Source organism: Bifidobacterium sp. M0404 (genome assembly GCF_016101415.1).
Lineage (GTDB): Bacteria > Actinomycetota > Actinomycetes > Actinomycetales > Bifidobacteriaceae > Bombiscardovia > Bombiscardovia polysaccharolytica.
On the sequence record NZ_JACFQP010000001.1, the window covers coordinates 173,014 to 634,386 of the forward strand.

General features: G+C 59.2%; 367 protein-coding genes, 11 tRNA genes, 6 pseudogenes and 4 riboswitches (2 of these 388 cut by a window edge). Of the genes and pseudogenes, 280 read left to right on the forward strand and 104 right to left on the reverse strand.

The features are described 5' to 3' along the window. The 4 genes from H3T93_RS00715 to H3T93_RS00730 form a co-directional block, all read left to right on the forward strand. On the forward strand, nt 1–631 hold the 3' portion of the coding sequence (locus H3T93_RS00715) for a carbohydrate ABC transporter permease (RefSeq protein WP_121913841.1). The gene continues 317 nt to the left of window position 1, outside the view; only the last 631 of its 948 coding nucleotides appear in the window; its start codon lies off the left edge, out of view; it ends in the stop codon at nt 629–631. Between the two features lie 79 nt (nt 632–710). Next, nucleotides 711–1,664 carry a DUF4434 domain-containing protein gene (locus H3T93_RS00720; protein WP_110425517.1) on the forward strand — a complete coding sequence of 318 codons (954 nt, stop codon included), beginning with the start codon at nt 711–713 and terminating at the stop codon, nt 1,662–1,664. Between the two features lie 80 nt (nt 1,665–1,744). Beyond that, entirely contained in the window at nt 1,745–2,767 is a 1,023-nt protein-coding gene (locus H3T93_RS00725; RefSeq protein ID WP_144177418.1) for an ROK family protein, read from the forward strand. Then, a complete protein-coding gene (locus tag H3T93_RS00730) occupies nt 2,764–3,438 on the forward strand; it encodes an N-acetylmannosamine-6-phosphate 2-epimerase (RefSeq protein ID WP_144177416.1) in 675 nt (224 codons plus the stop codon). Before H3T93_RS00725 ends, H3T93_RS00730 begins: the two co-directional genes overlap by 4 nt. Before the next feature lie 275 nt (nt 3,439–3,713). Here the strand turns inward: H3T93_RS00730 and H3T93_RS00735 are convergent. From H3T93_RS00735 to H3T93_RS00750, 4 genes are all read right to left on the reverse strand, one after another. After that, nucleotides 3,714–3,789, reverse strand: a tRNA-His gene (locus H3T93_RS00735). A 116-nt stretch (nt 3,790–3,905) separates the two neighbouring features. Further along, complete coding sequence (locus H3T93_RS00740; protein ID WP_144177414.1) at nt 3,906–4,364, reverse strand: ASCH domain-containing protein; 459 nt, start codon at nt 4,362–4,364, stop codon at nt 3,906–3,908. After that, on the reverse strand, nt 4,354–4,920 hold the full coding sequence (locus H3T93_RS00745; RefSeq protein ID WP_144177413.1) for a DNA-deoxyinosine glycosylase: 567 nt from the start codon (nt 4,918–4,920) through the stop codon (nt 4,354–4,356). Before H3T93_RS00745 ends, H3T93_RS00740 begins: the two co-directional genes overlap by 11 nt. Then, the gene (locus H3T93_RS00750; protein WP_198230109.1) at nt 4,917–5,894 is read right to left on the reverse strand and encodes a YwiC-like family protein; all 978 of its coding nucleotides are present in this window, start codon (nt 5,892–5,894) and stop codon (nt 4,917–4,919) included. The genes H3T93_RS00745 and H3T93_RS00750 overlap by 4 nt, the downstream gene beginning before the upstream one ends. 112 nt (nt 5,895–6,006) lie before the next feature. Here H3T93_RS00750 and H3T93_RS00755 point away from each other — a divergent pair, with 112 nt between their 5' ends. The 10 genes and pseudogenes from H3T93_RS00755 (at nt 6,007) to gmk (ending at nt 18,271) form a co-directional block, all read left to right on the forward strand. Beyond that, nucleotides 6,007–6,375: a DUF488 domain-containing protein gene (locus tag H3T93_RS00755; RefSeq protein WP_144177619.1), complete on the forward strand. Its 369-nt coding sequence runs from the start codon at nt 6,007–6,009 to the stop codon at nt 6,373–6,375. A gap of 461 nt (nt 6,376–6,836) precedes the next feature. Beyond that, a complete protein-coding gene (gene rpsL, locus H3T93_RS00760) occupies nt 6,837–7,208 on the forward strand; it encodes a 30S ribosomal protein S12 (protein WP_015022141.1) in 372 nt (123 codons plus the stop codon). Nucleotides 7,209–7,211: 3 nt separating this feature from the next. Continuing rightward, nucleotides 7,212–7,682, forward strand: a complete 471-nt coding sequence (gene rpsG, locus H3T93_RS00765; RefSeq protein WP_015022140.1) for a 30S ribosomal protein S7 — start codon at nt 7,212–7,214, stop codon at nt 7,680–7,682. Nucleotides 7,683–7,708: 26 nt separating this feature from the next. Then, nucleotides 7,709–9,835, forward strand: a complete 2,127-nt coding sequence (gene fusA / locus H3T93_RS00770) for an elongation factor G (RefSeq protein WP_144177411.1) — start codon at nt 7,709–7,711, stop codon at nt 9,833–9,835. Nucleotides 9,836–10,030: 195 nt separating this feature from the next. Next, nucleotides 10,031–11,230 carry an elongation factor Tu gene (gene tuf / locus H3T93_RS00775; RefSeq protein WP_015022138.1) on the forward strand — a complete coding sequence of 400 codons (1,200 nt, stop codon included), beginning with the start codon at nt 10,031–10,033 and terminating at the stop codon, nt 11,228–11,230. A gap of 236 nt (nt 11,231–11,466) precedes the next feature. Then, on the forward strand, nt 11,467–12,030 hold the full coding sequence (gene efp, locus H3T93_RS00780; RefSeq protein ID WP_045935559.1) for an elongation factor P: 564 nt from the start codon (nt 11,467–11,469) through the stop codon (nt 12,028–12,030). A 22-nt stretch (nt 12,031–12,052) separates the two neighbouring features. Beyond that, a pseudogene (gene nusB / locus H3T93_RS00785) lies at nt 12,053–12,514 on the forward strand (transcription antitermination factor NusB); the annotation flags it as partial. 439 nt (nt 12,515–12,953) lie between these two features. After that, entirely contained in the window at nt 12,954–14,183 is a 1,230-nt protein-coding gene (gene carA, locus H3T93_RS00790) for a glutamine-hydrolyzing carbamoyl-phosphate synthase small subunit (RefSeq protein ID WP_144177409.1), read from the forward strand. Continuing rightward, nucleotides 14,176–17,550 carry a carbamoyl-phosphate synthase large subunit gene (carB, locus tag H3T93_RS00795; RefSeq protein WP_144177408.1) on the forward strand — a complete coding sequence of 1,125 codons (3,375 nt, stop codon included), beginning with the start codon at nt 14,176–14,178 and terminating at the stop codon, nt 17,548–17,550. Before carA ends, carB begins: the two co-directional genes overlap by 8 nt. Nucleotides 17,551–17,647: 97 nt before the next feature. Further along, entirely contained in the window at nt 17,648–18,271 is a 624-nt protein-coding gene (gene gmk / locus H3T93_RS00800) for a guanylate kinase (protein WP_144177617.1), read from the forward strand. Between the two features lie 85 nt (nt 18,272–18,356). Here gmk and ilvD read toward each other — a convergent pair whose 3' ends face one another. Next, on the reverse strand, nt 18,357–20,216 hold the full coding sequence (ilvD, locus tag H3T93_RS00805; protein ID WP_144177406.1) for a dihydroxy-acid dehydratase: 1,860 nt from the start codon (nt 20,214–20,216) through the stop codon (nt 18,357–18,359). A 178-nt stretch (nt 20,217–20,394) separates the two neighbouring features. On the opposite strand from ilvD, the gene rpoZ reads away from it, so the two are divergent. The 10 genes from rpoZ to H3T93_RS00855 all read left to right on the forward strand — a co-directional run bounded on the left by rpoZ (nt 20,395) and on the right by H3T93_RS00855 (nt 31,904). Next, nucleotides 20,395–20,679, forward strand: a complete 285-nt coding sequence (gene rpoZ, locus H3T93_RS00810) for a DNA-directed RNA polymerase subunit omega (protein WP_015022131.1) — start codon at nt 20,395–20,397, stop codon at nt 20,677–20,679. Between the two features lie 62 nt (nt 20,680–20,741). Further along, nucleotides 20,742–21,962 carry a methionine adenosyltransferase gene (gene metK, locus H3T93_RS00815; protein ID WP_046323134.1) on the forward strand — a complete coding sequence of 407 codons (1,221 nt, stop codon included), beginning with the start codon at nt 20,742–20,744 and terminating at the stop codon, nt 21,960–21,962. A gap of 92 nt (nt 21,963–22,054) precedes the next feature. Next, nucleotides 22,055–24,358 (forward strand): primosomal protein N', encoded by a 2,304-nt coding sequence (locus H3T93_RS00820; RefSeq protein WP_144177405.1) that lies wholly within the window; start codon nt 22,055–22,057, stop codon nt 24,356–24,358. Nucleotides 24,359–24,459: 101 nt separating this feature from the next. After that, nucleotides 24,460–25,164, forward strand: coding sequence for an HAD family hydrolase (locus H3T93_RS00825; protein WP_144177404.1), 705 nt, complete (start codon nt 24,460–24,462; stop codon nt 25,162–25,164). A gap of 45 nt (nt 25,165–25,209) precedes the next feature. Then, complete coding sequence (gene fmt, locus H3T93_RS00830) at nt 25,210–26,184, forward strand: methionyl-tRNA formyltransferase (protein ID WP_144177402.1); 975 nt, start codon at nt 25,210–25,212, stop codon at nt 26,182–26,184. Nucleotides 26,185–26,250: 66 nt separating this feature from the next. After that, complete coding sequence (gene arc, locus H3T93_RS00835; protein WP_144177401.1) at nt 26,251–27,813, forward strand: proteasome ATPase; 1,563 nt, start codon at nt 26,251–26,253, stop codon at nt 27,811–27,813. Next, nucleotides 27,810–29,318 carry a depupylase/deamidase Dop gene (gene dop, locus H3T93_RS00840; RefSeq protein WP_144177400.1) on the forward strand — a complete coding sequence of 503 codons (1,509 nt, stop codon included), beginning with the start codon at nt 27,810–27,812 and terminating at the stop codon, nt 29,316–29,318. The genes arc and dop overlap by 4 nt, the downstream gene beginning before the upstream one ends. 90 nt (nt 29,319–29,408) lie before the next feature. Further along, entirely contained in the window at nt 29,409–30,245 is an 837-nt protein-coding gene (locus tag H3T93_RS00845; RefSeq protein WP_045935548.1) for an inositol monophosphatase family protein, read from the forward strand. A 24-nt stretch (nt 30,246–30,269) separates the two neighbouring features. Beyond that, nucleotides 30,270–30,473 (forward strand): ubiquitin-like protein Pup, encoded by a 204-nt coding sequence (locus H3T93_RS00850; protein WP_144177399.1) that lies wholly within the window; start codon nt 30,270–30,272, stop codon nt 30,471–30,473. Nucleotides 30,474–30,476: 3 nt separating this feature from the next. Beyond that, a complete protein-coding gene (locus H3T93_RS00855; RefSeq protein WP_144177397.1) occupies nt 30,477–31,904 on the forward strand; it encodes a proteasome accessory factor PafA2 family protein in 1,428 nt (475 codons plus the stop codon). 98 nt (nt 31,905–32,002) lie between these two features. Here H3T93_RS00855 and H3T93_RS00860 read toward each other — a convergent pair whose 3' ends face one another. From H3T93_RS00860 to H3T93_RS00915, 12 genes are all read right to left on the reverse strand, one after another. Beyond that, the gene (locus tag H3T93_RS00860) at nt 32,003–32,290 is read right to left on the reverse strand and encodes an HU family DNA-binding protein (protein ID WP_015022121.1); all 288 of its coding nucleotides are present in this window, start codon (nt 32,288–32,290) and stop codon (nt 32,003–32,005) included. A 169-nt stretch (nt 32,291–32,459) separates the two neighbouring features. Then, nucleotides 32,460–34,931 (reverse strand): lysylphosphatidylglycerol synthase transmembrane domain-containing protein, encoded by a 2,472-nt coding sequence (locus H3T93_RS00865; protein WP_186363901.1) that lies wholly within the window; start codon nt 34,929–34,931, stop codon nt 32,460–32,462. A gap of 2 nt (nt 34,932–34,933) precedes the next feature. Next, the gene (gene purB / locus H3T93_RS00870) at nt 34,934–36,379 is read right to left on the reverse strand and encodes an adenylosuccinate lyase (protein WP_144177395.1); all 1,446 of its coding nucleotides are present in this window, start codon (nt 36,377–36,379) and stop codon (nt 34,934–34,936) included. 71 nt (nt 36,380–36,450) lie between these two features. Beyond that, on the reverse strand, nt 36,451–37,878 hold the full coding sequence (locus H3T93_RS00875) for a PGAP1-like alpha/beta domain-containing protein (protein WP_144177393.1): 1,428 nt from the start codon (nt 37,876–37,878) through the stop codon (nt 36,451–36,453). Continuing rightward, nucleotides 37,875–38,201 carry a hypothetical protein gene (locus H3T93_RS00880; protein WP_144177391.1) on the reverse strand — a complete coding sequence of 109 codons (327 nt, stop codon included), beginning with the start codon at nt 38,199–38,201 and terminating at the stop codon, nt 37,875–37,877. The genes H3T93_RS00875 and H3T93_RS00880 overlap by 4 nt, the downstream gene beginning before the upstream one ends. Nucleotides 38,202–38,409: 208 nt before the next feature. Further along, complete coding sequence (locus tag H3T93_RS00885) at nt 38,410–38,961, reverse strand: DUF6466 family protein (protein ID WP_144177389.1); 552 nt, start codon at nt 38,959–38,961, stop codon at nt 38,410–38,412. Next, a complete protein-coding gene (locus tag H3T93_RS00890) occupies nt 38,958–39,986 on the reverse strand; it encodes a vWA domain-containing protein (RefSeq protein WP_144177387.1) in 1,029 nt (342 codons plus the stop codon). The genes H3T93_RS00885 and H3T93_RS00890 overlap by 4 nt, the downstream gene beginning before the upstream one ends. Continuing rightward, on the reverse strand, nt 39,983–41,059 hold the full coding sequence (locus H3T93_RS00895; RefSeq protein WP_144177385.1) for a vWA domain-containing protein: 1,077 nt from the start codon (nt 41,057–41,059) through the stop codon (nt 39,983–39,985). The genes H3T93_RS00890 and H3T93_RS00895 overlap by 4 nt, the downstream gene beginning before the upstream one ends. Continuing rightward, nucleotides 41,056–41,589 (reverse strand): hypothetical protein, encoded by a 534-nt coding sequence (locus H3T93_RS00900; RefSeq protein WP_144177383.1) that lies wholly within the window; start codon nt 41,587–41,589, stop codon nt 41,056–41,058. Before H3T93_RS00900 ends, H3T93_RS00895 begins: the two co-directional genes overlap by 4 nt. Then, entirely contained in the window at nt 41,586–42,518 is a 933-nt protein-coding gene (locus H3T93_RS00905) for a DUF58 domain-containing protein (RefSeq protein WP_144177381.1), read from the reverse strand. Before H3T93_RS00905 ends, H3T93_RS00900 begins: the two co-directional genes overlap by 4 nt. After that, nucleotides 42,515–43,579, reverse strand: coding sequence for an AAA family ATPase (locus tag H3T93_RS00910; protein WP_144177379.1), 1,065 nt, complete (start codon nt 43,577–43,579; stop codon nt 42,515–42,517). Before H3T93_RS00910 ends, H3T93_RS00905 begins: the two co-directional genes overlap by 4 nt. A gap of 36 nt (nt 43,580–43,615) precedes the next feature. Then, a complete protein-coding gene (locus H3T93_RS00915; RefSeq protein ID WP_232348590.1) occupies nt 43,616–44,404 on the reverse strand; it encodes a uracil-DNA glycosylase in 789 nt (262 codons plus the stop codon). A gap of 150 nt (nt 44,405–44,554) precedes the next feature. Here H3T93_RS00915 and H3T93_RS00920 point away from each other — a divergent pair, with 150 nt between their 5' ends. The 3 genes from H3T93_RS00920 (at nt 44,555) to groL (ending at nt 47,509) form a co-directional block, all read left to right on the forward strand. Beyond that, nucleotides 44,555–45,199: a LytR C-terminal domain-containing protein gene (locus tag H3T93_RS00920; protein ID WP_110425493.1), complete on the forward strand. Its 645-nt coding sequence runs from the start codon at nt 44,555–44,557 to the stop codon at nt 45,197–45,199. A 168-nt stretch (nt 45,200–45,367) separates the two neighbouring features. Next, entirely contained in the window at nt 45,368–45,571 is a 204-nt protein-coding gene (locus H3T93_RS00925; RefSeq protein ID WP_015022108.1) for a cold-shock protein, read from the forward strand. Nucleotides 45,572–45,889: 318 nt separating this feature from the next. Continuing rightward, nucleotides 45,890–47,509 carry a chaperonin GroEL gene (gene groL / locus H3T93_RS00930; RefSeq protein WP_024626575.1) on the forward strand — a complete coding sequence of 540 codons (1,620 nt, stop codon included), beginning with the start codon at nt 45,890–45,892 and terminating at the stop codon, nt 47,507–47,509. A gap of 215 nt (nt 47,510–47,724) precedes the next feature. On the opposite strand, the gene H3T93_RS00935 is transcribed toward groL, so the two are convergent. After that, the gene (locus tag H3T93_RS00935) at nt 47,725–48,018 is read right to left on the reverse strand and encodes a WXG100 family type VII secretion target (RefSeq protein ID WP_015022106.1); all 294 of its coding nucleotides are present in this window, start codon (nt 48,016–48,018) and stop codon (nt 47,725–47,727) included. 69 nt (nt 48,019–48,087) lie between these two features. Between H3T93_RS00935 and H3T93_RS00940 the strand changes: the two genes are divergently transcribed. From H3T93_RS00940 to H3T93_RS00965, 6 genes are all read left to right on the forward strand, one after another. Continuing rightward, nucleotides 48,088–48,879: a TPM domain-containing protein gene (locus tag H3T93_RS00940; RefSeq protein ID WP_144177377.1), complete on the forward strand. Its 792-nt coding sequence runs from the start codon at nt 48,088–48,090 to the stop codon at nt 48,877–48,879. Between the two features lie 4 nt (nt 48,880–48,883). Then, on the forward strand, nt 48,884–49,642 hold the full coding sequence (locus tag H3T93_RS00945; protein WP_110425491.1) for a response regulator transcription factor: 759 nt from the start codon (nt 48,884–48,886) through the stop codon (nt 49,640–49,642). 130 nt (nt 49,643–49,772) lie between these two features. Next, complete coding sequence (locus H3T93_RS09100; protein ID WP_269749163.1) at nt 49,773–51,587, forward strand: sensor histidine kinase; 1,815 nt, start codon at nt 49,773–49,775, stop codon at nt 51,585–51,587. A gap of 86 nt (nt 51,588–51,673) precedes the next feature. After that, on the forward strand, nt 51,674–52,063 hold the full coding sequence (locus H3T93_RS00955) for a cold-shock protein (RefSeq protein WP_015022102.1): 390 nt from the start codon (nt 51,674–51,676) through the stop codon (nt 52,061–52,063). Nucleotides 52,064–52,131: 68 nt separating this feature from the next. After that, nucleotides 52,132–53,136 carry a DUF3027 domain-containing protein gene (locus tag H3T93_RS00960; RefSeq protein ID WP_144177375.1) on the forward strand — a complete coding sequence of 335 codons (1,005 nt, stop codon included), beginning with the start codon at nt 52,132–52,134 and terminating at the stop codon, nt 53,134–53,136. Nucleotides 53,137–53,238: 102 nt separating this feature from the next. Continuing rightward, nucleotides 53,239–55,881, forward strand: a complete 2,643-nt coding sequence (locus tag H3T93_RS00965; RefSeq protein WP_232346957.1) for an ATP-dependent Clp protease ATP-binding subunit — start codon at nt 53,239–53,241, stop codon at nt 55,879–55,881. Nucleotides 55,882–56,038: 157 nt separating this feature from the next. Here the strand turns inward: H3T93_RS00965 and iolD are convergent, their stop codons facing one another. Then, nucleotides 56,039–57,913: a 3D-(3,5/4)-trihydroxycyclohexane-1,2-dione acylhydrolase (decyclizing) gene (gene iolD, locus H3T93_RS00970; protein WP_144177373.1), complete on the reverse strand. Its 1,875-nt coding sequence runs from the start codon at nt 57,911–57,913 to the stop codon at nt 56,039–56,041. Between the two features lie 255 nt (nt 57,914–58,168). Here iolD and H3T93_RS00975 point away from each other — a divergent pair, with 255 nt between their 5' ends. From H3T93_RS00975 to H3T93_RS01030, 12 genes are all read left to right on the forward strand, one after another. Beyond that, nucleotides 58,169–59,629: an NAD-dependent succinate-semialdehyde dehydrogenase gene (locus H3T93_RS00975; protein WP_144177371.1), complete on the forward strand. Its 1,461-nt coding sequence runs from the start codon at nt 58,169–58,171 to the stop codon at nt 59,627–59,629. 161 nt (nt 59,630–59,790) lie between these two features. Beyond that, entirely contained in the window at nt 59,791–60,624 is an 834-nt protein-coding gene (locus tag H3T93_RS00980) for an IclR family transcriptional regulator (protein WP_046323113.1), read from the forward strand. Further along, entirely contained in the window at nt 60,605–61,405 is an 801-nt protein-coding gene (locus H3T93_RS00985; RefSeq protein WP_186363900.1) for an IclR family transcriptional regulator, read from the forward strand. Before H3T93_RS00980 ends, H3T93_RS00985 begins: the two co-directional genes overlap by 20 nt. A 250-nt stretch (nt 61,406–61,655) precedes the next feature. Further along, the gene (locus tag H3T93_RS00990; protein ID WP_052733348.1) at nt 61,656–63,083 is read left to right on the forward strand and encodes a sugar porter family MFS transporter; all 1,428 of its coding nucleotides are present in this window, start codon (nt 61,656–61,658) and stop codon (nt 63,081–63,083) included. 68 nt (nt 63,084–63,151) lie between these two features. Beyond that, the gene (locus H3T93_RS00995) at nt 63,152–63,937 is read left to right on the forward strand and encodes a TIM barrel protein (protein ID WP_046323111.1); all 786 of its coding nucleotides are present in this window, start codon (nt 63,152–63,154) and stop codon (nt 63,935–63,937) included. Nucleotides 63,938–64,030: 93 nt separating this feature from the next. After that, entirely contained in the window at nt 64,031–64,576 is a 546-nt protein-coding gene (locus H3T93_RS01000) for a heme-degrading domain-containing protein (protein WP_082097768.1), read from the forward strand. A gap of 68 nt (nt 64,577–64,644) precedes the next feature. Beyond that, nucleotides 64,645–65,532, forward strand: a complete 888-nt coding sequence (iolB, locus tag H3T93_RS01005; protein WP_110425484.1) for a 5-deoxy-glucuronate isomerase — start codon at nt 64,645–64,647, stop codon at nt 65,530–65,532. Nucleotides 65,533–65,650: 118 nt separating this feature from the next. After that, complete coding sequence (locus tag H3T93_RS01010; RefSeq protein ID WP_144177367.1) at nt 65,651–66,703, forward strand: 3-isopropylmalate dehydrogenase; 1,053 nt, start codon at nt 65,651–65,653, stop codon at nt 66,701–66,703. 27 nt (nt 66,704–66,730) lie between these two features. Next, nucleotides 66,731–67,600 carry a sugar phosphate isomerase/epimerase family protein gene (locus H3T93_RS01015; RefSeq protein WP_144177365.1) on the forward strand — a complete coding sequence of 290 codons (870 nt, stop codon included), beginning with the start codon at nt 66,731–66,733 and terminating at the stop codon, nt 67,598–67,600. A 73-nt stretch (nt 67,601–67,673) separates the two neighbouring features. Further along, nucleotides 67,674–68,564: a sugar phosphate isomerase/epimerase family protein gene (locus H3T93_RS01020; protein ID WP_046323107.1), complete on the forward strand. Its 891-nt coding sequence runs from the start codon at nt 67,674–67,676 to the stop codon at nt 68,562–68,564. A 27-nt stretch (nt 68,565–68,591) separates the two neighbouring features. Next, nucleotides 68,592–69,494, forward strand: a complete 903-nt coding sequence (gene iolE / locus H3T93_RS01025; protein ID WP_198208339.1) for a myo-inosose-2 dehydratase — start codon at nt 68,592–68,594, stop codon at nt 69,492–69,494. Between the two features lie 49 nt (nt 69,495–69,543). Beyond that, the gene (locus H3T93_RS01030) at nt 69,544–70,608 is read left to right on the forward strand and encodes a Gfo/Idh/MocA family oxidoreductase (RefSeq protein ID WP_144177362.1); all 1,065 of its coding nucleotides are present in this window, start codon (nt 69,544–69,546) and stop codon (nt 70,606–70,608) included. A 168-nt stretch (nt 70,609–70,776) separates the two neighbouring features. On the opposite strand, the gene H3T93_RS01035 is transcribed toward H3T93_RS01030, so the two are convergent. Together H3T93_RS01035 and H3T93_RS01040 are read right to left on the reverse strand one after the other, a co-directional pair. Beyond that, nucleotides 70,777–73,194, reverse strand: a complete 2,418-nt coding sequence (locus H3T93_RS01035; RefSeq protein WP_144177360.1) for an energy-coupling factor transporter ATPase — start codon at nt 73,192–73,194, stop codon at nt 70,777–70,779. A 33-nt stretch (nt 73,195–73,227) separates the two neighbouring features. Then, nucleotides 73,228–73,854: an ECF transporter S component gene (locus H3T93_RS01040; RefSeq protein ID WP_186363899.1), complete on the reverse strand. Its 627-nt coding sequence runs from the start codon at nt 73,852–73,854 to the stop codon at nt 73,228–73,230. Further along, nucleotides 73,839–73,973, reverse strand: a riboswitch (FMN riboswitch). (Overlaps the previous gene by 16 nt.) 165 nt (nt 73,974–74,138) lie before the next feature. On the opposite strand from H3T93_RS01040, the gene H3T93_RS01045 reads away from it, so the two are divergent. From H3T93_RS01045 to H3T93_RS01075, 7 genes are all read left to right on the forward strand, one after another. Beyond that, on the forward strand, nt 74,139–74,789 hold the full coding sequence (locus tag H3T93_RS01045; RefSeq protein ID WP_186363898.1) for an RNA polymerase sigma factor: 651 nt from the start codon (nt 74,139–74,141) through the stop codon (nt 74,787–74,789). Further along, complete coding sequence (locus H3T93_RS01050; RefSeq protein ID WP_144177352.1) at nt 74,776–75,639, forward strand: hypothetical protein; 864 nt, start codon at nt 74,776–74,778, stop codon at nt 75,637–75,639. Before H3T93_RS01045 ends, H3T93_RS01050 begins: the two co-directional genes overlap by 14 nt. A gap of 34 nt (nt 75,640–75,673) precedes the next feature. Beyond that, complete coding sequence (locus tag H3T93_RS01055; protein ID WP_233439324.1) at nt 75,674–76,531, forward strand: ABC transporter ATP-binding protein; 858 nt, start codon at nt 75,674–75,676, stop codon at nt 76,529–76,531. A gap of 154 nt (nt 76,532–76,685) precedes the next feature. Continuing rightward, on the forward strand, nt 76,686–77,819 hold the full coding sequence (locus H3T93_RS01060) for a hypothetical protein (protein WP_232348591.1): 1,134 nt from the start codon (nt 76,686–76,688) through the stop codon (nt 77,817–77,819). Further along, nucleotides 77,812–78,549: an ABC transporter ATP-binding protein gene (locus H3T93_RS01065; RefSeq protein WP_144177348.1), complete on the forward strand. Its 738-nt coding sequence runs from the start codon at nt 77,812–77,814 to the stop codon at nt 78,547–78,549. Before H3T93_RS01060 ends, H3T93_RS01065 begins: the two co-directional genes overlap by 8 nt. 140 nt (nt 78,550–78,689) lie before the next feature. Next, entirely contained in the window at nt 78,690–80,606 is a 1,917-nt protein-coding gene (locus H3T93_RS01070) for an FtsX-like permease family protein (protein ID WP_186363897.1), read from the forward strand. A 61-nt stretch (nt 80,607–80,667) separates the two neighbouring features. Beyond that, nucleotides 80,668–81,693 carry a glycosyltransferase gene (locus H3T93_RS01075; protein WP_442859370.1) on the forward strand — a complete coding sequence of 342 codons (1,026 nt, stop codon included), beginning with the start codon at nt 80,668–80,670 and terminating at the stop codon, nt 81,691–81,693. 13 nt (nt 81,694–81,706) lie between these two features. Here H3T93_RS01075 and H3T93_RS01080 read toward each other — a convergent pair whose 3' ends face one another. Together H3T93_RS01080 and H3T93_RS01085 are read right to left on the reverse strand one after the other, a co-directional pair. After that, nucleotides 81,707–82,480 (reverse strand): histidine phosphatase family protein, encoded by a 774-nt coding sequence (locus H3T93_RS01080; protein WP_144177343.1) that lies wholly within the window; start codon nt 82,478–82,480, stop codon nt 81,707–81,709. A 52-nt stretch (nt 82,481–82,532) separates the two neighbouring features. Then, complete coding sequence (locus H3T93_RS01085; protein WP_144177341.1) at nt 82,533–83,312, reverse strand: nitroreductase family protein; 780 nt, start codon at nt 83,310–83,312, stop codon at nt 82,533–82,535. Nucleotides 83,313–83,485: 173 nt separating this feature from the next. Here H3T93_RS01085 and ppgK point away from each other — a divergent pair, with 173 nt between their 5' ends. The 4 genes from ppgK (at nt 83,486) to H3T93_RS01105 (ending at nt 89,302) form a co-directional block, all read left to right on the forward strand. Further along, nucleotides 83,486–84,256, forward strand: a complete 771-nt coding sequence (gene ppgK / locus H3T93_RS01090) for a polyphosphate--glucose phosphotransferase (RefSeq protein ID WP_110413135.1) — start codon at nt 83,486–83,488, stop codon at nt 84,254–84,256. A 48-nt stretch (nt 84,257–84,304) separates the two neighbouring features. Further along, nucleotides 84,305–85,486 carry a pyridoxal phosphate-dependent aminotransferase gene (locus tag H3T93_RS01095; RefSeq protein ID WP_144177339.1) on the forward strand — a complete coding sequence of 394 codons (1,182 nt, stop codon included), beginning with the start codon at nt 84,305–84,307 and terminating at the stop codon, nt 85,484–85,486. 131 nt (nt 85,487–85,617) lie between these two features. Next, the gene (locus H3T93_RS01100) at nt 85,618–86,994 is read left to right on the forward strand and encodes an MFS transporter (RefSeq protein ID WP_232348592.1); all 1,377 of its coding nucleotides are present in this window, start codon (nt 85,618–85,620) and stop codon (nt 86,992–86,994) included. A gap of 70 nt (nt 86,995–87,064) precedes the next feature. Next, nucleotides 87,065–89,302 (forward strand): exo-alpha-(1->6)-L-arabinopyranosidase, encoded by a 2,238-nt coding sequence (locus tag H3T93_RS01105; protein ID WP_144177337.1) that lies wholly within the window; start codon nt 87,065–87,067, stop codon nt 89,300–89,302. An 18-nt stretch (nt 89,303–89,320) separates the two neighbouring features. On the opposite strand, the gene H3T93_RS01110 is transcribed toward H3T93_RS01105, so the two are convergent. After that, nucleotides 89,321–91,579 (reverse strand): hypothetical protein, encoded by a 2,259-nt coding sequence (locus H3T93_RS01110; protein WP_144177335.1) that lies wholly within the window; start codon nt 91,577–91,579, stop codon nt 89,321–89,323. Between the two features lie 50 nt (nt 91,580–91,629). Between H3T93_RS01110 and H3T93_RS01115 the strand changes: the two genes are divergently transcribed. The 3 genes from H3T93_RS01115 (at nt 91,630) to H3T93_RS01125 (ending at nt 98,872) form a co-directional block, all read left to right on the forward strand. Further along, nucleotides 91,630–95,025 (forward strand): tetratricopeptide repeat protein, encoded by a 3,396-nt coding sequence (locus tag H3T93_RS01115; RefSeq protein WP_232348593.1) that lies wholly within the window; start codon nt 91,630–91,632, stop codon nt 95,023–95,025. Further along, nucleotides 95,018–97,606 (forward strand): NAD-dependent DNA ligase LigA, encoded by a 2,589-nt coding sequence (gene ligA / locus H3T93_RS01120; protein ID WP_144177333.1) that lies wholly within the window; start codon nt 95,018–95,020, stop codon nt 97,604–97,606. Before H3T93_RS01115 ends, ligA begins: the two co-directional genes overlap by 8 nt. 69 nt (nt 97,607–97,675) lie before the next feature. After that, the gene (locus tag H3T93_RS01125; RefSeq protein ID WP_144177331.1) at nt 97,676–98,872 is read left to right on the forward strand and encodes an Mrp/NBP35 family ATP-binding protein; all 1,197 of its coding nucleotides are present in this window, start codon (nt 97,676–97,678) and stop codon (nt 98,870–98,872) included. Nucleotides 98,873–98,910: 38 nt separating this feature from the next. Here H3T93_RS01125 and H3T93_RS01130 read toward each other — a convergent pair whose 3' ends face one another. From H3T93_RS01130 to H3T93_RS01150, 5 genes are all read right to left on the reverse strand, one after another. Then, nucleotides 98,911–100,257 carry an MFS transporter gene (locus tag H3T93_RS01130; RefSeq protein ID WP_144177329.1) on the reverse strand — a complete coding sequence of 449 codons (1,347 nt, stop codon included), beginning with the start codon at nt 100,255–100,257 and terminating at the stop codon, nt 98,911–98,913. Nucleotides 100,258–100,459: 202 nt separating this feature from the next. Continuing rightward, nucleotides 100,460–101,896 carry a type I glutamate--ammonia ligase gene (gene glnA, locus H3T93_RS01135; protein ID WP_046323088.1) on the reverse strand — a complete coding sequence of 479 codons (1,437 nt, stop codon included), beginning with the start codon at nt 101,894–101,896 and terminating at the stop codon, nt 100,460–100,462. Between the two features lie 145 nt (nt 101,897–102,041). Then, nucleotides 102,042–102,776, reverse strand: a complete 735-nt coding sequence (locus H3T93_RS01140; RefSeq protein WP_046323087.1) for a DUF4191 domain-containing protein — start codon at nt 102,774–102,776, stop codon at nt 102,042–102,044. A 48-nt stretch (nt 102,777–102,824) separates the two neighbouring features. After that, entirely contained in the window at nt 102,825–104,312 is a 1,488-nt protein-coding gene (locus H3T93_RS01145) for a dihydrolipoyl dehydrogenase family protein (protein WP_144177327.1), read from the reverse strand. Nucleotides 104,313–104,453: 141 nt separating this feature from the next. Further along, nucleotides 104,454–105,080, reverse strand: coding sequence for a DUF3043 domain-containing protein (locus tag H3T93_RS01150; RefSeq protein WP_144177325.1), 627 nt, complete (start codon nt 105,078–105,080; stop codon nt 104,454–104,456). Nucleotides 105,081–105,146: 66 nt separating this feature from the next. Here H3T93_RS01150 and H3T93_RS01155 point away from each other — a divergent pair, with 66 nt between their 5' ends. The 5 genes and pseudogenes from H3T93_RS01155 to H3T93_RS09290 form a co-directional block, all read left to right on the forward strand. After that, nucleotides 105,147–106,523 carry a dipeptidase gene (locus tag H3T93_RS01155; protein ID WP_144177322.1) on the forward strand — a complete coding sequence of 459 codons (1,377 nt, stop codon included), beginning with the start codon at nt 105,147–105,149 and terminating at the stop codon, nt 106,521–106,523. Nucleotides 106,524–106,551: 28 nt separating this feature from the next. Further along, a riboswitch (TPP riboswitch) is annotated at nt 106,552–106,667 on the forward strand. Nucleotides 106,668–106,716: 49 nt separating this feature from the next. After that, nucleotides 106,717–107,391 carry an ECF transporter S component gene (locus tag H3T93_RS01160; RefSeq protein ID WP_082097765.1) on the forward strand — a complete coding sequence of 225 codons (675 nt, stop codon included), beginning with the start codon at nt 106,717–106,719 and terminating at the stop codon, nt 107,389–107,391. Nucleotides 107,392–107,401: 10 nt separating this feature from the next. Further along, nucleotides 107,402–107,962 (forward strand): annotated as a pseudogene (locus tag H3T93_RS09280) (energy-coupling factor ABC transporter ATP-binding protein); the annotation flags it as partial. Nucleotides 107,963–108,175: 213 nt separating this feature from the next. Further along, nucleotides 108,176–108,859: pseudogene (locus tag H3T93_RS09285) on the forward strand (energy-coupling factor ABC transporter ATP-binding protein); the annotation flags it as partial. A gap of 309 nt (nt 108,860–109,168) precedes the next feature. After that, a pseudogene (locus H3T93_RS09290) lies at nt 109,169–109,897 on the forward strand (energy-coupling factor transporter transmembrane component T family protein); the annotation flags it as partial. Nucleotides 109,898–110,009: 112 nt separating this feature from the next. On the opposite strand, the gene H3T93_RS01170 reads toward H3T93_RS09290, so the two are convergent. Continuing rightward, nucleotides 110,010–110,630, reverse strand: a complete 621-nt coding sequence (locus H3T93_RS01170) for a superoxide dismutase (protein WP_015022073.1) — start codon at nt 110,628–110,630, stop codon at nt 110,010–110,012. A gap of 220 nt (nt 110,631–110,850) precedes the next feature. Here H3T93_RS01170 and H3T93_RS01175 point away from each other — a divergent pair, with 220 nt between their 5' ends. The 20 genes from H3T93_RS01175 (at nt 110,851) to H3T93_RS01270 (ending at nt 132,826) form a co-directional block, all read left to right on the forward strand. Beyond that, nucleotides 110,851–111,771, forward strand: coding sequence for a TrmH family RNA methyltransferase (locus H3T93_RS01175; RefSeq protein WP_144177319.1), 921 nt, complete (start codon nt 110,851–110,853; stop codon nt 111,769–111,771). 69 nt (nt 111,772–111,840) lie between these two features. Next, on the forward strand, nt 111,841–112,908 hold the full coding sequence (gene pheS, locus H3T93_RS01180) for a phenylalanine--tRNA ligase subunit alpha (protein ID WP_110413115.1): 1,068 nt from the start codon (nt 111,841–111,843) through the stop codon (nt 112,906–112,908). Nucleotides 112,909–112,915: 7 nt separating this feature from the next. Next, the gene (pheT, locus tag H3T93_RS01185; RefSeq protein WP_144177318.1) at nt 112,916–115,522 is read left to right on the forward strand and encodes a phenylalanine--tRNA ligase subunit beta; all 2,607 of its coding nucleotides are present in this window, start codon (nt 112,916–112,918) and stop codon (nt 115,520–115,522) included. A gap of 26 nt (nt 115,523–115,548) precedes the next feature. Then, nucleotides 115,549–116,157, forward strand: coding sequence for a DUF4190 domain-containing protein (locus H3T93_RS01190; RefSeq protein WP_144177317.1), 609 nt, complete (start codon nt 115,549–115,551; stop codon nt 116,155–116,157). A 120-nt stretch (nt 116,158–116,277) separates the two neighbouring features. Further along, on the forward strand, nt 116,278–116,868 hold the full coding sequence (locus tag H3T93_RS01195; RefSeq protein ID WP_198214727.1) for a DJ-1/PfpI family protein: 591 nt from the start codon (nt 116,278–116,280) through the stop codon (nt 116,866–116,868). Nucleotides 116,869–116,976: 108 nt separating this feature from the next. After that, a complete protein-coding gene (gene argC, locus H3T93_RS01200) occupies nt 116,977–118,071 on the forward strand; it encodes an N-acetyl-gamma-glutamyl-phosphate reductase (RefSeq protein ID WP_144177607.1) in 1,095 nt (364 codons plus the stop codon). Beyond that, nucleotides 118,068–119,237: a bifunctional glutamate N-acetyltransferase/amino-acid acetyltransferase ArgJ gene (gene argJ / locus H3T93_RS01205; RefSeq protein ID WP_144177316.1), complete on the forward strand. Its 1,170-nt coding sequence runs from the start codon at nt 118,068–118,070 to the stop codon at nt 119,235–119,237. Before argC ends, argJ begins: the two co-directional genes overlap by 4 nt. Nucleotides 119,238–119,308: 71 nt before the next feature. After that, nucleotides 119,309–120,256 (forward strand): acetylglutamate kinase, encoded by a 948-nt coding sequence (argB, locus tag H3T93_RS01210; RefSeq protein WP_144177315.1) that lies wholly within the window; start codon nt 119,309–119,311, stop codon nt 120,254–120,256. After that, nucleotides 120,243–121,556: an acetylornithine transaminase gene (locus H3T93_RS01215; RefSeq protein WP_144177314.1), complete on the forward strand. Its 1,314-nt coding sequence runs from the start codon at nt 120,243–120,245 to the stop codon at nt 121,554–121,556. The genes argB and H3T93_RS01215 overlap by 14 nt, the downstream gene beginning before the upstream one ends. Before the next feature lie 47 nt (nt 121,557–121,603). Further along, nucleotides 121,604–122,578, forward strand: a complete 975-nt coding sequence (argF, locus tag H3T93_RS01220) for an ornithine carbamoyltransferase (protein ID WP_144177313.1) — start codon at nt 121,604–121,606, stop codon at nt 122,576–122,578. Then, complete coding sequence (locus tag H3T93_RS01225) at nt 122,578–123,114, forward strand: arginine repressor (protein WP_144177311.1); 537 nt, start codon at nt 122,578–122,580, stop codon at nt 123,112–123,114. Before argF ends, H3T93_RS01225 begins: the two co-directional genes overlap by 1 nt. 59 nt (nt 123,115–123,173) lie before the next feature. Next, nucleotides 123,174–124,409, forward strand: coding sequence for an argininosuccinate synthase (locus tag H3T93_RS01230; RefSeq protein WP_110425448.1), 1,236 nt, complete (start codon nt 123,174–123,176; stop codon nt 124,407–124,409). A gap of 17 nt (nt 124,410–124,426) precedes the next feature. Continuing rightward, nucleotides 124,427–125,872, forward strand: coding sequence for an argininosuccinate lyase (gene argH / locus H3T93_RS01235; protein ID WP_144177605.1), 1,446 nt, complete (start codon nt 124,427–124,429; stop codon nt 125,870–125,872). A 93-nt stretch (nt 125,873–125,965) separates the two neighbouring features. Beyond that, nucleotides 125,966–126,697: an SGNH/GDSL hydrolase family protein gene (locus H3T93_RS01240; RefSeq protein WP_144177310.1), complete on the forward strand. Its 732-nt coding sequence runs from the start codon at nt 125,966–125,968 to the stop codon at nt 126,695–126,697. 226 nt (nt 126,698–126,923) lie between these two features. Continuing rightward, nucleotides 126,924–128,255: a tyrosine--tRNA ligase gene (gene tyrS / locus H3T93_RS01245; protein ID WP_144177309.1), complete on the forward strand. Its 1,332-nt coding sequence runs from the start codon at nt 126,924–126,926 to the stop codon at nt 128,253–128,255. Nucleotides 128,256–128,278: 23 nt separating this feature from the next. Further along, nucleotides 128,279–130,447 (forward strand): helicase, encoded by a 2,169-nt coding sequence (locus tag H3T93_RS09105; protein ID WP_232348594.1) that lies wholly within the window; start codon nt 128,279–128,281, stop codon nt 130,445–130,447. Then, complete coding sequence (locus H3T93_RS01255; protein WP_144177308.1) at nt 130,447–131,511, forward strand: HAD-IIA family hydrolase; 1,065 nt, start codon at nt 130,447–130,449, stop codon at nt 131,509–131,511. The genes H3T93_RS09105 and H3T93_RS01255 overlap by 1 nt, the downstream gene beginning before the upstream one ends. A gap of 5 nt (nt 131,512–131,516) precedes the next feature. Beyond that, nucleotides 131,517–131,837: a hypothetical protein gene (locus H3T93_RS01260; RefSeq protein ID WP_144177307.1), complete on the forward strand. Its 321-nt coding sequence runs from the start codon at nt 131,517–131,519 to the stop codon at nt 131,835–131,837. Between the two features lie 35 nt (nt 131,838–131,872). Next, nucleotides 131,873–132,643: a TlyA family RNA methyltransferase gene (locus tag H3T93_RS01265; protein WP_186363922.1), complete on the forward strand. Its 771-nt coding sequence runs from the start codon at nt 131,873–131,875 to the stop codon at nt 132,641–132,643. Between the two features lie 106 nt (nt 132,644–132,749). Then, nucleotides 132,750–132,826 (forward strand) — tRNA-Arg (locus H3T93_RS01270). 142 nt (nt 132,827–132,968) lie between these two features. Here H3T93_RS01270 and H3T93_RS01275 read toward each other — a convergent pair. The 3 genes from H3T93_RS01275 to H3T93_RS09110 all read right to left on the reverse strand — a co-directional run bounded on the left by H3T93_RS01275 (nt 132,969) and on the right by H3T93_RS09110 (nt 133,972). Beyond that, nucleotides 132,969–133,169, reverse strand: a complete 201-nt coding sequence (locus H3T93_RS01275) for a hypothetical protein (RefSeq protein ID WP_144177305.1) — start codon at nt 133,167–133,169, stop codon at nt 132,969–132,971. 2 nt (nt 133,170–133,171) lie between these two features. Then, entirely contained in the window at nt 133,172–133,522 is a 351-nt protein-coding gene (locus H3T93_RS01280; protein ID WP_144177302.1) for a hypothetical protein, read from the reverse strand. Nucleotides 133,523–133,762: 240 nt separating this feature from the next. Next, on the reverse strand, nt 133,763–133,972 hold the full coding sequence (locus tag H3T93_RS09110; RefSeq protein WP_232348595.1) for a hypothetical protein: 210 nt from the start codon (nt 133,970–133,972) through the stop codon (nt 133,763–133,765). Nucleotides 133,973–134,682: 710 nt separating this feature from the next. On the opposite strand from H3T93_RS09110, the gene H3T93_RS01290 reads away from it, so the two are divergent. The 3 genes from H3T93_RS01290 (at nt 134,683) to H3T93_RS01300 (ending at nt 138,090) form a co-directional block, all read left to right on the forward strand. Next, nucleotides 134,683–134,802, forward strand: a complete 120-nt coding sequence (locus H3T93_RS01290; RefSeq protein WP_232348631.1) for a hypothetical protein — start codon at nt 134,683–134,685, stop codon at nt 134,800–134,802. Nucleotides 134,803–134,950: 148 nt separating this feature from the next. After that, the gene (locus H3T93_RS01295) at nt 134,951–135,577 is read left to right on the forward strand and encodes a Panacea domain-containing protein (protein ID WP_144177298.1); all 627 of its coding nucleotides are present in this window, start codon (nt 134,951–134,953) and stop codon (nt 135,575–135,577) included. Nucleotides 135,578–137,112: 1,535 nt separating this feature from the next. Next, on the forward strand, nt 137,113–138,090 hold the full coding sequence (locus H3T93_RS01300) for a hypothetical protein (RefSeq protein WP_144177296.1): 978 nt from the start codon (nt 137,113–137,115) through the stop codon (nt 138,088–138,090). A gap of 950 nt (nt 138,091–139,040) precedes the next feature. Here the strand turns inward: H3T93_RS01300 and H3T93_RS01305 are convergent. Further along, nucleotides 139,041–139,412 carry a hypothetical protein gene (locus H3T93_RS01305; protein ID WP_144177294.1) on the reverse strand — a complete coding sequence of 124 codons (372 nt, stop codon included), beginning with the start codon at nt 139,410–139,412 and terminating at the stop codon, nt 139,041–139,043. 350 nt (nt 139,413–139,762) lie between these two features. Here H3T93_RS01305 and H3T93_RS01310 point away from each other — a divergent pair. From H3T93_RS01310 to H3T93_RS01320, 3 genes are all read left to right on the forward strand, one after another. Beyond that, nucleotides 139,763–139,898: transfer RNA gene (locus tag H3T93_RS01310), tRNA-OTHER, on the forward strand. Between the two features lie 136 nt (nt 139,899–140,034). After that, nucleotides 140,035–140,349, forward strand: a complete 315-nt coding sequence (locus tag H3T93_RS01315; protein WP_144177292.1) for a hypothetical protein — start codon at nt 140,035–140,037, stop codon at nt 140,347–140,349. Nucleotides 140,350–143,870: 3,521 nt separating this feature from the next. Beyond that, complete coding sequence (locus H3T93_RS01320) at nt 143,871–144,506, forward strand: helix-turn-helix domain-containing protein (protein ID WP_144177289.1); 636 nt, start codon at nt 143,871–143,873, stop codon at nt 144,504–144,506. Between the two features lie 264 nt (nt 144,507–144,770). Here the strand turns inward: H3T93_RS01320 and H3T93_RS01325 are convergent, their stop codons facing one another. Together H3T93_RS01325 and H3T93_RS01330 are read right to left on the reverse strand one after the other, a co-directional pair. Beyond that, on the reverse strand, nt 144,771–145,160 hold the full coding sequence (locus tag H3T93_RS01325) for a hypothetical protein (protein ID WP_144177286.1): 390 nt from the start codon (nt 145,158–145,160) through the stop codon (nt 144,771–144,773). Between the two features lie 1,668 nt (nt 145,161–146,828). Further along, nucleotides 146,829–147,803 (reverse strand): helix-turn-helix domain-containing protein, encoded by a 975-nt coding sequence (locus tag H3T93_RS01330; protein ID WP_144177284.1) that lies wholly within the window; start codon nt 147,801–147,803, stop codon nt 146,829–146,831. 175 nt (nt 147,804–147,978) lie between these two features. On the opposite strand from H3T93_RS01330, the gene H3T93_RS01335 reads away from it, so the two are divergent. The 6 genes from H3T93_RS01335 (at nt 147,979) to H3T93_RS01360 (ending at nt 154,783) form a co-directional block, all read left to right on the forward strand. After that, nucleotides 147,979–149,997 carry an ABC transporter ATP-binding protein gene (locus H3T93_RS01335; RefSeq protein WP_144177283.1) on the forward strand — a complete coding sequence of 673 codons (2,019 nt, stop codon included), beginning with the start codon at nt 147,979–147,981 and terminating at the stop codon, nt 149,995–149,997. Continuing rightward, nucleotides 149,998–151,755 carry an ABC transporter ATP-binding protein gene (locus tag H3T93_RS01340; protein WP_144177281.1) on the forward strand — a complete coding sequence of 586 codons (1,758 nt, stop codon included), beginning with the start codon at nt 149,998–150,000 and terminating at the stop codon, nt 151,753–151,755. 238 nt (nt 151,756–151,993) lie between these two features. Continuing rightward, a complete protein-coding gene (locus H3T93_RS01345) occupies nt 151,994–152,194 on the forward strand; it encodes a hypothetical protein (RefSeq protein ID WP_144177279.1) in 201 nt (66 codons plus the stop codon). A gap of 3 nt (nt 152,195–152,197) precedes the next feature. Then, nucleotides 152,198–152,347 carry a hypothetical protein gene (locus H3T93_RS01350; protein WP_186363895.1) on the forward strand — a complete coding sequence of 50 codons (150 nt, stop codon included), beginning with the start codon at nt 152,198–152,200 and terminating at the stop codon, nt 152,345–152,347. 734 nt (nt 152,348–153,081) lie between these two features. Next, complete coding sequence (locus H3T93_RS01355) at nt 153,082–153,996, forward strand: ABC transporter ATP-binding protein (protein ID WP_144177277.1); 915 nt, start codon at nt 153,082–153,084, stop codon at nt 153,994–153,996. A gap of 31 nt (nt 153,997–154,027) precedes the next feature. After that, on the forward strand, nt 154,028–154,783 hold the full coding sequence (locus H3T93_RS01360; protein ID WP_144177275.1) for an ABC transporter permease: 756 nt from the start codon (nt 154,028–154,030) through the stop codon (nt 154,781–154,783). 543 nt (nt 154,784–155,326) lie between these two features. On the opposite strand, the gene H3T93_RS01365 is transcribed toward H3T93_RS01360, so the two are convergent. After that, nucleotides 155,327–156,421, reverse strand: coding sequence for a LacI family DNA-binding transcriptional regulator (locus H3T93_RS01365; protein ID WP_144177273.1), 1,095 nt, complete (start codon nt 156,419–156,421; stop codon nt 155,327–155,329). Between the two features lie 373 nt (nt 156,422–156,794). Between H3T93_RS01365 and H3T93_RS01370 the strand changes: the two genes are divergently transcribed. The 5 genes from H3T93_RS01370 to H3T93_RS01390 all read left to right on the forward strand — a co-directional run bounded on the left by H3T93_RS01370 (nt 156,795) and on the right by H3T93_RS01390 (nt 164,202). Then, the gene (locus tag H3T93_RS01370) at nt 156,795–158,060 is read left to right on the forward strand and encodes an ABC transporter substrate-binding protein (RefSeq protein ID WP_144177271.1); all 1,266 of its coding nucleotides are present in this window, start codon (nt 156,795–156,797) and stop codon (nt 158,058–158,060) included. 141 nt (nt 158,061–158,201) lie between these two features. After that, nucleotides 158,202–159,143, forward strand: coding sequence for a carbohydrate ABC transporter permease (locus H3T93_RS01375; protein WP_198208426.1), 942 nt, complete (start codon nt 158,202–158,204; stop codon nt 159,141–159,143). A 254-nt stretch (nt 159,144–159,397) separates the two neighbouring features. Then, nucleotides 159,398–159,994 (forward strand): carbohydrate ABC transporter permease, encoded by a 597-nt coding sequence (locus tag H3T93_RS01380; protein ID WP_198214728.1) that lies wholly within the window; start codon nt 159,398–159,400, stop codon nt 159,992–159,994. A gap of 15 nt (nt 159,995–160,009) precedes the next feature. Beyond that, entirely contained in the window at nt 160,010–163,087 is a 3,078-nt protein-coding gene (locus H3T93_RS01385) for a beta-galactosidase (RefSeq protein WP_144177269.1), read from the forward strand. Between the two features lie 347 nt (nt 163,088–163,434). After that, on the forward strand, nt 163,435–164,202 hold the full coding sequence (locus tag H3T93_RS01390) for a TIGR00730 family Rossman fold protein (RefSeq protein ID WP_144177267.1): 768 nt from the start codon (nt 163,435–163,437) through the stop codon (nt 164,200–164,202). A 20-nt stretch (nt 164,203–164,222) separates the two neighbouring features. Here H3T93_RS01390 and H3T93_RS01395 read toward each other — a convergent pair whose 3' ends face one another. From H3T93_RS01395 to H3T93_RS01405, 3 genes are all read right to left on the reverse strand, one after another. Beyond that, nucleotides 164,223–164,900 carry an O-methyltransferase gene (locus tag H3T93_RS01395; RefSeq protein WP_186363894.1) on the reverse strand — a complete coding sequence of 226 codons (678 nt, stop codon included), beginning with the start codon at nt 164,898–164,900 and terminating at the stop codon, nt 164,223–164,225. Between the two features lie 73 nt (nt 164,901–164,973). Beyond that, the gene (locus tag H3T93_RS01400) at nt 164,974–166,185 is read right to left on the reverse strand and encodes a succinate dehydrogenase/fumarate reductase iron-sulfur subunit (RefSeq protein WP_411674991.1); all 1,212 of its coding nucleotides are present in this window, start codon (nt 166,183–166,185) and stop codon (nt 164,974–164,976) included. Nucleotides 166,186–166,314: 129 nt separating this feature from the next. Further along, nucleotides 166,315–168,216 (reverse strand): FAD-dependent oxidoreductase, encoded by a 1,902-nt coding sequence (locus tag H3T93_RS01405; protein WP_144177262.1) that lies wholly within the window; start codon nt 168,214–168,216, stop codon nt 166,315–166,317. A gap of 79 nt (nt 168,217–168,295) precedes the next feature. Here H3T93_RS01405 and H3T93_RS01410 point away from each other — a divergent pair, with 79 nt between their 5' ends. After that, on the forward strand, nt 168,296–168,640 hold the full coding sequence (locus tag H3T93_RS01410) for an MGMT family protein (RefSeq protein ID WP_144177260.1): 345 nt from the start codon (nt 168,296–168,298) through the stop codon (nt 168,638–168,640). 4 nt (nt 168,641–168,644) lie between these two features. On the opposite strand, the gene H3T93_RS01415 is transcribed toward H3T93_RS01410, so the two are convergent. The 4 genes from H3T93_RS01415 to H3T93_RS01430 all read right to left on the reverse strand — a co-directional run bounded on the left by H3T93_RS01415 (nt 168,645) and on the right by H3T93_RS01430 (nt 173,971). Then, on the reverse strand, nt 168,645–170,180 hold the full coding sequence (locus H3T93_RS01415; protein ID WP_186363893.1) for a DNA-processing protein DprA: 1,536 nt from the start codon (nt 170,178–170,180) through the stop codon (nt 168,645–168,647). A 49-nt stretch (nt 170,181–170,229) separates the two neighbouring features. Next, entirely contained in the window at nt 170,230–171,816 is a 1,587-nt protein-coding gene (locus H3T93_RS01420; RefSeq protein ID WP_144177256.1) for a YifB family Mg chelatase-like AAA ATPase, read from the reverse strand. Then, complete coding sequence (locus H3T93_RS01425) at nt 171,816–172,544, reverse strand: YraN family protein (protein ID WP_144177254.1); 729 nt, start codon at nt 172,542–172,544, stop codon at nt 171,816–171,818. Before H3T93_RS01425 ends, H3T93_RS01420 begins: the two co-directional genes overlap by 1 nt. A gap of 530 nt (nt 172,545–173,074) precedes the next feature. Next, on the reverse strand, nt 173,075–173,971 hold the full coding sequence (locus H3T93_RS01430) for a pyridoxamine kinase (RefSeq protein WP_144177252.1): 897 nt from the start codon (nt 173,969–173,971) through the stop codon (nt 173,075–173,077). Between the two features lie 267 nt (nt 173,972–174,238). Between H3T93_RS01430 and H3T93_RS01435 the strand changes: the two genes are divergently transcribed. The 5 genes from H3T93_RS01435 to H3T93_RS01455 all read left to right on the forward strand — a co-directional run bounded on the left by H3T93_RS01435 (nt 174,239) and on the right by H3T93_RS01455 (nt 183,344). Continuing rightward, nucleotides 174,239–175,558: an O-acetylhomoserine aminocarboxypropyltransferase/cysteine synthase family protein gene (locus H3T93_RS01435; RefSeq protein WP_144177250.1), complete on the forward strand. Its 1,320-nt coding sequence runs from the start codon at nt 174,239–174,241 to the stop codon at nt 175,556–175,558. Between the two features lie 194 nt (nt 175,559–175,752). Beyond that, a complete protein-coding gene (locus H3T93_RS01440; RefSeq protein ID WP_232339347.1) occupies nt 175,753–176,643 on the forward strand; it encodes an ABC transporter ATP-binding protein in 891 nt (296 codons plus the stop codon). A 32-nt stretch (nt 176,644–176,675) separates the two neighbouring features. Then, on the forward strand, nt 176,676–179,348 hold the full coding sequence (locus tag H3T93_RS01445; protein WP_198214729.1) for an ABC transporter permease: 2,673 nt from the start codon (nt 176,676–176,678) through the stop codon (nt 179,346–179,348). 431 nt (nt 179,349–179,779) lie between these two features. Next, complete coding sequence (locus H3T93_RS01450; RefSeq protein ID WP_144177246.1) at nt 179,780–180,664, forward strand: ABC transporter ATP-binding protein; 885 nt, start codon at nt 179,780–179,782, stop codon at nt 180,662–180,664. A 31-nt stretch (nt 180,665–180,695) separates the two neighbouring features. Then, on the forward strand, nt 180,696–183,344 hold the full coding sequence (locus tag H3T93_RS01455) for an ABC transporter permease (protein ID WP_144177244.1): 2,649 nt from the start codon (nt 180,696–180,698) through the stop codon (nt 183,342–183,344). A gap of 19 nt (nt 183,345–183,363) precedes the next feature. On the opposite strand, the gene H3T93_RS01460 is transcribed toward H3T93_RS01455, so the two are convergent. The 5 genes from H3T93_RS01460 to H3T93_RS01480 all read right to left on the reverse strand — a co-directional run bounded on the left by H3T93_RS01460 (nt 183,364) and on the right by H3T93_RS01480 (nt 193,732). Further along, the gene (locus H3T93_RS01460; protein ID WP_144177242.1) at nt 183,364–184,053 is read right to left on the reverse strand and encodes a response regulator; all 690 of its coding nucleotides are present in this window, start codon (nt 184,051–184,053) and stop codon (nt 183,364–183,366) included. 318 nt (nt 184,054–184,371) lie between these two features. Next, on the reverse strand, nt 184,372–187,095 hold the full coding sequence (locus H3T93_RS01465) for a sensor histidine kinase (RefSeq protein ID WP_198229183.1): 2,724 nt from the start codon (nt 187,093–187,095) through the stop codon (nt 184,372–184,374). Nucleotides 187,096–187,618: 523 nt separating this feature from the next. After that, nucleotides 187,619–188,602, reverse strand: a complete 984-nt coding sequence (locus tag H3T93_RS01470; protein ID WP_144177238.1) for a ribokinase — start codon at nt 188,600–188,602, stop codon at nt 187,619–187,621. 54 nt (nt 188,603–188,656) lie between these two features. Next, nucleotides 188,657–189,694, reverse strand: a complete 1,038-nt coding sequence (locus H3T93_RS01475; protein ID WP_144177236.1) for a LacI family DNA-binding transcriptional regulator — start codon at nt 189,692–189,694, stop codon at nt 188,657–188,659. 477 nt (nt 189,695–190,171) lie between these two features. Further along, the gene (locus H3T93_RS01480; protein WP_144177234.1) at nt 190,172–193,732 is read right to left on the reverse strand and encodes an RCC1 domain-containing protein; all 3,561 of its coding nucleotides are present in this window, start codon (nt 193,730–193,732) and stop codon (nt 190,172–190,174) included. Between the two features lie 253 nt (nt 193,733–193,985). Between H3T93_RS01480 and H3T93_RS01485 the strand changes: the two genes are divergently transcribed. From H3T93_RS01485 to H3T93_RS01510, 6 genes are all read left to right on the forward strand, one after another. After that, complete coding sequence (locus tag H3T93_RS01485; protein ID WP_144177232.1) at nt 193,986–195,365, forward strand: alpha/beta fold hydrolase; 1,380 nt, start codon at nt 193,986–193,988, stop codon at nt 195,363–195,365. 10 nt (nt 195,366–195,375) lie between these two features. Continuing rightward, nucleotides 195,376–196,179: a pyrroline-5-carboxylate reductase gene (gene proC, locus H3T93_RS01490; RefSeq protein ID WP_144177230.1), complete on the forward strand. Its 804-nt coding sequence runs from the start codon at nt 195,376–195,378 to the stop codon at nt 196,177–196,179. A gap of 56 nt (nt 196,180–196,235) precedes the next feature. Next, nucleotides 196,236–197,342: a redox-regulated ATPase YchF gene (gene ychF / locus H3T93_RS01495; RefSeq protein WP_144177228.1), complete on the forward strand. Its 1,107-nt coding sequence runs from the start codon at nt 196,236–196,238 to the stop codon at nt 197,340–197,342. Further along, nucleotides 197,339–198,139: an alpha/beta fold hydrolase gene (locus H3T93_RS01500; protein WP_144177226.1), complete on the forward strand. Its 801-nt coding sequence runs from the start codon at nt 197,339–197,341 to the stop codon at nt 198,137–198,139. Before ychF ends, H3T93_RS01500 begins: the two co-directional genes overlap by 4 nt. Nucleotides 198,140–198,214: 75 nt before the next feature. Beyond that, nucleotides 198,215–198,985, forward strand: a complete 771-nt coding sequence (locus H3T93_RS01505; RefSeq protein WP_082097757.1) for a L,D-transpeptidase — start codon at nt 198,215–198,217, stop codon at nt 198,983–198,985. A gap of 121 nt (nt 198,986–199,106) precedes the next feature. Then, nucleotides 199,107–200,114 (forward strand): bile acid:sodium symporter family protein, encoded by a 1,008-nt coding sequence (locus H3T93_RS01510; RefSeq protein WP_046323037.1) that lies wholly within the window; start codon nt 199,107–199,109, stop codon nt 200,112–200,114. 33 nt (nt 200,115–200,147) lie between these two features. Here the strand turns inward: H3T93_RS01510 and H3T93_RS01515 are convergent, their stop codons facing one another. The 4 genes from H3T93_RS01515 to H3T93_RS01530 form a co-directional block, all read right to left on the reverse strand. After that, nucleotides 200,148–200,528, reverse strand: a complete 381-nt coding sequence (locus H3T93_RS01515; protein WP_144177225.1) for a fluoride efflux transporter FluC — start codon at nt 200,526–200,528, stop codon at nt 200,148–200,150. Then, nucleotides 200,525–200,962 carry a FluC/FEX family fluoride channel gene (locus H3T93_RS01520; protein ID WP_186363890.1) on the reverse strand — a complete coding sequence of 146 codons (438 nt, stop codon included), beginning with the start codon at nt 200,960–200,962 and terminating at the stop codon, nt 200,525–200,527. Before H3T93_RS01520 ends, H3T93_RS01515 begins: the two co-directional genes overlap by 4 nt. Nucleotides 200,963–201,052: 90 nt before the next feature. Next, nucleotides 201,053–201,125: riboswitch (Fluoride riboswitch) on the reverse strand. A gap of 38 nt (nt 201,126–201,163) precedes the next feature. Then, nucleotides 201,164–202,540 (reverse strand): ABC transporter ATP-binding protein, encoded by a 1,377-nt coding sequence (locus H3T93_RS01525; RefSeq protein WP_181414922.1) that lies wholly within the window; start codon nt 202,538–202,540, stop codon nt 201,164–201,166. Beyond that, entirely contained in the window at nt 202,537–204,276 is a 1,740-nt protein-coding gene (locus H3T93_RS01530) for an ABC transporter permease (RefSeq protein ID WP_186363921.1), read from the reverse strand. The genes H3T93_RS01525 and H3T93_RS01530 overlap by 4 nt, the downstream gene beginning before the upstream one ends. 97 nt (nt 204,277–204,373) lie before the next feature. Then, nucleotides 204,374–204,532: riboswitch (M-box (ykoK) riboswitch) on the reverse strand. A 133-nt stretch (nt 204,533–204,665) separates the two neighbouring features. On the opposite strand from H3T93_RS01530, the gene H3T93_RS01535 reads away from it, so the two are divergent. The 13 genes from H3T93_RS01535 to H3T93_RS01595 all read left to right on the forward strand — a co-directional run bounded on the left by H3T93_RS01535 (nt 204,666) and on the right by H3T93_RS01595 (nt 219,458). Then, nucleotides 204,666–205,298: an NAD(P)H-dependent oxidoreductase gene (locus H3T93_RS01535; RefSeq protein WP_144177221.1), complete on the forward strand. Its 633-nt coding sequence runs from the start codon at nt 204,666–204,668 to the stop codon at nt 205,296–205,298. Beyond that, a complete protein-coding gene (locus H3T93_RS01540) occupies nt 205,295–206,458 on the forward strand; it encodes a glycosyltransferase family 4 protein (RefSeq protein WP_144177220.1) in 1,164 nt (387 codons plus the stop codon). Before H3T93_RS01535 ends, H3T93_RS01540 begins: the two co-directional genes overlap by 4 nt. 9 nt (nt 206,459–206,467) lie before the next feature. Beyond that, nucleotides 206,468–209,674: a UPF0182 family membrane protein gene (locus tag H3T93_RS01545; RefSeq protein WP_144177219.1), complete on the forward strand. Its 3,207-nt coding sequence runs from the start codon at nt 206,468–206,470 to the stop codon at nt 209,672–209,674. Continuing rightward, nucleotides 209,671–210,201 (forward strand): GNAT family N-acetyltransferase, encoded by a 531-nt coding sequence (locus H3T93_RS01550; RefSeq protein WP_144177218.1) that lies wholly within the window; start codon nt 209,671–209,673, stop codon nt 210,199–210,201. The genes H3T93_RS01545 and H3T93_RS01550 overlap by 4 nt, the downstream gene beginning before the upstream one ends. 40 nt (nt 210,202–210,241) lie before the next feature. Next, the gene (pth, locus tag H3T93_RS01555) at nt 210,242–210,841 is read left to right on the forward strand and encodes an aminoacyl-tRNA hydrolase (RefSeq protein ID WP_144177217.1); all 600 of its coding nucleotides are present in this window, start codon (nt 210,242–210,244) and stop codon (nt 210,839–210,841) included. Continuing rightward, a complete protein-coding gene (gene mfd / locus H3T93_RS01560) occupies nt 210,831–214,454 on the forward strand; it encodes a transcription-repair coupling factor (RefSeq protein ID WP_144177216.1) in 3,624 nt (1,207 codons plus the stop codon). Before pth ends, mfd begins: the two co-directional genes overlap by 11 nt. A gap of 43 nt (nt 214,455–214,497) precedes the next feature. Next, the gene (gene eno, locus H3T93_RS01565; protein WP_015021986.1) at nt 214,498–215,793 is read left to right on the forward strand and encodes a phosphopyruvate hydratase; all 1,296 of its coding nucleotides are present in this window, start codon (nt 214,498–214,500) and stop codon (nt 215,791–215,793) included. A gap of 101 nt (nt 215,794–215,894) precedes the next feature. Continuing rightward, complete coding sequence (locus H3T93_RS01570; protein WP_411674990.1) at nt 215,895–216,473, forward strand: FtsB family cell division protein; 579 nt, start codon at nt 215,895–215,897, stop codon at nt 216,471–216,473. A 51-nt stretch (nt 216,474–216,524) separates the two neighbouring features. Further along, nucleotides 216,525–217,253 carry a DUF501 domain-containing protein gene (locus tag H3T93_RS01575; protein WP_186363920.1) on the forward strand — a complete coding sequence of 243 codons (729 nt, stop codon included), beginning with the start codon at nt 216,525–216,527 and terminating at the stop codon, nt 217,251–217,253. 10 nt (nt 217,254–217,263) lie between these two features. Continuing rightward, nucleotides 217,264–218,265 carry a Ppx/GppA phosphatase family protein gene (locus tag H3T93_RS01580; RefSeq protein WP_144177213.1) on the forward strand — a complete coding sequence of 334 codons (1,002 nt, stop codon included), beginning with the start codon at nt 217,264–217,266 and terminating at the stop codon, nt 218,263–218,265. Between the two features lie 24 nt (nt 218,266–218,289). Then, a tRNA-Leu gene (locus H3T93_RS01585) sits at nt 218,290–218,375 on the forward strand. A 90-nt stretch (nt 218,376–218,465) separates the two neighbouring features. Then, nucleotides 218,466–218,873, forward strand: a complete 408-nt coding sequence (locus H3T93_RS01590; RefSeq protein ID WP_046323026.1) for an FKBP-type peptidyl-prolyl cis-trans isomerase — start codon at nt 218,466–218,468, stop codon at nt 218,871–218,873. 105 nt (nt 218,874–218,978) lie between these two features. After that, nucleotides 218,979–219,458 (forward strand): GreA/GreB family elongation factor, encoded by a 480-nt coding sequence (locus tag H3T93_RS01595; RefSeq protein WP_024627331.1) that lies wholly within the window; start codon nt 218,979–218,981, stop codon nt 219,456–219,458. Between the two features lie 164 nt (nt 219,459–219,622). Here the strand turns inward: H3T93_RS01595 and trhA are convergent, their stop codons facing one another. Continuing rightward, nucleotides 219,623–220,543 (reverse strand): PAQR family membrane homeostasis protein TrhA, encoded by a 921-nt coding sequence (gene trhA / locus H3T93_RS01600; RefSeq protein WP_141650074.1) that lies wholly within the window; start codon nt 220,541–220,543, stop codon nt 219,623–219,625. 168 nt (nt 220,544–220,711) lie between these two features. On the opposite strand from trhA, the gene H3T93_RS01605 reads away from it, so the two are divergent. Beyond that, complete coding sequence (locus H3T93_RS01605) at nt 220,712–222,199, forward strand: sensor histidine kinase (RefSeq protein WP_046323025.1); 1,488 nt, start codon at nt 220,712–220,714, stop codon at nt 222,197–222,199. A gap of 100 nt (nt 222,200–222,299) precedes the next feature. Here the strand turns inward: H3T93_RS01605 and H3T93_RS01610 are convergent, their stop codons facing one another. The 4 genes from H3T93_RS01610 to H3T93_RS01625 all read right to left on the reverse strand — a co-directional run bounded on the left by H3T93_RS01610 (nt 222,300) and on the right by H3T93_RS01625 (nt 227,506). Beyond that, nucleotides 222,300–222,578 (reverse strand): WhiB family transcriptional regulator, encoded by a 279-nt coding sequence (locus H3T93_RS01610; RefSeq protein ID WP_015021978.1) that lies wholly within the window; start codon nt 222,576–222,578, stop codon nt 222,300–222,302. A gap of 77 nt (nt 222,579–222,655) precedes the next feature. After that, nucleotides 222,656–224,626, reverse strand: a complete 1,971-nt coding sequence (locus H3T93_RS01615; RefSeq protein ID WP_144177212.1) for an FtsK/SpoIIIE domain-containing protein — start codon at nt 224,624–224,626, stop codon at nt 222,656–222,658. Nucleotides 224,627–224,716: 90 nt separating this feature from the next. Next, nucleotides 224,717–225,688 carry an LCP family protein gene (locus tag H3T93_RS01620; protein ID WP_232346966.1) on the reverse strand — a complete coding sequence of 324 codons (972 nt, stop codon included), beginning with the start codon at nt 225,686–225,688 and terminating at the stop codon, nt 224,717–224,719. 363 nt (nt 225,689–226,051) lie between these two features. Beyond that, entirely contained in the window at nt 226,052–227,506 is a 1,455-nt protein-coding gene (locus tag H3T93_RS01625; RefSeq protein WP_052733328.1) for an LCP family protein, read from the reverse strand. Nucleotides 227,507–227,826: 320 nt separating this feature from the next. Here H3T93_RS01625 and H3T93_RS01630 point away from each other — a divergent pair, with 320 nt between their 5' ends. From H3T93_RS01630 to H3T93_RS01640, 3 genes are read left to right on the forward strand one after another with little or no spacing between them, the layout of a single operon-like run. Continuing rightward, entirely contained in the window at nt 227,827–228,084 is a 258-nt protein-coding gene (locus H3T93_RS01630; RefSeq protein WP_046323023.1) for a WhiB family transcriptional regulator, read from the forward strand. 58 nt (nt 228,085–228,142) lie between these two features. Continuing rightward, nucleotides 228,143–231,283, forward strand: coding sequence for a glycosyltransferase family 2 protein (locus H3T93_RS01635; RefSeq protein WP_144177211.1), 3,141 nt, complete (start codon nt 228,143–228,145; stop codon nt 231,281–231,283). Next, the gene (locus H3T93_RS01640; RefSeq protein ID WP_144177210.1) at nt 231,280–232,803 is read left to right on the forward strand and encodes a DUF5719 family protein; all 1,524 of its coding nucleotides are present in this window, start codon (nt 231,280–231,282) and stop codon (nt 232,801–232,803) included. The genes H3T93_RS01635 and H3T93_RS01640 overlap by 4 nt, the downstream gene beginning before the upstream one ends. 10 nt (nt 232,804–232,813) lie before the next feature. Here H3T93_RS01640 and H3T93_RS01645 read toward each other — a convergent pair whose 3' ends face one another. Further along, entirely contained in the window at nt 232,814–233,248 is a 435-nt protein-coding gene (locus H3T93_RS01645) for a metallopeptidase family protein (RefSeq protein WP_046323788.1), read from the reverse strand. A 65-nt stretch (nt 233,249–233,313) separates the two neighbouring features. On the opposite strand from H3T93_RS01645, the gene H3T93_RS01650 reads away from it, so the two are divergent. Both H3T93_RS01650 and H3T93_RS01655 read left to right on the forward strand, forming a co-directional pair. Then, the gene (locus tag H3T93_RS01650; RefSeq protein ID WP_395947965.1) at nt 233,314–234,153 is read left to right on the forward strand and encodes an HAD-IIB family hydrolase; all 840 of its coding nucleotides are present in this window, start codon (nt 233,314–233,316) and stop codon (nt 234,151–234,153) included. 169 nt (nt 234,154–234,322) lie between these two features. Further along, the gene (locus tag H3T93_RS01655; RefSeq protein WP_186363889.1) at nt 234,323–235,015 is read left to right on the forward strand and encodes a ComF family protein; all 693 of its coding nucleotides are present in this window, start codon (nt 234,323–234,325) and stop codon (nt 235,013–235,015) included. Here H3T93_RS01655 and H3T93_RS01660 read toward each other — a convergent pair. From H3T93_RS01660 to H3T93_RS01675, 4 genes are all read right to left on the reverse strand, one after another. Further along, entirely contained in the window at nt 235,012–236,364 is a 1,353-nt protein-coding gene (locus H3T93_RS01660) for a Y-family DNA polymerase (RefSeq protein ID WP_144177208.1), read from the reverse strand. The two genes, H3T93_RS01655 and H3T93_RS01660, sit on opposite strands and share 4 nt — an antisense overlap. Next, nucleotides 236,361–236,978: a LexA family protein gene (locus H3T93_RS01665; RefSeq protein WP_121913133.1), complete on the reverse strand. Its 618-nt coding sequence runs from the start codon at nt 236,976–236,978 to the stop codon at nt 236,361–236,363. The genes H3T93_RS01660 and H3T93_RS01665 overlap by 4 nt, the downstream gene beginning before the upstream one ends. Nucleotides 236,979–237,066: 88 nt before the next feature. Then, complete coding sequence (locus H3T93_RS01670; protein WP_110425639.1) at nt 237,067–238,179, reverse strand: sensor histidine kinase; 1,113 nt, start codon at nt 238,177–238,179, stop codon at nt 237,067–237,069. A gap of 18 nt (nt 238,180–238,197) precedes the next feature. Further along, nucleotides 238,198–238,935, reverse strand: coding sequence for a response regulator transcription factor (locus H3T93_RS01675; RefSeq protein ID WP_046323019.1), 738 nt, complete (start codon nt 238,933–238,935; stop codon nt 238,198–238,200). Nucleotides 238,936–239,159: 224 nt separating this feature from the next. On the opposite strand from H3T93_RS01675, the gene H3T93_RS01680 reads away from it, so the two are divergent. Both H3T93_RS01680 and H3T93_RS01685 read left to right on the forward strand, forming a co-directional pair. Continuing rightward, a complete protein-coding gene (locus tag H3T93_RS01680; RefSeq protein ID WP_046323018.1) occupies nt 239,160–239,780 on the forward strand; it encodes a CarD family transcriptional regulator in 621 nt (206 codons plus the stop codon). 14 nt (nt 239,781–239,794) lie between these two features. Next, complete coding sequence (locus H3T93_RS01685) at nt 239,795–240,274, forward strand: 2-C-methyl-D-erythritol 2,4-cyclodiphosphate synthase (RefSeq protein ID WP_144177207.1); 480 nt, start codon at nt 239,795–239,797, stop codon at nt 240,272–240,274. A 6-nt stretch (nt 240,275–240,280) separates the two neighbouring features. Here H3T93_RS01685 and H3T93_RS01690 read toward each other — a convergent pair whose 3' ends face one another. Both H3T93_RS01690 and H3T93_RS01695 read right to left on the reverse strand, forming a co-directional pair. After that, a complete protein-coding gene (locus H3T93_RS01690; RefSeq protein WP_144177205.1) occupies nt 240,281–241,108 on the reverse strand; it encodes a metal ABC transporter permease in 828 nt (275 codons plus the stop codon). Next, on the reverse strand, nt 241,105–241,980 hold the full coding sequence (locus H3T93_RS01695; RefSeq protein WP_144177597.1) for an ABC transporter ATP-binding protein: 876 nt from the start codon (nt 241,978–241,980) through the stop codon (nt 241,105–241,107). The genes H3T93_RS01690 and H3T93_RS01695 overlap by 4 nt, the downstream gene beginning before the upstream one ends. A gap of 211 nt (nt 241,981–242,191) precedes the next feature. Between H3T93_RS01695 and H3T93_RS01700 the strand changes: the two genes are divergently transcribed. The 6 genes from H3T93_RS01700 to pyk all read left to right on the forward strand — a co-directional run bounded on the left by H3T93_RS01700 (nt 242,192) and on the right by pyk (nt 250,320). Further along, a complete protein-coding gene (locus tag H3T93_RS01700) occupies nt 242,192–243,112 on the forward strand; it encodes a bifunctional methylenetetrahydrofolate dehydrogenase/methenyltetrahydrofolate cyclohydrolase (RefSeq protein WP_144177204.1) in 921 nt (306 codons plus the stop codon). Nucleotides 243,113–243,216: 104 nt separating this feature from the next. Beyond that, nucleotides 243,217–244,722, forward strand: a complete 1,506-nt coding sequence (rpsA, locus tag H3T93_RS01705; protein ID WP_046323014.1) for a 30S ribosomal protein S1 — start codon at nt 243,217–243,219, stop codon at nt 244,720–244,722. Nucleotides 244,723–244,808: 86 nt separating this feature from the next. Then, nucleotides 244,809–245,441, forward strand: coding sequence for a dephospho-CoA kinase (gene coaE, locus H3T93_RS01710; RefSeq protein WP_144177203.1), 633 nt, complete (start codon nt 244,809–244,811; stop codon nt 245,439–245,441). Nucleotides 245,442–245,479: 38 nt separating this feature from the next. Further along, the gene (gene uvrB / locus H3T93_RS01715) at nt 245,480–247,591 is read left to right on the forward strand and encodes an excinuclease ABC subunit UvrB (RefSeq protein ID WP_144177202.1); all 2,112 of its coding nucleotides are present in this window, start codon (nt 245,480–245,482) and stop codon (nt 247,589–247,591) included. Between the two features lie 173 nt (nt 247,592–247,764). After that, the gene (locus H3T93_RS01720) at nt 247,765–248,763 is read left to right on the forward strand and encodes a TerC family protein (protein WP_144177201.1); all 999 of its coding nucleotides are present in this window, start codon (nt 247,765–247,767) and stop codon (nt 248,761–248,763) included. A gap of 114 nt (nt 248,764–248,877) precedes the next feature. Beyond that, nucleotides 248,878–250,320 carry a pyruvate kinase gene (gene pyk / locus H3T93_RS01725; RefSeq protein ID WP_046323011.1) on the forward strand — a complete coding sequence of 481 codons (1,443 nt, stop codon included), beginning with the start codon at nt 248,878–248,880 and terminating at the stop codon, nt 250,318–250,320. 208 nt (nt 250,321–250,528) lie between these two features. On the opposite strand, the gene H3T93_RS01730 is transcribed toward pyk, so the two are convergent. Beyond that, entirely contained in the window at nt 250,529–251,122 is a 594-nt protein-coding gene (locus tag H3T93_RS01730) for an NUDIX domain-containing protein (protein ID WP_046323781.1), read from the reverse strand. A 121-nt stretch (nt 251,123–251,243) separates the two neighbouring features. Between H3T93_RS01730 and H3T93_RS01735 the strand changes: the two genes are divergently transcribed. The 9 genes from H3T93_RS01735 to H3T93_RS01775 all read left to right on the forward strand — a co-directional run bounded on the left by H3T93_RS01735 (nt 251,244) and on the right by H3T93_RS01775 (nt 260,287). After that, nucleotides 251,244–251,317 (forward strand) — tRNA-Leu (locus H3T93_RS01735). 49 nt (nt 251,318–251,366) lie between these two features. After that, nucleotides 251,367–252,014 carry an ANTAR domain-containing response regulator gene (locus H3T93_RS01740; RefSeq protein WP_015021953.1) on the forward strand — a complete coding sequence of 216 codons (648 nt, stop codon included), beginning with the start codon at nt 251,367–251,369 and terminating at the stop codon, nt 252,012–252,014. A gap of 8 nt (nt 252,015–252,022) precedes the next feature. Beyond that, complete coding sequence (gene polA / locus H3T93_RS01745) at nt 252,023–254,917, forward strand: DNA polymerase I (RefSeq protein ID WP_144177200.1); 2,895 nt, start codon at nt 252,023–252,025, stop codon at nt 254,915–254,917. A 48-nt stretch (nt 254,918–254,965) separates the two neighbouring features. Further along, nucleotides 254,966–255,883, forward strand: coding sequence for a Nif3-like dinuclear metal center hexameric protein (locus tag H3T93_RS01750; RefSeq protein WP_046323009.1), 918 nt, complete (start codon nt 254,966–254,968; stop codon nt 255,881–255,883). Between the two features lie 35 nt (nt 255,884–255,918). Further along, entirely contained in the window at nt 255,919–256,602 is a 684-nt protein-coding gene (locus H3T93_RS01755; RefSeq protein ID WP_144177199.1) for an NUDIX hydrolase, read from the forward strand. A 125-nt stretch (nt 256,603–256,727) separates the two neighbouring features. Next, nucleotides 256,728–257,459 (forward strand): TetR/AcrR family transcriptional regulator, encoded by a 732-nt coding sequence (locus H3T93_RS01760; protein ID WP_144177198.1) that lies wholly within the window; start codon nt 256,728–256,730, stop codon nt 257,457–257,459. Between the two features lie 99 nt (nt 257,460–257,558). After that, nucleotides 257,559–258,290 (forward strand): ABC transporter ATP-binding protein, encoded by a 732-nt coding sequence (locus H3T93_RS01765; RefSeq protein ID WP_144177196.1) that lies wholly within the window; start codon nt 257,559–257,561, stop codon nt 258,288–258,290. Nucleotide 258,291: 1 nt separating this feature from the next. Then, on the forward strand, nt 258,292–258,987 hold the full coding sequence (locus tag H3T93_RS01770) for an ABC transporter permease (RefSeq protein ID WP_186363888.1): 696 nt from the start codon (nt 258,292–258,294) through the stop codon (nt 258,985–258,987). A 13-nt stretch (nt 258,988–259,000) separates the two neighbouring features. Further along, entirely contained in the window at nt 259,001–260,287 is a 1,287-nt protein-coding gene (locus tag H3T93_RS01775) for an MFS transporter (protein ID WP_144177194.1), read from the forward strand. Here H3T93_RS01775 and H3T93_RS01780 read toward each other — a convergent pair. Beyond that, nucleotides 260,279–260,352: transfer RNA gene (locus tag H3T93_RS01780), tRNA-Pro, on the reverse strand. The two genes, H3T93_RS01775 and H3T93_RS01780, sit on opposite strands and share 9 nt — an antisense overlap. Before the next feature lie 118 nt (nt 260,353–260,470). On the opposite strand from H3T93_RS01780, the gene aroA reads away from it, so the two are divergent. Together aroA and hisN are read left to right on the forward strand one after the other, a co-directional pair. After that, nucleotides 260,471–261,826 carry a 3-phosphoshikimate 1-carboxyvinyltransferase gene (gene aroA, locus H3T93_RS01785; protein ID WP_411674997.1) on the forward strand — a complete coding sequence of 452 codons (1,356 nt, stop codon included), beginning with the start codon at nt 260,471–260,473 and terminating at the stop codon, nt 261,824–261,826. A gap of 32 nt (nt 261,827–261,858) precedes the next feature. After that, nucleotides 261,859–262,659, forward strand: coding sequence for a histidinol-phosphatase (gene hisN / locus H3T93_RS01790; RefSeq protein ID WP_144177192.1), 801 nt, complete (start codon nt 261,859–261,861; stop codon nt 262,657–262,659). A gap of 146 nt (nt 262,660–262,805) precedes the next feature. Here the strand turns inward: hisN and H3T93_RS01795 are convergent, their stop codons facing one another. The 3 genes from H3T93_RS01795 to H3T93_RS01805 form a co-directional block, all read right to left on the reverse strand. Continuing rightward, the gene (locus H3T93_RS01795) at nt 262,806–264,032 is read right to left on the reverse strand and encodes an acetate/propionate family kinase (RefSeq protein ID WP_046323002.1); all 1,227 of its coding nucleotides are present in this window, start codon (nt 264,030–264,032) and stop codon (nt 262,806–262,808) included. Between the two features lie 190 nt (nt 264,033–264,222). Then, nucleotides 264,223–265,911, reverse strand: a complete 1,689-nt coding sequence (gene pta / locus H3T93_RS01800) for a phosphate acetyltransferase (RefSeq protein WP_144177190.1) — start codon at nt 265,909–265,911, stop codon at nt 264,223–264,225. 126 nt (nt 265,912–266,037) lie between these two features. Beyond that, entirely contained in the window at nt 266,038–268,512 is a 2,475-nt protein-coding gene (locus tag H3T93_RS01805) for a phosphoketolase (protein ID WP_046323000.1), read from the reverse strand. 335 nt (nt 268,513–268,847) lie between these two features. Here H3T93_RS01805 and guaA point away from each other — a divergent pair, with 335 nt between their 5' ends. Continuing rightward, nucleotides 268,848–270,410, forward strand: coding sequence for a glutamine-hydrolyzing GMP synthase (gene guaA / locus H3T93_RS01810; protein ID WP_110425323.1), 1,563 nt, complete (start codon nt 268,848–268,850; stop codon nt 270,408–270,410). A 118-nt stretch (nt 270,411–270,528) separates the two neighbouring features. Here the strand turns inward: guaA and H3T93_RS01815 are convergent, their stop codons facing one another. The 4 genes from H3T93_RS01815 to H3T93_RS01830 all read right to left on the reverse strand — a co-directional run bounded on the left by H3T93_RS01815 (nt 270,529) and on the right by H3T93_RS01830 (nt 273,250). Beyond that, complete coding sequence (locus tag H3T93_RS01815; RefSeq protein WP_144177188.1) at nt 270,529–270,906, reverse strand: hypothetical protein; 378 nt, start codon at nt 270,904–270,906, stop codon at nt 270,529–270,531. Beyond that, entirely contained in the window at nt 270,903–271,328 is a 426-nt protein-coding gene (locus H3T93_RS01820; protein WP_144177186.1) for a helix-turn-helix domain-containing protein, read from the reverse strand. Before H3T93_RS01820 ends, H3T93_RS01815 begins: the two co-directional genes overlap by 4 nt. 858 nt (nt 271,329–272,186) lie before the next feature. Continuing rightward, nucleotides 272,187–272,462 (reverse strand): hypothetical protein, encoded by a 276-nt coding sequence (locus H3T93_RS01825; protein WP_144177185.1) that lies wholly within the window; start codon nt 272,460–272,462, stop codon nt 272,187–272,189. Nucleotides 272,463–272,953: 491 nt separating this feature from the next. Then, nucleotides 272,954–273,250 carry a hypothetical protein gene (locus tag H3T93_RS01830; protein ID WP_144177184.1) on the reverse strand — a complete coding sequence of 99 codons (297 nt, stop codon included), beginning with the start codon at nt 273,248–273,250 and terminating at the stop codon, nt 272,954–272,956. 1,394 nt (nt 273,251–274,644) lie between these two features. Here H3T93_RS01830 and H3T93_RS01835 point away from each other — a divergent pair. Continuing rightward, nucleotides 274,645–275,427 carry a recombinase family protein gene (locus H3T93_RS01835; RefSeq protein ID WP_325053540.1) on the forward strand — a complete coding sequence of 261 codons (783 nt, stop codon included), beginning with the start codon at nt 274,645–274,647 and terminating at the stop codon, nt 275,425–275,427. Nucleotides 275,428–275,874: 447 nt separating this feature from the next. On the opposite strand, the gene H3T93_RS01840 is transcribed toward H3T93_RS01835, so the two are convergent. Continuing rightward, nucleotides 275,875–276,786, reverse strand: coding sequence for a N(4)-(beta-N-acetylglucosaminyl)-L-asparaginase (locus H3T93_RS01840; protein ID WP_232348596.1), 912 nt, complete (start codon nt 276,784–276,786; stop codon nt 275,875–275,877). A 936-nt stretch (nt 276,787–277,722) separates the two neighbouring features. On the opposite strand from H3T93_RS01840, the gene H3T93_RS01845 reads away from it, so the two are divergent. Beyond that, complete coding sequence (locus H3T93_RS01845) at nt 277,723–278,751, forward strand: alpha-L-fucosidase (protein ID WP_144177181.1); 1,029 nt, start codon at nt 277,723–277,725, stop codon at nt 278,749–278,751. Nucleotides 278,752–278,997: 246 nt separating this feature from the next. Here H3T93_RS01845 and H3T93_RS01850 read toward each other — a convergent pair whose 3' ends face one another. Continuing rightward, nucleotides 278,998–279,822 (reverse strand): oxidoreductase, encoded by an 825-nt coding sequence (locus tag H3T93_RS01850; protein WP_144177180.1) that lies wholly within the window; start codon nt 279,820–279,822, stop codon nt 278,998–279,000. A gap of 715 nt (nt 279,823–280,537) precedes the next feature. On the opposite strand from H3T93_RS01850, the gene H3T93_RS01855 reads away from it, so the two are divergent. Further along, entirely contained in the window at nt 280,538–281,707 is a 1,170-nt protein-coding gene (locus H3T93_RS01855; protein WP_144177179.1) for an aminotransferase class I/II-fold pyridoxal phosphate-dependent enzyme, read from the forward strand. A 68-nt stretch (nt 281,708–281,775) separates the two neighbouring features. Continuing rightward, nucleotides 281,776–282,768 carry a D-2-hydroxyacid dehydrogenase gene (locus H3T93_RS01860; RefSeq protein WP_144177178.1) on the forward strand — a complete coding sequence of 331 codons (993 nt, stop codon included), beginning with the start codon at nt 281,776–281,778 and terminating at the stop codon, nt 282,766–282,768. 39 nt (nt 282,769–282,807) lie between these two features. Here H3T93_RS01860 and H3T93_RS01865 read toward each other — a convergent pair whose 3' ends face one another. Further along, a complete protein-coding gene (locus H3T93_RS01865; RefSeq protein ID WP_144177177.1) occupies nt 282,808–283,398 on the reverse strand; it encodes a xanthine phosphoribosyltransferase in 591 nt (196 codons plus the stop codon). Between the two features lie 247 nt (nt 283,399–283,645). Here H3T93_RS01865 and H3T93_RS01870 point away from each other — a divergent pair, with 247 nt between their 5' ends. Together H3T93_RS01870 and H3T93_RS01875 are read left to right on the forward strand one after the other, a co-directional pair. After that, the gene (locus H3T93_RS01870) at nt 283,646–283,939 is read left to right on the forward strand and encodes a hypothetical protein (RefSeq protein ID WP_144177176.1); all 294 of its coding nucleotides are present in this window, start codon (nt 283,646–283,648) and stop codon (nt 283,937–283,939) included. 192 nt (nt 283,940–284,131) lie between these two features. After that, the gene (locus H3T93_RS01875; RefSeq protein ID WP_144177175.1) at nt 284,132–286,666 is read left to right on the forward strand and encodes a UvrD-helicase domain-containing protein; all 2,535 of its coding nucleotides are present in this window, start codon (nt 284,132–284,134) and stop codon (nt 286,664–286,666) included. Between the two features lie 27 nt (nt 286,667–286,693). On the opposite strand, the gene H3T93_RS01880 is transcribed toward H3T93_RS01875, so the two are convergent. Together H3T93_RS01880 and H3T93_RS01885 are read right to left on the reverse strand one after the other, a co-directional pair. After that, entirely contained in the window at nt 286,694–287,347 is a 654-nt protein-coding gene (locus H3T93_RS01880; protein ID WP_144177174.1) for a response regulator transcription factor, read from the reverse strand. Next, nucleotides 287,344–288,231 carry a sensor histidine kinase gene (locus tag H3T93_RS01885; RefSeq protein WP_186363886.1) on the reverse strand — a complete coding sequence of 296 codons (888 nt, stop codon included), beginning with the start codon at nt 288,229–288,231 and terminating at the stop codon, nt 287,344–287,346. Before H3T93_RS01885 ends, H3T93_RS01880 begins: the two co-directional genes overlap by 4 nt. A gap of 554 nt (nt 288,232–288,785) precedes the next feature. Here H3T93_RS01885 and H3T93_RS01890 point away from each other — a divergent pair. The 4 genes from H3T93_RS01890 to H3T93_RS01905 all read left to right on the forward strand — a co-directional run bounded on the left by H3T93_RS01890 (nt 288,786) and on the right by H3T93_RS01905 (nt 293,017). Then, nucleotides 288,786–289,742: an ABC transporter ATP-binding protein gene (locus tag H3T93_RS01890; protein WP_110425311.1), complete on the forward strand. Its 957-nt coding sequence runs from the start codon at nt 288,786–288,788 to the stop codon at nt 289,740–289,742. A 41-nt stretch (nt 289,743–289,783) separates the two neighbouring features. Continuing rightward, nucleotides 289,784–290,977, forward strand: a complete 1,194-nt coding sequence (locus H3T93_RS01895; RefSeq protein WP_144177171.1) for an ABC transporter permease — start codon at nt 289,784–289,786, stop codon at nt 290,975–290,977. Next, entirely contained in the window at nt 290,964–292,301 is a 1,338-nt protein-coding gene (locus H3T93_RS01900; RefSeq protein WP_144177170.1) for an ABC transporter permease, read from the forward strand. The genes H3T93_RS01895 and H3T93_RS01900 overlap by 14 nt, the downstream gene beginning before the upstream one ends. A gap of 143 nt (nt 292,302–292,444) precedes the next feature. Continuing rightward, the gene (locus tag H3T93_RS01905; RefSeq protein ID WP_144177169.1) at nt 292,445–293,017 is read left to right on the forward strand and encodes an NAD(P)H-dependent oxidoreductase; all 573 of its coding nucleotides are present in this window, start codon (nt 292,445–292,447) and stop codon (nt 293,015–293,017) included. 116 nt (nt 293,018–293,133) lie between these two features. On the opposite strand, the gene H3T93_RS01910 is transcribed toward H3T93_RS01905, so the two are convergent. Together H3T93_RS01910 and H3T93_RS01915 are read right to left on the reverse strand one after the other, a co-directional pair. After that, nucleotides 293,134–294,411 carry an MFS transporter gene (locus H3T93_RS01910; protein ID WP_144177168.1) on the reverse strand — a complete coding sequence of 426 codons (1,278 nt, stop codon included), beginning with the start codon at nt 294,409–294,411 and terminating at the stop codon, nt 293,134–293,136. Beyond that, nucleotides 294,408–295,094 (reverse strand): TetR/AcrR family transcriptional regulator, encoded by a 687-nt coding sequence (locus tag H3T93_RS01915; protein ID WP_144177167.1) that lies wholly within the window; start codon nt 295,092–295,094, stop codon nt 294,408–294,410. Before H3T93_RS01915 ends, H3T93_RS01910 begins: the two co-directional genes overlap by 4 nt. A 317-nt stretch (nt 295,095–295,411) precedes the next feature. Here H3T93_RS01915 and rpsD point away from each other — a divergent pair, with 317 nt between their 5' ends. From rpsD to mltG, 7 genes are all read left to right on the forward strand, one after another. Next, nucleotides 295,412–296,038 carry a 30S ribosomal protein S4 gene (gene rpsD / locus H3T93_RS01920; RefSeq protein ID WP_015021916.1) on the forward strand — a complete coding sequence of 209 codons (627 nt, stop codon included), beginning with the start codon at nt 295,412–295,414 and terminating at the stop codon, nt 296,036–296,038. Nucleotides 296,039–296,130: 92 nt separating this feature from the next. After that, nucleotides 296,131–296,799 carry a histidine phosphatase family protein gene (locus H3T93_RS01925; RefSeq protein ID WP_144177166.1) on the forward strand — a complete coding sequence of 223 codons (669 nt, stop codon included), beginning with the start codon at nt 296,131–296,133 and terminating at the stop codon, nt 296,797–296,799. A 92-nt stretch (nt 296,800–296,891) separates the two neighbouring features. Continuing rightward, the gene (locus H3T93_RS01930) at nt 296,892–297,323 is read left to right on the forward strand and encodes a DUF948 domain-containing protein (protein WP_144177164.1); all 432 of its coding nucleotides are present in this window, start codon (nt 296,892–296,894) and stop codon (nt 297,321–297,323) included. Then, nucleotides 297,323–297,562 carry a hypothetical protein gene (locus H3T93_RS01935; protein WP_046322979.1) on the forward strand — a complete coding sequence of 80 codons (240 nt, stop codon included), beginning with the start codon at nt 297,323–297,325 and terminating at the stop codon, nt 297,560–297,562. The genes H3T93_RS01930 and H3T93_RS01935 overlap by 1 nt, the downstream gene beginning before the upstream one ends. A gap of 166 nt (nt 297,563–297,728) precedes the next feature. Then, nucleotides 297,729–300,410, forward strand: a complete 2,682-nt coding sequence (gene alaS, locus H3T93_RS01940; RefSeq protein WP_144177162.1) for an alanine--tRNA ligase — start codon at nt 297,729–297,731, stop codon at nt 300,408–300,410. 7 nt (nt 300,411–300,417) lie between these two features. Continuing rightward, a complete protein-coding gene (gene ruvX / locus H3T93_RS01945) occupies nt 300,418–300,900 on the forward strand; it encodes a Holliday junction resolvase RuvX (protein WP_082097851.1) in 483 nt (160 codons plus the stop codon). Continuing rightward, a complete protein-coding gene (gene mltG, locus H3T93_RS01950; protein WP_144177160.1) occupies nt 300,901–302,097 on the forward strand; it encodes an endolytic transglycosylase MltG in 1,197 nt (398 codons plus the stop codon). 52 nt (nt 302,098–302,149) lie between these two features. On the opposite strand, the gene H3T93_RS01955 is transcribed toward mltG, so the two are convergent. Further along, nucleotides 302,150–302,623, reverse strand: coding sequence for a prepilin peptidase (locus tag H3T93_RS01955; protein WP_046322976.1), 474 nt, complete (start codon nt 302,621–302,623; stop codon nt 302,150–302,152). Nucleotides 302,624–302,685: 62 nt separating this feature from the next. Here H3T93_RS01955 and aroC point away from each other — a divergent pair, with 62 nt between their 5' ends. From aroC to H3T93_RS02015, 12 genes are all read left to right on the forward strand, one after another. After that, nucleotides 302,686–303,879 carry a chorismate synthase gene (aroC, locus tag H3T93_RS01960; protein ID WP_046322975.1) on the forward strand — a complete coding sequence of 398 codons (1,194 nt, stop codon included), beginning with the start codon at nt 302,686–302,688 and terminating at the stop codon, nt 303,877–303,879. Nucleotides 303,880–303,892: 13 nt separating this feature from the next. After that, nucleotides 303,893–305,524 (forward strand): bifunctional shikimate kinase/3-dehydroquinate synthase, encoded by a 1,632-nt coding sequence (locus tag H3T93_RS01965; RefSeq protein WP_144177158.1) that lies wholly within the window; start codon nt 303,893–303,895, stop codon nt 305,522–305,524. 3 nt (nt 305,525–305,527) lie between these two features. After that, nucleotides 305,528–305,998 carry a type II 3-dehydroquinate dehydratase gene (gene aroQ / locus H3T93_RS01970; protein ID WP_144177156.1) on the forward strand — a complete coding sequence of 157 codons (471 nt, stop codon included), beginning with the start codon at nt 305,528–305,530 and terminating at the stop codon, nt 305,996–305,998. After that, nucleotides 305,995–308,538, forward strand: a complete 2,544-nt coding sequence (locus H3T93_RS01975; RefSeq protein WP_144177154.1) for an excinuclease ABC subunit UvrA — start codon at nt 305,995–305,997, stop codon at nt 308,536–308,538. Before aroQ ends, H3T93_RS01975 begins: the two co-directional genes overlap by 4 nt. Before the next feature lie 65 nt (nt 308,539–308,603). Next, a complete protein-coding gene (locus H3T93_RS01980; protein WP_046322971.1) occupies nt 308,604–310,268 on the forward strand; it encodes a CTP synthase in 1,665 nt (554 codons plus the stop codon). Nucleotides 310,269–310,528: 260 nt separating this feature from the next. Continuing rightward, on the forward strand, nt 310,529–311,983 hold the full coding sequence (gene sufB, locus H3T93_RS01985; protein WP_081581024.1) for a Fe-S cluster assembly protein SufB: 1,455 nt from the start codon (nt 310,529–310,531) through the stop codon (nt 311,981–311,983). Next, the gene (sufD, locus tag H3T93_RS01990) at nt 311,983–313,209 is read left to right on the forward strand and encodes a Fe-S cluster assembly protein SufD (RefSeq protein WP_144177152.1); all 1,227 of its coding nucleotides are present in this window, start codon (nt 311,983–311,985) and stop codon (nt 313,207–313,209) included. The genes sufB and sufD overlap by 1 nt, the downstream gene beginning before the upstream one ends. Before the next feature lies 1 nt (nt 313,210). Further along, nucleotides 313,211–313,990 (forward strand): Fe-S cluster assembly ATPase SufC, encoded by a 780-nt coding sequence (gene sufC, locus H3T93_RS01995; RefSeq protein ID WP_144177151.1) that lies wholly within the window; start codon nt 313,211–313,213, stop codon nt 313,988–313,990. A gap of 21 nt (nt 313,991–314,011) precedes the next feature. Beyond that, nucleotides 314,012–315,286 carry a SufS family cysteine desulfurase gene (locus tag H3T93_RS02000; RefSeq protein WP_144177150.1) on the forward strand — a complete coding sequence of 425 codons (1,275 nt, stop codon included), beginning with the start codon at nt 314,012–314,014 and terminating at the stop codon, nt 315,284–315,286. Nucleotides 315,287–315,346: 60 nt separating this feature from the next. Continuing rightward, on the forward strand, nt 315,347–315,934 hold the full coding sequence (sufU, locus tag H3T93_RS02005; RefSeq protein ID WP_144177149.1) for a Fe-S cluster assembly sulfur transfer protein SufU: 588 nt from the start codon (nt 315,347–315,349) through the stop codon (nt 315,932–315,934). Further along, entirely contained in the window at nt 315,931–316,587 is a 657-nt protein-coding gene (locus tag H3T93_RS02010; RefSeq protein WP_144177148.1) for a metal-sulfur cluster assembly factor, read from the forward strand. The genes sufU and H3T93_RS02010 overlap by 4 nt, the downstream gene beginning before the upstream one ends. 101 nt (nt 316,588–316,688) lie before the next feature. After that, on the forward strand, nt 316,689–318,005 hold the full coding sequence (locus H3T93_RS02015) for a uracil-xanthine permease family protein (RefSeq protein ID WP_144177147.1): 1,317 nt from the start codon (nt 316,689–316,691) through the stop codon (nt 318,003–318,005). Between the two features lie 280 nt (nt 318,006–318,285). Here H3T93_RS02015 and H3T93_RS02020 read toward each other — a convergent pair whose 3' ends face one another. Then, the gene (locus tag H3T93_RS02020; protein ID WP_144177145.1) at nt 318,286–319,152 is read right to left on the reverse strand and encodes a TrmH family RNA methyltransferase; all 867 of its coding nucleotides are present in this window, start codon (nt 319,150–319,152) and stop codon (nt 318,286–318,288) included. A 248-nt stretch (nt 319,153–319,400) separates the two neighbouring features. Continuing rightward, a tRNA-Leu gene (locus H3T93_RS02025) sits at nt 319,401–319,489 on the reverse strand. Nucleotides 319,490–319,607: 118 nt separating this feature from the next. Here H3T93_RS02025 and H3T93_RS02030 point away from each other — a divergent pair. The 6 genes and pseudogenes from H3T93_RS02030 to era all read left to right on the forward strand — a co-directional run bounded on the left by H3T93_RS02030 (nt 319,608) and on the right by era (nt 324,943). Beyond that, a pseudogene (locus H3T93_RS02030) lies at nt 319,608–320,408 on the forward strand (16S rRNA (uracil(1498)-N(3))-methyltransferase). An 80-nt stretch (nt 320,409–320,488) separates the two neighbouring features. Then, a complete protein-coding gene (locus tag H3T93_RS02035; RefSeq protein WP_110412971.1) occupies nt 320,489–320,836 on the forward strand; it encodes a histidine triad nucleotide-binding protein in 348 nt (115 codons plus the stop codon). Nucleotides 320,837–320,876: 40 nt separating this feature from the next. Further along, nucleotides 320,877–322,031 carry a PhoH family protein gene (locus H3T93_RS02040; protein WP_144177144.1) on the forward strand — a complete coding sequence of 385 codons (1,155 nt, stop codon included), beginning with the start codon at nt 320,877–320,879 and terminating at the stop codon, nt 322,029–322,031. After that, the gene (gene ybeY, locus H3T93_RS02045) at nt 322,028–322,582 is read left to right on the forward strand and encodes an rRNA maturation RNase YbeY (RefSeq protein ID WP_046322961.1); all 555 of its coding nucleotides are present in this window, start codon (nt 322,028–322,030) and stop codon (nt 322,580–322,582) included. Before H3T93_RS02040 ends, ybeY begins: the two co-directional genes overlap by 4 nt. Beyond that, a complete protein-coding gene (locus H3T93_RS02050) occupies nt 322,575–323,993 on the forward strand; it encodes a hemolysin family protein (protein WP_144177143.1) in 1,419 nt (472 codons plus the stop codon). The genes ybeY and H3T93_RS02050 overlap by 8 nt, the downstream gene beginning before the upstream one ends. After that, nucleotides 323,990–324,943, forward strand: a complete 954-nt coding sequence (gene era / locus H3T93_RS02055; protein WP_144177142.1) for a GTPase Era — start codon at nt 323,990–323,992, stop codon at nt 324,941–324,943. The genes H3T93_RS02050 and era overlap by 4 nt, the downstream gene beginning before the upstream one ends. 6 nt (nt 324,944–324,949) lie before the next feature. Here era and H3T93_RS02060 read toward each other — a convergent pair whose 3' ends face one another. Next, a complete protein-coding gene (locus tag H3T93_RS02060; protein WP_144177141.1) occupies nt 324,950–326,959 on the reverse strand; it encodes an AMP-dependent synthetase/ligase in 2,010 nt (669 codons plus the stop codon). A gap of 235 nt (nt 326,960–327,194) precedes the next feature. On the opposite strand from H3T93_RS02060, the gene H3T93_RS02065 reads away from it, so the two are divergent. The 3 genes from H3T93_RS02065 (at nt 327,195) to H3T93_RS02075 (ending at nt 330,127) form a co-directional block, all read left to right on the forward strand. Further along, nucleotides 327,195–327,818 (forward strand): 50S ribosomal protein L25/general stress protein Ctc, encoded by a 624-nt coding sequence (locus tag H3T93_RS02065; RefSeq protein ID WP_046322957.1) that lies wholly within the window; start codon nt 327,195–327,197, stop codon nt 327,816–327,818. Nucleotides 327,819–328,009: 191 nt separating this feature from the next. Beyond that, the gene (locus H3T93_RS02070) at nt 328,010–329,137 is read left to right on the forward strand and encodes a branched-chain amino acid aminotransferase (protein WP_144177140.1); all 1,128 of its coding nucleotides are present in this window, start codon (nt 328,010–328,012) and stop codon (nt 329,135–329,137) included. A gap of 183 nt (nt 329,138–329,320) precedes the next feature. Next, complete coding sequence (locus H3T93_RS02075; protein WP_144177139.1) at nt 329,321–330,127, forward strand: trimeric intracellular cation channel family protein; 807 nt, start codon at nt 329,321–329,323, stop codon at nt 330,125–330,127. Between the two features lie 41 nt (nt 330,128–330,168). Here H3T93_RS02075 and rpsT read toward each other — a convergent pair whose 3' ends face one another. Further along, the gene (gene rpsT, locus H3T93_RS02080; protein ID WP_110425280.1) at nt 330,169–330,429 is read right to left on the reverse strand and encodes a 30S ribosomal protein S20; all 261 of its coding nucleotides are present in this window, start codon (nt 330,427–330,429) and stop codon (nt 330,169–330,171) included. Nucleotides 330,430–330,574: 145 nt separating this feature from the next. On the opposite strand from rpsT, the gene lepA reads away from it, so the two are divergent. The 12 genes from lepA to metF all read left to right on the forward strand — a co-directional run bounded on the left by lepA (nt 330,575) and on the right by metF (nt 350,399). Beyond that, nucleotides 330,575–332,452, forward strand: a complete 1,878-nt coding sequence (gene lepA / locus H3T93_RS02085) for a translation elongation factor 4 (protein WP_110425279.1) — start codon at nt 330,575–330,577, stop codon at nt 332,450–332,452. Nucleotides 332,453–332,456: 4 nt separating this feature from the next. Continuing rightward, a complete protein-coding gene (gene hemW / locus H3T93_RS02090; protein ID WP_110425278.1) occupies nt 332,457–333,800 on the forward strand; it encodes a radical SAM family heme chaperone HemW in 1,344 nt (447 codons plus the stop codon). Between the two features lie 123 nt (nt 333,801–333,923). After that, nucleotides 333,924–338,498 (forward strand): glutamate synthase large subunit, encoded by a 4,575-nt coding sequence (gene gltB, locus H3T93_RS02095; RefSeq protein ID WP_186363885.1) that lies wholly within the window; start codon nt 333,924–333,926, stop codon nt 338,496–338,498. 1 nt (nt 338,499) lies between these two features. Then, nucleotides 338,500–340,047 (forward strand): glutamate synthase subunit beta, encoded by a 1,548-nt coding sequence (locus H3T93_RS02100; RefSeq protein WP_144177136.1) that lies wholly within the window; start codon nt 338,500–338,502, stop codon nt 340,045–340,047. Between the two features lie 45 nt (nt 340,048–340,092). Further along, the gene (locus tag H3T93_RS02105; RefSeq protein ID WP_232348597.1) at nt 340,093–340,545 is read left to right on the forward strand and encodes a DUF2975 domain-containing protein; all 453 of its coding nucleotides are present in this window, start codon (nt 340,093–340,095) and stop codon (nt 340,543–340,545) included. A gap of 2 nt (nt 340,546–340,547) precedes the next feature. Further along, complete coding sequence (locus H3T93_RS02110; protein ID WP_110425633.1) at nt 340,548–341,387, forward strand: ABC transporter ATP-binding protein; 840 nt, start codon at nt 340,548–340,550, stop codon at nt 341,385–341,387. Nucleotides 341,388–341,527: 140 nt separating this feature from the next. After that, the gene (locus H3T93_RS02115; protein ID WP_144177135.1) at nt 341,528–343,291 is read left to right on the forward strand and encodes an ABC transporter ATP-binding protein; all 1,764 of its coding nucleotides are present in this window, start codon (nt 341,528–341,530) and stop codon (nt 343,289–343,291) included. Further along, the gene (locus H3T93_RS02120) at nt 343,292–345,238 is read left to right on the forward strand and encodes an ABC transporter ATP-binding protein (RefSeq protein WP_144177134.1); all 1,947 of its coding nucleotides are present in this window, start codon (nt 343,292–343,294) and stop codon (nt 345,236–345,238) included. Between the two features lie 6 nt (nt 345,239–345,244). Beyond that, entirely contained in the window at nt 345,245–346,369 is a 1,125-nt protein-coding gene (locus H3T93_RS02125) for a tRNA (adenine-N1)-methyltransferase (protein WP_144177133.1), read from the forward strand. A gap of 80 nt (nt 346,370–346,449) precedes the next feature. Then, nucleotides 346,450–347,010, forward strand: a complete 561-nt coding sequence (locus tag H3T93_RS02130) for a SixA phosphatase family protein (RefSeq protein WP_046322947.1) — start codon at nt 346,450–346,452, stop codon at nt 347,008–347,010. A 178-nt stretch (nt 347,011–347,188) separates the two neighbouring features. Next, on the forward strand, nt 347,189–349,525 hold the full coding sequence (gene metE / locus H3T93_RS02135) for a 5-methyltetrahydropteroyltriglutamate--homocysteine S-methyltransferase (protein WP_144177132.1): 2,337 nt from the start codon (nt 347,189–347,191) through the stop codon (nt 349,523–349,525). Next, complete coding sequence (gene metF / locus H3T93_RS02140) at nt 349,518–350,399, forward strand: methylenetetrahydrofolate reductase [NAD(P)H] (protein ID WP_144177131.1); 882 nt, start codon at nt 349,518–349,520, stop codon at nt 350,397–350,399. The genes metE and metF overlap by 8 nt, the downstream gene beginning before the upstream one ends. 58 nt (nt 350,400–350,457) lie before the next feature. On the opposite strand, the gene H3T93_RS02145 is transcribed toward metF, so the two are convergent. Then, nucleotides 350,458–350,778 carry a hypothetical protein gene (locus H3T93_RS02145; protein WP_144177130.1) on the reverse strand — a complete coding sequence of 107 codons (321 nt, stop codon included), beginning with the start codon at nt 350,776–350,778 and terminating at the stop codon, nt 350,458–350,460. Between the two features lie 720 nt (nt 350,779–351,498). Between H3T93_RS02145 and H3T93_RS02150 the strand changes: the two genes are divergently transcribed. From H3T93_RS02150 to H3T93_RS02190, 9 genes are all read left to right on the forward strand, one after another. After that, on the forward strand, nt 351,499–354,603 hold the full coding sequence (locus H3T93_RS02150; protein WP_144177128.1) for a bifunctional [glutamine synthetase] adenylyltransferase/[glutamine synthetase]-adenylyl-L-tyrosine phosphorylase: 3,105 nt from the start codon (nt 351,499–351,501) through the stop codon (nt 354,601–354,603). Between the two features lie 70 nt (nt 354,604–354,673). Beyond that, nucleotides 354,674–355,681, forward strand: a complete 1,008-nt coding sequence (pyrB, locus tag H3T93_RS02155) for an aspartate carbamoyltransferase (RefSeq protein WP_046322941.1) — start codon at nt 354,674–354,676, stop codon at nt 355,679–355,681. Then, nucleotides 355,678–356,091: an aspartate carbamoyltransferase regulatory subunit gene (locus H3T93_RS02160; protein ID WP_144177127.1), complete on the forward strand. Its 414-nt coding sequence runs from the start codon at nt 355,678–355,680 to the stop codon at nt 356,089–356,091. Before pyrB ends, H3T93_RS02160 begins: the two co-directional genes overlap by 4 nt. A 1-nt stretch (nt 356,092) precedes the next feature. Further along, nucleotides 356,093–357,526 carry a dihydroorotase gene (locus H3T93_RS02165; protein WP_144177126.1) on the forward strand — a complete coding sequence of 478 codons (1,434 nt, stop codon included), beginning with the start codon at nt 356,093–356,095 and terminating at the stop codon, nt 357,524–357,526. Continuing rightward, nucleotides 357,514–358,575 carry an orotidine-5'-phosphate decarboxylase gene (gene pyrF, locus H3T93_RS02170; protein ID WP_144177125.1) on the forward strand — a complete coding sequence of 354 codons (1,062 nt, stop codon included), beginning with the start codon at nt 357,514–357,516 and terminating at the stop codon, nt 358,573–358,575. Before H3T93_RS02165 ends, pyrF begins: the two co-directional genes overlap by 13 nt. Continuing rightward, complete coding sequence (locus H3T93_RS02175) at nt 358,572–359,417, forward strand: iron-sulfur cluster-binding protein (protein ID WP_144177124.1); 846 nt, start codon at nt 358,572–358,574, stop codon at nt 359,415–359,417. Before pyrF ends, H3T93_RS02175 begins: the two co-directional genes overlap by 4 nt. Continuing rightward, nucleotides 359,414–360,385 carry a dihydroorotate dehydrogenase gene (locus H3T93_RS02180; protein ID WP_046322937.1) on the forward strand — a complete coding sequence of 324 codons (972 nt, stop codon included), beginning with the start codon at nt 359,414–359,416 and terminating at the stop codon, nt 360,383–360,385. The genes H3T93_RS02175 and H3T93_RS02180 overlap by 4 nt, the downstream gene beginning before the upstream one ends. After that, nucleotides 360,382–361,128 (forward strand): orotate phosphoribosyltransferase, encoded by a 747-nt coding sequence (pyrE, locus tag H3T93_RS02185; RefSeq protein WP_232346970.1) that lies wholly within the window; start codon nt 360,382–360,384, stop codon nt 361,126–361,128. The genes H3T93_RS02180 and pyrE overlap by 4 nt, the downstream gene beginning before the upstream one ends. Before the next feature lie 156 nt (nt 361,129–361,284). Further along, nucleotides 361,285–362,400 carry a DsbA family protein gene (locus tag H3T93_RS02190; protein ID WP_144177123.1) on the forward strand — a complete coding sequence of 372 codons (1,116 nt, stop codon included), beginning with the start codon at nt 361,285–361,287 and terminating at the stop codon, nt 362,398–362,400. Nucleotides 362,401–362,510: 110 nt separating this feature from the next. Here H3T93_RS02190 and H3T93_RS02195 read toward each other — a convergent pair whose 3' ends face one another. From H3T93_RS02195 to H3T93_RS02205, 3 genes are read right to left on the reverse strand one after another with little or no spacing between them, the layout of a single operon-like run. Next, entirely contained in the window at nt 362,511–363,449 is a 939-nt protein-coding gene (locus H3T93_RS02195; RefSeq protein ID WP_046322935.1) for a LysR family transcriptional regulator, read from the reverse strand. A 24-nt stretch (nt 363,450–363,473) separates the two neighbouring features. Further along, on the reverse strand, nt 363,474–364,256 hold the full coding sequence (locus tag H3T93_RS02200) for a 2,3-bisphosphoglycerate-dependent phosphoglycerate mutase (protein ID WP_144177122.1): 783 nt from the start codon (nt 364,254–364,256) through the stop codon (nt 363,474–363,476). Nucleotides 364,257–364,286: 30 nt separating this feature from the next. Continuing rightward, a complete protein-coding gene (locus H3T93_RS02205) occupies nt 364,287–366,194 on the reverse strand; it encodes a bifunctional ADP-dependent NAD(P)H-hydrate dehydratase/NAD(P)H-hydrate epimerase (protein WP_144177121.1) in 1,908 nt (635 codons plus the stop codon). 134 nt (nt 366,195–366,328) lie between these two features. Here H3T93_RS02205 and H3T93_RS02210 point away from each other — a divergent pair, with 134 nt between their 5' ends. Next, complete coding sequence (locus H3T93_RS02210) at nt 366,329–367,018, forward strand: MgtC/SapB family protein (RefSeq protein ID WP_046322931.1); 690 nt, start codon at nt 366,329–366,331, stop codon at nt 367,016–367,018. 49 nt (nt 367,019–367,067) lie between these two features. Here H3T93_RS02210 and H3T93_RS02215 read toward each other — a convergent pair whose 3' ends face one another. Beyond that, the gene (locus H3T93_RS02215; RefSeq protein ID WP_110425259.1) at nt 367,068–368,669 is read right to left on the reverse strand and encodes an ABC-F family ATP-binding cassette domain-containing protein; all 1,602 of its coding nucleotides are present in this window, start codon (nt 368,667–368,669) and stop codon (nt 367,068–367,070) included. Between the two features lie 117 nt (nt 368,670–368,786). Next, nucleotides 368,787–370,019: a TspO/MBR family protein gene (locus H3T93_RS02220; RefSeq protein WP_144177119.1), complete on the reverse strand. Its 1,233-nt coding sequence runs from the start codon at nt 370,017–370,019 to the stop codon at nt 368,787–368,789. Nucleotides 370,020–370,203: 184 nt separating this feature from the next. On the opposite strand from H3T93_RS02220, the gene H3T93_RS02225 reads away from it, so the two are divergent. The 12 genes from H3T93_RS02225 to hemH all read left to right on the forward strand — a co-directional run bounded on the left by H3T93_RS02225 (nt 370,204) and on the right by hemH (nt 385,053). Further along, the gene (locus tag H3T93_RS02225; protein WP_144177118.1) at nt 370,204–370,806 is read left to right on the forward strand and encodes a DNA-3-methyladenine glycosylase I; all 603 of its coding nucleotides are present in this window, start codon (nt 370,204–370,206) and stop codon (nt 370,804–370,806) included. A gap of 126 nt (nt 370,807–370,932) precedes the next feature. After that, entirely contained in the window at nt 370,933–373,890 is a 2,958-nt protein-coding gene (uvrA, locus tag H3T93_RS02230) for an excinuclease ABC subunit UvrA (RefSeq protein ID WP_141650142.1), read from the forward strand. Further along, the gene (gene uvrC / locus H3T93_RS02235) at nt 373,887–376,187 is read left to right on the forward strand and encodes an excinuclease ABC subunit UvrC (RefSeq protein ID WP_144177117.1); all 2,301 of its coding nucleotides are present in this window, start codon (nt 373,887–373,889) and stop codon (nt 376,185–376,187) included. Before uvrA ends, uvrC begins: the two co-directional genes overlap by 4 nt. A gap of 60 nt (nt 376,188–376,247) precedes the next feature. Next, entirely contained in the window at nt 376,248–377,309 is a 1,062-nt protein-coding gene (locus tag H3T93_RS02240; protein ID WP_144177116.1) for a shikimate dehydrogenase family protein, read from the forward strand. Between the two features lie 2 nt (nt 377,310–377,311). After that, nucleotides 377,312–378,205: an RNase adapter RapZ gene (rapZ, locus tag H3T93_RS02245; RefSeq protein ID WP_110425253.1), complete on the forward strand. Its 894-nt coding sequence runs from the start codon at nt 377,312–377,314 to the stop codon at nt 378,203–378,205. A 120-nt stretch (nt 378,206–378,325) separates the two neighbouring features. Next, entirely contained in the window at nt 378,326–379,285 is a 960-nt protein-coding gene (gene whiA, locus H3T93_RS02250) for a DNA-binding protein WhiA (RefSeq protein ID WP_110425252.1), read from the forward strand. Between the two features lie 79 nt (nt 379,286–379,364). Beyond that, nucleotides 379,365–380,561 (forward strand): phosphoglycerate kinase, encoded by a 1,197-nt coding sequence (locus H3T93_RS02255; RefSeq protein WP_110425251.1) that lies wholly within the window; start codon nt 379,365–379,367, stop codon nt 380,559–380,561. 90 nt (nt 380,562–380,651) lie between these two features. Beyond that, entirely contained in the window at nt 380,652–381,434 is a 783-nt protein-coding gene (gene tpiA / locus H3T93_RS02260; RefSeq protein ID WP_110412931.1) for a triose-phosphate isomerase, read from the forward strand. Between the two features lie 60 nt (nt 381,435–381,494). Continuing rightward, nucleotides 381,495–381,743, forward strand: coding sequence for a preprotein translocase subunit SecG (gene secG, locus H3T93_RS02265; RefSeq protein WP_046322919.1), 249 nt, complete (start codon nt 381,495–381,497; stop codon nt 381,741–381,743). A gap of 233 nt (nt 381,744–381,976) precedes the next feature. Then, nucleotides 381,977–382,735, forward strand: coding sequence for a hydrogen peroxide-dependent heme synthase (gene hemQ, locus H3T93_RS02270; protein ID WP_144177115.1), 759 nt, complete (start codon nt 381,977–381,979; stop codon nt 382,733–382,735). 4 nt (nt 382,736–382,739) lie between these two features. Further along, nucleotides 382,740–384,137, forward strand: coding sequence for an MFS transporter (locus H3T93_RS02275; RefSeq protein WP_144177114.1), 1,398 nt, complete (start codon nt 382,740–382,742; stop codon nt 384,135–384,137). After that, entirely contained in the window at nt 384,130–385,053 is a 924-nt protein-coding gene (hemH, locus tag H3T93_RS02280) for a ferrochelatase (protein ID WP_144177113.1), read from the forward strand. The genes H3T93_RS02275 and hemH overlap by 8 nt, the downstream gene beginning before the upstream one ends. Before the next feature lie 77 nt (nt 385,054–385,130). On the opposite strand, the gene tal is transcribed toward hemH, so the two are convergent. Beyond that, on the reverse strand, nt 385,131–386,240 hold the full coding sequence (gene tal, locus H3T93_RS02285) for a transaldolase (RefSeq protein WP_144177112.1): 1,110 nt from the start codon (nt 386,238–386,240) through the stop codon (nt 385,131–385,133). 157 nt (nt 386,241–386,397) lie between these two features. After that, nucleotides 386,398–388,500 carry a transketolase gene (gene tkt, locus H3T93_RS02290; protein WP_144177110.1) on the reverse strand — a complete coding sequence of 701 codons (2,103 nt, stop codon included), beginning with the start codon at nt 388,498–388,500 and terminating at the stop codon, nt 386,398–386,400. A gap of 184 nt (nt 388,501–388,684) precedes the next feature. Here tkt and hrcA point away from each other — a divergent pair, with 184 nt between their 5' ends. Further along, nucleotides 388,685–389,758 carry a heat-inducible transcriptional repressor HrcA gene (gene hrcA, locus H3T93_RS02295; protein ID WP_144177592.1) on the forward strand — a complete coding sequence of 358 codons (1,074 nt, stop codon included), beginning with the start codon at nt 388,685–388,687 and terminating at the stop codon, nt 389,756–389,758. A gap of 84 nt (nt 389,759–389,842) precedes the next feature. After that, nucleotides 389,843–390,979, forward strand: coding sequence for a molecular chaperone DnaJ (gene dnaJ, locus H3T93_RS02300; RefSeq protein WP_144177108.1), 1,137 nt, complete (start codon nt 389,843–389,845; stop codon nt 390,977–390,979). A 1-nt stretch (nt 390,980) separates the two neighbouring features. Here the strand turns inward: dnaJ and H3T93_RS02305 are convergent, their stop codons facing one another. Further along, nucleotides 390,981–391,775: a fructosamine kinase family protein gene (locus tag H3T93_RS02305; RefSeq protein WP_144177106.1), complete on the reverse strand. Its 795-nt coding sequence runs from the start codon at nt 391,773–391,775 to the stop codon at nt 390,981–390,983. A gap of 145 nt (nt 391,776–391,920) precedes the next feature. Here H3T93_RS02305 and H3T93_RS02310 point away from each other — a divergent pair, with 145 nt between their 5' ends. From H3T93_RS02310 to H3T93_RS02320, 3 genes are all read left to right on the forward strand, one after another. Next, nucleotides 391,921–392,796: an undecaprenyl-diphosphate phosphatase gene (locus H3T93_RS02310; protein WP_144177105.1), complete on the forward strand. Its 876-nt coding sequence runs from the start codon at nt 391,921–391,923 to the stop codon at nt 392,794–392,796. A gap of 533 nt (nt 392,797–393,329) precedes the next feature. Beyond that, nucleotides 393,330–396,521 (forward strand): InlB B-repeat-containing protein, encoded by a 3,192-nt coding sequence (locus tag H3T93_RS02315; protein ID WP_233439322.1) that lies wholly within the window; start codon nt 393,330–393,332, stop codon nt 396,519–396,521. A gap of 723 nt (nt 396,522–397,244) precedes the next feature. Beyond that, nucleotides 397,245–397,898, forward strand: a complete 654-nt coding sequence (locus H3T93_RS02320) for a helix-turn-helix transcriptional regulator (RefSeq protein WP_144177103.1) — start codon at nt 397,245–397,247, stop codon at nt 397,896–397,898. 557 nt (nt 397,899–398,455) lie between these two features. On the opposite strand, the gene H3T93_RS02325 is transcribed toward H3T93_RS02320, so the two are convergent. From H3T93_RS02325 to H3T93_RS02340, 4 genes are all read right to left on the reverse strand, one after another. Further along, nucleotides 398,456–398,528: transfer RNA gene (locus H3T93_RS02325), tRNA-Val, on the reverse strand. Nucleotides 398,529–398,559: 31 nt separating this feature from the next. Beyond that, nucleotides 398,560–398,631, reverse strand: a tRNA-Val gene (locus H3T93_RS02330). A gap of 23 nt (nt 398,632–398,654) precedes the next feature. Next, nucleotides 398,655–398,725, reverse strand: a tRNA-Cys gene (locus tag H3T93_RS02335). A gap of 27 nt (nt 398,726–398,752) precedes the next feature. After that, nucleotides 398,753–398,825, reverse strand: a tRNA-Gly gene (locus H3T93_RS02340). A gap of 162 nt (nt 398,826–398,987) precedes the next feature. Here H3T93_RS02340 and H3T93_RS02345 point away from each other — a divergent pair. From H3T93_RS02345 to H3T93_RS02425, 17 genes are all read left to right on the forward strand, one after another. Then, nucleotides 398,988–399,818, forward strand: a complete 831-nt coding sequence (locus H3T93_RS02345) for a PAC2 family protein (protein WP_024628113.1) — start codon at nt 398,988–398,990, stop codon at nt 399,816–399,818. A 77-nt stretch (nt 399,819–399,895) separates the two neighbouring features. Further along, entirely contained in the window at nt 399,896–401,941 is a 2,046-nt protein-coding gene (thrS, locus tag H3T93_RS02350; RefSeq protein WP_144177101.1) for a threonine--tRNA ligase, read from the forward strand. A gap of 3 nt (nt 401,942–401,944) precedes the next feature. After that, entirely contained in the window at nt 401,945–402,619 is a 675-nt protein-coding gene (pgsA, locus tag H3T93_RS02355; RefSeq protein WP_144177099.1) for a phosphatidylinositol phosphate synthase, read from the forward strand. A gap of 4 nt (nt 402,620–402,623) precedes the next feature. Beyond that, a complete protein-coding gene (locus H3T93_RS02360; protein WP_144177097.1) occupies nt 402,624–403,634 on the forward strand; it encodes a phosphatidylinositol mannoside acyltransferase in 1,011 nt (336 codons plus the stop codon). Next, nucleotides 403,609–404,895 carry a glycosyltransferase family 4 protein gene (locus H3T93_RS02365; RefSeq protein ID WP_144177094.1) on the forward strand — a complete coding sequence of 429 codons (1,287 nt, stop codon included), beginning with the start codon at nt 403,609–403,611 and terminating at the stop codon, nt 404,893–404,895. Before H3T93_RS02360 ends, H3T93_RS02365 begins: the two co-directional genes overlap by 26 nt. Before the next feature lie 61 nt (nt 404,896–404,956). Continuing rightward, nucleotides 404,957–405,712: a YebC/PmpR family DNA-binding transcriptional regulator gene (locus tag H3T93_RS02370; protein WP_110425236.1), complete on the forward strand. Its 756-nt coding sequence runs from the start codon at nt 404,957–404,959 to the stop codon at nt 405,710–405,712. Between the two features lie 4 nt (nt 405,713–405,716). Further along, nucleotides 405,717–406,298, forward strand: a complete 582-nt coding sequence (ruvC, locus tag H3T93_RS02375; protein ID WP_110412913.1) for a crossover junction endodeoxyribonuclease RuvC — start codon at nt 405,717–405,719, stop codon at nt 406,296–406,298. Nucleotides 406,299–406,340: 42 nt separating this feature from the next. After that, nucleotides 406,341–406,952, forward strand: a complete 612-nt coding sequence (gene ruvA / locus H3T93_RS02380; RefSeq protein ID WP_144177092.1) for a Holliday junction branch migration protein RuvA — start codon at nt 406,341–406,343, stop codon at nt 406,950–406,952. A 3-nt stretch (nt 406,953–406,955) separates the two neighbouring features. After that, entirely contained in the window at nt 406,956–408,032 is a 1,077-nt protein-coding gene (ruvB, locus tag H3T93_RS02385; RefSeq protein WP_232346972.1) for a Holliday junction branch migration DNA helicase RuvB, read from the forward strand. 66 nt (nt 408,033–408,098) lie between these two features. Then, entirely contained in the window at nt 408,099–408,722 is a 624-nt protein-coding gene (locus tag H3T93_RS02390) for a preprotein translocase subunit YajC (RefSeq protein ID WP_144177090.1), read from the forward strand. Nucleotides 408,723–408,830: 108 nt separating this feature from the next. Beyond that, nucleotides 408,831–409,415: an adenine phosphoribosyltransferase gene (locus H3T93_RS02395; protein WP_144177088.1), complete on the forward strand. Its 585-nt coding sequence runs from the start codon at nt 408,831–408,833 to the stop codon at nt 409,413–409,415. A gap of 22 nt (nt 409,416–409,437) precedes the next feature. After that, nucleotides 409,438–410,652, forward strand: coding sequence for an ADP-forming succinate--CoA ligase subunit beta (gene sucC, locus H3T93_RS02400; protein WP_144177086.1), 1,215 nt, complete (start codon nt 409,438–409,440; stop codon nt 410,650–410,652). Beyond that, a complete protein-coding gene (gene sucD / locus H3T93_RS02405) occupies nt 410,649–411,572 on the forward strand; it encodes a succinate--CoA ligase subunit alpha (protein WP_144177084.1) in 924 nt (307 codons plus the stop codon). The genes sucC and sucD overlap by 4 nt, the downstream gene beginning before the upstream one ends. Next, nucleotides 411,569–412,945, forward strand: coding sequence for a cell division protein PerM (locus H3T93_RS02410; RefSeq protein WP_144177082.1), 1,377 nt, complete (start codon nt 411,569–411,571; stop codon nt 412,943–412,945). Before sucD ends, H3T93_RS02410 begins: the two co-directional genes overlap by 4 nt. A 52-nt stretch (nt 412,946–412,997) precedes the next feature. Next, nucleotides 412,998–414,599: a bifunctional phosphoribosylaminoimidazolecarboxamide formyltransferase/IMP cyclohydrolase gene (gene purH / locus H3T93_RS02415; protein ID WP_144177080.1), complete on the forward strand. Its 1,602-nt coding sequence runs from the start codon at nt 412,998–413,000 to the stop codon at nt 414,597–414,599. A 162-nt stretch (nt 414,600–414,761) separates the two neighbouring features. Next, nucleotides 414,762–416,135 (forward strand): NAD-dependent succinate-semialdehyde dehydrogenase, encoded by a 1,374-nt coding sequence (locus tag H3T93_RS02420; protein ID WP_144177078.1) that lies wholly within the window; start codon nt 414,762–414,764, stop codon nt 416,133–416,135. Nucleotides 416,136–416,295: 160 nt separating this feature from the next. Next, nucleotides 416,296–416,643 (forward strand): hypothetical protein, encoded by a 348-nt coding sequence (locus H3T93_RS02425; protein ID WP_046323764.1) that lies wholly within the window; start codon nt 416,296–416,298, stop codon nt 416,641–416,643. A gap of 5 nt (nt 416,644–416,648) precedes the next feature. On the opposite strand, the gene H3T93_RS02430 is transcribed toward H3T93_RS02425, so the two are convergent. Beyond that, nucleotides 416,649–417,941, reverse strand: a complete 1,293-nt coding sequence (locus tag H3T93_RS02430; protein WP_144177077.1) for an MIP/aquaporin family protein — start codon at nt 417,939–417,941, stop codon at nt 416,649–416,651. Nucleotides 417,942–418,111: 170 nt separating this feature from the next. Here H3T93_RS02430 and H3T93_RS02435 point away from each other — a divergent pair, with 170 nt between their 5' ends. The 3 genes from H3T93_RS02435 to H3T93_RS02445 all read left to right on the forward strand — a co-directional run bounded on the left by H3T93_RS02435 (nt 418,112) and on the right by H3T93_RS02445 (nt 421,712). Then, on the forward strand, nt 418,112–418,885 hold the full coding sequence (locus H3T93_RS02435; protein ID WP_144177075.1) for a pseudouridine synthase: 774 nt from the start codon (nt 418,112–418,114) through the stop codon (nt 418,883–418,885). Continuing rightward, complete coding sequence (der, locus tag H3T93_RS02440; protein WP_110425225.1) at nt 418,882–420,990, forward strand: bifunctional cytidylate kinase/GTPase Der; 2,109 nt, start codon at nt 418,882–418,884, stop codon at nt 420,988–420,990. Before H3T93_RS02435 ends, der begins: the two co-directional genes overlap by 4 nt. Nucleotides 420,991–421,235: 245 nt before the next feature. Continuing rightward, entirely contained in the window at nt 421,236–421,712 is a 477-nt protein-coding gene (locus H3T93_RS02445; RefSeq protein WP_144177073.1) for a GNAT family N-acetyltransferase, read from the forward strand. A gap of 445 nt (nt 421,713–422,157) precedes the next feature. Here H3T93_RS02445 and H3T93_RS02450 read toward each other — a convergent pair whose 3' ends face one another. Next, a complete protein-coding gene (locus H3T93_RS02450; RefSeq protein WP_144177072.1) occupies nt 422,158–422,886 on the reverse strand; it encodes an SdpI family protein in 729 nt (242 codons plus the stop codon). A 10-nt stretch (nt 422,887–422,896) separates the two neighbouring features. Next, nucleotides 422,897–423,235, reverse strand: a complete 339-nt coding sequence (locus H3T93_RS02455) for a metalloregulator ArsR/SmtB family transcription factor (protein WP_052733317.1) — start codon at nt 423,233–423,235, stop codon at nt 422,897–422,899. Nucleotides 423,236–423,519: 284 nt separating this feature from the next. Here H3T93_RS02455 and H3T93_RS02460 point away from each other — a divergent pair, with 284 nt between their 5' ends. The 15 genes from H3T93_RS02460 to H3T93_RS02530 all read left to right on the forward strand — a co-directional run bounded on the left by H3T93_RS02460 (nt 423,520) and on the right by H3T93_RS02530 (nt 438,317). Further along, complete coding sequence (locus H3T93_RS02460) at nt 423,520–424,194, forward strand: HAD family hydrolase (RefSeq protein ID WP_144177071.1); 675 nt, start codon at nt 423,520–423,522, stop codon at nt 424,192–424,194. A gap of 174 nt (nt 424,195–424,368) precedes the next feature. After that, complete coding sequence (locus tag H3T93_RS02465) at nt 424,369–424,938, forward strand: DNA repair protein (RefSeq protein ID WP_186363883.1); 570 nt, start codon at nt 424,369–424,371, stop codon at nt 424,936–424,938. A 306-nt stretch (nt 424,939–425,244) separates the two neighbouring features. Next, the gene (locus H3T93_RS02470; protein WP_144177069.1) at nt 425,245–426,285 is read left to right on the forward strand and encodes a zinc-dependent alcohol dehydrogenase family protein; all 1,041 of its coding nucleotides are present in this window, start codon (nt 425,245–425,247) and stop codon (nt 426,283–426,285) included. A gap of 315 nt (nt 426,286–426,600) precedes the next feature. Beyond that, nucleotides 426,601–427,332 carry an ABC transporter ATP-binding protein gene (locus tag H3T93_RS02475; protein WP_232348598.1) on the forward strand — a complete coding sequence of 244 codons (732 nt, stop codon included), beginning with the start codon at nt 426,601–426,603 and terminating at the stop codon, nt 427,330–427,332. A 50-nt stretch (nt 427,333–427,382) separates the two neighbouring features. Further along, a complete protein-coding gene (locus tag H3T93_RS02480; protein ID WP_144177068.1) occupies nt 427,383–428,750 on the forward strand; it encodes a hypothetical protein in 1,368 nt (455 codons plus the stop codon). 312 nt (nt 428,751–429,062) lie between these two features. After that, the gene (locus tag H3T93_RS02485) at nt 429,063–429,596 is read left to right on the forward strand and encodes a ClbS/DfsB family four-helix bundle protein (protein ID WP_144177066.1); all 534 of its coding nucleotides are present in this window, start codon (nt 429,063–429,065) and stop codon (nt 429,594–429,596) included. A 201-nt stretch (nt 429,597–429,797) separates the two neighbouring features. After that, on the forward strand, nt 429,798–430,394 hold the full coding sequence (locus H3T93_RS02490) for an RNA polymerase sigma factor (RefSeq protein WP_233439321.1): 597 nt from the start codon (nt 429,798–429,800) through the stop codon (nt 430,392–430,394). Between the two features lie 14 nt (nt 430,395–430,408). Further along, nucleotides 430,409–431,254, forward strand: coding sequence for a hypothetical protein (locus H3T93_RS02495; protein WP_144177065.1), 846 nt, complete (start codon nt 430,409–430,411; stop codon nt 431,252–431,254). 239 nt (nt 431,255–431,493) lie between these two features. Beyond that, complete coding sequence (locus H3T93_RS02500) at nt 431,494–431,979, forward strand: hypothetical protein (protein WP_144177064.1); 486 nt, start codon at nt 431,494–431,496, stop codon at nt 431,977–431,979. Then, complete coding sequence (locus tag H3T93_RS02505; protein ID WP_144177063.1) at nt 431,976–432,734, forward strand: murein hydrolase transporter LrgB; 759 nt, start codon at nt 431,976–431,978, stop codon at nt 432,732–432,734. The genes H3T93_RS02500 and H3T93_RS02505 overlap by 4 nt, the downstream gene beginning before the upstream one ends. Nucleotides 432,735–432,765: 31 nt before the next feature. Further along, nucleotides 432,766–433,626 (forward strand): ATP-binding cassette domain-containing protein, encoded by an 861-nt coding sequence (locus H3T93_RS02510; RefSeq protein ID WP_144177062.1) that lies wholly within the window; start codon nt 432,766–432,768, stop codon nt 433,624–433,626. A 35-nt stretch (nt 433,627–433,661) separates the two neighbouring features. After that, nucleotides 433,662–434,066 carry a DUF2511 domain-containing protein gene (locus H3T93_RS02515; RefSeq protein ID WP_144177061.1) on the forward strand — a complete coding sequence of 135 codons (405 nt, stop codon included), beginning with the start codon at nt 433,662–433,664 and terminating at the stop codon, nt 434,064–434,066. Between the two features lie 473 nt (nt 434,067–434,539). Then, nucleotides 434,540–436,210: an MFS transporter gene (locus H3T93_RS02520; protein WP_267900936.1), complete on the forward strand. Its 1,671-nt coding sequence runs from the start codon at nt 434,540–434,542 to the stop codon at nt 436,208–436,210. A 98-nt stretch (nt 436,211–436,308) separates the two neighbouring features. Then, entirely contained in the window at nt 436,309–437,691 is a 1,383-nt protein-coding gene (locus tag H3T93_RS09255) for a sensor histidine kinase (protein ID WP_144177058.1), read from the forward strand. Continuing rightward, nucleotides 437,688–438,317 carry a response regulator gene (locus H3T93_RS02530; RefSeq protein WP_144177057.1) on the forward strand — a complete coding sequence of 210 codons (630 nt, stop codon included), beginning with the start codon at nt 437,688–437,690 and terminating at the stop codon, nt 438,315–438,317. The genes H3T93_RS09255 and H3T93_RS02530 overlap by 4 nt, the downstream gene beginning before the upstream one ends. A 221-nt stretch (nt 438,318–438,538) precedes the next feature. Here the strand turns inward: H3T93_RS02530 and H3T93_RS02535 are convergent, their stop codons facing one another. Both H3T93_RS02535 and H3T93_RS02540 read right to left on the reverse strand, forming a co-directional pair. After that, entirely contained in the window at nt 438,539–439,066 is a 528-nt protein-coding gene (locus tag H3T93_RS02535) for a VOC family protein (RefSeq protein WP_144177056.1), read from the reverse strand. An 84-nt stretch (nt 439,067–439,150) separates the two neighbouring features. Then, nucleotides 439,151–439,894: a MerR family transcriptional regulator gene (locus H3T93_RS02540; protein WP_186363882.1), complete on the reverse strand. Its 744-nt coding sequence runs from the start codon at nt 439,892–439,894 to the stop codon at nt 439,151–439,153. A gap of 485 nt (nt 439,895–440,379) precedes the next feature. Between H3T93_RS02540 and H3T93_RS02545 the strand changes: the two are divergent. From H3T93_RS02545 to H3T93_RS02620, 16 genes and pseudogenes are all read left to right on the forward strand, one after another. After that, nucleotides 440,380–441,858: pseudogene (locus H3T93_RS02545) on the forward strand (Hsp70 family protein); the annotation flags it as partial. A gap of 68 nt (nt 441,859–441,926) precedes the next feature. Then, complete coding sequence (locus tag H3T93_RS02550) at nt 441,927–443,057, forward strand: tetratricopeptide repeat protein (RefSeq protein ID WP_186363881.1); 1,131 nt, start codon at nt 441,927–441,929, stop codon at nt 443,055–443,057. Next, complete coding sequence (gene grpE, locus H3T93_RS02555; RefSeq protein ID WP_186363880.1) at nt 443,050–443,556, forward strand: nucleotide exchange factor GrpE; 507 nt, start codon at nt 443,050–443,052, stop codon at nt 443,554–443,556. Before H3T93_RS02550 ends, grpE (H3T93_RS02555) begins: the two co-directional genes overlap by 8 nt. Nucleotides 443,557–443,559: 3 nt before the next feature. Further along, on the forward strand, nt 443,560–443,715 hold the full coding sequence (locus tag H3T93_RS02560; RefSeq protein WP_186363879.1) for a hypothetical protein: 156 nt from the start codon (nt 443,560–443,562) through the stop codon (nt 443,713–443,715). Between the two features lie 45 nt (nt 443,716–443,760). Next, entirely contained in the window at nt 443,761–445,635 is a 1,875-nt protein-coding gene (locus tag H3T93_RS02565) for a nuclease-related domain-containing protein (protein WP_144177049.1), read from the forward strand. Between the two features lie 47 nt (nt 445,636–445,682). Further along, nucleotides 445,683–445,988, forward strand: coding sequence for a hypothetical protein (locus H3T93_RS02570; RefSeq protein ID WP_144177047.1), 306 nt, complete (start codon nt 445,683–445,685; stop codon nt 445,986–445,988). A 35-nt stretch (nt 445,989–446,023) separates the two neighbouring features. After that, nucleotides 446,024–447,616 carry a TRAFAC clade GTPase domain-containing protein gene (locus tag H3T93_RS02575; RefSeq protein ID WP_144177045.1) on the forward strand — a complete coding sequence of 531 codons (1,593 nt, stop codon included), beginning with the start codon at nt 446,024–446,026 and terminating at the stop codon, nt 447,614–447,616. A gap of 77 nt (nt 447,617–447,693) precedes the next feature. Continuing rightward, a complete protein-coding gene (grpE, locus tag H3T93_RS02580; RefSeq protein ID WP_144177043.1) occupies nt 447,694–448,479 on the forward strand; it encodes a nucleotide exchange factor GrpE in 786 nt (261 codons plus the stop codon). 44 nt (nt 448,480–448,523) lie between these two features. After that, nucleotides 448,524–450,191: an Hsp70 family protein gene (locus H3T93_RS02585; protein WP_144177041.1), complete on the forward strand. Its 1,668-nt coding sequence runs from the start codon at nt 448,524–448,526 to the stop codon at nt 450,189–450,191. 126 nt (nt 450,192–450,317) lie between these two features. Beyond that, nucleotides 450,318–452,444 (forward strand): Hsp70 family protein, encoded by a 2,127-nt coding sequence (locus tag H3T93_RS02590; RefSeq protein WP_144177039.1) that lies wholly within the window; start codon nt 450,318–450,320, stop codon nt 452,442–452,444. 12 nt (nt 452,445–452,456) lie between these two features. Further along, the gene (locus H3T93_RS02595) at nt 452,457–455,510 is read left to right on the forward strand and encodes a double zinc ribbon domain-containing protein (protein WP_144177037.1); all 3,054 of its coding nucleotides are present in this window, start codon (nt 452,457–452,459) and stop codon (nt 455,508–455,510) included. 2 nt (nt 455,511–455,512) lie between these two features. Then, a complete protein-coding gene (locus H3T93_RS02600) occupies nt 455,513–456,754 on the forward strand; it encodes a hypothetical protein (protein WP_144177035.1) in 1,242 nt (413 codons plus the stop codon). A gap of 57 nt (nt 456,755–456,811) precedes the next feature. Further along, nucleotides 456,812–459,562: a GAP1-N2 domain-containing protein gene (locus H3T93_RS02605; RefSeq protein ID WP_144177033.1), complete on the forward strand. Its 2,751-nt coding sequence runs from the start codon at nt 456,812–456,814 to the stop codon at nt 459,560–459,562. Nucleotides 459,563–459,606: 44 nt separating this feature from the next. Then, nucleotides 459,607–460,368, forward strand: coding sequence for a hypothetical protein (locus tag H3T93_RS02610; RefSeq protein WP_144177031.1), 762 nt, complete (start codon nt 459,607–459,609; stop codon nt 460,366–460,368). 23 nt (nt 460,369–460,391) lie between these two features. Further along, on the forward strand, nt 460,392–461,168 hold the full coding sequence (locus tag H3T93_RS02615) for a hypothetical protein (RefSeq protein ID WP_144177029.1): 777 nt from the start codon (nt 460,392–460,394) through the stop codon (nt 461,166–461,168). 60 nt (nt 461,169–461,228) lie between these two features. Further along, on the forward strand, nt 461,229–461,373 hold the beginning of the coding sequence (locus H3T93_RS02620; protein ID WP_144177027.1) for a hypothetical protein. It continues 368 nt past the right edge of the window; 145 of the gene's 513 nt are visible here — the first part of the coding sequence; the start codon lies at nt 461,229–461,231; the stop codon falls past the right edge of the window.

The following is a 461,373-nucleotide window of genomic DNA, read 5'->3' on the forward strand; positions in this document are numbered from 1 at the left end:
CTTGCTGAAATACTTCGGCAATACGCTTATTTTGGTGGCTTTCAATGTGGGCGCGACGTTGCTCACCTGCCCGATTGTGGCCTATTCGCTTTCGAAGTTGCGTTGGAGAGGGCGCAATCTAGTGCTCCTGCTGGTGCTTTCCACGATGATGCTGCCCTCGCAGGTCACGCTGGTACCGGTCTATATTATGTGGGATCAGCTCAACTTAGTGGGTACCTTCTGGCCGCTCATTATCCCGCAGTTCTTCGGCTCCTCCTTCTATATTTACATGCTTCGCCAGTTCTTCCTCGGCATTCCTATGGAATATATCGAGGCGGCCCGTGTGGATGGGGCAGGGGAGTTTAGGATTCTTTTCCGTATCGTCATGCCGATGGCGAAGCCGGCACTGATTACGGTAGGGCTCTTCCAATTCGTGGGCACTTGGACCGACTTTATGGGGCCGCTCATCTACCTGCGCGATCAAGACCTCTACACCATTTCCATGGGTATGTATTCGTTCTTCTCCTCGCACGGTACCGACTGGGCTCCGCTCATGGCGGCCTGCACAATGTTCACTATTCCGACGTTCATTATCTTCCTCATTGGCCAGCGTTACTTTGTTGAAGGCGCTTCGTTGGGAGGTCTCAAATAGGTTAGACATTATACTTGCCGGATCTTTTTACCCAAATAAAGCACAGTAATTAATAATTCTATTTATATTGGAGTTTCTCATGACAGAACCGCTACGTATCACCGGAACATTCCTAGATGAGGTGACGGCAGACATTGCCGGTCACAACTGGGGAGTCAAAGAGTGGACGCAGGAGTTTGACACCTATGTCGAAGCGGGTATCGACACGGTTATTCTCATCCGCTCGGGTTGGGGTCCTCGGCTCTCGCACCCCTCGAAGGTTATCTCGGCTCAAGTGAAGACCATACCGGTGTATATGGATATGCCCGAGCTCTTTTTGAGCTTGGCCGACGAGCGCAACATCAAGTTTTACTTCGGCCTGTACGACTCTGGAGTGTACTGGAATCGCAACGATTGGAAGGGTGAAGTAGAGGTCAATCGCGACTATATTCCCGAAGTGTGGCATCGCTATGGTTCCCACAAGTCATTTGCTGGCTGGTATCTACCTCATGAGACCTACGACTCGGGTCAGCGCATTATTGAGCTCAATACATCGCTTGCTAAACTCTGCCGGCAGACGCAGGACCTGCCTATTCTCTCGTCGCCGTATTGGCTGGGCAGGTATGACATGAGCTTAGGATACTCTCTGCCTGCGCCCTCGCCACGGTCGCTCAAGGAAATCGTGACCCAGTGGGATGAGATTTTCAAGGCATACTCGGGCCTGATTGATGTAGCCGCTTTCCAGGACGGTACGGTATACGAGCTTGAGCTGCCTGAGACACTGAGTGCCATGCGGGAGCTGACGGATAAATACGGTCTCTCCCTGTGGTCGAATGTGGAGACGTTCGATCGCGATATGCCTATCAAATTCCCTCCGATTGAGTGGCGCAAGCTGGTGCACAAGTTAACTTCGGCAGAGGGAATAGTCGACAAAGCAATTACGTTTGAATTCTCCCACTTCTTGTCGCCTCACTCCATGTGGCCGTCGGCAAGACATCTGTTCGACCGTTACCAGGAGTATTTGCACGGTGAGCACCGTGCATTGGATCAGTGAGTCTTATTGCTGGTTTGGACGTAGTCGATAGGAAGGCAAGCGTGGTTCAAGCTGTTGTGAGCAAAGGAGTCACCGCAGACATGGACGAACTTCATCGAGTAGTAGTTGCGGTCGATATTGGAGGTACTAAAATTGCTTCGGCTCTTGTCGAAGTCAATGAGTCGAAACCAGTGATACTGCCTGACACCCAGCACTCCATACCTACGCAAGCCGCTCAGGGTGGTGAGCATGTACTCAATCGGGTAGCCCAGGAGGTGCGAACTTTATGTGACAGAGCTCATAGCTGGCCTAATGGTGAATTGGCAGTAGTGGGTTTGGCTGTGGCGAGCCCCGGCTGTGTGGATTTCTCTGGGCGCATCGTGTCGGCGACCGATATCCTACCAGGCTGGACAGGCCTGGCACTGAGGTCTCGGCTGGAGCAGTTGAGCGGGCTACGCGTCTATGCCTTGGGTGATGCTCTTGCGCACACGTTTGGAGAAGTGCGATGGGGGGCCGCGCAAGGGTATGACTCGGCTTTGCTTGTAGCTATCGGGACGGGTATTGGCGGTGGTGTCAGCATTGATGGCAAATTGCTACACGGCTCTCACTCTGCGGGAGGCCACGTGGGTCACATCGGTCACCCGGCAGCTGCTGATGTAGTGTGCTCTTGCGGACACCACGGCCACATTGAGCCTCTTGCCTCAGGGCCAGGTCTTGAACACGTATATGTTCAGCTGGGCGGTGCTCCGGCAGAAAATCCTTGTGACGGAGCACAGATTGCGGCTCGAGCTCGGCAAGGTGACCCTCTGGCTCGCCAAGCCCTTGAACAAGTCGGGCAATGCTTAGGCAGTGCTTTAGGCAATCTCGCGAATGTGCTCGACCCGGCTGTCATTGTGTTATCTGGATCGGTCGCTCAAGCGGGAACACTTTGGCTGAAAGCCGTGCGAAAAGGTTATGCCGAGCAAGCGATAGTGCCGGTTGCCTCAACCCAGCTCGTGCTTGGAGATCTCGGTGATGACGCACCGCTGATAGGGGCGGCAGAAGCCTTTTTGGAAGGCTTCGGTATGTGCGGCAGGGCACGCGGCGTGTGGATTGACGCTGACGATGACAGGAGAATCCCATGAAAAAAGTAGTAGAACGATTGCACGATCAACTTATTGTGAGCTGCCAAGCGTATCCAGGTGAAGCTATGCGACACCCGGAGACTATGGCTCAAATCGCGTTTTCTGCTCAAGCTGGGGGAGCTGGCGGTATTCGCTGTCAGGGACTTTCGGATATTTCCGCAATCAAAGGAACGGTCAGTGTGCCCGTGATAGGTCTGTGGAAGGAGGGAGATACCGGCGTATATATCACGCCCACGTTGCGGCACGCGAGGTGCTGCATGGCTGCGGGAGCCGATATTGTGGCTCTCGATGCCACAGATAGGCCACGACCGGATGGGCTGAGCCTGGCGGAAACAGTGCAAATACTGCATTCAGAAGGTGCGGTGCTGATGGCTGACTGCAGCTGTTTGGACGATGCTCGACGGGCGAGGGATCTGGGTTTCGATATCGTATCTCCTACGCTCGCTGGGTACACCGCGGCGCGGCAAAAGACCGATGGGCCAGACTATGAGCTTATTGAGGAGATGGTCTCCAATATTAGCGATATCCCTGTGATCTGTGAGGGGAGGGTGCATACGCCCGAGCAGGCTCAGCGTGTTAAGAGCTTAGGCGTGTGGGCAGTAGTAGTGGGCACGGCCATCACTCACCCGCAGACGATCACCTCATGGTTCGTTCAAGCCTTGCAAGAATAGGCTTGCTTGGAGTAGGTGAGGGCCCAGACCAACGCAGGTGAACCGGGCCCTCAATAGAGCGGCGATTGGCGTATTATTGCAACTCCTTGCGGCTGATGAGGGGGGCGGAGCCTGGCGTGGTGAGCGCCAGGATAACCGGGGAGACGCAGATATAGGGCAGGTCGCTAGATTTTTGCCGACTTTGGCACACAAATGGCACACAAAGTTCGGTTATTAAACAGATTCTGCATATATGAGAAAACCCCTGTTTTCTAGCCGGAAGTAAGGGTTCAATGTGGGGTGGCTAACGCGGCTCGAACGCGCGACCTCCTGAACCACAATCAGGTGCTCTACCGACTGAGCTATAGCCACCATGGTGAACCGACCCGCATCACGGATCAGTGCAACAGATGAAACTATACACGATGGTATGACATGGCACGCCGGTGAAGTGTTAACCATAAGGGCCCTGCTTTGCCTTTGAGCCCTTAGTTTATGACTATGGTCTCTACATGAAAGGTTTCCAGCACCACCAGAGTCCGGTCATCGCCGGTGAAGTCCGGATCATCCAGCGCCTGTCGCATGTTCTCTGAGGTCCAGAAGGACTCATGAGCCTCGCGCCACTCCGCAAGACTTTTATAGCCCTCTCTTTCGTTCAGAACATGCTGCCATGCGACCACGCCCAGTCGGGTTACGCTCACCGACGCATATCTAAGAACGGCAACTGGCTGGTTATCTGAGTTCACCAGAATCGTTCGTCGGCCGGAGGAGGGGAGTGGTTCATGATCGTGGATGAACTCTTCCATAAGGCTGGTCGTGGTAGTTTTGCGCCCATCCAGAATTGCTTCCACCAGGCGGTCGCGTTCTGGACCAGGGAAGGCGAATTCATCCTTGGGAAGATTCCCAACATCTCGGGCTTTGACTGTCGGTATTTGTCTATTTGCCATAATCGATGTGATTGTTTGGTTTTCTTGGTTCTGCTTCGTCGAGCGCTTTTCTGATGGGCTGGTAGGCCTTGACCAGATCAGCCAGACTCATGGCGGCATTGGCGGGGCTGGTGGACGGTAGATTGATCATCGTCAGTCGATGCCCCTTCTCCTGCAGGTTCGGCAGGCAGTAGCGACGGTAAAGCTGGCCGGCCTTGCGTCCTGTAGTGAATATGGTGCCGATGGGCGCACGGTCCAGCAAACTGGCGATGTCGGTAGGCACTACATTGGTGATTGAAGCGTCGGATGCACCGTGGATGTCGCATTCCTGGATGACATCCCAGAGTGCTATGCGGTGTTTGAGCGCGAACTCGGCGCGGTCAGCCAGATTGTCCGGAACAGGCTGGTCGAACAGCGCGGCCAGTACGGGCCAGAAGCGGTTGCGCGGAAACATGTAGTAGAAGCCAGCCTCGCGCGAACTCGGGCTGGGAATGGATCCAAGGATTAACACACGGGATCGGTCATTCCAGACAGGCCCGAATCCGTGGGTGACATGTGTGGTCGAAGCTGCAGTCATGCGCCGAGCAGGCTAGTCAGAGACGCAGTCATCACGTCAGCCTGCGCAATCACCAGAATGAAAACCAACAGGCTGGTTGCGCATTCAACCAGGCCCACATACAGAATGGGAATGCGGCGCCGATGAGAGATGGCAGGCAGCAGGGCCGCACGCACCAGCAGAACCAGGGCCGTCAACAGAGGCCACCATCCTGCGGTGCGTACCATGGCGACTCCCATCAGGCAGAGGGCCAGGTTCCATGCCAGCGAAAGCAGGTAGCACCAGGTCTTGCCGCGCTCGCGGATCATGGTTTTGACGAAGATGACCGACCCGAACTGGGTCACAGCGAAGACAGCCGCGCTGACCACTCCGATCGATGGCAGGGCGGCGCTTGGGAAAAATCCGCTGGCGAAGCAGTCCACAGCAGGATTCGGCTGGCATCCGAAGTAGCCGGCGCTGGAGCTTTCCAGACCCGGTTCCGGCTTCTGGAATCGTGACCCTAGCGAGACGGCGACCAAACAGAGCGTGCAGGCCGCGATCACGACTACCGTATCGTTCCACCATGAGCGCTCCGTGCGCATCCACGCGGCAGCAAAGTTCAGCGCGCCCAGCACCAGGTAGAGCGGGGCCCATCGCAGGAGCCCAGGGGTGCCGACCAATAGGATCAGCCCAGTCACAGCCATGAGCAGGGCATATCCCAGAGCTGGTGGCGCGAATCTGGCAGCTCGGTGCGAAACCATCCACCGCGAGCCGGTGAACTCAAAGCAGTAGCAGAAGGCCCAGGCGACCATGAGCAGCAGGCTTCTCCAGGTCGGGCCTCCAATCAGCAGACCGGCCAGGCCCGGCATCAAGGCCATGGCCCAGCCGCCAATCTGGTCGGGTATCCATAAGCGTCGCCACTGTCGTCCCTTGGACCCTGGTCCAGTCGATTTTGCCGGTTTGCTGCCCTTTGATTCGGCGGCCTTGCCCCTGTCTGCGTCTGTATGCATGTTCATCAGCCTACGCCCCTGTATGGCTGTCACTGCCTCTTCCGTAATGCCGATTCGGTCAATATCATGGTTGAAGGGGTGGTGAATCATACGGGTCCCTGGTTTCAGGAGGCAGATGATGGGTCAGGTGGATATCAAACGCGTATACGAGCAGGCCGCTGACGGGGACGGGGTCCGCATCCTGGTCGACAGACTCTGGCCACGCGGCGTCAGCAAGGAGCGGGCAGCATTGTCCGGGTGGCTCAAGGACGTGGCACCCAGTCCGGACCTGCGGCGCTGGTGGCACCATGATCCGGACCGCTTTGATGACTTCGCACGCCGCTACCGCACTGAGCTGGACGACAACCCCGCCTTGGGGGATCTGCTGAGCATCGTGCGCGAACATGATCGGACGACACTGGTCTATGCGGCCAAGGATCCAGCCGTCAACCATGCCCTGATCCTGCGCGACTACATTCGCCAGGCTCTTGAGAAAGAAGACAAGTAGACGCTGGCTTTGATGTTTCTGGTGTTAATATTTACGGGTCGGGATATGTATTTCTGATACCTTTATATGTGTATATGTAGGAATCCGTTATAGGTGAGTACCGCATTGTAGGTATCTGTAAATATAAGGTATGAGCAAGGGCCTTCCCACTAACGGAACCGGTGTGCTATCGCAGTAGGCGAAGCCTAGAGCATACTTCCAAGTGGTAGACGTGGCCATGTCTGCCTCGGTGATATACTTTTCATCGTGTGTGCCGGCAGCACGCCTTATGTCACAGGTGAGCTTGTCGGGATATCCCCGAATCCGAAGAGTGCAGGCAGCAATGCCCTGCAGGAGGATCAGGGGCCATCGGGCCGGTGGACAGTGGCTGATCTCTCCTCCTGGGAGCGACTGCGGCTGCGGTGCGGCGGTCTCGCAGTGCAAACGAAGACAAGTTCATCGAAGGAATCGGAGAGAGTCAGTTGCCAACAATTGAACAGCTCGTCCGCAAAGGGCGCAAGGCCAAGCCTCGCAAGTCGAAGACTTTGGCACTCAAGGGCAGCCCGCTGCGTCGCGGCGTGTGCACCCGTGTCTACACCACTACACCCAAGAAGCCGAATTCGGCTCTGCGGAAGGTTGCCCGTGTCCGTCTGAGCTCCGGCATCGAGGTTTCCGCCTACATCCCCGGAGAGGGCCACAACCTACAGGAGCACTCCATCGTGCTGGTGCGCGGCGGACGTGTCAAGGACCTGCCCGGCGTGCGCTACCACATCGTGCGCGGTGCGCTGGATACCCAGGGAGTCAAGGATCGCAAGCAGGGCCGTTCCCTGTACGGAGCAAAGAAGGCCAAGTAACCCATGTCACGCAAAGGACCAGCCAAAAAGCACCAGCTCCTGCCCGATCCCATCTACGGTTCCACCGTGGTGGCCCAGCTGATCAACAAGATCCTGCTGGACGGCAAGAAGTCCATCGCCGAGAACATCGTCTACACCGCTCTGGAGCAGGTCAAGGAGAAGACCGACCAGGAGCCCGTAGCCGTGCTCAAGCGCGCCCTGGACAACATTCGTCCCAGCCTGGAGGTTCGCAGCCGTCGTGTCGGCGGCGCCACCTATCAGGTCCCCGTCGAGGTCAAGCCGAACCGCGCCAATACGCTCTCGTTGCGGTGGCTGACCGATTACAGCCGCGCCCGTCGCGAGAAGACCATGTCGGAGCGGCTGGCCAACGAGATCCTTGATGCCTCCAACGGCCTGGGTGCTGCGGTCAAGCGCCGCGAGGACACCCACAAGATGGCCGAGGCCAACAAGGCGTTCGCCCACTATCGCTGGTAATCCCAAGAGAGCGAGAACAAGGAATTATGGCACAAGACGTGCTCACGGACCTGACCAAGGTCCGCAACATCGGCATCATGGCCCACATCGATGCCGGCAAGACAACGACGACCGAGCGTATCCTCTACTACACCGGCGTCAACTACAAGATTGGCGAGACCCACGACGGCGCCTCCACCATGGACTGGATGGACCAGGAGAAGGAACGTGGCATCACGATCACCTCCGCCGCCATCACGGCCTTCTGGAACCGTCAGTCCCACGATCCTGAGGACCGCTACCAGATCAACATCATCGACACCCCAGGCCACGTGGACTTCACCGCCGAGGTGGAGCGCTCCCTGCGTGTGCTCGATGGCGCTGTGGCGGTGTTCGACGGCAAGGAGGGCGTGGAGCCCCAGTCCGAGACCGTCTGGCGTCAGGCCGACAAGTATGGCGTGCCCCGCATCTGCTTCATCAACAAGATGGACAAGCTGGGTGCCGACTTCTACTATTCGGTGGACACCATCAAGGACAAGCTGGGCGTCAAGCCGCTGGTCATGCAGTTGCCTATCGGCGCTGAGAGCGACTTCCACGGCGTGGTCGACCTGGTGCGCATGGTGGCCTACTACTGGAAGGACGAGGCCGACCTGGGCGCCAAGTACGACACCATCGACATCCCCGACGATCTCAAGGACAAGGCCGAGCAGTACCACACCGAGCTGCTCGAGGCTGTGGCCGAGTCGGACGAGGATCTGCTGGAGAAGTACCTGGGCGGCGAGGAAATCTCCCAGCAGGAGATTCGTACCGCTGTGCGCAAGATGACCATCGAGCAGTCGGCCTTCCCGGTCTTCTGCGGATCCGCCTTCAAAGACAAGGGCGTGCAGCCCATGCTGGACGCGGTCGTGGACTACCTGCCCAGCCCCGAGGATGTGCCGGCCATCAAGGGTTACAAGATCGGCGACGAGTCCGTCGAGATCGACCGCAAGCCCACCGTGGACGAGCCCTTCTCGGCCCTGGCCTTCAAGGTGGCCACCCACCCCTTCTACGGCAAGCTGATCTACGTGCGTGTCTATTCCGGCAAGGTGGCCCAGGGCGAAACGGTCCTGGACTCCACCAAGGACAAGAAGGAGCGCGTCGGCAAGCTCTTCCAGATGCATTCCAACAAGGAGAATCCGGTCGACGAGGCCATCGCTGGCAACATTTACGCCTTCGTCGGGCTCAAGAGCGTCACCACCGGTGACACTCTGTGCGACGAAAAGGAACCGGTGGTGCTGGAATCCATGACCTTCCCTGATCCTGTGATCGAGGTGGCCGTGGAGCCCAAGACCAAGGCCGACCAGGAGAAGATGGGCATCGCCCTGCAGAAGCTTTCCGAGGAGGATCCCACCTTCCAGGTCAAGACGGACGAGGAGTCTGGCCAGACCCTGATCTCCGGCATGGGCGAGCTCCAGCTGGACATCCTGGTGGACCGCATGCGTCGTGAGTTCCATGTGGAATGCAACGTGGGCAAGCCCCAGGTGGCTTACCGCGAGACCATCCGCAAGCCCGTCATGAACCAGGAGTACACCCACAAGAAGCAGACCGGCGGTTCCGGCCAGTTCGCCAAGGTGCTCATGAACTTTGAGCCACTGGACACTTCCGAGGGCGAGTCCTACATCTTCGAAAACAAGGTCACCGGCGGCCACATCACCAAGGAGTTCATCCCTTCGGTCGATGCGGGTGTGCAGGAGGCCATGGAGTCCGGTGTGCTGGCAGGCTTCCCGGTCGTGGGCGTCAAGGCGACCCTGACCGATGGCCAGATCCACGAGGTCGACTCTTCGGAGATGGCCTTCAAGATCGCTGGTTCCATGTGCTTCAAGGAGGCCGCTCCCAAGGCCAAGCCCGTCATCCTCGAGCCCATCATGGCTGTCGAGGTCCGTACTCCCGAGGAGTACATGGGCGACGTCATGGGCGACATCAACTCCCGTCGTGGCTCCATTCAGTCCATGACCGACGCCACCGGCGTCAAGGTCATCGATGCCAAGGTGCCCCTGTCGGAGATGTTCGGCTACATCGGCGACCTCAGGTCAAAGACCCAGGGGCGCGCCATGTTCACCATGCAGATGGACTCCTATGCTGAGGTTCCCAAGACTGTCAGCGACGAGATCATCAAGGCCCAGCGAGGCGAGTAATGCCGGTCCGGTCCGCCGCCACGGCGGGCCGCCGCCAAAATGCTCTTCTGTCACAAGTCGGCGTTACACTCTTGTAGCGCTGACTGGGCGGAGGGCAAAAGTGGCAAAGAACCCGATAACCCAGTAATATGTAGCGAGTGCTCTGTGCGTGGTTCGCGCAGGCAACCTACGAGACGTCCAGGAGGACAAAACACAATGGCAAAGGAAAAGTACGAGCGGACCAAGCCGCACGTTAACATTGGCACCATCGGCCACGTCGATCACGGCAAGACCACCCTGACCGCGGCCATCTCCAAGGTGCTGCATGAGGAGTACCCGGACGTCAACCCCGAGTACGATTTCGCTCAGATCGACGCTGCTCCTGAGGAGAAGGAGCGCGGCATCACCATCAACATCGCGCACATCGAGTACCAGACTGCCAAGCGCCATTACGCACACGTGGACTGCCCTGGACACGCCGACTTCGTCAAGAACATGATCACCGGCGCTGCTCAGATGGATGGCGCCATCCTGGTGGTCGCCGCAACCGACGGCCCCATGGCCCAGACTCGTGAGCACGTGTTGCTGGCCCGCCAGGTCGGCGTGCCGAAGATTCTGGTCGCCCTGAACAAGTGCGACATGGTCGACGACGAAGAGCTGATCGAGCTGGTCGAGGAGGAAGTCCGCGATCTGCTGGACGAGAACGGCTTCGACCGCGACTGCCCCGTCATCCGCACCTCCGCCTACGGCGCCCTGCATGACGATGCCCCTGACCACGACAAGTGGGTCCAGACCATCAAGGACCTCATGGATGCCGTCGACGACTACATCCCCACCCCGGTCCACGACCTGGACAAGCCCTTCCTGATGCCCATCGAGGATGTCTTCACCATCTCCGGCCGCGGCACCGTGGTGACCGGCCGTGTCGAGCGTGGCAAGCTGCCCGTGAACACCAACGTGGAGATCGTCGGCCTGCGGGACACCCAGTCCACCACCGTCACCTCCATCGAGACCTTCCACAAGCAGATGGACGAGGCTGAGGCCGGCGACAACACCGGCCTGCTGCTGCGCGGCATTGGCCGCGAGGACGTCGAGCGCGGCCAGGTTGTGGCTGCTCCCGGCACCGTGACCCCTCACCACAAGTTCGAGGGCGAGGTCTACGTGCTGACCAAGGACGAGGGTGGACGCCACTCGCCGTTCTTCTCCAACTACCGTCCGCAGTTCTACTTCCGGACCACCGACGTCACCGGTGTCATCACCCTGCCCGAGGGCGTGGAGATGGTTCAGCCCGGCGATCACGCCACCTTCTCCGTCGAGCTGATTCAGCCCGTCGCCATGGAGGAGGGCCTGACCTTCGCTGTTCGTGAAGGCGGCCACACGGTCGGCTCAGGTCGAGTCACCAAGATCATCGAGTAGGATTGCCTGTCGCTTATCGACACGATCCGATGACGGGGCCCGGAATCCTTCCTGTGATTCCGGGCCCCGCCCATTTCCGGCAGGCCTCGCCGCCGGACCAGCCTCGGTGTTCATGCGCCGTGGCATAATAGGCGAGGATTTATCGCGAGCGGGCCGGATCCTGTAAGGCCCGGTGCTTTCGGCAGATGGCCAGGAGCCCTCCGAAGGAACGTTCATCAGAATGAGGTGGTATCAAGGTGGCACAGACTTCCAATGACATCAAGAACGGATCGGTCATCAACCTGGACGGCAAGCTTTGGACCGTCATCAAGTTCCAGCACGTCAAGCCCGGCAAGGGACCGGCCTTTGTGCGCACGACCATCAAGGACGTCCTCACAGGTAAGATTGTGGACCGCACTTTTAACGCGGGTATGAAGATGGACTTCGAGACCGTGGACAACCGGACCATGCAGTACTCCTACCGCGACGGGGACTCCTTCGTCTTCATGGACATGAACACCTACGAGCAGGTCAACATCCCCGAGGCCCTGGTCGGCGATCAGGAGCGCTTCCTGCTTGAGGGCACCGACTGCATCATCAGCTTCCATGACGGCAACCCTCTGTCCGTGGAACTGCCTGCATCCGTGGTGCTGACCGTGACGGCAACCGAGCCCGGCGTGCAGGGCAACCGCTCCAATGCCGGCACCAAGCCCGCTACTGTGGAGACCGGGGCCGAGATTCAGGTGCCCCTCTTCGTAGGCGAGGGTGAGAAGGTCAAGGTGGACACCCGCGACGGCTCCTACCTGGGCCGCGAGAACTGAGTCAGGCAGAAACCACACATCCATGGCACGTTCCACAGCCCGTAAGCGGGCCTTGAATACCCTGTATGAGGCCGATGAGAAGAGCCAGGATTTCCTTTCCCTGCTGGAAGAGCGCAAGGTTCGGCCGGGGGCTCAGACACCTCTGCCTGCTTATGCGGTAACCATAGTCGAGGGTGTGGCAGATCATCGTCGAGATATCGATGAGGCTTTGCAAACCCATTCCACCCGATGGCCACTGAGCCGGATGCATGCCATTGACCGCAACATTCTACGTATCGCCGCCTGGGAGATGCTCTACAACCCTGAGGTTCCTGACAAGGTGGCCATCGATGAGGCCCTGTCCTTGGCCAAGACCCTGTCGGATGCCGATGCCCCCTCCTTTATTCACGGAGTTTTGAGCGCCCTTGAGCAGGAGAAGGATGACCATCAAGCTCGTCGTGAGCAAGCCGATCGGATTGCTGCCCTGGCTGACGCCGAGGCCGATGCGGACGTTTCGGATGATGAATCCGACAAGGCAAAGCCAGGGGTTGCAGCATCCGAGCCTGTTCCCTTCGAGGATGCCCATGCTGACAGCGAGTCGGATTCGGCAGCGAGTGGATCCGAAGGAGGGGACTCCGACCAGGTTCTTGACCATACTGTCGACCAGTCGGCCCCCAGCTTGGACCAGCTGAAACTGACCTTGCCGGAGGAGCTGACCCCCGATGCGGATCGTCCTTCAGGCAACTGACAATGATTCGGATAAAGGCCGACCGATGCCCGCTAACTATCTGGGCATCAGGTCGGCCTTTTGCCCTATTCGGACTGGTTGACCGGCGGTCTATCCTGGAAGATTTGACCAACCATTTTTTTGGCAGGGTCTGCCGGCATAATCCATGGGGGTCATTAATATGGGTGCGAATATCCGCGGTAATCAAGGGGGTTCGGTGAACCTGAAAGACACCAACACCATCACCTCCGATAGCCGTTTCTCCAATCGTGCCTTGCTCATCCTTGAGGATGGGGAAGTGTATGTGGGGAGAGCCTTCGGAGCGGTGGGCACTACCATAGGTGAAATTGTTTTCTCGACCGGAATGACTGGGTATCAAGAAACCCTGACGGATCCCAGTTATGCTCGGCAGATTGTTGTGCAGACCTTCCCCCACATCGGTAATACCGGTGTCAATGACCAGGATGGGGAGTCGGACAGGATCTGGGTGGCAGGGTATGTAGTCCGGGAACCCAGCCCCAACGTCAGCAACTGGCGGGCCCGGGGCAGTCTCCATGACCAGCTGGTCGATCAGGGCATCGTCGGTATCAGTCACATAGACACCCGCCGGCTCGTGCGACACTTGCGTTCTGCAGGTGTCATGCGGGCCGGTATTTTTTCAGGCCCGGACCCAATGCTCAACGACGGCGGCGGGCCCAGGACCATGCAGGAACTCCTTGACCAGGTCCGTTCGGCCCCCAAGATGAGCGGGTCCCATCTGACCGGCGAGGTCAGCACGCACAGGTCCTATATCGTCGAACCAGTCGGAGACCGTCAGACGAAAGAGCCTGTCTGCACGGTGGCAGCGGTGGATTTGGGAATCAAGTCCATGACCCCTCACCGGCTGGCTGAGCGCGGGTGCAGGGTCCACGTGCTCCCCGTCGACACCACCATCGAGCAGATAAAGGCCCTGCGGCCTGACGGGGTTTTCTTCTCCAACGGTCCAGGCGACCCATCGACCGCGGACGAGGAGGTGTCGCTCCTCAGGCAGGTTTTGGATGCCGGACTGCCATTCTTCGGCATCTGCCTGGGCAACCAGCTTCTGGGCCGTGCCCTGGGCTTCAAGACCTACAAGCTGAAATTCGGTCATCGCGGCATCAATCAGCCGGTAATGGATCTCAGCACTGGCAAGGTTGAGATCACCGCCCATAATCACGGATTCGCAGTCAAAGCACCCAAGGGAGACCCAGTGCCCTCACCCTATGGTGAAGGCCGATATGGCCGTGTCCGGGTGTCTCATGTCGATCTCAACGACGGAGTGGTCGAGGGTCTGGAGTGTCTGGACATTCCGGCCTTCTCCGTTCAGTACCATCCGGAGGCGGCGGCTGGTCCGCACGATGCCTCCTATCTGTTTGACAGGTTCGTCACTTTGATGCAGGACGCCAGGGAAGGGAAGGCACATGCCTAAGCGGCAGGACATCCATTCAGTCATGGTCATCGGCTCGGGGCCCATTGTCATCGGGCAAGCGGCCGAGTTCGACTATTCGGGGACCCAGGCCTGCCGGGTGCTGCGCGAAGAGGGAATTCGTGTCATCCTGGTCAATTCCAATCCCGCCACCATCATGACGGACCCCGAGATGGCCGATGCCACCTACATCGAGCCCATCGCCCTGCCCTTCCTGGAGCGGATCATCGCCAAGGAGCGGCCTGATGCGTTGCTGCCCACCCTGGGCGGCCAGACCGCTCTGAACGCTGCCGTGGAGCTGGGCAAGGCTGGCGTGCTGGAGCGCTATGGGGTTGAGCTAATCGGCGCTTCGCTGGAGGCCATCGACAGGGGAGAGGACCGCGAGCTCTTCAAGCAGGTGGTGGACCAGGCCGGTGCCGAGTCGGCCAAGTCCCGCATCGCCCACAGTCTGGATGAGGCCGAGGCAGTGGCCGCCGAACTGGGTTACCCTCTCGTGGTTCGTCCCTCCTTCACCATGGGCGGCCTGGGCTCTGGAATCGCCCATGATCGCGAGGAGTTGAGGCGGATCGCCGGTGCGGGCATCCATTATTCGCCCACCGATGAGATCCTTCTGGAGGAGGGCATCGAGGGGTGGAAGGAGTATGAGCTGGAGCTCATGCGCGACCGCCTGGATAATGTGGTTGTGGTCTGCCCCATCGAGAACGTGGACCCGGTCGGCGTGCACACCGGCGACTCCATCACTGTGGCCCCGGTGTTCACCCTGACAGACCGTGAGTATCAGCGCATGCGTGACATCGGCATCGCCATCATCCGCGGCGTGGGGGTGGATACAGGCGGCTGCAATATCCAATTCGCCGTCAACCCGAAGAACGGCCGGATCATCGTCATCGAAATGAATCCGCGTGTTTCGCGCTCCTCGGCTCTGGCATCCAAGGCCACTGGCTTCCCCATCGCCAAGATCGCGGTCAAGCTTGCCCTGGGATACACCCTGGATGAGATCGAGAATGACATCACCCGCTCAACGCCTGCCTCCTTCGAACCGACCATTGATTATGTGGTCACCAAGATCCCGCGTTTCACCTTCGAGAAGTTCCCCGGGGCGGATACGACTCTGACCACCTCAATGAAGTCCGTGGGCGAGGCCATGGCCCTGGCCGGCAATTTCCGCGAGTCCCTGGGCAAGGCCATGCGCTCCATCGACAAACGGCACATGACCTTCTCCTGGGACGGCCCACGGCCCGACCAGGCCGAGACTGACCAGCTGCTGGAGGCCATGCACACGCCCACCGAGCACCGTTACCTGCAGATCCAGCGGGCCTTCTGGGGAGGGGCTACCGTGGAGCAGGTCCATCAGGCCACCAGGATCGATCCCTGGTTCCTGGAGCAGATCAGCATGATCAACGAGCTGGCCCTTCAGGTGCGCCAGTCCGAGGTCCTGGACGATGACCTGCTGCGCCGGGCCAAGCAATCAGGACTGAGCGACCTGCAGATCGCCCACCTGCGCGGCATGGGCGACCAGGGCGAGGCAGTCGTCAGGGAGCTTCGCTGGGCCTTTGGCCTTCATCCTGTCTACAAGACTGTGGATACCTGCGCAGCTGAGTTCGATGCCGTCACGCCCTACTACTACTCCTGCTACGCCGATGAGTCCGAGCTGCGACCCCGTGAACGTGAGGCGGTCATCATCCTGGGTTCGGGGCCCAACCGGATAGGCCAGGGGGTCGAGTTCGACTACACATGCGTGCACGCCGTCCAGGAGTTGGGCAAGGACTATGACACCATCATGGTCAATTGCAATCCCGAGACGGTCTCCACCGACTATGACATGTCAGACAGGCTCTATTTCGAGCCGTTGACCTTCGAGGACGTTCTGGAGATCTACCGGGCTGAGAAGGCCATGGGACCTGTCAAGGGCGTCATCGTCCAGCTGGGCGGTCAGACGCCCCTGTCTCTGGCGGCCAGGCTCAAGGCAGCTGGGGTGCCCATTCTGGGAACCAGCCCCGAGTCCATCGACCTGGCCGAGAACCGTGAGCTCTTCGGCCAGGTGCTCAGCAAGGAGCATCTGAACGCCCCCCGGTACGGCACCGCTCTTTCCCTGGATGAGGCCAGGGATGCGGCACATGCCATCGGCTATCCGGTTCTGGTCAGGCCCTCTTACGTACTGGGCGGACGAGGCATGGAGATCGTCTATGACGACCAGCAGCTGGGCACCTACGTGGATCGAGCCCTGGAGGAAGCCAAGGCCGATACAGTGGTCTCCGGGCGGCTGCCTTCGCCCCTGTTGATTGACAAGTTCCTTCAGGATGCCATCGAGATCGATGTGGATGCCCTTTATGACGGGCAGGAACTCTACATCGGCGGAATCATGGAGCATGTGGAGGAGGCTGGGGTCCATTCCGGTGATGCAGCCTGCACCCTGCCGCCATCGACACTCTCCGACGACCAGATCAACCGGCTGCGGCAGGCCACCCTGTCTATAGCCCAAGGTTGCGGGGTTCAGGGGCTGATCAATGTTCAGTATGCCTTCATGGCCAACACCCTCTATGTGATCGAGGCAAATCCCCGCGCCTCCCGGACGGTTCCTTTCGCTTCCAAAGCCACAGGTACGGCACTGGCCAAGGCTGCAGCGCGAATCATGGTGGGGGAGACTATCGAGCAGCAACGAGCCAATGGTCTGCTCTTGCCTGTCGGTGATGGCGGCATGGTCCGTGTCGGCCAGCCTGTGGCGGTCAAGGAGTCGGTATTGCCCTTCAAGCGCTTCCGCACTCCGGTTGGCCGGACCGTGGACATTCTGCTGGGCCCGGAGATGCGCTCCACCGGAGAGGTCATGGGCTTCGATCGGGACTTCCCCCACGCCTTCGCCAAGAGCCAGCTGGCCGCCTACCAAGGCGGATTGCCCTCAGGCGGGGTCGCCTTCCTGTCGGTCAATGATGCGGACAAGCGTCAGTTGCCTATGCTGGCCGCTCGTCTGCTGGAGCAGGGCTTCAGCATCTGCGCCACCAGTGGCACGGCCTCCGTCCTGCGCCGGTACGGCTTTGACGTGGCTGTTGTCGACAAGATCAGCGACGAGGAGGAGCAAGGTCGGCCCTTCACTGATGCTGATGGGGTCAGGCACATGGGCCGTAATCCAGTCCAGTTAATTGAGGATGGGGCCATCGACATGATCCTCAATACCCCCAGTTCCAGGGGTTCGCGCTCTGACGGCTATCTGATCCGGGTGGCTGCTATAGCTGCCGATCTGCCGCAGTTCACTACCATCACCGAATTCTCGGCCGCCCTTATGGCCATTGACGTGGTCAAAAAGGACGACTACGAGGTCATGAGCATCCAGGAACACGCGGCCCGGTTGCTTGAGCTGGAGAAGGCCAGGTAGGTTCTGGCTATATGATTGACCCATGTTCCGGTCCAGATATGCCGGAGGATGACCTTTAGGAAAGGAAGTGGCTGTGTCAGCGATCAGCGGTGCCGATATGTCGAGTCAGGACCCTTCGGGAGAACAGACCGGGGGGACGGGGAAGACGGGCGGCCGGCTGATCGTGTTGACAGGGCCCACGGCCGTAGGCAAAGGTACAGTGGAAGCAGCCCTGCGTCATGCCCACCCGGAAGTTTGGGTCTCCGTCTCGGCCACCACCCGGGCGCCGCGTCCGGGCGAGAAGGACGGCATCACCTACTGGTTCATGGACGAGCAGGAATTTGCCCGCAGGGAAGCCGCCGGAGACTTTCTGGAGACCGCCTTGGTTCATGGCATGTCCCACTATGGCACCCCGCTGCAGCCTGTCCTGGACCATCTGGCGGCAGGGGTGCCCACAATTCTGGAGATCGACCTGCAGGGGGCGCACCGAGTTCGCGAACGTGCCAAGGAGCTGGGCCTGGAAGTCTTCTATGTGTTCCTGGCGCCGCCCTCATTCCAGGACCTGGTCACCAGGCTGAACATGCGGGGAACCGAAAATGAGGAGCAACGGGCCCGAAGGCTGGAGACCGCCAAGGTGGAGCTGGCCTCAGAGGATCAGTTCGACCAGGTCATAGTCAACGACAACGTGGATAAAGCCGCCCAGGCTCTCTGGGCGATAATCGCCAAGGAATACGGTCTCTGAGCATCAGGCCTTTACTTGGCCTTACTCCAGAAGAGTCGAAAATCCCCCAATCGGGTAAGAGCCCGATTGGGGGATTTTCGATCTATCAGTCCAGACCGGACAACCGGTTGATCAGATCCGGGTCGCGTGTGGCGCCCTTGTCTGCAGAGCGGGCGAAAGCGGCGTAGGCCTTCAGCGCCAGTGAAACCTTGCGGTCCCTGTGGGCCACATAGCCTTCGCCGGCCTCAAGTTCTGCACGGCGCTGCTCAAGTTCCTCATCGCTCAGCTCGACATCTACGCGCCGGTTGGGGATGTCGATGCGGATCATGTCGCCGTTGCGGATCAGGGCGATGGGGCCCTTGTTGGCTGCTTCAGGAGCGATATGGCCAATGGCCAGGCCTGATGAGCCGCCGGAGTAACGGCCGTCGGTCAGCAGGGCCACGTCCTTGCCGATTCCCTTGCCCTTGACGAATGAGGTCGGATAGAGCATCTCCTGCATGCCCGGGCCGCCCTTGGGTCCTTCGTAACGGATGACCAGGGCCTGACCCTTGTGCAGGGTGCCGTTCAGTATGACCTCAACGGCCTGCTCCTGTGATTCGACCACCAGGGCCGGTCCGCGGAAGTTCCAGATTTCCTTGGGCACGCCTGCGGTCTTGACCACGCAGCCATCGGGGGCCAGGTTCCCGCGCAGTATAGCCAGGCCGCCTTCAGAGACGGCCGGGTGGTCCAGGTCGTGAATGGCGCCGTTGACACGGTCGGTGTCCAGATCCTCCCACTCCTTGGACTGGTTGAAAGGCTCAGGGGAGGTGATGTGCCCGGGCGCTGCGTGGTAGAGCTCCTTGGCCTGGTCTAGGCAGGTGGGGCGCATGATGTCCCAGTCGTTCAGCTTGGACTCCAGATCCGGGTAGTCGATGGAATGCGTGTCCTTGTGCAGCACTCCGCCACGGTCCAGCTCACCCAGGATGCCGCAGATGCCGCCGGCCCGGTGGACGTCCGATATCTCCCAGTCTCCGGAGGGAGAGGCCTTGCAGATGCAGGGGACCGTGTGGGAGATGCGTTCGATGTCGTCCAGTGTGAAGTCCACATCCGCCGACTGCGCGGCAGCCAGGATGTGCAGGACGGTGTTGGTGGATCCACCCATGGCCACATCCATGGTCATGGCGTTTTCGAAGGCTTTCTTGGTGGCGATGGAACGCGGCAGGACCGAGTCGTCGTCATCCTGATAGTAGCGGTTGGCGATCTCGACGACCAGCTTGCCGGCCCGCTCGAAGAGCATCTTCCGGGCTGTGTGTGAGGCCAGGGTGGTGCCGTTGCCGGGCAGGGCCAGACCCATGGCCTCGGTCAGGCAGTTCATGGAGTTGGCGGTGAACATGCCGGCGCAGGACCCGCAGGTGGGGCAAACCGTCTTCTCCAGGGCCAGCAGACCCGCATCGTCGATGCTGTCATCCGCTGAGGCGTACATGACGTCAATCAGGTCCGTGCTCTCCTGGACCGTCCCGTCTGGCATGACGGTACGTCCGGCTTCCATGGGGCCACCGGAGACAAAGACTGTAGGAATGTTCAGACGCAGAGCGGCCATGAGCATGCCGGGGGTGATCTTGTCACAGTTGGAAATGCAGATCAGGGCGTCGGCGCAGTGGGCGTTGACCGAGTATTCCACAGCGTCAGCAATCAGGTCACGGCTGGGCAGAGAATAAAGCATGCCGGTATGGCCCATGGCGATGCCGTCGTCCACAGCAATGGTGTTGAACTCGCGGGGGATGCCACCCGCTTCCTTGACGGCCTTGGAGACCAGACGCCCCACCTTGTTCAGGTGAACGTGACCAGGCACGAACTCGGAGAAGGAATTAGCGATGGCCACGATGGGCTTGCCGAAGTCCTCGCCCTTGACGCCAGCGGCACGATAGAGAGCACGGGCGCCCGCGAACTCTCGTTCCTTCATTAATTTGGCTGATCGCATCTGCATAGTTTCATTCAAGTGAACGTGGACGGTGACGGCTCGAACATGACCACATGTTGGAATTTCCGGCGTGTTCACACTGCTTTTCCCGGCAGAGAAGCCTTCAGGGCTAAAATCGAGCCCGGGCGGTAAAATCATACAGATTGAATGAATGGTTCATCCAGTTGAATTGGAGAAACATCTTATGGCATTCGGTACCGAGCCCCATCCGCAGGGATTTGCGAATCCACCCATCGACGACCTCATGAAGCACGCCGATTCGAAGTATGCACTGTCCATTTTCGCGGCCAAGCGGGCCCGTCAGATCAATTCCTATTTCACACAGCTCAATGAGGGCCTGCTGCAGAACGTCGGTCCTCTGGTCGAATACCAGAATCAGGAGAAGCCTTTGTCCATCGCCTTCCGCGAGATCAACGAGGGCCTGCTTGAAGAGACCCTGGGCGAGGACGATCTGAGCGAAGGCAACTGAGCTTCTCGACTCTCGACACAGCGTCCTCGGGCGATGACGGTTTCTAGACAAAGGTGAATGAAATGACAGAGCGACGGCTGATTTCGGCTGAATCAGTGACCGAGGGCCATCCAGACAAGGTCTGCGACCAGATTTCCGATGCCATTCTGGACGATCTGATCGCCCAGGATCCGCACTCGCATGTGGCTGTGGAGACCTCGGCGGCTACTGGCCTCTTCTTCGTTTTCGGAGAGGTATCGTCTCAGGGCTACACGGATATCCAGTCCCAGGTCCGGTCCGTGCTGCGTAGGATCGGCTACACCTCTTCAGATATTGGTCTGGATGCGGATTCCTGTGGCGTGACCGTGGCTCTGAGCGAGCAGAGCAAGGAAATCAACCAGGGTGTGGAGCGGTTGTCGGCCAGCCAGGAGAGCGCCGCCACCCGTGAGGAGCGTTACCAGTCCCAGGGGGCCGGCGACCAGGGAGTCATGTTTGGGTACGCCTGCGATGAAACCGACACACTCATGCCTCTGCCCATATACCTGGCCCATCAGCTGGCCTTCCGGCTGGCACAGGTGCGCAAGGAGGGGATCATTCCCCACCTGCGCCCTGACGGCAAAACTCAGGTCACCATCGAATATGATGAGGATGACCGTCCTCGTCGGGTGGACACGGTCCTCATCTCCACCCAGCACGATCCTGAGGTTGGGCGTGACTGGCTGCAGGAGCAGTTGATGGAGCACGTCATTACGCCCGTGCTGGATCGCGTCTGCGGCAAGGCCGTCGAGCACCAGGGCTATCGGGTGCTGGTCAATCCGACCGGTTCCTTTATTCTGGGTGGTCCTGCGGCTGACGCAGGACTGACCGGACGTAAGATCATCGTGGACACCTATGGTGGTGCGGCCCATCACGGAGGCGGTGCCTTCTCCGGCAAGGATCCCAGCAAGGTAGACCGGTCCGCTGCCTACGCAGCGCGTTGGGTGGCTAAGAACATCGTGGCCGCTGGACTGGCGCACAAGGTCGAGGTCCAGGTGGCCTATGCCATTGGCGTGGCCGATCCGGTCAGCGTCAACGTTGAGACCTACGGCACCGAGCAGGGGGTTACTCGGGAGCAGATCCAGGAGGCCGTGCGCAAGGTCTTCGACCTGCGGCCTGCCGCCATCATCGATGAACTGGATTTGTTGAGGCCTATTTACGCCAAGACTGCAGCCTACGGGCACTTCGGCCGGGAGGACCCCGACTTCACCTGGGAGCAGGTGGACAAGGTTGGCGAGCTCAAGGCTGCCATCGGCATGACCAGGTAGCAGCTGTTCATCAAGAGCCACGGCGGGTTCCCGGGTCATCAACTGGGGAATCCGCCATGGCTCTCTTAATCGTGAAAGCGAGAGGATCAGCCATGGATTCGCAGGCCGTCAGTCAGCCCGCCCTGGATGGTCTTGCCCCGCGTCGTCGTACGAGCAGCAGTCGAAAGAGGCCCCCGCGCCGACCAGCCGATGAACTCCCCGTGGCACGGGTGGTGTTGGATGTCCAGGCTACTCATCTGGGCGGGACCTTCGATTATCTGGTGGACGCTGACCAGGCCGATCATGCACAGCCGGGATGTCTGGTTCGCGTTCGATTCGGGGCGCGCAGGGTCAATGGCATCATCTGGGAACGCGTCTCGGACAGCCAGGTTCCCCGCGCATCCTTACGCTATCTGGAGCGGGTGGTGTTGGATCGCAGCCTGATCTCACCTTCTTTGCGCGCGGACATCACTGCTATCGCCAGAGCCTATGGGGGTACTGAAGCCAACATTCTGCGTCTGGCCCTGCCCCCTCGCGTCGCCCGGATCGACAAGGAGCAGCAGCTGGTTCCCGGTCAACCCCGGTTGGCATCCGACCCCAGCTGGGTGGCCGGGCTGGCCCAGCGACAGAAGGACCTGAAACAAAGACTTGATCCGGGCTATCAGAGGCTGGAGAAATTGGATCAGTCGCTGGAAGAGGATGCCTTCGCCGCCTTTCTGATTGATATTCTGCCCGGTATGGACCAGGCCGCCCTGTTGGCTGCCAGGGTATTGATTGGCGCACTGCTGGCCGGCCGAGCGGCGGTTATGGTGCTGCCGGGCACCCGTCAGGTGGCTCACCTGTCTGCAGTTCTCCAGCAGCTGGGACTGCGTCCCTTTGGACCTTCTGTCTCAGCAGGTCCGGGCCAACAGGAGGCTCGCGGCTGGTCCGGTGATTTCGCCATTCTGGACAGCGGCATGGCTCCCGCCGAGCGCTACAGGGCCTATCTTGCTCTGGCTTCCGGTCAGGTCCGTTGCGCCATCGGGCTGCGGGCCGCCATGTACGCGCCGGTGGAGGGTCCTGCCCTCTTCGCTCTTATGGATGATGCCAGTTACCAGTACGCCGACGGGATGATGCCATACGCCAACGCCCGCGGAGTGTTGAGATTGCGAGCGCGTGCCCACGGCGGTGTCTTCCTGGCCATGGCCCGTGCCAGAAGCGTGCGTTCCCACTGGGAGAGTCTGCCCGAGGCCACCGAGGCGGACTCTGGTGTGACTGGTCCAGGCACCGCCTTGACGCTTGATCGGTCTGCTGTGACGACCCTGCTTCCTTGGATTCGCTGGCTGAACCGGGAGGAACTGAGCCATATGGCCGACCCGACCGTGGGCGCCCGGGTTCCGCATACCGCTGTCGCCGTTATCAACAAAGCTTTGGAGCGTGGTCCGGTTCTGCTGTCCATCCCTCAGGACGGTATATTCGAAAGCCTGAGTTGCGCTCGCTGCCATCATCAGGCTCGTTGCCCGCGCTGTACCGGACCCCTGCGGGCACGGCGGCCTGGTGCGCCCCGATGCGCCTGGTGCGGTGCTGCGGCTACGGACTGGTCCTGTCCGGATTGCGGGGGTTCACGGCTTCGGGTGGTCAGGGTAGGCGCCGCTGGGACGGCGCAGGAGCTGCGCATGCTCTTCAGAAATGTGCCCATCGTCATCTCTTCGCCCAGCCAGCCCCGCGGAGTGGTAGATAGCGTCCGGGATCGTCCCAGTCTGGTCATTGCCACTCCGGGTGCCGAGCCCAGGGTGGTCGGCTCGGGCGTCGATGGCAACAAAGCAGATACAGACGATCCTGATCTGCCCCGGCTGTCGCGAGGATACCGGGCCGTAGCCATTCTGGACGCCTGGACCAGCCTGTATGCCCCTGGCATCGATGCGCGCATGGACACCCTGGGAGCCTGGATGCGCGTGGCTTCCTTCTGTCGCTCCCGGGCCCAGGGAGGTCAGGTGCTCCTGCTGGGGGAGTGCGATCCCCAGCTGGCCCAGGCGCTGATGACCTGGCAGGGACCGGTGCTCGCCGCCGCCGATTTGGAGGACCGCCGGCTGACTGCCATGCCCCCTGCGGTCGCCATGGCTGCGATCTGGGGTGAAAGGGAGGCCGTCGTCTGGATGCTTGACGCAGTCGGGATTGTGCCGGGTCAGGAGGCTGTCACAGATGCTGGCACTGAACCTGTTCCTGCCCTGCTTGGGCCTGTGCCCATACCTGCGCCCTCCACGCTGAAAGCCGGCTATCTGGAGGGAACCCAGGACAGGGTCCGAGCCTTGGTTCGGGTACCCACCAGCCGCCGGGACAAGTTGGCTGACGATCTCAAGCAGGCTCAGGCCAAGTACGTGGCCGGTCGCGGGCGAGGAGAGCTGCGCTTCCGGATGGATCCCAAGGATCTGACATGACTGTCGCTTCAGGCGGATATGTACAGGGTCTATGCGGCGTGGTTTCATGAGGGGGCGCAGGCAGAGGCGCATATGGACGAATTCACGAAAGGCGGAAAGTCATGAAGGGATGGCCGGGCGAGATCCGGGTTGAGGCAGATGTGATCAAGGCTGAGCAGGAAGCGGCTCAGGCCCAAGGTCAACCCATTGAACAGGTCATCTTTGACTTCGGCAACGTCCTGATTCGTTGGCAGCCCGAGATGGCCATGGTGGCCCGATACGGGCACAAGAGTATCGAGGCCATGCTGGACGACAGCCGTTCCGGCTTCTACCGGGCCAACAACATGATGGACGGCGGAGCCACCTGTGCCCAGGCCCTTGACTGGGTGGCCGCCAACTGCGGAGCCCCTTGGGATGACATGTTCGCCTACTATTGTGACCACTTTGTCGATTCGCTGACCGGCCCTGTGCCCGGTGCCCGCATGCTGGTGGAGGATCTGAAGGCGGCAGGACTGGGTGTCTGGGGGTTGACCAACTGGAGTGCCGAGCTCTTCCATCACGCCTGGGACGGCGACTCCTTCCTGCATGGGCTGGACGGGGTGGTGGTCTCCGGGCCCATCCACATGCTCAAGCCCGACCCGGCCATCTACCGGTATGCCCTGGACCAGTTCGGAATCCAGGCTGACAGGGCCCTCTTCGTGGATGACAAGGGTATGAATGTAGTCGGTGCAAACAAGGCCGGCATCCGCAGCCTAAGATTCAGTGACCCCTACGGGCTGCGCACCGCCCTGATCGAGGCAGGAGTGAACATTCCTCAGGTGCAGTGAAAGTGTAGTGGTCCAAAGCCGTCAGACGAAAAGGAGATTGCCGATATGGTCATGACATTGCTGTTTGCGGGCACACCCCAGTTCGCCTTGCCATCTCTAAGATTGTTGGCGGCCGACCAGGAGCATTTCCGGGTTGCTGCCGTGCTTACCAGACCCGACGCTCCCCAGGGGCGTGGAAGGCATCTGCATCCCAGTCCGGTCAAGGCTGAAGCCCTGAAGCTGGGGATCCCCGTTCTCGAGAACAACCCATCCGATCCGGATTTTCCGGCGCGGCTGCAGGATACGGGTGCCAGCTGTGCGGCCATCGTGGCTTACGGACGGATCCTGCGCCAGCCGGTCCTGGATGCCTTTGAAGGTGGTTGGTATAACCTGCACTTTTCTCTGCTGCCGCAGTGGCGGGGGGCAGCGCCGGTCCAGCGGGCCATTTGGGCCGGGGATACCATCACTGGGGCCACGGTCTTCAGGCTGACGGCCGGCATGGATGAAGGGCCCATCCTGGCTCAGTCCACGGTGGAGATTGGACCGCACGAGACCTCGGGCGAGCTGCTGGATCGGCTGGCCGAGGATGGATCCCACCTGCTGGCTGCCAGCCTGGAGGCCCTTGCTGAAGGTCGGATTCAACCCAAGGAGCAGACGCAGGGCGCCTATCAGGTGGCCGCCAAAATCACCCACCAGGATGCTCGCATGCGCTTCGATGTGCCCGTCTTTGCCCTGGATCGGCAGGTTCGAGCATGCAGCCCAGAGCCCGGAGCTTGGTGTTTGTATCGGCAAGGCGATGACCCGCAGGACAAGCAGACAGGGCTGACCGTGCTCAGGGCGGCACCAGCCCGAGGGGACGAGCCCGGGCTTCCTGAGCATCTGGAGCCTGGGCGGCTCGCCATGGACCGTCGCCATCTCTGGGTGGGCACCAAAACCCTGCCCCTGGAGCTGCAGATGGTCAAGGCTGCAGGCAAGCGTGCCATGAAGGCTATGGACTGGGCCCGTGGAGCTCGGTTGGAAGAGGGAGCCCGCTGCAGCTGAGCCCTTCCGCCAGGCTGGCTGTCCAGGCCGAGCGGGAATTCCAGGGACGGACGAAGGAGAGAAGCCATGCAGTCCGATGATGTTGATCAGGCCGACGATGTAAATGACCGGGATCAGGCCGGGGATCGCCGCAACCGGGCCCTGGCTGCGGCGCTTACCAGGGCTGCCAAGGAGCTGGCCAAGGCCAAGAGCCAGTTGGCCCAGCTGGGTCAGCCGCCCTTGACGGTTGCCCTGGCCTTGGGAGTTGATTCTGTCGCCTATGACAGCCAGGGGGTACAACAGGCCCGCCTGCTGATTCTGAACGGTTCCAGGCGGATGGTGGTGCCCCTGGCGCCTGATATCCGCGCCGAGCGGATCAGGGCTGGCCAGGAGGTTCTGCTCAACGCCGATATGGTGGTGGTGCGTGCGGGCGATCAGCCGGTGACTGGGCAGGTCCGCACGCTGCGTGAGACCTTGGAATCCGGTGCCTTGTTGGTGGAAGACCCCTCCGGGCAGACCCATGTCGCCGCACGTGCAGGATCTCTGCAGGACCAGCCTATCGAGGCGGGCAGCGCCTTGCTCATGGACGAAAGTTGTTCAATGGCCCTGGCTGTTCTGCCTGAGTCGGACCAATCTGACATGCTGCTGGAGGAGACTCCTGACGTGGACTTCTCTGATATTGGCGGCTTGGACAGGCAGATTGAGCGTATCCGTGATGCTGTCCAGTTGCCCTTCCAGCATGCCGATCTGATGCGTCGTTACGGGCTTCAGGCCCCCAAGGGTGTTCTGCTCTATGGACCGCCCGGCAATGGCAAGACCATGATTGCCAAGGCCCTGGCCCGCGCCCTGGCTCAGGAGAGCGATGGCCACGGGGTCTTTCTGTCGGTCAAGGGCCCCGAGGTACTCAACAAGTTCGTGGGCGAGTCCGAACGGCTGATCCGCCGTCTCTTCGCCCGGGCCCGCAGCTTGGCAGGTCAGGGTGGGCCTGTGGTGGTCTTCATCGACGAGATGGATGCCCTGTTGCGCACTCGGGGGTCAGGCATCTCATCGGATGTGGAGACCACCATCGTCCCCCAGTTCCTGACCGAGCTGGATGGTGTCGAGTCCCTGGACCAGGTCATGGTCATCGGTGCCTCCAACCGTATCGACATGATCGACCCGGCGGTTCTGCGCCCGGGACGGTTGGATGTCAAGATCCGCATCGATCGCCCCGACAGGACCAGGTCAGCCGCCATCCTGGGCAAGTATCTGGGCTCAGACATGCCCATGGAGGATGATGCTGGGTCGGAGGAGCTGATCCAGGTGCTGGTCGACGGGCTCTTCGCCAGGGATGATGACCATCTGCTGGGCAATATCATGGATGCCACGGGCCGATGGCAGCCCCTCTACCTGGAGTCCGTGGTCTCCGGCGCCATGCTGCATAACCTGGTCGACCGGGTCAAGACCATGGCGGTCAAGGCTTCCATCGAACAGGGTCAACAGGTGGGTCTTGACCCTGGGCTCTGCTTGAGGGCGGTCCATGGGCAGTATGAGGACACTATGGAAGAGCTTCGCGGCCAGGACCCGGACCGTTGGGCCGATCTGGCCGGACTGCGCCCAGGGCAGGTCCAAGAGGTTCGTCCCGTCGATGGGCCAGGGGAGCGGTCATGAGTGCCGGGCGGGTTATGGGTACCGAGACGGAGTACGCCATTGCCGACCCCCAGGATCCTGGCGCTGATCCACGTGCTCTGGCCCTGCGTCTGGTAAGGGCCGCCGCCCATCCGGACCTGGCCCACATTCGCTGGGACTACGGGGGTGAGGATCCGGTCAATGATGCCAGGGGAGGTCGGTTGCCGCGTTCCGCTGCCGCTCCGAGCATGCTCACGGATGCGCCCGGTGCACGGCTGATCGATGTGGCAGCCCCCAATGGCGCTCGCATTTACGTGGATCATGCCCATCCCGAGTATGCTTCGGCTGAAACGGTGAATGCTTTCGATGCGCTGGTCCAGGACCGTGCGGGTGATCGGATGATGGCCCAGGCAGCAGAAAGGGCAGGGGGCCTGGCGCTCTACAAGAACAACGTGGACGGCAAGGGTGCTGCCTGGGGATCCCATGAGAACTATTTGATGGACAGGGCGGTGCCCTTTGCCAGAGTAGCGGCCCTAATGACCATTCATTTCGTCACCCGGCAGATTTATACCGGTTCGGGCAGAGTGGGCCTGGGACCCAGGAGCGAGGAGGCCGGCTTCCAGCTCAGCCAGCGCGCCGACTATCTGACCAGCCGCATTGGACTGCAGACCACCTTCGGGCGGCCAATCATCAATACCAGGGACGAGTCGCATGCAGGGCCGGACAGTCGCCGTCTCCATGTGATTGTGGGCGATGCCAACCGGCTGGATGTCCCCCTGGTTCTCAAGCTGGGGACCACCGATCTGCTGCTGGGACTCTTGGAATCCGGGGGCGATTCGACCCGTCAGATCGATGAGCTGTTGGATCGCTGGACCCTGGATGATTCGGTGTCTGCCCTGCACACGGTTTCCCGTGATGTCACGTTGACCAAGCCGCTTGCCCTGGCAAACGGGGGATGCGCCGATGCGTTGACCATCCAAAAGGCACTCCTGGATGCGGCCCGCCAGGCCAGACGGGATGCCGACCAGCCAGGTTGTGCCGATGACCGGGTTTTGAACCTTTGGGGCCAGGTGCTCAAGGATCTGGCTGTGGTGCGTTCGGGCGACAACGATGCCCGTCTTGCGATGACCGATCAGGCAGGAAGATTGGAATGGTTGCTCAAATGGCAGCTTTTGGAGCGCCTGCGCCGCCGCCGGACCATACCGGACTGGTCGGATCCCCGTCTGGCAGCCCTGGATTTGGCCTGGGCACGGGTGGATCCCGGCCGTGATCTGCCCTGGCGACTCAGAGGGTCCATCTTGAGACTGGCAGATCCCGACCAGATCACCAAGGCCATGGACCAGGGGCCGGAGCAGACACGGGCCTGGTGCCGTTCCCAGTTGCTCCACCGCTGCCCTGATGTGGTCAGGGGCGTCTCCTGGAGTCGTGTCATTCTTGAGGAGCAGGGACCGGAGGGAGAGCCTAGGACCAGGGTTGTGGATTTGTCCGATCCTCTGAGCCACACACGGTCTTCCTGCCGGGATGACCGCGACATATACTGCTCGTAGCGCAGACAATAGTCCGATATCCGACCGGACGACCACCGGTGGACCACGGTCGGCAATGCCTCGACCACCCGTTTGAAAGAGAAGAGAAGTATGGAATTGCGCGATTTGGCCATGCAGGCCGCCACCATTGCTGTGGAGGCCGGCCGTCATGCCCTTCAGGACCAGATCAACCCCCACGATCCCCGCTCTACCTCAGCCATCGGCCAGGGCACCCAGTTTTCGCCGGGCATCGACACACGTCTGATTCGCTACTGCCGAACCAAGATCGCCGCTCTCGACCCCATGGACGGCTTCTGGGAAGAGGAGGCCGGCAACCGGCGTCCAGGCGGCCGTTACTGGTGTCTGGGCCACATCGACGGTCCGGTCAACTATGTGCGCAACATGGCCGAATGGACGCTTACCATCTCCCTGTTCGCCGTGGACGAGAAGGGCCATGCTTCACCGGTTCTGGGCATCGTGCATGCGCCGGTACTGGGCCTGACCTATCTGGCTGCCAAGGGCCAGGGCGCCATTAGGATCCGGCGGACCATTGTGGGTGACAAACGGGAGAAAATCATCCCTTCCACTATGACCACCCTGACCGGATCAGTAATCAGCTTCGGTATGTCATACTTCCCCAACGAGTCTGAAAAGGTCCTGCAGATTGTCTCGCGCATGGCCGGCAAGCCTGCCGACATCAAGCGCGTCGGCCCAGTCTCGCTGGATCTGTGCCGGGTGGCGGACGGCAGTTACGACGCCTACTTTGAACCGGCCCTGCACTCCTGGGACATCCCCGCTGTTTCTGCGGCGGCTGTCGTGGTCCGAGAGGCCAAGGGTACCCTCTGGCGCTGGGACGGCGGGCATGTGCGCTGGGAGGGCAGCAACGACGTGGTAGCCACCAACGGGCTCATCGCGGAGGATTTGAATACGTATCTGAGCGGGCGCTGATCCGCGCAGGGAAGGAGAGCGACCATGGCTGAGGCATCCCAGCAGGGGCGGCGCATGGCAGCCGGGCAGCAGCAGGAGCAGGTAGAGGATCTGCCGCAGACTGGGGCACAGGAACAGGTCCAGGCGGCTGGATCCGACCTGGATGCCGTCCTGGATGACATTGAGACCACCCTGGAGACCAATGCCAAGGAGTATGTACAGGGCTTCGTCCAGAAGGGCGGCCAGTGATCCATGGCGGACGGGCAGGGGACTGACTCGGACTTTCGCAGGATATTCGGCATCGAGACCGAGTATGGACTGAGCCTGACCGGCACCAGTGGCCCATATGCTGCCGGAAGGGTAGCCATGGCCATGTTCCGCCCTCTGATTGAGAAGCACGGGTCAACCAACATCTATTTGCCCAACGGTGCCCGACTCTACCTGGACGTAGGCTCCCACCCGGAGTATGCCACGGCAGAGGCCCGTGATCCACTGACAGCCCTGACTCAGGTGCTGGCCGGGGAACGAATCATGACCGACCTTGCGGAGCATGCCGTGAGGTACCTGTCGGAGAACCTGGGCAGGCCTGTAGAGGTTCATGTATTTGCCAACAACGTGGATGCCCAGGGCCATGCCTTTGGCTGCCATGAGAATTACCTGCTGGACCGAAGGGTCCCCTTGGACATGATTGGAGCCTGTCTGGTTCCTTTTCTTGTCACGCGGCAGCTGATCACCGGGGCGGGTCGTCTCAGCCCCGATGGGTTCCAGCTCAGCCAGCGGGCTGACTTTCTTGATGAAGCGGTATCCTCGGCCACTACCCGCGCCCGTCCCATGGTCAACACCCGTGACGAGCCTCTGGCCGATTCTGAACGATGGCGGCGTCTGCATGTGATCGTAGGGGATACCAACCGGTCGCCGCTGGCTGCCTGGTTCAAGATGGCCAGCACTCACCTGGTCCTCAACCTGGTTGAGCAAGCCTGCCGTCAAGGCCGCAGGCCAGACCTGGCCGACTGGGCCCTGGCCGATCCTGGCGCAGCCGTCCGAGCCGTCAGCCGGGATCGGACCGGCCGGGTCAACCTGGAGCTGGAGGCTTCGACGAAGACCGGCGGCATCAGTGCTCTGGGTCTGCAAGAGGCCTATTGGTCAGCCTGCAAGGCCTTGGTGGACCAACAGGAGGATATAGGCATCGACCGGTCCCAGGCTCTGCATGCCCTGCAACTTTGGAGGATTGCCTTGGATGTGTTGGACGCGGGGCGTTGGCAGGACCTGGCCGACTGGGTGGACTGGGCCGCCAAACTGCGGCTGCTCCAGGGGCTGAGTCGACGTGGCACCGGGCGCGATCTGGCCCAGGCTTTGGACTTGGACTATCACGATTTGAGCGCGGGAAGATCCTACCCTGGCTTGGTCAGGCATGGGCTCATGCGCTCACCGGTCGACGACTCCGAGGTAGAGCGCGCCATGGATCAACCTCCAGAGGATACGCGGGCCCGTCTGCGTGGCGACTTCGTCCGCGCCGCAGACCGGGGGACACGCACATGGTCATGCGACTGGAGCCACCTGGTCCTGGGTGGTTCTCACCGAGTCGAGGTGGACCTGCCCGACCCCTTCGACCACCTGGGCCCGTCCCGATACCGCTCCCTGATGGATTTCCTGAAGAGTGCCGCAGAGCCGCGTGCCTAAGGTTTTGTCTGCAGTGAGAGGCTTCGTCAGGCCTGATATAACAAGAAGGGCCCCGGTATCCGTGGATGGATACCAGGGCCCTTGCAGAAAGGCTGATTTCACTTCTTGTTGGTGACGGCCTTCTTCAGCAGCGAGCCGGCAGAGATACGCACGCCATAGCTGGCCGGAATCTTGATGGTCTCACCGGTGCGGGGGTTGCGGCCGGTGCGGGCGGCGCGCTTGACACGCTCAGCCGAGAACAGACCGGTCAGCTTCAGACCCTCGCCGGACTTCATGGCTTCGACGAAGACATCCTGGAAGGCGTTGACAGCAGCTTCTGCCTGAGCCTTGGTCAGGTTGGACTTCTGCGCAATCTTCGAAACGAGATCAGACTTGTTGTATGCCATAGAACATCCTTCTTTCGGGGGCCTCCCATTGCTTGATTTGGGGAAAGCCCAACGGTCAATGACTGATATTACCGCAGATTAGGCCCAAACACCGCATTTTCCGGGGGTTTCCGACATTTCATCAAGCGATTTTTGAGGTCCGAGAGATTAGGGCTGTCCGAAGGGCTCTTCAGATGCGATTATGGCTGCTCAGCCAGCGCATGGCCAGGGCTCCAAGGGGGATGCGCAGCCAGTAGGTGACCACTCGGAAGACCAGAGTGGCCGAGATGGCCACGCCCGAGGGAACGCCGGCCAGACGGAAGGCCGAGAACAGCACCGCCTCTATGGCTCCCAGGCCACCAGGGGTGGGGACAGCCGAGCCTAGCGTGTTGGCCAGGAGGAAGACGAAGGTGGTCTCGAAAACGTTGGTCCTGCAACCGAAGGCCATCAGGGCGGCCCAGAAACTCATGCCCAGGGCGGCTGACTGCAGCACGGCCCCAAGCACGGCCACCACAAGCTGCCTGGGCTGAGTCAGAATCTCTACAAGGTGGCGGGCGTAGGAGGCCACGATGGGCATCAGTCGCTCCATGACCAGCCGCCTCGTGTAAGGCACGGCCATGATCAGGGCCGCGATGATGGCTACCGTTCCGATGACGATGACCAGGGTGTTGGTGGGGATCATACCGGATAGGGTGTTGCGGCCGGTAAAGAGGCCGATGACGATCAGCAGGCAGAAAGTCGTTGCGAACTGGACGGCCACCACAGCGCTCATGATGGCTGTGGCCATGGTGTTGTCATAACCGTCCCGCCGCAGGAACTGCAAATTGACGAAGGCCGGTCCTACCCCGGCGGGCATGGAGACCGAGGTGAACGAGGAGGCGACCTGGGACAGGAAGATGCCTCTGAAGTCGCGCTTGGCAGGGTCGATGAAGACTCCCAGAGTGATGGCACAGCCTACCCAGGACAGCGACCCCAGCAGGAAGGACAGTCCGGCCATCCAAGGGTTGGCGTTGCGGACGGCACTGATGACTTGGGGCAGGTTGAACTGGGTGACGATGACCGCCACCGCTACTACCAACAGGGCCAGGGCTACGAAGCTGCGCAGGCTGAAACGCGAGAGGGTCACCTGACCGGTCTCCGCCACCGACTCAGGAGGAGCCAGGGCCTGCAACTGTTTGCGCAGGTCAGTCAGAATCTGTCGATCCCAGCCGGGCAGGGCCTGGGTCTGTGAGGGAATGGCCACCATCTGGCAGAAGGGCGACAGGCTCACCAGGGTCTTGACCCCCCAGGAGGCACGGGCCGCCTCGATGGCTTGATCTACGCCGATCAGCGTGGCAATCAAGGTCAGAAGTTGGATCCGGTCCAGGGCGATGTTGGCCTGTGAGCTGGCGCTGTCGCCGTTCTCCCAGCCGGCGATGACCATGGAGCCTGACTGGTCCATGGCCAGAGTCTCCGGGCGTATGCGGCGGTGTGTAAAGCCGCGCTCGTTGGCCCGGCGAAGGTAGTCCATCAGCTGCTCGGCCCTGTCTGTGTCCAAACTCCCGGGTTCCAAGGGCCGAAGGTGGACATCATCCTCCAGGACCAGGATTGAGGATTCCGCGCTCTCAGCCAGGCCATAAGGGTGCAGGGCAGTCAGCTCCAGGTCTCGCAATTCAGCCAGCATAGCCATGTGGTGTTGCATGGAGTTTCTGACCGACCTGTCCCGGCGCATGGAGACTCCGGACAGCTTGATCCACTGCCAGAGCTGCATCAGATAGCCCATGGTGTGCAGCTGGCCGTCCATGACCGACACCGTGTAGTTGCGGCCATCCCTGTCTTGGGCCCTGTAGATGCGGGAGGCTTCGATAAGGTCGTCGTCGAGGGCGGGCAAGGGCTGGCCATCAGAGTCCAGACTGGGATCCTGACGTTCCAGGCTGGCGGCGTGGATGCCGATGGAGGCTATGGCCTGTACCACTCCCTGCCCCCAGGCGCCCTTGTTCTGCGTGCCCGCCAGGTATCGGATGACCATGCCCACGATCCGTCCCAGAATCAGCGAGGCCAGGACGCCGCTGGCCGAATTGGAGGATATGGCGACCATGATGACGGCCACGACGTATAGAGCGTTCCATCCCCATTTGACCGAGCTGCGCAGTCGACGGGGTCCTGCTGCGCTCAGGAAGGCTGCCAGACCGGCATAGAAGTCAGGCAGCAGAACGGGCGATCCTATGGCGTTCTGGGAGCTGAATGAGGCGATCAGGGTGGGGTTGCCCGCTTTCAGGATCAGGTTGGAGGTCAGCATGACCAGCCCGAACCCTAAGAACATGGCCAAGGGGGCAGTGATGGCCTGGACCCACTCCCTGTTGACCAGCAGGTGGATAAGCACGGCCAGGACCACGGTCACCGTGACTGCCTGCTGCAGGAAGGCGGTGGGTACGTCCATGAGCCAGTCCATGGCATTGCCGGCCTGGCGCATGTCGGACTCGACCCCTGCGGCTATGCCTTTCAAGTAGATGGCTGCCAGGGTGACAAGAATTCCCAGGATCAGAGCTGCCAGGGCTCGAAGCAGGTCCTCAGCGTCATGGACCCGTTGGGGCGGGGTATCCCGGATGACGACCTGATCTGCCTGTACAGGGTCAGCGGAATCGGTGTCCTCGGGAGTAATGGTCGACTGGGACGGTGTCATGGTCAGTCGCGATCGAAGTCCACCAAGGTTCCGGCTGCGCCGGTGTAGGTTGCCGGTGTCAAGGCCTTGAGCCGACTTGCCGTGTCCTGGTCCAGGTCCAGGCCATCGATGAAGCGTTCGACATCCTCTCTGCCGATCCTCTTGCCCCGCATCAGCTCCTTGACCTGCTCATAGGGATGATCCATGCCTGTACGTCCAGCCAATCCAGCGGCTCGCATTGCCGTCTGTATGGGCTCGCCCAGGACCTCCCAGTTGCTGTCCAGCTCGCGGGCCATCAGGGCCTTGTCAGGATGGATGGTCTGCAGGCCGCCGTCCAGGTTGTCCAGAGCCAGCAGGCTGTAGCCCAGGGCCGAACCGAAGTTGCGCTGGGTGGTGGAGTCGGTCAGGTCCCGCTGCCAGCGGGTTTCGGTCAGGGTGGTGGCCAGGGTGTCCAGCAGGGCTCCTGAGATCTCCAGATTGGCTTCGGCGTTTTCGAAGCGTATGGGGTTGACCTTGTGGGGCATGGTGCTGGACCCTGTCGCGCCTTTGACGGGTTCCTGGGCGAAGACGCCGCGGGAGATATACATCCAGACATCTACAGCCAGGTTGTGCAGGATCCGGCCCAGGTGAGCAATGTTGCTGAAGAGCTCGGCCTGCCAGTCGTGGGACTCTATCTGGGTGGTCAGTGGGTTCCAGACCAGGCCCATTCGTTCCACGATGAAAGTCCGAGTCAGATCGATCCAATCCACCTGCGGCAGGGCGGCCAGATGTGCGCCAAAGGTTCCAGTGGCGCCATTCATCTTGCCCATGTAGTCTTGATTGCGGATCCGGTCCAACTGCCGGTGCAGTCGGTGGACATAGACCGCCATCTCCTTGCCCAGGGTAGTGGGTGTGGCCGGCTGGCCATGGGTCAGGGCGAGCATGGGCAAATCACGGTATTGTTCCGCCATGGTAGCCAGATGATCCTCGATCCGGGTGGCCTTGGGGAGCCAGACCTGTTCGACTCCGCCTCGGATGCAACGGGCATAGGCCAGGTTGTTGATGTCCTCGCTGGTGCAGGCGAAATGGACCAAGGGTGTCAGCCTCGGCAGTTGGGACTCGCGGCGAAGTGCTGTGGCTGCTGCCTCCAGACGGCGGTCGATGTAGTATTCCACAGCTTTGACATCGTGGTGCGTCTGGGCTTCGATGCCCGCCAGTTCGGCGATGCCGTCGGCATCGAAATCCTCGGGTATGGCTCGTAGATAGGCCTGTTCTGCCTCGGTCAGAGGCTTTACGCCCGGTAGAACCGGATGCTGGCCGTTGCCCTGGTAGCCGTTGGCCAGCATGATCATCCATTCGACCTCGACCCGCATGCGCTCGCGGTTCAAGGCAGGTTCGCTCAGATATTCCACCAGATCGGCAGTCTGTCTGCGGTAACGTCCGTCCAAGGGATTGAGGGGGATGACTGGGGTGATTCGGCTCAGGTTCATGCCTCCAGCCTAGACGACCGGGTCAACCAGCAGGAACGGCATGGACACTCCTGGTGGCGCGCGTGTCCGGCTCATTGCCGCAGCCTGCCTCGGTAGTAGCGAGTCTCCTGCAGATCGCCCTCGATGGCATGGGCGAAATGGTCGTCCTGACGTTCTACTGCCGGTGAATTCTGATCTCGGGCATCGGCCCAGGCCGCCTGCTGGTAGGCCATACCGTGGGTGGATTCTTTGCCGGGTCCGGCAGTGGTCACTGTCCTGCCAGTCTGATGGCTGCCTGGAGGGGGAGGTCCGCCCGCTCTTCCCCTGACTGTCAGCTGGTTGGGTCGGGAGGAGTTGTCTGCTCCATCAAGGCTGGAGACCAGTTCTTCGCGCATCTCCACGCTGGTGACCCAGGTGTCTGATTCTATCTGGCGATGGGCAATGGGCGATCCGACGGTCACGATGTGATCAAAGCGGTAGCGGTCCGAAAGATCCGAGGCCATGGTGGCGGCCACGATGCCGCCCTGGGAATGGCCCACCAGGCTGACCGGATCGTGCGGGCGCACCCCTGCATCCTGCATGGCCTGGTCTACTAGACGCAGGGATGCCGCCCTGTCGCGCACTGAGGCCTTGTCACTCATGAGCTGGATGTTCTGGGCCCATCCGATGGGGGAGTCCAGATGGGAGCTGGTGCCGGGTATGTAGACCAGCCAGTGGTCTTTGCCGTCGGCCTTTCGATAGCGCTGTACGGCGATGGTGGAATAGGGAATGCCGTCCCGGCAGGATCCCAGGGTCTCCAGGTTGTGTAAAGCACCGGCTATGTCATTGGCCTCGCCTAATCCTTTGCCCTGTGGCTGAACAGGATCCATCGCAATCTGGTCACCCTGAAAATGAGCGAGTATCAAAGGCATCAGCAGGCCAGGGCCGGTGACCAATCCGCCAATGGGATCATGATGGTCCGAGGACAGGCCGGATGCGACGGCGTTCAGCAGGGGCTGTTGGATGCTGGCCGTGGTTTCCAGGAATTCCTGGAGTTGCGATGCGTCCAGGTGATCAGTCAGTTTGGCTGCTCCCAGGCCCAAGCCGATGGATCCCAGCATGAACGGGGCAATGGGTTGAAAGACGGTCAAGGCTTTGGACATCAGGGAGTTCATCAGCCTGTCCATGAATGATTCAGCCTGCGAATACAGCCCGTAGGCCTTGGTCAGCTTGTCGGCCACAGACTGGAGCTGGGTGCGCAGATCTCTGCAGGCTTCGGCCTGGTTATTGCAGAAGGTCACCATCAGATCCAGGGGCAGATGGGCATGATCCGGCAGCGGCATGGCAGCCTGGGCGCAGGGGAGAGTCGGCAGTCCCGGCATGGTTCTGCGGATGGCCTGATTGGTCAGAACCCATTGGGACTGCAAGGTGGCCAGGGCACCACCTGCCTGGTTGAGTCGGTCTGCCATGCCGGTCAGATGGTCCAGTTCGGCTCGTGTATAGCCATTGGCATCGGGGGCAGCGGTTATCGTCCGCTTCATGGCCGGCTCTCTTGATCAATCAGGCTTAGGGTACGTCCTGCCTGGACGCGCTGGTCCTGGCAGAGGGCATCCATGGCCCGCACCTGGGCCCGATAGGCTTCAGCGGCCCGCCCTTGCCAGTCGATCCTCAGAGCCTGGTCGGCTAATTCACTCAGATGGACCAGAGTGGCTCGCGACTGTCGTACCATGTCGGACAGCAAGGTCCGACAGCGGGCTGTCCGTGCATGACAGGGGCAGGATCCAGCTGAGTCCGGATCAGCCAGGTAGGAGGGTTGTTCCAGGAAGGGGCTCAGGGCGGGCAGTGATGAGGATGACCTATACATGCCTCTACTACAACATGGCGATCCTCCTGAAATGATCCCAGTAGGGCCATGTGGTCGAATGAGGTCCGATTCATCTGGCTGTGGACGGATTTACCGCTAATTCTTGATTCTGTCAGTCAGATGGCTGAGAGAGGTTCGTCTGCATGAGGATTGATTTGCATGAAAGGAGGCGTTGGGACGACTCACGCGAAAGGCTGTGTGCGGCCGGTCACCAGGGTTTGACGTTCTTCCCCTGACCCTTATTGTCACTCGCCTGGCCTGACGGCGTGGGGGAGGCAGACGGTTCGCTCTGCTGCTGGTTGCGCCTGAGCAGATCCTCTACCTCGGCCTCCTGCTGCTTGGTTAGTCCCGAGGAGGAGCCCTTGCCTGATCCCCTCTGTCCGTCCTGGGCCTTATTGGCCTTCTGATTTTTGAGCAGACGCTCCGTGCGGCTGGTCAGCGCAGCGTTGGCAGCTCGGTTGGCCTGGGCAGCCTGTCTGGTCTGCGGCAGAATCAGGGGTCCCGGCCGTTCGACCTGGGCAAAGAGATGCTCGGCCTGGTCCTGCAAAGCCTTGATGGATGCTGGATCGGCCTGGGGGTTTTGGACCTGTCGAACGTTGGTGCTCAGCGTGCGCGTGCCCTCGTTATAGTTGGCGATGGCTTTGACGTTGATCAGGCCCCAGGCTCCGGCCAGGGCTGCAACCAAGGCCAAGCCACCCAAAATCAGGCGCACTCGCAGGCGGCGGCCGCTCCTTGCGTCTTGCTGGGACTTCCTGCTCATAACAGTCTCCTCGAAGTGCGAATCCAGAGCCCCGCCTCAATCAGGATCAGGACCAGCTCCACCAGTGCCAGCGGCCAGACCAGCGGGGTGACATGCTGGCGGACCTGGTCTACCTTGGTCACCCGGTAGCGCTTGGAAGCTGCAGCCGTACTCCCCTCACGCAAGGTCGTCCCCTTGGTCAAGGCCTGATAGTGGCCGCTCATCTCGTCGGCCATGGCCTTGAGGGTTTTCGGATCCATGACGGAGATGCCCGGCTGGCCGGTCTTTGGGTCCGTCACCCAGCCGTCGGCATCGCTTCCGCCGACATCGGAGCTCAAGGGCACCATGCCACCCTTGGTCGAGCCGGTTCCCAGCACAAAGGCATCGTCCAGACCTTCCCTGAGGACGCTGAAGGATCGTCGTTCATCAGATCCGGTCTGTTCGCCGTCGCTGATCAGGTAGAGCAGAATTCGGTCGTCCGGATGCCGGTCCTTGGTCTGTTTCAAGACCAGGCTCAGGCGATCCAGCGGAGCATCGAGGCTGGAGCCGGAGGATCGGGATGTGGGCTCTGTAGCCAGCCCCCTGGCCCAGTTGTCCACAGCCCGAACGTCGGGTGTCAGGGGCAGATCAACGCTGGCCGAAGCGCCGAAGCTTAGGGCCGAGAAAGAGGCATCGGGGTAGGTGCGTGTCAGTTCGTGGACAGCTGCCCGGGCCGCATCCAGTCGGCTCATTCCTCCCTGGTTGCCATATCCAGCATCCTTGACCGCCATGGATCCGGTTACGTCAACCGCAATGAAAACATCAGTGGCGTTGATGGCTTTATTAGTGGTCTTGCTGACCGTGCTGGGGGTCAGGACCATGAGGGCCAGGATCAGGACCATGGCGGTGCGCCGGGTCAGGGCCCAGCGATCGGCGTCCGTATCCTGCCCCTTGCGCAGTCCATGGATGACCAGCGCGATGGCCAGGAGCAACAGCAGGCCCGCCAGAAGGCCGCCGGCCACCCAGCCCAAGGCAGGCTCAAAGGTCAGGGACTTGAGTATATTCATCGCTTCAGTCTCCAGGCCAGGAGTAGATATCCCGATAGTGCCAGGGCCAGGACCAAGGTCCACCAGCCGGGTGCATCCACCAGGCTGGACTGCTCTTGTTGACGTGGGTCGGCTCCGTGTCGGTGCTCAATCTGGCGGACAAGCGCGTTGATGGAGTTGCCATCCTGCCGTCGCAGGAAGATGCCGCCCTGCGCTTCGATCAGCCGCTGCATCTGCCGGGTGCTTTCATCCTTGGTGCCCTGGTCCGGTCCCGAATAGAGACCGTCCACCGCGATTCCTGCGGCCGAGGTCAGCTTGAGCGCCTCCTCTAGGGTGTATGTGGGTTTGCCGGAGACCACGTTATCGGTGGCCAGTACCAGGGAGCTCGACCGTTGGTCGGCCTTTGCCGGTCTGATCTGGTCCCTGGGTGCGAATTGCGGCAGGAGCGCGGCGCAGCCCACCAGCCCGTCACCAATCAGGGATGTGGTGTCCCGGCGGTTCTGCGTACCCTCCAGCCAGTCGCTGATGTCCTGGTACTGTCGTCCGCTCATGGCATCGATGCGGTCCTGGGACTGCACCCCGTCCAGGATCCGCCGCGCCTTGCTCAATTCGGCTGTGATCATGTCATAGTCGTCGGTCAGAGGGAAGACGGTGCGTGAGGTGGAGTTGAATATGCTCAGAGCCATGCGTTCGCCCCGGAAGTTGCGGACCAAATCAAGGTAGGAGGCGATAACCTGCCGGTCGTAGGGCAGGGTGGACCCGGACACGTCCAGGCATAGAACAATATCGCGGTTATGGCCTTGCTCCAAGGTTCGATCGACCCGGGAGGGCCTTGCAGCAAGGCTCAGAGCCATCAGCAGGGCCAAAGAGAGCAGGACCGCAGCCCAACGGTTCAATCGCCGCCAGCGCCGAAGGGCCTCATGGCCCTCCTCGGTGTCCAGGTCGCTGTTCAAGGTCCAGACCCGAGCTTCCGGTTCCTGATCTGGCTTGCCATGACGCGCCATACGGTAAGCCAGCAGGCTGAACGCCAGGGCCAGGATCAAGGCCAGAACCGGCAGCCAGGGCCACCTCCAAGACAAATTGCCTATGCTCATCGAGGCCACCGTTCGATCAGATCCCGTACCCAGTCGGCTGCCTGATTCACCGTGGCGTCGGTTCCCGCGCTGTCCCGGGGGAGGGCAAATTCAGGCGGGTAAAGGGCATCTATGGTCTGCCGAAGCAGGTCAAGGCCCTGCCGGGTACTCGGCGTGCGGGGCTGAGCCTTGATTTCAGCTAGAGTCTTGGTTTTCATATCGTTGTTCCAGGAGCGGGAAGCGAATCCACGAGCGATGGTGGCCAGTGCCGTCATGGCTTGGTCGCGGTCCAGACGGCCACTGTCGTACTGGGCCACCACTTGATCGATCCGCTGATGCCATGCATTGCGGGAGTCGGGGTTCGCTTGGACCGTATGCTTCCCCTGCTGACGACGGAACTTGGGCAGGAGAAGGGCCGTTGCGGCCAAAGCCAAGGCCAGTACGACGACAGTCGCCGTCAGAGCCAGCAACCAGGCGGGCTGGGGCATGGTGGGCGTGACCTTGATTCGGCCATGACCGGACGCAAGATGCGTCAGGACGACATGGCTCATGCCGGCATCCCTGTCCGTCGTTTGGGGATGCCTGGTCGACCGGCTGAAAGTAGGCGAATGAACCTGTTGAACATGGCTGTGCTGGAGTCGGCCCGGATCAGCGAGGCTCCGATTCTGGACGATTCCCGTCCGAAGGCCTCTATCTGATAGCGCCTGTGCAGGTCCACAGCTCGTGTCCCGTTCGCTGTCCGCAGGAAGGCCGGGATCTTCCGTCCGCTGGGCGCATCCATTACCGAGCCCGTTGTGGGCTGCTGGCGCAGGGGATTCATGGTCTCCACTCCTATGAGATTCAAGGGGTGGGTGGTGGCCAACCGTCGGATGGTCGGCATCAGGTCAACGTTCAATGCCGACTGGTCGGTGGCGATGACCAGCATGGCCTGCCGGTCCTGGATGCCGGCGGCGTAGCCCAGCAAGGCTTCAAGGTTGCGCGGCTGATCCAAGGGCGACTCCAGAGCCCGGTCCAGGGTCTGCTCGAATCGGGCGAAGCCGCCCTGGCAGGGTATGCGGCGGATAGCGGATGAATCGACCAGGACCAGGTCCACCTCATCGCTGCGGCGCAGGCAGAGGGAAGCGAACATGCACAGGGCGTTGGCGGCCACCTGGATGGCCTGCTCCCCGTCTGGACATGTTCCTGACATCTCACGGCCGACGTCCAGCAGCAGCCAGACCTTGCTCGTGACCAGGCGTTCGCGCTCGACCACCATGGGCCGACCCACCCGTGCGCTGGCGTGCCAGTCGATCATGCGGGTTTCGTCTCCGAATTCATAGGCACGTAAGTCGGCACGCTCATCTCCACCGCCGCGACGGCCGGAGGAGTGCTCGCCCTCTAACAGGCCCAAGGCCCTGCGTACCGTGGGAAGCCGCAGACTGGTGTCCAAGGACTCGATCCGTCTGCGGACCGGGTCGCGATACGGGCGTCGACGGCTCATGGCACTGGCACCCTGTCGACGATCTGGTCGATGATATCGTCGCTGCTGATGCCGTCGGCCTGGGCCTCAAAGGTCAGGAGGATCCGGTGGCGGAGCACCGAATGGGCCCAGTCTTTCAGATCCTCGGGAATGACGTAATCCCTGCCTGTCAGCAGGGCTCTGGCCTGGCCGATGCGCACTAGGGCGATGGAGGCGCGTGGACTGGCTCCCAGTCTCACCTGCTCGGCCAGCCCTTGGATGGGCCGCGAACCTGCACCCCTGCTGGTGGCTGCCAGATCGACCGCATATCGCATGATGGGCTGTGCCACGTGAACCTGCCGGGCCTTCTGCCTCAGGAAGTCCACATCGGCGATGGTCAATGCGTCCCGATCGTCCTTGCCGGGCATGTCGGTGCCACGGGTGGTCAGCATCTGCAGCATTCGCGTCTCCTGGTCGGCATCGGGATAGGTCATGACTGCCTTGAGCATGAACCGGTCCATCTGGGCTTCGGGCAGGTTGTATGTGCCCTCTTCTTCGATGGGGTTCTGAGTGGCGATCACCATGAAGGGCTGGGGCAGGGCTACGCGTTCGCCGCCGATGGTGGTCGCGCCCTCGGCCATGGCCTCAAGCATGGCCGACTGGGTCTTGGCGTTGGAACGGTTGATCTCGTCCAAAAGGACGAAGTTGGCGTGAACCGGGCCCAGCTGTGTGGAAAAACGCTGTGTGGAGAAGTCGTAGACCTGGGTACCTACCAGATCCGAGGGCATCAGGTCGGGTGTGCACTGGATCCGTTTAAAGCTACCGGAGACCGAGGTGGCCAGGGTCTGGGCAGCGGTGGTCTTGGCCAGGCCGGGCACGGATTCGATCAGGATGTGTCCAGAGGCCACCAGCGTCAGGATCAGAGCCTCGCGCAGGTTCTCCTGACCTACCAGAGTCCTTGAAAAGCGGGTCCGGATCCGGTCGGCCAACTGACGGCAACGTTGCAGGTCGTCCTGGCTGATTGGCGGAACCTGCCGGTCTTTACCGGGCTGAACAGATGGGGACTGACTGGGTCGAGGTGGGAATAATGGCATAGCAGACATGGTAACGGCATTTCCTGACGACTCAGCCAGCAGGACTCAGGTCAGGGACCAGTCCACCGGCTGGGCGCCCATGGCCTCCAGCGCTTGGTTGGCCTTGGAGAATGGGCGGGATCCAAAGAAGCCGTACCGGGCCGAAAGGGGGCTGGGATGCGGGGATTTGATGATGGCTGCGTTGGTCAGCAGAGGCTCTAGGCTCTGGGCCTGCCGTCCCCAAAGAATGGCCACCAGGGGCCGGACCTTGCCCTCCTGGTCGCGTCTGTCGTTCAGGGCACGGATGGCTGCGTCGGTGATCTCCTCCCAGCCCTTGTTCCGGTGGCTGGCCGGCTTGCCAACCCGTACAGTCAGGCAGCGGTTGAGCAGCATGACCCCTCGCCTGGTCCAAGGCGTCAGATCGCCATTGGAAGGCGTGGGCAGGCCCAGGTCGGAGCTCAGCTCGGCGTAGATATTGCGCAGGGAGCCGGGGATGGGGCTGACCGCAGGGTCCACGCAGAAGCTCAGTCCCACCGGATGCCCGGGGGTCGGATATGGGTCCTGGCCCACGATGAGGACCTTGATGGAGTCGAAGGGGATGGTAAAGGCGCGCAGGATGTTCTTGCTGGCAGGCAGATAGCGGTGGCCCTGGGCCAGCTCGGATCTGAGGAAGTCACCCATTCGGTGAATGTTGGGTTCGACAGGTGCCAGAGCACGGGCCCAGCCGGGATCCACCAGGGCGCTCAGAGGTTTGCGGTGGGGCCGGCCCTGGCCTCCTGCTATGGTCGAAGGGTTGGTACCGGTTCGGTTCGTCGGCTCAGGGGAGGTTGCGGCAATAGGCTGGCTGCTGTTCATAAGGTCACTATATCGCTTGGCGATATGGGCCGGTCATGACTGCTTCGGCCATTTCAGGGTTGGCGGAGGACGTCGAATGGTCAGTTGAATGTTGACCCGACGACGCATTACTTATAATGGTTCAGGATCCGGTGGAGCAGAGGAGAGTTCATGGCTAGCACGCGCGACAATGGGACGCAGGCGCGCCCTCAGGTTCATGATGCGTTCGACAACCCTCCCAAGGGGCCAGTCGGCGTGCATCGCGGGCCTCGTTCCCTGTCGGTGAGGGCTTTGCCCTACCTGCTGGTGGTTGTCTTGGCGGTGCTGTGCGGTCTGGGCGTATGGGCTGCGGTCAGCGGTTCCCTGCCCTGGCAGCAGACGCATACCGAAGCCTCCCGGGTCATCAGCAGCCATCTGCCGAAGCGTTCAGCATCTTCTTCTGCTTCAAGCAGTGCGACCGCTACTGATCAAGCCTCCCAAGAACAAACTTCCGAGCCTTCCTCCCAGTCGCCTTCAGCGAGCGCTTCCAGCAGCAGCCCGGCTCCCGTGGTCAACCGGGGCACGCAGGTCACTGTCATCAACGGAACCAGGGTCAACGGGTATGCCGGCAAGAAGCGCCAGGTTCTGGTCAATGCCGGTTACACTGCGGTCACGGCATCCAACCCGCAAGATGCACTGCCTGGCGTGAGCACGGTTCGCTACCGTGACGAGGCCGATAAGGCCACTGCCCAAGAGGTGGCCAACCTGCTGGGTATCACTCAGGTGGAACAGTCCTCCGTGGCTTCCACTCCGGTCGAAGCCATCCTCATGCAGTGAGTTCGGTCAGCCGGACGGCGGAGCAAATATGATGGAAAAACATTCAGAATTTCGGCTCGGCGTTTTGCAATTGCCTCATAAATAGGCCTAAACTGACCTTGCCGACCAGGCAGATGCGGTCAGTCTCGTATCTGTTGTGACGCGGCACCTATGTTAAGGAAGTTAGTTATGGCACAAGGCACTGTGAAATTCTTCAGCGCTGGCAAGGGTTACGGATTCATCAATCCTGACGATGGCGGCGAGGACGTGTTCGTGCACTACTCAGCCATTCAGTCCGATGGTTTCAAGACCCTTGATGAGGGAGATAAGGTCGAATATCAGGTGGAGCAGGGCCCCAAGGGTCTGCAGGCAACCAAGGTCACCAAGCTCTGATTGTCGTCTTCTGTATTCGTCATGGAACCCCGGATTATTCCGGGGTTCTTTTTTATAGCTCCTTAGCCCATATCCAGACGTTGGGCCAGGATTACGCGGGGTGTGGATTGTCTGCAGGCGTGGCCGGTACGTTAAGTCTGATATGACATACAGCCTGTAGCGTATTTTCCCTTCGGGTTGGCACTCGGCCCAGACGAGTGCTAATCTGCTGAATTAGCACTCGAGGTGCGGGAGTGATAACACGACAGCTGACGGTCGGGTTCCGTTCCACGCCGACGGTGGGTCATGAAACCTCAAGCCATGACGGAGGAAGCAACAATGGCAAAAATCATCGAGTATGACGAGGAAGCTCGTCAGGGCATGCTTGCCGGCCTGGACAAGCTGGCCGACACGGTTAAGGTCACGCTGGGCCCCAAGGGCCGCAATGTGGTGCTGGACAAGTCCTACGGCGCACCGACCATCACCAACGATGGCGTCTCCATCGCCAAGGAGATCGACCTGGAGGATCCTTACGAGCGCATCGGCGCCGAGCTGGTCAAGGAAGTCGCCAAGAAGACTGACGACGTCGCCGGAGACGGCACCACCACCGCTACCGTGCTGGCCCAGTCCCTGGTGCATGAGGGTCTGAAGAACGTGGCCGCCGGATCCAACCCCATTGCCCTGCGCCGCGGCATCGAGAAGGCTGCTGACGCCATCGTCAAGGAACTCGTGGCCCAGTCCAAGGAAGTCGAGACCAAAGACCAGATTGCTGCCACTGCCACCATTTCTGCAGGCGACCCCGAGATCGGCAATGAGATCGCCGAGGCTCTGGACAAGGTCGGCCAGGACGGCGTGGTCACCGTCGAGGACAACAACCGCTTCGGCCTGGACCTGGAGTTCACCGAGGGCATGCGCTTCGACAAGGGCTACATCGCTCCCTATTTCGTCACCAACAACGATGACCAGACCGCCGTTCTGGATGATCCTTACATTCTGCTGACCTCGGGCAAGGTCTCCAGCCAGCAGGACGTGGTCCACATCGCCGAGCTGGTCATGAAGACCGGCAAGCCCTTGCTGATCGTCGCTGAGGATGTGGATGGCGAGGCGCTGCCCACCCTGATCCTCAACAAGATCCGCGGCACCTTCAACTCCTGCGCTGTCAAGGCTCCTGGCTTCGGCGACCGTCGCAAGGCCATGCTGCAGGATATGGCTATCCTGACCGGCGCACAGGTGGTTTCCGATGAGCTTGGTCTCAAGCTGGACTCCATCGACATGAGCGTGCTGGGCACCGCCAAGAAGGTCATCGTCTCCAAGGATGAGACCACCATCGTTTCCGGTGGCGGTTCCAAGGACGAGGTCTCCGCCCGCGTGGGTCAGATCCGCACCGAGATCGAGAACACCGATTCCGACTATGATCGCGAGAAGCTGCAGGAGCGGCTGGCCAAGCTGGCCGGCGGCGTTGCCGTCATCAAGGTCGGCGCAGCTACCGAGGTCGAGGCCAAGGAGCGTAAGCACCGCATCGAGGATGCTGTCCGTAACGCCAAGGCCGCCATCGAAGAGGGCCTGCTGCCCGGAGGCGGCGTGGCTCTGGTTCAGGCCGCTGCCAAGGCTGAGAAGGATGTCAAGCTGGATGGTGATGAATCCACCGGCGCATCCATCGTCTTCCGCGCCATCGAGGCCCCCATCAAGCAGATCGCTGAGAACAGCGGAGTCTCCGGTGACGTGGTCATCAACAAGGTCCGTTCGCTGCCTGCTGGCCAGGGCTTCAACGCAGCCAACAACGAGTATCAGGACCTGCTGGAGGCCGGCGTGGCCGACCCCGTCAAGGTGACCCGTTCCGCGCTGCAGAATGCAGCCTCAATCGCCGGGCTCTTCCTGACCACCGAGGCTGTCGTGGCCAACAAGCCTGAGCCTCCGGCACCTGCCGCCGCTCAGCCTCAGGGCGATATGGGCTACTGATCCCCTGAGGTTCGGCCGGGCTTTTCGGCTGAACCCAGTGATCGCCAAGAACAGGGACCTGCGCATCGGGATATGGTGCGCAGGCCCCTTTCTGTTTTATGGTCTGCTTTCCTTTATCGCCTGTTCTGTATTTCCCTATGCCTGCAGGTCTGGACCCGATGCGCCATGGTCAAATGGTCAAATAGCTCTGAGCTGCCAGTACATAGGCCCGATGCTCAGGCTCCGGCGAAGAGGCGTGTGGCCTGGGCTTCTGTATCTGCATAAAGAGCCGAAGCTTGGGTTAATGCCGCCTGGATGCCTTCAAGTGCTTGTTCCATCTGGGCTTGCGAGGCGCGCCACTGCTGGGCCACTGTGGCGAATTGGCTGGCCGCCGAGCCCTGCCAGACGCTTTGGAGATTGTCCAGGTTGGTGTACATTCCCGCCACGGCATCTCTGATGGCCCCTATTGAGCCGCTGACTGCGCCGGAGGCTGTCTGTATCTGGTCTGAATCAACTTGGAACCGTGTCATGGTTGTCCTTTCCGTGAATGGCGGTGATGGTGGGGGAGTCCGATGCCGTCAGCCGCTACTGTGGACACTATGACAGTGTTCACGCGGTTGCCCCGTCTACGGACCCATGTGGTCGAACGAGTCTTCCTCCACAAGGCGAGTCCAGGCTGCGCTCCGGCCATGAGGCGGGTTCTGGCTTTCCTGCTCTTGATGGTTTTGATTACAGGCGCCCTTGGACCGACCAGGGTCTTTGCCGATGAGCCTCAGACTGGGGCCGGAACCATGACCGACACGATCACTGATCCACAGAATCTGCTAGGTTCGGATGTGGGATCCGTCAAGGATGCGATCGAGGAGACCGCAGAGCAAACAGGAGTATCGGTCCGACTGCTCTACCTGCCGCATTTCTACGAGGGCGTCAAGCCGGAGATCTGGGCATCCCGGGCGCTCGAATCGATGAAGCCTGCCCAAGACACGGTTATGCTGGCCGTGGCCTCTCAGGACGGCAAATTGGTCGTGGCGGTCTCCAGCAACTCGCAGGCCTGGCTCAAGGACCAATCCAGCGTGGATCAGCTCTCGCAGGCTGCTCTGGAGCCGGTCGCCAAAAGCCGCAATCCTGATTGGGTGGGCTCGGCCAAGGCCATGATGACCCAAGTGGAGACTCTTGAGCAAAACCACAGGCATCACCGGGTCATGATCATCGCTCTTTCGGTAACGGTTGTGGTCCTGGTTATTCTGGGCGTGGCCGTTACGATTTGGTGGCGTCGTAGCAGCCGAAGCGGGGCTCATCATCGCAGGTCCAGTTCAGTGAAGAAGAAACCAGGTCCGACCGAGACAGTCAGCGAACTTTCAGACAATACCCAGAAAGAGGCGGCAAGCTGAAGCCATGAGCAAACCGACGCAAGCACAACTGGTCGTGGTCGACGACGAACCGTCCATCAGGGATCTGCTGGTGGCTTCCCTACATTTTGCGGGCTTTGCGGTTGAGACCGCGGCGTCCGGCTCTGAGGCCATTCAGGTCATTGAGCGCATCCAGCCCGATTTGATTGTCCTGGATGTCATGCTGCCTGACATCGATGGGTTCACAGTCACCTCCCGTATCCGCCAGGAGGGAATCGAAGCGCCGGTGCTCTTTCTGACCGCCAGGGATGACACCCAGGACAAGGTCATGGGGCTGACTGTGGGTGGCGACGATTATGTGACCAAACCCTTCAGCCTGGAGGAGGTTGTGGCCAGAATCAAGGCTATACTGCGCAGAACCCGCGAGCACCAGGAGGATGACCCGATCATCCGCGTGGGTGATCTGGAGATCAACGAGGATTCCCACGATGTCACCAGGGCTGGCCGACCGATTGACCTGAGCCCGACCGAATACAAGCTGCTGCGCTACCTGATGGATAATGAGGGTCGCGTGCTCAGCAAGGCCCAGATTCTGGACCATGTCTGGCAATACGACTGGGGCGGTGATGCGGCCATCGTGGAATCTTATATCTCCTACCTGCGCAAGAAGGTGGATGGCATCACTGTCAGCGATGGGCACGGCGGTGAGCGCAAGGTCACCCCGCTGATCGAGACCAAGCGAGGAATCGGTTACATGATTCGGGCCCCTAGGCAGAACGCGTCGGATGGCGGCGATGGTGACTAGTCCCCAGAGTCCGACCCCTGAGACAGGACAATCGGCTGTTCCCGATTCGAGGTCGGCCGACAGGTCCAGGTCGTTCAAGGGTTCGGACTCCGGCAGGGGAGCCGATTCCGGCAAGCCGAGGGGCAGGTCCATGCCCAGGTCGCCTCTGGCTGCGATTCCCCTAAGTACCAAACTTGTGGCCAGCATGCTCATCCTGCTCATCGTGGGTACGGTGGGCGTCTCTGTAGCCATCTGCCAGATGGCTGACGACTATCTGATGAAACGTACGGACTCCCAGCTGATTCGCCAGGCCAATCTGGGCATCCGCAACGCCACGCTTTTGCGCCAGGAGGATCTGAGCAAGAACGGCCTGGGTCCCACCGACTACTTCCTGCAGATTCGTGACGACGACCTGCACATCATTTCGGACGACCTCAATCCCATGCAGGTCAACGGGGTCATCTCCCGCCCGCGTCTGCCCGCCGACGGCAGCCTGGGTTCGATACCCCTTGGCCAGCCGACCACGGTACCTGCATATGTGCGGGTCTCCAAACAAGCCTCGCCCGACCGCGACACCATGAAGCGAGCCCGGGCCTCATGGCGTGTGGTGGCCATGCAGTGGAAGCTGCGCAATGATCTGGACGGTTCCGAAATCAGTGGTGTGCTCTTCATCGGTCTGTCCATGAGCGACCAGGATGAGGCCGTGCATGATTTGACGGCTTTCTGCATGATCATTTCCGTCGTAGTGGTCCTTCTGGGAGGAGTCATCTCGGTCCTGCTGATTCAGTCCACTCTGGTTCCCCTCAAGCGCATCGAGAAGACTGCTGCAAAGATAGCGGCCGGCGACCTTTCCCAACGCATTCCCAGCTTCCCGGAGAATACCGAAGTGGGCTCCCTGGCGGCATCCCTCAATGCCATGCTGGCGCGAATCGAGCATTCCTTCGACGAACAGCGCCAGACCACTGAAAAGATGAAGCAGTTCGTTTCGGACGCCAGTCACGAGCTGCGCACTCCTCTGGCCGCCATCCACGGCTATGCAGAGCTCTACAGGATGCAGCGCGATTATCCAGGGGCTTTGGAGCGTGCAGACAAATCCATCCAGCACATCGAGGATTCTTCCACCAGGATGACGGTCCTGGTCACGGATCTGCTTTCGCTTGCTCGCCTGGATGAGGGCAGGGGAATCGACCCGACCCTGGCGGTCGATTTGACCGGTCTGGTGCGAGACGGAGTGGACGACTTGCATGCTCTGGATCTGGGAAGAGAGGTTGCTACCGGAAGGGTTTGCCTGCATACTGAGGATCAGCCTGCTCCCCAGGAGATGCCAGCCACAGCCAGTAAGGGACTGTCAGGCCTCAAGGGACGCAGCAAGGAGAAAATCACCGTGGGCGGGCACCTGGGTCCATCGGTCAGCTTGGATATCCAGGAAGGACCCTTGCCCTCGGTACAGGTGACAGGCGATCCCAGCCGCCTTCGTCAGGTGATTACCAACATCGTGGGCAATATCCACCGCTACACCCCATCTGATTCGCCGGTCCAGGTGGGGCTGGGTCTGGTCAAGGCGACCATCGCTCCAGCGGATCTGACCAGGTTGGATGCCACTGAGTCCTCGCTGGGACACCTGACCGAGGCGATCCAGGTGGCAGAAAACAGCCATGTGGGCACCGACTATGCCATCATCCGCGTGGTTGACCATGGACCTGGTGTCCCGAAGGAATCTAGGTCCAGGCTCTTCGAGCGCTTCTACACCGCCGACCCGTCAAGGGCTCGGGAGAAGGGCGGTACGGGGCTTGGACTGGCTATCGTCCAGTCCATTGTCAAGGCCCATCAGGGATTCATCTGCGCGTCGCAGACTCAGGGAGGCGGCTTGACCTTCACCATCGTCATACCCCAGGGTGTCAGGCGGGATCAGGAGGGCGCCGAGGATCAAGCCAATCCTGCTGTCAGCCGTCCCGTACGCCTATGACAAGATGGGTCGTCCTGCCCTCTCCATTCAGGTAGACTGATTTCGGATATACCTGTTCAAGAAGCAACGTAAGGAAGTGGCAGAGCATGCCCAGCGGGAGAGTACGGTGGTACGACGCCAAGCGGGGGTTCGGGTTCATCACGGATGAACAAGGTGGGGATGTCTTCCTGCCCTCATCAGCACTACCTGCTGGAGTATCCACTATACGCAAGGGATCCCGGGTGGAGTTCTCGGTGGCTGAGGGCCGCAAGGGCCCCCAGGCCCTGGATCTGAAGCTGGTGGGGCCGACCCCCTCCATCCTGCGCGCCAAACGACCCGATCCGGACGATATGGCCGCCATCGTGGAGGATTTGATCAAGCTGCTGGACTCGGCTGGCAATGGCCTGCGTCGGCACCACTATCCAGGCCGGGCCGAATCCGCCAAGCTGGCCACCCTTCTGAGGGCTGTGGCCGATGACTTTGATGTGCCGGACTGAGTGGACGGCGAGAAGAATCCGATGTGGATCGGTCTTGTCCGGTCCCACTGATGATGAAGGTGTGATAGATGGTTCAAGAGGACCTGGATCCTGAGGAACTGGCCAGGCGAGTGGCCCTGAGCGTGGCTGCCGACAGCGATGAGGTCGGTGAACTGGTCGGCCGTACCCCGATTGGGGATGGAGTCTGGGACTACCGGTTCACCTCGGCCATCAAGGGATACGAGGGCTGGCAGTGGTCGGTCACCCTTTACCGCGATGAGGATGCCGATACCTGGACTGTGGATGAATCGTCGCTGGTGCCTACTGATGCGGCCCTGCAACCCCCGGCATGGGTTCCCTGGAAGGATCGCCTGTTGCCCTCGGATCTGAGCGTAACCGACGTTATGGGAACAGATCCCGACGATTCCAGGCTGACAGCCGGATACAAACCTGCGCAGGCAGTGCCTCAGAATTCTGAAGTAGAGCAGACCTCAGAGGAGAATAAAGAAGGCCAGATAGCATCAGCCTCGGTTGATGCTGATGGTGCCGATCAGGGGACTGACGGTGCGGTCTTCCGCCTGGTAGACCGCTCAGGTGGCGAAAAAGACGTTCACAAGCAAGAACCGAATGATCAGGTTTCCTTCGATGCACAGACCTCTGCCGCCGACCTGGATGAGGCTGTCGATCGCTTCGCTCTGAGCCGCCGGCACGTGATGACTGCCGAGGCTAGGACGGCCACCGCCAAGCGCTGGTACGAGGGTCAGCACGGTCCCAAGTCCCTATCGACCCGGACGGCCAAGGGCAAGGCATGCGAGACCTGCGGTTTCATGATTCCCCTGGCTGGCGATCTGGGGACTATGTTCGGCGTGTGCGCGAATCGTTGGAGCCCGGACGATGGGCGTGTGGTCTCCCTGGATCATGGCTGTGGTGAGCATTCTGAGATCGAGCCCCAGGAGGAGTCCCATCTTTGGGTTCAGTCCCAGCCGGCCTATGACGATCTTCATATTGATGTGGTCAGGCAGAAGCCACGCGAGGAGCGCCCTGAGGTGGAACTGATGGAGCAGATGGAGTCGGAAGACGGCTCAGAGGACTGATTCCAAGGCCTTGTTGCGTTCAGAGCGCAATCACCGGCGGGCCGAGAATAAACGTCACCGTAAATCTGTAGAGTGAATTACGGATCAAAGGGAAGGACAAGTATGTTCGAACGGTTTACCGACCGTGCGCGGCGGGTGATTGTGCTGGCGCAGGAAGAGGCCCGCACCCTGCAGCACAACTACATCGGCACCGAGCACCTCCTCCTGGGCCTGATCAGGGAAGGTGACGGTGTTGCCGCCAAGGCCCTGGCCTCCAAGGGCGTGGAACTGGATGCCACACGCAAGCAGGTTGAGGAGATGATCGGTAAGGGCAATGCGGTCCCCAATGGGCACATCCCATTCACGCCGCACGCCCGTCAGGTCTTGGAGCTGTCGCTGCGCGAAGCTCTTCAATTAGGTCACTCATACATTGGCACTGAGCACATCCTCCTCGGCCTCATTCGTGAGGGTGAGGGCGTCGGCACCCAGGTGTTGATCAAGATGGGTGTGGACCTGGGCGATCTGCGGACCGCCACTATTGACATGATTCGCGGCAACCATGAAGGCGGCGACGCTGGCAAGGGCGATCTGGCAAATGCTGGCGGCGTTTCCAACAAGGGCGGGCAGACCGGTTCGGCCATCCTGGACCAGTTCGGCAGGAACCTGACCCAGGAAGCCGCTGAAGGCAAGCTTGACCCGGTCATCGGCCGAGCCAACGAGATTGAGCGGGTCATGGTCGTTCTGTCCAGGAGGACCAAGAACAACCCAGTGCTGATTGGCGAGCCTGGCGTGGGCAAGACCGCCGTGGTCGAGGGCCTGGCGCAGAAGATCCACGAGGGCGATGTTCCGGAGACGCTCAAGGGCAAGCAGGTCTACTCGCTGGATCTGGGTTCCATGGTGGCCGGTTCACGATATCGTGGCGATTTCGAGGAGCGTCTGAAGAAGGTGCTCAAGGAGATCAAGACCCGGGGCGACATCATTCTCTTCATCGATGAGATTCACACCATCGTTGGCGCGGGTTCGGCCGACGGGGCCCTGGGCGCTTCTGACATGCTTAAGCCCCTGCTGGCCCGCGGCGAGCTGCAGACCATCGGTGCCACCACTACCGACGAGTATCGCAAGTACATCGAGAAGGACGCAGCACTTGAGAGGCGCTTCCAGCCTATTCAGGTCTCCGAGCCCACAATCGCCCAGACCATCGAGATCCTCAAGGGTTTGCGCGGTCGCTACGAGCATCATCACCACGTCACCATCACCGACAAGGCCCTGCAATCGGCGGCTGAGCTCTCTGCACGCTACATTCAGGACAGGAACCTGCCTGACAAGGCTATAGACCTGATCGATGAGGCTGGTGCACGTCTGCGCATCAAGCGGCTGACTGCCCCGCCAGAGCTCAAAGAGCTGGATGCCAAGGTGGATCGTATCTCCGCCCAGAAGGACCAGGCCATCAAGGACCAGGACTTCGAGAAGGCCGCTCAGCTGCGTGACAGCCAGGAGAAGCTGGAGGCCGAGCGCAAGGAGAAGGAGCAGGCCTGGCACGAGGGCGAGTCCGACGTGAAGATGGTCGTCGACGAGGATGTGATCGCCGAAGTGGTATCTTCGACCACCGGCATCCCGGTCTTCAAGCTGACCCAGGCCGAGTCCAAGAAGCTCCTGGGTATGGAGAAGGAGCTGCACAAGCGGATCATCGGTCAGGATGAGGCCGTCTCCGCCCTGTCCCGCTCCATCCGCCGTACCCGTGTGGGCCTCAAGGATCCCAAGCGTCCTGCAGGTTCCTTCATCTTCGCTGGACCCACCGGTGTGGGCAAGACCGAGCTGGCCAAGGCTCTGGCCCAGTTCCTCTTTGATGATGAGGATGCCCTGATCCGGGTGGATATGTCCGAGTTCTCGGAGAAGTATTCCACTTCTCGTCTCTTCGGTGCCCCTCCGGGGTACGTGGGATACGAAGAGGGCGGCGAGCTGACCGAGAAGGTCAGGCGCAAGCCATTCTCCGTGGTCCTCTTCGACGAGATCGAGAAGGCCCATCCGGACATTTTCAACACCCTGCTGCAGGTGCTGGACGACGGCCATCTGACTGATGGGCAGGGTCGCATGGTGGACTTCAAGAACACCATTATCATCCTGACCACCAACCTGGGAACCCGCGACATCGCCAAGGCAGCAAACACCGGCTTCAACGTGAGTGGCAACACCGAGACCTCCTATCAGAGGATGAAGGACCAGGTGACCAGTGAGCTCAAGCAGCAGTTCAGGCCCGAGTTCCTGAACCGACTGGATGACATCATTGTCTTCCAGCAGCTGACCGAGCCTCAGGTCCGTCAGATCGTCGATCTGGACATCGCTCAGCTCAATGATCGTCTCTTCGAACGCCACATGTCCTTGGATCTGACCGACAAGGCCAAGGACCTGCTGGCCGAGAAGGGCTTCGATCCGCTCCTGGGTGCCCGGCCTCTGCGCCGCGTCATCCAGCGGGACATCGAGGATGCGGTCTCCGAGAAGATTCTCATGGGCGATCTTACGGACAATGAGTCCGTTCAGGTCGACGCAGAAGGTGAGGGCATCCTAGGCGAGTTCACCTTCACGGGCAAGCCCTTCGAGGGACCCCGTCATGCGGCTAGCTCTGCCGATGGACAGAACCAGGAGCCTGAACTGGTTGGAGCCCCAGTGTCTGCCACCCCAGATGCCGATCTCTCTGAGGACGCCTCCCAGGTAGAGCGGGCAGAGCGTCCCTTGGGCGATGAACCAGCAGAAGGTTCAGCTGAATAAATAAAAAGGCCAAGGATGTACTCTCTGGTTGTTTAGCAGAGGACCCAAGGTGTAAAACACAATGATGGGGTGGGGAACGCGAAAGGTGTTCCCCACCCCATCATTGATATTTCCAGGTTTCTGCCCAGCAATAGGTTGGACCTGGAGAGGATGAAACTTACAGGTAAAGCTTCTGCTCCTTGGTGCGTACCTCCTCATAGGCCTGGTGGGCCTGCTTGCTGGAATCTATATGGGCCACCTGGGGTGTCGCTACATCCCACCAGGCCTGGGATGAGTTGTCGCGGACAACAGGGTCTACCGTCACGTAGATGGCGGCTATGGTCTCGCCATCTACGGCCTTCTTGACTGCGTCCTTGAGCTCCTCGGCGTTAGTGGGGCAATAGGTGGGTACACCATACCCCTCCAATATCTTCGGGAAATCGATGGGCAGGTAGTGGTCCTTGTCCTCCAGTCCCTGCTCATTCTTCATGTAGAAGCGGGTTTCAAACCCCTGTGATCCGACCTGATGGGAGAGGGTGTTGATGGAACCGAACCCGTGATTGTCGACCAAAATAATGATGATTTTTTCATGTTCCTGAATGGCGGTGAGGACATCCTGGTGGTACATGAGGAAGGAGGCGTCTCCGATGAAGGTGAAGATCTCCCGATCCGGTGCTGCCATGCGCATCCCTAGGCCAGCTGGTATTTCGTATCCCATGCAGGAGTATCCGTATTCGACTGAATAGCCCAGAGGGGATCCTGGCCGCCAGAGCTTCTGCAGATCGCTAGGCATGGATCCGGCCGCGTTGACCACCACATCCTGAGGCTTGGCGAAACTATTGACAATGCCGATCACCTCCTTTTGACCGAGCTTGTCGTCTCCAGGAATATGTTGGGTCTGCCGAACAACTTCCGCTCTTGCCTCATCTGCAGCTTCTTCAGCCTGCCTGCGGTAGTCAGAAGGTACTTGCCAGTCTTTCAGGGCTCGGCTCAGTTCACGAATTGCCTCCCTGGCATCCCCGACGACCGCGATGGCTGCTTCCTTGTTGGCATCAAAGGAAGCTACGTTGATATTGACAAAGTGCACCGAGGGGTCCTGGAACATGGTATTCGATGCTGAAGTAAAGTCGGTGTACCTGGTTCCGATGCCGATGATCAGGTCGGCTTGGCGTGCTAGCTGATTGGCATATTTGAGTCCGATGGAGCCGAGGGGTCCGACGTTCAATGGATGCTCATAGGCTACAGCCCCCTTGGCGGCCTGAGTGCTGCCAACGGGGATGCCGGTATGTTCAATGAAGTCGGTCAAGTCCTGGCTGGCCGAAGAGTAGACTGTACCGCCGCCGGCAATAATGAAGGGCCGTTTACTGGCACGTATGGCTTCGGCGGCTGCAGCCAAAGCGTCCGCATCCGCTCGGGGCCGGCCGATTCTCCAGATGCGTTCCTTGAAGAGGGAAGTGGGGAAGTCGTAGGCTTCGGCCTGAACATCCTGGGGCAGGCAGAGGGTTACCGCCCCCGTCTTGGCTGGGTTCGTCAGCGTTTCCATGGCTGCCAAGAGCGCTGTCGGGAGCTGTTCAGGGCGGTTGATTCTATCCCAGTAGCGACTGACGGGGCGCAGGGAGTCGTTGCCGGAAACATCATAGGAGCGTTCATCCTCTATCTGCTGCAGGACTGAACCGGCACGACGGGTGGAGAAGATGTCGCTGGGCAGCAGGAGGACGGGAAGATGGTTGACCGTTGCCGTGCCAGCAGCAGTTACTAGGTTGGCGGCTCCTGGACCGATGGAGGTGGTCACGACCATGGCTCCCATGCGGTTTTTGAGCCGTGCGTAGCCAACGGCTATGTGGCCCATGCCTTGTTCATTGCGCCCTTGGATGAAGCGCATTCGTTCTTTCTCTTCTAAAAAGGCCTGCCCAACGCCACCGACATTGCCATGGCCCATGATGCCCAGGGCACCTCCGAAGAAGGTGTTGGTCTGCCCGTCGCGGGTGACTTGCTGCGCCTCCAAGAACCGCACAATGGCCTGTCCGACTGTCAATCGTATCGTTGATACCATTTCGCTTTATCCTTCGCTTTCTTGTATACATACCCTCAAATAGCCACCGGCTCATGCCTGCAGGCGTCCTTGCCCTGCCTGCCTCCGTCTGGGACCGGACTGGGTCATGGCAGTCAAATCAAATACTACTGACTACATATGTAAAAAATATCATTAAATGGACAAAATGTCTAAAATTTAGTATGTTGTAGTTGCTTATCTGCGCAAAGGAATGTAATTGCTGCAAAGAAGCGGCGAAAGTGAGGAGTAGACGGTATGTGGAAATACAAGGTCGAGTCAGTGCTTCCCCAGTCGGGAAAGAGTTTGTTTATCGATGGACAGTGGAGGGCTGCCGATAGTGGCAAGGTGTTTACAGTAGAAAACCCTGCTGATGGCTCTACGCTCTACCAGGCATCAGACGGGGACAAGCAGGAGGCGTTGGCGGCTCTGGACAGTGCTGACAGGGCACAGGAGTCCTGGGGCCAGTCAACGCCCGAAGAACGAAGGAACATTCTGCAAACTGCCTATGAGGCCCTGATGGACAACAAGGAGATTTTTGCAGAGCTGATGACCCGGGAAATGGGCAAGAGTTTCAAGCAGGCGCTGGGGGAGGTGGACTACGGTGGCGGCTTCCTCAAGTGGTTCTCAGAGGAGGCCATGCGTGAATATGGCAGGACTTTCCACCTGCCAGACGGCCGCAAGGGTCTGGTCACCCACGATCCGGTGGGCCCCTGCTACCTGATTACCCCCTGGAACTTCCCGCTGGCCATGGGAACAAGGAAGATTGGCCCAGCCCTGGCTGCCGGCGATACCGTGGTGGTCAAGCCTGCCGAGCTGACCCCTCTTACCACCTTGGCGCTGGTGGAGATTCTTCGACAGGCAGGGGTGCCTAAGGGTGTGGTCAATGTCATCACAACCTCCCATTCCTCCCACATTTCAGATGCCCTCTTTGCCGACCAGCGGTTGCGTAAGGTGAGCTTTACAGGTTCCACCCCTGTGGGTGTCAAGCTGATGAAGCAGGCGGCTGACAATGTGCTGCGCACCTCCATGGAGTTGGGCGGTAACGCCCCCTTTGTGGTCTTTGATGATGCCGACATTGACGCGGCTGTTGACGGGGTCATGCTGGCCAAATTCCGCAACTATGGGGAGGCCTGCACCTCAGCCAACAGGATTCTGGTCCAGGATGGGGTTGCCGATGAGTTTGTGGCCAAGGTGAAGGATCGCATCGAGGCCCTGGTCGTGGGTGACGGTATGGATGTGGCAACCGATATCGGCCCCCTGATTGACGTCAAGGCCGTAGAGCGCATTGGCGGCCTAGTCGATGAGGCAGTCAGCCAAGGGGCGGAGCTGATTGTCGGCGGTCACAGGGATGAGCATGGAGAACGCTACTTCCAGCCGACGCTCCTGGACCGGGTTCCTCGCAAGGCTCGGGTATATGCCGAGGAAATCTTCGGGCCTGTCCTTGCTGTGAGCCGTTTTGGCAGCGACGAGGAGGGCATTGAGGCTGCTAACGACACGCCGTACGGGCTGGCGGCATATGCCTATACCAGTTCGATCAAGCGCAGTGAACTCATGCAGCGCCGTAGTGAGTCCGGTGTCCTGGCCATCAATTCCGGCGTACTCTCCGATGCCACGGTTCCCTTTGGCGGAGTCAAGCAATCGGGTGTCGGTAGAGAGGGAGGAGCCGAAGGCATCTTTGAATATATGACCACCAAGTACACCCTGCTGGTGCCCTGATGCTCTGAGCTTTTCGATTCGCAAACCCGGGAGGTCGGGTGCAGGTTGGCACGGCTCAGTGCCAATCGGGAGTGGGCCCTGTTGTGAGGAAGATAGCCTGCTGACACCATATAATGTGCACTGGGCATGGATGGTTTATCTAGGACAAGAAGGAGGGTGCCATGAGGCAGGGTACCGAATCTGACTCGGGACACAGCGTTGGCACCCTGACTAAGGCCAAGGCGGTGCTTGACGCTCTGGAACAGCTTGGCCCCTCCAGCATCCATGAAATCAGCGCCTATGTGCACGAACCTGCCAGCTCCACCTACCGCTTGCTCTCCAATCTCGTGACCTTGGGCTGGGTGGATCATGGCCTGCATCGCGGCGAATACCGATTGGGCATCGCCTGTGTGCGCATTGGCGGCCGTATCGAGGCGAGGCTGGATGTGCAAAGCATCGCCAGGCATGTCTTTAAAAGGCAGGAGGGCTCGAACGGCAGCTGGAGCCTTTTTGTCCGCCACTATGTGCGCTCGGTCTGCGTGCAGATGACCTTCCTGGGGCAGAGTCGATTGCGCTCGCCTCAGATCGGCTATTCGTTGCCGATCAGTCTGGGTGCACCTTCAGACGTGCTTCTGGCCTTTTTGGATCAAGCGCGTTTTGAGCGCCTGATCGAGCACTATCGCTACAACGCTGACCTCGGTGGGCTGTTGTCCACCTTCCGGGAGCGCTCGATGCAGATGGCTGAAAAGGTGGTCCAACGAGGGTATGCCTACGATGTTGACCAAACAGTACCAGGGGCGCTAACCCTGGCAGCCCCGATCTTCGATCATGCTGGTCACATCAGGGCTGCGGCCTGTTATAGCGGGCTGTCTCGATCCAGTAGGGCTTTGGTTGAATCAGGTGCCGATTTGCGTGAGGTGACCAGCCTGCTCCAAGCTGCCGGGGAGATATCGCAGGGACTGGGCTATGTGGTTGATGGCGAAGAGGGAAGGTTCGATGGTAAGAGCGAGCAGTAAGGCCAGCAATCAGGAGCCGACCGGAGCCCTTTTCAAGGCTGGGAAGATCATCGACGTCCTGGCTGACAACAACGGTATCGGGCCTGCAGAAGTGGCGGCTGCCTCTGGCATTCCCCGCTCGTCCGCCTATAGGATCCTGGATGGATTGGTCCAAGTCGGTCTGGTCAAGGCCAACCAGGACGATACTTATTCACTGAGTTTAAGCTGGCTCAATCTCTCTGATGTGGCGCGCAGCTCCTTGACTGAATGGCCCAATGCCTATGAACTCTTGGCTGAGTTGACGACTCTTACCGGGCAGACGACTTTCCTGACCGTCATCAGTGGCTTCGAAACCGTCTGCGTGGAATGCGCACAGGGGCCCAGCATTGACGCGCTGATCCTGCGGCCGGGTGGTACCTTGCCCTTCTTCGCCGGTGCTGCTGGCCGGGTTTGCCTGGCCTATTCCGATGAGCAGATCCAGAATGACTACCTGAAACAGGCGCCCTTTGCGGGCTATAATGAGAACTCATTGGTCACTGCCAGCGCTCTGCGTACCGATATCAAGCAGATTCGGGAGAGAGGATTCGCTATTTCCAATGAGGACATCACCATCGGTGTGGCCTCGATTGGTGTCCCTATCTTTTCTAAACAGGATGGCATGGTGGTCGGAGCCCTATCAACCGGAGGATTCGCGGACGCGATGATGCCGCGCTGTGAAGAACTGGCAGGACAGCTCACGGCCTATGTAGATCGGCTGGAATCAAGTCAGCTTTTGGGAAACTCGTCCCATTCTCAGGCTTGATGCCCAGCCCTGAAGGAGGCAGTGGCGTTCGAAGGCTGGCTCAGGCTGTCTGCGGTTAGTTTTGCCGTTAAAAACGTCCCAACAAGCCCACTGTCTAGGCCATATTCCTATTTCTTGGATAGTTTTCTGAAAAACATAAGTTTTTTGCCTTTTTGATTTTCTTTTTTGTATTTTATTTCGTATACTGAACATGTTGACCGTAATTTGATAACGGTGTCAAATTTGGTGTCAATGGGAAGCAGGAATAAACATGGGAACATTTCAAGAGGCCTCCCAAGACATGGATGTCGAAGCCTTGGCCCGCAACCGCAAACGTTATGTCACCATGATGGTCGTGGTGGGAATTTTCGGCGGGGGACTGTATGGCTATACGCTAACCTTCCTGTCTGGGGCGCTCGTAACGATGAATTTTGACGGGTCCAATAATCAGCTCAGCGCTTGGAATCAGAGCATCATCACTGCGGTCATGCTCCTAGGCTGTGCTGTTGGTTCCTTCTGCGGCGGCAACTTGGCAGACCGCTTGGGGCGCAAGCGACTGATCCTTTATGGGGCTCTTCTCGCTCTGGTCGGGGCGCTAATGTGTGCTCTAGCAACCAACATCGCCTTCTTTGCCTTCTCCCGGATGATCGTAGGCTTTGCAGTGGGGACGACCTCCTGTGTGATCCCCATATATCTTGGTGAGATGGCGCCATCCGCGCAGCGTGGCCGACTGGTTTCGGTCAATTCGGTCATGATCAATATTTCCCAGCTGCTCGCCTCATTGGTCAACGCTGTCCTGGCAGTCAAGGCAGATTGGCATGCCATGGTTTGGGCGGCTGTGGTTCCAGCCGTCCTACTGGTCATAACGGCAATTTTTGTCCATGAAACGCCAAGCTTCCTTGCCAGGCATGGTATGGAAACCGAGGCAGTCAAGCTCCTGCTGGAAACTCGTCCAAAGTCCGAGGCGGAGGAGACTTTCACCTCCTTCCAGGCGGCGGAAAAGAATGAGACGAAGGGGACCAGGGAGAATTTCTCTACCCCCTGGCTGCGTAGGGTCTTGATCGCAGGAGTTGGTGCAGCCCTGATAAACCAGCTGGTCGGCTCCAACGCCATCAACTTCTTCGCTCCTACCATGTTCTCTTCCACATTGGGCATCGACCCTGATAACTCGATTATCGCCATGGTTCCGGTCATGATTGTTTCGTCTGTTGCTGCCGTCATCGGTGGCCTCGGCTTTATCGACAAGATAAACCGCCGCACTGCACTGATGATCGGCCTGGGCGGGGTCTCTGTCTTCCTGGCCCTGGTAGGGGTCTGCTATCTCTTTATCGACCCCAACCATCCATCCACCAGCATGTCCTGGCTCCTCATCGGTCTGGTCATGTTTGATCTCGCCTTCGCCCAGGGCATGGTCTCGCCGGTGACCTGGCTGCTCATTGCTGAGGTATTCCCGGCAAAGGTCCGCGGCAAGGGCGTGGGATATGCCAATGTGGCCATGAATGCGGCAAACTTTATCATCTCCCTCCTCTTCCTTCCCTTGCTCAACGCGGTCGGGGGAGCGGTCACCTTCTTCATTTTCGCACTCATCAATGTAGGAGCCGTCTTCTTTACCAAGGCCTTCATTCCGGAGACCAGGGGGAAGAGCCTGGAGAAGATTGAACAGGAGGCGAGGGCCCGTACTGCAAAAGCGGAAGCCTGAGCAGGAACTCTGAATGAACAGGACTGCCTGCCGGCAGGTGGGCGGTCATAAGGAAAGGAAATAGTACGATGGCACACAATCAATTGACGATTTGCGCTGAAATGGTCTATCTGGATCTTCCTATCGAGGAGAGAATCAAGCGGATTGACCAGATGGGCTTCGGAGTGGATATCTGGACCCACTACAGTCATGATCTGAACAAGCTGAAGGCTACCGGGGTGCCCATCAACTGTGCTCAGGGCTACGTGCATGGCAACCTTGCCTATCCCGATGACAGCGAAGAGATGCTGCGGACCGCCAAAGAGATCCTGCCGGAATTGAAGGATCTTGGCATCGACAAGCTTGTAATCCACGGTGCTGAGTTGGTCGATGGCAAGGCAGCCAAGTGGATTGACCGGGTCACTCCCGATATGTGGCTCAACGCCTATGACACCCTGTCGAGGTTCGCCGAGCTGGGCCAGGAGAATCAGGTGACCTACCTGCTGGAAAATCTCAACTCGAGGGTTGACCATCCGCATGTCCCCTTCTGCCATAGCTATGAAACGCTGACCCTGGTCAAGCGTGTCGACAGCCCCAACCTCAAACTGATGCTGGACCTCTACCATGCCCAGGAGGATGATGGCCATCTCATCGAGACCGTCAAGGAGGCCAACACCTATATCGGTGAGCTCCAGGCGGCCGATGTCCCTGGCCGGTGCGAGCCGGGCACCGGGGAGGTGCGCTGGGAACAGGTGGCGGCAGCCGTCAATGAGACTGATTTCACTGGCCCAATCGGGATGGAGGGGTATGCATCAGGCGACAGCGATAAGGCCCTCCAAGCCTTTGGGCAGGCCTTCGCCCAGTGCAGGGGATGAGACCTCATAAGTAGTAGGTCTCGCACTGCACGATAAGAATTTTCGTAATTCCAATAAGGATTGGAATATAACTCAGATGAATACAAAGGAGTCATGATGAAACAGATTTCAGTTGATGCAGTAGTGAAAAGGTATAACGAGTACAAGGCAATATTCGATGCCAACGAGGGCAAGCTTGCCGAGCGTAAACAGTTTATCGAGTCTCAGGAGAAGGAACTGCGATTCAGCGACTTTAGCGTGGATGATGCCTGGGAGGTAGGCAGCGCCATCTACGCTGCAGCCCACCGCCTGCAGTTGCCAGTCGCCATCGATATACGCCTGGGTTTGCAGAGGGCTTTCCATGCGGCCATTCCCGGGGCTGCAGAAGACAATGACGCCTGGGCTGAGCGCAAGGGGAATGTGGTGCTTGCCTATGGCCATGCCTCACTCTATGTAGGCACCGACTTTCAGCAGAAGGAGGAGGATTTTGACGTGAGCTCACGAAGGAATGCACACGACTTTGCGGCGCATGGCGGAGCTTTCCCGCTTCTTTTGCCCAGTGGCTTGGTGTTTGGGGTTACAGCCGTCTCCGGGCTGCCCTCGATCTATGACCACTCTCTGGTCACGGCTACCTTGAAGGAGTTCGTCTCAGCCCAATAGAACCGGCCAGGTCAGGCAAAAGTCAAGCACACAGCCGATATAGGCGAAAAGACAATGGAGGGATGAATATGACACGATGGGTGTACCCCAAGGGAAGTGCATCACAGGGAGACTGGGAAGTTTCTCTGGGTGCCCAGGACAGCCAGGCGGTATCGGGCTGGCAATATGCGGGTCTGCAGGTTGCTAGGCTGAACCAGGGGGAGCAGGTGAGTCTGCCTGCCGGAGCCTGGGAACGTATGGTGGTGCCCTTGAGCGGTTCCTATGATGTGACCTCTCCCAGGGGTACCTATCACCTTCGTGGTCGTCATGACGTGTTTAGCACCCCCACAGATACGGTCTATATCGGCTGTGACAGCCCCTTGACCATTCGAGCAGTCCAGGCTGGCCGGGTGGCGGTTGCCTCGGCGCCTGCCACAACCCATTTCCCGGACCAGCTTGTTCCAGCGCAGGATGTTGACGTCGCCCTGCGCGGCAATGGGCCTATCTCCCGCGAAGCCAGGAACTTTGGAATGATGGATAATATCCAGGCCGAACGCCTTCTGGTCTGTGAAGTCATCACCCCAAGCGGGTCCTGGTCCTCCTACCCGGTGCATAAGCATGATCAGGCCGGTCCGGATGAGACTGCTTTGGAGGAAATATACTACTTCGACATGCAGCCCCTGCCGGGGGCTCCAGAGGGGGTGAGGCCCTTTGGCTATCAGGGTGCGTCTGCCTCGGACGACAGGCCACTTGATATCCTCACTCAGATACAGCCGGGTGACACGGTCTTGATACCGTACGGCTGGCACGGCCCCTCCATTGCAGCCCCTGGCTTCGACCTCTACTATCTCAATGTCATGGCGGGAGGTGGAGAGCGTGACTGGAAGGTCACCATTGATCCCGGACAGAACTGGATCTACCAAGCCGTAGAAGCAGTCCCGCTTGACCCTCGTCTCCCAATGGAGGGACAAAAGTAAATTCTGAGAATATAAATCTGATATTCGGAATACCATCGTAGAATTATTAGGAATTCTCACAGTTTACTCATAAATATTGATTATGTACATTAGAAAATGATAATGGTAGGTTAAACATATGGCAGACAGTGACGTAGGGAAGATAATCAATATAGCGGTTATCCCGGGAGATGGCATCGGCAGGGAGGTTACTCCGCAGACCCAGGCGGTCATGGGCAGAGCCGTCGGCGACCAGGTAAGGCTGAACTACGTGGACTACGACTTGGGGGCTGAGCGATATCTGCGTGACGGGACCCTGCTCAATGATGAGGATCTGGAATCCATCGGGCAGCAGGATGCCATACTGTTGGGGGCTGTGGGTGACCCGCGTGTGCGTTCAGGGATTCTGGAGCGCGGCCTCCTGCTCAAACTCAGGTTCAGCTTCGACCAGGCCGTCAACCTGAGACCGACCAAACTCTATCCAGGGGTGAGCTCGCCGCTGAAGAATCCAGGACAGATCGACTTCGCTGTGGTTAGGGAGGGGACTGAAGGCCTCTACTCCGGAATGGGAGGATATATTCGTCGGGGCACTGACCAGGCCATCGCGACCGAGACCTCCCTCAACACGGCTTTCGGCGTCGAGCGGGCGGTACGTTATGCCTTTGATTTAGCGCGTAAGCGTGGGGGCAAGCGCAATGTGACCATGGTCAACAAGACCAATGTCCTGCCCCATGCTGGTGCCCTCTGGCTCGACATCATGGATAAGGTGGCGCAGGAGTACCCTGATGTGACCTGGGACTATCTGCATGCGGACGCCTGCACAATCTTTCTGGTGACGGATCCTTCGCGATTCGACGTCATCGTCACCGACAACCTCTTTGGCGACGTGCTCACCGATGAGGCGGGGGCCGTGGTTGGCGGCATTGGATACTCGGCCTCAGCCAATATCAACGTCACTGACGAACACCCCTCGATGTTCGAGCCCATTCACGGTTCAGCGCCTGACATCGCTGGCAAGGGGATCGCCAATCCGACAGCCTCGATCCTGTCTGGAGCCATGCTGCTGGAGCACTTCGGGTATGACCAGGCTGCTGAACGCATCCAGCGGGCCGTGGAAGAAGACGTTGCTGCCAATGCAAGCAGGTCAAGGTCCACGCAAGAAGTTGCTCAGGATATTATCGCCCGCCTGTAAGCGGGCAAAAGGAAGAAGCTGATACTTATGAAGATTGCACTTGACCCCACCCCCTTCTATTACGACTACAAACTGCTGGAACTGCCGCAGGCTGTGGCTGATGCAGGCTACCGGTACATGCAGTTGGCCCCGCATGATGACTTTCTGCCCTTCTACATCCACCCTAAGGCTGATGACGAACTGGTCCACGATCTGGCTAAGGCCTGCAAGAACGCCGGCGTCGAACTGGTCTCCCTGCTGCCCGTCTACCGGACCTCATGGCCGGACGAGCGGGAACGTCAGTGGGCTGTGCGGAATTGGAAGCGGGCAATCGAGATTGCGGCCATCTTGGGGATCCATACCATCAACAGTGAGTTCAGCGGCATCCCCGAGCGCTATGAGGAGTCGGAGGCCGGCTTCTACTCGACCATGGAGGAGATACTACCCTTGCTTGAGCGGGAGGGGATTGTGATCAACTTTGACCCCCATCCGTATGATTTTGTGGAAAATGGCATGGATGCGCATCGCGTACTGCGCGGCCTCAACTCAGACCTGGTCGGTTCCGTCTACGTGTCCTCGCACACCTTCCACTACGGGAATGCAGTGCACGAGATCACCCAGGCGGAATCTACCAAGTTGCGTTCGGTCTACATTTCCGATGCTTATGACCACAACCGTTCACACGGCTTGCGCTATATCTCCAATCCTCCAGGGACCAACGCACGGGTCCACCAGCATCTGAAGGTGGGTGACGGGGATGTGGATTTCAAGGATCTCTTCCAGGCACTCAAGACCAACGGTTTCCTGGACAGGGAGGATTCCCTGATCGTCTCCAACGTCTTCGCCGAGGACGAGACCGCCCATGATACTTCCGTGTATCAACGTCAGACCATCGAACAATTAATCAAGGAAGCGTAGGTTTCCAGAACTTCAATGGAAGCCTCACGGTTGCAGGACAAGCCTGCGCCGAGCCACCACAACAAAGGAGTCAATGATGGCACGATTATCAATGAACGTAACTACCACCTTCTACGGCAATGTCTATGATGACATACGCTTTGCCAAGGAGGCCGGCTTCGACGGCATAGAGATGCAGAGCCCAAAGCTCTACCGTTTTCTCGATCAGGGCTATACCGCCCAGGATGCAGCTGAAATTCTGGATGGTTTTCCGGTCAGCGGACTGGGGGCTATTCAGGGGATCACCAGGCGGTCAGAAGAAGACCGGGCAGAGTACCTTAAAGAGGTTGAAAGGATGTGCCAGATAGCCCAGGTCATCGGTGCTCCAGCCGTTCAAATGTGCACGGATCCAGTGGATTGGAACGTGGTCATGGATTACAACGCCGGCAAATTGGCTGCAGATGATCCGCGTTGGCGGGGCCCCCTCGGTTTAAGCGAGCAGGAAGCCATTGATGTAACAGCGCATAATGTTCAGCTGGCCTGCGACATCGCCAAGCAGTACGGGCTGGGCATCTACCTGGAGCCTCTCTGCTGGGCGCCGATCAGCCGGTGTTCTCAGTTGCTGCAGATTGTCGATAAGGTCAACCGGGACAACTTCGGCATCACCGTGGATACCTGGCACTTCTGGACTGCCGGTGACACGCTGGAGGACGTAGCCAAGATACCGCCGGAGATCATCACCGCTGTCCATGTCTCTGACGGGTTGGAAATCGACAGGGGCCGGGAGGTCCCCAACCAGGATGTGCACCGCAATGTGGTCAACGGTGGCGGTTGCATCCCCCTGCAGGAGTGGATTGATGCAATCAAGGCCACAGGCTATGACGGCTGGTATTGCTCCGAGATGTTTTCCGACAGGGCCAACGAGCATGAAATGGGCATGGTGGCCCAGACCATGAAAAACCTGCTGACCATCATGATCAAGTAGCTTCAGGCAGACGAATGATTGGGTGAAATGATGACAAACAAGAATACGGCAATTCGCGTGGGCATGGCTCCGATCAGTTGGACCAATGACGACATGCCCGAGCTGGGTGGCGAAACTCCCTATCAGCAGATTTTGAGCGAAGTCGCTCTGGCCGGGTTTGAAGGCACTGAAATTGGCAACAAGTACCCCAAGGATCCCAAGGTTTTGAAGGAGCAGCTTCAGATGCGGGGGATCAGCATTGCCAGTGCCTGGTTCAGCGCCTATCTGACTACGCAAACCTGGGAGGAGAACGAGCGGAGTTTCATCGCCTTCCGCGACTATCTCCACGCCTTGGGTGCAAAGATGATCAATGTAGCTGAACAGGGCAATACCATTCAGGGCCAAATGCATACGCCGATCTTCGATGGCAAGCCTGAATATACCAGTCAGCAATGGGATCAACTGACCCGTGGTCTTGATCGATTTGGAGATCTGGCCCATGACGTCGGTATGGAAATCTCCTACCACCACCACATGGGCACGGGTGTGCAGACCACCAGCGAGATTGATCGCCTGATGGAAGGGACTGACCCTGACAAGGTAAAGCTCTTGGTCGATGTGGGCCATTTGCTCTTTTCGGGGGAGGATCCGGTTGACATCGTGAAGCGTTACGCTTCGAGGGTCGGGCACGTCCACCTGAAGGATATTCGGCCTGATGTCCTTCAGCGCGTCAAGGACGAGAAACTGAGCTTCCTCCAGGCCATCTTGGAGGGTGTGTTCACCGTGCCAGGGGATGGGGTCACCGACTTTAAGAAGGTTCTTCAGCCCCTACTTGATGGGGGTTACCACGGTTGGTTCATGGTAGAGGCCGAGCAGGACCCAGCCAAGGCTGACCCGCTGAAGAGCGCCCTTACCGCACGTCGGTACTTAAGAGAGCATCTCGGTGTATAAGTCCCCTCTGCCTCCTGGCAATCATGGGAGGGTGTGGAAGGAGTAAATAATGGGACAAGAGCAAAATCACAATCTCAAGATTGCCCTCATAGGCTTTGGCTTTGTAGGGCGGGTCTTTCATGCCAACATGATTGATCAGACTGAAGGACTGGAACTGTCGGCTGTAGTGACTCATAACGAGCGAGCTACAGCCCAGGTTCACCAGCTTTATCCTCGGGCCCGGGTCTATGACAATAACGATGATTTTTTCAAGGATATCGATCGTTACGATGCTGTCAGCATAGGCACCCCCGACGATACCCACCTGGAGTTTGCCACCCGGGTCATGCAGGCCGGCAAGCCTGTGGTCATTGACAAGCCGGTGGCCGGCTCCAGTCAGGAGGCGAACAAGATCCTTGATGTGGCTCAGGCTACCGGTACACCTGCGGCGGCCTTCCAGAACCGACGCCATGATGCAGAAATCCTGACAGCCAGCAAGTACCTGAAGGAATTGGACCTGGGCCGTATCATACGTGTCGAATCCAGGTACGGTTCTTTCCGCCCCAATGTGGAAACCGGCTGGCGCGAGCAGAAGACGCATGACCAACCCAGAGGAGCGCTCTTTGATCTTGGCGCCCACACTCTGGATCAGGTCGTTCAGCTCTTTGGCCCGGTCACCTCGATCTATGGTGAAGTGTCCACCCAGAGAGAGGATGCAGTTGTGCCTGATGATTTCTTCATCGCTGCTACCCATCAGCAGGGCATCATCTCGCATATTGTCGGTGGCCTGGTGCAATCCACCCGGCAACCCCGACTGACTATTCAGGGGACACTGGGATCCCTGCAGATTAACGACCAGGACCCTGAGGAAGACCAGCTCAAGGCAGGCATGCGGATTGATGATCCGCACTTTGGTGTCATGTCCGACCCCACTGCCTGTTATATCGACAGGGAGGGTGAGGAGCATATACTCCCGGCCGTTCGGGGCTGGCAGCCGGCATTCTACGAAGGTTGGCGTGACTTCCTCCGCGGCAAGGCCGACAACCCGGTTCCCCTGGCTGAGAGTGTCCATGTTCTGGAGCTCCTGGATCAGGCCATGCTCTCCAGCCAGGACAGGAGGATCATACAGGAATAGTGTAGATGCAATCAATACTTGGCCTTCGGACCTACTGATAACAGGTTAGGTCCCCGCTGATCGCATGGATGGCTGATCAGCGGGGACCCAATCTGTTCGGTGGCATAACTGTCCGGTTGGCAGAGTCAGGAACCACGGCATGTGCTTCTGCTTACGAGGCCGGACTGCTCAGAACAGGGGATGCAGCAGCAGGGCCAGCAGATAGAGGGCCATGAGAGCGATAAAGAGAAAGTCCATCCTGCCCAATCGCAGCAGGCGGTAGTGGGTGCGCTCTTGACGGCTGCCCTCATAGCATCGGGCATCCAAGGCCCGGCTCAGGTTATCGGCGTGGCGCAGAGCTCCGGCGAAGACAGGAACCGTGATAGCAATGGCAGCATGCAGGCGTTGCGAGAGCGAGCCGGACTCGATGGATCCACCACGGGCGGCCTGGGCTTCCACGATGGCCTGAACCTCACGTCCAAGTGTGGGGATGAAACGGAGGGCAAGTGAGAGGACCAGGGCGATCTCATTGGTGTGGATGCCCAGTCTGGACAGCGGACTCAGCAGCGATTCACAGGCATCGGTCATCTGCGTCGGCGTGGTGGTCTCTACCAGGAGCGCGCCCAGAAAGATGATCAGCATGAAGCGGCAGGCATAGAGTACAGCTACCCAGATCCCTCCTGTGGTCAGTACGAATGGACCCCAGGCAGCCAATCTGCGGCCGGTCTGAGTGACCAAAAGGTTGAATAGTGCCAGCAGAAGCATGAGGAACAGAAAGCCCTTGACTGAGTTAACAATGGAACGCAGTGGGGCTCGGGCGGCGGCAAAGAGGCCGACAGTGACCACCAGTGCCAGAACAAGTTGCGCCGGTGTAGAGATGGCGAAGGCGGTGAACATGGCTAGGATGAAGGTCACCAGTTTGGCTCGCGGGTCCAGCCTCGCCAGCAAGGATAGGGGCTTCTGGTCGTCCTGAGTACGATCCGTTTTCTTTTCAGTAGTCTCCTTCTCCGCCGTATCTATTGCGAGCAGTTGGTGATAGCGTTCCACGACTTCGGCAGTAGTCCCATAGGCTAGTGTTTCTCCATGCTCCAGGAGCAGGGTCTGGTCGGCCAGGTCCAGGGCCTCCCGATCGGCGTGGGTGCTCATGACGATGGTGACTCCACGTTGGTGGAGCACTCGAAGCAGCGTCATGATGCGAGCGCAGGCCTGGGGGTCGAGACTGGCGGTGGCCTCGTCCAAAACTAGCAATTGCGGGCTGCAGGCCGCGACTCCGGCAATCGCTACCAAGCGCCGCTGACCCCCCGAGAGCTCGAAGGGTGAGCGGTCGGCCAGATCACTGATGCCCAGAAGCTTCATGGCATCATCCACCCGCTGCTGCACCTGCTCGGGTCCATAGCCCAGGTTGTGCGGACCATAGGCGATGTCCTGGGCAACGGTATCCGCAAAAAGCTGATGTTCGGGGTATTGCATGACATAGCCGACCCTTTGGCGCAGAAGCTTGAGATTCTGGCGTCGCAGATGCTTGGCCTTGGGCCGATCGGGTCCGGCCAGGGGCAGGCCGGCCACCTGGATGGATCCGCTGTCGGGAGTGACCAGGGCACAGATGAGCCTGGCCAGGGTGGACTTGCCGGACCCGTTGCGCCCGATAATGGCCAGGGTCTGTCCTGCCGCAAGCTCCAGATTCACATGGCTAAGGGCTTTGCTGTCGGCATCCGGGAAACTGTAAGAGACATCCGACAACTTGACCATGGGAATAGCGTGCTTGCCGACCGTGGTCTTGGGACCCGTATTTGATACCCCGCTTTGGGTTAGCGGAATTGGGTCAGGTTCGCCAACGAGGGCAGGCAGATCCTGTCTGTTCAGAATCTGGTTCGGACTTCCGCATGCCACGATGCACCCATGGTCAAGCACGAGGACTCGATCAGCCTGCCTGGCTTGCTCGAGCAGGTGGGTGATGTGGACGACGGCCGTGCCCTGGGCTGTCAGCTGACAAAGGATTGATTGAATCTCCTGCCGGCCGGCAGCATCAAGCATGGCGCCAGGTTCATCCAGCACCATCATGCCTGGATTCATGGCCAGGCTGTCGGCCAAGGCCAGTCGTTGCTGCTGTCCGCCAGACATGCGGGTGGGATCATCATTCATCCGCGTCTGCAGATCCACCTGCTTCAGTGCTGCTGGCACGCAAGAAAGCATCTTTTGACGGGGCATGCTCAGATTCTCGGGTCCAAAAGCCACGTCGTCCTGGACGACTGTGGTCACAATCTGGTCCTCGGGGTTTTGGAAGACCATGCCGATGCGCCGACGTGCCTGCCGGTAGGCTCCAGCGTCGATCCGTCGGCCTTGATTCGGGGTATCTGAACAGACCGTCTGGCCCATAAGCTCGACCTGACCATGGTCAGGTGCCGTCGCACCTGAGAGGACGCTTCCCAGCGTGGATTTGCCGGAACCATTCGCTCCCAGGATGCACAGATGCTCGCCTGCATGCACTTCCATGGACAGATGGTCCAAGGCCCAGTTCTGGCCTCCGTCATAGGAGAAGGAGACCTGGCTGAGACGGGCGACTATCGCCTTCGAATCCGCTGAATCCGGGATTGCGGATTGGGTCATGGATGCTGCCATGACGCTCCGAATCGCCGTGGCCTACTTCTTGATCAGCGTGGAGATGGGCTTGTAAATCAGGAAGGTGACCACGCCGTGGATGGCGAACTTCATCAGGTTGAAGGGTAGAAGGATCGGCACGATCATAGCGACGACCTTGGCCATGGACATGTGCGCGTAGAAGGGGGTGATCACTACGTTGCACAGGATGGCTGCAACCACGCCCAGAATGGCACCGGAGACAATCCCGATGACCGCTCCCTTACGGCTGTGCATCCTGCGATAGACAAGGGCCGCCGGCACGCTCAGGGCCAAGGCCACGATCATCGAGATCAGAGCGCCGAAGGGGTTGGTGAACAGGTGCGGGACGAATCCCAGTATGGAGATGATTGCTGCAGCCGCCGGACCGAAGGCGAAGCCGCATACCAGGACGACGATGCCTGAAGGGTCGTATTTGAGCCAAGGGGCGGCAGGAAAGATCGGGAAGGAGAAGAAGCTCAGAACCATGGCCAGGGCTACGAAGAGCGCGTAGACCGCGATCCGCTTTGTCGACCAGCGTCCTGAACCGCCTGCACCTGTGGAGTGGACATCGTTGAAGCGCGTGTCCTTGTTTGCAGTGGTATGTGAATGAGAATTGGGCATGCTCATAGAGAGCCTCGTTTCTTCCATCCGGACTGTAACCGTTGGCTTCGGACTTTGACCGATATCCACCGCTTGCGCGGGTCGCGGGCTCCCGGCCTTCAGCCGGATACCGCCAGTAAGGACTTTCACCTTCCCTGAAACTGACGATTTCAATATAGCTGCGGTCCTTGGAATGGTCAATTCTTTCTCAATGATAGTGCATTTCTAGACACGCCAGGAAGGAAATAAAACCGCCTTCCATGCAACTATTGCAGCCTGCACAACGAATATGAGGTTGTCGAAAGTTCACAATGCTGCAAGGAGGCTGGAGCATGGCGAGGATGGGTGACCATCTGCTGCCTGCGGATGAAGCTATACATCCGGCCTTGGTCAGACAAACCAGTGACGGAGACGCTGATGGTGGCCAATCCCAGGCAGAGGACCTGGAATGGATCAGAAACATACTGTCAACTAGATCCTTTCGCGCAGCCGATGACCTAGTTCGCAAGTACTACGACGACATCCTGGCCTACATCCGAGCTCAAGTAGGCGATAAGGAGGAGTCGCTGAACCTTGCCCAGGATGCCTTTGTTGCCATTCTGCGGTCTTTGGGCAGCTACGATCCGCACAAGTCCAGCTTCCGTACCTGGATCCACCGCATCGCAACCTACAAGGTCATTGATTACTGGCGGATCCGCCGCAGGCGGCAGCGGCAGGAGGCGCAAGTATTTGTGGCATCCGGCCACGATCAACATGACGACCCCGCCGACCAGACCTTCAAGGACGACCTAGTTGGTCGGATTGAAGACGAGATCTCACAGGCTCCGGTCCCGGCGCAGGAAGTTTTGCGTCTCCATCTGTATGCCGGCTATGGGTTCGCGCAGATTGCCGAGGCCTGCGGAGAGCCTGAAAACACGGTCAAGGCTCGGTATTACCGACTTTTGGACAATTTGAGGAAGGAGTTTGGTCATGAATCGGTCTGAACCTGATATCCGTCCCATTCTGGCGGCTCTTCAGGGTAGCGACCTTGAGCGCGATGATTTTGCTGAATCACAGATCGGCAGTTCCAGGATGCGCGAGCGATCCATAAAAACAATTGTCCGCAAAGGGATGGGAAGACGTCCTGGGCTGATCTGGACCCTTGTAGCCATGGTCCGTTCCCTAGGCCTGAGAAACCTGCTCTTTGGCCTCTGGGACTGCGTCTTTATCGGCCTGATTCTGACGGCGGCGGTTTGGGCGACCGTCTTTGGCTCCTTCATGAAGACTGCTTGGCCCAGCAGAGTCGATAGAATCTTCGGTCTGGTTGTCCCCATATTCGTCTGCTCGCCTGCTCTTTTCCTGGTGGTGCACCTTTTGGTAGTGCTCAAGGAACGGAATCTGAATACCCTGAATCTGATCAGAACCTGCAGGTGGTCATTCCGTCAGATAGCAGCAGTCAGGATGCTTCTGTTCGGCATGGTCAGCATGATGATTTCATCCTTGGCTACGGTCTTGCTGGCGCAGACGACCAATCCGGGGCTGTCCACCATGACCCTTCTGGGGATCAGCTTCTCCTCCCTCTTTCTCTTTTCCCTGGCACAGATCTGGGTGGAGGAGCATATGCATGGAGAACTGTCCATCTATCTGGTTCTCGGACTCTGGATTGTGCTCGGCATGATGCTTTATCTGACTCGATTCGCCACCGCCCCCATCCTTGTCTCCATTCCGCCGGCCTTGAGCCTGGCGACGGGCCTTGTTCTTCTGGCGATCTTCCTGCTTGTTCTGCATGGACGCTGCGTAGGGTCACCTCTGCCAAGGTGGGTATGGCATATGAAAAGACTGGCGACGGCATGAGGGCGGAATCTTACATGTTTAGCGTGAAAGGACGGTGAGTTTCGTGCTGCACTTGGACCATGTGTCAAAGAGCTTCAGGAACAAGCGGGTTATCAACGATCTGAGCCTCTCCATTGGAACCGGCGTCCATGGGCTTCTCGCGCCTAACGGAGCAGGCAAGACCACGCTGATCCAAATGATCGCCACCCTGATCCGCCCGGATTCGGGAAACATCACTTGGAACGGGCAGGACATCATGGTTATGGACGAGGACTATCGCGGCCTCTTGGGGTATCTGCCCCAAAAATTCGGCTATTACCCAGACTACAGCGCTGAAGATTTTTTGATGTACATAGCAGCCCTTCAGGGGATCGGCCGGAAACGGGCCAAGCCCCTGGCGAAAGATCTCCTGAAGACCGTGGGGCTTAAAGACCAGGGTAAGCAGAAGATGAAGACGCTCTCTGGGGGCATGATTCAGCGCGTGGGGCTGGCACAGGCCATGATCAACGACCCGGAACTGATGATTTTGGACGAGCCGACCGCTGGTTTGGATCCACGGGAACGTGTCCGCTTCCGCAACCTGGTCCATGCTCTTTCGCGCGACCGGATCGTTATCCTGTCCACTCATATCGTCTCTGACCTGGAGACCATCGCCGACCGGGTCATCATGCTCAAGGATGGGCAGATCTGCTGCAACCAGTCCCCAAGGCAGATAAGCCGCTGGCTGGAAGGCAAAATATTCCTGGTTCCTGCGGATTATCGCTTAGGGCAGGGGCAGCTGCTCCTTGAGGACGAGCTGGATGGGGATGCGACCCGGCTCAGAATTTACTCACCTGAGCCGCCGTCCCAGGGCCAGGCTGTTCCTGCCAACTTGGAGGATGCCTTCCTGGTGATCTACGGGGACGAGGAGTAGCGATGCAGCATACCCCGCCGAATCGGGCTCGCAATCTTATTTCTTGCCAGGGATGTCTTCAATGAGATGGATGGTGATCAGGAACGAGATGCGGCACCTTCTGGGTACCTCTTTTTGGGTGGTGCTCAGTCTGTCTCTTGGATTCGTTTTCTGTATGAATCTAGCTATGTATGACCAAATTCCCACTGACGAAGCCCATCATGACCTAGCTAGCTACGGACCGTATGTCAGTCAGTCCACCATTACTGGATTCAAGCGTGAGGCTGACAGACTTGAACCGGTGGTGTCCAAAGATCTGATGGCACTTGGTCCTCAGGCTGTTCAACTGGGCGTCAAGAATTATCAGTCGGCCAGGGACCTGGTCGATTCGGTCGAGAGCTCGCGCTGGACAAATCCTTCAGTACTGAATACAGACCGGGGCAAACTGACTGGCCGCATCAATGCCTTGCCTAGCTATCGTCGGCTTGTTCATTGCCATGATGTCGTGGATGCCTATCGTGGATGCAACCGGGAAGCCCTGACCGCAAGAGCTGAGAAACAGTTGCGTAAGGGCGGTAGTAATGGCATCGAACTGCCCGAATCGGTGACGAAGCGGCTTGACATCTTAAGTGGACAGTGCAGGGCGGGTATGGGCCTGGCCGCTCCTGAATTACTGGACTACACTCAGAGCAACTTCAGACTTTCAGTCTATCTGGTCCCGCTTCTGGCAGCCTTGGTTGTCGTGGCCCCACGCCTTGTTAAAGACCAGGTCCATGGGGTCCGGCAGACGCAGTTGACGACACGGACCGGACGCATCTTGCCTGGGCTGCAGGTGTTCGCCATGGTCTGTGCGGGCCTGCTGATGATGCTCATGGTGGCAGCGGGATCATTCCTGATGTGGGTGCCCAAGATCGCGGGTTTGCAGGATCTTCCGGTTTTTGATGGACATGCATTGCCTTGGTTCACCTGGTCCTTGGGGGAGTATCTGGCTGTGTTCGTATTGCTCTGCCTGGGGTCCGCCTTTCTTGTTTTTCTCTTGGTTCTCTGGATTTCCATGCACTGCAGGACCTACACACGCTTGGTCTTGCTTGCAGTCCCGGTGGTGTTGCTGTCTGTTCATGTCTTTGGCGTCTGGCTTCTCGTGGATTCATGCTGTATTGGCAGTGTGGTGACTCGGATTGTGCCATTGCCCGGCATTGAGCTCTACCTAATCCTGGGACTGCTGGTTTTGACCCTTTGGCTTTGCTGGTGGTCGGCCAGAAAGCTTTGTTGCCTAGGCGATCTGAATGAAAGGAAGATCAATGAATGAACTGCCGCTGAAAATGGAGGGGGTGTCCTTCCATTACAAGGCTGGTGAAGCTGGAATAGACCAAGTCGGCCTGGAATGCTCGACAGGATCTTGGACCGCAGTTATGGGTCCTTCCGGAGCGGGGAAAACCACCTTGCTTTATTGCGCCTCAGGGCTCTTGCCAGTACAGCAGGGATCGGTCGAGATAGCCGGCCAGAACATAGCCAGGATGAAGGAGCCCGCCCTAACCAGGATGCGGCGCGACCATATCGGTTTCGTTTTTCAGGATTACAACCTGGTCGAGGCCTTCACCTGCTTGCAGAACGTCATGCTGCCCCAGCTCTTCGGCGGTCCCAAAGTTGGTGTCGCCCAATCGCTGCAGGCCCTGAAGATTTTGGGGCTAGATGGGTATGCGCAGCAATATCCGTCTGACATATCTGGCGGTCAAAGGCAACGCGTGGCCATTGCCAGAGCGCTGGTCGCCCAGCCAGATATGATTTTCGCGGACGAGCCCACCGGGGCACTGGATACGCGCAGCTCGGAAATGGTTCTGGATGCCCTTTCGACCTTGGTGGAGAGCGGACGGACCGTGCTCATGGTGACCCATGACCCCAATGTGGCGGCCTGGGCGCAGCGCACGTTCTTCTTGGTGGACGGCACAGTGCATTCGATATGCCAAGGATATACGGCCGAGCAGCTGTCTACTCACCTGACCAGCATGACTCAGGTCGGCCAGGGGGTAGGACGATGATGCATGCGGGTAAAGGCCAAGCAGGAAGAGGAGAAGTTCCCGGACGGTATTCCCTGCATGCGTTCTCCTCGATCAGTCGACCGACCCTGTTCTCCTTGGTCTTGTCCCTGATCAGGAAGCATCGAGCATCGTACGCGGTCATGGGTCTATCCACCTTCCTGGCATCCCTGCTGACCTCTTCGACCATGCAGGTGTACCAAGCGGGAAAGTCCTTTGACAATATCGGCGATCTGAATAGGTTGAACACCTACCAGCGTCTCCAAGCCAAGGTACCTTATTCAAATCTCTACATGGTCACTATTCCGGCGCTGGCTTGCTGCCTGCTGGTGTCGGTCTTTTTGGTCCTCTCGTCGGTCACTTTTCTGATTCATGAACGCCGACGCGAGTATGCAATGATGCGGTTGAACGGAGCCTCACGCAGGAGGATCCTGATCATAGGTATCTTGGAATTCTCGATCCCCCTGGCCCTCTCGAATCTCATTGGCTGCCTGGTCGGATCTCTCCTGACCATACCAGTTGGACGGTTTTACGCGCGCTCTGCCGAGTTCAGCGACAGTGGCATGGTTTTCACACCGCGGATTCGACCTTCCATTGCAGTTGTCACCTTCATCATGATGATGGTCGCCTGCCTGTTGGGAGTATGGATGGCTATGCGCAAGGTGGGCTGGACAGCTCCGCTCCAGCTCATGACGGAGACCAGTGACAAAACCAAGCGGATTGGATGGATTCGTTCTTCGGCAGCCCTGGTCTTCCTGATCCTGACCTTGGTGGTCGGGTTCGCCCCACTGCCTTCTATGACCCTGGACCTGCGTATTATGCTCGAGGTCATTCTTGTCATCACTACGGTCTATTTGGCGGCTCCGATCCTGGTTGTCCTGACTGTGTCAGTCATTGGTCTGATCCCGGCGAAGGTGGCCGGGGGGCCAGGTCTTCTGGCCCTGCAGCGTGCTCGAAAGGAGAGCGCAGGCTCAACCGCTATAGCCCTCCCCGCCATGATGATCCTGACCATCGTCATTTCCCTTGTGGCAGCCATGCAGGCTGGCTCCATCGGAGGGGCGGTTCTGAGCCTATATCCTCTGAAGGCCGATGTTATGGCTACTTCCCTTGATTCGGATGCCCAAAACCGCAACCCATCCGATCTGATCGGTGGGATGCCTGAGGTTCGAGACTTTGTTACCTACCAGACTCAGCAATGGGCTATGGAAGGATCACCGGGCGAGACGGCAACGGTGGTATGGGAACCTGCCGAGCAATTGCAGGGTCAGAAAGTTCAGAGTTCGCCGAGCATTCATTTCTCCTTTGTCCAAGGGAATTCGTCTGATCTCGGTTCAGACCGCGTCGCTGTGAATCAGGATTCCTCCTATTCCATAGGCGACACCGTTCGTCTTCTTGATCGCCATGATCAACCGCATGAGGTGCGGGTCGTTGCCCTTGTTCAGTCGCCTGAGGGCATTCCAGAACTATCTGCAGGCAATAACTATCCTCTGTTTCTGACGGCGGAGGATGACCTGCCTCAATTGGGTGAAGACGCACATACGATCATTCCCATATCGGCTGTCAATCCAACAGATGCGCACGGGATTACCTCCCGTCTGAAGAGTGGCCTTCAGGGCGATTTCGCGGTGCAGACCAGGCAGGAGTATATAGATGACTTCATTCAACGAGGCCTGTCCGGGCAGACGGCCATGACGGTCATGATCGTCGGCGGGACCGTTCTTGCCCTAATTTTCATGATGCAGTCCATCGCCATTTCGGCTTGGGAGCGCAAGCGGCAGAACCAGCGGCTCAATCAGATCGGGGTGGCCTGGAGGTCAATAGCCTGGTCGGGAGTGATGGAGACACTGACCGATGTGGCCGGCGGTGCAGTGATGGCGCTGCTGGGGATCGCCATTGTCGAGGGCTGTATTGCCTTGAGTTTTGTCCAGGCTGGCATGTCTATGGCTCTGACCCCTGTGCCCGTCGGCCGGTTCCTTCTGGTGACTGTGGTTCTGTTGCTGGTGGCGGTGTTGACATCCTGGGTGTGCAGCCTGCGATCCAGGAAGGCGGAAGAAGGCTGAACCTACTAGGAGGATTTTGCTTCAGTAAGCAAAGTTGCGGGGCGGTGTCACAATGGAGAGCATGGGAAAGACCTTGAACAAGGCGGCCATAGTCGTCGTAACCTATAAGCGTCAGGAATTGCTGACAGGCCTGTTCGACTCGATTCTCAAACTTACCCAGGCTCCTTGGCGGATTGTTGTGGTGGATAACGAGAATTCGCCAGACACGAGAACCATAGTCGAGCAGTTCTCTGAACGTGTGACAGGCCGTTGGGGCAGGACCATCATCGACGGCTCTGGCAATCAGGATCGTGTCGTTTATTTGCCGCAGGACCACAATGGTGGCGGCTCAGGTGGATTTTCCGCCGGTGTGCGCAAGGCATACGAGCTTGGCGCCAAATGGTTCTGGGTCATGGATGATGACGTTGCAGTGGAACCTGAAGGACTTGACCTACTCGCTAAGTGGAGTGACCGCTATCAGGTGGTGCAGGGTTCTCGGCTGGATTATGATGGCGGCCCCTTCTATTGGCAGTATCATTTTCTTACCGCCTTGGGCATTCCAGACCCGATAGCACCGGGGGAGTTCGGCCCATCGGGCTGTCGTCCCATGAACACCATGTGCTTTGAAGGAGGCTTCTTCTCCCGGCAGGTTGTGGAGCAAATCGGTCTGCCTGACCCGCGCTTCTTTATCTATTGGGATGACACCATCTATGGGTATTTGGCATCCAAGGTCACACAGCCTGTGGTCGTCTCAGATGTAGTCATGCGTCGGACTCGCAACATCGCCAATTGGAACATCGCTGGTGTGCGCCAGCTCAATTCCACATCGGATATGAATCGTTACCACATCATGCGCAACCGGGGCTTTATGGCCAGGTATTTCATGGTTCATGGGGACTATCGGCCCCTGGCCTTCGCCCTGGGGACCCTGGCAACAGCTCTTAAGGAAGTCATTCGCCTTCTGGCTGTTGATCGCAGCCACATCATGACCGGCATTCCTGCCATCCTGAAGGGATGGGTGGATTCGCGCCAGATATTGCATGATCCCGACTGGAGGCCCATGGAGCCCCTCAGGGGCCAGTCAGCCGGGGGAACACAGCGAGCTTGAATAAATTCGCCTGCTACTTTTCTTGACTTCCTGCCTGGAAGTACTCCATGGAACTGACTGGTCCCGCCAGGTGGAAGCCATCATCCCCATAGACGACCTTGGTCACCGCGGTGTTGTCCATGTCAGGGATGGTGCAGTGGTCGTCGATGGCTGTCAGGAACTGTTGCAGGCACATGCCGGAGGAGACCACCAGGACAGGCCCGCCGCCCTCTTCGATGGCGGACTGGGCGATGCGCGTCAATACCGCAATCATTCTGCTGCGGACCTGGGCCGTGGTCTCAGCCCGATCCTGTTCCTCCAGACCGGCGGACAGGATGTCCTGGGCATCCAGCCGGTGGAAGGTGTCCTGCATATGGGCGGCGATGTTCCTGCCATAGGTTGCCTTGGCCGCAGCGAAGTTCTCGAACCCCATGGCTGAGCACACTTGGTCCAGAGTAGTGCGCTCGTCCCGGCCCTCGAAACTTCCGAAATTGTCCTCGCGCAGGTCAGGATCCACGCCCACGCGCAGGTCTCCATTGCCGGACATGTCAAGGGCCAGGCGGGCCGTTTCATACTGGCGGCTCAGATTGCCACTCCAGGCTGCCCGGAAACGAATGGGACGCAGACCCCGACCGAACTGGCGCACGTCCTCGCGACCTTGCCTGGTCAGAGGGAAATCTGACCAGCCCTGCATCAGATGCATGACATTGGCCGTCGTTCTTCCGTGACGGGTCAGGTAAAGGGTTGTCGAACTTGCTTCAATGCTCGGTTCGGTGGTGGACTGGGATGATGATGCTCCATTGTTCATATTCCATCACCCTACACGGTCCCCTTGCCGGGGCACTGGGATACAGCCCCGGTCAGGACCTGATGAAACGGCCTCCATCGCCCCAGGTCCATGTGCCGCCGCCGGATCCGATCTGGAAATTCATTTTGGCTATGCCCAGATCCACTGCGGAGCCGTAGGCGACTGAGGGGTCCAGAGTGGCGATTGCATCGCCCGTATTCTTGTCCCAGGCAAAAACCACGGGCTGTCCGTTCATGGCCGAAGGCGCCTTGGCGGCGGCAGCCACTCCGGCCTTGAACCATTCCGGAGCCTCCTGCCGGTCCTGCGCGCTCATGGAAGAAGTTAGCTCCTCATAGCTCTTGGAGGCTCGATGCTCGCTCTGACGTTGGCAAAGCTTGTCGAAGTCCTGGTTGCCGTAGCCGACCTGGTCAGCCGGATAGCCGATGGTGACCACAAGATAGAGCGATTGGCTAGGGGTGATCCGGCAGTGGCGCTCGGCTGCATGACGGTCCCAGCTGCCTGACACCCATCCTGTCCCCAGTCCGTACAGTGTGGCGGCAAGAACCGTGCGCTCGCCATAAAAGCCGGCTTTTTCCAGGCTTTCCTGATCATCCTTGGGTCCGACCAGGGCAAGGTAGTTGGCTGCATTGGCCAGGTGGCCGGAGGCATTGTCGGCAGCGAAGGCGTCCGGTTTGCCTAGGACCAGTTGCATGTCCAGACCGCTGAGCGTATTCAGAGCGTTCAAGGTGCTGCCGAGCTGCCTGGCGAGGTCGGGATCGATGGGCTTAGGATCGTATTCTCTGGTGGTGATGCGCACGTTGACTGCATCAATGAGCTGTGTGTGTTCGGTCATAGCCTTATTATTCCACTCAATTCTTCTTCCTGCAGTTTGTAGCACAGTGCCAGCGAAACAGCCTGACCCTGGTCCGGCTCATGCCGCTCCTACGAGTTGCAGAGGCATGGCTTGGGGTACAATCGCTACCGTGCCGGTTCGGACCCTCATCTTTGATCAGCTAAGGAGCAGCAATGATTGAAACAGCGCAGGCTTTCGGAGTGGATATTGGTGGATCCGGCATTAAGGCTGCCCCTGTTGACTTGACGATCGGCGATTTTGCAGAGCCTCGCAAAAAAATTCTGACTCCTGAGCATTCCACGCCAGAGGCTGTGGGAGTTGTTGTCAAGGAGCTCTTGGACCGCTTCGAGGTTCCTTCGGATGTGCCTGTGGGCATCGCCTTCCCGGCCCCTGTCAAGCCTGATAAGCCGCTGGATTTTATGGCTAATTTGGACCAGGCTTGGGTCGGTACCAATGTTCAGGAGGTTCTTTCCAAGGCCTGCGGTAGACCCGTCAGCGTTGTCAACGACGCGGATGCGGCCGGGCTTGCCGAGGTGCAGTACGGGGCTGCCAAGGGCCAGAAGGGTCTGGTCATCGCCACCACACTGGGCACCGGCATCGGCACGGCGCTGATTTATAACGGCGTTCTGATTCCCAACAGCGAGCTGGGCCATCTGACGCTGGACGGCAAGGACGCAGAGAAGTACGCAGCATCATCGGTGCGTGACCGCAAGAAGCTGAGTTATAAGAAGTGGGCCAATCGTCTGACCAAGTACTACCGCTTGCTTGAGCACTACTTCAACCCTGACTTCTTCGTTGTTGGTGGTGGAGTCAGCAGGATGAGCGAGAAGTTCCTGCCCCACATCGACATCAAGACTCCTATTGTGGCTGCCAAGCTGCGCAACCAGGCCGGCATTGTGGGAGCCGCCTATCTGGCTGACCTTCGGCAAAAGCACCTGGGGTGAAGCAGGGCGTTTAGGCGGCTGCTGGATCGGATGAGGAGCTGAAAAATCATGCATTTTTCTCACCGCACCGGGTCTGACCGCCCCAATCGCATAGCTCTGGCCGAGTCAGAAGCACGAGCCCATGGTCTCAAGTTGGGCAGGCTGAATGATTCCAATCCCACCCGTTTCGGACTGGCCCCGGCATTTCTGCCTCAGGTCTACGAGGCCGAACCGAGGGGGCCTCGTAAGGCTCGGCAGGCTCTGGCTGAGTTTCTGACCAGGCGTCAGAGTTTGTACGGCAAGGATCGTGGTATTGCGGTTGATCCTGATAACCTCTACCTGCTCTCTTCCACATCTCAGGCCTATTCCTGGCTGATGAAGCTCCTCTGCGACCCGGGTGATGTCATTCTGGAGCCCCGGCCCGGATATCCTCTGATCGAATCCATCGCCGGTCTGGAATGTGTCCGAACAATTCCATACCGCCTGGCCTACGACGGGTCCTGGGTCCTGGACCTGGCCACGGTCAGAGAGGGCTTGGAGGGGCCTGAGAGCGACCGCATCCGCGCCCTGGTCCTTATCAACCCCAACAATCCCACGGGGTCCTACATTCATCCAGAAGAACGCCAGTCGCTGCTGGAACTCTGTCAGCGGCATGGGGTGGCCATCATCGCTGATGAGGTCTTTTTTGACTATCCCTTGGATCCTCTGCCGGGCCGCGCACGACTGGCTGGGGAGGATAGGATGTTGACCTTCGCCCTGGACGGGTTCTCGAAGAGCCTGGCAGCTCCCCATGCCAAGGTGGGCTGGATTCAGGTTTCCGGGCCAGCCGACCAGGTTGCCGAGGCCAAACGCCATCTTGACATGATAGCCGACGATTACCTGCCCATGAGCCTTCTGATCACTAGGGATATGGAATCCATGCTCTCGGATATTCCCGGCCAGACCAGTCGTGTGGGGGAGCGTGTCAGGGGCAATCTCGAAATCCTCAGACAGACATTGGACCAAAAGGGGTCCTGCGTCTCCCTGCTCAGGCCTGAGGGCGGTTGGAACGTTCTGCTGCGTTTTCCTCAGGTCATCGATGAGGAGGAGCTGATTCTTCTCCTGATTGGGTCCTACGGGTTGACCGGCCAACCCGGATACTTTTTCGACATGCCAGGCAACGGATATCTGGCCCTGTCTCTTCTGCCGGAATCCTTGCGATTCCGCCGAAATGTGGACGCAGTCGTCTCAGCTGTAGAAAAAATATTGTGATTATAACCCTCCTCTTGCCTGGTTTGCTCCGATAATAAGTTCTGAACAATTGTCGGTTATGGAAGGGGGAGATTGGCACGGCTCAATGATGAGCCACTGATTGCAAGGCTGCACACGAAGGAGTGATAACTATGGTAGACGAAAATAAGGATCGAAGGGGAAATCCAACTGAGGGGGTCGGTGCTCGAGTCAGGGGAGACATCAAGGCCATGGCCTCTGTAGACGAGACTGGAAGCGCTGTCGCCGGACAGGGGGTGGATGCGAACCTGGCTCCAGATACGGGTAGAAGGCTCAACAACGCGGAGAAGTTCCGTTTTGCCATTGGCTTCGTCCTGGTATCCCTGCTTTGGGCTGCGCCCTTTACCATGGGGTCTGGGGTTCTCCTGCCTCAGATTTTCAATTCCCTGCATGGTGTCAGCGCTGAAGCTGCTCTGGGGACAATGAATTCGATCGGCTGTGTGTTCGCCTTGGTGGCCAACGTTGTTTTCGGCGCTCTTTCAGACATGTCCAGGTTCCGAGTCGGCAAACGCACTCCTTGGATCGTGCTGGGCGGTATCATCGGCGCACTTGGCTTCCTGCTGGTCATCCAGTCCCATACACTTCCCATGATCATCTTCGGCTGGTGCATTGTGCAGGTGGGCATCAACTGCCTGATAGCCCCGGCCGTGGCGGTCCTCTCCGACAGGATTCCTGAGTCGACCAGGGGAACCTATTCTGCGCTGTATGGAGCTAGCCAGGTGGTCGGCCAGCAGTTGGGGACTATCATTGGTAGCTCGTTCATAGCCAACATCCATACCGGCCTGGTAGTCGCCATGATCATCTTCCTCTTCTCCGGTATTCTCACCGTGCTGATCTGGCCCCGGGAGAAGTCGGCTGCCAACACGGTCGTGGAACGAACCTGGGCGGATGTCGGCCGGTCTTTCATACCTCCCACTAAGAATTGCCGCGACTTCTACCTGGCGCTTCTGGGCAGGTTCACTTTCGTCGTCGGCTGCTTCATGATTCAGGGCTACCAGCTTTACATACTGCAGAAGTACTGTCACCTGAGCGATGCCCAGGCCGCATCCACACTCAAGATCATGGCCTTGATCTCGGTGGTGACAACCATTCTGGCCTCCGTGGTCTCAGGCCCGCTCTCGGACTTCCTGCACAGGCGGAAGGTGATCGTAGCCACCAGCTGCCTGATTCTCGCCGTCGGCATACTCTTCCCCTTCCTGATGCCAACCGCCACGGGCATGTACTTCTATGCTGCTCTGGCTGGAATCGGCAACGGTTGCTATATGTCAGTCGACCAGGCGCTGAACGTCGATGTGCTGCCGAATGCCAAGGAGGCCGGCAAGGACCTGGGCATCCTCAACCTGGCCAATACGATCGGTCAGGTGATCGCCCCCGGGTGCACGACTTTGGTCATTGGCCTCTTCGGAGGCTACAGGATGATCTTCCCGGTCGCTATCGTTTGTCTGCTGGTGGGAACCGTATTCATCATGATGATCCGCAAGGTCAAGTGAGTCTGAAAACCTGTAATCCGGAGCTGTGCTGAGCAGCGGCCCGGCTGATCGAATCCGAAAGGAAAAAGACATGACAGAACAAACACGTACCAAAGCCAAGGATCTGGACCTGCAAGAGGAGGCCTCACTGACCTCGGGGTCGGACTCCTGGCACCTGCAGGGGCTGCCTGACAAGGGCTATGAAGGCTATATGATCACAGACGGTCCATATGGCTTGCGCAAAGCCACTGGCTCCGACGTCTACGGATCGGTCCCGGCCACCTGCTTTCCCCCGACTGCGGGGCTGGCCTCCTCCTGGAACCCCGATCTGACCTACCAGGTGGGCCAAGCCATGGGCGAGGAGTGCATCCAGGAGAAGGTGGCCGTGATTTTGGGCCCCGGCATCAACATCAAGCGCAGCCCTCTGGGTGGCCGCAACTTCGAGTTTTACTCGGAAGATCCTGTGCTGGCCGGGCATGAAGCCGCAGGTTTGGTCGAGGGGGTCCAGTCAAAGGGAGTGGGAACCTCTCTGAAGCATTTTGCAGCAAACAACCAGGAGACCGACCGGCTCAGGGTCAGCTCTGACGTGGACGCGCGGACTCTGCGCGAGATCTACCTGCCGGCCTTCGAATATGTGGTCAGGAATGCCAAGCCCTGGACCATCATGTGCGCATACAACAAGATCAATGGGGTCTTCAGCTCGGAGAATCGCTGGCTCCTGACGGACGTTCTGCGCGGCGAGTGGGGCTACCAGGGCATGGTCATGTCCGATTGGGGGGCCGTCCACAACAGGGTCAACGCCCTACAGGCCGGACTCAACCTGGAGATGCCGCCCTCCCGCACTGATGACCAGGTGGTCCAGGCTGTGCAGGCCGGCCAGCTTGACAAGGAGCAGCTGGACCGGATGGCACAGGGGATTCTGGATCTGATTGACAAGGCACGTCCGGCCATGTCTCACCAGGGATATCGGTACGATGTTCACGAGCACAACAACATGGCTCGTCGGGCTGCCCAGGAGTCAATTGTCCTCTTGCGCAACGAGGACCGGATTCTGCCCCTTGATCCGAAAGAGAAGGTCGCTGTCATTGGTGAATTTGCACGGACTCCGCGCTATCAGGGTGGGGGTTCCTCGCACATCACGCCGACCGAGGTCTCCTCGGCTCTGGACGGCTTCAAAGAGGCTGGCATGAATGTGGACTTCGCTCCCGGGTTCACCTTTGACGACAAGGAGCAGGATCCTGCTCTGACCCAGCAGGCGCTTGATGTTGCGCGCGGAGCCGATACTGTTGTGCTCTTCCTGGGGTTGCCTGAAGATGCCGAGTCCGAGGGCTTTGACCGCACCAGCATGGATCTTCCTGACAAGCAGGTGGCTCTGCTCAAGGCTGTCTCCGAGGTCAACGACCGGGTGGTCGCCGTCCTCTCCAATGGAGCTGTAGTGACGGTTGCCGACTGGATGGACAAGACCAAGGGCCTGCTGGAGACCTGGCTGCTGGGCCAGGAGGGTGGACGCGCCGTGGTGGACGTGCTGACTGGTGCTGCCAACCCGTCGGGCCATCTGCCTGAAACCATTCCGGTTAGGCTGGAGGACAACCCCACCATTACATCCTTCCCCGGCGAGGAGGGTCACTCCCGTTATGGCGAGGGCGTCTACGTGGGATACCGATACTACGACACCTTCCAGCGTCCGGTGGCCTTCCCCTTCGGATTCGGGCTGTCCTATGCCGACTTTGACCTGGATCAGGTAACGGTGACCAAAACCGGAGCCAACTCGGCTCGGGTGGAGGTGACTGTGACCAACACCTCGCAGGTGGACGGCGCTCAGACCGTGCAGGTTTACGTGGCCCCCTGCGCCAGCCGGGTGAATCGGCCCAGCCATGAGCTCAAGGCCTTCACCAAGGTCTTTTTGAAGGCCGGGCAGTCCCGCCGGGTGAGCATGGACCTGACCGAGCGCGACTTCGCCTACTGGTCCACGGCTATGGATGCCTGGCATGTGGAGGCGGGCACCTACCGCATCCAGGTGGGGACTTCCAGCCGAGATCTGGTTGCAGAAGAGGACCTGCAGGTGGATGGCGACGGCAGGTTCATTCCGCTGAATGCCGAATCAACCATGGCCGAGTGGCGCGAGAATTCGATTGGCGGGCCCATCTTGCGCGATCGTATCGATAAGGATGGCATACCGCTGCCTGACGATCCCAACACGGCTCAGCTTTTCGATACCATGCCTCTGGCATCGGTCATCACCTTGTCAGGCGGCGATGGCAATGGCATCGTGGCTGACATGGTCGACCGGTATCACCAAGTCCTCAAGCAGCAGGGCCTGGACTCCTGACATCACTGTCGGCTGGGCTCAGGGTGCTAGGAACCAGACGGCTACGTTCATGGCCTGACTGGGGTCGAAGTGCTCCAGCAGGACCATGGCGTTGATCAAGGTCAGGACCAGGCCAGCCAGACAGGTTAGTGTCAGTAGGCTCATGACGGCCGCTCCCGCTCTGAAGCGGCCGCCTTCGTATGCCGAGGATGCGGCAGCCATGATTACAACGGCAGCCAGGCAGATCAGCCAGGCGAAGTCGATGGTGTAGCGCACCGAGAACCCGCCAACATAGGAGTCTGCAGCCATAACCAGAGCCGCTAAGGCCAGGGCCAGGATCAAGGCGGGCATCCATCCTCGGCGCTGCAGTTCTTTTCGCACCCGGGGCAGGACGATAAGGACAAGGGCCAGTACGAGTACCGGGGTGGTGACTAACAGCCCGCCCAGGCCAGGCTCGGTGAAGTGCCAGACCCGCATGGGAGCGGGGGAGAATTGCAGGTAGGGGAAGACCGGCAGGGTGGTCAACGGCTGCAGAAGGTAGTAGCCAAAAATCTGAAGCAGACCTTGGGTGCCAGGATGATAGTTGGTCAGGTCCAGGACGGTCATTTGATATCTGTTGCCGAAGTCCAGCTGGGACCCGAAGCGCCAGCGGTTGTACCAGAGCAGGGGAGCGGCTACCAGGATGACCGGCAACAGGCCACAGACCAGCAGCGACAGCGCCCGTTTCCTAGACAGGTCGGCAGGATGGCTCCTGCGAGCGAACAGGGTGTTGATGACTGCCCTTATTTCTTTGGCAAACAGGGGTAGCGCCAGTAGTCCGGCAGCCAAGAAGGTGGGTCGGCAACCCAGGGTGGCAGCTATTGACAGCGAACCCAAAAAAAGTCGAGGTCTGGACAGTTGCCATGGTTGGTCCCAGTCCTCCACGGTCCACATCCGCGTTGATCCACGATCCGAATGCTTACTGGGATCTGCAGGCTGTCGATGGACCCGTCTGGCCCCCATCCAGAGCCAGAGTCCAGTCATGACCGCCAATATGGAGGCATCGAAGGGAATCGTATAGAAGTTGCGGCGGCACCAGAGGTAGACCATGCCGGATCCTTCCAGCATGGTTATAAGAGCCATGCCGACCACGGCCAGGCTGACCCGGGGGAACCATCGGGCCAGCAGGCGGATGGTGGCCAGGGCGGTCATGATGGTGGCCGCCGTGACCAGCAGGGCGGCAGCCGAACTGGTGGGCAGGGCATACCCGCCCGGATGCGCCAGGCTGGTCACCGCCCTGTAAGGCAGGAAGAGCAGCAGTACCGGCAGGACACCGAAGTATGAGTACCAGTGGCCATTGTGATAGACGTAGTCCCAAAATATGGGTTGCTGGTCCTGGGCCAGCAGTGCGTTGCGGGTGGCTATGTCAAAGGGGTTGGCTGCCTTGGACAGACCCGGCGCCTGGCCCAGATCCAGCCAAGGGCGTCCATGCAGAAGAGCCTGGGCCACATGATCGTACTGGTTGAAGTCGTAGACGTAGGCCTGCGGGTGATGGTAGGCCACGGGGGTAAAGGTGGACAGATCATACTGGATGCTCCAGCAGGACCAGACTGCCAGCGGAGCCAAAATCAGGGCCAGGGCCAGGCGCTGGCTGACCGAACCCGTATCCAGCCGGGTTCGCCAGAGGATCGAGCCGGGCAGGTAGGCCAGGATCAGCGCCGCCAGACAGGCCAGCATGAGTATCCGCGCCGGGCTGAGGTCCAGGGGGACCACTTCGGCCGGGGTCATTCCTGTCAGCTCCAGCTGAGATCCGACGGGCTCCTGTATCCACAGTCGCATGGCCTGGATCCGACCGCCGTTGGGATTGCCTCTGATGCGCAGATAGTGGCTACGGGCCTGACCGGGGCAGATCAGTCCTCGGGTGCCCTGGGTCCAGCCCTTGTCGCCGGCCAGGTGCAGGTCCAGACGTACATGAATCTGTGACAAGGGTGAACCCTTGATGCCCTCTGCCAGCTGGGCCTGAAGGAAGGATGCCCGTCCATCGGCGACAGGGACGTCCATCCAGGCACCAGCTGGATCGGTGACCTTCAGTCCTCCGCCCGGCAACGGGGACAGCCCTGGTCCCAGCTGGTGCGATTGTGAGGCGATATCGCCAGCAGTCCTTGTCGGAAAGTTTGAGGATGAACCCGCCAGCGACTGCCAATGGGCCAGATTAAAGACCCCCAGTTCCAGGGTGAGCACAACAAAAAGTGCCAGCAACAGGCGGATGGCTGCGCCCCTGACCGGGGTGGGGCGTCTCAGGGCTGGCAGAGTCATCACGGTATTATTCTAACGGCGACATGTCGGGCTGGATTGGGACAATCAAAGGTATGTCCAAGAACGCGAAGAAGTCCCGGGGGTTCGGGGATCTGTCCGGCCTGGGCCGTTCCATTCTTTCCTCACTGGAGGGACTGGTCGGCTCCTCTCGGCCGACTGCTGGGAGTCGCGGGGATCGTCCCCTGGATTCTTCGGTGGCCGACATGGTTGATCTGATCAACCGGACGGGGCACCATCCAGATGATCGGCAGATGCGCGAATTTCTGGCCTCCCACAGCCGTGTTTTGGGCATCGCCGTCAAACGTCGGCTTTTTCCCCGCCTGCAAGGCGTGCCCGAGGGGTTGACGCTGGGCTGGGTCCAATGGCCTGATGCACCAGGCCGTGGCTTTGCGCTGGGTATCTTCACCGATCGTCGTCACTTCGCCCAGATTGCTTTGGCTGACGACCACGGCCGGGTCTTCATCGGCGAGCAGAGCCGGATGGACCTACAGAACATGGAGCCTGCCTTCTTGCTGGGCCGGGAGGAGGATGTGACCCTGGCCGACGGTCGTCGGCTGGGCCGCGATCCGGCTCAGGACTCGGGGCCGGTCCACGCCCTGCAAGGTGCTGTAGCAGGCCGTGACGATGCCGGCCACATGCGGTGGCTGGCCTCCTGGCTGCGAGCCGATGGCCGCTATTCACTTGAGCAGCTGCGTCCGCTCCTGCCTCCTGAGATGCGCCTGGACCTGGAGTACCGGGATGCCGTGGCCATCGCTTTCTTCGCCGCCTACCTGCTGCCGCGCATCCAGGGAACCTTCACCGGGTTCGGCTCGGGCAACATCTTCTACCGGCTCAACCGGGAGGCACCCATGGGAGCCATCCGACGCAGCGTGGGTGATATGGTCCAGGCTCGCTCCCACGGACAGCGGGTCTCCGGTCTGGAGGATCTGTTCGCCGACCTGATGCGCGAGGCTGGGGCCCTATCGCCCGTCTCGGGTCTTGAGGCCGTTCATGGGGCCGAGCCCCTGCATCTGTATGCTTCCTCCTATTCGGGTGCCTACTTCCTGAGCTGGGACAACGGACTGGAGTTCACTGCCGCCCTTGTGGCCCTGCGCATTGAGGGCAATCTCAACAGGTTCGCCGCCGTCAGTGCCTGGCTGGAGCGCAATGCGCGCCTGGGAACGCTGCCCACCGAGGACTCGATCAACCGCGTCCAGGCAACTCGGTTGGACCAGGCCCTTTTGGACGATCCCGCCATTGTCGCCTTGCTGCGCCCGGGGGACTATCCGATTCACTTCGACCCCCTGGAGGACGACGGGCGGACCGCCATCAATGCCATGGTCGACAAGGCTGCGGCCACCGCCGTCATGGTCCGTCAACAGGCTCCCCAGGCGCTGCCTGTGCGAGCGGACGGCCAGGGTCAGGAGCCGGTGCGATCCGAGTGGGTCTACCGGCAGACGCTGTCCATGCTGATGCGATCCCTCCGGCTGCCCTTCCGTTTCGATGTGGAGTTCAGGTCCAATCTCGCCCAGGGGCAGGTGGCCCTGGCTTTCACTGCGGCAGGACGCACCATGATGCCCTCCAGCCGCTATGAGGACCAGTCACGGGCCTGGCGGGACCTGGACGACGGCGAGCGATCCGCCATGAGCGCTGACTACAACATGCGCGTCGGGCTGATAATGGCTGCTTTGGCCTTCGGGGTGGATCCGGCCGTGCGCGAGGTCAGCCTGCAGATCGACTCCATCGGTCTGGAAGAGGCCGTCGACCAGCAGAACTCGGCTATCAGGACCATGATGGGACAGGCCCTGGAGGCCTTCGAGCGCATGCGTTCAGGTGAGGTGGCCCCCACTGGGTCCAAGGCTGATCCCAAGGATGGCGATGTGCATGGTGATCCCACCAAGCCGATTGCCTCTCGTATGGTTCCTGATCAGCAAGAGGGGAATGAGGAGGACAAGGTCGAGGATCAGGGCGAAAAGGAATCCGTGGACCGTGAGTTCAAGGATCTCATGCAGGGCGTGGACCTTGACTCTGCTTCCTTTACGCCGCCGTCGTCAGCCAATGATTCCGATACGGATGAGTCGACTGCTGATGATGCATCGAACGATGATAGCAACGAATCCCAGAATCCGCTCAGCGCCTTGCAGAGCAATCCAACCATCCGCACCCTGGTCTCGGTGGTCTTCAGCAGGGAGCTCTTCCTCTCCCGCATCCGTTCACAGGGGCTGAAGGATCCACGTGCCATCTACCGCTTCTTCGACGCGGCCATGCAAGTGGATCCCCAGGGCGGGCTCAAGTCTACAGAGGCCGGGTTCGACATGCGCGATGACCGCTTCAGCCCCCATGGCAGTCAGGAGGAACCCGAGTTCTCCGAGGTGGCCTTTGCTGACAAGTCTGCCAAGGCCCTGGGCGCACATAAGGCCGTGGATCTATCCATCCAGCGTGCCGACCTGTTGCAGAGGGCTGTAGGCGGTTTCCACCAGCTGGCCTCGGACCGGACCATGACATCAGCGGCCAAGGCCCAGGCGGCCACAGGCATCATCCAGAGTATTGGCGACCCGGAGCTGGAACAGCTGGCCCCCCAGGTTGCCAGTGCAATGATCGATGGCACCCCTGTTCCAGACTTTGACTTCTCCCTGTCCTCCCAGCTGGACAAGGAGCGCGTCAAAGCCCGTGATCTGCTCTTCTCCGGCGGGGCAGCCCAGGGCATACAGGTTGAACAAGACGCTATCGCTCATCTGGATGCCGTCTTTGCGGCCGAAGGCCAGGTACCCCGCTACTTCAACTCCTATGCCGAGCGGGTGGTCTACAACCGCCTCTTCGCCACACCGGGAGAGCGGACCCTGCTCATTCCTGACAACCTCTTCTATGCCCACTTGGAGATAGCTGACCTGCTGGCCCAGATCAAGGAGGACCAGGCGGCCCTCAAGCATCTGAACGCCATGGTGGCCTATGCGCCCGCCTATCCGCTTTCCCACCTGAAGCTGGCGGTCATGCTGGCTAACCGGGAGGACTGGGATTCGGCACGGGCTGCCACGCTCAACGCCCTGCGGGTGGCTTTGGATCGGGACGATGCCTCCTTCGCCTACTATCGCCTGGCCTATGCCTCATGGATGCGCGACGAGTTTGACGTGGCTGCAGCGGCCTACCTGATGAGCGAGCACATCAGTCCCGATCGGATACCAGCACTCAAGAGCGAGCTTGCCGAGCTGCAGGCCAGGGCCCGCTCCCAGTGCGTGGTCCTGCCCGAAGACCACAGGCAGGCCCGCCGGGTGCTGGCAGAACACGGCCTGCCGGTCTGGCCTCACACCGAGGTGGCTTCGATAGTGCGCCAGGCCGCGCGCATCTGTGTGGATGGTGGGCTCTTCGTCCCGGCCCGAACACTGTCAATGGCGGCCGCAAGGATGAACGACGACGATAATGAAGGTGTTGATGTGGTACAGGCACAGTTCATGAGGTCGCTCAATGCATGACAAAACAGCTCAGGAAGATATTCAGCAAAGCAGTGATGAGGGCGGGAATGTCGAGTCCAGGCCCAGGCCGGGCACTGACCAATGGATAGCCTCCCTGCAGCCCGACGATGCTGATGCCATGCGACTGGGGGAGTTGGATTTTGACTCTCTGGGAGCCCAGCAGGCCCAGCGTCTCTGGTCCAGACTGGCTGCCTGGGTGGAGTCCGACCAGGTCGCCTACTACATAGACGATGCGCCGGTCTCCTCTGATGCGGCCTATGATGCCCGGATGCGCTGCCTACAGGAGCTGGAGTCCCGCTTCCCCAGCTTGGACACACCCCAGTCGCCGACGCACCGGGTCGGAGGGACTTTCTCCAACGACTTCGCTTCCGTCCGTCACCCCTCCCAGATGCTCAGCCTGGATGACGTCTTCAGCGTCGCAGAGCTGCGTCAGTGGTATGACGGACTTCGTAACGAGCTCGACTGGCCAGAGGGCAAGGCCCTGCCCATGACCAGCGAGGTCAAGATAGACGGTCTGGCCCTCAACCTCCTCTACCGTAACGGGGTCCTGGAGCAGGGCCTGACAAGGGGGGACGGCGTTACCGGGGAGGACATCACCCTGAACGTCAGGACCATTTCGAGCATTCCGCAGAACCTGTCTGGGCCTGCCAGTGATATTCCCGAGTTCGTGGAGGTCCGTGGCGAGGTCTTCATGCGGTTCGATGACTTCAATGCCTTGAACGAGCAGCAGGAGCAGGAGGGCAAGGCGCCCTTCGCCAACCCCCGAAACGCCGCCGCGGGGTCACTGAGGCAGAAGGATCCGCGCATCACGGCCAGCCGCCGTCTGAGCTTCTACGCCCATGGCCTGGGCTCCCTCAGGTGGGGACCGGCCCATCCCAGGGGGACTCATGACGAGGTCATCGACCAGTCCCAGGCTTATGACCTCTATAAGCAGTGGGGAATCCCGGTCTCCCCCCACAATCGGGTCGTCACCTCCTTCGACCAGATCCTGGACATGATCGACTATTACGGTCAGCACCGCAATGACATCGAACATGCCCTGGACGGCATCGTCGTCAAGCTTCAGGACCGGGATCTTCAACGCAGGCTGGGTGCCACCTCACGTGCCCCCCGTTGGGCCGTGGCATACAAGTATCCGCCGGAGGAAGTCAATACCCGGCTTCTGGACATCACTGTCCAGGTGGGCAGGACCGGGCGAATCACCCCGGTGGCTGTGCTCACCCCGGTCACCGTGGCCGGGTCCACGGTCTCCAGGACCACCCTCCACAACGCCTCTGAGGTCAAGCGCAAGGGCATTCTGATCGGGGACACGGTCGTGGTTCGCAAGGCGGGCGATGTCATCCCCGAGCTGGTCGGACCGGTCGTCGAGGCCAGGAAGGGGCGCGAAAAGGAATTGAGACCCTTCATCATGCCCGAGACCTGCCCCAGCTGCGGTGCCCGGCTGGCCCCGGCCAAGGAGGGCGATGTGGACATCCGCTGCCCCAATGTGGAGTCCTGCCCGGCTCAGCTGACCGAGCGGATCATCCACATGGCCTCTCGAAAGGCTTTGGACATCGAGCATCTTGGGGAGCAGAGCGCCATAGCCCTGACCAACCCCGATGAGAACCGGCCCGATTCCGTGGAGGTCTACGCTCCCGGCCTGCGTGAGGTCCTGGTCGACCAAGGCGGCCAGGCAGCCCAGTATCAGCCGGACCCGGACCTGAAGCTTCCGCCTCGTCAGGAACCTGTCCTGACCAGCGAGGCGGGTCTCTTCGACTTGAAGGTGGAGGATTTGCGCCAGGTCTATGTCTGGCGTGAGGTTCCCCTGATGGAGCAGGCGGAGGTCGAAGGCCGGCAGGGACGTGCCACAACCAAGCGCCGGACTGGCGGCAGCGGTCTCTGGTACCGGGTGCCTGCCTTCTACAACCTGCCCAAGAGCGCCCAGGCTGGCCAGGGGGAGCGGGCTATGAACAGCCATGAGACCCAGGTCCAGGAGGCCGCCCTGGGCAGTGCCGACGCCCAACCCTCCAGAAACACCCTGCAGATGCTTGAAGAGATCGACAAAGCCAAGCATGCCGACCTGTGGAGGGTCCTGGTGGCCCTGTCCATCCGACACCTGGGACCGACCTCGGCCCGGGCCATCGCCACCCGCTTCCCGTCGCTCAAGGCCGTGGAGGAAGCCAGCGTGGAGGACCTGTCCGAGCTGGACGGTGTGGGCCCCGAGATCGCGCACTCCATCCACGACTGGTTCCAGGGTGCTCGGCAGCCCGACGACTGGCGTGGACGCATCCTGGATGCCTGGCAGGCAGCTGGCGTGGGCGCTCATGTCGAGCGCAGCACTAAGCCACAGACTCTAAAGGGCATGACTGTGGTGGTCACTGGCAGTCTGGAGGACTTCTCCAGGGACTCCGCCAAGGATGCCATCGTGGAGCGCGGCGGCAAGGCTTCAGGATCCGTAAGTAAAAAAACCACCTATGTGGTGGTGGGCGCCAACCCGGGCTCCAAGGCCGACAAGGCTGAGAGTCTGGGCCTGCCAATCCTGGACGAGGCGGCCTTCCACCGCCTGCTTGACACTGGCGATCCCAGCCCAGCCCAAGGTTGATTGTGACATTCGCAATATCCGACCAGCCGCGCCCTAGCAGCCGATGGCTGGGCGCGATATGGTGACGGCATGGAACAAGTAGAGCATCGCAAGGAAGGGACCCGGGATCTGGAGGAGCTGCCTCGAAGAATCAAGGGGGAGGTCTATGAGCGGCTCAGTCGGGTCATCGATCCAGAGCTGGGACGGTCCATTACCGATTTGGGCATGATCACCGACATCATTGTCGAGCCAGCCAGGGATGCGCAGGCCGACTATGAGGTGACTGTGCGGGTGGAACTGACCATCAAGGGATGCCCGTTGTCGACCACCATCACCAACCAGATCAACGGCACCGTGACCTCCTACCCGCGAGCCCGGCTGCGCCCGCATATCGATGTCTCCTCTATGAGTCGGGAGAAGCTGGACAACCTCGTGGCCGACCTTAAGGCCGCCCGGCGCAGCAACCCCTTCTCCAAGCCCGGCGTGGGCACCCGCATCTTCGCCATTGCCTCGGGCAAGGGCGGTGTGGGCAAGTCCTCGGTGACAGTCAATCTTGCGGCCACGCTGGCTGCCCTAGGCTATGACACGGCTGCCATCGACGCGGACATCTACGGATTCTCCCTGCCTGGGCTCTTCGGTGTACACAGCCGGCCCACCAATCTGCACGGCATGCTGATGCCGGTCACCGCATGGGGGGTCAAGCTGATTTCCATCGGCATGTTCGCCGGGTCGGACCGTGCCATTCTCTGGAGGGGTCCGCGCCTGCAGCGCTCGCTGGAACAGTTCCTCTCCGATGTCTGGTGGGGGGACCCCGACGTGCTCCTGCTGGATCTGGCTCCAGGCACCGGAGACATGGCCCTGTCCGTGGCCCAGGCCCTGCCTAACAGCCGGCTGATTGTGGTCACCACCCCCCAGCCCTCGGCTTCGGATGTGGCCGTGCGTTCAGGACTGGTGGCCCTCCAGCTGCCTACCAAGGTTCAGGGTGTGATCGAAAACATGTCCTGGTACGAGCACAATGGTGAGCGGCTGCGCATCTTCGGTCAGGGAGGCGGCCAGCGTGTGGCCGACCAGCTGACCCGTGACTTGGGGTATCAGGTGCCCCTGCTGGAGCAGCTACCCCTGCAGACTGACCTGCGCGAATCGGGGGAGTCCGGCCGACCGGCTGTCCTCAGATCAGACGGCTCCCTGGATGATTCGCCGCTGACCAAACGATTCGTGGACCTGGCCAAGACCCTGATGGCAGGTTCGGAACCTGGCGATGCCCGTCGGGCCGCCGGTGAAGGCTGACTCTACGTTTTTAATCCGGTGCCGTACCTTGTCTGAGATTAGACGGCGGCCGGGCTCTTCTGACTGGTGATCTGCCGCGAGGGAATGGCCAGGAACCAGGGGACTGCCAGCACGACCAGACCGATGGCGCACATGGCCAGGAAGGGAATGACCTCATGTCCGGCCAGGATGTAGGAGGCGAACATGGGTCCCACGATGTAGCCCAGGGAGGCGGCCGTGTTGAGTAACCCGAACATGCGTCCGCTGAACGATGGCCCGGCCAGCTCGGCGGCCACCACCGGCTGTGAGATGCCCATCATGACCTCGCCCAGCCCGAAGATGGTGATGCCTAGGGAGGCCACGCTTAGGGCGCCGGGGGTGGAATCCAGGCGCAGGCCCAGGACGATGATCACCCAGGCCGCAGCCCAGAAGACCGGCACGGTGCGCAGCATTCGCACATGGTTGGCGTCCTTGAGGCGGGGCAGCAGTACGATGTTCATGATGACCACCGAGAAGGTGTTGACCACGTCCACCACTGACAGGGACCAGCGGGGGATGTGCGGATCGGAGATCAGAGTGGTGACCAGGCCGGCGTCGAACTGGGAGTAGCCGAACAGGTCCATGAAGAAGGTGCCTAAGGTCAGCAGGGCCATGGAGGCAAGCACCCTGGTCAAAGAGCTGGTACGCCCTCCGAAGGTGCCGTTGATGGTCTTGTTTTCCTTGCTGTTTGGTTGGCTGACCTGAAGGGCACGGGTTGCCCCGGCAGATTCCTTGATGACCTCCCGCTCTGCCTTGGCCTTGAGCTCAGCCGTCAACCGACGCAGCTGCCAGTGGCGTTCAATGACCAGCAGGGACAGGCTGAGCAGAGCGAATCCCAGAGCTCTGCCGCCGAAGCCAATGCGATAGAGGAAGTCCTGACCTCCTGCGGCCAGCAGTCCGCCCACGGCCGCTCCAAGGCCGATGCCCAGGTTGAGCTCGGCCTGGTTTATTCCGTAGACGATTCGGTGCTGCTCCCTGGTGGAGATCTGCGTCAGAATGCTGGCCCAGGAAGTCTGCATGCCCATCCCCAGGCCCGAGACGAAGGCTCCCGCCACTGCTGCCCGGTAGTCGTGGGCGACGGTGAAGATCAGGGGGCCGATGACCGAGAAGATCATGGCCGTGTGCATGGCCAGCCAGGAGGAGCGACGGTCTGAGACCCAGCCAATGATGGGGTTGGAGATCAGCGATCCCACCGAGCTGATGGTCACCAGGAGGGCGGCCTCGCTCATGGTGGCACCCAGGGAATGGGTGGCAAAGAGCAGTTCGATGGGCATGACCAGGCCGATGCCGAAGTTGCACATGAGGTCCACGATGAGCATGGCTCGCAGATATACGGGCAACTCCATGAACTCACGCAGCCAGCGCATCGATCTCCACCTCCATCGGATCTGTTTTCATGCCTCTCCTCATTCTGGCCTGACCGCCAGCCGGGATGCCGGGACTGGCGTGTTGCCGTCAATGGGCGGATGCCGATGGTCGTGATAATGCAAAGAGGCCCGACCCTTCAGCAGGAAGGATCGGGCCTTATGTGACCTGGCCGGCTAAGTCGGCGTCAGTCGTTATGCGAACTCAGATGTGGAAGTAGAGCTCATACTCCAGGGGGGTGGGGGCCAGACGGGTCTGGTCCAGCTCGCCGCGCTTCAAGTCCAGCCAGGTCTGAATCAGGTCGTCGGTGAAGACATCGCCTTCGCTCAGGAAGTCGTGATCCTCCTCCAGAGCGTTCAGAGCCTCCTCCAGGGAGCCGGGTACCTGCTTGATCTGGGCATGCTCTTCTGGAGGCAGCTCATAGAGGTCCTTGTCGATGGGGGCCGGTGGCTCGGTGTGGTTGAGGATGCCGTCCAGTCCTGCCATCAGCTGGGCCGAGAAGGCCAGGAAGGGGTTGCAGGAGGGGTCGGGGGCGCGGAACTCGATCCTCTTGGCAGCCGGTGAAGTGCCGGCCAGGGGGATGCGGATGGCTGCCGATCGGTTCCGGGCCGAGTAGACCAGGTTGACCGGGGCCTCATAGCCGGGCACCAGCCGCTTGTAGGAGTTGGTGGAGGGGTTGGTAAAGGCCAGGACGGACGAGGCATGCTCAATCAGGCCGCCGACATACCAGCGGGCGATGTCGGAGAGTCCGCCGTAGCCATTCTCGTCATAGAAGAGGGGCTTGCCATCCTTCCAGAGGGACTGGTGGCAGTGCATGCCGGTCCCATTGTCCCCAGCGATGGGCTTGGGCATGAAGGTGGCCGCCTTGCCGGCCAGGGCAGCGGTCTCGTGGACCACGTACTTATACTTCATCAGATCGTCGCCAGCGTGCAGCAGGGTGTTGAAACGGTAGTTGATCTCCTGCTGGCCGGCGCCGCCCACCTCGTGATGGGAACGCTCCAGAACCAGGCCCACCTTCTGCAGGTTGGCAACCATGTCGTCGCGCAGATCTTGGTAGTGGTCGATGGGTGGTACGGGGAAGTAGCCCCTCTTGACACGATTCTTGAAGCCGATGTTGTCGGAGCCATCCTCCTCGACATCCACGCCTGAATTCCATGGGGCCTCGATCGAGTCGACCTCATAGAAAGAGCGCTGCATGCTGTTCTCGAAACGGACCTTGTCGAAGATGAAGAACTCAGCCTCAGGAGCGAAGGAGGCCGTGTCGGCGATTCCCGTGGAGCGCAGGTAGGCCTCGGCCTTGGAAGCGATCTGCCGGGGATCACGCGAGTAGGGCTCGTCGGTCACCGGGTCCACGATGGAGAAAGCCACATTCATAGTGCGATGACGGCGGAAGGGATCCAGATAGGCGGTTTCAGGGTCCGGAATCAGCTTCATGTCGGACTCATTGATGGCTTGGAATCCCTGTACGGAGGAGCCGTCGAAGGCCATGCCGTCCGTGAAGGCGTCCTTGAGAAATTCGCTGGCAGGTACGGTGAAGTGCTGCTGGACGCCGATCAGATCCGTGAACCTGACTGAGACGTATTCCACGCCCTCCTGGTTGATCACAGCTTCGCAATCGGCCTTTGATTTCAGTTCTCTCACTGAACTGCTCCTTTCCTGGAAAACCGTAACGGTCACCCAGTCTAGGGGACCGCTTTTTTCGGTAATGCGCCGCTGAGGTTACGGGGGTGTTTCATGCGAAGGTCCCGGCGCCTCCCTTGGGGAGAGACCGGGACCTTCAAAAACATCAGCGTCCGCGCATGGCCTTTCGGCTGACGTGTATCTTGGTCGGATCGATGCCCTTGGGCATCCCCAAGGCGCTCTGCCGCTTTTGCAGGGTGACCAGCCGGTCGTTGAGGGTCTCCAGCTCAGTGGGTGTCAGCTTGATCTTCTTCTTGATCACGGTGCGCTGGAGCTTGTTGAGCGGGACCTGGTCAGGGCCGTGGCCCACGCTGATGCGGTAGATGGGGATGGCCGATCCGCGGGTGATGCGGCGGATCTTCTCCTCTTCGCGGTTCATGGCCTTGTTGACACGGTTGTAGTCGCCCTCGGCTATCAGGTAGACCCCGGTGCGGCCGGTGCCCCTCCAGACGGCGTCCTTGGTCTTGGCATCGATCCAGACGGGTTCCTGGGGGAAGGAGAAGCCTGCCTTGGAGATGCTGCTCAGCACGGCGGCGGCAGCGCCTGGACGGCCCTCCATCTTGGCGTAGCCGACCCTGTCGGAGCGCCTGGTCAGGGTCATGGTGGCCAGGAGCAGGCCGACCATAATGCCTAGAAGCACGGTCAGAATCCAGGACAACCAGCCGAAGTGGGCCAGCAGGCAGATCACCACTGCTATCAGTGTGGGCACCAGAATGGCCGCGGCCAGCAGCCAGGGAAGGGCCTTGTCCTCTGCGTAAGTGAATTGATATATCTTGACGATCTGACTGATCGTGCTGTTCTTCTTTTTTGCTTTTTTGCCCTTGGTGTCCTCTGTAGCCATGCCATCCTCACTCGGAAACGTTCACTGGTTGACCAGTCTACCGCATGCCTAACGCATATTCAGGGGTCTGCCGTCAGCCTTGAGCAGGGCCTCTCCAATGGCTTCCGAGAAGGTGGGATGGGGGTGGATGAGCCCGGCTGCCCGGTGCAGGGGAATCTGGTTGCCCACCAGCTGCTGAGCCTCGGCAATATTCTCGGAGGCTTGGGGAGATACCATCTCCAGACCGACCACTATCTGCTTCTCCATGTCGGTGGCTTGGCAGGCGGTGATCAGGCTGAGGGTGCCCTGCATGCCGCTCATGCGCATGCGCGAGTTGGACATCATAGGGTAGATGGTCTCCCTGACCTGGTTCAGCGATGGATCGTCCTCGGCTTCCTGACGGCTGAAGCCCACAGCTGCGGCCTGGGGGGAGGAGAAGACCACGCGGGGAATGGTGGCCTCGTTGACCGGCTCGGGGTCCAGACCGGAGGCGGCATCAGCCAGGGTGATGCCCTGTTGGAAGGCCCTGTGGGCCAGATGGTGACCCGGGGTGATGTCCCCCAGGGCCCAGACCCGATCACGGCTGGTGCGCCCCTGAGAGTCGGTCAGGACCTGGCCATGTTCGTCCAGGTCAATGCCCAGCTCCTTCATGTGCTCGGGGTCAGTATTGGGATCCCTGCCGATGGCCACCAAGACCAGATCAGTTTCGATTGCTCCCGCCTGGCCCTTGTCATCCGTTGGCTGGTAGTCGACCTGAATGCCTCCATCAGCGGGTAGACGGTGCCCGCCCGAACAGCGGGCATGGGTGATGATCTGAATTCCCTGACGCTCCAGCTCCCGGGTCATGATCTGCCCGGTCCGGCGACCCCAGTGGGAGAGCACCCGGTCCCGTCTGACCATCAGGGTCACCTGACAACCGGCTTGATTCCAAATGGTGGCGAATTCCAGGGCTACAGCCCCTGATCCAATAATCAAGGCGCGTCGGGGGAAAGGTTTGAGGGTCAGGGCCCGGTCAGTGTCAATGACCAGATCATCGAAGGGGAGTTCTTCCAGGGCCCTGGCATGAGAACCGGTGGCCAGGATGGTGTCGCAGGTGGTCAGACGGGTTCGATCGCCGTCATCGTCGGTTACCTCCACCAGGCCGTCGCCGACGATGGTGCCGTGGCCGTGTACCACTGTGATGTCACGTTGCTTCAGCAGGCTCGACAGGCCGCCGGTCATGGCGTCTACCATTCGGTCCTGATAATCCTGGAGCTTCTGGTAGTCGATATTGGCCGACTCGACATTGATGCCCATGGCGGCCCCAAGGTCGGCCTGTTCGAGAACCTGTGTGGCGGTCAGCAGGGCCTTGGTGGGGATGCATCCTCGGTTCAGGCAGACGCCGCCAACCACAGGGTCCTGTTCGACCAGGGCCACCCGTCCGCCCAGCTCTGCTGTGCGAAGGGCCGTGGCATAGCCGCCCGGGCCGGATCCGATGATGATGGTGTCGTACTGGCGGCTGTTGGCATCCCAGGGGTCGAGAGACTCTGTACCGGGTTGGTTGATCGATTGCTGCATAGCAATCCATGCTAGCCGTACAGGCTGGGAGAATGAAGACCATTAGCAGAATGTGGAGTGAATACGAAGAACGCCCGGAACCTCAAGTGGAACCGAGCGACGCGGCTAATTGATGGATCAGTGAGTCAGGGCAACCGGCTGTCACTTGGGCCAGTGCCCACGCTTGCTCTGGTTGGGCTTGGGGACCCTCCACCGCCGGACCATCATGGCCCGCTGCCAGGCATAGGAGGCCGAGCGTGAGCCCTTGGCCACCGAGCGCTCGCCGAATTTGTCGATCAACAGGCGCTTGAGTTTGCGCCACATCAGCCAGGTATCGACCAGGGCCACGATCAGGTAGCCGTATAGAAGAATGGTCACCACCATGGTGAATGTGGCATAATATTTCGGACCTACGAACATGCCCATCAGGGTGGCCACGAACATGAGGATGATGGCCGGGAAGATCCATTCCAGCAGATTGAAGCGGGCGTCCACATAGTCGCGGATGTAGATTCTCCAGGGCAGACGCTCCGACTTGGGCATGTGGTCGATGTCGCCGGTCCTCATGGCCTCATACTGGGCATCCTCACGGGCTCGGATCCGGGCCTTGGCGGCCTTACGTGAGGCCTTACGGTCCTTGGGGACCAGCGGACGCAGGTTCCTTGCCTCGGCCTGCTTGCGCTTGGGTGTGGGGCGTCCCTTGCCTCGTACCTCTGCAGCTGCGGCGGCCTGGTCCGCCTCAGCCTCTTTGTCCCGTCGATCCTTGCGTGAGAAGGGGTTCCATGTCATGCGAACAGGTTACGGTGACGCCTAGACTCGCAAGCATTGATTCACAAGCAATTACAGGAGGTAGCGATGGCAAAGCTGGGCCTGGAAACGATCCGCACACGTGTTCAGGACGATGAGAGCCGGGTCGTCGATCTGCTCAAGGACAAGATCGCCCTGGCCTCGGTTTCAGCCAAGGGAATCACCGGGGATCACATGCGGCGCTCAGCCGACTATGTGGCCGGACAGCTGCGGCAGGTGGGTGTGGACGCCCATGTGGTCCAGTCCACCAATCCTGACGGGACTCCGGGTGCCTTCGAGGTCATCGGATCCCGTCAAGTGAATCCCAATGCTCCGACTGTCCTGCTCTATGCTCATCACGATGTGCAGCCGGTGCCCGATCCCTCCCAGTGGTCCACTGATCCCTTTACCGGTGTGGAGAAGGAGGGACGGCTCTACGGACGTGGGTCGGCCGACGACGGAGGCGGTATTGCCATCCACTCGGGTGCCTTGCATGCCTTGGGCAAGGACCTGCGCGTCAACGTCAAGGTCTTTATTGAGGGGGAGGAGGAGATGGGCTCGCGAAGCTTCATCCCCTTCCTTCAGGCTCATCGGGACGACTTCGCCTCGGATCTGATCATCGTGGCTGACTCGGGCAACTGGTCGGCGGACACCCCAAGCCTGACCACCTCTCTGCGAGGGAATGCGGACCTGGATGTCACGGTCACAGCCCTGGAGCATCCGGTCCACTCCGGCCAGTTCGGCGGGCCTATTTTGGATGCCAACACTTTGGCTGCCATGCTGATCGCCTCCATGTATGACGACCAGGGTCAGCTTGCGGTGCCCGGCCTGGAGAGCGGCCAGCCTATCGGCGGCCTGCAGCGTGACCTGGACCAGGCCCAGCTGCGTTCAGATGCCGGTGTCGTGGACTCCTACCGGCTGGCCGGAACCGACTCCCTGGCATCCCGTCTCTGGACCAAGCCGGCAGCGGCGGTGATTGGCTTCGACACCCACCCGGTGGAGGGCTCCTTCAACGTACTGGCCGATAAGACCCGCTTCCGCATTTCCCTGCGTACTGCGCCCACCCAGCGGCCTGAGCAGGCCGCGCAGGCCCTGGCCGATTTCTTGATCGCCCATGCACCTCAAGGGGCCAAGGTGGAGGTCACGCCCAGCAATATGGGCATGGGGTGGGCCATGGATGCCGACAGCCCGGTGGTCCGGCAGGCCGAGGAGGCTATGCGGCAGGCCTTTGGACGCGACCCGGTCAACAAGGGCGAGGGCGGATCGATCCCCTTCATCCCCGAGCTCAAGCGGCTCTTCCCTGAGGCCCAGGTCCTGGTGACCGGCCCCGAGGATCCCCAGTCCAACGCCCACAGCCCAAATGAGTCCATCTCCCTGCAGGGGCTGGTCGACAACATCATCACCGAGGCCCTTTTGTTGGATTCCCTAGGCGAGGGTCAGAACTGACTTTTTTGACCACGGCGTGTTCTAAGGTAATAGGTGACACGGGGGCCGTATGCCTGAGGGCGTGCGGCTGAGAGGAGGCTCAGCCTCAACCGGACGAACGTTTACCGGGTAATGCCGGCGCACGGATGTCACTGGACCCGTGCCTGAACGGGATGGCGCTCATAGGGAGCGCCCCGAGGAAAGGCACAAGATCATGACCGATGGTCATTTCATAAACAACACTGCTTCTGGATCAGAGCCGGAGTCTGAAGGAACTCCATCCCAGGTCAGAATCCCCTCCAAACGGTGGAGGGTGGTGGATATCGCCGTAGCCTCGGTCATCGGGGTGGCCTCCGCCGTCATCTACTGGGTGGTCGCCATGGTAACCACCATTCCCTGGTCCTTCCTGGACGGGGTTGTGCCCGGTCTGGGCGGCATTCTCAACGGCCTCTACCTGTTCGCCGGGCCCCTGGCATCGGTCATCGTGCGCAAACCGGGTGCTGCCGTCTATGCCGAGCTGGTCGCCGCCATCCTGGAGTCGCTGCTGGGCAGCCTTTGGGTGCCTGTGGAGACCATACTGATCGGCCTGCTTCAGGGCTTCATGGCCGAACTGGTCTTTATGCTGCTGCGTTACCGGCGTTGGAACATGTCCACGGTGGCACTGTCGGGTGCTGCCGCTGGTTTCGGCTGCTGGCTGTACTCCTTCTGCACGCACTTGCAGGCCATCAACCTCACCGGCCCCTATGGTGTGATCTATCTGATAGCCACCCTGATTTCGGGCGCTCTGATCGCCGGAGTACTGGTTTGGTACCTCTACAAGGCCATTGCCGCCACCGGGGCTCTGGACCGCTTCGCCTCCGGCCGTGATATTCGTATGGCCGGGAAGTAGAGGCTCGGGCGTGGATCAGAGCATCCAAGACAATCCCTATCGACCCGCAGCCTTGGAACTGCGTGGCTGGGGTTATCGGCATGCCTACAGGAACCACTTCGCCGTCAGGGATTTGTCCCTGAGCATTCCTGCAGGTCAGCGGGTGCTTCTGCTGGGAGCCTCCGGCATTGGCAAATCGACCATCCTTGAGGGTGTGGCCGGATTGCTGGGCGATTATGCCCCGCAGAGTGGTCAGGACCAGGTTGAGGACGATGAGGGCGGAGTGACTCAGGGCCAGGTCCTGATTGACGGCAATCCCGCCGTATCCAGCCGGGGGCGAGTGGGTTTGGTCCTGCAGGATCCGGATGCTCAGGCCATCTTTCAGCGGCTAGGCGACAATGTGGCCTTCGGGCCGGAGAACATGGGGCTGTCCCGCGAGGAGATTTGGCCACGGGTGCGAAAGGCCATGGCCGAGGTGGGTTTGGCTGACCTGCAGCTTACCCGGTCCACCATGCATCTGAGCGGAGGACAGATGCAGCGTCTGGCCTTGGCGGGCGCCCTGGCCATGCAGCCTGGGTTGCTCTTATTGGACGAGCCTACGGCCAACCTGGACCCGGTCGGCGTTGAGCAGATAGTCGATGCCGTGAGAAAGGTCCTGGACCGGCAAGGCTCCACCATGGTTTTGGTCGAGCACCGGGCAGGGCCTTGGATGGACATGATCGACCGGGTCATCGTGCTTGGGCTGGGCGAGGTTGAAGATGGCGCCGGCGGTTCGGGTGCTGCGGCCTATCGCAAGACTGTGATCATGGCCGACGGCAGCCCCCGGGAGGTCTTCACTGATTCCGGGTTGGACCTGGCATCCCTGGGTGTCTGGGTTCCAGAAGCCTATAGGAGCGCCAGGGATTCGCTCCCCGAGCTTGGACGGGTCCAGGCCAGTTCAAGGCAATCCGGCTTCGGCCAGGATGATCATCCCGTCCTGCTGGTTGCTCAGGATCTGGCGGTGGGCCGCCAGGGTAAGGCAGTGGCCGAGCACATCAATCTGGAATTCAGGGCTGGTCAGGTCACCGCCTTGGTCGGGGCCAATGGGGCTGGCAAGTCCACTCTGGCCATGACCCTGGCTGGTCTGCTGGAGCCGGTTGCCGGTTCGGTCCTTGCCCAGGATCGCCTGCTCCGAGGACCCCAGGGGCATAAGCCTGCGGAGCCCGAGCCCATCCGGTGGACCTCATCCCAGCTGGCCGCGCGCATCGCCTACGTTTTTCAGAATCCTGAGCATCAGTTCGCCCGGGGCACGGTACTGGATGAGGTCAAACTGGCCCCCATCCGCACCGGCATGACCGAGGACCAGGCCCAGGCCCGCGCCCTGGGATTGTTGGGGCGCTTCAGGTTGAGGCAGTACGCGCGTGCCAACCCTTACACGCTCTCTGGCGGCGAGAAGCGGCGGCTCACCGTGGCCTCAGCTCTGGCCGCTGCACCCCAGGTGCTGATCCTTGACGAGCCCACCTTCGGCCAGGACAGGAACACCTGGGTCAGCATGGCCCAGCTGATTGCAGACCTTCGCGACCAAGGAGCCTGCATCATCCTGGTCACCCACGACCGGGAACTTGTCCAGGCCCTGGATGCCCGCCTGGTGGAAATGACGCCTCCGGGATTCCAGAAGGCCGTCTGGCCTGTAGCCGGGTCAGATTTGCAGGCTCATCAGGAGACTGTTGCTGCCAGACTGACCGTCACGCCCATGGATCAGCGGGACGAGCCGATCAAGCCGGCCAGCAGGTCGCCATACATAGCATCCATCAATCCGGCCTTCCGTCTGATCGGGGCCTTTCTGGCGGCTCTGCCCCTGTTGATCAGCCTGGACCCGGTCTCGGCCACGACGGCCCTGATACTGGAGTTCCTGCTGCTGGGTACTGCAGGCTTCACGCCCCTGCGCGTGGTCAGATCCACCTGGCCCATCTTCCTGGGGGCGCCAGGTTCGGCCCTGGCGATCATCCTCTATGGCAAGAGCGGCGGCGCCACCTTTTGGCAGTGGGGGATGATCCACATCACCCAGCGCTCGCTGGACCTGGCCCTGGCTACTGCACTGCGAATCCTGGCCATAGGAATCCCCGCCATCATCACTGTTCTGGGCATCGATGCCACCGACCTGGCCGACGCCTTCAGCCAGGTGCTCCATCTGCCTGACCGCTTCGTCTACGGGGGACTGGCAGGTATGCGGCTTTTTACTGTCCTCAAGGACGATTGGACGGCTCTGACCGCCTCGCGCCGTAGCCGTGGACTGGGCGATGAAAACCGCTTTAAGGCCTTTATGCCCCAAGCCTTCGCCCTGCTGGTTCTGTCGATCAGGCGTTCGACGACATTGGCTACAGCCATGGAGGCTCGAGGCTTCGGTGGCAGCACACCGCGCACCCATGCCAGGGTCTCCCAGGTCAGACCAAGTGATGTGGGCTTCCTGCTCATATGTCTATCTGTGCCTGCAATCTCACTGACCGTGGCTGCGCTGACCGGTTCCATCGCCTTCTTCGGCAACTGACTGTCAGGGTTTTCCGCAGCAGACTCCAGATATGGAGGGACCCCGGTCCTTTCTACCTCCCGCAGAGAGGGGAAAGGACCGGGGTCCGCCTGTGGTTGGAAGCGCCGGTCTTTTACCTGGCCAGAGTGGTGTTGATGTTGCGCACCTCGTCGAACCGCTTGGAGGCGTCCTCCCAGTTGACGATGTGCCACCAGGCCTTGACGTAGCTGGCCCGGTCGTTCAGGTACTCCAGGTAGTAGGCGTGCTCCCAGAGGTCCAGCAGGACCAGCGGGAAGATGGTGACTGGCAGGTTGCCCTGGTGGTCGTACATCTGCAGGGTGACCAGGCGCTCACCCAGCGTATCCCAGGCAAGGACGGCCCAGCCGGAGCCCTGGATGCCTGCGCACATGGACTCGAAGTAGGTCTGGAAGCCCTGGAAGGACCCGAACTGGTCCTCGATGGCGGCCTTGAGTTCGCCAGTGGGCTCCTGGCCGATGGCCGGGGCCATGTTCTTCCAGAAGATGGAGTGGTTCTTGTGCCCGGCCAGGTTGAAGGCCAGGTTCTTCTCCAGCAGGTTGGACTGGGCCACGTTGCCGGACTCGGCCGCGTCATGAATCTGCTCCAGGGCCTTGTTGGCCCCGTTCACATAAGCCTGATGGTGCTTATCATGGTGCAGCTCCATAATCTTGCCGGACACGTACGGCTCCAGTGCCGAGTAGTCGTAGGGCAGATCGGGAAGTGTGTATACGGGCATATCGTCTCCTCACAATGATTCTGGCCAAGCCAGATGTGCCATGGTCGGTCTGCGCCATACCAGCTGTGGACGTGGTCGACCCGACCGGTTCTTTTACCCTAGCCCCTTGTCCGGGGAGCACAAGGGGTGCAGGCCTTTCTTTCAGTGAACTTTCCCACAGATATAGGCTGATTGAGGTCCGATCGCAGAGCTTTCGACTGTCGAGGCTAGAGTTATGCCCATGCCCTTTGATGATTCCATTCTCGACAATCCCCATGCCCAACGAATTCGTCGCCTGGCTGAACTGCAGGATCGGCGGGCACGGCAGCGTCATGGCCGCTTCCTCATAGAGGGGCCGCAGAGTGTGCGCGAGGCGGTCCGCTGGCGTTCTGACCTGCTGACGGACCTCTATATTCAGTCGGACGAATCCTCTCCTGGAGCCCGGGGCGGTCATCCACGGCCGCTCAACGAGACTGTGGGCGCCATCGTGGAGCAGGCTCGGGAGCTGCCTGACTGCTACGGACATTTCGTCTCCGCCAGGGTCATGCGTGCCATCAGCGGCAATGCACAGGGGATCGTGGCCCAGGCGCGTACGGACGGATTTCTGACACAATCGATGGACTTCGAGGATCCCCAGCGCCTGACGAAAGAGGGGCCCGACCTGGTGGCAGCTTTCTGGCAGATTCGTGACCCGGGCAATGCTGGCACTGTGATCCGCACTGCCGATGCCGCTGGCTGCAAGGCAGTCATCCTGGTGGACCAGTGCGTGGAACTCACCAATCCTAAGGTCATTCGCTCCACGGCTGGATCGGCCTTTCACATACCCCTGATGACCATGGGCACCGAGGACTTCCTGGCCCTGTGCAGACGGCAGGGTCGGACCATGGTGGCGGCTGATGTCTATGGAACACCGGATAAGCCCGTCCGGTCCCTGACCGATCTGATGGCGAGCGGAGCCTTGACCAGACCAGACTCGGCGGGTAAGCCCATGGTTCTGCTCTTCGGCAATGAGGCACGCGGACTGCCCAAGGAGTTGTTGCAATCCATGGATCAGATCGTCCGCATTCCTCTATATGGGCGGGCTGAATCCCTCAACCTGGCCACCTCGGCGGCGGTGCTGCTCTACGCCATGGCCATGTCGAGTCGTATTGAAAGAATGTGAAGGCGTCAACGACCGGGATTTCCGCTGATTTGCGGCCCGGATACGGCATTGGCAACAGTGGAAAGGTCCATGGTGGCACAGGAAGAATTCGACCCCGCGGCGATGACCGACGAGGTCAACGAGGGCATCGGCAGGATTCGCGAGGCCTCTGATCTGGAGGAGCTCAAGGCGATCAAGGCCCGGTATGCGGGGACAGGTTCAGCCCTGGCCGGATCCGGTCGGATTATCGGTACGTTGCCAGCGGATCAGAAGAAGACCGCCGGCCGCCTAGCTGGCAAGCTCAAGGCTGACTTCGGTCGTGCCTACGGGCTCAAGGAGCGGCAGCTGCGCCAGGAGGAGGAATCCCGCCGTCTGGCTGCCGAGCAGGTGGATATGACCCTGCCGGTCAACCGCCATCCGCAGGGTGCCCGGCATCCACTGTCCAAGCTCATGGAGGACGTAGAGGACTTCTTCGTCTCCATGGGTTGGAGCATCGCCCAGGGCCCCGAGCTGGAAGCCGAGTGGTACAACTTCGATGCCCTTAACTTCGGCCCTGACCATCCTGCCCGCCAGATGCAGGATACCTTCTATGTCAAGGGCAGCCAGGCCAGGGACGCCGCCGGTTTCGTCGGTTCCAACATGGTCATGCGCACCCATACTTCGCCCGACCAGGCCCGTTCTCTGATAACCCGCGGCGTGCCGCTCTATGTGGCTTGCACGGGCAGGGTCTTCCGCACCGACGAACTGGATGCCACCCACACCCCGGTCTTTCACCAGTGCGAGGCCATCGCCGTCGACGAGCACCTGACCATGGCCGACCTCAAGGGCACCCTGGACAAGCTCGCCGTTGCCATGTTCGGTCCCGAGGCCCGGACCAGACTGCGTCCCTCATACTTCCCCTTCACCGAGCCCAGCGCCGAGATGGACCTCTGGTTCCCCGACAAGAAGGGCGGCCCTGGATGGATCGAATGGGGAGGCTGCGGCATGGTCAATCCCAATGTTCTGAGGTCGGCCGGCGTGGATCCGCAGCGCTACTCAGGCTTCGCCTTTGGTGTGGGCATGGAGCGCACCCTGCTCCTGCGCCACGACATCAACGACATGCACGACCTGGTCGAAGGTGACGTGCGGTTCAGCCAGCAGTTCGAGATGGGGGAGTGACCGTCAGATGCCAATGGTAGATATCGACTGGCTCAAGGAGCATGTGCAGGTCCCTGAGGATCTGACCTATGAACAGCTGGCCAAGGACTTGGTTCGGGTCGGTCTGGAGGAAGAGGACATTCATGAGTCCACGGTGACCGGTCCTATCGTGGTCGGCTATGTGGTGGATGCTGAGCCTGAACCTCAGAAGAACGGCAAGACGATCAACTGGTGCCATGTGGATGTGGGCGAGCAGTACAACGCTGTGGACGACCAGGGTCACAAGGTGCCTAGGGGCATCGTCTGCGGGGCCCCAAACATGGCTGCGGGCGAGAAGGTGGTGGTGACCCTGCCAGGGGCCGTCCTGCCTGGGGACTTCCGTATCGAACCGCGCAAGACCTACGGCCACATCTCGGACGGCATGTGTGCCTCCGAGCGTGAGCTGGGGCTGGGTTCGGACCATCAGGGCATCATCCTGCTGCGCAATTACGGGTTCACCCCCGAGCAGTACGAGCAGCTCAAACCCGGGGACGATGCCATGGCCCTTTTGCATATGAACAGGCCTGTCCTTGAGATCAACATCACCCCGGACCGTGGCTACGCCTTCTCCTACCGGGGAGTTGCCCGAGAATACCATCACTCCACGGGTGCCGAGTACACGGATCCGGTGGTTGAGCTGAACAAGACAGTGCCGGCCCCCGCAACTCAGGTGGATCAGGCTCCGCTGGCCGTACATATTGAGGACGACAATCCCATTCACGGTCAGCCCGGCTGCGACCGCTACTATCTGCGGGCTCTGACCGGGTGCGACCCCAAGGCGGCGACTCCCAGCTGGATGCGTCGTCGACTGGTTCGGGCCGGTATGCGTTCCATCAGCCTGCCGGTAGACATCACCAACTACGTCATGCTGGATCTGGGCCAGCCCCTGCACGCCTATGATCTGGACAAGCTCAGCGGGCCCATCGTAGTCCGTAGGGCCAGGCAGGGTGAGCACCTGACCACTCTGGATGGCAAGGATCGCGAGCTCAGCACCGAGGATCTGCTCATTACCGACTCGCCCGAGGGGCAAGAGGGATCCCGTATCTTGGGTCTGGCCGGAGTCATGGGCGGTCTGTATGGAGAGGTGACCGATCAGACGCGGAACATTCTGATTGAGTCCGCCCACTTCGACCAGGTGACCATCGCTCGGACCGCACGTCGTCACAAGCTGCCATCCGAGGCTTCCAAGCGCTTTGAGCGCGGGGTCGATCCGCAGATGCAGCCGGCTGCCGCGGCTATGGCCGCTGACCTGCTGCATCGCCTTGCCGGTGGCCAGGACCTGGATGCTCCGCTGGATATGAACCAGACCAAGCCCATGTCAGTCATCGACTTTGCTGTCAGCGAGGTGGCCAGGCTGACTGGACTGGATGTGGAACCCCAGCGCATTGTGGCCATTCTGCGCGACATAGGCTGCACGGTCCAAGGCGATCCTCAGGACCGGCTGTCCGTGACTCCGCCAACCTGGAGGCCCGACCTGGGCGAGGGCTGCGATCTGGTCGAAGAGGTGGCCCGCCTGGTGGGCTACGACCGTATCCCCGTCACCGTGCCATCACCCAAGGTTTCCGGAGCAATTGGTCTGACCGATCGCCAGCAGTGTCGCCGTTGGGTGGCTGACACCCTGGCCGAGTATGGGCTGACCGAGGTTCTGGACTATCCATTTGTCGGTGACAATGATTTCAAGGCCTTCGGCATGGATCCTGATGAGGTCCATATCAACAGCGTGGAGCTGGCCAACCCCATGGCCGCTGATAGGCCCTATCTGAGGCAGAGCCTGCTGCTGCCGCTGGCCAACACCGTGGAGCGCAACCTGCGACGTGGCAACACTGATGTGCGTCTCTTCGAGATCGGTTATGTCTTCCGTCGCGATCCCAAGGCTCCTGCGGTGCCTACACTTCCGGGCGGCGTACGGCCCAGCGACGAGGATTTGGCCCGCCTGGACCAGGGTCTGCCAGAGCAACGGCTGCATGTGGCGGCCTTGCTGACAGGCCGGGCCCAGGAAGACGGCTGGCTTAAGGACAGCAGGGATGTGGACTGGACCGATGCAGTCGAATCGGCTCGCCGGGTTTTGGACAGGCTGGGTGCCGATTATCGGCTGGAGCAACCCTCAGCCGAGCAGGTGCCTGACCAGTGGCATCCGGGCCGCACCGCCAGGCTGGTCCTGGATGACGGCACGCTCGTCGGCATGGTGGGCGAGCTGCATCCTCGGGTTGATCAGGCTCTGGGTTTCCCTGCCCATTCTGCCGCTTTCGAGCTGAGCCTGGACATGGTGCTGGACCACCTGGACTACACACCCCTGCAGGCCAAGCCGGTCTCGACCTTCCCGCCGGTCCGTCAGGATCTGGCCTTCACTGTGCCGGACACGGTCTCGGCAGCTGATCTGACTTCTGCCATCAGAGAAGCGGCTGGGTCTAGTCTTGAATCCATCGAGCTGTTCGACGTTTTCACTGGCGATCAGATCGGTGAGCATGCAAAATCACTGGCCTTCGCAGTCACCTTCCGCGCCCCGGACCGCACCTTGACGTCCGAGGACAGCGAATCCCTGCGTCAGGCCATCGTTGACAAGACTGCGGGTCTGGGCGCCGTACTGCGCGCTTGACCGGCATCACAAGGGGGCCGAGGGGCATGACGGATTCTCAAGAACAGGGCACAGCCGGTGGACCTGACCGCCAGGATCATGATGGAGGCGACCAGCCCTTGTACGGCGCACGCGCCGATCGTTATCCAGGATGGAATCCGTACATATACGGTCGCCCAGACCCCGAACCCAAGGCCAAGGAATCCGATTCGGCACAAGGCAACCCCGCCAACCGGCCTATGCCCATGGCGGGGCAGCCGGGTCCCGGTCGTGGCGGAAATCCTGGGAATCCTCAAACCCGTCCCGGCGCTCCGGTCTGGCCTCCCCAGGGCATGCCCGATCTGAACGACCCCTCCCAAAATCCGGCCTACGGCCACTGGGATCCCTGCGCCATCATCGCCTTCCTTATGGCCCTCTTCTTGCCCATGCCTGTGATTCCCGCTCTGCTGGGTGGCGTTTCCATGTATCGGACCCGTCGACTGCATATGAAGGGCTATGGATTGGCTATGGCTGCCCTGATCATCAACCTGCTTTTCACGCTTGCCTGGATCTGGCTGCTGGTCAACGGCATCTCCCTGAATGATTTCTACCAGCAGATGATGCCATCGCCCTCGACGGGCGGCGGCGGATCCGGCTCAGGTGGCGTCAGTGCCTGAAAACTCAAGGCGCTGGCTCCTTCTGGATGCGATTATGCATTTGCATTAGCCGGAATTCATGTTTGTGCATATGCTGTCAGCCTTGGGATATAGAGATCTACGAGGGGGATGTTCAATCAGATGGGTTTGGATATTAATATCGTCGTATTCGACGGGTTTGAACCCTTGGATGTTTTTGGCCCCTTTGAGGTTTTCATCAATACTGATGGCGCCCGAGTGCGGCTTTTCTCTCTTGACGGGCCAGGCTTGAAAGTCGGTGAGGGCGGTGTCAGGGTCGAAACTGTAGGGCCAGAAGATATCAATTCCCAAGGGGTTCTGCTGATACCCGGCGGGTCCGGTACTCGAACTCTGGTTGGGGACGACCAATGGACAGGGCAGCTGGCAAGCTTGGCCGCCAGGTCGCCGCAGGTAATGACGGTCTGCACAGGCTCGGCTCTCTTGGCTGCCGCTGGTGTGCTCGACGGTCGGCGTGCGACCTCAAATGACTTGGCCTTTGACTGGGTCGTCAGCACAGGGAAGCGTGTGGACTGGATCAAGGATGCGCGCTGGGTGGTCGATGGCAAGTTTCGTACATCTTCGGGTATCTCGGCCGGCATCGATATGGCCTTGGCCTTTGTAGAGGAGGCGTGCGGGTCCGAGGCTGCGGAAAAGGCCAGCAGGCAAATGGAATATATCCGCAACAGAGACTCCGGTTATGACCCCTTCGCATAGTTGAAAGTGTTGCACAGCTAGAGCAGAGATATAGCGACACGCCGAATTGCATAAATATGCGTTTTACTGCATGAGTATGTATGATGGTGCCCGATGAAGGGAGCACTCATGCGGCAATACACGGTGGCTGTAGCGGGAGCTTCGGGGTATGCCGGCTCGGAGATGATCCGTCTATTGGCGGCCCATCCAGCCTTTCAGGTTTGCACGGTCACCGGTCATGGCTCGGCTGGCCGGCTGCTGGGGGAGTTCTCGCCCAACCTCCCGGAATCGATAGCCTCGCTGCAGATTCAGGATACCGATCCAAAGATCTTGGCCGGCCATGATCTGGTGGTACTGGCACTGCCTCACGGGGCTTCGGGTCCCCTGGCAGAGCAACTGGATCCGCAATCGCTGATGGTCGACCTGGGGGCTGATCACCGGCTGGAGGATCCGGGCGACTGGCAAGACTACTACGGTGGATCTTTCTCAAGCCCATGGACCTACGGGATGCCTGAGCTGCTCAATCCGGGTGGCGGTCGCCAGCGTCAGCTGCTTGGACAGACTCGGCGGATTGCCGGACCAGGCTGCAATGTCACGGCAGTCACTCTGGCCTTCCAGCCAGCTTTGGCTGCAGGACTAGTGCAGACCGATGATCTGGTTGCTGACCTGGCAGTCGGCTATTCGGGCGCCGGACGCTCAGGCGGCAGAATGGATCTGCTGGCAGCCCAGGCCATCAATTCAGCCCATCCCTACTCGGTCGGAGGCACCCACCGGCATATCCCTGAGATTCTGCAAAATCTGCGTAAGGCCGCAGCTGCGAACCCGAGCATAGGGGGTCTTGGGAAACAACCCATCCGCATGGGGCTGACCCCTATACTGGTCCCCATGTCGAGGGGGATTCTGGCAGTGGTCTCAGCCAAGCTGAGCACGCGTGGACGGAGCATGGGGGTGTCTGATGTTCGCGGAATCTGGAAAGAGGTCTATGCCGGGGAGCAGTTTGTCGATCTGCTCCCCGAGGGCAGGCTTCCCTCCACGGCCGATGTCTACGGCTCCAACCGGGCCCAGGTCCAGGTATCTGTGGACCAGCGCGCTGATCGCCTCTACGCTTTTGCAGCCATCGACAACCTGACCCGGGGTACCGCAGGCCAGGCACTTCAGGCCGTAAATCTGGCCTTGGGCCTACCTGAGGAGACCGGACTGACAACTATAGGAGTGGCACCATGAGCATCACCTACCCTGCAGGCTTCCGGACCGGCACCGCCATCGCCCACCGTCCTGGAGGCTCACAGCGCCGCAACCTGGCCCTGGTCGTCAACAGCGGACCCATGGACACGGCTGTGGGGGTCTTCACACCTAATCGTTTCCGGGCCGCTCCGGTTATCTGGACCAGCAGGATCCTTGAAGAAGGCCGTGCCGGAGCCGTGGTCATCAACTCTGGTAATGCCAACGCCTGTACGGGTCCTGAGGGCCTGGACCAGGCCAGAGCCATGGCGGAGCGGACAGGAGAGATACTGGGCCTGCCGACCAATCGGGTTGCTGTCTGCTCCACAGGAATTATCGGCCATCTGCTTCATCTGGACTCCATATTGACTGGCATCGACCAAGCTGCCCAGGGGATGTCGTCCAGTCAGGAGGCTGGTGAAGAGGCCGCCAAGGCCATATTGACCACCGACACCTGCACCAAGACAGTGGCCGTGGACGGGTCTGGCTGGCGGCTGGGGGGCATGGTCAAGGGTTCCGGGATGATTGCCCCGCAGCTGGCCACCATGATCTGTGTAATCACCACTGATGCCATTCTGGAGCCGGAACAGGCACGTCAAGCCCTATCCGAGGCTTGCCGGCTCAGCTTCAACCGAATCGACGTGGACGGGTGTATGTCTACCAACGACACCGTCCTGCTGATGGCCTCCGGGGCCTCTGGTGTACGGCCTGACTCCGAGCAGTTCCAAGAAAAGCTCGGTCAGGCATGCACGGATCTAGCTCATCGGATCGTGGCTGACGGCGAGGGCAGCAGGCATCGGATCCGCATCCGTGTGGACGGTGCCGAGAGCGAGGATGCAGCCCTTGCTTGCGCCCGCGCGGTCTCCGGCTCCACGCTGCTCAAATGCGCTGTGGCCGGGGAAGACCCTAACTGGGGTCGAGTGGTATCTTCCCTGGGCACTGTGCCTGTTTCTACGGCGGCCTATGATCCGGCCCATGTTGATGTCAGCTTCAACGGCATCAAGGTCTGCCAAGGAGGTCGTCCCGGCCAGGACCCAGAGCTGGTCGACCTGCACGTTCCCGAGGTCCATATAGACATCGACCTTGGCCAGGGCGACAACCAAGCCACGGTATGGACCGATGATCTGACCCACGAATACGTGACCATCAATGCCGACTACCACACCTGATAGGAAGTCTGATCGGACGCAGTGCCAAGAGCCGCAGCAATCGGAAGATGGTCATAAGGAAGGGGAAGAGGATGGCGGATGACGAGCAGGATGCCGAAGCTGAAAAGGCCTTGGACGACGCCCGCAAGGCACAGGTGCTCATCGAGGCCCTGCCCTGGCTGGAGGAGTTCGCCGGCCAGCGAATCGTAGTCAAATACGGCGGCCATGCCATGGTGGACGACCATCTGCGCCAGTGCTTCGCCCAGGATATGGTCTTCCTGAGGCAGGTGGGCATGCATCCGGTGGTGGTGCACGGTGGCGGCCCGCAAATATCCCACATGCTCCAGGCCTTGGGGATTCCCTCGGTCTTTCGTGGCGGCCTGCGGGTAACCACTCCGGAAACCATGAAGGTGGTTCGCATGGTGCTGACCGGACAGGTGGGCAGGGATCTGGTCGGCGCCATCAATGCTCACGGTCCCATGGCTGTCGGTCTGTCAGGGGAAGATGCCGGTCTGTTCAGTGCGGCCCGCCGTACCGGCATGGCGGATGGTCAGCCGGTCGATCTGGGCCTGGTGGGCGAGGTCGTGGGCGTGGATGCCTCGGCCGTCGAAGACCTGATCGATGCCGGGCGGATCCCTGTCGTCTCCTCCGTGGCTCCTGACGAGCAGGATCCCACCCAGGTGCTCAACGTGAATGCCGACGCAGCCGCATCTGCTCTGGCAGTAGCTCTGGGTGCCCGGAAACTGGTCATTCTTACCGATGTGGAGGGACTGTATGCCAACTGGCCCCAGGCCGACTCCCTGGTCTCCAGCATCGGCGTGGATCAGCTCGAGGATATGTTGGAGGACATGCATGAGGGGATGCGCCCCAAGATGGAGGCCTGCCTGCAGGCTGTACGCTCCGGGGTGGGCGAGGCGCACGTCATCGACGGACGGCGACCGCATTCCATGCTCAACGAGATATTCACCCGCAACGGCATCGGCACGGTGGTCGTGCCGGGCCGCGAAATGATCATGAGGAGGAGCCATGACGAAGGCTGATGCGCCCACTGCCAAAACTGCTGAGCCCAAGAGGACTCCCGAAGGGCCGCAGAGCCGTCAATGGACAGACCGCTACGACCGCGTCCACATGCAGGTCTTCGGACGCCCGGGCAGAGTCATGGACCATGGCCAAGGTGCCTGGATCTGGGACCTGGATGGTAACCGATATCTGGACATGATGGCCGGAATCGCGGTCAATGCTCTGGGTTACGCCCATCCTGCCTGGAACAAGGCCCTGGCTGAGCAGGCCGGAAAGATGGCCCATATCAGCAACTTCTTCGCCTCCCAGCCTCAGATCGAGCTGGCCGAACGGTTGCTGGACCTGGCACAGGCTCCTGAGGGGTCCCGCGTCTTCTTCGCCAACTCGGGAACCGAGGCCAATGAGGCGGCCATCAAGCTTGCCCGGCTGCATGGCGCTCGCATGGGCGGTCACCCTGGCCGGATCCTGGCTCTGACCCATAGTTTCCACGGCCGCAGCATGGGCTCCTTGAGCCTGACATGGAAGCCGGCCATCCGTGAGCCCTTCCAACCCCTGGTTCCGGGTATGGGCTTCCTGCCGGCAGAAGACGGCGATGCTATAGAGGAGGCCTTTGCACAGGGGGAGACATCAGGAGAGCCGGTGGCTGCCGTCATTCTGGAGCTCATCCAGGGAGAGGCCGGGGTGCTACCGCTGAGTCCTGACTACGTTCGGCAGGTGCGTGAGCTCTGCACTCGTCATGGGGCCCTAATGATTCTGGACGAGGTGCAGACAGGCGTGGGCAGGACCGGCCACTGGTTTGCCTTCCAGGACCAAAGCCTGTCCGGAGGAGCCAGCCCAGACGTGCTCACCTTCGCCAAAGGGGTGGCAGGCGGATTCCCCATGGGCGGGATGATGACCTTCGGCCCTGAGCCATCAAGCCTGCTGACCCCGGGCATGCACGGGTCCACCTTCGGTGGCAATCCCCTGGGATCGGCCCTGGCGCTGACTACCCTGGAGATCATTCAGCGGGAGGGCCTGCTGGAACAGGCGCGGCAAATGGGGGAGAGGCTGCGCGCTGGCCTCGCCGCCTGTGGCAATCCCCTCTATGGCCAGGTCAGAGGCCGGGGGCTGCTGGATGCGGTCCAGCTGAGAGCTCCCTGTGCCGGGAATCTGGCCTCCTGGGCCCTGGAACATGGGCTGATCGTCAACGCGGTGGCCCCTGATGCCCTGCGTCTGGCTCCGCCTTTGATCATTCAAGCCGACCAGATCGACCTGGCCGTGGATATTCTGTCTAAGGCTCCGGTCAGTCTCGGGAGGAGCTTGCGGCAGGATGGTCAGTGAGATCAGCCATCAATGACGTGCGTAATCATAGCGATAGGGAGGCAGAGATGAGCAACGGTTTGCGGCATATGCTGCGTGACGACGACCTCAACCACGAGGAGCAGCTGGAGGTGCTTCGACTAGGCATGGCCTTCAGGACCAATCCCTATTTATCCCAGCCTTACCATGGGCCTCAGGCCGTGGCGATCATTTTCGACAAGCCCAGCACTCGCACCAGGACAAGCTTCTGCGTGGGCGTTGCCCAGCTGGGTGGCTATCCCATGGTCATTGACAGCTCAGGCTCGCAGCTGGGCCGTGGCGAGCCTGTGGCGGACACCGCTAACGTGTTGACACGGATGACATCCACCATAGTCTGGCGCACCTTTGGGCAGGATCGGGTGGAGACCATGGCTGCCCATGCTACCGTACCAGTCATCAACGCGCTGACTGATTCCTTCCATCCCTGCCAGGTTCTGGCAGACTTCCTGACCCTGGCACAGCATCGGGGTGGGGTCGATGCCCTGGCTGGCATGACCATCGCCTACCTGGGAGACGCAGCTAACAACATGGCCAACTCCTATCTGCTGGGAGGGGCAGTGGCCGGCATGAACGTGCGGATTGCCGGCCCCCACGGCTTCCTGCCCGATCCGACCCTGGTGGACCAGGCGCGGACCCTGGCCGCTGAAAACGGAGGAACCATTCTGGTTACCACGGATCCGGTCCAGGCTGTGGAGGACGCCGACTGCGTCTTCACTGACACCTGGGTCTCCATGGGCGAGGAGGACCAGTATGCCATCCGTTCCCATCCCTTCCTGCCCTATCAGGTCAACGCCGCACTTATGGCCCATGCCCGCCCGGATGCCCTCTTCCAGCATTGCCTACCCGCCTATAGGGGCCGGGAGGTTACGGCCGAGGTTATCGACGGTCCACAGTCCGTGGTTTGGGACGAGGCTGAAAACCGGTTGCATGCCCAGAAGGCCCTGATGACCTGGCTGGTGTCTCGCTCCCAGGGCGACGAATCCCTCCTGCAGGGGGTGTGCTGATGCGTCCGACGACCAAGGTGGCCCGGCTGGATGCCATCCGCCAGGCCCTGAACCGGCATCGGGTCAATTCCCAGCAGCAGCTGTCGGCCTTGCTGGCAGAGCAGGGCATCGAAGTGACCCAGGCCACCCTGAGTCGGGACCTGGACGACCTGCATGCCACCAAGCTGCGGTATGCAGACGGGAGCATGGCCTACTGGATTCCCGCCACCACCGATCAGCAGGCCATGGAAGCCGCTGCCGCCGAGGGACCTGAAGTCGAGGGAGAGAATAAGACCGATGCCTACCTCGCCAAGATTCTGACCGGACTGATCACTTCAGTGGCCCGGGCCCGCAACCTGCTGGTGGTCAGGACCCCGGCCGGCGCCGCCCAGTATGCGGCTTCCGCACTGGACCGCCAGCCCATCAAGGGCATCCTGGGCACCATAGCCGGGGACGACACAATTCTGATCATCGCTGCCGACGATGAGGCGGCATCATCCCGGGCCGACTGGCTCATGACCATCGTCTCCGGCCAGGAGGACCCCCGGGCCCGATGATCACTGAAAGTACGAACTGAATATCTAAAAGTGTGAAATTAGAAGGAAAGAGGATCGCCATGACCGAAAACAATCGCATCGTGCTGGCCTACTCGGGCGGCCTGGACACCTCGGTGTCCATTCCCTACCTCAAGGAGCGCACCGGCAAGGATGTGGTGGCCGTCTCCCTGGATGTAGGCCAGGGCGGCGAGCGTCTGCAGACCATCCGCCAGCGTGCCTTGGACTGCGGGGCCGTCGAGTCCGTCGTGGTGGATGCCCGGGACGAGTTCGCCAGGGACTACTGCATGCTGGCGCTTAAGGCCAATGCCATGTACGAGGGCGTCTACCCGCTGGTATCAGCCATCTCAAGGCCGCTGATCACCAAGCATCTGGTTCAGGCGGCCCACAAGTACGGTGCCGACACCATAGCCCACGGTTGCACCGGCAAGGGCAATGACCAGGTCCGTTTCGAGGTCTCCATCATGTCCATCGACCCCTCGCTGAAGGCCATCAGCCCCATCCGTGATCTGGGATTGATGCGGGATGTTGAGATCGCCTACGCTAAGGAGCACCATCTGCCCATCGAGCAGACCGAGGAGAGCCCCTATTCCATCGACCAGAACGTCTGGGGACGGGCCATCGAGACCGGCTACCTGGAGGATCCCTGGAATGGGCCCACCAAGGATGTCTACTCCTACACCGACGATCCTGCCTTCCCGCCGGTCGAGGATGAGGTGACCATCGACTTCGAGCAGGGCATCCCCGTGCGCATCGACGGCAGGGCCGTCACCCCTCTGGAGGCCATCGAGGAGATGAACCGGCGCGCCGGAGCCCAAGGGATCGGACGTGTGGATCTGATCGAGGACAGGTTGGTGGGCATCAAGTCCCGCGAGCTCTATGAGGCTCCTGGCGCCGTGGCCCTGATCACCGCCCACCAGGAGCTGGAGAACTGCTGCTTGGAGCGCGAACAGCACCGGATCAAGCGCGACATCGACAAGCGCTGGGGAGAGCTGGTCTACGATGCCCAATGGTATTCGCCGGCCGTCCGCTCACTGAACGCCTTCATCGAGGAGACCCAGCGCTATGTCTCCGGCCGCATCCGCATGGTCATGCACGGGGGACGAGCCGTGGTCACTGGTCGGCACTCCGACAGCTCCCTCTACGACTACAGCCTGGCCACCTACGAGTCCGGTGACAGCTTCGACCAGAATGCCTCCAACGGGTTCATCGCCATCTATGGCCTGGCCGACAAGGTGGCCGCCGCCCGTGATATGCGCTTCGGCAACGGCATCGCGCAGGACGGACAGGAGCAGTGAGCACCGGCGACAAGCCCATGGCTCTCTGGGGCGGGCGCTTCAGCGGAGGTCCCTCACCGGCGCTGGTCGAGCTGAGCCGGTCCACCCAGTTTGATTGGCGACTGGCCGATGACGACCTGGCCGGTTCCCGGGCTCACGCTCGGGCTCTCAACCGTGCTGGGTTGCTGGATGATGACGAACTGGCACGCATGGAGAAGGCCCTGGATGAGCTCCAGGACCAGGTGGATTCCGGCGCCTTCGCCCCTGAACCTGGCGATGAGGATGAGGCCACAGCATTGGAGCGGGGCCTGATTGACATAGCGGGGGATCAGCTGGGCGGCAAGCTGCGGGCCGGGCGCTCGCGCAACGATCAGATCGCCACCCTTATTCGGATCTGGCTGCGCCGTCAAGCCCGGGTGCTGGCCAAGGATCTGCTGCGCATGGCACAGGCTCTGATGGATCAGGCCCGTGCGGCGGGAACTACGGTCATGCCTGGCCGCACACACATGCAGCACGCTCAGCCTGTCCTGCTGTCCCACCAGCTCATGGCCCATGTCTGGCCTCTTATCCGTGACCTGGAACGCCTGAGGGACTGGGACCAGCGTGCCGATGCCAGTCCATATGGATCCGGCGCGCTCGCCGGCACCACCCTGGGTCTGGACCCACTGCCGGTGGCACGGGATTTGGGCTTTAGCCGGGTCTGTGCCAACTCCATTGATGGGACTGCAGCAAGGGATGTGGTGGCCGAGTTCGCCTTTGTCGCTGCCATGATCGGCGTGGATCTGTCCAGGTTGGCCGAGGAGATTATCATCTGGAACACCCAGGAGTTCGCCTTTGTCCGCCTGGACGACGGCTACTCGACCGGGTCCTCCATCATGCCTCAAAAGAAGAATCCGGACGTGGCTGAGCTGGCTCGCGGCAAGGCCGGTCGGCTGGTCGGGGATTTGGCTGGCCTGCTGACCACTCTCAAGGGGCTGCCGACAGCTTATGCGCGCGACCTGCAGGAGGACAAGGAGGCGGTCTTCGACCAGGTGGACACTTTGGAAGTCCTGCTGCCTGCCTTTGCCGGCATGGTCGCCACTTTGAGCTTCAACAAGGATCGCCTGGAGGAGCAAGCCCCCACAGGATTTGCTCTGGCCACCGACCTGGCCGAGTGGCTGGTCAGACAGGGGGTGCCCTTCCGGCATGCCCACGAACTCTCCGGGGCCTGCGTCAAGCTGGCCGAGGGTCGTGGTTGCGAGCTGGCTGACTTGGATGATGACGATTTCGTCAGGGTCTTCGCTGACTGGGTACCTGCCGATCAAGCCCCGAAGGTCCGTTCAGTCCTGACCGCCGGGGGAGCCGTGCGTGCTCGCCAGGGCCAGGGGGGCACTGCGCCGGAGAGGGTAAAGGAGCAGATGGACCAGGCTGCACATGCGTTGGAGGAATTGAAGACCTTCGCTGACTCGCAGTCTGATGGGCCTGCCTACCGTCCGCCCAGGTGAGCTTTCTGATTTCCGCCAGGCCGGTGTTCGCGTTAAAATTCCGAACGGCAATTCCCCAAGAGGGACGGCAAACGGCGAAAGGCGGCGGCGGACATGAATCCGGTGGCACTGGTCCAGGCTTGGTGGGCCAAGGAGCACATCACTCTGGCAAAAGAGCCGCCCGGCTCACGCCGAGGACTGTGTTCACCTCCGGACCAAGGCCGTGACCTGGAGCCGCTGACCATGCTGGTGGTGGGCGACTCCATGGCGGTCGGCTGCGGGGTAAAGGACCAGAGTCAGGGCTTCGTCCCTGACATAGCAGCATGCCTGGCCACTCGGCTGGTGCGTCCGGTCTCCTGGTCGACCCAGGGTCGGCTGGGGGCCACCATCCGCAGGGTCCGCTACCGGTTCCTGCCCGCCTTGCAGGACTATCCTGATCTGCTGGTCCTGTGTGCAGGTTCCAATGACATCATGGCCAACCGCACTGATGAGCAGTGGCGGGATGACCTGGCAGCCAGCATCGAGCTGGCTAAAGACAAGGGCCGCCAGGTGCTGGTCCTCAGCTCCGGTCAGCTCTATCGGGATCCTGCCCTGGGCCGGGCGCTTAGGGTCGAGGTGGAGCGTCGGATAGCCCGCCAGACGCAGACCAGCCGTCGGGTCTGTCAAGAGGCTTCGGTGCCCTTCGTGGATGCTACCCGCGACGATGTCGGCACTGACCGACCCGACTTCTGGGGCATCGATCACTTCCATCCGGGGATAGAAGGTTACCGGCGCATGGCTGCCTGTGTGGTCGACCATATTCCCCAAGACTTAATTGATCAGTTGTCCGTGAATGCGCATTCCTGATTTGAATGCAACGATTGCTCTGAGAAGTTCCCGCTGGTCGTTCTGCCTTAGCGAGACGGTTAGCGGTCAATAGTCAATCAACAGCGGCTGATTGGCAATGAATAATCAGTCCGGCTTGGTCAGGCCTTGTTTGCGGCGGTCTGCGGGTCTGCCGTGTCGGTATCTGTTGCAAGAATAGTAGGGTTTAGCATACATTCATCAAATATTCGATAGGGAGTAGCCTCTCATGTCGCAGGTCACCGATTTCAGGCAGGCGGGTTTCGACTCGCTTTTCGACGAACTCAAGTGGCGCGGTCTCATTGCCCAGTGCACGGACGAGTCCGAGCTCAGAAAGGTGCTGGCCGATCCCTCGGTGACCTATTATTGCGGATTTGACCCCACGGCCCCATCATTGCACGTGGGCAATCTGGTCCAGCTGCTCAACATGCGCCACCTGCAGGCGGCCGGTCTGCATCCCATCGCCGTTGTGGGCGGGGCCACTGGGCTGATTGGCGACCCTCGTCAGTCGGGGGAGCGCACCCTGAATCCCAAGCAGACCGTGGCCGAGTGGACCGAGCGCCTTCGTGGGCAAATCGGTCGCTTCCTGGATACCGAGGGAGACAACCCCGTCCGGTTCGTCAACAACTACGAGTGGACCGGCTCCATGAGCACCATCGACTTCCTGCGCGATGTGGGCAAGAACTTCCGCATGGGCACCATGCTGGCCAAGGACACGGTGGCCCGCCGTCTGGACTCCGACGAAGGCATCTCCTTTACTGAGTTCAGCTATCAAGTGCTCCAGGGCAACGATTTTCTGGAGCTCTTTGACCGCTACGGATGCAGTCTGCAGCTTGGCGGCAGCGACCAGTGGGGGAATCTGACCAGCGGTCTGGATTTGATTCGCAAGGTGCGCAATGCATCTGTCAATGTTATGACCAGCCCGTTAATCACCGACTCCCAGGGCAAAAAGTTTGGCAAGTCGGAGGGCAATGCAGTCTGGCTGGATCCCACCATGTTCAGCCCCTACCGCTTCTACCAGTTCTGGTTCAACCAGCCTGACGACCAGGTGGTCAAGCTGCTGAAGACCTTCACCTTCCTGCCCAAGGCCGAGATTGAGCGTCTGGAGGAGAAGACCGCCCAGGATCCGGGCGCTCGCGAGGCCCAGAAGGTCCTGGCCTGGCAGGTGACCTCCTATGTGCACGGCGAGCATGCCGCTCAGGGGGCCATTGATGCCTCTGGTGCCCTCTTCGGTCGTGGCAAGACCCTGGAGGAGCTGGACGAGGATGTGCTGGATTCTGCTCTGGACGGGCTCAAGGTCGATGATGGTCAAGGCGGGCGAGCCCTGCCCGCAGCCAGCGAGGGCCAGCGTCTGGTGGAGGCCGGGGTTGCGGCCGGACTCTTCCGTTCGGTCTCCGATGCTCGTAAGACTGTGGCATCGGGTGGTTTCTACCTGAATAACCAACGGGTCGAGGATCCGGATCAGGTATTGGGGAACAAGGACTTTCTGCATGGGCGCTTCGCCCTGGTTCGCAGAGGAAAGAAGGCCCTGGGCGCACTTGAGCGTCGGGCCGGCAAGTAGGAACGTAGGAATTAAGGACACTGATGGCAGAAGAACACAATCATTCCCGGGGCGATCGCGGACGGGGCCGGGGCGGTTCGCGTCCGGGCGGATTCCGGTCGGGCGGTCGTCGCTCTTCGGGCTTCCACAAGGGCGGTTCGCACTCGGGCGGATACCGCTCTGGCGGCTATCGTTCGGAGGGTCACCGTTCCGGCAACTTCCACAACCATGACAGCGAGGGCGGCGAAGAGCGTCGTTCCGAGGGCAGGAATGGACAGCGGCCCTTCCGCGGGCGCGGGCACGACCGGTTCGAGCGCGACAATCGCGGATATAGGCATGACCGTCAGGATGGTCACGGCGGCTTCCGCAGGGATTCCGACCGTGACCGCCACGGCCGTCGGCAGGATGGCGACCGTCCACGTCGCGACTTCCATGCCAACGGGAATGGCGGATATGGGCATCGTGATCGTGACAACGATCGCGGTCGGTCGGAGTATGGCGGCGATCGTCGTTCCGGGCGCGGCTACCAGCGGCATGACCGTGACCGTGATCGTAGCCAGGGCTTCCACGGGGACCACCGTCGGGATGACGACCGGAGGTTTGATCGTCGGCAGGATGAGCGGTCCGGTGGGGATCGCCCCTGGAACAACCGCTCCCGTGATGACCGTCCACGTCATGACCGTTCACATGGGGATCGTCCCTACGGCAACCGCTCCTATGGCGACCGCTCCCGTGATGACCGTCGTCAAGGCGGCTATCGGGGCGACCGTTCCCGTGGCGACAGGTATCAGGGCCAGCATGGCCGTGATGACCGTCGTCGTAACGATCATCGCCATGACGACCGCCGCGGGTCCTATCAGCGTGACCGCCAGAATGGCTATGACCGTGCTCGCCGCAACTCAGACGGGACCATCTCCTACCCCTCGCAGAACCCCTATACGGACCGTCGGCCCGGCGAGCCCAAGATGCCCAAGGGGCTGGAATGGTCCATGCTCTCCAAGGATGACCGCCTGCGCCTGCGTGGACTGAGTAAGGAGCACGCGGAGAACATCGGTCTGCACATCCTGGCCGCCTACGCGCTGGAGGAGACCGATCCCCAGGGGGCCCTGGCTCATGCCAAATGGGCTGCACGACAGGCTTCCAGGATTGATCTTGCCCGGGAGACCCTGGCCTTGGTCGCCTACCGTCAAGGCGACTACAAGCTGGCCTTGAAGGAGTTCCGTACCGCACACCGTATGAACGGCTACTCTGATTACCTGCCCTTCATCGCAGACTGCGAACGTGGTTTGGGCAATCCCCGCAAGGCCATTGAGGAGGCTACCTCCGAGGAGGGCAGCCAGCTGCAGGGCGAGTCCAAGGCGGAGATGTTCCTGGTTTATGCCGGAGCGCTGGGTGATCTGGGCTTGTGGGACAAGGCCATCGAGACCGTTCAGGCCCTGGTCAAGGCCCGCGGGCTCAGCGGCGACTACCGGATGCGTGCCGTGCAGGCAGAGCAGAACTTCCTTGAACAGGCTGGTCGCAGCCAGGAGGCTCTGGAGTTGGAACCCCTGCTGGATCGACTGGAATCGGAGTATGCCGACGAGGATGAGGACGAGGATGGCCAGAAGGACGGACAGTCCGAGGAGATCCTGATTGACTACGACCTGGAGCACCTGGATCCGGCCATGATGGAGGAGCTCTCCATTGACCCGGATGGCGGTGAGAACGACTCGGATGAGGATGAGAATGAAGATGCCGAGTCTGATGCCACTGATGCGTCTGATCAGGGTGCTGATGACAGTAAGGGTGAGGAATTTCCCGAATCGGTAGCTTCGAACGATTCAGCGGACTCAACTGACACAGGTGATCCAATTGATTCGACTGAATCATCTAATTCAGCTGATACATCCGATAAAGTTGATTCAACTGGTTCGTCTGACTTAGCCTGTTCAGCCGAAATGCCGGAATCCGAAATCCAGAAATCGTCAGATGACGTGGAGCAAATCGGGGGAGAGCCTTCTCATCTTGATGCAGAAACTTCGGACGAAGGTTCTCAAAGCGACCAGAACGGTAGCGAAGCTGACACAACTGTTACTGGCGAAGCTGCTGATGGCGGTGACGCGACTGTTCAGGATGCAGGATCCGATGCAGACACTATCGATGATCAAAATGAGCAGGTCAGGGATGAGCAGGTCAAGGAGCCCGGTACATCTGATGAAGACAGGGCTGAATAGTGACCGTCTTTCTCAAAGGGACTGATGACGCTCCGGCAAAAACCTACCGTCTGGCTCTACTGGACTTGGACGGGGTGGTCTACCGGGGCGCTGACCCTGTAGAGTATGCGGCCGAGGGCATTGACCGTGCTCAGATGCTTGGCATGCGCATGGCTTACACCACCAACAATGCATCCCGGTTCCCGCATGTGGTGGCTGATCAACTGCGCGGTTTCGGTTTGACCTTGGACGATGGCCAGGTCATCACCTCTGCCGTCGTTGCGGCACGAATGCTGCGCCGACACCTGCAGGATGGCGCCAGGGTACTGGTCATTGGATCCGATCATCTACGAGATCAGATCCGCCTCAATGGGATGGTGCCTGTATACAAGGCTGCAGATCAGCCAGAGGCCGTCATCCAGGCTTGGTATCCCGAGTTGAGTTGGCAGGACCTGGCCCGGGCTGCCTTTGCCATAGAAAACGGTGCACGTTACTTCACTACCAACAAGGATCAGACCCTGCCCCGCGAAGGTGGTATGGCACCAGGCAATGGAGCCATGCTCCAACCGGTGATTCTGGCTACTGGCAAGCAGCCGGAGGACTCGGCCGGCAAGCCGGAATCGGCCATGTACGACGAGGCTCGACAGCTGTTGGCCGATAGCCAGGAGAAGAACTTGGACGTTGACCAATGCCTGCCTGTAGGTGATCGTCTGGATACCGACATCGAGGCAGCTAACAGGGGCGGGTACGACTCCATGGTCGTCCTGACAGGCGTGGCCCGAACCCCCGCCATTCTGACTGCACCTGCCAAGTTGCGGCCGACCTATCTGGCTGAAGACCTGCGCGGCCTGACTATACCACAACCCCAACCCAGTAAGGAAGCAGACCAGACCTGGCACTGCGGCGGTCAAGCCGCAAGAGTAGATGATGACGGGCATGTCACCCTGCGTGCTCTTGAGGGCGGCGGCGATCCCCTGTCAGATCTAGATGCTGTGCGAGCCTGTGCCTGTGCGCTCTGGGAGTACCAGGATCGTGGTGGAGACATGGACTCGCTGGATCTGCCCGTCTTCATTGTAGGGGCATAGCGGCCATGTCGGAAGAGGTCAAGTCTGGACAGCTCGAAGCGAGCGGATTATCCCAGGAATCCAATCACTACTGGCTACATGAGCAGTCCGGCCAGACTGAGCAGCCTGTAGGGTCTGAGTATTCTGGACGGTTCTCACAGGCAGATGATGAGGATACGACTGCATCAGCATCTGAAAAGCCCATGGATAAGCAAGCCATGGCCCCCCTCTTGGAGCGTTTCCCTGAATTGGCTGAATTGGACAATCTGGACGATGCCCAACAGGTTGAGCTGCTCGGCAAGGTGCTGGCCGGGCTCCAGCAGGACCTGAACCGGGAGGGCAAGTGAACGATGAGGATACGGTCGTCAGCGATTGGACCGGTCTGCGAAGAACCGTGGCTCTCACCCGCGATCGGCTTGACCGCATCCTGCCTGCACAGGGGCTGACGGATTCACGAGCCAGAGCCCAGGCGCTGATTCGTCAGGGCCGGGTTATGATCAACGATCATCTGGTATCAAAACCTGCTCAGAGCGTCCAGCCAGGCGATGTGATTCTTCTGGACCCGGGCGATGACTATGCCTCACGGGGAGCGTTGAAGCTGGAGGGCGCCCTGACGGCTTTTGCGACGCAGGGGATGCCTGGTCCGCGTGACAGGCTCTGCCTCGATATCGGGGCATCTACGGGCGGTTTCACTGATGTTCTGCTCAGACATGGCGCACGGCGAGTTATCGCCCTTGATGTGGGCCACGGACAGCTGCTGAAAAGGATTGCCGCTGATCCTAGGGTGATCGACATGAGTGGTGTCAACATACGCGAAGTTCAGACGGGGGACCTGCCTTATCGTCCGGAATATGTGGTCTCGGATGTGTCATTTATTTCGCTGACCTATGTTATTCCTGTCCTGCCTAGGTTGCTCGCGCCTGCTGCCAACTGCTTGCTGCTGGTCAAACCCCAGTTCGAGGTCGGACGTAGCCTGCTGGGCCATCATGGCATTGTGACGGACGAGGACCGCAGGCAAGAGGCTCTGGAACGTGTCTTGGCCTGTGCGCGCGAGCATGGATTTGCTGTCCGAGCTACCATGCCATCGCCCATAACCGGAGCCCATGGCAACGTTGAATATCTGCTCTGGTTGTCTTGGTCACAGTCGGCCTGAAGCCTGCGGTTTCCTGCTTCCTTCGCGACACACCAGACTGGACAGTATCCACAATTGCGGTAATATAAATGAGTTGTCAAAAGCGAGTTCTTCGTCAAGATGACATGCGCCAGTAGCCCAACGGATTAGAGCAGCTGACTACGGATCAGCAGGTTGCAGGTTCGAATCCTGTCTGGCGCACCACACGGAAGCTCTACAGCCGCAACGGTTGCGGGGCTTTTTCCTTGCTTAGGGAATTCTCTCAAAACACGATTTTGTTGGATATTTGTTGGATAAAAGTAGTGGCAAAAGAAAGGCCCCGCCGGGGCGGGGCAGACCAGCTGTCTTACTTGAACAGGTCCCAGATGCTGAACGTGGTCTTCCGGTAGATCTTGTTGTAGGCGGCTTTCCTGGGGTTCCTTATCCACCCCATGCCTTTCTTCCCGTAGCCGGGGATGAGGGCCTTCTTCGCTTGTCGCTTCCACTTGCCCGTGGTCCGTGCTTTGAAGGAGCGCTTGGGGCTTGGGGTGCGCATGCCGAACTTCATGTCTATTTTTCCATGTGTGACTGCAGGTATTCGGAAAGCCCGTCGAAGAAGGTGGTGAGGTTCTTCGCGTTCTTGGATCCCTGCCATATGGCGTTGCCGCCTATCTTCGCCGCCACGGTGACGTTGACCTTTGCTCCGTCGCCGCTGGGGGAGACGACTGCCGTCATCTTCTCTCCCCATGTGGTCATGCTGATGCCGGTGTTGAAAGTGCAGGAGCAGGACAGATCGTCGGCGTGCTTAAGAGCGAAGCGGCTCGATTCTTCTAGCATTCCCTTCATCCCGTTGTATACAGTGCCGACAGGGAGATTGTAATAACGTTCCTGCGCATCCTGATTTCCGCCGAACAGCCCCATCTTTTCTTTTTCTCCTTTTCTTGTGCCTGCAGTGACTGCCAGCAGGCTATCAGTTGTTCTGTACGGTGATCGTGCTTGTTTGGGATCAGCTCTGTGCTTTGCAGTGCATGTGGCTCGAATCGAGTAGGTGCTGGTAGTCGTTGATGATTTGGAAGGTGACGTCGAGTTCGTAGGCGATCTGGTAGGGATCGCCTTCGTACATGGCTTCGGCCGTCTGGTATTCGAGTGGGTTGATGAGTTTCAGGGCGGTTTCGCGTCGTGTCCGGCGTTCCAGTTGTGCGCCGTAGACCCCGGCCCTGGTGGCGTCGCGTGCTGCCAGTGGATGAGCTCGTGGACGAGGGTGCAGCGTTTCTGGCAGTAGATGAGCTGCATGTCGATGAGGATGGTCCTGGTGGCTTCATCGTAGAAGTCTGGCATGCCTGCCGGCAGGAGCACGCTACTGATGGTCACGTTGAGGGTGTCGGCGAAGCAGCGCATCCGCCTACACCATCGTCGACGTCAGACAGTCTAGGAGCCTTGGGTCCTTATCTGCCATAGCCGCCTTCCGCTTCCTTCTCCATCTGCTCAAGGTTGTCCAGTGGTTGATATGGCCAGCACCACCACGGTTGTGATTCGCGGCGAGTACAGCAACGACTCACAAAGGCACGCATTGCTGGGCAACAGATATGGCGAGGTCGTGGCTATGGTCAACGATTGGCTGAGAGGCAACTTCAGCGGTACAACGGAAGCGGCAAGTATGCGGTGCATCTCGCCGACTCCCCGGTGCTGTCTTTGGCAGAAGCTGGCCTGCCGTCGCCCGAACCAACGGCATCTAGTTGCTCACGTGATCCGTCCAAGCCGGCGTCTTGCAACTGGCAACGGCGGTGGAGGTGGCGGGCAGACTGTGACCTTGTAACGCAGGGACAAGCTCTCCGGCATCGCATCCAGACTCGGCATCCCCCACCAAAGCCAACTCCATGGCTAGCGGTCCGGCAACTTCAGCCGTATCTAAGCCGGAGAGACTCTCAGGTATTAAGAAGGTGATACATATGCTTACATATGATTCCTGAGAATGGCGGCAAGCCTTGCTGGCTGTCCGACAAGGCCTAGCAAGTGCTCAAATGTATGGCACTTGTAATCTGCCAGCCCTGGCGATCTTTACCAACACGACCGGCGCTGCCATGGGCTTGCCACATGTGACCGTGATCGTAACTACTATCAACGCTGTAGGCTTGCTGGTCGTAGCCTGCATCGGTGTTAGCCAGTACACGGTAGTCAGCAGAATGCAGCCGCCCTTTTAAAATATCCCCTCGCTCCAGAAGATTGGAGCGGTGGCAGTTTTTTCGTTTAAGGCTTTGGATAAAGTCAAGCGATGTCATTAGAGCGTGTGTAATATCAAACTGTATATTGGCGTGGTTTGTTTAGGTATGTGTAGGAAGGGTGCCTAAAATGGCTGCGAATGTCAATGATGCCGTCAGCAGCCCGGATGTTGCTGAGGTGGTAAGCAGTCTTGATGTCGCTGCCTGGTTTATTGAACTTGCCGTGGAGGAGCAGAGGCCGCTTACTCGCCTACCTCTTCAAAAGCTTGTTACCTTGGCGCAAAGCATGTATGGGTTTCAGACGTCAGATAAGATGTATGGTGAGAAAGTATTTGCTTTCAAATACGGGCCTGTCACCAAAGGTGTTAGAAAAGCTTATGGTGACACTGCCGATTCTCGCATTGACAAGCCTCGCACGGCGCTGAAAGTTCTCCCTGATGACAAAATGGATGCTGTGGCTGAGCTCTGGGGTTTATGCTCAGATGTGACGGGCAAGCTGGTGGAAGTGACCCATAAAGTAGGTCCATGGAAAGATTACTATGTCAAAGACGGCAGGTATGCAGAAATTCCTTGGGCTGAGTTTGTGTATGCGTGGCCAGCCTATGAAAACATGATCCTCACGCTAAAGAAGAATCGCCATCCTGATGTTGACAGAACTCCGGGCAATTTTATACTCCCCGAGTCCGGGTTCGGTAAGTATGACCAGCAGATATTGAAAGCCCAGCAGCATGCTTATGCTGCCCTATTGTCCAGGTAATTTCTATGAATGGCCCGCAACCGCATATTGTCACGCTTGATGTGAATATTTATCTGACGGTAGCGAGGAAGCTGGAGCCAGGGTTCACGGATAAGCAATTCATGTCTTGCGTGTCAGACGCTGGCCAGCACGATACTGATTATTTGCCTTGTTCCAAGGACTCATGGAACACCATATCCGGACGGTGGTCTTGTCGAGGTATGGACGGGGCAGCATATCGTCGAAACAGCATTATACAAAGCCGAGCTACCTTTGAATGGTGCTACGGCTGAAAAGTCTGGCCTAGGTTGGACAAAAGAGCAATCTCAATCGATTGCGAATCTGATCCTCGGCGTACAAACCTTTACGCATGGAGGATTCGTGATAAATGATGGGACTTATTTGCATCCTCCAATGGACTATGAAGACGGCTGTGTCATGCAATGCGCGAAAACGGCCCATTCGAGCTTGAATTTATGCCACCGGTATTGCATCACGAATGACTACGGGATGATCGATGCAGCAAGAAGGTCAACGCAGGTTAAAGTGATGTCTCCGAAGACATGGTGCATAAGAAGAAGGATGGTGGATGCAAAAGGGAAATTGGGCAACGCTTCCACCCTTATGAGAGCCATACATGACAGTCACTGACTGCAGCGCTTATCCACGTTTATTCAGAAGTTGTATTCGTATTGGTTCTCATCCCGTAACTTGGTCTTGTCATGTTGTTCGCTTCTTCCAGATATTGCGGGTTGCATGATTCATGATTGTTTTACTCGAGGTATTGGCTGAGGATGCTGGTGGCCTTGCCTGGGATCGCGTGGTGGTGCATGTCGTAGTTAGTGAGCATCTGCTTTGATCCTGCTGATCTCGGCTTACCATCCAGATATGGCGCATATTCTGTTGATGTCTTCCAAAATCGCCCATAGCTGTGCCGACTGTTTCCCCACTTTCGATGCCCTGAGTGAGAACCTCACCGTGCTCCTTTGCAAGCGGATCACTCGATTGTTGACTAAGAGCAGCGGGCCCGACAAGCAAGCATGAGTGTGAGCGCCTTGTGGTCAGCCACCAGCAGGTCAGAGCCGACCTAGTCGCTATCCGATATAGAGCTACCAAAGACCTTCTCTGGAAGATTGAGAATAAATACAGGATACTCTACTGATCTAGTTCAGTTGATTGATGGATTCGACATTTGGGCTTCGAAGTCAGTGGATTTAATGTGGAGACCCTACCGGTTAGCCCTGTTGAATTTAGGAAATAGGAATTTTGTTGAGAAAGTTGACGCAGACCGAATTCGTGGCTTTTGAGCAAGAATTAAGTATGGTACGTACCAGCTGACTTTGTGTTTAGAACCATCTAGATTTTTGTCCTACTATTTTGTCTTGTCTAGATACCGCAAGACTACGTTAACGTCATCGTGTTTATTTCTCTCAATGTTGGAACATGTTAACATCCTTTAGAGGCGCGGTGACTATTTAAGATGGGCCGTTGCTGTTCATCAGTGCTTTATTTTAGCGGGCTATTATTTTTACAGCTTGAAAAAGAAGGGGTTACAGATGTCAGGTCACAGCAGCGAAGAGCGTGTATACATTTTATCATCATTCTATGATTCGCTCAGTGAGCAGCTAAATCGTATAGATGGGAAGATACTGGAAGAAAAGAAAATAAGCAACTTGGAAGTGCTGGCTCTAACTGATGATACGCCTGAAGTACCCTCATCCGGTTGTATAGGAAGGTTCAAGCGCAAAATAGGAAGGTTCAAGCGCAAAATAAAAGATTATTTTATAGATTTTGGTAAAACAATTAAAGCTGCATACTGGGAAATCAGGAAAATCCCCAACATGTTGCGCAAAAACTGCTGTTTCTTGTGTGAGGTTTTATTAGGTATATTTGTGTTTATATTAGCTTTTACACAGCTAAACTTTTCTTTTTCGTTATTAACATTAAAAATGTCGTGGCGATGTCTCTTACTTATTGTGATAGCAGTTTGCATAGCATGTCTTATTATCGCGCCGTGGAGGTCTTTTTCTCCTAAGAGAAAGAGTACTTTTTCTTCTAAGGGAAGTAAATATACCATGACTGTTTTTTTCACGAAGGAAGTCGAAAATAAAGGATCTTCGTCCTTCGTTTTGGCACTTTCGGTTAAAGAGACTTATGAAAATGACGACGACAAGACGAAGAATGACCAACTTATGGTTGCAGTTGTTATAGATAATTTTACTGCTCGCAAGATGGGTACACATGGAATAGAAACAGCCGGCAGTTTACTCGTCCCGCTGAGTGACTGTATTAACAGCGTTAGCAGAAAGGAAAAAAAGATGAAGATAAATGCTTGTATACAATACCATGTTTCTTCTGACAAACTGGAGAAAAAATACTTCGAAACAATCAAAAAAAATTTAGATATAACTCCAGAACTCGTTAAAACTAACTGTTTTGGGCTTAAGACCTATACAGTAAAGTTAGAATTAGGGGCAGAAAGTCGAGCAAAAGCGATTGGTTCAGACCAAAAGCGTACATATAGAGGTATATGAATATAGCCTTATTGTGCTATTTCAAATTATGCACAACCGCTTTTCTCTCTATCTAGGTGCTTACTATTTTGGCTTATGTATAAACTGGTTTGAAGGTGTTAAATATCCAGCAACGTGGAATCCAGTAAGGTCACGATCTGAGCTTAGGCGCTGTAATCTGCTCCGGTCCTGGACTCTCATTTAACGGTTCGATCACTTTGTGTTGCTCTGCATCGTCGTTATGATGGTAGTTTCCACCATGGAATCGGAGAAATGTCAGATGATTTTCTTAATGAGCTGAGCGTCGACACCGGTGGAAGCCAGGAGGGTTACTGCGCTTTGCCTAGTCACCTGTACTGAGTGAGTTTCGGGGTGAGGTATTTGTGCCATCTCCAGCAGTCGGCGGAAGTCGGTTGTGTCCTGTTTGGAATTGAGAACAGACCCGTCTGGATTATGGAATATGAGATTGTATGGGTTCGACTGCTTATTTGTGGCTTTAAATGCTGCTGCAGCGCTTGAGCAAGAACGGGCACAATGGGGACTTTGCGTCCTGTCCTGCTCTTGGGGTGTGTAAGGCCACCAGCAGCCCGAGAAGCGGAGCATGTCAAACCCATCCGGGTCCACCATTTGCAGTCCGGGCAGTTGGCTCCTCGTTTCTTCCCACACGGCCAGCCGTTCGCACCCTTGATTCCGCACCCGTGGTCTGTCTGCAGCTTCTCCAGCTTCCAGTTGACCTCATAGTTGCCGACTATGGCCTTGTTTTCAAGGGAACCTGCTCCGTGACTTTTGATGGTGCCTATCTGCAGGTTGCCATCCGTTTTTGAGTATTCACTTTCCTTGTCGACTTCACGATTCTCGTATTATACGGTCCTTGCCTTGTATGGACGAAGGTACGGCTCGCGGGCACCTAGGATCTCCCTTGACGCATGCCAGTCAGCAGCTTGAACCACATGCGTGCTCTCACAGCCTTGTCAGGCATGGCTGCTGCGACGCGTAGCATCAATTTCATCTCGGGCACACTGAAGGTAGTTCTTTCTCGTCCGACTTCTCCTTATATTGTGCATCCTCTCTTTGAAGGATGGCAGCTTCTCGGCGGGGTTGGGAGATATGGTCCGATTTCTTTTCACATCCTCAAAAAAGAGTGAAGAGTCGATCTCAGCTGCTTTTTCAGGCTGATCCCAGCACTGTGCAATATCCGCTCCCTTCGGTCGTGGAACCTTGACGGTGGCCAATATGCGCGTAACGGTTGACGGCGTGAACTGGGTCATAGGCTTGTCCTGACAATCCGCCAGATGGTTCTGCAGGACGTTGGTGTAAATCCTGTATGTCTGGGGATCCATCATTTCCACCTTCTTGATTAGGAAGGCGGAGGAGTATGAGCTCAGCGCGGCTTTCTTGCCTACTTCAATACCATCGTTCTCCTTGAGCTCCCTGCACCAGGTGCGGACTTTTGGTGTGACAGCGCCATCAGTGTCTGCGGTGAGGTCTTCTTGCGTGGACTCCCATTAGGCAAGTAACCGATGTATATCTGCTGCTACCATCTCTGTTTACTTTTGACGATTAAATTGCCATCTTGTCGAAGCTCTTTCAGGTGGATGTGAATTTGTACGGCCTTGACTCGCCGTTTGCTCGTCGCCTCGCCATCATATTCCTATTTTGGGATATCTTTAGGACAGAATACTAACGGTCAGTAGTGTATCAGTAATGCCATAATTGTACTAAACAGCTGATATTCCGCCATTCTTGAGGAAACGTTTCTAACCCTAATCTTATAATAGAGCTGACTACGGATCAGCAAGTTGCAGGTTCGAATCCTGTCTGGCACACCACACTAGAGTTCTACAGCCACGAAAGCTGTGAGTGATTTCTTGTGTATATATTGCATATGGAATTCCAAAATGATTGTTATAGCAATCATATGGAATCGAACTCTTTTGATAATGTAAGTCAAGAATTCAATAAACTATGAAAACGGAAAATCTTGCGCTGGATACATCTTCTGTAATCAAGTTAGCTCAAGAAGTTAACAGGAAAATCACAACAACTGGAGTAATAAAATCAATTAGTAATATTGCTAATCGGAGTGAAGCCATCAGTAATTTTTATGCAAGTATAAGCCCAGACATATTGAGCAAATGGGTCTTCGATGATTCCGCACTTGATACACCCAGAGTAATGGTAAAGGCAATGAACAATATGTTGTCCTCAGATTTAGATGCATTCTCGGCTTTGTCGAGCTTAGCAAAAAAGCTCCGAAGTTCATTTGCTGTATCATTATAAAACTATTATATTGTTTTTTGGCTTTAGTCATGTCCTCAATTTATTTAAACACGTACAAATCTATTTGATGATGCAATTGGAAATGTATACCCGTCAAATATATTAGCAGTCACAAAAAGCGGATTTTGAACATATTATTGCAGTTGAATATGATGGCGGCATAGCTTTGTTTGATGTTCTGAGACCTCCTCTTGTAAGGAGGTTGATGAATGCAGATTCAACCGCAAAAAGGAAAAGCATATCGCCTCATGAATATATGCAAATTTTAGATGATTGTAGATCTTCGATTGATAAGGTAGCGAATAACACCTTCTTCAAAAAAGCAAAACTGAAATGTGGCATTTACATCTGTTGTCTGGAGTTGTAACAGTTTTAGCTGAGGGGAGCCTTGCGGCGGGTCAGGCCTTGTTGGCAGATGTATTAAGTAGCCTGCTTGCTGAACAACTTGACTTTTCATACAGAGACTACATGCATTATTGGAATGGAAGCAAAAAGTTAGATTCTCAGAAGTTAATAAAAGAACAAGACATGCGGACGATTTTGGCCTACTTGCCTGTCTGTTCAGCTTGGCAGCACTTCAATCGGAATTCCAGTTTGGTGCCTATGGAGTTTTCAAGACATGCGACAGCGCACCCTCTCACAAGAAGACAGTTTTCTAAAACAAACGCAACACAAGGACTGCTATGTGTAACTTTTTAATGGATTATTGTTTTAAATGGGACTTGCGGAAAAGCTGATTTAACTGGATAAGTTGCAGGATAACTATGAATCTTATTTATGTATTCGAAATTAAGAGATATCTGAGAATTTTCCTTTCATAGGATTTTGGACTCTTGATAATTAAATGCTCCGTTTTGTATTTTTAAATAAAATGTTGATAGTAATTGTTCGCTTCATATGCCTGATAAAATTGAAAAAATGAATTGTTGGCCAGTCTTCCGGTTCACGACCTTCTCATGTGCAAGTTGCGGATCTAATATCCTTCGCTCGATATATTACAGTTCTGACCCATGTCAAGTATGGCTTACAAGGTTTAGGCATTTTTACCCGTAGAGTACTTATTTGTCATGCAGGACCTTGGGTGGAGTGTTGTAGTTATCATAAAAGTATACATGTTTCATATTGCCCGTCGATTAGGACACTATATCCTTGCAGTAGATGCCAATGCGAGATTACTCTTATTTACAAGGCAATAGGCAACAACACTGTGGGAATCTCTAAGACAGCGGTCGCCTGTGTACTCATACACGTAGACAGGTGAATGATGGTATACGGTTGACTAGGAAGATGCCGGTGGGTGAACTTCATCAACTGTTCCCGCAAAGTCGACCTGAAGAGCCCAATTCCGTTTTTTCAAACGAATTCTTGCCTGCTTACGACTTGTAGTTTAGGTAAGGCCTCATAATCCTCAGTTTTCTTCTTGTAAGTTAGTGTCCCGTGAACGTTGTTGTATGTTAATTCTGGTAAATACATGTCCCGAAACTGTCAATCAGCGCTGCATGGTCTTGGTTATGCCAAAGACGAGGAGTTGGATACTTATGATTTTCAATGTGTAGGGGGAAGTGAACTATTTGCTCGCCTATGAGCAGTAAAATGTCGATTTTGGCCTGTAAGCTTGGAGTTAATAACTGGTCTTCCGCCAGTGTATTATTTCGACAGGTGCTCATTTTTTCATGATGGTTTCCTCGTGCCTTTCTTAGCTGCTGTGTCGGATGTCCGAGTGGTCATGGGGATGTTTTGGCGTACAGGTCTGACCTTTGCGCACCTGCCGTACCATGTTTGATGATGGGGTCGCCCGTAACGCCCGCGGCCGTAAGTAGCAAAGCCGTAACCCAACAGTCGGTGCGCTTTAGGTTCTGTATGAATGCGTTTGGCGCTAGTAAGGAGAAGGACGGCATCAACATGATTGAAAACGACGCTGCCCTCTCGAGCACGCCAAGGAGCAACCTTGTGTTTCTGCAGGTTCGTGGATAGTTGCGGTTGTGGATGTGATCCTAGTTCATCTTTGCTTATGTCTGACTTGGCTAGCGGATTGTTGCGCATTCGATGCAGGCATGGCACTGCAGCATACCATCGGCTCTTCAAGATTCGCCTTACGATACTATAGAACGCCAATGGTAAGAGGGGCTCGGCTTTATAGCGTTTACGAATAGCTGGTGGGGCGGGGGGAGTCAGACAACAGGTTTGATGCCTTTACTTCGTAGCTTTATGCACCTTCTTCGCGAGCGTTGCATGGGCGCAGATCGGATAGTCAGAAGTATTCAGATATCAGTCTATCGGTTGTTGCTAGTTACTGGTGTCAGAGGGATGACTGAGTCGCTTGTATCGTCTATTCTGCTGATCTCCGAAGTATAAACCGGTACGGGGCGCTGCTGCAACATCTGGTGCGGAAGTCCTTCCTTGGCTGGCATGGAATGACAATTGTTGCGGCCCAGCCTGTATTCAGCCGATTCTTGGCGTCGTTGATATCCTGTGTCCATGTTCGGTGATCTACTGATCGAAGGCATTGAGAACAGGGGAATATAGATACGCCAAGGGCTGGATACTCGGGATCCTATCTTGATATTTGGAGCGGGAAAAAGAGTTGGACGGTGTTGTTGTCCAGAATGCACAACCAGTTTTCTGAAGTGGTTGCCTGTGCTAAGTCGCTGTAAACCAAATCCGTGCCCTACAATTTTCTCGTGAGTCCAACTTTCAGGTGAGGACATTCCGTCGTATTCTGATGTGTTCAAGCATTTGGTCCAAGCGGTGAAACACGCTGTTACGCTGATTTTCGGCCCAATTAGTTTGTGCCAGTGAGATAGAAACAGGAACAGTGCAGGTCCCGGTCGAGGTTTCCGGGTGCAATGGTTTTGAGCATCTGGTTGTCTACTCTGAAGTAGCCGTTGATTCGCGTCTGCTCCTTAGTCAATTCATAGTGGTTCTGAGCTCACGTATTGTACTGTCTGTTGTCGGCATCACGGCGTTGTATATAAGCTACCCGCCCGGGCTGCCCTCCTTAGGCTCGCTTTGGCATATGGGCACCATTTCCAGGAGATGACCTTTGAGATTTATGACTATGACTATCTACGAACCGGATCCATCGAGTCTTGACGCAGAGGCCAGAGTCGATTTCCAAGAATAAAGCACATCCGCTGTCTTAATTCTCCGATGTTCTTCATGGATTATATGATGCATGACTGGATCTTTGCCCGCTGACTACACCTCTTCATCCTTGTATCGCGTAATGGCATGACGATACTCAAGGCTTTGTAATGAGCAATTGTAGACGAGTGTGGTTGGTATGGTGCTGATACCCGTCCGGGGTGTTTCCCCAACCTTGCATTTAGGTTGAATTATGCCGATAATCCTTGAAAAACAAGGGTGTCAAAGACTTTTGGCAGGGGAATTTTTGGTATGGAAGGGGGTGTGTTGATAGCGTGAGGGGATCGGGCTTGCGCATGCCTCGATGATGCAGGCACACAGTCGTCAACCAACAATCGGCCGGCGGACGATGGCCGGGGAAGGCGGGTGGCAAGGGTATGGAACTGGGCAGTCAGATTCGCCGGTATCGCTCGGAGCGGGGCATGTCCCAGGATGATCTTGCGGGAAAGATATTCGTGTCGACTATATCCAACTGGGAGAACGACAGTACCTACCCGGACGTGCAGAATCTGCTCCTCCTGTTCAACCTCTTCGATGTGACCATCGACCAGCTGATCAAAGGCGACCTCGACATCATGGATAAGAGCATTGATTCGGAAACCAAAAACGTTCGCCGACTGGGCTTGGTCTGTGGAATTTTCATGGTCTTCATATTTTTGACCCTTATTGTCGGGTTTGGTCTCTATGTGAAGTTGAATAAGTCAGATATGATTCTGTATGCCATGCTTGCCTTAGTTCTGATAACGGGCATTTTAGGTATCATAGCTACCACGTACGCCGAGCAGATTAAATCCCGTAATGATGTGCAGACCTATCGGGAGATCAAGGCCTTTCTGTCGGGCAATGAAGAGGACCGCAGAAACGAACCCGTTTTGAACGAAAGTGAGTCATATCAGGAAATCAATATTTCAGCAAGGCGTTCAAACCCCATCCGATTGTGGGGCCGGTCATCTTTTTCTTTGCGGCTTGTGCCTTTGGGTTCTCTCTGGGCGAAGGCATCATCTGGATTCTGATTCATGTCTTTGGCATGACCTGGCTCGCATAGGGAAAGCAGATCGCACCTTTGCAGCAGGACACGTCAACTCATATTTTGGGGTTGTCCATTGGGCCTATGGCTTCATGAGGAGGCTGTGCTTCGAACTGGTCCTTATGCCTGCTTCAACAGTGAAATCCTCTGCACTGAGACAAGATGGTAAAAATCCAATAGGACACATTGCTTACGCAGGGTTCTCCTCTGGACTCGTCTCCGCAGCATTGTGTGGTGCTGATAAGAGCCGCTACTTTTTTGTGCCGCTATCGAATTCGCGTAGGAGTTTGCTTGAGGCCGGGGTAGCCTTCACATAGTTTCCCGCACAGAATCTCAATATGGCAGTCGCTTGCCCCTTGACGTCCAGTGGAATGGGGAAGTATTCGATCAGGGCCTCGGCTGCCGTTTCTTCAGCCGACCGAGCACGGGTGAAACCGAAGGAATCAGAGCAGTGCCTTGGGCGCGCGATGTGCCAAATGACGCCTTGTGCTATGTCTGACTTTTGGGCAAATTGAAGTTTCAAGGCAAGTCGATCACCACTCAGCAGTTCATCTGTTTCGATTCGCTCGGCGAGATGGTCCGCCGCACACTGCAATTGGAACCGACGGTCATTGTCGGCTAGCCTGGATTTCTCCGTCATATCTTAAGTTATCGCCCAAGTTTATACTTGTCCGGTTCCGGTCTAGTTAAGAGGGACTTCTGAAAACTGGGTTTATGTGAGGCTCCGAAACGGCTTCCGCACACAAAGAGTTTTTGTATCGCCTGTAAAGGAGAATCAAAGCCTCTCGCCTTGAGCTCGTATCTGCCCCAAGTGGCTTCCGAATGATTGCGTTTCTGACAAGTATCTGAACTTGCCGTCCCCGTTTGGTGTTCTTAGCTAAAGTGCAAAATGTCTCCTAGGACTATAGGGCATTTGTCTTTACGCAAAATCGGCGGGATACGGCAATAATGAGCTTGACTCGGTGAAATTGTGTGAGGTGCGTCTGGTTTGCTCGTTGCTGTAGGGTGCTGGCGCATTGCATTTTCTGTCCACATTCTATGGAAAAGTTGAAACTCAACGATGGACTGCGAAGTGACCATGCCCGGTACCGTTTTGGAGTCTCATCGATATCTGCAACATGCTCTGCTTCAGGATCTTGGCTCGCCCGACGGAACGACGTTGCCACGGGTGGAGTGAGAGGACAACTGTTGCGGTCTGGCGTGCATCCAGGCGATTCTGGATGCCGAAGGACTTCCTGCATCCCTCTCGATACCTTGTTGGCTGAGGGGATTGAGGGCAGAGCCTACGATGCTGCCAAAGGGTGGATATTGCGGGGACTTCTTGAATTGGGACGTTCCTATGGCTTGGATGGTGAGGTTTTCCCTGAAGACCCAATCGGTTTTCTTGAGGGTTTACCTGTAGTCCACGTCGCTCCGATAATCTCAGTATCCTGCAATTTCCCCTAAATCCGAAAAACGAAAGGCGGCCACTTAGTCGTATTTCGTGGCACTCGAGTGTCGAGCACAAAAGGTGAAGTCTGTTGTTGTGATGATCCTTCGACCCTGGGAGCCGCTGTCGATGAAGTAGAGCGGATCAGATTTTGGTCAAGCTTCTCCGGTCGTGTACTCATACTGAAAAGCGCGAGAGTCTGGCAGGGGTTGCGTTCGGTTATCGTGGATAAACGCTAAGAAGCATATCTTGTTACTCGAGGACCCATTCAGTTTCTTTGACACTGCCAAGGTCTATCCGCATAGGAATTTTGAACGATACCTGGGCCATGCACTGAAAAAGTATGCGGAGCAGACGGAATCGCCGTTGCCACCAAATTATTCTTCACCTCGTCTGATCGCCCCAACTAGCGCGGGTATTGCCGTAAGCCTGTCATGCAGCAAATAGACTATAGCCTGGAGCGTCTGGGAATGTAATACGTAGACTTCTATATCAATCACCGCTGGGAATACTTCACATCATCGAAGAGAATACGGATGCTCTGAACGATCTGGTGAAAGCGAGAAAAGTAGCTACATGGGAGTGAGCGCCATGTACGTCTGAAAGTTCGAGAAATCACGATTCGTGGCTGCAAGCCGTGAATTGGCCCTTTCGCTTCGATGTAGAGCCATATGAACCTGATCTATATGTGAGGAGGAACTTGAGATGGTTCCCTTCTGCCAGGACGGGAACACCAATATCGCTTCATACAGCCCATCTGCCTGGAAGTCGAAACCGGAAAAGGGTCTCATCTAGTGGACCGTTCATAAAGTCTTAGTCGTCTGGTCTGCGACCGCCTACTTGACTTTCGCAACCGTGGACGTATCAATTGCAGCGAGCTTATTCGATACAGTTGCTCCCTTCGCGCCAGGCGATTGGGGCAACCCCGGTTTCTCTGGTGAAAGCCGCGCTGAATGAGCTGGGGCGCACGTATCCGACCTGCCTGCCAATCCAGGCAACGTCCTCCTTGGTGAACGAGAGAAGACGGCGGGCCCGGTCCATTCTTTGCTCTCTGATGTACCTGGCCAGACTTGTTCCGGTCTGACGCCTGAAGGCGAGGCATAAACGGGTGCGTCCCACATACAGGGATTGGGCTATCCGATCAATGGAGAGGTCGCCGTCCATGTGGGATTGGATGTGAGCTTTGACCTGTTGGACCAAGTCGCGGTCGTGTGACGGTTCGTGGCTCTGTACAAGGGCGGAGGAAGCCTGGGCCAGCATTGCCATGAGGAGGTCGATGTGTGCTTTTATGAGGAACTCCGTCTGGCCTGGCCTTCCGGGGGCAAACGTTGACAGGGCGGTTAAAGCGGACTGTGCAATATTGGATGGCCAGGGCCTGCCAAAGGCGTCAAAGAGTCCTCCGACCTGACCGGGCCATTGGTTTTCCAGCTCCATGAAATAGCCGGGCAGGATGCAGATGCTCCGGGTCCGAGAGCGAGAGCCTGCCGGTATGCGGTTGGTGACCGATCCCGCCTGCTGGATCAGGGAGACCATATTGCCTTTCTGCATGGTAAATGGCTGCACCCCATAAGGAACAGGGTTGGATACCGGGCTTTCATCCAGGGTCAGGCAGGCGTAGTCGGTCATGGCGTACTCACTGAAGCTCATCTCGCGCAGGAAGGTGATGTCGTGCCATATGACCAGGCAATAAGGACCCGCCAAATTGGCTTGGAACCTTCCTCGGCAAATGTCGCCATCCACCTGCCCTTCCAGTCCTCCTGATTGATAATGGAGTTCCATGCCGAGTTGCTCCACCTGGGGGCGATACAGGGTCTGTATCTCGCGGGATTCGGAGCGTATCGCGTGGTCTGTCATTGCTCACCTGGTTTCATCCTGCCGGCTTTGTGGCAATCTCGGCAGACTTTCGTTTTCGTTCGCAGCTTTTATGGATTTATTCGTCCCTTTGTGACGGTCTTCCGGGCATTGACTTCTCAGATTACGTTCGATGGCAGCGGACGACAAGAGTTTTGGATGAACCTGGAGGAAAGAGATGGCCACAGACCAGACGGATTCGGGTAGCAAGCCGGATTTTGCAGAAGGTAAAGCACAGGGCGGGGGAGGCCGACCTGGCCAGGAGAGGCCACCTGCACGCAGTTCCCTAATGCGGCTGCTCGATTTCGCTGGCTCTCGCAAGGTGTTCTCCTATCTCGGCTGTGGTCTGTCCGCGCTCTCCACGATTGCCGGCCTTGGACCTTACATCTGTATATGGCTGGCGGTGAAAGACCTCCTCGCCGTAGCGCCGAAGTGGTCCCAGGCCACGGGAATCGCCACATACGGATGGGTTGGATTGGGGTTTGCGGTGGCATCCGTCATTCTGTACTGTGCAGGACTGTTGATGGCGCATCTGGCAGCTTTCCGGAGTGCCTCCAACATGCGTAAAGAGGCCATGAGCCACCTGATGAGCCTGCCCATGGGGTATTTTGACCTCCACGCTTCAGGCGAGTTGCGTCGCACGATTGATGGCTCGGCCGGCGATACCGAGAATCTGCTTGCCCATATCCTCCCTGATGCAGCCGGCTCCTTCGCCATGATTCTTGGTATGCCGATATTGATGCTGGCTTTCGACTGGCGTATGGGCCTGGCCTGTCTCTTCCCCATCCTGATCGCCCTGGTCTGCATCCGTGTCATGATGAACGATCAGGGACAGTCCTTTGTGAAGAAGTACCAGGATGCCCTGGTGCGAATGTCCAAGACCGGAACCGAATATGTCCGTGGCATTCCTGTAGTCAAGGTCTTCCAGCAGACGGTCTATTCCTTCAAGGCCTTCCACGAGGCCATCGAGCACTACAGCCGAATAGCCAGGAACTATGCCATGCAAATCTGCCACCTGCCACAGACCATTCAGATGACGGCCCTGAACGGGACTGTAATTTTCCTTGTTCCTGTAGCCATCCTGCTGGCTTCGGGGCATGGTGACTTCACCTCTTTCCTGACTGATTTCGCCTTCTACGCCGTCTTCTCGGGCATGGTTCCCACAGCCATGACCCGTCTGCAGTTCTCCAATGAGTCCTTCAGCAAGGCCGACGATGCCTTGAACAGAATCACCGGCGTGCTCAGCATCGATCCCCTGACGGTAGTTGCCGAACCGGAACACCCGAAGTCGGCGGATGCATCCATGGAACAGGTGTCCTATAGCTATCCAGGTGCCAATCGTCCGGCACTCGATCGGATTGACTTCAAGGTGCCGGAGGGCGCAATGGTGGCTCTGGTTGGTCCCTCGGGAGGAGGAAAATCGACCTGTGCCAGTCTGGTGCCGCGTTTCTGGGATGTGGATTCGGGCAGGGTCGCTTTGGGTGGCATTGATGTCAGATCCATGGATCCCCACGATCTGATGGGGCAGGTCGCCTTCGTTTTCCAGGCCAACAGGCTCTTTTCGACGACCCTGCTCGAAAACGTCCGCGCAGCCAGGCCAGAAGCGACTCCCGAGCAGGTACTGGACGCATTGAGGGCGGCTCAGTGCGTGGACATTGTCGACAAGCTTCCCAATGGGCTGGATACCGTGCTCGGTTCGGGTGGAACCTATCTTTCCGGGGGAGAGGTCCAACGCGTGGCTCTGGCCAGGGCAATCCTCAAAAAGTCTCCCATTGTGGTTCTGGATGAGGCGACTGCTTTTGCCGATCCTGAGAACGAGGTCCTGATACAGAAGGCGCTGACCAAACTGACCCAGGCTGAAGGGGGCCGACGGCGAACCGTTCTTATGATTGCCCACCGCCTGTCGACTGTGGCCCACGTCGATCGAATTCTGGTGCTGGACGGGGGCCGTCTGGTTGAGCAGGGTACACATCGCCAGCTTCTTGATGCGCAGGGTACCTATGCCCGTCTCTGGTCTGATTACAAGCGGGCGGTTTCATGGAAGGTCAACAACTCTTCGAAGGCTGCCGGCAAAGCGGATCACAACCTCGCTGGCTCCACTGTGGGTGAGGAGTACGCCGCTTCCGGTGCCGGGCCATACGCTGCGGACTCGTCGACTGGTGATTCCGACATTCAGAGGGAAGGAGGTGAGGCATAAGTGCTCGCCTCATTCAAGAAGAAGTACGCCCTGTCCGATCAGGGCGTGAGAATCGTGGTTCTGGGAACGTTGTGGACTACACTGACCAATCTGATCATCATGGCGGGAACGGCCTCTCTTCTGCTGGTCATGAACGCTTTTGTCGGACACCTGACAGCGGGGGCGCCCCTGCCGGAGATCTTGCCCTATCTAGCTGGTCTCCTGGTCTTTGCCCTCATTCTCTTCGGCTCCTCCTGGTTCCAGTACAGTTACTCCTACGGTGCGGTCTTCAGCCAGACCGGAACTCAGCGGATCAACTTGGCCGAGAGACTGCGCAAACTGCCACTCTCATTTTTTGGGCGGCGTGACCTAGCTGATCTGACCGATACCATTCTGGGTGACGTGGCCACCATGGAACATGCCTATGCCCATGCCTTGAGCCAGCTCTACGGAGCGGTCGTCTCATCCGTCCTGATATTCCTGTCGCTTCTGCCTATCAATTGGGCTCTTGACCTGGCTGCCTTCTGGAGTGTACCGGTGGCCTTCGCTATCATCTTTGCCACTCGACGATTTGTTGAAGCCTCGTCACGGCGCACGAGGCAGGCCCAGGTGCGGGTCAGTGACGGCATTCAGGAGGCGCTTGACTGCGTTCGGGAGATTCATGCCACCAACCAGGAAGACAGGTATCTGGACAGGCTCTTCTCGACCATTGACAACACCGAAGCCACTACAGTCCGAACCGAGATGACCAATGGTCTTATAATGAACTCCGCCATGGTGGTTTTGAGGTTGGGTGTGGCAACGACCTTCCTGGTGGCTGCCGGATTGATTATCCAGGGCAGGATCAACTTCATGGTCATGTTCCTATTCCTCCTGATGGTCTCACGGATCTACTCGCCCTTTGATCAGGCGCTGATGCTGGTTTCGGAGCTCTTCCAATCCCAAGGCTCGGCCCGGCGGATCCGCTCCATCACCGAGGAACCTGTAGCCGGGGGTAGTACGGAATTCCATCCCGATGGGCACGATATCGTCTTCGACCACGTTGCCTTCTCCTATCCCGGTCTTGCGGGTAAGGCGGCAGGTGAGCCGGTTCTTGAGGATGTCGGCTTCACTGCCAAGGAGGGGGAGATTACGGCCCTGGTTGGTCCTTCGGGGTCCGGTAAATCGACCTGCGCCCGCCTTGCGGCTCGCTTCTGGGATGCCGCTTCAGGTTCCATTACCGTAGGAGGGGTGGATGTGAGCCAAGTGGATTCGGAGGTTCTCCTGCGAGACTATGCCGTGGTTTTTCAGGACGTGATGCTCTTTGATGACACGGTCTTGGGCAATATTCGGATGGGTCGGAGCGGTGCCAGTGACGAGGAGGTGTTGGCTGCAGCCAGCGCTGCCAACTGCGACCAGTTCGTCTTGCGCCTGCCACAGGGGTATGAGACGATGATTGGTGAAAACGGCTCCAGGCTTTCCGGGGGCGAGCGGCAACGAATCTCCATTGCCAGAGCCATCCTCAAGAATGCCCCGATTGTTTTGCTCGACGAGGCTACCGCCTCCCTGGATGTGGAGAACGAGACGCAGGTGCAGGAAGCCCTGTCACAATTACTGGTGGGGAAGACCGTCATGGTCATCGCCCACCGGATGCGCACTGTCGAGCAGGCCGACAAGATTGTCGTTCTTGACCATGGGCATGTGGTCGAGCAGGGTTCTCCCCAGGAGCTTATGTCCGCAGATGGTGAGTTTGCGCGGATGGTTCGCTTGCAGGGGGAGAGCGCAGGATGGTCCTTATAGAACGAGCTTGAATCGGCTGCATGGAGGAGCCAGGAAATCAGGTCCGTTCTGCAGGAATCAAGGCTCATCAGGTCCTTGAGCATCGCGGGCAACATCAAGCTGTACCTGCTCTAGGCAGGGACGCCAGGCAAGGTGCATTCGGGAAGATTCGGCCAGGTGGTGGACTCTCTGGGCATTGGGTCTATACTTGGCAAAACCGCTTAAATGCTCCGGTGGGAGAAAAGCAGGAACAGTTTTCGTGCGGGCCGTCATTATGAATTCCGAGGCTGTTCTTGCTGATGAGCCCGCTGCCGCTCTCGATTCAGCGAACAGGTCGAGGATCATCACTCTGCTCTTTGGCCTGAACCAAGATTCGGGATCCACAATCGTCACCGTTATGCATGACGCCTCACTGGCTGACCAGCATGATCGAATCATCAAACTTCAACGAAAGGCCTAGAACATGGGTTTCTGGATTATGGTATTCGCGGCTTTGCTCGGCTTGGCACTGATTGTTCGGGGATTTGTATTGGGCAAGAAAGACAAGCGCTGGTTCGCGATGTGCATATTGGGCGCAGCAATCCTGGCTTTCGCCGTTTGGCTTGCTATATGAGCACCCGGTGAAACAATGCCGACCGCCAGCATCGGGTGAGTATAAGTACAAATCGCTGTCAGGTAGGACTGAGTGTGCCCAGTATGTGGCTGGACATACTGCGCATGGGGGGAAACCTGATAGGTTCAAGCAACTTGTAGTTCTGCTTTGGGTGCTTCGTGGGAGGGATCGATCCTTCCCAGTATAAAAAGAGTCTGACAGGGCCTCTTCCATCTGTAGAAGTCGGATAAGGGTTCTCGTTGCGGTAAAAGCAACGCCCAACAACCTGCGAGACGCATTGTTTCCGCTCGGGGAACTCCGGCATTTGAGATTCAGGCATTTGAGCAAATCGCTTGCTGAAGCCATGAATGAGGAAACCAGGTTCTAGGAGATAGTTTTTTGTTTTGCCAGAGAGGCTGCAGAGGGGGGGGGGCTGCAGATGTCTTATTAGGAGAACCGCAGAGATTCCGTATTGCCGATGGCTGATCGAATTAATAAGTGAGTTCTTTCTTCTTTCTATGAACGTGTGGCAGATACTCATGGCTCACTTGATTCGCCAATGAGTAGAGTTGTATGTTTCTCTTTAGTTTGTAGACAGGTGCTTGAGCATTCGGTCCTAACAGCCAGTGGTTCTGATGCCGATATATTTCAATCACCATTGGTGGTAATCTTTTCAAAGAGTGTCTGGCAGGTTTGGCCGCTCAATGCAATGAAACTTTAACGAACCGCTGTACCTACCATAAAGGGTGGCACCAATGAATGCTGCTATAGAACTTGGCAATCTAGTTAAAGAGTATGAAACGCCAGCAGGGGTTATCAAGGCCCTGGATCACCTCGATTTAACCGTCCCTGAAGGGGGCATCTTTGGTCTGCTGGGCCCTAACGGTGCTGGAAAATCAACAACGCTCGAAATAGCTGTCGGCTTGAGAAAACCGTCTTCCGGAACTGTCAACATATTCGGCAGGAATCCGCAGACCGACTCGCAGTGGATTCATCAGAGGGTGAGTATTCAACCACAGGAGTCCACTGTCTTTCCCCAGGAAAGAGTGGGGGAGATACTGTCATTTTGGGCCAGTCTTTATGATCACCCGCGCGACGTGGACAAGGTCGCGAAATGGATGGGCTTGGACGAATTGCTGCTCCGCAAGGTGGCGAAATTATCAGGTGGACAAAAACAGCGTCTGAACGTTGGTTTATCCATCATCGGACGGACGAAACTAGCCATACTTGACGAACCTTCCACTGGTCTTGACGTAATGGCTCGAGACGACCTTTGGAAGGTGCTTCGTTTTTTGGCCGAAGAAGGTACGACGATTGTCTTATCGACACATGATTTAGATGAGGCGAGGGTACTGTGCCAAGAAGTTGCGGTGATAGATCATGGTCGGTCTGTAGCCCAAGGCAGCCCAGAGGAACTCATAAGGAAGCATGCCGAGGGGACGCTGATATCCTGCCGAGTAAGTCCGGATGGAATATCGGACCTTGTGAGCATGCTTCGGACTTTTGGCGAACCGGAAGTCGTTGATAAGACAACCATCTCAATACGTACCGACGATACGGATCCTGTTATTGCTGTGCTGTCGAGCAATCCTGCGGTTTCCCAATTACGTATGAACGAACCAAGCCTTCATGACGCCTTCGTGAAGTTGACCGGGCATGATTTTGAATAGTTGATGATACTCATTTTTGATAGGACTCCAGATGACACAAAAACGGGACCTTCGCCCCTTGTTGGCGCTACAGACTCGTGAACTAATCAGGAACACTTCATACTTTATTTTTGTCATAATTTTCCCTTTTGCCATGGCTGGTATGTTCCTTCTCATGTCCGAGATGATGAAAGGGCAGGCTGATGCTCCGGACTTCAGCCCCTTTGTCATGCCCATGGCCCTCTTTCTGGCAGTGACCGGTACAGCTTTGACAATGACTGCAGGCCCTTTGGCCGAGGTCAGGCAATCAGGAGCTCTTCGGGTACTTTCAACTACGCCCATCCGCAAAGCTGACTATTTGATGACGTATCTGGTTGTAAGGTTCATTATGGCGACCGTGCAGATCATTGCCATAGTCGGCGCTTCAGTATTGCTTAATCTGCTTCCGCTCAGGGATGTTGGTCGAGTTTTTGTCGTGTCCTTATTGGGCCTGGTCATGTTCCTTGCTCTGGGTTATTTAATGGGCGGGTGTCTTTCCTCATCGCAGTTGGCAACCAACCTGGGAACTCTCGTGCAATTGTTGGCTTTGTTCCTCAGCGGTCTGGCCATACCCTTCGCCATCCTTCCAGATTGGTTGACGAATGTTATCAGATGGATTCCTTCGACTCTATTTGGAGATCTTATTTTCTGGGCGTCAAAAAATCCTCTGCAACAAACGGGCGCTATGCTTTCAACCTCCATCGTGCTTGCAGTTACTGTATTGCTTGTGTTTTTGGCGGTTCGTAGTTTCAAATGGGATGTGGAGTGAATTTAGAACACCGATTCTTACTAATATTAAGAGAGTACAGGAAAGTTGAACCGTTGAATACAAAACATAAGTTAATTATGGCACTAGTCAATAAGAGAGTTTGAGGGTTGAGCTAGGCTTCTTTTCTCAATTACTGTCATGTCTGGGATTATCGGCACATACTCAGTGGAACCGATTCAGCCTGTTTATATTTCTGCCGATGGTCAACGGCATCATCTGTTTCAGGAGGATTGTTCAGATGGACCGATCCCCGTCATTTGAGCCGAGGTTGTTTCATTTGACCATTCATACTATCGGCAAGGTTTCTTAATCTTCGGTTCTTTTCCTGTGAAGCACTGTACTGCGACTGTCGGTCGTGTGCTGCTATCCCGCTGGCAGTATTGTCATGAAAGTTTCTTTTAGCGGGACAGATACTTGGTCATGCCGAAGACATGGCATGACCTGCATTTGGTCTGTTTCGGATGTCTATTGTTTAATAGTCCTCCTGTCTGTCGCGACTATGGTCACCAATGGAACACGTATATCATCGTCGTTTCGGATTTTTTAGAGGGACTTCGTCGATTCACGTTGCAACAGTTGATAGTGGGCGGTAAGTCTTTGGGGTTGTTGCCTGGTTTTGGTTTGAGTCTTCCCGGAGGCTTCGTCTAGGCGCATCACCAGGGTGTCAACAGCCTGCCGGGCCATATCGTTGAAGTCGAAGGCCACAGTACTCAGACTGGGAGCGATGAAGGCTCCCTGGGAGATACCGTCGAAGCCAATAACGGATACTTGATCCGGAATGCTGATATTCCGATCGATTAACGCTCTGATGACGCCAAGCGCCGCAGCATCGTTGATGCAGACCACAGCGTCAAAGCTTACCTGATTGCCGTATTGGTTCCTTGGTGAATGTTCGTAATTGGAGGCGAGATCATAGTCGATATAATCCAGCATGGTTTGGCGGCTGGTGCCGGGGCTCCAATCCGGAGGGTTGATGAACTGTTGAGGTCCTGGTTTCATGCCGTGGTTTGCCAGTGAGGATTCATAGCCGGCGACTCGGGTCGTGGCTGAATTCAGCGGATTTACGCATTCGGTTAAAGGTATATAGGGCATGCCAAAAAAAACAGGATTTCGGCAGCCAGAGGCAAATAGATAATCGGTGGCTTCGCGCATGGCTCTTTTGCCTGGGGTTTGTAGAACATCATATTCGGGATTTTCATCTTGAGCGGAAAGAAGTAAAGCGGGTTTGCCGTGTAATTGCGCCTTGATCTGCCGGCTTGTCAATTTACTGGGGCTGAAAATGACTGCATCGCAGAAAGCACTGATTACATGTTCCAGAATTGTTGTTTCGCTCTCACGACGGTAGAGGGTTTGTTGGATGACTGTTTGTAGCCCCTTGCCCAAGGCATATTCTGAAATAGCGTCAGCAAGCTGGCTGACGTATGGATTGGCAATTTCCTGGACGACCAAGCCGATAGCCCCACTTTTACCAGACTTGAGGTTTCTGGCGGAAAGGTTAACGGCGTAGTCGAGTTCTTGTGCCGCTGCCATGACTCGTGAACGTGTGGCCTCGGAAATCATAGGGTCCCCGTTCAAGGCATAGGATACTGTGGCCTGTGATACACCCGCCAAAGCGGCGACATCACGCATTGTGACCATGAATTCTACCTTCGTCTTTCTTCTGTTTATGCTGTCGATGCCGAACCATAGGAAATTGATTGCCGTCTCCAACCAACGAACAATGCAGCTGAATCCATTAATCTAAGAATTCATTGCATATAGCTCATTACCTATCGTTCTTCTGACTTCAATCATGCTATGACTTCTTCAGCTTATATAAGCAGGCTATGGCAAATCAACATCATATTTGACACGTATAAGTTATGCGCGTTATATTGTTACTGGCGATTAGCTGATTCGATTCAGTAAGCATCTCTGCTGAGTCGAAATCCTGTCGGATGGTTGGTGCGTTGAAGCCCAGACATCCGGCAATATATGAGAATCAAGGATTCCTTGAACCAAGGAGGTTTCAATGAGGTCCTGGAAGAAGAAAGGCCTGACCGCGATCCTGGCGGTACTTGCTTCAGTGTCCATGGTGTCTTCACTGGCGGCTTGTGGGGGCAGTAATGGCGCCAGCAAGGATGAATTGGTCCTAACGATCTGGGGTGGTGATATCGACAAACGCGTCATGCAGAAACGCCTGAGCCTGGCTAAGAAGAAATATCCCAATATTTCCGTCAAACTTCAGTATATAGCCAAGGATTACGATACCAAGATCCAGACTATGTTTTCAGGAGGAACACCACCCGATATTTTGGAAATGGCTGATAATATCAACGCGTACTCCAGTCGTGGTCAGCTAGCCGATTTGACATCAGATTTCCCGAACGTCGCTCGAGACTATGGCAAAACCAATCAGAAGATCTATACATATAAAGGCAAGCTGTATGGGGCTCCTGACAGGGCGGCACCAGCGGTGATCTTCTATAATAAGGACATTTTCGATGCTGCTGGTGTGGAATACCCCAGCGAAAAGTGGGATTGGAATACCTTCTTGACCAACGCCCAGAAATTGGTCAAGCGTGAGAATGGCAAGACCACTCAGTGGGCCTACTGCGAAGGTGATTGGTGGGCCTGGTATATGACCTGGATCTATCAAAACGGCGGCCGTATTCTCGACAAAGATGGCAAGCCGGTGGTGAATTCGCCTGAGAATGTTGAAGCCATGCAGTTCTATCAAGATCTCATGTACAAGTATGAGGTCATTCCCAAGCCGCAGGAGATCACGGATTCAGGCGCTGACCCCCTGTTCGCACAAGGTAAGACAGCCATGAATGTGACTGGTTTCTGGGACATCTCCTCACTTAAGGATGCCAAATTCAACTGGGGAGTTGCACCTCTGTGGCATGGCAAGAAGACTGCTGTACCCATGTTCTTCAACGCCCTTACGGTCTCTTCTCAGAGCAAGCATAAGGATGATGCAATCAAGATTGTGAAATATCTGACCTCGAAAGAGGGGCAGCGGCCTATCGCCGAGAGCGGGCTCGACATGCCAGCGAACCTTGCTGCGGCCAAGGACAAGTCCTTTACCCAGGCATCTTGGAATAAGAATGGATTGGATCTGACTGCTTTCACCAGATCTACCTCGATGACCTATGCTCCGCCGTTGACGCCAGAATGGTCACAGATCACCAAAGCCATGTCCGATGGTATGTCCCAAACCTGGAACGGCAAGCAGGATGTCAAAACTGGCTTGGATAAAGCTCAGAAGACATTGGAGCAGGCTCTGAACAAGTAGCAGGGTCAGTCCAGTTCCAGGCAGCTGGCGGATCCGGCGCATAATGGCCGGATCCGCAGCGCCTTTTTACCCGCAGTGCTCTGTTGCGCCAAGTCAGATGCGCCTGCCGTCGTGTTTTTACATCGTCAAGAGGTGATTTGTATGAGTATATCCGCATCCATAGGTCGTCGTCATCGTGGTTCGCGTCGAGGAATGAAACGGAGCACTAGGGAGACCCTGTTCTTTTACGTATGTATATCTCCGTGGATTATCGGCTTTGTAGTTTTCACTGCGGTGCCTATGTTTTCTTCGCTGTATCTGTCGTTTACCGATTGGGATTCATTTCAGAAACCCAACTGGGTGGGTCTTGGCAACTATGCCAAGGCTCTTACTGCTGATCCTCTTTTTTGGAAAGTGCTCAGAAACACTTTCTATTACGCTATAGTCTCTGTACCTGTCTCCCTGCTCATCGCCCTGTACTTGTCCAATCTGCTTTCTCATGACTTTCGTGGTAAACGCATTTACCGCACCATCATTTATCTGCCTTCATTGGTGCCGCTTGTGGCAGCAGGATTGATTTTTAAATGGTTGCTCAAGCCTGAAGATGGACCAGTCAATGCCTTGCTGGGCCTGTTCGGCATCAAAGGTCCTGCCTGGCTGTTGGATGCAAACTGGGTTATTCCTGCCATAATCCTTCTGTCCATCTGGCAGGTTGGAGGGGGAACGATCTTGCTTATTTCGGCCATTAATGGCGTGCCAAAAGAACTGTACGAAGCGGCTGAAATTGATGGGGCAGGTCACTACAGATTGTTTTGGAGCATAACGTTCCCAATGATCACACCTATTTTATTCTTCAATCTGGTCACAGGGATCATCGGCGCTTTCCAGGTCTTTGACCAGGTTTACATCCTGACCCAGGGTGGTCCAGACAATGCCAGCCAGATGATGGTGCCTTATATCTATACGTCCGCGTTCAAGGATTTTCATATGGGTTATGCATCAGCCCTGGCTTGGATACTCTTTGTCATCATCATGGTAATTTCGGCAGCGGTGCTTAAGTCCTCGGATGCCTGGGTGTTTTATGAGTCGGAGGTAAAGAAGTGAATACCCGTTCTGATTTTGGCGGCAAGGCCAGGCGTTACGCCATTCTCACCGTAGTCTCCGCTATCCTTTGTGCCCCACTGGTCTTCGTCGTATCCATTGCTTTAAGCTCGGATGCAACGACTAAGGCTATGAAGTTTACTTTTCTGCCAGGGGAATGGCACTGGGAGAATTTCATCCGAGTCTTCAGCTCTGGACTTCCTATTGGCAGATTCATTCTCAATTCTCTGATTATTGTCATCCCTGCCTGTATTTTTATGACATTTTCTTCGGCATTGGTCGCATACGGGTTTGCCAGGCTGCATGCACCAGGCAAGAACATCCTGTTCATCCTGGTTCTATCGACGATGATGATACCCGGCCAGGTATTGATGATTCCTCAGTTCATTCTCTTCAGAACGCTCGGATGGATCAACACACTCCTGCCCATGATCGTTCCGAATCTTTTCGCCAACGCCTACAACGTTTTTCTTATGCGTCAGTTCATCACTCGTATCCCCACGGAACTTGATGAGGCAGCGGAGATTGACGGCTTGGGATACTTTAGGATTTTCACCAGAATCATCCTGCCTATGATGGTCCCCGTCTTGGCAGCAGTGTGCGTCTTCACATTTTCCTCCAACTGGGGGAGTTTCTTCGGGCCCCTGCTCTACATCAATGATGAGGATAAAATGCCTCTGGCGTTAGGCTTGCAGGTGCTTTCGAGCCAGAGTTCCAGCGTGCAGACACCGCCTTGGAACATGATCATGGTAGGAGCACTGATCCTCATCCTGCCGGTGCTTATCGTCTACTACTTTGCCCAGAGATATCTGTACGAGTCGGGGATGTTCGCCGGATCAGCAGGAATCAAGTAAACACCAAGGTTTGTCTTGTTTTGCAACAAGGCGAAAGGCATAGGAATGATGAGAAGAAAAGCGAAGACTTCGAATACCCTTGGAGCACCTGTAGGTCCGATCATGAATCAGGAGTCGGACGGCCGATTCGGTTATGTTGCGCCGGACATGGCGGTCTCAAATACCAGGAAGGGCTCACCCGATCCAGTAGCTTTGACTCAAGGGCGTTTGTGGATTGATGGAAAAGCAAGGGTTCTGCTGTGTGCCTCGGTCTTTCCCTTTCGTATACCCCGAAGTCAGTGGGAGCAGCGTCTGAATGCGGTTAAACGGCTGGGTTATCAGGTCATAGATGTCTATACGCCTTGGAACCTGCATATGAGGGAACCGGGCAAGGCTGACTTTTCAGGTCGTTTGGACATCGAGGAGTTTCTACGCATGACCAAACGTGCCGGTCTCTATGCTTTGATCCGGCCAGGCCCCTATATCTGTGCAGAATGGGATGGCGGGGGTCTGCCAGCCTGGGTGCTTACCGATCCTAAGATTCGAGCCCGGCAGCACGATGAGGCCTTCCTGGAGGCTGTCAGAACCTGGTATCAGCAAATTATCCCCATTATTTCGCGCCAACAATATGCTGGACACGGCCATGGAGGACCCGTGATCATGGTCCAGGCGGATAACGAACTGGACTTTTTCGACTGTGAGGATCCAACTGGATACATTGGCTCACTGGCCTCCATGATGAGGGGAATGGGGGTGCGTGTGCCCATTGTCGTCTGTGCTGGTCAGGGGGATATGACTCGTGCCGGCGCTGACGCTGCAACGGTGGCGCCTGCTGTCAACCTCTATCCCGATGATGACGATCCGGATTTTGATCGTCAGGTGCGTTATTACCGTCTTGCCGCCAGTAGGCGTGGAGCACCCCTGGTTGTGACGGAGACTAACCGCGTACATCGCACGCTGAGGCGTTTGGTTGGATCGGGAGCGGCCTTCATAGGACCTTACCTGCAGGTGTCTGGCTGGGATTTCGATTACGGAACCTCCGTCAACAGTTGGGGTTCGTTGGAAGCCTTTATGACATCCGACTACGACTTCGGCGGAGCTGTCGACCCTGCCGGTGGCGAGCGACCCGAGGCCGATCAGGCACGTCGATTGAGTGCAATCATCAATGCATTGGGCGACCGGCTGAGCATGGCTCAAGTGGCAGATGAGGAGGCAATCGCCAGCTTTGCCGGTAGAATTCGAGCTGAAGGCCGTCCGCTCAGCCTGGATGATCCGCAGTTGGGATTGGGTCTCCTGAATTTGGCCGGTGGCGGCGAATTGCTGACCTTGACCAATGTGAGTGAGCAGAATTTGGAGCTGGAGGCCGAAAGAGGCAATGGTTCACCTGACAGATGGCCCCTGCCGGCGAAGACCGGAGTGATGCTGGTACGAGATCTCCCTCTGGGGTCAGGCTGTTTTTTGGAAGCCACTAGCGGTGAATTGACAGGACTCGAATTCGACGAGAAGACCGGGGTACGAGTGCAAGTGGATGCTCCCGATATGATACCTGGTCCCCTTTGGTTGCGTTTAGCATTTCCTGCCGATACGTCGCTGGATAAGGTGCGGATTGACGGGGACTTGATCTGGCATCCCCTGGCTGACGCCTGTGAGGATTCCGTCCAGGATACTGGGTTGGGAGATGAACCTGTCAATGGATTGGTCCTTTCTGGCAAGCATGGAATCCTTCAAATGAAGCTGATTACTCCAGAAGGCTGGAAATCCATTACTGTACAGTTGGGTCAGCCGGTTACGAGGGTGCAGGCCTCTCATGCACCCATCGTGCGGTTGGAATCGGTGGGTAAGGCTGAATGTAACCAGGTATGGTCTTCCCCGTCTGCATTGATTCCAGGCAGCAGGCTGCCTATGTTGGAAGAACGAGGGCTGTGGTATGGCAGTGGTCTGTATAGTACGCGCTGCTGTCCTGACGGAATTCGTGGGATGGTCCTGCGGCAGGCGGCTGATGTGGTTGGCCTGCAATGGGGGGATCTGGTGATGCCCTGGGTAGCGAATGGCGGCGGTGACTATTGGATGCCATTGGACGGCTCAGCTATCCAGCGAACTGATGATGAGGATCCGCTCTTGTCCATAAGGGTGGGAATCTGGGGGCACTCCAATTTTGATGACACGAGATTACAAGCCCTTCGGTTGTCTGCCGGGCGGGGTTTATCCGGCGTGCTGGCGGTGCATAACGTCTTGCCCCTGAATTCAGGATGGCAGGTAACCGAGATTAAACGCTGGTCGTCGCCAGGAGGAAAGGCCGATGTGGTCCTTCCAGGGCAAGATCCGGTTCCTCGAATGGGCTTTGGGGGATGGTCGGCGTCTTATTGGCCCAGGGTGGTGACATATACCCGATTCTTGCCGAGTTCGTCGGTTTCATACCCGGTAGAGGCTGGTACAAGGTCTCCGTCGAGAATCAAGAATGCATCTTTGGATCGAATGCTTGACCAGGAGAGCTTGTTACCGGTCGGGGCCTTGCACTTCAAGGGTTGCCGGTGCAAGTGCGAAGTTGAGCTTAACGGCTGCCAGATAGGAACAATCACCCCTTATGAGTCGACGCTTTGGCTGGGGCCCTTACAGGCAACGGATCGGTTGACTATCAGAACATGGCAGACCTGGGGTGAGCCGACTGGAACGATTGAACTACTGGTAGGCGAACCCATTGCAGACTGGACTTTACGCACGCAAAATCTGACGATGCTTCGAAAGAGCGCAAGTCGGGCAATTTTCAAAGACCAGCGCCTTCCCGTAACTTGCCCGCCCGGCAGCTGCCTCTGGCTACGCATTTCTCGGTCAGCTCTAGCGCAAACTCAGCAACGTGGATCAACGATAGTTCGCATGCAGGGTCAGGGCCTGCAGGTGACTGCTTTCGGGGAGCATACCAATCTGGGTCGGTTGGTGTTGGGCGGTTTGCCTGGAACGATATTTGCTGGAGGACGCGGCGATCTGCTCATAGTTCCTCAAGAAGAGGGAGATCTTTCGCTGCTCATCGAGTCTACTGGCAAAGAAGCAGGTCGGTTGGAAACAATTCAGCTAGGAGGTGCTGTGGACTTGAACTCAGAGAGCGGAGATCGGTAAATAAATATTCCTGGAACGTTGATCGCTGCTTCATGAGAATGCAAACGGAGACAAAGTCAAATTGGGTTACCGTTCGGTCCAATAATCGTTCTTGGAAGCAATCGTGTGTTTCGAGATTGACTTGTTTAGCGATAGCAAACCAACAGGGGTGATTATAGGCATATTCATTGGGTTTGTACGGGCTTGCCGTTCATCTTAAATGTGCTAGACGGATTGCTTTATTGTGCCCGCTGGCCACTTTTCCATGTTGGTCTTGCTGTCGACTGGGCGGCGGGGGCCGCTATCATGAGAGCCGGAACAGGATCGAGCGGGTCCTTCGGATCGGGGCCCGATGAAGGAATGCGTACATGGCGGATATGGTTGACAATTACAATGACGACGAAGGCCCGGACCTGGGCAGAACCTACCACAGCGGTCCGGTCATCATGCGCGGGCCCATGATTCCTGAGGCGGACGCCAACGCTGGTTTGCTCTCATCGGGCGGTGATACAGACTGGCTGCATATGGATCCTTGGCGTGTGCTACGCATCCAGGCCGAGTTCGTCGACGGGTTCGGCGCGCTGGCTGAGCTAGGGCCGGCAGCTGCAATCTTTGGATCAGCTCGGATCGGCAGGGAAGACCCTAACTATGCTGCTGCGCGCAAGATGGGCGGCGACTTGGCCAAGGCCGGTATGGCAGTCATCACCGGGGGAGGACCTGGCATCATGGAGGCGGCCAACAAGGGCGCGGCGGAGGTCGGCGGCAAGTCCGTCGGCCTGGGCATCGAATTGCCCATGGAGCAGGGGCTCAACCGCTGGGTGAATCTGGGCATCACCTTCCGTTACTTCTTCGTACGCAAGATGATGTTCATGAAATACTCCTCGGGCATCATCGTCTGCCCCGGTGGGTTCGGCACCCTGGACGAGATGTTTGAGGTGCTGACGCTTGTCCAAACACATAAGGCGCCCAGCATGCCCATCGTCCTCTTCGACAGGGTCTACTGGCAGGGGCTCTTTGACTGGATGTCAGACACAGTGCAGCAGAGGGGCATGATTTCTGAGCTGGACCCCGATCTGGTCATCCGCACTGATGATCCTGATGAGGCTGTCGAAGTCATCCTGCGCCACCGTGACTGATAATAATAGGCGGACGGCGGTCAGCGGGCGCGGGTGGCCATGATCATACCTGTGCCAATGGGTAGCAGACAGGATTCCCAGGCATCGTCTTTGCTTATGGCTTCCATGATGGTCCGTAAGGTGCTTGTTTTGGCGGACCTGTTGGCCGGGTTGAGCACGCCGCCCTTGTCCGGATCCTTCAGCAGATCGAAGGCATCCGTGAAGATCACCTGTCCTCGGTCCTTGAGCAGGCGCGGAGCCTGGTCCATGACCTGTTGGTAGTTGTCCCCATTGCCTGAGACGACTATAAGGTCGTAGTCGCTGGGGTTGAGCTTGGGGAAGTAGGTTTTGGCAGCCGCATTGACTGCCCGCAGCCTCATTCCAGGGTGGGCTTTTTCCATGCCCGCGAATATTTTTTTGACCAGTGAGGTGCCTTGGGCTGTGGAGTCGACGGCGGTGAACTGGCCATGACCATGCAGGCCCGTCATCAGGCGCAGGGCTTCGACCACAGAGCCGTTGCCGACCAGGATGATGGATGCCGGAGCGTTCCGGCCAGCCAAAAACTGCAGAAAGGCGCCTTGAGACCGGGAGCACTGTGCGAATCCGGCCTCCGAAGCCTTGTCTCGCAAGGTCTGCAACTTGTCTGATTCGACGTTCAGAGCGCTTGCCTCGGCGAATTCCCATCCTCTGGCGATGTTGTTGTACGAGGTTTTGTCCATGCTAACCATGGTAACGACCAGAGGGCACAAGCCTGTCGAATGCTCATGCTGACCTGTGTGCGTACGAGTCTGACTACTCCTTGACGGCTTCGACTAGCTTCCACATCTCTTCACCCACGTCGATGCCTTTGGGGCAGGGTCGGGTGCAGGCCCGTATGGACTGGCATGCCTGGATTCCGTCCACCTGGTCAATGGCCTCTAGACGTTCCTGTCGATGGCTGTCGCGGGAATCGTTGATGAATCGAGCCGCTGCGATCATGGCCGCCGGGCCGGCGAAGGCCTCACCGCCCGCATAAATAGGACAGGCACCTTGGCAGAGTCCGCAGGCGATGCAGGTGCTGAGCAGTTCATACCGGGCCAGCTCTTCTGGAGTCTGCCGGTATTCCGACGCTGGTTCTGCGTCGACCACTTTAGCCTTGGCTGCTTGGCTGATGGCTTTTGTTAATGGGTTTTGCACCGAATCCTGGGTCTCTGGCTGATCGGATTCGTGGTGATTTTGGCGGCTTTCGGCAGAGGAATCATCATGAAGCAGATAAGGCTTAAAGCGTCGAATCTGTTCAAACATGGTGTCGGTGTCCACTATCAGGTCTCTGAGTGGGGTGAAGCCGGGGAGCGGACGGATCTCTATCACTGAAGATTTGTCAGAGTCTGAAGTTTCTGTAGAGTGTGTGGTGCCTTTATAGTTTGTGGTTTCTGTATGGTCTGAGGCTTCAGAAGGATTTGTGGCTTTAGGGCCTGTGGTTCTGGAGCCTATGTCCGAAACTGAGTGCAATGTCGACGAGGATGTGGCCGTTGCGGTGGTCGCCGTGCCGGTTCGGCGGAAAGCTGGAGGCTGTTGAACTTGTGGACTTCCATTAGCTACACCGAATGAGGCGTATGCGTTCGGCATGGTCTCGGATGCAGACAAGCAGTCGGCGATGGTGGCTGTGCAGAGCAGATCCGGACGGTCGTTGATGAGCACGGCATCCGACCCGCACATGCCATGCCCACAGGAGTACCGGAAGTTCAGTGTGGGATCCACCTCTCGCTTGATCTGCAGAAGGGCATCGAGAACAGTGCGCTGTGGGGCAATGCGGATCGTGTACTCCTGTGTCCAGCGGCGTCCTCGTGCTCGTCGGCTACCCGCTGCGGCAAAGGGGTTGCTCTTGGCGAATGGGCTGGTTCGCGCCGGACGCTCTGATTGAGGTCGTGGGGTAAACCGGGCTATTCGGAAGGTCACTGGACGGGGATCGCGGTCCGATGCTGATGCCTTGGATCCGTCTGAGCCTGTGGACTGTGATGTCACGGTTGCTCCTGTCCTTGCTTGGGATGTGGCCCGATGCCCACTAATATGCGCGGTCTCCATCCTAATCCTTGACTGACCAGCATAGGTGTCGAGCAGGTGCCTGTCGGAACAGGCTGAGCTCAGGGTCCATCAGTAGTTGCGGCCCTTGGGAGGCATGTCAACGATATGAACAGGCTGCCAGGAGACAACTTCCTTGGCGTCGATCATAGTGTGGGCCAGGTAGTGTTCGTCGTCGCGTTGCGGATAATCGCTCCGGTACAGGGCACCACGAGATTCCTTGCGTTTCAGACTGGCGTTCAGTACGGCCCGGGCCAGGGTCAGCAGGTTGTCTACCTCCATGATGGCGGTCACCTCTTGGTTGAGCACTGCTGTGCCACTGTGCGCACGCAACTGCCTGGCATCGGCATCCAGTTGATCAAGGCCGCGCAAACCCTTTTCGATGCTGCTCTGATCGCAGCGGACGGCTACGGCCTCCTCCATCAGACGTCCCAGCCGACCCATTAACGCGTAAGGGTTGTTCGGGCTGGCACCGCCATTGGGGTCGGATTCTTCGTTTTGGTTGTTGGTCAATGTTGACTCCGAGGACTCGGCATCACTCTCTACAGCCAGCAACTTGTCCATGAAGGTCTGACGCCTTCGCAGTGCCTGTGCGAGCGTAGGTGCGTCGGTCATGTCGTTTGGCTTGTCGGCATTGGCCATGATGGCGGCAATGGCCTGTCCGATTCTGGTGCCGAAAAGGCAGGCGTCCAGCAGGGAGTTGCCACCTAGCCTGTTGGCCCCGTGAACGCTGACGCATGAGCATTCCCCGGCGGCATACAGTCCGTCGACGATTCGACGGCTGCCATCCTGCCAGCGATAGACGTGGCCACGATCTGTGATGGGGATGCCGCCCATGGTGTAGTGGGCGGTGGGTTTGACAGGAACCATGTCCACAGTGGGATCCAGGTGGGCGTAGCGATGGATGGTCTCGGTGACCTGGGGGAGCAGAGTGGTCATGCGCTGGGCGTCAATGCCGGTCATGTCCAGCCAGACGCAATCATGAGGTCCGTCCGGGTCTGATGGATCGGCCACTCCGCGACCTGCATCAATCTCGGCCACAATGGAACGGCTGACTACATCCCTGGCGGCCAGGTCGCCGTGTCCCGGCGCGTAGTCCTGCATGAAGGCCCGTCCTTCGCAGTTCCTGAGCACGCCGCCTTCTGCGCGGGAGGCCTCCGACAGCAGGATGCCAGTGTGACCCAGGCCGGTGGGATGGAATTGGATGAACTCCACATCTTCCAACTGCAGTCCAGCCTGTAGGGCGAGCGCCATGCCGTCACCGGTCAGATCCCAGGAGTTGGAGGTCGTATGGAAGAGTCGGCCGGCCCCACCCGTGCATAGAACGATATTGTCGGCTTGGATGGCCTGCAACTTGCCGGCATGGGTATCCAGCACGATTAGTCCTCGGGCATGGCAGCCGGGTTCCTCATCGGTGGGCGGGTCAAGGACCAGATCGGTCACATACCATTCCTCGGCGAACTCGACTCCACGACGCAGGCACTGCTGCCAGAGGGCGTGGAGAATCTGGTGGCCGATACGGTCTGCTGCATAGGCGGCTCTCCTGACTGGATGGCCGCCATAATCAGCGGTATGGCCGCCGAACTTCCGCTGGGCGATATGCCCGTCTTCGGTCCTTGAGAAGGCCACTCCGTCATGTTCCAGCTCGATGACGATGCCCGGGGCCTGCTCGGCCAGAATCCGCACAGCGTCCTGGTCAGCCAGCCAGTCGCTGCCCTTGACGGTATCGTAGTAGTGCCAATGCCAGTCGTCTTTTTCCTGGTTGCCCAGACTGGCCGCGATGCCTCCTTCTGCTGAGCCGGTGTGGGAGCGTAGGGGCTGCAGCTTGGAGACGACCAAGACCTTTGGAGATAAGTCGCTCTTGCTCTTTTTGTTCTCTAAAGCTCTGTACAGGCCCAGAGCTGTTGACAATCCAGCCGCTCCGGCTCCGACGATGACGGCATCATAGCGGTTTCTGACCTTCTGGGGATTCATACCAACGATACTGTCACGACCTATTGATAGCGGCACCCTCATCCGGTCGATGTCTGCTTACGCGGGCAGAATGAGTCTTATGACCGAACTTTCCTTCTCCCAGCAGGTTTATCAGGTCGTTAGACGGATCCCTCGCGGCAAGGTGGCCACCTATGGTCAGGTCGCCTCCCTGACAGGTCATCCGCGCAACGCCAGGTTCGTAGGTTATGCGCTTCATGACAATCCCGAACCTGGCGTGATTCCCTGTCATCGCGTGGTCTTTCGTGATGGTTCGCTGGCACCAGGATTCGCCTTTGGCGGTCCGGAGCGTCAGCGTCAACTGCTGGAGGATGAGGGTGTTCACTTTGTTCCTCCCCATAGTGACGAATCAGCTGGTGCCGATGGTTGGGTGGTGGATTTGGATCGCTGTCGCTGGAAGGGCTGACTCTTCAGGTCTTCGGATCTTCGGCTACCACACATCCGTCCTGCAGACTAACCAGACCACGAATTTCCAGGGATCCCAGTAGCTGCATCAGTTTCCTCACGGAGAGCTCATGTCCCTGATTGTCGAGCAGAACACGAAGCTGTCCCGTCATGGGTGGACCATTCTGACGCTGACAGTTGCGGATCGCCACCAGCACTGTGGTCTCTGCCTTGGTTAGGCGCTCATCGCCGGCTTTTTCCCATTCATGGTCCATAGCTGGATTTGATGGCGGGGTTGAAGAATCCTTTTTGCCCTTCGAACGGGCCGAAAGCCTGTCTCTATCTGTCCGGGATTGTTTGAATGTGGTTGAGGGCAGTTGACTGCCGTGGATGGTTTGGATCGGATGATCGGAGTCAAGCGGTGGTATGCGCTGCGTAGGCTGTCGACTTGCTCGGTGGTTCTCATGATCTTCGGTGGGTTTGGCTGAAACGCCGGTTCCCTGTTGAACGGATTTGTCAGGGTGGATAGGTGCATGGGCGGGATGGCAGATGTCTTGGATGTCGCTCGCCGACAGGAGCAACCCCGCCTTGCCCTCATGGATGAGTCTGTTGCAGCCGGTGTTTTCTGGCTGGTCGATTCTTCCGGGGGCAGCCAATACACGACGGCCCAATTCCACGCCCCAGTTGGCTGTGTTCAGCGCGCCGGATCGGTGTCGTGCCTGTGCCACTACAATGTCGGAGGCCAGGGCGGCGATGATTCGGTTGCGCAGCAGGAACCGCCGTGCTTCGGGGATAGTGCCTGGCGGCAGCTCGCTGATCAGTGCGCCACCATCTGCCTCAATGTTCTCAAACAGACGACTGTTGCGTTTGGGACCCATATGCAGCAAGCCTCCAGCGAAAACGGCCACCGTTCGTCCGCCACCAGCGGCCAGTGCTCCCCAGTGGGCGGCGGCATCCGTGCCCATGGCCCCGCCGGAGACGACCAGGTGGCCTTTACCAGCAGCCTGTATGGCTATCTGGTGAGCGGTGGACCGGCCATACTCGTCGCATGTCCTTGATCCGACTACGGCCAAGGGACGGTCACAGCAGATCAAGGCTTCAGGATTGCCTTGTCCCCACAGGCAGAGGGGAGGGGCCCAATCAGAGCGACGTGCCAGGTCACCCACCTGACCTGGCCAGCAGGGGTCGCCAGGGGTCATCACCCAGAACCGACCTCCACCAGTCATCATGGTCCGCACCTGGTCAGTGTCCATGGCCAGCAAGGGTGTTAGGCGTTTTCGCCAGGAGTCACTGATCTTATGGAACCGAGTTAGGTCTTCAGGGCTCGTTTGTCGTCCCCATCGAGCCGTCCCCTTCAGAAAGCGTTCGTCTAGTCTGGCGCGAGCAGCATCATGAGGGCCGTCGCCATCCGAGTGGTTCGGTGCCTTTAGTTCGATCAGATTTCGACAAAGGTCGGCCGCCTGGTTCGAGCCCAGCAGACAGCTGATCATGAAGGCATCCGGGCCGTCTGCAGCCAGGGTCAGCACAGCTCTGGCAAGCCAGTCACTTTCTACCATGGTCATCGGTCGCGGTTGATCTGCTGGCATGGTTTTCATCAAGGGTTTGGTCATCTCAGACGGCCCTTGTCCTGAGTAGGATGCCGGTGGTCACATCGTCGGCACCGGGGCTGGGCCGTCCGTCCAGGTCTGCCAGAGTCCATGCCAGGCGCATGGTCCTGTCGGCCCCTCGCAGACTGATCCGCTGTCTGCGCAGTGCTTGATCCACGATCGAACGCGCCTTGGAAGATGTGTTCTGACGCAGCCATTCTCCGCTGACCTGGGCGTTGCAGGTCCAGCCTTCCTTGTGGAAACGCTCTTTTGCCGTCTGGCGTGCACGTGTCACACGCTTGCGGATCTGGACGCTGTGCTGGCGTGGACGGTGATCGTCGAATCCCGGGTCGATCACCGGGGGGACCGTGGTCTGGATGTCGATGCGGTCCATGATGGGTCCTGACAGCCTGTTCCAATAACGGAGGCGCTCGCGGGGTGTGCAGGTGCAGCGCTCGCCTGTGCCGTATCCGTATCCGCAAGGACAGGGGTTGGCAGCCATGACCAGCTGAAAACGAGCCGGGAAGGTGGTGCTGCCCTTGGCCCGGGACAAGAAGATCCGCCCGATCTCCAGGGGCTCGCGTAGGGATTGGATCACCCTTGGAGAGAATTCCGGCGCCTCATCCATAAAGAGGACTCCGCGATGGGCACGGGTGATGGCGCCAGGGGTGGCCAGTCCGGCTCCGCCTCCGACCATGGCCGCCATGGAGATCGTATGATGAGGGGCCTCGAAGGGTGGCACATTGGTAATCCCATACTGGCTCAGCGTGCCACATAGGGATCGGATGGAAGCCACCTCAAGCTGTTGAACAGCATCCAGAGCGGGCATGATGCTGGGAAGCCGTTCCGCAAGCATGCTCTTGCCGGCTCCTGGAGGACCGACCATGAGCATGTGGTGGCCGCCGGCTGCAGCCACCATCATGGCCCATTTGGTCTCCTCCTGGCCAATCACGTCAGCCATGTCCGGCTTCGGTGGAGCTGGTTCGGCATTGGCGGGGGAGTTGACATTACGAGCTGAGTTCCTAGTGTGCACACTCGCTATGGCGGTTGGCTCGTCGGCTTTCTTATGGCCGTCTGCTTCAGGGACGGCGATTCTGCTTCGCCCGCCCAAGGCTTGAATGAGCTGGCCCAGGTGACGCAGTCCGACAACCTCAATATCGGGAACCAGACGGGCCTCGTCAAGGTTGTCTGCGGGGACGAAAGCTCGCGTGATTCCCTGAGCTCTGGCCTGCGTCAGAATGGGCAGCAGACCGTTGATAGGCAGAATCGTGCCGTCCAAGTTAAGCTCGCCCAAGATGACTGTATGATCCAGGCCTTCCGTCGGCAGCGCACCACCGGCTTCTAGGACGCTGGTCGCAATGGCCAGGTCGTGTGAGGAGCCGTGTTTTGGTTTTGAAGCAGGGGACATGTTGACGGTGACTCTGGTCTGCGGCCACCGAAATCCGCAGGCCGAGCAGGCGGATTTGACCCGTTCCCGCGACTCCGACAAGGAGGCATCCGGCAGCCCGATGATGGAGAAGTAGGGCAGTCCTGGGGAGATGAAGGACTGCACGTGAATGAGAAAGGCCTTGAGCCCTATCAATCCTACGGATTCAGCAGATCCAAGACGCATCAGAAGGCCTCTTTGGTGTGCCTGAGGAAGACTGATCCCGGTTTCCATCCGCCCCTGCCCGAATGGTTGGATCCTCTGACGGTCTCGGCGGATGTCTGACAGGAAGTCAGGGGATGGGCACCCTCGGAATACATGCTTCTGCCAGGGTCGGACTTGACTGACAGGCTGATGACATCGAATCGGGTGCTGCGATGCCGTGCGTTGGGTTCTCGGTCGTGGCTTATCAGCCATTGGACTGCTGCGTGACGCAGGTGGATCTGCTTGCGCGGGCCGACAGCCTGTTCTGGGGATCCGAACCGACCGGTGCGCCTGGTCTTGACCTCTACGAATACCAGAGTCGCCTCGGGATCCAGAGCGATGATGTCCAACTCGCCGAATCTGCTTCTCCAATTGCGGGCTAGAATCTTCCAGTTTCGTTGCCGCAGCCACTGGCAGGCGTAATCCTCGCCCAAACGTCCGAGCTCTCGGCTGTTTATGCCACTGACTCTGATCTGTCGTTCAATATCTGCCAGTTCTATGTCGATGGATTCATCGTTGTTCGTACTAAACCTTGCTCCATTAGTTCGTGTGTTTTCTGGGTTGTCGAAGGATCTCTTGGAATCGGGCAGAGCTCTTATGGGTCGCGCGACCAATGGGTCTGTGATCATAATGTCGGCATCGGTTCTGCCACCCCTGTCGTTTATGGCTGTGCGGAGATTATTTGGTCTAGTCAGTTCTTGTGTGTCCATGTTTCTAGGAGACCACTGAAAGGAAGTCGGTGACTAGCCGAACCAGGCATGTGGTCGAATGATCCTGCGCACGCACGAAAGTGGATGAACGAGTGGATTCCCGATGCTGATGTTGTATCGATTGCATTCATCTCTACACCAGGCAGAGTCGGCAGAGGCAAGAAGAGCTGAAACAGAAACGAAAGAAAGGAGAAGCAGGCAAAGCGGAACTAAGTAAAGCAGAAACCAAGGAAACAGAAACGCATGATACACATAGAGAGAAATAAGCGAAGGGAGCAGAGCATTAGGCAACTAAGAAACCAGGAATAAAGAGATAACAGAGACCGGAAGGTACCGCCGGCGAATTCGCTGGCAACGCCTTCCGGTCTGCTGTGTCCGGGTTGCTCTATGACTGATTTGTCACATTGTCGACCACGTATCTGGCCGGCAAGAATGCGCCGATTAAGGCGGTCTAGGTTTTATTCATCCACCTTGGTCTTCCACTTTTGACAAATGCCCAGACTCTTATGCCGCTTTCGCCGACCTTGGGCTCACAGCTCCTGCACCAGAGCAGTCATCTGCCCCAGGTCCAGCTCAAAACTGACCCCGCGTTGCTGATAGTCGGGCTGATTGCGTGTGTGCTGCATGGCCGAGCGGACGAATTCACCGGCGATTCGGGCGGCATCGGCCAAGCCTCGTCCTGCAAAGAGCGCCCCGCAGAGGCTGGAGGCGAAGGCATCACCGGTCCCGTGAATCATGAAGGGCAGCTTGTCGTGGACCAGCTCGGTGCGCTCGCTGACTCCGCCATGATCCGCCGAGGCCACGAAGTTGCGCAGCTTGCCGTCCTTCCGGTCGATGCCCTTGATGATGACGTTTTTTGCGCCCATGTCCAGCAGACGGCCCAGACGCTCACCAACCTGGGCATCGTCGAGGTCCTGGCCTTCGTAGTCGATGCCGGTCAGCAGACTGACCTCGGTCAAGTTGGGCATGAGCAGGTCGGCTCCATCAACCAGATTGGTCACGGCCCGGCACATCTCCTCGGTGTAGGTGGGATACATTGATCCTCCGTCGCCCATAACCGGGTCGACCAGCCTCAGGGCCTTGGGGTATTCCCGATACATGCGCTGAATAATGTCAACCTGTTCGGCGCTGCCCAGGAACCCGCTGTAGATCCCGTCCAGGTCGACACCCTCCTTCTGCCAGGCATCCAGGTATCCCGGCAGCATCTCGGTGGTGTCGTGGAAGGTGTAGTCCTTGAACATGGTGTGCGCGCTGAACAGGGCTGTAGGCACCGGGCAAACGTCGCATCCGGCCGCCGAAAGAATGGGGATGGCGGCCGTCAGCGAGCACTTGCCATACCCGCACATGTCATGCACAGCGGCGACTCGGGGGATGTACTTGCTGTCGCGCTGGTAGAGCCTGTTCTGATCGTCCGTCTGTCCGGCCATCTTTTGAACTCCTTCATGCCTGCTGAGGCTGTTCGCAGCGGAACCTTCTCCGTTGCTTACTCGACTCTACAGCGGAGGGGCTAAACGGATACCTTCGCGTGTGCAATGTCGAGACGGAAAAGGCCCGCTTTCAACCTTTTGGAAGCTGTTATAAAAAAGGACGATACCGAAAAGTCCTTTTTGGCTTGAACATGTGGGCTTGGGCCGCTTATGGTCACTTTCAAGAACTTAGAAGAGGACGCACGTCACCAACAGATAGGAATCGACATGACCGACCAGAACCCGCACAAGTACCATTTCGAGACGCTTCAGCTCCACGTGGGCCAGGAGCAGGCCGACCCCGCCACTGATTCCCGGGCCGTGCCCATCTACGCCACCACCAGCTACGTCTTCCACGACTTCGACCACGCCGAAGCTCGGTTCGCGCTGAAGGATCCGGGCAACATCTACGGCCGTCTGACCAACTCCACCCAGGGGGTCTTCGAGGACAGGATCGCCGCCTTGGAGAACGGCACTGCCGGCTTGGCTGTGGCATCGGGAGCAGCCGCAGTGGAGTATGCCTTCCGGAACATCACCCAGACCGGAGACCATATCGTGTCCTCCAAGAACATCTACGGCGGCACCTTCAACCTCCTCAAGCACACTTTGCCCCGCGATGGTGTGGAGACCACCTTCGTGGATCCTTCGGACCCATCCAACTTCGAGTCGGCCATCCAGGAGAACACCAAGCTGGTCTTCTTCGAGACCTTCGGCAACCCCAACGCCGACCTGCCTGATTTCGAGGCCATCTCCAAGATCGCCCATGACCACAACCTGCCGGTGATTGTCGACAATACCTTCGCCACTCCTTACCTGTTCCGTCCGCTGGAGCACGGCGCTGACATCGTCGTGGAATCGGCCACCAAGTTCATCGGTGGCCATGGCACCACCTTGGGCGGGGTAGTCGTGGAAGGCGGCAAGTTCGACTGGGCGGCAGTGCCCGGCAAGTTCCCCACCCTGACTGAGCCTGACCCCAGCTACCACGGTCTGCGCTTCTACCAGGATCTGGGTGCTGCAGCCTTCGTCACCCGCATTCGTGCCATCCTCCTGCGCGACACTGGCGCCGTCATCTCGCCCTTCGCAGCCTTCCTCCTCCTGCAAGGGACCGAGACGCTCTCGCTGAGGGTTGAGCGCCACGTTGAGAACGCCCTGAAGGTAGTGGACTACCTGCAGGGCGTGCCTGAAGTGGAGTCGGTCAGCCACCCGGCCATCGAGGGGCGCCCCGACCACGAGCTCTACAAGCGCTACTTCCCGAACGGCGCCGGCTCCATCTTCACCTTCGATCTGAAGGGCGGCAAGGATGCGGCCAGGGTTTTCATCAACAACCTACATCTCTTCTCACTTCTGGCCAACGTGGCTGATGTGAAGTCGCTGGCCATCCATCCAGCATCGACCACCCACTCCCAGGAGACACCGGAGGAGCTGGAGGATCAGGCAATCCATCCCGGTACCATCAGGCTCTCCATCGGCACGGAGAACATTGAGGACATTCTGGATGACCTCAAGGGTGCCTTCCAGGCATTGAAGGAGTCCGGTCTGGCCAAGTAGCCGACAATCAAACTTTCTTCTCGGTGCCGTATCCGCGTGATATATGACCGAGAAGAGGAAGAAGCACAAGGTGCCTGTCGAAACCTCATTACGTTTCGATGGGCACCTTTGTATATGTTTCCCTCTTTCCCTCTCCAGTGGCGGACAGTATCTGACTGGTCAGGCTGAAATATTGTGGTGGGTAAAATGGAAGCATGAAACATGGAGCAAAGACGAGGACGTCTTCTGATTTGTCGTCCGGTGCGGGGAAACCGAGGCAGATCGCCCAGGTGGCCATCAAGGCCAAGGGACTGACCAAGGACTATGGGAGTGGGGAGAACCTGGTCCATGCCCTACGGGGTGTTGATGTCGAATTCGAACGGGGCAGGTTCACAGTCATCATGGGTCCCTCCGGGTCGGGCAAGTCCACTCTCATGCATACCTTGGCCGGCTTGGACACCGTTACCTCCGGACATGTCTACCTGAATGGGACCGATGCTGCCGGGGTGAAGGGCAGTCGAGCCAGCCGCCATGGAGGGCGGAGGGGAGTGGTCGACCTGACCAAGCTCAACGACAATCAGCTGACCCTCTTGAGGCGCCAGAGCCTGGGCTTCATTTTCCAAAGCTTCAACCTCCTGCCCATGTTTACGGCCAAGCAGAACATCCTCATGCCTCTGATACTGGATGGGGCCAAGCCAGACACAGCTTGGCTGGAGGTTCTGGCCAAGACCCTGGGCTTGGAGGAGAGGCTGAGCCACCGGCCCAGCGAGCTTTCGGGCGGTCAGCAGCAACGTGTGGCCATCGCCAGGGCCCTCATTACCAAACCTTCCATTGTCTTTGCAGACGAACCCACCGGAAACTTGGACACAGCCTCCTCGACGGAGGTCCTCAGCTTTCTGCGGGACTCGGTCCGCGAGCTGGGACAGACCATCATCATGGTCACACATGATGTTTTTGCGGCCTCCTTTGCCGACCGTGCTCTGGTCTTTGCGGATGGGCGAATCGTGGCAGACCAGGACAGCCCCACTGTGGATTCTATGAACGCACTGCTCTCCGAGGAGGTCATGGCCTCCGCGGCTACAGCTGACTCGGCTGCTCATCGCTGAGGGTAATGCTTATGTTGTTCGTTGCCAGAAAAATGATGCGGCATGACCTGGGCATGATGGTTCCCGCCGGTATCGCCATTGTCGTCGGAACACTGTTTATTGCCATGACCTTCCTCTTCGGTAACACCATGGACGTTTCCATGCGGCGGATGGTCTCATCCGATGCTGCGCAGGCCAACTACGCCATCATCCCAGCGGAAGGGAGCCATTCCGATCAGAAGAGGGTGAAGGACTTCAAAACCGAGGAGCTGGCAAAAGTCCCAGGCGTTCACGGAGTCAGATCAGACACGCAGCTCATGGTGGATGTTCGCGCCGGCAATATCAAAAGCGAGAGCGTGATTGCCATTCCTATAGCGGATTCATCGTTGATGCCGGTCGGTTTGTCCAAGGGATCCTGGCCCAGCGCTGATGACCAAGTGGTCTTACCCGGGCCGACTGTTTCCAGACTCAAGCTCTCCCTGGGTGACAAGGTGAGTCTGAATCTGTCGCCTAATATGCTGTATATTTCCGAGGACCTTGGGCCGAAAGGGCAGGCCAGCGCTGACCAGGTTGCGGGCAGATTCATATCGAAGCCCCTGACCTTGTCGGGCGTCAGTTCGAACCAGGGCAACGAGGGCGGCGAGTTTGGCGAGTCGGGCGGCGCAATCGTGCTGACCCCCAAGAGCATAGATACTTTTATGGCCACAGCAGGTCTTGGTGAAATGGGTAACCTGTATGCCCAGAACGTTTACCTGAATGTTGGCGGGCAGGGAAGCGACCTTGATGGGAGTCTGGCTTCTCTGCGCAGGCTCATGCCTTCCGGCTATTCCCTTGAAGACCGTCACACCATGGAGGACAGACTGGTCAAGACCGCGCTCGGTGGTTCCCAAAACCCCGTGACCACCTTCCTTTTGGTCTTTGGCACACTGGCCATGTTCGTGGCTGCCACCGTCATCGCCAACACCTTCCAGGTCATGGTTGCTCGGCAACGTCGCTACCTGGCCCTCCTGAGGACGATAGGCGCCAATAAGAGCCAGGTCAGGGCCAGCGTCCTGATTCGTTCCATCATCCTGGGCGCTGTGGCATCCTTGATCGGGGTCGGCGCCGCCATTGGCATCATGGCTATTCTGGGTGCAGTTAAGGCTCATACGAATTCCCTCTACTTCCAATTGAAGCTGACTCCGGCGGTTATCCTGGTGCCTCTCGTTTTCGGCACTGTCGTTACGATCTTGGCCTCCCTCAACTCCTCATGGGCCGCCACCAGAGTCAGTCCTTTGGAGGCGCTGAGGCCTGCTGATCTTCTGGAGAACAAACAGACGAGCAGGATACGTCTGTTTTTCAGCGTTGTCATGATTCTGTCGGGCATCACCATGACCGTCTGGTCTCTCTGGCAGGTCAGGCTCAATGTCACGGGAGACAAGGCCGGCAAGGCATCTGGAGACGGGCCGAATATTGTTGCTGTCATAGCTGTCATCGGCATTATCCTTGCCTTCCTGGGAATTTTGCTCAGTGCCAATCGTTGGATTCCTTTCATGCTCAAGGGAATCGGATCCCTGGTTTCGCGGGTTGGGCCCTCGTCCACAATCGCCGTGGCTAACATCGCGCGGAATCATTCCCGTGTGGCGGCAACAGGTACCGCCCTCCTGATCGGTGTGACACTGGTTGCCACGCTGGTCACAGGCGCCGCTAGCGCCAAGCAGACTATGGCCGACATGCTGGATGAGCACTACTCAGTCGATTTGCAGATCAGCGCTGATGGTCTGGATGCCAAGGCTCTGAACGACATTCGACGGATCGACGGGGTTGCACAGGCCGAGCTGGTGCCCCAGTATGCAGCCATGGTCAAATCAGGCGGCGAGAACGGGGCGGGAATGACTATTTTCGCCCTGGATGCGCATAAGATCGATCGTCTTCTGAACTCCAGGGTCGGCAAGGATCTTTCCGGACCGGATGCCCTGCTGCTTCCAGAAAGCCTCATGGACAGACAGAAGGATTTTCACGACGGCGGGAATCTAGGGCTCAATATTCTCAGCCCGATTCAAGGCGACGCTCATGGCGGATCCACGTCGGTGGCTCAAAGACTCTTCGTAACTAGCATCTATGCGCCCTACCAGGGGATTGATGCCAGCAATTTATATGGCATGACCGACTCATCCTTGCTAAATGGCGTTCAGCCTCAGACCGTGCAGATCTGGGCCAAGGTTGATGGCTCGCCAACAGTCTCGACGTTTATGGACAAGGTGAAGAGTGCGCTTTCTGGATATTCGGCTGTTTACGTGAAGGGAGGGTTGGCTGAAAAGCAGCAGTGGGATCGGACCATCGACAGCCTGCTCATGATTATCCTGGGCCTGCTTGCGGTTGCAGTGGCCATCGCCCTGATCGGCGTAGCCAACACGCTTTCCCTGTCGGTGTTGGAACGTCGGCGGGAGTCTGCCACCCTGCGGGCCATCGGGATGACCCGCAAGCAGATCAGACGTTCCCTGGCTGTGGAGTCAGGTCTGATAGCCCTGGGGTCGTCCTTGTCCGGCATGGTCCTGGGCCTGCTCTTCGGCTGGGCTGCAGCCTATGAGATCTTCTCCTCTCTGGGGACGGTGGCTTTCCCGATTCCTTGGTCCATTGGCCTGGTGATTCTGCTGGTAGCGCTCGTAGCGGCGATTCTGGCAAGCGTCCTGCCTGCAAGGCGCGTCAACCGGACTCCACCGGTCGTGGCTCTAGCAGAGGAATGACGACCAGCAGTCAGATCGCATCAGAACCAGCCAACTTTCACCAAGGCGCACCTTGGTTGGCGTCGGGAATGAATGATTTATTCTGCCAGATGATGTTTTCCTTGAGGCTGCTTGGAAGCGCGCCGGCTTGATCGCGGGGACCTCGTTATTCTCGTAGTCGATTAAGGGGATCGAGGCAATTGTCTCAATCCTCTGGTCTGATGGACCCATGTCTTTTGTGCTGAACATGATTTGCTTCATCTCCGCAGAGTCCATCCCCCGTCGCCCGCGTTGATTTGAATGGTGCCAGCCTAACAGGAAGAGTTCTTCAGTGCACTCATCCGTAAGGATGATTATCTTCATCGCTCCTAGGGAGCATATCGCTGCAGCCGATAGCCGGATACGGTCGGAAGCTGACGGGAGAAAGGCTTCCTCGCGGATAAAGGAGCACCATGCAGAACAAAGCGGATACTTCGTCTTCACAAGGTTTAATCGACAGAGCAGTCTCGGGTGTCGCGGGACCGCCTGCCGTCAGTGCCAGACAGCTGACCAAGGATTATGGGCAAGGTTCGAACGCCGTCCATGCCCTGCGCGGAATTGACGTGAATTTTGAGCAAGGTCGGTTCACTGCCATCATGGGCCCTTCAGGTTCGGGCAAATCAACACTTATGCACGTTCTGGCTGGTCTGGATACTGTCACCTCTGGCCATGTCTATATGGCCGCTGATCTTCTGCATTCGAAGAGCGGAGATCGTCACCATCCATCGATTGATCAGGCCGGCCGAGTTGACCTGACACGACTGGACGACCGTCAGCTGACTCTGATCAGACGGAGGCATCTGGGATTCATCTTCCAGAGCTTCAACCTGTTGCCTATGTTCACTGCCAAACAGAATATCCTCATGCCGCTGGTACTGGACGGCGTTCGGCCTGACAGCTCATGGATGGAGCAACTGGTAGAGACCCTCGGTTTGTCGGAGAGGCTGGACCATCTTCCCGGTGAATTATCCGGGGGGCAGCAGCAACGGGTCGCCATCGCCAGAGCGCTGATAACCAAACCCGGTCTGGTCTTTGCGGACGAACCGACGGGTAACCTGGACCTGGCCGCCAGCACTGGTGTTCTGAAGTTCCTGCGTGATTCCGTGCGCGAGCTGAATCAGACCGTTATCATGGTCACTCATGATGCCTATGCCGCATCCTACGCAGATCGTGCGCTTGTCTTTGCCGACGGACTGATTGTTTCGGACCGAAAAGATCCGACAGTGAAAGCCATGAACGATCTTCTGGCTGAACAAGTCTCGGCTGGCACTGCCGGCAATTCCCAGTTCCAGGACTAAGGGGTGCATTGTGTGGCGGATAACTCGTACGATGATGAAGCGCGATGCACGTATGATGATGCCGGCTGGTCTGGCCATCGTTATCGGCACCCTCTTTATGTGCCTGACGCTTCTTTTTGGCAACGTGGCGAATGCCTCCATGCGTCGCGAAATCAGCATGGATGCAGGTCAAGCCAACTATGCTGTGACATCCAGAAGGGATCAGGACAAGCCGATTCTGCTCGACGAATTCGATGGCAAGGGGCTGTCGAAACTGCGCGGTGTTAGTGGTTTGCGCCCTGATGTCGACCTTATGGTGGATACGGAAGCAAACGGTCAGTCCAGCAAGGGAATTCTGGCCATTGTGAGTGCCAGGCAGGAGCTTATGCCTGTCGATCTGGCTCGGGGGCAATGGCCTGATTCAGACGATCAGGTTGTGCTGCCGCATTCCGTCGCCAACAGGCTCCAGGTTGGTCTGGGCGATAAGGTGCGCCTCCATCTGTCCCCGCTGATGCTGCCAGGTAGTGATAGTGCTCAGGATTCTTCAAGTAAAGAACGCCTTGTCGACCGAGGCACTGTGGACTTGACCATCTCAGGCATCAGCAAGAGCCATGGGGGAAAGTACGACGATTTCGGCGGAGCTGTGGTGCTGACGGGTTCTCGGATTGAACGCCTGCTGAGTATGGCGGGAATGGTTGGGCCGGAGTCCCTTCCTGTAGGAAACATCTATCTTCAGGTTGATGGACAAGGCAAGGAACTCCAGAACACTCTGCAAAATATCAGTCGATACGTTCCCGACGGATACCAGCTGGAGGACCGTCGTGCCATGGAGGACAGACTGCTCAGTGAGCAGACCGGCAATGGTGTGAACATCATGACTGTTTTCCTCATGACTTTCGGTGTGCTGGCCATGGTGGTGGCTACCTTGGTGATTGCCAACACCTTCCAGATCATGGTGGCCAGACAGCGCAGGTATCTGGCCCTGCTAAGGGTTATTGGTGCTGATCGATGGCAAATCAGGGCAGGCGTGTTGCAGCAGGCCCTGTTCCTTGGCGTTATATCTTCCCTGGTCGGCATCTTGTTGGCTATGGGATTGATGGGCCTTGCCGGTTGCCTTGGTTTGCATTCGGGCACCATGAAGCTTGAACTTCTGCTTACACCTACAGCCCTTCTGGTTCCGTTTGTGCTCGGCGTTCTGGCAACCTTGGTGGCTGCCTTTGGGTCTACTCGTACGGCTATCAGGGTCAGACCGCTTGAAGCCCTGCAACCAGTGGATCATCAGGAACAAGGCAGCAGGAAGCGGACCGGTTTGTGGATCAGCATCCTGCTGGCAGTCGGCGGCTTGGTATTCGTGATCTGGTCCTCTTGGCGCATCACAGAGCTGGTCAGGACAAACTCTGGCGATACAGTCCAGACCAGTAATCAGCAGGAATTATTGCTAGGTCTTGCGGTATTGGGTGTTTTGCTTATTTTCCTGGGTGCCCTGATGGGTGCGCGTCGATGGATTCCGGCTCTTCTGCGTTGCTTGGGTGGACCTGTGTCCCGGATTGGACCATCTTGCAGGGTCGGAGTGGCGAATATCGCTCGAAATCCCTCACGAGTCGCTGCCACAGGTGTTGCTCTGCTGATCGGCGTAACCTTGGTCTCCACTCTGGCTACAGGTGCGGTAACCACTAAACGGACCTTGGCCAAGGATATTGATCAGCGTTATTCCTTGGATATTGAAATATCCGGTCAGGGGCTAAATAAGAATAATGTGCGGGCCATTGAGCGTATCGAAGGTGTTGCTGATGCAGAGCTTGTGCAGCGGTTCAATGCTGAGGTCGAGTCAGGAGGCCCCTCACAAGATTCCATGACTGTCTATGCCTTGGATGCTTCACGGATTAGGCGTGTGCTCCATGCCACTCTGGGTCCAGGTATGCAAAGGTCTGATGCGTTGTTGGTGTCGACCAGAACGATTTCCAAGCATTCCGGTTACCGGGATGGAAGTCAGTTGAAGTTGTTGATAGCTGATCCTCAGGCGGACGATGAACGTGGAAAAGAGGCAGACGCAAGAAGAACATTGACTGGGGTCTTTGCCGGATTCGGCGGGCTGGATACCAGTGGCGTCTATGCAATCACGGACTCTCAAAATGTTGCCGGGATTGACACCAAGACGCATGAAATCTGGATCAGGACGCAGGGAGATCGCGATGCTGCACTGCTCTTGGATGACATACGTCAGGCTGTTGGAGAGCATGACGACATGGCTATGAGCGGAGGGCTGACGCAGAAGAGGATATGGGGTGAAAGAATTGATTCCTTGTTGGCAATCATGGTGGCATTGCTGGGCGTTGCCGTCATTATCGCCCTGATAGGGGTCTCCAATACTTTGATGATGTCGGTGCTGGAGCGCCGTCGTGAGACTGCCACACTCAGGGCAATCGGCATGAGCAGCGTCCAGGTTCGCCGATCCTTGGGAGTCGAGGCCTGCATGATTGCCCTAGGAGCCAGTCTGGCTGGAATCGTTCTAGGAACGCTATTCGGGTGGATAGGAGCTTATCAGGTCTTTGTGCCTTTAGGGTCCGTGACCTTTACCGTACCATGGTCGGCTTTTGCGCTGATACTGCCAGTGGCCTTGCTGGCTGCTGTGGTAGCCAGTGTGCTGCCAGCCAGGGAGGCAGTCAAGGTTTCACCTATTGAGGCGCTCAGCGACGATTGATACCGCCTGACGGCCGGGTTCATACCAGGTGGTTTTCGTAAGCGAAGACCACCGCCTGGACGCGGTCGCGGGCATTGATCTTCTGAAGAATGTGAGTTACATGAGTTTTCACTGTGGGCAGTGAGATCCCCAGATTGTCGGCGATCTCCTGGTTGCTCAGGCCCTGGGCTATGTGAACCAGGACCTGCAGCTCACGATCAGTGAGCAGGTCCGCCTCGGGATCGCGATAGATCGATCCCGATGGCATGGACCTGGTCGCAGGCATGTCATGGGCCATATGTTCGATCAGGCGTTTTGTAGCCGAAGGAGCGATGATCGCATTGCCCTGGTGAACTGTACGGATGGAGGTCAGGAGGGTTTCAGGCTCGGTATCCTTGAGCAGAAATCCTGATGCGCCGGCTTTTATAGCCGCCATGACGTATTCGTCAAGATCGAAGGTGGTTAGCACAATGACCCTGGGCTCGGGGCGGTCAGGTGACAAAGCAGTGATACGGCGGGTGGCTGTCAAACCATCCATGCCGGGCATGCGGACATCCATGAGGATCACATCGGGCCGCAGGCGTGAAGCCAGATCCACTGCTTGCTCGCCGTCCGCGCCTTGGCCGACCACGGTCATGTCATCCTGGGAGCCGATGACCATGGCAAAGCCAGCTCGGACCAGATCCTGGTCGTCCACGATGGCAACGCTGATGGGTTCGGTCCGTTCCATGACTGCCTGCTTCTTTCCGCTATATGGTGGCCAGCGCCACCATCCGATTTTATCTGAGTTGAGTGTTGCTTGAAATTACAACTGGATTTAATTTGGAGCCAGGGTAATCGCTGTCTGATTGATTGCTGATTGAGTAATTGTTGGCTAAGTGACTGTCGTCGGAGAGACTTTCAACTGGTGAAGTTATGCTCGTCAGCAATCGATTCCCGGAGTGGCTAATCTTCGAGTTCGCGATTCATGGAGTGCTCAATTTTTCGATTGTGCTGATTACCTGACACGGTCATTTTCCTGTTTGCTATCCATAGGAGATGCTCATCATCAAGAACGCTCACGCCTGGAGTCTGGGTGGTCCTGTTGGTCTGATTGGGCATGCTCTGGTTCCTTATCCTGTTGCGATTGTTGCGAATAGTTGTCAAGCTGATCATCAAGATCTACTGGCAGGGGTTTGGCTGGGTGAAGAGCCGGTATATGTGGGTTTTTACGGGTGGGCTCGCCAATATGGTTCCTGTCTGAGTTGAGGCTCTTGTTTGGGGAATCGGCAGTGTCAATGTTTGAGCGCAAACCGGTGCTGGAACTGTGACGCAGGACGGTGAGCAGTTGTCGCATGCGAGCCAGGGCCTGGCGTCCTTGAGAAGCAATGTCGCCGAAGGCTTGCGCTACCTGCTCTGGGGGAGGGTTCACCCCCTTGACTTGATAATGGTTCAACTCGGAGATGGCTTTGGTAGTGGATGCAATAACTGTATTCAGGGTTGCAGCCACTTCTACCTGCATGGTAGAGCCAATGAGTTCGCGCTCTTGATTGGCTGCCAGAGCCTGGCTTTCCTGCAGGGTCTGGTTTAGCGCGCGCTCGCGTTCCTGCTGTAGGAGCAGGACTGAACCACGAGTACGTCGGCGTGAGGCAATCAGCATGGTCAGCAGACAGATCAAGGCCGGTGCGGCCATCACTATGAAAAGTGTTAAATGGGATTCAGAGAAAGATGATTCTGCCGGGCCTTCTATCATGTAGGCCAGAATGGTTGGGCACCCTTGGTTATTGGCTACACATCTGACAGCCCATAAAACCGTATCCGTGATGACCGCCAACGGAGCCCACCGCCTGGTGGTGTATTTGCCGTAAACCATTGCTGAATAGACGGCGACTGGGGATAAGACTGCAGCTTCTGGCAGCCAGGGCGAGAAGAGTAGCAGCAGGGTGGCAACTGCAGACACTATAGCGGCGCAAATGCCGGGACGGACCCTGCGCACAATCAGGGGCAAAGCAATACCTAGCGTGGCGATGATCCTTACTGGTCGGCCCGGATCATATTGTCGCGTGACAGGTGCTATAGCAAGAGCTTGACCTGGATTCTCTACCAGTACTAGTCCGATTACCAAACCCAGGTCGGCCGTCAATGGATGGCGTTGAAACCAGACGAAGAGCGTGGAGACAATCGAGCGCAGGGACCATTGAGCTTGTCGATTGGCACGTATCTCCGCTTCAGAGTCTGATTTTGGCGGAGTGGCAAAAGGAATCCACGCTTGGAGGTGGTAACCGCCTTCTGGTTCGGAACCTGTTTGAAGGTCGCCTCCAAGAGAAGTCAGTCGTTCGCGCATCCCTAAAAGACCGAAACCTGAATGCGCAGGTCGCTCCATCTGCGGCGGAGAATCTGAATTGGTAGAGGCATGGTCAAATGGGCGGTCGTCAATGGTTAGACACAAACCGTCCGTGAGCCACTGTTCTTCAACTAGCACAGCCGAAGCCGGAGCGGCATGCTTGCGAACATTGGTCAATGCTTCTTGCAGGACCCGGTAAGCAGTTATGGCGCGGCTGCGATCCAGCTTTTCTGGGCATGGTCGGCCTTTAATGCGTCGGCTGAATTGGGATTTCGGCTGAGCAAGTCGGGCGGCATCTATCAGGTCTGACCATGATTTATAGCTGGTCGGCGGATTGTTTGAAGAGGTGGTAACCGAGGGACAGGTACGCGCATTGTTGGCCGTATCCATGTTGGCCTTGGCAGTGTTGGCAGCTGGAATCTCTTTGATTGTGTGAAGATGGTCGCTGGCTTGGCTCGGCTGAGTGCAATCTGTTCCGGCTGGATTCAGATTATGAGCGTTCGCGGATTGACTAGCGGAATTCGTTTGGGCAGTTGCTTGAGATTGGTCAGGCGGCTGAATATGGGCTGGGTCCGTTGGTGGTGGGGAAGAAGAGTGTTGGCCTGGAAGAGAATCAGCTGTCTTTTGGCTGGTTTCGGGTGCAGGGTTGGTTGGAGTCTTGAGTTTGCCGAAGAGCGAGCTCAGCTCACGTAGGGCGCGACGGCTCTCTTGATCGATGGTGCGCATGGTCTTAAGAGCAAGGTGCGCATCGGCAGTGGCTGCGTACCTGCCGGCATCTGCCTGCACAATGACAATGGACAGAGTGTGGGCGACTACATCGTGCATGTCACGCGCTATGCGGGCCCGCTCAGCGCTGGCAGACAGGGCCGCGCTTTGCTCTGCCTGCAGGGCCAAGGCGTGGTTGCGTCGCCGGGCCTCATCAATGGCATCCCTTCTGGTCCGCGTCCAGTAGGCTGCAACGATGGCTATGAGTAGCAGAAGCCCCTCGATCAGTAAATTCGATAGGAAGGTGATTGCCAGATCTTTGAATGAGGTCGGCAACATTGAGATGTGGTCCGGCCACGTCTTGCCTGGAGGCAGAAACCCCAAATCGACCAATGTGAAGATAAGGCAGGATAGGGGCGTCATGACCCAGGCCACAGTCAGATAGAGTCGGCGCCAGGATGGACGTCCGTAGAGCAGACAGGAATAGACCATCACCAGGCAGACTGCGTCGGAGAGCATGATGGCAGGTCCCAACAGGAGCTGAGCCAGAGCCACAGCGACGAAGAGCCCGGCTGCTACGTTCGGGAATCGGCGACGGATAACGACAGGGGCTATGAGCAGGACCGTCCACATCAGGATCAGGTTTTCCTGCAAGGGGATCAGGGCCCCATCTCGTAGATTGGCGCTGGAGCCGCTCACCAGCAGAAACAAAAGGATGGCGAAGAGGGCGTCAGTCAGTAGCATTCGATTATTGGACCTGGTGATTGGTCGCTGCGCTGTTTGACTGACTGTGTTCATGGAATCAACAATATTCGGGGACAGCGGGAGGTGCCATCAGTCCGAGGGATGATGAGGTCAAACGTGGTCCCAGGCTGTCGCAAGGTGGATGAGCCGGAGCAGTTGTAAGATGTATTTAACACTGGCGATAAGAACAGATTCAGTGCTTGAATTCAGTTGGCAACAAAAGCGGATTTAGGACTTGCTCTCAGTTGGCAATGAGTCTAAATTCCACATTTGCACTCAACTGGCAACAAGTATGCATCCCATATTCATCCATCCAGCCTCTATCGCACAGATACCAGTCAGGCCGACGAATCGTCGTGCATTTTTCGCAACGGTTCATCGGCCTGACAACGCAGGGGAGGGAGTCAGCAGCGCTCTACCTGTCTAATCGTTGGACCCTGACCAGCGGACCCTGGTTACAAGACCCCGGTGGTCAGGATTCCGATGGCTCGACCTTGATGGCTCCGACCACGAACGCCCAGACTCAGGAGAAACGTAGCCTAATCTGCTCGGCCGTGCCGTAGGAGGCCTGCGCCCCCTGCCCGGTGGCAGCGTAGGCGGAGACGTAGGAGGCCAGCTGGGCGGCCTGCACCAGGGTCATGTCGGAGGCCAGGCCGGCCAGCACGGTGCCCATGAAGGCATCCCCGCAGCCAGTGGTGTCCACGGCGTCCACATGCACGGCGTGAATCCGGTAGGTCTGGCCATGGTCCAGCACCATGGACCCCTCGCCGCCCAGGGTGACGATGGCCCGATGGAAGCCGAAGTCCTGCATGGTCTGGTTGATCCGGTCCCAGTCGGCCCCCAGCCAGTCGCCGTCCTCGGGCTCGTCGATGCCCAGCAGCTGGGCCATCTCATGCTCGTTGACCAGGATCAGGTCGGAGTTGGCGATCAGGTCGGTGGGCAGGTCGGCGCGGAAGGGGGAGTCGTTGAGCAGCACGGTCATGTCGGCCTCGTGGCCCATGCGCGCGGCCTCGGTGACCGTCTCGATGGGGCTCTCCAGGCACAAGCCCAGCACCTTGGCCGAGGTCAGGGCCTGGCGGGAGCGGTGGGCGTAGTCCACATCCACCTTGCCGTTGGAGCCGGGGGAGTAGACGATGGTGTTCTCACCACGCGCATCCACGGTGATGACTGTGGTCCCGCTGGCTCCTGGAACGGTCATCACATGGGAGACATCCACCCCGGCGTTGCCCAGCTGCCCCAGCAGAAAGTCGGCGTTTGAGTCGGATCCGACGGCCCCGAAGAGCCGTACCTGAGCGCCGATGCGGGCCGCGGTCGCCGCCTGGTTGGCCGACTTGCCCCCGGGCAGCACCTGCAGGGGACCCCCGTTGATGGTCTCGCCGGGCTTGGGCAGCCGGTCGGTGTTGACGGTGTAGTCCGCATTCATGGACCCGACCACCGAGATGGATCCCTTGATGGTATCCAATCCCTTGAGCACCTGGTCAGATGCCGCCGCCATATCTTGAATCATGTTTCTCCGTTCCTTGATGAGCTTGTCCGCCTTGATGATCACACTGTGACAGGTTCAGGGATCCTGGCCGGTGTGCGCGGGCGGGCGCCCCACCGAGGCGCAGTGGCGGTAGCTGGTCTGCAACCGGACCGACCGCACGGGCGAGCCTGCCATCAGAGCCAGGAGCATGTCCACGCAGCGGATGCCCATGGTGTCGACCTGCTGGGAGATGGTCGACACTGCCGGGGTCAGGATGCGGAAGACGGGCAGGTCGTCGAAGGTGATCATGGACAGGTCCTCGCCGATGCTGATTCCTCGGGACTGGGTCGTTTTGATGGCGCGTATGGCCTCCAGGGAGGATCCGAAGAGCACCCCGGTGATTCCCTGCCGGGCCCAGAGGTGGATCATGTCGGGGTCGAAGGTCCCGGGCTCTACCTGGTCGGCCAGGGGGTCGTCCATGCCCTCGATGCCTGCCAGCAGGTTCCGGTAGACGTCCAGGCGTTCCTGGAAGGTGGCCGATGCTTTGAGAGGGCCGGGCACCAGGGTGATGCGTCGGTGGCCCCGGGTGTGCAGATCCTCAAGGGCCTGCCGCAGGCCGGGTTCGGGGTCGGCGTCCACGCAGGGGATGGTCCGCCCGTCGCGACCGGCGGCACCCTCGGCGGCACGGTCCACGCAGACCAGGGGCAGTCCGCGTCTGGTCAGCTCTTCCAGAGTATGTGAGGAACGCGGCCCGGGCACGATGATGGCTCCGTCAATGTGCTGGCCCAGCAGATTGCGCACCTGGGCCCGGTCTTCGCCTGGGTCGCCCTGGATTGAGGTGCAGATCAGGGTCTGGAAGCCGTGGTTGAGCAGCTGGCCCTGGATCAGATAGGCCAGGTCTGCGAAGTAGGAGTTGCGGATGTCGGGGATGAGCAGGCCGATGGTGCGCGAGTGGGCGGAGTGCATGGATCGGGCTCGGGAGTCCGGCACATAGTGCAGGTCGTGGATGACCTGGTTGATGCGCTGTCGAGTGGCAGGGGAGATGCGCCCGGAGTCGTTAAGGGCTCGGGAGACCGTCGATACGGAGACACCGGCCCGTTGGGCCACATCCCTGATCGTCGCGTACGCCATCATGGCCTTTCGTCGAAGTGGTCGGCCGCCGGGCCGGACTGCCTACCTCGGCGGTTGCCTGACCGCCGCCATGGGCAGGCGAACGGTTCTGACAGCCTTCAGTTATATCAGTGCGGTAACGATACCGCAACTTTTACAGCATGGCCCGTCAAGGCTTGGCTATGAGTGAAGGCGGGCGAGGCTGAATGCTCGAGGATGAGGCTGTTGTTTGCGCGAGTATGCTGGGGTAGGGAGATGAACAGCGGCCGGGCTGGCTGGGGGCTGTTAAGCCTCCTGACCGACCTGGCCGTGTTTCCTCCTCTGCCAGGCAGGGGCGGGGGCGTGCATGCCTGCCCTCGGTTTCCGCCTGCGGAAGTGTGGTGAGGCGCGGGAGGGAAGTGTCGGCTCTCTTGGGGTTTGAGCCTTAAGTGACACTTTTCCTCCCCGCTCCCCATATATGGGCCGGGGGCGTGGGGATTGATACGCCGCCCCCGGCCGTTCTCACCCGTGCGAAGCAAGTGAGAGACTATGTGTTTCCCTCCGGTGGCGGCGTGATGCCAGGACCCCGCCCATGCCGGTCATGCCGGTGGCCAGGGCGAGCAGGATGCCTTCCCCCCCAGCATTGGGGAGCACACCTGCGGGAAGGTACGTGTATTGGAGGGAGGTGTCCGGCGTTTTGGGTGCGCCGCCCAGCGTGTAGTCCACGTTGACCGTGACCGTGCCCGGCGCGTGTGCGGACGTCGTCACGGTCACGCTGCTGCCATCGCCGCGCGTCAGCCCTGATGCGGGGGTCTGGTCGAATCTGACCCCGGTGATCACCAGCTGCAGGTTGAACGACACCGGCACAGGAGCAGGATTCTGAGCTTTACTGTTATATTGCCCTGTGGGAATGCTGTCGTTGCCGAGCTGGCCATTCTCGTTGTCCCCCCATGCGTAGGCGTTGCCGTCGCTGCCTACGGCTAGCGAATGCTGGTATCCGGCGCTGACCTGTTCGGCTTGCAGTCCTTTGCTCTTGTCCTTGGGGCTGGAGGGGTCGCGCACGCGCATAGGAGCAGGATTCGTGTCACCCCACCAGATGGCGATGTTGATGCCGAGCACGCCCTTCTGGTTGGACCCCCATGCGTAGGCGTTGCCGTCGCTGCCCACGGCCAGCGAATAATTGTTCCCGCCGCTGACCTGTGTGTAGGTGAAGTCCGCGGGAGTGTCTGCAGGCGACATGACTTTGACCGGCGTAGTCCGGCGGGTTGTCGTCCCGTCGCCGATCTGGCCAGTGTCGTTATATCCCCATGCGTAGGCGTTGCCGTCGCTGCCCACGGCCAGCGCATGATAGCCTCCGGCGCTGACCTGTGTGTAGGTGAAGTCCGCGGGCGTGTCTGCAGGCGACATGACTTTGACCGGCGTAGTCCGGCGGGTTGTCGTCCCGTCGCCGATCTGGCCTTTGTCGTTTTCTCCCCATGCGTAGGCGTTGCCGTCGCTGCCCAGGGCCAGCGAATAATAGACTCCGGCGCTGACCTGTGTGTAGGTGAAGTCCGCGGGCGTGCCTGCAGGCTTCTTCACTTTGACCGGCGTAGTCCGGCGGGTTGTCGTCCCGTCGCCGATCTGGCCGGAGTAGTTATGTCCCCATGCGTAGGCGTTGCCGTCGCTGCCCAGGGCCAGCGAATGATAGGCTCCGCCGCTGACCTGTGTGTAGGTGAAGTCCGCGGGCGTGCCTGCAGGCTTCTTCACTTTGACCGGTGTCGTCCGGGGGGAAGTGTTGTCCGTCCCGTCGCCGATCTGGCCTTTGCTGTTTTCTCCCCATGCGTAGGCGTTGCCGTCGCTGCCCAGGGCCAGCGAATGCCGACTTCCGGCGCTGACCTGCACGTAGGTGAAATCCATAGGTGTGTCTGCAGGCTTCGGCACCGGGGCGGGCGTGTTCCGCTGGTCGGGCTTGTCGATGCCGAGCTGGCCATAGTAGTTGCTTCCCCATGCCCAGGCGTTGCCGTCGCTGCCCACAGCCAATGAAAAGCCATAGCTGATCGAACTGTCGTACATTGATCCGCTGACCTGGGTGAACCTAATGCCTCGGCTGGTGTCTGGCGGGGTGATGGTGGTGGTTTCGTTGCCGAGGCGGCTACCCTGGTCGGGGTTGATTTTCCACGTGTTGTCGGGGTCTTTGAATGTCCATCTGGCGGTGAGGGTGAGGCTCTTGGTGACGGGCTTGCTGAAGTCGTAGGCGACTTCCCCGGTGAACCATCCGTCGAACAGGTAGCCTTCACGCGCAGGGTCGGGGGAGGGTCGTTTCACCCTGCCGTTTGGAGTGGAGACGTTCTGGTCTGCTGGTTCGGGGTTTCCCCCGCCCGTATCGAAGTGGACCGTGAACGTGGATCTTGGTTCGGCGCCTCGTGTCAGCGGCTGGTCGACCGTGTAGTTGAGGTTTTTGGTGAAGGGTTGGCCGTCCTGTCTGCCGACGATGAGAACAGTGGTTGGTCCCGGCTTGCTGGCGGGCATGTCTGTCTGCCAGGCGTCGTTGTTCTTAGTGAGATTGAGCGGCTGGCCGTTCAGGCTGGCTGACTCCAGGATGGACGCTGTGGTGGTGCTGACTCTTGCTGGCTTGCCGGGCTGTCCCTGCCCGTCCACGTCCCACGTGAACATGCTGCCTTGCCGGTCAATGGCGGTGATCCTGCTGCCGGTGCTTGCGGCCTGCATATACCGCTTGTTCCCGTCGTCCGCGCGCATGGGTGCTTCGCCGGGCTGCCAGGACCATACGTGGCCCTCCGTGTCGGTGATAACGGCCTGGCTATCATTGGCTGTAATCGAGTTGGTTTTTATGTTTGCCGGCAGGTTGACGGCTGTGGGACTGGTCGTGTTGTCGGCCAGGTAACGGATCCGCCTTTCCGTGTCCAGGAGGAGGAACCCCTGGTTGAGGGCATGGGCCTGGATGATGCGCATTCCCGGGTCCTGCTTGATGCGCGCGGGCTTGGCGCTTCCGGTATTGGCCGTCTCCCAGGTCCAGGCCTGCCCGTCAGCGTCCACGATGAGGATCCGGCCGGGGGAGGCGATGGCGGTCACGGCCTGCGCCTTTCCGGGCAGGCTGGTCTCGGCTTGTTTTGTGAATTTCGGGTTCGGCTCCTGGCTGCCGGCATCCCTGGTCTGATAGGCGTGGGCCTGTCCCTGCTGGTCCACGGCCAGGAGTCGATTATCGTTCATGCCGATGCTGGTGAATTTGGTGTCCTGTCCGGTGTCGAGGATCGTGGGCGTCGCTTGACCGCTGTTCCAGGTGTAGATCCGCTGGTCGGATCCCAAGGCGGCCTGCCGGTGGCTGCCGGCTGCGGCCTGCAGGTAGCGGAACCCGTCGGCAGCATGGGTGGGGAGAGGAAATTGCACAGGTGTGCTGTCCTGCGTCCAGGTGTAGATGCGGCCGTCGCCGGTCAGGCCGGCAATCTGGTTTCCTGCGGCTTGGATGCTGGCGATTTGAGGTTCCTGCCTGTCGGGCGGGCTGATGGTCAGCCGCGCCCCTGTGGCGGGCCCGTGATCCGGGCTCAGCGTCCAGTCCGTGACCTTCGTCCACCGGGCTTTCAGGGTCGTGTCCTGGAGGACGGGGGTTTGGAAATCATAGGGCCGGCCGTCAAGCGTCCAACCCTCGAACCGGAAGCCCTCACGCTGTGGATTCTGTTGCGGGGCAGCAGCGAGGGTGCCGGTCTTCACGCTCGCATGGGTGGGCTTGCTGCTGTCGGCCGGGTCGAAAAGCACCGTGTGCGAAGCCTGATCTTCCGTCTTGTCGGCCGATTCAGCCGGAGCGGGGGCTGTGCTGTCAGGCGTGCCCGCCGTCGACGACAGGGTGCTGGGCGTGGGGCTTAATGGTGTGGTGGTTTGTATCGGCGATGGTGAGGACAGTGGAGTGTCTGTTGCGTTGCTGTGGAGAGAGGCGGAGGTTCCGTCAGCTGCGCGAGGGGTCTGACGACCCCCTTCCCCGGAGGGGATGGGAGCGTCCTCTTGGGCGGATGCGACGCCCAGGCCTGCCAGCAGGCTGATCAGGACGGTCATCATCGCCAGGATGCGACGCAGCCGGGTACCCAGATGCATGAAACCGAAACCCCTTCACCGAACACCAAGCAGGGCAAACGCCGCTTGCAGAATAAGGTTCTTCCTGTCGGGAAGCTACCAATGCCTCAACGCCAGTCCGCGCAACAGATTGCGCGAATCATAGAGGAAGCCAGCCGGCTTCCCGACGTCCCCTGCCTCTCACCCTACCACCCAGCCCACAGACAACACACAATCCAGGTCCAACCGCCCGGCGACAATGAACCCGACTGACCTATAGGAAAGGAGCCAGGGTATGACCAACCAGGGATACTATCTGCCGGGACTCTACGTGAGTGAGGGGTCCATCCCCGTTCCCCTGGACTGGGCGGGCAGTGAACCTGGCGTCTGGCGAGCTGAAGATAATGCAGATCAGGCGGTCCTCCGCTGCTTCTACCGCGTGGTCTGCGCCCCTGAGCACTTGAACGACGACCTGCCGCTGCTGGTTTATTTGCAAGGCGGACCCGGGTATGGGGCTCCACGGCCGCTGAGCGCCGTTGCCGACGGGTGGATGGCCGAGGCCCTGCGCCACTTCCGCATTGTTCTGCCCGACCAGCGGGGTACAGGCCGGTCCAGCGCCATCGACGGAACCACCATGGCAGCCCTAGAAGAGCCCCGTGCTCAGGCCGATTATCTGAAGTATTTTCTGGCGGACTCCATCATCCGGGACTTCGAGCACCTGCGTCGCACGGTCTTCGCTGGCCGTCCCTGGGTGGCCTTGGGACAGAGCTTCGGCGGCTACCTGACCTTGGCCTACCTGTCGAACTTCCCCCAGGGGCTGGCTGCGGCCTTCACCGCCGGGGGCGTGCCTCATATCCCCACTGATGCCTACGAGCTCTTCTCTCATACCTTCACCAAAATGGCTCAGCGGTCCCGGGCCTTCTACCAGCGATATCCGAGGGACCAAGACCGTGTGGCGGCCATTGCCGACCGGCTGGCCCAGGGTGATGTGGTCCTGCCCGGCGGCGACCCTTTGAGCGTGGAGCGACTGCAGACCCTGGGCGTCGACCTGGGCAAGAGCGGCGGGTTCGAACGTCTCCACTGGCTGTTGGACACGGCCTTCCTGGACGGCGACGGCAGCCTGCCCGCTTCCGGAGCTAGCAGCTCCCGAGCCACCCTCTCGCAGACCTTCCTGGAAGGCGTGCGGGCGGCTACCTCGGTCAGCCCGCTCTACTGGCCCTTGCAAGAGTTTATCTACGCCGACGGGGACTGCGGCCCCCTGCACTGGGCAGGGCAGCGGGTGCGCGATGCCCGACCCGAATTCGATACTGCTGACCGACCGCTCATGTTCACCGGGGAGGCGATCTTCCCTTGGATGTTCGAGCAGGAGTCCGCCCTGCGTCCCTTCGGTCCGGCGGTCAGCCTGCTCATGGAGGAGGGCTCCTGGGGCCACCTGTACGATCCCGACCGTCTGGCTGACAATCAGGTTCCCCTACAGGCCGTGGTCTACGCCGACGACCTCTACGTGCCCTCCGAGCTCCAGCTGGACACCCTCTCGCGTGTGGGCCACGCCCATGCCTGGGTGACCAACGAGTTCGAGCACGACGGCCTGCACGGGGACAGGGTCTTCGCCCACCTCTACAGGCTGGCCCTGGAGCGCGGCGATCTGGAGGGGCTCTTCCCGGCGCGCGGCTAGACTTGAGAACATGAACACGGACTCATTGACTCTTGGATTCATCGGATACGGCAACATGGCCCAAGCCATGGCCCAGGGGCTTGTCGACGCGGGTGTGCTGCCCGGCGGCCGGATTGTGGCTTGCGCAGCCCACTATGACCGGCTAGTGGAGCGGACGGCTCAGCTAGGTGTGCGGCCCATGCACTCCGGCACCGAGGTGGCCGCGGCTGCCGACCTTGTGATTCTGGCCGTCAAGCCGGGGCAGGTGGCCCAGGTCTGCGAGCCCATCCGCCATGAGCTGGCTGATCCGGACCGCATGGTCCTGTCCGTGGTGGGCGGCATGACCCTTGAGGACTATGCCGACATCCTGGAGGAGGGCACCCACCTGATCTGCGCCATCCCCAACACCCCCATTTCAGTGGGGCAGGGGATTCTGGTCACTCAGGAGGACGATACCCTGACCGACCAGCAACGGGAGCTCTTCACCCAGGTCTTTGACCCGGTGGCCATGATCGTGCGCCTGCCCCGTGAGCTGGTCTCGGTGGGGACGACCATCGCCGGATGTGCGCCCGCCTACACGGCCATGTATATGGAGGCTCTGGCTGACGCTGGGGTGGAGCATGGGCTGCCCAGGCAGGCGGCCTACCGGCTGGCGGCGCGAATGGTGGAGGGGACTGGAGCCCTCTACCTGGCCACCGGCACCAACCCCGGGGCCATGAAGGACGCGGTCTGCTCACCGGGCGGAACCACAATCAAGGGTGTTGCATCCTTGGAGAAGCACGGCTTCCGTGGAGCGGTTATTGAGGCTATTGATGCGGTGGAGCGCGGTGACTGAGCCTGCCGCTCTATGGGGAGCCACGCCGGGGCAGTCCGGGCAATAGACTGGTGGATATGTCGTTAACCATAGGAATCGTCGGGCTGCCCAACGTTGGCAAGTCCACACTCTTCAACGCCCTCACCCGCAACAACGTTCTGGCGGAGAACTACCCCTTCGCCACCATAGAGCCCAACACTGGCATCGTGCCCCTGCCCGACGACCGGCTGCCTGTTCTGGCCAAGCTGGTCCACACGGACAAAATCGTGCCCGCTACGGTCACCTTCGTGGACATCGCCGGCATCGTCAAGGGGGCCTCGGAGGGGGAAGGGCTGGGCAACCAGTTCTTGGCCAACATCCGCGAGGCCGACGCCATCTGCGAGGTGGTCCGCGCTTTCAATGACGACGACATTGTCCACGTCAATGGCAAGGTGGATCCGGCCGACGACATCGACACCATCAACACCGAGCTGATTCTGGCCGACATGCAGACCATCGACAAGGCCCTGCCCAAGCTGGAGAAGGATCAGCGTGGGGGCAAGATCAAGCCCGCCTACCTGGACACCGTCCGCAAGGCCAAGGAGATTCTTGGACAGGGGCGGACCATCGACCAGGCGGCCCAGGCCGGGGACATCGACAAGGATGTGCTCTACGACCTGCATCTGATGACCGCCAAGCCCTTCATCTACGTCTTCAACGTGGATGACGACGAACTGCAGAATGAGGATATGAAAAAGCAGCTGGCTGACTCAGTGGCTCCCGCGCCTGCCATCTTCCTCAACGCTCAGTTCGAGTCCGAGCTGACCGAGCTTGACGAGGCGGATGCCCGCGAGATGCTGACCGATGCCGGGCTCAAGGAGTCCGGCCTGGACCAGCTGGCCCGGGTGGGCTTTGACATTCTTGGTCTGCAGACCTTCCTGACCGCCGGGGTCAAGGAGGTGCGCGCCTGGCAGATTCACAAGGGCTGGACCGCCCCCCAGGCCGCCGGGGTCATCCACACCGATTTCGAGAAGGGCTTCATCAAGGCCGAGGTGGTCTCCTACGACGACTTCGTGGCCGCCGACGGGTCCTACGCCAAGGTGCGCGAGGAGGGCAAGATGCGCCTTGAGGGCAAGGACTATGTCATGCAGGACGGCGACATCGTGGAGTTCAAGACCGGCATCCCCTCCGGTGCCAAGAAGTGAGCACCAGGCCCGGGTTCGCCATTCGCCGGGGTCATGGGCTGCCGCTGATTTTTGTACACGGGTCAGGTGTGGATCACCACATCTTCGATGACTTGGACCCCGTTTTCGAACGGGTGGGCGGCTTTGAGCGGATCTACCTGGACCAGCCCGGCTTTGGCCGCACGCCACCCGACCCGTCCATCCTCGACCTGGACGGTTTGGCTCGGTGGCTGGATGACCAGGTGGACATTTTCAGCGAAGGCGGCCCCTTCGCTCTAGTGGGCAACTCCCTAGGTGGGCTGCTCAGCCGCCATGCCGCCGCCGGGCGGTTGGACCGCTGCCGGGGGATGGCCCTGCTCTCCTCGGTGGTCGACCCGGTGACCGCCCACAGGCGCCTGCCCTCACGTCAGGTGCTGGTCCATGACGACCAGGGCCTGGCCGACGCGGACGAGTTCACCAGGCATGCTTACCGGCAGATGGCAGTGGTGGAGTCCCGGGGGCACTTGGAAGCCTACCAACGCACCATCATGCCCGGCATTCGTTCGGCCGATGCCGATACGGTGGCTCGAATGGAGAAGTACTACCAGTTGGATCTGGACTTCGACCAGGTTTGGTCCGGGTTCATAGCCCCGGTGCTCTTCGTCTGCGGCCGCCAGGACGACCGTGTAGGCTACTTGGATCAGTTTGACCTGGCCTGCCGCTTCCCCCGGGCCTCCTACTCGGTGCTGGACCGGGCCGGCCACAATGTCCAGATCGAGCAGACTGCCCTGGTCTGCGACCTGCTGGAGGACTGGGCCAGGCAGGTGCTGAAAGGCTGAGGCCGTCCTGGTTTCTTCTGTCGCTAAAATGAACTGTGCAAACAGGTTCGTTCAATGGCGACGAAAGGGAAGTAGATGGCTGTCTGGGGATTGGATAGCAAACACCTTAAGCGGCGTGTGCTTGCCATGCTCCGTTGGCTGCTGGACCCTGTACGCCGCACGCCTGTGGTAGTGACGACCGCCCTGTTGACGCTGCTGCTGACAGTTTTGGTCGACAATCTGTTCCAGCCGGTGGATGCGGCTCATGCAGAACGATCGGCAGATGCGAGCACTTCTAGCGCATCAACCGTTTCGGTGAGACAATTTCCCAAGGCGCATCATCCCAGCAAATCCAAGTCCTCCTCTTCATCAGCGGCAAAGAAGCAAACAAAGGTTCAGAAGACAGACCCTGATGGTTCCTCCACTCAGCCTGTCGATTGGCTCAAGCCTTCGCAGCAGGTCGATTACCCGGATCCTGCGGCCCACCCTGGCATCTCCTTGGAGGTCAGCCTTCAGGATCAGCGGGTCTACGTGCGTGATGGGTCTCAACTGCTCTACACCATGTATGCCTCGACAGGTATGGATGACTCCACGCCCAGGGGCAGCTTCCGCATCCAGGCCGAGCGCGGCGACCACTTCTACAACCCCAACGAGGGGATAGGCGCCCGCTACTACACCAGCTTTCTGAACCACGGGGTCTTCCTCTTCCACTCGGTTCCCACTGATCCCAGTGGCAGCTACATAAAGGAGGAGGCTGACTTGTTGGGCATTCGACCCAGCTCCCATGGCTGCATCAGGCTGACGGTGCCCGATGCCCTGTGGATCATGAAGTCCGTGCCCACCGGCACGCCCGTCCTGGTCAACTGAATTCCAGTCGGTACCGGAACATCCTCGTCCAAAATGTGGCCATTCTCGGTCGTGCCTGCCCTCGGTTTTCTAATTTTGCTCTACCACAAAGAGAACTATCGAGAGGAAGTGGTCAGGAATCATGCAAAAGGTGCAGCGGTTCAGTGACTGGTTGACTAAGTGGTTCATTCTGGTGGTCCTGGTTTGGGCCGCCATCAACTTCTTTGTCCCGCAGATTAGCATTTGGGCCCGCAGCTACACCAACTACTTCCTGAGCATTATTCTCTTCGGCATGGGGCTGACCCTGAGCCTGGACGATTTCAAGCGAATTATCAAGATGCCGCTCATGGTCATCGTGGGCACCATAGCCCATTACCTGATCATGCCCCTGCTGGCCGTGCTGCTCTGCCGCATCTTCCGGCTGGACGGCATGATCGCTGTGGGCGTCATCCTGGTGGGCTGCTGCCCCTCGGGGACCTCCTCCAACGTCATGTCCTACCTGTCGCGTGGCGATGTGGCCCTGGATGTGTCCATTGGTCTGCTTTCCACCCTGTGCGCGCCCTTCATGATCCCCATGCTGATGAACCTGCTGGCCAGCCAATATGTGGCCATCCCCACCAAGCAGCTCTTCCTGACCGCCCTTGAGGTGGTGCTGATCCCCATCGCCCTGGGCCTGGCCGTCCACGCCTTCTTCAAGGAGAAGGTGCAGAAGGTGACCGTGGCCCTGCCGGCGGTCTCGCAGATCGCCATCCTGATCATCATCGGCGTGGTGGTCTCCGTCAACCATGCCAAGCTCTTCACAGCCGCCACCGCCCTGGTCCTGCCGGTGGTCATGCTCCACAACCTGTGCGGGTACGGGCTGGGCTTCCTCTTCAGCCGGCTCATGTACCGCATCTACCCCAAGGGGTTCCGCTACGCCCAGCAGAAGGCCATCACCTTCGAGGTGGGCATGCAGGATTCCGGACTGGGCGCGACCCTGGCCCTGCAGGCCTTTGCCGCCGACCCGATTGTGGCCATACCCTCCACCTTCTTCAGCGTCTGGCACAACATCTCCGGCTCGGTGCTGTCCGCCTGGTGGCGTCGGCATGACGACCGTCTGGGGATTGCTGCCGACTCCGCCCAGGGTCGTCCGGAACCGGCTCGCGCCTAGGTTCCGCAGCTCCTTGATTGCTGGCTGGATCTGCTACATGCCCGGTCCGGCCAGCAGGAAACCCAGGGCTGTCAGCAGGGGCGGCAGGACCATTGAGGCTGCCAGATAGCCAAGAGCCGCCAGATGCCGTCTCTGCCGGGTCAGGGCCAACACTTCGTTGACCGCTGTCGAGAAGGTGGAGAAGCCGCCCAGCAGTCCTGTGGCCAGCAGCAGCCGTCCCCAGGCGGGCAGTCCGTGGAAGGCGGCCAGGGCGGCCACCAGTCCTGCAGCCAATCCGGCCAGCAGGTTGATGATCATGGTCGAGAGGGGCAGGTACACCTGCCAGCGGGCCTTGACCAGGGTATCCAACAGGTAGCGAAGTCCGGCACCCAGGCCGCCGCACAGGCAGATCAGCAATGTAAATGCAATGGTCATCGCACACCCGCCTGGATGTGTGCGGCCAGACGTGCTCCCAGCGCGGCCATGGCCCAGGAGACCATCAGGCCTCCGGCAAAGGAGATCAGCAGGTAGGCAAGGGTTGCCCGGACTTGACCGCCCGACAGTCCTTGGATCAGTTCCAGCGAGAGCGTGGACATGGTCGACAGCCCTCCGCACAGGCCCATGCCCAGGCCCCTGTTGGTCAGTTGCCTTTGGCGCGCGTGTGCGCTTTTGGGCAGCCCGGCCAGTAAGGCGGTCAGCAGGGCGTAGCCTGCGCAGGCGATCAGGTTGGCCAAGAGGGTTCCCGGATGCAGCGGGCCGCTCTGGCCCGGCAGCAGGCTCAGGGCGTACCGGCAGCCGGTGCCCAGGGTTCCGCCCAGCATCACCACCAGGGTTGTGGCCATGTCAGGTCCGGTAGGGGGTTTGGTCATTGGAGGCCTCGGTTCCCGACGGATCAGCGTCCGCAGGGTCGGGCTGAATGGCATGCGCCTGCACCCGGCCCGCAGACGGGGTCGTCGAATCATGGTGCAGGAACTATCAGCAGTTTGCGGTTCGGAGCTCAAGCCCCGGGCGGGTTCCATCGCCCGGAGCACATTCTAGGAGTGGAAGGGGACCGTAGCTGCCGCGACTACTCACTCGGTGTGGTTCTCCGGGTCCAGCGTCAGCCGGTCGTCGTCGGCATCGTAGTCGAAGAGCTCGCCGTAACGGCCCCAGGTGATGGCGGTGTCGAACTGCTGGACGGCCTCCTTGTCCGAGTGGTGGGCCCGCAGCAGGTCCAGGATAAGAGAGCCGTGCAGACTCTTGTCGTCACTATTCTTCAGGGCCCGGTCGATGATGCGGATCAGGGGAACGTGATCCATCAGCATGCGTGAGAACATCTCCTTGCTCTCCAGGATGTCGGCATCATGCCAGGCCCGGCCTTGGTCGGTCAGCCTGACGTGCCCGTTGTCCGCCTGGAAGATGCCCAGCATGAGTCCGGCGTCGATCAGGGGGAAAAGGTCGTCCACTTCGAAGGAGAGCTTGGCGGCCAGGTCGGCCAGGTCCATGCCGTTGGGCTGGTTGACCATGACATCGGCCAGACCGGCAAGGCCGCCGGGGGTTGCGTCGGGCAGGTTGCGCTCGGCGGTCTCCTCGTCCCGCACCGAGTCCCGCACGGCCTGACGATTGCGCACCTTGGTCTGCAGGCGGCGGCGGATATCCTCGCTGTCGCGCTGGCCGGTCAGGATGGAGTAGAGGTAGTCCACGCAGGACTGGAAGAGGTCGGACTGCTTGTCCCTAGGTCTGTCCAGGTTGATGGGCACGTTGGCGATGACCCGGCCGGGATGCGAGTCCAGGACCAGGACCCGGTCGGCCATCTCCACGGCTTCCTCGATGTTGTGGGTGACGATCAGGACCGACTTGACGCTGCCTGCCTCCTCGGACCAGACTTTGAGGACCTCCTGGCGAAGATTCTCGGCTGTCAGCACGTCCAGAGCCGAGAAGGGCTCATCCATGAAGAGGGCGTCCGGCTTGAGGACCAGGGCCCGGGCGATGCCCACGCGCTGGCGCATGCCGCCGGAGAGCTCTTTGGGGTAGGCGCTTTCGAAGCCGTCCAGGCCTATGGCATCGATGGCAGCCAGGGAGAGTTTCTCGCGTTCCTTCTTGGGCACGCCCCGGGCCTGCAGGCCCAATTCGACGTTGTCTTTGACAGTCAGCCAGGGCATCAGGGCGAAGCTCTGGAAGACTAGGGCCACGCCGGGGTTGGGCCCGTCCAGCTGCTTGCCCCGGTATTCGACGCTGCCCTTGCTGGCTGGAACCAGACCGGCGAGGATGCGCAGCAGGGTGGACTTGCCGGCGCCTGAGCGGCCCAGGATGGCCACCACCTCGCCCTCGTGCAGGGTGAAGTCAATATTGTCCAGGACGGTCAGCTCCGCGCCCTTGTCAGACTGGTAGGTCTTGGTCACGTGCTCGGCCGTGATGATCCCGTTGGAATTGATCTTGGTCATTGTCGAACCTTTCAGACTTCTCATGTCAGGGAATAGCGCCGTTGTGCCAGTGATTGCAGGGGAGACCAGAAGAACCGGTCGGCCAGGACCACGAAGATGCTCATCACGGCCACACCAAGGATGATGCGGGGGGTGTCGCCGGTGGCGGTCACCTGGGCGATGTAGGCACCCAGGCCTCGGGCCGTCAGTTCGGTTTTGCCGTAGGAGACCACCTCGGAGACGATGGAGGCGTTCCAGGCCCCGCCGGCCGCTGTGATGCCGCCGGTGCACCATGAGCCGAACAGTGCAGGCAGGATCAGAGTCTTCCATCGTTGCCAGCGGTTCTGGCCCAGGCTGCGAGACATCTCCAGCAGGTCGTCGGGGATGGCTGAGGCCCCGGCGATGACGTTGAAGAGGATGTACCACTGGGTGCCCAGGGCCATGAGCAGGATGCTGCCCCAGTTGATGTCGATTCGCCAGATGATAAAGACCATGGTGACGAAGGGGAAGATGAAGTTGGCCGGGAAGGAGGCCAGGATCTGCACCAGGGGCTGCAGGTAGCGGGAGATGCGCGGATTCATGCCGATCAGAGCGCCGATGGGCACCCAGACTATGGTGCAGACCACCATCAGGATCAGTACCCGCAGGAAGGTCAGCAGGCCCAGCTGGAAGACGTGGCCGACCTCGCCCAGACCCAGGGGACGGATGACCAGACGGTCCAGCTGCCAGAGACCCCACAGGCCGATCAGGGCCAGGCAGGTCCACCAGACCAGGTCGCTTGCCCGCCTGCGTCCGCCTCCACGGCTCCAACGTGCCCCGGTACGGCCCAAGGGGCGGGTGATCCGGTCCAGCAGGTCGGCCAGGGGGTGGCCCACCAGGCCCAACAGGTCCTTGACCCCGGACAGGCGGATGACCGTCAGCACCAGGCTGCGTCGGGGCTCGGTGGACTGGCTGCTGGTGTAGCGGAACTTCTCAGCCCAGGCGGTCAGCGGCTTCCAGAGCAGGAAATCAATCAGCAGAACCACCACGATCATGGTCAGGATGGCCAGGCCCACCTTGCCCAGGTCCTGCTCGGCGGTGGCCTCCTCCACAAAGGAGCCGATGCCTGGCAGGGCCAGGGTCCTGTTGTTGACCGAGATCATCTCGGAGGCAGTCAGGAAGAACCAGCCGCCGCCCATGCTCATCATGCAGTTCCAGAGCAGGGGAATCATGGAGTTGGGCACGTCCAGTTTCCAGAAGCGTTGCCAGCGGGTCAGGCGCATCAGCCTCACCGCCTCGTCCAGGTCGGCGGGTTCGCTGGTCAGGGAGTTATAGAAGGAGAAGGCCATGTTCCAGGCCTGGCTGGTGAAGATGGCGAAAATGGAGGCCGCCTCCACGCCCATGATGGAACCGGGGAAGAGGACCAGCCAGATGGAGATGGTGGCCGACAGGAAGCCCAGGACGGGCACCGACTGCAGGATGTCCAGCAGGGGGATGAGTACGGCGCCAAGGCGACGGGAGCGCGCGGCGGCCAGCCCGTAGAGGAAGGCGAAGATCAGGGAGATGATCAGGGCCGTGAACATACGGAAGAGGGAGCGCAGCGCGTAGTAGGGCAGGTTTGACGGGTCGGTGGAGACGTGCGAGGGTACGCCGGCGGGGCCAATGGGGGCACCCAGTGCCGGCAGCAGATAGGCCAGGGCACCCAGCAAAACCAGGGCGCCTATTGCTACGGCAAGGCCCGTCCATATGCGAGTGGAGCGCGATGCCTGGCTGCGGTCGTCGTTCAGTGGCGAACGGAGCATTCCCGGCAGTGCGACAGTATTCACGATGGCCTCCCTCCAAGGTGCGGAACATCCCTGTCGGCAGCCTCGAAGACGGCGTGGCGGTCGGCCATGAGCCGACCATTGTCATCGTTCAAGCTTCGGCTTCGCATGGTATTTGGCCCTGCATTAGTCCCTGCCTTGATCCGACGGGGACTGTTGACCTGCGCGGGGTGTCTCCACCACTTTGCGGCAGCATGCCTTGTCCATGCGGTAGCTTCACCTACCGACCACCCAATAACATAGATGGACCCAAGAGCAGTGTCAAGCATTTGTCAAACCAGTGTTGCCGTCCTTGCCAGGACTGACAATGGCAAGGGTCTGCACGCAGTCGGTGCAGGCGCGAAATGAAATGTAAGGAGTGAATCCCTATGAAGATCGTGGCAGTCACGGCCAACCCCGAACCCAAGAGTCTGACCGATGCGGCGGGCAATGCCCTGCTGGACGGGGCGGCCGAGGGCGGGGCTCGCACCGAGTTGATCGACCTTTGCGCAGAGGGGTTCAATCCCGTCTTCGGCATGGAGGACAGGTCCCACTACCTGGGCCAGGGACCCATGCCCGAGGATGTTGAGGCCATGCAGGAGCGCATCAAGGATGCGGACGTGCTTGCTCTGGTCTTCCCCGTCTACTGGTACAGCATGCCGGCCATCATGAAGGGCTTCATCGACCGCGTCATCTGCCGGGGCTTCGCCTATAACGCTGATGGAACCCCGGGAGCCCTGGCCGGGCGCCGGGTGGAGCTGATTATGCTGACCGGCGGGGATAAGGAATGGTACCAGTCCAGCGGCATCGATGAGGCCCTGGACAATCAGCTGCGCAGGCAGACCTTCCTCAAGTACTGCCAGGTTGCGCAGGTGGAGACCATCTATGTGGACAATCTGGACTCGGGCAACGACGAGCAGCAGGCGCGGGAGGCTGCTGACCGGCACCTGGTGGCCCTGGCCCTCAAGGGCCGTCAACTGGCCGCAGGGACCGAGCCCGGAGCGGACCAGGACGCTCAGTGACGCTCAGCATCGGGTTCGTATTCGATGACACCCTGGATGTGTGCGACGGGGTCCAGCAGCACATTCTGACCCTGGGACGGGAGCTGGGAAGGCGGGGTCACAGGGTCCAATATCTGGTTGGGCAGACCGCACATCCTCCGGTTGACGGAGTCCACTCCCTGTCCCGCAACGTCATGGTCTCCTTCAACGGCAACAGGATGCGCATACCCATGCCTGCTCCCAAGGAGCCTATCCGCCGGGTCCTGGAGGCCGGAAACTTCGATCTGTTGCACGTCCAGGCCCCCTATAGCCCCTTCCTGGCAGGACGGGTCATCCGTGCCGCAGATCCGGCAACGGCCCTGGTGGCCACCTACCACATTGCCCCCACAGGAAACCTGCAGTTGCTGGGCGGTCGGCTGCTGGGGATGATCAACCGAAGGACCCATAGACGCATCGACAGGGTCATCGCAGTCTCGCCTGTGGCGGCCAGTTATGCCCGGCAGACTGCCGGTGTGTCCAGCAGGGTGGTGGCCAATCCCGTGGACGTGTCTGCCCTGCGCCGGGCCCGACAGGCCGCTGGCGACCAGGAGGTGGCGCGCCTGCACGGCCAGGGACCACATCTGGTCTTTCTGGGACGGTTCGTGGCTCGCAAGGGGGCGGGGATCCTGCTTTCAGCCCTCCAGACGGGGGAGCGAGCCGGCATCCTGCCTGAAGGCCTGCATGTGACTATGGCCGGCAAGGGTCCACTGCTGGAGGATTGCCGTCGAAAGGCCGCCGCCCTGCGCACCCCGGTGGCCTTTCCCGGCTTTGTGGACGAGAAGGACAAACCTGCCCTCCTGGCCTCCTCCGACCTGACCGTTTTTCCCTCCACCGGAGGTGAGTCCTTCGGCATCGTCCTGATGGAGGCCATCGCCTCGGGCACTGCTCCTGTGCTGGCCGGTGACAATCCTGGCTACCGGTCCACCCTAATGGGCGATGAGCGGGCTCTGGTCCCCGTGGACTCACCCAACACCCCCGAACTGCTGGCCCGGCGAATTGCCCAGGCCTTAGGGGACCCCTCATGGAGGCGGAACGTACGCCATGACCAAATTGCGCTCATGGACCGCTACGACGTGACCGTGGTGGCCGATCAGGTGGAGGAGGTCTACCAAGAAGCCATTCAAGACCGCCGTCTCATGTAGGGTAGGTACATGTCATTCTTTGATTTCTTCGGTGCCATGTTCGACCCTGAGGGCGGTCCAGGCGGTCCAGGCCGGCGTCGCAATGAAGACGACCCGGTCATCCTGCACGTGCAAACCGATGGTGAGGGTCCTGGCCAGGGGGGCGGCGGCACGCCCCGCTTCCGCTTCTCCGGGCCGGGTGACCCTCGGCTGACTTCCCGCAGAAAGGGCAATGAAGGGCCTTCCCGGGGCTCGCGGATCCTGGCGGTGGTTGTGGCAGTCGTGCTGGTCGTCTTCCTGCTACTGTTCGCGCTCAGCCGCTTCATCACCGATGTCATGTGGTTTTCCCAACTGGGGGCGGCGCAGATAGTCTGGACCCAGCTGGGCATCAAGGTGGGCCTATGGCTGGCTTATGCACTGCTGCTGGCCGCGGTGACCCTGCTTTCGGCCATCCTGGCCATCCGCAGCCGTCCCGATTCGCCTGACGGGTCTACCATCAGGGTCAAGGGCGATCTTATTGAGGTAGGCAAGGGAGTCTCCTCACGCACGGCGCTGAAGGTGGCCGTGGTGGTCTCCCTGGTTGTTGGCGTATTCTTCGGCTTCCAGTTCAACGCCGACTGGAAGCAGGTGCTCCTGCTCTTCAACGCCCAGTCCTTCGGGGTGCGCGACCCCCAGTTCGGCCTGGACAACGGCTTCTATGTCTTCATCCTGCCTGGCCTGCAGCTGTTGGTCTCCTCCCTGCTGATGATGCTGCTGGCGGCTACGGTCTTCAGCCTGGTCACCAACTTCCTCATGGGTGGCATTCGCTTGACCATGCCCGTGCACGGCCGGGGCATTCTGGAGATGACCCGTTCCGCCCGCAGGCAGGTGGCCGTCTGGTTGATCCTGTTCATGCTGGTCTGGGCCGGCGATACGGCCCTGGGTGTCTTCGGCAGGCTGACCGAGGAGGGTGATCGGATCACCGGCGCCTCTTACACCTCGGTCAAAGCGGCCATCCCAGTGACCCTGATTATGGCCGTGGTCATAGCTCTGCTGGGCATAATTTTGGCCGTCTGGATTCTGAGGTCGCCCACCTTGGAACCCGGCCGTGTCCATGCAGGATCCCTGGGTTCGGCTGTCAAGCAGTGGAGGATTCCCGCTCTGGCTGTAGCCGTCACCATCGTTCTGTCCCTACTTCTGACCGTTTTCTGGCCGGCACTGGTCCAGCGCTTCCGGGTCAACCCCAACGCTCAGGAGATGGAATCCGCCTACATTCAGCGCAACATCGCCGCCACCACCAAGGCCTATGGGCTGGATAGACTCAAGACCGAGGCCTATGACGCCACTACCGAGGTCCAGTCAGGCGCCCTCTCCCGGGATGCAGAGACTACCGCACAGATTCGTTTGTTGGATCCTCAGGTGGTTTCTCCCACCTTCCGCCAGCTGCAGCAGTCCAAGCAGTACTACACCTTCGAGGACACTCTGGCCGTCGACAAGTACGACATCGACGGAGTCAGCCAGGATACGGTCATCGGCGCTCGCGAGCTGGACTTGGAGGGCAACGACAACCGCAACTGGGTCAACGACCACACGGTCTTCACCCACGGCTACGGCATCGTGGCCGCCTACGGTAACAAGGTCACCCCGGACGGGCAGCCCGAGTTCTTCGAGCAGGACATCCCCACCAAGGGCAAGCTGACCGACAGCCAGCACTACGAGCCGCGAATCTACTTCTCGCCCAATGCTCCCGAGTATTCCATCGTCGGCGCGCCCCAGGGCTCGTCAGGCTGGGAGTTCGACTATCCCACCGGCTCCAAGGGAGCCACCAACACCTTCAAGGGCAACGGCGGCCCCTCGGTGGGCAACTTCCTGGCCCGGATCCTCTACGCCATCCGCTTTGGATCCGACCAGATCCTCTTCTCGGATCGCGTCACGCCCGACTCGCAGATTCTCTACAACCGCTCGCCCAAGGAGCGCGTGGCCCAGATCGCCCCCTATCTGACCCTGGACGGGCGCGTCTACCCGGCTGTGGTGGACGGCAGGGTCAAGTGGATCGTCGACGGCTACACCACCTCTGACGCCTACCCCTACTCCCAGAAGGTGGACCTGGGTCCCATTACCCAGGACACGACCACCTTGAGCTCCGAGGCCGTCAAGGGCCTGGGCTCCCAGAAGGCCAACTACATCCGCAATTCCGTCAAGGCCACGGTCGATGCCTACGACGGCTCGGTGGATCTGTATGCCTGGGATGCCAAGGATCCGGTGCTCAAGGCCTGGCAGAAGGTCTTCCCCGGCCAGGTCAAGCCGCTCTCGTCCATCTCGGGCGACCTGATGAGCCACATGCGCTACCCGGAGAGCCTGTTCAAGGTGCAGCGCCAGCTCCTGTCCCAGTACCACGTCAACTCGGCCAGCCAGTTCTTCTCCGGCGAGGACTTCTGGCAGACCCCCGTGGATCCGACCGGGACCAGCAAGGAGCAGAAGGCGGGTATCAAGCAGCCTCCCTACTATCTGACCCTGCAGACCCCGGGGACCGACAAGCCCGCCTTCTCGCTGACCTCCACCTTCATCCCCGCCGGAACCTCCACCAGGGAGATCCTGACCGGGTTCCTGTCCGTGGACTCCGACGCCGGGTCGACCAAGGGGGTGATAGGACCGGACTACGGGACCATCCGGCTGATGGAGCTGCCCAAGAATTCCAATGTTCCCGGCCCGGGGCAGGCCCAGAACAACTTCAACTCGGATGCTGCGGTCTCGACCGAGCTCAACCTGCTCCAGTCCGGATCCACCAAGGTCAAACGCGGCAACCTGCTGACTCTGCCAATTGGCGGCGGACTGATCTACATCCAGCCGGTATACGTCCAATCCAGCGGTGCCACCAGCTTCCCCCTGCTCAAGCGGGTTTTGGTGGCCTTCGGAGACAAGGTTTCTTCCTCAGCGACCTTGGATGCGGCTCTTGACAAGACCTTCCAGGGCAACTCGGGCGCATCGGCAGGCGATGCCGACAACACTGGACGCACCAATTCCAATGCTGACCAGAGCGAGCAATCCGATAAGGCCCCAGGTAAGACCGCCGGGTCCGGCGGGGCATCTACCACAGGAGGACAGGCCTTGAAACAGGCCTTGGACAAGGCCAACCAGGCCATGAGCGACGGCGATGCCGCCCTGAAGAAGGGTGACTTCAGCGCCTACGGCGAGGCTCAGAACCGTCTGCGTGAAGCCCTCAAGGAGGCCTCCGACCAGGAGGGTGGCAACAAGTGAGCGCCACCCCGCGTATCCGGCTCTGCCGTCGCGGGGACCTGGAGGCGGTCACCGCCATCTACAACCAGGCGGTCATGGATGGCGGTTCCACGGCGGATACGGCCCCGGTCAGTCTGGACCAGCGCCTGCAATGGTGGCTGGACCACAATCCCGACCAGGGCCATCCGGTCCTGGTTCTGGAGCAGGAGGGCCGGGTACTGGCCTTCGGCTCCCTGTCGGCATACTACGATCGGCCAGGCTACCAGGAGACCTGTGAGCTGAGCTACTACGTTGATCGCGACAGTCGTGGCCGTGGCCTGGGCGCCCTGATGGTCCATTCCCTGCTGGAGCGCGCCCAGCGGGAGGGCATGCGTCTGGGCGTGGCCATCATCTTCGATGACAATTCGGCCTCCAAGGCCCTCTTGCACCGGTTCGGTTTCAGCCGCTTCGGCCTTCTGCCCCAGGCAGCTTGGGACCGGTTCGTCCTGCATGATGTTTCCTACTGGAGCCTGTCCCTTGAGCGAAATGGGGTCGGGGAGCCTGTGTAGAATCTCACCGTCCCGTCTGAGAGCAGGAGGTATCACCTACATGGCATCCGATTTCTGGCTGATAGCCGGACTGGGCAACCCGGGTGACGAGTATAAGGGCACCAGGCACAACATGGGCTTCATGTGCGCCGATCTGCTGGCCGAACGATGGTCGGTCAACCTGCGCGATCATAAGGGTCTGGCCCAGCTGGGCCGTGGCACTCTGGCTCTTGATGGATGCTGCATACCCTTCTTCCTGGCAAAGCCGCTGACTTTCATGAACGACTCCGGCGATGCCTTGGCCTCCATCTGCTCCTACTACCACATACCGGTTGGCCGGGTCGTGGTCATCCATGACGACATGGACCTGGAGTTCGGCCGGATCAAGGTCAAAGCCGGCGGCTCCTCTGGCGGGCATAATGGCATCCGTTCCATCGACCGTTCCCTGGGTAGCAACGCCTACGCTCGGGTTCGCATGGGCGTGGGACATGCCCGGAGAGGTCCGGACGCCCATCGCCGCACCGTGGACTGGGTTCTGGGCACCTTTGTCGGCGATCAGCGCAAGCGCCTGCCCGATTTCCTGGCGGACGGCGCGGATGCCGCAGAAACCGTAATTGCCAAGGGCCTCAGCCAGGCTCAGGAGCAGTTCAATGGTCGATGAGCATATCCAGTTAGGGCAGGAGACCGGTAAGAAGGCGGAGCCCCAGGAGTCGCTGAATGGATCCCTGCGTCCTCTTTTGGACGACCTGCAGGCGGATGCCGCCTTCAAAAGGTTGGTCCAAGGAGATTCCGAGCCTGCTACCGACACCGACACCTCTCTTATGGTGCAGGCTCCCCAGGGGATCAGGCCAGCCCTGGCCGCTGCGGCAGCCGGACGTGCCCCGGTGGTCCTGGTGGTCCCCTCCGAGCGTGATGCCGAGGAGATGGCCGGCGCCATCCGTTCCTGGTATGAGGGCGACCCTGGCGATGTAGCCCTGCTGCGCTCATGGGAGACCCTGCCTCACGAGCGGCTTTCGCCCCGGGCAGACACCGTGGCATCCCGGATGGCCGTCTTCAGGCGGCTGGCCCATCCGATTCAGGACGACCCTGACTTCGGACCCATCCGCATCCTGGTCATGCCCGTGCGCTCCCTGCTGCAGCCGGTTGTTAAAGGTCTGCAGGATGTGGAGCCTCTGGTCTTCCTGCGCGGCCAGGAGCTGCCATTGGACCAGGCTGTCGAAGCTCTGGTCCGCAATGCCTACACCCGGGTGGACCTCGTCATGGAGCGCGGCCAGTTCGCCGTCCGAGGCGGCATCCTGGATGTCTTCGTCCCCACTATGGCCCACCCGGTGCGCATCGAGTTCTTTGGCGATGAAGTAGACACCATCCGCAGCTTCCATGCCTCCGACCAGCGCACCTATGGTCCCGATCTTGACCGGATCTGGGCGCCGCCCTGCCGCGAGCTGCAGCTGACCGACCAGGTCCGCGCCCGCGCCCGTTCCCTGATCGGGAGCATCCCCAACGCCGACGACATGCTGGAGTCCATCGCCCAAGCCATTCCGGTGGAGGGCATGGAGTCACTCCTACCTGCCCTGGTTGACGACCTGGTGCCGGTGGGGTCCATGTTGCCTGAGGGTGCCCTGATTCTGCTGTCTGAGCCGCAGCTGTTGGCCCGCTCCGCCCAGGACCTGGTCAAGACTGCCAACGAGTTCCTGGCCGCAAGCTGGCATGTGGCAGCCTCAGGACAGGGCTCGGGCGCACCCATCAGCTTTGACAGGGCCAGCTTCCTGGACTACGACGAGGTCATCTCATCCTTGGAGTACCGCAAGGGTGAGGTCTGGAAGCTGACCGACCTATCGGTGGATCCGGACCGGGAGGGGGCCGAGCGTCTGGATGCCCTGGCTCCGGACCAGTACCGCGGCGACGAGGATCGGGCCGCTTCGGGCATTGCATCCCTGCTGGAGCGCGGCGACCGGGTTGTTGTGACTGCTCCGGCCCAGGGGACGCTGAGCCGTCTGGGTCGGGCCGTGCAGACCACAGGGATCACCGGGTTGGAGTACCACCGCTCCCTGGCCGTGGACGGATTCGTGGACCAGTCCGCCCATCTGGCCCTGCTGACCGAGCGGGACTTGACCGGCCGCACCAGCGTGGCCGCCGGAAGCAAGACCTCCAACCGCCGGCGCAAGGCCATCGACCTGGACGAGCTCAAGCCCGGCGACTACGTGGTCCATGACCAGCACGGCATCGGCCGCTTCCTGGGTATGCGTCAGCGCAGCGTGGGTGTGGGCCCCAGCAAAGGCAGCCGGGAGTATCTGGTCCTGGAGTACGCCCCTTCCAAGCGCAACGCCCCGCCAGACAAGCTCTTCGTACCGGCCGACCAGCTGGATCAGGTCAGTCGTTACATCGGCGCCGAGATTCCCAGGCTCAACAAGCTGGGCGGATCCGACTGGTCGGCCACCAAGGCCAAGGCCCGCAAGCACGTTCACAAGATCGCCCAGGGACTGGTCAAACTCTACTCGGCCCGGCAACGCACCAAGGGCTTCGCCTTCAGTCCCGACACCCCCTGGCAGAAGGAGCTGGAGGATGCCTTCCCCTACCAGGAGACCCCCGACCAGCTGACCGCCATCGACGATGTCAAGGCCGATATGGAGAAGCCGGTGCCCATGGACCGCCTGATCTGCGGGGATGTGGGCTTCGGCAAGACCGAGATAGCCATCCGTGCCGCCTTCAAGGCCGTTCAGGACGGCAAGCAGGTGGTCGTCCTGGTGCCCACGACCCTGCTGGTCCAGCAGCACTACCAGACCTTCACCGAGCGCTTCGAGGGCTTCCCGGTGGATGTGGCCGCCATGAGCCGCTTCCAGACCGCAAAGGAGAACCAGACCACCATGGAGGGCCTGGCCAGCGGGGCCGTGGACGTGGTCATCGGCACCCATAAGCTGCTCAACCCGCGCATCCGATTCAAGGATCTGGGTCTGATGATCGTGGACGAGGAGCAGCGTTTCGGCGTGGAGGCCAAGGAGACCCTCAAGGCCATGCGAACCAACGTGGATGTCCTGTCCCTATCGGCCACGCCCATTCCGCGCACTCTGGAAATGGCGGTGACCGGCATCCGGGAGATGTCCACCCTGGCCACGCCACCCGAGGACCGTCTTCCGGTGCTGACCTATGTAGGTGCCTACGAGGATGCCCAGGTGACTGCGGCCATTCGTCGTGAGCTCCTGCGCGGGGGCCAGATCTTCTACATCCATAACCGGGTGGAGGACATTGGCAAGGTCTCGGCCAAGGTGCAGACGCTGGTTCCCGAGGCCAAGGTGGGCGTGGCTCACGGCAAGATGGGGGAGAAGCAGCTGGACGGGGTCATCCGGGACTTTTGGCACCGGGATATCGATGTGCTGGTCTGCACTACCATCGTCGAGACCGGCCTGGATATTCCCAATGCCAATACGCTGATTGTGGACCGGGCCGACCGCTTCGGGCTCTCACAGCTCCATCAGCTGCGCGGCCGGGTGGGACGTGGCCGGGAGCGCGCCTACGCCTACTTCCTCTACGACCCCAGCAAGCCCATGACCCAGACCGCCCACGACAGGCTGGCCACCATCGCTCAGAACACGGCCCTAGGGTCCGGCTACGACGTGGCCATGAAGGATCTGGAGCTGCGCGGCACCGGCAACCTGTTGGGCGACGAGCAGTCCGGCCATATCGAGGGGGTCGGCTTCGACCTTTACGTGCGCATGGTCTCCGAGGCGGTGGAAGAGTACAAGGAGCCTGGGCGGACCGAGCCGGTCACTGTCAGCATCGACCTGCCCTTGGAAGCTTCCATCCCTGTGGACTACATTGATTCGGACAAGCTGCGTCTGGAGGCCTACCGCAAGCTGGCCTCGGCTCGCAACGAGCAGGATCTGCGCGACCTGCATGAGGAGCTGACCGACCGATATGGGCGTCCGCCGGCCCAGTTCGACACCCTCTTCGCAGTTGCCAGGCTGCGGGCCAAGGCTCGTTCCCTGGGCATTGCGGAGATCGCCTCCCAGGGCTCCAGGGTGCGCATCAGGCCCGTGACTATGCCCGATTCCCTCCAGGCAAGGATCGCACGTATCTACAAGGGCAGCCAGTACCGTCCTGTGACGCAGACCCTGCTGATCCCAGCGCCCTTCGCGGGCTCCCTTGGTTCGGGACCCATGGATTCGGCAGCCATGACCACCTGGGTGGACACCCTGCTGGACGACCTGGCCTGGGGACTGCCCAAGTCCTCCGACGATGGCACGCCAGCGGGTCCCGCGCCCGTCCAACAAAACTAGTATCCTGTAAGAGACATCACAACAACTTATTGAAGGAGCAGTTGTGGCAGCAATTGAAAGCGTGTTCGCGCGCGAAATTCTTGATTCCCGTGGCAACCCGACCGTCGAGGTCGTTCTGCAGACTGAGGACGGCGCCGAGGGGCGTGGTCTGGTTCCCTCCGGTGCTTCCACCGGCGAGGCCGAGGCCTGGGAACGTAGGGATGGCGACAAGAAGCGCTATCAGGGCAAGGGTGTGCTGGATGCCGTCAAGGCGGTCAATGAGACCATCGCTCCCAACGTCATCGGCATGGACGCTACCGATCAGCGCGCCCTGGACGAGACCATGATTGATCTGGACGGCACCCCCAACAAGGGCAAGCTTGGCGCCAACGCCATTCTGGGTGTCTCCCTGGCCGCGCTTTATGCGGCTGCCGAGTCCGCCGAACTGCCTCTCTACCGTTACCTGGGTGGCACCAACGGCCACATCCTGCCTGTGCCCAATATGAACATCATGAACGGCGGCGCCCATGCCGACTTCGCCACCGACATCCAGGAGTACATGATCTCCCCCTACGGCTTCGATTCCTACCGGGAGGCCCTGCGCGCCGGCGTTGAGGTCTACCACACCCTCAAGGGCATCCTGAAGAAGGACGGCCACGAGACCGGCCTGGGCGATGAGGGCGGCTTTGCCCCCAAGATGAAGTCCAACGAGGACTCCTTGAAGTACATCGTCGACGCCATTCAGGCTGCCGGCTACGAGCCTGGCAAGCAGATCGGCCTCTGCCTGGACGTGGCATCCTCGGAGTTCTACAACAAGGACACCGACAAGTACCACTTCGACGGTGAGGACCGCGACGCGGACTACATGCTGGACTACTACCAGGGCCTGGTCGAGAAGTATCCGCTGGTCTCCATCGAGGATCCCTTCGCCGAGGAGGACTGGGGTGCCTGGCAGAAGATTACCGCTGCAATGGGTGACCGTCTGCAGTTTGTGGGTGACGACCTGCTGGTGACCAACCCCAAGAGGCTGCAGAAGGGCATCGACCTGAAGGCCGCCAACTCCCTGCTGGTCAAGCTTAACCAGATCGGCACCGTGACCGAGACCCTGGATGCCATCGAGCTGGCCACTGCCAACGGGTTCACCTCCATGGTTTCCCACCGTTCCGGTGAGACCTCCGACACCACAATCGCCGACCTGGCCGTGGCCAAGAACACCCGCCAGATTAAGACCGGTGCTCCGGCCCGTGGCGAGCGCATCGCCAAGTACAACCGGCTGCTGGAGATCGAGGAGGAGCTGGGCTCCACCGCCGAGTATGCCGGCTACAGTGCCTTCAAGGCCTGCAAGAAGTACACCAAATAAGTCTTTGTCGGTCGGGCCGGATCCTTTGCAGGTTTCGAACCAACCGTGAAGTCTTTCACCCGTGGCGGTCCGCGTCGGCTGCCGCGGGTATTTTTATGGGTATGGCCAAGAACAAACGTGACGGCGCCAACCGGCGGACAAGCAGGCGGTCGTCGGGACCCATCACCTTCTTTGTGGCGGTCATCATCGTGGCTCTGGGGCTAATTCAACTGGTCTCCACCTTCCACGCCTACGCCATTAATCTTTCCGAACTCAACGGCCTGCGCAACCAGCAGGCCCAGCTTGTCGAACACAAGCGTGACCTGGAGAACCAGATCCGGCGTTGGGATGACAAGGCCTATGTAACCGCCCAGGCCCGGGATCGGCTGGGATTCATTTTCCCCGACGAGGAGGCTATCCGGGTCCTGCACCCGGAGGCGGTCACGGGCAGCAAGGACAAAGACCAGGCTGGAAGCAAGGGGGTCCGGGCCCCCAGGAAGAACTCCCTGCCCTGGTATCAGGAAATGGCTTACTCCTTCGCCAAGGCCGATCAGGACCCTACTGCCGATAGAAGCAAGGGGAGCACAGGTCAGCATCCTGGCGATGGAGCCAGTCCGAACGGCTCTGCCAGTCCGTCTGGTTCAAGTAGTCCGGGTGGTTCTGGTGGCTCCTCTCCATCTGGGGGCGGGGGAGCGCAGTGAACTTCGAAGGCTCGGACTTCGCCGCTTCAACAGGCCATGAACTTTGCAGCAATGCACAATCAGAAAGATGAGGACAGCGTGAACAAGGCCCAGGGAAGGCCCCAGGCAGCAGAGGAATCTCAAGTCGTAGACAAGGTCAGGGTCGAGTCCGAGGTTGGGCAGAATAAGGTCGAGGCCTTTATCCTGATTGGCGACCGGGAACTGGCGGCGGTCAGAGATCGGGTCCAGGAGCTTCTGGCGACTCCGGCCACGCCGGAACAGATAGATGTCGTGAACCACCAGCTGGGTCGCTATCCGCGGGGTATGGTGGCCGTGGGCGCTCGCTGTGTTTGCGGCAACCCCCTGGCTGTGATCACCCGGCCGCAGCTGGAGGACGGCACGCCTTTTCCGACCACGTGCTATCTGACCAGCCCCGAGGCCGTCAAGGCCGTCTCCCGGTTGGAGGCTAACGGTATCATGACCGACTGGAATGCCGAACTTGGTTCCGATCCGGATCTGGCCAGTGCTTATCGCAGGGCCCATGAGCTCTACCTGGCCTTCCGGTCTGCCTTGGCCCATCAGCTGGGCGACGACGAAGGGCACATCGCCGGAATCTCGGCGGGGGGCATGCCCAAGCGGGTCAAGTGCCTGCATGCTCTGACCGCTCAGTCTCTGGTTATGGGCCCTGGGGTTAATCCTTTGGGCGACCGTGCTCTTGGTTTAGTGCATCAAATATTCGATTCGCAGGTCTGCAGGTGCGCTCGGCCTTGGACTGAGGCATACCGGGAAGAGAACCGATGAAGGGGGTTTTATGGATCAGGTAACGGTGGCGGGTGTGGATTGCGGCACTAACTCCATACGTCTGCTGATTGCCCAGGTGGACCGGCAGGGGCTCCATCCGGTGGCTCCCAGGCTGATGCGCGTTATCCGGTTGGGGGAGGGCGTGGACCGCAATCACCGCTTCTCCGACCAAGCTCTAGAGCGCGCCTTTGAGGCCTGTCGGCTCTTCGCCCAGCAGCTGCATGAGCACCCGGTAGATGGCCTGCGCTTTGTGGCCACCTCAGCCACCAGGGATGCCGACAACCGAGAAAAATTCGAGGCGGGGGTGCGCTCCATCCTAGGGGTCACGCCCGAGGTCATCAGTGGCTCCCAGGAGGCCTCGCTGAGCTTTCTGGGAGCGGTCAGCGTGCTGGAGCAGCGAGGCGGGACCGACATGCCCCCTGCGCCATACCTGGTGGTCGACCTGGGTGGCGGCTCCACCGAGCTGGTCCTGGGCGGGGACGGGAGCGATTTGCCTGTTGACCATGTCAGGGCCTCCTACTCCATGAACATCGGCTCCGTGCGGATGACTGAGCGCCATCTGCTGAACGATCCTCCCAGCCAGGAGCAGATTGACCAGGCGCTTGAGGATGTTGACGGCTGGATCGACCGGGCCTTCGACCAGGTCCCTGTAGCCGGAGTAGGCAGTGTGATCGGAGTCTCCGGCACGGTCACCACCATGAGCGCCTTGGCCCTGGGATGCGAGGTCTACAACCGCCATGCCGTCGATGGTCAGTCCATTTTGGTTGATGCGGCCTGCCGGGTTGACGACCGGGTGCTGAACATGAGCCGGCAGGAGCGTAGGGAGCTCAAGGCCATCCATCCTGGGCGTGTGGATGTGATTGGCGGCGGCGCCCTGATCTGGAGCCGCCTGTTGGAGCGTCTGGGCCAGGCCAGCCCGAGTGCGTTGGCTTCGGGAACCTATGTGGCCAGCGAGCATGGCCTCCTGGACGGCCTGGTCCTGGACTACGGTCGGACCCTCCTGCGCGAATGATATACTAAGGCGTTATGGGTCATGGCCCCGGTGGCGAAATGGTATACGCATCGGACTTAAAATCCGCCGCCTTCACCGGCTTGTGGGTTCGATTCCCACCCGGGGCACCAAGGCCTCATCGGCTTGGACGGCAGTGTCGCAACTTGTCACCCGGCCGACGAACCGATACTCTGGTACGCAAGAAAACCAAAGGAGTTGTCATGAGTGACCAATCCATGCCCGAGGTGAACGCCGAATTCGGCGCCACGCCGACCATAACCTTCCATGGTTCGGCGCCCAGCGGGCTGCGCGCCGTGGAGCTGGTCGAGGGGGACGGGCCAGTCGTCCGCAAGGGCGATACCGTCACCGTCAACTATCACGGTGTCGTTTGGGGGTCCGATCAGGTCTTCGACTCCAGCTTCCAGCGTCATCAGCCAGCCAGCTTCGGCATTGGCGTGGGGCAGGTCATTCGCGGCTGGGACCAGACGGTGCCCGGCCACAACGTGGGGTCCAGGTTGGTGGTCTCCATTCCGCCGGAGTACGGATATGGTCGTCAGGGGATGCCTCAGGCGGGCATCGGCGGCGACGATACCCTGGTTTTCGTGATCGATATCATATCGACACGGTAGACAAGGGTCTCCAGGCGCCGGTGAGGGCCGGCGCCTTTTTCATACCCTTGACTTTGCAGTTCAGGTCGGGCCACGAGACAAGTGCATTAAACAAGGAGGAATCACATGGCTGAGGAAAAGACGATTCTGCTGACACAGGCCGCTTACGACAAGCTGAAGGAGGAGCTTGACCACCGTCAGGGCGAGTACCGCGACGAGATTACCGAACGTATCGCGGCGGCTCGAGCCGAGGGTGATCTGAGCGAGAACGGCGGCTACCAGGCTGCCCGCGAGGAGCAGGGCAAGAACGAGGGGCGGATAAACGAGCTGATCGTCAAGCTTCGCAACGCCAAGATCCTCAAGGCTCCTAAGGCTGGCACGGTGGGCAACGGATCCCTGGTGACCTTGACCATGGCCGGCAACGAAATGGTCTATGTGCTGGGTTCCAGGGATTTGACCGTGGCCACCGACTATGACGTCATCAGCCCCGAGTCGCCTATCGGCGCGGCCCTCATGGGCGCCAAGAAGGGCCAGACCGTGACCTACAAGGCTCCCAATGGCAAGGACATCTCGGTCACCGTCAAGGATGCCCAGCCTCTCAAGTAGCGGGACGACCCCTCACCGTCCCAGCTCGGCCTGAATGAAGCCGCTCCCCGCCATGGTCGACGGGGGGCGGCTTCGTCTGTGGGTGGCTGCTCTATGAATGACCACTTGGTTCGTAAGGCGGGCCGATGGTCTTTGTTGAGAGTACGGTTCGGCTGGAGAGCCGCTCAGCGCAGGTTGCAGACCACCAGATAGATGGCCACGATGTGGCAGGCATAGCCGATGACCGTGCCGCAGTGGAAGATCTCATGGAAGCCGAATACCCGGGGCCAAGGGTCCGGCCGACGCAGACCGTAGACAATCGCCCCCAGGATGTAGGCCAGGCCGCCGGCCACGATCAGCCAAACCACCGGCGGACCGGCCATGGGGGAGTCCCAGAAGAGTTTCAGGAAGCCCACTCCCGAGACTCCGAAGACCACGTAGACAAGGGTGTAGAGCCAGCGGGGAGCATCGATCCAGAAGACGTGGACGATCATGGCCACCAGGCTGGCCCCCCACATGCCAAGGATGATGACCCGCCGCCAGAAGGGGTCCAGTGCAAAGGAAATCGGCGTGTAGGTGCCGGCGATGAGCAGGAAGATGTTGACGTGGTCCAGGCGGCGCAGAACGTCCGTGGTCCCCGGGGTCCAGTCGCCCAGATGGTAGAGGGCCGAGTTACCGAAGAGGGCCAGTGAGGCGACCATGAAGACCGCACATGCCAGCTTAAGGCCAGTGCCGTGGGCCAAACAGATCAGCACGATGCCGGCGGCCAGGGCCAGCGGGGCGGCCACGGCGTGAATCCAGCCACGCAGCAGGGGCTTGGGGCGGCCGTGCACATCCAGGCGGACCTTGCGCTCGATCTCCATGTCGGGGATGCCCTCGATTCGTGAGGCTTTCATCTCGGCCTTGGTCATGATCCGTGCAGCCTTGGCCTTGGCTTTGGCGCGTACCGCATCGGCCCTGGCCTGCAGATGGGCCTCATGGGCCACCTCTGCGTCCCTGCGCAGGTAGGTCAGCTCCTGGCGGCGCTGCTGACGGCGGCGTTCGAGATCGGGATCAACCTCCTGGTCCTCAGGCGGTCTGCCGTCCTCGCTGGTCCTGGTTGCCATGGCCCTCCCTTGGCCCCTTGACTGGTCCGGGCCTGTCGGGTCCGGTAGCCGGGGCGAAACATCCGTGAACCACCCTACCCCAGACCTGTGTATTGGACGCGCATGTCATCATCGCCCTGGGCATGACCCGCCTATCTGCTTCCGCGGGCCCTTTGTATGATGGAGGGCATGGCTGATTTTTCCGAGATTCTGGCTTCCTGCGACGACTGCAATGAGGAGGACCGCGAGTGGCTCCACCACTTGGTGGCCGACTGGCAGGTCATCGCCGATCTAAGCTTTGCCGACCTGCTGCTCCTGCTGCGTACCGGCGAGGGGGAGTTCACTGTGGCCGAGCAGTGCCGTCCCTCAACGGTCATGTCTTTGCGCACCGAAGATGTGGTCGGAGAGCATTTCCCGACCGATCGCAGCGAGGAGCTGGAGGCGGCCATGCAGTCCAAGGGGGTGCTGCGATCCAACAAGCTGCGGACCATCGGCCGCGCCACGGTCTGCGATGTCTATGCCCCTATCCGTCACCAGGGCAAAACCCTGGGCTTGGTGGTCCGCGAGACCAACATGGCCACGCGCGAGTCCAACGGCCGTTACGAGAGCGAGAGCATCAACGCGGGCAAGGAACTCTTCGAGATGATCACCCGCGGCGAGTTCCCCTACGCGGATTCGGTGCTCAACCAGCGGCACAACGCCAGGGTGGCCGACGGTTTCTTTGTGTTGACGGCAAGCGGCGTAGTGCGTTATGCCTCACCCAACGCCATCAGCTGCTTCCGCCGACTGGGCTCAGTGGAGACCATGATTGGCCAGTACCTGAGCGAGATTGGTACTTCCCTGCTCAAGGAGAACGATCCTGTGCCCGACTCTTTGCCGTTGGTCTTATCGGGCAAGGCTGCTGTGGACTCGGAACTAGATGCCAACGGGTCGGCTGTCTCCATGCGCTCCCTGCCCTTGTACGGCAAACAGGGCAGGACCGGCGCCATCGTTCTCTGCCGGGACGTGACCGAGCTGCGCCGCCGGGAGAAGGAGCTGCAGACCAAGGATGCCACCATCTCCGAGATCCATCACCGTGTCAAGAACAACCTTCAGGCCGTGTCAGCCCTGCTGCGGCTGCAGGCCAGGCGCACCAAGTCAGACGAGGTCCGCAAGGAGCTGGAGGAGGCCCAGCGCCGCGTCCAGACCATCGCCGTGGTTCACGAGGGCCTCAGCCAGACCGCCGACGAGATTGTGGACTTCGATAAGGTGATTGCCAACCTGCTGAAGATGAGCGTGGACCTGGCCACTACCAGCGACCAGCACATCACCATCTCCTACGTGGGCAAGTTCGGGATGATGCCAGCCCAGGATGCAACACCCTTGTCCCTGGTGCTGACCGAGCTGGTCAACAATGCTGTCGAACACGGTTTTGAGGGCCGTGACGAGGGGCATATCACCATATCGGTAGGCCGGGGCGGCAACAACCTGAATGTGGTGGTCGAGGATGACGGCAACGGCTACAGCACCGAGTCGGATCAGGGACAGGCTCGGTCCACCGGGTCCGGGCTGGGCACGCAGATCATCAATACCTTCGTCACCAACGACTTCGGCGGTACGGTCAAGTGGGAGCCACGCCGGGATGGGGGCACCCGGGTGGTCATCAACATCAAGCTGCGCGTGGCGCAGGACGTGTGATATCCCGAAAACCTATTAGCGAGGGGTGCTTTTCAGGAAAAGAAAGGGGCGGTGGCATCAAGCCATCGCCCCTTAACTGTTCGGTGCAATCGGGAAGGAATCAGGACTGCATCTGCATGGCCTGAGACCTGCGCGCACGCATGGCCCGACGCTTGAGAGCCCTGCGTTCGTCCTCGCTCAGTCCGCCCCAGACGCCGTAATCCTGATTGGTGTCCAGGGCGCACTTCAGACAGGCGTCAATGACCTTGCAGGTCCGGCAGACAGCCTTGGCCTCCTCGATCTGCTGATAGGCTGCACCTGTGTTGCCGACAGGGAAGAACAGCTCAGGGTCCTTGTCACGGCAAGCAGCCTTGGCGCGCCAATCAAACGCATTACTCATCTACCTAAGCCTCCAAGAAGTTTTTATCTGTGCTTTATCACTACCCTATGCAAGATAAGCACGATGGGTGACTTTTTTCAAGGGTCCATTTGTTTTACGGCTAAAGAGAACACCTGTAGCGGAATGGCGTGACCCGCCTCCAGAACCAGACACCGTCCAGGAATGGCGCTGGCCCGGGTGGATAGGGCGGCCAGCTGATCGGCGGGGATGCCAGCCGCCAGATCGGCCCCCCGTTCGCCACAGGGGAACACCAGACGACGGCTGAAACGCTCAGGTCTGCGCAGGGCACTTGCCGCATCCACAGCTAGAATCACCGTGGTTCCCTCCTGTCCCAAAGCCTCCTGCAAGAGCGGGGACAATGGATCCCGACAGAGCGGATCCAGCAGGTCTTGGGCATCGTCAACAATCCAGACCAGCCCCCGGTTGCCACGTTGATGACCTTTAGGCGGTGTCGGCACCGGACCTGTGGAGTCCCGGCTGCTGTAGCCCTGGCCTGTTCGCCGCGTGATGCGCAAATCAAAGCTGGGTCCTGGTTGGGCTCCCGGCTTCATCAGGGTAAGCAGGGAACGAAGCAGCAGGGCTAGAAGGGTGCTCTTTCCTCGGCCTGGCGGTCCAATCACGGCCGTATGACCTTTGAGGGGCAGGTGGTAGAGGTGCAGCAGGACACCGTCGTCGGTGCGTCCCAAAGGTATCAGGGGCTGCCCTGATTGCCAGAGAATCTTTCCGCAGGCCGGATCACGCTCTGGCAGGGGAGGCGAGAAGAGCGGTGCTGGCGGTCGGCTGCCGCAGAAGCGACTGGCTTTGATGATCTGTTCCACCAGGGCCTGCGGGTCAGCTGCTGGGCAGGTGCGGAAGGCCTGGGGGCCCCGACCTTGCTCCAGGAAGCCCAGACCTGGACAGGCAGGGTCAATTGCTGTGGCGCAGGAGGACCCCAGCAACTCTTTGGACTGCAGGGGGTCGCGCACGCGCAGACAGATGCCCAGGTTCATGTTGGCACGCATCTGGGCGCTGACCTGCCCCATGGTTTGCTGGGTGCAGGCCACCAGGTTCATACCCAGGGACCTGCCCTGAGATGCAAGGGCGGTCAGTTTGTCCAGATAGTCGGGCAGGAGTTGGCGCAGGGCCTGGAACTCGTCAATGACCACCACCAGGCGCGCCGGTGGATCGGACATCAGGGCAGTGTCCTCCACCCCTGCTCTGGCAACCAGGCGCTGACGGCGCTCCAATTCCCGCTGAAGGCCGTTCAGCGCTCGTACGGCCTGGTCCAGATCCAAATTGGTCACGCAGCCCACGGTGTGTGGCAGTCGGGCCAACAGGCCGAAGCCGGCACCGCCCTTGAAGTCCAGCAGGACCAGATTGAGCCGGTCTGGAGGCTGACTGGCGGCCAGGGCCAGACACCAGGTCTGCAGAAAAACCGACTTGCCTGATCCCGTTGTACCTGCCACCAGGGCGTGGGGTCCGTCACGCGGCAGATCGATGACCAGCGGTCTGTGATCAGGACGGGCACCGATGATTGCCGGTGCTGTCTTCCCCGATGCGGCAAGCCAGGCATGAACGATGCTCTGCCAGAGCAGACCATGTGCTTCCGAAGCCCCCGATCCCAACAGTCGGGACTCCAGCCGAGGGCCTGGGTCGGAGGCCAGCTGAGCCAAGTCCTGCTGTGTCTGGTCCTCTGTGCTTGTCGATAGAGAAGCACGATTCGATGCTATGCCGTATTCCAATTGTGCGTGGGCGGTGAGAGATGGCGGTGGCTGTTGATGCGCTCGCAGCAGGCTCAAAAGCAGCATGGCCAAGGTACCTGTCAGGCTGGGCAACAAGAGGAGGAGCAATATCCAGCGTCCCTGGCCGACTGCGTACCAGATCATGCCCGCCTGGGCCAGGGCCGGAGTCGTTTGGGCGACCAGGGTCAGAATGACCTGGATCCTTCCCTTTTTGGCCGTTCGCTCTTTGACGCTGGCAGAGTGCCAATCGCCTGCAACCTGGTTAGAGACTTTCGGCCCGGCTGCTGATATCGGAAATGCAGCTGCTGATGAATTGGCCTTTATCATGTCTTCAGCATGAAGGGCCCGGCTGGGGAGTTCCAGGGCAAATCTGGCATGTGGTCGAATGTGGAATCTGGCTGGGATTGGCGGACGGTGCTACATGCCGCCGACGGTTCCGGGGGCATGACTGCCCTGCGCAAGCTTGTTGAACAGGTCGGTGTTGCGGGCTTGATCCAGCAGAACGGTGGAACCGAGACCCCAGCCCGGATAGTAGTCAGGATCCGCCCAGTAGACGCTTCCGGTGATGCCTTTGCTGCTGCTGGCACTGCGGAAGGCCAGGACCATGCGCACAAGGTCTATGGGGTTGGTCCGCTCATCCACCACCAAGGCATCCAGACCCGCCGAAAGGACCTTTCCGGCCGTCGACGGGTTGAGCATGACCGAGGGCTGGAGCGCCTTGGCAGTGATGGCTGAGATGGCCTGACGCTGGCGTTCGGCACGCCCGAAGTCCCCCTTGGGATCCGAGTAGCGCATGCGGGTGAAGGCCAGGGCCATGCCGCCGTCAGCCTGATGACAGCCGCGGGACCAGACCATGCCTGAGTTGGGGTCGTTGACGTCTGCATCGTAGCAAAGCCTGACACCGCCCAGAGCGTCGACCACCTTACTGAGGCCTCCAAACCGGATCAAGGCCACGTGATCGACCTTATGGCCGGTGATGTCCTCAATCTGGCCGGTCAGGGCCCGGTAGCCCGATGTGTAGGCCACGGCGTTGATTTTCATGTAATCCCCGTCCTGCTTGACCAGGGAATCCCGGGGGACTGAAATCAAGGAGGCGGCTCCGTGCCGGGGCTTGGTCAGTACCAGGATGGTGTCGGTGCGGAAGCCGGTGATGCTGGCATCCTGTCCGGCCCCCGGAGAACCGTCGCGCTGGTCCGATCCCAGAAGGAGCCATGTGGTGGCCTCTGAACCAGGGGCATCGGTCAGCATTTTGTCGCGGGTGAGCTTGCCATTGATCCAGAACCATCCTCCACCCGCCAGTACGACCAGTGCCAGCAGCAGGACCAAAAGCAGAATGGTTATGAATCTGCGCAAGGGGTGTCTGCGGACGAGGGCAGTGCCATTGCGCATGCTTCGATTGCTTCTGTTGCTCCAGTCGTTTCCAACAGGTGCAGCCGTGGCCCTTGGCTGGGGTGTGATCTTCGATGATCCGCTGGTGCGTCTGGCCTTCCGAGCCCCGCTGGTCTGCCCCGGCTGATGCCCAGTCCCGGAGGAGGGGGAAAAGCTGGGAGGCGTCTGGCTACGGCTGTGTCTCGCCTCGGTACCTGGGGTTCCGAGGTCGGCAGCCGGACGGTGATGACCGGAGGGCATGAAGCTAGGAGGCTCCTGTCCCTGTCCGCCTTGGTCTGATCCAGTCCGCATACCCTTAACCTCCGTAGCTTTGACCGACTAGGTAAGCAATAGCATGCCTGAACGACCCAGCGGCTTAATCGGCTATCTCTGCGCCGGAACCGCACAGACCGTAGCGAACAGGTAGCGGTCCGCCATACCGATGTACTGTCCGGTGTTTGCATCCCTGATGGTTCCGTCGTCCGGATCGACAATTCCGCCCGTGTTCGGATCTATCAGGGTCTTGTCAGGCATGGTGATCAGTCCGGTGCGGGGATTGGGTTTGGGTAGAGTAGCGGCGGACGCAGATGGGGATTGGGTGCCGTCCTCTGTGTCAGAGCCGTTGCCCGCTGTCTGAGTAGCACCCTGTGTGTTTTGGACACTCTGGGCATCCTGATCATTGCTGGCCTGCTTGTCTGATGAAGATGTTGACTCTGCAGCCTCATTGGCCTGGGTCAAAGGCTTCCCTTCTCGGAGCAGTTGCCAGATAGTGTCGGCCTCATCCGTCCATACCACTCGGTAATTGTCCTGGGACCATTCCTCGACAGGTATGGTACGGGCGTAGATATGTTTGGTGTCTATGTGCTTGAGCGAATTACCCAGACCCAGCAGGGTCTGGAAGTTGCCCAGGCCCTCGCTCAGCTGCAGGGTGGACATGGAGGTGGTGGCCAGACGGTAGGCCTTGGGCAGGTCGGAATAGATATTGACGGCCTTGGCTTCGTTGACCAGACTCTTGATCAGATACTGCTGGCGGGTGGTTCGCATAATGTCCGACCCGTCGGCGGCGGTTCCATGGCGCATGCGAGCGTACTCGGTGGCTTGGGTTCCGTCCAGATGCCGCAGGCCGCGCTTCAGGTTGATGCCGGTATAGCCGTCCCAGGTATCCTTGGGGATGCACACGTCGACCCCGCCCAGGGCGTCGATGATGGACTTGAAACCGTTGAAGTCAGCCACCGCGAACTGTTGAATGTCCAAACCGGTCAGTGAGCGGACCGCAGCCAGGGAGCAGCTGGCGGCCGAATTCACATCGCCGCCCTGGCTGTAGCCTTCGGCGAAGATGGAGTTGAACATGACCTGGCGGCGGGCCGGAATGGTTTCCCCCTTGCTGGTGGTGCAGGCCGGGGCGTTCACGATGGAGTCCCTGGGAATGGAGACCACGTTCACGTAGGAACGGTCTGCGGCGATCTGGACCACCATGGCCGTGTCCGACTGGTGATTCTCCTCTAGGCCGTCGCCGCTGCCGCCCACATCGGCATTGCCCTTGCCGTCCCGGGTGTCCTGTCCCAGGACCAGGACGTTCAGGGTTTTGCCTTTGTAGATGTCTTCCGGGGCCTTGTGGCTTTGAGCAAGGGTGACGGGCTCCAGCACGTGCATGTGACCGTTGATGTCGGTCCAGAAGGCCGCCACTGTCGAGGCTACGAAACAAAGAATGAAGGTAAGGGCCAGACAGATGCCCGTGCGCAGACGGTGGCTGTTGCGAAACCCACCGCTGTGCTGGGGCTTGCCGTTCCTGCCCGCCTTGATGTTGGGCAGACCCATCTTTCTGGTTGGGGACGTCAATGGTTATGCCTTCCTCATCGGCTGTCGCTGTAGGGGTCATTCCGGCGGGAAGAACCGGGATGACGGTAAAGCGTGCTTGAACCAGTCATAGTATAGTCTGACCCTCATCCGCAGCTCCTCTTCGGGCGATATGGCCTCCTCCACGTGTTGCTCAGTTGCGCTTGCAGGCATGTAGGGGTTGACAGAAGACCTCCGTAGCGGCTGTAATAAAAGTGTGTAAACACACTAGGGACTGGGGGGTCGCTATGAGTGGTTTTATAGACACTCGATACAGCAGTACAACTAAAAACAGGACAACTAAAAACAGGCTGACGCCGCTGATGCAATGGTTCGAAGTCAACATCGGACCATCTTGGCGGAGCGAGGCGCTCTGTGCACAGACAGACCCGGAAGCATTCTTCCCAGGCAAGGGAGGCTCCACTCAGGAAGCCAAGCGGGTCTGCGCCGACTGCACCGTCCGAAAGCAGTGCTTGGACTGGGCGGTCGAACACGACGAACGCTTTGGCATCTGGGGCGGCATGAGCGAACGGGAGCGCCGCCGTTACAAGAAGAGGATGCGCGCGCAGCATCAGGTCTGAATCGCCGCAGGTGCCCGAGCGAGGCATCCGGTGACCTGGATTGCGTAGACTGGAACGCATGAGTTTCGTCGCGCCTCAAGCCCAGGATGTCCGGCAGGTTCTCTCTGCAGTTATGAACGCATGTTCGCCTGCTGCCAGTCCTCATGTGGAGGATGCTGTGGCGGCGGTGATCACGGTCGAGCATGACCTGACCTACCTGTCTGATACCCTGCGTGCCCTCTTGCGACAGAGCCTCTTGCCTAGGGTCATAGTTATTGCGGACTGTTCGGGGATCACTGTGGAGCCTCTCTATGCGCAGTTCCCGGTGGACGGGCCAGCGCGGGTGGAAGTGCAGGTGGTTCGTGCCAAAGGCGCCTCTTCCTTCGGCGATGCCGTGGACAAGGCACTTGGCTATGCCCGTCTGCCTGGTCGAATCCGTGCCCTTTGGCTTCTGCACGACGACTGCCGTCCAATGGATGAGCATTGCCTAGACAGGCTGGTGGACACCTGGCACAGCAATCCCACTGCTTCCCTGTTGGGCGCCAAGCAGTATGACTGGCAGGGCGAGGGACTGCGGGATGTGGGTCGGTATGCCTACCATCACCGAACGGTGAGCCTGGTAGTGGACAGCGAGCCCGACCAGGAGCAGTATGACGCACGTCAGGATGTTTTTGCGGTGAGTCTGGCTGGTGCTCTGGTGCCCATGCAGACTATGAAGGATCTGGGTGGACCAGGTGCCTGGGCTGGAACTTTCGGCCAAGCCGACGACCTTTGCCGCCGCATCTGCCTGTCAGGGGGGCGTGTGGTAGTGGTGCCCAGTGTCCGGATGGCCCATGCCAGCGCACGGATGAGCGGATTGCGCGACCGGAATGGGCGGCCGGCGCAGCCCGACCGTCCCTTGGATGCCTCCATGGGGCCCATACTGGCTCGGGAGCGTTACCTGCTGACTGACTTTGCCCTTCCCTGGTGGCCGCTGGTCTGGCTCTGGCGAGTTCTGGCGGCACTGTGGTTCATGGCCCTTGATCTCATCGGCAAACGGCCTTACAGGGCCCTGTGCCGTCTGTGTGCGCCCTGGCGGATTCTGACCCGTCCTGCGGCCTTGCTGACCATGCGTCGCCGTCTGACTTCCGCCTGCCATGGTAGTCCACGCCGATTGAACATTCTTCAGGCCAACAGTCAGCAGATCCGGCAGTGGCGGCAGCGTAGGCAAGCCTTCCGCGATCAGCAGGAACATCCCATGCTCAGCCACCTGGCCCTGGCTCATCTGCGCCAGCAGTTCCTGCGTCGCCTGGCCTGGGCATCGGGGATGACCATAGCAGTCTTGGTGGCTCTGGTTGCCACTCACTGGCCCCTCTGCCGAGCCATTTTCTCAGGAGGTGCCATCCACGCGCCCTTCCTGCCCTCGTCAGGAGCCGACTGGTCCCGCCTGCTGGCGGCGGCCACCACCTCCTGGTCCTGGGCCGGGGGCGTGGGACAGCCTGCAGTTCCTGCCCCCTTCCTCTTGGTGCTCCTACCCTTCGCCCTGTTGACTGGCGGTCATGTGGCCCAGGCCATGGCCTTGATGCTCCTGGCTGAAACGGGGCTGGCCGCTCTGTCTTTCTGGGCCCTGGCCGGCGTGGTCACCAGGTCCAATCCCATCCGCTTCCTGCTGGGGCTGCTCTGGACTTGTCTGGCATTCGCCCTAGGCATCGTGGATGGTCTGCAGTTGCCCATGCTGACGGTCATGGCCTTCATGCCTGCCGCCTTTGCCTTCGTTTTCAAGGCCGTGGGGCTGTATCAGACCGAGGCTCCCGTGCACCCCAAGGCTTCGGTGCAGCAGGCGGCTCTGGCCTCCATCTGCTTCCTGCCGGTCCTGGTAGCCGAACCTCAGCTCATATTGGCCATGATTCCGCTCTTCATCATGGCAATCTGCCTGGTGTCATCCCATCGGATAATGCTGTTGCTGATGCCCCTGCCTTCGGTGCTGGCCCTGGCGCCAACCCTGGTCAACTCCCTGCATCATGCCAAGGACGGGCTTTGGAGGCAGCTTTTCGCAGATCTGATGGTGCCCTCGGTGGATCTGACCGGTCAGCCTCGAACCGGGAGCCTGGGGGAACTGCTGGCCCGCCTGTTGGGCCTGGATGCTTCGGCCCTATGGCCCACCAGGTGGCGACCTGAACTCTGGCGTCCTGCCACGCTGGCCTGCTGTCTGCTGGCGGTGGTCCTCCTGGCCTTTGTTACCTTGATTGTGCCTCGGGTGCTCAAGGCGGCCAGGATTCTTTGGATCACGGTCCTGTTGGGCCTGGTCCTGGCGCTGGTCTCACAGGCGGTCTGCACTGGCCTGGACGAGACCGGTCCAGTGGCCGGTTCAGTCCTGCCTGGCATGATGATGGCATTTATGGGTCTTCTGGCCTGCCTGGGTCTGCTGGCTGGCAGGGCCGTCCGTCCCTTCTCGCCCCTTGCTTCTGGGCATGATCAGGCCCCTGACAACGATGCCGATCGTCCGCCCCTGCCTCCTGCGCAATCCTCTTCAACCTCTGCAATTGCAGTTAATGGTGGCGGACGTGTTTTCAGGCTCTTGCTGGTCCTGGTCCTGGCCCTAGTCACTGTGGGTGTAGCAGTGATCGGTCTGGTGGCGCCTGTCGGTGGGCCCCTGTCTGCGGACGGCCGACAGCTTCCGGCTGTGGCGGTGGACTACCTGGAGAAGGATCCATCCCATCGGGTGCTGGTGCTGACATCGCCCTCCCATGGTCGCGTGGCCTACACCGGTTTGCACACCTCACGAGGAGAGCTGGTAGATGCCTCGCCTGCCCTGCGCGTCCAGAGAGTGAATGGCAATCAGCTGGCTGGCGAGGGTGTCCTCTCGCATTCAGCAGCTGCTCTGATGGCCAAAGCCGACTCACAAGCCGTAGCTGCGGTGGCCGACCTAGGCTTCGGCGGTATCTACGTGCCAGTTGATCGTTCCGGAGCAGCGGGATTGGGGTCCACGCCCAACGATGACCTGGTGTCCAATATCACCGCCAGCGAAGGTGCCCAGCAGGTGGTGGCCAATGCACAGGGAACCTATTTCCGTTTGAACTCACAGTCCGGCAAGGACGTGGGCGTTGACATGACTGGTGTCACACGAGCAGAGGCCAGCACTTGGAGGCGGGTCTGGCTGTGGACCCTGTGCCTGGTCCTGCTGGGATACTGCCTGGTGGCTCTGCCGCGTCCGGGCTACTTTGGAGGGGAGCAGCTATGAGTGCACGAAGCAAGGGATCCCTGGTGGCCGCTCTGGTCACGGCGCCTCTGGTGGCGGTCCTGATTGCCGCTCTGCTGATCTGGGCACCTCCGGCCTCATTGGCTGATGGTGCCCGAGGATCTACAGCCGTTTCCAGCCGGGTCAGTCAGCGAGAGGTAGCGGCCTACTGCCCGGCTCGAATGACGGTAGCGGACGAGGATAAGGTCGGCGATGACCAGTTCAAGGCATCGGAGGGCGATCTGAGCTCCCGCGTCACGGCCGCCGCCTTCGGATCCATTGGCAGTTCCAGCCTGACCCCAATGGGAAGTGGGCGACACACCACGTTGACTGATCCCGATCTCTTGGACGGGCAGAAAGTCATGGCCGCTTCGCTCGACCCCGGCGCTTCGGCCACTGCCTTCGATTCCCGGATGCTCAAGTCCCAGCCGGGTACGGGGGCTGCTGCCGGTATGGTCTCCTGGGCCACGAAGGGTGATCTTAGAGGAATCCAGGCGCTGGCCTGCCCCCGGGCCGTCATGGATGCCGACTTCCTGTTGCCCGCCACCAGCAGAGGGAATACCCAGCGGTTGGTGGTCTACAACCCGTCATCCAAGGCCACGGTGATCAGTCTCGAGGTCCAGGGTTCGCACTCCTCAGGTAGGCTGCCCCTGGAGACAGGCAAGACCATGACCGTGGCTCCTGGCGGCCATGCCTCATATGATCTGTCTGCGGCGGCTCCTGGTCAGCAGGCCATCTACGTCCGGGCTCGCAGCTCACAGGCTCCGGTAGCCATGTCGGTCTCCGTCAATGTCATGGCCGGGCTCGATCCACGCGGGTCTGATCAGGTGACTACATTGGCGGCTCCCGGCCGTGATCTGGTCATTCCCGGCCTGCGCGGGGCTGACCAGGCCACTCTGCTTCTACAGGGATCCCATGCCACGGCGGTGGACCTGTTCTGGGTGGATGAAGGCGGTCAGCAATCCTTGCGGCGGGTGGATCTGCGGGACTCTCAGGCCACGGCGGTGAATCTGGGTGGTGTGCCCGATGGCAAGCTGGCTCTGCAGGTGCATGCCGACCGGCCCGTCCGTGCAGTCCTGCAGGTGACAGGCCAGGGCAGCCAGGACCAGTCACAGTCCGACCTGGCTCTGATTCCCGCGGGGACTGCTGCTGCCTCCTCGGCCCTGACTATATCCCAGCCTGCCCAGGCCGCGCTGACGCTGGTCAATCCATCGACGAATCAGATCAAGGCCGAACTGGTTGGATTCGACGAGAAGGGCAACAAGCTGGGGGAGCGCTCGCTGACCATAGAAGCAGGTCGTGCCCATGAGCTTTCAGCCCACGATTTGGGCGACCATGTGGCCGCCGTGCGGCTGAATGAGGACTCCGAGCATGGCTCCTCCCGGTTGATCTGGAACGCACGCCTGAGTGTGGACGCGGTCAAACAGGCTGGCTTGGCTGGTCTGGCGATCATGACTCCTGACGGGCTCATGCCCACGACCACCGTGATCCGCTCCGGCCCAGACTCCACTGTCCTGCCCTAAGATTCGGCCCTCAGCGTCCCCACATGGGGTCGATCTCTTCGGGGTCACGCCCGTACAGGTCAGCCAGCTGGAGGACAAGCTCGTCGCGGATGATCAGCTCCAGCTCCGTGCGGTCTCGGGTCTTGCTCTGGATGGGCATTCGGTAGAGAACGATCCTGGCGGGGATGCCGCGGCCTGCCGGAAAACTGCGTGAGAAGAGGTCTGACTGGTCCTCCCATGGGGTGGGGTCGGATGGCGGTACATCCTCGACCGCGAATTGGACGGGCTTGACCAGTTGTGGCCAGCCGGCGCCCAACCGCCGAATCTGAGCTGCTGTCAGATCGTCGAAGATTCCGCATCTGGTGCGATAGCGGGGCAGGCGGGTGCCGAAGGTGGGCCGACGAATCCCCCGGCCATGACTGTTCCGGTAGACGCTACGGGACCAAGGCGGCTGATCGTTGATCATGACACTCACCATAGCCCCCAACCCGGAGGCATTTTTCGATTCAGGGTGTCTTGTAGCATGGAGCGATGATCGACAAGCGGATGGGAGCAATCATGGCGGAGGATGGTGCGGTGAACGTGGCCTGGTGGGGCAGTCAAGACATAAGGTCCATCTGCGCACGGGCACGGGTGCTGGCCTTCGATCTGGACAACACCCTGGCGCTGTCCAAGACCCGCATGGACCAGACCATGGCTGTCCATTTCGCTGCCCTCACCCGGTTCCGGCCCGTGGCCATCGTCTCTGGCGGGCGGTTCAGCCAGTTCCGCGACCAGGTGTTGGATGCCCTGCCTGAGGATACCTGTTTCAATCAGCTGCATCTGATGCCCACCAGCGGCACCCGCTACTACCGCTGGCAAGATGGAAACTGGGATTGCGTTTATGCCCACGATCTGAGCACCCAGGACCGGCAGGCAGCCGAGGCCAGCCTGGAGCGCAGGGCCAAGCAGCTGGGAGACTGGGAGGAGCAGGTCTGGGGGCCGCGCATCGAGGATCGCGGCAGCCAGATAACCTTCTCCGCCCTGGGTCAGCAGGCCCCCGTCCAAGCCAAGGAGGCCTGGGATCCGGACAACAGCCGCAAGGATGCCCTAGCCCGGGCCGTGGCCGCAGACCTGCCCCACCTGCAGGTGCGATCCGGCGGCTCCACCAGCGTGGACATCTCAGCCAAGGGCATCGACAAGGCCTATGCCATGACCTCCCTGGCCAAGATACTGGGCGTGGATGTCGGTCAGATCGCCTTCGTGGGCGACCGGATGGATCCGGACGGCAACGATTATCCAGCTGCTATGGCTGGGGCCATGGCTCTGCGTGTGCATAATCCGGCCGATGCCCTGGACCTGATCCGGGCTCTTGAGGCAGATCTGGTCTGAACCTGCTGAACCTGTCTGCAGACAATCCTGTGAACGGATGGTCTGTTTATGCACATGGCTCTGTCCTGCTTTCCTATCCTCAATGTTTGAGGGTTGACTAGGCGTTATGTGCAACCTTTCATTGGCATCCGGCCGGTTCCGACAGGCCGCTTGTACTGTCGCCTCAGCCTTGGCTAGCTCGGCGCTGGACTTGCTGGCTCCTCGATTCTGTGCCGGCTGTGATCGCCCCGATCTTCTGCTATGCCCCACTTGCAGATCCCTGCTCTTCCGGCCCCTGTCGGTGCCTGCGCCCGCCTATGCCATGGGCCTGGCTCTGGCCTGTGCTCCATATCGAGGACCTGTCAGGCGGATCATTCTAGCTTGGAAGGACCACGACAACCGGCCCTTGGACGCACCCTTGGGCCAGGTCATGGCCGATCTTGCTCCAGTCCTGGCCAGACTGATCGATCCTCTGCTCCGGTCCAAGCCTGCGAAGGCGATCCTGGTGGTTCCCGCTCCATCCTCGTCCGCATCCCTGCGCAGGCGGGGGAGGGTTCATCTTCAACCGATCCTTCTGTCTCTGGTCCAGGCCCTGCAGCAGCAGGGCCTGACTGCCCGTGTGGAACCGGCGCTGATCATGAACTCCGTCAGAACCAAGTCCGTCCAGGCGGGCGGCCGTCGGAACCGTTCACGTCGGCTGGCGGGCCGGATCGCAATTGCGGATCCCCCACGCCTGGCTGGCCATCCCGTCCTGGTGGTGGACGACATCATCACCACAGGATCCACCATCCGCCAGTGCGCTTGTGCCCTGGGAACCGCAGGTGCCCTGCCGTTGGCTGCCTTAGCTCTAGCGGCCGTTTCTCCAGGCCATGAGGATCTCTAGCGGGCCTGGACCACGGCCATCTCATCCCAGCGGGTGGTGGACCGGGGGGAGAGCATGCCCCGGTTCATGGCCCAGTCGGCCCCTGTATCTTCGTCGCCTCGGCCCTTGCCGCGGATGCCTCCGTAGCCTACGCCTACCCGGAAGGGGCCGAAACGACGGGTGGCATCCTCTAGGACATCCCCCAGACCATGGGTGTCCCGGGCTGCGTCCAGGCCTTCCAGGGTGTGGAAGTGGTCGGCATCAGTCAGGTCCAACAGAACCACCCCGGCTCGGATCCAGCGGGCGTGCGGATCCACTCGACCCTTGAGCGCCCGGCTGGCTGCGCCGGCGATGACCAGGGGGTCGTCGCTGGGATCCTCCAGGACGACAGTCCGGCCGACTGCGCAGAACTGCTGGGGCGCATAGGGACTGGTGGAGCAGAAGACCCGCACCTTGCCGCACAGGCCGTGCTGTCGACGTAGACGGCGGCAGGCCTTCTGGGCATAGATGCTCAACGCCTGGGCCAGAGTGGTGTAGCCCTCGATAGGGTGGGAGAACATGCGCGAGCACAGAATCTGATCGGTGCGCACACCCCTGGCGGCATCCGCCTCGGGTTCGATGCAGGGCCGTCCCCTCAATTCCAGGACAGTGCGTTGCAGCATGACGGAGAACCGGTGACGGATCAGCGAGGGATCGGCATCGCGCAGATCCAGAGCGGTGGTGATGCCCATGCCCATGAGCCTGCCTGTCAGCCGTCGGCCCACCCCCCAAACCTGGTCGACGGGCACTGATGCCAGAGCCTGGTCGCCATACTGGGCTTCCACCTGGCTCCAGAGGGTGATTCCCTCGGTCGAGGGATGGTCCTTGGCCCAGTGGTTGGCCACCTTGGCCAGGGTCTTGGTAGGCGCCACCCCCACGCTGACGGGAATGCCGGTGGACCGCAGGACTGCGGCACGCAGCTCCCGGCAGATCTCGACAGTGCGCTTGTCGTTCCAGATGCTGTCCATGAAGCACTCGTCGATGGAATAGACCTCCTGGTTGGGCAGGAAATGGGCCATGATGGCCATCATGCGCCGGGAGAGGCTGGCGTAGAGCTCATAGTTGGAACTGCGGGCTACCACCCCGTCCTGCAGGGCCCGTTCACGAATGGTGAACCAGGGTGTGCCGTTGGTGATGCCCAGGGCCTTGGCCGGGCGGTTGCGGGCCACTACGCAGCCGTCATTGTTGGACAGCACGACCACCGGGCGGTCAGCCAGGGACGGGTCGAAGACGGCCTCGCAGGAGGCAAAGAAAGAATTGGCATCAGCCAGGACTACTCGGCCTGTCAGAGCGGTCCCGGGTGCAGGATCGGCTGGTTTTGGCGCTCTCATGCCGACCCCCAGCCCGTGGAAGGATAGGTGGGTTTTCGGCCCTGGCTTCCCGTACGCCTGCGTTCATGCAGGGTGTGTCCGGGATAGGTGACCTGAGGCAGGGGAGAGCCGCTCCGGGATTCGCCCTTGGTATCTACCCGCTGCCAGTGGTAGTTGCCGATGACCACCCCCCAGATGACCAGTTCCTCGCCCTCCTGGGGCATGAAGTCGGGGTAGGCGGGGTTCTCGGCCCGCAACATGGTCCGTCCCTTGTACCTGGCCAGCCGCTTGACCAGCAGCTCGTCGTCCAGGATGGCGATGACGATGTCCCCCTCACGTGGCTCCAGGGAACGGTCGACCACCAGCAGATCCCCATCGAAGATGCCGGCGCCGGTCATGGAATCGCCTGCCACATGGATGATGAAGGTGGCGTCGGGGTGGACGATGACGTTCTGATCGAAGCTGAAGTCGCCGCTGAAGTAGTCCTGAGCGACTGAGGGAAAGCCGGCGTGGACGGCCTCCAAGGCCTGGGGAACGGGACTGGGGCGCCCTCGGAAGAGGCTCAGGGCATCGACCCGGCACTCCGGCAGAGAAGCAGGGGCCGCCTCTGGCGACCCATGGATGGTAGCGACCATGGCACACCTCGAACTCGATGACATTCGAACAAATGTTCGATTTCATTATGAGTCGAAGTCCGCCTCCCAGTCAATGCGGCGCGTCGGATCAGTCGGAACGGCCCACGCCCTCCTCGTCCTCGTCGAGGTCGCGGTGATATCTGGGCAGGGTGATTTCGAAGTCCGCTCCGCGCGGATCGTCCACCACCTGCACCTGACCTCCATGCAGCTGGGCCGCCCAGCGCGCGATGGACAGTCCCAGCCCGGTGCCGCCCGACTCCGTGCCCGGCCCGGCCTTGCCTTTGACGAAACGCCGGAAGATATCGGTACGGGCCTCGGGAGGTATCTGCGAGCCGAAGTTGACCACGTTGGTGACTATGGTCTCCTGCTGCCGGTCCTCGTGGGCTTGGATCAGCACCGTGGTGCCGTCGGCCGAGTGCTTCAGGGCGTTGCTGATGACGTTGGTGAAGAGCTGGCGCAGCCGGTCCTGGTCGCCCTCCATTCTCAGGCCCTTCTCCAGGTCCACCTGGATGTCGTGGGCGTGCCCGGCATCGGCTATGGCTAGGGGCTGAAGGGTCTCGTCGATGAAGTCCCCGAAGTCGAAGTCCTCGATCTGCAGGCTGGCGGCCCCGGCCTCCATCCTCGACAGGTCCAACAGGAAGGCGATCAGGTCGGACAGACGATGGGTCTGCTCCAGAATTCCCTCCAGGTTGGCTGGTGTGGGCTCGGTCACCCCGTCCGCCATGTTCTCCACCATGGCCTGCAGGGCCGAGACCGGGGTACGCAGCTCGTGGCTGACATTGGCCACCATGTCCCGGCGCATCTGGTCGGCGTGCTGGAGCTCCTCGGCCATCTCGTTGAAGGACTGGGCCAGGAGCCCCACCTCGTCATGGCTGGTCGTGGTGGCGTGGACCCGGACCGTGTAGTCCCCGTCGGCCATGGCCTCGGCCGCATCCCGCATCTGCCGCAGGGGGGCGGTGAGTCCTCGGGAGAAGAAATAGGTGATTCCCAAGGCCACCACCAGGGTCAGCGGCATGGCAATCCAGCCGCTCCAGCCCATCTTCAGCAGGAACCAGGCCATGACGAAGGCGATGGCTGTGGAGATGATGATCAGAACGCTCAGCTCCACCTTCAATGAGGCGAAGGATCCGATGGGCCGTTCGCGGTCCACCCGCGCACTCAGACTGGGTCCCTTGCGCCGGCTCCTGCCGTCCTTGCTCATGGTGTGCATCCGCGGCCGTTACCGCTGGTCCTGGTCCTGATCCTCGGGCGGCTCGAAGGCGTAGCCCACTCCATGCACGGTGCGGATCATCTGCGAGCCCAGCTTGTGACGCAGGGCCTTGACATGGGAATCCACCGTCCTGGTGCCCGAGGCATCCACCCAGTCCCAGACCTCTTCCAGCAGCTTCTCGCGGGTGAGTACGGACTTGGGTCGGCGGGCCAGCGTGGCCAGCAGGTCGAATTCGGTGGGGGTCAGATGGATCTGCTCCCCGCGTAGGGTCACGATGCGCTGGGCCGGGTCGATGACCAGGGATCCAAAATCCAGCACCTTCTCGTTCTCGGAGTTCTTGGCGATGACCTTGGCCCTCTCCACCCGGCGCAGGAGGGCCTTGCAGCGGGCGATCAGCTCGCGCATGGAGAAGGGCTTGGTCATATAGTCGTCGGCACCGGCGCCCAGACCGGTCACCTTGTCGGCCTCATCGTCCCGGGCGGTCAGAATCAGCACCGGCACCGGCCGCTCGGCCACGATCCTCTTGGTGGCCTCCAGTCCGTCCATGACGGGCAGCATGATATCCATGATGACCAGGTCGGGTTTGATCTGGGATGCGGCCTGCACGGCGCTGGCACCGTCCGAGGCCACCCGTGCCGTCCACCCTTCGGCGGTGATACGCTGGGCGATGGCGGTGGCCAGGGTGGGTTCGTCCTCAACCACCAGGATGGTGCTGGGTGTAGTGTAGCGGCTTGTGTTTTTGATCATGCCTACCTCTGTCTTCGATCACTGATCCGCAAAACGATGCTCGTCATGCGGGGTGGAGCCTTGTCGGCATTCGTTCCACCACCGTCGTTTCTTCCAGAATAGTCTTCAGAGTCTCCAGGGGAAGTGTGCTCGCAGAGAATCGCGTCGTCGTCGAGTCCCCGTCGGCAAGTCCATGCGCAATGGCATTATTATATGGTATTTTCTCGACTCGTTCTGGAGGGCATATGGGTTACAAGGTCGGTGACATGGTCGTCTATCCGCGTCATGGGGCCGCCAGAGTGGATGCCATCACTGAACGGACCGTCAAGGGTGTCACCCGCAAGTACCTGCAGCTGTCTGTGCTCTCCTCTGATGGGCTGGTCATCAACGTCCCCGTCGAGAACGCGGCCAAGGTGGGCGTCAGGGACATCGTCGACGCCAAGGCGGTGGCCAAGGTCTTCGAGATCCTGCGCACTCCGGTGGTCGAGGAGAAGGAGATGAACTGGTCCCGCCGCTACAAGCTGAACGTAGAGAAGATCGCCACCGGCGAGGTCAACAAGATCGCCGAAGTGGTGCGCGACCTCTCCCAACGCGACGTGGACGAGCACGGGCTGTCGGCGGGCGAGAAGCGGATGCTGATCAAGGCCCGCAAGATCCTGACCTCCGAGATCGCCCTGTCCGAGAATCTGGACGAGGACGAGGCCCAGCGTCTGCTGGATGTCAATCTGGGCTATGCGGAGCCCATGCCCGGTGACGACAAGCACCATACCAAGTCACCCAAGGAGCCAGCTTCCAAGACTCTGGCACGGGTGGCCCAGGAGGCTGCCAAGACCAAGGGCAAGGGCAAGACCAAGGGTAAGCGCTGAGGCCGGAGCCGGCCATGGATCATCCAAGCATCGGACTGGGTTTTGATGCCCATCGCTTCGATCCGACTGGTGAACGTCCCCTCTGGCTGGCCTGCCTGTCCTGGAATGATGGAACCCCTGGCCTGCTGGGCGATTCTGACGGTGATGCAGCTGCCCATGCCCTGATTGATGCCATCCTGTCAGCTGCTGACTTGGGCGATATAGGCACCTTGTTCGGCCTGGGAGCACAGGCTCCTGGAGCGGGCATGCATGGGGTAGCCATGTTGGAGAAGACCATGACCTGCCTGCATGAGCACGGTCGCAGGCTGCTCAATGCTTCCCTGGTTATCGTCGGCCAGCGCCCCAGACTTTCTTCTCGTCGCCACCTGGCGCAGCAGGCCATGAGCCAGGCAGTTGGCGCACCGGTTCGGCTGACCGCCACCACCACTGATGGCATGGGTTTTACTGGTCACGACGAGGGCATCGCCGTCATGGCCACCGCGCTGGTGGGCTGACTGGCATCAGGCACGCAGGGCTGCCCATCCCCTGGCCAGAGCCCAAAAGAGGGTGGATAGGGTCACGATGATGAAGCTTGGCGGGGCTGGCACCATGGCCGAAATCACCAGGCCTCCCCAGATGGAAGCCAGGCAGATCAGTCCCGACAGAAGCATGGCCCTCAAGGGAGAGGCCACCAGGATGTTGGCCGTGGCCGCTGGGGTGACGACCAGAGCGAAGATGAGCAGGGTCCCCACGGCTGGCACGGCGATGGTGATAACCCCGGCCATGATGGCCATGAAGGTTAGGTTCATCAGCCCGATAGGCACGCCGCGAGCCTGGGCCACCTGCTCGTCCAGGGAGCTGAAAAGCAGGGGCCGGTAGATCAGAGCCAGCAGGATTAGCAGGGTTGCGTCGAAGATTATGAAGCCGATGACCTGCCCTCGGGTGATGGTCAGGATGGATCCGAAGAGGATGGCCTGCATCTGCTGGGAGGCCGAACTGGACATCCTGGCGAAGAAGAGCCCCAGACCGGTGGCGAAGGCCAGGACCGTGCCCGTGGCGATTTCCCTCTGGGAGGCCCGCTTGCCCAGGGCGCCGATGACCAGCGCCCCGCCCAGGGCGAATAGGCCCATGCCGGCAGAGACCGGCAGCCCAAGCAGGACGGCCCCCGTGGCGCCTGGCAACCCGATGTGGGCCAGGGCATGGGCGGCGAAGGTGGAGTGTCTGGCGATGGTGAAGTAGCCCATGGCTCCGGCGGCCACAGCGATGCACAGACCAGCCACCATGGCGTTGCGCATGAAGGGAGCGGCGAGGATCTCCATCCAATGGGGATCGAAGACTTGTGTGGTCATGAGGTCCTTTCCCGGTCCGTCCCATGCAGGCGGGCCACCTGGCTGGGTTGGTAGCGATTGTGGACGGGTCCGATCGGCTCGTCCATGTCGGGGGCTACGAACATGTCCCCCTGGGGTGTGGTGACCACCTCCACCTTGGTGCCATAGAGGTGGGTGAGCAGGTCCGAGTCCAGCACGTCGTCCATGCGGGCGTAGTGGGGGTGCCCGTCCAGCAGGTAGACCGCCCCGGTCAGCACCGGCAGCAGCATGTTCAGGTCATGGGCCACCACTTGGATGGTCATGCCCAGACGTCTGTTGAGCTGTGCCAGCAGGTGGATGGTGGCGCGCTGCCCGGCCAGATCCAGATTGGCCAGGGGCTCGTCCAGCATGAGCAGATCAGGATCGCAGACCAGGGCCTGGGCGATTGCCACCCGCTGGCGCAGGCCGCCGGAGAGCTGCGACAGGCGCAGGTGGGCCCTGTCCTCCACGCCGACGAAGCGCATGGCCTTTCTGGCGCGCTCGCGGTCCTGCCGGGTGACGGGGTGGATGCCGAAGCGGGTGCCGGTCAGCCCCAGCAGTACGGACTGCTCAGCCGTCAGGTTGGAGTCGATATCCGAGGTATAGCTCTGGGGTACGTAGCCGATGTGGTCGTTGGCTTGGCCGGCCGGCTGCCCCAGGACCTGCAGGCTGCCGGCATCCAGGGGGAGCAAGCCCAGCTCGGCCTGCATCATGCTGGTTTTGCCAGTGCCGTTGGTGCCCACGATGGCGGTTATGGTCCCCGATGGAATGGCGAAGGTTCCCTCCGACCAGATCAGCCGCCCGGATCGGCGGATGGCGGCATGGTCGAAGACAATGCAGGCCTGCGTGGATGTTCTATCTGTGTCCGTATCCATGGCGTCCTTCTCACAGGCATCCAAATTGGTGATCCTGCTCTTATTGAGCATGATTCTCATTATGGTGGGGAAGTGGACAGCGCGCAACTTTGTCAGCCAAGTCCTCCCGGACCGGCCCTTGGACAGTGGTTCCAGTCGGGGAGGAATCTGCGCTAGGCTGGCTCAGACAACTTTGACAAGGGTTTGCGCCCGCTTGAATGATGGAGACCTATTGACGGCAGTGAAACTAGATGGAAAGGCGGCGGCTGCAGAACTCAAGGAGGACCTGCGCGCTCGCGTGGCTAGGCTGACGGCCATGGGACGCACTCCTGGCCTGGGGACCATCCTGGTAGGGGAGGATCCCGGTTCGCTCAAGTATGTGGAGGGCAAGCACCGGGACTGCAGCCAGGTGGGCATCAGGTCCATCCGAGTGGATCTGCCCGCCGATGCCGGCAAGGATCGGATTCTAGCTGCGGTGGATCAGCTCAACCAGGATCCTGACTGCACCGGCTATATCGTCCAGCTGCCCCTGCCCGATGGAGTGGACCCCACTGAGATCATCGAGCGCATCGATCCGGCCAAGGACGCCGACGGCATGCATCCATACAATCTGGGCCAGCTGGTTCTGCATGCCGACGGCCGGGTACGGACCCCTCTGCCCTGCACCCCGCGGGGGGTCCTGTACCTGCTGGACCATTACGGGATTGACCTGGCCGGCAAGGAGGTCTGCGTGCTGGGCCGAGGATTGACTGTGGGTCGCACCATCGGACTGCTCCTGACCAACCGCGGGGTGGATGCCACCGTGACCCTCTGCCATACCCGCACCAAGGATATTGATGCCCATCTGCGCAGGGCTGACGTGATCATTGCAGCCGTGGGTCAAGCCGGGCTGGTTGGCCCAGACCAGGTTCGCCAAGGTACCGTCCTGGTGGATGTAGGCGTCTCCCGGATTTGGGATCAGCAGGAGAAGCGCTGGCGGATCAAGGGCGACATCGATCCGGCCGCAAGGCTGTCTGCAGCTGCCTATACGCCAAATCCCGGCGGTGTGGGGCCCATGACCCGCGCTATGCTCTTGGCCAATGTTGTCGATTCCGCTGAGCGAGCCGCAGGAATCCCTGTGCGCGACACGCCCGAGGCTCCCCGGCGACAATGACCGTGGTGTCTCCTATCATGGGGAATGTTCACGCCTGCCGGCGGGAACGCATAACTCAATAACGGTAAAAATATCCACCAACTATACAAGAAACAATTTAATTAATGGCAGAGAATAACAAGGAAGTCCCTCAGGTCGCGGTCAATGACATCGGATCCGAGGAAGACTTCATCAAGGCAGTCGATTCCACCATCAAGAACTTCGACGATGGGGATCTGGTCGAGGGGACGGTCGTTAAGATCGACCATGACGAGGTTCTGCTGGACATCGGCTACAAGACCGAGGGCGTGATTCCCTCCCGTGAGCTTTCCATCAAGAAGGATGTCGATCCCGACGATGTGGTCCAGGTCGGTGACACCATTGAGGCTCTGGTCGTCACCAAGGAGGACAAGGAAGGCCGTCTGATCCTGTCCAAGAAGCGCGCCCAGTACGAGCGTGCCTGGGGCGACATCGAGAAGATCAAGGATGCTGACGGCGTCGTCGAGGGCACCGTCATCGAGGCCGTCAAGGGCGGACTCATCGTCGACATCGGCCTGCGTGGCTTCCTGCCCGCATCCCTGGTCGAGATGCGCCGCGTGCGCGACCTGTCTCCCTACATCGGCCAGAAGATCAAGGCCAAGATCCTGGAGCTGGACAAGAACCGCAACAATGTGGTCCTCTCCCGCCGCCAGTACCTGGAGGAGACCCAGTCCGAGGTGCGCGAGACCTTCATGGCCCAGCTCAAGAAGGGCCAGATCCGCGAGGGCACGGTCAGCTCCATCGTCAACTTCGGCGCCTTTGTCGACTTGGGCGGCGTGGACGGCCTGATCCACGTTTCCGAGCTCTCCTGGAAGCACATCGATCACCCCAGCGAGGTCGTCAAGGTGGGCGACAAGGTCACCGTCGAGGTGCTGGATGTCGATATGGACCGTGAGCGTATCTCGCTGTCCCTCAAGGCCACCCAGGAAGACCCCTGGCAGCGCTTCGCCCGGACCCATGTGCCCGGACAGATCGTCAAGGGCAAAGTCACCAAGATTGTGCAGTTCGGCGTCTTCGTTTCCGTCGAGGACGGCATCGAGGGCCTGGTTCACATCTCCGAGCTGGCCAACCGCCACGTGGAGAACCCAGAGACCGTGGTCAAGCAGGGTGAGGAGATCTTCGTCAAGGTTATTGACGTCGATCTGGATCGCCGCCGCATCTCACTGTCCCTCAAGCAGGCCGACGACTCTGTCGACCCGACTTCCGAGGACTTCGACCCGGCCATCTACGGCATGCCTGCCGAATATGACGAGGACGGCAACTACAAGTACCCCGAGGGCTTCGATCCCGAGAGCAACGAGTGGATCGCCGGCTACGAGAAGCAGCGGGAGGAGTGGGAGTCCCAGTATGCGGCCGCCCACGACCTCTGGGAGCAGCACAAGGCTTTCGTGGCCAAGGAGTTGGAGAACGCCGAGGCTTCGGCCGCCGAGGACAGCCGGTCCTCCCAGGCGCCCGCCGCCGGTTCCCACTCCCACCGTCAGAGCTCCGAGGAGACCACCAACTACAGCTCGGAGTCCAGCTCCGAGGGCACTTTGGCCTCCGACGATCAGCTAGCCGCCCTGCGCGAGCAGCTGCTCAAGGAAAAGAAGTGAGCATTAAGTAGTGAATGGAGGGGTCCGGCCTCGGTCGGGTCCCTCCATTTGTATGTGTTGCCATCAGCATTGCCTGGGAGGTCTGGATGATACGTGTGGGATTGACCGGGGGGATTGCGGCCGGCAAGAGCACGGTGGCGGCTCGGCTGGCTCGGGACGGGGCCAGGGTCATCGACTACGACAGGCTCTCCCACGAGGTCATCGCTCCGGGCGGACCTGGGGTAGGGCCGGTCCTCGAGCGGTTCGGAGCAGACTGCGGGGATGGCCATGGGGGAGTGGACAGGTCAGCCTTGGCTGCGCGGGTCTTCGGAGGAGCGACGGCCGACCGGGACCGCAAGGATTTGGACGACCTCATCCATCCGCTGGTCTATGACCTGGCCGCCAAAGCCGAGCGGCCCTGGCTGGAGGGTTCCGAGGTGGTGGTGCATGAGGTGCCCCTGCTGACCGAGGTGCGCTCAGCCATACCTTTTCACTTTGACAAGGTTCTGCTGGTAGAAGCCCCCAGTCAGGTGAGGATTGCGCGCATGGTGAATCAGCGGCATATGTCTCAGAGTCAGGCTGTTGAGCGCATTGGCTCACAGACCGACAGCAGTGCGCGACGCGCTCAGGCCGACCTGGTGGTGGGCGGGTCACAGCCTATCGAACAAATGTTCGAGTCTGTTGATAGGATATATGAAGAGCTGAAATCCTTGGCCCAGGTTTCCTCGCACAGTAACTGACGGGCCTTGGCGAATGACGCATCCTGGAAGGGAGTTTCATGGGGTTCAACATAGAGCGGACCGATAAGCCCTTCGTGGTCAAGTCTCCCTACAAGCCCTCCGGCGACCAGCCAGAGGCTATTGAGGAGCTGGCTACACGGATTGAGAATGGCGAGAACGATGTGGTGCTCATGGGCGCCACCGGCACCGGCAAGACCGCGACCACGGCCTGGCTGATTGAGCGCCTGCAGCGGCCCACTCTGATTCTGGAGCCCAACAAGACCCTGGCCGCCCAGCTATGCGCCGAGTTCCGCGAGCTCATGCCCGACAATGCGGTCTCCTACTTCGTCTCCTACTACGACTACTACCAGCCCGAGGCCTACATTCCCCAGACGGACACCTACATCGAAAAGGACTCCAACATCAACGACGATGTGGAGCGGCTCCGGCACGCCGCCACTGCCAACTTGCTGACTAGGCGCGACTGCGTGGTGGTGGCCACCGTCTCCTGCATCTACGGCTTGGGCACGCCCGAGGAGTACGCCGGCCGCATGCTCTTTCTGCACGAGGGGGACCGGATCAACCGGGACGACCTGCTGCGCAAGTTCGTGGACATGCAGTACAAGCGCAACGACATCGCCTTCACCCGAGGCACCTTCCGAGTGCGCGGCGACACGGTTGAGATCATCCCCGTCTATGAGGAGCTGGCCGTCCGCATCGAATTCTTTGGCGATGAGATCGACCGCATCTCCACCCTGCACCCGCTGACCGGGGACGAGATCGCCCATGAGACCTCAGTGCACATCTTCCCCGCTTCCCACTATGTGGCCGGTCCCGAACGGATGGAGCGCGCCCTGAAGACCATCAAGGAGGAGTTGGACTGGCGTGTGGGCCAACTGCGCAAGCAGGGCAAGGAGCTGGAGGCCCAGAGGCTGACCATGCGCACCACCTACGACCTGGAGATGCTCACCCAGATTGGCACTTGCTCCGGAGTGGAGAATTACTCCCGCCACTTCGACGGACGCGAACCTGGGACGCCTCCCCACACCCTGCTGGACTTCTTCCCTGACGACTTCCTGCTGGTCATCGACGAGTCCCATGTGACTGTCCCCCAGATCGGAGCCATGTACGAGGGTGATGCCAGCCGCAAGCGGACTCTGGTGGAGCACGGCTTCCGCTTGCCTTCGGCCATGGACAACCGTCCGCTGAAGTGGCCTGAGTTTCTGGACAAGGTGGGCCAGACGGTCTACCTGTCGGCAACGCCAGGCGACTATGAGATGGGCCTGTCCGACGGGGTGGTAGAGCAGGTCATACGGCCCACAGGCCTGCTGGATCCCGAGGTGGAGGTTAGGCCTGTCAAGGGCCAGGTGGATGATCTCCTGGACGAAATCAAGACAAGGGTGGATCGCCACGAGCGGGTTCTGGTAACCACGCTGACCAAGAAGATGGCCGAGGACCTGACCGATTACCTACTTGAGCGCGACATCAAAGTGGAATACTTGCACTCTGACGTGGACACCCTCAGGCGGGTGGAGCTCCTACGGGAGCTGCGCGAGGGCAAGATCGACGTCATCGTGGGCATCAACCTCCTACGCGAGGGACTGGACCTGCCTGAGGTCTCCTTGGTGGCCATTCTGGATGCGGACAAGGAGGGCTTCCTGCGCTCATACCGCTCACTGATCCAAACCATCGGCCGTGCAGCCAGGAACGTGTCCGGCAAGGTCATCATGTACGCCGACGAGGTCACTGACTCCATGGACAAGGCCATCAGCGAGACCAATCGTCGTCGGGCCAAGCAGATCGCCTACAACAAGGAACATGGCGTGGATCCCAAGCCATTGATCAAGAAGATCAGCGATGTCAACGACATGCTGGCCAAGGAGGACGTGGATACCCAGACCCTGCTGGCAGGAGGCTACCGCAACGCCAACAAGGCTGGCAATTCCCACCTGGGCGTTCCCCTCTACGACAAGGAGGAGGCCGACAAGCGGCACCAGGAGATTCTCCAGGCTGGTCTGCCGGCGCAGGATCTTGCCGACCTGATTCGTCAGCTGAGCGACCAGATGCACACGGCTGCGCAACAGCTGCAGTTCGAGCTTGCAGCCCGTCTGCGCGACGAAATCAAAGATCTGAAGAAGGAGCTGAGGCAGATGGCCGAGGCCAAAAAATAAGTTTAGCCTTAGCCTTGGCCCATGGCTTTTGGTCCGACCAGGCCATGCTTCAAGCTTGTGACAATGAATGAGGAATCATAGGCCCGATCCTGCGGAACATTGCTTGCGAGGATGTTCTGATGGGTGGGCCGGGAAGATGAGCACGTCATATCTTGCCACTAGAGTCAGGTGATATGTCCGAGACACCTCTGCCGTTCATAGTTGTGAGCCTGGTTGTGCTGGCCCTCTTCTTCGTGGTCGATCTTCTGGTGATCGGACGGCGACCACACGTGCCTTCCACCGGCGAGTGCGTGCGGCACATTGCCTTCTTCGTGGTCATGGCCTTGATTTTTGGTGCACTGATCTGGAAGGTGGCTGGGTCCAAGCCGGCCATCGAGTTCTACTCGGGTTGGCTGACCGAGTACTCGCTCAGCATTGACAACCTCTTCGTCTTCGTCATCATCATGAGCAATTTTGCCGTGCCCTTGCGTCTTCAGCGCTATGTGCTCAGTATCGGCATCACTATCGCCCTACTGCTGCGCGGCGTCTTCATCCTGGCCGGAACGGCACTAATTACCCGCTTCACTTGGGTATTCTTCATCTTCGGCTTCTTTCTGCTCTATACCGCCTGGAACATGGTCTCCAGCCGCGGCAAGCAGGAGGAATACCACGAGAACGGGCTGATCAGGATCCTGCGCCGGGTCATCCCCATCACCAGCCACTATGACGGCGAACATCTGCGGACCACCTTTGAGGGCAAGCGCTACTTCACGCCCATGCTGGTGGTTTTCCTGGCCATTGGCACTACAGATGTCATGTTCGCCTTCGACTCCATTCCGGCCATCTTCGGACTGACCAAGGATCCCTTCATCGTTTTCACCTCCAATGTCTTCGCCCTGCTGGGCCTTCAGCAGCTTTACTTCCTGCTTGGATCCCTGCTCGACAAGCTGGAGTATCTGCCCCTTGGGCTGGCTGTGGTTCTGGCCTTCATCGGGGTAAAGCTGATCATGGAGGCTCTGCACGGCAACACCCTGCCTTTCATCAACGGCGGGCGGTCCTTGGCTGCCGTGCCGGAGATACCGACCTGGGTGTCCCTGCTGGTCATCGTCCTGGCCATCGGTATATCCGCACTGGCCTCAGTGCTCAAGAGTCGCCATCAGGCCTTTGAATCAGCTGCACAGGGAGAAAGGTAATTAACAATCCCCTGAGCCACTAGGGTTGTTAGCGCTAACGGGAAATACTGGTTCCCATCACCCTAAGTCTGTACAATAGAACGGTAAGTAAGAAAAAGAACAGGCAGGTAGCATATGCGCAAAGCCAAGATCGTCGATACCATCGGGCCGGCTTCGGAGTCGCTGGAGAACATCACCAAGCTGGTCAGGGCCGGCATGGATGTGGCCAGGCTCAACCGGTCCCACGGCACTCCCGAAGATCACCTCAAGGTTTACAACAACGTGCGTCAGGCCAGCAAGGAGACTGGACGCAACGTGGCGGCCCTTGTCGATTTGCAGGGTCCTAAGATTCGTTGCGGCTGGTTTAAGAAGAACGAGCAGGGCGAAGACAAGGTCTTCCTCAAGGAGGGCCAGGAGTTCACCATCACCACCGACGATGTCGAGGGTGACGAGCACATGACCTCCACCACCTTCAAGGGTCTGCCCGGTGACTGCCATCCCGGCGATCCCATTTTGATTGATGACGGCAAGGTCCGTCTGGAGGTCACCAAGGTCGAGGGCAACCAGGTTCACACCAAGGTGGTCGTGGCTGGTCCGGTCTCCTCCCACAAGGGCATCAACCTGCCCGGCGTGGCCGTGAGCCTACCGGCATTGACCCCCAAGGACGAGGAGGACTTGCGCTGGGGTATCCGCACCGGTGCCGACATCATTGCCATGTCTTTCGTCCGCTTCGCCACTGACATCGACCGCGCCCATGAGATCATGGACGAGGAGGGTCGCCGCATCCCCATCGTGGCCAAGATCGAAAAGCCCCAGGCGGTTGAGAACCTGGAGGAGATCGTCAAAGCCTTCGACGGCATCATGGTAGCCCGCGGCGACATGGCTGTGGAGATGCCGTTCGAGCAGGTTCCCCTGGTGACCAAGCGCTGCATCGAGCTGGCCCGTCAGTACGCCAAGCCAGTCATCGTCGCTACTGAGGTTCTGGGATCCATGGTTCATTCGCCCATCCCCAGCCGCGCTGAGGCCTCCGACTGCGCCAATGCCGTCCTTGACGGTGCCGACGCCACCATGACTTCCAACGAGACCGCCGTGGGCGACTACCCCGACACCACGGTCTCTACAATGGCCCGGATCTCCGAATACGCCACCACCCACGGGTTTGATCGTATCCCGGATATGCACAACCTGGACATGTCCAACTCGGGTGCTGTCTCTTCCGCTGCCGTGGACCTAGCTGACAAGATCAATGCCAAGGCCATCGTCGCCTTCACTCAGACCGGCAACACCGTGCACCGCGTCTCCCGCGAGCGTCCGGCCGCCCCCATCTATGCGCTGACCACCGATGAGCACACTTATCATTGGCTGGCACTGAGCTGGGGCACCGAGGCCTTCATGTGTGAGCAGGACTACCACGACTTCAACCGTGCAGGCCTTATGGCCTTCGTGGACTCCACTTTGAAGAAGCAGGGCAAGGTCTCCGACGGCGACTGCCTGGTGGTGCTCAGTAGCGCCCAGGGCGAGTATGAGCCGGGAAACACCGACTGCATCTACGTCCACACAGTTGGCGCCAACGACTGATCTCCGGACTGTTGCCTGACTGCCGTCTGAGTCAGCCAGGCAGCTGGACCGTTAGGGTCATTCGATGCTGACACAGCAAAGAACCGGTGGTCTTTCCCCGCCTAACAAGGTAGGGGGAGAGGTCACCGGTTCGCTATGTGATTGCTCCTGTGCTAGTCGGCTCGTTGCTAAGGCGTTTAGGTAGCAGGCAATTGTCGCAGGAACAGCCTCAGTGCAGGTCGGACAGTCCGATTTTGGCTCGCAGGATGGCGATAGTGGTTTTAGCATCCAATATGGTCCCTGCGATCACCATGTCATAGGCCTCGTCCACGGTGAAGAGCCGCACATTCTGGTGGGGAGTCTCTGGTGCCAGGCTGGAAGGTTGCACCGCTGTCAAGCCCTCGGCATAGAAGAGCGTGGTGTGTTGCGTGGAGAAGCTTGGAGTGTTGATGAACCTCGCGAACTGGTTGAAGGAGGCAGCCTTGTATCCGGCCTCTTCGCGCAGTCGTCTGGTAGCCACATCGATGGGGGCCTCCTTGTCGTTGAGCGGATGGCCGGCCGGCAGCTCAAGGGTCCAACGATGGGTGGGCAGACGGTACTGCTCGACCAGGGGTATCCTTCCATCGTCGGTGATGGCCAGGACGGCGATGGTGTCTCCATGCTTCTCGCTGACGATGCTGCGATCGAAGGTCTGATTGTCACTGGATTCAAAGGTGACCCTGTCGACGCTGAAGTAATGGCTGTCCATAATTTGCTTGCGGGCCTTTTCCTGGACGGGGGAGGTGCGCCAAGGATCGAACCGTCGATAGATCTGAGTGGTCATCATGCTCTCCTTCGACTGCTGATGTGCCTGTATACATAACTGTCTTCATTCTAAGGCAGATTCAACACGAATAACCTTGCGTCGTCGCCAAAGTATGGTAGATTCTCTGTGGTAACGAAAAGCCCCCGTATCCCAATTGGTAGAGGAAACGGCCTCAAAATCCGTGCAGTGTGAGTTCGAGTCTCACCGGGGGCACGATAAAGCGAACCCCATCCGTCACTCATCGGTTTTCGGTGGAGCCAGGATGGACTTTCAGGAAACGAGGTTGAAAGTGGCTTCAGAGAGTAAGAACCGCAGCGATTCCCCCGAAGGGCGGACCGTGGTTGTGGCGGAAGATGAGGCTTTGATCAGGCTCGATACCGTCGAAGCTCTCGAGGATGCCGGCTATGACGTGGTCGGCCAGGCAGCCAGCGGCCAGGAGGCCATTGATCTGACTCGTGAGCTGAGACCCGATGTAGTCGTTATGGACGTGAAGATGCCCGGCACCGACGGCATTACCGCCGCTACTGAGATTGGTAAGGAGAATCTGGCCCCGGTGGTTATGCTGACGGCGTTTTCTCAGCAGAGTCTGGTCGAGAAGGCGGCTGATGCTGGGGCTATGGCCTATGTGGTCAAGCCCTTCGCTCCGGAAAAGTTGCTTCCGGCCCTTGAGGTGGCCATTTCACGCTTCGATCAGATCAACGCCCTGAAGGACGAGGTAACCGACATGAAGGCCCGTTTCGAAGCCCGGAAGCGGGTGGACAGGGCCAAGGGCCTGCTCATGGAGAGCATGGGCATGACCGAGTCTGAGGCCTTCCGCTGGATCCAGAAGACATCCATGGACCGCAGGCTGACCATGCAGGAGGTGGCCGACGTGGTCATCAACAACGTGGCCAATCAGAACGATCGTTAGTCATTCTTATGGAAGACCAGACGAAGGAGCAGGACAAGGACGGCCGCACCCTGCTGGTCGTCGATGGACATTCGCTGGCCTTCCGGGCCTTCTATGCCCTTCCCGTCGAGAGCTTCACTACCTCGACGGGGCAACCCACCAACGCGGTATGGGGCTTTGCCACCATGCTGGCGGATGTAATGGCCAAGGAGAAGCCCACTCACATGGGCGTGGCCTTTGACGTCAAGGGCGGCACCTTCCGCAACGCAATGTTGCCCCAATACAAGGGCACCCGTGAAGCCGCTCCCAAGGAACTGCTGAGCCAGCTGCCTCTGATCCAGGACCTGCTTAAGGGCCTGGGCATCACCTATATCGAAAAGCCCGGTTACGAGGGCGACGATATCATCGGCACGCTGGCCACCATGGGTGAGCAGGCCGGGTTCAAGACCCTGGTCCTGTCGGGGGACAGGGATGCCTTTCAGCTAGTGGACGACGACATCACCGTGCTCTACCCAGGCCACCACTTCAAGAACCTCAAGCACATGACGCCCCAGGCCATCATGGATCGCTACAAGGTGACCCCGGAGCAGTATCCGGATCTGGCCGCCATGCGCGGCGAGGGGGCCGACAACATCCCTGGCGTGCCGGGTGTGGGCGACGGCTATGCCGCCAAGTGGATCAACAAGTACGGATCGTTGGATTCCATTCTGGAACACGCTGACGAAATCGGCGGCAAGAAAGGCCAGGCATTGGCGGAGAATGCCGACCAGGTGCGGCTCAACCGGAAGGTCAATGCCCTGGTGCGCGACCTGGATCTGGGCGTGAAGGTGGAGGATCTGCGTTTCGGCACCATCCATACGGATCAGGTTCTGCCCATCTTTGAGCAGCTGCAGTTCGGCCCGCAGACCCGCAAGAAGATCCTGCGCGGATTCAACACGGTTGCCGATTACGATTACTCTCCAGCTTCAGCGCTGGTGGATGTCAGCAACAAGCAAGAGGAGTTCACGCAGCCCGAGCGTGATAAGGCGGAGTCCGCCGACCAGCTGCGGGACTGGTGCGAGAAGCATCTGCCGGATAAGGCCCTTTGCCGGCGCTCGGCAGACCATGTCAAGGCCATGGCCGATGCTCTGGACCAAATCAAAGACATCGGAGACTCCGACCAGAATGCCATGCGCTGCAGTGAAGCCATGAAAGAGCACTGGGTTCTTCACGCCATCGGCTGGGCCAAGCACGGCGACTACGGCCTGGAGGAACTGGCTGTTCTCTCCATGGATGGCCACGGCCTGGTCCTTATGGCGGAAGACATTGACGAAGCCATGCGTGAAGCCATCCAGGAGCTGATTGACCAGCGGATTGGGACCTGCGTGGTCCATGGTTACAAGGAGCATCTGCACTTCTTGGAGAGCCAGGGACTGCACATGCCCCTGCCCCTGTTCGATACCAAGCTGGCAGGCTATCTGGCTGAGCCTGATTTCCATGCTGACAATCTGGAACAGGCCGTAGCCCATTTCCTTGCCATCCCCGTAGAGGAGGAGCCTGAAGCCACACAGGGGGCCCTGGCCCTGGACGGGCGAGAGGATGAGGACGAGCGTCGGCGGGGGACTCGGATTCTTCGTCAGGCGCAATACGTCATGATGGTTTCCGAGCGCCTGCAGGAACTTATGGACGAGCGTCATCAGTACGGGCTGCTCCGCACCATAGAGCTGCCCACCTCCGCAGTCCTGGCGCAGATGGAGACCGAGGGCGCCAAGGTGGACGATGCCCGCCTGAAGGAGATGCACGACCGGTTCGCTGCAGAGGCCCGTCAGGCTCAGGAAATCGCTTGGGATAAGGCCGGCAGCCGTGTCAACCTGCAGAGCCCCAAGCAGCTTAGCAAGGTGCTCTTTGATGATATGGGCCTGGTGCCCACCCATAGGACTAAGACCGGTTCCTATTCCACCAACGTCTCGGTCCTGCAGGACTTGTATATAAAGTCGGTCAACAACGAACGGGCCAACGACTTCCTGGGTGCGCTCCTCAAGCACAGGGAGACCAACAAGCTCAAGCAGATCGTGCAAACCCTGCGCGAGGCTGTCAATCCCCGGGATGGACGGCTGCACACCACCTATGAGCAGACCGTGGCCGCCACTGGCCGGTTGAGCTCGGTTGATCCCAACTTGCAGAACATTCCCAACCGGGATGCCCGTGGGCGTGAGATTCGTTCGGCCTTCGTGCCTGGCAGCGGGTACGAGGCGCTGCTTTCCTCGGACTACTCCCAGGTGGAGCTGCGGATCATGGCCCATCTTTCCGGGGACCAGGCCTTGATCGATGCCTTCAAGTCTGGCGCTGACTTCCACCGGTACGTGGCCAGCCTGGTCTACGACATCCCCATGGAGGAGGTCACCGGGGACCAGCGCTCCCATGTGAAGGCCATGAGCTATGGGCTGGCCTATGGGCTGAGCACCTATGGCCTGGCCCAGCAACTCAAGATCAGCCCGGCCGCGGCTGATGTGCTGCGCGCCAAGTACTTCGCCACCTTCGGCAAGGTCCATGAGTACTTGGAGTCCCTGGTGGCCGATGCCCGTGAGAAGGGTTACACCGAGACCATGTTCGGTCGGCGGCGCTACTTCCCAGGGCTGCGTTCCAAGCGCCGTCCCACCCGCGAAGCCGCCGAGAGGGCTGCTCTGAACGCGCCCATCCAGGGGTCAGCTGCCGATATCATGAAAATCGCCATGATCAAGGCCAGCCGTGCCTTGTCCGATCAGGGGCTGAAGAGCCGAATCTCCCTGCAGATCCACGATGAATTGCTGGTGGAGATCGCTCCCGGAGAGACCGACAAGGCCACCAAACTGGTCAAGGATTCCATGGAACATGCCGTTGAATTGGCCGTGCCCCTGGATGTGTCCACCGGCATTGGCCAGGATTGGGAGCTAGCCGCTCACTGAACTAACATGGGGTGGCTTGGGCCCAGCAGGATCCGAGGAGGGATCGTTATGTCTGATGGGCAAGATGAGGTTCAGAGGCCTTCGGTGTCCCTGGGCCAGGTTGTGGATCTGCTGGAGGGGCTTTACCCCTTGGAATACGCAGAGGACTGGGATTATCCTGGTCTGGTGGCGGGGGATCCGTCCTGGCCGGTCAGGCGGATTTGGTGCGCCGTAGACCCTCGGCCCGATGTGGTTCAGGAGGCTCTTGACCACAAGGCCGACCTGCTGATCACCCACCATCCGCTCTTCTTCAGGTCGGTCCACCAGGTTTCCGGCCAGGATTTCCGCGGGGATATGATAACCAGGCTGATTGAGGGCCGTTGTGGGCTCTGGGTTGGGCATACCAACGCTGATGCTGCTTACCGTGGCGTGGCCCAGGCCGCTGCCGATGTTCTTGACCTGCAGGAGGCGAGACCACTGGCTCCTCAGTCGGTCTCTAAACGCGATTTACACGCTGATCAGGGGATCCAGGTAGGCCTGGGTCGTTGGGGACGGCTTCCTAAGCCCACACCATTTGAGGATTTGGTCCATACAATGGCGGACCTCCTGCCCAAGACGGCTCTGGGTGTTCAGGCGGTCGGTGTGCCCGAGGCCATGGTTTCCACGGTCGCCCTGCTGCCCGGCTCGGGGGACTCCGAGTTCGACCTGGTCCGGTCCACGGGGGCAGATGTCTACATCACCAGCGATTTGCGCCATCATCCTGCCACGGATGCCTACCAGCAGGCCCTTTATGAGGCCCGGATAGCGGGTCGTCCCAATCAGCCCAGACCCATGCTGATCAACACCCCGCACTCGGCCATCGAAAGTCTCTGGTTCCGCTACGCCAAGGGAGACATTGCCCGGGCCCTGGAGATGGCTACTGGTGTTCGTCCACAGGTGGAGGTCTCATCGATCGTCACCGACCCTTGGACCATGGTGGTGCGCTGACGGCTGAGGGTTGATGATTGAGGAGGAATGATTGCATGAGCGATGAAGCACAGGATCTGCAGGCACGATTGGCCGCCAGACTGGCCGACCGGGATGGCCAGGGGCCCAAGGGCATCGATATGGACCGTGTACCCGAGCTGATGGATGATAGGGAGGTCTTCCGCGGCCCGATATTCGTTATCGACCAACAGCAGGTGGCCATGTTCCGGCGTGACGGTTCTAAGGAGATCATCGGCAGACAGCTCATCCGTCACGCCCCCTGCGTGGTCATGCTGGTGCACGACTGCACTGCCGATGCCTATCTGCTGACCCGTGAGTACCGGGTGGGCGCCCAGGCCTACGTATTCGGCCTGCCAGCCGGCTTCATCGACCCGGGCGAGAGCCCTGTCAAGGCCGTCCTGCGCGAGCTGCGTGAGGAGACCGGTTTGGTACCCGGGCCCGAGGGTGCTCCGGGCTCAGAAAGCCATCTGGATCCGGACAACGGCTGGATTGATGCCGCTCCCGATGTCTACTCCTCCCTGGGCATGAGTGACGAGCTCGGACACATCGTGGTCCTGCATTTGCGTCGCTGGCATCAGGGGCCAACCGACTTCGACCCGGGCGAGCACATCCAGTCGGCCTGGGTCTCCTGGCAGGAGCTCTGCACAGCAGGAGTCGCCGATGCCAAGGCGGTGGTTGCCATTCAGCACGAGGCCATTCGTCGTCTGCAGAAGGATTGATATCGAGGCATAAAGTTCATGACTGGTCAAGCAGAACATACCAGTGGTATGATAGCTTTTGTCGGACAAGATGGTCAGACCAGGATGGTCAGGCATTGATGCACTGACAGGAAGGGGAGCACCGCATGGGCACGCCGAAGGATCCCGAAGGGCATCGCAATCAGATCCTTGATGTAGCCCAGCGACTCTTCCTGGAAAAGGGCTACGACGGAACCAGCATTCAGGACATTGTCGATGGTCTGGGTGGCATGACCAAGGGAGCTGTCTACTATCATTTTCCTTCCAAGACGGCCATTTTCCATGCGGTCACCGAGCGCATGGCTTCGTCCTCATCCCAGGGGGACTGGCTGGGGGAATGGCCCGGAAAAACTGGCCTTGACAAACTGCGCAACGAGCTGATTGCCTCCCTGTCGGCTTACTCGCGTCTCGACGTGACCTTTTCAGCCAGAACCCTGTTGAAGAGCCCCCGTATGGTCGGGGAGATGTACTTGAAATCCATGGACAGGATTGTGGACGTGATCACCCCCTACGTTCGAGAAGGCGTGGAAGACGGCTCCATTGCCCCCTGCAATCCCGAGGATCTGGCCCAGGTACTCTATATCCTGCTCAACATGTGGATAGGGATCCGGTTCTCGACCATGACTCGGGAACAAGTGGTTTCCAAGTTTACTCTGTTGGCCGATATGCTCAAGGGGATCGGGGCACCGGTCATAGATGATCGGGTCATTCGCGCAGCCGTGCACTTGCATGCGCATCTGAAGAGCAATCCATTGACTGCCACTGGTGGGGGGTCCACTCAGGAGAAATCCGACCGGGATCAGGATCACGAGGCCTCTATGAGCCGAGAGATCTCTTAGGGCCTAGATGGCTCTGGCGATTAGCAAGATTCGGGTACTCAACGGGTGAATGGTTTTGTTTCCGCTAAACATACCATTGGTATTTTTGAAAGGAGTTTCATGAAAATTCTGGAGGCGGACGGTATCGTCCAAGTGTTTGAAGGCAGGGAGGTGCTGGCTGGGCTGGACCTGTCATTGGAGCAGGGCGAGATTCTGGGCCTGTTGGGAGCCAACGGGGCTGGCAAGTCCACGCTGTTGAAGATTCTGACTGGAATGCAGAGACCTGCCGGCGGACGGGTCCGTGTTCTGGAGAAACCTCTCAGCGAAGGCTACCCGGGCAGTTTGGCAAGGATGGGGGTGTCCATCAATGAGCCCGTATTTTATGAGTCCCTCAGTGCCAGGCAGAACCTGGAGATCGACCTGTCCTACCATGCGTTGGCAAGCGGGGAGCATAGAGCCGTTGATCTCGCCGGAATCAGCCAACTCTTGGAGAATGTCGGATTGACTGCCGATTCAACCACGCCTGTTGGCAGATATTCCATGGGCATGAGGCAAAGGCTGGCCCTGGCAAGATGCATGGGCCATCATCCTGACCTTTACCTACTGGATGAGCCGCTCAACGGATTGGATCCTGTGGCCATCGGACAGCTGCGAAACAGCCTGCAAAGTCTGGCTGCCCAAGGCAGTGCGGTCCTCTTTTCCAGCCACATCCTCTCCGAGGTGCTGCACACTGCCGACCGTGTGATGGTGGTGGCGGACGGCAGGGTAAGTCTGCGGGCCAGCGTCTCGGAGCTCCTCAATAAGGGCCAAGAGGCCGCCGAACAGACCCTGATCAATGCTATGGAGGGCTGATATGAAGACGCTGCTGCAATTGGAGCTGAAAAAGACGAGACTATGGCCCTGCATTTTCGCAGGACTGGCAGTGGTGGCCGCATCCTTGGCCCTGGGAGGCATGTTCCTGGCCATTGGCCACACGAGCGGGCGGTCTGATCCTCGGCTGTCCAGTCTGGCTTTCGTGTTGCAGATGGCCATGGTCATCCTTCTGGTAGGTTTCTCTTTGGTGGCCGCTGCCCTCTGCAACCTGGTCTTCATCGAACCCTATACAGGGAGGAATCTGACACTCACCCTGTCGTGCCCCATCTCGCGGGAACGAATCCTGCTTGCCAAACTGGTGTTCGTCGGCTTCTTCACGGCCCTGTCCTATCTGGCGGGGACGGCCGTTACTCTGACCGTCTTGCTGCTGGTCGACCGTCTTGTGGGTTCACTCGAAAAGGGTTCGCCGGGCTGTCTGTTCAGACAGGTTCTCTTCATGCTGGTCACCAGTCTCGCGGGACTGGCAGGGCTGGTCGGCATCGCCCTTTCCTTGGGCTTCTGGAAGCGCTCGTTGCCCATCATGTTTGGGGTCCTGCTCCTACTGGACGCTTTGGTGGGCAACCTGCTCTCCCTTTCCCCACTGCTGTCTGCGCTGGTACTTCTTATCATCTTTCTGACCTCCCTGCCGGCCTGGTGGTTGCTTCACCGGACTCTCATGAAGATCGAACTGCCCTGAACGGCTGCTGACCATGCAGGAACTTCTGAAGAACAAGCCTTTCGTGACCATGGTTCTGGCCAGTCTGTTTAATACGGTCGGGGGCGAGCTCTTCAACATCGTCTTCATCGTCTATGCCCAGACCATGCCCTTTGCCGGACTGGCCGTCTCCATAGCTTCAATGGCCTGGGTGGCGCCAACGCTGACGGCCATCCTGACCGGATACTTGGCCGACAGGACCGTGCACAAGACACGGATGCAAGTGGTGATCAAGCTGATTCAGGTGTGTATTTACCTGGCTATGGCCATGACAATCGGCAGGTCCAAGAGTTTGCCCGTCTTTCTGCTGCTGGTAGCCATGGACATGGCATCTTCCATGCTGGAGGGATATGCGGGCAGTCTGTGGATGCCGGTCCTCAAACACCTGGTCCAGCCAGGCCAGCTCCATCAGGCGACCTCAATCACTTCCGCTGCATCCAATGTCGCGGCTGTCATCAGTGCAGGCGGAGGTGCAGTGTTGATCGCTATCCTGGGCAACAGATTCGCTGTATTCGCGCTGATCAATGCTGCCACCTTTCTGCTGGCGGGAATTCTGGTGGCCATTGGCTATAAGGCATTCGCCAGGGCGGAAGTCACAGGCAATGGTTCACCTGTGGGCAAGCATGTGGGCCTGTCCTCCAGCCTCCGTATGGCCTTGGGGGAGTTTCGCAGCTCTACATTCCTGGTCCTGATGGTGGGCTTCGGCTGTCTGGTCAACCTTCTGGGGACGGCTCTGCAGCCCTTACTCAATCTGGGGCTGATTTCCATGTCCGAGGTCTGGTGGGGAAGCTACGGCACAACCATAGCCATAGTCAACGGCATCTCCTCGCTGGGACTTATCCTTGGCGCACTCCTTGCCGCAGATCCGCTCAGACGGCTGCCCATGGCCCATTTGCTGACCGGAGTCATGGCTGCAGCCGCTACGGTAGGCGTCAACCTGGTTTGGCTGCATATTCCTGCCCTGCTGTTCCTCCCGCTCCTGGCCATGAACTATCTTTTGGGCAAGATCAATCCTCGGTTCATGACCATGCTCATCAGCACAGTGGGCGAGGACCATCTGGCTGCAACTATGGGAGTGGTACAGACTGTCATGATGATAGGGGCGCCTCTGGGGCAGATGGTCTTTCTAACGCTGGGAAATCTGGTTGGCATCGCCATTACCATGTCGATTTATGCGAGCCTGACGGGCCTTCTGGCTCTGACGATTCTCCTTACAGGATTGCTGGGCATGAATGCCAAGGATCCGACTCCCGACATGGGCCAAAAGCAAAAGTCGGGCTAGCCGGATTTGAACCGGCGACATCCTGCACCCAAAGCAGGCGCGCTACCAAGCTGCGCTATAGCCCGGCACCCATCAGTATCACCGTATGGGCACAATGTATCAATATAGCACAGGGTCGGGTCCCCACTGGACCTCCAGGGGTGAGCAGGGAGCAGAAACAGCTCTGCGCCTGCGGTTACCATGGTGACCATGACAGTGGAAGAGACATGGGCGGCGCCGCAGGCGGATGGCCCCTTGGATGCAACGGTGACCATACCGGGGAGCAAGTCCCTTTCGAACAGGTATCTGATTCTGGCGGCCCTGGGAAGTCGCCCTGTCAGGTTGACTGGTCTGCTTAGGTCACGTGATACGGACCTGATGATTCGGGCTCTAGAGGCCCTTGGCGTGAGCTGTCGGGTTGACCCGAACAGTCCCACAGAAGTGACAGTTGTTCCACCGGCAGGCGGACGTTTCCGGGGCGGCGCCCGGGTAGAATGCGGACTGGCTGGAACCGTTATGCGCTTCGTGCCGGGCCTGGCCATGCTGGCTGATGGCCCCACACACTTCGACGGGGACCAGCAGGCCTATCGGCGACCTATGAGGCCCCTGTTGGACGGCCTGACCCAGCTGGGAGCCAGGATCGAGTACCTGGGCCAGGAAGGCTTCCTGCCCTTTGTGCTCACGCCACCGGCTCACCTGGTTGGCAGCGAGGTGATCATAGACTCCTCGACTTCCTCGCAGTTCATTTCCGGCCTCCTTTTGCTGGCTGCCAGGGCTGATGGCACCATGACCATCGTCCACTCTGGACAGCATCTTCCCAGCCTTCCACACATCACCATGACCGTTGAAGATTTGCGTCAGGCCGGAGTCCAGGTTCAAGCCAATCTCGTCCGTTGCAGGTGGAGTGTTGAAGGCAGGGGATCTGCTGGGACGCAGCTGCCTGATCAGGTCCAGGTGGAGCCCGACCTGTCGAATGCGGCCCCCTTCCTGGGAGCGGCCCTGATAGGTGGCGGACAAGTCAGCGTGCCCAACTGGCCAGACGATACCACGCAGCCAGGCGGGTTGCTGCCCAAGTATTTGGAGACCATGGGCGCGAAGGTAGACATGGTTCCCGACGGTCAGGGTAGCGCCACCTGTAGGGTGACCAGCGGGGAAGCCATCCATGGACTTGGCGACTTCGATCTGTCTCCCGCGGGGGAGATTGTGCCATCTATTGCAGCTATCCTGGTTTTTGCGGACAGGCCCAGTCGCCTGCACGGCATCGGCCACCTGCGTGGTCATGAGACCAACCGGCTGAAGGCGCTGGCCACGGAAATCACCAGAATAGGAGGTCGAGCCCGCGAACTGGATGATGGCCTGACCATTGAGCCTGTGCCGACTCAGCGTATGCACGGGGCCGTCATGGAGACCTATGCCGACCATCGCATGGCTACTTTCGCCGCCATGATTGGTCTTAAGATACCCGGCATCCGGGTGCGCAACATCGGTACCACGGCCAAGACCATGCCTGACTTCCCGGGTATGTGGAAGCGAATGCTGGCAGGCGAGGTTCAAGGCTGAACCAGAGCGATTCAAGCGAAAGGAGCCGTGTTATGAGCATCGAGGATGAAAGGCAGACCTGGCAGGAGGATCTGGACCTGGCCATCGCCATGGCCGATCAGGCCGATCAGGTCACCGTGGGCTACTTCAAGTCGCCCGATCTTAAGGTGGAACGCAAGGCGGACAATACCCCAGTCACCCAGGCTGACAAAGAGGCGGAGGCGGTGATTCGTCGCGTTTTGGCCCGAACAAGGCCGAACGATAGCATCTATGCCGAGGAGCTGGGAAAGCAGGAGTCCAACGGCAGACGGTGGATCGTCGATCCGATTGACGGGACCAAGAACTATGTGCGCGGAGTCCCCGTCTGGGCGACTCTGATTGGCTTGGAGGTAGACCATCAGATGGTGGTCGGCACGGTATCGGCCCCCATGCTGGGCGCCCGCTGGTACGCTGCACGGGGTCAGGGAGCCTACATGGCGCGTCAGGGCGAAGCCCCCAGGGCCATCCACGTATCAAATGTGAACCGGATGGAAGACGCCTCCATGTCTATATCGTCGCTGACTGGGTGGAAAGCCATAGGACGTCGGGAGCGGCTTCTTGACTTGACCGATCGGATCTGGCGCCTGCGTGGTTTCGGCGACTTCTGGCAGTACATGCTCTTGGCTCAGGGGGCTATCGATCTGGCGGCAGAGCCGGAGCTTGACCTCTATGACATGGGTGCGCTGGTTCCCATCGTGACCGAGGCAGGGGGCAGCTTCACTGACTTGGCAGGCAACCCGGGTCCTTGGGGTGGCAATGGCCTTGCCAGCAATGGTCTTCTGCACGAGGAGGCCTTGGCGGCCCTGGGGGATTGACATATCAAGAAGGTCGGTGACCACATACATTGCTGTGGTTACCGACCTTCTTCGTTCTTAAGACCAAGTTCTTAGAACCAAGACTCAATCACAATCATCTATCCTTCAACCATTAGTTAGATTGAGAGGATAAATAAAGTCAGTGGTCAGGCCTGGAACTTGTTACCGTAGGCATCGCCCTGGCTGGCGACGACCTCGGCTTGGCGGGCGATGGAAAGTTCCTCGTTGGTGGGGATGACGCAGACGGCGACTGTGCTGTCGGGGGTGGAGATAATCCGGGCCTCCTTGGAGCGCTGGTCGTTCTTCTCTTGGTCCAGCTTCACGCCGAAGGGTTCCAACTGCTCGATGACACGGCGACGGACGATCTCGTCGTTCTCGCCAACACCAGCCGTGAAAGTGATGGCATCTAGACCGCCCATCTGCGCCGTGTAGTTGCCGATGTAGCCGACAATGCGGTGGATGTAGATGTCCAGGGCCAGCTTGGCGTCCTCATCGCCCTCGGCGATCAGCTTGTGAACCTCGCGCATGTCGCCATGGCCGGTCAGGCCGGTCATCCCGGAACGCTTGTTGAAGAGGGTGTCCAGCTCATCCACGCTCATGTGGGCGTTGCGGATCAGGTGGAAGACAACGGCAGGGTCAATGTCGCCGGTGCGGCCGCCCATGACCAGGCCCTCCAGTGGGGTCAGACCCATGGAGGTCTCGACGGGATGCCCGGAGACCTGCGCTGAAGCGGAAGCACCGTTGCCGATGTGTAGGACGATCTGCCGCAGACCTTCTGCAGGCTTGCCCAGCAGACCGGGAACCAGCTGGCCCACATACTGGTGGCTGGTGCCGTGGGCGCCGTAACGACGGATGTGGTACTGCTTGGCAATGTCCTTGTTGAGAGCGTAGGTGGAGGCCTTCTTGGGCAGCTCGAAGAAGAAGGAGGAGTCGAAGACGAAGACCTGCGGGGTCTGGGGCATCAGCCGGCTCATGACTTCGGCGCCCTCTGCCTCTGGTCCGTTGTGCAGAGGGGCCAGCACAGCCAGATCCTTAACCTGGCTCAGGGTCTTCTTAGTCAGGAGTGCAGGCTTGGGGAAGATGGCTCCACCTTGGACGACACGGTGGCCAACGGCGATGATGCCGGCCTTGTCCAAATCAGGACCGTACTCCTTGAAGAAACCCAGGACACGCTTGAGCCCGACCTCATGATCGTGGATGGGCTCCTCAAGCTCGTGCTTTTCGCCGTTGACCTCGTGCTTGTAATGGCCGTCGGTGGGCTCGCCGATCTTCTCGACCAGACCCGAGGCCAGGCTCTGGCTGGTCTCCAGATCGACCAGCTGGTACTTGATCGAGCTTGAACCCGAATTGATGACTAGGACGGTTTTCGCCATTGGGGCATCCTCCTGATGTGCTTGTATAGAGCCTGCGCTCCTCAATCAGTCTTCAAGATTACTCGTCGGCCCTTACAAGGAGCGGTATATTCCCGGGCTGACATGGTTTTGGGGCTGCTTCTGGATCCGTTTTGGAGGTAGGATCCAGTGGCAGCCCCAGAGGTTTATGGAGACGTTACAGGGACGGCGATCAGTCCTGGGCCTCGACGGCGGTCAGGGCTACGGTGTTGATGATGTCGGCAACCAAGGCGCCGCGTGAAAGGTCGTTTACCGGCTTATTCAGACCCTGTAGGACCGGCCCGATGGCCAGGGCGCCCGAGGTGCGTTGTACGGCCTTGTAGCCGATGTTGCCGGCGCTCAGGCTGGGGAAGACGAAGACGTTGACTTTTCCAGCGACCGAATCACCCTTGGCTTTGGTGGCTGCCACGGTGGGAGACCAGGCCGCGTCGAACTGGATGGGGCCCACGATGGGCAGGTCCGGCGCCTTCTCCTTGGCCAGGCGGGTGGCCTCTTCAACCAGGTCGACATCCGGGCCCTTGCCTGAGCCCAGCGTGGAGTAGGAGAGCATGCCCACGCGCGGGTCAACGCCAAAGGAGCGAGCGGTTTGGGCCGACTGGATGGCGATGTCGGCCAGTTGCTCGGACGATGGGTTGAGGTTGATGGCGCAGTCGGCAAAGACCGCCACATGGTCTGGGAAACACATGAGGAAGGCTCCGGAGACCAGCGAGGCGCCCGGCTTGGTCTTGATCACCTGAAGAGCGGGACGGACCGTGTTGGCAGTGGAATTAATCGAGCCTGACACCAGGCCGTCGGCCTTGCCCAGCACGACCAGCATGGTGCCGAAATAAGAGGGATCGGCCAGCTGCTTGCGCGCCTGCTCCGGAGTCATGCCTTTCTTGGCACGCAGCTGGCAGAGGCGATCGACCATGGGCGCCAGCACCTGCTCGTCGTTCATGGGCTGGAATGAGGCCTTGTCCAGGTGGTTGAGGCCAAGCTCCTTGCCGCGCGCCAGAATGGAATCCTCGTCGCCCACGATGATCAGGTCGACGATGTTGCGGGCCAGCAGGTAGTCGGCCGCCTTGATGATGCGGTCCTCGCCTCCTTCCGGCAGGACGATGGTCTTCCTGTTGGCCTTGGCCTTGACCAACAGATCGTTCTGGAAGGCTACAGGCGTGGTGGCCTTGGGGCTGGCGGCGTCGGCGGCCTTCAGCACCTGGTCGACGTCCACCTCCTGCTGGAATGTCTGGCTGGTGGCCTGGCGGGCCTGCTCGGCGGACGGATCCGTGTCGAAGTCCATCTTGGAGACGGTCCAGGTCGGCAGATCATACTCCTGGAAGGCCTGAGCAAGAGGCGCCTTCTGTTCAGGCTGGCATCCGGTGATGAAGACTCCGGCAAGCACAGCCCCCTGGGCCTCGATGGTCCGACGGCAGGCAGCCACGGTCTTCATGACCTGGCCGGGTTCCCTGCCGATGGTGCAGACGGCCAGCATGACCGGGGACCTCAGGTCGGCCGCGATCTGTGCATTCAGAGCAAACAGGCCGGGGTCGAAGAGTTTTGAGGCATCGCTGCCCACGATCAGGACGCGCTCTGGATGGGTGGCCTCCACCAGACCGTCATAAGCGTTGAGGACATCAGCCCGGGTCTGCATGGTGTCCTCAGTGGCGTGCCCAGGGCACTTGCCACGGCAGATCTCCGGATCCGTGCCGGGGAATGAACTGGCTGCAACCAGTTCCGGGGTCAATGGGTGCTTCCTGCAGGCGATTGGCCTGAATACGGCCGTTTTGGCTTTGGCACTTAAGGCCTTGGTCAGGCCGTAGGCCACGACATTGCGGCCGTTTGCGGCTTCTGGGCTGATGATGGTGATGCTTGCAAGACTCACTGTGTCTTCTCCTGTCCGGATGTGGTTGCCTTGATGACTGCTTTGTTCGCAACCTTGTCCAGTATACAGAAACCGCCCGCCATGCGGGCTGCGCATGACGGGCGGTTTCAGGGTCGGATCAGCGTATCACTCGTTGTCTCCGGCGGTCGCGGCGGTGGCGGAGATGGTCTCCTGGCCGGCGCGGTTGGCATCGGGCCAGACCCAATCGGTGTAATCGGGGTGGTCGTAGCCCTTGTCCACGGCGAACTGGAAGGCCTCGTCGCGGAACTTGGTCCACTTGTCGATCTGGTCGGCATACTTGCCGGCGTCCACCAGCTTCAGGGCGGAGGCGGCCAAGCACCAGCGATCCATGTTGTTGACGCGCACCATGTCGAACGGCGTGGTGGTGGAGCCCTGCTCCTCGTAGCCGTGCACGGAGAAGTTGTCGTGGTTGGGACGTCCGTGAATCAGGCGGTAGATGGAGCCGGGGTAGGCGTGGAAGGCGAACAAGACCGGCTTGTCCTTGCTGAAGAGCTCGGTGAACTCCTCGTCGGACAGGGCCTGATCATTCTCTTCGGCGTCCTGGATTTTCAGCAGATCAACCACGTTGACGAACTGGACCTTCACGCCCAGCTTCTGCAGCATGTCGTCGGCAGCCAGGGCCTCTTGGGTGGGGATGTCACCTGCAGTGGCGATGACCACATCAGCATCCTCGGCATCCTTGGCATTGGAGGCCCAATCCCAGCGGGCGGCACCCTTTTCCAGCTCGGCGGCGGCCTCGTCCACGCTCTGGTAGGTGGCGGCGGGCTGCTTGCCGGCGAAGATGGCGTTGATGCAGTTGGTCGACTTGTAGCAACGTTCGCCCACGTTTAGCAGCATGTTGGCATCGGCGGGGAAGTAGATGTTGACCACGTGATCGTTGTTGAAGTTCTTGTTCAGCAGGATGTCGACGAAGCCGGGATCCTGGTGGGAGAACCCGTTGTGGTCCTGACGCCAGACGTGCGAGGTGACCAGGAGGTTCAGTCCGGCGATGGGCTTGCGCCACGGAATCTCGCGGACGGTGGCCTCCAGCCACTTGGCGTGCTGGTTGATCATGGAGTCGATGACGTGCACGAAGGACTCGTAGGAGCTCCAGATGCCGTGGCGTCCGGTCAGCAGATAGCCCTCCAGGAAGCCTTCCATCTGGTGCTCGGAGAGCTGCTCGATGACCTGGCCGGTATGAGCCATATGCTCGTCGGTCAGCTCCGACAGGTAGTCGGCATCCCACTGCTTGTTGGTCACCTCATAGGCGGCTGCCAGACGGTTGGAGGCCGTCTCGTCAGGCCCGAAAATGCGGAAGTCAGTGGGGTTCTTGGCCAGTACGTCGCGGGTGTAGTATCCCAGGACGCGGGTGGCCTCGGTGGCGCCCCAACCATGGCCGTGCTTCTTGATGTCGATCTCGTAGTCGTGGATGTCAGGCAGCTCCAGCGGTTTGAGCAGCCGGCCACCGTTGGCGTTGGGGTTCTCGCCGATGCGCAGGTCGCCCTTGGGCATGAAGCTGGTGACCTCGGGACGCAGGGTGCCCTTCTCGTCGAAGAGCTCCTCGGGCTTGTAGGAGGCCAGCCAGTTCTTGAGGATCTGGAAGTGGGCCTCGGTGTCACGGGCGGAGGTCAGCGGCACCTGGTGGGCCCGCCAGGATCCCTCGGTCTTCTTGCCGTCGATGAACTTGGGGCAGGTCCAGCCCTTGGGGGTGCGGAAGATGATCATGGGGTAGAAGGGACGGGTCATGTCGTCGGTTTCGGCCCGGGCCTTGATGTCGCAGATCTTGTCGAAGACGGTCTCCAGCATGTCGGCGAAGCGACGGTGGATGGACAGGTGGTCCTCATCGTCGAATCCTGCGACGAACTCGAAGGGTTCGTAGCCCATGCCATGGAAGTACTCATGCAGCTCCTCATCGGAGATGCGCGAAAGGATGGTCGGGTTGGCAATCTTGTAGCCGTTCAGGTGCAGGATGGGCAGGACGATGCCGTCGGTGCGGGGGTTGACCAGCTTGTTGGACTGCCAGCCGGTGGCCAGAGGGCCGGTCTCGGCTTCGCCGTCGCCCACGATGCAGGGCACGAAGAGGCTGGGGTTGTTCATAATGGCGCCGTAGGCGTGGGAGAGGGCGTAACCCAGTTCGCCGCCCTCGTGAATGGACCCGGGGGTCTCAGGCGCGAAGTGGGAGGGGATGCCGCCCGGGTAGGAGAACTGGCGGAAGAACTTCTGCAGGCCAGCCTCATCGTTGGTGATCTTGGGGTAGTACTCGCTGTAGGTGCCATCCAGGTAGGACTGCGAGGTACCGGCAGGGCCGCCATGGCCGGGGCCCATGATGATAACAGTGTTCTGCTGATGGTCGGCGATCAGACGGTTGATATGACCCAGCAGGAAGTTCAAGCCGGGGGTGGTGCCCCAGTGGCCGACCAGACGATGCTTGACATCCTCCCGAGTGAAGGGCTCCTTCATTAGGGGGTTGCTGCGAAGATAAATCTGTCCGATGGAAAGATAGTTGGCCGCCCGCCAATACTTGTCGACGGCCTCGAGGGTCTCCTCGGCGATTGGGGTCTCCAGCTTCGCCCAAGGGGTGCCGATAACAGGATTCGTCATGTGTACTCCTGCACTTTAGTGCGATTGTTTATTTACTTCGGTTACGGGCTTGTGCAGTGTCATTTCAGGCATCTGCCGGGTCCGTACCCAATGCCTACATGGTACGTGAACGAGCAGACTTTTCTGAACGTTTTCTTGCAGTGTGTGTTCGCTCTTGTGAGAAAATGCGATGGAATTGTCTGCTTGCAGGCGTGTATTTCCTTTGGGGGTGCCGACCAGGCCGCAATGAATAGCATTGTCGAAAACTGCAACCATACTGGACTTGTCCGCGGGCGTTGAATCGTCGCTCTTGGACATCCGTTGCAGATATAGCTTACATATATATAAGGAGTCATATGGCACAGGGTCCCGTCCTGGTGGTCGATTTCGGTGCGCAGTACGCTCAGCTGATCGCTCGTCGAGTCAGGGAGGCAGGGGTCTACTCCGAGCTGGTGCCTCATTCGATGAGCCTGGAGCAGATGTTGGCTAAGGATCCTAAGGCGGTCATTCTCTCCGGCGGCCCGGCCTCCGTCTACGTGGATGGGGCGCCTACCATTGATAAGAGGATTTTCGAGTCGGGGGTGCCTGTGCTGGGCATCTGCTATGGCTTCCAGGTCATGGCTCATGAGCTGGGCGGCGAGGTGGACAAGGCGGCCCTGGGGGAGTATGGCAAGACCGAGGCCTTTATTGACAGTGCCAGGGGGATACTGCAGGATTCACCCGCACGGCAGGATGTGTGGATGAGCCATGGTGTTGCCGTCAACCGTGCGCCTGAGGGCTTTGAGGTTTTGGCGCATACCGAGGGTGCTCCGGTGGCGGCCATGCAGGATCCTTCCAGGGGGCTGTACGGGGTCCAGTGGCATCCCGAGGTGACCAACACCCCTCTGGGGCAGGACCTGATCGACCGCTTCCTGCATCAGTGCGCCGGACTGCCGTCGGACTGGAACGCTTCGGGAATCATCGAGGAGCAGGTGGAGAAAATCCGTCGTACGGTGGGTGATGACCAGGTCATCTGCGGCCTGTCGGGCGGCGTTGATTCAGCCGTGGCGGCCGCCCTGGTCCATAGGGCCGTCGGCGACCAGCTGACCTGTGTCTTTGTTGATCATGGGCTCTTGCGCAAGGGGGAGGCCGAGCAGGTCAAGCATGATTTCGTGGCGGCCACTGGCATCAAACTGATTGCCGTGGATGCTTCGCAGGACTTCCTGAGTGCACTCAAGGGCGTTTCCGAGCCTGAGCGCAAGCGCAAGATCATTGGAGAGAAGTTCATCCGCACCTTTGAAAAGGCTCAACGGCAGGTGATTGAGGAGGCCGGCAAGACCGGCAAGGAAGTCAAGTTCCTGGTGCAGGGCACACTCTACCCTGACGTGGTCGAGTCTGGCGGTGGAGACGGAGCGGCCAATATCAAGTCCCACCACAATGTGGGTGGTCTGCCAAAGGACGTTAAGTTCAAGCTGATCGAGCCCCTGCGCACTCTCTTTAAGGATGAGGTCAGGGCTATTGGCACCGAACTGGGCCTGCCTGATCAGATTGTCTGGCGTCAGCCCTTCCCGGGTCCTGGTCTGGGCATCCGCATCATTGGCGAAATCACCCGTGAACGCTTGGAGACTCTGCGTGAGGCTGATGCCATCGCCCGTGAGGAGCTGTCGCGAGCCGGACTGGATCGGCAGATATGGCAGTGCCCGGTGGTGCTGCTGGCCAATGTGCATTCGGTAGGTGTGCAGGGTGACGAACGCACCTATGGCTCGCCGATTGTGCTGCGTCCAGTTTCCTCTGAGGATGCCATGACCGCCGACTGGACACGTCTGCCCTATGACGTGCTGGCCACTATTTCTACACGCATCACCAACGAGTGCCCGGGCATCAACCGCGTGGTCCTGGATTGCACCTCGAAGCCTCCGGCAACCATCGAGTGGGAGTGAGTATCTGGGTCGACAAGCCATACGGCAATGTGTCAAAGACAGTATTGTTGGTCAGATGACTTGTCGGCCCATGTATTTGGTGCTTGGACTATTAAATGTCAATGGTCGATAGAAGAACTCAGGTGCCGCAATTCGTCATTTGTTGCTCGCTGATGGCCGCGTTGATCCGGTTGACCAACTCATGGGGATGTTCCACCCCGAGCACCAGTCGGTCATAGTGTTCGCCCTTGAGTTGGATGACTATGGGACTTTCCGGTCTGGTGACATTCCAGAATGTTATCTCCCCATGCTCGGTGAATGTACCGGCCCATTTACCGGGAACATGAAGGCCGAGTGCACGCCAGCCTTTGGCATCATCAAGAATGCCCGGATCCTCGCTCGCACCTAGAACATGCTCGATTGGCATCACTAATTTTCGCTTGAACGACCACATTTTATCTAAACCCTGTGGTTCAATCTCCAGTGTTCGCCCGACAATTGCTACCTTGTTGTTCATGACTTGCTTCTTTCATTATCAGACTGCAACTGAACATGTACACGTTGCAGCAGCCTCTCGCCAAGGAGCGTGGCGACATTAACGGTGACGGCGTTGGTATCGCCTGATTCCGAGCAGGACAGCTTCACAAGGTAATCCCTGACCAGCCCACGAACCTCCAAATCATGATCTGACAGCTCCATGAGTGCCACCAATACCAGATTGAGCACTTTTGAATCGCGCGACTCCGAATCCGTTGCATCATGCAGCGCAGCTACGAACATGCCACGCTTGCTGCCGAACGCACCGTAGAGACTACCTCGGAGCAGACCCGTGGCCTTGACGAGAGCATCGATCGACGTGCCCTCATAGCCATGCTCCAAGAAAACCTCGCGGGCACGGGCAAGCACCTCATCATCATCGAAGCTTCTCTTGCGACCCATGCTCGCCAAGATAGCATTATTTGACCAAACAGCCAAGAATAATAGACGGTTTTTTGTCCATCACTATCGTTCCTTCTTTTTGAAAGATGTAGATGCTAGGAATAGTGATTTGCTGGGTAAACTGCCAGCAATGAACGCAAGAATTAAGACCATGAGGATGGCCTCCATCCGAGCATAAAATTGCGATAGGAGGAGTAATAACCAGCGTAATAGCTATGTATCTCAACTGGCACCACTTGCCATGAAGGACTGTCCATGATCTTTTTTTTTGATTGAATGTATAAGGAATACAAGTATCAGCTGGGTAGCCACGAGAATTGTTCAACAAGTATATGCAGTTTTTTAAAAACGGTTACAACCAGAAAGTTCTCGGTGTAAATACCACCCCTTCTATGCCGCTAACGATAATATTGCCAATCCAGATATCTATAAATGAAGGCGGAACCCGTTCCGCGTCTCTTCTTGGTTTCATTCGGTCCTCCTTTAATTACAAGAAAAGTTGGCAACCATTAACTTTTCCGGTGTCAGTGGTCATCAGAATTGCAAATACAAGCAAATACAATCAGAACACAAATCAGCTGAAGTACTCCCGTATTACTCCGTCAATTCCAATTATTTCCAACAGGACTCTGACGAAATTTCCTCCAATCAGAGCTGCAGCATGACCAGATTGCAGTACCCATTTGTACTGGGAATTCCGTTCTAGACTTTGCGTAGTGTACTGATTCCGCTGACGATTTCAGAGACCTGGACGCCGTATTGGGTAACGATCAGTCTTATCTAAAATGAACCCTCCCAAATTAAACCTTGGTCGGATCTGGTTATTTGAAGGTCAGTTATAAGAGAATGTTGCGCTAGCTAAGAAGTTACCCAGTTTTCAGCGAAATGTGGAATGGTCCCTGGGTCAGTATTTTTAATCTTTGTTAAAATCTGATTCAGTTGATCGGTCAATTGATCAAGTTCTGCAGTGCTGAGTGATGAACTATCTTCTCCAGTTTGAACCTGTTCGATCCTTGGCTTTTGCGTTGTCGTAGTGAGTTCGAGGGCGCCAGCTGTTCCAGTAACATCAACATCAGCGCCGCTGACACGCTTGCGTCCACTAGGTTCAGTAGCTTGTGTATTCTTTGACCGCATATCAATCTCCTTTGGTTGACATGTATACCAAACGACTTAGCCGTACATTAGCTATAGAAAACGAAAAGCCAGCATAATTGCTGATGAGATAAATATTGCAGGTAAGCACGCGATTACTCGAAGTCTTCTATAGCGCAATTGGAGAGCTCTTCACCGGCTCCGATTATTTCGATGGGCAAAGTTTTAACGAAGTAGTCCAAGACACGTCTGACCGAGATCTTCAGCAATCCACGCAGGCATTGCGGGAAGCACCATCAGCAATCATCAAGACCAGAGTATGGCCACACTGGTCTTACATCCGGTAAAGGGGAAGTCGGTTCATTGCCACATAGCAATGGAGAAAGTGGCAAGCATTATTTTGCTGGGGGAGAAGGTGTAGCTAAACAAAACAGTCCCAATCATGGTGAGCCCGATGTGTAGTAAATTAGATGACTCCGAGGCATACCCATATGTCCAGTATGTCCTGTTCGCTTGAATGGGACGGGTGGGACTCACGGAATATTGTGATCGGTGTCCAGCAGACTCTTGATGCCTGTTCCATTTGCATTGCGTTCGATTCGGGAAGTTCTCGCTGTCACTTGGGCAAGGTACACGGCTGATTTCAGACTTAGACTCGGCTCTGCGCGCCTGAGTTCACGGATAAACACGACTTGATCCTTGCTAGGATCTATTTCCTCAGAAGTGGCGATGCTTTGAGCCCATTTCACTGCTGCAGCCATCGGGTCTTTGCAGTCAGCAAATATCATCGTGACTTCGATCCTCGGATTGTTGTCATTGGTCAAGCTCATGGCTTTTCCTCTCAAAGTACCTGGTGCTCATTTTCTGGCCGCTGAAGTGATGACCACTTCTAGTATACAGTCGCGAGAGTCGTCGTCACAGGAGCCGCCGAAACCCCAATGCAGAACTGACCTCACTCAACTGTGGGGGCGGTAAAGAATGAGACAATTGACGGTGTCGGCGAGAGCACCGGAGCGGTATCAAAATCCCTAAGCGTGAGTTCCGCAGGGGAGGCATAGGCCTAAGACTCTCGGCGTTCAATGAAGTGGTTGACATATTCGGTTCCTTCCGATTAATGCCAACGTTCTTGTTTTACTAATTTGTTTACTCATGTTGATTCAGGGGTCAGCAACCGTCAGCGATATTAGAAACAATGGATCCCGTGATATTCGACACAGCTACGCCACAAGCTACGGAGGGCTTCCCGATGAGAGACAGAATCGCTGGCGTAGCTGACGTAGATCCTGGAGCATCTATTTCAGAAAGTGCTGGGAGGTCATATGGGGTAGCATACGTCAGGTACCCTGAGATGAGTGATTTCGTAGTCATCTGCATGTAAGCAAACATTCCTGTAGATTGGGTCGTAATGCAGGCCTACATTTATGGATACGCAAACGAGGCGGCCCATTACTATCTGCAATAAAACGGAGAGAATTATCAGATAAAAATTCAAATTCAAATGCTCAGTACAACAGCGTCGCCTGCGACTTAATTTCATAACAATTATATAACAACAGCATGCTGTCTAAACAGACCTCTGATTTCCATATGCGAGCATAAACGGGCTGGTCGATTGCATCGAAGGCGAATCCAGGTTCGTCGGGGAGACACCGACGGAGGTCATGCCGCCGTACAGTACACATTCTCAGTGGTGTGGTCTCTTTGCCTTTCCTTAAAAGGCAAAATAGTGGGAATTTTGATCCACATAAATTTAAACTTACAATCCTCATTATTTAATGTACGCTTGTACCCGACTAATCCCCTTTTTGATTTCCTTCCTTACCTACCTGACAATCTGCGGTAAATAGATTGACGTATAAAAAATTGCTTCACTTATTGTTTGATTGGTAATGTCCCCATTGAGGAACATGATTGTACCTCTAGAGGTGCATCTATTTGACTGTCCCTCTGAATTGTTTGCCGGGCGCTTGCCCAAGGGGCAAGGGTCCGGCAGTGAGCACCTAGTTAAGTGAGGATACAGTTAAGGGGTTTTAAGGAGTACAGCCGGCCTTGATTGAGGGCGTTCTGTATTCTGACAATTATTTTGGTGTAGCTCATCTTGCATGTTTTTTGTAACGTTCGTTTTTGGCACAATTAGTGAGGTGCAGGTTCCAGAGAGGTGTTTCATCTGTTTAAGTGTTTCAAAACTCGTCTAAAAATCAATGTAATATTTAATTGATGAAGGATGAGTTTTGAAACACTTGCGGATAGAGGCCACAGAGAACTCGTGCGGGGAAGGGTCGTGCTCATGCTGATTGGATATGCCCGGGTCAGCACATTGGACCAGAATGAGGACCTGCAGGTCGATGCTTTTAAATCTGCAGGGTGTGAGCGATGGTATGTGGATCACGCTTCAGGTGCGAAGGCCAGCAGGCCGGAGCTCGATCGGATGGTTGAGGTCCTTCGGGAGGGTGATGTGCTGGTGGTGTGGAAGCTTGACCGTCTGGGGCGCAGTGTCCAGAACCTGGTTGATGTCATGAACCGGCTGCAGGACATGGGGGTCGGCTTCAAGTCGCTGACAGAGCAGATGGACACCACAACACCTGGCGGCGTCTTGGTGTTCAATGTGTTTGCGGCCATGGCTCAGTTCGAGAGAGACCTGATACGTGAACGGACAAATGCTGGTCTGAAGGCTGCCCGGTCGAGAGGTAGGGTTGGTGGCCGGCGCCACAAACTCAGCAAGAGCGATGAGGCCATGGTCCGACAGCTCTACGCGTCCAAAAGCGTCACTGTCAACGAGATCGCACAGCGGTTTAGGATATCCAGAGGAACTGTATATGGAGTGCTTTGGCCACGAATTAGAGCACATAAGGAAAAGCGAACAGGGCGAACTATAAAACATGTGGCAGTTCGCCCAACTCACACATTTCAGCATCTTCAAATGACGCTAGTCTTTATCGTGTTTCCCTCGGCGTTCTATTGCCATAAAGATAATCATCGCCACCCAAGCCACTGGATAAGTGCATAAAGCCCAGAACTGTGAATCAGTAACAAACGATATAATATGGGCAAGGACTAACGCTAGTCCGAAAAAGCTGACAGCAATATCTATTGGTTTATTGGACATCAGAAAAGGCATCCAGCAACTGCATCGCCAACACGAACCCAGCCATTCGCGTCAGAGCGGTACCATGCCCATCCGGAAATAGCTTTTGTTTCAAAGATATATGTGTCATGGCGGTTCCTTTGCCGTCGCAACAAAATGCACGATTTGTGCATAAGAGAATTATGATAGAGAATTGTCACTTTGGCAATATCTGTCCATATATTGGATATGTACTACACCTTCGGAAGACGATCATTCCAGAAGGCGGATCATCCCCGCGGATGCGGGGAACACTTGTACAGCAGTTCATTCCTACCATATTTGAAAGGGATCATCCCCGCGGATGCGGGGAACACACTTAGAAATCCTTCATTTGATGGGTGCCTTGAGCGAGCGTTTATATTCCTGCAGCCATTCCTTAGTCACTGGTTCGATTCGTGTTCTGCCCTTACCGTCCGGATTGGCCATGAGTATGCGTATCTGCTGGCCTTTCTTGGCAGTGCAGAAGGTGAATTCCACGTTGGTGGCGACCCCCCAATCCCCTCTCTTGTTGAGGGCGATCAGAGAGATCTCGCCGGCCTTGCCGTAGCAGTTTCTCAGGAGGTCGTCGAATTCGTAGACTGCAGAATCGCAGGCTTCCTGCGGGGTCAATCCGCTTCCCATCAGGGCGACGATACGATAGGAGAGGCATCCTTTCATGATGTCTTCTCCCAGCCCAGTTGCGGCAGCTCCTCCGATGGCGCTGTCTACGTAAAAGCCCGAGCCGGGCAGGGGTGAATCGCCTACTCTGCCCGGCTCCTTCATAAACAGACCTGATGTCGATGTGCCAACAGCCATCGATCCCTGCATATCCAAGGAGATGGCCCCGACCGTATCGTGCCCTCGATAGGGGCTGGCAGACTCCGGTGTTGTGGTCTTGGCAGCCTCCAGCTCCCAACGTCTTCTGGCTCTGTCCGTCAGCATATTGCGCATTTCGAATCCGCTGACCTGGGCGTAGCGAGTCGCTCCCTGTCCAACCAGAAAGCTGCTGGTATGGCGTCGACTCAGTTGCCTTGCCACAGATACGGGGTGGAGTACATGCTGGATGCCGGCCACTGCGCCCAAGGCCATGCTGTTCCCGTCCATGAAAGCAGCATCCATCTCCATCTCGCCTTCCCGGTTCGGCAAGGCGCCATAACCGACGGATGTGTAATCCGGGTTGGCCTCAACTTCTTGAATCAGCTTTTCGACAGCATCGCCCGACTGGCCGCCCTCTTCAAGACCGGAACTGGCCTTTACCATACCTTCATAGGCCATCCGCCAGGTAGCAATAGATGCCCAAGTGGACTGATCGTGACTGGCTTTCTGCGGGGATGAATCACACATTTCCTTGTTTCTTTCTGTCGGTATGGTTGTTCGGCTCTTCCTGACCGGAACACGAATGCAGTTAGTGTGCCGGTCCTCAGCCGATCGTCGAATGACCAAGCTGATGGACCGTGCTCTTGAGGGCTAACTGTCAGTAGCGGGCTTGCCTTGCTCGCATGCAGACAGCAATGATGCCCTCTATCCTATTCTTGTCTGTTAATGACAGTTACTAAAGATACTTCTTGTTTTGTAGAATGTCATGTTTTTGCTCTTAATCGTTTGTCAGATATCAGTTTTGCATACATGCCATTAAGTCGCTTTAAAGACCGGATACTAATAATATGCTCGGTAATCGCCCTATGGCAGATCTTGATAATTCATAGTGGCATGAAGTCTTTGGCATGTATGATTCTGAATTGGGTATATACTGTTAACAAAATACTACCTATCGAAGTATTCATGACCAAGATGGTTCATGGAATCCGGTTGTTTTGCAGCATATGAGTGAAGCAATCGCTCTCCATCACGAATGGGGAACGTGCTGACAGTTCCGAGGAAGGAACCTTCATGGGGTCAAAAGAGGTACAGTGAACAGCAGTCCACCGATTTTGATGCTAGGCACCTTATCTACGTCATTTGAAGGCTTTGCAGCCAATACCACCGGGATCCTCAGCTCCCTGGTTGCTCGTTACCTCTTTCCGGGTTTCGGTCAGGGTACTTGGCAAGAAAGACCCAGGTTTCATGATCATGTGTATAGGAGTCCGCTATGTGCGTATGGCTCTTTATGATACTTCCGTTGTCAAGAAGGGCAAGCTGACCATCTGAGGTCCGGTTCAAACAATTCGTGTTAATCAGCAGAAACAGAGGTAAGTAATGAGCAATACCGTGGAATGGTTCAAGCAAGCCAAGTATGGAATGATGATTCACTGGGGTCTCTATTCGCTCCTGGGAGGGGAGTACCAGGGAAAGTCGTCAAGCAACTACGCGGAGTGGATCCAATCCAAGCTCCAGATTCCCAACAAGGAGTACGAACGCCTGACCCAGGCCTTCAATCCCATCTACTTCGATGCCGATGCCATAGTCGATCTTGCAAAGCGTTGCGGCATGCAGTATCTGGTCGTCACAGCAAAGCACCACGACGGCTTCGCCATGTACCGATCCCTGGTAGATGCTTACAACGTCTATGACGCGACGCCATTTCACCGGGATGTAATTGGCGAGTTGTCCCTGGCCTGCCGCAAGGCAGGCCTGCGATTTGGCCTTTACTATTCTCAAGATTTGGATTGGCATGAACCGGATGGCGGCGGATACCTCTCAAATGACATCGAGACGGCGGGCACCACCTGGGACAACAGCTGGGACTTTGCGGGGGAGAAGAACTACGACCGTGCGTTCAAGCACAAGATCATGCCGCAGATCGAAGAGATCATGAGCAACTACGGGGAAATATCGGTAGCCTGGTTCGACATGCCCATGACTCTCAGCGACGAGCAGAGCCAGACCATCTACGATACGGTCAAGCGCCTACAGCCCGACTGCCTGATTAATTCCAGACTTGGCAACGGTCGCTACGACTATGTCTCTTTGGGAGACAACGAGATCCCTGAGGATTCGGATGCCAGCGCCAAAGCCTCCTCGGAGGAAGATGTCGATTACAATTCCGTCGAAGGATTCAAACCCTCAAAGCTCGGCCTTTATGAGACCGCCGGAACCATCAACGATTCCTGGGGATTCTCCTACCATGACCAGAACTGGAAGAGCCCGAAGACCATTCACGATTACAAGGCCCATCTGAACAAGTACGGCATCAAATACCTGCTCAATGTTGGTCTGGATGGACTGGGACGAGTCCCCATGGCGGCAGAGCAGGCGCTCCTAGGAGCTCAAGCTCTAGAGGTTTGAGGAGTCGGAATTCTGCCAATTGGCGAGGGACTCTGTGGTAAGGATGCTGATCCTGTCCTACGGAATCCCTTGCTGACTGTCTGCTTCATTTTGCATAGCTTGGCGGCTTTCAAAAGCGAGCTTTTTGTATTCAGCAACAGTGAATCTAAGAAGCTGTGGACCGGTTCATCCGAATGAACATGCCCTAAATGCCTTTATTCCTTTGAAACTCGACGGTGGGGTATCGTTTGATACCTTTTTTATTGTCTACAAGTCCTTAGCATGGACCATCAGATAGTCCCATGCACGGGTGGGGAGCAGGGCATGAAGGGCGACCAGAGGCTTGGCGCCGAAGCCCAGAAGGTAACGTGGACGGGGATGGCGTACTGTCGAGGCGCGTACGATGGTCTTGGCGATGGTTGATGGTTGGGTCAAATGCCTGCTGGAGTACAGTTTGCGCAACCCGGCGGCAGCTTGGGATCCTGACTTTTGATAGGCATTCTTGCGTGTGACTGTCTGGAGATGTTCGGCGGCTATCACGCCCCAGTTGGTGGCGATTGCCCCCGGCTCGATCAGGACCACGTCGATGCCGAAGGGATGCATTTCCATGCGCAAAGCATCACTGAAGGCTTCGAGAGCGTATTTGGTGGCATGGTACCAGGCGCCCATATAGGTGACCATCCGGCCTGCCATGGATGATGTGTTCACGATCCGGCCGCGTCTGGCTCGGCGCATGGCGGGCAGTACCAGCTGGGTTAAGCGGGCAAGGCCGAAGAGGTTGACCTCAAATTGTCGTCGGACCTCTTCGATGGGGACCTGTTCGACCGGGCCATAGGAGCCATATCCGGCGTTGTTGACCAGCAGGTCGACGCGTTTTTCCTTCTGCAGAATTCGTGCGACAGCCTTCTCAATGGATGCAGAATCAGTCAGGTCCATCTGCACAGCCGTCACCCCCTTGTCGCCAAGCGGCTCCAGCCGTTGAACGCGTCGTCCTGCTGCATACACTCGGTATCCATGCTCTGCGAGCATTCGAGCGGTTTCATACCCAATGCCGCTGGTGGCCCCTGTGACCAGTGCAACTCGAATGGTCATTTCCTCACCCCTTTTGGCCGACACATCCAAGAATTCTGTCTCTTGCCTGTCTTTGAGGCAAAGTATATGACAGAGATCTCAATGCAGGGACGCAACAGTCGGATAAGGCGAATCTCGCGTCCGAGTTTGGTAGTGCGACACAACTTTGACAAGACTTTTACCCGAATTCGTTCTTGCCGAGCATAGCTTACAGACCGTAGTGAAGAGATAGGACCCAGGATGCAAACGACCAATGCTTCGGTACGGGATGAGCTTGTATGGGAAGGGGTATCTGAATGTGTTGATTACGGATTCGCAGGCTGCGGCTTGCGAGAGACTCCCAAGGGAGCCTTAAGATAAATCTCTGAAATTTCGAGATTAGTCTGGTCTGTCTTGTCATAGGCACGTTTATTTTGGATGCTTATCGCGTCCGCAAAATGCAAGCGTCTGGTCAAATAATGGTCGCGTTTATAAGATTGCTGAAACTTCGCTGTACGCTTACTTTAATGCTGATTGTAGATTCCGCAGGAGGTTTCAGCATGCAGGGCACACGATTTACCTATTGGTGGCACGGATTCGATCTGTGACGCCGCGTGCCTTGTAGGAACGGTTGCACGGATCGGAACCCACCGGCCCTGCAGTCGTCGACAGCATTTCCCGTGCATCGTCACCGCATAGTCGGTAGGACAGCACCAGCGACAATGGTTGTAGTAACCGCATGGGAAAGGACAAGCCAATGACATTGGCGGATCATATGAATGCCAGGGTCAAAGCTCTGGCACCGAGCGACATTCTCGAGTTCAACAAGGAGATTGCCGGAATAGACGGCATTGTGAAATTGACCTTGGGGGAGCCTGACTTCTTCACCCCTGAGCATGTCAAGCAGGCGGGTATCGAGGCCATTCAAAACAATCACAGTCATTACACCGAGAGCCGCGGTATGCCCAGTCTGCGTAAGGCAGCTGCCGACTATCTTCAGGCCAAGTACGGGCTGGACTACGACCCTGACAGCCAGATTGTGATTACGGCCGGTGCCACCGGGGGCATCTTCTCGGGCCTTACCGCCATGATCAACCCGGGTGATACGGTCATTCTGCCCACGCCCATCTTCCCGCTTTACATCCCCATCGCCCAGCTGAGCGGCGCCAAAACCGTCTTCGTGGATACCTCCGAGGACGGCTTCATTCTCAAGCCGGACAAACTGGAGGCCGCCGTCGAAAACAGCGAGGGTCCGGTCAAAGCCCTGGTGCTCAACTATCCCACCAACCCCACCGGCGTGACCTATGCCCGCGAGGATCTGGAGGCTCTGGCCCAGGTGGCGCGCAAGCACGGCTTCTTCGTGCTCAGCGATGAGATCTACGCCGAGCTGACCTACCAGGGTACTCACGTGTCCATGGGCACTATCCTGCCCGAGCAGACAGTTGTTCTTGGCGGGGTTTCCAAGTCCCATGCCATGACTGGATGGCGGGTCGGCATCGCAGCTGGACCCGCCGACGTGATTGATCAGATCAGCAAGGTCAACGAGTTCACTATTACATCGGTGACCACCAACGCCCAGTATGCGGCCCAGGAGGCTCTGACCAAGGGTATGAATGACACGGACCCGATGCGCGAAGCATATCGTAAACGGCGGGACTATCTGGTCAAGGCCCTGCCTGAGGTCGGGCTGGACGTCATTGATCCCAAGGGCGCCTTCTATATCTTCGCCCGGCTGCCCGAGGGCATGCGCGACAGCTGGAGCTTTGTCTATGACCTGGCTCGCAAGGCCAAGGTGGCGGTAATCCCCGGGGCAAGCTTTGGGCCCGGGGGCGAGGGCTACGTCCGCATCTCCTACGCGGCCTCCATGGAGGACCTGCACACCGCCGTGGAGCGGATCGGCGACTATATGCGTCAGAATCGCGGATGACTCATCTGGCGATTCATCCGACAGCCGGCAAAAACCATCAATGAAGGCAGTTACCAAGGACAGGAAAAATGACCAGCATTCTTATGTATTCAGTACGTCCCGACGAGCAGGAGGCCATTCAGGCCTGGGCGCAAGCCAATGACATTCAAGTGGATACCACTGACCACGATCTGGGGATGAACACTGTTGACATGATCAAGGGATACGACGGAATCGTCATCCAGCAGCACGCGGCCCTGCCCGAGCCTGAGCTCTACCAGCGGCTCAAGGAGTATGGTCTCAAGCAACTGACCCTGCGAATCACCGGGTATGACATCGTCAATCTGCAGGCCGCTCGGGAGAACGGGTTGGTCGTCACCAACGTACCTGCCTACTCGCCCCGGTCGGTCTCCGAACTGGTTCTGGCCCAGGTCATGCGTCTGGTTCGGCATCTGGGGGAGGCCAGTGCTCGCGAGGCCAAGGATGACTATACCTGGGATGGGCTTGAGGCCCACGAGATCCACAACCTGACCGTGGGGATCATCGGAGCCGGCAAGATCGGATCGGCCGTGGCCAGAATCTTCCGGGCGCTGGGCTCCACCGTCATCGCCAACGATCCGGTTCATCGCCCCGAGCTGGCGGACACACTTGATTACGTGGATTTGCCCACCCTTTTGAAACGGGCCGACATCGTCACCGTTCATACGCCGCTGGACGAGACCACCCATCATTTGATCAACGCGCAGGCCCTGGAAGCCATGAAGCCCTCGGCCTTCCTGATCAACGCCGCCCGAGGCCCTATTGTGGACACCCCGGCCCTGATTGAGGCCCTGCAGACCAAGTCCATCGCTGGTGCCGCCATCGACACCATCGAAGGGGAGGCCGGCATCTTCGAAAAGGATCTGAGCGGAACCAAGGTCGATAATCAGGCCCTGGAGACCCTCAAGGCCATGCCCAATGTGGAGGTCTCGCCTCATATCGGCTTCTACACCGATGCCGCCGTGACTGCCATGGTCAACATCTCCCTGAACGACGTGAAGACCATCCTGGAGGGCGGCATCAGCGAGCATCAGGTTGACTGACGCTATTGTTCCTGCGACCCGTACCAGGCGCCGACCTGCTCATGCAGGATTGTGAGTAAAGGTGATGGTGCCCTGGTCAGGGTCCATGCTTTCCACGATGGCCAGGGACTTGAGGTTGTAGCCCTCTTCGCGCAGAGTGCGGCCGCCCTCCTGAAATCCCTTCTCCACGGCGATGCCGATGCCCTCGATAACGACCTTGGCGTCATGGCAGATGTTGATCAGACCGTGCAGGGCGTTGCCCTTGGCCAGGAAGTCGTCAAGGATCAGTACATGCTCGCCCTCCTTGAGGAAGCGCTTGGCCACGATGACGGGGTACTCACGCTGCTTGGTGAAGGAGTAGATGCGGGCTGTGTACTGGTCGCCGTCAAGGTTGATGGACTGGGTCTTCTTGGCGAAGACCACCGGCACGTCCCCGAAGTGGCGGGCGGCCAGGCAGGCGATGCCGATGCCGGATGCCTCGATGGTCAGAATCTTGTCGATTTGGTGACCGGCAAACAAGCGGGCCCACTCAGCTCCCATGTGGTCGAAGAGCCGCACGTCACACTGATGGTTGAGGAAGGCATCCACCTTGAGTACATTGCCAGGCTTTACCGTGCCTTGGCGGCGGATTCGCTCCTCAAGTTCCTGCATGTCATCGTCCTTGTCGTCATGAAAGCGGAACCCTTATGGTCCCGACGGATAAACACCAAGATAACCCGGTTCTGGGACTGTGGTCTGGCTGCCCTGATCCGTCAGGTTTCACCGCCAGCGGATTGGAGTGTCTTCCTGGCGTGTCAGCCCGTCAATCCGCGGATTCAAGGCCCTGACTGTTACAGTGAAAATTGACCGCAATGGTCACGCATCGTCGCGGTGCGTTAAAGGACCTAAGGAGGACCATATGGGGATTCTGGATGATGCAAAGGATGCCATGAAGTCTGCCGGCGAGAAGATTTCCGACGTCGCAGGCGATGTAAAAGACACCGTTATGGACAAGGCATCCGATGCCAAGGACGCCGTTGCCGACAAGATGGGCGATGCAAAGGACGCTGCCCAGGACAAGTTGGGTGACGTCAAGGACGCCGCCTCCGACAAGATGGACCAGGCCAAGGCCGATGCAAAGGTCGGCAAGGCCAAGGCTGAGCAGGGCGCCACTGAGGCTGTCAACAACGCCAAGGATCAAGTGCGCAACTGACTGGGTCATCTCGGCTTCCCCGACTAAACCCCGTCCGCTTTCCCTATCCGAAGCGGGCGGGGTCTTTTATGTCTGCTGGCTAACCCGTGAGCCAAGGTCGATGACACCGCTTTGTGGTAGAAATAGTTGGTTGCCGGGTGTGCGCCATCCGGCCTGTGACGGTGACCGAGACCAGATGGCAAGAGGTGGCTTGTGAACGAGGAACCGGACTTGATCCAGCGCAGCGCCAAGGAGCTGCTCAAGGGGCTCAACGATCGGCAGGCCGAGGCAGTGCAATACCAGGGGCAGGCCCTGCTGATCGGAGCAGGCGCAGGCTCGGGCAAGACAAGGGTGCTGACCCGCAGAATCGCCTGGATTCTCAGTCAGTTTGGCGCCTGGCCCAGTCAGATTCTGGCCATCACCTTCACCAACAAGGCGGCCTCCGAGATGCGCGAACGTCTGCGTAGGTTGATTGGGCCTGTGGCCGACCGCATGTGGGTGTCTACCTTCCATTCAGCCTGCGTGCGTATTCTGAGGCGAGATGGCAAGGAGATCGGCTTACGGTCGGGCTTCACCATCTATGACACAGCCGATTCCGAGCGCCTGATCAAGCTGATCGGCAAGGATCTCAACATTGATCTGAAGCGCTACACCCCAAGAAACATTCTGAGCCACATATCTGACTACAAGAACAACCTGCAGGATTGGCGCACGCAGCTGCAGGAGTACGCCCCCGACTACCGGCCCGGTCAGCGCGGCCAGCAGATCACCGCCCGCTTCGGCAACGAGGAGGAGCTCTACTCCGTAATCTACGCCGAGTATGAGCATCGGCTGGCTCAGGCCAATGCTGTCGATTTCGACGATCTGATCGTACGTACGGTCCAGTTGCTCCAACAATCCCCGATGGTGGCGCAGTACTACCATCATCGTTTCCGCTACGTGCTGGTGGACGAGTACCAGGACACCAACCATGCCCAGTATGTGCTCATGCGCGAGCTGGCCGGCGCCGATGCTGACAAGCAGGATCCCGCCTGGATCACCGTGGTGGGGGATTCGGACCAGTCCATCTATGCCTTCCGAGGGGCTGATATCAGCAACATCAGGGACTTCGAGAAGGATTTCCCCGGAGCCCGGACCATCCTCCTGGAGCAGAATTATCGTTCCACCCAGACCATTCTGGATGCGGCCAACGCCATCATCGTCAAGAATGAGGGGCGCAAGCCCAAGAAACTCTGGACTGCCTTGGGCAAGGGAGAGCCCATCGTGGGCTACGCAGCCGACAATGCCCAGCAGGAGGCAGCCTGGATTGCCACCGAGATTGCCAGGCTACGAAGCGAGGAAGGCATTCCATACTCCGACATGGCCATCATGTACCGGGCCAACGCCCAGTCCCGCGCCCTGGAAGAGGGATTGATCAATGCCGGCCTGCCTTATCAGCTGGTGGGTGGGACCCGCTTCTATGAGCGCAAGGAGATCAAGGACGCACTGGCCTATCTGCACGCCATCGCCAATCCCCAGGACGACGTGAACATGCGGCGGATACTCAACGTGCCCAAGCGGGGCCTGGCCGCACGTGCCGAGGCAGCGGCGACCTCCTATGCGGATCTGCATCAGGTCTCCTTCTGGGAGGGGGTGCAACATATAGAGGAGGTGCCCGGGGCTTCCACGCTGATGGTCAAGCGGATGAAGGCCTTCAGGGATCTGATCACCTCCCTGACCGGCTTTGCCGCAGAGCACGATACCAAGCCGTCTCAGATCGTCGAGAAGGTTCTGGAGGAGTCCGGCATGCTGGATGAGCTTCGCAAGTCGGTTGACCCGCAGGATGCCTCCCGGCTTGAGAACCTTGGCCAGTTGCAGTCCGTGGCCGCCGAGTTTGAACAGAAGACTCCTGACGCTACCTTGGCAGGTTTCCTGGAGACCACAGCACTGGTGGCCGACTCGGACCAGCTGCCAGGCCTGGGCGACGACTCAGGCAAGGTGACGCTGATGACCCTACACACGGCCAAGGGCCTGGAGTATCCTGTGGTCTTCCTGACCGGTATGGAGCAGGGAACCTTCCCGCACTCCCGCTGTCTGGAAGATGCCGATGAGATGCAGGAAGAGCGTCGGCTGGCCTATGTGGGCGTGACTCGTGCCAAGCGGCGTCTCTACCTGACCCGGGCGGCCGTCCGCTCTCAGTGGGGGCAGGTCAATGAGATGCTGCCCAGCCAGTTCCTGGACGACATCCCTGACGAGTTGATCGACTGGAAGCGTCGACAGACAGGAAACGAGCGGATGCGCGCAGGTTGGGACCTGGGTGATGACGAGGACGAATTCGGTGGTTTCGAGGATGAAAGCGATGGCCGTGCATTCGGTCATCGTTCATTCGGCGGCTTTGGCTCCGGATCCGGGTTTGGCTCTTCCCGCAGTGGGTATGGGCGATCGCGAACCTCCTCACAGCGTTCGTTTGGATCATCAGGGTACGGCTCTCGCGGCTCCTCCTCAAGAAATGGAAGAGTCACGACCAGACGAAGCACAACAAGCTCATCGTCAACCTCACACGCTGGCAGGGCCTCAGCCCAACCCAAGTCGAACGGCCTGTCCATTCAGGATTTCTCCCTGGGAGACAGGGTGGCCCATGACCAGTATGGCCTGGGCAAGGTGGTCGACATTCAGGACAAGGGTCACAACTCGGTCCTGACCGTGGACTTCGGTTCCGAGGGGACCAAGAGGCTGATGCTGCGCTTGGCACCAATCGAAAAGCTCTGAACGATCGAGACTCCAAAAGCTGTATGCTCACGACTCTTGCGAGGACAGCCATTCCACGGCGAGTTGGGTGCGGTTGGCCAGGTTGGTCTTGGCCAGGATGGCTGAGATGTGATTGCGGACGGTGCCCTCGCTGAGATAGAGCCGCCTGGCGATGGCCTGATTATCGAGGCCATCGGCCACGAGAGCGACGATTTCACGTTCGCGGTCAGTCAGTGTTTGGAAGCGTCTGGGGCGAGGGTCGGCTGGATCTTTTTGCGTCTGCTCCTCTTGCTTGCCGAGTGACAGATTAGCCACTGCTTCAGCTCCAAGAACCGTCTGTCCCGCCATGACGGCTTGCAGGGCCGGCACCACAGAAGCCACGTCCTGCTTGATTACATAGCCCTTGGCACCCAAGGCCAAGGCACGGGAAATATACTCCTTGTCCGCAAAGGTGGTCAGAAAGAGCACTCGTGCAGTCGAATCCATGGCGATGATGCGCTCCGCCGCCTCCAGGCCATCCATGCCAGGCATCTGCACATCAAGCAGCAGCACGTCAGGCCTGCCACCAGCGGCCTGGTAACAATCCAGGGTTGACTGACCGTCATTGGCAGTCCAGAGCACGTCTGCAGCGCCGGTTGCCGTCAAAATTGTTGACAGGGACGAGCAGACGATCGGATCGTCATCAGCGATAGCGACTTTCATGCCATTACCTTCCTATCCTCTACGTGCTCAGTTGCACTGCGGTTGAACCAGGGCTCCTTTGGCAAGGATACGAAGACCTTCCATCCTTTTTGGTTGGGTCCACTGTTGGCTGTGCCGCCCAGGGCTCTGGCCCTGGCCTCTATATCGGCCAGCCCCATGCCGCGCTGGAGCTCTGGTTTCTTATGACGCGAGCTGTCAGGTTGCGAGTGCTGAATTCCGCCGTCGTCTTGAACCACCATCTGCCAGAAGGCCGGTAGGTCGCGCAGAATGACCTGTGCCGACTTGGCTGAAGAGTGGCGGACCGTATTGGTAAGGGCCTCACGAACAATGCTGGCCAGGCAACGGCACACCGGTGCAGGCGCTGTCTTAATGCCGTTGTTCAGATCGACCTGTAGCCGCCCCATAGAAGCCTCGGAGCTGGCATCCTCCATCTGGGATGCGAAGTCGGTGCCCTCATCCTCCAAGTCATGCACCGAACGACGAATTGTGGTCATTGCTTCGTCTAAAGTCTTTCCGACACTATCAAAGACTTGCTCGGTACTCTGATCGCCTTTGCTCTGAGCAACCACCCGGCCAGCCTGGGTCTGCATGATGGCTCGAGTGAGTAGGTGGCCTACATTGTCATGAATATCTCGGGCAATCCGGGTCCGCTCGGTTAAGTGTGCCATCCGGGTCGCCTGGGCCCGCTCCTCGTCCAGGTCGTTGATGCGGCCATGCAGTTGGCGGATCCTGTAGCGCTCGGTGTCTTCAATCTGCCATACACGACCCTTGGCTACGGCCAAGTGCGCGCACGTCAGTCCGCCGCCTTGCGCCAGTGCTGAGGTCAATAAAGCCAGCAGGGCATAGCGTTGGGGGAGGCCTCTGAACTGTATGAGGTCGGCCATGCCAGGTACCAGCCAAAAGAATGCCGGCAGCAAGGCTAAGAGCAGCCTGGGCCAGACCAGTCTAGAGTCCTCGGTCTGGGGGACTTTCATACCGACTGACCTGGTAGCCGGGACCATGCTTCCGAGTCCGACCCCCGCCTCAAAGGCCAAAGCTGGCAAGAAGAAAAGCCAGTCTGGTATAAACGTTGCCAAAAGCGACACCAGAGCGCCACCCCACATGGAACCCGGCGCTGGCAACAGCCATTCGCACAGGGCTCCTGCGGCTACTGAGGCCAAGAGGCCTGCGATCAGGATTCCTGAAATCTCTGAACCATACCATGATCCGCATAAGGTCCCCAGACCAAGCAGAATCAGCCAGCCAGCTATCCTGCCCATGAATGTCTCCTCGCCCAGTTGCCCTATTGTCTCAAATAGTAATTGGCGGGCTACCCGTTCCTGAGCCTATCCGAAGGCAGGACTACCCATGACAAATGTCATAGGTCTGATTTGAGCATCCACAACATTGATGACGGCTGTCATGGTGTTGGGCCAGTTGTAGCTGGGATGATGGAATCATGAACAGTTCACGTGAGCAAGAGCCGGCCTTGAAGGTCAATGCATTGGTGAAGCGCTACGGTGACATGGTGGCCTTGGACCACTTCGACATGGAAGTCAATCGAGGCGAAGTTTTCGGACTGCTTGGTCCCAATGGTTCAGGCAAGTCAACCGCCATCAACTGCATACTGGCCCTGCTCAGCTTTGAATCGGGGACGGTTCGGATATTCGGGCAGGAGATGACCCCGACCTCCTATGACCTCAAAAGTCATATCGGCGTGGTTCCACAGAATGTGGCTGTTTTCAACGAACTGAACGTGCAGGAGAACATCGACTATTTTTGCTCCCTCTATGTGCCCAAGAAGGCCGACCGCAAGGATCTGGTTGAGCAGGCTATTGACTTCGTGGGGCTGGGTGACTTCCGCAGGTTCCGTCCCGGCAAGCTGTCGGGCGGTCTGCTGCGCAGGCTCAACATCGCCTGTGGCATCGCCCATCAGCCCGACCTCATCTTCTTTGACGAGCCCACCGTCGCCGTGGATCCCCAGAGCCGCAACGCCATCCTGGAAGGCATCGAGCGGCTGAACGCCCAGGGGGCCACCGTAGTTTACACCAGCCATTACATGGAGGAGGTGGAGCAGATTTGCACGCGCATCATGATCATGGACCACGGCCGACAGATTGCCCTAGGCACTGCTGAGGAGCTCAAGGGCATGGTCCAGGCCGGTGAGCAGGTCACTGTCGAGACACTGGATTTGAAGGAGTCTACACTGGCCAAGATCCGTGCTCTGCCTCTGGCCCAGTCCGTCGATTATGACGGCAAGGAATTGGTTATCCACTGTCGGCAGGGCGAGCACAACTTGCAGGATGTGCTGACGGTCCTGGAATCCACCCAGACCAGCTACGGCCACCTGACCAGCCGTCCGCCATCCCTGAACGACGTGTTTCTGGAACTGACCGGCAAGGAATTGCGCGACTGAGCGCGGTCCCTAGGCTCAATTGCCGTAAGGAGCACATATCTATGTGGAACTCATTCCTGATCAACGTCAAGACCTCGATACGCAATACCTCCTCCCTCTTCTGGGTACTGGCCTTTCCAGTCATATTGGCCGCTCTGATGCTGGGCATCATGGGCAACCTCCAGGACGGTTACACTGCCGAGGCGCAACATTTCGCCATAGTCTCTGACGCCAACTGGAAAGCCAGCCTGGGCGCTGACGAATTGGTTTCATCACTATCGAAGAAACCCAAGGCCGGGTCCGATGACACTCAGCTGCTTATCCCGACGACAGTGACTTCCAGGGCCGAAGCAGACACACGTCTGGATAGTCAGAAGGACATCGGCTACCTGTACGCGGGTTCTGACGGACGGGTCAACATGGTCCTGTCCGATCGTGAAGCCGCCAACATCCAATCCGACTCAACTGCCTCAGAAGGCATAACGGTCTCTATTCTCTCCGCCTCGCTAGTCAGCTTCAATCAGGCCAACTCGGTAAGCTCAACCTTGGCCTTGCCAAATACTCAAATACTGCTGCAATCCGGCCGACAGACCTACACTAAGCAAATCCGTCTGACCCATATCAATCCTTCGATGACCGCACCTTACTTCTTTGCCGTGCTCGCTATGGCCTGCCTTATCGGCGCCAGCACCGCAGCAGAGATGATTGCCAGGACTCAGCCCAACCTTTCAGCCTTGGGAGCCCGACGGGCCAGTTCTCCCAGCCCCGAGTGGCAGCAGGCAGCGGGCGCCTTCTTGGCCTCCTGGCTCTTCTCCGCAGTCAGCCTTCTGGTTGCCTACATTTTCGTCCGCACAGTCTGCGGCGTGCAAACCGGTGGTCGTGACCCGATAGCCCTCATGGCCATCGCCGTGGGCACCTTTATGGCTACCGCTTTCGGCTCTATGATGGGAGCGATCCCTAAACTGTCCACCGAAACGAAGGTTGGCCTGGTCATAGGCATTGACTGCACGCTGAGTGCCTTTATCGGCCTCTACGGCAGCCTGGCTATGGACCTTAATAACGCCATCCAGGAGCATGCTCCGATCCTCCACCTGATCAACCCTGTCAAGCAGGTCTCCAACCTCTTCTACGACATCGTCTACTACGACAGCCTGGCACCCTTTGCCCGCACCTGCGGCATCCTGGCTATCATGGCCGCCGTCTTCCTAGCCATTTGCGGTCTGTTCCTAAGGAAACAACGTTATGAATACTTGTAAAACAGCACTGCGCGTCATCTGGGCGCATAAGTTCTATCTCCTCTTGTATCTGGTGGGCATGAGCCTCATCATGATTGTCATCGGTTCCACGAACATGCAGGCCGCGGTACGTGCCAATGCCTCAAGCTCGGTTGGTCGCTTTGAACCCGCGAAGGCGAAAATAGTCGTTATTAACAGGGACCACGGCAACCAGGTTGGTTGTGAGCTGGGCCAAGGTCTGGAGCGGTATCTGAGCAAGTCGGCCCAACTGGTGACAGTTGAAGATAGACCCCAGGCCCTGCAGGATGCCAACGTATCCGGCAAAAGCGATTTGACTGTCATCATTCCAGCGGGATATGGCCAACGCTTTCTTGATGCGCTTGAAGATACTGCCGCCCAAGCTCACAGCGGTAGCAAAGCTCTTAATTTCCCTAAAGTTGAAACAGCTGCCTCCTATAATTCCAGCCGCGGCAGTTTGGCACAACTGCAGGTGGACAGTTATTTCGATGCTCTTCGTACTGCTCTGCTGTCAGATCTGGGCCAAAACGCTCCCATGGAGCTGCATTCGTCTGCAGCGATCAAGGATGCGGCTGCCTATGCAGTATCGCACTATGCCAGCAACCAGCCACATGTGGGCATCCATGCCAGCCCAAAGGATGATGACCATGGCGCCCTCTTGGAAGGTTTCGCCACCACCGTCGGCCTGGCTGCCTTTCCCTTGATGACAGCGCTGACGGTCTGTGTTGCTACGCTTTTCGGAGCCTTCAGCTCTCCAGACCGACATCGACGCCTGCTTGCCTCTCCAATGCGTTCAAGTAGCCTGAACGGACAGGAGCTCACGGCAGCCCTCATCCTCGCAGGCTTCTCCTGGATATATTACGTGGCACTCGTCGCCTTCAGCATGGCGGCGTCAGGGGTGTCTTTGGCTTCGCTTGGCTGGGGGAGGGTGCTGCTGAGCTTTTTCGTCATGCTGATATTCGCTGTGTCGGCGGCCTCCTTTGGATTCATGCTTGCTCAGTTCAATCCTTCCTCTTCTCTCATAAACTCGGTAGGGGTCATCTTCGGCTTGGTGGTTATGTTCACCTCCGGGTCAAGTTCGGGAGGCCCCCTGCCTCCGGTCATGCAGACCATCGGCAAATTGACTCCTGGCTGGTGGTACAACACCGCTCTCCAATCAATCATGGATTCACGTGCAGCAGGTCTGACCTCTTGGGGTCTTCCGCTGATCGTGGTTGCCCTGTTCGCTCTGGCCTATGCCTGTGTCGGTCTCATGGTCTCACGCATCACCCGCACCCGCGCCACCCTGGTCGCTCCTGTCAGTTCCGACCCCAGTATGATCGGGTAGTTTTCCTGCATTCATATCATCTTTCTGACAACAGTTTTGCTTATGATAATCTATCAAATATTAAATTATTTTAGATAATAGAGTCGGCAGAGGTTTTCGATAGCGCCTAAACCAGATGCAGCATAACTGAAGAAGTAAACGATATGAACATACTCGTTATTCAAGGATCACCCTATGAAGGTAGTTTCAGCCATACCAACGCCCAGGCTTATGCACAAGCTGCCCGGCGTAAAGGCCACACGGTCGAAATGATCGACCTCAGCCAGGAAGACTTCGACCCGGTGCTTCGCTACGGCTATGTCAAGCACATGGAAGACGAATCAGCACCTAAGCGTTATCAAAGCATGGTCGCCCGAGCCGATCATCTGGTCTTTGTCTTCCCCATTTGGTGGGCAGGTGAACCGGCCATCCTCAAGGGCTGGTTAGATAGGGTACTCACGCCACAATTTGCATACCGGTATGAAAGCAGCCTTAAATCGGAGGGGCTGCTCAGAGGCAAGACGGCGCAAATTATCAGCAGCAGCCATGGGCCGGCCTTCGTCTCCAAGATGTATGGCTCAACCGTGACCCGATGGAAGTACTCCATCCTGAAATTCTGCGGTATCAAATTCACCGGGGCCAGCATTCTGGGCCGCATAGACTCGAAGGTTGATACACCTGAACGCCGCGAAGCCTTCACTCAGAAGATTTGCAAGACAGTACCCTCAACAAAGTAAGGCCTGTCAGCCTTATTGAGATGCTTATGTGTCTACGTCGCTAAGTAATGGACCTTTGGTCGCCAATGTCGAAAAGCGCCGGCGCGGCATTCAAAAAAGGGCATATGCCATGCCATTTATTCGTCCGGATTCATGGCAAGCCTGGCAATCACACATGTCAGCAGTGTCACCGTGACCACCCCAGCGATGATCAGGGTCATGGGGCAGTGGTCGATCAGCGGGCCGAAGGCGGCCTGTCCCAGTGGAATCGCGCACATGCATAGGCTGTTGGTCAGTCCTATCACCTTGCCTATCAGTCCTACAGGGGTATGAATCTGCTCATAGGAAAGGGAGGTGATGTTGACCGTCTGCACCACTCCCGCAGCCAGAGCCATGCACCCGGTGACCAGGGCGAAGAGGACACGAGTAGGCAAATGCAGAAGCAGCCCTGCGGCAATGGGCAGGAGGACCAGGGCGCTGCCCGAAAGCAGCATGGGTATCCGTTGCAGATAGAACCAGGTTGGGCGGATGGACACCAAGATGGCTCCAAGCAGGCTCCCGCAGGCCAGTATTCCTTCGGCCAGCCCCTGCATGGCATTGTTCAGACCCAGCGCACGAGTGACCATATATGGTAGTGCCACGTTGACGTAGGAGGCAAAGATCAAGTTGGCCGCCAGACTGAGTCCTATGACCACTTTGAGGTTGCCATGCCGGACCAGAAATTGTGCCGCAGCTTTGGTGTCCGCGACCAGATGGCTCACCAGTGCCCTCGGACCTTGGGAGGTGCCCTGTGCTGGTTCGGGAATCCTGACCGCAATTCTGATCCAGACGGCAGAAAGAAGACATACCAAGGCAGCAACCCCGACTACTTGCACGATTCCGAAGAAGCCCATGACCATGCCGGCCAATACTGGTCCGATCATTCCTACGAGGGAGATCGCCTGGGACACCAGGGCCGATGCGCGGGTTAGGTCTTTTCTGTCTACCAGGCAGTGGAGGGCTGCTTGCACCGTTGGGCTGTAACAGGCCCTATAGGCATTGACCAGCATCATGCAGGCCACGGTCAAAAAAACCGGGTCGATCTTGCGGCTGATCAGGATGTACAAGAGTGCTGTCAATGCCGACAGAACGTCCAGGACTGCCATGGTGGACTGCTTGTGCAACCGGTCGGCCAGAGCTCCGCCCAGGGGGGTCAGGAGAATGGATGGAAGGACTGCCAGAGCGGATGCCATGCCATAAAGTGATGCCGATCCTGAGATGTTGAGCAGGTGAAGTGGGAGGGCGAAGACCAAGCATGTTTGCCCTAGATTAGATAGAATCTCAGTCGTCAGAAGAGCAATGAATGGCAGTGTCAGCAGCCCCTTGCCCTTGGAGTGGCCCATGTTTGAGGTTTGGTCGCTAGCGGGCGGGTTCATATACTGCCTTCGCTTTCAGTCTTTCCCTTGTTGTTGCCTTTGGTGTCGGTACCGAAGGATGCCAGCGAGTCGGAGAATCCCTGGTCTTGCAGGGGGATACCCAAGCTTTGCATGATCGTGAAGAAACAGGCGGCTCTGGTGCGTAGTTCAGCCTGCGTACCACGGCGAAAGAAAGGCAGCAGCCACATGTTGGCCAGCAAGCGGAGAATCTCCGCGGCTTGTTTGACGTGGTCCACGTGCAGTGAGCCGTCCTGATTGCCTTGTTTCAAGAGATCGACAAAGTCGTCCCGCTCGTCCACCATGGCGGTGAATTCCATGCCGATCATCTTGGGATTAGCCTTTGGATTGAATTTGCGGAACATCAGCTCCGCGGCCTCCAGTCTCTTTTGCGCTCGCCCGGGGGAGAAGAGCGACTGCAGCTGCTCCAATGCCGTGCCTTGTTCCGTCCGGGGTCGGGTCTTGTCGGTTGTCTCGCTCATGGTCCTCATCAACCTATCGGCCACGGCATCAAAGAGGTCTTCCTTGGACTGGAAGTGATGGTAGACGGCTCCCTTGCTCAAGCCTCCGGTCGCATCGATGATGTCCTGCATGCTGGTTTTGTCGTAGCCCCGGCTGGTGAAGAGCCCGGTTGCGGCTTTGATGATTCGTTCCTGCGTCAGCTCAGGGTGTGCGTTGCGGGCCATGGTCGTTTTCCTTTCAGGTCGATGATGATGAGCCGTCGTCGATTGGATGGTGAGGCTGCCATTCCTGCGTCAATTTCATACCGACCGTTGGTATGAATATATCACAACACTCTCCTCTGGCAGGTCAGGCACATGTGGTTTAATAAACACTTGGTTTGCGCATTTGTGCGTGAATCTATCTGGAGTCTCAGCCCATCAATGGGTCGGCGGCCGCAAGGTCGTTCGTGCTTGGCACGGTGAAGCATTGGAGAGGCCTGACTCGACGGTTCCGGCCGTCTTCGTTCAGATAACGACAGAAGCAAGTAAGGATTGCATCAATGACTAACATTCAGCGTGCACGTCGGCAGGTCCGCCTGTCCCGTGCTCTGGGCATTGCCCTGACGCCCAAGGCCCAGCGCCTGTTCGAGAAGCGCCCCTATGGCCCCGGCGAGCACGGCCGCAGCCGTCGTCGCACCGAGTCCGATTACGCCGTTCGTCTGCGGGAGAAGCAGAGGCTGCGCGCCCAGTACGGCGTCTCTGAGAAGCAACTGCGTGCCGCCTATGAGCGGGGCACCCACGAGTCCGGCCAGACCGGTGCCGCAATGCTTCGCGAGCTGGAGTGCCGCCTGGATAACCTGGTCCTGCGCGCCGGCATCGCCCGCACCACCGCTCAGGCCCGTCAGTACGTGGTTCACCGCCACATCCTGGTCGACGGCAACATCGTGGACCGGCCCTCCTACAGGGTCAAGCCCGGCCAGACCATCCAGGTCAAGCCCAAGAGCCAGACCATGGTGCCCTTCCAGATCGCAGCAGAAGGCGTCCACCGGGATGTGCTGCCAGCAGTCCCCGGCTACCTGGACGTGGACCTGGCCTCCCTGAAGGCCAGTCTGGTCCGCAAGCCCGAGCCGGAGGAGATTCCGGTTCAGATTAACATCCAGTACGTGGTCGAGTTCTACGCTCGCTGACCGCCAGCAACTTTGGGGCCCCGGTTTGTCCGGGGCCCTTTGCATACCAAAATCTGCCGCTTCTGCCGAAGCATGGGTGGGATAATAGAGGCATGTTGCTCCATCTGTATGCTGTCCGCCATGGACAGACCTATTTCAATCGCTACAACCGTCTCCAGGGATGGTCCAACTCGCCGCTGACTTCATCGGGGCTGCAGGATGCCGACCGTGCAGGCCACAAATTGAGCCAGGTGAGCTTTGCGGCCGCCTACTGCTCGGACACCACACGCGCCCAAGAGACAGTCCACAGGATCCTGGACAAGAACCAGTCGGAGAAGAAGCCTGAGCCGGTCAGTGACAGCCACTTCCGTGAGCAGTTCTACGGCTATTTCGAGGGACAGGACATGGCCATGGCCTGGTGGGCTGCAGGCGCGCCTCATGGGGCTGGCACCTATCAGCAGATCGTGGACCGTTTCGGCCTGGCAGCCACCAGGGACTTCCTCAAGGAGGCAGATCCCTTTGGCGATGCCGAGTCCGACAACGAGTATTGGACGCGGATTGCCGGCGGATTCGCCCTGATTGCCTCCGACCAGCACCTGAAGAATGACGACCGCGTCCTACTGATCTCGCACGGCAACACACTGCTTAGTTTGGTCAACCGCTTCGGCGGGGGCAGATATGACACCAGCAGCCGCCCAAGCAATGGAAGCGTCACCATATTCGACTTCGATACGGATGCCCCTTTTGAGCGGGCCCTGCAGGTACGGTCCTTCAATCGCTGAACCGGCTTCAACAGGCCGGTCATGTCCTGGACTGATAGACGGCGCGTGCTAGCGTTGTCCCCAGTATCGTACCAATGGAAGAGAGGTAGCAGATGGACGTAGGACAGATTGCCGGCCTGATAGCGGCTATTGCCTTCGCTATCCTGGCGGGGTTTCTGATCTATCCCCTGATTCGTCTGGGGAAGCTCTTCGATCAGCTGGCGCAGACCATCAAGCAGACGGGCGATCATGTGGTGCCCACCCTGGACGAGTCCACCAGCACGGTCACTCAACTCAACCAGACTCTGACTGACGTCAATCGCATCTCCGCAGCGGCCTCAACCACTGCAGGCAACGTCGGTGCTCTGACCGATCTGTACGGATCAATGCTGGGCAAGCCGGTCATCAAAGTAGCAGCCTTCCTATATGCCTTGCGCAAGACGATTTCGTCATTTCTTTCAGGAGGCCGTGACAGCGCTGGAGTCCAGTCCCCAACAGCCAAAAAGGCCAATGACGGCCAAGGGAACGAGGGGAGGACCCGCTGATGTTCAAACGGATCTTCTGGCTGGGGTTGGGCGTGACAACAGGCGTGGTCCTGGTGACTAAGGCTGAGGCCTATGTGAGGGCCAATACCCCCAAGCGTGCCCGGGAATTCGTTCTGGGCGAGGACCAGGACCAGGTGGCCTCCCGGACCTTGTCCGGACTGGTGCGCCAATTCACCCAGACAATGCATCAGCGGCAGGACGAGCTGGACCGCCGCTATCTGGACCGTTTCCAGGGCTGAGCCTGGGGCGGACAGACCAGGACAGATGCACCTGGTCGGTGTAAAATCACCATATTCAGCTATGAGTCCGGAGTACGGGCGACCTGTTCGTGCCCCGGACAACCGAGTCATTTGGACAACCCGCAAGCCCGTCGGCGTTCACCGGGTCTGAAGGAGCAGAAGCAGCATGCGCACATCGGAAATCGCCAAGCGTTTCCTCGATTATTTCCAGGGCAAGGATCATTTGGTGGTCCCATCCGCATCCTTGATCTCGCCCAATCCCACCACGCTCTTCACCATCGCCGGCATGGTCCCCTTCATCCCCTACCTGTTGGGGGAACAGACCCCGCCCAAGAGCCGGATGGCCAGCAACCAGAAGTGCGTGCGCACTCTGGACATCGACGAGGTGGGTAAGACCACCCGTCACGGCACCTTCTTCCAGATGCTGGGCAACTTCTCCTTTGGGGACTACTTCAAGGAGGAGGCCATCCACTACGCTTGGGACCTGCTGACCAAGCCCCAGGATCAAGGGGGCTACGGCTTCGACCCCGATACGATCTGGGTGACCACCTACACCGACGATGACGAGGCTCGCTCCCTATGGAAAAACGAGGGCTTCGACCCCGAGCACATGGAAATTTTGGGCATGGAGGACAACTTCTGGACCACCGGCGGCCCCGGCCCTGGCGGCCCTTGCTCTGAGATCTATGTGGACCGTGGGCCTGCTTATGGCAAGGAGGGCGGCCCCTCGGCCGATGAGAACCGGTACATCGAAATATGGGATCTGGTCTTCGAGAACTACGAGGTGGACAACGTCCGCTCCAAGACCGACCTGCACATCGTGGGCGAGCTGGAGCACAAGAACATCGACACCGGCGCCGGATTGGAGCGCCTGGCCTACCTGCTTCAGGGCAAGCAGAACATCTACGAGACCGACGAGGTCTATCCCGTCATCCAGGCGGCCGAGGGTCTGTCCGGTCGGCACTACGGCGATGACGCCCAGGATGACGTGCGCTTCCGTGTGGTGGCTGACCATGTTCGCTCGGCTTTGATGATCATGAGCGACGGCGTCCGTCCCAGCAACGTCGGCCGTGGCTATGTGCTGCGTCGTCTGCTGCGCCGGACCATCCGCTCCATGAAGATGCTGGGCGTGGACCAGGAGGTTCTGCCCCAGCTCTTCCCGGTCTCCAAGGAGGCCATGGCTCCCAGCTACCCAGAGCTCAACGACACCTTCTCCGAGGTGGCCGAATCGGCCTATGGCGAGGAGCTGGCCTTCCGCCGGACCCTGGACAAGGGGACCACCATTTTGGATACGGCCGTCAACAAGGCCAAGAGCGGGAAGGGCGACCCCGAGGTTTCGGGCAAGGATGCCTTTACCCTGCATGACACTTACGGCTTCCCCATCGAGCTGACCCTGGAGATGGCTGCCGAGCAGGGTGTCAAGGTGGACCAGGACGAGTTCCGAAAGCTCATGAATGAGCAGAAGTCCAGGGCCCGCGCCGATGCCATGAAGAAGCGGCACAACGTCGATCTGAGTGTCTACGACGATATGCGCAAGAGTCTGGACGAGCCTCAGGTCTTCCTGGGCTACACCGACTTCTCCAGCCGCTCGACCGTCCTGGGCATCATCCAGGAGGGCAAGGGGGCGGTTCCGGCTGTCAAGGCACCTGCTCAGGTTGAGGTTATTCTGGACCGCTCGCCCTTCTACGCCGAGGCCGGCGGCCAGCTGGCCGACCAGGGTGAGATATTGACCGACGATGGAGCCGTCCTGGAGGTGGACGACGTGCAAAAGCCCATCAAAGGGCTGACCATCCACCGCTGCCGGCTGACTGAAGGAACGCTGATCCTGCAGGCCAAGGTCACGGCCACCATCGACCGGAACCGGCGCGGCGCCATCGCCCGCTCGCACACCGCCACGCACATGGTCCATAAGGCTCTGCGAGAGGAACTGGGTCCCCAGGCCACGCAGCGCGGTTCCGAGGATGCACCCAACAGGCTGCGTTTCGACTTCCAATGGTCGCAAGCTCCCAGCCGCCAGGCCATGGATGCGGTGGAATCCCGTGTCAACGACCGCCTGCGGGACAACCTGGCCGTGACCGCGCAGGAGATGAAGTATGACGATGCCATCGCCCTGGGCGCCATGCATCTGTTCGGGGAGAAGTACGGCGACGTGGTCCGTGTGGTCTCCATTGGCGAGGACGGCTGGAGCCGTGAGCTCTGCGGGGGAACCCATGTGGATCACGTGGGCAAGATCGGTGCGGTCTCCATCATGTCCGAAGCCTCGGTGGGTACCGGTGTTCGTCGTGTGGATGCCGTGGTGGGCCAGGGCGCTTACGAGTACAACGCCCGTGAGCACGCCCTGGTCTCTCAGCTTTCCGACAAGCTCAACGCCCGCCCTGACGAGCTTGAGTCAAGGATTTCGGCCCTGCTGGCCAAGCTCAAGGAGTCCGACCGCCGACTGGCGGCCACCTATGAGCAGCAGATGGCCCAGGCTGTGCCCGAACTAGCCAACCAGGCCTTGCATGCCCCGGGCGAGGTCAAGATCGCATCCCGGAACATGGGGCATTTTGGCTCGGTCGATGCTCTGCGCAAGACGGTGACCGACCTGCGGGCCCGCATGGGCGAGGAGTACCCGGTTGTGGTTGCACTGGCTGGTGTCAGCGAGGATGACAAGCCTGTCATCTTCGTAGCCACCAACCAGGCGGCCCGTGACCGCGGTCTCAGGGCCGGCGATTTGGTCAGGACGGCTTCCAAGGTCCTGGGAGGCGGCGGTGGGGGCAAGCCTGACTTTGCCCAGGGTGGCGGCCAGGATGCCTCGGCCATCGATCGGGCCTTGAAAGCCCTGAGTGATCAGGTCCAAGAAGGCTGAGCTTCCCGTGGGATCACAGACAGCCGTGTGGCTGGGGGTGGATCTTGGTGAGGCCAGGGTGGGTCTGGCCCTGTCGGACCCGGAGCTGACCCTGGCCTTTCCCGCTGGCAACATCAAGGTTCAGGGCGACTACTTCCAAGCCCTGGACCAGGTGGAAGACCTGATTATGGACAAGTGTGTTTCCAAGGTTGTAGTCGGACACCCCTTGCTTCTGAGCGGCCAGGCTGGTCGCAGCGCAAAAAAGGCGGCCCGTTGGGTGCGTGCATTGACTGGACGCCTGCAGGAGGCCGCCCAGGATGCCGACATTGCCCCTGAGCAGCTGCCCAGTGTAGTATTGCGAGACGAACGACTGACGACCGTCAGCGCCCATCGTCAGCTATATGATGCCCGCGTGGACGGGCGAAGACATCGTCCCGTGGTCGATCAGCAGTCCGCTGTTGTGCTGTTGCAGTCGGCCCTGGACGACCAACGTGCCGACAAGGAGTGCTAATTGGCCGACGACATGCAGGAATTCTTCCAGAACAAAGTTCAGTGGGTTACCGATGGGCAGGCCCCGGTTTCCGCCATGCCGCCGCGTCCTCCTCATTCGCGCCGTGAAATGCGCCGTCGGCGCGAAAGGCGCAAGCATCGCAAGCAGATCATGATCGTTATCATCGCCCTGGCTGTTGTGCTGGCCACCTCATGCGTAGTGATTCTGGTAGGCGGGCTGCGTCATGGCGCCCCTAGGATAGTAGCCACCAAGGAGGTCGCCCCTGACTATCCAGGTCCCGGCGGACAGCCGCTGGAGTTTACTGTCGAGAGCGGTCAGGGTGCTGATCAGGTGGGTGCCAATTTGGTCAAGGCCGGGGTGGTCAAGTCCACGGCAGCCTTCCTGCACGCCATCACCAGTACCCAGTCCGAATCCAGGCTTCTGCCCGGCGTTTTCGATCTGCGTTTGCGGATGAAGGCCTCGGATGTGGTTGCCATTCTGACCGACAGCAGCAAGGCTGGAGGCTTCCTGCAGGTGCGGGCCGGCGAACGGATCCGCGACGTGGTCGCCCGGGCCGCCCAGCTTTCCGGTGTTCCACAGAGCGAATTTGACGCCCTGATTCAAGCCAAGGGTGAGGGCATCCTGCCCCAGGAGGCACAGGGCAACTTCGAGGGGTGGCTGCAGCCTGGCGAGTACGATGTGCGCAAAGCTGGGTCGGCCAAGGCCATTCTGAGCAATCTGGTGTCCAAGCGAGTCGAGCACCTGGACCAGTTGGGCGTGCCCGGTGGTCAGGATCGGCAGACCATACTCAATACGGCCTCCATCACCGAGGCCGAGGTCAACAAGTCGGAATACTACAGCAAGGTGGCCCGGGTCATAGAAAACCGATTGGCCAAGGGGATGCCCTTGGGCATGGACAGCACCGTGGCATACTCCAACAATGTCTCCGCCTTGAAGCTGACCGATGCCATGTTGAAGAACGCCGATGACCCCTACAACACCAGGGTCCATCCGGGTCTGCCTCCAGGCCCCATCGGCAGCCCTGGGGATGAGGCCATCCAAGCAGTCATGCACCCTGAGTCGGGCGACTGGCTCTATTTCGTCACTGTGAACATGGATACAGGAGAGACCAGGTTCAGCGACAACCCGGATCAGTTCAACCGCGATGTCAAGGAGTACAAGGCCTGGGAGTCCCAGCACAGCCAGCAGGGCGAGTAGCGCTTTTTCCCTGGATTTCAAGGTCTCAATTGTCAACTAGATGCATACGGCATTAGAAGGCATTGATTATTAAGGCCGTTACCGCTGCGGCGAGGATGATCGGGACATAGGCCAGCGAGAGTGGGGTGTTTGTTCTGTCTGATCTGCGGCGGCGTGCCAACCAGACCAAAGCCAGTGCGACCAGTCCCAGCAGCCCCATCATCAACCACCAAACCAGGATGGTTGTCCATCCCAGAACTGACAGGCTCAGGGCGACCAGACCCGTGGCGGTCACGTCGCCCAGCCCCAAGGCACCGGGTCGGACCAGGGCCAGCAGAAACTGAAGGCCTGCAGAGGCCAGAGTCAGCAGCAGGCACTGCGTGAGCAGCATCATCCGACCCCGGATTAGCGCAAAGACCAGCAGGACCACGGTCTGCAATACCAGTCCCACGAGCACCAGAAGACGTGGGACTCGCCGGGTGCGGATATCGATCAGGGCCAGGAGGAGGGCGATCAGCAGTCCCGGCGCTGGGATGAGGTAGACCATCTTCTAAGATAATCATACGTAGCCCTAACCTGGCAAACGAGGAACGAACGAGGAGCTTGAATATGTTGCGCTGGCAGACGGCAGGGGAATCCCATGGAGAGGCCCTAGTGGCCATGTTGGAGGGTCTGCCCGCCGGGGTTGCCGTGTCCACCAAGGATATTGAATCAGCCCTGGCTCGCCGACGGTTGGGCTATGGTCGCGGGGCCAGGATGGGCTTTGAGCAGGACCGGGTGCGACTGTTGACCGGTGTCAGGCATGGACGGACGCTCGGTTCGCCAGTGGCCATCGAGATCGGTAACACTGAGTGGCCCAAGTGGGAGCAGGTGATGAGTGTGGACGAGCTGCCTGCCGATCAGGAGCCTCCGGCCACCGGTCGTAATGCACCACTGACCAGGCCCAGGCCCGGCCACGCCGATCTGACCGGTATGCGCAAGTATGGGTTTACAGATGCGCGTCCGGTACTTGAGCGTTCCTCGGCCAGGGAGACTGCCTCCCGGGTTGCTCTGGGATCGGTGGCTGCCGACTTCCTGCAGCAAGCCTTGGGCATACGAACTGTCTCCCATGTCATCTCTATAGCCGGTGTCGGCTTGGAGGGTCATGAAGTCACGCCCGGCCCAGAGGACGCACCCGCCTTGGATGCCTCGCCGGTCAGGACTCTGGACAAGGACGCTGAGAAGCGGATGATGGCCAGAATCGATCAGATCAAGAAGGACGGCGACACCGCTGGTGGGGTCTTCGAGGTCATCGCTTATGGCGTGCCTGCGGGCTTGGGCACTTATGTGGAGGACGACCGGCGTTTGGATGCGGCTTTGGCCAGCGCCTTCATGGGCATTCAGGCCATCAAGGGCGTGGAGATCGGCGACGGATTCAGCGAGGCTGATCGTCCAGGATCGCAGGCCCATGACGAAATGGAGCCCGGTCCTGACGGCACCATTCGCAGGCTCAGCAACCATGCAGGCGGTCTGGAGGGTGGCACGTCCAATGGCCAGCCCATTAGGGTGAGGGCCGCCATGAAGCCCATCTCCTCGGTGCCGCGGGCTCTGCGTACGGTGGATGTGGCCACCGGACTGCCTGCCCAGGCCATCCATCAGCGTTCCGACGTGACCGCCGTGCCTGCCGCTGCAGTGATCGGCGAAGCTATGATGAACCTGACCCTGGCGCGATTCGCTTTGGAGAAGTTCGGCGGCGACTCGCTCGAAGAGGTTCGGCGCAATGCCCAGGCCTACCTTCAGTCCTGGCCCGAGCATCTGCGGTGAGGGGCGGTCTTGCATGATTGAAAGCAACAGCATGCCCAAGGCCGTCGTCATCGGCATGCCCGGTGCGGGCAAGACCCGTCTGGGCAGGGAGACAGCCACCCTGATCAAGGCGCCCTTCCGGGACACGGACCAGTGCATTGAGGAAGAGGCAGGCCAATCGGTCAGTGAGATCTTCGACGCTCAGGGCGAGCAGGCTTTCCGAGACATGGAGACCGGGGTGATCCTGGACCTGCTGAAGGACTTTTCCGGTGGAATCCTGTCCTTGGGAGGAGGTGCTCCAATGAGCACCGAGGTCTTTCAGGCGCTGCAGGAATATCGGCGGGCAGGCGGAGCTGTGGTCTACCTGCAGATCGACCCGGAGGAGGGGGTCAGTCGGGCGGTTCGGTCGGATCATCGCCCCCTTCTTCGCGGTGCCGCATCGGAGCGCTGGATGGCCCTCTATCGTGAGCGCCGCAGCGTCTACCAGGAGCTGGCCACCATCACCCTCAAATCCAGGAACACCACCCCCCGGGCCCTGGCCCGTCGTCTGGCCGATGCCTTGACTGAGCGGGTGGTTCACGTAAGCGGTCCCGACCCCTACGATGTCAGGATCGGTGCAGGAGTGACCGGGCGGTTGCATGAGATGCTTGGAGACCAGGCAATGCGCGTGGCCCTGATTCACACCCAGCCCGTCCAGCGCCATTCGGACCATGCCCGTGCCCTCCTCCGTCAGGCCGGGTATCAAGTGGTGGATCTGACCATTCCCGATGCGGAAGCCGGCAAGACCATTCAGGTCAGCCAGGGGATCTGGGAGCGCCTGGCCACCGAGGGTTTCACCCGTTCCGACGCGGTTGTAGGACTAGGTGGGGGAGCGGCTACAGACCAAGCTGGGTTCATCGCCGCCACCTGGATGCGAGGTATCCGTTATGTGAACTGTCCGACCTCTCTGCTGGCCATGGTCGATGCCTCTACCGGAGGCAAAACCGGCATCAACCTGGAGCAGGGCAAGAATCTGGTCGGCAGCTTCTATACCCCTGCCGGTGTCCTGGCCGATCTGCGAACCCTGCGGACCCTGCCCAATGAGATTTTTGTAGAGGGCCTGGGCGAGGTGGCCAAGTCTGGTTTCATCATGGACGGCGGCATTCTGAGTGAACTTGAGGAGCGGGCCGACTCCCTTCGTTCCTTCGATGGGCAGGAGTCCGACCAGTGGTTCGGCACGGTGGTCCAGGATCTGATTGAACGCACCGTAGAGGTCAAGGCCCGGCATGTCTCAGTGGACCTCAAGGAATCCGGCTTGCGGGAGTTCCTCAACTATGGTCACACCCTGGGCCACGCCATCGAGAAGATCGAACACTTCACCTGGCGGCATGGTCAGGCCGTGTCCGTGGGCATGGTCTTCGCAGCCGAGTTGGCCAGGATCACCGGCCATCTGGATCAGGAGGCGGTCGACTACCATCGGCAGCTTCTGTCCTCCCTGGGGCTGAGAACCTGGTGGAATGGGGGAGACTTCGACCAGGTGTTGGCCCTCATGCATCGGGACAAAAAGGCCCGTGGCAACAAGTTGCGGTTTATCATTCTTGATGGTTTGGGCAAACCCACCCACCTGGACGACCCACCGGTCTCGGCGATCAAGGAGGCCTTCCAGGCCATACGCAAGGAGGAATGACAGATGGCGGATGCCGACAAGGGCAGGCAGACGGTTCTGGTGGTCAACGGACCCAACCTGGGTCGGCTGGGTGTGCGCGACCCTGATGTCTACGGTCGTCAGGATCTTGAGACCCTGACACGGGACTGCGAAAACTGGGGTCAGCAGCTGGGCCTGGAAGTTCAGGTGCTGCAATCGGACGACGAGGGTCAGGTCATTCGCTGGATGCACCAGGCGGTGGACCAGGGCAGTGCTGTGGTGCTCAACCCGGCCGCCTTCACCCACTACAGTTATGGGCTGTCCGATGCCGCCGTCCAGGTGACCCAGGCAGGGTTGCCGCTGATGGAGGTCCATATTTCCAATCCCGCATCCAGGGAGGCCTTCCGCCGACACAGCGTCATCTCACCGGTGGCCACCGGCACCATCACCGGCATGGGCTTCTATGGCTACCGGCTTGCCCTGGAAGCTGTGGCCCATCTGTTGGAGAGCGCATGAGTGAGAGCGGAGAGACCGGCAAGAAACTCTCCGCACCGCCCAAGGCCATCCTTGTCCGCGGCGCCAGGGTCCACAACCTGCGCAATCTGGATGTCGACATTCCTTTGAATCACTTGGTGGGCATTGCCGGGGTCTCGGGCTCCGGCAAGTCCTCCCTAGCTCTGGGGGTCCTCTACGCCGAGGGGTCCCGGCGTTATTTGGAATCCTTATCCACCTACACCAGGAGGCGGATGACCCAGGCCCAGCGCCCCCAGGTGGACTCGGTGCGCTTTCTGCCGCCGGCTTTAGCTCTGCGTCAACGGCCGGGCGTGGGAGGCATGCGCTCCACTTTCGGCACCGCCACCGAGCTGCTCAACGTACTTCGGCTGATGTTCTCACGGCTGGCCAGCCATGTCTGCCCCAATGGCCATCGCCAGGAGCCCACCCTGGCTGTGGCAGCCGAGATACCCATCGCCTGCCCTACTTGCGGTGCTAAAGTGGAGCCTCCCAGCGCTGAGGAGCTGGCTTTCAACTCTCTGGGAGCCTGCCCTACCTGCCAGGGGACCGGGACCGTGCGCGAGGTGGACGATGCCACCCTGGTTCCCGATGACAGTCTGACTATCGACCAGGGTGCCGTGGTGCCTTGGCGAACCTTCGGTTTCAACGTCCAGCCAGACATCGTCCGCGAGTTCGGAGTCCGCACCGACGTACCTTGGCGGGACCTGACCGATCGGGAGCGGAAGATCGTTTTCGAAGGGCCGGCTGAGAAGAAGCACATCACCATCACTTCGGTCAAGGGGGTTCACGAGCTGGACTTCACTTTCCGCAACGCACGCTTGACCGTGACCGAGGAGCTCAAGAGGGCTAATGATGACAAGCGACTGGCCAAGGTGGCCAAGTTTCTGACTGAGCGGACCTGCCCGGACTGCAAGGGTACCCGGCTCAACCAGCGAGCGCGTCTGCCTGAGATCAATGGGGACAATCTGGCCGCGGTTACCTCCTGGCCTCTGGACAAGGTGCTGGGCTGGGGACGAAAGTTGCCGCCCACGCTGCCTGAACCCATGCAGCCCATGGCTTCGGCCCTATGCAAGACCCTGGACGAGATGGGCAGGCGGTTGATTCAGTTGGGACTGAGCTACCTGACCTTGGACCGCTCCAGCACATCCCTGTCCACAGGTGAGAGGCAGCGGGCCCAGCTAGCCAGGGCGGTGCGTAATGAGACCACAGGCGTGCTCTATGTGCTGGACGAGCCCTCGACCGGTCTGCATCCTGCCAACCTGGAGGGGCTTATAGGGGTCATGCGCGACCTGTTGGCTGATGGCAATTCGGTGGTTTTCGTCGACCACGATGTCAAGGTACTAGAATCGGCCGATTATCTGATCGAAATGGGTCCCGGGGCAGGGGAGCGCGGCGGCAGGATCCTGGCCCAGGGAGCTCCTGAACGGATCGCTGCAGACCCGGGCTCGCGCATCGCAGGTTTTCTGGATGGACGCGAGCCGGTTCTGGTAAGGGACCGTCACCCTATGCCTGCAGAGGATGGATGGATTCGTATGCAGTCAGGACTCATTCACACGGTCCGCCCTCTGGATCTGGCCATTCCTCGTGGGTGCATGACGGCTGTTACCGGCGTATCCGGCTCAGGCAAGACCACTATGATCCTGGAGTCCTTGGTCCCGGCCCTGCAGGCTTGCATCCAGGGCGACCCCATGCCCAAACATGTGCACAGTCTGGACCCAGCCGGCATCGACAGGGTTCGTCTGGTGGATTCCTCGCCCATAGGCATCAACGTGCGCTCCACGGTGGCCACCTACTCAGGGCTCATGGACCGGTTGCGCCGCCTCTTCGCGGCCACTGACCAGGCGAAAAAGGACAAGCTGGGCATCTCAGCATTCTCATACAACACAGGATCACTGCGCTGTCCCCAGTGCGACGGAACCGGCCAGATCAGCCTGGACGTGCAGTTCCTGCCCGACATCCCCATCACCTGCCCCAGCTGTCAGGGTCGTCGATACCGTCCGGAGGCCGAGCATTACCGTCTGTCCACACCGGCACACTCCAAGCCGCTGAGCCTGCCCGATCTGCTGGCCATGGAGGTGGGCCGGGTCCTGGAGGTCTTTGCGCAGGGCCGCGAGTACACGGCCATTCGCCGAGGCTTGCAGACCTTGAAAGACCTGGGCCTTGACTACTTGACCCTGGGAGAGGACACTCCCTCCCTGTCTGGCGGAGAGGCCCAGCGGCTGAAGCTGTCCAACGAATTGGGCCGCAGGCAGAATGGTTCCATGTTCGTCCTGGACGAGCCCACCACAGGTCTGCATCCCTTGGATGTGCGCGTCCTGATTGGAGTGCTGGAGCGTCTGGTCAGCAAGGGGGCCACGGTGGTCTTCATCGAGCACGATCTGGATATGATCGCCAACGCCGACCATGTGGTCGATATGGGTCCGGGCGGCGGCGATCGTGGCGGAAGAATCGTAGCTCAGGGCGACCCTGAATCTGTGGCCCGCAACCCTGATTCAGTGACCGGTCGCTACCTGGCTGACCACCTGCATCTGAGTCGTCCCTGAAACCTTCCGTTCTCCTCGAGTGTTGGCCGGTTTCTGGTCGCTCCTGCCTGATAGGCTGAAGTTCCATGGTCAGAGAACATGGAAATTCGCAAGGGCATATCACCAAACACATTTTCGTCACCGGCGGCGTGGTTTCTTCACTGGGCAAGGGACTGACCGCATCATCTCTGGGCCGACTGCTGAGAAGCCGCGGAATCCGCGTTCTTCAACAGAAGCTGGATCCCTACATCAACGTCGATCCGGGGACCATGAACCCCTTCCAACACGGCGAAGTCTACGTGACCGAGGATGGGGCCGAAACCGATCTGGACATCGGCCACTATGAGCGTTTCACCGATGTCTTCCTCTCCCAGAAGGCCAACGTGACCACCGGTCAGATTTACCAGTCTGTTCTGCGTAAGGAGCGGGCGGGGGAATACCTGGGCCAGTGCGTCCAGGTCATTCCCCACGTGACCAACGAAATCAAGAGCCGCATGCGGGCCCAGGCCAGCGACGATGTGGACGTGATCATCACCGAGATCGGCGGGACTGTGGGCGACATCGAGTCCCAGCCCTTCATGGAAGCCGCCCGCGAGGTGCGTCGGGACATCGGCCCGGACAACTGCATGTTCGTCCATGTCTCCCTGGTGCCCTACGTGGCCGCCGCCCACGAGCTCAAGACCAAGCCCACCCAGCACTCGGTCATGGCCCTGCGCCAGCTGGGCATCGCCCCCGATGCCCTGGTGCTGCGCTCCGACCGGCCGCTCAATCAAGGCATCAAGGACAAGATCTCCCTCATGTGCGACGTGGATGCCGAGGGCGTAGTCAACTGCGTGGATGCGCCCAGCATCTACGACGTGCCCAAGATCCTCTATAAGGAGGGCCTTGACACCTACGTGGTGCGTAAGCTGGGGTTGCCCTTCCACGACGTCGACTGGAACGAGTGGGAGGACCTGCTGGACCGAGTCCACAATCCCCGTACCAAGGTGGCCATCGCCATCGTGGGCAAGTACATCGACCTGCCTGATGCCTACCTGTCGGTTATCGAGGCGCTGAAGGCCGGCGGCTTCGCCAACCGTTCCCAGGTCCAGGTCAAGCTGGTGGCAGCCGACACCTGCGAGACCATGGATGGTGCCCGCAAGGCCCTGGAGGGCGTGGATGGCATCGTGGTTCCCGGCGGCTTCGGCATCCGCGGCATCGAGGGCAAGATTGGCGCCCTTCGCTACGCCCGCGAGACTGGCCTGCCTGCCCTGGGACTCTGCCTGGGTCTGCAGTCCATGGTCATCGAGTTCGCCCGCCACGTCCTGGGGCTGGAGGACGCCAACTCCTCGGAGTTCGAGCCTGACTGCGAAAACCCGGTCATCGCCACCATGGAGGAACAGAAGGACATCGTGGCCGGCCATGGCGACATGGGCCACACCATGCGGCTGGGCGCCTATCCAGCAGTGCTCAAGCCAGATTCCTTGGTGGCCCGGCTCTATGGCTCGACCGAGATCTCCGAGCGTCACCGCCACCGCTATGAGGTCAACGTGGCCTACAAGGAGCGGCTGGACAAGGCCGGCCTGCACATCTCGGGCACCAGCCCGGATGGGCAGCTGACCGAGTTCGTAGAGCTCTCCCAGGACCAGCATCCCTTCTATGTGGGCACCCAGGCCCACCCGGAGTTCAAGTCCCGGCCCACCAAGCCGCACCCCCTCTTCGCCGGCCTGGTCAAGGCCAGCCTGGAGCACGGAGGACAGGAGGCCGCCTGAGGTCAATCCGTTTTCAAAAACGTTGACTATGATCGCCCGTTTCCCTCTTATGGGAAGCGGGCGATTGTCCGTATCGGTACTGCTGTCAAGAGGTAGGGCCGGATTCCTTAGAGAGCGTAAGCCGGGGTCTGGCGGTTCATTATGGTCCCGGTTATCCTGTAATGGTGTGAACGGCCGCATATGGCGGCCGTGCGTGTGTTAGGAGGTCTCAGCTCGTGGACAGCACCTCGCAGCGGACAGACACATCGCGGGATGTGGAAATGAGCCAGTACGTGGCCGACCGCTCCCGCGTCAACGAAGAAAAAATCAAAAAAGACGACCAAATCATCTCCGAGTTCGGCGACTATACCTATGGCTGGCACGACTCCGATGATGCCGGGCGCAATGCCCACAAGGGCATTGACGAGGATGTCGTCCGTGCCATCTCGGCCGACAAGGGCGAGCCTGACTGGATGCTGCAGATGCGTCTCAAGGGCTATCGGGCCTTCATGGAAAAGCCCATGCCCAAGTGGGGCGTGGATTTAAGCGGGTTCGATGCCGACGACTTCAAGTACTATGTCAAGCCCTTAAAGGAGCAGGCCAAGGACTGGAAGGACCTGCCCGACGACATCCGCACCACCTATGACCGGCTGGGCATCCCCGAGGCCGAGAAGAAGCGGCTGGTCTCCGGTGTTGCCGCCCAGTACGAGTCTGAGGTCATCTACAACTCCATCCGCGACGACTTGCGCAAACAGGGGGTCATCTTCCTGGATACGGACACGGCCTTGAAAGAGTACCCAGACCTCTTCCGCAAGTACTTCGCCACGGTCATCCCCCCGGACGACAACAAGTTCGCCGCACTGAACACGGCGGCCTGGTCGGGTGGATCCTTCGTCTACGTGCCCAAGGGAGTCCATGTGGACATCCCCCTGCAGGCCTACTTCCGTATCAACACGCCCAATATGGGCCAGTTCGAGCGCACGCTGATCATTGCCGACGAGGGTTCCTACGTCCATTACGTGGAGGGCTGCACAGCACCCATTTACTCCACTGACTCTTTGCACGCGGCCAACGTGGAGATTGTGGTCGAACCTCATGCCCGTGTCCGCTACACCACGGTCCAGAACTGGTCCAACAACGTCTACAATTTGGTCACTCAGCGTGCCTATGTGCGCGAGGGCGGCACCATGGAGTGGGTGGACGGCAACATCGGGTCCAAGGCGACCATGAAATATCCGGCCTGCATCCTGGCCGAGCCCTACGCCAAGGCCGAGACCCTCTCCCTGGGCTTCGCTGGCAAGGGGCAGTACCAGGACACGGGTGCCAAGATGATTCACCTGGCACCCCATACCTCATCCACCATCGTCTCCAAGTCCATCTCCCGCAACGGGGGAAGGGCCGCTTACCGAGGCCTGGTCAAGATCATCAAGGGCGCCGAGAAGTCTTCTTCTTCGGTGGTCTGCGACGCCTTGCTGGTGGACGACTACTCCCGCTCGGATACCTACCCGCACGTGGATGTTCGCGAGGACGACGTCTCCATGGCTCATGAGGCCACCGTCTCCAAGGTCTCCGAGGACCAGCTCTTCTATCTGATGAGCCGCGGCCTGGAGGAGAAGGAGGCCATGGGCATGATTGTGCGCGGGTTCGTGGAGCCCATTTCCCGGCAGCTGCCCATGGAGTACGCGTTGGAGCTTAACCGCTTGGTCGAATTGCAGATGGAGGGTTCGGTAGGCTGATGTCACGAAACAGCGAAATAACCATTCCGCATGCGGATCCCAAGGATCCCTATGCTTTCCCGGCCACCATGCCGTCTAGTGCCGACAAGGAGCCACGTTCCTTCAACCCTGATGACTTTCCCATGCCTACCCGCAAGCAGGATGACTGGCGGTTCACCCCCATCGACCGGATGGAGGAGTTCTTCACTGTCTTCAAGCCCAGCGGTCTGACCAAGGTCTCGGTGACTATGATTGACGGGTCCGTCCCGTCAGCAGATCAGGTCAGCGTCAGCCGGGTTCCCATGGATCAGGCTCCCTGCGGAACCGTCCTCAAGCCCAGCGATCGAGCAGCCGCTGTGGAGTGGGCCAGCGGCAAGCAGGCAACCGTGGTCAACCTCAAGGGCACCCTGGATCAGCCCGTGCTGGTCCGTGTCAACGGCGGCGGCCCTGAGCTGGATGCCTTCCACTTGGTCATCACGGCCGAGGCGGGCACCAAGGCCGATCTGGTGGTCGAGCACCAGGGCCAGGCACGTCTGGCCGAGGGCGTCGAAATCGATATCGGTGACAATTCGCAGATGTCGACCACCTTCATCCAGGAGTGGGACAAGGGCAGCAAGCATGTAGGCAACCACCGCATTCACCTGGGCGCCGAGGCCTCCCTACGCCACTCTGTGGTCAGTTTGGGCGGCGATGTCGTGCGGCTGCGCATGGACCAGGACTTCGGCGGCGAGCAGGGCGACCTGAACATGCTGGGCATCTACTTCGTCGATCCCGGCCAGCACATGGAACACCGGACCATGGTGGTGCACAACCATCCCAACTGCAAGTCCCGTGTGGTCTACAAGGGTGCCTTGGACGGAATCGGCGCGCACACCACCTGGGTGGGCAACGCGCTCATTCAGCCGACTGCGCCTGGAACCGATTCATACGAGCTAAACCGGAACCTGGTTCTGACCCCTGGGGCCATCGCCGATTCCGAGCCCAACCTGGAGATCGAGAACGGCGACATCATCGGGGCAGGCCATGCGAGTTCGGTCGGACGCTTCGACGACGAGGAGCTCTTCTACTTGCAGTCCCGCGGCATTCCCGAGCAGGAGGCCCGCAAGCTGGTGGTTCGAGGCTTCTTCGGTGAACTGGTGGAGGAGATTGACGTCCCCAGCGTCTCCGGGCACCTGATGGGGGTCATCGACCGCAGGCTGGCGGCCGGCGAGGATCAAGAGATGCAGCACGTTTTGGAGGAGAACTGACATGTCCACATTGGAAATCAAGGATCTGCACGTCTCGGTGGAGACCAAGGAGGGTCGCAAGCAGATCCTCAAGGGGGCCACGCTGACCGTCCACTCCGGTGAGACCCACGCCATCATGGGGCCCAACGGTTCGGGCAAGTCCACCCTGGCCTACACCCTGGCTGGCCATCCCAAGTATGAGGTCGACTCGGGCCAGGCCCTGCTGGATGGGCGGGATCTGCTCAAGATGACCCCGGACGAGCGGGCCAAGGCCGGGCTCTTCCTGGCCATGCAGTATCCGGTCGAGGTACCCGGCGTATCCATGACCAATTTCCTGCGTACCGCCAAGACCGAGGTCGACGGCAAGGCCCCTGCCATCCGCCAGTGGACCAAGGATCTGAATGAAGCCATGAAGCGGCTGCGTATGGATCCCAAGTTCGCCCAGCGCTCGGTCAACGAAGGCTTCTCGGGCGGCGAGAAGAAGCGGGCCGAGGTCCTGCAGCTGGAGCTGCTCAAGCCTAAGTTCGCCATCCTGGACGAAACCGACTCCGGCCTGGACGTGGATGCCCTGCGCATCGTCTCCGAAGGTGTCAACAGGGCCAAGGAGAATACCGGCATGGGTGTGCTCATGGTTACCCACTACACCAGGATCCTCAAATACATCAAGCCTGATATCGTTCACGTTTTCGCCGACGGCCGCTTTGTGAAGACCGGTGGCCCTGAGCTGGCCGACACCCTGGAAGAGACCGGGTACGACCAGTACCTGCCCGAGGGTGCCGACTCTGAATCAGCCCTGGCCTGAGGATAAGAGAAGAGGTCCGCAATGGTCATTGATGACAGCATTCGGCAGCAGTTTCCGATTCTGGACCAGCAGGTGCATGGCCACCCTCTGGTCTATCTGGATTCGGCTGCCACTGCCCAGAAACCCCTGGCGGTCATCGATGCCGTTCGGGACTTTTACCTGAAGGACAACGCCGGGGTGCACAGGGGCGCCCACGAACTGGCCGCCCGCAGCACCGTGGCCTTTGAGCACGCGCGCTCACGTGTGGCCGCCCTGGTCGGCGCGGAAGGCCAGGAGGGCGGCGAAGAGATTGTCGTCACCGCCGGGGCTACGGCTGCTCTGAACCTGCTCGCCACCGCCTTCGGCAACGCCAGTCTGGGTCGCGGAGGCAAGGCGGCACGTCGATTTGCGCTGAAGCCAGGGGATGAGGTCGTGGTCAGCAAGGCCGAGCACCACTCGGTCCTGCTGCCCTTCCAGGAGCTCTGCTACCGGACCGGAGCAGTCCTCAAGTACTTCGATCTGGACTCGGAAGGCCGTGTTCTGGTAGATACAGCCGACCAGGTCATAACCGAGCGGACCAAGGTGGTCGCCGTCACCCATGTCAGCAACGTGACTGGCGCCATCACAGACATCAAGCCCATTGTCCGCCGTGCCCATCAAGTGGGTGCCCTGGTGGTGCTGGACGTGTGTCAGTCCGTGCCTCACCTGCCTATCGATCTGCACGCCATGGATGTGGACTTCGCAGTCTGGAGTGCACATAAGATGTATGGCCCCACAGGCGTGGGCTTCCTCTATGGACGCCGAGAGCTGCTTGAGGCCCTGCCTCCGGCATCATTCGGCGGATCCATGGTGGAGTTGGCCTATCTGGACCGTCCTGCCAGCTATATGGATCCCCCGGCTCGGTTCGAGGCCGGTACACAGCCGGTGGCACAGATGATCGGGGCCGGAGTAGCCGCCGATTGGCTGATGGGTTTGGGCATGGATAAGGTGGCCGAACATGAGAAGGCCATCACCGCCGGTCTGTTGAGGCTGGGGGAGTTGGACGGAGTGCGCATCCTAGGTCCGACCACACCAGAGGACCGGATCGGCACGGTCGCCTTCGACGTTCAGGGAGTCCATCCCCACGATGTAGGCCAGTACGTAGATTCACGTGGCATTGCCATCCGTGTAGGGCACCACTGCGCTCAGCCGGTGCATCGTCACTTTGGCCTGATGGCCTCTAACCGGGCCTCTACAGGCGTTTACAATACTGTGGCCGACACGGATGCCCTGCTGGATGCCGTCTCCGGTGTCCGCAGCTTCTTCAAAGTGGGCTGAGGGTCTTCACCGGCAGCACATTGACGGTTTTAGCAAAGACTTACTGGTAGGTTTAAGGACATGGCGGATTTCGGGATGGATGACGAAGAACTGGAGCAGATGTACCAGGAGGTGATTCTGGACGCAGCCCGTGATCCTCACGGGCGCGTAGGGAATCAGGCTGATGGGGGAGAAGACTCCGATGGCGACGGCGTGACCATCCGGGTGGAGCACGAGGCCTGCCTGGCTGCCGAGTCCCATCAGTTCAATCCCACCTGCGGGGATCAGGCCACCATCCATGTGGAAGTGGCGCCTGGCGAGCAGGGCGGCCCCGACCTCATCCAGCGAATCGTCTGGCAGGGTTCAGGTTGTTCCATCAGCCAGGCCAGTCTGTCCATCATGGTGGATCTGGTCCAGGGGCAGACTGTTGATCATGCCATGGACTTGGCTGCCGACTTCCGCAAGCTCATGGAATCGCGCGGAGCCGGACTTGAGGATGAGCAGGCCCAGGACGCTCTTGGCGATGCCATGGTCTTCCAAGGGGTGTCCAAGTACCCTATGCGAATCAAATGCGCCCTGCTGGGTTGGGAGGGCATGAAGGCCTCGGTGGCCCAGGCCCTGTCAGCCGGGCGGGAGAGCGACAGCAGTGAGAAGGAGGAGCAGGTATGAGCGGCAATACGAATCTGGTGCCCGAACCCCAGGACTCCATCCTGGCCTCGGTGGGCAGGGCCATCAGCGATCCAGGCACGGCACAGGCCCTGGCCAGCAATCCCCTGGGCGCGGAAACGGTGCTGAAGTCGGCCGAGGGCGGTTCCATGCGGCAGGTCGACGGTCAGGCGGACAAGAAGTCCGATGCGGACCAGGGCTCGAATGACGAATCCTCGGCCAGCGAGCCGGCCGCCAATAGCGAGAAAGCTGCGGACCAGAATGCCGCCGATGCTGAGGCTGCCGCTGAGGAGGCCATCCCTCTCAAGGCTGTCGACGACATCGGCCGAGCCACCGCGGAGGATGTCAGGGAGGCCCTGCACCAGGTCATCGATCCTGAGCTGGGCATCGATGTGGTCGACCTGGGGCTGGTCTATGGCATAGAAATCGACGAACTGGGACGGGCCATCATCACCATGACCCTGACCACGCCGGCCTGCCCGCTGACTGACCTGATCGAGGACCAGTGCGCCAGCGTCCTGGCGGGCCTGGTCGAGGAGTTCCGCATCGACTGGACCTGGTCGCCGCGCTGGACCCTGGACATGATCACCCCTGAGGGCCGCGAGCAGCTGGCCGCCATCGGCTTCAACTTCGAGAACATGCCTACCTATCAGTGAGGCATTCCGTCCTCTAGGTCATTTCGGGTCCTCCCGTGCGAATATACTGATGATTCCGGTCCGCCGTGACCGGCACGGCGCACGAGAGAAAGCACAGTGAAATGGCATTGTCCATGGGCTGGAAACTGCACGGCGACGGGAAAACATTGGCTCCGGGCGAGGTTGTGGAACCCGATGAGCGACTCACATGGCCACGTACGGCTGGCATCGGCGCCCAGCACGTTATCGCCATGTTCGGCTCCACCTTCCTGGTTCCCATTCTGACCGGATTCGACCCCTCTACCACCCTCTTCTTCACGGCCATGTCCACGGCCCTCTTCCTGCTGATCAACCGCAACCGTCTGCCCTCCTATCTGGGCAGCTCCTTCGGCTTCATCGCCCCGGTCCTGGCAGTGACCACTGCCCACAAGGGCCTGGCTGTGGCCTCCTTCGGGATCATGGTCACCGGTGCTTTGCTCTTCCTGATCGGCCTGATCGTCCACTTCGCAGGTTCGCGATGGATTGATCTGATCATGCCCCCGGTGGTCAACGGTGCCATCGTGGCCATCATCGGCTTCAACTTGGCCCCCTCGGCCTGGAAGAACTTCAAATCCGCCCCGCTGACCGCCCTGGTCACCCTGGTGGCCGTCATGCTGATAGCCGTGCTTTTCAAGGGTCTGATCGGCCGACTCAACATCCTTCTGGGCGTCATTGTCGGCTACATCTTCGCGGTCACCCAGGGCCAGGTAGATTTCGCAGCGGTGGAAAAGGCCGCCTGGTTCGGTCTGCCTCACTTCCACACCCCTCAGGCCGACCCGTCTGTCCTGGCCATGTTCATACCTGTGGTGCTGGTCCTGGTGGCCGAGAACATCGGTCACGTTAAGTCAGTGGCTCTGATGACCGGCCGTGATTATGACGACCAGATCGGCACCGCCTTGATGGCCGACGGCCTGGGCACTACGCTGGCCGGACTGGGCGGAGGCTCGGGCACCACCACCTACGCAGAGAACATCGGCGTCATGGCCGCCACCAAGGTCTATTCCACGGCCGCCTACTGGTGCGCCGCCATCTTCGCCTTCCTGCTCTCCCTCTGCCCCAAGTTCGGGGCCATCATCAACACCATCCCCACCGGTGTTCTGGGCGGGGTCACCACCATGCTCTACGGCATGATCGGCATGCTGGGCATTCGCATCTGGGTGGAGAACAAGGTGGACTTCGGCAAGTCCGTCAACATGACCGTGGGCGCCGTCGTCATGATCGTGGGCATCGCCGACTTCACCTTCGCGGTGGCCGGGGTCAGCTTTAACGGCATCGCTATTGGCTCTGTGGCCACGCTGGTCATGTACCACGGTCTCAAGGCCATCGGCCGCTGGCGGGGGACCATCGATCCGGACGACTACATTCATGAGGATTCGCAGGTCGCATCCCAGCAGAGCTGATTGCGTCGACGGCATCCGACACTCGGTGGTTGCCTGATTCTCGAACATTGCCTGCTGAAAAGTATCGCCTAATGTCTATGGCTGTCCGGTATTCAGTACTCGACTCGGTCATGGAGTGAAGCGGCTGAGACACCACGAATCCGCTAGGTAGCGTGGGTTCAATTCAATAGCCCTGTCAGTTGCTAGGTGGGTTCAGCTGGTTGGCAGGAATCAGTTGGCCGGCTCGGTCAGTTTGTTAACGAGCTCAACTGGCTGTCTGGGCGTAGTTGCCAGACTTGGCTCAGCTATCGTGTTCGGGTCTGGTTGCGTAGAAAGCCACAGCGCTTGAGGCAGCCACGTTCAGACTGTCCACGTCGTGGCTCATGGGGATGCGCACGGTCAGGTCCGCCCGGGCGATGGTCCTGTGGCTCAGCCCGTCGCCTTCTGTGCCGAAGATCAGGGCCAGGCGATCGATCTGGTCCTGCCCTGGACCTAGGCGTTCAGCCAATTCATCCAGGCTGATGGCATCCCGGTTCAGGGCCATAGCCGCCGTGGTGAAGCCCAGATCATGCAGTTGGTGCATGCCCTGATCGGGCCAGGCGTGGATGTCATCGCCGCCGATCCTGGTCCAGGGAACTTGAAAGACCGTGCCCATGGAGACCCGTGCGGCCCTGCGGTAAAGGGGGTCGGAGCAAGAGGGGGTGACCAGGACCGCATCCACCTGCAAGGCTGCCGCAGAACGCATCAGGGCGCCGATGTTAGTGTGATCAACTATGTTTTCCATGACGGCCACTCGCCTTGCCGATCGACAGATTTGCTCAACGGTGGGCAAAGGCCAGCGTCGCATGGCCGCTAGCGCGCCTCGATGAAGCCGGTACCCGGTTATGGTCTTGAGCTGTGCAGGGCTGGCCACGTAGACGGGAACGTTGTGTCCGAAGGCTGCGTCCACCTGGTCGAACATTGAACGCATCCCTTCCAGCCAGGGCTCTTCCACCAGGAAGGAGATGGGCTCAACCCCGGCATCCAGAGCACGGGCGATGACTTTGGGGGACTCCGCGATGAACAGGCCCTTAGCTGGTTCCAGACGATTGCGCAGTTGCGGCTCGGTTAGCCTGGTATAAGCCTCGATTCTGTCATCCTCGATGGAGTCGATTCTCACCCTGAGCACGCCTGCCGTTCCTCCTTCTGGTCCTGGGACCGCTGACTGGGCCTTGTTCTGTCAACAGCATAGGCAGCACAACCGAAAATCAAGCGTGGGTCATTTTGATGAAGAATGCGAATAATGAGTCCAAAAGAGCCGTATTGGTCAGCCGGACTAGTGAAAACAACGATTGTCGGCATACATAAATATTTTTCAATAAAGGCAAAAGCAGGAAAGATGCGAATCTTGATAGTTCCCATCGAGGGGAGATTGAGTGTCCGGAACGGGAGTTGAACCCGTACGCCTGTATATATATAGGCACTAGCACCTCAAGCTAGCGCGTCTACCATTCCGCCACCCGGACAGGTGCGTAATCGCAACGGAGACAATCATAGCATGATGGGCGGCATCGCGCACTGGGCGATTGGAGGAGCGTGTCGTCACGGAGAGTGCTTTTCGGCGGCGGGCTGTAGCCTAACACCATGACTGCACCCCTCTTCCTGCTGGATCCCGACCATGATGATTCCCCCTTGGCCAGTGATGAGCTCCATACCGGCTGGCGCCTGACCCTGCCCGAGCACATCCGTCGCCATGCCCTGGGTTCCATGAGGCTGAAGAATGGGGACCAGTTGGATCTATCAGACGGAGGTGGACTGCGCATCAGCGCCCTGGTCAGGGATGTTTCGACCGGCTTGGTAGAGGTCACCGCTGTGGGGCGGCAGGCACCTCCCGAGAAAGAACTGATTCTTATTCAGGCCCTGGCCAAGGGCGGCAAGGACGAGCAGGCCATCGACATGGCCACCCAGATCGGAGTCGATCAGGTCATGCCCTGGCAGGCTGATCGGTCCATAGCATAATGGCGGCCCGGCCGCAATGAACGGCACTGGCAGGCCGCCTTGGATACGGCCACCGAGCAGAGCCGGAGGGCCTATCGTCCTCGACTGCTGGACAAGGTGGACAGTCGTGGTCTGTCCTCCTGGTGTCGTAAGGCGACCGATCAGGGAAGCCTGGTTCTGGTCCTGCACCAGGATGCTGACCTTGGATGGGATGCAGTTCGTAAACGTGTCGACAAGTTGCCAGCTGGCTCCTCGGTCGCCGTGGTTGTGGGTCCTGAGGGTGGCATTGCCGATCAGGAGGTCCAGGCCATGATGAGGGAAGGGGCCCTGCCGGTCCGGTTGGGCGGGAACATTCTCCGAGCCGCTCTGGCCGGACCTGTGGCCCTGACCCTACTGGCGGACATGCTGGGTCGCTGGCAGTCGGAAGCCCCTGAGCCCAGCGCATGAAGTCGCGCACAATATACATCCTCGCCCATAAGATGGGAAACAACGAAAACAGCATTGTCAGCAAACAGTGAGGAGTGGTCATGAGCGATGACGACCGGCAGGAGGGTTGCATTTTCTGCAGAATTGTGGCAGGGGAGGTACCCAGCGAAAAGGTCTATGAGGATGAGACCGTCTACGCTTTCAAGGATGCCAACCCCAAGGCCGCCGTCCATGTCCTGATCGTCCCGCGTCACCACTACGCGTCCGTGGCTGAATTAGCCAAGGCCGATCCCAACACCCTGGCCCACATCGTCCAGGTGGCGCAGCAGATCGCCGACCAGGATTTCCACGGAGCCTACCGGCTGATCTTCAACACGGGGGAGGATGCCGGCCAATCGGTCTTTCATGTCCACGCCCACGTCCTGACCGGACAGGTGTTGCCCGAGTGAAGCCCATGTTCACCATCGTCATCGTGCAGGAAGGGAATCCGTGGCGGTAACTACGCGAACCCTGGAGATTCCGGAGGGAATCGACCCGGTTCAGGTGTTGGGGCCGGAAGACGCAGTCATTGACAGGATCGAGCATGCCTTCCCGGCAGTGTCTATCCTGGTTCGTGGCAACCGGATTATGCTGCGGGCTCAGGACCGGCAGGGCGACGTTGAGGCGGCACAGATCAGGGATCTACTGACCGAACTCATGCAGAACGCCGATCAGGTTCCCGTGGATGCCGATCAGGTTGGGCGAATACTGGACCACCGCCGTTTGGGGAACGCCGACGCAGCCGATTACTCCCATCCGGAAGAGCAGAAAATTACAGACCGCAATACTCAGGATTGCAATACGATAAACCATACTTCTGTAGACCGCGATTATGGGCAGACAGCTATGGCAGAGTCGGAGCGGAACAACGCTCTGGAAGGCATTGACCAACCACGTCAGGCAGCCCCAGCTGCAGTTCTCCGCCGCCCTCTGACCCAGGCTTCCAAGGGTCCGATCAGGCCCAAGACCGCTGGCCAGTCCGCCTATGTGGCCGCCATTGAAACGCATACCATCACTTTCGGCATTGGTCCGGCCGGCACCGGCAAGACCTATTTGGCAGTGGCCAAGGCCGTTCAGGAATTCCGGGCCGGCCGCATCGGCCGCATCATCCTGACCCGGCCTGCTGTGGAGGCGGGAGAGAGCCTGGGCTTTCTGCCTGGCACCCTCAATGAGAAGGTCGACCCCTATCTGCGGCCCCTCTACGATGCCCTGGCCGACATGCTGGGCACTTCGCGGCTCCACCGCCTTCTGGCCGATGAGACTATTGAAGTGGCCCCGCTGGCGTACATGCGGGGGCGCACCCTGAACGATGCCTTCGTCATCCTGGACGAAGCGCAGAACACCACCCGCAGGCAGATGAAGATGTTCTTGACCCGCCTGGGTTTCAACACCAAGATGGTCATCACCGGCGACGTCACCCAGGTGGATTTGGGTGGGCCTGCATCTGGTCTGGCCACTATCGAACAGGTTCTGCACGGCATCGACGATATTGCCTTCGTGCACCTGCAGGCGGCCGATGTGGTGCGCAATCGGCTGGTCGGGCAGATTGTCCGGGCCTACGACCGCGCCGATCAAGCCCGCAGCCGGAGACGGGAGCAGGCATGAGCGTTGAAGTGACCAACGAGACCCAATGGCTGATTGATGCCAAAACCTTCTCCGATCTGGGAGTGTGGGTGCTGGACCAGATGCGGGTGAGCACCCAGTCCGACATGACTATCATCTTCAACGATCCCGAGCCCATGGCGGTGCTGCACGAGCGCTGGATGAACCTGGTCGGCCCTACTGATGTCATGAGCTTCCCTATGGACGAGCTGCGTCCCGGCGACGAGAACCATCGGCAGGAGGGCATCCTGGGCGACATCGTCATCTGCCCCTGGGTGGCGGCACAGCAGGCTCTGGCTGCCGGTCATTCCACCATGGAGGAGATGCTGCTGCTGGCGATTCACGGCACCCTGCATCTGCTCGGATACGACCACGCCAGCAGGGAGCAGGAGGCGCAGATGTTCGGACTGCAGCGCCAGCTGCTGCTGACCTTCCTGGCCTTGCGCCAGGGGCCTATTGCGAATGCCGCGCTGCCGGCCGGAGCCACCAATGCTTTGGAGATCTATGAGCGGTACGGCCGTGGTGCCTCTCAGAGAGGCAAATCTCATGAATGAGCGGACCATAGCCGCCATGGTGGTCATGGCTTTGGCCATCATCGCCTTGGTCGTACTCTCCCTAGCGCTGGCCGAGGCCCAGGGGGCGCTCAACAGAGTGACCCGATCCAGTCTCAACAATTTGATTTTGGGCCTGCAGACCGACCAGGAACTCAGCCAGTTCTCCAGGATGAAGCGAATCGACCGCATTCATCGGGCCCAGAACCTAATCTCCCAGCGGCAGGTGACTGGAAGCGCCTGTGCCTTTTTCCGCATCATCTGTGACATCATGATCGGCGTCCTGGTGGCCTGCATGGCTGCTCTTGGTGGCATGCCTCTCTGGGAGCAGCTGCTGTGCGGAGTGGTCATGGCCATCCTGGTGGCTGCCATCTCCGTCACCTTGGGCCCTCGTGGTCGTTCCCGTCAGCCCATGGAAGCGTTGCTCAAACACGTGCGCCTGGTCGGGATGGCTGTTCTGTTGACCCCCTTCAAGCGTCGGCGGCAGGCTGAAGCCAGTGCACGCAAAAACCTTCGCGGCGAACTTTCCGACGACGAGGAACTGGAGAAGATCCAGATCGAACAGGGTCGGGCCATGGTCGACCAGCTGGTGGAGGCCGGTGCCTTCGATCCCGAGATCTCCGAGATGTTGAAGAATGTGCTGACACTATCGACTACGCTGACACGCGAAATCATGGTTCCTCGCACCGACATGATCTGCATCTCCAAGGATGCCAGTTTGGATTCGGCTCTGAAGCTCTTCTCCCGGTCGGGATTCTCCCGTATTCCCGCCATTGGTGAAGACGTGGATGACCTGGTCGGTATCGTCTATTTGAAGGATGTGGTTCGCGCCCTGGCCTTCAACCGCAAGGGTGACAGATCAGTTGCCTCCATCATCCGTCGTCCCGTTTTGGTGCCTGAGTCAAAGCCCGTGGACGACCTTTTCCACTACATGCAACGCTCACGCCACCACCTGGCTGTGGTTGTGGACGAGTACGGGGGCATAGCCGGTTTGGTCACCATTGAGGATGCCATCGAGCAGATCGTGGGCGAGCTGGAGGATGAGCACGACCGGGTCCAGCACGACGAGCCCAAGCAGATCGGCCCGCACACTTGGCAGCTGCCGGTCCGCACGCCTATCGCCGACCTGGAGGAGCTCTACGAGATCACCATTGACGAAGATGACGTAGATACGGTCTACGGTTTGTTGACCAAGCTGCTGGGCTCCGTGCCAGTTTCAGGCTCATCGGCGGTGACCCGAGGAATAAGATTGACCGCCGGCGAGGCGGTCGGCCGTCGCAAGAAGATCGCCACTATCGTGGTCGAACCAGCCAACGGATCCAACATCGCCCTGGATCTGGAAGACGGTGCGGAGCAAGAAGACGAACAGGCCGACAGGGATCAATCCGAGCAGGACAGTCAGGAGAATTCATGACCAAGGAAGAACAGAGCGAGGCCAAGGCACCGGTCCACCGATCGGGTTTCGTGGCGGTAGTGGGCCGACCCAATGTGGGCAAGTCCACGCTCATGAACGCCCTGGTAGGAAGGCCCATCGCCATAGCTTCCTCAAGGCCAGAGACTACCCGCAAGGCAATCCGTGGGATAATGACCCGCCCCGAGGCCCAGGTGGTCTTGGTGGACACCCCAGGCATCCATCGCCCGCGTACCTTGTTGGGCCAACGGCTCAACGACGTGGTGGAGGCCTCCCTGTCGGACGTGGATGCCATTGCGTTCCTGCTGCCCGCAGACCAAGCCATCGGTCCAGGCGACCGTCGCATTCTCAGCCGGTTGCGGTCCGATTTCGCCCATAAGGATAAGGATGGCAAGTGGATTTGGCGAAAGCCTCTGATCGCCGTAGTGACGAAGATCGACCAGCTGAGCAAAAGCCAGCTGGCGGACAAGCTCCTGCAGATCGGGGCCTTCGCCGACTTCTCCCAGATTGTTCCGGTCAGCGCCCTGGAGGCTGACAACGTGGACGAGGTGGCCAAGGTTTTAATGGATGTCATGCCCGAAGGCCCTCAGCTCTACCCTGACGACCAGCTGACCGAGGAGCGTCCCGAGGACATGATTGCTGAGCTGGTTCGCGGCGCCTACCTGGAGGAGCTCAACGACGAGCTGCCCCACTCCCTGGCAGTTCGTGTGGAGTCAATCGATCCGGATCCAGAGGGCGGGCGCGACACGGTCCATATAGGCATTTATGTAGAGCGTGACTCCCAGAAGCCCATCGTCATCGGGCGGGGGGCCGAGCACCTGGTGCGCGTGAAGAAGAAGTTGCGCACCGCCGTCAACCGGACCATGGGTCGCAAGGTCCGGTTGGATTTGCACGTCAAGGTCGCCCGCAACTGGCAGACTGACCCCAAGCAGTTGGAGCGCCTGGGGTTCTGATCGTGTTCAGCGGCGGGGTGCCGGGGTGCGCTTGGCCGTATACATCCGGGTGTTCAGCAGGTCAGCGTAGCGCTCGATGACCTTGGGCCGAATCACCTTCATGGATGGTGTCATCAGACCATTGTCCTGGGTGAACTCCTCGGGCAGGATGATAAACTTGCGCACCGACTCGGCCCGGGAGACGCCCTCGTTGGCCCGGTCCACATACTCCTGGACCTCGGCCCGGACCACGGCGTTCTGCGCAGCCTCCTGTAGGGACATGTTGCGATCCAGCCCCTTGGAGGCCAGCCAGGGCCGCAGGGCGGACTCGTTCAGGGTGACCAGGGCCGAGATGAAGGGTCGCTTGTCGCCCAGAACCAGGGCCTGGGAGACGATCTCGGAACGCTCGATGACCTCCTCGATGGGCCTTGGGGAGACGTTCTTGCCGCCGGCCGTGATGATCAGGTCCTTCTTGCGCCCGGTGAGGAAGAGGAACCCGTCTCGGGAGAGCCGTCCCAGGTCGCCGGTGGCGTACCAGCCGTCCTCAGTAAAGGAATCGAGGGTGGCCTCTTCATTCTTGTGGTAGCGGTGGAATACGCAGACGCCCTTGATTTGCACTTCGCCGTCCGAGGCGATGCGGATGGTGAATCCCGGGAAGGGAATGCCTACCGAGCCCCGGTGGTAGGGCGTGCCCAGGGGGTTGAAGGCGCAGGGTGCTGTGGTCTCGGTCAGGCCGTAGCCTTCATAGACCGGGACATTGGATCCGCGGAAGAAGCCCAGCAATTCCGGGTCCAGTGGAGCGCCTCCGGAGACGATCCACTTGGCCCGCCCGCCCAGTACCTGGCGCAAAGAAGAATAAACCAGCGGGTCGTAGAAGGCACGCCGCAGGGCGCTGCGCCTGGTCGGCCAGCCCTGACGGGAGATGTCCTCCATGTAGGTGCGTGCAGCCCGGGCCGCCCCATTGAAGATCCTGCCCTTGATGCCGTGCCCAGCCTTCTGGGATGCGGCGTTGTAGACCTTCTCGAAGACCCTGGGCACGCCGATGATGACCGTTGGCTTGGACTCCTGCAGATCGGACAGCAGGGTAGCCAGACCAGAGGAGATGTAGACGTGCATGGTCCCGTAGACGACCCCGTAGCTGATGGCCCGAGCAAACGTGTGGGCTTGGGGCAGGAAGAGCAGGATGGATCCATTCGGGTCGTGGGTCAGATTGGGAATGAAAGCGTTCAGGTTTCTGGCCAGCTGGCAGTAGTGCTCATGGGTCATCTCCACGCCCTTGGGCGCCGCAGTGGAACCAGATGTGTAGACGATGGAGCAGAGGTCGGTCTTGTGGATGGAGTTGATCCGCTCGTCAAGCTCGGCGTCGCTGACCGATTCCCCATAGGCCTGCAGTTCCTGCAGGGCCCCGGATTCCAGGCAGGCGATCCGCTCCAGGGTGGGGCACTCCTTGTCGGCCCCCTCGGCCTTGGCGCGCATCTCTGTGGTCTGCACCACCAGTAGCCTGGCATCGGAGTTGTTGACGATGAATCGGATTTGCTCGGCCGAGTCGGTGTCGTAGATGGTGGCGATGACCCCGCCAATGGAGAGGACCGCGGCATCCACGATGTCCCACTCATAGCTTGTCCTGCACATGAAGGCCACGGCATCGCCCTTCTTCAGCCCGTAGTGCATGAAGCCCTTGGCGGTGGTCCTGATGTCTTGCAGAATCTCTCGGCCGGTCCGGTAGGTCCAGCTGCCGTTCTCCACAAAGTGCAGAACCGGCTGGTCAGGAGTGCGGCGGGCTCGATCAGCGTAGATGTCGTAGACGGTCATGTCGTCTGGCACCGGACCCATGCCGGCGGTGGTGGCTGAAAGCAGTCCCGAGGCCGGATCCATACGCGTGGTGGTGGCGTAGTCAGCTGACCAGAAATGCGTATTGGGCAGGGCAAGGGCTTCCTGGGCGGCACCTGATGGATCCGCAGCCTCCTCGCCAGTCGGTCCCTCCCCATGACCCACCTGGTGTGCCACAAAAGATTTGACCGATGCTAGTAACGACACGTTGTCTCCTTCAATAATCGCGGGATATGTCCAGAATAGCCGTCTACTTGGAGAAGGGTGAGCCCGGTGCTAAAGTGGGGACGTTGCTTTGGCGAGGGAGGCTTCATGGCCTCCGTTATCGACTCGGCTGGATCATCGGCGGCCTTTCCTTTTTGGCGGTCCGGAATCCGACGCGGCGATGCGCCAGGACCGGCCCAGGTCGGTCTTGAGGAACCACTCAAGGAAGGAAGCCAACATGGCTAACACAATTAAGCTCGAGGGCGAAGTCCGCGACCAATTTGGCAAGGGGGCGGCACGCCGCATGCGCGTGGCCCAGCAGATCCCCGCCACCATCTACGCCGGAGGCGCCCAGCCCGATTACATCAAGCTGCCCATGCGCGAGACCACTTTAGCCCTGCGCCGCGCCAACGCCCTCTTCTCCATCAGCTTCGGCGGACAGACCAAGACGGCGGTGGTCAAGGACGTGCAGCGCAACCCAGTCAAGCGCCAGGTAGAGCACATCGACTTCTATGAGGTCCGCGCCGGCGAGAAGGTCACCGTGGAGGTGCCTGTCTTCGTCAGCGGCGAGACCAAGGGCGCTGCCGTGGCCTTGGTCGACACCCAGAACCTGCAGGTCCGGGCCGACGTGTCCAACCTGCCCGAGCGCATCGATATCAGCGTTGAAGGCCTGGCAGAGGGCGACAAGATCCTGGCCAAGGACATCAAGCTGCCCGAAGGCTCCGAGCTGATCATCGACGATATGGAGGAATCCATCGTCTCCGTCGAGATCCCCAAGGAGGAGAGCCTGGAGACCCCCACCGAGGAAACCGAACAGACCGAGGCGGAAGCTGCCCCGGAGGCCGACGAACAGAGCGAGTGAACCAAGAGGTTCGATCTGCAAGGCAAGGCCGTGGGATCATCACGATCCTGCGGCCTTTTTGTCTATAACGGTCACTATGCGAAATACGCTGAACGGGTCATGGTCTGCCTATGCGATAGTTCGGGTACCGGGCATCGCCATAAGCATAGCGCCCGAGCAACCAATACAGTAGCAAGAAGAAGTGGTAGATAATGGCAGAGCAATCACATCACGACCCGAAGGCACTCAATGAGTTGGCGGACGCTTTCAAGGTCATTCCCAACGATCATCCCGCCTCTGACGAGGAGCGTGCCCGGCTGATTGATAAGCCTGCCTTCGGCCAGCTCTTCTCAGACAACATGGCCCACATGGAATGGACTTCAAACGACGGCTGGAAGGACCGCAGGGTTGAGCCCTACGGACCGCTCAGACTGGATCCGGGCGCCTCGGTGCTTCACTATGCCCAGGAGGCCTTTGAGGGGCTCAAGGCCTACTACCATGACGACGGCTCCATCTGGCTCTTCCGGCCCGATGCCAATGCTCAGCGCTTCTACAATTCCGCCAAGCGTCTGGCCCTGCCTCCGCTCGAGCCCGATGACTTCCTGGGATCGGTCGCGGCCTTGGTCCGCCGTGACGCGGCCTGGGTGCCCAAGCGTCGTGAGTATACGCTCTATATGCGCCCCTATATGTTCGCCTCCGAGCCTTTCCTGGGTGTGCGCGCTCCACATGCGGTGGATTATTGCGTCATCGCCTCGCCCTCGGGACCCTACTTCGCCGGCGGTGTCAAGCCGGTCAGCATCTGGGTGGAAGACAAGTGGTTCCGCACCGGCCCCGGCGGCACCGGCTTCGCCAAGTGCGGCGGCAACTATGCGGCATCCCTGCTGGGTGAGAACCGCGGTGCTGAGCACGGATGCGAGCAGGTCTGCTTCGTCGACGCAGCCACTAAGACCTACCTGGAGGAGCTTGGAGGCATGAACATGTTCACCGTCCACAAGGACGGACACCTGGAGACCCCCAGCCTGACCGGAACCATTCTGCCCGGCGTCACCCGCAACTCCCTGATCACCCTGGCCCAGGACCACGGCCGTGACGTGGTTGAGACCATGATCCGTCTGGACACGCTGCTGGACGACATCCGCTCCGGCGAGGTCACCGAGGTGTTCGCCTGCGGGACCGCCGCCATAATCACACCGATCGGGCGCTTCAAGTCTGAGAACTTCGACGTTGAGGTGGCCGATGGTGGTTCAGGCAAGGTTACTATGGACTTCCGCAACGAGCTCCTGGGCATCCAGCTGGGCGAGCTCGAGGATCCGCACGACTGGATGTGGAAGGTCTGCTGAGCGCTGACTCCATTACTGCCTGATAGGTCTTGAAAGGAAAGCGGCTCCAGGGTGATATTCCGCCTTGGGTCGATTTCTCTCATGTTTGTGGCCTTGCGCACATCACCGGCCTGTTCTGCTGTGTGTTTGGCTAATCTATAGACGGACCTGAGTGCGGGACAAGTTCGGGAGGAGAGGCGCGGGATGAAGACGGCCTTGGAGGGGAACCTGGTCTTCATGGTCATCGAGTACCTGGGCATCCTCAGTTGCGGTCTTTCAGGCGGACTGGCTGCTGTGCGTAAGGGTTACGACATCATCGCCATTCTGCTGGTTTCGTGGATCAGCGCCCTGGGCGGCGGGGTGGTCCGTGATGTCCTGCTGGGTCAGGTGCCACCCAGCGGCATCACCGACAAGGGCTCGGTCATCGTTACCCTGGCATCCGGCCTGGTCGTAGCTGTCGCTCATCCTGAAATCAGCAGGATGACCTGGTCCATGCTGGTCACCGATGCCATGGCCTTGGGGTCTTTCGCTGTCAACGGGACCGCCAAGGCTTTGATGTGTGGAACCGGGGGTATGACGGCCATTTTTATGGGCATGGCCACGGCCTTGGTGGGCGGTCTGTTGCGAGACATCCTTCTCAACCAGGTGCCTGCGGTCATCCAGGACCAGCATTGGTACGCGCTGCCTTCCCTGATCGGATGCCTGCTGACCCTGGCATCCACGCGCGCCCAGCAGCACGGGCTCTATCCGGCACGGGTCGACATGGCTCTGGACCTGGCCGTCGTGGCCCTGGTGGTCGTCCTGCGCATCATCTCGGTGAAATTCGACATTCTGGTGCCTGGAGCAGTGGACCGGCGCTCGGCCCGGCTGCCGCTCAACGATGCCCAGCTGGCCAGGGCCATCCGTCATCTGACGCGCGGCCGGTCGAATATCAGCGTCACCATCAAGCACACCGACGAGGATACCGGTGAGAATCCGGATGCGAATTCGGATACCAAAAAGGGCCGGTGATCCAAGCGCTTGGATCACCGGCCCTTGTGGGGCCACTCGGTTCAGAGGGCGTTGACGGCGTTGGCCAGACCGGACTTGCGGTTGGCGGCCTGGTTGCGGTGGATTACCCCCTTGCCAGCAGCCTTGTCCAGACGGCGGGCGGCCACCTGATAGGCAGTCTGGGCGGCCTCCTTGTCACCGGCATCCACGGCCTTGCGCACGGAACGCACGGAGGTCTTGATTGCGCTCTTGACCTCCTTGTTGCGCAGGTGCGCCTTTTCGTTGGTGATGACCCGCTTCTTCTGCGACTTGATGTTTGCCAATGTTGCTCCAAACGATGAATGTATCTGTACAGACAACCCACCATACTAGCACCCGACCGGGAGAAGAATCCGCCAGAGGCGGGCGCTTCGGCCCAGGGCATCGTCTAGAATCGTTAGACCAGACGTACGTGAGGAGAGCAGACCGGTGCAGGAAGCCAAGAACCAACCAGGATTCACCGACCAATCGCTGATCCGCAACTTCTGCATCATCGCCCACATCGATCACGGAAAATCCACGGTGGCCGACCGGATCCTGCAGCTGAGTGGGATCGTGCCCAAGCGCGAGATGCACGACCGGTTCCTGGACAGGATGGACATCGAGCAGGAGCGCGGGATCACCATCAAATCCCAGGCCGTTCGCCTGCCCTGGGTCAAGGACGGCATCGAATACACCCTGGGAATGATTGACACCCCCGGTCATGTGGACTTCACCTACGAGGTATCCCGGGCTCTGGAAGCCTGTGAGGGCGCGGTGCTGCTGGTGGACGCCACCCAGGGCATCGAGGCGCAGACCCTCTCCAACCTGTATATGGCCTTGGAGGATGACCTGACCATCATCCCCGTCCTCAACAAGATCGACCTGCCCTCGGCCGAGCCGGACAAGCATGCCGAGGAGATTGCCAATCTGATCGGCTGCTCCACTGATGAGGTGCTCCGTGTGTCAGGCAAGACCGGCCAGGGGATCCGCGAGCTGGTGGACCGCATCGTGGACCAGGTGCCCGCCCCCAAGGGGGACCCCAAGGCTCCGGCCCGCGCTCTTATCTTCGACTCGATCTACGACTCCTACCGGGGAATCGTCACCTACATCAGGATGGTGGACGGCGAGCTCAAAGAGCGCCAGAAGATCCGCATGATGGGCCGGGCGACCGTGCACGACCCCATCGAGCTGGGCGTGATCAGTCCGGACATGACCCCCACCAAGGCCCTGGGTGCCGGGGAGGTCGGCTACGTGATCACCGGCGTCAAGGACGTTAGCCAGTCCAAGGTGGGTGACACGGTCACCACCGAGGCCAACCCTGCCAAGGAGCCTCTGCCCGGCTATCAGGACCCCCAGCCCATGGTCTATTCCGGGCTCTTCCCCATCGACAACGCCCGGTTCCCCGAGCTGCGAGACGCCTTGGACAAGCTCAAGCTCAACGATGCCGCCCTGGTCTACGAGCCAGAGACGTCGGTGGCCCTGGGCTTCGGCTTCCGCTGCGGCTTCCTGGGGTTGCTGCACATGGAGATTGTCACCGAGCGCCTGAGCAGGGAGTTCGGCATGGATCTGATCGCCACGGCCCCCAACGTCACCTACCAGGTGACCATGGAGGACGGCAGCGAGCACACGGTGACCAACCCCAGCGAGTTCCCCGACGGCAAGGTGCGCCAGATTCTGGAACCCGTGGTCAGCGCCGACATCATCACGCCAAAGGAGTTCATCGGACCGGTCATGGAGCTCTGTCAGGACCATCGCGGGCAGATGGGGACCATGGAGTACCTGAGCCCCGAGCGCGTCGAGATGCACTACCGGATGCCCCTGGCCGAGATCGTCTTCGACTTCTTCGACCAGCTGAAGAGCAGGACCAAGGGATACGCCAGCCTGGACTACCAGCCGGACGGGACCCAGTCCGCCGACCTAGTCAAGGTGGACATCCTCATCCAGGGGGAGAAGATCGACGCCTTCTCGGCCATCGTCCACAAGGACAAGGCCTACGCCTACGGGGTGATGATGACCAAGAAGCTGCGCAAGCTGATTCCGCGTCAGCAGTTCGAAATTCCCATCCAGGCCGCCATAGGGTCCCGGATCATCGCCCGGGAGACCATCAGCGCCCTGCGCAAGGACGTGCTGGCCAAGTGCTACGGGGGCGACATCACCCGCAAGCGCAAACTGCTGGAGAAGCAGAAGGCCGGCAAGAAGCGCATGAAGATGCTGGGTCATGTCGAAGTGCCCCAGGAGGCCTTCATCGCCGCCCTGAGCACTGGCCAGACCCAGGATCGGGACACCAAGGACAAGATCCGGGCCGCCGCCAAGAAGGAGGGCTGAACGGGTGGGATCCTACCAGGTCTACATCCATGTGCCCTTCTGCATACGCCGCTGCGGCTATTGCGACTTCAACACCTACACAGCCCGGGACCTGGGCGGGGGTGCCAGCCGGGAGCACTACGCCGACCTGGCCATCCAGGAGATGCGTATGGTTCGCGACTGGCAGACCTCCCGAGGTTTGATAGAGCCACCCGTGTCCACCATCTTCTTCGGCGGAGGCACGCCGACCATTCTGCCTGCCAAGGATCTGGTGCGCATGGTCGAGGCCGTGGCCGACCTCTGGGGGCTGTCCCCGGATGCCGAAATCACCACCGAAGCCAACCCCGACACCGTGGATCGGGCCTACCTGGAGCAGCTGCTCAGGGGCGGTATCAATCGTGTCTCCTTCGGTATGCAGTCAGCTGTGCCCAGCGTCCTGGCCACCTTGGATCGCACCCACACCCCGGCCAATGTGACCATTGATGTGGCCGCTGCCCATGATTTGGGGCTTAGGGCCAGCGTGGATCTGATCTACGGCACGCCAGGGGAGCGGCTCGAGGATTGGCGGACCAGCCTGCAGGCGGCCCTGAACCTGGGCGTGGACCATGTCTCTGCCTATGCCCTGACCCTGGAACCGACCACCAAGATGGGCCGAGCTGTGCGTCGGGGTCAACTTCCCGCCCCCGATGACGATGACGAGGCGGCCAAGTACGAGATGGCCGACGATATGCTCTCCCAGGCAGGCCTTAACTGGTACGAGATCTCCAACTGGGCCCGTCCCGGCCAGGAGAGCCGCCACAACCTGGGTTACTGGCACAACGTGGACTGGGCCGGCATCGGGCCCGGCGCCCACTCGCACTATCGGGGTCTGGAAGGCCAGGTCACTGGCACGGCACCAGTGGAAGAAGCCTGGGAGTCGGAGTCCGTTTCCTTCGTCTCACCTGGGTTCAGGGCCACTGGAAAAGCATCAGCGCAAGAGGCCGAGCCCGGGGCACGCTGGTGGCTTTCGCCGGAGCCTGGCTTGGGGGAGCGGCGTGCCCGGGCCATTCGCTCCTGGGACATCGCCCACCCCAGGGACTGGGCCGCCGCGATGAATGCCGGACATGTGCCATGGCAGGATGCTGAGCTGCTGGGCTGGAGGCAGGACCTGGAGGAGACCGTCATGCTGGCCCTGCGCCTGCCCGAAGGCTTGGGACTGGATCGGCTGACCAGGCAGGCGGGTCGTCCGGCCGACCCGAAGATTCTCAAGGATCTGGTCAATCAGGGCCTCCTGCTGCCCGTAAGTGACAGAATTCAGGTGACCCGCCGGGGTCGCCTGCTCAACGATCTGGTCATCGATCAGGTCCTGGAGGCGGTAGGAATTCGTTAGACACTGCGGAACGTTACACGGATGTCACCTGTGGATGCATTATCCTGTTGATTCACCAATGACCAGGCTCTTCAAGGGTGGAGCATGCCGGCCCCGCCCCCGTCCACGAATGAGGTGATTGCAGTGTCATTCACGGCCCCTCTCGATCTGCACGTTCACGGCCCGCAAGGGCTCTATGACCCTGATACGGAACACGATGCCTGCGGTTTCGGCATGGTGGCCACCCTCAACCGACGGGACGAAAGACTGATCGTCGAGCAGGGCATCCGCGTACTGGTCAACCTGGACCACCGAGGGGCCGTGGGAGCCGAGCCCAACACCGGCGATGGGGCCGGCATCATGCTCTCCATGCCTGACGAGTTCATGCGCACCCGCGTCTACCGGGATCTGCCTGAAGCCGGCCACTATCTGGCAGGCATGGCCTTCCTGGACAGGGATCCGGCTCATGCTGCCAGCCAAGAAGAGGCCATAGCCTCGATCGCCGGCCAAGAGGGGCTGCGCGTCCTGGCCTGGCGGGCAGTGCCCACCAATCCTGACGGACTGGGTCTGCAGGCCCTGGCCTCCATGCCCCGCTTCCTCATGCCCATAATGTGCGATGCCGGTCCTCAAGGCCGCGGAGGACTGGATCTGGAGCGGCTGGGCTATCGGGTCCGCAAGCGGGCCGAGCATGAACTGGGCGTCTACTTCGCCTCCCTTTCCTGCCGGACCATCACTTACAAGGGCATGCTGACCACCAAGCAGCTGCAGGGCTTCTTCCCCGACCTGAGCGATCCGGCTATGAAGGCCCGCCTGGCCATCGTCCATTCCCGCTTCTCCACCAACACCTTCCCCTCCTGGCCCCTGGCCCAGCCCTTCCGAATGATCGCCCACAACGGGGAAATCAATACCATCCAGGGCAACCGCAACTGGATGTCGGCCCGGGAGGGAAAGCTGAGCTCGGAGCTTCTGGGCGATATGGCCCCGTTGCTGCCCGTCAATACGCCTGGAGCCTCTGACTCGGGCACCTTCGACGAGACCTTGGAGTTGCTCCACCTGGCCGGGCGGTCCCTGCCCCATGCAGTCTCCATGATGATGCCTCCGGCCTGGCAGCAGGATCCGGACATGGATCCTGACCTGAAGGCCTTCTACCAGTACAACGACGCCCTGATCGAGCCCTGGGACGGACCGGCGGCCATCGTCTTCACCGACGGAACCCTGGTGGGCGCCCAGCTGGATCGCAATGGCTTGCGTCCCGGCCGCTGGCAGCTGACCGAAGACGGCCACCTGGTCCTGGCCTCTGAGGCCGGCGTCCTGGAGGATACACCCCAGGAATCCATAATCGCCAAGGGCAGGCTGGAGCCGGGGCGCATGTTCCTGGCCGATACCAAAGAGGGCCGGATAGTGCCCGACAGCGAGATCAAGCGCCAGCTTGCCGGTCTGCACCCCTACAGGAAGTGGATTTCCGAGCGCACCGTCCGCCTGGACGATCTGCCCGAGCGTGAACACGTCAATTACTCGCGCATCTCGGTCCACCGCAGACAGCAGGCCTTCGGCTACACCCGGGAGGACCTGACCATGCTGTTGGGGCCCATGGCCGAAACCGGCAGTGAGCCCATCGGCTCAATGGGCAATGACGCGCCCATCGCCGTGTTCTCACGCCGGTCCCGTATGCTCTTCGACTACTTCACCCAGAAGTTTGCCCAGGTCACCAATCCGCCCCTGGACTGGGAGCGCGAAGAGCTGGTGACCAGCATCGCCTCGGCCATCGGCCCCGAGCCCAATCTTTTGGAAGACACTCCCGAGCACGCCTGGAAGATTCACATCGACCTGCCAGTGGTGAACTCCGTCCAGATGGCGCAGATCAAGCGTCTGGACCGGGCGCCGGTCTTGGAAGGCCGCTTCCGCCCCCGTCTGATCCGCGGCCTCTACCAGGTGGCCGGAGGCGGCAAGGCGCTTGAGGAGCGTCTGGAAGCCATCGAAAGGGATGTGGATCAGGCCATCGAGGAGGGCTGCAATGTGCTTGTCCTGTCCGACCGGGACTCCAACCACATCTGGGGACCCATACCCTCCCTGCTGCTGACCGGGGCCGTACAGCACCATCTGCTTCGTCAGCACACCCGCACGCAGGTCTCCCTGGCCGTGGAGGCCGGAGATGTGCGCGAGGTCCACCATGTGGCCCTGCTGATCGCCTACGGCGCCGCCTGCGTCAACCCCTACCTGGCTCTGGAGTCTGTGGAGAATCTGGCCAACAGCGGGGACCTGCATGTGGACGCCAAAAAGGCCTCCGACAACCTGGTTCGGGCTTTAAGCACCGGCGTCCTCAAAATCATGAGCAAGATGGGCGTGAGCACCATTATGTCCTACCGTGGCTCCCAGCTCTTCGAGGCCGTCGGGCTGAGCCAGGAGGTCATCGATCGCTGGTTCACCGGCACCACCTCCCTGGTGGGCGGCATAGGCCTTGACGAGATAGCCGCCGAGGTGGCTCAGCGCCATCGGGTGGCCTACCCTATCGAGTGGACCGCCGGATCCGGGCATGACTTGGAAACAGGCGGCAACTACCACTGGCGTCGCACCGGCGAGGACCACCTGAACGACCCGGAGTCCATCTTCCTGCTCCAGCAGTCCACCAAGCGCGGGGACTACGGACTCTTCAGGGACTATACGAACCATGTGAACGCGGCGGCAAAGCAGGGCTTGACCCTGCGCGGCCTTATGGAGTTGCACTCCGACAGGGCGCCCATACCACTGGACCATGTGGAGCCAGCGGAGTCGATCGTGACCCGCTTTTCCACCGGCGCCATGAGCTACGGATCCATCTCCCAGGAGGCCCATGAAACCATGGCTTTGGCCATGAACCGACTCGGAGCCCGGTCCAACTCGGGTGAGGGCGGCGAGTCCCCGGACCGGATTGCAGACCCGGCTCGGACCAGTCGCATCAAACAGGTGGCATCAGCCCGGTTCGGGGTGACCAGCGACTACTTGGTCTCGGCCACCGATCTGCAGATCAAGCTGGCACAAGGAGCCAAGCCGGGGGAGGGCGGCCACCTTCCCGGTGCCAAGGTTCCGCCCTGGATCGCCCAGGTCAGGCGTTCCACACCCGGGGTCGAGCTCATCTCGCCTCCGCCCCATCACGACATCTACTCCATCGAGGATCTCAAGCAGCTCATCCACGACCTGAAGATGGCCAACCCCCAGGCCCGCATCCATGTCAAGCTGGTCTCCGAGCATGGGGTGGGAACCGTGGCCGCAGGCGTGGCCAAGTGTCATGCCGACGTGGTCCTCATCTCTGGCCAGGACGGCGGCACGGGGGCAGCCCCGCTCAACGCCATCAAGCACGCTGGTACCCCCTGGGAGCTGGGCCTGGCCGAGACCCAGCAGACCCTGGTCATGAACGACCTGCGCTCGCGAATCGTGGTCCAGTGCGACGGTGAGCTCAAAACCGGCCGCGACGTGGTCATAGCCGCTCTGCTTGGGGCCGAGGAGTTCGGCTTCGCCACCACAGCGCTGCAGGTGGAGGGCTGCGTCATGATGCGGGCCTGCCACAAAAACACATGCCCCCAGGGCATAGCCACCCAGGATCCGGAGCTGCGCTCGCGCTTCACTGGCCGGCCCGAGGATCTGATCAACTTCTTCATGTTCATGGCCCGCCAGGTGCGGGAGATCCTGGCCTCCCTGGGCTTCGCCAGCCTGGAGGAGGCGGTCGGCCACGTGGAATGTCTGCGCCGGGACCCCTCCGTGCGCACCTGGAAGAGCCAGGGCATCGACCTGGATGCCATACTGCGCAAGCCGGGTCCCACTCCGGGCACTGTACTGCACCACACTCAGGCCCAGGACCACGAGCTGGATAAGTCACTGGATGTGGACCTGATTAATCAGGCCGTCGATGCCTTGGACGAGGGTCGGCCGGTGGCCATCAAGGGAACCGTGCGCAACGTCAACCGGAGCGTAGGTACCATGCTGGGCTACAGGATCACCCGCAAATACGGTGCGGCCGGCCTGCCCCCGAACACCGTGGACATCACGCTGACAGGTTCTGCCGGACAGTCCCTGGGCGCCTTCATTCCTAGGGGCGAGACCATTCGGGTGATCGGTGAGGCCAACGACTATGCAGGCAAAGGCCTGTCCGGCGGCCGTCTGGTCCTCCACGCTGCCCAGGGAGTTCGCTTCGATCCTCACGAGACCGTCATCTGCGGCAACGTGGCAGGATTCGGTGCCACCTCAGGCGATATGTTCGTGGCCGGGCGGGCCGGTGAGCGCTTTGCCGTGCGCAACGGTGGCGGCCGCTTCGTGGTCGAGGGCCTGGGCGACCACGGTTGCGAGTACATGACCGGAGGACTGGTGGTGGTTCTGGGTTCCGCTGGACGCAACTTCGGCGCTGGCTTCTCAGGAGGGGATGTCTACCTGCTGGATATGGATACCTCTCGGCTCAATCCTCAAGCCTGGAATGACGGCTCCCTGCTGGCCCTGGAGCCCGACCAGGACCAGGCGGCCATGCTCAAGGAACTGATAGCGGAGCATGTCCGGCTGACTGGCTCAAAGGCTGCAGCCGCCCTGCTTGCGGACTGGCCAAGCGCGCTGGCCCGGTTCACCCATCTGGTACCCCGTCGTTATTTGGCCATGAAGCAGGCCATGGAAGAGGCCGAACGTGAGCAGGTGGACTTCAACGAGCCCGGCGTCTGGGATGCCACCTACGCCCAGGTCATGGAAGGAGCGCACTAATATGGTCGACCCCAAGGGATTTCTTAAGGTACGTACCCGGTACGAACTGGCCGAGCGCCCGGTCGCTGAACGTCTGAAGGACTGGCGGGATGTACACCAGCCCACCGGCCCCGGGCCCTGGACCGCCGAGCAGGCCGCCCGCTGCATGGACTGCGGCACCCCCTTCTGCATGACCGGCTGCCCTCTGGGCAACCTGATCCCCGAGTTCAACGACCTGCTGTCCCGGGGCCGCTGGGAGGAGGCCTACGAGCGGTTGAGCCTGACCAATAACTTCCCGGAGTTCACCGGACGGATCTGCCCGGCTCCCTGCGAGTCCTCCTGCGTGCTCTCGATCCATCAACCGGCCACCACCATCAAGCTTGACGAGCAGACCATCATCGACCAAGCCTGGTCCCTGGGTCTGGTCAAGCCCCGGCCTCCGCAGCGGTTGACCGACATGACTGTGGCTGTGGTCGGGTCGGGTCCAGCAGGGTTGGCCTGCGCCCAGCAGTTGACCAGGGCCGGACACACGGTAGTTGTCTATGAGCGCGCCGATGCCATAGGTGGCCTCTTGCGTTACGGCATTCCCGCCTTCAAGCTGGAGAAGTCCCTGCTGGATCGCCGGTTGGAGCAGATGGAGGCCGAGGGAACCCGATTTCGCACTGGCGTCGAAATCGGCCGAGAACTGGGTTGGGACCAGCTGCGTGCCCGATACGATGCCCTGGTGGTGGCCATCGGTTCCACCGAACCCCGGCGTGTGGACCTGCCCGGACGGGAGCTGAAGGGTATCCACTACGCCATGGACTTTCTGCCTGACCCCACCCGTAAACTCATGGGCCGCGAGCCCATCAACGACATCGATGCATGCGACAAGAACGTCATCATCATCGGCGGCGGCGACACCGGGTCGGACTGTTTGGGCACGGCTCTTCGAGAGGGCGCCAAGTCGGTCACCGTCCTGCAGATCCGGCCTCGGGAACCCTCATCCAGGCCTGATAACCGGCCCTGGCCAACTTACGCCAGGCTTTACAATCCCACCTCCTCCATGGAGGAGGGCGGCCACTACGAATACGCGGTGGACAGCCTGGAATACCTGGGTGCCGGGGCTGATGACCGAATCAACCTGGACCAGACCAGCGCCCCCACCGGCTTCGACAGGGACGATGAGGGACGAGTGCGCGGCGTTCGCGTGGTGGATGTCAGTCGTGACGACCAGGACCGAATCATCCCCCATCCCGACACCGAGCGAGTTCTGCCTGCAGACCTGGTGCTGATCAGCATTGGCTTTGCCCATCCGGAGACGGTCACCCTAACAGGACAGACCGGCGTAGGACTGGACCCTCGCGGCAACGTGGCCCGTGATGCCGACTATGCCACCGATCGTGACGGGATCTTCGTGTGCGGTGATGCCGGACGCGGCCAGTCCCTGGTGGTCTGGGCGCTGGCCGAGGGTCGTTCCTGCGCGGCGGCAGTGGACCGGTATCTGACCGGCGCCACCGAACTGCCTGCTCCTATTCGAGCCGATGAGCGCGCCATGACTCTGCCTGCGGCCGACCGGTGCCCACGCTAATATGAAAAGGTATGGTGCCGATCGAAGGGATGGAGGCAGTGGGATATGACCAACCGCGCTGAACGTAGGGCGCAGGCCAAGCGGAGCCGCCGTGGCGGCAGCGACGACCGGAGGATGGCGGCCAAGGGCAGGGCCGGAGTGATGGACGAACGGGCCTTGCAGGAGCGTTCCCGTCGGCTGGAGGCTGGCCAGGACGCCGAGTGGAAGCCCACCGGGCACACCGATGACCTGGTGCAGAAGGACTCCGTGGACCCCAACAATCGCAACCCCCGTCTGTTGAAGGCTCCTAGTGGTGTGCGTCAGTGGCTGCGAATCCTGGTCTGGGCCCTGATCATTTGCTCCGGCCTGGCCTTCCTGGTCTGCATGTGGCTGCCCCACGTTCCAATCTGGGCCACCATCGCCATCGCGGCGGTCTTCTGCCTGGGCGTACTGGGGCTCTTCCTGGTCGGCGGCAACCGGGACAATCCCCGACTGGACTCCTACGGAACGGCCCTGTGACCATGACCGAAAGCGTGGCAGAAAAGCAGGCTGTGCTCATGCAGCATGTGGGATTCCGCCGTCAGGGCCGGGTCATTCTTGATGATGTCAATCTTGAGGTGGGCCGCGGGCAGAAGTGGGTACTCTTCGGACCCAACGGCGTGGGCAAATCCACCCTGGTGGCCATGATGAGCACCAGAGGCTTCCCCAGCACCGGCAGCGTAGAGATCCTGGGCAACCGGCTGGGCAAGGTGAACGTCTTCTCCTACCGGCATCGGATTGGTCTGGCCTCGGCTGGCCTGGCCAAGACCATCAGCCCTCAGGAGGATCCCTACGACGTGGTGCTGACCGCCTTCAGCGACACTACCGGCCGCTGGAGGGAGACCTTCACGGCCGAGCAGGAGGAGGCCACCCTGGCCTTGATGGATCGGTTCGGCATCGCCTACCTCAAGGGCAAGCGCATGTACCGGCTCTCCGAGGGTGAGCGCGGCCGGGTGCTGATATGCCGGGCGCTGATGGCCAATCCCGACCTGCTCATTCTGGACGAGCCGACCACAGGACTGGACCTGGGTGGCCGTGAGCTGGTGCTCAGGGCCTTGAGCGACATAGGCAGGGAGGACAGGGACAGGACGGTCATCCTGGTCACCCATCGGCTTGAGGAGATTCCTCTGGGCTTCGATCGGATAGCCATGATGGGACGACGTCCTGTGGACACTGCAGACACAGGCGATCCGGATCCTGGCACCGTCGTCTACCAGGGGCCCCTGGAGGGTGGACTGACCGGTCCACGCCTGAGCGAGCTCTTCGGTCTGGACCTGACCGTGGTCCACCGCGACGGACGTTGGGGTGCCTTCGCCGTATGAAGACCACTTGCCGCCGAAGTTCTGACATGCCCGTATCAGCTCAAGGAATAGCAAATTCGTTCACCGAGGCGCGGGTATAGACTGTGGTGGTTTGTCTGCCCAGGGACCGCGGCAGACCTGTATGCGTGAAGGATGTTGACGTGATCAAGATATGGACCCGCTACCTGCGGCCTTACTGGCTCCAGGTGGCCGTTCTGGTGCTCTTCCAGGTGGCGCAGACGGCCTTGAACCTTTATCTGCCCAACCTGCAGGCGGACATCATCGACAAGGGCGTGGCCGTAGGCGACCAGGACGCCATCTACAGGATCGGCTGGGAGATGATGGGGATCACCGCCATCCAGATCGTTGCCAATGTGGTCGCCGTCTACTGCGCCACACGTCTGTCCATGAGGATGGGCTACGAGCTGCGCAGGGACCTGTTCGCCTCGGTGGAGGGCTTCAGCCTCAACGAGATTGAGCGCTTCTCGGCGGGATCCCTGATCACACGCACCACCAATGACGTTCAGCAGATGCAGATGACTACCATGCAGACCCTGATGATCATCCTGCAGGCCCCGGTCATGCTGATCGGCGGTCTGGTTTTGGCCTTGCGCCAAGACGGCCCCCTGACCTGGTCGTTGGCGGTCATCGTCCCCCTTATCCTCTTGGTGGCCCTGGTACTCATGGGCAGGATGGGACCCCTGTTCACCCGCTTGCAGAACATGCTGGATTCCGTCAACCGTCTGGTCCGTGAGCAGATCTCAGGCGTGCGGGTCATCCGCGCCTTCGTCCGTGAGAAGACCGAGGCGGCACGTTTCGACAAAGCGAACCGCGACGTCTATGGTGTTTTGATCTCCACCGGCCGGCTGATGAGCATGATGGTGCCGCTCATGTGGTTCCTGCTGAACATGTCCAATGTGGCCATCATGTGGTTCGGCGGCCGCCGCATCGACTCCGGGGCTATGCAGATCGGCGCCTTGCAGGCCTTCATCCAGTACCTGATGATCATCCTGTCAGGCCTGATGATGGCCGCCATGATGTCAGTCATGCTGCCCAGGGCCGCTGTGGCCGCCCGAAGGATCAACGAGGTCCTGGAGGCCACCAGCGAGATTGCAGCACCCGAGCATCCCTACCGCAACGAGCACCCCCAGGGACTGCTGGAGTTCAAGCACGTGGACTTCAGCTACCCGGGCGCCCAGGACCCGGTCCTTTCGGACATCTCCTTCACCGCACGGCCGGGGACAACCACTGCAATTATCGGGGCCACGGGATCCGGCAAGTCCACCATCATCAGACTTTCCAACCGCATGTTCGACGTCACCGATGGCCAGGTCCTGGTGGACGGGCACGACGTGCGTGAGTACGACCCCGACCAGCTGGCCCTGATATTCGGGCCAGTCCCGCAAAAAGCCACTCTCTTCACCGGGACCATCCGCGACAACATGCACTATGGGGACCCCGACGCCGACGACAACCGCATTTGGGAGGCCTTGCGCATCGCCCAGGCCGAGGACTTTGTGCGTGAGATCCCCGAGGGCCTGGATGCCCGTGTGGCCGAGGGTGGTACCAACTTCTCTGGCGGGCAGAAGCAGCGTCTTTGCATGGCCAGGGCCATCCTGCGGAATCCCCGCATCTACACCTTCGACGACTCCTTCTCCGCACTGGACATGACCACCGACCGGGCCCTGCACGAGGCCCTGGTGCCGGTCACCCGAGAGGCCACCCAGATCGTCGTGGCCCAGCGGGCGGCTTCCATCCGCGAGGCCGACCAGATTCTGGTCCTGGACCGTGGACGCATCGTCGGCCGGGGCACCCACGACCAGCTCATGAAGGACTGCCCAACCTACCAGGAGATCGTCCAATCCCAGGGCGGTCAGGGTCCCGACGTGGAAGAGCTCAGCATTGACGAGGGGAGGGCCGAGTAGATGGCTAAGGACTTGAGCGTAAATACAGGCTCGCAGGCCGTGGGCGGTCGCCGTCACACCGTGGGCCGGCTGGTCCATTATCTGTTGGCCAGCCCCTGGAGGGTCATCGTCATGGTCCTCGCCGGCATGACCGCCGTGGCCATGATTGTCATCGGTCCCAAGGTAATGGGCGAGGCCACCAACGTCCTCTTCGAGGGGCTATTGGGGTCCATGCTGGTCAAGATGGGCGCCAAGCCCGGCACTCCCAAGCAGGCTGTGGTCACCTATCTGCAGTCTCGCGGTCAGGACAAGTTCGCCCGGATGATCGACTCCATGAACGTCCAGGTGGGCGTGGGGATCGACTGGGGGCGCTTCGGCACTATCCTCATGTTCGTCATCGGCATCTACCTGGTCTCCATCCTGGTCAGGCTGGTGCAGAACTTCCTGATGACCCGGCTGGTCTCAGACGCGGTCTATACCATGCGCAGACAGATTGAGGACAAGCTGGACCGGCTGCCCCTGCAGTACTTCGATCGGACCCCGCGCGGCGAGGTCATGAGCCGGACCACCAACGACATCGACAACATCTCGGGAACTCTGCAGCAGATTCTGGGCGAGCTGATCTTCTCGGTCTTTTCCATCATCGGCGCCTTCATCATGATGCTGACCATCTCGCCCCTGCTGACACTGATCGCCTTCATCATCATCCCGGTCATGGCACTGTGCGCGGGCTTCATCCTCAAGAAGACCCAGCCCCAGTTCACCCGGCAGTGGATCCGCACCGGCCAGGTCAACAGCCACGTGGAGGAGATGTTCTCCGGTCACATGGTGGTTCGGGCCTTCGGCCATCAGCGTAAGGCTGAAGAGGAGTTCGAGGAGCGCAACCAGGAGCTCTATCAGGCCAGCTTCAAGGCCTCCTTCTTCTCGGCTCTGGTCACGCCCATGTCTACCTTCTTCGGCAACCTGAGCTTCGTGATCGTGGTCATCATCGGCGGCGTGCACGTGCTCAACGGCAGCATGAGTCTGGGCGGTCTGCAGGCCTTCACCCAGTACACCCGTCAGGCCTCACAACCTATCGGTCAGCTGGCCTCCATGGGCACCATGCTCCAGTCCTCCCTGGCCTCCTGCCGCAGGGTCTTCGACTTTCTGGACGAGGCCGAGGAGGTGCCGGACATCGAGCATCCCGACCATCTGGGCCAGGAGACCGGAGGCAAGGTCGAGGGCCATGTCCGCTTCGACCATGTCCGCTTCTCCTATGATCCGGCCGAACCGCTGATTAAAGACCTTTCCATTGAGGCCAAACCTGGACAGACCATAGCCATCGTCGGGCCCACCGGGGCGGGCAAGACGACCCTGGTCAACCTGCTCATGCGCTTCTACGAGATCCAGGGCGGGCGCATCACCATCGACGGCGTGGACACCTCCAGGGTGACCCGTCACGACCTGCGCAGCCACTTCGGTATGGTCCTGCAGGACACCTGGCTCTTTGACGGGACCGTCCGCGACAACCTGCTCTACGGGCTGGACGAGGGACAGACCATCCCAGAGCAGACCATGATCGACGGGGCCAAGGCCACCCACGTGGACGAGTTCATCCGCAAGCTGCCCCAGGGCTACGATACGGTACTCAATGAGGACAGCAGCGAGCTAAGCCAGGGCGAACGCCAGCTGATGACCATCTGCCGGGCTTTCCTGTCTGACCCCGACATCCTGATCCTGGACGAGGCCACATCCTCGGTGGACACCAGGACCGAGCTGCTGGTCCAGCAGGCTATGAATACTCTGCGCAAGGGCAGGACTTCCTTCGTCATAGCGCACAGGCTGTCCACCATCCGCGACGCCGACCTGATTCTGGTGGTCAACCACGGCTCGGTGGTTGAGCAGGGCACCCATGACCAGCTGCTGGAGCGCGGCGGCGCCTATGCATCCCTCTATAACTCTCAGTTCACCAAGGGCGAGGAGGGCTGAGGAGGCATGAGCTTTAGACGCGGTCCGCTGAGCGTAGGGGAGCGGGTCCAGCTGACCGACCGGCGTTGCCGCAAGCTGACGGTCATGCTGGAACCTGGCGGTTTGACCCAGACCGATCATGGCCTCCTGCCGCACGAGGCCATGATTGGCCTGCCCGAGGGATCCGTGGTAGTGACCATCTCGGCCGACAAGTGGCGGAAGATGCGCCACAAACAGGATGCCAGCATTGACACAGAAGCGCCTGACAGGGCCAAACCTTGGAAGTCCTCACGAGGCATCGGGGGATGGGCTTTCACTGTTATGCGTCCACGGCTTGAGGACTACATTCTCTCCATGCCTCGGGGTGCTCAGATCATGTACCCCAAGGATGTGGCCCGAGTCATCCTTCTGGGCGACATCCGTCCCGGCATGAGGGTTCTGGAGTCAGGAGCCGGCTCAGGGGCCATGAGTCTGGGTCTTCTGGATGCCATTGGCACAGAGGGGAAGCTGACCAGCATTGAACGGCGGGAGGAGTTCGCCCGGGTGGCTATGGGGAACGCCACCGTCTTCTTTGGGCAGCGCCCAGCCCAGTGGGATCTGCGTACCGGCGACTTTGATGCCATTGCTGCAGACCTGCCAGAGGACGGATTCGACCGTATCGTTCTGGACATGCTGGACCCATGGAACCGTCTGGAACAGGCCTATCGTGTCATGGCCCCCGGCGGCGTGCTGACCGCCTACGTGACCACCACCACCCAGCTTAGCCGGCTGGCCGAGGCCCTGCGCGCCGACGGACGGTGGACTGAGCCAGAAATCATGGAGAGTCTGGAGCGCTCCTGGAAGGCCGACGGCCTAGCGGTCCGGCCAGAGCATGAGATGATCGGACACACCGGCTTCCTCTTGATTAGCAGAGCCATGGCTCCGGGCCAGCAGGCTCTTCGCAAGCATGTCCGGGCCACCAAGGACTACCAAACCGATGTGGATCAGAGCAGGCGGCCTGACACGATTAGTAAATTCAGTCAGGAGCGTGAGATGCAGGACGTGGAGGATCTGGAGCTGCGCCGGGTCTCCGATCGTAAGCTGCGCAAGGTGTTGCGCGACCTGGACCATCAGGTGCGCACCCTGCAGGGAGGCCAGGGTCAGGAAGGCTGATCGCCCATGACCCGCACCTTCAGTCAGCTCTGCCATAATGGAAAAGATGCCTGATTTGAACTTCGGGAAAGGAAGCATGCATGGGTTTACGAAAAGGACTGAAGGCCGAGGATCTGCGCAGGTGTAGCCGAACTCTTATGCTTATGCGTCACGCCAAGACCGATCGCCAGGGGTCACAGGGCGATCGCAGCCGTCAGCTGACCGACCGTGGCCAGAAACAGGCCCGGATCATGGGCCGTGGATTGACTGCTTTGGGTCTGGTTCCCGACCGCATTATCTGCTCGGGTGCGCCCCGAGCCCGTCAGACCCTGGACGGCATGCTCAAACCTCTGGGTGACGGACCCCGTGTCGATTACCGGGAATCCCTCTACGAATCGGGCATGCAGGCAGTCTTCGACGAACTGGCGCAGACCGAGGACCGTGACCGCCGGGTCCTGATCCTAGGGCACGAGCCCACCATGTCTATCTGCTCACAGTGGCTGGCCGAGGACAACTCCGATCCCGATCTTTTGGACCTGCTCAATCTTGGACTGCCCCCGGCCACCATGGTTCTTCTGGGCTCTGAGCGACCCTTGACCGACTGGGGAACCCATCAGGCCCGTTTGCTTGGCATTCTTGGCCCGCAGGACCTGGAGGACTGACTGGCGGAACGAGCTATAGGCAACCCTTCAGAGGCAGTCTTAGTGACCAACAGTCCTCTGCCCGTAGTCCTGTCGTTATCGATTCAAGTTATGGCGACACCTTATTTGCACCAATTACCCGCCTCCCCCCGCCGCTGATAGGCTGACCGAAGACATCAGGACGAAACTGGGAGGTTTCATGGCAGCGATTACATCCGTGTCCGGGTTCCCGCGCATCGGTGCGCATCGTGAACTCAAGAGGGCCATCGAGGGCTACTGGAAGGGCGAACGGAATCTGGACGAGGTCCGGCGCACGGGCGCGGACCTGCGTGCCAGACATTGGCAGCTTCAGCAGGAGGCTGGCGTCGACCTGATTCCCGTCAATGATTTCAGCTACTACGACCAGGTCTTGGATACTTCTATCCTCTTGGGCGTCGTGCCTGAGCGCTATCGGAAGCTGGACCTGGGCCCCGAGGACACCCTCTTCGCCATGGGCCGCGGCTACCAGGGGGAGCAGGGTGACGTGACCGCCCTGCCTATGAAGAAGTGGTTCACCACCAATTACCACTACCTGGTTCCCGAGATCGATCAGGACACCAAAATCGTTCTTGAAGGCGACAAGCCCTTCAAAGAGTTCCAGGAGGCGCGCGAGCAGGGCGTCGCCGCCAAGCCGGTGCTGATCGGCCCATACACCTTCCTCAAGCTGGCACGCGGCCCCCAGGGCGAGCTGCTGGATCCCGACCCGGCGCTGGTCCAGGACCTGGCCAAAGCCTATGCGACTATTCTGGAGCGGTTCATCGGCCTTAACGCCGACTGGGTGCAGCTGGACGAACCCTACCTGGTCCTGGACAAGGAACGGGGCGACCAGGATCTCTTCGAGACCCTCTACCGGCCCATTCTCAACGCCCGCGAGAGTGACGAGGGCAAGGTCCGTATCCTCCTCAACACCTACTTCGGCCATGTGGGCGACTGCTACGATCGGCTGGCTGACCTTGGCTTCGATGGCATCGGCCTGGATCTGGTCGAGGGCAGGGATGAGAATCTGGCGGCCCTGAAGGAGCACGGCGTGCCGGATGGAACCACCATCTTTGCCGGCCTGGTCAACGGTCGCAACATCTGGCGCAACGACTACGCAGTCAGCCTGGGCTTGCTGGATGCCCTGCACCAGGTGACCTCGAACGTGGTGGTGTCCACCGCATGCTCCCTCCTGCATGTGCCCTACACCGTGGCCGACGAGGATGGGCTGGATGCCGACACCGTGCGGCCTCACTTCGCTTTCGCCCTGGAGAAGCTGGGCGAGCTGCACGACCTGGCTCAGCTGGCTGATGCCGACGAGGACCAACGCCGTTCCAGCAAGGCTCTTGCCGATAACCAGAGACTCTTCGACGGCAGCCGCGTACAGCCCGACCCCCAGGTGCAGCAACGCCTGGCCGGTCTTAAGGACGAGGACTTTGTACGCACCCCGGCTCGGCCCGAGCGCCAGAGGATCCAGGCCCAGGAGCTGGGTTTGCCCCTGCTGCCAACCACCACCATCGGCTCCTTCCCCCAGACCGCCGAGGTCCGCGCCGAGCGGGCCCGCCTTCGCAAGAAGGAGATCAGCCAGGAGGACTACGACAGCTTCATCGCCCGCAAAATTGACCAGGTCATCGACCACCAGGAGCAGATCGGCCTGGATGTTCTGGTCCATGGCGAGTTCGAGCGCAACGACATGGTCGAATACTTCGGCCAGAACCTCAAGGGCTACCTGTTCACCCGGAATGCCTGGGTCCAGTCCTATGGCACCCGTTGCGTCAAACCTCCGATTGTCTGGGGGGACATTTCCCGCGCCCGGCCCATCACCGTGCGCTGGTCCTCATACGCCCAGTCCCGTACCAACCATGTGGTCAAGGGGATGCTGACCGGTCCGGTGACCATTCTCAACTGGTCCTGGCCCCGCGAGGACATCGATCACAAGCAGCAGACCCGCCAGCTGGCCCTGGCCATCCGTGATGAGGTCCTGGACTTGGAGGCTGCGGGCATCCGCATCATCCAGATCGACGAGGCCGCCCTGCGCGAGAAGCTGCCGCTAAGGCGCTCCGACTGGCACAGCCGATACCTGGACTGGGCCATTCCCGCCTTCCGGCTGGTACATTCCGGGGTTAAACCCACTACCCAAATTCACACCCACATGTGCTACTCGGAGTTCAACGACATCTTCAAGGACATTGATGCCATGGACGCCGATGTGATCTCCTTCGAAGCATCCCGCTCCGATCTGACCGTTCTTGATGCCATTCAGGAGGCCAAGTTCGAGACCGAGGCAGGCCCTGGAGTCTACGACATCCACTCGCCGCGCATCCCCTCCACCGAGGAGATCGTGGACCGGATCCACGCCATACTGAAGAAGCTCGATGCGGCCAAGGTATGGATCAATCCCGACTGCGGACTCAAGACCCGAGGCGATAAGGAGACCTGGCCCAGCCTGGAGCACATGGTGGCCGCCGCCCATCAGGTGCGCGCGGAGCTATCGTCCAGTCAGGAGTCGGATCATGCATGAGCCTATCTTTTCCCTGGAGGTCTTTCCCCCCAAGCGCGATGCCCCGGTGGGCACCATCTATGACACCCTGGATGGGCTGGAAGGACTGATGCCCGACTTCATCTCGGTGACTTACGGGACCGGTCGGCGCTCGGACCGTACGGCCACGGCCCGCATAGCCAAGACCATACATACCGAATATGGCATCCCTGCCGTGGCGCACTTGACCGCCCAGTATGCGGACCGCGAGGTGATTGACCAGGCACTGGACATGTTTGATGACGCAGGGGTGGCAGCGGTGCTGGCCCTGCGCGGCGACAGCGTGGAGGGCCGTGAGCCCGCCGGAGTATTCGAACATGCCAGCGACCTTGCAGCCTACATCCGCTCCCGTCGGCCCAACCTGTCGATATACGGAGCTTGTTATCCGGAGACCCACCCGGAGGCCGCCTCGCCCGAGGAGGACATGGAGAATCTGCGAATCAAAGTCGATTCCGGCGTGGATCATCTGGTTTCGCAACTCTTCTACGACAATGCTGATTTTCTAGACTTCCTGGACCGGGCTCGGGCAGCCGGCATCCGGGTGCCCATTGAGGCTGGCATCATGCCCATTACCAACGAGGGCCAGGTACGGCACATGAGCGAAGTCTGCAAGGCGCGGATCCCGGCTGCGGTCGAGTCCATCCTGGATCGCTGGGGTGACGACCGGGCCAACCTGCGCGAGGCGGGCATCATCTACGCCTCACAGCAGATCGCCGACCTGGTGGCCCATGGAGTGGACGGTATCCACCTCTACTCCATGAACCACTCTGGTGTTACCCGGCGCATCTGGCACAACGTCCGTCACCTCTTCCGGCAGGTAGGCACCAAGGAGGAGCCGGTCAGTAACCAGAAATGACCGAATAAAATCAGTTGAGGCCCCGCATCGATGACCGTAAAAGCATGATTTCCAGCTTTCAGCGACGCTTTCGGCCTTGATCATCGGTGCGGGGCCTCAGCCATGGGCAGGCTTTGAGCGCAACTCTGTTCAGCGGCCGTATTATGCCAATCAACAGCCCAAGAACCATCGCTCCGATGGTTATCCAGGAGGCCAGATCACGTCCCAACAGAATGAGAATCACCACCAAACCGACCCCGACCAGAGGTAAGACCGGTGTCCAGCGTTGTTGCGAATCGGTAAGTCGGTCGTTTTTCTTCGGCAGAAGTCCGCAAATCAGTCCCCATGCCAGTCCTATCAGGGCACAGACGACGGTCAGGAGGATATCGGTCAGTTGCATTCTAGGATTCCTTAGTTCATGATTGTTCGGGTAAGGCTTTTCTGGCGCCACACATGACCGCTATGCGTTCGAAAACAGCGCAAACGTCCAGCAAATCGCGACGGATGGAGAATGCTGCGGCCCTCGGAACGCATCCTCTTAATGTAGTTGAGCAACTCAACGGACTGCATGACAGACAAGGAGGCCATCGGCTCGTCCATTTGCATCAGGATAGCCGTTTCATGCATTCCAGGTCACTTCCTCTACGATGATCGACCTGCGGACTTTATTGACACATCAATGTGTTTGTGGGCGCTATAGACAGCTATCCTAGCCGCCACAGAGCGAAACCGATAATGGGTGGCGGATAGTAAGCACCTCTATAGAAACCATGGTGTCAGGGAAAGCGTACGTTGAAGGGTCTACCCGCGGGGATTTAGAAACAGGTCTCAGGTCGTGCTCAGAATGCCTCCCAGGACCACTACCTCGGAATTCGTTGCATTGTTGATGTGGATAACGGTGTCACCTATGATCCGCCTACATTGGCTATTGTATCCTTTCTCTGGTTGAGGCAGCGCAGAGCGTCAGCCTGTTTACAGGGCTCATCCTGATTTTCACTGCATATACTGCGCATTTCGGGAGGGCCGCAAGGGCTGACGACCCGTCACCCCTATAATGCCTGTACCGGTTCTGCAGATATCAGAGGCGTTGCGGAGCCTGAGGAAAGGCAGGGGATAAGTCATGGCAGATCCGGCGCGACCGTCCACTTCGACCCTGATACACCTTGGGCTGCACGACCTGGACAAGGCCCGGGTCAGGCTGGATCGGCTTGCCCGCCTGGTGGACGATCAGGAGCTGGAGCAAATCCTGGTCCAGAGCCTCGACCAGGCCTGTGATCCGGACGAAGCCCTTGCTGGGCTGATACGAATTCTGGAGCAGTATCCACAGGGAGCCCGGCCGGACTTTCTTGCCGGATCCCCAATGGAAAACCAAGAGGCCACCCAGGCGCTGATCAGGGTGTTGGGGGCCTCGGAGGCCATGGGCCGACTGATGCGCTCGCGGCCGGAGTTGGTAGAGGCGGCCACCTTCGACCCCGACCATCTGGCTGACTGCACGGCGGAAACCAGACAGAAGCGGGTTCTTGACGCCTTGGATAAGGCGGAGGCAAATTCGGACTCCGTGCCCTCGCTGGCGACCTACGCCGATGCGCTGCGGTTCGAATATCGGCTGCAGCTAGCTGCCGTCATGGCCCGGGATCTGGCAGCAGAGGATCCTCTAGAGCTGGAGCCGGAAATCAGCCGCGCTTTGTCGGACATGGCCGACGCTGCAATACAAGGGGCTCTGAGCATCGCCAGTCGTCAGGTTCCCAATGCGGATTCATGCCGTCTGACGGTCATTGGCATGGGCAAGCTGGGTGCTCAGGAACTCAACTACGTGTCCGATGTGGATCTCATGTACTTGGTGGAGCCGGCCTCGGGGGCGGACACAAGCGTGACTGATCCCATCGCAGTGGGCACTGCCATGGCCGTCCTCCTGCAGCGGGTCTGCCAGTCGGTCATCCCCGGTTCGACCGAGCCGCCGCTCTGGAAGGTCGATACTGCCCTGAGGCCCGAGGGACGTGACGGCCCTCTAGTGCGCCGTCTGGCCTCCTACGCTGACTACTACGCCCAATGGGCTGAGAATTGGGAGTTCCAGGCCCTTCTCAAGGCCCGTCCGGTTGCGGGCGACAAGGACCTGGGTGAGGACTATTCGGCCATGGTCGAGCCCCTGGTCTGGGGAGCATGCCAGCGACCCAACTTCGTCTACGATTGCCAGCGGATGCGCCAGCGTGTGGAGCGGCTGATACCAGAGGACCGCAAGGAGCGCGAGATTAAGTTGGGCCAGGGCGGACTGCGGGACGTGGAATTTACCGTCCAAATGCTCCAGCTGGTCCATGGCTCCAGCGACGAGGATCTGCGATGTCCGGCCACCCTGGATGCCCTGCAGGCCCTGTCGCGCGGCGGTTACATTTCACGCAAGCACGGCGACCAGCTGGATCATGACTACCGGTTCGAGAGGGTCATAGAGCATCGTCTGCAGATGTGGCAGCTGCGTCGCACTCATCTTTTTCCAAAAATCAACCGTTCAGGCGCCCCTGGCCATCGGCCACCCAGCCTGGAAGAGCTGGAGAACAACCGTGATCTTCGGCGACTGGCCCGGGCCTTCGGACTGCATGCCGACCAGATGCTGGCCCAATACCAAGCCACCAGGATCGAGGTCCGCAACCTTCACCAGGCCATCTATTTCCGTCCCATGCTGCCCATCAACGCCCAGGTGGACGAGGATGAGGTCAGCCTGCGCCCCCAGGCGGCACGTGCCCGATTCGCATCTATTGGCTTCGCGGACCCTGATGCAGCCATTCGCCATGTCACGGCCCTGACCACAGGGGTCACTCGATCGGCGCGTATCAACCGGATTCTCATGCCCGCCGTCCTCCAGTGGCTGGGGGAGGGGCAAGACCCTGACATGGGACTCCTGGGCTGGCGAACCCTGGAGGAGCACTTCGGCGGCAAGAGCACCTATCTGGGCTTTCTACGGGACTCCACCTCGGCAGCCCGCCGCCTGTGCCATATCCTGTCCAACTCGCGTTACCTGTCCGGCGCCCTGGCTCGATCCGTCCAGTCGGTGACCTGGCTGGGTCACGACCAGGATATGATCCCCCGTGATCGAGCCACCTTGGACAAGCGCGCTGTAGCTTATCGAACCCGGCATGCGGACTCGCTGGAGGATTTCGCCACTGCAGTGCGGGCCATGCGCCGCCAGGAAATCGAGCGGATCGGGTTGGGTTGGATGAGCGGTGTGGACGATCAGCAGGCCTGCCTAGCGGGCATGTCCGATGTTTACGATGCAGCTATCGATGCCGCCCTGGACTGGGCCGTGGACCACCGTCTGGGTCAGACAGGTTCGAGTGATGAAGAACTACGTCAAGCGCCGGCAGCAATGGCCCTGATCGCTATGGGCCGCTACGGAGGCAGGGAGGTCAACTTCAACTCGGACGCCGACATCATGCTGGTATACCGTCCCGCATCAGGCGCCGACCAGGACCAGGCGGCTGAATTCGCACGTGGCGTGACTGCCGATCTGCGGGCCGTCCTGGCTGGATCGGCCAGCCTGGAGCCCGGCATCGACCTGGACTTCGACCTGCGTCCCGAAGGACGTCAGGGGCCTCTGGTGCGTTCCCTGGACTCCTACCAGCGCTACTACCGCGACTGGTCAGAAACCTGGGAACATCAGGCCCTGATCCGTGCCAGATTCGCAGCTGGGAATGCTGCTCTGGCCAAGGATTTTCTGGAGGGTATAGCCAATCCGCTTCGCTACCCCGAGCAGCCGCCAAATGAGGAGGAGCTAGGGCAGATCCGCCGTCTTAAAGCCCGAATGGAGGCGGAGCGACTTCCGCGCGGCGTGCGTCGGGATCGGCATCTGAAGCTGGGCCGGGGAGGGCTGTCTGACGTGGAATGGACGGTTCAGCTCCTCCAGCTGCGTCACGCCCACGATCTGCCTGAGCTACAGGTCACCGGGACGCTGACTGCCTTGGATGCCTTGGAGTCTGCGGGACTCATAGAGGCCAAGGATGCCAAGGCCCTGCGCCGCAGCTGGGTGCTCTGCACCGCAGCCCGGAACGCCAACTTCCTCTGGTCCGGACGTGTCTCCCAGGCGGACATCCTGCCCGACGACGGGCAGGTTCTGGGGGGCATCGCGGTCTGCCTGGGCTACCCGGCCCACCGGGGCCAGCACTTCGTCAACGAGCTGCTGGCGGCCATGCGCCGCTGTAGGCAGGTCATGGAACGACTCTTTTACGGCCGCTGACTCTGGGTCCATCCGGGGTCGTATGCTTGTTCAGGTCACATAAGGTGGCCACCTTGAGGAAGGTGAGCCGTTGTCCCAACAAGTTGATCACGCATCCAATACCTCTTCCGCCGTCGTTCCGCTTCGTGGGCGAAGTGTGGTTACCCTCGACGACATTCCCATGACCCAGATCCTGGACCTGCTGGATCGTGCGGCCTACATCGACACCCATCGCCGTCAGGTGGCCCACACCTGCGACGGCCGGGTCCTGGCCACGCTCTTCTATGAACCCAGCACCCGCACACGGCTCAGCTTCGAGACGGCCATGCTCCGTCTGGGAGGTCAGGTCATAGGATTCGCCGGCGCCCAGCTGGCCAGCGTTTCCAAGGGGGAGTCCATCAGCGACACTCTGAAGACGGTCTCCAACTACGCTGACATCGTGGCCATCCGCCACCCTAAGGAGGGTGCTGCCTTGGTGGCCTCCCAGGCGGCTACGGTCCCAGTCATCAACGCCGGTGACGGTGGGCACATGCACCCGACCCAAACCCTGACCGACCTGGCCACCATCCGTGCCCGCAAGGGTCGGCTGAACCACCTGACCATCGGTCTGTGCGGGGACCTGACCTTCGGCCGTACCGTCCACTCCCTGATCACCACCCTCTGCCGACTGGGCCACGTGGACTTCGTCCTGATCAGCCCCGACGAGCTGCGCACTCCCGAATACGTTCTGGAACGGATCCGCTCTTCGGCCGATTGCACCTACCGTGAGACCGGGGATCTGAACGGTGTCATCGGCGACTTGGACGTGCTCTATATGACCCGCGTCCAGCAGGAGCGATTCTTCAACGAAGACGACTACCTGCGTCTGCGTGACACCTACATTCTGGATGCCGACAAGCTTCGGGCTGCGCGCCCCGACATGGCCATCCTCCATCCGTTGCCCAGAGTCAACGAAATTGCCGTGGAGGTGGACGATGATCCGCGTGCGGCCTACTTCCAGCAGGTTCGCAACGGCATGCTGGTCAGAATGGCCCTGGAGAGCGCCTTGCTGGGCGACGAGCTGCCCGGTTACCGCAAGCAGAAGGAGGTGGCGGCATGAAGGTCACCAGCATTGTTGACGGCATCATCATCGACCACGTTCGTGCGGGCACAGCCCTAAAGGTCTTGCACTACCTGCGCGTGGACCCGGCGAAGACCCGGCTGGCCCTGATCATGAATACGGACAGCCGCAAGTACGGTTCCAAGGACATCATCAAGATCGAGCAGACCGGTGATCTGGACCTGACCGCCCTTGGGTTCATCGCTCCCGAGGCCACCGTCGATGTAGTCAGGCAGGGCCGGATCGTCAGCAAGCATCAGCCTGACCGGCCAAACCATCTGGTCAACGTCATCACCTGCGTCAACCCTCGTTGCGTCACCAAGGTGGAGACTGGTGTGGACCAGCGCTTCCACCTGGACGCTGCCGGTGTCTATCGCTGCGACTACTGCGACGAGAAGGCAGAAGACTGACATGCGGCTGCTGGGGTTGACTGATTGGCGCACCTACAAAGCGGTCGATCTGGTGCTTCCCCAGACGGTTGACAGCACGCTGATTGACGAGACCGGCACCATGTCGGCAGAGGTGGATCAGATAGACGCCTCGGGGCTGGTACTGGCTCCGGCCCTGGTAGACCCGCACGTCCACCTGCGCGACCCTGGCCAAACTGACAAAGAAGACATGGTCACCGGCACAGCTGCCGCAGCTGCCGGAGGCTACGGGCTGGTACTGCTCATGCCCAATACCCAGCCAGCCATGGACGGCCGTGCGAGGATGGCCGATGGGCGTACGGTCATCGACTACCTGGAATCCTACGAGCAGGACCATGGGCTGAGCCTGCCGGTGGACTACGACCTCTGCGTGGCGGCCACTCTGGACCGGGCCGGCAGACAGGCCTCAAACCCAGACGACTGGTCGAGTCACCTGCCTGGCCACGGATACGACCATCCTGTAGTGGCCATCAGCGATGACGGATCGGCAGTAACCGATCAGACCCTGGAGGCCATTGCTGCCAATGCCCGAGAATTCGACCTGCCCATCCTGGATCACTGTGAACACCACGAACATGGTCAGGTCAACCTGGGGGCCGTCAGCCGCAGGCTGGGGCTGGAAGGGATTCCCGCCTCCACCGAGACCGCCATTATCAATCGGGACATCGAACTGGCAGAACGTACCGGCACCCGGGTGCATCTGCAGCATGTCAGCACTGCCGGGGGATTCGAGGCTGTTCGCCGGGCCAAGACCCGTGGGTTGCCGGTCACCTGCGAGACCGCACCCCACTATCTGGCCCTCTGCGACGAGGACCTGCTGCGTTGCGGCAGCATGGCCAAGATGAACCCTCCACTGCGCTCCCGCGCTGACCAGCAGGCTGCACTTGAGGCCGTAGCCGACGGCACCGTGGACATGATTGCCACCGACCATGCCCCCCACACCAGCGCTGAGAAGGCACTGGGGCTCAAGAATGCCCCCAACGGCATCATCGGTCTGGAAACTGCCTATGCAGTCTGCAACCAGGTCCTGGTCGAGAGCGGGCTCGTCAGCCATGACCGCCTGATCGAACTCATGTCTCTGGCTCCAGCCGAGCTCATGGGCATGCGTCGGCTCCTGCCCGAAGACCTGCCCTCGCATACGGCGAACAAGGTCAATAAAGCCGGTCACCTGCAGCTGGAGGCCGACCGTCACAGCGATGCCAATCTGCCACCTGTTGACCTGGTCATCTTGGACCCCGAGGCCAAGTGGGAGGTAGATCCCAGCCGCTTCCATTCCAAGTCACGGAACACCCCTTTCGCCGGAGCAGGGCTGGCCGGACGGGTCATGGCCACCATAAAGGATGGGCGTCTGGTATTCTCCCGCCTGCCCGCAAGCCGCGTCATCACCAGGGAAAGGATCCGAGCATGGACCGACTGACTGCGCTCGTCCAGGACAAGAACAATCCGACCGTGGTCGGTCTGGATCCGCGACCGGAACTACTGCCCAGCCAGCTGATCGAACAGGCCAGACAGCGCGCAGCCCGGAGCATGGCTCAGATGGGCCTTGACCCTAAGGACCTGCAGCAGACCCAGGGCGAACAGGCTCAGGCTGTCTGGGCGGACCACCTGGCCAGGGCTTATCTGCGCTTTAACCTGGCCATCCTGGAAGGCGTGGCCGACCTGGTGCCTGCAGTCAAGCCTCAGATTGCCATGTACGAGGCACTGGGACCTTGGGGCATCAGGGCCTACACCGGCACCTGCCGAGCCGCAGCCGACCGTGGCCTCTATGTCATCGGGGATGTCAAGCGCGGTGACATCGGCTCCACGGCTGAGGCCTACGCCGCCCACCTGGACGGGCTCCCTCTACCCTTCACTCCTGGGCAGACGATTGACGGGCCGGCTCACAGTGGCGGGAGATTCCCCTGGTACGAGGATGCCCTGACCATCAATGTCTATCTGGGCTCCGACGGGGTGGAACCCTTCCTGCAGGCTGCCGAGCACATCCAGGGCGACTTGTTCGCCCTGGTGCGCACATCCAATCCCTCGGGCAGCCAAATCCAGGAACTGGGCCTGGACACGGCCTCAGGCGGGGGAACCATTTATCAGCGCCTGGGAGATCTGGTGGAATCCTGGGGACAATCCTCCATCGGGGAATCGGGTTACTCCAGGCTTGGTGCTGTGGTCGGCGCCACCCATCCTGAGGATGGCGCCCTTCTGCGGCAGGCCACGCCCCACACCTTTTTCCTGGTCCCCGGTTACGGAGCGCAGGGCGGTTCAGCGGCCGACGTGGTGCCCATGTTCGACCAGTCCGGCGGCGGCGCTGTGGTCAACTCCTCTCGGGGAATCATCGCAGCCTGGCGGAAGGATCCGGACTACAGCCCGCGGCTCAGCGTTCAGGCGGCCCTGGGCATGGTCACCCGCGATGCCCGCCAAGCTGCGCAGGCTATGAAGGACGATCTCAATCAGGCGATCAAGGAGGCCCGATGAAAACCAACCTCTTTATATCCACCAGTCGGGTGGAAGAACAGGCCGAACGGGCAGGTCGGCTGCCTGGACGGCGTACTGCCCAGGTCACCGGCATGGAGCCCCTGGACCGGCAGGTCTGGCGAATGACCATCCGCGACCCTTACCTGGCCGCCCACGCCCCTGCAGGAGTCTTCATCAACCTTTACTCTGCAGACCGCATGACCATGATGCCCAGACCCTTCGGTATCAGCCGGGTTCTGGCGGGCGAGCAGATCGAGATTATCTTCGCCGTAGTTGGCCAGGGGACCAATGAATTCTCCCGCCTGCAACCGGGCATGGCTGTGGATCTGCTGGGGCCTCTGGGCCATGGCTTCGACCTGGAGAAGCCCGCAGACTATCTGTTGGTAGGCGGTGGCTTGGGTGTTCCTCCGCTGATTCGCGCAGCCCAATGCCTGCAAGGCCGGTCCGGTGTACGCACCACCGCCCTGCTGGGCTACCGGCACCACCGGTTCGCCGATGCCATCATGGGCTCGCTGACCGATCGGCTGGAGTCCATCGACAATGCTTCCGGGGATGTCATAACCCTCTTGGATCGGGTTCGCGGCGACATCGATACCGAACGGACCATCATCCTGACCTGCGGACCCTTGCCCATGATGCGGGCCGTGGCCGCCTGGGCCCGCAAGACCGACCTGCCTGCCCAGTGCTGCATGGAGTCCCGGATGGGTTGCGGCTATGGTACCTGCGTGGCCTGCGTGGTCGATACCGTTGACGGCAGGCTCAAGGTCTGTAAGGACGGCCCGGTCTTCGCTGCCGATCGTCTTATCTGGGATGCAGAAGGAAGCAAGGAGATGCCGCGATGAGCCAGCGGACAATCGCAGAGATGCAGACGGCCATAGCCATGGATCCTCTGGAGCCTCACGTCTGGCGGCATGGCACTGTTGTGGCCGGCACGCCTTGGAAGAACCCGGTGGGTACAGCCTCGGGCACATTCAACCTGGATGCCTGCGGGGGTTATTACGACGTCTCCCAGATGGGCGCCATCTCCACCAAAGGGGTTTCGCCGGTTCCCTGGGAAGGCAACCCAACGCCCAGGACCGCCGAAAGCCCAGCCGGCATGGTCAACTCTGTTGGCCTGCAGAACCCGGGCGTGGACCATTATTTGGTGGACGAACTGCCCAGACTCAAGGCCCTGGGAGCCACCGTGGTCACCAACGTGGCCGGCCACAGCGACGAGGACTACGCCATCGTTGTGGAACGGCTGGCAGACTCCCCGGCGGATATGTTGGAGATCAACGTCTCCTGCCCCAACGTCTCACATGGAGGGATGTCCGTAGGCACTGATGCCAAGGCTCTGAACCGGTTGATCACCCGGCTGCGGGGTCTGACCGACAAGCCCATGGTGGTCAAGCTGACCCCCAACGTCACGGACATTGTGGAGGTGGCCCGAGCGGCCGTTGATGGGGGAGCAGATGCCCTCAGCCTGATTAATACCCTGGTGGGCATGCGCATCGACATCAATACAGGCAAGCCTATCCTGGCCCAAGGCACCGGTGGTGTCTCAGGCCCCTGCATCCTGCCAATCGCTTTGTCCTTCGTCTGGCGGGTGCGCCAGGCATTGCCCGACATTCCCATCATCGGCATCGGAGGAATCGACTCGGGACGCACGGCCTTGGAATTCCTCTATGCGGGGGCCAACGCCGTGGAGGTGGGGGCTGCGGCCCTGGTGGACCCTGTGGCGCCCATGAGGGTGGCCCGCGAACTGGATGATCTTTTAGACGAGCGGCCCGATCTGGCCGAATTGCTCAAGAAAGGGAAGTGCTGGCGATGAGCGCAACCGCAGCAGAAAACAATGACCATGACGGGGATGCCCTGGAGCAGACCCGCCGCATCCAGGAGGGTTTCACCAGCTTCCTGCTACAGAGCGGAGCGCTCAAGTTCGGTGACTTCACCCTGAAGTCAGGGCGGCGCTCGCCCTACTTCATCAACGCCGGGGCCTTCAATGACGGACGGCTGATTGCCCTGCTGGGGGAGTTTTACGCCCGGACCATTGTACAGGCTGTGAAGCAGGGGACCCTGCCCGCCGACATCGACACGGTATTCGGCCCGGCCTACAAGGGAATTCCCCTGGCCGTCTCCACCGCCATAGCGCTGAGTGGGGCGCACGGCATGCCGGTCGGCTACACCTTTGACCGCAAGGAGGTCAAGGACCATGGCGATGGAGGCCTCATGGTCGGAACCCAGCTCAGGGATGGCATGAGGGTGCTGCTGGTGGATGATGTCATGACCGCCGGGACTGCGGTCCGACAGGTGGTGCCTAAGATCATGTCCCAGGCCAAGGTGACCATCGTCGGTCTAGTGCTCTCCGTGGACCGAATGGAGCGCACCGGACAGGGCCAAGGCTCGGCCGTGGAGTCAATCATGGACGAGTTCCACTTCCCGGTCATCAGCATCGTCAACGTCCGCCAGATCTTTGGCGCGGCCGCCTCTATGAAGGGTCCGGACGGGTCGCCCATTCTGGACCAGCGCACGGCTGATGCCGCCAGGAACTATCTGGCGCGTTACGGTGCCTAAGCAAATGCCTGGCTCATGTCGATATGTTGATTGTGCGTGCAGGCCGCATTGACGCACATTCTTCGAATGGTCATTCTGTCGGATGACCCTCGTGTAGATTGGTAAAGGTCCGACGGGCACGCCGACGGATCATCATCGCAAGGAAGGCCATGGATCATGACGAAACCGCTGGAGCAGAATGGTCATGAGGAACCGGACCAGACTGAGGTCGACGAAGTGAATGCCGCTCCTCAGACGAATTCAGAGGAGACGGCCAAGCCTGCCGTTTCTGACACAGCAACTAGTGCAGAGAAATCTTTGGATGAGGCAGAACCTGCTGATGAGCGTCCTTCGACTGTTGAGGAACCGGAAGAGCCAGGCCGGCCTGCTCAGCGGTCTCGGAGGCTACCGCTAATACTGGTTGTGATTGCTCTTGTGCTGGTGCTTGTAGCCGGCTTCTACATGCTGTGGACTAACCGTTCAGGAGACGACCAGTCAGCCCAAAAGCCTTCGTCGGAAGTATCGACCGCCCAAGTCAGCAAGGGCCCCACTGGGGATGCCAAGGCCTACAAGGCACTGCAAGCGGTCACCGTCAAGCCGTCAGTTGCCGACGACCAGGGAGGGCTGACCGTCTCAGCTAAGGGAGTCGGCAGCAAGAAGAAGGTTGCTGGTGTGCCTACCCTTGAAATCTTCATGGATCCCATGTGCCCATGGTGTGGCAAGGTGGGCCGGGTCATCGATCCCCAGCTGCAGCGTATGATTAGCGCAGGCCAGATCAACGTCACCTACAACTTTTTGAACTTCCTTGATTCGGCCTCCAGTGACCAGTACTCCAGCCGCGTGGACAACGCCTTGGCTATGGTGGCCCAGGAGGATCCGGATCATCTGCCGGCCTTCGCCGCCGCCGTCTTTGCTGCCGACTTCCAGCCCAATGAAAGCTCCTATCAGGCCGTCTCCGACGCGCGCCTGGCCGACCAGGCCGTAGGGGCGGGCGTGCCCAGGTCCCTGGCAGACCGTTTTGCCCAAGGCACCTACAGACCATGGGTGGACAAGGTCAGCGCCTATGCCATCACCCGCAAGGACGCCAAGGATGCCAAAGGAGAGTTCTCGACCCCCACCATCATGATCAACGGCAAAGTCTGGGATCTGACCGCAGCTGCAAAGAGCCAGGGAGGCCTGGAACATCTGGACCGGGCCCTGCTCAAAGCCCTGGGACTGAAATCGCAGGATGTGGGTCACCAAGGGAAGATGCCATCCATCGGAGCCCAAGGAACAGCGCTGAAAGCAGAATAAGCGGCAACTGCTAAGGGATATGATCTGTGGCAAAAATTAAGGATTGCCGTTATCAGTTCGGTTGTTTGCCTGTTAAGCCTTTGTCGGTTCGGCTATCGCTTGCCTGACTATTACTTGCTTGACTCCTGCTCGATCAGCGAATATCCGTGGTTGGACACCACCTGGCGTAGCTTGTCCAAGTAGAGTTCGGCGGCATGGGACAGCTTGGTCCGGCTGTTGACGATCCAGCCCAAAAGCATGGATTCATCCGACTCCAGGGGGACACTGACAATCTTCTCGTTGTTCAGGTCCTCGTTGTCGATGCCAGTGCAGACCGTGTAGGCGTTGAGCCCGACGATGAAGTTGAGCATGGTGGCCCGGTCGCTCACGGTGATTTGCTTGGGGGAGTAGTCGGGCCAGACTGCCTCCTCTGCAAAATAGAAGGAACCCTCCTCGCCCTGCTCATACTGCAGGAAGGGGTAGGGCTCCAAGTCCTTCATGGTCACCATGGCCCGATCAGCCAAGGGGTTGGTCCGGGCGATAAAGACATGCAGATCTGCACGGAAGAGGGGATGGAAGTCCAGGTGTTTCTCACGCAGCATCTTGGACAGGACCCGTTTGTTGAAGTCGGACTCGTAGATGATGCCTATCTCGGACTGAAGAGTGGCCACCTGGTCGATGATGTCCCTGGTGCGCGTCTCTCGTATGGTGAATTCGTACTCATCCGAATCGATGGAGTTGATCATCTCCACGAAAGCTTCCACAGCGAACATGTAGTGCTGGGTTGAAACCCGGCAGAGCTGCTTGCGGGGCCTGACCTGCCGGTAGCGGGCCTCCAGCAGGTCGGTCTGATCCAGAATCTGCCTGGCATAGGTAAGGAATTCCGCCCCGTCTACTGTCAGAGCAATCCCTTGGGAGTGGCGGGTGAAGATTTCGATGCCCAGCTCGTTTTCCAGCTCCTTGACCGATGAGCTCAGAGCCGGCTGGGAGATGTAGAGCTCGTGCGAGGCCTCGTTCATGGAGCCGCATTCGACAATCTTGACGATGTAGCGCAGTTGGAGCAGTGTCATGTAAGCAAATCTATACCCAAGTCTCTATAGGCCCAAGGCCGCAGTTTCAGCTATGCCCCGGTTCGCAGCCTTCTGATCAAGATAGCGACCCGGACCCATGACTTGAAGATTGCCATCTTCATCGGTCTTGAAGTTGTAGACCATAGGAACGCCCGTGGGCACGTTGATGGACCGGATATCCGTGTCGTCAACGTCTTCAAGGACCTTGATCAGGCTCCGAACCACGGAACCATGGGTGACGATGAGCACAGTCCGACCTTGGGCCAGGTTGGGGGCTATCCGGCTTCGCCAGTAGGGATGCAGACGGAGCAGCAGATCCTTGAGGCACTCGGCGCGGATCTCGGCCGGATTCTGGCCGTCCAGCCCGTCGCCCATGGCAGGGTAATAGCGTGGATCCGGTCCCTGAAAGTATGGTGAATCGGTTTCGATGGCAGGCGGCCTAACATCGTAGGAACGTCGGTAAATGTCGAATTGCTGCTGACCATAGCGTTCCAGCATGGCCGGTCGCGTCTGTCCCTGGAATGCGCCATAGTGGCGCTCGTTCAGCCGCCAGGTGCGCTCTACCGGAATCCAGGCCCGATCAACCAGGTCCAGCACCGTGTTGGCAGTGACGATGCTTCGGGTCAGCAGAGAGGTGAAGACCATGTCGGGCAGCAGGCCTGATTCCTTGAGCAGCTGTCCGGCATGGCGGGCCTGTTGCAGTCCGCGATCCGTCAGGGGCACGTCCACCCAACCGGCGAAACGGTTGACCGACTTCTGAGTCCAGACGCTTTCTCCGTGACGCATGACGATGAGCTGCGAGGTCATCAAATCGACTCCTTTTCTGATGACGTGTTTTTAGAACCAGAGCGAGCTGTTTTCGAAGAAGAGGGAAGCATCGTCGCCTTCCTGGGCGGATTGGTCGATTTGATCAGCAGTCCCTGCGGCTCTTGACATGACCAGACCTATAGCCCTGGGCAGAGCATCGGCCACCTGGCCGGCACGGATCGGCTGCCCCGTAAGCCCTAAAGCTATCCCGTGGCCCTCCTGCTGGCTGTCCTGGGCTACCAGATCCGCAAAATCCTGAGGCTTACGCGGGTCGAAGATCAGCGGTTGCTCCCAGCCGGTCTGTCTGCCTCCGCTGGCCAGAGAACCGGCAAGCCCGTGCACGAAGGCCGCAGCAGCTGTTAGATCCACCATCAGCGTGGCATCATCCTGGATTGGTCCGGCATTTTGTGCCAGCAGGGCCCCGATGGTTCCGGAGAGCACGTCTCCTGATCCGGCTGTAGACAGCCATGCTGGGCCGAAGCCGGTGGTCATGACGCGGGGACGGTCGGTGCCGTCCTCGCCGACGACCAATGTAATGGCCCCCTTGAGCAGAATGGTGGCCCCGGTCAGCTGACAGGCTCGGATTGCCCAGTGCAGGGGTTCGGCCATGACCTGGTCGCCGTCCACGCTCTCGCCATGCGAGTTGAGTAAAGCGGCCATTTCGCCAGCATGCGGGGTAAGCACCGTGCGTGGGCCCAGCCGGTCCGGCAGCAGATCCAAAGCACCGGCATCGGCTACTACCGGCGGGTCAGCTGCTGCTTCATCCTCGTCCAGGTCGGCGGCCTGACGGCTGAGTATATCGGCAATCAGATCACGCTGATCGTCCTGGCCTTGAGGTCCAGCTGCCTCCTGGGCTTGCCTGGTGGGTACACCAGAGCCCAGAACCCAGGATTCAACCCTTCCGCGGCCCAGGACGGTCTCGGGCAGCTCTTGCAGGATCAGGTCGCCCACCTGCTCGGGACCGCAGTAACGGATCATGCCCACGTTGCCGCTGGCAGCAGCCTTGCTGGAGAGCAGCCCGGCACCATGGTAGAGGGCGGATCCGGTGACCAGGCCGACCACGCCCCGACTGTACTTGGTGTCATTTACCCGAGGCGCTCTCAGGAGACTGGCGCAGTTCTCAGCGCTCATGCAGGAGACGCTGGGGACCAGGGCCGAGGTGTCAAAACCGAAATCAACCAGGACGATTCTGCCGCAGACATAGGCGGCCGGGGGCAGCATCAGGCAGGGTTTCATGGCTCCCATGGTCACGGTCACATCTGCCGGAATGTAGGCACCGGGAAGCGTGCCCTCGTCCACGTCCAAACCGGAGGGGGTATCCACGGCCAGTACCAAGGGCCTATCCTGGCCGGCGGGGTCGTGCCAGGCTGGTCTGTCGGGCAGACCGCTCTCCATGCCCAGTTCTACGGCCAGAGCAGCGGGAATGCCGCGCAACGCCCCCTTGAGGCCGATACCCGTCATGGCATCGATAATCAGATCCGCCTGTCGGCACAGTTCCAAGGCCTGGTCCATCTCCTCGGATGCTTGGTCCGGTCCGGAGGGGGTCTCGCAGCCGGGGATGGCTGCCTGGGGATCCAGGGCCGTGACCACTCCGCCGGCGCGTAGAAGAGCATCCAGCCCACCCTGGTGCAGGCTGCGTCCGGTTGCCACCACAGTCACGTCGGCCCCGTGCCCGGCCAGGTCAGCTGAGGCATAGAGCCCGTCGCCGCCATTGTTGCCGGCCCCTGCCAGCAGGACGATCCTGGCGCCTGCCGGCTCCAGCCCAGCCTGGGTCAGCATGACATCGGCCACGGAGGCCAGGGATCCGGCGGCAATACGCATCAGAGGCACCCCGTCATCCAAAAACGGCTGCTCCAGGGATCGGATCATGTCGGCTGAATAGGCGCTGGTGGCCAGGGTCCGCCGGGCTTCGCGGCGTTCATCTGGTGACGGCTTCATGGCATCACACCCCTCATTCAAAAGGTCCACGTGCGGCGGCACGGCCGGCCACGTGCTGGCTCCACTCTATCCGATGGCCATGTCCTGCAAGCGTTATAAGGTCTGCCTATTTACGAGGGCAGGAAAGGAAATTCATGCAGGGATTCGCAATGCCGAACCCGGGCCAGATTATGGCTGTGGTCCTGACGGTGGTCCTATGTGGCCTGATCGGTTTCGAGCGCGAGTTCCTCAAACACGACGCTGGCATCCGCACCCATATTCTGGTGGGTCTGGGCAGCTGCCTGTTCACCATGGTCTCCCTTTACGGCATCCAAGCCGCTGTAGGCAACTACTCTTGGGATGCCTCCCGAATTGCAGCCGGAGTGGCCTCGGGCATCGGCTTCATCGGCGCCGGGGTCATCTTCTTCAACCACGATTCCGTCAAGGGTCTGACGACGGCCAGTGCCATCTGGGTGGCCGCTGCTGTGGGCATGGCCTGTGGGGTCCAGCTCTTCGCCATCGCCATCCTGGCTGTCGTCTTCTACTTCCTGGCCGTTCTGGTCATCGCACCCATCCTCAAGTGGTTCCTGCGCAACCGTCAGAACACAGTTCTGCGCATCGTATATCAAGACGGCCACGGCTGCCTGCGTGAATCCCTGCTGCTGGCCACCCGCATGGGCTTCGAGTCCCGGGTGCTGACCATCCACGAGCTGCACCGGGATGCCTGGAAGGGCGCCGATGTCACCGTCAACCTGTTGGGCAAGGGGGACGTGACCGAGCTGGTCGAATCCATAGGCCAGACTCCAGGGGTCAAAGGGGTTGAGGTCCTGGGGGAGGACGACTGACCCGCTGACGACACAGACGACCCATAGCCATGGGCCAACAGGTGGCTACCTACTCTTCGGCCACCAGATCCAGATAGTCGTCGCTCCAGAGGTCCTCATCACCGTCGGGCATGAGCAGCACCCGTTCAGGGTTGAGCGCCTTGACGGCCCCCTCGTCGTGGGTGACCAGCACGATGGCCCCCTCGTACTTGGCGATGGCCTTGAGTATCTCGTCCCGCGAGGCGGGGTCCAGGTTGTTGGTGGGCTCGTCCAACAGCAGGACATTGGCCCGGCTGGTCACCAGGGTGGCCAGGGCCAGGCGTGTCTTCTCGCCACCCGAAAGAACCTTGGTGGGCTTCATGGCGTCGTCCCCTGAGAAGAGGAAGGAGCCCAGGATGGTCCGCGCCTGGGTGTTGTCCAGATCCGGGGCCACGTGCTGTAGGTTCTCCAGAACGGTGACATCGTTATCCAGGGTGTCGTGCTCCTGAGCGAAGTAGCCGATCTTGGCCCCATGCCCCAGGGTCACCTTGCCAGTGTCGGGCTGCTCGATGCCGGCCAGCAACCGCAGGGTGGTGGTCTTGCCAGCGCCGTTGTACCCCAGGATGACCACCCGGGAGCCCTTGTCGATGGCCAGGTTGATGCCGGCGAAGACAATGTTGGATCCGTAGGCCTTGGACAGGTCCTCGGCCATGATGGGCGTGCGGCCGCAGGGAGCGGGATCCGGGAAGCGCAGGTCGGCCACCTTTTCTGCCTTTTCCGCCTCTTGGGTGTCGGCCAGCAGGCGCTGGGCGCGGCGCATCATGTTCTGGGCGGCCACGGCCTTGGTGGCCTTGGCGTGCAGGCGGATGCCCTGCCGCATCAGGCGGTCGGCCTTCTTCTCGGCCACCTCGCGTTCGCGGCGTCGGCGCTCCTCGTCCACCACCCGCTGGTGCAGGTAGGCCTTCCATCCCATGGTGTACATGTCGATGCAGGAGCGCTGGGCATCCAGATGCCAGATGCGGTTGACGGTCTCGTCAAGCAGCTCGGTGGAGTGGGAGATGATCAGGAAGCCGCCCTCGAACCGGCGCAGGTAGCCTTTAAGCCACTCAATGGAGTCGGCATCCAAATGGTTGGTGGGCTCGTCCAGAATCAGGGTGTCGGCATCGGAGAAGAGGATTCTGGCCAGTTCGACCCGTCGGCGCTGACCGCCGGAGAGGGTACCCAGCGCCTGCTGCAGTGTCTCTTGGCTGAGCCCCAGGCTCTCACCCATGACGATGGCCTGTGATTGGGCCGCATAGCCTCCGGCGTTCTCGAAGTCCTGTTGGGCCTTGTCGTAGCGCTTCATGGCCTTTTCCATGATTTTGGGATCCGGATTGGTCATCTCGGTCTCGGCCTTACGCATCCGCTGGATGATGGATGCGATGTCCCTGGCGCTCATGACCCGGTCCAGGGCGCTTTGCTCGGAATCACCCGCATGTGTGGACTGGGGCAGGTATCCCAGCTGTCCGGTCACCCGCACCTTGCCGGCCGAGGGGAGCATGTCTCCGGTGATGACCCTGGTCAACGTGGTCTTGCCGGCGCCGTTGCGACCTACCAGGCCGATGCGGTCGCCTTTGGTCACATGGAAGTCGGTGGCTTGCAGCAGTAGTCGGGCACCTATTCGGATCTCAAGTCCCTGCGCCTCAATAGCCATGCCGCCTCCGACCCCGCTTTCCTCGTGGATTCAAAACTTGCAAGGAATCATGGTAGCAAGAAGCAAGCCCTGCCAGTGCGTCTCGGCTGACGGGGCAATGGATGAGTCGTGGATGAATCAGCGACGGACCAGTCTGAACTTGCTCCAGGGGAAGTAGACCAGGAAGGCGCCCACGGCCGTCAGGGCGATGACCAACACACCCATGGCGGCCGCGAAGGAGAAGATCCCGATGCCGATGCCCAGACATGCCCAGATGACCACCAGGCCGAAGACCCAGTCCTTGCCATGCCTGTTCATCAGATAGGCTACGGCCAGGAGTGCGCCGACCACGATGATGGTGGCAAATCCCTGGACGGCATTGCTGACCTTGTGCCCGGCGACCACCATGTATCCTGCGTTGACCAGGGTGGCCACGCTCAGCCAGCTGGCGTAGATGGACAGGGGAATCCAGTCCAGGGCCTTGGCGGCGGTCGGGGTTCCGGCCTTGGTGGCGTCCCTGCGCACCAGGGCATAGAGCATCCAGGCCAGCACAGTCAGAATGAGGATGATGACCAGGGCCCAGAAGTTGCGCTCCATGTGCCACAGAGCCAGCCAGGCGATATTCAGGCAGCAAGTAGCCACAAAGAGCAACCCGCTCAGCGTGAAGGGCAGGAATCCCAGGCGTTTGCGGCTGGGGCCCGCCAGGCAGAAGCGGAAGAGCCATATGGCCAGGGCAATGTAGATGACCCCCCAGATGGCGAAAACATAGCCGGCGGGCATGATCCAGAGGTCGACCTTGCGGGCCAGGCCACCTACGGTCGTGCCATTGAAGTGGTAGACCTCCGCATAACCGTTGAAGCCCACCATTGCCACCCAGGCCACCCAGAGCAGGATGTCCTCGAAGAGCTTCCAGCCGCGACCCTTGGAGGATTCCTGTTCCTTTTCAGGCTGATTCTGCTTTTGATACTGCTCTTTTGCTTGTTCCTGAGCCCGATTTGATCCCTGCGTCGCTTCATTGCTGCTGCGATCAGAGCGACCTTTGCCTCCATTGGCGGTCTCATCAGCACTGGTTTTCCCAGCCGCTGCCTTCTTTGACGAATCATCAGACTGCTTGGCTGCAGTACCCGAAAGCGATGAACCCGAAGCAGACAAGTCTGGAGTTGATGAATCCGAAGCCGACGAATTTGAAGATGCCGAACGTGCATCTGTCGAACTCCGAGTTGCCGATGCAGAGCTCGATTTCGTGGAACCTGCACCTGCTGAATTTTTGGCTGATTGGCTGCCCTGCATGGCAGGGGAGGTACGCTTGGCTCTCTCGACCGGATCCTCCTTGTCGGTCCAGAGTCTGCGCGGATTGTCCTTGTCAGTCATGGCACATGCTTCCTCTCCTTGCCGGCCGCAACCGTACTGCCGCCATGGGGATGGCCCCGGGCATGGGCCGACCGGCCTCTGCCTCAACTCTAAATCGGCCAGCCTGACTCGGTGGTATTGACCACCCGGTCAGGACTGCCGCCGGTGCTAGCCTGAAGCCGAATGCCAGAAAGGGGAGTACAGCATGGCCGAACCTTCACATAGATGCGACTGGGCTCGAGTAGACGACCCGCTCATGCGCAGCTACCACGACCATGAGTGGGGCCGCCCCCTGCATGGCTCCCAGAGGCTCTTCGCTATGCTCTCCTTGGAGATATTCCAGTGCGGGCTCAGCTGGCAGCTGATCCTGCATCGTCGTCAGGCCTTCTTCAAGGATTTCAACAACTTCGATATTCAAGCGGTCGCCGCCTTCGACACCGACCGAATCGACCGTCTCATGGCCGACCCTGCCATCATCCGCAATCGACGCAAGATCGAAGCCACAGTGGCCAATGCCGTCGTGGTCACCAGCCAATTCCCCGGGGAGGAATTCGACCGCTACTGCTGGTCCTTTACCGGTGGGCTGACAATCAACCACGACTACCCGGACGATCCCTCCATACCGCGCTACGACCACCTGTCAGCCATCGTGTGCAAGGACATGCGCGACCTGGGCCTGCGCTTCTTGGGCCCGGTGACCGTCCACTCCTTCCTCCAGGCAGCCGGCATGATCAACGACCACCAGCACGACTGCTTCCTCAACGGTTGCAGCCGCTCGCCTCTGAATTCGCCGGACTTGTCCATCTAAGCCGTCATCGAACACCTGTTCGAATTATTCGGCCCAGGCGATATTATGGTCAGGCTTTGGCCTCAGCCTTGGCCATGGGTCTTCAGGGAAGCGGATGGGAAGCACGTGAAGCAGCAGAAAAAGCCTATGTCGATAGTGGACGCGGCCATCGAAAATCCGCGCATGATCGAATCCAAGGGGTCCCTGGTGGCGGACCTGTCCATGGTGCCCAACGACCGAAAAATCGTCATCCAAGGCGCCCGGGCCCACAACCTTAAGAACGTCAACCTGTCCATACCCCGCAACCGGATGGTGGTCTTCACCGGCCTGTCAGGCTCCGGCAAGTCCTCTCTGGCCTTCGACACCCTCTTCGCAGAGGGTCAGCGCCGCTACGTGGAGTCCCTTTCCGCCTATGCCCGCCAGTTCCTGGGCCAGATGGACAAGCCCGACGTGGACTTCATCGAGGGCCTGAGCCCGGCGGTCTCCATTGACCAGAAAACCACCAACCGCAACCCCCGGTCCACTGTGGGAACCATCACCGAGGTCTACGACTACCTGCGCCTGCTTTTCGCCAGAACCGGCATTCCCCACTGCCCGGTCTGCGGGGCCGAGGTGCGCGCCCAGTCGCCGCAGCAGATCGTCGACACCCTTATGTCCAGGCCGGAAGGGACCCGTTTCCAGCTGCTGGCCCCCATCGTCAAGGGCCGCAAGGGCGAGTTCGTGGAGACTCTGGAGCTCCTGCGCTCCGACGGCTACTCCCGAGCCATCATCGACGGGGACATGCACCAGCTGTCCGACTCCATCAAGCTGACCAAGCAGAAGAAGCACACCATCGAGGTGGTGGTGGACAGACTGGTCATCCGTGAAGGCATGCGCCAGCGGCTGACCGACTCCGTGGAGACCGCCCTGCGACTAGCCAAGGGCACCGTGGTTGCCGACTTCGTGGATATGGATGCCAAGGATCCCGAGCGCCGCCAGCCCTTCTCCGAGAAGCGGTCCTGCCCCAACGGCCACGAGTTGGAACTGGACGAGATCGAGCCTCGGACCTTCTCCTTCAACGCTCCCTATGGAGCCTGCCCGGCCTGCACCGGCCTGGGGTTCAACCTGGAGATCGACCCGGAGCTGGTAGTGCCCGACCCGGAGAAGAGCCTCAAGGATGGGGCCGTGGAACCCTGGAGCGGCACCAAGAGCCAGCAGCGCTTCTACGGCCACCTGCTGGATGGTCTGGCCAAGGAAATGGGCTTCTCCACCTCGACCCCCTGGAAGGACCTGCCGGAGGAAGTCCGCCATGCTGTCATGTACGGGCACGACTTCAAGGTAGATGTCTCCTACCGGAACCGCTGGGGCCGCCTGCGCGAGTACACCACCGGATTCGAGGGCGTGGTCCGCACCCTGATGCGTCGCCATGACGAGACCGACTCGCAGCCCATGAAGCAGTATTACGAGTCATACATGCGCGAGGTGCCTTGCCAGGTCTGCCAAGGCAAGCGCTTGAAACCCGAGGTCCTGGCCGTGACCGTGGACGGTCTGTCCATCGCCCAGGTCTGCGATATGGCCGTATCCGCCAGCCTGAAGTGGGTGGAGGGCCTGCATATGGAGGGCGCCCAGGCCAAGATCGCCGGCGAGGTCCTCAAAGAGATCCGCGCCCGCCTGCGCTTCCTCAACGACGTGGGTCTGAACTACCTGACCCTGTCCCGGGCCGCAGCCACCCTCTCCGGTGGCGAGGCCCAGCGCATCCGTCTGGCTACGCAGATCGGCTCGGGCCTGGTGGGCGTCATGTACGTGCTGGACGAGCCCTCCATCGGCCTGCACCAGCGGGACAATGATCGGCTGATCAAGACCCTGCAGCGGCTGCGCGACCTGGGCAACACACTGATTGTGGTCGAGCATGACGAGGACACCATACGCCAGGCCGACTGGCTGGTCGATATTGGCCCGGGGGCGGGCGAGCATGGCGGTGAAGTCATCTTCTCAGGGCGCTCGCAGGACCTGGTCAAGGCCTCGCGTTCAATCACCGCAGACTACATTGCCGGTCGTCGTTCCATCGAGGTGCCCAAGCGCCGCCGCAAGACCAACAGGACTCGACAGCTGACCGTGGTAGGGGCTCGGGAAAACAACCTGAAAAACCTCAAGGTCTCCTTCCCACTGGGGGTCATGACCCTGGTCACCGGCGTCTCCGGCTCTGGCAAGTCCACACTGGTCAACTCCATCCTCTATCCGGTCCTGGCTGACCAACTCAACAACGCCCGCATCGTGCCCGGCAAGCACACTCGTGTGGAGGGTGTGGACCAGGTGCGCAAGGTCATCCACGTGGATCAGAACCCCATCGGTCGCACCCCGCGCTCCAACCCGGCAACCTATACCGGTGTCTGGGACAAGATCCGCCAGCTCTTCGCCAAAACCCCGGAGGCCCAGGTGCGCGGCTATGGTCCCGGCCGCTTCTCCTTCAATGTCAAGGGCGGCCGTTGCGAGACCTGTCACGGTGACGGAACCATCAAGATCGAGATGAACTTCCTGCCCGACGTCTATGTGCAGTGCGAGACCTGCCACGGCAAGCGCTACAACAGGGAGACTTTGGAAGTCACCTACAACGGCAAGACCGTTTCGGACGTGCTGGACATGCCCATCGAGGAGGCCGCCCACTTCTTCAAGGCCTATCCCTCCATCGCCCGCTACCTGGACACCCTGGTGGACGTGGGACTGGGCTACATCCGCTTGGGTCAGCCAGCACCCACCCTGTCCGGAGGCGAGTCCCAGCGGGTCAAACTGGCCACCGAACTGCAGCGGCGCTCCGACGGCAAGACCGTCTACATCCTGGACGAGCCGACCACGGGCCTGCACTTCGAGGATGTCCGTAAGCTGCTCAAGGTCCTTCATGGCCTAGTTGATAAAGGCAACACGGTCATCGTCATCGAGCACAACCTGGACGTGATCAAGACCGCTGACTGGATCATCGACCTTGGACCCGAGGGCGGCGACGGTGGCGGCACAGTGGTGGCCCAAGGGACTCCTGAGCAGGTGGCCGCCAATCCAGATAGCTGGACAGGCAAGTATTTGAAGCCCATGCTGGATCCCGCCAAGGTAGCCAAGGCTGCACGATCATGACCCGCAGCTGCTTCGAGCGTCACACGCCGCAGGTATGGCGACGCACCGCTCAAGCCCTGGAGGAGGAGTCCGCCACCGGCACCACCGCCGGCGTCAACAAGAACGGCGCACCCTTGCTGGGCGACAGCCGTGACCTCTTCCGCCCCAAAACATCGGACATTCCAGCCCAGCCCGGTGTCTACAAGTGGCGGGATGGCGACGGTCGAGTTATCTATGTGGGCAAGGCCAAGAACCTGCGCAACCGCCTGACCAATTACTTCCAGCCCCTGGAAAACTTGCATCCGCGCACCCAGACCATGGTGCTGACGGCCCGAAGTCTGGAGTGGACCGTCGTGGGCACCGACCTGGAGTCCCTGACCCTTGAATACACCTGGATCAAGGAGTTCGACCCCCGCTTCAACGTCAAGCTGCGTGACGACAAGACCTACCCCTACCTGGCTGTCTCCGTGGGAGAGGAGTTCCCCCGGGTTTGGATGACCCGCGTGCGCAAGCGGCATGACACCCGCTACTTCGGCCCCTACGCCAAGGTCTGGGACATGAAGCACACCCTGGATGCCTTGCTCAAGACCTATCCTGTGCGCACCTGCACCCCCGGCGTCTTCCGCAAGGCCAAGCTCAGCGGCCGCCCCTGTTTGCTGGCCTCCATCGGCAAGTGCTCGGCACCCTGCGTGGGCCGGATCAGCGCAAGCGACCACCGTCGTCTCTGTACGGAGCTGACTGGGGTCATCACAGGCAGGCTGGGCAAGAGCTACCGGGCCAGCCTGACCAGGAGCATGCAGAAGGCCAGTAAGGAGCTGGACTTCGAGAAGGCCGCCCGTCTGCGCGACCAGATCGCCATGCTGGATACGGTCATCGAGCAGAACGCCGTGGCCTTCGCCTCCAACGTGGATGTGGATGTCTTCGGCGTGGCCTCGGACGAACTGGAGGCCTCGGTACACGCTTTCTTCGTGCGCTCTGGAGCCATCCGTGGCGAACGCAACTGGAGCGTGGAGCGGGTCGAGGACGTCTCCGACAGCGAGCTGATCAGCGACCTGCTGGTACAGGTCTACTCGGACCTGATGAATGAGAACGACAGCGAACTGCACAAGCTGCCAACAGAGTCGGACACACCCGTCTCCATCAGCCAGGACAGGGATGCCATGGGCTCCACCCAGAAGGTCACGGCCCTGGATGCCGAAGCTCGGGCCAAGGCCACCAGGAGCCGACACCAGCATCAGGATCAGACCGGACGTGCCGACCTGCTGGCCCCCATTTCTCCAGTGCCTCCCGAAGTCATTGTCCCTATCCAGCCGGATCGGACCGGCGACTTGCAGGAGTGGCTGCGGGAGCTGCGCGGATCCGCAGTGACCATCCGTGTGGCCAGTCGTGGTGAGAAGAAGTCTCTGATGGACCGGGCCAACGCCAACGCCCGCCAGGCCCTGCAGCGCAGCAAGCTCAGTCGTATGAGCGACATGGGCACCCGCACCCAGGCCATGAACGACGTGGCCAAGGCCCTTGGGCTGGACCGCGCTCCGCTGCGCATCGAGTGTTACGACATCTCCAACACCGTGGGTGGCCAGTTCCAGGTGGCCTCCATGGTGGTTTTTGAGGATGCCGTCCCTAAGAAGTCCGAGTACCGTCGATTCGCCATTCGAGGCGAGGACGGCAAGGGCTCTGTGGACGATATGAGCGCCATCTATGAGACTCTGACCCGGCGCTTCCGTCACGGCAACATAGCCGGTGACAGCGGTGACAGTATGGAGGCCGAGCGAAAGGCCAGCGACAAGGCGCCTGAATTGGTGGAGCAGGAGGAGGGGGCCATCGTTCAGCAGAACACCTCCGCCCGCCACTTCGCCTACAAACCCAACCTGATCGTAGTCGATGGCGGCAAGCCTCAGGTAACCGCTGCAGCACGGGCCCTGCACGACTGCGGTGTGGACGATGTGGCCCTCTGCGGGCTGGCCAAGCGACTGGAGGAGGTCTGGGTGCCTGACGATGACTATCCCATCATCCTCAAGCGCCAGTCCGAGGGCATGTACCTGCTGCAGCGCGTGAGGGACGAGTCTCACCGATTCGCCATTACCTACCACCGTCAGACTCGGCGCAAGGGTGCCCTCCGGTCGGCTCTGGACGAGATTCCGGGCATCGGCCCCGCCTACCAAAAAAAGCTGCTCAATCACTTTGGATCAGTCAAGCGCATGCGCCAGGCATCACAGGAAGAGCTGGAGGCCGTCAAGGGCATCGGCTCTGCCAAGGCCAAGGCCATCTATCAGACCTTGCATAGTGACCAGGACCAGACCGGGGACAGCCAGCGATAAAATGGCTCAGGAGGCTGGCAAAGAGCCATGCCATGATTTGATTGGTGCGTGATTGCAGATATGAATGGACCTGATCGTCGTTGTGCCGTTCTGGGCGACCCAATCAGCCATTCCCTTTCGCCTCTTTTGCATAGATCAGCCTATGCCGCACTCGGCCTGGACGGCTGGCGCTACGACCGTGTGCTCGTGGATGCTGACGGCTTGGCGGACTTTATCCACGGTCTTGACCCGTCCTGGGCCGGTCTCAGTCTGACCATGCCCTTAAAGAGTGCTGTCGGCGCCTTGGGAGACTTTAGTGATTTCTGGTCTGAGACCCTGAGGGTGGCCAACACAATAGTCTTTGAGCAAGGCGGTCCCGGGAAAAGGCCGTCTCTCTACAACACCGACGTGGAGGGTATCGTAGCCGCCCTGCTGGAGGCTGCCGACCGCTGCCGTGCCGATGAAGACCCTGACGATTTGGCTGCCCTGCTGGAGGCAGCATGTCAAGGGCAACAAGACCAGCTGCCCGACCAACCGTACGGAGGAGCGCGGGCTTTGGTCATCGGCAACGGGAACACAGCCGAGTCCGCCTTCTGCGCCTTGAAGGTGCTGGGGGTCAAGCGTATAGACCTGCTGGCTCGCAACCCGGAGCACTGCGACCACATGCTGGACCTCGCTTCTCGATTGGACCTGCCCGAGCCGACCGTCACCGCCATGGACCAATCTGAGGCAGCCGAAAAGGCTCTGACCGGGGCTGACATTGTCGTCTCCACCCTGCCTTCTGGTGCAGCCGACCCCCTGTCTGATCTACTCAGTACAATTGAGACTCCTGACGCCAAAACTTCCGAGACAGAGACCGCCAAGGCCGATACTCCTGGGTTCAAGAGTCGTACTGATGCCAAGCCAGACGATGCCATCGGTGCCGACGAAGGCGGACGCCTGGGCTCGGTCCTGCTCGATGTAGTCTATGAACCCCGGCCCACCCCGCTCATGAAGGCCTTCTGCCGGCAGGCGGGCGCTCGGGCCATCAGCGGTGAACGCATGCTGCTCTATCAAGCCGTGCGTCAGGTGGCACTGATGACCGACCGACCCCTGGCCGCAGTTCCGGCAGCTGCTATGGACCGAGCCTTGAGGGAGGCATGACGATGACGACGCAAAAACCGCCCTTCGCAGGCTTCGAGGTACTGCTGATCACGGGCATGTCCGGCGCAGGCCGCACCCGCGCCGCCGACTCCATGGAGGACATGGGCTGGTATGTAGTCGACAACATGCCCCCGCGTCTGCTTGTACCCCTGGTCGACATGATGACATCCGCCGGAAGCTCCCTGCACCGCCTAGCTGCCGTTATTGACGTCCGTTCCCGTTCCTATTTCGACGATCTGTCGGCTGTGCTCAGCCATCTGGACGACCTGGGCGTGCGTTGCCGCATTCTCTTTTTGGATGCCTCCGACCAGGTTCTGGTCAAGCGCTATGAGTCCGTCCGCCGTCCCCACCCCCTGCAGGGTTCGGGCCGCCTGATCGATGGCATCCACGAGGAGCGCCGACTGCTTGGCGGTCTCAAGGAGCGTGCCGACATGGTCATCGACACCTCCAACCTGAGCATCCATCAGCTCTCCACCCGCCTGTATGAAATGGTCCTGGGCTCTGGCCCGACCACAGTGGGCGTGCACATCATGAGCTTCGGATTCAAGTACGGCCTGCCCATCGATGCCGACTTCATAGCGGACGTGCGCTTCCTGCCCAACCCCTACTGGGTCCCCGAGCTGCGGGACCTGAACGGCCATGACGGTCCGGTCCGTGACTATGTGATGGCCAGCAAGGGCGCCAAGGAGTTTCTGGATGCCTACACCACCGCCATCTTGACTGCGCTCAGCGGCTATGCGCGTGAAGACAAACACTATGTGACCATCGCCTTTGGCTGCACTGGCGGACAGCACCGCTCAGTTGCCATGGCCGACGCTTTGGCCGCCCGATTGCGGTCCCGGGGAATGGAGGTGACGGTCTCGGCCCGCGAGCTGCCGCACCGTCCACGCGGATAGCCAAAGGCGCAATTTGTCCAAGATATTCGATATCACAGTAATCCGGTGGTCGGCACGGCAGGTGTGTCGTGTGGCCAAGAAGTATTCATTTTTCAGTATTTTTTCGTAGGAGGACGGCTCTTGGCCCTACTTGATGATGTCAAAAGCGAGCTGGCCGCGATTGACAACGAACCCCCCTCTGCCAAGAAAGCACAATCGGCGGCCATGATTCGCTTCGGTGGCGGTCTGCACATCATTCAGCGTCACATTGTGGTGGAAGCGCAATTCGACTCCCTGCCAGCAGCGCAGTGGTTGCAGAACACCATCAGGGACGTCTACGGCCATGATTCAGATCTGATCCAGGTCAAGCGGCAGGCCCCCACCGGCAACCTGACCCGCTACTCGGTCCGCGTGCTGCGGGCAGGCGGTGCCCTGGCCCTGCAGACCGGACTGCTGGACCGTCGCAAGCACCCGGTTCGTGGTCTTCCCGCCGACATCGTCTCGGGCAATATCGCCCAGGTCAAGGCCGCCTGGCGAGGGGCCTTCCTGGCCCATGGCGAGCTGTCCGACCCGGGCAAGGCCTCCTATCTAGAGATTGTCTGCCCCGGATCCGAGGCCGCCTTGGCCCTGGTAGGCGCCGCCCGCCGTCTGGGCATCAACGCCAAGGCCCGCCAGGTGCGCAGCTCCGAGCGCGTCACCCTGCGTGATCCGGATGTGATCGAGCGCATGCTCAACCTGATGGGCGCCCCCAAGTCCTCCAGGGAGTGGACCGGCAAGCGCAGCGACGGTGAATCCCGCGGTAAGGCCAATCGCCTGGCGAACTTCGACGATGCCAACATGCGCCGCTCTGCCAAGGCAGCCGTGGAGGCCAGTGCCAAGGTCACCAAGGCCTTCGAAATTCTGGGCGACGACATCCCCGAGAATCTGCGTGCGGCCGGCCAGCTTCGTCTGGACCATCGTGAGGCCTCCCTTGAAGAGCTGGGCCGCCTGGCCGATCCACCGGTCACCAAAGACGCCATCGCCGGACGCATCCGCCGTCTGCTGCAGCTGGCCACCAAGGTCGAAAAGAAGAGGACCGAGGAACAGACCAAACAAGAGTGAGATAGCTCACACAGGTCGGTCTGCCTGAGTACCATGGCAGGGGAGCGGGCGCATGGACCCGCAGTCAGAAAGGATACGCATGAAAACACTGAAGAGCCTCGGTGATCTCAAGGGCAAGCGCGTGCTCGTCCGCGCGGACTTCAACGTGCCGCTGGACGGCACCACTATTACAGACGACGGCCGCATACGCGCAGCCTTGCCAACCATCGAGCAGCTTCGTGGCCAGGGCGCCAAGGTTATCCTCATGGCCCACCTGGGTCGCCCCAAGGGCAAGGTCGTTCCCGAGCTGAGTCTGGCACCTGTGGCCGACCGCCTGGGCGAGCTGCTGGGCGTGCAGGTTCCTCTGGCGGAGGACACCTACGGTCCCGATGCCCATGCCAAGGTGGCTGCCATGAACGACGGCGATGTGGTCCTGCTGCAGAACGTGCGCTACAACCCCGAGGAGACCAGCAAGGACGAGGCTGAGCGTGATGCCTACGCCCGCAAAATCGCCGACCTGGGCGATGTCTTCGTCTCCGACGGTTTCGGCGTGGTCCACCGCGCCCAGGGCTCCAACTACTCTGTGGCCAAGTTCCTGCCCTCTGCCGCAGGCCTGTTGGTCGAGAAGGAGGTCAAGGCCCTGTCCAAGGCGACCGAGAACCCCGAGCGGCCCTTCACTGTGGTCCTGGGCGGCTCCAAGGTCTCCGACAAGCTGGGCGTCATCGAGAACCTGCTCAGCAAGGCCGACCGTCTGGTCATCGGCGGCGGCATGGTCTTCACCTTCCTGAAGGCCGAGGGCTATGAGGTCGGCTCCTCCCTGCTGGAGGAGGATCAGGTCGATACTGTCAAGGGCTACATCGCCACTGCCCGTGAGAAGGGCGTGGAGCTGGTCCTGCCCACCGACATCGTGGTGGCTGACGAGTTCAAGGCGGATTCGCCTCACCAGGTAGTTCCTGCCGACGGCATCCCCGCAGACAAGATGGGTCTGGACATCGGTCCTGACTCCCAGAAGCTCTTCCACGACAAGATTGTGGACTCCAAGACCGTGGTCTGGAACGGGCCCATGGGCGTCTTCGAGTTCCCGGCATTCGCCGATGGCACCCGTGCTGTAGCTCAGGGCCTGGTCGATGCCACCAAGGCCGGAGCTTTCACCATCGTCGGCGGCGGCGACTCTGCCTCGGCCGTGCGCAACCTGGGCTTCCCTGAGGATGGCTTCTCGCACATTTCCACCGGCGGCGGCGCTTCTCTGGAATTCCTTGAGGGCAAGGAGCTTCCGGGTCTGAAGGTGCTGGAGTAAAATCGGCAAACAGACGGGCAATGCCGGGTCACCGGGTTTCGCATCCGGCAGCCCGGCATTGCTGTTGTTGCGCGGATGGAAAGGTCTGGTATGGCACGCATTCCCCTGGTGGCCGGCAATTGGAAGATGAACTTCGACCACCTGGAAGCCACCTATTTCGTGCAGAAGCTGGCCTGGCTCCTGCGCGACGCCCACTTCGACCGCAGGCGCTGCCAGGTGGCTCTTATGCCCGCTTTCACTGCCCTGCGTTCCGTCCAGGTGCTTGTGGAGGCCGACAACCTGCCAATTGAATATGGGGCCCAGGCTGTTTCCGTTACCACCCAAGGCGCCTTCACCGGGGATGTGTCCGCGGACATGCTGGCCCAGCTGGGTTGCAGCTACGTCATTGTGGGCCACTCCGAGCGGCGCAAGTACCATCCAGAGGACGATGCCAACATTGTCGACCAGGTCCGTGCCGTACTGGCTGCGGACATGAAACCCATCCTATGTGTGGGGGAGAGCTACGAGGAGCGCCGCCAGGGCATCCAGCTGGACTTCGCCGTGGGCCAAGTCAACGACGTCACCCGCGACTTGGCCAAGGAGGACATGGCCAACCTGATTGTGGCCTATGAACCAGTCTGGGCCATCGGCACCGGCATGGTGGCCACTCCGGACACCGCCCAGCAGGCCGCTCGTGCCATCCGCGACCACATCTCAAGCAAATTTGGAGACCCAGCCGGCCAGTCCGTGCGCATCCTCTACGGCGGCTCGGTCACCTCCAAGAACGCCTCCCAGATGATCAGCCAGCCGGACGTGGACGGCTTTCTGGTGGGCGGCGCCTCCCTGGATGTGGAGGAGTTCGCACGAATCGTGAGACTGGCCGCCAAGGGCTGATGCGTTTTTCGCCGGGTATCTGTATACTTGTTCCCAGTTCCTTACATGGAGGTATATGCCGTGACCATTGTCAAGATTGTGCTCGAAGTCGTTGTGATTCTTGCCAGCGTGCTGCTAACCATGCTGATTCTATTGCACAAGGGCAAGGGCGGCGGCCTGTCCGATATGTTCGGCGGCGGAATCGGCTCCAACGCTGGCACCTCGGGTGCAGCCGAGAAGAACCTGAACCGTCTAACCATTATTGTGGCTCTGATCTGGGTGGCCATCATCATAGCTCTGGACCTCATTTCCAAGTACAAGCTGGCCTGATTCCAGCAACCAATACCTGAAATACCTGACCCCGGCATCAACCGGGGTTTTTCGATATCTGGGCGACGGTGGCGCAAGGCTCATAGTCCTTGACTATTACCACAATATGTCATTCACAATGCACCGATAATCCAACGATTCAGCCTCTTGGCCTATAGAGTGAGTAAGGGTGTGCCGGATGAACGGCACATCACACAATGTCGTGCAAGCTAAGCAAGCGAAAGGATGTGCTCATGGCTGAGCAAGCTGCACCGAGCCTGGAAGGCTGGTTCTGTCTCCACCTCTTCTGGAAAATCGATTGGGCTAAGTGGCGCCGAGTGCCGCAAGACGAACGCCAGGAATGCCTGGATGAGTTCAAGGCCCTTGCCACACAGCTGGACACAGTCCAGTCCCAGGGCCAGGGAAGCCACTACTGGTGCCGGGTCAATGGGCAAAAGGCCGACCTGGGCCTGATGGTCCTCAGGGAGACACTGGACCAGCTCCAGGAGGTCGAGACCTCTCTAGAGAAGCTGCGCATCTCCGATTATTTGGAGCCGACCATCTCCTATGTGTCAGTCACCGAGGTAGGCCTCTACTCGGGCAAGCCGACCACGGACCGCGGCTGGTCCTACGTCAACGCCAGCCTGCATCCCAAGACGCCCGACAAGCCCTATATCTGCTTCTATCCCATGTCGAAGACCCGAGTTCCAGGTGCCAACTGGTACACGCTGCCCTACGACCAGCGCAAGGCCTACATGCACGACCATGGCAAAATCGGCCGTTCCTACGCCGGTAAGGTCTCCATCATCCTGACAGGCTCCATCGGCCTGGACGACTACGAGTGGGGCGTCACCCTCTTCGCCGACGATCCTGTTCAATTCAAGAAGATCGTCACCGAAATGCGCTACATCGAAGCCAGCTCCATCTACGGCGAATTTCCCTACTTTCTGGTAGGCACCCAGGCTGATCCTGAGCGCATTGACAAGCTGCTCACGGACCAGTTGGGACAGTAACACCATGTCGACAAGAGAGAGAAGATCGATCCTTTCCACGCCCGTATGGTTCTTCATGGTCATCGTCTTCATCACCCAGCTGGATGGGGGAGCGGTGCCGACCATGCTGCCGTCCATCACACGGACCTTCGGCCTGACCACCATGGGCTCCTCCTGGGTGGTGGGCCTGTACACCCTGGGTCTGGTGGTGGGCACTCCCATCACCTCCAACCTCTCCGACGCCCACGGGACCAGGAAGGTCTTCCTCTGGGAGCTGGCCTTCTGGTTTCTTGGATGTCTGATGACGGCGGTCTCGCCCAACTATGTGGTCATGCTGCTGGGCCGGTTCATCCAGTCTCTGGGAGACAGCGGCATCATGGTCCTGTCCATGAACGTTCTTCTGCAACGCGCCCGCAGGAACAACCAGGGCAGGAAGGTCTCCACGGTGGGCATCATAGCCGGTCTATCCGCCATGGTCAGCCCGGTCCTTTCGGGCATGCTCCTGGGCATTACCCACGGATGGCGGGCCTACTACTTCCTGATGCTGCCCTTCCTGGCCGTTTTGTTCATCCTGTCCTTGTTCATGATGGGTGATTCACAAACCGACCGCGTCTGGAAGACCGACTACCTTGGCCTGGGCTCCTTCAGCATCGCTCTGGCCCTGCTGATGGTAGCGATCACCTTCCTCCAGTACGGAACCGCCTACTTGGCCCTGATCATTGGGTGCCTCCTGGTCGCAGTGGTGGCCGGCGTGATCTTCCTGGTGCATGAGCGGAATCTGGACGGTTCAAAAGAAACCATGCCCTTCCTGCCCATCCACCTGCTGAAGCTGCCCTCCTACGGGCTCACCCTGCTGCTGGGGACGCTGGGAGGCATGTTCTTCTCCCTCTTCGTCTACATTCCAACCTATGTCCACTCTGTCTTCGGGCTTCCGGTCCGCTCGGCCGGCATGGTCATGGTCGGTGTCGGGCTCGGCTCTGTGGTCGGATCCTGGCTGGGCGGGCTCCTGGTCGACAAGTTCGGCTACCGGACCACGCTCGTCTTCTCCTCATCGCTGATAGGCCTGATGGCCCTGATGATCACCCTGACCCTGCACAACCTGCAGCTCTTCATGGTCCTGTCCTTCCTGATGGGGGTGGGCATGGGCTCCATGATGTCCTCGCCGCTCCAAGTCATCGCCGGAAGGCTGGCCGGTCCCGAGAACCGCATGCAGGCCATCGGCGGGCTGTCGGCCTGCAAGAAGATCGGTACCACCATCGCCCCACTGCTCTTCGCCTCGTCTATTGAACTGGGCAAGGTGGGCGGACAGGCCGGACTGGCATCCTACAGGAACATGTTCCTGGTTGTCATCGTCATAACCTTGGTCAACATCGGCCTGACTTATTGCATTCCATTTTCACAGAAAGAAGTTGCTAATGACTGAACCTACAGCAGTCCTCCTCATGGCTTACGGCACCCCCTATCAGGAGTCCGATATCTTGGGGTACTACACCAACATCCGTCATGGGCAGGAGCCGCCCAAGCCGCTCATGGATCAGCTGGTCGGCCGCTACAAGGCCATCGGTCTACCCTCACCTCTGGCCAGGATCACCAGGGCACAGCGCGACGGTCTCCAGGTTGCGTTGGACAATGCCCATCCCGGTGCCTACAAGGTTTACGAAGGGCTGAAGTACATCGCCCCCTTCATCAAGGATGCGGTTGACCAGATTGCCGCCGATGGCATTACCAAGGTTATTGGCCTGCCTCTGGCCCCGCAGTACTCCTCCTATTCAAGCGAGGACTACCACAACCGCGCCCGCAAGGCCATCGAGGCCCATCCGGGCATGAAATACCTGCCCGTGCGGTCCTGGTGGAACCACCAGGAGCTGATCCACTTCTGGAGCGACCAGCTGGTGGCCAAAAAGGATCTGATCGCCCGGCCGGATACCAAGGTGATCTTCAGTGCCCATTCCCTGCCCCTGCGCATCATCCAGGGAGGGGACCCCTACAAGGATGAGGTCATCGGTCTGTCCAATGCCGTGGCTCAGGCCGCCGGCCTCAATGAGGACCAGTACGTGCTGGCCTGGCAGTCGGCAGGCCGTACCCAGGAACCCTGGATCGGCCCTGACTTCGTCAAGGTTGCCAAGGATCTGATCACCGAGAGCGGCATGAAGACCATCGTTTCCGCCTCCATCGGCTTCATCGCCGACAACCTAGAGATCTGCTACGACGTGGACATGGAGCTGGCCAAAGCCATAGAATCCGCCGGCGGGACCCTGACCAGGCTGAACATGCCCAACGACAGCCCAGCCCTGATCGCCACCCTGCAGCAGGTGGTCGAGGAGACCAAGGCCGAGTAACTGATACCAATTGTGCCCCGTCCGGTTCAAACCAGACGGGGCACAATCTTTAATAGCAGCGACTGACAGTCAGGCGCTCAGCCGTTGACGCGGTCGATGCCCTTCTGCACGTCGGAGAGGACCGAATCCCAGGAGTCGATGAAGGCGGCGACGCCATCGGCCTCCAGCTTGTCGGTCACATCCTTGATGTTGATGCCCAGGTCAGCCAGCTTCTGCATCACCTGGTGGCTCTCCTCGTAGGTGCCCTTGACAGAGGGAGCGCCGTTGCCGTGATCGGCCAGAGCATTCAGGGTCTTCTCAGGCATAGTGTTGACCACGTCAGGTGCCACCAGCTCGTCCACGTACTTACAGTCGGAGTAGGCGGCGTTCTTGGTGCCAGTGGATGCCCATAGCGGGCGCTGACGCTTGGCGCCCTTGGCTTCCAGGTCGGCCCAGCGGGGATCGCTGTCGAAGGCCTTCTCGAAGAGCTCGTATGCCAGACGGGCGTTGGCCACAGCAGCCTTGCCCTCCAGGGATTTGGCCTCGTCAGAGCCATTGGCCTCCAGCAGCTTGTCAACCGCAGTGTCCACGCGGGAGACGAAGAAGGAGGCGACCGAGCCCATGTGCTTCAGGTCATGGCCGTTCTTGTCGGCCTGGACCATGCCCTCGATGAAGGCATCGATGACCTGCTTGTAACGCTCCAGGGAGAAGATCAGGGTCACGTTGACCGAGATGCCCTTGGCCAGGGTGGCGGTGATGGCAGGCAGGCCCTCCAGGGTGGCGGGGATCTTGATCATGGCGTTGGGCCGATCGACCTTGGCCCAAAGTTCCTCGGCCTGCTTCTCGGTCTCTTCGGTGTTGTGGGCCAGACGAGGATCGACCTCGATGGAGACGCGTCCATCCACGTAGTCGGTCTTCTCGGCAACCTCGCGGAAGATGTCGGTGGCGTTGCGTACGTCGGTGGTGGTCAGCTCGCGGACGGCCTCCTCGACGGGGATGCGGCCCAGCTGCTTGAGCTGTTCGTCATAGGGACCCACCTGGCTCAGGGCCTTCTGGAAAATCGAGGGGTTGGTGGTCACGCCCACCACATTGCGCTCGGCGATCAGCTGCTGCAGATTGCCCGACTCGATGCGGGTGCGGCTCAGATCGTCCAACCAGATCGAGACACCTGAATCACTGGTGCGCTGGGTGTTTGCATTTTCTGCCATCTTGTCACTCCTTATTTGGGTTCCCGATGGAATCACATTCACTATGCACTACCGGGAAGTCTGTTGCTGTATTCCCGCAGACCCGCGTTTCGGGCGTGCCTGCAAGGGGAGGGGGCCGGCGTCACGGACGGCCCCCCGATTGATCACGATGCCGGGTTCAGCGGGCCCGACGGACTTCCTCCAGGGAGGCCTGTGCTGCTTCGACCACATGATCGGCGGTGATGCCCAGGTCGCGCATGTTCTCGTCGCCGCTGCCCTGCAGACCGAACTGCTCGATGGACACGGGCTTGCCATAGCTGCCCAGGTACTTGTACCAGGGCGTGGCCAGTCCGGCCTCAACGGAGACGCGGGCCTTGACGGAGGCGGGCAGAACGGCTTCCTTATACTCGTCGTCCTGCTCCTCGAACCACTCCAGCGAGGGCACGGAGACGACGCGGGCCTTGACGCCCTGCTCAGCCAGGGTCTTGGAGGCGGCCACAGCGTGCTGCACCTCGGAGCCGGTGGCCATGATCAGCACATCCGGCTGGCCCTCGGTGTCGACCAGCACGTAGGCGCCCTTGCGCACGCCCTCACGGGCCTTGGCCTTGGTCTCCTCCAGGGTGGGTACGCCCTGCCTGGTCAGGATCATGGCCGTAGGGTGGGTGTTGTCCTTCTCAAAGAAGGCGCGGTAAGCCTCAGCGGTCTCGTACTGATCGGCCGGGCGCACAACCTCCATCTGGGGGATGGCGCGAATGGCGGTCAGATGCTCGATGGGCTGGTGGGTGGGACCATCCTCGCCCAAGGCCACGGAGTCGTGGGTCCACACATACAGGTTGGGGATGTCCATCAGGGCGGCCAGACGCACCGAGGGGCGCTCATAGTCGCTGAACTGGAAGAAGGTCCCGTTGAAGGGCCTGGTGTCCGAACCCAGCAGGATGCCATTGGTAATGGCACCCATGGCGAATTCGCGCACGCCGAAGTGCAGCTGGCGGCCGTACTTGCTGGCCTTGGGCCATTGGACCGTCTTGTCAGCCTCGGGGGCGAAGGAGACGGCACCGTTGATGTTGGTGTTGTTGGAGCCGCCCAGATCGGCGGATCCTCCCCAAAGCTCGGGCATGATGGGGGCCAGGGCGTTGATGACTGCACCTGAAGCCTTGCGGGTGGCCACCTTGGAGCCGGGCTCGAAGCCAGCCTCCAGGTCGTCCAGGGCCTTGTCGAAGCCCTCGGGCAGCTTGCCGGCATGGATGCGGTCGTAAAGGGCAGCCTTGTCGGGGTTGGCCTTGCGCCAGGCCTGGTACTTCTCGTCCCAGTCCTTGTGGGCGGCCAGGCCGCGCTGGGCGACCTCGCGTGCGTGCGCCAGGGCCTCCTCGTCAACCTGGAAGCTCTGCTCCGGGTCATAGCCCAGGGTCTTCTTCAGGCCGGCGACGGCCTCGGCACCCAGGGCTGAGCCGTGGGCTGAAGGATCGTTGGTCTTGCCGGGGGTGGGCCAGGCCATCAGGGTATCCACCTTGATGAACTTGGGCCGGTCGGTGACCTGCTCTGCCTTCTCCAGGACGGCAGCCAGGCCCTCGACGTCCTCCTTGTAGGAGCCGTCAGGCTGAATGAAGCTGAACTCGTCGGTGTACCAGCCGTAGGCCTGGTAGCGCTTGAGGATGTCCTCGCCAAGGGAGATGCGGGTGTCTCCCTCGATCTGGATGTGGTTGGCATCGAAGATGACGGTCAGGTTGCCCAGGCGCTGGTCGCCGGCCAGGGAACTGGCCTCGGAGGAGACGCCCTCTTCGACATCGCCCTCGCCGCAAATGACCCAGACCTTATGATCGAAGGGGGACTGCCCCTCGGGTGCGTCCGGATCCAGCAGACCGCGCTCATAACGCTGTCCATAGGCGAAGCCCACAGCCGAAGCCAGACCCTGGCCCAGCGGGCCGGTGGTCATCTCGATGCCGGGGGTCAGGCCGTACTCGGGGTGGCCGGGGGTCCGGGTGCCAGCGGTGCGGAAACGCTTCAGATCGTCCAGGGTCAGCCCATACCCGGAGAAGTAGAGCTGCACGTACTGGGTCAGCGAGGCGTGGCCGCCGGAAAGAATGAACCGATCACGCCCAACCCAGTCAGGGTCGTTGGGGTCGTGACGGATGAAGTGCTGGTAGAGCGCGTAAGCGATGGGTGCCAGTGAAATAGGGGAGCCAGGATGACCGCTTCCGGCCTTCTCGACCGCGTCGGCCGAGAGGACCTTGGCCATCTTGACAGCCCGCTCATCGAGCTCGGACCATGTGAAATCTGCCATATGGTGCTGCTTTCCTTCCAATCTAGAGGTCTCCATGTTCGACTTATGTCGAAAATGTTCGATTACCTTCACAATGCGTTTCCATGGTATCGGTTTGAGACGACACAATTCGGCTCTTCGCGCGACGTTTTGGCACTCTCATGGCCCGAGTGCTAATAATGAAACCATGACGGAAGGAGCGACATTGCCTAATACCAGACGCATGCTGGTGCTGCGCGCGGTTGTCGAGGACTATATTCGTTCTCGCGAGCCGGTAGGGTCGGGTTCGCTCACCAGAAATCATCAGCTTGGAGTTAGCTCCGCCACCGTGCGCAACGACATGGCGGCCTTGGAGAGCGAGGGCTACCTGGTTCAGCCCCACACCTCGGCCGGCCGCATCCCCACCCAGAAGGGCTACCGTTACTTCGTCGACAGGCTGGCCACCATCGTGCCCCTGTCCGCCGCCCAGCGCCGGGGGATCAACGCTTTTCTCTCCGGGTCGGTCAACCTGGAGGACACTCTACAGCACGCCGCCCAGCTTCTGGCCCAGATTACCGGGCAGATCGCCGTGGTGGCCTCGCCCTCACTGGCGAGCTCGAACCTACGTAGGGCCGAACTTATAGGGCTCAGCCGGGGGACCGTACTTATGGTGGTCATTACAGACACGGGCCGGGTGGTCCAGCGTACCCTGCATGGGCCCCTTCAGGAGGACCCGAACGCCCTGGCGGATCTGTCCGACCGAATCAACCGGCAATGCCAAGATCTGCCTCTTGACCGTGCCGCTGACCGCTGCCGCATGCTTGCCGACTCCCTTACCGAGGGCCGCGACAAGTCCATGCTGCGCATGGTGGCCACAGTCTTCGACGAGATGGCTACACGAGAGCAGACTAGCGGCCTCTACATGGCTGGCACTTCCCAGCTGACCCACAGTCAGGCCGTCTCCCTGGGGGATCTGGGCTCATTGCTGGATGCCCTGGAGGAGCAGGTGGTGCTCATGCGGCTCATGCGGGCGCAGAGCGAGCTTTCCCGCGAGAGTAACGGGGTCAGCGTGGCCATCGGCACCGAGACCCGGACTCCAGAACTGGCCCATGCCTCTGTGGTGACCAGTGGATACGGGCACGCCAGGGCCAGGCAGACCGACGGCTCCGAAGCCGACGAGCCGGTCGCATTTGTGGGCTCCATCGGGCCTACCCATATGGACTATCCAGCGACCATGAGCGCGGTTCGTGCTGTGGCCTCTTACTTGACCGGTTTCCTGGCCGGCGACGGGGAGCCGTGACCGTCAAGGCAACGGCACAAGTCATAGGTATCGTGGGCCCATGCAACTATGGGTCGAGAGGGCATCAAACGAAAAGGATGATCGGTGGCAGATTACTACGAGGTTTTGGGAGTCGACCGCGGCGCAAGCGATCAGGACATCAAGCGTGCCTATCGCAAGATGAGCCGCAAGTACCACCCGGACATCGCCGGGCCTGAATACGAGGACAAGTTCAAGGAGGTCAACAGCGCCTACGAGGTGCTCTCCGATCCTGAGAAGCGGCGTATGTACGACGCGGGCGTGGATCCCAACGACCCCCAGGCCTCCCAGGGAAACGGCCCCTTTGACATGGGCGATGTCTTCAACCAGTTCTTCGGCGGCGGCTTCGGGGGCACCACCCAGGGGCCCATTCCGCGCACACAGCCCGGCCGGGACGCACTGGCCCAGGTCTCTGTGGACATGAAGACCGCCATTTTTGGCGGCGTTGTACGCACCCCCATCAGTACCTATGGCCTCTGCCAGGAGTGCGGCGGCTCGGGTGCCCAAAAAGGGACCTCCCCGGTGACCTGCCCGGTCTGCAACGGCAAGGGCTATGCCCAGAAGGTGGTGCGAACCCTGCTGGGCCAGATGATGAGCCAGGCACCCTGCGAGCGATGCGAGGGCCACGGCACCATCATCGAGCACCCCTGCCCGGTCTGCAACGGCCACGGCCGTGTGCGCACCCGGCGCGAGGTGGGCGTCAACGTGCCCGCAGGCGTGGCTGACGGCTCCCGGCTACGGCTGGCCTCCCAGGGCGAGGTGGGCGAGGGCGGCGGTGCCGCCGGTGACCTGTACGTGGACATCACCATCAAGCCCGACAAGCGCTACACTCGCAGCGGCCAAGACCTGCACTGCTGGATTGCCGTGCCCATGACCTGGGCCGTGCTGGGCCACCAGGTGGACCTGGAAACCTTCGACGGTCAGCGACAGGTGGACATTCCCGCCGGCTGCCAGCCCGACCAGGAGATCACCATCAAGGGTCTGGGCGTCACCAGGCTGGGCAATCGTGAGGAGCGCGGCGACATCATCGTCCACGTGCTGGTCCAGATTCCCACCAAGCTGGATGACGATCAGCGCCGCCTGATTGAGGACTTCGCCAACAGCCACGACTCCGAAGCCAAGCAGGTCCCGCAGAGCGCCAAGCCTGCCGGAGTCGGGGGCCGCAAGGGGATCTTCGGCAAGCTCAAGGACATCTTCAGCTGAGTCAGCCCAGCAGCGACCGGCACATGGACCTGTACTCGCTCACATAGCCGCCGCCGAAGAAGGCACAGTGACCGGCGATGGCGTAGAGCTGCCAGAGTGTAGTCCGATTCTGGTAACCGTCCGCCAGCGGATGCACGCTCTGGTAGCCATCCAGAATCTGCCCTAGATAGGGGATGCCGAACAGCTGCAGCATGGCCAGGTCCTCCTCGCGATGACCGCCGTGAGCTGCAGGATCGATCAGAACTGCTTGGGTGTTCCCGTCGTTCCTGGTCCACATGACGTTCCCGCTCCACAGGTCCCCGTGGACCCGGGCTGGCCTGTCATTGGCAGCCGCACCCAGCAACTCCGGCAGGGCCTGGATCACCTCTTCGGTCATCTTCATGTCCTCGCGGTTCAGTGCTCGCCGATCCATGGCCATGCTCACCATGGGTTCAAGCCGCCCCTTGGCCCAATATGTGGCTGGGTCGTCCCAGGCACCCACGTCCATAGGCAGCGGATCCTGCAGGGGCCCGAAGTAGCAGGTGCCCTTGTAGCCCTCGGGCGCGGAACCGAAGTGGTCGGCCCCGGCATCATGCATGTGTGCCAGCTGGGCGCCGAAGCGGTAGGCCGCGCCGGGCGTGGGGGAGGCAGAGGTCACCTCCTCGATGTCCAGGTAGTCCGAGCCCCAGTCATAGACGTCCACCACCCGGGGACCGCCCTGCGCCTGCGCCTCGCCCAGCCATTTAAGTCCGCGCCCCTCGCACTCGAAGAATCCTGCCGGGGCCCCGCCCCTGGATTTTCTGTAGGTCTTGGCCATGATGATCCACACCCCTATTCGTCGAGTCGTCGATTCCGACAAGATCCATTGTGGGCATTCTGCGAGACATGCCCGGCCCTTGGTTCTTCCTGCCCTGCGCGGTGGCTATGCTTGCCATTATTGTCCGACATAGCAAGAGGGGTCCATGAATTTCTTCGAAGCCATTCTGTTCGGCCTGGTGCAGGCCCTGACGGAGTATTTCCCTGTGTCATCCAGCGCCCATATCCGCATTGTGGGCGGCCTGCTGGGCCAGGACCCGGGCGCAGCCTTCACAGCCATCATCCAATTCGGCACCGAGCTGGCGGTCCTGCTCTACTTCCGGCATGACATTGCCCGCATACTGACCCATTGGTTCCGTTGCCTGGCCGGCAAGGACGGCTCCTCCTGGCGCGAGCGGATGGGATCCAAGGACCATGATGCGGCCCTGGGCTGGTACATCATTCTGGGAACCCTGCCCATCGTGGTGGCGGGTCTGCTCTTCCAGAAGATAATCGAGACCAAGCTGCGCAACCTCTGGATCACCGTGGTAGTGCTGATCGTCTTCGGTCTGCTACTGGACTACTTTGACCGCCACGGCCGCCAAAACAAGGAGATCCGCCAGATGAATGCCCGAGACGCCCTGCTCTTCGGCATCGGGCAGATGCTGGCCCTGATCCCCGGCGTATCCCGCTCGGGCGGCACCATGACCTTCGGCCGCGCACTAGGCTACACTCGCGAGTCCGCCACCCGGGTCAGCTTCCTTATGGCCATCCCCGCCGTCTTCGGTGCCGGCATCCTAGAGACGATCAAGTCCTTGAAGAACATCAATGCGGACGCTGCCTTCCCCGGTTGGGGGGCCACCATCTGCGCCACAGTGGTCAGCTTCCTGCTGGGATACATCGTCATCATCGCCTTTTTGAAGATCGTCTCACGCTTCTCCTACCGGGGATTCGTCATCTACCGGATCGGCCTGGCCATCTTCGTGGCCATCATGCTCATGGTCGGCGCCCTGCCCGCCGTAGGCGGCGTGGCGGCCAACTGAGCCTGCAAGAACTGCCGAGGAATTCAGCGCTCTCCTGAATAAGTGATAATATTTTGTCACATGTTGCCCATGGTTCTTAGGGGTGGAATCAGTCCAGGCCTGTATAAGGTTTGTGGTCAATGAGGCATCATGAATTTTGGGGAGGTTTGAAGTGGTTTCGTCGTCTAGGTCTGCTGATTCTCGCAGTCATAGGTTTGGTCTTCGGTCACTCATATCGACATTGGTGCTGATACCCCTGCTTCTGACCGGCATGGCTGCCGGCACCGTTTTCGCCTCCGACGCAGATGTCAACGGGGGGGGGGGGTCGCTATACCGATCCGGTAGATAACGGTTCGCTTGGCAATTTACAACCGACTAGTCTGCCTTCTCCGTCACCGCTGACGACCTCATCTGTTTCACCGTCGCCTGCTCAATCTCAGTCTGAATCAGCTCCGAGCAATTCTCACGAGGATGCCAAAACCCAGTCAGCTACTGCCGATTCCCACACTGTGGTATTTGATTCCGCCAATGGAGGCAAAGCAGAACGCGTAACTGTGCCGGATGGTTCCTTGGCGTCACCGCCTATTCGCAATCCGCAGCGTGACGGCTATCGTTTTGACGGCTGGGCGGAGCATGACGGAATCATGGATTTCCGCACCCCGGTCACCAGAGACATCACCTTAAAGGCCAAGTGGACAGCGGTTACTGATTGGACTCTGAGTCCCGACCATGGTCCGGCTTCCGGCGGCACCAGCATCACCGTTACACCTCCGAATGCGGATTCCCTTTCCTTTAGCACGTTGGAAGCCCGTGACGACAAGCTGATCGGTGTGACCGGCGATGGCCGCCTGTTCACGTGGACAACGAACGATAAGATACCCGTTCAGGTGCCATCACCTCGAAGTACGTCTGGCGACGTGCGATTCATAACTGGAGTCGTTGGCAGGAACGGTTACGCGGCCTTGAGCCGGGACCACCGCATCTACACCTGGAATGGGAGCGGGGATACACCAGCCTTGCTCGCCTCAGACTCCACGACCTACGCCAGCATCGCCATGACTCCTGGCCACCTCTTAGCAGTGAATCAAGATGGCCTTATATGCGCATGGACCAGTAAGGGGAAGCTGACAGGAAAGGCCATGAGCCTGCCCAAGCAGGCCTTAGCAGTCAAGGCGGTTGGCAATGGTGATCGCCTGCTCGCCTTGGATAGCAAGGGCCAGGTATGGACTTGGAAGCCGGATGCCGTTGATATCAATCAGATACAACCCGTCAAGGTCACCAGCCGCATTGTTCAGATATCATCCGTGGATCATGGCTTTATACTTCTTGACTTAACAGGTCAGATTAGCTATCTGGATAACGAACAAAGCCAGCCAAAACCGCTTGTTTCATCTGAACTTTCTGCCGTTACAGCCATAAGCAGTAACGTTATGCAAGCAACTCTCATAGATTCAAAAGGCCGCATCTGGGCCTGGAAGCCCGGCGAAGCGCCCACATGTACGACCGATGGGAATCAGCAGTACATGCAAGCCGCCGAAGCCGCCGGCAGCAGAATCACCGCCATCAGCAGGACGGGCGACATATACAGGTGGAGCCTGGACGAGCAGGGCCGGCCCGGCAAACCAGCAAGGCTCGACACCAGCACCGCGCTCACACTGGAATCAGCTAGCATGGACGGCCAAGCATTGACGTTCAGCAAGAACGACGACGCTTTGCAGGCGGAGATTCCCGCCCACAAGCCAGGGCAAACCGCCATCACCATCGCCGGCAGGCAGGACGGCCAGCCCTTCACCAGGAGTCTCAACTACACGGTCGACCAGCCCCTGACCAGGGAGGAAGTGCAAAGCCCCACTTACACGGTCACCTTCAATGCAGAAGGCGGAAACCCCAAACCCGCAGACCAGAGTGTCTCCACCCCGTACGGCAGGGCCAAGCGTCCCTCCCCCGACCCGGCTCGCCAAGGCTACCTGTTCGACGGATGGTTCATTGGGGAGGTCGCCTACGACTTCAGCAGACCCGTCACCCAGAACCTTACCCTCACCGCCAAATGGACCTTCAAAGACCCCAACAACACGTGGAAAATCAACCCTGACAAAGGCAGCCAGACAGGAGGCCAACAGACCACCATCACCCCGCCAGACATTCCCAGGCGAGGCATCAGGTTCAGCCAGGTCAGCGAAGGAAAAGAAGGGAAAGATACCTATCTGACCAATTTTTCCTTGGCTTTGGGCAGTGACGGGAACGCCTACGCCTGGGGGAAAAACGACCATGGCCAGCTCGGCGACGGGACGTACACCGACCGGACTACGCCGGTCATGGTGCAGAAGCCTGCCGGCGTGTCTGCGGATTTCACCTACGTGCAGGTCAGCGCCGGAGGTGCCCATTCGCTGGCCCTGGGCAGCGACGGGAACATCTACGGCTGGGGATTCAACCGGTATGGCGAGCTCGGCGACACGACGAGAACCGAACGGAATACGCCGGGCAAGGTGCCCAAGCCTGTGAATTGTCCGGACCTACCAGCGGATTTCACCTACGTACAGATCAGCGCCGGAGAGGATGATTCGCTGGCCGTGGGCAGCGACGGGAACGTCTACGCCTGGGGATGGGACTGGGATGGCGAGCTCGGCGACGGGATGGAGGGCGGCCTTTGGCTTGAGTCGCACAGAGCGCTGAAGCCTGAAGGCACACCCACGAACTTTGCCTTCGTGCAGGTCAGCGCCGGAGGCGCTCATACGCTAGCCATAGGCAACGACGGAAACGCCTACGCCTGGGGATTAAACAGCACTGGTCAGCTCGGAGACGGGACGGACACCTACACTCAGACTAAGCCGGTCATGGTGAGGACGCCTGATCGCAAGACGTATCCGGACGTGCCTGCGAACTTCACCTACGTGCAGGTCAGCGCCGGAGACGCTCATACGCTAGCCATAGGCAGCGACGGGAACGTCTATGCCTGGGGAATCAATGTTGATGGCGAGCTTGGCAATAACAGCGAAGGTGACTTTGCAGGTTCGTCTGTTCCCGTGCGCGTGCGCGATCCAAGCAGCCCCACTGACGCGAGCAAAGGGCTGAAAGCCACACAGGTCTACGCCGGAAGCCATCATTCACTGGCCGTGGGCAGCGACGGATACGCCTATGCCTGGGGAGAAGACAAGTATGGCAGGCTCGGCAACAACAGCGGCGGCTCTTCGAGCGTTCCTATTCATGTGCGCGACCCCGCCAGCCCCACTGACGCGAGCAAAGGACTGAAAGCCACACAGGTCAGCGCCGGAATGTATCGATCGCTGGCCGTGGGCAGCGACGGGAAAGCCTACACCTGGGGATACAAAGCCTACACCTGGCAATACGACGACGCTTCCGGTGATATCATCGACGGCGCCACCAACAACTGGAGTGTTCCAGTGCCGGTGGAGATCAAACTGCAGCTGGTGATCACCGGCGTCAGATTCGACCAGACCCCCGCATCAGAACTGAAGCCCGGCGATGGCGGCAGCGTGACCGTGACCACGCCTGCACACATGCCGGGCACGGTCACCGTCAGCGTGGACTACACGGTGCTGGGCGGACCCCAGCAGCCGGACACCTCCCTCAAATACACATACCTGGCTGCAGGCGTGCTCCCAAAGGCGGGCGGGGAAGGCATCCTGCTCGCCCTGGCCACCGGCATGACCGGCATGGGCGGGGTCCTGGCATCCCGCCGCCACCGGAGGGAGACACGCCTGCTGTCATACACTTCACACGAGTAAGACAGGCCTGAGGCGGATCAATCCCCCCGCCCCCGGCCCACAAAAGGGGCAGGGAGGCCAGTGTCAGTCAAGGCTCAACCCCAAGTGAGCCGACACTCCCTCCCGCGCCCCCACCACACTTACGCCTGCTGGAGTTCAAGGCAGGCATGCACGTCCCGAACACGGCCGGGCCAGCCACGGGCAGAAACCCGCAGCCAGCCTGGCCGCTGTTTACTCATATAGGCATGTGTTGTATAAACCCGTTCAATATCTTTGGTCAAGTCGCCTTTAGATCCAGCTGACACCTAAAGCTACGTGATCAGGCTCACATTGTTCCTGTACCTTGGTCCTAGGCATGCTAAGGTACTTATCCTCAGCTTCTGAATTACTCAGTTTCCCATGATTACCAGGTTTCCGCTCTCATCCAGACCTGCAGGATTCGTGTAAGGCAGCTCCGCTACAACATCGAGTCCATTTCGACTGGCCGGGTTTGCGAAAAGCAAGATTCAGCCGCCTTCTTGCGTTACCATGAAAATTCATTCGGCACTTCAGCACTCCTGCGGTCTCAATAGGTCGTATGTAAAGGACTGAAGTGCACAAAAGAAGGTCTAATATACGGGATTAGAGGAGGCCGATTGGCTGGTATGGAGGTGATGGACCATATCACGCCATCCAATACCTTTCGCTTCCCGCAGCACCAACCGGTGGTTACAAGCCGCCCTGTTAGGATGTTGAGGATCAGCCATGCATTTCACAGTAGACAACCTTGAAGAGGTATTTCCCCTGGCAGAATTCATAGCCGATTCCTTCGGTCCCATGGCCGAGATTGTGGTTCATGACATCACACGCCCAGAAAATTCCATTGTCTTCATCCGCAACGGACAGCTCTCCGGACGCTCCCTGGGTGACAGGATTACTGATCAGACGCTCCAACTGGCCATACGGGCCGACCAGGACGGGGCCGACTTCGTCTCCGACTACAGAGGGCGCCGGCTGAACAAGCACGAGTTCCGCGTCTCCTCCTACCTGGTCCGCAACCGGGAGCAGACCGTCATTGGTCTGCTCTGCATCAGTATCAACATTACCGAGTTGCAGCAGGCTGCCCATGTGTTGCAGACGCTGTCCTCGATCGACTCCGACGATGTACAGATCTCCACTGAGACCTCCCGCCACCACGTGAGCGAGGAGCCCGCGGAGAACATTCGCAGAATCACCAGAGATGAGGTCCGCCAGTTCAACATTCCTATGGACAAGCTGACCAAGCAGGACAGGCTGGAGATCATTCGCAACATCAAGGACCGGGGCATCTTCCTCATCAAAGGCGCGGTGGGCATCGTAGCCCCTGAGCTCAAGATATCAATTCCCACCCTCTACCGGTACCTGCAGGCCCTGAAATAAGGGCTAAAAAGTAAGACCTCCGGCGGCAGGAGAGGGGGGTATATTTCTGTGCCGCCGGAGGAGCTTTACAGCACGGCCGCCGCCATTGGCGACAACCGGAACGTGGCCATACATACAAACCACGCAAGTATCACATAGGTAAAACAGGGAGCCCTCAGTTTCCTCGAGCTGGGGTGCATTGCAGATTCAGCCAGGCTAGATACGTGCCCTCATTGGCCTAGGCCTTTCTTCATGCTATCACCTCTTCAAGGATGTATCAGGTACTCCCGTTTCTGGCAGGTCCCCCGACCTGCTGCTAAGAGCAAATTATCACAAGGTCCCGGACATACTCAACACTTCGTTCGCTATCCGCCACGAAAACCGGTCGACAGCCACTGTAGTTAAGCATGAACAGCAAACTTCAGTCATGCTGGTAACAATAATTTATTACTTGCATCTTTGCCGGGGAATGACTAGTGAAAGATCATCGAGAATTCAGAAAGTTCGTAAAATGCCAATCGCTGACTTAGAACTATCGGTAGATAAAAGATAGGGGAGGGGGAAGGAGAAAATCCAGGTGGGCGATGCAGGAATCGAACCTGCGACCCCTTCGGTGTGAACGAAGTGCGCTAGCCGCTGCGCCAATCGCCCGGATTGGAAAAGACCACCGAAGTGATCCTCGTGGGCGATACTGGATTCGAACCAGTGACCCCTTCCGTGTCAGGGAAGTGCGCTACCTCTGCGCCAACCGCCCGGGTCATTCTCGTTTCGAGAGAGAGGTGGGTACGAGAGTCGAACTCGTCTATACGGCTTTGCAGGCCGCTGCCTAACCGCTTGGCTAACCCACCGTATTGGTTAAACTGCTCGAAACCTCGAGCGGGCAACGGGACTCGGACCCGCGGTCTCGACCTTGGCAAGGTCGCGCTTTACCAACTAAGCTATGCCCGCACATTCAACTTTCACCGTGGTGGTGACTGCCGAAGCACGTTGCACTACTGTAGCGTAGACCTCCGCACTTGGCAAAAAGCGCGTGTCGCCGCGTCATAGAGCCACCCTCCGCTGACGGCAAAGCCGCCAAGTACAAGGCTTCCTACCGGTAGGGTGAGAGGTATGAGTGAAGAAGCCAGGCAGCACTGCACCATGGTGGCCGCCTTCGATGGCTGGAACGATGCGTGCTCAGCCTCGACCAACGTCATCCGCCACCTGTTGAACGTCTATGAGTCCCATGAGATCGGCAGCATTCCGGGCGATGGGTTCTACGACTATCAGATGTCACGGCCCATGCTCTGCCACGTGCAGGGTCGGCGGCGAATTATCTGGCCCTCTACCAAGATCTACCGGGTGCAGATTGATGACACCCACACGCTTCTGCTGGAGATGGGCCCGGAACCCAACTACCACTGGAGCGACTTCTGCAGGCGCAGCATCCACTGGGCCGAAGACGATGAGGCGGAGGCCATCATCACACTGGGTGCCATGTTCGCCGACTGCCCCCACACCAGGCCCCTGCCCATTGACGACCTGGCTGGCGACCAGCCCAAGACCGACACCGATGGCCACTCCGGCCCCATAGGCATCCCCACCGTTCTGGACGCCCTGGCCACCCAGGACGGCTACAGCACCGAATCCATCTGGGTCTCCGTGCCCCAGTACCTGGGTAGCGACGAGTGCGCCCAGGGAACCCTGCAGCTGCTGCAAAGGCTCTCAGCCATGCTTGGCGTCCACCTTGACGAGGGGGAGCTGCCCCGCAAGGCCGCCGAATGGAAGGCCCAGGCCGGCATGCTTCTGCGCTGCAACGACGACCTGGCCAACTATGTCCACCGTCTGGAGATGGATGTCGACCAGGCCCAGGTGGACGAGCCGGCCGCCGAAGAGCTGGTCCGGGAAGCCGAGGATTATCTGCGCTCCATGGGCAACAAAGGCCCCTCCTTGTCTGAGTGACGACCTAGGCTGTGGGTCGATAAACCATGTCCAGCCTGCACCCTGTAACGCGGGCTCCGATAGCAAGGACGGCATTCATGACACAGTCGAACATCTCCATCATCGTCAAAGGCGAACGGAAGGAGGTGGCGGCGGATCAGACTGGCGTCCAGCTTTTTGCTGACGACAAGGACATCATCGCCGTCGACCTCAACGGGCAGCCACGCGACCTCTACACACCCCTGCACGAAGGCGACAAGGTCGATCCCATCACCTTGGAGAGCGACCAGGGACTGGCCATCATGCGGCACTCGGCAACCCACGTCATGGCTCAGGCCGTCCAGGAGATCCGCCCGGACGCCAAGCTGGGCATCGGCCCGGCCATCAAGGATGGCTTCTATTACGACTTCGACGTGGACAAGCCCTTCACCCCCGACGACCTCAAGCAGATCGAACAGCGGATGAAGCGGATTATCAAGTCCTCCCAGAGCTTCCGTCGTCGCGTGGTGACCGAGGAGGAGGCCCGCAAGGAGGAGGCCGACCAGCCCTACAAGCTGGAGCTGATCGGAGCCAAAGAGGCCGAGATCAATAGTGAGGAAGCCACTGAGGTGGCCACCGGTGGCGAGCTGACCATGTACGACAATCTGGACCGCGAGGGCAACACGGTCTGGAAGGACCTATGCCGTGGCCCCCACCTGCCCAACACCCGCTACATCCGCTGCTTCAAGCTCATGCGAACGGCAGCCGCTTACTGGCGCGGGGACGAGAAGAACCCCATGCTCCAGCGCATCTACGGCACTGCCTGGGCCAACAAGGATGATATGAAGGCCTACACCGCCCGTCTGGAGGAGGCCGCCCGCCGCGACCATCGCAAGCTGGGCGCCGAGATGGACCTCTTCTCCTTCCCTGATGAAATCGGGCCCGGACTGCCCGTCTTCCACCCCAAGGGCGCGGCCGTCATCAACGTCATGGAGGACTACTCCCGCCAGATGCACCGGCGCAACGGCTACTCCTTTGTGCAGACCCCGCACATCACCAAGGGCCACCTCTACGAGATCTCGGGCCATCTGCAGTGGTACAAGGACGGCATGTACCCGCCCATGCACCTGGATGAGGAGAAGGATGCCAACGGCAAGGTCACCCGCCAAGGCTTCGACTACTACCTGAAGCCCATGAACTGCCCCATGCACAACCTGATCTTCAAGTCCCGGCAGCGCTCCTACAAGGAACTGCCCCTGCGGCTGTTCGAGTTCGGCACCGTCTACCGCTACGAGAAGTCCGGCGAGGTCCACGGCCTGACCCGCGTGCGCGGCCTGACCCAGGACGACTCCCACATCTACTGCACCCGTGACCAGATGAAGGGGGAGCTGACCAACCTGCTCCAGTTTGTGCTCAAGGTGCTCAAGGACTTCGGCCTCAACGACTTCTACCTGGAGTTGTCGACCAAGGATCCCAACAAGTTCGTCGGTTCTGACGAGGTCTGGGAGGAGGCTACCAACACCTTGGCCGAGGTGGCCAAGGACTCAGGGCTAGAACTGGTTGACGACCCCGAAGGCGCCGCCTTCTACGGGCCCAAGATCTCCGTACAGGCGCGCGACGCCATCGGGCGCACCTGGCAGGTCTCCACGATTCAGCTTGACTTCAACCTGCCTGAGCGCTTCCAGCTGGAGTACATCGCCGCCGACGGCTCCCACCAGCGACCGGTCATGATCCACCGGGCTCTCTTCGGTTCCATCGAGCGCTTCTTCGCCATCCTGCTGGAGCACTACGCCGGCGCCTTCCCGGCCTGGCTTGCACCGGTCCAGGTGCAGGCGGTGCCCGTGGCTGACGAGTTCGCCCCCCACTTGGAGCACCTGCTGGACGAGCTGCGCGATGACATGGTCCGCTGCGAGATCGACCGCTCCGACGATCGCTTTGGCAAGAAGATCCGCAACGCAGCCAAGTCCAAGGCACCCTTCATCCTGATTGCCGGCGAGGAGGACGTCTCCAAGAACGCGGTCTCCTTCCGCTTCCGCGACGGCAGCCAGCTCAACGGAGTGCCTGTGGAGCAGGCCCGCGCCTGGATCAACGAGGCCATCAAGGTCCGCGCACAGATCAACTCGGCAGACGACTTCCGAGCGAACACCTCCTGCAGTCAGGACTGACCAATGTTCGAGCATCTACGGCGCCCTTGGAAACGCATCATCGCCCCCATCGCCCGCGGCCTGGTTCATCTGGGCGTGAGCGCCAACGGTGTCACGATCATCGGAGCCGTAGGCACCACTCTGGTCGCCATCGTGATCGGGTTCACCGGCTGGCTCCTGCCCGGGGCCATCGTCCTGGCCATCCTGGTGGCCTTCGACTCCCTGGATGGTTCCGTGGCCTCGCTGACCGGCGGAGGCACCCAGTTCGGGGGCTTCCTGGACTCCACCCTTGACCGGATAGCCGACTGGGCCGTCCTGACCGGGGTCATCATCTACCTGCGCCGCCACGAACTGGCCTGGGTGGCGGATGGCGGCCACCAGGATCCCGACATCTGGGCCCAGGTCGGCATGGCTGCAGCGCTCTTCGCTATCATGACGTCCTTTGTCACCTCCTACGCTCGGGCACGGGCCGAGGCGGAGGGCTTCGAGGCCAAGAACGGCATCGCCACCAGATCGGACCGGCTGGTCATCATCCTGGTGGGCATGGCGCTGACGGGGGCCGGGCTGCCCTTGGCCGTGCTCAGCTGCTTCCTGGTCCTGCTGGCCCTGCTGGGCATCGTCACCGTCTGGCAGCGGATCAGCCACGTCGCCAAGGATATGAGCCGCAACCCGCAGCCTGCCAACCCCAACCACGAGTGAGCCCATGCCGGACCGACTGCTCATCTTTCTGGCGCAGCATGCGCGTCTGGTGCCCGAGAGGTTGTTGCGCGGCCTCTTCCTGGCAGCAGCCGACTTCTGCTGGCTGTTTCGGATAGGCGGTGTCAGGCAGCTGGAGCGCAACCTGGCCCATGTCATGCCGGAGGTCGACCATCCCAGTCTGCGTCGCACCTCGCGCCAGGGCATGCGCTCCTACTTCGTCTACTTCGTAGAGGCCCTGACCGTGGGGGCCCGCACCAAGGAGCAGCTGTTGGCACGTATACACGGTGGCGGCAGCGCCTACCCGGATCCAGCCAAGACAGATATCGGCCTGCGCTCCCTGCCCATCGGCATGGGCCACCAGGGCAACTGGGACTACGCGGGGTTCTGGGCCTGCTCCACGGTCGGGCAGGTCACCACGGTGGCAGAGCGGCTGCGGGACCAAGGCATGCTCAACACCTTTGCGGACATCCGTCGCCGCCTGGGCATGAACATTCTGCTGACCGGTGAGCCGAACATCACCGGCCGTCTGACAACCCTGCTGCGGGAGCCTGATCAAGTCGTGCCCCTGCTGGCCGACCGCGATCTGAGCCGCCGAGGCGTCTTCGTCAGAGCCTTTAACTCCTGGATCCGCGTGGCCGCTGGCCCTGCCGTCATAGCCTTGGATGCCCGCCTGCCCCTGTATACCGTGAACATGCACAGGGAAAAGCTGACGGGGGAGCGCCGCCGGCAGGCCAAGGCCCCCTACGGCTATGTCTGCCAGGTGGACGGGCCTATCGCCATCGAACCCTACCTGGATATGCCCCGGAAGCAGGCCATCAACGATCTGACCCAGGCCTGGGTGGACCAGTGGGCCCAGGGTATTCGCGAGCATCCCGAGGACTGGCACATGCTCCAGCCGATTTTTCTTGAGGATCTGGATCTTTCTCGGATGCACGACCTTCCGGACTTCATCCTGGCCCAGGCATCCAAGAACAAGGGAGGTAACAGGCATGAAGGCACCCGAGCAAAGGCCTGAGCAGGAGGCGGAACGTGCCGCTATCAAGGCCCCTCTGCGGGTGGGGATCATCTCGCCCTACTCCTTCGAGACCCCAGGAGGCGTCCAACTGCACATCCGCGACTTCGCCAGGCATCTTATGGACCGCGGCCACCAGGTGCAGGTTCTGGCGCCGGGCCGACGCACCAAGGACATGCCCCTTTGGGTACAGACCACCGGCTCCTCTTTCTCCATTCCCTACAACGGATCCGTGGCCAACCTGAGCTACTTCGGCGTGGCCGGCCACAAGACCAGACAGTGGGTCAGGCAGGGCCACTTCGACATTCTGCATCTGCATGAGCCCGAGGTGCCCTCCCTGAGCCACAAGCCCCTGCGGCCCGGATTCATTCCCTGCCCCTATGTGGCCACCTTCCATGCGGCCTTCGATTCGACTCCGCTGGCCCTGAGGCTGACCAGGCGCTACCTGCGCCGATACCTGGCCAATATCAGCCAAGCTATCTTCGTCAGCCCCTCAGCCATGCAGAACGCCCGGAATCTGCTGGAGCCGGGCATCCCCAGCCAGATAATTCCCAACGGCATCGAAACGAGAGCTCTGCGCAATGCCAGGCCTCGTCCAGAATGGCAGGGGAGCGACCGGCAGCCCACCATCGGCTTCCTGGGAAGGATGAAGGAAGAGCGCAAGGGGTTCAGAATCTTGGCCCAGGCCGCACCTGCCATTCTTCAGCGTGTGCCCGGAGTCCGCTTCCTTTGTGCAGGTGACGGCCAGGCAGATGCCAGGAAAGTACTTGAGGCTGTTGATCCCGGACTGGCCCAGCACTTCACCTTCCTGGGTCGGATCAGTGACGAGGACAAAGCCTCCTTCTACCACAGCCTGAATATGTATGTAGCCCCGCAGACCGGGGGAGAAAGCTTCGGCATCGTGCTGGTCGAGGCCATGGCGGCAGGCTGCCCGGTGGTGGCCTCGGACCTGCCAGCATTCAAGGATGTCTCACAGAACGGCCGCAGCGCGCGTCTGTTCGCCACCGGAGACCCCCAGGACTGCGCCCGGGTGGTCCTTGAACTGCTGGACGACCGACCCACACGTCTGGGTCTGGCTTCGTGCGGAATGGGTCGGGCCAGCGACTACGACTGGGAGCGGGTCACCGACCAGATTCTGGACGTCTATGCCCGGGCCCTGGCAGCTCGGCCTGATCATCGCCGTGGCTTGCTGGGCAGACTGGTGGGCCGGAAGGTTGGTTCTCTTTACGATGAAGCCCCCACGGGGGGGCCTGAAAACCCGTAAAATTGTCAAAGAGCGGAACTAGAATTCCATTCGTTTACGCATTCGTACCGTCAGGAGACATATGTCAGGGCATTCGAAGTGGGCGACCACCAAGCACAAGAAAGCAGCCATCGACGCCAAGCGTGGCAAGCTCTTCGCCAAGCTGATCAAGAACATCGAGATCGCTGCCCGCACCGGCGGCGGTGACCCCGACGGTAACCCCACCCTCTACGACGCCATCGTCAAGGCCAAGAAGTCCTCCGTGCCCGCAGACAACATCACCAGGGCCGTCAAGCGTGGCTCGGGCGAGGAGGCCGGAGCGGCCAACTACGAGAGCATCGTCTACGAGGGCTACGCTCCCGCCGGCGTCGGCATAATCATCGAGTGCCTGACCGACAACCGCAACCGTGCGGCCGCCGAGGTCCGTTCCACCCTGACCAAGGGCGGCGGCTCCCTGGCCCAAAACGGGTCGGTCAGCTTCAACTTCGAGCGCAAGGGCCAGATCATCGTCCCCTCGGAGGGCCTGGACTACGATACGGTCTTCGAGAAGGCCGCCGAGGCAGGTGCTGAGGATGTGCAGGACAACGGCGAGAGCTACACCGTACTGACTGCCCCCGGCGATATGGTCACCGTCCGTAAGGCCCTGCAGGATGCCGGTATGGACTACGACTCCGCCGATTTGGTCCTCAACCCCAAGAGCGAGGTCACCCTAGACCTGGACTCCGCCCGCAAGGTCTCAAAGCTGATCGACAACCTGGACGATCTGGACGACGTGCAGGATATCTACAGCAACTGGACTGCGCCCGACGAGGTCATGGCCCAGTTGGACGACGAGTGACCTTATGATTGTTCTCGGCGTCGACCCGGGGCTCACCCGATGCGGCGTTGGCGTCATTGAAGCCGGTGCATCGCGCCGGCTTTCCTTTGTTCATGTGGACGTCGTGCGCTCAGACCCCGAACAGAGCCAGGACCTGCGTCTGCTGACCATCTACCAGGGGCTGACGGCCGCCTTGGACCGTTTCAGTCCCGACGTGGTATCAATCGAGCGAGTCTTTGCCCAGTCCAATCACAACACCGTGCTGGGAACCGCTCAGGCGGCAGGGCTAGCCATGCTGGGAGCTGCGCAGCGGGGGATTCCCGTGGCCCTGCACACACCCACCGAGGCCAAGATGGCCGTAACCGGCAACGGCCAGGCTGACAAGATTCAGGTGCAACGGATGGTGGCCCGCATCCTGGGGCTCAATCAGCTGCCCAAGCCTGCCGATGCCGCAGATGCTTTGGCCCAGGCCATCTGCCATGCCCTAAGGCCTGCCGGGGCCATCCAAGGCGGGGAACGCGAGGAGCATCTGACCCAGGCCCAGCGTCAGTGGGCCCAGGCCTCTGCCAAGTACGGCAAGCACCGGGGAGTCCAGCGAGACATGTAAGCTGATTCGAACAGACGTTCGATTCTATCGAGGGGTGATCAAGTGCTGGCAATGCTGACCGGGCGGGTGGCCGCCATCGAAACGGGCTCGGCGGTCATTGATGTTTCGGGAGTGGGTTTCGAGGTGCGCATGCCTCAGTCAGATCTAGCCTCCATGCGGGCCGAGTCCACGGTCACCGTTTACACCGCTCTGTCCCTGACTCAGGACGCGCTGACCCTCTACGGATTCCTCAGCCGCACCTCCAAATCCCTCTTTGCCCAGTTGCAGAAAGTCAGCGGCATCGGACCTCGTGTGGCCCTGTCCATTCTTGCCACCCTGAACTCAGACCAACTGGCCCAAGCCGTGGCTGACGGCGATGCTGTGGCCCTATCCCGGGCGCCAGGCCTAGGCAAGAAGGGTGCTCAGAAGATCATCCTCGAACTCTCCGGAAAGCTTGATTTGGATGCCGGCACGGGCAGACAGGGGCCAGCTCAGACCGACGATGGCGCCCACCAGGTGGTTGAGGGACTGATCTCCCTGGGATGGCTACAGCGTGATGCCGAGCAGGCTGTTGAGCAGACATGCCGCGATGGAGGCTACACCCTGCCCCTGCAGTCTGCCGACATTCCCAAGGTGCTCAAGCAGGCCCTGACCCTGCTGGACAGGGGGCGCTGATCCATGGCTGACAAGCAGATGTCTACAGGGTATATAGATACCCAGAATGGTGATGCGCAAGAGGAATCCCTGCGGATGGTCTCGGCCAGGCCCATCGAAGGCGAGCCGGTCAGCGACGAGGAGCTGCGTCCGGAAACCCTGGACGGGTTCATCGGACAGCCCCGGCTCAAGGCCCAGTTGAGCCTCTTTTTGAAGGCTGCCAAAAAGAGGGATGTGGCCCCGGATCATATTCTGCTCGCAGGCCCCCCGGGCCTGGGCAAGACCACCCTGGCCATGATCGTTGCCCATGAGCTGGAGGTTCCCATTCGTGTCACCTCGGGGCCAGCTGTTCAGCATGCCGGCGACCTGGCCTCCATCCTGAGCTCTCTGGAGGCCGGTGAGGTGCTCTTCATAGACGAGATCCACCGTCTGCCTAGGGCCGCCGAAGAACTGCTCTACATCGCCATGGAAGACTTCCGGGTGGATGTCATGGTGGGCAAGGGCCCCGGAGCCTCCTCCATTCCGCTGACCCTGCCCAGATTCACGGTCATCGGAGCCACCACTCGTGAGGGCATGCTGCCCTCGCCGCTGCGAGCCCGTTTCGGCTTCACCGCCCACCTGGACTTCTACCCGGAGGAAGAGCTGGAGAAGTTGGTCGAGCGATCAGCCAAGGTGCTAGGCATTGTCCTGCAGGATGACGCCGCCCATCAGCTGGCCCTGCGCTCCCGTGGCACGCCCAGGATCGCCAACCGCCTCCTGCGTCGTGTGCGTGACTGGGCCATAGTCCACGATCTTGACCGTGTTGGCCCTGATGATGTCAAACAGGCCCTGGCCCTCTACCAGATCGATTCCGAGGGGCTGGACCGTCTGGATTTGGCCGTCCTCAAGGCCATCGTCAACAGTTTCGACGGTGGTCCCGTGGGCCTGAACAACCTGGCCGCTATGGTGGGCGAGGAGGCCGAGACGGTCGAAACGGTCTGTGAGCCCTACCTAGTGCGCGAGGGCTTCTTGGTACGTACACCAAAAGGGCGTGTGGCCACTTCTAAGGCCTGGGAGCACCTAGGTCGCAAACCGCCCGAGGATGTCATGAAGCTGTTCTAGACTGGGGTCTTCGCAGCAATGCATATCGCCGTTTGATACCCGCCGAAACAAGGAGTGGAAACAACCATGGGATCCATGATTTTCATGATCGTCATCATCGCCCTGATGATCGCCATGATGTGGGGAAGCTCCCGCAAGAGCAAGCAGCAGCAGGCCGCCGTCCAGGACTTCCGTCAGTCCCTGCAGCCCGGTGACGAGGTAGCCACCACCACCGGTCTTCTGGGCAAGGTCGTCTCAGTCGACCTGGAAAAGGAGCAGGTAGTCATCGACTCCGAAGGTTCGCAGTCCCGCTGGCGCATCCAGGCCATCACCAGGCCACCAATCGTCCCCGCTTACGTTCACGACGACGAGGTTGACGAAAACGGCAACCCCCTGCCTGAGCAGGTTGAAGGCCACTCCGAGGATGCGGATGCCCCAGTCGAGGTCACCGCCGCTGAAGACGATGACAATGCAGATGATGAAGAAACCTTAGCCGACGATACTGCCACACAGAACTTTGCTGCCTCAGAGGGTACGGATAAGGCCGAAGCCAAGCCGGGTACCGAGCCGGAGCCGAAGAACGAATCAGACACGGCAGAGACTGCGGAAAAGTCCGACGACGCTGATGAACCGGATGCGTCCAAGGATCCTGACGCCTCTAAGGACTCCAAGGCTTCCAAGGCTTCAGATTCGACTTCCGGCAAGTCCTGAACATCATACGCGCGCCACACCTTCAGTCAGGCTGACTCTGAACGGAAACCCGGTGCGCGTATGATGGCCCCGGCAACCACTCCCAAGGAGCAAGACAGAAAGAAGATCATGGCTCAATCGGACGATATCAAGGTTGGAAAACTTAAGCAGGTGGGCGATGACGACGCCGCTTATCTGATCTCATTGATCCGTACCATTCCGGACTTTCCCAAGAAAGGGATCCTTTTCAGGGACTTCATCCCTGCCATGTCGGACCCCAGAGGATTGGCCATCGTCCTCGACGCCATGAAGCGCACCCTGCCTGTCAAGCCAGAGGACTTCGACCTGGTAGCCGGGCTTGAGGCCCGCGGCTTTCTGATCGGCCCTCAGCTGGCCTGCGACCTTGGCAAGGGCTTCCTGCCTATGCGCAAGGCCGGCAAGCTGCCCGAACCCACATATAGCCAGGAATACTCACTTGAATACGGCAACGCCCGCATCGAAATCGAGCAGGGCTGCCTCCAACCAGGCCAGCGAGTCCTGATAGTGGACGACCTGATCGCCACAGGCGGTTCCGCCCAGGCAGCTGCACGTCTGGTGGAGCAGGCTGGAGGCCAGGTGGCCGGTTTCAGCTTCGTTATGGAACTCAATGGTCTGAACGGCCGCAAGGCCCTGGGTGCCTACCCGGTCACCTGCCTGATGAACATGCCCGCCTGAGCACGATTGGGGGACCATCACCATGGATTTGTATGAATATCAGGCCAGGCAGCTGCTCGCTGAGCATGGCATCTCCCAGCCAAGGGCTGTCTATGCCTCAACGGCAGAAGAGGCCGGCCAGGCAGCCGACGTCATCGGCTACCCCTGCATGATCAAAGGCCAAGCCACCATCGGGCACAGGGGACAGGCAGGCGCCGTCAAGCGAGCAGAGAACCACGGGCAGGCTGTGTCTCTGGCCGAGGCCATCCTGCCCATGAACATTGACGGCCATCCGGTCAGCGGAATCCTGGTTACCGAAGCCCGCAATATCCTGCACGAGTATTACCTGTCCATCTCAGTGGACCGCACCTCCCGGGACTACGATGTCCTGGCCACGGCCAGCGGTGGCACCGAGGTGGAGACCATCGCCCGCGAGCACCCCGAATCAGTCCGGCGCCTGCACATCGGCCCTCTGGAGGATTTCGACAGGCAGGCCGCCCGCACCATGGCCGAGCGCATCGGCTTCTACCACGCAGATCTGGAGCAAGCCACACAGATACTTTTAGGCATGTGGCACACCTTCCAGGACAGCGACGCGACCCTGGTCGAGATCAACCCCTTGGCCAAGGTGGGCGACCCGGATGACGAGGCCACCAAGCATCTGGACGCCCTCGATGCCAAGATCTCCCTAGACGGGAACGCAGCCTTCCGACACGACGGTTGGAAACGCTTCACGGACCCTGCACAGGTGGATCCCTTGGAAGCCAAGGCCAAGGCCGCAGGCCTGCACTATGTCCATCTTGACGGCCAGGTGGGTGTCATCGGCAACGGTGCAGGACTGGTCATGAGCTCCTTGGATGCGGTCGCCGGGTCAGGACGCCGACAGGGTGTTCCTATTGGACCGGCTAACTTCTTGGACATCGGTGGCGGTGCCTCTCCAGAGGTCATGCGCACCAGCCTGGATGTGATCCTCTCCGACCCCCAGGTTCGTTCGGTCATGGTCAACGTTTATGGAGGTATCACCTCTTGCCAGCAGGTAGCCCAGGGCATCCTGGCAGCCGTGGATGCTGCAGGCAAGCAAGACCAATACGGCGACCAGCCCATTGTGGTCCGCTTCGACGGCAATGAGGCTGCAGAGGGACTGGACCTGCTGGCCAAGGCCCAGCAACCTCGGCTCAAGGTGGCCCGCACCATGGAGGAGGCGGCAGACCAGGCCGTGGCCCTGGCCGCTCAGGCAGGAAAGGAGACGGGACGATGACCCTCTTCATCGAGGACGGCGCCCCCGTTATGGTCCAGGGCATGACCGGTCACCAGGGCATGGTTCACACGGCCCGCATGATGGCGGCCGGCACCAATATCTTGGCCGGAGTCAATGCCCGTAAGGCCGGAATGACGGTGGATTTCGACGGTCCGAATGGTCAGGCCCGTCATGTGCCCGTATACGCCGATTGTGCAACAGCGTGCAAGGCGACCGGAGCACGTACCTCGGTGGTATTCGTCCCGCCCAGATTCGCCAAGGATGCCATGGTCGAGGCCATCGAGGCCGGCATCACCCTAATCGTGGTAATCACCGAGGGCATTCCTGTGGCCGATACCGCATACTGCGTGGCCCTGGCCAGGGAACGCGGCTGCCGCATCGTCGGTCCCAACTGCCCAGGACTGATGACCATGTCTGGCCGGCCCAACGGCGTCGGCGTAGACCTGGGCATCATCCCGCAGGGCATCGCCGGTCGAGGCCCGCTTGGCCTGGTCTCCAAGTCCGGTACCCTGACCTATCAGCTCATGGGGGAGTTGTCCTCTATAGGCTTCACCGCCTGCCTGGGCATTGGCGGCGACCCCATCGTGGGAACCACCATGCTAGAGGCTCTGCAAGCCTTCAACAAAGATCCTGAGACCAAGGCCTGTGTCATGATCGGCGAAATCGGCGGCTCGGCCGAACAGGAGGCAGCCCATTGGGCCTCCACCCACATGACCAAGCCCATCGTGGCTTACATCGCCGGCTTTACCGCCCCGGAGGGCAGGCAGATGGGCCACGCCGGAGCCATCATCTCGGGCGGCAAGGGCACAGCCGCTGACAAGAAGAAAGTGCTAGAGTCCGTCGGCATCAAGGTGGGCACCACACCCGGCGAGACTGCCCAGCTTGCCCGCGATCTGCTACGGGAGCATGCCATCATATGACCGACAGGGTAAAAGTATGGCTCCGGGGGGCCCTAGAAGCCTTCCTAGCCATACTTATCTACACCGTCGCCCTCGGTGCATGCATGGCCCTGCTCCTGCTCATCATTTCCATCGAGGAGGGCGGGCCATCCCTGTCAATGGCCACCGTGGCCCTGACAGAAACGATCACTCTGCTCACCCAGGGCTGCGGGTTCACAGCCGGAGCCCTGACCCTAACCATCATCCCCCTGCTGCTGACTGGCCTGCTGATATGGATAATCCGTACTCTGGTCGGCCGCATGGGCATGTCTGTAGGTGGCTGCATTGCCGGCTTGGTAGTCTGGTTGCTGTGCAGCCTCATCCTCATGCAGGGTAGCCAGACCATTCAGGTCGACACCACCACGGTTATTCTTCTGCGCACCAGCCTAGTCTTTCTGCTGGGTTACGGCTGGGCCTGGGTTCGCTCTGAACCTTTCCGTCAGGCTTTTGCCAAACTCATCAAAGAAACCCTGCCAGTCCAGGTCCGCATGACCATCAGGCTTGGACTTACGGCCGGCGCGATACTCTTGGCAGTCATGCTGGTTGCCGGTATGATCACCGTGGTTGTCTGGATCGCCCTCTATCACGGAGATGTGGGCCGCCTGTTTAAACTGACGCGTATGGGCACTGCCTCGGCTGTGATGACCAGTCTGGCATCCCTGGTCTGGCTGCCCAACCTGATCATCTGGGCTGTCTCCTGGCTCTTCGGAAACGGTTTCAACATCGGCAGGCTGGCCACCTTCACCCTTTGGTCGGGCCACGCCTCCAGTCTGCCCTCGCTGCCCCTCTTTGGACTTTTCCCAGAGCCCGTTTCCCGGCAGGAGGTTCGTCTGATCCTGCTCAGCCTGCCTCTGCTGGCGGGAGTTGTTGCCGGCATTCTATTGCTGACCGGTCCCTGGGGAGTCAGAATTCATGCCGCCGTGCGTCAAGCAGGGTTAAAATCCCGAGATACCGCAGTCTGCTTCCTTATCGCAACCCTGGCAATGGCCCTGACCTGGCTGGTCAACCTGCTCGGTCTTGCCCTGCTTTTCCAACTCTCCAACGGGGCTCTGGGCCGCCAGCGACTGGCCGGGGTGGGCGTGCCCATTGCCTCCTCGCTACGCATGATCGGAACCTCCCTGGGGGTTGGCCTGCTGGGAGTATGGCTGCTGCCCCTCATCCTCGCCGCCCTAGTCATCATCAAGGACGCCCTGCTCGACTATCTGCGCCAGGCAGACCACAGAAAAACTTCCGCCAAGGCGGGAAACAAGGAAAAACAAAACCAATCACGCGGTCAGGAGGGAAAGGAGCCCAAAGCAACCGACCGAGCAGACACACCACGACAGATCTCGTCCACCCGCAGACCAGGCAAATAGATCCGAGGGTGGCAGGGCGCCTCGGCATTCAAGCATAGGAGTAGGAGTTTCCATGGTCACCACGAATCGAACCATCAACCGAGCACTGGTCTCGGTCTACCACAAGCAGGGACTTGAGGCCCTGGCATCGGCCTTCCGCCAGGCAGGCACCGAGGTCATCTCCACCGGCAGCACCGCAAAGAAGCTGCAGGATCTGGGTGTCCATGTCACCCCGGTGGAAAAGGTCACCGGCTTTCCTGAAAGCTTTGACGGCCGGGTCAAAACCCTGGATCCGCACATCCACGCCGGTCTGCTGGCCGACATGACCAACCCCGACCATGTCCAGCAGCTCAAAGACTTGGGCATCGCCCCCTTCGACCTGGTAGTGGTCAACCTCTACCCCTTCGAGCAGACCGTCCTTGATGGTGCAAATGCTGACCAGTGCTTGGAGCGCATCGACATCGGAGGCCCTGCCATGATCCGGGCCGCAGCCAAGAACCATGCCAGCGTAGCTGTGATCACCGACGCGGACGACTATGCTCTAGCCGCCGAGCGCATTGCTTCAGGCACCGGTTTCAGCCTGGCTGAACGCGCACGCTTGGCTGCAAAAGCCTTCGCCCTGACCGCCTCCTATGATGCGGCCATCGCCGAGTGGACAGCACACACATGGGTTGACGACAAGCAGGACAAGGTAGAGGATCAGAAACCAGCCCAGACGTTGACTCGCACCTGGCGTCTAGCCAGCCAGCTGCGCTACGGGGAGAACCCTCACCAGAAGGCCGCCCTCTACCTGGACCCGTTGGACCGGGACGGCTTCGCTGCGGCAGAGCACCTGGGCGGGGCCAAGGAAATGAGCTACAACAATTATGTAGATGCGGATTCCGCCTGGCGTTCGGTCTGGGACTTCCCTGACCTGCCCGCAGTGGCCGTAGTCAAGCACTCCAACCCCTGCGGTCTTGCCGTGGGTGAGGACATCGCCCAGGCCCACCGCCGCGCCCACGCCTGCGACCCCATGAGCGCCTATGGCGGGGTCATCGCCGCCAACCGCACAGTCACCCTGGCCATGGCCCAGCAAATCAAGCCGGTCTTCACCGAAGTGATTGTGGCACCAGGCTATGAGCCCGAGGCCCTTGACCTGCTGCGGACTAAGAAGAACCTGCGCATCCTGTCTGTACAACGCCGCCCGCGTCAGCGCCCGGTCATCCGTCCCATCGACGGGGGAGCACTAGTCCAGACGCCCGACCTGATTGACGCCCCTGGCGACAATCCCTCCACCTGGCGTCTGGTCTCTGGCAACCCCGCCGACCAGGCGACCATGGATGATTTGACCTTCGCATGGCGCGCCATCCGCTCCGTAAAGTCCAACGCCGTGCTCCTGGCCAACCAAGGAGCGACTGTGGGCATCGGCATGGGCCAAGTCAACAGGGTGGACTCCAGCCACCTAGCAGTCGAGCGGGCCAATACTCTGGATGAAGGCCGTAACCGGGCCAAGGGCTCGGTGGCCGCTTCCGATGCCTTCTTCCCCTTCGCAGATGGTCTGGAGTACCTGATCCAGGCCGGCATCAGGGCCGTGGTACAGCCGGGAGGGTCCATCCGTGATCCCGAGGTGATCAAGGCCGCCCAGGATGCCGATCTGACCATGTATCTGACCGGAACCCGCCACTTCTTCCACTGATAAAACCGGACCCCGCCACTTCTTCCACTGATAAAACCGGACCCCGCGGTCAAATGTCGCCCTACGACAAAATCCTTGACCGCGGGGTCCAATACGGTGCTATGCTGAGTGAACTGAGCAGCGATGATGCTGACTAGGTACCCATAATTCAAAGGAGATATTGTGACCTATCAGACAGTCAATCCTTTTAACAATCAACTGGTCAAGACCTATCCAGATGCCACCGACGAGGACCTGGAGAATGCCCTGGTCCGCGGTCATGACCTCTACAAGACCTGGCGCAAGCAAGAAGGGCCCGGAGACCGTCCCGCACAACTGCGTCAGGTCGCCAAACTCTTCCGCCAGAACGAGGACACCCTGGCTGCCAACCTGACCCTGGACATGGGCAAGCTGGTGGGCGAGGCCCGCGCCGAGGTGGAGTTGTGCGCAGACATCGCCGACTACTTCGCCGACCACGCCGAGGAGCTGCTGGCTCCCGTCCCCTTGGACAACCCCGCTGGCAAGGCCTACTACGTCAAGCAGGCCACCGGCATCGTGTTCATGGTCGAGCCTTGGAACTTCCCCTACTACCAGATCATGCGCGTGTTCGCCCCCAACTTCATTCTGGGCAACCCCATGATCCTCAAGCACGCCTCCAACGTGCCAGGCTCGGCTGTGGCCTTCCAGGAGACAGTGACTGAGGCAGGAGCCCCCGAGGGGAGCCTGACCAACCTCTTTGTCAACTATGACCAGGTTGACCGTGCCATTGCCGATCCCCGTGTCTCAGGCGTAGCCCTGACCGGATCGGAGCGCGGCGGTGCTTCCGTGGCCAAGTCGGCCGGAGCCAACCTGAAGAAGTCCTCCATGGAACTGGGCGGCAACGACGTCTTCATCGTCCTGGATGACGCTGACTGGGATCTGCTCAAGAAGGTGGCCCCAAGTGCCAGGCTGATGAACGCCGGCCAGGTCTGCACCTCCTCCAAGCGCTTCATCGTTACGGAGAACCGCTACGACGACTTCGTCTCGCTCATCGTCGATGCCTTCTCGCACGCGGTTCTGGGCGATCCCAGCAACCCCGACACCACACTGGCCCCCATGTGCATGGTCTCCGCCCGCGACAACCTGGCCAAGCAGGTCAAAAGCGCTGTGGCAGGTGGAGCCAAGGTCGCCTACGGCAACAAACCCTACGATTCGCCGGGGGCCTTCTTCACCCCGACGGTTCTGACGGACATCGACCACAACAACCCTGTATACAACCAGGAGATGTTCGGCCCTGTGGCCTCCATTTACAAGGTGGCCAACGAGGATGAGGCCATTGAACTGGCCAACGACTCCAGCTACGGCCTGGGCGGTGTGGTCTTCTCCTCGGATACTGACCATGCGGATGCTCTGGCACGTCGCATCGAGACCGGCATGACCTTCATCAACGGCGGATGGGTGACCATGCCTGAGCTGCCCTTCGGCGGCATCAAGAACTCTGGCTACGGCCGCGAGCTCTACAGCCTGGGCTTCGACACCTTCGCCAACGAGCATCTGATTTTCCAGCACAAGAACTGATTCGACTGCTCCGGCTTCTTGTTGAAACAGCGACCGTGTCGTCATCGTCCAAGAGCGATGGCGGCACGGTCGCTTTGCGTCAGCGGCGCTGGTAGGCTCGAACCGGCAGATCAAGTGCAGCAACAAATGGAGGTCGTCGGGAATGCGCAAACTGGGGAGCATGGCAGACGCAGATAAGGCCGAGAACCCGGATCTCAAGCCCCCGCAGCCGTCCAAGTCATCTGGTCGAGGCCATCCCTTCGTCTCGGAGGCTCAGGAGGGTCGTCCTATCTGTGAGGGCATCATCTTTCTGGTGGTGCTGATTGCCGCGCTCGTAGCCTTCCTCGGATACACCTGGGCCGCAACTGGACTAGTGTCCGTCGCGGCCCTGGTTTGTGGCGCTCTGCGTCTGACTCTCAAGGATCGCAGCCCTTGGAAGGTTCGATCAGTACCCTTCGATGCCTTCATCAGCATCGCTCTGGGCATCGGCCTTCTGGTCACCTACTTCAGCATTCAGCTGTTGCTGTGACCCTTTTAAGGCTTTTCGGTCCTCGGTGGTTCAGTTTTCAGTGGGCTTGTTTTGGATGCCTCGTCACCGTCTTCTGTTTTGGATGCAGTGCGAAGGGGCTCTACCTGAAGATCGGGAATAGTTCCTGCATCGGCAGGGGCAACATCATCCTGGCCACCCTCAGCATTCTTGCCTGAATTGGCGTCTTGGCCAGCATCGACATCAGAAAGAGCCGATACATCAACAGTCTGAGCCGTGGTGTCTGCAGGAGCGTTTTGAACCGGTGCAGGAGATGCCTGGGTCGATTGATCCTGAGCCTGGACACCTGCGGCAACAAAGGCATCAACCTGTGCTTCAGCGCCCGCCTGAGTCTGGACACCGGTCGCAGCAAAGGCTTCAGATTGTGTTTGTGCTTGAGCATCTGCACTTGCCTGTGCAACTGGCTGGGCATCAGTAGCGGTGCCCATGGCGCGCATGGCCATATTGTCGGTGACGATGTTGGTCATGATGATGACCAACGCCACCAGAGAGGCAGCCAGCAGGGGGCAGATCCAGAAGAGCCAGAGCTGCGAGATCGGGCTGACGGCCATGTGCTTGGACTGGGCGAAGATGGCGATGCCGGTAGACCGAGCCGGGTTCAGCCCCGAACAGGTGATGGGGTAGGTGACCAGCACGCCGACGCCGTAGGCCAGCCCGGTATAGAGGGCATGGTTGCGACGTGCGCGGCCGTCGGAGCGCAAGGTGGTGATGGCCGCAGCCACCACGATTATGCATCCGATCAGCTCAGCCACGATGGCCATGGGCGCCCCGAAGGCGATGTGTTGCTGGCCCAGGGTGGCTGCAGCAGGCGAACCACCGGAAAAACCGTTGACAGAGAACATGAGCCAGGTCCTGTCCGGCACGGACTTGCTGACCGGAATAAGGGCGACGGCGATCGCACCGGCGCCAATAGCACCGATCACCTGGGCGACGATGTAGATCAGTCCGTCCACCATGCTGATCTGTGAGGTGAACATGGCGGCCACGGTCACGGCGGGATTGAAGTGTCCACCGGAGACGCCGCCCAGCATGGCCGTCACGGCCAGGTAGGTCAGAGCGGTTCCCAGGACCGGCAGCAACACGCTTGGCTGGCCCATGACCAGCTGGCCGAAGCTGTAGGACAGGTAGATGACCGCGCAGATCAAGAAGGTGCCCACCAGCTCTGCGGCCGCACGAATCCAACGAACATCACGAGGTCTGATCCGCCTGCGGACGGGCTTTGCGGCAACCTGCCCGTCGGCCTGTTCGAGAACCGGTTCAGCACTTGCTTCCATAGTCATGTTCCCCACCTTGCAATCCCTTCGACAACAATGAACAACAACAGTTTCTAGCTTAGGGCAAGCCAACAACACTTCCCTAGGCTCCGATATAGTATGATATGACCTTTCGGCGGCTACGGTCGCTCAGAACGGTATCCGTTACATATCCATCAGGCCACGTTGGGAGAACGATGCCACATCCATACACACAGGCGATCAGAGCGCACGAACAGCGGGAGGAGGGCATCCGCCTCCAGAAGGTGCTGGCCCAGGCCGGATTCGGCTCTCGTCGCAAATGCGAACAGATCATCACCCAGGGCAGGGTCGAGGTCGACGGCGAGCTGGTCACCACCTTGGGCAGCCGGGTTGACCCCTCCCACCAGCAGATCCGCGTGGATGGATCCCGCATCCATCTGAACGACAAGCACGTCACCCTGGCCCTGAACAAGCCTCGCAAGGTCCTTTCGACCATGGACGACCCCAAGGGCCGGTTCACCTTGCGCGACATCATCGGGGACCGCTACGAGCGGGTCTTCCACATGGGCAGGCTGGACTATGACTCCGAGGGCCTGATCCTCATGACCGACGACGGGGAGCTGGCTCAGCACGTCATGCACCCGCGTTACGAGGTGGAGAAGACCTATATCGCTACACTCAGCGGCCATATTGGCGGCAATGTCTGCCGACGGCTGGTCACCCAGGGTGTAGAGCTGGACGACGGCCTGATTCGTTTGGACCATTGCGCCATCATCGACCACAACCGAGAGCACACCATCGTCAAGGTGGTCCTGCACTCGGGTAAGAACCGGATAGTTCGGCGCATCTTCGGCGCCATCGGCTACCCGGTGACCCGGCTGGTGCGCACCCAGATCGGCCCCATCCGGCTGGGCGAGATCCGCCCGGGCTCCTACCGAGTGCTCTCCGCTACCGAGATCAAGGCCCTGGATAAGGAGGTCGGACTGTGATCACCGTCGCCATCGATGGCCCGGCAGGCGTAGGCAAGTCCTCCACCTCGCGGGCTCTGGCCAAGCATTTCGGTCTAGCCTACCTGGACACGGGCGCCATGTACCGGGCCGTCACCCTATGGTGCATGGACCGCGGACTGGACCTGGACGTGGACCAGCCTGACCAGGAGGCGATCACCGAGGCCGTGGCGGATTCCATCACTGGCGGTCACCTGGTCATGGGGCTCGACCCCGAACATCCCAGAGTCAGCCTGGACGACCGTGACGTGGATGAAGAGATACGCTCAACCGAGGTATCCGAACACGTCTCCATGATCTCTTCGATTCCAGCTGTGCGACATGTCCTCATCGCCGCTCAGCGGGCCATTATGGCCGACCAGGAGCGGGGTGTGGTGGCCGAAGGGCGAGACATCACCACAGTGGTGGCCCCGGACGCCCAGGTCCGTGTGCTGCTGACAGCCCGTGAAGAGGTCCGCCAGGCCCGTCGCAGCGGCCAGGCTCAGGCCGGGTCAGCCGGCGCCGAGGATCTGGCTGCCCGAGATGCCCGAGATTCCAAGGTCACCTCCTTCATGAGCGCCGCCGACGGGGTTACTACTGTAGACAACTCCGATCTGACCTTCGAACAAACCCTGCAGGTCCTGATTGATTTGGTCTCCTCGGCCATGGAGGAGGACTCCTATGACGAGTACGCTCGCAATCTTGATGACTACGAACTGGATGAAGAAGACCGTGCCCTGCTGGAGGGCGGCTCTGAAAACCAGAATGACCAGGACCAAGGCCCTAAGGCCGTAGGCGTTCTGGCCGTGGTGGGAAGGCCCAACGTGGGCAAGTCCACCCTGGTCAACAGGATTCTCGGACGCCGTGCCGCTGTGGTCGAGGACACCCCTGGCGTTACCAGGGACCGGGTCAGCTACGAGGCCGAGTGGGCAGGCACCCAATTCAAGCTGGTAGATACTGGCGGCTGGGAGAGCGATGTGGAGGGCATCGAATCCGCCATCGCATCCCAAGCGCAGGTAGCCGTATCACTGGCTGATGCCGTCATTCTGGTCGTGGATGGCCAGGTGGGGCTGACCGCCAGCGACGAACGGATCGTCACCATGCTGCGAGCCGCGGGCAAGCCGGTCGTCCTGGCCGTCAACAAGCTGGATGACCGGATGGCCGACTACACCGCCTCCGAATTCTGGAAGCTTGGCCTGGGCGAACCCTACGCCATCTCCGCCATGCACGGCCGGGGGATAGGCGACCTGCTGGACGCCGCGCTGGAACAGCTCAGCAAGGCCGACAAGACTTCGGGATTCCTCACCCCGGAGGGCCTGCGCCGGGTGGCCCTGGTCGGCCGGCCCAACGTGGGCAAGTCCTCCCTGCTCAACCAGCTGGCCCACGAGGAGCGAGCCGTGGTCCACGATGTGGCGGGCACCACCCGTGACCCGGTCGACGAGGTGGTACAGGTGGACGGCGAGGACTGGCTTTTCATCGACACCGCCGGCATCAAGCGCCGCCTGCACAAGATTTCGGGTGCCGAGTACTACTCCAGCCTGCGCACGCAGGCGGCCATCGAACGTTCTGAACTGGCGCTCATCCTCTTCGACGCCTCCCAGCCCATAGCCGACCAGGACTTGAAGGTCATGAGCCAGGCCGTGGATGCTGGTCGGGCCATCGTCCTGGTCTTCAACAAGTGGGATCTGCTGGATGACTTCGGCCGGCAACGTCTTGAGCGGCTCTGGCAGACCGAGTTCGACCGGGTCACCTGGGCCGAGCGGGTCAACCTGTCTGCGAAGACCGGCTGGCACACCAACCGGCTGGCCAGGGCCATGCGGACCGCTCTGGAATCGTGGGACAAGCGCATACCGACCGGCAAGCTCAACTCCTTCCTAGGCAAGGTTCAGGCTGCACACCCGCATCCGCTACGGGGCGGCAAGCAGCCAAGGATTCTCTTCGCCACCCAGGCCTCCACCAGGCCACCGCGTTTCGTGATCTTCGCCACCGGCTTTCTGGAGCACGGCTACCGCCGCTATCTGGAACGCTGCCTGCGCGAGGAGTTCGGCTTCGAAGGCACCCCCATCCAGATCTCCGTGCATATCCGCGAGAAAAAGAAGCGCAAATAAGGATGGTAGAAGGTCCCTAGCCCGACTCTTAAGTCAGCCTAGGGGCCTTTCCATACCCCTGCTGATTGGGCGCAGCACATCGATCATCTCACTCCAATAGCCTCGCAATGCAAACTTGGCTGACAGTATTTGTGTCTGTCCCCAGTTCGGGTTTTATTGATTAACCTTTGGGTTACTTAAACAAAAACTCTTGACTATTACTACCGATATTAATTCGGAGTCTCCACATTAAGTAAGGAGTAAATATGATATTTAAGAAAATAGCATATTTAACTCAGGCAAATGCAGACCAGATCGCTAGAAAATGGCACTATAGTGGCCAATACCGCTTTTATGATATGGAAAATGATTTAGAGGATCTTGAAGAGATAATCACTCCGAAGTTGCGTGGAGATAAGTATTACCAGGTTGTGGATGATCAAGATGAACTGGTTGGTTATTTTTGCTTGGGAGGGCTATCAGAGGAAAAAGTAGAAGTTGGTTTAGGATTGAGAACGGATTTGACTGGACACGGGTTGGGATTAAATTTCGTCAAAGGAATCGAAGAATTCATACAGAATAATTTTAATTATAGAATTATTGTTCTTTCAGTAGCCAGGTTCAATAAACGTGCAATTAAAGTTTATCAGGGCGCAGGATTTAAAACAATGGGTTCTAAAATGCAAAAATCGAACGATGGCGTATATGAATTCCTTAATCTAAGCAAGACTATGAATCGGTAATAGGACGTACGAACTTCCCTGAGATCTAAACTGACTAAATAGCGCAACGAATTTTATAGCGTGCACGCAGAAGATCACCGGGTGTGTAGCCGGTCATTATTGGGTTAATCAGATAATAAAGGTAATATGGAAGCTCTTACATCCCCAACAATCCCCGATAGAAATGCACTGCTTTCATCCTCATTTCGAGTGCATTCAACCTTGTTGCCATGAAATACAGGGTTTGTGCGGTGTCTGTTATTACAGTTTCTAGGGTGAGAGCAGATACCTGTCCAGACTGTTGCAACTTGGTTCGTGAAATGATGCTGATGATGAAGGACCGTATTGTCGGGTGCTTGATTTGATCTAAATCAGCTTTGAATCCTTCAACGAACTCAGGAAGTTCTTACTTGTATCCCGATCTGTCATTTACAGTCTCTTTTAGCTCACGCATTGCATACAGGAACTAATGGTGGTAGACAGGTCCTCCCTGTCCGGCATACTTTCTGCCCGCGTATGACCCATAGGCAAACATGAGTACAAGGACGATTGCCAGAGCGGTTCCACAGGTCCAGTAGAGCCTGACTCCGCCATAAGCCAGGGCGGCCAGGATCATGACCACGCCCAGAATCATGGAGAGCACCCCGCCAAATTGCTGACAACGGCGCCAAGCCTCGCGGCTGGAGTAGGCACCTGGCACTCGAAAACCGCTGATGCCGTTGGGTCTGATTTTAGGAGCAAGATTGCCGATGACTATGAGAATCAGACCGGTCAATAGCATGGCGACTTTATCGATGCCGAAATCCGTCGGCCACCAGTCCCAATGAGGATCGGCAGCGGCTATGGAGAACGTATCTATAACAGCGAAAACAATCTGCATGCCTAGCCCACCCAGCAGAAAAACGGTTAAGGTATGTCCCGCTTCATCACCACGTTTAATCAAATATGCGCGCAGGACGAGCATGAGGATGGTCCAAATCAGCGCAATGACCAGACAGAAGCAGGGCATCCAAACCAGCTCCTGGGGAGAGCCCCAGCGATCCACCTGGTTCTGTGCATTCCAATGAAGCGGGACCTTTTCGTTTGGCAGACGATTGACAACTAAGCAGCTTACGCCCAGCATGATCATCCCCGGCAACCACTGAGCCACGACCAGGGTCGGGACGAACCGACCCGCTTTGCCGCCATCAGCCATGAGAATCTCCTTAGGACTCTGAAACCGCCGCCGAATCAGTTTCCGTGCTTGCAGTCTGCGGTACAGGCAGACTTCTCTTGTCGCTGGCGCTTGTCCGCAGGCGGTAGAGCCACTGAATGGTGCTGTCCAGCACGCTCAGATTGAGTTCGTAGATGACCCTGGTGCCCTGCTTGTGGCCGACAATCAGGTCTGCTTCTTTCAACTTCCGCAGATGATAGGACAGCTTGGATGGCGTCATTCCCAGTTTTTCGGCCAGGCGTCCCGCCTCCATGCCGCCCTGCTCCAAAAGATCCAGCACACGACGGCGCAGGGGATCAGCCAAGGCCGCTGTTGTTTCCTGAATAGCCATAAGACTCCTTTTTCGATGATTTTCTCTAGTATTTTCATGCTAACATTGTTTCAACCAATATTGTATATCTTCTTCAACTTATATGTGCTTTTCAATCACTGAGCGCAAAATTTTTGACAATCGCTGAGGTTGATGTCTTTCGCGGCAACATTAAACTGTTGAACATACCTACTTTTCTAAAGACAAGGCTGATTGGGAAGAACATTGGCCCCAAGCCGCTGGGCCAGACCCAATCTGAGGTCATGCTACTATGAATAACTTCGGCGGATAGGAGAATTTGCGGCATGGGCGAAAATGGAATAAAAGTCAACATTGGCAAGGCCGCCATCTTCGATCTCGACGGTACACTTCTGGATTCCATGGGAGTCTGGAAGGAAATCGACCGCCGATTCTTTGCTCGCCGCAACATCCCCATGCCGGACGATTACGCATCTGTAGTAGCCTCCATGCAGACCGGTGCCATTGCCAGATACACCATCAACCGCTTCCACCTTGACGAGCGCCCAGAAGATCTTGTGGAGGAGTGGAACGAGGACGCACTCCTGCTCTACGCCACAGCTGTACAACCCAAGCCACACGCACTCGATTACCTGCAAGCGCTAAAAGCCAGCGGAGCCGCCCTGGCTGTGGCCACCAGCCTCCCGCCGCGCCTGCGACAGGCGGCTTTGAAGCACGCTGGAATGACCGATTCTTTCGACCAGGTCTGCAGCGTGGATGACGCCGAAAGCATCGGCAAGGAGGAGCCGGAAATCTACCTGTTGGCTTCGCGGATGCTGGGCGTACCACCTGACCACTGCACGGTATTCGAGGATCTTCTCGTCGCCGTCGATTCGGCCAAGCGCACTGGGATGAAGGTCTGGGCCATGTACGACCAGTCTTCGGCCAAGGATTGGGATTCCATCCGCTCTGAGGCCGATGGCGCTATCACAGACTTCGCCCAGGCGCCTGCCGTCCTCTGACTCGCTCCGCACCGACTGGAGCCAGCTGTTACCATGAAAAGCGTCAAGTAATTTGGTGGAGGCATTATGGGCAATTCAGGCAGAATAAATGCCGGTTGCTCAAGGTGGCTGTACTCACGTTTGCTCGCTAGTCTGGGATTGCAGAATTGGTGGCCAGCAGAGACTGACTTCGAAATGATGATCGGAGCGGTGCTGGTCCAACATACAGCCTGGGGGAACGCAGCCATGTCTATCGAGCAGCTGCGCAAGGCCAACCTGCTCAACCCCTGCAACATGGCCGACGTCGACCTGGCAAGACTGACGAGCTTAATCAGATCAAGCGGCTTTATGAAGGCCAAGGCACGCACCTGCAAAGCCCTGGCTCAGTGGCTGCTGGCTCACGGCATCCGCACGGCTGATGTTGAGGACTGCACGGATGAAGGCCTGCGTGACGACCTGCTCACCATTGCCGGGGTTGGCCGCGAGACGGCGGATGTCATACGGCTTTATGCCTTCGGCCAGCGTTGCTTTATCTGGGACGCCTATGCACGCCGGATGTTGGACGGTCTGGGGTGGGCCTCCTTGCGGTCATACCAGGAGGGCGAAGAGTACGAGGCGGATTTTATCCGGGTTGATCAATGGCCGCTCAACGACTTGCGCGAATATCACGGGTTGATTGTCCAAGCAGGCAAAAACCATCGCAACCCCCAGGCCTACGCTGCCTTCCTTACGGAACTTGGCAGCCCACAAAGCTCCTCCAAATGAGTTGAATCGTTGAGGTTCGGCCTATGACGTGCATGCAAGGATGCATACGATTTATCACAAGACGTATGACGATACCTCAATACGCCACCTCTACATAGCAACCCTTATACGGCACCCCAATACAGCACCTATATATAGCTGCATCTTATGACCGTATTCCCGTGCGACAATCTTGTCCGCACCTCTGTGAATCGCGCACAATAAGGATTTGACTTGACTTCGAGCGGATTGAACTCCGTAGACTATGTTTCATCCGCATACTTGGCAGGCGAATACGCCAGGTAGTGAAGAATGGGGAGCAAGAGCATGAAGGCAGCAAAGTTTGTAAAGCCGGGCCGCATCGAGCTGGAGGAATCACCGATGCCGACCATCGAAAAGCCTAAAGATGCCGTGATTCGGATCGTCCGGGCCTGCGTGTGCGGATCCGATCTGTGGTGGTACCGGGGGATTTCCTCAATGTCCTCAGGCAGTCACGTAGGGCACGAAGCCATTGGCTTGGTTGAAAATGTGGGCTCGGATGTCTCTCATGTCAAACCTGGTGACTTCGTCATCGCTCCCTTCACCCATGGCTGCGGGCACTGCGCAGCCTGCAGGGCTGGATTCGACGGTGACTGTCTTGATCCGGACAGGCGGGGGAGCGGCGGCTACCAGAGCGAGTTTCTACGATTCACCAACGCGGATTGGGCGCTGGTGCGGATTCCAGGCCAGCCTGAGGATTACAGCGACGATATGCTCAACTCTCTGCTGACCCTCTCCGACGTGATGGCCACGGGTTATCATGCAGCCGCAACTGCCCAGGTCAAAGAAGGCGACACAGTCGTGGTCATGGGCGATGGGGCAGTGGGTCTGTGCGGAGTCATAGCAGCCAAGCTGCGTGGGGCCGAACGCATCATCGCCATGAGCCGGCATGAGGACCGCCAGAAGCTGGCGAGTGAATTCGGGGCCACTGACATCGTGGCTGAACGCGGCGACGCTTCTGTGGAACAGGTCATGACCCTCACCGACGGAGCCGGAGCTGATGCGGTCCTGGAATGCGTGGGCACCGAACTGTCCACCGATACTGCCGTCAGAGTGGCCCGGCCCGGCGCAGTGGTCGGCCGGGTGGGCGTGCCACAGCAGGCCACCATGGACACCTCTCAGCTGTTCTGGCGCAATGTCGGTCTGCGAGGCGGCACGGCCGCAGTCACCACATATGACAGGCATCTGTTGCTTGACCAGGTGCTCAAGGGCAGCATCCAGCCAGGCAAGGTCTTCACCAAGCGCTTTGCCTTGGATCACATCCAGGAGGCCTATGAGGCCATGGACCAGCGCACCGCCATCAAATCCCTGCTGCTTGTTGGCGAATGAGGCTGCAGCAGTAATCAGCTGATTCTCGGCGCTGCTGACATTACCGGTGGCGCCGCGTAAGCATACCTGCCTGAACATGCCTCTTATTCCGAAAAAATCAGGGCCGAGTCAGGGATAATTCAGGGTAAATCAGGGTATTTCATCCCTTCTTGCTCTGATATTAATGAAATTGACTGATGACGACAAGGATGACCGTCATACAGGGGCAAGCGACGAACGAGGGCGCATGACATCTGCGAGGCGAATCAGCATTACTGAGCGTAGATGCCTCAGTCTGGAAGGTCGTCGATGATCATCCAAGGGAAAGATGCAACTATGAATAACCCCAACGTAAGCGAAAGCAGAGGCCCGACACCCACGATTGAAGCTACGGGGCTGTCCATGATGGTCTCCCCGCGCCGCGGCGATTCACTGACCATTCTCGATGACATCGCATTCACTGCTTATCCGGGGGAGATGACCGGCATCATCGGTCCGTCAGGTAGCGGAAAATCGACGCTGCTGTACTGCCTGGCTGGGTTGGAGAAGGCCACTAGCGGCACTGTGCTTCTGCTGGGCAAAGACATAACCCGTCTGGGGCTGTCGGCCATGACCAAGTTCAGACGCCAGCATCTAGGCTTCGTATTCCAGTCCTACAACCTGATCACCAGCATGACAGTCGAACAGAATCTGGCTCTGCCATTCACCCTTCGCGGATCCCGCTTTCCCAGAAAGACGGCGGATTCCCTCTTGAAGTACTTTGGTTTGATCGATCAGAAAAAGAAAAGCGTCACCCTACTGTCAGGCGGCGAGCAGCAACGTGTTGCCCTGGCCCGGGTTCTGTTATCCGACGCAGACGTGGTATTCGCGGACGAGCCAACTGGCGCCCTGGATCAGGAATCCGGAGAAAAGGTCATATCGGTGCTTAAGGAACTTGCCAACCACGAAAAGAAAACCATCGTACTGGTGACGCATAACAATGAGGTGGCAGGCCAGTGCGATCGGCTTTTTGCCGTGCGCGATGGCCGTATCAGCCAGTCATTCTCTGCGAAAGCGCCCATGGCATGAGAGGCGCTCTGTCCGAACTCAAAGCAGCGCCCATGGTCTGGAGCGCCGTCTTGCTGGCCATGGTCGTATCCCAGACTGTCATCTGCTCCCTCATCGCGATCGCCACGATCATTGATCAGGACTATCAGGGCCCGGAGCAGGTACTTGGATCCACATACACTGGTCCCGCCTTGGCATTCAGCGTGATCATCACCATAGCTGTGCTGCTATGGGTCATGAATTCAGCACTGAATCAACGCCGGCATCAACTGGCGCTCATGGTTTTGCAAGGCGCTCTGCCTTGGCAACTGCTGGCCTGGAATCTGCTGATAGTCATGGGATTATTCATCCTGTCCATTGCAGCCACCTGCCTTTTGCTGCCGGTGATTACGCCCTTGACCTTCGCCATGGTGACAAATCCATTTGATTTGCATTTGACCTATGCCGGCAGCCACCTGTTCGATTCGCTAGGCAAAGGCCTCGCTTTCAGCGCTGCGCCCATCTTCATAAGCACCTTGTTGACTATCCGTTCGCTCTCGAAAATACGACCAATGGAAGCCCTCAGGCAATCCCAGGACCCTCCAAAGCGGATAGGCGTCTTCCGCTTCCTCCTGGGAATCGTATGCTTGATTGGTGCTGGCTGCATGTTGCTGATTCCAGCTTTTGCACTTGCAACTAACCCTCGTGCCAGTCAGATGAGCAGCGCTGCCGCTCCAGATCGGATGACGGTATTTCTCGCCTTCGCCATGGGCGGCATGTTCCTCCTGATATTTTCGCTGGCAGCTTTCGCGCCATATCTCCTGCCCGGCTTCACGGCGATATGGACGCGTATTGTAGCGTTGCCATCCAGAACCTGGAGGCTGGCAGGCCAACAGGCTGTCGGCAGCATACAGCGCCAGGGAGCGACGATAATCCCGATGACTGCGGGTCTATCATTGCTGATGACCGTCAGCGGAGGGTTGAGCACAATGATCACCACCTTGCTAGTCGCTTTTCCCCACACACCAGGCAGCGTTCCGGCGACCACAGACATGTTTGCGAGTCTCTTGGCGCTCACTGGACCGCCAATAATCATCGCGATAACAGGTGCAATTGCAGGCACCTTGATCACTTCCAAAGGCAGAGGACTTGATCTGGCGCTGACCTACGTATCAGGTGCTGGAATCGGCCAGCTCAGAGTATTGGGCGCGCTTGACGGCATCATCACTATGATTACCAGCACACTGTTCTCCCTGGTCATCACATTGCTCTGCACCTCATCCCTGACTTTCATGCTCTCACGCTTCATGGGCAAAGCACAGATGAGCGTGCAATGGGGCGCATGGATCGTAGTGGTGCTCATCGTATCCCTGCTTGGTGCCGCAGCCACAGGAATCCAAGCTCTGACCACCAGGTTCGAGAACTCAGTCAGTGTCATATCTCATGCCATCGGCGAATAATAAAGCCTCGCTGCATGCACGCGAATACATATTTGAGCCACAGCGGGCCTGCCGACCTCTGTCATTCCTCCATGTCTCTTGTTAAATAAATTAAGTCGGTATATGCAGCGCTCGGCTTGATGAATTTAATTGGTAGATACAACTGTGAGCACTTGATGGCTTTCCACCAATACAGGTAAACACAGGAGTATGCGACGATTTCCTACACACGAGCATTTGCAAGGCCCATATAGGGTACAGTCGATGGCAAACCGAGACCGGTGACAATCAACCAGTCAAATCTTGTCGACCAGAGACAAACGGAGGACCGTCATGGCGCGACCTACTACCAAGGAAGAACTCATCAAGACGGCTGATGATGGCTTCGACAAACTCCTGGCGCTGCTTGAGCCACTGACACCTGAAGAACGCAATGGCCGCTTTTCCTTCGATCTGAGCAAGGAGAAGGGGGCCCATTGGGCACGCGACAGGAACATCAAGGATGTGCTCGTCCATCTCTACGAGTGGCATCAGCTGTTGTTGAACTGGGTGGAGGACAACCAGCAGGGCAGGACCCACGACTTTCTTCCTGACGGCTACAACTGGCGCAATTACGGCGAGATGAATGTGAAGCTGCGGGACAAGCATGATGACACCACCTATGATCAGGCCTTGAACCTGTTTATCGAATCCCATAAGAAGGTCATGGCCCTGGCGCAATCGTTCACCAACGAGCAGCTATTCACCAAGGGCGCCCTCCCATGGACAGGAAACTCTACCTTGGGCTCTGCCTTCATCTCTTCAACCTCCAGCCATTACGACTGGGCCCTGAAGAAGATACGGAAGTACTTGAAGGGGCGCAAATAAGCGCTAGGATACCTGAAAAGAATCAGTTTCATACAAGACAGTAATGGGTTGCCATGCGACCAGATTCACAGTATGGGTGACCCCAGAAGCAGCATCTCAGCATATTCGTAATAGCAATGAAGCATAACCGCGATAACCGCTTGCATAGCAGTACGCAAGACGATATCTGGGATGTAGACAATACGGAGAAGGACATCATCAGTGAAACGATCTCGCATTGATCCAGATACTGATGATATAAGGCTGATCAAGATGGTGGCTGACGAAAATGAATCGGCCTTTGAAGCACTTTACAATAAGTATGCTCATACCGTCCAAGCCTTTATTTCCCTGCGAATATCCGACGAGGAGGATGCCGGTGAAGTTTTTGCTGACACATGGCTGGGCTGCTGGCGTTCCTCAAAAACCTTCCGCGCAGACAGCAAGGTGCTTACCTGGATACTCAGCATTGCTCGCCGGCAAATCTATATGATACGTCGCAAACCGAAACCACCTGACCAAATGGATCAGGTGGAACTTGACTCGATAACCGATGATCAGTTGGAGCCTGTAGAACTGGTCAATAAGGATCTGACGATGGAAATAATACGGCAAAGGATTGATGCACTCCCAGCAGAAATGGCATATACGGTAACCTTGGCTTGGCTCCACGAGTTACCCTACACGGAAATAGCCTCCCTGCTCGACGTCCCGGTTGGGACTGTGAAGTCTCGTATTGCTCGGGCAAGGCAGATCCTGCGCCCACAGTTGACCGACCTCGCTCCAGTCAAACCCCATAAACTGCAGAGCCAGAGATAATTGAAGGGGTGATTATGGCAGACCGATATGAGAGCACCAGCCCAGACAGCACAGGCCCGGTCACCGAAGAATACCGGGGTGAAGTTCAAGAGGCGCTTAGGGAAAAAGAGCAGAATGTTCAGCCGGCAGTTCCAGCTTTTAATAGCGTACTGAAGGCCATCCAACAGAAGCCGTCACTGGCAACGGATCAACCGATACCATTCATGCGTCGAGTACGTTCCTTTGGCCCGCTTGTTCTGGCCCAATTCCGCCTCATACCGCGATATATCTTACTGGTGGAAATTGCGATAGCAGCGTGCTCTGTTTTAATTAGCAACCTTATGCAAGGTGCACGTTACGGCAGTCTCGGTATGCATATCTTTTCAAATATGCTCATGCTCAACATGGCACTGACAATAATCCTGGTCTTTTCCATTAAAGATGATCGTGAATTAATGCTCAGTATGCCCCTGGGACCTCAAGTTGTAGTAGCTACTAGGCTATTGCTGGCCTTTATCTCCAATATTGTCGTCGGAGGAGCAGCCTTATTGATCGTCACTGCCATCAACCCTGGAATAAGGCCCCTGCCAGTTATTGCCCAAACCATAGCCCCCATAACACTCCTGGCGAATATCGTGGCCCTCTTATGCATATGGCAATGCTCTTGGATTGCACTGCTCCTAGGGGTACTTGCACCACTATTGAGAACTTTGCAGAACTTTAGGTCATCATTTTTCCTACCGGCATGGGTCAATTCGGTACCCACTACAACCGCAGCCTGGGCAGGGACCATCCTACTGACAGTGGGACTCCTATCTGCTGTTATCCTTACAGCCCCTCTTGCCTGGCATACTCAACTCGCCGGTGGAGATAAAAATTAATGAACCTTTCCATCCTCTCTCGCTACTAACTAAGCAGACAGGACGAGCAGCGAGCAATGTCTGGCGGCAGCCGAGGCCAAAACCAGATATGAGGAAGGTGGACGAGGTTGGCTTTCGTAGGTATACAGCTCAAGAGGCTTTATAGGCTGGTATTACTGCCATTCATACTGACCGCAGGTATTCTTCTTGCGGGCTTCGTACTGGAGGGCATCTGGTCATTGAGCCGCATACGGCCAGTTATGATGGTTCTTACTCAGGTGCCAGTAATTGCTGCTGGCCTATCTACAGCTTTTGTGCTCAATGGTGACCCAATCGTTGAACTTACTGAGTCAACTCCAACTGGATGGCGGAAAGTTCAAGTGACCAGGCTGCTTATCATTACCGGAGCATTTCTTGCTGCCGCAGACCTTCTTTTTACCGGCTTGCATATGATGCGACTTTGGCCACGCGACATGGGATGGGTGAGCATCATTATCCCTGTTGGCAGTATATTCATTGTCAACTGTCTGGTTTTCCTTATAGCCGTACTCACCACGTCTATGCCAACATCGTCGCTGGCTTCCATGGCTATTTGGCTGTTTTTATGTTTTATATGGGATCCATACATCACCGATCCGGTCCGGCAACGACTCATTCCATTGTTTATTGCAGCAGCAGGCGCAATCTTCGGATGGGACATGTGCGGTGATGCGGAGCACAATGTTGTAAAGGTGGCAGCCCTATGAGGATACTGAGCCTTGTACGCATCACGCTACTGATGTTTTATCGGCGCAAAGCCTTGTGGATAGCCAGCATACCGCTGGCGCTCTTCGCCCTCTTTTTGGCCTATGCCTCTCCTATGTCACCTGGATTCCGCAACATAGATGGTCTTGTCTTTACCGGACAGGTTCTTGCTATGTTCACCCCGTTGGCATACGCAGCATCTTTTAGCGACCTTATGACTGCCGGCAGGCGAACAGGTATGGACGAGCTAGAATCCACCTCCCCCTTGCCGATGGCCGTCATCCGCTCAGCTCATGTCTTGGGAGCCTGGGTCATCTGCATATCATCTTCCCTGCTTTTCCTTGTATTGATCGCGGTCCACCAAGCCTTTAAAGGCAACGGTAAGGCAATACTGGTGGCCCTGGCAGTAGCACTTGTCATACTCTCACCATCAATGCTGATCGCTATGGGGATATCCGCCCTGCTAGGAGCCCTGTTGCCCACAATCGTAGCCCGAATTCTTGCCGTCCTGGTATGGGCTTGGCTGGCTTTCTATACCCCCCTCTTACCACTTCCAACGCTCAACGGTGGCCCGCTGGCCGTCATTGGTGATCCCATTGCCCAAGGATGGTTCCATACAGATCCTATGTACGTACCGGCGAACGGCCCCTTTACCGTCCAATCGGGAGTCATATCCCTGCTCTGGCAGGTGTGTATTATCTTCCTTCTTTTCACTGGTGCAAACATAGCCTCCAACCACATAAAAGCTCGGGTCTGACTATCCACTGACTTCGAAAGGAATTACTCACATGTTTATCTCCATTGACCATCTGACCAAGGATTTTCGGGGGAGACCGGCCGCTTTGAACGATCTGACCGTTGATCTTCCACAGGGCATGATAGGGCTTATTGGTCCAAATGGTGCCGGCAAAACAACCCTCATGCGCATTCTCACCGGAATAATCAAACCGACTAAAGGTAAAGTTTTTATTGATGGACAGGACCTGTCCTCGCCGGCCAATAGGCGAAATCTAAAACGACACCTGGGTTATCTGCCTCAGCACATCACCCCGTACGACAACCTGTCGCCACTTGAATTCCTTGATTATATCGGCATCTTGAAAATGATTGACGACAAACACGTACGGCAGGAGCAGGCACATACCCTCCTGGGACAAGTGGGATTGGAAGACGCGATGAACCTACCTATCCGGGGCCTATCCGGGGGTATGAGGCGCAGGGTTGGCATCGCACAGGCCCTTATGGGCGACCCCCAGCTGCTGGTAGTCGACGAGCCCACAGCAGGGTTGGATCCCGAAGAGCGCATGCGGTTCCGCACACTCCTTGCCCAACTGGGACAGGATCGAACCGTTATCCTCTCCACCCACATACTCGATGATGTTGCACAAACCTGCCCTTGGGTGTGTGTATTACGTTGCGGACGCAACCAGTATGACGGGCCGACAGAGGGGCTGATCCATGAAGCTGCCGGTCACACCTGGGTCACGCCCCCCATTGCAGCCCCACCGGATAATGCCACAATCATCAACGCGGAACCTACCCCAAAGGGGACAAGGTACCGCATAGTCACCGACACCCCGCCCGCAGGCTCTGTCGAAACCGCACCCAACCTTGAGGACGGATATATGGCTTTGGCCAGCGAGCGCTAGAAACCGTCCCCAAGTATGAAAGAACGTCGATAATTATGAAACAAATCAAGCAGAGCCTCAGAACCCTTTTCCTGATATGCGCCACAATTATGCTGACAGTGGGGGTTGTCGGCTGCACTGATGGCATGAAGCACCCTGAAGAGTATTCCACTGATGGAAGCAATAAAGTCGCAGCTACCAGCAACCCGCAAACAATTTCGAAAGAAGATTTGGGTCACACCTGGCCTCTTAAAGTTGATGAGGGCACCGTGTCATGCAAGCTCAGCAAGCAGGGAGACCCCATTCTCCGCTTTACCACCTCAGATGGTGAACAGTACGCACTGAACCAGGTACAAGACAATGAGCATCTCAAAAGCATTGAAACACTAAAATCAGATAAGAGTAAGTCAGTAGGAACTCTTATGAGTTTCGCCTTCTCGGTCTGTGACATACCAAAATAAACCAATTTTACAGGGCCTAACAGATAGCAAAACGGTGGGCAACAATAACAACAGGTCACCCAGGTTGACCGCGTGAAGAGTAACCGCTCATCGCATTGTCTTTCGCGGATATTACTCATTTCCTGTGATTCGCGAATCCCGTTCAATATGGGCCAGTTGAGAGGGCAATTGCTCAAGAGTCCTCTGGGTAATCTGCTTATCGTAACTAACGATTTCCCCAACCATTTGGCTCATAAATTCGCTCGATAAACTGCAAGACAGTACTTTTGCCAGCATCAGATAGCCCTATAACTCACACAGTCTGATTTCTGCGAACAGTTGCATTGCTGATCTTCTAGTCCCAGCTCTGACACGACTGACATCATGTCATCCGAATGGGGGACAGAGATATAGCGACTGGGATGACATAAGAAGCGAGAATATCTTTTTACTCTCATGGTGCAGCGCCTCCAAAGCCGATTACGGCGATATCAATTGCGCAAACACGAAAGAGAGACAGCATGCAAGATTGCGAAGTCAAAAGACAAGAAGACCCCTTGCCAGTGATTGAGGGTTCACAACCTCCTATCAATCACAAAAAACTCAGCCTGATCATGATTGGACTTATTGTCGCCGTCTCTATGACCAACATAGATTCGACAATCGTCTCCTTATCGAGTCAGGCAGTCCAATCAGGTCTGGGTCTGACCGCAAGCGGCATACAGTGGATTGTCAACGCCTACATGCTGGCTGCAGCCGCCACTTTCCCCATCTGCGGGCATCTGTCTGATCTAGCGGGCTACAAGCGCATCATGCTTTCAGGTACATTCCTTTTTGGAATGGGCAGTTTATGTTGCGGACTTGTTCCTGCAAATTCACTCTCGCTGATGCTGATGATCTTCTCCCGAGCGCTCCAAGGCATTGGTTCAGCCATGATGTTCCCGGCCGCTATCGGTATTCTGTTCTCCTACTCGGCCGAAAACAAGAGGGCCGGAAACATGGCTCTGTTCTTCGCCATCACAGGAGCCATGACATGTTTGGGCCCCATTCTCGGATCTTGGCTGATTCAATACTCCTGGCGCGACATCTTCTTCATCAATCTACCTCTGGCTCTCGTGGCCATCGTCATGATCGTCTCGATGATTCCAAAGGATTCACCCGCAACCGAACACGGTAGTCAGCATATTGACTGGGCTGGCGGCCTGGCCGTAGGACTCGCCATGATAGCTCTGATCGTGCCGATTCAACAGGGCAGCACCGTTGGCTGGTCGGATTGGCGCATTATTGCCAGTTTTGGTGCCAGCCTTGTGCTATTCCTGGTGTTCGGCTTCTGGGATTCGCACGTTGACAATCCAATCATTAAACTCAGAATCTTCCGCAACCCACCATTCGACATTTCCCAGCTCGCCATGTTGGTAGCCGCCGTGATCTTCCAACCCATCATGTACTTCCTCAGCGTCTATGGGCTCCTTGCACTCAACCGGTCAACATTGATGACCAGCCTATTCATCCTCTACTTTTTCTTAGGTTTCCTGGTTTCCGCCTTGTTAGGCGCCCAACTCTTCAACAGACATGGCATGAAACCGGTATTGCTGATTGCCGGCTTGATAGCCGCAACGGGTTTCTCCCTCATGTCGCTTACAGCCGGTTCGCTCGATAAAGGACTGCCCTCCAATACCGTCTGGCTGTCACTTTCCATGGTGGTTGCGGGTGCAGGGATCGGATTCATGTTCTCGCCATCATCCACTGATGCGGTCAATCGGGCCATCAACGCCTCTTATGGCGAAGCCACTGCCATCAATCAGACCTTCAAAAACTTCGGCGGCGCCTTAGGCATGGCAATGCTTGGACCATTGTGCACCCATTATTTTGCCCTGGATATTCATAAGGCCTTGGGCAAGTACGGAGTAAGTGCATCCCGAGCGCAAGCCATCGCAGATACTATTGGATCCGGAACTTCGGCAGGTGCTCAATCACAATTCGCCAGTATGCCCCAATCCATGCGGAATATGATCATGCCTCTGATCAGGGCCTCCTATGCCAGCGGCAGCAGCAAGGTCTTCCTAGCAATGGGTTGTCTGTCCTTGCTATTCATTCCCTTGGCTCTCTTGTATCCCCGAAAAGGCAAGCAAATTTTCGCTGGTAAGACAATCAAAAACCAATGAAGATCCCGGTTTCGAGGCTCGGAAACAGGAAAACCCGACGATTTCTACAGGCATTTTGGCAGTAGGGTGAATAAGTGTGCAAGTCATGGGAGACATGAGTGAAAATCACTGAGGGAATTGATCGAGAAAACCAACAGCAAGACCAGCTTTCAATGAATCTAAATGGTGATTGCGGCGACGATCAACTTGACGCGACCGCAAGAACCGATGCCCAGCGTCAACGTCTTCATAACACCTGGAACTGGTATTTCATTGTGGAAGCAGGCTGCGTAGTAGGAGCCAATTGCTTCTTCTCGACTGCATCCATGACCTATAAACTTGTTTCAAGCTTTCTCATCCTATTGCCCTGCCTGTTTTTCATGATCGTGGTTCTGCCTAGGGTATATGACAAGTCTGAAAGATTTGATCGGAAAACGGCAGATCAGCCGGTAAGCAAAACAGGAGCATATGGTTGGATTTTCGCTCTGCTGACGCTGGTCTGCCTGCCCATGGGCGCTTGGTTGGATGGTACCGCCATTCTGGCTCAGCTGTTTATCGTGCCACAACTCTTCATCGCTTTTTCCTATCTTCCTGCTCTGGGGTTGGTAGGAGTCCTGAATATAGCCTATTTGGCCATGGCTTTGGCTGGAAAAAGGTTCTTGAGTACAGATCTATCCGGCAATCTTATGCTCATGATTCTCGTAGTGGTATTCTCCGCAATGATTGGAAAGTCCTTTAATGTCCTGGCTTTGACCAACGGACATAATCAAATGCTACTGGACAAAATGGAGTCTCAACAAGAGACGATTCGCAGACTCAGCAGAGCTGAAGGAGCGTCCATCGAGCGTGAACGTGTGGCCAACGAAATGCATGACACGATCGCCCAGTCTTTGACTTCCATTCTGGCCTTGGCCAGGGTAGCTCATGAAGAACTGATCGACGACATACCTGCAGCTCAGAAGCATTTGGAAATGATCGCCAGCACGTCGAAGGGTTCTTTGGATGACACCAGAAGAATGATTGCGGATTCGGCACCGGCTGATCTGGATGGCAGGGACCTGAAGACGGCCCTGGAACGGACAGTGCATTCCACCGCAGCAAAGACAGGTTTTCAATCACAGTGTCGGATTCAACGAACCTTGCCGCCCTTGCCTAAGCAGACCGAGGTCAACCTGCTGCGTATAGTCCAGGAGTCCCTGACTAATATTTCCAAGCATGCCAATGCCCAGCATGTACAGGTGAGCTTGCTTTTGAAAGGGCAGGAACTGTTACAGCTTCGGATCAAGGATGATGGTCGTGGTTTTGATATTCAAAACTTGGATTTCCAGGAGATGGAAAAGGCCGGGCATGGCTATGGTCTGCGAGATATGGCCAAACGAGCTCAAGACGCGGGTGGGCGCTGTACGGTAACCTCCGTTCCCGGGCAAGGCACCTCCATAACTGTAAATATTCCTGTCGAAAGACCAAGTAACACTACTCGACCAGATAAGGAGGAAAGATGATCCGACTTGTCATGGCCGACGACCACCCCATGGTTCGGGAGGGCATACGCAGCATGCTGAAACGCCATGCAGACCTTGAAGTGGTTGCCGAAGCATGTAATGGCGCCCAGGCCATAGAGGCTGTGGCGAAGACACAGCCAGATTTGTTGCTACTCGATCTGCGGATGCCTGATATGAACGGTCCTGAAATCACCCGGAAAGTGCTGGCTTCTTATCCCAAAACCAAGGTATTGATCCTTACCACTTACGATTCCGACCACGATATTCTGCCGGCCATAGAAGCCGGAGCCAATGGCTATCTGCTGAAAGACGTAGAACCTCATGTCTTGGCCCAAGCTATCCGTGACACTGTTGCAGGGTCCACTGTCCTGAATCCGACCGCAGCGGAAGCAGTCAGCAAGGCGCTGCGCCCTGCGACCAGACCAGCACTGTCCGAACAAGAGACACGTGTGCTGCGCGAGGCCGCCAAAGGCATGACCAATCGGCAAATCGCAGAACACTTATACATCAGCGAGGCAACAGTAAAAACATACTTCAGTCGGATCTTCGCCAAATTGGAGGTCAGCGATCGCACGGCTGCAGTAGCGGAAGCCATCGAAACTCTAGGCTTGAAATCCGAGCAGTAAACCTGCTGGCCTAACTTCCATAACTGGACTAACTTCAATAACCAATAGCCCGCTAACCGATAGCCCCTTAAGCGATAGCCTCTTTCGAATCTAGGGGCAAGAACCGGCTTTATACAAGAACAAACGTTATAAGTCTTATATATTTTTCATTCGGCCATTCGAGACATCTAATCGTTGCTCTTTCAATCAAATCACGAGTAGGGGAGGTACTTCATCTTTGTTCATTGACCGTGCGAGTTCAGATAAACTTGACCCTTCTGTTTGTCGACAGCCAAAGCGGCTGTCAGAATAAGAATCAGGCCTTCCGGAGTGTGAATCCTGGCTTCGAGTGAGTTCCACGGCTTACGTAATGGAGCTGAAGTGGAGCCAGGACGAAGGCGCTCGCATGCATCCACAATCTTGCTGATTTGCTTTTCCGTGACTGCTACGCTCAGGCTTCCTATGGACTCCATATCCGTATCAGAGTCGCCAGTATTGGAACCACTCTTACGAATCAGCACATCCTGAAAGGCCCAGCGCCTCAAGTGAATCATCATGCCCGGCATGGTGTATAAATCGATGAAGCCTAGTCCCTGCGTCCAGAAAACTTCTGATTCATCTAGATCGTGGCTATACAGGCACATGAACATGGGCATAAGATAGATGCCCCTATAAGGCTCCGGCGGTTCCGCATTCTTTCCCGGCTCCGGCACGGGACTTATGCTTGCGCCTGTATAAGCAGAAGCTCTGGTCTGGTCATGGTTGTGCATGGTTACCTCGTTCCTTAGTTGAAGGATTTTCAATTGGGTTGTCAAACAGAAAACCTGATACGTAGATGGAAGATACTGACTGCGTCACTCCCATTTGGCGGTTGCCGGATCTATCCCGTTTGCACGAGCCGCAGTTTCGATTGCAGCAAGCATCCATTGCGCCAATCCAGGTTCCAGTTGTTCGTAATGGCGCCTGAAACGCGGGTCGGCCACATACATTCGCCCCAGAATGACATGCATGGACGGCGTCACATGGAACCATGACAAAGCCTGCCGATGCTCGTCAATCAGTTCTAGAACCTTATCTGATGTCGGAGCCAGACCTTTTCGTTTGGCTTGTGCAAGCTCACTTTCTACATTTTTGAGCCGGGCCGTGTCCTTTTTCTGCTCTTGCTCGGAGCACATGGCTTTTCGCTCCGCATACTCAAGCCACTGCCTGCTAGCACCCCAGCGTTCGTATGCTTCCGAAAAGTACTGGTCCTCCTGATTGGTCTTCGTAGTGGCTGAATCATTACCTGACTTTCCCTCAGCAAGGGCTGTGAGCCGGTCCAGACGATTCGCAGCTTTCCTAAGAAGCTGGATTTTCTCCTGAATCCGCGAGCGCTGACCCCGCAACTCGTCCAAGGCCAAGAGTGTTTTGCAATCGAGCAATGCCCTGATTTGTCGGGCATTGAATCCCATTTCCCTGTAGATCGCAATTCGCTCCAGCCGTGCGACATCTTCGTGCATATATTGCCGGTAATTCGACTGGCCACGAATGGGAGAGACCAGTCCTTCCTCCTCCCAATGGCGCAGCATTCTCCGACTGACCCCGGTAAGCTCTGACATCTGACCGATGCTCAAGCATTCTTTGCTGTCATAGCCACTAGATTTGTCCCCATGTGTCATGCCTTGACACTAAACCCTGCCATCATGTCAAGGTCAAATCGGCATTCAGCCTTGACCGACTTTCAATTCATGCCTGGTCCTCATAGCGACACGGGCAGTGCAAGGTTCTAACTGAATTTGCATATAGTTGTGCTGATTTATCAGGTCTTCCATTTCTCGCCTTTCAGCAAACGGTATTTCAAGTTCGCCATAACCTAAAGCAGGTTGGTGGCGACGACAGCTACTTTTTACTACTTTCAATTAATCAGAATGACCAGTAGACGAATAAAAGCCACTTTACGTCTTAACGAGGATATATACTTTATCTGTAAGAAGTGGTTGTTTAACTGTTGGGATTGCAGAAGGGGAAGAATGAAACAGGCGGTAGGAATTGATTTAGGCACTACTTACTCGGCAGTAGCCATTCTTTCTCCGGGGGGGGGGGTGCAGTTTTAAAAACCCCAGAAGGTGAGTCTTCCACTCCTTCTGTAGTATATTTCCCTCAAACAGATGGGCAGGATAAACCCACGGTTGGCACTGCTGCAAAGCATATGGCTGCAGCGGATCCGGACAATGTGGTTCAGTTTGTTAAGCGCCATATGGGTGAGCCGAATTGGCGATATGATTCTCCCGCCGGTCAGTCGTACTCACCTGAAGAAATTTCAGCTATTATCTTAAAGCATCTCAAGCAGGATGCTGAAACGAATCTCGGTAAAGAAATCACCGATGCAGTCATCACGGTTCCTGCTTACTTTGACGATGCTCGTCGCACAGCCACAAAACAAGCCGGTAAAATCGCTGGTTTCAACGTGCTGCGCGTCCTGAACGAGCCGACTGCGGCGGCAATTTCCTATGGTTTGGACTCTCAGAAAAAGGGAACCATCCTTGTTTATGACTTGGGCGGTGGCACGTTTGATGTCACCTTGCTCAGCGTCGAAGATCTCACGTTTGAGGTTATAGGGACTGATGGTGATCGCAACCTCGGAGGCTTCGATTTCGACAATGCCTTAATGAAGCTCATAGCAGCCAAGGTATCCGACCAAGGCAGTGAAGGACTGCTCGACGACTTCCAGGCGACTGCAGATTTGCGTGAAAAAGCAGAGATAGCCAAGCGGGCCTTGAGCAAATTCTCCACCACCAACGTTTTCATAACCTTCAAAGGGAAAAACTACAAGATAGCCATAACACGTGAAGAGTTTGAACAAGCTACGCAAAGTCTGCTTGCACGTACCAGGGATCTGGTTCAAGACGTCATGGATGAGGCAGATTTCGACTGGAACGACATCGATTACGTCCTCCTCGTAGGAGGGTCCACTCGAATGCCGATGGTGCATCGGATGATGGAGAAGCTGACAGGAAAAGAGCCTCAATCCGACGTAAACCCTGATGAGGCCGTTGCCAAAGGGGCCGCTGTCCAAGCTGGTTTGGAGGAGTCCAAACTACTTGAGGCGGAAGGCAAGGATCCAGCTGCAGAGGGTCTGCCTACTTTGGGCGGAGCTGTTCAGATCCAAGATGTTGCCTCTCAGTCTTTGGGTGTGCTCGTTGCCAATGATGAAACAGACGGCCTGCACAACAGCATCGTCATACCCAGAAATTCAGCTATACCAGGTTCATATTCTAACGTTTTTTACACAATGCAAGACAACCAGGAATGTGTTAAAGTCCAGGTCACACAAGGTGATGACGAGGATCCCCAGTTCGTTACGATCATCGGCACTAGCACATTGAACCTGCCTCCACATCCGGAGAATTCTCCGGTGAAAATAACCTACTATTACGACATTGATCAGACGGTGCAAATTGAAGTCACGGATCTAGTGACCAACCAATCACTGGGGTCTTTTGAAATCGACCGTGTAGCCAATCTTGGCAAGCAGGAGATGGCCGATTCAGCAAACAAGCTGAATACATTGTCCATCGACTAAGCCCATGCGCGAGTAGGCGACACGCATAATTAGCAAAGAAAATCTGAATGACATTTAAGGAACTTACTATGATTGATTATTACCAGCTTCTCAATATTTCACCTGATGCAACTGAGGCAGAAATCAAGAAAGCCATACGTCAACAAAGGGCTAAGTACCGCCGAAGAGTGGATAGTTCTCCTGACATTGACACCAGAACTATGGCAGAGAAGAAAGTGGAGCAGATCGGTGAAGCAGAAAAAATTCTTACCGATCCAGAAAAACGTGATGCTTATGATCAGCAACTCGAATCTGCTCCACCGGACAACTCTTCAGATCAGCCAACTAGAAGTGGTAACAAGGACTGGCTAGCTGTTTCACGCGAGTATTACAGAAACGGTGACACGCGCAAAGCTTACAGCGCTGCCAAAGAAGCCACAGACGTACAAAGCAACAACGCACAAGCCTGGGAGTTCCGCGCTCTATTAGCTTCTGAGCTGAACAAATACGACGACGCAGACTTTGCCATCGACCAAGGAATCCAAATCGAACCCAATAATGCTGGTCTCCATTCTACAGCGGCGTCAATTGCGTATGATGAAGAAAAATACGATACGGCAATAAACGAATATCGAAAAACTATAAAGTTAGATCCATCTAATTACCATGCCGCAATTCAAATTGGCTACATTATGGCATTATCCGGCCGGGATGAGGAAGGTTTTAACCATTTCAAGTCTCTCCATGATGTACACCCTGATAATTCAGATATTACTAAGAACTTTGTCAGCTATGCACTCATTTACCTAGAATCAAAATTGAGCGCGTCCGAAGGCAAATTCCCGACTGATGATGTCCCCACAAATGAGGCTCAGTTGAAAGCCGGCGTCGAAATCATGAATGAGATCGAATCACTTGAAGTCGATGATGATGATCTCAACGCAGAAAGGCAATCATATAAAGAGGCACTCGATTATGCAGGAAAGCGTCACTTTACAGTATCAACGATATTTGGCGGTATAAAATCAATTATCGTTTGGTTTATAGCTCTTCTTATTGTTAATTGGCTTTTCCACGGCTTCGTGCATTTCCTGGCAATAGTCATAATCACTGCTGTACTTGCCTTTGCATTGTATTTTGGAGTATTACCGTATGGCTACGAACTCAATAGGGATAAAGTCAGTGAAGAAGCCGCCCGAACAGGTGTGCAAAATGCCTGAGAACGATCAAGGCATAGAGGCTATCTCCCAGAACTTGAAAGGCCTGCAGGATCTATTTGTACGCAGATTGTCGGAGGATAAAAACACCAAGCAGCTGATTCGTTCATTGGAACAAAGCCTTCGTGAACGTGATGATTTGGACACCCATAAGGCGTTTGCGCCTTTGTTCAAGGAGCTCCTCCTGGCTGTCGATCGCCTGCAAAGCAACGATCCTTCGCTTGAATTGAATCGGTCTGTCGCTGAAGAAATCCTTGACCTGCTTTCACAGTATGGGTTGAACCCGATAAGTACCAATGGTTCAGTCGATCCGCGAGTCCATGAGGTCGTAGGCGTTGCAGGCGATGACGAGAACAAAGACCAGACCACAGCCGAGCCTGGCTCAATATGCAAGGTGATTCGACCGGGATATCTGATGGGCAACATGGTTTTGCGGCCAGCTCAGGTAGTTATTCAATCTCGTTTGGACGATTCAACACAAACAGGAAATGAAAGGAACTGAACAATGGGATTTTTCACAGATGATCCGCAGTACAAGGTGGTAGAGCGCCATTTTCTAGCGCCAGACAAGGTGGTGCTCAACGAGGTGACGATGGATGAGGCGAAGCAGTTCGTCCGCGATGCTGACAGCAGTCATGACTATGTGATTGAGCATGTCTGATTGAAGTTTGGACTTTCAAGGCGATTCATCGAATAGGAGACATCAGTGCCACGGTTTCATTTTCCCGGGACAGCCAGGAGCAAGGAGCGATCCGCTCCCCTCTGGTCTGCTGCCCGGGATGACGAGATCGACTGGGATGCTGTAAAGAAACCTACGGAGGAGGAGTTAGGAGAAGCCTGGGCACAGGCAATCTCCCGCTACCAGCTTCAAACGGCCACACCCGGGATTCCTGTCATTGATGAAAGCTTGGTGCCGAGGGCTTCACAAAAAACCTTGAAAGCCTACCGCGACATTTGTAACCACGATATTCATGGAGCTCGAATTTACGGCCATCCAGGTTCAGGTCTCGCAGACAGCGGATTCGGCAAAACCGAAGTTCGCACTGGTACGAAAGGCGAAGAAATATTCGCCAAACTCCTGACCTGGGATGGCATCTTGGACCACTGTGTATCATTCTGGTCGGTTTGGAATCCCGAAGCCGATGGACATCGCAACACCAGAGGCACCGACATTGATTGCATTCTGATGTTCGGATCACACATTTTGTTGGTCGATGTGAAAAATTACCGAGCTGGCATCGATTACCACAATCTAGTGCCGGGAAAAGCTATGTTCTGCATGTATCCAAAGGCCCGAGTCGTAGCCCATGAACCATACATATTCAGCGCCAATATGGCTTTTGCCCAGCACAACTTAAGCACCTATCTCCGGGCCAATGGAAGCAGTAGCACAGTTGAGTCCTTTGTCGTTCTAGTGCCGGCCTCAACCGGGGAAGCAAAACTTGACTCGGATATCAGCTGGCCAGGCGATATCCATGCCATGGCTTATTCGGACTTCGTCGGCATGATGAAGCAAAGAGCCCTGGATGATCCCTCCTATATAAACTTCAAGCCAGAAAAAACGAAGGAGGAAGGGTATCTTGCCTCCCTAGTCAAAAGCTACGGAGAAATACCACTATGTTCCTTGGAAGCGCCCACCGATCAAAACCAATGGCCCATCCCGGTCTACGATAAGCTGGCTGGTATCGCCCCCAAGAGTGCTAAGGAAAAGCAACCTAGACGGCATTATCAGAGCCGCCACTTAGACAAGTCCAATTCACCTGCCAAAAAACCAACAGGTTTTATTGGAAAAATACCTGCCTTCAACTTGAGCAAGGGTTCAATTGCCTGTTTAAGCGACAAAAGCGGCTCACTCCGTTACTTGAACCTCAAGGATACAGGCGGCCTGCTTGCTGCAGGAGAACATGGATCGGGATCAGTCGTCTGCATGACCAGCATCATGGCTTCTCTTGTCGCAAGCCGGAAGGTTGACCTGCGCATTATCGACTGCAACGGCACTTCCAATTTTGAACGATTCACTGATTATGTCACCTCGTACACTCATCTGTCGGATGGAATTGATCTAGTCTGCAGCGAAATTCAAGAGGTCTATACCGCTATTCGCTCTCGACAGATCACCATGCGCAAAAGCGGCCTGAACGATTACTGGCAGGCTGCCGCTGATTGCCCATTCGGTTTTCAGGTGCTTTTTATCAATGAGTGCTCACGCCTTTTCGCCAATCCGCACATTCCCAAAAACGATCAGACCTACTTGGATGACATAAAACGCTATTTGCAAACCATCGCAAAGAAAGGGGCGAAAGTAGGCATCTGTGTAATCATTCTGACTCAAAAGCCATCCGTCAAAGCTCTTCCCGCCAACCTCACTCTGGCCTGCAATCTGCGTGTTTGCTTTCGTGTGGCAAGAGTTGCAACCCGGAAGTTGATACTGGGATCTGATCTGCAAAACAAGGTCAGCTTTGACCCCAATCCTCGACGCGACATAGGCATGGCCTATCTAAGACGCGGTCGTCAGAAGCCGATAAAGCTCCAATTTCTTAGGGCCAGACCTGAGGTTATGGATACGGCTTACCCCTACTAGTTATGACAAATCAATGGAACTGCTAACTCGAAAAGGATTATGGGGTCATGGAAGTCATCTTTTTCTTAATAGTGCTGGTTATCGTGATAGCACTTATTTGCGCTGCCATTGCATTTGCGCTCCCTTTTATACTCATGGCTTTGATCATGGTGCTATTTGTCGCCTTCTTATACGGTATCGGCAAAAGCCTTATCGGATATTACTCAGCCTTGATTACAACTTATGGAAAAAAAGTTGGAATCACTATAGGAGTCACGCTGACTCTCTTCTGGCTATTCTGCTGCCTATTCGTGGGCAAAAAGTTTATTGTTCCCCTGTTGGCCTCCATTGGCGTTTTACAAGGAATCATATAAGGAATTTGAAGCACTTTGGAGAGTGAGGATACAATATGAGCGAAGCTGCCAAGGAGCCAGCCAAGCATTCTTATTATTTTGGGCCAGGTTTAGCGGATCTGAAGCAGGTGGTCACCTCTGCTCTGAAGAATATCGAAGAATCTTTATTTTCTTTGGCAAATACAATAGAAGATTCGCCAAATTTCATGATCAAAATCGACAACATAATTATAAACGTGTTGTGGTGGATATTCAGCTACACTTTTTGGATAGGTGCAGCGACTATGACCATCTTGGCCGGTGTCACTTTCTGCTTCTTTATGCTCATCCCTCACATTGCTGTATTCCTTGTCGTCGACATCATCGGCATAGCTTACACAGGCATCATCTTTGTCATAGAGCTGGTGATGATGAAACTGCGCAGGGTTTCACTTGTTTGTGACACCTGTCACACGCGGTTCGCATACCCGGTTTACATCTGTCCCTCCTGCGGAGCCAAGCATCAAGAGCTGTCACCAAATGTATTTGGTGCCCTGCATCACAGATGCACATGCGGAGCCAAACTGCCTTCAAGTCTCCTTGTTCTGAAGAACCCTCGCAGGTCGCTTGATGCCATCTGCCCCAACTGCTGGAAGTCGGGACGAGAAGTAACCGTGCAAGGTGCCGGAAGTCATACCGTGTGTATTCCCATCGTGGGAGGCGAGTCGGCTGGTAAAAGCGCCTTCATTACTGCCTATGTCAAGGATCTTATCGACCATCAGGCATCAACCCACGGATTGACGACACATTTCTACGATGACAGCAAGAAGAGCATGTACAGCGCTATGACCATGGACTATCAGAACGGTACCGTAAAAAAGACGGCCACCGTTACACGCACCGATATCTCCAGCACAATCTCCTTCAGCTTTTATCTTGAAGGGGAGAAGCTGAAGCCTCGTCGACTGATGCAAATCTACGACATCGCTGGAGAGACCTTCGTCGGCAACAGCGAAAACGAGCAACAACGTCAGTACGAGCACTGTGATGGCATTGTTCTGGTGATCGATCCCATGTCACTGCCCAAGGCTCAGGCGCTTTTCGGGAATCAAATGGATGCCGGTGATCAGAGCGCTGTCAGCTCAGCAAGTCTGGAAGACGTGATGAACGCTCTCAACAATGACCTGCGGGAGAACACGAAAATCGATAAGAGCGGAAAACTCTCCATGCCACTTGCCGTTGTCCTCAATAAGGTCGATGAGGCGGAAGGGTTGGATGATCGCTTCGGCAACAAGGGCGTGATGAAAATCAGAGCAGCGAACACGGAGAGATTCACTAATGATTTCGACCTCATGGACTTACTATGCCGACAGTTCCTGGTGGACATGGATATGCCCGAAATCGTTGATCTCATTGAGCAGAATTTCAAGAGTTCGCGTTTCTTCGCAGTCAGTGCAATAGGCCATACGGCTGGGAATGGCAATGCCTTTAAACCCTTGAATGTCAACGCGGTCATGAGCTGGATCCTTCAAAACTGCGATCCGAATTTGGCTAAGGACCTCAGCATGCAGACCTTCTCCAAAGCCAGCCTGCCGCTGGAAAAACCAGTCGCTGGCCTGTACGAAGCGCTGCTGGCCGGACAAGGGGGAAGCAAGCAAAGCAGTCAATGACATGAAGCAGGCGACCGCAATTGAGCAGCCAACCGTCATATAGATCTAATGCGAAAGGCGATAAAGGAGCAGAAACAATGGAGAACCGAGAAGCAGAGGAAGACATGCCTTTGCCTAGTTTCCCACCGGAGCCCAGGCAAAAGGCAGCGTACAGCACGGATGCTCCTGTCTCCGGGCCTAGGGTAGCCGAGACGGCTGTAGAACCTGACCATACAGAAGCAGTTCGGGAGTCCAATCAGGTCAATGGCAATCCGAATGCCGTGGCCATGGACATACAAAAGTCAATCGATTCCTTGGGTAAGGCAATGAATCAGCTTCAGGCTCTGTTCAGCCAGCGGCTGCAATATGACCAGACCAAAGAGACGGTCATAGATCGACAGCACCAGGAGTTGAAAGTGCTCCGTGAGGGGATCAAAAACGACCTGCTGAGGCCGATTCTTTATGATATCGCTGCGGAGTTGGACGACATTCGTCAGATGAAGATGGGGCTGGGAGACCAGCCAGGTTCCCAGCTGGCTGCGGAGCAATTGGCCAATGTCGAAGATGTCCTGAAGGACATACTCAATAAAAACGATGTAGAGCAGGTGTCCAGCCAGCCAGGCGAGCCCTTCCAAGGCAAGTGGCAACGAATGGTCAAACCTGTGGACACCGATGATCCCAACAAGCACAAGACCATTGCTCAGTCGCTGGCGCCCGGGTATAGGCGAGGCCAGGAAAGCGTGTTCAAAGAGAGGGTAACCGTGTATCGACTGCTGCCGTCCAGCCACCGGCAGCATCAGCCAGGCGACCTTGATTCCAACTCCAGCATTGGGACCGGCAGCGCTGTTCCACCTGAAACGCAGAAATCAGAACCAAGGGCTTAGACAAACCAGCCAATCAACATTTAAACCAGAAAGAAGCAGACAGCATGTCAAAATACGTATACGGCATCGACCTAGGAACCACCTATTCCTGCATTGCCTATCAAGACGAGGATGGTCGTCCCACGGTGGTCAAGAATCTTGACACCAATGCCGATACCACTCCATCAGTGGTGCAGTGGGACACGGATGGAACCCCGGTTGTCGGGCAAGAAGCCAAGGATTCGGCAGTTTTGGAGCCTGACAGAACCATAGCTTTCGTCAAACAGCTTATGGGCAAGAGCAAGATCGCCATCAACATCGACGGCAAGGACATATCTCCCATTGAAGTATCCTCCTACATACTGAAGGAATTGGCCAACCAAGCCAGCAATCAGCTCAGCGATGACGTGAAGGATGTCATCATCACCTGCCCTGCATACTTTGGTGAGGCAGAGCGTACGGCTACCAAGCAGGCAGGGGAGATTGCCGGCCTCAATGTGCTCGCCATCATCGAAGAACCTACGGCCGCAGCCATCTGCTACGGGGTAACGACTTCAACTGAAGACAAGAATGTGATGATCTACGATCTTGGCGGCGGCACCTTCGATATCACCATTATGAAAATCTCAGGGGGCACCATCAGGGTGGTCACCACCGAGGGCGATCACGAGTTGGGCGGAAAAAAGTGGGACGAGGCTATGAGCCAGCTCTTGGTGGACAAATACATGGAATCCACCGGTAGTGACGAGAGTCCAATGGATGCCGACGATAACGAAACCTTCCTTCAGGATCTTGCCATCACGGCCGAAAAGACCAAACAGACGCTGAGCAACAAAAAGAGCGCCAAGGCCGTGCTCAACTTCAATGGCAAAAGGGCGCAGGTCGAAATCACACGCGAAGAGTTCGACGATGCCACAGCAGCCCTGCTGGATACCTCCCTGGACTTATCGGAAAAGGCCATCAGCACTGCCAAGGCCGAGGGAGTGAACGTCGATGAGATTCTCTTGGTGGGTGGCTCCACCAAGATGCCTCAGGTTCAAGAAGGAGTCAAGTCTCGCTTGGGAATAGAGCCCAAGGTGTATGAGCCGGACGAGGCTGTCGCCAAGGGCGCCGCCATCTACGCCATGCTTCAGGCTGACGAACAGTCCAAGCTCAGCGAAAACGAAACCAAGTCAACCGATGCAGAGGGCAACGAAGTCGCCGTCAACAAGGAAACCGGTGAATCGCGAATCCTGCCCACACTTTCCGGCGGCGGTTCCGCCATGCCGACGCTTTCCAGCGGAAGCCTCAGGGTTGTGTCCGTCTCCACCAAGAGTTTTGGAGTCAAAGCCACTGATGCCAAAGACGGACAGGAGAAGATTTTCAACCTGATCAAGAAGGATGATGAGATACCAGCCGAGGTGACTCAGCAATTCGGCACAGCTGAGGACAACCAGATCAAGGTGGAAATCCGCGTCTATCAGACACCCGACAAGGTAGACACCTACCCGGTTGATGAGGATCGCTTCCTAGGAACTGCGGAGCTTAACCTCAAGCCCAACACGCCGGCCCAGTCGGTCATCTCCATCACCCTGAAGCTTACCGCTGACGGCATGGTCAAGCTGCATGGGAAGGATGAAACGTCCGGGAGCGATATCGATGCCGAATGGAAGGCAGAGAACGCGCTTGACGATCAGGAGCTCCAGGAGGCCAAGGAGCGTGTAAGCACATCCACCAGTCTGTCGATGGAATAAGTTCATCTATAAGTCGGTCAGCCTTCCGGGAGGCTGACCGACCATTCACCATCTGCCGGTGCAAGGACAAGCCCTTTTCAATTCGGCAGGGAAAACGAGCAGGCAGCGAAGAAAGGCTTGAAGACGATGGGTATTGCAGTCGGAATCGATCTGGGAACTACATATTCGGCAGTGGGGCGCATCGATCCCACCACGGGTCATGCCGTCATCATCAGAAACCCGGAAGGGGAGGCCGTGACCCCATCCGTGGTCGCCGTCATGCCTGGAGGTAAAACCCTTATCGGTGCAGAAGCCAAGGAACAGCAGGAGTTGGGCTATACCGAGACCGCTGCCTTCTTCAAACGCTCAATGGGGCAAAAGGACTTTTCACTGACACTCTGCGGAAGTCAGTATTCTGCCAGTGACCTGGCTGGGATCCTGTTGCGCGGGTTGGTTCAACAAGCTCAGGAAGTATCCGACGAGACCATAGACGCGGCAGTGGTGACTGTGCCTGCCTATTTCAAGAACTCCGAGCGAGAAGCCACTTTGGAAGCTGCCTCCAAAGCGGGCCTGAAAGTCCTCGGACTGCTCAACGAGCCGACAGCGGCCGTCTTTGCTTACGGTCTCAACGCGGACGGAGCTTCCCGCAAGGTCCTGGTTTACGACCTTGGCGGCGGTACCTTCGATGTGACCCTGGCACAGGTGGACGGCGAAGAGATCAGAGTCCTAGGCTCGGATGGCAGCCACATGCTGGGCGGCAAGGACTGGGACGATGCCTTGGTTCGTTGGATCACCGACCAATTCTCGGACGAGTTCGACGTTGATTTGAGCGACGACTCAGAGCAGATGGGTCAACTAGCAGTAGTGGCGGAAAAGGCGAAGAAACGCCTTTCCAGGGCCAACTCTGCGCCCATCCGCGTCTCCTACCAAGGGCATACCGGCAAGTATGAGCTGACCCGGGATGAGTTTGACGATATTACTTCTTTCATGCTCCAGGAAACCTCGGATATCGTCGATAGGCTCTTTGCCAGCATGGATCCACCCGTCAGCTGGCAGGATGTTGATGGAGCAATCCTGGTGGGAGGTTCCACCAGAATGAAACAGGTCCACGACTACATCGAACGCATGTCCGGCAAGCCTCCTCTGGGCGGCGTTAATGTGGATGAGGCCGTAGCCCTAGGCGCAGCAATCCGTGCCAATCAAAATGCTTCAGGAGCTCCAACCATGCTGCTGGGTTCCGGATCCTCAGCCAGTCCATCTGATGGGCCAAACATGCTCCTAGGCGGGCGCAAGGTGACCGACGTCACCTCGCACAGCCTAGGAATGATTGCTGAGTCATCGGACCGATCCCAATATATCAACGACATCCTGATTCCCAAAAATTCTCCCATCCCCGCCCGGCAGACCCAACGACGTGAGCTGCGGGTGCCCACTTCCGGAGGAGAGCTGGAAGTATACCTCCTCCAAGGGCAGGAACCCGCACCTCTGGATAACGAGGTGGCTGGCAAGTATGTCTTCACCAATATTCCCTATGTAGGCGACGGGCGCACACTCATCGACGTGACCTACAGCTACGACGAAAACGGGGTCATCGCAATCAGCGCAGTTCAGACCGAGACCAATACCTCATTGCCCATGCACCGTGAGCCGGTTCCTGAAGACATGAGCTGGGCCACCCGTTCTCCTCTGGAGAATGATCAAGTAGAGCAAACAGCTAATCCCGGCATACCCAGCACAGGCGAGATTTATATATTCATCGACATGTCGGGCAGTATGGCTGGTAACATTGGCGATGCCATTGAAGCTGCTCAACGATTCGTTGATCAAGTTAATGTTCGATCCATGCATGTAGGAATAGTTGGATTTGGAAGTACTACCAGGATATTCCAAGACGCAACATTCAAAGAGCATAGGTTGAACACCATTATCTCTAAAATCAATGATTACTTCAACGAAGGTTTATGCGGCTACGGGACGAGTAACCCATTAGGTTTGTTGGAAACTATTTTTTCTGACTATGGAACAACTAAGTTGGCCATTATCCTGACTGATGGTGAGTGGTTTGGCGAGGATGAAGCAGTCCAGGATGCCCAGTCTGCCTGGCAACAAGGAATAAACACTATAGGCATAGGCATCGGGAGTGCTAATGAATCCTTCCTTAGGCGGATCTCCTCCATCCAGGACCTGTCAGAACTGACAGACGCCAGCCATTTGGTCGAAAGTTTCTCCAAGATCGCCCGAGTCATCAGCAGTGGCGATGGGCTGGTCAGATAGGAAACCGGCACCATGCAGAATGAAACAAATTACTACCTGCTACTTGGCCTCTTTGACTTTACCAATGACTTGGTGGGCTCCAGTGACGATGATCCCGCCTTCGAAGCCGCTTTCAATGCCGCCAAAACACAAAAGGAACGGCAGTGGTCCTCAGACAAGGTGAAAAACTCCGCCAAGGCCAGCCGAGCAGGGCACAGCCTTGACCTCCTGCCCAAAGCCAAAGAGCACTTGGACACTATGGAAAAGCGCAAGATTCAGTGGGAGGATGCCAAAAACCAGGTAGAGAAAAAGATCCGACAGCAAATCAATGTCTTCGCCTTGGCCCATTCCGGTGCTTACCTGCTCCAGGGCGAAGTGGATCTGGTCATTAAAAAGGTGCAGAAGGATCTGGACTTGACCATAGACCAGGCTACTGTGCAACGCTTGGCACCCTCCGGCATCGAGATCAAACAGGGCGAGCAGGCGCCCGCTGGCAAGGACCTGTCGAGACCCAAGGGCTACACGACCTTCCATAACACCCAAAGCACGCTGGCTGCATACGGTTATTCGGATTTCTACGACCTTCTAGGCAAGGATCGTGGCGTTACCAAGATCAGGAGCACCCCAGCAGGGCAATGGGCCAAGTGGGCCCAGGAGGATAAACAAGCACTACCCAACAAAGCCACCACTGAAGTGGCGGATCGGCGTAAACTCTATGGGGAATGCGCCCGCATCTTCGCCAGCGAAGACAAGCGCAGCGAGTATGACAACTACATGTCCTACTGCAGCCTTGACGAGGTTCTCACCGAGATGGCCGAGGGCTGCTCGGTATCCAAGCATTTGGATGCATCCACGGCCGAGTCATACGCGAACAGGCTGGTTGCAAGCGCCGCCAAGCATGGCATCCCTTTGGACGAAAACGAAGCCATGGACTACATCCTGGGTCGTTGCGTAAAGCATGGCATTGCCTTTGCTCCCCCCGAGAAAGAGGGAGCGGATACACCTGCCAAGAAAGAGGTCTGCTTCTGGTGCGGTACGCTGATCGACCAGGGGCTGGCAGTCTGCCCAAGCTGCGGCGGGAAGACCCATATCGACTGTCCCAAATGCGGGACGAGCAACCCAGCCTCGGCAAAATTCTGCACCAAGTGCTCCATGGACTTCGGCGATCTTGGACGCGCATCCTCCTTATGCGACGAGGCAGCATCCGCCATCAACCACTTGAATTTCGACCAGGCCCAGCAGCTACTGGCTGACGCAGAGCAACTTTGGAAGAATCTGCCTGACATCGCCAAATGCAAGGCACGTCTTGAGCAGGGTATGAAGCAATTTGGCTCGCAAGTTCAAAGCCTGCAGGAAGCCATAAACGCCAACCATCTGGTCGAGGCGAAGAAGCTCTATCAGGACATCCAGAAGCGAGCACCCCAGTTTGACAGACAGGACCTGGTCGAGCGGATCGGCACTGGAATCAGCACAGCCCAGTCGATCATGGATGGAGAAGATCCCAAGCATCCTGATACCCAAGCCGTCGTAAGGGCTTACGAAGCTTGCGCTGATTACCCTGGTCTGGCTGTTGCTCTGGCCTCCACACCGCCCCAGGCTGTGGAAAAAGTGAGCGTCAGGGTTCAGCAGAACAGCCAGTGCAATGTCATTACCTGGTCACCCTCCAAAACGAAGCAGGCCTCTTACCTGCTCGTACGCAAGGAGTGGTCACGCCCACTCGATGTTGAAGACGGCGAAACGTTGGTCCGCACTGCTGGCACAAGCTATACGGATCATGGCCTGAAAGCGAATACCGACTACTGCTACGCGGTTGCGACAGTACTGGGCCCGCTTACCTCGGATCTGACCTGTTCCCAACCGGTCAGAAACCTCTTCGACGTGCATGCAGTCGAGGTCAGCGCCTCTGAAGGATCCATCCAGATCCGTTGGGCTGGACCTCCCAAGCCGTCAGAGGTCGAGGTTTGGCGGGATGAACACTCCGCACCAGATAAACCCGGAAAGGGCAAGCGGGTTACCAATGTTGCCGAAGGAGGCCTTCTGGATCAGGGTCTGAGCAACGGCGTGACCTATTACTACACCATCTTCGTCAAGTACCGCGCCAAGGACGGTGGCACCGCTTACTCGAGCGGTCAGACCTGCTCAGGCGTACCCAGCGCGCCGCCGGATCCAATTGATTTTATGCTTCCTCAGCTCAAGGAGGACGGTTCCTTTGATCTGGAATGGGACAACCCTGATAAGGGTGAGGCACGCTTCTACTACAGCCCAGAGAAAGTCGAGCTGACTGCTGGCGACATTATGCCGGTTTCAGAACTGGAGACCAAAGTCCTTCCCCTATCCTTGACAGTCAAAAGCGCAGATAAGGGCACATTTACCCTTCCAGACGACCAGGTCTACCAGCTGATTGCCGCCACGGTTCGCAATGATACGGCCCTGGTGGGATGCTCAACCATGGTGACCAGCAAACAGGCCGTGTCAATAACCAAGGTGGTGGCCAGCGGAGCCAATGTCGACATCATTTTTGAGTGGCCCGAAGACAGCGAGAATGTGCTCATAGTCTGGAGGACTGACCGTTTCGCCAGTGCAGCGGGGGAGAGCGGCGCGGCCAGCAAGCTGGTCAACAGAAAAACCTATGATCTCCACAAAGCCATCGAGCTGGAGGGCCTGGAACTCGGCGTAACCTACTACTTCAGTCTCTTTGCCCAGCTGGGCACGGGAGACTCCGCATCCTATTCCGCACCCAGCTTTAAGACTTTCTCCTTCGGCGGAGGAGGCAAAGCGCATTACCAGGTTGAAGCCAAGTCTTTCTTCGGCAAGGTCAAGTCTGCCAGGCTGGTCCTGTCCAGCGAGGTGGCTCTGCCAGCCTGCACCCTTCGCGTCCAGAAGGAAAGCATCCCCGTTTTCACGGGTCAGGGAATCGAGCTGTTTCACGTACCTGCACAGGCCGAAGCCGGGAACTGGACCTTTGACCTGCCCGCACAGCTGCTCAACAAGGGGCTCTATTACAAGCTGTTTTTCGATGACCCTTCAGCATACGACCGCATCGACCTGCAGCTCACCCCGGGAACACACCCACAGATAGGAAAATAAGCATGAAATTGCACTATGTATGCCCCTTCTGCTTCAGCGAACACAAAATCTACGATGTTGAATTCGCCTGTGACATGCGCAAGATCTGCGGCAAAAAGGATGCCGATGGCAATGTGCTGGTGCCTGCCGGCGCCGGCGAGGACGATCCTAAAATGGCTGCCTACAAGGGCGTGCCTCGAATTCAGGGGCCTCACCACTTTCGCGCTCCCAGTTCGGCATTCACCAAGCTCTCCATGCCTGATAAGGCTGTCTGCGACTGGTGCAACCAGGTGAGTCACACCCGGGTTTGTCCCGACTGCCATAACCCCCTCCCCGTCACCATCGACACCGATCAAGAGGCCATCGTCGCCCTGATCGGCACTCGAGGCTCAGGCAAGTCCACATATGTGGGTGTGCTCATCCATGAGATGATGAAGCGTCTTTTCCGTCCATTCAATGGAACCTTCCAACTGTATGGCCCCGAAGACCAGCAACAGTACAAGGAGCGTTTTGAAGAGGATCTGTATCGGCTGCATCATCTGATTCCACAGACACAGAGCCACATCGCTGGTCAAACAGTCACCGAGAACCGACCGATTCTCGGCACGCTCAAGCTCCAGTCCACCGGACTGTTCAAGAAGATCCAAGCGATGACTCTGGTCTTCTTCGACTCAGCTGGCGAGGATTGGGAGAGCGAAGAGGCGATCAGAATCCTGGCTAAGTATGTCTCGCATTCCTCTGGCATCATTTTCCTCATCGATCCTTTGGCCAACAGTGCCGTTCGCTCGGCCATCGATGACGAGGAGGCGGTGAGGACCTCCACTTCTGTTGACGAGGGCGAAGTATCCGAACCAGCAGAGGTGCTCAATCGGGTCGCTGATCTGATCCGGCGTGATCGGAACATGAAGCAGACTGACAAAATCGACATTCCGGTGGCTGCAGCTTTTTCAAAGCTTGATGTCTTGGAGGATGCCGGCATCCTGCCCCCAGGCTCTGCTTTAGCCCAGCCATCACCTCACGTTCAGCTGGGAAAATTCGATGATGCTGATCGCCAAGCAGTCGACCAGGAGATGCGCGGGCTGCTGTCAACCTGGAACCAGGGAGATTTCCTTTCCGCTTTGGACATGAACTATACGACCAATTCCTGCATGGCCTTCTCCGCCATCGGCAGGGCGCCTGAACAGAACAACGAAATAGCCCCGCCAGTGCCTAAACGCATCGAAGATGCCATGTTCTGGATTTTGCACATTCGGGGCTTGATATGAGCGAGCAGGATCAGCGCCTCTTGTCATCGAACTCGGCTGCATCGGAAAGGACTCACTATGAAGGCTGAACAGATCATCTATACTTCCTGCCGGCGCGGCATTTCCGGGACCTCTTCAGGCTTTCAGAATTACTCCTATTCCCCTGAGATGGGCAAGTGGATCAACAGCGGCGATGCCATAGGACTGCTGCAGTCCTATCAACCGCCCCGTCAAGCGGACCTGCCGGCTCTGCCCTCCAAAGATGAAGCGCAAAGTCTCTTCCCCAGACGAGAGTTCTTCGGGCCATTAGAGGGTCCAGATCATCTCTACGGCATGGCCTTGTGTTCCTATATAGGACGGGACTACCCCGAAGGATCCGTCCGAGGGGGCAATTTTATCAGCCACGTTCTCGCCCTGCCGATCGAACAGGTAAAGGGTTATCCTTGTGAATACATCGATTCTGCTTCCTTCCTGACGTGGATGGACGCGGATCTAGCCCGTTCACAGACAACCCCCGACCCTCTACCTTCGCTGTCGATAGAGAGCAATCCGAACATCAGTCTTCAGGCTGTCCAAGACTTTCTCGAGGACGATCGGTCTGATGCCTTTGAGCTGATGCTGCGATGCCTGTTGACACGCAACGAAGGCGGCTACCCCCACAAACTCGTCATCGTTGACGACAAGGACAATTTTGCACTCTGGGTGGCTGCGCTGGAATACGCTCTTCCAGTCAGACAGGCACGCAGCTATGCATTCTCCTCCTACGAGTATGATCTGCAAATCACGCCTGCCGTGGTTGTTCGGGCCGTAAAAGGCTGTCTTCATGGCATTGGCGATGCCTCTATGGCCTATAATTTCGTTTTCAATTTTGAGACAGGGGAGCTGCCCGCCCCACCGGATGCCAACGAGGATGTCGACGCCTTCTGTGAGTTTGCAGCATCGGCACTCTGCTACGCGCCAAACAGCCTGTCGGTAAACAACAGCTATCTGGATGCGACAGAATATGCGGATGTCGATGCCCGTGTCGGCACCGGCTATATCCTATGCCAATTGGCTGCTGGGACCATGGCTGCTGTTGATTGCACCAGTGATCAGATAAGCAGGGGATGCAGCTTTCTGGTTGATTTCGGCACACCCGAACAGTGCAAGTCCATGGTTGACAGCCTGCTTGAATCCTCTGGTGCCCAAGTCATGCCGAAAGAATGGACGGACGCTGTGGAAGGCGGCATCCAAGCCATAGGTAAAGCGCAGCCGAACGTAGCCGCCCACGCCGCCACAGAGCTGGTGAATCGTCTGAAAACCATGTTCACAGCTAGCAATGTCAGCGAAGACCTGTATCAGCAGAACCGCAGCCTGGCTCAAACTCTCAGCCAGGTAACAGGAAGGGATTTGAATGTGGAACTCTTCCGCCTGCTGACAGAGGATGGCAGTGCCGCCCTCGACCTGGGGCAGAGCAACGGGCAGGTTCCATGGACTGTGAGAGCCTATGCGTCCATTCTTTCATCGTCCTTGTTGTCTTCCTTCACCCAGATTGGCGGTTTGCCACAAGGGGTTTCTGGGCAAGAGATGCTGGCAAGCTTGGGTCGTGAGAATGCGGCAGCGGTGAACAAGCTCGTCACCAGCCTGGCAACCAGCTCGGCCAGCACCGGCAGCGCCATCTTTGAGTCTCTGGTGTCGCAGTGGGGACAGGATCCTGCTCTGGTCTCGATGCTCGGCTTCTTGGTCGTAGAGGCCCGGCCTACCGCAAAGGACGTGGAGAATCTGGCAGTGGCCAGGCTCTGGCAGATATTTCTCCAGGAGCCCGAACCGAACCGCATCAACCATATTGCTTCCCTCTTGAAATCTGGACGCACGGACGTCGCCTTGGATCACCTGCTGGCTCTGGGCGATCAGAGCCAATCGGATCCTGTGCCCTATTACCGTTTCCTTGCCCAGCTTCTCCATTCGCCCATTGGCAATTTCATCATCACCCACGCTGACGCCCTCCTGGACAAGTCCTGGTCCCTGCATGGACAGTCAGTCGCTTGGGGGGTTGCATGCCTGTCGCTGATGAGCCAGCTGCCGGGGATGACAAAGTCGGAAGTCTGGCAGAAAGTGCAAGAACTTGATCAGCAGGTCAACTTCATACCGAACACTCAGTCGCAGGCCCAGGATGCTCAGACGCTGGAGAAGTTCTGCTCGGAAACCGGACTGGCAATACCCGATCATGTCAATTTGTGCATGCAGGCCCTCCGATTGAGCCAATTGGCACAGGCCGCTTCCAACCGTCGTCAGGATCAGATTCTGATTGATGCCCTCTGCAAGAGCATCCGTCAAGCAGGACCAAAACTAGCTGTCAACAAGGCCGGCAATCAGCTGAATGCCTATATTGAGCACTTGGCTATCAGTATTGCGCCAGTCGCTACCGAAAGCGGGCAGATTGAGACTGCATGGATGCAGTCGATGCCGATGCAAACGATAGCCACTATGCTCTGTCAGGTGCTCAGGCAGGTCGCAGCATTGCACAATGAAACTGAGATCATGCTGCTCTTGGCGACCTACCTGCCTTATGTGTTGAACAAGTCACGGCACGTCCTCATTCAGGAAGGGCCATTCATCAACTTTGCAGCCCAACAGATGGGTGATGCAGGATTCAAATCGTCTTCCATCAATAAGATGCTGGAAGACGATCGTCAACTCAATAAATTGATCGACCGATATCAAAAGCGATTCGGTTCCTCTTTCAACAGCGGCGACTTCAGATCGTTGCTTTCGAAGATCCATCAAAAGATGCAGGCAAACGAGAAGCAAGACGGCAGAGTGGGCTTCTTCTCAATGTTCAGACGGTAGTAAACCAGGGAGCTTTAACAGAAGAGGCATAGAGAGGCAACACTATGAGCACATACAATACATCCGGGTCAAGCACAGGGGGAGCGCCTTCAGGGTCGCCATACGGCACTTCAGGATCGCCATATGGGTCATCATCGTCTCCTTATGGCTCAAGCACTGCCGCAGCTCCTGGCAGCCCCTCCAGCAGTGGTCCTTCCAGCAGTGGTCCTTCTGGAACTGGCCCCTCAGCAGGCTCCGGACCATCAGGCAGTTCGCCATATCCGTCTGCACCCACATCCTCTGCTGCTGTTCCTTACAGTGATGAAGCTTACCTGTCGTTTACTTCAATCGCCATCGCTGTCATTGTCATGGCCCTGAACGTCTATATCACACCCATATTTTTGTCTTCTACCGGGGACAACCCGATTGCTTCAAAAAGTGCCATCAAAACCATTCATACCTTTTTGAGCATGCCTTTCTATGTGCAACAAACCTTGTTTACATCACTATGTTTGCTCATAGCTTTCTTGGTTTGTTTCCTTACATGCAGATACGCTCCAGTTTTTTGCGATGACGTGGGTCGATACGTCGTTTCTTACGTCATGATGCTCCTCATTGCCGGATGCTGTGTGGTTTTTGCTGACTCGAACCGGTTGGCGCATCCGCACATTGTCTATTCGCTACTGTGCACGCTGGCCCTGGCCGGTTCAGCCTACGTCACCCATGTGATCGAAGTCGATACCAGCATAGGAAAGCGGCTGCTGATCTGGCTCCTAGAAATCGTCCTGCTTGGAGCCGCGCTGTTCGTACACCAGTACAACATCTGATCGCGAACGGGAGGATTATACGAATGAGTGAATGGTATAAGAAAGTCGGAGTGCTTGTTGCCCTGATTCTCGGATTGGGTTTGGGATTCGTGGCTGTTCGCGGCTCAATGGACTTGGAAACAGCAAATGAAATCGCCTCCGGGCTCTCTGTCCTTCCTTTCAGCGATTGGCTCCTGCGACTGCTGAGAGGTATGGTTCACATCGATCCCGCATATGTAATACAAGTTCAAAAACCATGGTTTACCTCTCTACTGATCCTGTTTGTGCAGACCTTGATACAGTCGCCGATCCTGCTGCTGCTGAATAATGCCATGGGGCCCGTATTGTTTCGCACCAACGCCAACGAATATTCCGTGGTGGGGGATTGGAGCGCAAGTCGTACCAAGGACAAGATCCTGCGGCGTTTAGGCAAACTCGTATTGGTCATCATCCTGGTTCCTCTTATTGCCTTTCTGGCAGGCTGGATGATCTCCACTGCTCAAGAATGGGTAGGCAAGCGACCCACATGGTTGCAAGTCATCATTTACATTCTGGTTTTCCTCCTTGTCGTAGCACTTGCCTGTTTGCCTATTTGGATGCATCCAAGAGGATTCTCCTATGGGGTCTTTCTGGCGAGCGCCGCACAGCGAATCATCTATGTGCTGATCACGAATTTCCTGATTATTGCGGTGGTTTCCATCCTGGTTGCAGGATCTTCAGGCTGGCATTTCATGCTTGCTCTGCTCATATTGATGGCGTGGATGACCATCTACTCGGACACCGATGGGTTTCTGGCCCACAAGCTGGTGTCCGCTCGATGAACTTGTGCCGTCGTCCTTGGCGGCACAACTGTAGTAGTCATAAGAATTGAAGATGCAACTATGCTGACAGAAAAGGACATGGCTGATTTCCATGCCACCATCTGCTTCGATAATGAATCGAACTCAACTTCCCTGAACGATATAAAAATTCGCCTTGAGCAGACTGCTGAGAACGTCGGCATACCACTTGCTTTTTCACATGGCA

Bases quoted from the DNA above. Each gene is read 5' to 3' on its own strand.
- H3T93_RS02570 (WP_144177047.1), top strand. From the start codon at position 445,683: ATGGAAGTCATCTTTTTCTTAATAGTGCTGGTTATCGTGATAGCACTT.
- H3T93_RS00910 (WP_144177379.1), bottom strand. From the start codon at position 43,579: ATGTCTGCTATGCCATTATTCCCACCTCGACCCAGTCAGTCCCCATCT.
- H3T93_RS01475 (WP_144177236.1), bottom strand. From the start codon at position 189,694: ATGATGGCGTACGCGACGATCAGGGATGTGGCCCAACGGGCCGGTGTC.
- H3T93_RS01390 (WP_144177267.1), top strand. From the start codon at position 163,435: ATGGCGGATATGGTTGACAATTACAATGACGACGAAGGCCCGGACCTG.
- H3T93_RS01825 (WP_144177185.1), bottom strand. From the start codon at position 272,462: ATGCGGTCAAAGAATACACAAGCTACTGAACCTAGTGGACGCAAGCGT.
- H3T93_RS01770 (WP_186363888.1), top strand. From the start codon at position 258,292: ATGAAGACGCTGCTGCAATTGGAGCTGAAAAAGACGAGACTATGGCCC.
- H3T93_RS01485 (WP_144177232.1), top strand. From the start codon at position 193,986: ATGACCAACCAGGGATACTATCTGCCGGGACTCTACGTGAGTGAGGGG.
- argJ (WP_144177316.1), top strand. From the start codon at position 118,068: ATGAGCATCACCTACCCTGCAGGCTTCCGGACCGGCACCGCCATCGCC.
- H3T93_RS02505 (WP_144177063.1), top strand. From the start codon at position 431,976: ATGAGGATACTGAGCCTTGTACGCATCACGCTACTGATGTTTTATCGG.
- H3T93_RS01125 (WP_144177331.1), top strand. From the start codon at position 97,676: ATGGAACAAGTAGAGCATCGCAAGGAAGGGACCCGGGATCTGGAGGAG.
- argF (WP_144177313.1), top strand. From the start codon at position 121,604: ATGAGCAACGGTTTGCGGCATATGCTGCGTGACGACGACCTCAACCAC.
- H3T93_RS01430 (WP_144177252.1), bottom strand. From the start codon at position 173,971: ATGGCCGGACAGACGGACGATCAGAACAGGCTCTACCAGCGCGACAGC.
- H3T93_RS01065 (WP_144177348.1), top strand. From the start codon at position 77,812: ATGAATGAACTGCCGCTGAAAATGGAGGGGGTGTCCTTCCATTACAAG.
- pth (WP_144177217.1), top strand. From the start codon at position 210,242: ATGGCATCCGATTTCTGGCTGATAGCCGGACTGGGCAACCCGGGTGAC.
- H3T93_RS02590 (WP_144177039.1), top strand. From the start codon at position 450,318: ATGGGTATTGCAGTCGGAATCGATCTGGGAACTACATATTCGGCAGTG.
- H3T93_RS01900 (WP_144177170.1), top strand. From the start codon at position 290,964: ATGAATACTTGTAAAACAGCACTGCGCGTCATCTGGGCGCATAAGTTC.
- H3T93_RS01405 (WP_144177262.1), bottom strand. From the start codon at position 168,216: ATGAATCCCCAGAAGGTCAGAAACCGCTATGATGCCGTCATCGTCGGA.
- H3T93_RS01075 (WP_442859370.1), top strand. From the start codon at position 80,668: ATGGGAAAGACCTTGAACAAGGCGGCCATAGTCGTCGTAACCTATAAG.
- pgsA (WP_144177099.1), top strand. From the start codon at position 401,945: ATGTTCGAGCATCTACGGCGCCCTTGGAAACGCATCATCGCCCCCATC.
- H3T93_RS01150 (WP_144177325.1), bottom strand. From the start codon at position 105,080: ATGACATGGAACCCCTTCTCACGCAAGGATCGACGGGACAAAGAGGCT.
- H3T93_RS01760 (WP_144177198.1), top strand. From the start codon at position 256,728: ATGGGCACGCCGAAGGATCCCGAAGGGCATCGCAATCAGATCCTTGAT.
- H3T93_RS02220 (WP_144177119.1), bottom strand. From the start codon at position 370,019: ATGACTGACAAGGACAATCCGCGCAGACTCTGGACCGACAAGGAGGAT.
- H3T93_RS00975 (WP_144177371.1), top strand. From the start codon at position 58,169: ATGTGGAAATACAAGGTCGAGTCAGTGCTTCCCCAGTCGGGAAAGAGT.
- H3T93_RS01440 (WP_232339347.1), top strand. From the start codon at position 175,753: ATGAAACATGGAGCAAAGACGAGGACGTCTTCTGATTTGTCGTCCGGT.
- H3T93_RS00940 (WP_144177377.1), top strand. From the start codon at position 48,088: ATGACAGTGTTCACGCGGTTGCCCCGTCTACGGACCCATGTGGTCGAA.
- H3T93_RS01470 (WP_144177238.1), bottom strand. From the start codon at position 188,602: ATGATTCAAGATATGGCGGCGGCATCTGACCAGGTGCTCAAGGGATTG.
- H3T93_RS01830 (WP_144177184.1), bottom strand. From the start codon at position 273,250: ATGAGCTTGACCAATGACAACAATCCGAGGATCGAAGTCACGATGATA.
- H3T93_RS01230 (WP_110425448.1), top strand. From the start codon at position 123,174: ATGACCGAAAACAATCGCATCGTGCTGGCCTACTCGGGCGGCCTGGAC.
- H3T93_RS02320 (WP_144177103.1), top strand. From the start codon at position 397,245: ATGCATTTCACAGTAGACAACCTTGAAGAGGTATTTCCCCTGGCAGAA.
- rpsA (WP_046323014.1), top strand. From the start codon at position 243,217: ATGGCAGAGAATAACAAGGAAGTCCCTCAGGTCGCGGTCAATGACATC.
- H3T93_RS01395 (WP_186363894.1), bottom strand. From the start codon at position 164,900: ATGGACAAAACCTCGTACAACAACATCGCCAGAGGATGGGAATTCGCC.
- iolD (WP_144177373.1), bottom strand. From the start codon at position 57,913: ATGGTATCAACGATACGATTGACAGTCGGACAGGCCATTGTGCGGTTC.
- H3T93_RS01595 (WP_024627331.1), top strand. From the start codon at position 218,979: ATGGCTGAGGAAAAGACGATTCTGCTGACACAGGCCGCTTACGACAAG.
- H3T93_RS01925 (WP_144177166.1), top strand. From the start codon at position 296,131: ATGTTGCTCCATCTGTATGCTGTCCGCCATGGACAGACCTATTTCAAT.
- H3T93_RS00925 (WP_015022108.1), top strand. From the start codon at position 45,368: ATGGCACAAGGCACTGTGAAATTCTTCAGCGCTGGCAAGGGTTACGGA.
- H3T93_RS02425 (WP_046323764.1), top strand. From the start codon at position 416,296: ATGGCAGACGCAGATAAGGCCGAGAACCCGGATCTCAAGCCCCCGCAG.
- H3T93_RS02435 (WP_144177075.1), top strand. From the start codon at position 418,112: ATGCCACATCCATACACACAGGCGATCAGAGCGCACGAACAGCGGGAG.
- H3T93_RS01635 (WP_144177211.1), top strand. From the start codon at position 228,143: ATGAGTTTCGTCGCGCCTCAAGCCCAGGATGTCCGGCAGGTTCTCTCT.
- H3T93_RS00730 (WP_144177416.1), top strand. From the start codon at position 2,764: ATGAAAAAAGTAGTAGAACGATTGCACGATCAACTTATTGTGAGCTGC.
- uvrC (WP_144177117.1), top strand. From the start codon at position 373,887: ATGACCCGCAGCTGCTTCGAGCGTCACACGCCGCAGGTATGGCGACGC.
- H3T93_RS01450 (WP_144177246.1), top strand. From the start codon at position 179,780: ATGCAGAACAAAGCGGATACTTCGTCTTCACAAGGTTTAATCGACAGA.
- H3T93_RS01515 (WP_144177225.1), bottom strand. From the start codon at position 200,528: ATGACCATTGCATTTACATTGCTGATCTGCCTGTGCGGCGGCCTGGGT.
- H3T93_RS02275 (WP_144177114.1), top strand. From the start codon at position 382,740: ATGTCGACAAGAGAGAGAAGATCGATCCTTTCCACGCCCGTATGGTTC.
- H3T93_RS02615 (WP_144177029.1), top strand. From the start codon at position 460,392: ATGAGTGAATGGTATAAGAAAGTCGGAGTGCTTGTTGCCCTGATTCTC.
- H3T93_RS01145 (WP_144177327.1), bottom strand. From the start codon at position 104,312: ATGCAGCAATCGATCAACCAACCCGGTACAGAGTCTCTCGACCCCTGG.
- ppgK (WP_110413135.1), top strand. From the start codon at position 83,486: ATGATTGAAACAGCGCAGGCTTTCGGAGTGGATATTGGTGGATCCGGC.
- guaA (WP_110425323.1), top strand. From the start codon at position 268,848: ATGGCACAGGGTCCCGTCCTGGTGGTCGATTTCGGTGCGCAGTACGCT.
- H3T93_RS00955 (WP_015022102.1), top strand. From the start codon at position 51,674: ATGCCCAGCGGGAGAGTACGGTGGTACGACGCCAAGCGGGGGTTCGGG.
- rpoZ (WP_015022131.1), top strand. From the start codon at position 20,395: ATGGCATTCGGTACCGAGCCCCATCCGCAGGGATTTGCGAATCCACCC.
- H3T93_RS02345 (WP_024628113.1), top strand. From the start codon at position 398,988: ATGAGTGAAGAAGCCAGGCAGCACTGCACCATGGTGGCCGCCTTCGAT.
- H3T93_RS01755 (WP_144177199.1), top strand. From the start codon at position 255,919: ATGAGCGATGAAGCACAGGATCTGCAGGCACGATTGGCCGCCAGACTG.
- H3T93_RS01105 (WP_144177337.1), top strand. From the start codon at position 87,065: ATGACAGAACAAACACGTACCAAAGCCAAGGATCTGGACCTGCAAGAG.
- H3T93_RS02485 (WP_144177066.1), top strand. From the start codon at position 429,063: ATGGCGCGACCTACTACCAAGGAAGAACTCATCAAGACGGCTGATGAT.
- argB (WP_144177315.1), top strand. From the start codon at position 119,309: ATGGCGGATGACGAGCAGGATGCCGAAGCTGAAAAGGCCTTGGACGAC.
- H3T93_RS01665 (WP_121913133.1), bottom strand. From the start codon at position 236,978: ATGGTCGCTACCATCCATGGGTCGCCAGAGGCGGCCCCTGCTTCTCTG.
- H3T93_RS00920 (WP_110425493.1), top strand. From the start codon at position 44,555: ATGGCTAGCACGCGCGACAATGGGACGCAGGCGCGCCCTCAGGTTCAT.
- H3T93_RS00755 (WP_144177619.1), top strand. From the start codon at position 6,007: ATGGGTCAGGTGGATATCAAACGCGTATACGAGCAGGCCGCTGACGGG.
- H3T93_RS01750 (WP_046323009.1), top strand. From the start codon at position 254,966: ATGTCTGATGGGCAAGATGAGGTTCAGAGGCCTTCGGTGTCCCTGGGC.
- H3T93_RS02475 (WP_232348598.1), top strand. From the start codon at position 426,601: ATGAATAACCCCAACGTAAGCGAAAGCAGAGGCCCGACACCCACGATT.
- H3T93_RS02205 (WP_144177121.1), bottom strand. From the start codon at position 366,194: ATGAAGCCGTCACCAGATGAACGCCGCGAAGCCCGGCGGACCCTGGCC.
- carB (WP_144177408.1), top strand. From the start codon at position 14,176: ATGCCTAAGCGGCAGGACATCCATTCAGTCATGGTCATCGGCTCGGGG.
- H3T93_RS01320 (WP_144177289.1), top strand. From the start codon at position 143,871: ATGGAACTGGGCAGTCAGATTCGCCGGTATCGCTCGGAGCGGGGCATG.
- trhA (WP_141650074.1), bottom strand. From the start codon at position 220,543: ATGGCAACCAGGACCAGCGAGGACGGCAGACCGCCTGAGGACCAGGAG.
- H3T93_RS01000 (WP_082097768.1), top strand. From the start codon at position 64,031: ATGATGAAACAGATTTCAGTTGATGCAGTAGTGAAAAGGTATAACGAG.
- sufC (WP_144177151.1), top strand. From the start codon at position 313,211: ATGTCCACATTGGAAATCAAGGATCTGCACGTCTCGGTGGAGACCAAG.
- H3T93_RS01325 (WP_144177286.1), bottom strand. From the start codon at position 145,160: ATGACGGAGAAATCCAGGCTAGCCGACAATGACCGTCGGTTCCAATTG.
- H3T93_RS02165 (WP_144177126.1), top strand. From the start codon at position 356,093: ATGCGGCTGCTGGGGTTGACTGATTGGCGCACCTACAAAGCGGTCGAT.
- H3T93_RS01775 (WP_144177194.1), top strand. From the start codon at position 259,001: ATGCAGGAACTTCTGAAGAACAAGCCTTTCGTGACCATGGTTCTGGCC.
- groL (WP_024626575.1), top strand. From the start codon at position 45,890: ATGGCAAAAATCATCGAGTATGACGAGGAAGCTCGTCAGGGCATGCTT.
- H3T93_RS01045 (WP_186363898.1), top strand. From the start codon at position 74,139: ATGGCGAGGATGGGTGACCATCTGCTGCCTGCGGATGAAGCTATACAT.
- H3T93_RS01805 (WP_046323000.1), bottom strand. From the start codon at position 268,512: ATGACGAATCCTGTTATCGGCACCCCTTGGGCGAAGCTGGAGACCCCA.
- purB (WP_144177395.1), bottom strand. From the start codon at position 36,379: ATGAACCTGAGCCGAATCACCCCAGTCATCCCCCTCAATCCCTTGGAC.
- H3T93_RS01170 (WP_015022073.1), bottom strand. From the start codon at position 110,630: ATGCCCGTATACACACTTCCCGATCTGCCCTACGACTACTCGGCACTG.
- ruvC (WP_110412913.1), top strand. From the start codon at position 405,717: ATGATTGTTCTCGGCGTCGACCCGGGGCTCACCCGATGCGGCGTTGGC.
- H3T93_RS01660 (WP_144177208.1), bottom strand. From the start codon at position 236,364: ATGAGAGCGCCAAAACCAGCCGATCCTGCACCCGGGACCGCTCTGACA.
- H3T93_RS02190 (WP_144177123.1), top strand. From the start codon at position 361,285: ATGACGAAACCGCTGGAGCAGAATGGTCATGAGGAACCGGACCAGACT.
- H3T93_RS01155 (WP_144177322.1), top strand. From the start codon at position 105,147: ATGGCAAAGCTGGGCCTGGAAACGATCCGCACACGTGTTCAGGACGAT.
- H3T93_RS01645 (WP_046323788.1), bottom strand. From the start codon at position 233,248: ATGATCAACGATCAGCCGCCTTGGTCCCGTAGCGTCTACCGGAACAGT.
- pyrF (WP_144177125.1), top strand. From the start codon at position 357,514: ATGGACCGACTGACTGCGCTCGTCCAGGACAAGAACAATCCGACCGTG.
- H3T93_RS01615 (WP_144177212.1), bottom strand. From the start codon at position 224,626: ATGATAAAGGCCAATTCATCAGCAGCTGCATTTCCGATATCAGCAGCC.
- H3T93_RS02550 (WP_186363881.1), top strand. From the start codon at position 441,927: ATGATTGATTATTACCAGCTTCTCAATATTTCACCTGATGCAACTGAG.
- H3T93_RS01670 (WP_110425639.1), bottom strand. From the start codon at position 238,179: ATGAGCAAGGACGGCAGGAGCCGGCGCAAGGGACCCAGTCTGAGTGCG.
- H3T93_RS01460 (WP_144177242.1), bottom strand. From the start codon at position 184,053: ATGGAACGGACCGAACCCATCAGCGTTGCCATCGTGGACGACCAGGAT.
- H3T93_RS02495 (WP_144177065.1), top strand. From the start codon at position 430,409: ATGGCAGACCGATATGAGAGCACCAGCCCAGACAGCACAGGCCCGGTC.
- H3T93_RS02465 (WP_186363883.1), top strand. From the start codon at position 424,369: ATGATGATCGGAGCGGTGCTGGTCCAACATACAGCCTGGGGGAACGCA.
- H3T93_RS01015 (WP_144177365.1), top strand. From the start codon at position 66,731: ATGAAGATTGCACTTGACCCCACCCCCTTCTATTACGACTACAAACTG.
- H3T93_RS01365 (WP_144177273.1), bottom strand. From the start codon at position 156,421: ATGGTCACAATGCGTGATGTCGCCGCTTTGGCGGGTGTATCACAGGCC.
- H3T93_RS01335 (WP_144177283.1), top strand. From the start codon at position 147,979: ATGGCCACAGACCAGACGGATTCGGGTAGCAAGCCGGATTTTGCAGAA.
- H3T93_RS02200 (WP_144177122.1), bottom strand. From the start codon at position 364,256: ATGACCTCGCAGCTCATCGTCATGCGTCACGGAGAAAGCGTCTGGACT.
- H3T93_RS02070 (WP_144177140.1), top strand. From the start codon at position 328,010: ATGGCAGAGCAATCACATCACGACCCGAAGGCACTCAATGAGTTGGCG.
- H3T93_RS09100 (WP_269749163.1), top strand. From the start codon at position 49,773: ATGCCCAGGTCGCCTCTGGCTGCGATTCCCCTAAGTACCAAACTTGTG.
- H3T93_RS00905 (WP_144177381.1), bottom strand. From the start codon at position 42,518: ATGAGCCGTCGACGCCCGTATCGCGACCCGGTCCGCAGACGGATCGAG.
- H3T93_RS01630 (WP_046323023.1), top strand. From the start codon at position 227,827: ATGCAATGGTTCGAAGTCAACATCGGACCATCTTGGCGGAGCGAGGCG.
- H3T93_RS01885 (WP_186363886.1), bottom strand. From the start codon at position 288,231: ATGGCCGACCTCATACAGTTCAGAGGCCTCCCCCAACGCTATGCCCTG.
- grpE (WP_144177043.1), top strand. From the start codon at position 447,694: ATGGAGAACCGAGAAGCAGAGGAAGACATGCCTTTGCCTAGTTTCCCA.
- H3T93_RS02510 (WP_144177062.1), top strand. From the start codon at position 432,766: ATGTTTATCTCCATTGACCATCTGACCAAGGATTTTCGGGGGAGACCG.
- aroQ (WP_144177156.1), top strand. From the start codon at position 305,528: ATGGCGGATGCCGACAAGGGCAGGCAGACGGTTCTGGTGGTCAACGGA.
- H3T93_RS02610 (WP_144177031.1), top strand. From the start codon at position 459,607: ATGAGCACATACAATACATCCGGGTCAAGCACAGGGGGAGCGCCTTCA.
- H3T93_RS02180 (WP_046322937.1), top strand. From the start codon at position 359,414: ATGAGCCAGCGGACAATCGCAGAGATGCAGACGGCCATAGCCATGGAT.
- H3T93_RS02585 (WP_144177041.1), top strand. From the start codon at position 448,524: ATGTCAAAATACGTATACGGCATCGACCTAGGAACCACCTATTCCTGC.
- H3T93_RS01420 (WP_144177256.1), bottom strand. From the start codon at position 171,816: ATGCGTCTTGGATCTGCTGAATCCGTAGGATTGATAGGGCTCAAGGCC.
- H3T93_RS01680 (WP_046323018.1), top strand. From the start codon at position 239,160: ATGGGTTACAAGGTCGGTGACATGGTCGTCTATCCGCGTCATGGGGCC.
- polA (WP_144177200.1), top strand. From the start codon at position 252,023: ATGGAAGACCAGACGAAGGAGCAGGACAAGGACGGCCGCACCCTGCTG.
- H3T93_RS01350 (WP_186363895.1), top strand. From the start codon at position 152,198: ATGGGTTTCTGGATTATGGTATTCGCGGCTTTGCTCGGCTTGGCACTG.
- H3T93_RS00850 (WP_144177399.1), top strand. From the start codon at position 30,270: ATGGCTGAGGCATCCCAGCAGGGGCGGCGCATGGCAGCCGGGCAGCAG.
- H3T93_RS01935 (WP_046322979.1), top strand. From the start codon at position 297,323: ATGTTCAAACGGATCTTCTGGCTGGGGTTGGGCGTGACAACAGGCGTG.
- H3T93_RS01215 (WP_144177314.1), top strand. From the start codon at position 120,243: ATGACGAAGGCTGATGCGCCCACTGCCAAAACTGCTGAGCCCAAGAGG.
- hemH (WP_144177113.1), top strand. From the start codon at position 384,130: ATGACTGAACCTACAGCAGTCCTCCTCATGGCTTACGGCACCCCCTAT.
- ychF (WP_144177228.1), top strand. From the start codon at position 196,236: ATGTCGTTAACCATAGGAATCGTCGGGCTGCCCAACGTTGGCAAGTCC.
- ligA (WP_144177333.1), top strand. From the start codon at position 95,018: ATGCATGACAAAACAGCTCAGGAAGATATTCAGCAAAGCAGTGATGAG.
- H3T93_RS00935 (WP_015022106.1), bottom strand. From the start codon at position 48,018: ATGACACGGTTCCAAGTTGATTCAGACCAGATACAGACAGCCTCCGGC.
- H3T93_RS01795 (WP_046323002.1), bottom strand. From the start codon at position 264,032: ATGGCGAAAACCGTCCTAGTCATCAATTCGGGTTCAAGCTCGATCAAG.
- pheT (WP_144177318.1), top strand. From the start codon at position 112,916: ATGCCAATGGTAGATATCGACTGGCTCAAGGAGCATGTGCAGGTCCCT.
- H3T93_RS02390 (WP_144177090.1), top strand. From the start codon at position 408,099: ATGGGATCCATGATTTTCATGATCGTCATCATCGCCCTGATGATCGCC.
- H3T93_RS01060 (WP_232348591.1), top strand. From the start codon at position 76,686: ATGAATCTAGCTATGTATGACCAAATTCCCACTGACGAAGCCCATCAT.
- H3T93_RS01070 (WP_186363897.1), top strand. From the start codon at position 78,690: ATGGGTCTATCCACCTTCCTGGCATCCCTGCTGACCTCTTCGACCATG.
- H3T93_RS01330 (WP_144177284.1), bottom strand. From the start codon at position 147,803: ATGACAGACCACGCGATACGCTCCGAATCCCGCGAGATACAGACCCTG.
- hemQ (WP_144177115.1), top strand. From the start codon at position 381,977: ATGGCTGAGCAAGCTGCACCGAGCCTGGAAGGCTGGTTCTGTCTCCAC.
- H3T93_RS02065 (WP_046322957.1), top strand. From the start codon at position 327,195: ATGGCTAACACAATTAAGCTCGAGGGCGAAGTCCGCGACCAATTTGGC.
- argC (WP_144177607.1), top strand. From the start codon at position 116,977: ATGCGGCAATACACGGTGGCTGTAGCGGGAGCTTCGGGGTATGCCGGC.
- iolE (WP_198208339.1), top strand. From the start codon at position 68,592: ATGATGACAAACAAGAATACGGCAATTCGCGTGGGCATGGCTCCGATC.
- H3T93_RS01870 (WP_144177176.1), top strand. From the start codon at position 283,646: ATGGGGATTCTGGATGATGCAAAGGATGCCATGAAGTCTGCCGGCGAG.
- sucC (WP_144177086.1), top strand. From the start codon at position 409,438: ATGGATTTGTATGAATATCAGGCCAGGCAGCTGCTCGCTGAGCATGGC.
- H3T93_RS01370 (WP_144177271.1), top strand. From the start codon at position 156,795: ATGAGGTCCTGGAAGAAGAAAGGCCTGACCGCGATCCTGGCGGTACTT.
- H3T93_RS01190 (WP_144177317.1), top strand. From the start codon at position 115,549: ATGACGGATTCTCAAGAACAGGGCACAGCCGGTGGACCTGACCGCCAG.
- H3T93_RS01050 (WP_144177352.1), top strand. From the start codon at position 74,776: ATGAATCGGTCTGAACCTGATATCCGTCCCATTCTGGCGGCTCTTCAG.
- H3T93_RS01890 (WP_110425311.1), top strand. From the start codon at position 288,786: ATGAACAGTTCACGTGAGCAAGAGCCGGCCTTGAAGGTCAATGCATTG.
- arc (WP_144177401.1), top strand. From the start codon at position 26,251: ATGCAGTCCGATGATGTTGATCAGGCCGACGATGTAAATGACCGGGAT.
- H3T93_RS02160 (WP_144177127.1), top strand. From the start codon at position 355,678: ATGAAGGTCACCAGCATTGTTGACGGCATCATCATCGACCACGTTCGT.
- sufB (WP_081581024.1), top strand. From the start codon at position 310,529: ATGAGCCAGTACGTGGCCGACCGCTCCCGCGTCAACGAAGAAAAAATC.
- H3T93_RS00960 (WP_144177375.1), top strand. From the start codon at position 52,132: ATGGTTCAAGAGGACCTGGATCCTGAGGAACTGGCCAGGCGAGTGGCC.
- H3T93_RS01195 (WP_198214727.1), top strand. From the start codon at position 116,278: ATGGGTTTGGATATTAATATCGTCGTATTCGACGGGTTTGAACCCTTG.
- H3T93_RS00865 (WP_186363901.1), bottom strand. From the start codon at position 34,931: ATGACACCGTCCCAGTCGACCATTACTCCCGAGGACACCGATTCCGCT.
- H3T93_RS01130 (WP_144177329.1), bottom strand. From the start codon at position 100,257: ATGCGCTGGCTGCGTGAGTTCATGGAGTTGCCCGTATATCTGCGAGCC.
- H3T93_RS01860 (WP_144177178.1), top strand. From the start codon at position 281,776: ATGACCAGCATTCTTATGTATTCAGTACGTCCCGACGAGCAGGAGGCC.
- H3T93_RS02175 (WP_144177124.1), top strand. From the start codon at position 358,572: ATGAAAACCAACCTCTTTATATCCACCAGTCGGGTGGAAGAACAGGCC.
- H3T93_RS00820 (WP_144177405.1), top strand. From the start codon at position 22,055: ATGGATTCGCAGGCCGTCAGTCAGCCCGCCCTGGATGGTCTTGCCCCG.
- H3T93_RS01435 (WP_144177250.1), top strand. From the start codon at position 174,239: ATGACCGACCAGAACCCGCACAAGTACCATTTCGAGACGCTTCAGCTC.
- H3T93_RS01530 (WP_186363921.1), bottom strand. From the start codon at position 204,276: ATGCTCCGTTCGCCACTGAACGACGACCGCAGCCAGGCATCGCGCTCC.
- H3T93_RS01740 (WP_015021953.1), top strand. From the start codon at position 251,367: ATGGACTTTCAGGAAACGAGGTTGAAAGTGGCTTCAGAGAGTAAGAAC.
- H3T93_RS01175 (WP_144177319.1), top strand. From the start codon at position 110,851: ATGCCCTTTGATGATTCCATTCTCGACAATCCCCATGCCCAACGAATT.
- H3T93_RS02470 (WP_144177069.1), top strand. From the start codon at position 425,245: ATGAAGGCAGCAAAGTTTGTAAAGCCGGGCCGCATCGAGCTGGAGGAA.
- H3T93_RS01720 (WP_144177201.1), top strand. From the start codon at position 247,765: ATGTCCGAGACACCTCTGCCGTTCATAGTTGTGAGCCTGGTTGTGCTG.
- ruvB (WP_232346972.1), top strand. From the start codon at position 406,956: ATGGCTGACAAGCAGATGTCTACAGGGTATATAGATACCCAGAATGGT.
- H3T93_RS01020 (WP_046323107.1), top strand. From the start codon at position 67,674: ATGATGGCACGATTATCAATGAACGTAACTACCACCTTCTACGGCAAT.
- H3T93_RS01675 (WP_046323019.1), bottom strand. From the start codon at position 238,935: ATGATCAAAAACACAAGCCGCTACACTACACCCAGCACCATCCTGGTG.
- uvrA (WP_141650142.1), top strand. From the start codon at position 370,933: ATGTCGATAGTGGACGCGGCCATCGAAAATCCGCGCATGATCGAATCC.
- H3T93_RS01140 (WP_046323087.1), bottom strand. From the start codon at position 102,776: ATGGCTACAGAGGACACCAAGGGCAAAAAAGCAAAAAAGAAGAACAGC.
- ybeY (WP_046322961.1), top strand. From the start codon at position 322,028: ATGAGCGTTGAAGTGACCAACGAGACCCAATGGCTGATTGATGCCAAA.
- H3T93_RS02195 (WP_046322935.1), bottom strand. From the start codon at position 363,449: ATGACACTGCTCCAACTGCGCTACATCGTCAAGATTGTCGAATGCGGC.
- H3T93_RS01240 (WP_144177310.1), top strand. From the start codon at position 125,966: ATGAATCCGGTGGCACTGGTCCAGGCTTGGTGGGCCAAGGAGCACATC.
- H3T93_RS01455 (WP_144177244.1), top strand. From the start codon at position 180,696: ATGATGAAGCGCGATGCACGTATGATGATGCCGGCTGGTCTGGCCATC.
- H3T93_RS00740 (WP_144177414.1), bottom strand. From the start codon at position 4,364: ATGGCAAATAGACAAATACCGACAGTCAAAGCCCGAGATGTTGGGAAT.
- H3T93_RS01730 (WP_046323781.1), bottom strand. From the start codon at position 251,122: ATGACCACTCAGATCTATCGACGGTTCGATCCTTGGCGCACCTCCCCC.
- tyrS (WP_144177309.1), top strand. From the start codon at position 126,924: ATGTCGCAGGTCACCGATTTCAGGCAGGCGGGTTTCGACTCGCTTTTC.
- H3T93_RS01845 (WP_144177181.1), top strand. From the start codon at position 277,723: ATGAGCAATACCGTGGAATGGTTCAAGCAAGCCAAGTATGGAATGATG.
- H3T93_RS09105 (WP_232348594.1), top strand. From the start codon at position 128,279: ATGGCAGAAGAACACAATCATTCCCGGGGCGATCGCGGACGGGGCCGG.
- gmk (WP_144177617.1), top strand. From the start codon at position 17,648: ATGTCGAGTCAGGACCCTTCGGGAGAACAGACCGGGGGGACGGGGAAG.
- H3T93_RS00845 (WP_045935548.1), top strand. From the start codon at position 29,409: ATGGAATTGCGCGATTTGGCCATGCAGGCCGCCACCATTGCTGTGGAG.
- fmt (WP_144177402.1), top strand. From the start codon at position 25,210: ATGGTCATGACATTGCTGTTTGCGGGCACACCCCAGTTCGCCTTGCCA.
- H3T93_RS01610 (WP_015021978.1), bottom strand. From the start codon at position 222,578: ATGAGTAATGCGTTTGATTGGCGCGCCAAGGCTGCTTGCCGTGACAAG.
- aroC (WP_046322975.1), top strand. From the start codon at position 302,686: ATGTTGCGCTGGCAGACGGCAGGGGAATCCCATGGAGAGGCCCTAGTG.
- H3T93_RS02410 (WP_144177082.1), top strand. From the start codon at position 411,569: ATGACCGACAGGGTAAAAGTATGGCTCCGGGGGGCCCTAGAAGCCTTC.
- H3T93_RS02445 (WP_144177073.1), top strand. From the start codon at position 421,236: ATGATATTTAAGAAAATAGCATATTTAACTCAGGCAAATGCAGACCAG.
- H3T93_RS02015 (WP_144177147.1), top strand. From the start codon at position 316,689: ATGGCATTGTCCATGGGCTGGAAACTGCACGGCGACGGGAAAACATTG.
- H3T93_RS01510 (WP_046323037.1), top strand. From the start codon at position 199,107: ATGCAAAAGGTGCAGCGGTTCAGTGACTGGTTGACTAAGTGGTTCATT.
- H3T93_RS00875 (WP_144177393.1), bottom strand. From the start codon at position 37,878: ATGAAGCGGACGATAACCGCTGCCCCCGATGCCAATGGCTATACACGA.
- H3T93_RS02240 (WP_144177116.1), top strand. From the start codon at position 376,248: ATGAATGGACCTGATCGTCGTTGTGCCGTTCTGGGCGACCCAATCAGC.
- tuf (WP_015022138.1), top strand. From the start codon at position 10,031: ATGGCAAAGGAAAAGTACGAGCGGACCAAGCCGCACGTTAACATTGGC.
- H3T93_RS02130 (WP_046322947.1), top strand. From the start codon at position 346,450: ATGGGTTTACGAAAAGGACTGAAGGCCGAGGATCTGCGCAGGTGTAGC.
- H3T93_RS00725 (WP_144177418.1), top strand. From the start codon at position 1,745: ATGGACGAACTTCATCGAGTAGTAGTTGCGGTCGATATTGGAGGTACT.
- H3T93_RS00880 (WP_144177391.1), bottom strand. From the start codon at position 38,201: ATGTATAGGTCATCCTCATCACTGCCCGCCCTGAGCCCCTTCCTGGAA.
- rpsG (WP_015022140.1), top strand. From the start codon at position 7,212: ATGTCACGCAAAGGACCAGCCAAAAAGCACCAGCTCCTGCCCGATCCC.
- H3T93_RS01010 (WP_144177367.1), top strand. From the start codon at position 65,651: ATGGCAGACAGTGACGTAGGGAAGATAATCAATATAGCGGTTATCCCG.
- H3T93_RS01905 (WP_144177169.1), top strand. From the start codon at position 292,445: ATGAACATACTCGTTATTCAAGGATCACCCTATGAAGGTAGTTTCAGC.
- H3T93_RS02120 (WP_144177134.1), top strand. From the start codon at position 343,292: ATGGCTAAGGACTTGAGCGTAAATACAGGCTCGCAGGCCGTGGGCGGT.
- H3T93_RS02010 (WP_144177148.1), top strand. From the start codon at position 315,931: ATGAGCGGCAATACGAATCTGGTGCCCGAACCCCAGGACTCCATCCTG.
- H3T93_RS02595 (WP_144177037.1), top strand. From the start codon at position 452,457: ATGCAGAATGAAACAAATTACTACCTGCTACTTGGCCTCTTTGACTTT.
- H3T93_RS02600 (WP_144177035.1), top strand. From the start codon at position 455,513: ATGAAATTGCACTATGTATGCCCCTTCTGCTTCAGCGAACACAAAATC.
- H3T93_RS01650 (WP_395947965.1), top strand. From the start codon at position 233,314: ATGATCGACAAGCGGATGGGAGCAATCATGGCGGAGGATGGTGCGGTG.
- H3T93_RS00985 (WP_186363900.1), top strand. From the start codon at position 60,605: ATGGTAAGAGCGAGCAGTAAGGCCAGCAATCAGGAGCCGACCGGAGCC.
- coaE (WP_144177203.1), top strand. From the start codon at position 244,809: ATGATACGTGTGGGATTGACCGGGGGGATTGCGGCCGGCAAGAGCACG.
- H3T93_RS02210 (WP_046322931.1), top strand. From the start codon at position 366,329: ATGCAGGGATTCGCAATGCCGAACCCGGGCCAGATTATGGCTGTGGTC.
- H3T93_RS02540 (WP_186363882.1), bottom strand. From the start codon at position 439,894: ATGTCAGAGCTTACCGGGGTCAGTCGGAGAATGCTGCGCCATTGGGAG.
- H3T93_RS00750 (WP_198230109.1), bottom strand. From the start codon at position 5,894: ATGAACATGCATACAGACGCAGACAGGGGCAAGGCCGCCGAATCAAAG.
- metF (WP_144177131.1), top strand. From the start codon at position 349,518: ATGCATGAGCCTATCTTTTCCCTGGAGGTCTTTCCCCCCAAGCGCGAT.
- H3T93_RS00895 (WP_144177385.1), bottom strand. From the start codon at position 41,059: ATGAGCATAGGCAATTTGTCTTGGAGGTGGCCCTGGCTGCCGGTTCTG.
- H3T93_RS02360 (WP_144177097.1), top strand. From the start codon at position 402,624: ATGCCGGACCGACTGCTCATCTTTCTGGCGCAGCATGCGCGTCTGGTG.
- H3T93_RS00990 (WP_052733348.1), top strand. From the start codon at position 61,656: ATGGGAACATTTCAAGAGGCCTCCCAAGACATGGATGTCGAAGCCTTG.
- H3T93_RS01095 (WP_144177339.1), top strand. From the start codon at position 84,305: ATGCATTTTTCTCACCGCACCGGGTCTGACCGCCCCAATCGCATAGCT.
- H3T93_RS01880 (WP_144177174.1), bottom strand. From the start codon at position 287,347: ATGAAAGTCGCTATCGCTGATGACGATCCGATCGTCTGCTCGTCCCTG.
- H3T93_RS02075 (WP_144177139.1), top strand. From the start codon at position 329,321: ATGAAGACGGCCTTGGAGGGGAACCTGGTCTTCATGGTCATCGAGTAC.
- H3T93_RS01280 (WP_144177302.1), bottom strand. From the start codon at position 133,522: ATGGGGCTGTTCGGCGGAAATCAGGATGCGCAGGAACGTTATTACAAT.
- H3T93_RS01895 (WP_144177171.1), top strand. From the start codon at position 289,784: ATGTGGAACTCATTCCTGATCAACGTCAAGACCTCGATACGCAATACC.
- H3T93_RS01300 (WP_144177296.1), top strand. From the start codon at position 137,113: ATGTCAGGTCACAGCAGCGAAGAGCGTGTATACATTTTATCATCATTC.
- H3T93_RS01695 (WP_144177597.1), bottom strand. From the start codon at position 241,980: ATGGATACGGACACAGATAGAACATCCACGCAGGCCTGCATTGTCTTC.
- H3T93_RS00915 (WP_232348590.1), bottom strand. From the start codon at position 44,404: ATGAACAGCAGCCAGCCTATTGCCGCAACCTCCCCTGAGCCGACGAAC.
- dop (WP_144177400.1), top strand. From the start codon at position 27,810: ATGAGTGCCGGGCGGGTTATGGGTACCGAGACGGAGTACGCCATTGCC.
- H3T93_RS01525 (WP_181414922.1), bottom strand. From the start codon at position 202,540: ATGAGAAGTCTGAAAGGTTCGACAATGACCAAGATCAATTCCAACGGG.
- H3T93_RS01375 (WP_198208426.1), top strand. From the start codon at position 158,202: ATGAGTATATCCGCATCCATAGGTCGTCGTCATCGTGGTTCGCGTCGA.
- alaS (WP_144177162.1), top strand. From the start codon at position 297,729: ATGCGCACATCGGAAATCGCCAAGCGTTTCCTCGATTATTTCCAGGGC.
- H3T93_RS02515 (WP_144177061.1), top strand. From the start codon at position 433,662: ATGAAACAAATCAAGCAGAGCCTCAGAACCCTTTTCCTGATATGCGCC.
- H3T93_RS00860 (WP_015022121.1), bottom strand. From the start codon at position 32,290: ATGGCATACAACAAGTCTGATCTCGTTTCGAAGATTGCGCAGAAGTCC.
- H3T93_RS01640 (WP_144177210.1), top strand. From the start codon at position 231,280: ATGAGTGCACGAAGCAAGGGATCCCTGGTGGCCGCTCTGGTCACGGCG.
- tal (WP_144177112.1), bottom strand. From the start codon at position 386,240: ATGGCAGAAAATGCAAACACCCAGCGCACCAGTGATTCAGGTGTCTCG.
- metE (WP_144177132.1), top strand. From the start codon at position 347,189: ATGGCAGCGATTACATCCGTGTCCGGGTTCCCGCGCATCGGTGCGCAT.
- H3T93_RS01225 (WP_144177311.1), top strand. From the start codon at position 122,578: ATGCGTCCGACGACCAAGGTGGCCCGGCTGGATGCCATCCGCCAGGCC.
- H3T93_RS01315 (WP_144177292.1), top strand. From the start codon at position 140,035: ATGAAAACGGAAAATCTTGCGCTGGATACATCTTCTGTAATCAAGTTA.
- H3T93_RS01080 (WP_144177343.1), bottom strand. From the start codon at position 82,480: ATGAACAATGGAGCATCATCATCCCAGTCCACCACCGAACCGAGCATT.
- sufU (WP_144177149.1), top strand. From the start codon at position 315,347: ATGGCGGATTTCGGGATGGATGACGAAGAACTGGAGCAGATGTACCAG.
- H3T93_RS02395 (WP_144177088.1), top strand. From the start codon at position 408,831: ATGGCTCAATCGGACGATATCAAGGTTGGAAAACTTAAGCAGGTGGGC.
- H3T93_RS00945 (WP_110425491.1), top strand. From the start codon at position 48,884: ATGAGCAAACCGACGCAAGCACAACTGGTCGTGGTCGACGACGAACCG.
- H3T93_RS01590 (WP_046323026.1), top strand. From the start codon at position 218,466: ATGAGTGACCAATCCATGCCCGAGGTGAACGCCGAATTCGGCGCCACG.
- H3T93_RS00720 (WP_110425517.1), top strand. From the start codon at position 711: ATGACAGAACCGCTACGTATCACCGGAACATTCCTAGATGAGGTGACG.
- H3T93_RS01605 (WP_046323025.1), top strand. From the start codon at position 220,712: ATGGCTGATTTTTCCGAGATTCTGGCTTCCTGCGACGACTGCAATGAG.
- H3T93_RS01930 (WP_144177164.1), top strand. From the start codon at position 296,892: ATGGACGTAGGACAGATTGCCGGCCTGATAGCGGCTATTGCCTTCGCT.
- H3T93_RS01535 (WP_144177221.1), top strand. From the start codon at position 204,666: ATGAAGATCGTGGCAGTCACGGCCAACCCCGAACCCAAGAGTCTGACC.
- H3T93_RS02225 (WP_144177118.1), top strand. From the start codon at position 370,204: ATGGCCGAACCTTCACATAGATGCGACTGGGCTCGAGTAGACGACCCG.
- tpiA (WP_110412931.1), top strand. From the start codon at position 380,652: ATGGCACGCATTCCCCTGGTGGCCGGCAATTGGAAGATGAACTTCGAC.
- H3T93_RS02575 (WP_144177045.1), top strand. From the start codon at position 446,024: ATGAGCGAAGCTGCCAAGGAGCCAGCCAAGCATTCTTATTATTTTGGG.
- H3T93_RS02035 (WP_110412971.1), top strand. From the start codon at position 320,489: ATGAGCGATGACGACCGGCAGGAGGGTTGCATTTTCTGCAGAATTGTG.
- H3T93_RS01410 (WP_144177260.1), top strand. From the start codon at position 168,296: ATGACCGAACTTTCCTTCTCCCAGCAGGTTTATCAGGTCGTTAGACGG.
- H3T93_RS02305 (WP_144177106.1), bottom strand. From the start codon at position 391,775: ATGGCCAAGACCTACAGAAAATCCAGGGGCGGGGCCCCGGCAGGATTC.
- H3T93_RS00965 (WP_232346957.1), top strand. From the start codon at position 53,239: ATGTTCGAACGGTTTACCGACCGTGCGCGGCGGGTGATTGTGCTGGCG.
- H3T93_RS01360 (WP_144177275.1), top strand. From the start codon at position 154,028: ATGACACAAAAACGGGACCTTCGCCCCTTGTTGGCGCTACAGACTCGT.
- H3T93_RS02500 (WP_144177064.1), top strand. From the start codon at position 431,494: ATGATGGTTCTTACTCAGGTGCCAGTAATTGCTGCTGGCCTATCTACA.
- H3T93_RS02535 (WP_144177056.1), bottom strand. From the start codon at position 439,066: ATGCACAACCATGACCAGACCAGAGCTTCTGCTTATACAGGCGCAAGC.
- H3T93_RS01865 (WP_144177177.1), bottom strand. From the start codon at position 283,398: ATGCAGGAACTTGAGGAGCGAATCCGCCGCCAAGGCACGGTAAAGCCT.
- H3T93_RS02310 (WP_144177105.1), top strand. From the start codon at position 391,921: ATGAATTTCTTCGAAGCCATTCTGTTCGGCCTGGTGCAGGCCCTGACG.
- H3T93_RS02000 (WP_144177150.1), top strand. From the start codon at position 314,012: ATGGTCATTGATGACAGCATTCGGCAGCAGTTTCCGATTCTGGACCAG.
- H3T93_RS01305 (WP_144177294.1), bottom strand. From the start codon at position 139,412: ATGATGGATCCCCAGACATACAGGATTTACACCAACGTCCTGCAGAAC.
- H3T93_RS01545 (WP_144177219.1), top strand. From the start codon at position 206,468: ATGTCATTCTTTGATTTCTTCGGTGCCATGTTCGACCCTGAGGGCGGT.
- thrS (WP_144177101.1), top strand. From the start codon at position 399,896: ATGACACAGTCGAACATCTCCATCATCGTCAAAGGCGAACGGAAGGAG.
- H3T93_RS02450 (WP_144177072.1), bottom strand. From the start codon at position 422,886: ATGGCTGATGGCGGCAAAGCGGGTCGGTTCGTCCCGACCCTGGTCGTG.
- grpE (WP_186363880.1), top strand. From the start codon at position 443,050: ATGCCTGAGAACGATCAAGGCATAGAGGCTATCTCCCAGAACTTGAAA.
- era (WP_144177142.1), top strand. From the start codon at position 323,990: ATGACCAAGGAAGAACAGAGCGAGGCCAAGGCACCGGTCCACCGATCG.
- H3T93_RS01620 (WP_232346966.1), bottom strand. From the start codon at position 225,688: ATGCGCAATGGCACTGCCCTCGTCCGCAGACACCCCTTGCGCAGATTC.
- proC (WP_144177230.1), top strand. From the start codon at position 195,376: ATGAACACGGACTCATTGACTCTTGGATTCATCGGATACGGCAACATG.
- H3T93_RS01290 (WP_232348631.1), top strand. From the start codon at position 134,683: ATGGGCTTGCCACATGTGACCGTGATCGTAACTACTATCAACGCTGTA.
- iolB (WP_110425484.1), top strand. From the start codon at position 64,645: ATGACACGATGGGTGTACCCCAAGGGAAGTGCATCACAGGGAGACTGG.
- H3T93_RS00980 (WP_046323113.1), top strand. From the start codon at position 59,791: ATGAGGCAGGGTACCGAATCTGACTCGGGACACAGCGTTGGCACCCTG.
- H3T93_RS01505 (WP_082097757.1), top strand. From the start codon at position 198,215: ATGGCTGTCTGGGGATTGGATAGCAAACACCTTAAGCGGCGTGTGCTT.
- pheS (WP_110413115.1), top strand. From the start codon at position 111,841: ATGGTGGCACAGGAAGAATTCGACCCCGCGGCGATGACCGACGAGGTC.
- H3T93_RS01840 (WP_232348596.1), bottom strand. From the start codon at position 276,786: ATGGTAAAGGCCAGTTCCGGTCTTGAAGAGGGCGGCCAGTCGGGCGAT.
- H3T93_RS01480 (WP_144177234.1), bottom strand. From the start codon at position 193,732: ATGCATCTGGGTACCCGGCTGCGTCGCATCCTGGCGATGATGACCGTC.
- H3T93_RS01085 (WP_144177341.1), bottom strand. From the start codon at position 83,312: ATGACCGAACACACACAGCTCATTGATGCAGTCAACGTGCGCATCACC.
- H3T93_RS02105 (WP_232348597.1), top strand. From the start codon at position 340,093: ATGACCAACCGCGCTGAACGTAGGGCGCAGGCCAAGCGGAGCCGCCGT.
- H3T93_RS01975 (WP_144177154.1), top strand. From the start codon at position 305,995: ATGAGTGAGAGCGGAGAGACCGGCAAGAAACTCTCCGCACCGCCCAAG.
- hisN (WP_144177192.1), top strand. From the start codon at position 261,859: ATGAGCATCGAGGATGAAAGGCAGACCTGGCAGGAGGATCTGGACCTG.
- H3T93_RS01445 (WP_198214729.1), top strand. From the start codon at position 176,676: ATGATGCGGCATGACCTGGGCATGATGGTTCCCGCCGGTATCGCCATT.
- H3T93_RS02560 (WP_186363879.1), top strand. From the start codon at position 443,560: ATGGGATTTTTCACAGATGATCCGCAGTACAAGGTGGTAGAGCGCCAT.
- H3T93_RS01415 (WP_186363893.1), bottom strand. From the start codon at position 170,180: ATGACCATGGTAGAAAGTGACTGGCTTGCCAGAGCTGTGCTGACCCTG.
- H3T93_RS01520 (WP_186363890.1), bottom strand. From the start codon at position 200,962: ATGACCAAACCCCCTACCGGACCTGACATGGCCACAACCCTGGTGGTG.
- H3T93_RS02460 (WP_144177071.1), top strand. From the start codon at position 423,520: ATGGGCGAAAATGGAATAAAAGTCAACATTGGCAAGGCCGCCATCTTC.
- H3T93_RS00890 (WP_144177387.1), bottom strand. From the start codon at position 39,986: ATGAATATACTCAAGTCCCTGACCTTTGAGCCTGCCTTGGGCTGGGTG.
- H3T93_RS01465 (WP_198229183.1), bottom strand. From the start codon at position 187,095: ATGCTACTGACTGACGCCCTCTTCGCCATCCTTTTGTTTCTGCTGGTG.
- H3T93_RS01690 (WP_144177205.1), bottom strand. From the start codon at position 241,108: ATGACCACACAAGTCTTCGATCCCCATTGGATGGAGATCCTCGCCGCT.
- H3T93_RS02145 (WP_144177130.1), bottom strand. From the start codon at position 350,778: ATGCAACTGACCGATATCCTCCTGACCGTCGTCTGTGCCCTGATAGGA.
- H3T93_RS02430 (WP_144177077.1), bottom strand. From the start codon at position 417,941: ATGACTATGGAAGCAAGTGCTGAACCGGTTCTCGAACAGGCCGACGGG.
- H3T93_RS01980 (WP_046322971.1), top strand. From the start codon at position 308,604: ATGGTCAGAGAACATGGAAATTCGCAAGGGCATATCACCAAACACATT.
- H3T93_RS01575 (WP_186363920.1), top strand. From the start codon at position 216,525: ATGCACAATCAGAAAGATGAGGACAGCGTGAACAAGGCCCAGGGAAGG.
- H3T93_RS02530 (WP_144177057.1), top strand. From the start codon at position 437,688: ATGATCCGACTTGTCATGGCCGACGACCACCCCATGGTTCGGGAGGGC.
- H3T93_RS01115 (WP_232348593.1), top strand. From the start codon at position 91,630: ATGTCCAAGAACGCGAAGAAGTCCCGGGGGTTCGGGGATCTGTCCGGC.
- mfd (WP_144177216.1), top strand. From the start codon at position 210,831: ATGGTCGATGAGCATATCCAGTTAGGGCAGGAGACCGGTAAGAAGGCG.
- H3T93_RS01570 (WP_411674990.1), top strand. From the start codon at position 215,895: ATGGCCAAGAACAAACGTGACGGCGCCAACCGGCGGACAAGCAGGCGG.
- H3T93_RS01855 (WP_144177179.1), top strand. From the start codon at position 280,538: ATGACATTGGCGGATCATATGAATGCCAGGGTCAAAGCTCTGGCACCG.
- H3T93_RS00885 (WP_144177389.1), bottom strand. From the start codon at position 38,961: ATGAGCAGGAAGTCCCAGCAAGACGCAAGGAGCGGCCGCCGCCTGCGA.
- H3T93_RS01955 (WP_046322976.1), bottom strand. From the start codon at position 302,623: ATGGTCTACCTCATCCCAGCGCCGGGACTGCTGATCGCCCTCCTCCTG.
- H3T93_RS00825 (WP_144177404.1), top strand. From the start codon at position 24,460: ATGAAGGGATGGCCGGGCGAGATCCGGGTTGAGGCAGATGTGATCAAG.
- H3T93_RS01380 (WP_198214728.1), top strand. From the start codon at position 159,398: ATGACATTTTCTTCGGCATTGGTCGCATACGGGTTTGCCAGGCTGCAT.
- H3T93_RS01580 (WP_144177213.1), top strand. From the start codon at position 217,264: ATGGATCAGGTAACGGTGGCGGGTGTGGATTGCGGCACTAACTCCATA.
- H3T93_RS01160 (WP_082097765.1), top strand. From the start codon at position 106,717: ATGACCGATGGTCATTTCATAAACAACACTGCTTCTGGATCAGAGCCG.
- H3T93_RS01355 (WP_144177277.1), top strand. From the start codon at position 153,082: ATGAATGCTGCTATAGAACTTGGCAATCTAGTTAAAGAGTATGAAACG.
- H3T93_RS02255 (WP_110425251.1), top strand. From the start codon at position 379,365: ATGAAAACACTGAAGAGCCTCGGTGATCTCAAGGGCAAGCGCGTGCTC.
- H3T93_RS01965 (WP_144177158.1), top strand. From the start codon at position 303,893: ATGATTGAAAGCAACAGCATGCCCAAGGCCGTCGTCATCGGCATGCCC.
- H3T93_RS02050 (WP_144177143.1), top strand. From the start codon at position 322,575: ATGAATGAGCGGACCATAGCCGCCATGGTGGTCATGGCTTTGGCCATC.
- H3T93_RS01295 (WP_144177298.1), top strand. From the start codon at position 134,951: ATGGCTGCGAATGTCAATGATGCCGTCAGCAGCCCGGATGTTGCTGAG.
- H3T93_RS01100 (WP_232348592.1), top strand. From the start codon at position 85,618: ATGGTAGACGAAAATAAGGATCGAAGGGGAAATCCAACTGAGGGGGTC.
- rpsD (WP_015021916.1), top strand. From the start codon at position 295,412: ATGACTAACATTCAGCGTGCACGTCGGCAGGTCCGCCTGTCCCGTGCT.
- uvrB (WP_144177202.1), top strand. From the start codon at position 245,480: ATGGGGTTCAACATAGAGCGGACCGATAAGCCCTTCGTGGTCAAGTCT.
- H3T93_RS02605 (WP_144177033.1), top strand. From the start codon at position 456,812: ATGAAGGCTGAACAGATCATCTATACTTCCTGCCGGCGCGGCATTTCC.
- H3T93_RS02215 (WP_110425259.1), bottom strand. From the start codon at position 368,669: ATGGCTATTGAGGCGCAGGGACTTGAGATCCGAATAGGTGCCCGACTA.
- metK (WP_046323134.1), top strand. From the start codon at position 20,742: ATGACAGAGCGACGGCTGATTTCGGCTGAATCAGTGACCGAGGGCCAT.
- H3T93_RS00745 (WP_144177413.1), bottom strand. From the start codon at position 4,920: ATGACTGCAGCTTCGACCACACATGTCACCCACGGATTCGGGCCTGTC.
- H3T93_RS00995 (WP_046323111.1), top strand. From the start codon at position 63,152: ATGGCACACAATCAATTGACGATTTGCGCTGAAATGGTCTATCTGGAT.
- sucD (WP_144177084.1), top strand. From the start codon at position 410,649: ATGACCCTCTTCATCGAGGACGGCGCCCCCGTTATGGTCCAGGGCATG.
- H3T93_RS01915 (WP_144177167.1), bottom strand. From the start codon at position 295,094: ATGGCCCGCAACGCACACCCTGAGCTGACGCAGGAACGAATCATCAAA.
- H3T93_RS01035 (WP_144177360.1), bottom strand. From the start codon at position 73,194: ATGACCCAATCCGCAATCCCGGATTCAGCGGATTCGAAGGCGATAGTC.
- rapZ (WP_110425253.1), top strand. From the start codon at position 377,312: ATGACGACGCAAAAACCGCCCTTCGCAGGCTTCGAGGTACTGCTGATC.
- sufD (WP_144177152.1), top strand. From the start codon at position 311,983: ATGTCACGAAACAGCGAAATAACCATTCCGCATGCGGATCCCAAGGAT.
- pyrE (WP_232346970.1), top strand. From the start codon at position 360,382: ATGAGCGCAACCGCAGCAGAAAACAATGACCATGACGGGGATGCCCTG.
- argH (WP_144177605.1), top strand. From the start codon at position 124,427: ATGGCTCTCTGGGGCGGGCGCTTCAGCGGAGGTCCCTCACCGGCGCTG.
- pyk (WP_046323011.1), top strand. From the start codon at position 248,878: ATGCGCAAAGCCAAGATCGTCGATACCATCGGGCCGGCTTCGGAGTCG.
- H3T93_RS01030 (WP_144177362.1), top strand. From the start codon at position 69,544: ATGGGACAAGAGCAAAATCACAATCTCAAGATTGCCCTCATAGGCTTT.
- H3T93_RS00855 (WP_144177397.1), top strand. From the start codon at position 30,477: ATGGCGGACGGGCAGGGGACTGACTCGGACTTTCGCAGGATATTCGGC.
- H3T93_RS01685 (WP_144177207.1), top strand. From the start codon at position 239,795: ATGGATCATCCAAGCATCGGACTGGGTTTTGATGCCCATCGCTTCGAT.
- H3T93_RS01850 (WP_144177180.1), bottom strand. From the start codon at position 279,822: ATGACCATTCGAGTTGCACTGGTCACAGGGGCCACCAGCGGCATTGGG.
- H3T93_RS02110 (WP_110425633.1), top strand. From the start codon at position 340,548: ATGACCGAAAGCGTGGCAGAAAAGCAGGCTGTGCTCATGCAGCATGTG.
- H3T93_RS02365 (WP_144177094.1), top strand. From the start codon at position 403,609: ATGAAGGCACCCGAGCAAAGGCCTGAGCAGGAGGCGGAACGTGCCGCT.
- H3T93_RS01910 (WP_144177168.1), bottom strand. From the start codon at position 294,411: ATGAACCCGCCCGCTAGCGACCAAACCTCAAACATGGGCCACTCCAAG.
- H3T93_RS01835 (WP_325053540.1), top strand. From the start codon at position 274,645: ATGAGTTTTGAAACACTTGCGGATAGAGGCCACAGAGAACTCGTGCGG.
- H3T93_RS02370 (WP_110425236.1), top strand. From the start codon at position 404,957: ATGTCAGGGCATTCGAAGTGGGCGACCACCAAGCACAAGAAAGCAGCC.
- H3T93_RS01425 (WP_144177254.1), bottom strand. From the start codon at position 172,544: ATGGACACACAAGAACTGACTAGACCAAATAATCTCCGCACAGCCATA.
- H3T93_RS01820 (WP_144177186.1), bottom strand. From the start codon at position 271,328: ATGGGTCGCAAGAGAAGCTTCGATGATGATGAGGTGCTTGCCCGTGCC.
- H3T93_RS02455 (WP_052733317.1), bottom strand. From the start codon at position 423,235: ATGGCTATTCAGGAAACAACAGCGGCCTTGGCTGATCCCCTGCGCCGT.
- H3T93_RS02150 (WP_144177128.1), top strand. From the start codon at position 351,499: ATGGCAGATCCGGCGCGACCGTCCACTTCGACCCTGATACACCTTGGG.
- H3T93_RS01765 (WP_144177196.1), top strand. From the start codon at position 257,559: ATGAAAATTCTGGAGGCGGACGGTATCGTCCAAGTGTTTGAAGGCAGG.
- H3T93_RS01815 (WP_144177188.1), bottom strand. From the start codon at position 270,906: ATGAACAACAAGGTAGCAATTGTCGGGCGAACACTGGAGATTGAACCA.
- purH (WP_144177080.1), top strand. From the start codon at position 412,998: ATGGTCACCACGAATCGAACCATCAACCGAGCACTGGTCTCGGTCTAC.
- H3T93_RS01260 (WP_144177307.1), top strand. From the start codon at position 131,517: ATGTCGGAAGAGGTCAAGTCTGGACAGCTCGAAGCGAGCGGATTATCC.
- tkt (WP_144177110.1), bottom strand. From the start codon at position 388,500: ATGGCAGATTTCACATGGTCCGAGCTCGATGAGCGGGCTGTCAAGATG.
- H3T93_RS01040 (WP_186363899.1), bottom strand. From the start codon at position 73,854: ATGGAAGAAACGAGGCTCTCTATGAGCATGCCCAATTCTCATTCACAT.
- H3T93_RS02100 (WP_144177136.1), top strand. From the start codon at position 338,500: ATGGTCGACCCCAAGGGATTTCTTAAGGTACGTACCCGGTACGAACTG.
- H3T93_RS01275 (WP_144177305.1), bottom strand. From the start codon at position 133,169: ATGAAGTTCGGCATGCGCACCCCAAGCCCCAAGCGCTCCTTCAAAGCA.
- H3T93_RS02125 (WP_144177133.1), top strand. From the start codon at position 345,245: ATGAGCTTTAGACGCGGTCCGCTGAGCGTAGGGGAGCGGGTCCAGCTG.
- ilvD (WP_144177406.1), bottom strand. From the start codon at position 20,216: ATGCAGATGCGATCAGCCAAATTAATGAAGGAACGAGAGTTCGCGGGC.
- fusA (WP_144177411.1), top strand. From the start codon at position 7,709: ATGGCACAAGACGTGCTCACGGACCTGACCAAGGTCCGCAACATCGGC.
- H3T93_RS00900 (WP_144177383.1), bottom strand. From the start codon at position 41,589: ATGAGCCATGTCGTCCTGACGCATCTTGCGTCCGGTCATGGCCGAATC.